At 58.3% G+C, this 395378-nt stretch carries 398 protein-coding genes and 1 pseudogene (1 of these 399 only partly in view); 177 read left to right on the forward strand and 222 right to left on the reverse strand.

Annotation, left to right across the window (positions count from 1 at the left end; genetic code table 11):
• From GOW40_RS06480 to GOW40_RS06505, 6 genes are all read right to left on the reverse strand, one after another.
• A protein-coding gene (locus GOW40_RS06480) for a GntR family transcriptional regulator (protein ID WP_171136667.1) crosses the window boundary here: on the reverse strand, window positions 1–279 show its beginning. 405 nt of this gene lie to the left of the window's left edge; 279 of the gene's 684 nt are visible here — the first part of the coding sequence; the start codon lies at window positions 277–279; its stop codon lies off the left edge, out of view.
• 60 nt (window positions 280–339) lie between these two features.
• Window positions 340–1575: an FAD-dependent oxidoreductase gene (locus tag GOW40_RS06485; protein WP_171132827.1), complete on the reverse strand. Its 1236-nt coding sequence runs from the start codon at window positions 1573–1575 to the stop codon at window positions 340–342.
• Window positions 1572–2501 (reverse strand): proline racemase family protein, encoded by a 930-nt coding sequence (locus GOW40_RS06490; RefSeq protein WP_171132828.1) that lies wholly within the window; start codon window positions 2499–2501, stop codon window positions 1572–1574. The genes GOW40_RS06485 and GOW40_RS06490 overlap by 4 nt, the downstream gene beginning before the upstream one ends.
• A complete protein-coding gene (locus GOW40_RS06495) occupies window positions 2492–3451 on the reverse strand; it encodes a dihydrodipicolinate synthase family protein (protein ID WP_171103013.1) in 960 nt (319 codons plus the stop codon). The genes GOW40_RS06490 and GOW40_RS06495 overlap by 10 nt, the downstream gene beginning before the upstream one ends.
• A 177-nt stretch (window positions 3452–3628) precedes the next feature.
• A complete protein-coding gene (locus GOW40_RS06500) occupies window positions 3629–4687 on the reverse strand; it encodes an ABC transporter ATP-binding protein (RefSeq protein ID WP_171132829.1) in 1059 nt (352 codons plus the stop codon).
• Window positions 4684–5478 (reverse strand): IclR family transcriptional regulator, encoded by a 795-nt coding sequence (locus GOW40_RS06505; protein ID WP_171103009.1) that lies wholly within the window; start codon window positions 5476–5478, stop codon window positions 4684–4686. Before GOW40_RS06505 ends, GOW40_RS06500 begins: the two co-directional genes overlap by 4 nt.
• A 142-nt stretch (window positions 5479–5620) precedes the next feature.
• Between GOW40_RS06505 and GOW40_RS06510 the strand changes: the two genes are divergently transcribed.
• The 13 genes from GOW40_RS06510 (at window position 5621) to GOW40_RS06570 (ending at window position 22328) form a co-directional block, all read left to right on the forward strand.
• On the forward strand, window positions 5621–6880 hold the full coding sequence (locus GOW40_RS06510) for an ABC transporter substrate-binding protein (protein ID WP_171103007.1): 1260 nt from the start codon (window positions 5621–5623) through the stop codon (window positions 6878–6880).
• A 96-nt stretch (window positions 6881–6976) separates the two neighbouring features.
• A complete protein-coding gene (locus GOW40_RS06515; protein WP_171103005.1) occupies window positions 6977–7903 on the forward strand; it encodes a carbohydrate ABC transporter permease in 927 nt (308 codons plus the stop codon).
• 1 nt (window position 7904) lies between these two features.
• Window positions 7905–8753 carry a carbohydrate ABC transporter permease gene (locus GOW40_RS06520; RefSeq protein WP_171132830.1) on the forward strand — a complete coding sequence of 283 codons (849 nt, stop codon included), beginning with the start codon at window positions 7905–7907 and terminating at the stop codon, window positions 8751–8753.
• Window positions 8753–10840, forward strand: a complete 2088-nt coding sequence (locus GOW40_RS06525) for an alpha-galactosidase (RefSeq protein WP_171132831.1) — start codon at window positions 8753–8755, stop codon at window positions 10838–10840. Before GOW40_RS06520 ends, GOW40_RS06525 begins: the two co-directional genes overlap by 1 nt.
• Complete coding sequence (locus GOW40_RS06530) at window positions 10837–12546, forward strand: IlvD/Edd family dehydratase (protein ID WP_171132832.1); 1710 nt, start codon at window positions 10837–10839, stop codon at window positions 12544–12546. The genes GOW40_RS06525 and GOW40_RS06530 overlap by 4 nt, the downstream gene beginning before the upstream one ends.
• Window positions 12546–13313: an SDR family NAD(P)-dependent oxidoreductase gene (locus GOW40_RS06535; protein ID WP_171132833.1), complete on the forward strand. Its 768-nt coding sequence runs from the start codon at window positions 12546–12548 to the stop codon at window positions 13311–13313. Before GOW40_RS06530 ends, GOW40_RS06535 begins: the two co-directional genes overlap by 1 nt.
• 4 nt (window positions 13314–13317) lie before the next feature.
• Entirely contained in the window at window positions 13318–14211 is an 894-nt protein-coding gene (locus GOW40_RS06540; protein ID WP_171132834.1) for a 2-dehydro-3-deoxygalactonokinase, read from the forward strand.
• Window positions 14208–14813, forward strand: coding sequence for a 2-dehydro-3-deoxy-6-phosphogalactonate aldolase (locus GOW40_RS06545; protein ID WP_171132835.1), 606 nt, complete (start codon window positions 14208–14210; stop codon window positions 14811–14813). Before GOW40_RS06540 ends, GOW40_RS06545 begins: the two co-directional genes overlap by 4 nt.
• Window positions 14810–15670: an SMP-30/gluconolactonase/LRE family protein gene (locus GOW40_RS06550; RefSeq protein WP_171132836.1), complete on the forward strand. Its 861-nt coding sequence runs from the start codon at window positions 14810–14812 to the stop codon at window positions 15668–15670. The genes GOW40_RS06545 and GOW40_RS06550 overlap by 4 nt, the downstream gene beginning before the upstream one ends.
• Entirely contained in the window at window positions 15667–17568 is a 1902-nt protein-coding gene (locus tag GOW40_RS06555) for a beta-galactosidase (protein WP_171136670.1), read from the forward strand. The genes GOW40_RS06550 and GOW40_RS06555 overlap by 4 nt, the downstream gene beginning before the upstream one ends.
• Before the next feature lie 137 nt (window positions 17569–17705).
• Window positions 17706–18719, forward strand: a complete 1014-nt coding sequence (locus GOW40_RS06560) for an ROK family protein (RefSeq protein ID WP_254444346.1) — start codon at window positions 17706–17708, stop codon at window positions 18717–18719.
• A 27-nt stretch (window positions 18720–18746) separates the two neighbouring features.
• A complete protein-coding gene (locus tag GOW40_RS06565; RefSeq protein ID WP_171132838.1) occupies window positions 18747–19679 on the forward strand; it encodes a carbohydrate kinase in 933 nt (310 codons plus the stop codon).
• A gap of 228 nt (window positions 19680–19907) precedes the next feature.
• Window positions 19908–22328 carry an FAD-dependent oxidoreductase gene (locus GOW40_RS06570; protein WP_171132839.1) on the forward strand — a complete coding sequence of 807 codons (2421 nt, stop codon included), beginning with the start codon at window positions 19908–19910 and terminating at the stop codon, window positions 22326–22328.
• A gap of 181 nt (window positions 22329–22509) precedes the next feature.
• Here GOW40_RS06570 and GOW40_RS06575 read toward each other — a convergent pair whose 3' ends face one another.
• Window positions 22510–23574, reverse strand: a complete 1065-nt coding sequence (locus GOW40_RS06575) for a ParB N-terminal domain-containing protein (protein WP_171132840.1) — start codon at window positions 23572–23574, stop codon at window positions 22510–22512.
• The gene (locus GOW40_RS06580) at window positions 23567–24952 is read right to left on the reverse strand and encodes an AAA family ATPase (RefSeq protein ID WP_171132841.1); all 1386 of its coding nucleotides are present in this window, start codon (window positions 24950–24952) and stop codon (window positions 23567–23569) included. Before GOW40_RS06580 ends, GOW40_RS06575 begins: the two co-directional genes overlap by 8 nt.
• Window positions 24953–25523: 571 nt before the next feature.
• Here GOW40_RS06580 and GOW40_RS06585 point away from each other — a divergent pair.
• The 6 genes from GOW40_RS06585 to GOW40_RS06610 all read left to right on the forward strand — a co-directional run bounded on the left by GOW40_RS06585 (window position 25524) and on the right by GOW40_RS06610 (window position 30794).
• Window positions 25524–26813, forward strand: coding sequence for a replication initiation protein (locus GOW40_RS06585; RefSeq protein ID WP_171132842.1), 1290 nt, complete (start codon window positions 25524–25526; stop codon window positions 26811–26813).
• Window positions 26814–26988: 175 nt separating this feature from the next.
• Window positions 26989–27318, forward strand: coding sequence for a cyclic nucleotide-binding domain-containing protein (locus GOW40_RS06590; protein WP_371731827.1), 330 nt, complete (start codon window positions 26989–26991; stop codon window positions 27316–27318).
• Window positions 27319–27627: 309 nt separating this feature from the next.
• The gene (locus GOW40_RS06595; protein WP_171136671.1) at window positions 27628–28623 is read left to right on the forward strand and encodes a nitronate monooxygenase family protein; all 996 of its coding nucleotides are present in this window, start codon (window positions 27628–27630) and stop codon (window positions 28621–28623) included.
• A 16-nt stretch (window positions 28624–28639) separates the two neighbouring features.
• A complete protein-coding gene (locus GOW40_RS06600) occupies window positions 28640–29422 on the forward strand; it encodes an enoyl-CoA hydratase/isomerase family protein (RefSeq protein ID WP_171132844.1) in 783 nt (260 codons plus the stop codon).
• Complete coding sequence (locus tag GOW40_RS06605; RefSeq protein ID WP_171132845.1) at window positions 29419–29919, forward strand: helix-turn-helix domain-containing protein; 501 nt, start codon at window positions 29419–29421, stop codon at window positions 29917–29919. Before GOW40_RS06600 ends, GOW40_RS06605 begins: the two co-directional genes overlap by 4 nt.
• Window positions 29916–30794 carry a haloalkane dehalogenase gene (locus tag GOW40_RS06610; protein ID WP_171132846.1) on the forward strand — a complete coding sequence of 293 codons (879 nt, stop codon included), beginning with the start codon at window positions 29916–29918 and terminating at the stop codon, window positions 30792–30794. The genes GOW40_RS06605 and GOW40_RS06610 overlap by 4 nt, the downstream gene beginning before the upstream one ends.
• Window positions 30795–31244: 450 nt before the next feature.
• Here GOW40_RS06610 and GOW40_RS06615 read toward each other — a convergent pair whose 3' ends face one another.
• Window positions 31245–31976 (reverse strand): aldo/keto reductase, encoded by a 732-nt coding sequence (locus tag GOW40_RS06615; protein WP_254444348.1) that lies wholly within the window; start codon window positions 31974–31976, stop codon window positions 31245–31247.
• Here GOW40_RS06615 and GOW40_RS06620 point away from each other — a divergent pair.
• Genes GOW40_RS06620 through GOW40_RS06635 form a run of 4 tightly spaced genes read left to right on the forward strand, consistent with a single transcriptional unit; the run spans window position 31914 to window position 35390 of the window.
• Window positions 31914–32645: a carbohydrate ABC transporter permease gene (locus tag GOW40_RS06620; protein ID WP_254444350.1), complete on the forward strand. Its 732-nt coding sequence runs from the start codon at window positions 31914–31916 to the stop codon at window positions 32643–32645. The genes GOW40_RS06615 and GOW40_RS06620 overlap by 63 nt on opposite strands.
• Window positions 32645–33127 carry a sulfatase-like hydrolase/transferase gene (locus GOW40_RS06625; RefSeq protein ID WP_171132849.1) on the forward strand — a complete coding sequence of 161 codons (483 nt, stop codon included), beginning with the start codon at window positions 32645–32647 and terminating at the stop codon, window positions 33125–33127. Before GOW40_RS06620 ends, GOW40_RS06625 begins: the two co-directional genes overlap by 1 nt.
• Window positions 33128–33136: 9 nt before the next feature.
• Window positions 33137–34279, forward strand: coding sequence for a sulfatase-like hydrolase/transferase (locus GOW40_RS06630; protein ID WP_171132850.1), 1143 nt, complete (start codon window positions 33137–33139; stop codon window positions 34277–34279).
• A 19-nt stretch (window positions 34280–34298) separates the two neighbouring features.
• Window positions 34299–35390 carry an ABC transporter ATP-binding protein gene (locus GOW40_RS06635; RefSeq protein ID WP_171132851.1) on the forward strand — a complete coding sequence of 364 codons (1092 nt, stop codon included), beginning with the start codon at window positions 34299–34301 and terminating at the stop codon, window positions 35388–35390.
• Window positions 35391–35640: 250 nt separating this feature from the next.
• Here the strand turns inward: GOW40_RS06635 and GOW40_RS06640 are convergent, their stop codons facing one another.
• Entirely contained in the window at window positions 35641–36603 is a 963-nt protein-coding gene (locus GOW40_RS06640) for a LysR family transcriptional regulator (RefSeq protein ID WP_171102962.1), read from the reverse strand.
• 130 nt (window positions 36604–36733) lie between these two features.
• Here GOW40_RS06640 and GOW40_RS06645 point away from each other — a divergent pair, with 130 nt between their 5' ends.
• From GOW40_RS06645 to GOW40_RS06665, 5 genes are all read left to right on the forward strand, one after another.
• Window positions 36734–37741: a TAXI family TRAP transporter solute-binding subunit gene (locus GOW40_RS06645; protein WP_171102960.1), complete on the forward strand. Its 1008-nt coding sequence runs from the start codon at window positions 36734–36736 to the stop codon at window positions 37739–37741.
• Between the two features lie 82 nt (window positions 37742–37823).
• Window positions 37824–40037: a TRAP transporter fused permease subunit gene (locus GOW40_RS06650; RefSeq protein WP_171132852.1), complete on the forward strand. Its 2214-nt coding sequence runs from the start codon at window positions 37824–37826 to the stop codon at window positions 40035–40037.
• Between the two features lie 4 nt (window positions 40038–40041).
• Window positions 40042–41280 carry an FAD-binding oxidoreductase gene (locus GOW40_RS06655; protein WP_171132853.1) on the forward strand — a complete coding sequence of 413 codons (1239 nt, stop codon included), beginning with the start codon at window positions 40042–40044 and terminating at the stop codon, window positions 41278–41280.
• A 108-nt stretch (window positions 41281–41388) separates the two neighbouring features.
• Window positions 41389–42108, forward strand: coding sequence for a hypothetical protein (locus tag GOW40_RS06660; protein WP_171132854.1), 720 nt, complete (start codon window positions 41389–41391; stop codon window positions 42106–42108).
• A 15-nt stretch (window positions 42109–42123) separates the two neighbouring features.
• A complete protein-coding gene (locus GOW40_RS06665) occupies window positions 42124–43134 on the forward strand; it encodes a D-cysteine desulfhydrase family protein (protein ID WP_254444352.1) in 1011 nt (336 codons plus the stop codon).
• A gap of 74 nt (window positions 43135–43208) precedes the next feature.
• Here the strand turns inward: GOW40_RS06665 and GOW40_RS06670 are convergent, their stop codons facing one another.
• The 4 genes from GOW40_RS06670 to GOW40_RS06685 all read right to left on the reverse strand — a co-directional run bounded on the left by GOW40_RS06670 (window position 43209) and on the right by GOW40_RS06685 (window position 47873).
• Window positions 43209–43568, reverse strand: coding sequence for a RidA family protein (locus tag GOW40_RS06670; protein WP_171132856.1), 360 nt, complete (start codon window positions 43566–43568; stop codon window positions 43209–43211).
• Window positions 43569–43666: 98 nt separating this feature from the next.
• Window positions 43667–45145, reverse strand: a complete 1479-nt coding sequence (locus GOW40_RS06675) for a hypothetical protein (protein WP_171230908.1) — start codon at window positions 45143–45145, stop codon at window positions 43667–43669.
• A gap of 4 nt (window positions 45146–45149) precedes the next feature.
• Window positions 45150–46463 (reverse strand): amino acid permease, encoded by a 1314-nt coding sequence (locus tag GOW40_RS06680; RefSeq protein ID WP_217352260.1) that lies wholly within the window; start codon window positions 46461–46463, stop codon window positions 45150–45152.
• A 399-nt stretch (window positions 46464–46862) separates the two neighbouring features.
• Window positions 46863–47873, reverse strand: a complete 1011-nt coding sequence (locus GOW40_RS06685; protein ID WP_171132858.1) for a carbon-nitrogen hydrolase family protein — start codon at window positions 47871–47873, stop codon at window positions 46863–46865.
• A gap of 126 nt (window positions 47874–47999) precedes the next feature.
• Here GOW40_RS06685 and GOW40_RS06690 point away from each other — a divergent pair, with 126 nt between their 5' ends.
• Window positions 48000–48965, forward strand: coding sequence for a helix-turn-helix domain-containing protein (locus GOW40_RS06690; protein WP_171132859.1), 966 nt, complete (start codon window positions 48000–48002; stop codon window positions 48963–48965).
• Between the two features lie 12 nt (window positions 48966–48977).
• Here GOW40_RS06690 and GOW40_RS06695 read toward each other — a convergent pair whose 3' ends face one another.
• From GOW40_RS06695 to GOW40_RS06730, 8 genes are all read right to left on the reverse strand, one after another.
• Window positions 48978–50732: a phospholipase D-like domain-containing protein gene (locus tag GOW40_RS06695; protein ID WP_171132860.1), complete on the reverse strand. Its 1755-nt coding sequence runs from the start codon at window positions 50730–50732 to the stop codon at window positions 48978–48980.
• A gap of 103 nt (window positions 50733–50835) precedes the next feature.
• A complete protein-coding gene (gene otnC, locus GOW40_RS06700) occupies window positions 50836–51480 on the reverse strand; it encodes a 3-oxo-tetronate 4-phosphate decarboxylase (protein WP_171132861.1) in 645 nt (214 codons plus the stop codon).
• Window positions 51477–52706 (reverse strand): 3-oxo-tetronate kinase, encoded by a 1230-nt coding sequence (otnK, locus tag GOW40_RS06705; protein ID WP_171136674.1) that lies wholly within the window; start codon window positions 52704–52706, stop codon window positions 51477–51479. The genes otnC and otnK overlap by 4 nt, the downstream gene beginning before the upstream one ends.
• Entirely contained in the window at window positions 52703–53500 is a 798-nt protein-coding gene (locus GOW40_RS06710; RefSeq protein ID WP_171132863.1) for an MBL fold metallo-hydrolase, read from the reverse strand. Before GOW40_RS06710 ends, otnK begins: the two co-directional genes overlap by 4 nt.
• A complete protein-coding gene (locus GOW40_RS06715; protein ID WP_171132864.1) occupies window positions 53497–53784 on the reverse strand; it encodes a putative quinol monooxygenase in 288 nt (95 codons plus the stop codon). The genes GOW40_RS06710 and GOW40_RS06715 overlap by 4 nt, the downstream gene beginning before the upstream one ends.
• Entirely contained in the window at window positions 53784–55295 is a 1512-nt protein-coding gene (locus GOW40_RS06720; RefSeq protein ID WP_171132865.1) for a tripartite tricarboxylate transporter permease, read from the reverse strand. The genes GOW40_RS06715 and GOW40_RS06720 overlap by 1 nt, the downstream gene beginning before the upstream one ends.
• A 2-nt stretch (window positions 55296–55297) precedes the next feature.
• The gene (locus GOW40_RS06725; RefSeq protein ID WP_217352262.1) at window positions 55298–56113 is read right to left on the reverse strand and encodes a hypothetical protein; all 816 of its coding nucleotides are present in this window, start codon (window positions 56111–56113) and stop codon (window positions 55298–55300) included.
• On the reverse strand, window positions 56110–57117 hold the full coding sequence (locus GOW40_RS06730; protein WP_171132866.1) for a tripartite tricarboxylate transporter substrate binding protein: 1008 nt from the start codon (window positions 57115–57117) through the stop codon (window positions 56110–56112). The genes GOW40_RS06725 and GOW40_RS06730 overlap by 4 nt, the downstream gene beginning before the upstream one ends.
• 133 nt (window positions 57118–57250) lie before the next feature.
• Between GOW40_RS06730 and GOW40_RS06735 the strand changes: the two genes are divergently transcribed.
• The 3 genes from GOW40_RS06735 to GOW40_RS06745 are packed head-to-tail and all read left to right on the forward strand — an operon-like array spanning window position 57251 to window position 60044.
• Complete coding sequence (locus GOW40_RS06735) at window positions 57251–58342, forward strand: isocitrate/isopropylmalate dehydrogenase family protein (RefSeq protein ID WP_171132867.1); 1092 nt, start codon at window positions 57251–57253, stop codon at window positions 58340–58342.
• Window positions 58339–59370, forward strand: a complete 1032-nt coding sequence (locus tag GOW40_RS06740) for a Gfo/Idh/MocA family protein (RefSeq protein ID WP_171132868.1) — start codon at window positions 58339–58341, stop codon at window positions 59368–59370. Before GOW40_RS06735 ends, GOW40_RS06740 begins: the two co-directional genes overlap by 4 nt.
• A complete protein-coding gene (locus GOW40_RS06745; RefSeq protein ID WP_254444354.1) occupies window positions 59367–60044 on the forward strand; it encodes a GntR family transcriptional regulator in 678 nt (225 codons plus the stop codon). The genes GOW40_RS06740 and GOW40_RS06745 overlap by 4 nt, the downstream gene beginning before the upstream one ends.
• A 41-nt stretch (window positions 60045–60085) precedes the next feature.
• Here GOW40_RS06745 and GOW40_RS06750 read toward each other — a convergent pair whose 3' ends face one another.
• Both GOW40_RS06750 and GOW40_RS06755 read right to left on the reverse strand, forming a co-directional pair.
• On the reverse strand, window positions 60086–60991 hold the full coding sequence (locus GOW40_RS06750) for an ADP-ribosylglycohydrolase family protein (RefSeq protein WP_171132870.1): 906 nt from the start codon (window positions 60989–60991) through the stop codon (window positions 60086–60088).
• Between the two features lie 101 nt (window positions 60992–61092).
• Window positions 61093–61800: a GntR family transcriptional regulator gene (locus tag GOW40_RS06755; protein WP_171230909.1), complete on the reverse strand. Its 708-nt coding sequence runs from the start codon at window positions 61798–61800 to the stop codon at window positions 61093–61095.
• 127 nt (window positions 61801–61927) lie between these two features.
• Between GOW40_RS06755 and GOW40_RS06760 the strand changes: the two genes are divergently transcribed.
• The 8 genes from GOW40_RS06760 (at window position 61928) to GOW40_RS06795 (ending at window position 68636) form a co-directional block, all read left to right on the forward strand.
• Window positions 61928–62215, forward strand: a complete 288-nt coding sequence (locus GOW40_RS06760) for a UxaA family hydrolase (protein WP_171103771.1) — start codon at window positions 61928–61930, stop codon at window positions 62213–62215.
• Window positions 62178–63401 (forward strand): UxaA family hydrolase, encoded by a 1224-nt coding sequence (locus GOW40_RS06765; protein WP_305848782.1) that lies wholly within the window; start codon window positions 62178–62180, stop codon window positions 63399–63401. The genes GOW40_RS06760 and GOW40_RS06765 overlap by 38 nt, the downstream gene beginning before the upstream one ends.
• Before the next feature lie 113 nt (window positions 63402–63514).
• Window positions 63515–64504: an Ldh family oxidoreductase gene (locus GOW40_RS06770; protein ID WP_254444355.1), complete on the forward strand. Its 990-nt coding sequence runs from the start codon at window positions 63515–63517 to the stop codon at window positions 64502–64504.
• Window positions 64505–64669: 165 nt separating this feature from the next.
• The gene (gene pcaC / locus GOW40_RS06775) at window positions 64670–65050 is read left to right on the forward strand and encodes a 4-carboxymuconolactone decarboxylase (RefSeq protein WP_171103775.1); all 381 of its coding nucleotides are present in this window, start codon (window positions 64670–64672) and stop codon (window positions 65048–65050) included.
• Window positions 65047–65775, forward strand: a complete 729-nt coding sequence (gene pcaH / locus GOW40_RS06780) for a protocatechuate 3,4-dioxygenase subunit beta (protein ID WP_171132871.1) — start codon at window positions 65047–65049, stop codon at window positions 65773–65775. Before pcaC ends, pcaH begins: the two co-directional genes overlap by 4 nt.
• Window position 65776: 1 nt before the next feature.
• Window positions 65777–66397: a protocatechuate 3,4-dioxygenase subunit alpha gene (gene pcaG, locus GOW40_RS06785; protein WP_171132872.1), complete on the forward strand. Its 621-nt coding sequence runs from the start codon at window positions 65777–65779 to the stop codon at window positions 66395–66397.
• 72 nt (window positions 66398–66469) lie between these two features.
• A complete protein-coding gene (locus GOW40_RS06790; RefSeq protein ID WP_171132873.1) occupies window positions 66470–67321 on the forward strand; it encodes a 3-keto-5-aminohexanoate cleavage protein in 852 nt (283 codons plus the stop codon).
• A gap of 4 nt (window positions 67322–67325) precedes the next feature.
• Complete coding sequence (locus GOW40_RS06795) at window positions 67326–68636, forward strand: lyase family protein (RefSeq protein ID WP_171136675.1); 1311 nt, start codon at window positions 67326–67328, stop codon at window positions 68634–68636.
• A gap of 51 nt (window positions 68637–68687) precedes the next feature.
• On the opposite strand, the gene GOW40_RS06800 is transcribed toward GOW40_RS06795, so the two are convergent.
• Entirely contained in the window at window positions 68688–69857 is a 1170-nt protein-coding gene (locus tag GOW40_RS06800; protein WP_171132875.1) for a zinc ABC transporter substrate-binding protein, read from the reverse strand.
• A gap of 56 nt (window positions 69858–69913) precedes the next feature.
• Here GOW40_RS06800 and GOW40_RS06805 point away from each other — a divergent pair, with 56 nt between their 5' ends.
• The 5 genes from GOW40_RS06805 (at window position 69914) to GOW40_RS06825 (ending at window position 73995) form a co-directional block, all read left to right on the forward strand.
• A complete protein-coding gene (locus GOW40_RS06805; RefSeq protein ID WP_171103789.1) occupies window positions 69914–70426 on the forward strand; it encodes a transcriptional repressor in 513 nt (170 codons plus the stop codon).
• Window positions 70427–70428: 2 nt separating this feature from the next.
• A complete protein-coding gene (locus GOW40_RS06810) occupies window positions 70429–71160 on the forward strand; it encodes a metal ABC transporter ATP-binding protein (protein WP_171230910.1) in 732 nt (243 codons plus the stop codon).
• A complete protein-coding gene (locus tag GOW40_RS06815) occupies window positions 71160–71957 on the forward strand; it encodes an iron chelate uptake ABC transporter family permease subunit (RefSeq protein ID WP_171103793.1) in 798 nt (265 codons plus the stop codon). Before GOW40_RS06810 ends, GOW40_RS06815 begins: the two co-directional genes overlap by 1 nt.
• Before the next feature lie 188 nt (window positions 71958–72145).
• Window positions 72146–73360: a GTP-binding protein gene (locus GOW40_RS06820; protein ID WP_171230911.1), complete on the forward strand. Its 1215-nt coding sequence runs from the start codon at window positions 72146–72148 to the stop codon at window positions 73358–73360.
• On the forward strand, window positions 73357–73995 hold the full coding sequence (locus GOW40_RS06825; RefSeq protein WP_171132878.1) for a DUF1826 domain-containing protein: 639 nt from the start codon (window positions 73357–73359) through the stop codon (window positions 73993–73995). The genes GOW40_RS06820 and GOW40_RS06825 overlap by 4 nt, the downstream gene beginning before the upstream one ends.
• 9 nt (window positions 73996–74004) lie before the next feature.
• Here GOW40_RS06825 and GOW40_RS06830 read toward each other — a convergent pair whose 3' ends face one another.
• The 15 genes from GOW40_RS06830 to GOW40_RS06900 form a co-directional block, all read right to left on the reverse strand.
• Window positions 74005–74913: a carbon-nitrogen hydrolase family protein gene (locus GOW40_RS06830; RefSeq protein ID WP_171136677.1), complete on the reverse strand. Its 909-nt coding sequence runs from the start codon at window positions 74911–74913 to the stop codon at window positions 74005–74007.
• A gap of 43 nt (window positions 74914–74956) precedes the next feature.
• Window positions 74957–75370, reverse strand: a complete 414-nt coding sequence (locus tag GOW40_RS06835; protein WP_171103801.1) for a GFA family protein — start codon at window positions 75368–75370, stop codon at window positions 74957–74959.
• Between the two features lie 34 nt (window positions 75371–75404).
• Window positions 75405–76115, reverse strand: coding sequence for a glutathione S-transferase family protein (locus GOW40_RS06840; RefSeq protein ID WP_171132880.1), 711 nt, complete (start codon window positions 76113–76115; stop codon window positions 75405–75407).
• On the reverse strand, window positions 76112–77290 hold the full coding sequence (locus GOW40_RS06845) for a CaiB/BaiF CoA-transferase family protein (protein WP_171132881.1): 1179 nt from the start codon (window positions 77288–77290) through the stop codon (window positions 76112–76114). Before GOW40_RS06845 ends, GOW40_RS06840 begins: the two co-directional genes overlap by 4 nt.
• Before the next feature lie 91 nt (window positions 77291–77381).
• Entirely contained in the window at window positions 77382–78287 is a 906-nt protein-coding gene (locus GOW40_RS06850; protein WP_171103807.1) for a LysR substrate-binding domain-containing protein, read from the reverse strand.
• A gap of 86 nt (window positions 78288–78373) precedes the next feature.
• The gene (locus GOW40_RS06855) at window positions 78374–79357 is read right to left on the reverse strand and encodes an ABC transporter ATP-binding protein (RefSeq protein WP_171136678.1); all 984 of its coding nucleotides are present in this window, start codon (window positions 79355–79357) and stop codon (window positions 78374–78376) included.
• Entirely contained in the window at window positions 79354–80307 is a 954-nt protein-coding gene (locus tag GOW40_RS06860) for an ABC transporter ATP-binding protein (protein ID WP_171132883.1), read from the reverse strand. The genes GOW40_RS06855 and GOW40_RS06860 overlap by 4 nt, the downstream gene beginning before the upstream one ends.
• Window positions 80304–81881 (reverse strand): gamma-glutamyltransferase, encoded by a 1578-nt coding sequence (locus GOW40_RS06865; protein ID WP_171230912.1) that lies wholly within the window; start codon window positions 81879–81881, stop codon window positions 80304–80306. The genes GOW40_RS06860 and GOW40_RS06865 overlap by 4 nt, the downstream gene beginning before the upstream one ends.
• On the reverse strand, window positions 81874–82740 hold the full coding sequence (locus tag GOW40_RS06870) for a polysaccharide deacetylase family protein (RefSeq protein ID WP_171132885.1): 867 nt from the start codon (window positions 82738–82740) through the stop codon (window positions 81874–81876). Before GOW40_RS06870 ends, GOW40_RS06865 begins: the two co-directional genes overlap by 8 nt.
• Entirely contained in the window at window positions 82737–83495 is a 759-nt protein-coding gene (locus GOW40_RS06875) for an SDR family NAD(P)-dependent oxidoreductase (RefSeq protein ID WP_171132886.1), read from the reverse strand. The genes GOW40_RS06870 and GOW40_RS06875 overlap by 4 nt, the downstream gene beginning before the upstream one ends.
• Before the next feature lie 2 nt (window positions 83496–83497).
• Window positions 83498–84322 (reverse strand): ABC transporter permease, encoded by an 825-nt coding sequence (locus GOW40_RS06880; RefSeq protein WP_171132887.1) that lies wholly within the window; start codon window positions 84320–84322, stop codon window positions 83498–83500.
• Window positions 84319–85242: an ABC transporter permease gene (locus GOW40_RS06885; RefSeq protein ID WP_217352264.1), complete on the reverse strand. Its 924-nt coding sequence runs from the start codon at window positions 85240–85242 to the stop codon at window positions 84319–84321. The genes GOW40_RS06880 and GOW40_RS06885 overlap by 4 nt, the downstream gene beginning before the upstream one ends.
• Window positions 85243–85258: 16 nt before the next feature.
• Entirely contained in the window at window positions 85259–86734 is a 1476-nt protein-coding gene (locus GOW40_RS06890; RefSeq protein WP_171230914.1) for an ABC transporter substrate-binding protein, read from the reverse strand.
• Window positions 86731–87501, reverse strand: a complete 771-nt coding sequence (locus GOW40_RS06895; RefSeq protein ID WP_171136680.1) for a GntR family transcriptional regulator — start codon at window positions 87499–87501, stop codon at window positions 86731–86733. The genes GOW40_RS06890 and GOW40_RS06895 overlap by 4 nt, the downstream gene beginning before the upstream one ends.
• Before the next feature lie 302 nt (window positions 87502–87803).
• The gene (locus GOW40_RS06900; protein ID WP_171132891.1) at window positions 87804–88250 is read right to left on the reverse strand and encodes an Lrp/AsnC family transcriptional regulator; all 447 of its coding nucleotides are present in this window, start codon (window positions 88248–88250) and stop codon (window positions 87804–87806) included.
• Window positions 88251–88378: 128 nt separating this feature from the next.
• Between GOW40_RS06900 and GOW40_RS06905 the strand changes: the two genes are divergently transcribed.
• Together GOW40_RS06905 and ctlX are read left to right on the forward strand one after the other, a co-directional pair.
• Window positions 88379–89428: an ornithine cyclodeaminase gene (locus GOW40_RS06905; protein ID WP_171132892.1), complete on the forward strand. Its 1050-nt coding sequence runs from the start codon at window positions 88379–88381 to the stop codon at window positions 89426–89428.
• Between the two features lie 19 nt (window positions 89429–89447).
• Window positions 89448–90365 (forward strand): citrulline utilization hydrolase CtlX, encoded by a 918-nt coding sequence (gene ctlX, locus GOW40_RS06910; RefSeq protein ID WP_171132893.1) that lies wholly within the window; start codon window positions 89448–89450, stop codon window positions 90363–90365.
• 45 nt (window positions 90366–90410) lie between these two features.
• On the opposite strand, the gene GOW40_RS06915 is transcribed toward ctlX, so the two are convergent.
• On the reverse strand, window positions 90411–90836 hold the full coding sequence (locus GOW40_RS06915; protein WP_171132894.1) for an AMP-binding protein: 426 nt from the start codon (window positions 90834–90836) through the stop codon (window positions 90411–90413).
• Here GOW40_RS06915 and GOW40_RS06920 point away from each other — a divergent pair.
• Window positions 90826–91032, forward strand: coding sequence for a hypothetical protein (locus GOW40_RS06920; RefSeq protein ID WP_171132895.1), 207 nt, complete (start codon window positions 90826–90828; stop codon window positions 91030–91032). The two genes, GOW40_RS06915 and GOW40_RS06920, sit on opposite strands and share 11 nt — an antisense overlap.
• A gap of 34 nt (window positions 91033–91066) precedes the next feature.
• On the opposite strand, the gene GOW40_RS06925 is transcribed toward GOW40_RS06920, so the two are convergent.
• The 4 genes from GOW40_RS06925 to GOW40_RS06940 form a co-directional block, all read right to left on the reverse strand.
• Window positions 91067–91621 carry an invasion associated locus B family protein gene (locus GOW40_RS06925; protein ID WP_171132896.1) on the reverse strand — a complete coding sequence of 185 codons (555 nt, stop codon included), beginning with the start codon at window positions 91619–91621 and terminating at the stop codon, window positions 91067–91069.
• Between the two features lie 11 nt (window positions 91622–91632).
• Window positions 91633–93267, reverse strand: coding sequence for a pyridoxamine 5'-phosphate oxidase family protein (locus GOW40_RS06930; RefSeq protein WP_171132897.1), 1635 nt, complete (start codon window positions 93265–93267; stop codon window positions 91633–91635).
• A 67-nt stretch (window positions 93268–93334) separates the two neighbouring features.
• Window positions 93335–93961, reverse strand: coding sequence for a glutathione S-transferase family protein (locus tag GOW40_RS06935; RefSeq protein WP_171132898.1), 627 nt, complete (start codon window positions 93959–93961; stop codon window positions 93335–93337).
• 37 nt (window positions 93962–93998) lie between these two features.
• Window positions 93999–94475, reverse strand: coding sequence for a nuclear transport factor 2 family protein (locus GOW40_RS06940; protein WP_171132899.1), 477 nt, complete (start codon window positions 94473–94475; stop codon window positions 93999–94001).
• A gap of 138 nt (window positions 94476–94613) precedes the next feature.
• On the opposite strand from GOW40_RS06940, the gene GOW40_RS06945 reads away from it, so the two are divergent.
• Window positions 94614–95519 (forward strand): LysR family transcriptional regulator, encoded by a 906-nt coding sequence (locus tag GOW40_RS06945; RefSeq protein ID WP_171132900.1) that lies wholly within the window; start codon window positions 94614–94616, stop codon window positions 95517–95519.
• Window positions 95520–95607: 88 nt separating this feature from the next.
• Here GOW40_RS06945 and GOW40_RS06950 read toward each other — a convergent pair whose 3' ends face one another.
• From GOW40_RS06950 to GOW40_RS06970, 5 genes are all read right to left on the reverse strand, one after another.
• On the reverse strand, window positions 95608–96387 hold the full coding sequence (locus GOW40_RS06950) for an MOSC domain-containing protein (RefSeq protein ID WP_171132901.1): 780 nt from the start codon (window positions 96385–96387) through the stop codon (window positions 95608–95610).
• A 195-nt stretch (window positions 96388–96582) separates the two neighbouring features.
• Window positions 96583–97356, reverse strand: coding sequence for an IclR family transcriptional regulator (locus GOW40_RS06955; RefSeq protein WP_171103856.1), 774 nt, complete (start codon window positions 97354–97356; stop codon window positions 96583–96585).
• A 147-nt stretch (window positions 97357–97503) separates the two neighbouring features.
• Window positions 97504–98862 (reverse strand): TRAP transporter large permease, encoded by a 1359-nt coding sequence (locus tag GOW40_RS06960; protein ID WP_171132902.1) that lies wholly within the window; start codon window positions 98860–98862, stop codon window positions 97504–97506.
• Window positions 98862–99527 (reverse strand): TRAP transporter small permease, encoded by a 666-nt coding sequence (locus tag GOW40_RS06965; RefSeq protein WP_171103860.1) that lies wholly within the window; start codon window positions 99525–99527, stop codon window positions 98862–98864. Before GOW40_RS06965 ends, GOW40_RS06960 begins: the two co-directional genes overlap by 1 nt.
• Window positions 99528–99595: 68 nt before the next feature.
• Window positions 99596–100834 (reverse strand): TRAP transporter substrate-binding protein, encoded by a 1239-nt coding sequence (locus tag GOW40_RS06970; protein WP_171132903.1) that lies wholly within the window; start codon window positions 100832–100834, stop codon window positions 99596–99598.
• Between the two features lie 126 nt (window positions 100835–100960).
• Here GOW40_RS06970 and GOW40_RS06975 point away from each other — a divergent pair, with 126 nt between their 5' ends.
• The 6 genes from GOW40_RS06975 to GOW40_RS07000 all read left to right on the forward strand — a co-directional run bounded on the left by GOW40_RS06975 (window position 100961) and on the right by GOW40_RS07000 (window position 110105).
• Window positions 100961–102577 (forward strand): GMC family oxidoreductase, encoded by a 1617-nt coding sequence (locus GOW40_RS06975; protein ID WP_171132904.1) that lies wholly within the window; start codon window positions 100961–100963, stop codon window positions 102575–102577.
• Window positions 102578–102675: 98 nt separating this feature from the next.
• Window positions 102676–104454, forward strand: a complete 1779-nt coding sequence (xsc, locus tag GOW40_RS06980) for a sulfoacetaldehyde acetyltransferase (protein WP_171230915.1) — start codon at window positions 102676–102678, stop codon at window positions 104452–104454.
• A gap of 4 nt (window positions 104455–104458) precedes the next feature.
• Window positions 104459–105472 (forward strand): phosphate acetyltransferase, encoded by a 1014-nt coding sequence (pta, locus tag GOW40_RS06985; protein WP_171132297.1) that lies wholly within the window; start codon window positions 104459–104461, stop codon window positions 105470–105472.
• Window positions 105473–105558: 86 nt separating this feature from the next.
• The gene (locus tag GOW40_RS06990; RefSeq protein ID WP_171132295.1) at window positions 105559–108372 is read left to right on the forward strand and encodes a molybdopterin oxidoreductase family protein; all 2814 of its coding nucleotides are present in this window, start codon (window positions 105559–105561) and stop codon (window positions 108370–108372) included.
• Between the two features lie 96 nt (window positions 108373–108468).
• Window positions 108469–109218 carry a 4Fe-4S dicluster domain-containing protein gene (locus tag GOW40_RS06995; RefSeq protein ID WP_171101267.1) on the forward strand — a complete coding sequence of 250 codons (750 nt, stop codon included), beginning with the start codon at window positions 108469–108471 and terminating at the stop codon, window positions 109216–109218.
• Window positions 109218–110105 carry a DmsC/YnfH family molybdoenzyme membrane anchor subunit gene (locus tag GOW40_RS07000; protein WP_171132292.1) on the forward strand — a complete coding sequence of 296 codons (888 nt, stop codon included), beginning with the start codon at window positions 109218–109220 and terminating at the stop codon, window positions 110103–110105. The genes GOW40_RS06995 and GOW40_RS07000 overlap by 1 nt, the downstream gene beginning before the upstream one ends.
• Window positions 110106–110248: 143 nt before the next feature.
• Here the strand turns inward: GOW40_RS07000 and dapA are convergent, their stop codons facing one another.
• On the reverse strand, window positions 110249–111121 hold the full coding sequence (dapA, locus tag GOW40_RS07005; RefSeq protein WP_171132290.1) for a 4-hydroxy-tetrahydrodipicolinate synthase: 873 nt from the start codon (window positions 111119–111121) through the stop codon (window positions 110249–110251).
• Between the two features lie 134 nt (window positions 111122–111255).
• Between dapA and GOW40_RS07010 the strand changes: the two genes are divergently transcribed.
• A complete protein-coding gene (locus GOW40_RS07010) occupies window positions 111256–113229 on the forward strand; it encodes a lytic transglycosylase domain-containing protein (RefSeq protein WP_171132288.1) in 1974 nt (657 codons plus the stop codon).
• Here the strand turns inward: GOW40_RS07010 and GOW40_RS07015 are convergent.
• The gene (locus GOW40_RS07015) at window positions 113203–114072 is read right to left on the reverse strand and encodes a DMT family transporter (protein ID WP_171132286.1); all 870 of its coding nucleotides are present in this window, start codon (window positions 114070–114072) and stop codon (window positions 113203–113205) included. The genes GOW40_RS07010 and GOW40_RS07015 overlap by 27 nt on opposite strands.
• On the reverse strand, window positions 114069–114734 hold the full coding sequence (mnmD, locus tag GOW40_RS07020) for a tRNA (5-methylaminomethyl-2-thiouridine)(34)-methyltransferase MnmD (RefSeq protein WP_171132284.1): 666 nt from the start codon (window positions 114732–114734) through the stop codon (window positions 114069–114071). Before mnmD ends, GOW40_RS07015 begins: the two co-directional genes overlap by 4 nt.
• 55 nt (window positions 114735–114789) lie before the next feature.
• Between mnmD and GOW40_RS07025 the strand changes: the two genes are divergently transcribed.
• Window positions 114790–115824 (forward strand): FAD-binding oxidoreductase, encoded by a 1035-nt coding sequence (locus GOW40_RS07025; protein ID WP_171132282.1) that lies wholly within the window; start codon window positions 114790–114792, stop codon window positions 115822–115824.
• On the opposite strand, the gene GOW40_RS07030 is transcribed toward GOW40_RS07025, so the two are convergent.
• The 4 genes from GOW40_RS07030 to GOW40_RS07045 all read right to left on the reverse strand — a co-directional run bounded on the left by GOW40_RS07030 (window position 115816) and on the right by GOW40_RS07045 (window position 118815).
• The gene (locus GOW40_RS07030) at window positions 115816–116616 is read right to left on the reverse strand and encodes an acyl dehydratase (protein WP_171132280.1); all 801 of its coding nucleotides are present in this window, start codon (window positions 116614–116616) and stop codon (window positions 115816–115818) included. The two genes, GOW40_RS07025 and GOW40_RS07030, sit on opposite strands and share 9 nt — an antisense overlap.
• Before the next feature lie 42 nt (window positions 116617–116658).
• Window positions 116659–117201 carry an NADPH-dependent FMN reductase gene (locus tag GOW40_RS07035; protein ID WP_171132278.1) on the reverse strand — a complete coding sequence of 181 codons (543 nt, stop codon included), beginning with the start codon at window positions 117199–117201 and terminating at the stop codon, window positions 116659–116661.
• A 137-nt stretch (window positions 117202–117338) separates the two neighbouring features.
• The gene (locus tag GOW40_RS07040; protein WP_171132276.1) at window positions 117339–118004 is read right to left on the reverse strand and encodes an OmpA family protein; all 666 of its coding nucleotides are present in this window, start codon (window positions 118002–118004) and stop codon (window positions 117339–117341) included.
• A 118-nt stretch (window positions 118005–118122) separates the two neighbouring features.
• On the reverse strand, window positions 118123–118815 hold the full coding sequence (locus GOW40_RS07045) for a YafY family protein (protein WP_171101286.1): 693 nt from the start codon (window positions 118813–118815) through the stop codon (window positions 118123–118125).
• Between the two features lie 104 nt (window positions 118816–118919).
• On the opposite strand from GOW40_RS07045, the gene GOW40_RS07050 reads away from it, so the two are divergent.
• Window positions 118920–119105 carry a hypothetical protein gene (locus tag GOW40_RS07050; RefSeq protein ID WP_171132274.1) on the forward strand — a complete coding sequence of 62 codons (186 nt, stop codon included), beginning with the start codon at window positions 118920–118922 and terminating at the stop codon, window positions 119103–119105.
• A 2-nt stretch (window positions 119106–119107) separates the two neighbouring features.
• Here GOW40_RS07050 and GOW40_RS07055 read toward each other — a convergent pair whose 3' ends face one another.
• Window positions 119108–119755, reverse strand: coding sequence for an RluA family pseudouridine synthase (locus tag GOW40_RS07055; RefSeq protein ID WP_171132272.1), 648 nt, complete (start codon window positions 119753–119755; stop codon window positions 119108–119110).
• 97 nt (window positions 119756–119852) lie between these two features.
• Here GOW40_RS07055 and GOW40_RS07060 point away from each other — a divergent pair, with 97 nt between their 5' ends.
• A complete protein-coding gene (locus tag GOW40_RS07060; RefSeq protein ID WP_171101292.1) occupies window positions 119853–120263 on the forward strand; it encodes a nuclear transport factor 2 family protein in 411 nt (136 codons plus the stop codon).
• A gap of 2 nt (window positions 120264–120265) precedes the next feature.
• Window positions 120266–120973 carry an SGNH/GDSL hydrolase family protein gene (locus GOW40_RS07065; RefSeq protein ID WP_171132270.1) on the forward strand — a complete coding sequence of 236 codons (708 nt, stop codon included), beginning with the start codon at window positions 120266–120268 and terminating at the stop codon, window positions 120971–120973.
• Here the strand turns inward: GOW40_RS07065 and rarD are convergent.
• The 8 genes from rarD to GOW40_RS07105 form a co-directional block, all read right to left on the reverse strand.
• Window positions 120964–121869, reverse strand: coding sequence for an EamA family transporter RarD (gene rarD, locus GOW40_RS07070; RefSeq protein ID WP_171132268.1), 906 nt, complete (start codon window positions 121867–121869; stop codon window positions 120964–120966). The two genes, GOW40_RS07065 and rarD, sit on opposite strands and share 10 nt — an antisense overlap.
• A 259-nt stretch (window positions 121870–122128) precedes the next feature.
• Window positions 122129–124582, reverse strand: coding sequence for an FAD-dependent oxidoreductase (locus GOW40_RS07075; RefSeq protein ID WP_171132266.1), 2454 nt, complete (start codon window positions 124580–124582; stop codon window positions 122129–122131).
• 89 nt (window positions 124583–124671) lie between these two features.
• On the reverse strand, window positions 124672–125634 hold the full coding sequence (locus GOW40_RS07080; protein ID WP_371731822.1) for a GlxA family transcriptional regulator: 963 nt from the start codon (window positions 125632–125634) through the stop codon (window positions 124672–124674).
• 15 nt (window positions 125635–125649) lie between these two features.
• Window positions 125650–126543, reverse strand: coding sequence for a homocysteine S-methyltransferase family protein (locus GOW40_RS07085; protein ID WP_171132264.1), 894 nt, complete (start codon window positions 126541–126543; stop codon window positions 125650–125652).
• Window positions 126544–126555: 12 nt separating this feature from the next.
• Window positions 126556–127602 carry a zinc-binding dehydrogenase gene (locus GOW40_RS07090; protein WP_171132320.1) on the reverse strand — a complete coding sequence of 349 codons (1047 nt, stop codon included), beginning with the start codon at window positions 127600–127602 and terminating at the stop codon, window positions 126556–126558.
• Between the two features lie 8 nt (window positions 127603–127610).
• Window positions 127611–130058, reverse strand: coding sequence for an FAD-dependent oxidoreductase (locus tag GOW40_RS07095; protein ID WP_171132262.1), 2448 nt, complete (start codon window positions 130056–130058; stop codon window positions 127611–127613).
• A gap of 15 nt (window positions 130059–130073) precedes the next feature.
• Window positions 130074–130454, reverse strand: coding sequence for a GFA family protein (locus tag GOW40_RS07100; RefSeq protein WP_171132260.1), 381 nt, complete (start codon window positions 130452–130454; stop codon window positions 130074–130076).
• A gap of 141 nt (window positions 130455–130595) precedes the next feature.
• The gene (locus GOW40_RS07105; protein ID WP_171132258.1) at window positions 130596–131165 is read right to left on the reverse strand and encodes a helix-turn-helix domain-containing protein; all 570 of its coding nucleotides are present in this window, start codon (window positions 131163–131165) and stop codon (window positions 130596–130598) included.
• A gap of 116 nt (window positions 131166–131281) precedes the next feature.
• Here GOW40_RS07105 and GOW40_RS07110 point away from each other — a divergent pair, with 116 nt between their 5' ends.
• Window positions 131282–131566, forward strand: coding sequence for a DUF1294 domain-containing protein (locus GOW40_RS07110; protein ID WP_171132256.1), 285 nt, complete (start codon window positions 131282–131284; stop codon window positions 131564–131566).
• Between the two features lies 1 nt (window position 131567).
• Here GOW40_RS07110 and GOW40_RS07115 read toward each other — a convergent pair whose 3' ends face one another.
• A complete protein-coding gene (locus GOW40_RS07115) occupies window positions 131568–132020 on the reverse strand; it encodes a GAF domain-containing protein (protein ID WP_171132254.1) in 453 nt (150 codons plus the stop codon).
• Between the two features lie 71 nt (window positions 132021–132091).
• Complete coding sequence (locus GOW40_RS07120; RefSeq protein ID WP_171132253.1) at window positions 132092–133264, reverse strand: acetyl-CoA C-acyltransferase; 1173 nt, start codon at window positions 133262–133264, stop codon at window positions 132092–132094.
• Window positions 133265–133365: 101 nt separating this feature from the next.
• On the opposite strand from GOW40_RS07120, the gene GOW40_RS07125 reads away from it, so the two are divergent.
• The 3 genes from GOW40_RS07125 to ggt all read left to right on the forward strand — a co-directional run bounded on the left by GOW40_RS07125 (window position 133366) and on the right by ggt (window position 135960).
• Entirely contained in the window at window positions 133366–133698 is a 333-nt protein-coding gene (locus tag GOW40_RS07125) for an STAS domain-containing protein (protein WP_171230916.1), read from the forward strand.
• Between the two features lie 50 nt (window positions 133699–133748).
• Window positions 133749–134171 (forward strand): ATP-binding protein, encoded by a 423-nt coding sequence (locus GOW40_RS07130; protein ID WP_171132251.1) that lies wholly within the window; start codon window positions 133749–133751, stop codon window positions 134169–134171.
• A gap of 211 nt (window positions 134172–134382) precedes the next feature.
• Entirely contained in the window at window positions 134383–135960 is a 1578-nt protein-coding gene (ggt, locus tag GOW40_RS07135; RefSeq protein ID WP_171132249.1) for a gamma-glutamyltransferase, read from the forward strand.
• A 35-nt stretch (window positions 135961–135995) separates the two neighbouring features.
• Here ggt and hspQ read toward each other — a convergent pair whose 3' ends face one another.
• Window positions 135996–136322, reverse strand: a complete 327-nt coding sequence (gene hspQ / locus GOW40_RS07140; protein WP_171101696.1) for a heat shock protein HspQ — start codon at window positions 136320–136322, stop codon at window positions 135996–135998.
• 80 nt (window positions 136323–136402) lie between these two features.
• Here hspQ and GOW40_RS07145 point away from each other — a divergent pair, with 80 nt between their 5' ends.
• Window positions 136403–137284, forward strand: a complete 882-nt coding sequence (locus tag GOW40_RS07145) for an AEC family transporter (protein ID WP_171132246.1) — start codon at window positions 136403–136405, stop codon at window positions 137282–137284.
• Window positions 137285–137344: 60 nt separating this feature from the next.
• Window positions 137345–137926 (forward strand): lytic transglycosylase, encoded by a 582-nt coding sequence (locus GOW40_RS07150; protein ID WP_171101319.1) that lies wholly within the window; start codon window positions 137345–137347, stop codon window positions 137924–137926.
• A 10-nt stretch (window positions 137927–137936) separates the two neighbouring features.
• Here the strand turns inward: GOW40_RS07150 and GOW40_RS07155 are convergent, their stop codons facing one another.
• From GOW40_RS07155 to GOW40_RS07170, 4 genes are all read right to left on the reverse strand, one after another.
• Complete coding sequence (locus tag GOW40_RS07155; protein WP_171132244.1) at window positions 137937–138533, reverse strand: outer-membrane lipoprotein carrier protein LolA; 597 nt, start codon at window positions 138531–138533, stop codon at window positions 137937–137939.
• A gap of 39 nt (window positions 138534–138572) precedes the next feature.
• The gene (locus tag GOW40_RS07160; RefSeq protein ID WP_171132242.1) at window positions 138573–141467 is read right to left on the reverse strand and encodes a DNA translocase FtsK; all 2895 of its coding nucleotides are present in this window, start codon (window positions 141465–141467) and stop codon (window positions 138573–138575) included.
• 15 nt (window positions 141468–141482) lie between these two features.
• Entirely contained in the window at window positions 141483–142664 is a 1182-nt protein-coding gene (locus GOW40_RS07165; protein ID WP_171132240.1) for an aminotransferase class I/II-fold pyridoxal phosphate-dependent enzyme, read from the reverse strand.
• A gap of 108 nt (window positions 142665–142772) precedes the next feature.
• Window positions 142773–144101, reverse strand: coding sequence for an amidase (locus GOW40_RS07170; protein ID WP_171136599.1), 1329 nt, complete (start codon window positions 144099–144101; stop codon window positions 142773–142775).
• Between the two features lie 52 nt (window positions 144102–144153).
• On the opposite strand from GOW40_RS07170, the gene GOW40_RS07175 reads away from it, so the two are divergent.
• Entirely contained in the window at window positions 144154–145416 is a 1263-nt protein-coding gene (locus tag GOW40_RS07175) for an FAD-dependent monooxygenase (RefSeq protein ID WP_254444358.1), read from the forward strand.
• Here the strand turns inward: GOW40_RS07175 and GOW40_RS07180 are convergent.
• The 4 genes from GOW40_RS07180 to GOW40_RS07195 form a co-directional block, all read right to left on the reverse strand.
• Window positions 145413–145598: a Trm112 family protein gene (locus GOW40_RS07180; protein WP_171101333.1), complete on the reverse strand. Its 186-nt coding sequence runs from the start codon at window positions 145596–145598 to the stop codon at window positions 145413–145415. The two genes, GOW40_RS07175 and GOW40_RS07180, sit on opposite strands and share 4 nt — an antisense overlap.
• A complete protein-coding gene (locus GOW40_RS07185) occupies window positions 145595–146236 on the reverse strand; it encodes an LON peptidase substrate-binding domain-containing protein (protein ID WP_171132235.1) in 642 nt (213 codons plus the stop codon). Before GOW40_RS07185 ends, GOW40_RS07180 begins: the two co-directional genes overlap by 4 nt.
• 27 nt (window positions 146237–146263) lie before the next feature.
• Entirely contained in the window at window positions 146264–147181 is a 918-nt protein-coding gene (gene trxA, locus GOW40_RS07190) for a thioredoxin (RefSeq protein WP_171132233.1), read from the reverse strand.
• 86 nt (window positions 147182–147267) lie between these two features.
• Window positions 147268–148056, reverse strand: coding sequence for an exodeoxyribonuclease III (locus tag GOW40_RS07195; RefSeq protein WP_171132231.1), 789 nt, complete (start codon window positions 148054–148056; stop codon window positions 147268–147270).
• A 213-nt stretch (window positions 148057–148269) separates the two neighbouring features.
• Here GOW40_RS07195 and GOW40_RS07200 point away from each other — a divergent pair, with 213 nt between their 5' ends.
• Complete coding sequence (locus GOW40_RS07200; protein WP_171132229.1) at window positions 148270–149082, forward strand: DUF2189 domain-containing protein; 813 nt, start codon at window positions 148270–148272, stop codon at window positions 149080–149082.
• Window positions 149083–149131: 49 nt separating this feature from the next.
• Here GOW40_RS07200 and GOW40_RS07205 read toward each other — a convergent pair whose 3' ends face one another.
• Complete coding sequence (locus tag GOW40_RS07205; protein ID WP_171132227.1) at window positions 149132–149443, reverse strand: hypothetical protein; 312 nt, start codon at window positions 149441–149443, stop codon at window positions 149132–149134.
• Between the two features lie 251 nt (window positions 149444–149694).
• Window positions 149695–150381 carry a response regulator transcription factor gene (locus GOW40_RS07210; RefSeq protein ID WP_171101346.1) on the reverse strand — a complete coding sequence of 229 codons (687 nt, stop codon included), beginning with the start codon at window positions 150379–150381 and terminating at the stop codon, window positions 149695–149697.
• A gap of 161 nt (window positions 150382–150542) precedes the next feature.
• On the opposite strand from GOW40_RS07210, the gene ribA reads away from it, so the two are divergent.
• The gene (gene ribA / locus GOW40_RS07215) at window positions 150543–151637 is read left to right on the forward strand and encodes a GTP cyclohydrolase II (protein ID WP_171132225.1); all 1095 of its coding nucleotides are present in this window, start codon (window positions 150543–150545) and stop codon (window positions 151635–151637) included.
• Window positions 151634–152134 (forward strand): L,D-transpeptidase family protein, encoded by a 501-nt coding sequence (locus tag GOW40_RS07220; protein ID WP_171132223.1) that lies wholly within the window; start codon window positions 151634–151636, stop codon window positions 152132–152134. Before ribA ends, GOW40_RS07220 begins: the two co-directional genes overlap by 4 nt.
• Here GOW40_RS07220 and GOW40_RS07225 read toward each other — a convergent pair.
• Window positions 152115–152777, reverse strand: coding sequence for a YggS family pyridoxal phosphate-dependent enzyme (locus GOW40_RS07225; RefSeq protein ID WP_171132221.1), 663 nt, complete (start codon window positions 152775–152777; stop codon window positions 152115–152117). The genes GOW40_RS07220 and GOW40_RS07225 overlap by 20 nt on opposite strands.
• A gap of 101 nt (window positions 152778–152878) precedes the next feature.
• Window positions 152879–153994, reverse strand: a complete 1116-nt coding sequence (locus GOW40_RS07230; RefSeq protein ID WP_371731823.1) for a porin — start codon at window positions 153992–153994, stop codon at window positions 152879–152881.
• Between the two features lie 172 nt (window positions 153995–154166).
• Here GOW40_RS07230 and GOW40_RS07235 point away from each other — a divergent pair, with 172 nt between their 5' ends.
• The 5 genes from GOW40_RS07235 to GOW40_RS07255 all read left to right on the forward strand — a co-directional run bounded on the left by GOW40_RS07235 (window position 154167) and on the right by GOW40_RS07255 (window position 159443).
• Window positions 154167–154649: a DUF3576 domain-containing protein gene (locus tag GOW40_RS07235; RefSeq protein ID WP_171132315.1), complete on the forward strand. Its 483-nt coding sequence runs from the start codon at window positions 154167–154169 to the stop codon at window positions 154647–154649.
• Between the two features lie 72 nt (window positions 154650–154721).
• Entirely contained in the window at window positions 154722–157274 is a 2553-nt protein-coding gene (leuS, locus tag GOW40_RS07240) for a leucine--tRNA ligase (RefSeq protein WP_171132217.1), read from the forward strand.
• Window positions 157261–157752, forward strand: coding sequence for an LPS assembly lipoprotein LptE (gene lptE / locus GOW40_RS07245; protein WP_171132215.1), 492 nt, complete (start codon window positions 157261–157263; stop codon window positions 157750–157752). Before leuS ends, lptE begins: the two co-directional genes overlap by 14 nt.
• Window positions 157749–158777 carry a DNA polymerase III subunit delta gene (gene holA / locus GOW40_RS07250; RefSeq protein WP_171132213.1) on the forward strand — a complete coding sequence of 343 codons (1029 nt, stop codon included), beginning with the start codon at window positions 157749–157751 and terminating at the stop codon, window positions 158775–158777. Before lptE ends, holA begins: the two co-directional genes overlap by 4 nt.
• A gap of 69 nt (window positions 158778–158846) precedes the next feature.
• Window positions 158847–159443 (forward strand): glutathione S-transferase family protein, encoded by a 597-nt coding sequence (locus GOW40_RS07255; RefSeq protein WP_171132211.1) that lies wholly within the window; start codon window positions 158847–158849, stop codon window positions 159441–159443.
• Here GOW40_RS07255 and GOW40_RS07260 read toward each other — a convergent pair.
• On the reverse strand, window positions 159440–160627 hold the full coding sequence (locus GOW40_RS07260; RefSeq protein ID WP_171132208.1) for a TIGR03862 family flavoprotein: 1188 nt from the start codon (window positions 160625–160627) through the stop codon (window positions 159440–159442). The genes GOW40_RS07255 and GOW40_RS07260 overlap by 4 nt on opposite strands.
• Before the next feature lie 45 nt (window positions 160628–160672).
• Between GOW40_RS07260 and GOW40_RS07265 the strand changes: the two genes are divergently transcribed.
• Entirely contained in the window at window positions 160673–160969 is a 297-nt protein-coding gene (locus GOW40_RS07265; protein ID WP_171132206.1) for an HNH endonuclease, read from the forward strand.
• Here GOW40_RS07265 and GOW40_RS07270 read toward each other — a convergent pair whose 3' ends face one another.
• The 3 genes from GOW40_RS07270 to GOW40_RS07280 are packed head-to-tail and all read right to left on the reverse strand — an operon-like array spanning window position 160970 to window position 163034.
• The gene (locus GOW40_RS07270) at window positions 160970–161677 is read right to left on the reverse strand and encodes a VOC family protein (protein ID WP_371731824.1); all 708 of its coding nucleotides are present in this window, start codon (window positions 161675–161677) and stop codon (window positions 160970–160972) included.
• A gap of 2 nt (window positions 161678–161679) precedes the next feature.
• Window positions 161680–162288, reverse strand: coding sequence for an enoyl-CoA hydratase/isomerase family protein (locus tag GOW40_RS07275; RefSeq protein WP_171136600.1), 609 nt, complete (start codon window positions 162286–162288; stop codon window positions 161680–161682).
• A complete protein-coding gene (locus tag GOW40_RS07280; RefSeq protein WP_171132200.1) occupies window positions 162285–163034 on the reverse strand; it encodes an SDR family oxidoreductase in 750 nt (249 codons plus the stop codon). Before GOW40_RS07280 ends, GOW40_RS07275 begins: the two co-directional genes overlap by 4 nt.
• A gap of 134 nt (window positions 163035–163168) precedes the next feature.
• On the opposite strand from GOW40_RS07280, the gene GOW40_RS07285 reads away from it, so the two are divergent.
• On the forward strand, window positions 163169–164692 hold the full coding sequence (locus GOW40_RS07285; protein ID WP_171230918.1) for a DUF2125 domain-containing protein: 1524 nt from the start codon (window positions 163169–163171) through the stop codon (window positions 164690–164692).
• 42 nt (window positions 164693–164734) lie between these two features.
• On the opposite strand, the gene GOW40_RS07290 is transcribed toward GOW40_RS07285, so the two are convergent.
• A complete protein-coding gene (locus tag GOW40_RS07290) occupies window positions 164735–165415 on the reverse strand; it encodes an FkbM family methyltransferase (RefSeq protein WP_171132196.1) in 681 nt (226 codons plus the stop codon).
• Between the two features lie 173 nt (window positions 165416–165588).
• Here GOW40_RS07290 and GOW40_RS07295 point away from each other — a divergent pair, with 173 nt between their 5' ends.
• From GOW40_RS07295 to lpxK, 4 genes are read left to right on the forward strand one after another with little or no spacing between them, the layout of a single operon-like run.
• Complete coding sequence (locus tag GOW40_RS07295; RefSeq protein WP_171132194.1) at window positions 165589–166935, forward strand: TldD/PmbA family protein; 1347 nt, start codon at window positions 165589–165591, stop codon at window positions 166933–166935.
• Complete coding sequence (locus tag GOW40_RS07300; protein WP_171132192.1) at window positions 166922–167722, forward strand: 3'(2'),5'-bisphosphate nucleotidase CysQ; 801 nt, start codon at window positions 166922–166924, stop codon at window positions 167720–167722. The genes GOW40_RS07295 and GOW40_RS07300 overlap by 14 nt, the downstream gene beginning before the upstream one ends.
• Window positions 167719–168954 (forward strand): 3-deoxy-D-manno-octulosonic acid transferase, encoded by a 1236-nt coding sequence (locus GOW40_RS07305; protein ID WP_171136602.1) that lies wholly within the window; start codon window positions 167719–167721, stop codon window positions 168952–168954. The genes GOW40_RS07300 and GOW40_RS07305 overlap by 4 nt, the downstream gene beginning before the upstream one ends.
• Window positions 168941–169942: a tetraacyldisaccharide 4'-kinase gene (gene lpxK / locus GOW40_RS07310; protein ID WP_171132188.1), complete on the forward strand. Its 1002-nt coding sequence runs from the start codon at window positions 168941–168943 to the stop codon at window positions 169940–169942. The genes GOW40_RS07305 and lpxK overlap by 14 nt, the downstream gene beginning before the upstream one ends.
• Before the next feature lie 38 nt (window positions 169943–169980).
• Here lpxK and GOW40_RS07315 read toward each other — a convergent pair whose 3' ends face one another.
• The gene (locus GOW40_RS07315) at window positions 169981–170646 is read right to left on the reverse strand and encodes a DsbA family protein (RefSeq protein WP_171132186.1); all 666 of its coding nucleotides are present in this window, start codon (window positions 170644–170646) and stop codon (window positions 169981–169983) included.
• Window positions 170647–170659: 13 nt separating this feature from the next.
• Window positions 170660–171166: a DUF721 domain-containing protein gene (locus GOW40_RS07320; protein ID WP_171101386.1), complete on the reverse strand. Its 507-nt coding sequence runs from the start codon at window positions 171164–171166 to the stop codon at window positions 170660–170662.
• A gap of 81 nt (window positions 171167–171247) precedes the next feature.
• Here GOW40_RS07320 and mutY point away from each other — a divergent pair, with 81 nt between their 5' ends.
• Window positions 171248–172303 (forward strand): A/G-specific adenine glycosylase, encoded by a 1056-nt coding sequence (mutY, locus tag GOW40_RS07325; RefSeq protein WP_171132184.1) that lies wholly within the window; start codon window positions 171248–171250, stop codon window positions 172301–172303.
• Window positions 172304–172374: 71 nt separating this feature from the next.
• Window positions 172375–173508, forward strand: a complete 1134-nt coding sequence (locus GOW40_RS07330) for an alkane 1-monooxygenase (RefSeq protein WP_171132182.1) — start codon at window positions 172375–172377, stop codon at window positions 173506–173508.
• 48 nt (window positions 173509–173556) lie between these two features.
• On the opposite strand, the gene GOW40_RS07335 is transcribed toward GOW40_RS07330, so the two are convergent.
• The 4 genes from GOW40_RS07335 to GOW40_RS07350 all read right to left on the reverse strand — a co-directional run bounded on the left by GOW40_RS07335 (window position 173557) and on the right by GOW40_RS07350 (window position 177559).
• Window positions 173557–174975, reverse strand: coding sequence for an adenylate/guanylate cyclase domain-containing protein (locus GOW40_RS07335; protein ID WP_171132180.1), 1419 nt, complete (start codon window positions 174973–174975; stop codon window positions 173557–173559).
• Between the two features lie 140 nt (window positions 174976–175115).
• Window positions 175116–176219 (reverse strand): site-specific DNA-methyltransferase, encoded by a 1104-nt coding sequence (locus GOW40_RS07340; RefSeq protein ID WP_171136603.1) that lies wholly within the window; start codon window positions 176217–176219, stop codon window positions 175116–175118.
• 90 nt (window positions 176220–176309) lie between these two features.
• Window positions 176310–176942 (reverse strand): ribonuclease HII, encoded by a 633-nt coding sequence (locus GOW40_RS07345; RefSeq protein WP_171132175.1) that lies wholly within the window; start codon window positions 176940–176942, stop codon window positions 176310–176312.
• 119 nt (window positions 176943–177061) lie between these two features.
• The gene (locus tag GOW40_RS07350) at window positions 177062–177559 is read right to left on the reverse strand and encodes a hypothetical protein (protein WP_171101398.1); all 498 of its coding nucleotides are present in this window, start codon (window positions 177557–177559) and stop codon (window positions 177062–177064) included.
• Between the two features lie 177 nt (window positions 177560–177736).
• On the opposite strand from GOW40_RS07350, the gene GOW40_RS07355 reads away from it, so the two are divergent.
• The 3 genes from GOW40_RS07355 to GOW40_RS07365 all read left to right on the forward strand — a co-directional run bounded on the left by GOW40_RS07355 (window position 177737) and on the right by GOW40_RS07365 (window position 180359).
• Window positions 177737–178024 carry a hypothetical protein gene (locus GOW40_RS07355; protein ID WP_171101400.1) on the forward strand — a complete coding sequence of 96 codons (288 nt, stop codon included), beginning with the start codon at window positions 177737–177739 and terminating at the stop codon, window positions 178022–178024.
• Window positions 177996–178697 (forward strand): helix-turn-helix domain-containing protein, encoded by a 702-nt coding sequence (locus tag GOW40_RS07360; protein WP_171132173.1) that lies wholly within the window; start codon window positions 177996–177998, stop codon window positions 178695–178697. The genes GOW40_RS07355 and GOW40_RS07360 overlap by 29 nt, the downstream gene beginning before the upstream one ends.
• 93 nt (window positions 178698–178790) lie before the next feature.
• Entirely contained in the window at window positions 178791–180359 is a 1569-nt protein-coding gene (locus GOW40_RS07365) for a DUF427 domain-containing protein (protein WP_171132171.1), read from the forward strand.
• A gap of 83 nt (window positions 180360–180442) precedes the next feature.
• On the opposite strand, the gene GOW40_RS07370 is transcribed toward GOW40_RS07365, so the two are convergent.
• The 6 genes from GOW40_RS07370 to GOW40_RS07395 form a co-directional block, all read right to left on the reverse strand.
• The gene (locus tag GOW40_RS07370; RefSeq protein WP_171132169.1) at window positions 180443–181237 is read right to left on the reverse strand and encodes a DUF1217 domain-containing protein; all 795 of its coding nucleotides are present in this window, start codon (window positions 181235–181237) and stop codon (window positions 180443–180445) included.
• The gene (gene flbT / locus GOW40_RS07375; RefSeq protein WP_171132167.1) at window positions 181234–181635 is read right to left on the reverse strand and encodes a flagellar biosynthesis repressor FlbT; all 402 of its coding nucleotides are present in this window, start codon (window positions 181633–181635) and stop codon (window positions 181234–181236) included. The genes GOW40_RS07370 and flbT overlap by 4 nt, the downstream gene beginning before the upstream one ends.
• Window positions 181632–182024, reverse strand: a complete 393-nt coding sequence (gene flaF / locus GOW40_RS07380) for a flagellar biosynthesis regulator FlaF (RefSeq protein ID WP_254444359.1) — start codon at window positions 182022–182024, stop codon at window positions 181632–181634. Before flaF ends, flbT begins: the two co-directional genes overlap by 4 nt.
• Window positions 182025–182086: 62 nt before the next feature.
• Window positions 182087–183337, reverse strand: a complete 1251-nt coding sequence (locus tag GOW40_RS07385) for a flagellin (RefSeq protein WP_171132165.1) — start codon at window positions 183335–183337, stop codon at window positions 182087–182089.
• Window positions 183338–183546: 209 nt separating this feature from the next.
• The gene (locus tag GOW40_RS07390; protein WP_171132163.1) at window positions 183547–183894 is read right to left on the reverse strand and encodes a flagellar biosynthesis protein FlgN; all 348 of its coding nucleotides are present in this window, start codon (window positions 183892–183894) and stop codon (window positions 183547–183549) included.
• Window positions 183884–184159, reverse strand: a complete 276-nt coding sequence (locus tag GOW40_RS07395; protein ID WP_171132161.1) for a rod-binding protein — start codon at window positions 184157–184159, stop codon at window positions 183884–183886. The genes GOW40_RS07390 and GOW40_RS07395 overlap by 11 nt, the downstream gene beginning before the upstream one ends.
• A gap of 111 nt (window positions 184160–184270) precedes the next feature.
• Between GOW40_RS07395 and GOW40_RS07400 the strand changes: the two genes are divergently transcribed.
• From GOW40_RS07400 to GOW40_RS07410, 3 genes are read left to right on the forward strand one after another with little or no spacing between them, the layout of a single operon-like run.
• Window positions 184271–185476 (forward strand): flagellar hook-length control protein FliK, encoded by a 1206-nt coding sequence (locus GOW40_RS07400; RefSeq protein WP_171132159.1) that lies wholly within the window; start codon window positions 184271–184273, stop codon window positions 185474–185476.
• 3 nt (window positions 185477–185479) lie between these two features.
• Window positions 185480–186145, forward strand: a complete 666-nt coding sequence (locus GOW40_RS07405; protein ID WP_171132156.1) for a flagellar hook capping FlgD N-terminal domain-containing protein — start codon at window positions 185480–185482, stop codon at window positions 186143–186145.
• Between the two features lie 56 nt (window positions 186146–186201).
• Complete coding sequence (locus GOW40_RS07410; RefSeq protein WP_371731825.1) at window positions 186202–187086, forward strand: phosphotransferase; 885 nt, start codon at window positions 186202–186204, stop codon at window positions 187084–187086.
• On the opposite strand, the gene GOW40_RS07415 is transcribed toward GOW40_RS07410, so the two are convergent.
• The 5 genes from GOW40_RS07415 to GOW40_RS07435 all read right to left on the reverse strand — a co-directional run bounded on the left by GOW40_RS07415 (window position 187072) and on the right by GOW40_RS07435 (window position 192360).
• The gene (locus GOW40_RS07415; protein WP_171132154.1) at window positions 187072–188373 is read right to left on the reverse strand and encodes an FAD-binding oxidoreductase; all 1302 of its coding nucleotides are present in this window, start codon (window positions 188371–188373) and stop codon (window positions 187072–187074) included. The genes GOW40_RS07410 and GOW40_RS07415 overlap by 15 nt on opposite strands.
• The gene (locus GOW40_RS07420; RefSeq protein ID WP_171132152.1) at window positions 188370–189188 is read right to left on the reverse strand and encodes an ABC transporter permease; all 819 of its coding nucleotides are present in this window, start codon (window positions 189186–189188) and stop codon (window positions 188370–188372) included. The genes GOW40_RS07415 and GOW40_RS07420 overlap by 4 nt, the downstream gene beginning before the upstream one ends.
• Complete coding sequence (locus tag GOW40_RS07425; protein ID WP_171132150.1) at window positions 189185–190075, reverse strand: ABC transporter permease subunit; 891 nt, start codon at window positions 190073–190075, stop codon at window positions 189185–189187. Before GOW40_RS07425 ends, GOW40_RS07420 begins: the two co-directional genes overlap by 4 nt.
• The gene (locus GOW40_RS07430) at window positions 190075–191202 is read right to left on the reverse strand and encodes an ABC transporter ATP-binding protein (RefSeq protein ID WP_171101426.1); all 1128 of its coding nucleotides are present in this window, start codon (window positions 191200–191202) and stop codon (window positions 190075–190077) included. Before GOW40_RS07430 ends, GOW40_RS07425 begins: the two co-directional genes overlap by 1 nt.
• Before the next feature lie 72 nt (window positions 191203–191274).
• Window positions 191275–192360 carry a polyamine ABC transporter substrate-binding protein gene (locus tag GOW40_RS07435; protein WP_171132148.1) on the reverse strand — a complete coding sequence of 362 codons (1086 nt, stop codon included), beginning with the start codon at window positions 192358–192360 and terminating at the stop codon, window positions 191275–191277.
• Between the two features lie 142 nt (window positions 192361–192502).
• Here GOW40_RS07435 and GOW40_RS07440 point away from each other — a divergent pair, with 142 nt between their 5' ends.
• On the forward strand, window positions 192503–193186 hold the full coding sequence (locus tag GOW40_RS07440) for a GntR family transcriptional regulator (protein ID WP_171132146.1): 684 nt from the start codon (window positions 192503–192505) through the stop codon (window positions 193184–193186).
• Window positions 193187–193262: 76 nt separating this feature from the next.
• A complete protein-coding gene (locus GOW40_RS07445; RefSeq protein ID WP_171132144.1) occupies window positions 193263–194660 on the forward strand; it encodes an aspartate aminotransferase family protein in 1398 nt (465 codons plus the stop codon).
• An 81-nt stretch (window positions 194661–194741) separates the two neighbouring features.
• Here GOW40_RS07445 and GOW40_RS07450 read toward each other — a convergent pair whose 3' ends face one another.
• Both GOW40_RS07450 and GOW40_RS07455 read right to left on the reverse strand, forming a co-directional pair.
• Window positions 194742–196034: a lytic murein transglycosylase gene (locus GOW40_RS07450; protein WP_254444361.1), complete on the reverse strand. Its 1293-nt coding sequence runs from the start codon at window positions 196032–196034 to the stop codon at window positions 194742–194744.
• Window positions 196035–196120: 86 nt separating this feature from the next.
• The gene (locus GOW40_RS07455) at window positions 196121–196834 is read right to left on the reverse strand and encodes a YafY family protein (RefSeq protein WP_171132140.1); all 714 of its coding nucleotides are present in this window, start codon (window positions 196832–196834) and stop codon (window positions 196121–196123) included.
• A gap of 84 nt (window positions 196835–196918) precedes the next feature.
• On the opposite strand from GOW40_RS07455, the gene GOW40_RS07460 reads away from it, so the two are divergent.
• Entirely contained in the window at window positions 196919–197611 is a 693-nt protein-coding gene (locus GOW40_RS07460; protein WP_254444363.1) for a glutathione S-transferase family protein, read from the forward strand.
• Entirely contained in the window at window positions 197608–197994 is a 387-nt protein-coding gene (locus GOW40_RS07465; protein WP_171132136.1) for a DUF1801 domain-containing protein, read from the forward strand. Before GOW40_RS07460 ends, GOW40_RS07465 begins: the two co-directional genes overlap by 4 nt.
• On the opposite strand, the gene rnr is transcribed toward GOW40_RS07465, so the two are convergent.
• The 3 genes from rnr to dapE are packed head-to-tail and all read right to left on the reverse strand — an operon-like array spanning window position 197985 to window position 201997.
• Entirely contained in the window at window positions 197985–200231 is a 2247-nt protein-coding gene (gene rnr / locus GOW40_RS07470) for a ribonuclease R (RefSeq protein WP_171132134.1), read from the reverse strand. The two genes, GOW40_RS07465 and rnr, sit on opposite strands and share 10 nt — an antisense overlap.
• A gap of 47 nt (window positions 200232–200278) precedes the next feature.
• A complete protein-coding gene (locus tag GOW40_RS07475; protein ID WP_171132132.1) occupies window positions 200279–200854 on the reverse strand; it encodes a TIGR04282 family arsenosugar biosynthesis glycosyltransferase in 576 nt (191 codons plus the stop codon).
• Between the two features lie 3 nt (window positions 200855–200857).
• Window positions 200858–201997, reverse strand: coding sequence for a succinyl-diaminopimelate desuccinylase (gene dapE, locus GOW40_RS07480; protein ID WP_171132130.1), 1140 nt, complete (start codon window positions 201995–201997; stop codon window positions 200858–200860).
• 208 nt (window positions 201998–202205) lie between these two features.
• Here dapE and GOW40_RS07485 point away from each other — a divergent pair, with 208 nt between their 5' ends.
• Window positions 202206–203264, forward strand: coding sequence for a transporter substrate-binding domain-containing protein (locus tag GOW40_RS07485; protein ID WP_171132128.1), 1059 nt, complete (start codon window positions 202206–202208; stop codon window positions 203262–203264).
• On the opposite strand, the gene GOW40_RS07490 is transcribed toward GOW40_RS07485, so the two are convergent.
• Window positions 203261–203605, reverse strand: a complete 345-nt coding sequence (locus tag GOW40_RS07490; RefSeq protein ID WP_171132126.1) for a hypothetical protein — start codon at window positions 203603–203605, stop codon at window positions 203261–203263. The two genes, GOW40_RS07485 and GOW40_RS07490, sit on opposite strands and share 4 nt — an antisense overlap.
• Before the next feature lie 347 nt (window positions 203606–203952).
• On the opposite strand from GOW40_RS07490, the gene GOW40_RS07495 reads away from it, so the two are divergent.
• Window positions 203953–204480, forward strand: a complete 528-nt coding sequence (locus GOW40_RS07495; RefSeq protein WP_171132124.1) for a hypothetical protein — start codon at window positions 203953–203955, stop codon at window positions 204478–204480.
• 107 nt (window positions 204481–204587) lie between these two features.
• On the opposite strand, the gene dapD is transcribed toward GOW40_RS07495, so the two are convergent.
• Window positions 204588–205415 carry a 2,3,4,5-tetrahydropyridine-2,6-dicarboxylate N-succinyltransferase gene (gene dapD, locus GOW40_RS07500; RefSeq protein WP_171132122.1) on the reverse strand — a complete coding sequence of 276 codons (828 nt, stop codon included), beginning with the start codon at window positions 205413–205415 and terminating at the stop codon, window positions 204588–204590.
• A gap of 97 nt (window positions 205416–205512) precedes the next feature.
• Complete coding sequence (locus tag GOW40_RS07505) at window positions 205513–206424, reverse strand: threonine/serine dehydratase (RefSeq protein WP_171132120.1); 912 nt, start codon at window positions 206422–206424, stop codon at window positions 205513–205515.
• 79 nt (window positions 206425–206503) lie between these two features.
• Between GOW40_RS07505 and GOW40_RS07510 the strand changes: the two genes are divergently transcribed.
• Both GOW40_RS07510 and GOW40_RS07515 read left to right on the forward strand, forming a co-directional pair.
• Window positions 206504–207346, forward strand: a complete 843-nt coding sequence (locus GOW40_RS07510) for a TIGR00730 family Rossman fold protein (protein WP_171101455.1) — start codon at window positions 206504–206506, stop codon at window positions 207344–207346.
• 3 nt (window positions 207347–207349) lie between these two features.
• Window positions 207350–208447 (forward strand): cystathionine gamma-lyase, encoded by a 1098-nt coding sequence (locus tag GOW40_RS07515; protein ID WP_171132118.1) that lies wholly within the window; start codon window positions 207350–207352, stop codon window positions 208445–208447.
• On the opposite strand, the gene GOW40_RS07520 is transcribed toward GOW40_RS07515, so the two are convergent.
• Complete coding sequence (locus GOW40_RS07520) at window positions 208442–208831, reverse strand: hypothetical protein (protein ID WP_171101459.1); 390 nt, start codon at window positions 208829–208831, stop codon at window positions 208442–208444. The two genes, GOW40_RS07515 and GOW40_RS07520, sit on opposite strands and share 6 nt — an antisense overlap.
• Before the next feature lie 160 nt (window positions 208832–208991).
• On the opposite strand from GOW40_RS07520, the gene GOW40_RS07525 reads away from it, so the two are divergent.
• Window positions 208992–209912 (forward strand): DnaJ C-terminal domain-containing protein, encoded by a 921-nt coding sequence (locus GOW40_RS07525; RefSeq protein ID WP_171132116.1) that lies wholly within the window; start codon window positions 208992–208994, stop codon window positions 209910–209912.
• On the forward strand, window positions 209909–210247 hold the full coding sequence (locus tag GOW40_RS07530; protein ID WP_171136606.1) for a hypothetical protein: 339 nt from the start codon (window positions 209909–209911) through the stop codon (window positions 210245–210247). The genes GOW40_RS07525 and GOW40_RS07530 overlap by 4 nt, the downstream gene beginning before the upstream one ends.
• A gap of 32 nt (window positions 210248–210279) precedes the next feature.
• Here the strand turns inward: GOW40_RS07530 and GOW40_RS07535 are convergent, their stop codons facing one another.
• The 5 genes from GOW40_RS07535 to GOW40_RS07555 form a co-directional block, all read right to left on the reverse strand.
• Complete coding sequence (locus GOW40_RS07535; RefSeq protein WP_171132112.1) at window positions 210280–210903, reverse strand: cytochrome P460 family protein; 624 nt, start codon at window positions 210901–210903, stop codon at window positions 210280–210282.
• Window positions 210904–211125: 222 nt separating this feature from the next.
• Window positions 211126–212310 carry a 23S rRNA (adenine(2503)-C(2))-methyltransferase RlmN gene (rlmN, locus tag GOW40_RS07540; protein WP_171132110.1) on the reverse strand — a complete coding sequence of 395 codons (1185 nt, stop codon included), beginning with the start codon at window positions 212308–212310 and terminating at the stop codon, window positions 211126–211128.
• A 79-nt stretch (window positions 212311–212389) separates the two neighbouring features.
• Entirely contained in the window at window positions 212390–212767 is a 378-nt protein-coding gene (locus GOW40_RS07545; protein WP_171132108.1) for a lysozyme inhibitor LprI family protein, read from the reverse strand.
• Between the two features lie 109 nt (window positions 212768–212876).
• Window positions 212877–213044, reverse strand: coding sequence for a hypothetical protein (locus GOW40_RS07550; protein WP_171132106.1), 168 nt, complete (start codon window positions 213042–213044; stop codon window positions 212877–212879).
• Between the two features lie 141 nt (window positions 213045–213185).
• Window positions 213186–213719, reverse strand: coding sequence for an invasion associated locus B family protein (locus GOW40_RS07555; protein WP_171101471.1), 534 nt, complete (start codon window positions 213717–213719; stop codon window positions 213186–213188).
• A 178-nt stretch (window positions 213720–213897) separates the two neighbouring features.
• Here GOW40_RS07555 and GOW40_RS07560 point away from each other — a divergent pair, with 178 nt between their 5' ends.
• Entirely contained in the window at window positions 213898–214902 is a 1005-nt protein-coding gene (locus tag GOW40_RS07560; RefSeq protein ID WP_171132104.1) for an asparaginase, read from the forward strand.
• Here GOW40_RS07560 and GOW40_RS07565 read toward each other — a convergent pair.
• The 3 genes from GOW40_RS07565 to GOW40_RS07575 are packed head-to-tail and all read right to left on the reverse strand — an operon-like array spanning window position 214899 to window position 215980.
• Window positions 214899–215213, reverse strand: coding sequence for a YciI family protein (locus GOW40_RS07565; RefSeq protein ID WP_171101474.1), 315 nt, complete (start codon window positions 215211–215213; stop codon window positions 214899–214901). The two genes, GOW40_RS07560 and GOW40_RS07565, sit on opposite strands and share 4 nt — an antisense overlap.
• Before the next feature lie 21 nt (window positions 215214–215234).
• Window positions 215235–215663, reverse strand: a complete 429-nt coding sequence (locus GOW40_RS07570; RefSeq protein WP_171132101.1) for an SRPBCC domain-containing protein — start codon at window positions 215661–215663, stop codon at window positions 215235–215237.
• Window positions 215651–215980 carry a helix-turn-helix transcriptional regulator gene (locus GOW40_RS07575; RefSeq protein ID WP_171101479.1) on the reverse strand — a complete coding sequence of 110 codons (330 nt, stop codon included), beginning with the start codon at window positions 215978–215980 and terminating at the stop codon, window positions 215651–215653. The genes GOW40_RS07570 and GOW40_RS07575 overlap by 13 nt, the downstream gene beginning before the upstream one ends.
• Window positions 215981–216399: 419 nt before the next feature.
• Here GOW40_RS07575 and GOW40_RS07580 point away from each other — a divergent pair, with 419 nt between their 5' ends.
• Both GOW40_RS07580 and GOW40_RS07585 read left to right on the forward strand, forming a co-directional pair.
• Window positions 216400–216651 (forward strand): hypothetical protein, encoded by a 252-nt coding sequence (locus tag GOW40_RS07580; RefSeq protein ID WP_171230920.1) that lies wholly within the window; start codon window positions 216400–216402, stop codon window positions 216649–216651.
• Window positions 216609–218933, forward strand: a complete 2325-nt coding sequence (locus tag GOW40_RS07585; RefSeq protein ID WP_171132097.1) for a caspase family protein — start codon at window positions 216609–216611, stop codon at window positions 218931–218933. The genes GOW40_RS07580 and GOW40_RS07585 overlap by 43 nt, the downstream gene beginning before the upstream one ends.
• Window positions 218934–218937: 4 nt before the next feature.
• Here the strand turns inward: GOW40_RS07585 and serB are convergent, their stop codons facing one another.
• The 5 genes from serB to hutI all read right to left on the reverse strand — a co-directional run bounded on the left by serB (window position 218938) and on the right by hutI (window position 225094).
• On the reverse strand, window positions 218938–219813 hold the full coding sequence (gene serB / locus GOW40_RS07590; RefSeq protein WP_171132095.1) for a phosphoserine phosphatase SerB: 876 nt from the start codon (window positions 219811–219813) through the stop codon (window positions 218938–218940).
• Window positions 219814–219880: 67 nt separating this feature from the next.
• The gene (gene hutU, locus GOW40_RS07595) at window positions 219881–221563 is read right to left on the reverse strand and encodes a urocanate hydratase (RefSeq protein ID WP_171136607.1); all 1683 of its coding nucleotides are present in this window, start codon (window positions 221561–221563) and stop codon (window positions 219881–219883) included.
• Entirely contained in the window at window positions 221560–222357 is a 798-nt protein-coding gene (hutG, locus tag GOW40_RS07600; RefSeq protein WP_171132091.1) for an N-formylglutamate deformylase, read from the reverse strand. Before hutG ends, hutU begins: the two co-directional genes overlap by 4 nt.
• Entirely contained in the window at window positions 222357–223892 is a 1536-nt protein-coding gene (hutH, locus tag GOW40_RS07605) for a histidine ammonia-lyase (protein ID WP_171132089.1), read from the reverse strand. Before hutH ends, hutG begins: the two co-directional genes overlap by 1 nt.
• Window positions 223889–225094, reverse strand: a complete 1206-nt coding sequence (gene hutI, locus GOW40_RS07610; protein WP_171132087.1) for an imidazolonepropionase — start codon at window positions 225092–225094, stop codon at window positions 223889–223891. The genes hutH and hutI overlap by 4 nt, the downstream gene beginning before the upstream one ends.
• Window positions 225095–225173: 79 nt before the next feature.
• On the opposite strand from hutI, the gene GOW40_RS07615 reads away from it, so the two are divergent.
• Window positions 225174–226529 carry a formimidoylglutamate deiminase gene (locus GOW40_RS07615; RefSeq protein WP_171132085.1) on the forward strand — a complete coding sequence of 452 codons (1356 nt, stop codon included), beginning with the start codon at window positions 225174–225176 and terminating at the stop codon, window positions 226527–226529.
• Between the two features lie 22 nt (window positions 226530–226551).
• Window positions 226552–227256 (forward strand): GntR family transcriptional regulator, encoded by a 705-nt coding sequence (locus GOW40_RS07620; protein ID WP_171132083.1) that lies wholly within the window; start codon window positions 226552–226554, stop codon window positions 227254–227256.
• 4 nt (window positions 227257–227260) lie between these two features.
• On the opposite strand, the gene GOW40_RS07625 is transcribed toward GOW40_RS07620, so the two are convergent.
• The 5 genes from GOW40_RS07625 to GOW40_RS07645 form a co-directional block, all read right to left on the reverse strand.
• Complete coding sequence (locus GOW40_RS07625) at window positions 227261–227989, reverse strand: metallophosphoesterase family protein (protein WP_171132081.1); 729 nt, start codon at window positions 227987–227989, stop codon at window positions 227261–227263.
• Between the two features lie 120 nt (window positions 227990–228109).
• Window positions 228110–229705: a phosphoglycerate dehydrogenase gene (gene serA, locus GOW40_RS07630; RefSeq protein ID WP_171132079.1), complete on the reverse strand. Its 1596-nt coding sequence runs from the start codon at window positions 229703–229705 to the stop codon at window positions 228110–228112.
• 58 nt (window positions 229706–229763) lie between these two features.
• Complete coding sequence (locus tag GOW40_RS07635) at window positions 229764–230945, reverse strand: phosphoserine transaminase (RefSeq protein WP_171132077.1); 1182 nt, start codon at window positions 230943–230945, stop codon at window positions 229764–229766.
• A gap of 195 nt (window positions 230946–231140) precedes the next feature.
• On the reverse strand, window positions 231141–232235 hold the full coding sequence (locus GOW40_RS07640) for a Gfo/Idh/MocA family protein (protein WP_171132076.1): 1095 nt from the start codon (window positions 232233–232235) through the stop codon (window positions 231141–231143).
• Between the two features lie 12 nt (window positions 232236–232247).
• Complete coding sequence (locus GOW40_RS07645) at window positions 232248–232958, reverse strand: GntR family transcriptional regulator (protein ID WP_171132074.1); 711 nt, start codon at window positions 232956–232958, stop codon at window positions 232248–232250.
• Between the two features lie 106 nt (window positions 232959–233064).
• Between GOW40_RS07645 and GOW40_RS07650 the strand changes: the two genes are divergently transcribed.
• From GOW40_RS07650 to dctP, 6 genes are read left to right on the forward strand one after another with little or no spacing between them, the layout of a single operon-like run.
• The gene (locus tag GOW40_RS07650; protein ID WP_171101506.1) at window positions 233065–234219 is read left to right on the forward strand and encodes an LLM class flavin-dependent oxidoreductase; all 1155 of its coding nucleotides are present in this window, start codon (window positions 233065–233067) and stop codon (window positions 234217–234219) included.
• Entirely contained in the window at window positions 234219–235109 is an 891-nt protein-coding gene (locus tag GOW40_RS07655; protein ID WP_171101508.1) for an aldo/keto reductase family oxidoreductase, read from the forward strand. Before GOW40_RS07650 ends, GOW40_RS07655 begins: the two co-directional genes overlap by 1 nt.
• Entirely contained in the window at window positions 235109–235624 is a 516-nt protein-coding gene (locus GOW40_RS07660; RefSeq protein ID WP_171132072.1) for a flavin reductase family protein, read from the forward strand. The genes GOW40_RS07655 and GOW40_RS07660 overlap by 1 nt, the downstream gene beginning before the upstream one ends.
• A 53-nt stretch (window positions 235625–235677) precedes the next feature.
• The gene (locus tag GOW40_RS07665) at window positions 235678–236265 is read left to right on the forward strand and encodes a TRAP transporter small permease (RefSeq protein ID WP_171132070.1); all 588 of its coding nucleotides are present in this window, start codon (window positions 235678–235680) and stop codon (window positions 236263–236265) included.
• Window positions 236266–237555: a TRAP transporter large permease gene (locus tag GOW40_RS07670; RefSeq protein ID WP_171132068.1), complete on the forward strand. Its 1290-nt coding sequence runs from the start codon at window positions 236266–236268 to the stop codon at window positions 237553–237555.
• 24 nt (window positions 237556–237579) lie between these two features.
• Window positions 237580–238641: a TRAP transporter substrate-binding protein DctP gene (gene dctP, locus GOW40_RS07675; protein ID WP_171132066.1), complete on the forward strand. Its 1062-nt coding sequence runs from the start codon at window positions 237580–237582 to the stop codon at window positions 238639–238641.
• A gap of 30 nt (window positions 238642–238671) precedes the next feature.
• Here the strand turns inward: dctP and GOW40_RS07680 are convergent, their stop codons facing one another.
• The gene (locus GOW40_RS07680) at window positions 238672–239142 is read right to left on the reverse strand and encodes a tetratricopeptide repeat protein (protein WP_171132064.1); all 471 of its coding nucleotides are present in this window, start codon (window positions 239140–239142) and stop codon (window positions 238672–238674) included.
• A 3-nt stretch (window positions 239143–239145) separates the two neighbouring features.
• On the opposite strand from GOW40_RS07680, the gene GOW40_RS07685 reads away from it, so the two are divergent.
• Entirely contained in the window at window positions 239146–240429 is a 1284-nt protein-coding gene (locus GOW40_RS07685; protein ID WP_254444365.1) for a cytochrome-c peroxidase, read from the forward strand.
• 269 nt (window positions 240430–240698) lie between these two features.
• Here the strand turns inward: GOW40_RS07685 and GOW40_RS07690 are convergent, their stop codons facing one another.
• The 4 genes from GOW40_RS07690 to GOW40_RS07705 form a co-directional block, all read right to left on the reverse strand.
• A complete protein-coding gene (locus GOW40_RS07690) occupies window positions 240699–241586 on the reverse strand; it encodes a sulfotransferase domain-containing protein (protein ID WP_171132062.1) in 888 nt (295 codons plus the stop codon).
• 125 nt (window positions 241587–241711) lie between these two features.
• Complete coding sequence (locus GOW40_RS07695) at window positions 241712–243325, reverse strand: mechanosensitive ion channel family protein (protein ID WP_254444367.1); 1614 nt, start codon at window positions 243323–243325, stop codon at window positions 241712–241714.
• Window positions 243322–244644, reverse strand: coding sequence for a mechanosensitive ion channel family protein (locus GOW40_RS07700; protein ID WP_171103141.1), 1323 nt, complete (start codon window positions 244642–244644; stop codon window positions 243322–243324). The genes GOW40_RS07695 and GOW40_RS07700 overlap by 4 nt, the downstream gene beginning before the upstream one ends.
• A gap of 717 nt (window positions 244645–245361) precedes the next feature.
• Window positions 245362–245589, reverse strand: a complete 228-nt coding sequence (locus GOW40_RS07705) for a hypothetical protein (protein WP_171103143.1) — start codon at window positions 245587–245589, stop codon at window positions 245362–245364.
• Window positions 245590–245738: 149 nt separating this feature from the next.
• Here GOW40_RS07705 and GOW40_RS07710 point away from each other — a divergent pair, with 149 nt between their 5' ends.
• Entirely contained in the window at window positions 245739–247331 is a 1593-nt protein-coding gene (locus GOW40_RS07710) for a GMC family oxidoreductase (RefSeq protein ID WP_217352266.1), read from the forward strand.
• A 208-nt stretch (window positions 247332–247539) separates the two neighbouring features.
• Here GOW40_RS07710 and GOW40_RS07715 read toward each other — a convergent pair whose 3' ends face one another.
• Window positions 247540–248298: a sulfite exporter TauE/SafE family protein gene (locus GOW40_RS07715; protein ID WP_171132058.1), complete on the reverse strand. Its 759-nt coding sequence runs from the start codon at window positions 248296–248298 to the stop codon at window positions 247540–247542.
• Window positions 248299–248384: 86 nt separating this feature from the next.
• Here GOW40_RS07715 and GOW40_RS07720 point away from each other — a divergent pair, with 86 nt between their 5' ends.
• Both GOW40_RS07720 and GOW40_RS07725 read left to right on the forward strand, forming a co-directional pair.
• On the forward strand, window positions 248385–249248 hold the full coding sequence (locus GOW40_RS07720; protein ID WP_171132056.1) for a LysR family transcriptional regulator: 864 nt from the start codon (window positions 248385–248387) through the stop codon (window positions 249246–249248).
• Between the two features lie 197 nt (window positions 249249–249445).
• Window positions 249446–250549, forward strand: coding sequence for a GFA family protein (locus GOW40_RS07725; protein WP_171132054.1), 1104 nt, complete (start codon window positions 249446–249448; stop codon window positions 250547–250549).
• A gap of 145 nt (window positions 250550–250694) precedes the next feature.
• Here GOW40_RS07725 and gcvP read toward each other — a convergent pair whose 3' ends face one another.
• From gcvP to GOW40_RS07745, 4 genes are all read right to left on the reverse strand, one after another.
• Window positions 250695–253550, reverse strand: a complete 2856-nt coding sequence (gene gcvP / locus GOW40_RS07730) for an aminomethyl-transferring glycine dehydrogenase (RefSeq protein WP_171132052.1) — start codon at window positions 253548–253550, stop codon at window positions 250695–250697.
• A gap of 112 nt (window positions 253551–253662) precedes the next feature.
• Entirely contained in the window at window positions 253663–254028 is a 366-nt protein-coding gene (gcvH, locus tag GOW40_RS07735; protein WP_171132050.1) for a glycine cleavage system protein GcvH, read from the reverse strand.
• Between the two features lie 18 nt (window positions 254029–254046).
• Complete coding sequence (gene gcvT, locus GOW40_RS07740; RefSeq protein WP_171132048.1) at window positions 254047–255141, reverse strand: glycine cleavage system aminomethyltransferase GcvT; 1095 nt, start codon at window positions 255139–255141, stop codon at window positions 254047–254049.
• A 298-nt stretch (window positions 255142–255439) separates the two neighbouring features.
• Window positions 255440–256627 (reverse strand): Zn-dependent hydrolase, encoded by a 1188-nt coding sequence (locus tag GOW40_RS07745; protein ID WP_171132046.1) that lies wholly within the window; start codon window positions 256625–256627, stop codon window positions 255440–255442.
• A 139-nt stretch (window positions 256628–256766) separates the two neighbouring features.
• Between GOW40_RS07745 and GOW40_RS07750 the strand changes: the two genes are divergently transcribed.
• Genes GOW40_RS07750 through GOW40_RS07765 form a run of 4 tightly spaced genes read left to right on the forward strand, consistent with a single transcriptional unit; the run spans window position 256767 to window position 260260 of the window.
• Complete coding sequence (locus GOW40_RS07750) at window positions 256767–257417, forward strand: histidine phosphatase family protein (protein ID WP_171132044.1); 651 nt, start codon at window positions 256767–256769, stop codon at window positions 257415–257417.
• Between the two features lie 11 nt (window positions 257418–257428).
• Window positions 257429–258043, forward strand: a complete 615-nt coding sequence (locus GOW40_RS07755; protein WP_171132042.1) for a glutathione S-transferase family protein — start codon at window positions 257429–257431, stop codon at window positions 258041–258043.
• Between the two features lie 15 nt (window positions 258044–258058).
• Window positions 258059–259114 (forward strand): saccharopine dehydrogenase, encoded by a 1056-nt coding sequence (locus tag GOW40_RS07760; RefSeq protein ID WP_171132040.1) that lies wholly within the window; start codon window positions 258059–258061, stop codon window positions 259112–259114.
• 3 nt (window positions 259115–259117) lie between these two features.
• Window positions 259118–260260, forward strand: coding sequence for a saccharopine dehydrogenase family protein (locus GOW40_RS07765; protein WP_171132038.1), 1143 nt, complete (start codon window positions 259118–259120; stop codon window positions 260258–260260).
• A gap of 20 nt (window positions 260261–260280) precedes the next feature.
• Here GOW40_RS07765 and GOW40_RS07770 read toward each other — a convergent pair whose 3' ends face one another.
• The 5 genes from GOW40_RS07770 to GOW40_RS07790 form a co-directional block, all read right to left on the reverse strand.
• Window positions 260281–261393: a tetratricopeptide repeat protein gene (locus GOW40_RS07770; RefSeq protein ID WP_171132036.1), complete on the reverse strand. Its 1113-nt coding sequence runs from the start codon at window positions 261391–261393 to the stop codon at window positions 260281–260283.
• Window positions 261394–261582: 189 nt separating this feature from the next.
• Complete coding sequence (locus GOW40_RS07775) at window positions 261583–261783, reverse strand: DUF1127 domain-containing protein (protein ID WP_171101539.1); 201 nt, start codon at window positions 261781–261783, stop codon at window positions 261583–261585.
• Between the two features lie 49 nt (window positions 261784–261832).
• Window positions 261833–262060, reverse strand: coding sequence for a DUF1127 domain-containing protein (locus GOW40_RS07780; protein ID WP_171132035.1), 228 nt, complete (start codon window positions 262058–262060; stop codon window positions 261833–261835).
• Between the two features lie 131 nt (window positions 262061–262191).
• A complete protein-coding gene (locus GOW40_RS07785; protein WP_171101542.1) occupies window positions 262192–262509 on the reverse strand; it encodes a DUF3775 domain-containing protein in 318 nt (105 codons plus the stop codon).
• 47 nt (window positions 262510–262556) lie between these two features.
• On the reverse strand, window positions 262557–263357 hold the full coding sequence (locus GOW40_RS07790) for a DUF1365 domain-containing protein (protein ID WP_171132033.1): 801 nt from the start codon (window positions 263355–263357) through the stop codon (window positions 262557–262559).
• Window positions 263358–263506: 149 nt separating this feature from the next.
• Between GOW40_RS07790 and GOW40_RS07795 the strand changes: the two genes are divergently transcribed.
• From GOW40_RS07795 to GOW40_RS07805, 3 genes are read left to right on the forward strand one after another with little or no spacing between them, the layout of a single operon-like run.
• Complete coding sequence (locus tag GOW40_RS07795) at window positions 263507–264160, forward strand: sigma-70 family RNA polymerase sigma factor (protein ID WP_171132305.1); 654 nt, start codon at window positions 263507–263509, stop codon at window positions 264158–264160.
• A gap of 10 nt (window positions 264161–264170) precedes the next feature.
• Complete coding sequence (locus tag GOW40_RS07800) at window positions 264171–264821, forward strand: ChrR family anti-sigma-E factor (protein WP_171132031.1); 651 nt, start codon at window positions 264171–264173, stop codon at window positions 264819–264821.
• A gap of 48 nt (window positions 264822–264869) precedes the next feature.
• A complete protein-coding gene (locus GOW40_RS07805; RefSeq protein WP_171132029.1) occupies window positions 264870–265274 on the forward strand; it encodes a hypothetical protein in 405 nt (134 codons plus the stop codon).
• A gap of 3 nt (window positions 265275–265277) precedes the next feature.
• Here GOW40_RS07805 and GOW40_RS07810 read toward each other — a convergent pair whose 3' ends face one another.
• The 6 genes from GOW40_RS07810 to GOW40_RS07835 form a co-directional block, all read right to left on the reverse strand.
• Complete coding sequence (locus GOW40_RS07810; RefSeq protein ID WP_171132027.1) at window positions 265278–266507, reverse strand: DNA recombination protein RmuC; 1230 nt, start codon at window positions 266505–266507, stop codon at window positions 265278–265280.
• Window positions 266508–266559: 52 nt separating this feature from the next.
• Window positions 266560–268410 carry a DNA mismatch repair endonuclease MutL gene (gene mutL, locus GOW40_RS07815; RefSeq protein ID WP_171132025.1) on the reverse strand — a complete coding sequence of 617 codons (1851 nt, stop codon included), beginning with the start codon at window positions 268408–268410 and terminating at the stop codon, window positions 266560–266562.
• Window positions 268411–268693: 283 nt separating this feature from the next.
• A complete protein-coding gene (locus tag GOW40_RS07820; RefSeq protein WP_171132023.1) occupies window positions 268694–269623 on the reverse strand; it encodes a metal ABC transporter permease in 930 nt (309 codons plus the stop codon).
• A complete protein-coding gene (locus tag GOW40_RS07825; RefSeq protein WP_171132021.1) occupies window positions 269620–270825 on the reverse strand; it encodes a metal ABC transporter permease in 1206 nt (401 codons plus the stop codon). Before GOW40_RS07825 ends, GOW40_RS07820 begins: the two co-directional genes overlap by 4 nt.
• A gap of 3 nt (window positions 270826–270828) precedes the next feature.
• Window positions 270829–271635 carry a metal ABC transporter ATP-binding protein gene (locus GOW40_RS07830; protein ID WP_371731826.1) on the reverse strand — a complete coding sequence of 269 codons (807 nt, stop codon included), beginning with the start codon at window positions 271633–271635 and terminating at the stop codon, window positions 270829–270831.
• On the reverse strand, window positions 271636–272589 hold the full coding sequence (locus GOW40_RS07835) for a metal ABC transporter solute-binding protein, Zn/Mn family (protein ID WP_171132017.1): 954 nt from the start codon (window positions 272587–272589) through the stop codon (window positions 271636–271638).
• A 203-nt stretch (window positions 272590–272792) separates the two neighbouring features.
• Between GOW40_RS07835 and deoC the strand changes: the two genes are divergently transcribed.
• The 4 genes from deoC (at window position 272793) to GOW40_RS07855 (ending at window position 277797) form a co-directional block, all read left to right on the forward strand.
• Entirely contained in the window at window positions 272793–273791 is a 999-nt protein-coding gene (gene deoC, locus GOW40_RS07840; RefSeq protein WP_171101565.1) for a deoxyribose-phosphate aldolase, read from the forward strand.
• 10 nt (window positions 273792–273801) lie between these two features.
• Window positions 273802–276135, forward strand: a complete 2334-nt coding sequence (locus tag GOW40_RS07845; protein WP_171230921.1) for an aldehyde dehydrogenase family protein — start codon at window positions 273802–273804, stop codon at window positions 276133–276135.
• A gap of 24 nt (window positions 276136–276159) precedes the next feature.
• Window positions 276160–276975 carry an SDR family oxidoreductase gene (locus GOW40_RS07850; RefSeq protein ID WP_171132011.1) on the forward strand — a complete coding sequence of 272 codons (816 nt, stop codon included), beginning with the start codon at window positions 276160–276162 and terminating at the stop codon, window positions 276973–276975.
• An 84-nt stretch (window positions 276976–277059) separates the two neighbouring features.
• Window positions 277060–277797: a cyclic nucleotide-binding domain-containing protein gene (locus GOW40_RS07855; RefSeq protein ID WP_171132009.1), complete on the forward strand. Its 738-nt coding sequence runs from the start codon at window positions 277060–277062 to the stop codon at window positions 277795–277797.
• Window positions 277798–277803: 6 nt separating this feature from the next.
• On the opposite strand, the gene GOW40_RS07860 is transcribed toward GOW40_RS07855, so the two are convergent.
• The 7 genes from GOW40_RS07860 to GOW40_RS07890 all read right to left on the reverse strand — a co-directional run bounded on the left by GOW40_RS07860 (window position 277804) and on the right by GOW40_RS07890 (window position 286270).
• Complete coding sequence (locus tag GOW40_RS07860; protein WP_171132007.1) at window positions 277804–279108, reverse strand: pitrilysin family protein; 1305 nt, start codon at window positions 279106–279108, stop codon at window positions 277804–277806.
• A complete protein-coding gene (locus GOW40_RS07865) occupies window positions 279105–280445 on the reverse strand; it encodes a pitrilysin family protein (protein WP_171230922.1) in 1341 nt (446 codons plus the stop codon). Before GOW40_RS07865 ends, GOW40_RS07860 begins: the two co-directional genes overlap by 4 nt.
• A gap of 86 nt (window positions 280446–280531) precedes the next feature.
• Window positions 280532–281044 (reverse strand): DUF3035 domain-containing protein, encoded by a 513-nt coding sequence (locus tag GOW40_RS07870; RefSeq protein WP_171101579.1) that lies wholly within the window; start codon window positions 281042–281044, stop codon window positions 280532–280534.
• A gap of 50 nt (window positions 281045–281094) precedes the next feature.
• Window positions 281095–281571 (reverse strand): signal peptidase II, encoded by a 477-nt coding sequence (lspA, locus tag GOW40_RS07875; protein ID WP_171132003.1) that lies wholly within the window; start codon window positions 281569–281571, stop codon window positions 281095–281097.
• Entirely contained in the window at window positions 281571–283160 is a 1590-nt protein-coding gene (gene purH / locus GOW40_RS07880) for a bifunctional phosphoribosylaminoimidazolecarboxamide formyltransferase/IMP cyclohydrolase (RefSeq protein WP_171132001.1), read from the reverse strand. The genes lspA and purH overlap by 1 nt, the downstream gene beginning before the upstream one ends.
• Window positions 283161–283182: 22 nt before the next feature.
• Window positions 283183–284922, reverse strand: coding sequence for a heparinase II/III family protein (locus tag GOW40_RS07885; RefSeq protein ID WP_171131999.1), 1740 nt, complete (start codon window positions 284920–284922; stop codon window positions 283183–283185).
• A gap of 88 nt (window positions 284923–285010) precedes the next feature.
• Window positions 285011–286270 carry an RsmB/NOP family class I SAM-dependent RNA methyltransferase gene (locus GOW40_RS07890; RefSeq protein WP_171131997.1) on the reverse strand — a complete coding sequence of 420 codons (1260 nt, stop codon included), beginning with the start codon at window positions 286268–286270 and terminating at the stop codon, window positions 285011–285013.
• Window positions 286271–286359: 89 nt separating this feature from the next.
• Between GOW40_RS07890 and GOW40_RS07895 the strand changes: the two genes are divergently transcribed.
• Genes GOW40_RS07895 through GOW40_RS07905 form a run of 3 tightly spaced genes read left to right on the forward strand, consistent with a single transcriptional unit; the run spans window position 286360 to window position 288325 of the window.
• Window positions 286360–286542, forward strand: a complete 183-nt coding sequence (locus GOW40_RS07895; protein WP_171101706.1) for a DUF1674 domain-containing protein — start codon at window positions 286360–286362, stop codon at window positions 286540–286542.
• Window positions 286543–286598: 56 nt separating this feature from the next.
• Entirely contained in the window at window positions 286599–287735 is a 1137-nt protein-coding gene (locus tag GOW40_RS07900) for a gamma-butyrobetaine dioxygenase (RefSeq protein ID WP_171131995.1), read from the forward strand.
• Entirely contained in the window at window positions 287732–288325 is a 594-nt protein-coding gene (locus GOW40_RS07905) for an HD domain-containing protein (protein ID WP_171230923.1), read from the forward strand. Before GOW40_RS07900 ends, GOW40_RS07905 begins: the two co-directional genes overlap by 4 nt.
• Here GOW40_RS07905 and GOW40_RS07910 read toward each other — a convergent pair.
• Complete coding sequence (locus GOW40_RS07910; protein WP_171131991.1) at window positions 288322–288990, reverse strand: DUF2306 domain-containing protein; 669 nt, start codon at window positions 288988–288990, stop codon at window positions 288322–288324. The two genes, GOW40_RS07905 and GOW40_RS07910, sit on opposite strands and share 4 nt — an antisense overlap.
• Before the next feature lie 39 nt (window positions 288991–289029).
• A complete protein-coding gene (dapB, locus tag GOW40_RS07915) occupies window positions 289030–289839 on the reverse strand; it encodes a 4-hydroxy-tetrahydrodipicolinate reductase (RefSeq protein WP_171131989.1) in 810 nt (269 codons plus the stop codon).
• Window positions 289840–289929: 90 nt separating this feature from the next.
• On the opposite strand from dapB, the gene rbfA reads away from it, so the two are divergent.
• The 3 genes from rbfA to truB are packed head-to-tail and all read left to right on the forward strand — an operon-like array spanning window position 289930 to window position 292025.
• Window positions 289930–290325, forward strand: a complete 396-nt coding sequence (gene rbfA / locus GOW40_RS07920; protein ID WP_171101588.1) for a 30S ribosome-binding factor RbfA — start codon at window positions 289930–289932, stop codon at window positions 290323–290325.
• Window positions 290322–291062: a phosphodiester glycosidase family protein gene (locus tag GOW40_RS07925; protein ID WP_171131987.1), complete on the forward strand. Its 741-nt coding sequence runs from the start codon at window positions 290322–290324 to the stop codon at window positions 291060–291062. Before rbfA ends, GOW40_RS07925 begins: the two co-directional genes overlap by 4 nt.
• Window positions 291063–291116: 54 nt before the next feature.
• The gene (gene truB, locus GOW40_RS07930) at window positions 291117–292025 is read left to right on the forward strand and encodes a tRNA pseudouridine(55) synthase TruB (protein ID WP_171131985.1); all 909 of its coding nucleotides are present in this window, start codon (window positions 291117–291119) and stop codon (window positions 292023–292025) included.
• A gap of 6 nt (window positions 292026–292031) precedes the next feature.
• Here truB and GOW40_RS07935 read toward each other — a convergent pair whose 3' ends face one another.
• The gene (locus tag GOW40_RS07935) at window positions 292032–293480 is read right to left on the reverse strand and encodes a pyridoxal-dependent decarboxylase (RefSeq protein WP_171131983.1); all 1449 of its coding nucleotides are present in this window, start codon (window positions 293478–293480) and stop codon (window positions 292032–292034) included.
• 107 nt (window positions 293481–293587) lie between these two features.
• Between GOW40_RS07935 and GOW40_RS07940 the strand changes: the two genes are divergently transcribed.
• The 3 genes from GOW40_RS07940 (at window position 293588) to rpsO (ending at window position 295587) form a co-directional block, all read left to right on the forward strand.
• A complete protein-coding gene (locus GOW40_RS07940) occupies window positions 293588–294091 on the forward strand; it encodes a DUF1643 domain-containing protein (protein WP_171101592.1) in 504 nt (167 codons plus the stop codon).
• Between the two features lie 95 nt (window positions 294092–294186).
• Window positions 294187–295182: a calcium-binding protein gene (locus tag GOW40_RS07945; protein ID WP_171131981.1), complete on the forward strand. Its 996-nt coding sequence runs from the start codon at window positions 294187–294189 to the stop codon at window positions 295180–295182.
• A gap of 135 nt (window positions 295183–295317) precedes the next feature.
• Window positions 295318–295587 carry a 30S ribosomal protein S15 gene (gene rpsO, locus GOW40_RS07950; RefSeq protein ID WP_068336567.1) on the forward strand — a complete coding sequence of 90 codons (270 nt, stop codon included), beginning with the start codon at window positions 295318–295320 and terminating at the stop codon, window positions 295585–295587.
• An 89-nt stretch (window positions 295588–295676) separates the two neighbouring features.
• Here the strand turns inward: rpsO and GOW40_RS07955 are convergent, their stop codons facing one another.
• The gene (locus GOW40_RS07955; RefSeq protein WP_171131979.1) at window positions 295677–296093 is read right to left on the reverse strand and encodes a hypothetical protein; all 417 of its coding nucleotides are present in this window, start codon (window positions 296091–296093) and stop codon (window positions 295677–295679) included.
• A 165-nt stretch (window positions 296094–296258) separates the two neighbouring features.
• Here GOW40_RS07955 and GOW40_RS07960 point away from each other — a divergent pair, with 165 nt between their 5' ends.
• Window positions 296259–297896 (forward strand): winged helix-turn-helix domain-containing tetratricopeptide repeat protein, encoded by a 1638-nt coding sequence (locus GOW40_RS07960; RefSeq protein WP_171131977.1) that lies wholly within the window; start codon window positions 296259–296261, stop codon window positions 297894–297896.
• A 265-nt stretch (window positions 297897–298161) separates the two neighbouring features.
• Window positions 298162–300309: a polyribonucleotide nucleotidyltransferase gene (gene pnp, locus GOW40_RS07965; RefSeq protein ID WP_171131975.1), complete on the forward strand. Its 2148-nt coding sequence runs from the start codon at window positions 298162–298164 to the stop codon at window positions 300307–300309.
• A gap of 97 nt (window positions 300310–300406) precedes the next feature.
• Here the strand turns inward: pnp and GOW40_RS07970 are convergent, their stop codons facing one another.
• Complete coding sequence (locus GOW40_RS07970) at window positions 300407–300799, reverse strand: MerR family transcriptional regulator (protein ID WP_171230924.1); 393 nt, start codon at window positions 300797–300799, stop codon at window positions 300407–300409.
• A 417-nt stretch (window positions 300800–301216) separates the two neighbouring features.
• Between GOW40_RS07970 and GOW40_RS22170 the strand changes: the two genes are divergently transcribed.
• A complete protein-coding gene (locus tag GOW40_RS22170) occupies window positions 301217–301435 on the forward strand; it encodes a GDCCVxC domain-containing (seleno)protein (RefSeq protein WP_254444368.1) in 219 nt (72 codons plus the stop codon).
• Window positions 301436–301537: 102 nt separating this feature from the next.
• Here GOW40_RS22170 and GOW40_RS07975 read toward each other — a convergent pair whose 3' ends face one another.
• The 3 genes from GOW40_RS07975 to GOW40_RS07985 all read right to left on the reverse strand — a co-directional run bounded on the left by GOW40_RS07975 (window position 301538) and on the right by GOW40_RS07985 (window position 303944).
• Entirely contained in the window at window positions 301538–301972 is a 435-nt protein-coding gene (locus tag GOW40_RS07975) for a glyoxalase superfamily protein (protein WP_171101599.1), read from the reverse strand.
• A 177-nt stretch (window positions 301973–302149) separates the two neighbouring features.
• A complete protein-coding gene (locus GOW40_RS07980) occupies window positions 302150–303019 on the reverse strand; it encodes a cation diffusion facilitator family transporter (RefSeq protein WP_171131971.1) in 870 nt (289 codons plus the stop codon).
• Between the two features lie 73 nt (window positions 303020–303092).
• Window positions 303093–303944, reverse strand: coding sequence for a bifunctional helix-turn-helix domain-containing protein/methylated-DNA--[protein]-cysteine S-methyltransferase (locus GOW40_RS07985; RefSeq protein WP_171131969.1), 852 nt, complete (start codon window positions 303942–303944; stop codon window positions 303093–303095).
• 116 nt (window positions 303945–304060) lie between these two features.
• Between GOW40_RS07985 and nth the strand changes: the two genes are divergently transcribed.
• Together nth and GOW40_RS07995 are read left to right on the forward strand one after the other, a co-directional pair.
• Window positions 304061–304705 (forward strand): endonuclease III, encoded by a 645-nt coding sequence (gene nth / locus GOW40_RS07990; RefSeq protein ID WP_171101602.1) that lies wholly within the window; start codon window positions 304061–304063, stop codon window positions 304703–304705.
• On the forward strand, window positions 304702–305691 hold the full coding sequence (locus tag GOW40_RS07995) for an adenosine kinase (protein ID WP_171131967.1): 990 nt from the start codon (window positions 304702–304704) through the stop codon (window positions 305689–305691). Before nth ends, GOW40_RS07995 begins: the two co-directional genes overlap by 4 nt.
• Window positions 305692–305698: 7 nt before the next feature.
• Here the strand turns inward: GOW40_RS07995 and GOW40_RS08000 are convergent, their stop codons facing one another.
• The 3 genes from GOW40_RS08000 to GOW40_RS08010 all read right to left on the reverse strand — a co-directional run bounded on the left by GOW40_RS08000 (window position 305699) and on the right by GOW40_RS08010 (window position 308537).
• On the reverse strand, window positions 305699–306538 hold the full coding sequence (locus GOW40_RS08000) for a DUF547 domain-containing protein (protein ID WP_171131965.1): 840 nt from the start codon (window positions 306536–306538) through the stop codon (window positions 305699–305701).
• The gene (locus GOW40_RS08005; RefSeq protein WP_171230925.1) at window positions 306535–307908 is read right to left on the reverse strand and encodes a radical SAM protein; all 1374 of its coding nucleotides are present in this window, start codon (window positions 307906–307908) and stop codon (window positions 306535–306537) included. The genes GOW40_RS08000 and GOW40_RS08005 overlap by 4 nt, the downstream gene beginning before the upstream one ends.
• Window positions 307909–308051: 143 nt before the next feature.
• Window positions 308052–308537, reverse strand: a complete 486-nt coding sequence (locus GOW40_RS08010; RefSeq protein WP_171131961.1) for an RNA pyrophosphohydrolase — start codon at window positions 308535–308537, stop codon at window positions 308052–308054.
• A 133-nt stretch (window positions 308538–308670) separates the two neighbouring features.
• On the opposite strand from GOW40_RS08010, the gene GOW40_RS08015 reads away from it, so the two are divergent.
• The gene (locus GOW40_RS08015; protein WP_171136611.1) at window positions 308671–310698 is read left to right on the forward strand and encodes an NADPH-dependent 2,4-dienoyl-CoA reductase; all 2028 of its coding nucleotides are present in this window, start codon (window positions 308671–308673) and stop codon (window positions 310696–310698) included.
• Window positions 310699–310724: 26 nt separating this feature from the next.
• Here the strand turns inward: GOW40_RS08015 and GOW40_RS08020 are convergent, their stop codons facing one another.
• Complete coding sequence (locus GOW40_RS08020; RefSeq protein WP_171101608.1) at window positions 310725–311165, reverse strand: DUF4399 domain-containing protein; 441 nt, start codon at window positions 311163–311165, stop codon at window positions 310725–310727.
• A 229-nt stretch (window positions 311166–311394) separates the two neighbouring features.
• Here GOW40_RS08020 and GOW40_RS08025 point away from each other — a divergent pair, with 229 nt between their 5' ends.
• Window positions 311395–312300 (forward strand): LysR family transcriptional regulator, encoded by a 906-nt coding sequence (locus tag GOW40_RS08025; RefSeq protein WP_171101609.1) that lies wholly within the window; start codon window positions 311395–311397, stop codon window positions 312298–312300.
• Window positions 312301–312368: 68 nt separating this feature from the next.
• On the opposite strand, the gene GOW40_RS08030 is transcribed toward GOW40_RS08025, so the two are convergent.
• From GOW40_RS08030 to GOW40_RS08045, 4 genes are read right to left on the reverse strand one after another with little or no spacing between them, the layout of a single operon-like run.
• Window positions 312369–313271 carry an OmpA family protein gene (locus GOW40_RS08030; RefSeq protein ID WP_171131957.1) on the reverse strand — a complete coding sequence of 301 codons (903 nt, stop codon included), beginning with the start codon at window positions 313269–313271 and terminating at the stop codon, window positions 312369–312371.
• A complete protein-coding gene (locus GOW40_RS08035; RefSeq protein ID WP_171131955.1) occupies window positions 313268–313840 on the reverse strand; it encodes a peroxidase-related enzyme in 573 nt (190 codons plus the stop codon). Before GOW40_RS08035 ends, GOW40_RS08030 begins: the two co-directional genes overlap by 4 nt.
• 9 nt (window positions 313841–313849) lie before the next feature.
• On the reverse strand, window positions 313850–314560 hold the full coding sequence (locus GOW40_RS08040; protein ID WP_171131953.1) for a GNAT family N-acetyltransferase: 711 nt from the start codon (window positions 314558–314560) through the stop codon (window positions 313850–313852).
• Window positions 314557–315279, reverse strand: a complete 723-nt coding sequence (locus GOW40_RS08045; RefSeq protein ID WP_171131951.1) for a molybdopterin-binding protein — start codon at window positions 315277–315279, stop codon at window positions 314557–314559. Before GOW40_RS08045 ends, GOW40_RS08040 begins: the two co-directional genes overlap by 4 nt.
• A gap of 50 nt (window positions 315280–315329) precedes the next feature.
• Here GOW40_RS08045 and sfsA point away from each other — a divergent pair, with 50 nt between their 5' ends.
• The 3 genes from sfsA (at window position 315330) to map (ending at window position 317430) form a co-directional block, all read left to right on the forward strand.
• Window positions 315330–316025: a DNA/RNA nuclease SfsA gene (sfsA, locus tag GOW40_RS08050; protein ID WP_171131949.1), complete on the forward strand. Its 696-nt coding sequence runs from the start codon at window positions 315330–315332 to the stop codon at window positions 316023–316025.
• A 66-nt stretch (window positions 316026–316091) separates the two neighbouring features.
• A complete protein-coding gene (locus GOW40_RS08055) occupies window positions 316092–316442 on the forward strand; it encodes a hypothetical protein (RefSeq protein ID WP_171131947.1) in 351 nt (116 codons plus the stop codon).
• A gap of 172 nt (window positions 316443–316614) precedes the next feature.
• Complete coding sequence (gene map, locus GOW40_RS08060) at window positions 316615–317430, forward strand: type I methionyl aminopeptidase (protein WP_171131945.1); 816 nt, start codon at window positions 316615–316617, stop codon at window positions 317428–317430.
• Here the strand turns inward: map and GOW40_RS08065 are convergent.
• The 4 genes from GOW40_RS08065 to GOW40_RS08080 form a co-directional block, all read right to left on the reverse strand.
• Window positions 317415–317597: a hypothetical protein gene (locus GOW40_RS08065; protein ID WP_171101617.1), complete on the reverse strand. Its 183-nt coding sequence runs from the start codon at window positions 317595–317597 to the stop codon at window positions 317415–317417. The two genes, map and GOW40_RS08065, sit on opposite strands and share 16 nt — an antisense overlap.
• Window positions 317598–317620: 23 nt before the next feature.
• On the reverse strand, window positions 317621–318256 hold the full coding sequence (locus GOW40_RS08070) for an HAD family phosphatase (RefSeq protein ID WP_171131943.1): 636 nt from the start codon (window positions 318254–318256) through the stop codon (window positions 317621–317623).
• An 89-nt stretch (window positions 318257–318345) separates the two neighbouring features.
• Window positions 318346–318906, reverse strand: coding sequence for a 16S rRNA (guanine(966)-N(2))-methyltransferase RsmD (gene rsmD, locus GOW40_RS08075; RefSeq protein ID WP_171131941.1), 561 nt, complete (start codon window positions 318904–318906; stop codon window positions 318346–318348).
• Window positions 318903–320114, reverse strand: coding sequence for an NAD(P)/FAD-dependent oxidoreductase (locus GOW40_RS08080; RefSeq protein WP_171131939.1), 1212 nt, complete (start codon window positions 320112–320114; stop codon window positions 318903–318905). The genes rsmD and GOW40_RS08080 overlap by 4 nt, the downstream gene beginning before the upstream one ends.
• Before the next feature lie 99 nt (window positions 320115–320213).
• Between GOW40_RS08080 and GOW40_RS08085 the strand changes: the two genes are divergently transcribed.
• The 4 genes from GOW40_RS08085 to GOW40_RS08100 all read left to right on the forward strand — a co-directional run bounded on the left by GOW40_RS08085 (window position 320214) and on the right by GOW40_RS08100 (window position 321724).
• Entirely contained in the window at window positions 320214–320699 is a 486-nt protein-coding gene (locus tag GOW40_RS08085) for a peroxiredoxin (protein ID WP_171101621.1), read from the forward strand.
• A gap of 81 nt (window positions 320700–320780) precedes the next feature.
• Window positions 320781–321026 carry a glycine zipper 2TM domain-containing protein gene (locus GOW40_RS22375; protein ID WP_171101622.1) on the forward strand — a complete coding sequence of 82 codons (246 nt, stop codon included), beginning with the start codon at window positions 320781–320783 and terminating at the stop codon, window positions 321024–321026.
• An 11-nt stretch (window positions 321027–321037) separates the two neighbouring features.
• Window positions 321038–321385, forward strand: a complete 348-nt coding sequence (locus tag GOW40_RS08095) for an EF-hand domain-containing protein (RefSeq protein ID WP_171131937.1) — start codon at window positions 321038–321040, stop codon at window positions 321383–321385.
• Window positions 321386–321412: 27 nt separating this feature from the next.
• Entirely contained in the window at window positions 321413–321724 is a 312-nt protein-coding gene (locus GOW40_RS08100) for a hypothetical protein (protein ID WP_171131935.1), read from the forward strand.
• Here the strand turns inward: GOW40_RS08100 and GOW40_RS08105 are convergent.
• The 4 genes from GOW40_RS08105 to GOW40_RS08120 are packed head-to-tail and all read right to left on the reverse strand — an operon-like array spanning window position 321721 to window position 324467.
• A complete protein-coding gene (locus GOW40_RS08105; RefSeq protein ID WP_171101625.1) occupies window positions 321721–322014 on the reverse strand; it encodes a 4a-hydroxytetrahydrobiopterin dehydratase in 294 nt (97 codons plus the stop codon). The two genes, GOW40_RS08100 and GOW40_RS08105, sit on opposite strands and share 4 nt — an antisense overlap.
• Window positions 322011–323198, reverse strand: coding sequence for a GNAT family N-acetyltransferase (locus GOW40_RS08110; RefSeq protein WP_171230926.1), 1188 nt, complete (start codon window positions 323196–323198; stop codon window positions 322011–322013). Before GOW40_RS08110 ends, GOW40_RS08105 begins: the two co-directional genes overlap by 4 nt.
• A 46-nt stretch (window positions 323199–323244) precedes the next feature.
• Window positions 323245–324015 carry a glycerophosphodiester phosphodiesterase family protein gene (locus GOW40_RS08115; protein ID WP_171131932.1) on the reverse strand — a complete coding sequence of 257 codons (771 nt, stop codon included), beginning with the start codon at window positions 324013–324015 and terminating at the stop codon, window positions 323245–323247.
• Entirely contained in the window at window positions 324012–324467 is a 456-nt protein-coding gene (locus GOW40_RS08120; RefSeq protein WP_171131930.1) for a RidA family protein, read from the reverse strand. Before GOW40_RS08120 ends, GOW40_RS08115 begins: the two co-directional genes overlap by 4 nt.
• Before the next feature lie 330 nt (window positions 324468–324797).
• Between GOW40_RS08120 and GOW40_RS08125 the strand changes: the two genes are divergently transcribed.
• Window positions 324798–325583, forward strand: coding sequence for a VacJ family lipoprotein (locus GOW40_RS08125; protein ID WP_171101707.1), 786 nt, complete (start codon window positions 324798–324800; stop codon window positions 325581–325583).
• On the forward strand, window positions 325573–326181 hold the full coding sequence (locus GOW40_RS08130) for a phospholipid-binding protein MlaC (protein ID WP_171131928.1): 609 nt from the start codon (window positions 325573–325575) through the stop codon (window positions 326179–326181). The genes GOW40_RS08125 and GOW40_RS08130 overlap by 11 nt, the downstream gene beginning before the upstream one ends.
• Window positions 326182–326231: 50 nt before the next feature.
• Here GOW40_RS08130 and fliP read toward each other — a convergent pair whose 3' ends face one another.
• From fliP to fliF, 4 genes and pseudogenes are all read right to left on the reverse strand, one after another.
• Window positions 326232–326963, reverse strand: coding sequence for a flagellar type III secretion system pore protein FliP (fliP, locus tag GOW40_RS08135; RefSeq protein ID WP_171131926.1), 732 nt, complete (start codon window positions 326961–326963; stop codon window positions 326232–326234).
• A pseudogene (locus tag GOW40_RS08140) lies at window positions 326963–327249 on the reverse strand (FliM/FliN family flagellar motor switch protein). Before GOW40_RS08140 ends, fliP begins: the two are co-directional and overlap by 1 nt.
• On the reverse strand, window positions 327242–327838 hold the full coding sequence (locus GOW40_RS08145; RefSeq protein ID WP_171230927.1) for an ABC transporter ATP-binding protein: 597 nt from the start codon (window positions 327836–327838) through the stop codon (window positions 327242–327244). The pseudogene GOW40_RS08140 and the gene GOW40_RS08145 overlap by 8 nt, the downstream one beginning before the upstream one ends.
• On the reverse strand, window positions 327838–329406 hold the full coding sequence (gene fliF / locus GOW40_RS08150; RefSeq protein ID WP_171131922.1) for a flagellar basal-body MS-ring/collar protein FliF: 1569 nt from the start codon (window positions 329404–329406) through the stop codon (window positions 327838–327840). Before fliF ends, GOW40_RS08145 begins: the two co-directional genes overlap by 1 nt.
• Before the next feature lie 119 nt (window positions 329407–329525).
• Between fliF and fliL the strand changes: the two genes are divergently transcribed.
• From fliL to GOW40_RS08175, 5 genes are read left to right on the forward strand one after another with little or no spacing between them, the layout of a single operon-like run.
• Window positions 329526–330023, forward strand: coding sequence for a flagellar basal body-associated protein FliL (gene fliL, locus GOW40_RS08155; protein WP_171131920.1), 498 nt, complete (start codon window positions 329526–329528; stop codon window positions 330021–330023).
• A 9-nt stretch (window positions 330024–330032) separates the two neighbouring features.
• Window positions 330033–330518, forward strand: a complete 486-nt coding sequence (locus GOW40_RS08160) for a hypothetical protein (protein WP_171131918.1) — start codon at window positions 330033–330035, stop codon at window positions 330516–330518.
• Window positions 330515–331102, forward strand: a complete 588-nt coding sequence (locus GOW40_RS08165) for a MotE family protein (RefSeq protein ID WP_171131916.1) — start codon at window positions 330515–330517, stop codon at window positions 331100–331102. The genes GOW40_RS08160 and GOW40_RS08165 overlap by 4 nt, the downstream gene beginning before the upstream one ends.
• A gap of 46 nt (window positions 331103–331148) precedes the next feature.
• Window positions 331149–332018, forward strand: coding sequence for a flagellar motor stator protein MotA (motA, locus tag GOW40_RS08170; protein WP_171136613.1), 870 nt, complete (start codon window positions 331149–331151; stop codon window positions 332016–332018).
• Window positions 332015–334174, forward strand: coding sequence for a hypothetical protein (locus GOW40_RS08175; protein ID WP_171230928.1), 2160 nt, complete (start codon window positions 332015–332017; stop codon window positions 334172–334174). Before motA ends, GOW40_RS08175 begins: the two co-directional genes overlap by 4 nt.
• A gap of 56 nt (window positions 334175–334230) precedes the next feature.
• On the opposite strand, the gene GOW40_RS08180 is transcribed toward GOW40_RS08175, so the two are convergent.
• Window positions 334231–335583, reverse strand: coding sequence for an MmgE/PrpD family protein (locus GOW40_RS08180; protein ID WP_171131910.1), 1353 nt, complete (start codon window positions 335581–335583; stop codon window positions 334231–334233).
• 383 nt (window positions 335584–335966) lie between these two features.
• On the opposite strand from GOW40_RS08180, the gene GOW40_RS08185 reads away from it, so the two are divergent.
• Entirely contained in the window at window positions 335967–336296 is a 330-nt protein-coding gene (locus tag GOW40_RS08185) for a hypothetical protein (protein ID WP_171131908.1), read from the forward strand.
• A 16-nt stretch (window positions 336297–336312) separates the two neighbouring features.
• Here the strand turns inward: GOW40_RS08185 and GOW40_RS08190 are convergent, their stop codons facing one another.
• On the reverse strand, window positions 336313–336813 hold the full coding sequence (locus GOW40_RS08190) for a potassium channel family protein (protein WP_171101641.1): 501 nt from the start codon (window positions 336811–336813) through the stop codon (window positions 336313–336315).
• Between the two features lie 65 nt (window positions 336814–336878).
• A complete protein-coding gene (locus GOW40_RS08195; protein ID WP_171131906.1) occupies window positions 336879–337784 on the reverse strand; it encodes a rhodanese-related sulfurtransferase in 906 nt (301 codons plus the stop codon).
• Window positions 337785–337881: 97 nt separating this feature from the next.
• Between GOW40_RS08195 and pncA the strand changes: the two genes are divergently transcribed.
• A complete protein-coding gene (pncA, locus tag GOW40_RS08200) occupies window positions 337882–338475 on the forward strand; it encodes a bifunctional nicotinamidase/pyrazinamidase (RefSeq protein ID WP_171131904.1) in 594 nt (197 codons plus the stop codon).
• Between the two features lie 2 nt (window positions 338476–338477).
• Here the strand turns inward: pncA and GOW40_RS08205 are convergent, their stop codons facing one another.
• Window positions 338478–339002, reverse strand: a complete 525-nt coding sequence (locus tag GOW40_RS08205; RefSeq protein ID WP_171131902.1) for a hypothetical protein — start codon at window positions 339000–339002, stop codon at window positions 338478–338480.
• A gap of 161 nt (window positions 339003–339163) precedes the next feature.
• Between GOW40_RS08205 and pncB the strand changes: the two genes are divergently transcribed.
• Window positions 339164–340456: a nicotinate phosphoribosyltransferase gene (gene pncB / locus GOW40_RS08210; protein ID WP_171131899.1), complete on the forward strand. Its 1293-nt coding sequence runs from the start codon at window positions 339164–339166 to the stop codon at window positions 340454–340456.
• On the opposite strand, the gene GOW40_RS08215 is transcribed toward pncB, so the two are convergent.
• From GOW40_RS08215 to GOW40_RS08235, 5 genes are read right to left on the reverse strand one after another with little or no spacing between them, the layout of a single operon-like run.
• Window positions 340453–341904, reverse strand: coding sequence for an aldehyde dehydrogenase family protein (locus GOW40_RS08215; protein ID WP_171131897.1), 1452 nt, complete (start codon window positions 341902–341904; stop codon window positions 340453–340455). The two genes, pncB and GOW40_RS08215, sit on opposite strands and share 4 nt — an antisense overlap.
• A 32-nt stretch (window positions 341905–341936) precedes the next feature.
• Window positions 341937–343535, reverse strand: coding sequence for a dipeptide ABC transporter ATP-binding protein (locus tag GOW40_RS08220; RefSeq protein ID WP_171131895.1), 1599 nt, complete (start codon window positions 343533–343535; stop codon window positions 341937–341939).
• Entirely contained in the window at window positions 343532–344347 is an 816-nt protein-coding gene (locus tag GOW40_RS08225) for an ABC transporter permease (protein ID WP_171131893.1), read from the reverse strand. The genes GOW40_RS08220 and GOW40_RS08225 overlap by 4 nt, the downstream gene beginning before the upstream one ends.
• Window positions 344344–345291 carry an ABC transporter permease gene (locus GOW40_RS08230; protein ID WP_171131892.1) on the reverse strand — a complete coding sequence of 316 codons (948 nt, stop codon included), beginning with the start codon at window positions 345289–345291 and terminating at the stop codon, window positions 344344–344346. The genes GOW40_RS08225 and GOW40_RS08230 overlap by 4 nt, the downstream gene beginning before the upstream one ends.
• A 59-nt stretch (window positions 345292–345350) precedes the next feature.
• Window positions 345351–346838: an ABC transporter substrate-binding protein gene (locus GOW40_RS08235; protein WP_171131889.1), complete on the reverse strand. Its 1488-nt coding sequence runs from the start codon at window positions 346836–346838 to the stop codon at window positions 345351–345353.
• 168 nt (window positions 346839–347006) lie between these two features.
• Between GOW40_RS08235 and panB the strand changes: the two genes are divergently transcribed.
• The 3 genes from panB to glpK all read left to right on the forward strand — a co-directional run bounded on the left by panB (window position 347007) and on the right by glpK (window position 350245).
• Complete coding sequence (gene panB / locus GOW40_RS08240; RefSeq protein ID WP_171132303.1) at window positions 347007–347846, forward strand: 3-methyl-2-oxobutanoate hydroxymethyltransferase; 840 nt, start codon at window positions 347007–347009, stop codon at window positions 347844–347846.
• Window positions 347843–348694: a pantoate--beta-alanine ligase gene (panC, locus tag GOW40_RS08245; RefSeq protein WP_171136617.1), complete on the forward strand. Its 852-nt coding sequence runs from the start codon at window positions 347843–347845 to the stop codon at window positions 348692–348694. Before panB ends, panC begins: the two co-directional genes overlap by 4 nt.
• Before the next feature lie 72 nt (window positions 348695–348766).
• Window positions 348767–350245, forward strand: coding sequence for a glycerol kinase GlpK (glpK, locus tag GOW40_RS08250; protein ID WP_171131885.1), 1479 nt, complete (start codon window positions 348767–348769; stop codon window positions 350243–350245).
• A 6-nt stretch (window positions 350246–350251) separates the two neighbouring features.
• Here the strand turns inward: glpK and smpB are convergent, their stop codons facing one another.
• The 10 genes from smpB to GOW40_RS08300 form a co-directional block, all read right to left on the reverse strand.
• A complete protein-coding gene (smpB, locus tag GOW40_RS08255) occupies window positions 350252–350728 on the reverse strand; it encodes an SsrA-binding protein SmpB (RefSeq protein WP_171101653.1) in 477 nt (158 codons plus the stop codon).
• Window positions 350729–350786: 58 nt separating this feature from the next.
• Complete coding sequence (gene idi / locus GOW40_RS08260; RefSeq protein WP_171101654.1) at window positions 350787–351329, reverse strand: isopentenyl-diphosphate Delta-isomerase; 543 nt, start codon at window positions 351327–351329, stop codon at window positions 350787–350789.
• A 162-nt stretch (window positions 351330–351491) separates the two neighbouring features.
• Window positions 351492–351905, reverse strand: a complete 414-nt coding sequence (locus GOW40_RS08265; RefSeq protein WP_171131883.1) for a cytochrome c family protein — start codon at window positions 351903–351905, stop codon at window positions 351492–351494.
• A 56-nt stretch (window positions 351906–351961) separates the two neighbouring features.
• Window positions 351962–352993 (reverse strand): P1 family peptidase, encoded by a 1032-nt coding sequence (locus GOW40_RS08270; RefSeq protein ID WP_171131881.1) that lies wholly within the window; start codon window positions 352991–352993, stop codon window positions 351962–351964.
• A gap of 82 nt (window positions 352994–353075) precedes the next feature.
• The gene (locus tag GOW40_RS08275) at window positions 353076–353810 is read right to left on the reverse strand and encodes an SDR family oxidoreductase (RefSeq protein ID WP_171131879.1); all 735 of its coding nucleotides are present in this window, start codon (window positions 353808–353810) and stop codon (window positions 353076–353078) included.
• A gap of 56 nt (window positions 353811–353866) precedes the next feature.
• Window positions 353867–354286: an alternative ribosome rescue aminoacyl-tRNA hydrolase ArfB gene (gene arfB, locus GOW40_RS08280; RefSeq protein ID WP_171131877.1), complete on the reverse strand. Its 420-nt coding sequence runs from the start codon at window positions 354284–354286 to the stop codon at window positions 353867–353869.
• 263 nt (window positions 354287–354549) lie between these two features.
• Window positions 354550–355194 (reverse strand): queuosine precursor transporter, encoded by a 645-nt coding sequence (locus tag GOW40_RS08285; protein ID WP_171131875.1) that lies wholly within the window; start codon window positions 355192–355194, stop codon window positions 354550–354552.
• Between the two features lie 91 nt (window positions 355195–355285).
• Entirely contained in the window at window positions 355286–356170 is an 885-nt protein-coding gene (locus GOW40_RS08290) for an esterase-like activity of phytase family protein (protein ID WP_171131873.1), read from the reverse strand.
• Complete coding sequence (gene mepA, locus GOW40_RS08295; RefSeq protein WP_171131871.1) at window positions 356143–357006, reverse strand: penicillin-insensitive murein endopeptidase; 864 nt, start codon at window positions 357004–357006, stop codon at window positions 356143–356145. The genes GOW40_RS08290 and mepA overlap by 28 nt, the downstream gene beginning before the upstream one ends.
• Entirely contained in the window at window positions 357003–358370 is a 1368-nt protein-coding gene (locus GOW40_RS08300; protein ID WP_171101662.1) for an MFS transporter, read from the reverse strand. The genes mepA and GOW40_RS08300 overlap by 4 nt, the downstream gene beginning before the upstream one ends.
• Before the next feature lie 129 nt (window positions 358371–358499).
• Between GOW40_RS08300 and GOW40_RS08305 the strand changes: the two genes are divergently transcribed.
• From GOW40_RS08305 to yaaA, 3 genes are all read left to right on the forward strand, one after another.
• Window positions 358500–358787 (forward strand): YggT family protein, encoded by a 288-nt coding sequence (locus GOW40_RS08305; protein WP_171101663.1) that lies wholly within the window; start codon window positions 358500–358502, stop codon window positions 358785–358787.
• 78 nt (window positions 358788–358865) lie between these two features.
• Complete coding sequence (gene recQ, locus GOW40_RS08310) at window positions 358866–360905, forward strand: DNA helicase RecQ (RefSeq protein ID WP_171230929.1); 2040 nt, start codon at window positions 358866–358868, stop codon at window positions 360903–360905.
• Between the two features lie 33 nt (window positions 360906–360938).
• Entirely contained in the window at window positions 360939–361715 is a 777-nt protein-coding gene (gene yaaA / locus GOW40_RS08315; RefSeq protein WP_171131867.1) for a peroxide stress protein YaaA, read from the forward strand.
• Here the strand turns inward: yaaA and GOW40_RS08320 are convergent.
• From GOW40_RS08320 to GOW40_RS08340, 5 genes are all read right to left on the reverse strand, one after another.
• Window positions 361712–363922 (reverse strand): response regulator, encoded by a 2211-nt coding sequence (locus GOW40_RS08320; protein WP_171230930.1) that lies wholly within the window; start codon window positions 363920–363922, stop codon window positions 361712–361714. The genes yaaA and GOW40_RS08320 overlap by 4 nt on opposite strands.
• 66 nt (window positions 363923–363988) lie before the next feature.
• Entirely contained in the window at window positions 363989–366031 is a 2043-nt protein-coding gene (locus GOW40_RS08325) for a hypothetical protein (RefSeq protein WP_171131863.1), read from the reverse strand.
• Window positions 366028–368790, reverse strand: coding sequence for a DUF4159 domain-containing protein (locus GOW40_RS08330; protein ID WP_171131861.1), 2763 nt, complete (start codon window positions 368788–368790; stop codon window positions 366028–366030). Before GOW40_RS08330 ends, GOW40_RS08325 begins: the two co-directional genes overlap by 4 nt.
• Complete coding sequence (locus GOW40_RS08335) at window positions 368787–369662, reverse strand: DUF58 domain-containing protein (RefSeq protein ID WP_171230931.1); 876 nt, start codon at window positions 369660–369662, stop codon at window positions 368787–368789. The genes GOW40_RS08330 and GOW40_RS08335 overlap by 4 nt, the downstream gene beginning before the upstream one ends.
• A complete protein-coding gene (locus tag GOW40_RS08340) occupies window positions 369659–370666 on the reverse strand; it encodes a MoxR family ATPase (protein WP_171131857.1) in 1008 nt (335 codons plus the stop codon). Before GOW40_RS08340 ends, GOW40_RS08335 begins: the two co-directional genes overlap by 4 nt.
• 64 nt (window positions 370667–370730) lie before the next feature.
• On the opposite strand from GOW40_RS08340, the gene GOW40_RS08345 reads away from it, so the two are divergent.
• Entirely contained in the window at window positions 370731–371306 is a 576-nt protein-coding gene (locus tag GOW40_RS08345; RefSeq protein WP_171131855.1) for a DUF1285 domain-containing protein, read from the forward strand.
• Here GOW40_RS08345 and GOW40_RS08350 read toward each other — a convergent pair.
• Window positions 371289–372239, reverse strand: coding sequence for a DMT family transporter (locus GOW40_RS08350; protein WP_171131853.1), 951 nt, complete (start codon window positions 372237–372239; stop codon window positions 371289–371291). The two genes, GOW40_RS08345 and GOW40_RS08350, sit on opposite strands and share 18 nt — an antisense overlap.
• 174 nt (window positions 372240–372413) lie before the next feature.
• Between GOW40_RS08350 and GOW40_RS08355 the strand changes: the two genes are divergently transcribed.
• On the forward strand, window positions 372414–373172 hold the full coding sequence (locus GOW40_RS08355; RefSeq protein WP_171131851.1) for a hydroxypyruvate isomerase family protein: 759 nt from the start codon (window positions 372414–372416) through the stop codon (window positions 373170–373172).
• A 65-nt stretch (window positions 373173–373237) separates the two neighbouring features.
• A complete protein-coding gene (locus tag GOW40_RS08360; protein WP_171131849.1) occupies window positions 373238–373468 on the forward strand; it encodes a DUF2798 domain-containing protein in 231 nt (76 codons plus the stop codon).
• A gap of 50 nt (window positions 373469–373518) precedes the next feature.
• Here the strand turns inward: GOW40_RS08360 and polA are convergent, their stop codons facing one another.
• The 3 genes from polA to GOW40_RS08375 all read right to left on the reverse strand — a co-directional run bounded on the left by polA (window position 373519) and on the right by GOW40_RS08375 (window position 377044).
• Window positions 373519–376317, reverse strand: a complete 2799-nt coding sequence (gene polA / locus GOW40_RS08365) for a DNA polymerase I (protein WP_171131847.1) — start codon at window positions 376315–376317, stop codon at window positions 373519–373521.
• Window positions 376318–376428: 111 nt separating this feature from the next.
• Window positions 376429–376776 carry a hypothetical protein gene (locus GOW40_RS08370; protein WP_171230932.1) on the reverse strand — a complete coding sequence of 116 codons (348 nt, stop codon included), beginning with the start codon at window positions 376774–376776 and terminating at the stop codon, window positions 376429–376431.
• Between the two features lie 91 nt (window positions 376777–376867).
• Window positions 376868–377044, reverse strand: coding sequence for a zinc-finger domain-containing protein (locus GOW40_RS08375; RefSeq protein ID WP_171101710.1), 177 nt, complete (start codon window positions 377042–377044; stop codon window positions 376868–376870).
• Window positions 377045–377131: 87 nt separating this feature from the next.
• Between GOW40_RS08375 and GOW40_RS08380 the strand changes: the two genes are divergently transcribed.
• Complete coding sequence (locus tag GOW40_RS08380) at window positions 377132–378124, forward strand: ABC transporter ATP-binding protein (RefSeq protein ID WP_171132301.1); 993 nt, start codon at window positions 377132–377134, stop codon at window positions 378122–378124.
• Here GOW40_RS08380 and GOW40_RS08385 read toward each other — a convergent pair.
• The gene (locus GOW40_RS08385; RefSeq protein WP_171131843.1) at window positions 378121–378585 is read right to left on the reverse strand and encodes a DUF1203 domain-containing protein; all 465 of its coding nucleotides are present in this window, start codon (window positions 378583–378585) and stop codon (window positions 378121–378123) included. The genes GOW40_RS08380 and GOW40_RS08385 overlap by 4 nt on opposite strands.
• 246 nt (window positions 378586–378831) lie before the next feature.
• Between GOW40_RS08385 and GOW40_RS08390 the strand changes: the two genes are divergently transcribed.
• A complete protein-coding gene (locus GOW40_RS08390) occupies window positions 378832–379770 on the forward strand; it encodes a DMT family transporter (protein ID WP_171101678.1) in 939 nt (312 codons plus the stop codon).
• Window positions 379771–379797: 27 nt separating this feature from the next.
• Here the strand turns inward: GOW40_RS08390 and GOW40_RS08395 are convergent, their stop codons facing one another.
• The gene (locus GOW40_RS08395) at window positions 379798–380910 is read right to left on the reverse strand and encodes an S-(hydroxymethyl)glutathione dehydrogenase/class III alcohol dehydrogenase (protein ID WP_171131841.1); all 1113 of its coding nucleotides are present in this window, start codon (window positions 380908–380910) and stop codon (window positions 379798–379800) included.
• Window positions 380911–381040: 130 nt separating this feature from the next.
• Between GOW40_RS08395 and GOW40_RS08400 the strand changes: the two genes are divergently transcribed.
• Window positions 381041–381331, forward strand: a complete 291-nt coding sequence (locus GOW40_RS08400) for an I78 family peptidase inhibitor (RefSeq protein WP_171131839.1) — start codon at window positions 381041–381043, stop codon at window positions 381329–381331.
• Between the two features lie 34 nt (window positions 381332–381365).
• On the opposite strand, the gene GOW40_RS08405 is transcribed toward GOW40_RS08400, so the two are convergent.
• Window positions 381366–382091: an SDR family oxidoreductase gene (locus GOW40_RS08405; RefSeq protein ID WP_171131837.1), complete on the reverse strand. Its 726-nt coding sequence runs from the start codon at window positions 382089–382091 to the stop codon at window positions 381366–381368.
• 179 nt (window positions 382092–382270) lie between these two features.
• On the opposite strand from GOW40_RS08405, the gene GOW40_RS08410 reads away from it, so the two are divergent.
• From GOW40_RS08410 to GOW40_RS08430, 5 genes are read left to right on the forward strand one after another with little or no spacing between them, the layout of a single operon-like run.
• A complete protein-coding gene (locus tag GOW40_RS08410) occupies window positions 382271–383593 on the forward strand; it encodes an NAD(P)/FAD-dependent oxidoreductase (protein WP_171131835.1) in 1323 nt (440 codons plus the stop codon).
• Window positions 383556–384101 (forward strand): hypothetical protein, encoded by a 546-nt coding sequence (locus tag GOW40_RS08415; RefSeq protein ID WP_254444370.1) that lies wholly within the window; start codon window positions 383556–383558, stop codon window positions 384099–384101. The genes GOW40_RS08410 and GOW40_RS08415 overlap by 38 nt, the downstream gene beginning before the upstream one ends.
• Window positions 384101–385324: an MFS transporter gene (locus tag GOW40_RS08420; protein ID WP_171131833.1), complete on the forward strand. Its 1224-nt coding sequence runs from the start codon at window positions 384101–384103 to the stop codon at window positions 385322–385324. Before GOW40_RS08415 ends, GOW40_RS08420 begins: the two co-directional genes overlap by 1 nt.
• A complete protein-coding gene (locus tag GOW40_RS08425; protein WP_171131831.1) occupies window positions 385321–385938 on the forward strand; it encodes a DUF3833 domain-containing protein in 618 nt (205 codons plus the stop codon). Before GOW40_RS08420 ends, GOW40_RS08425 begins: the two co-directional genes overlap by 4 nt.
• Complete coding sequence (locus GOW40_RS08430; protein WP_171131829.1) at window positions 385935–386477, forward strand: DUF3833 domain-containing protein; 543 nt, start codon at window positions 385935–385937, stop codon at window positions 386475–386477. Before GOW40_RS08425 ends, GOW40_RS08430 begins: the two co-directional genes overlap by 4 nt.
• Window positions 386478–386489: 12 nt before the next feature.
• On the opposite strand, the gene GOW40_RS08435 is transcribed toward GOW40_RS08430, so the two are convergent.
• Genes GOW40_RS08435 through GOW40_RS08455 form a run of 5 tightly spaced genes read right to left on the reverse strand, consistent with a single transcriptional unit; the run spans window position 386490 to window position 392716 of the window.
• Complete coding sequence (locus GOW40_RS08435) at window positions 386490–387572, reverse strand: ABC transporter ATP-binding protein (protein ID WP_171131827.1); 1083 nt, start codon at window positions 387570–387572, stop codon at window positions 386490–386492.
• Window positions 387573–387575: 3 nt separating this feature from the next.
• The gene (locus tag GOW40_RS08440) at window positions 387576–389222 is read right to left on the reverse strand and encodes an alpha-glucosidase (RefSeq protein ID WP_171230933.1); all 1647 of its coding nucleotides are present in this window, start codon (window positions 389220–389222) and stop codon (window positions 387576–387578) included.
• Window positions 389223–389231: 9 nt separating this feature from the next.
• Window positions 389232–390380, reverse strand: a complete 1149-nt coding sequence (locus tag GOW40_RS08445) for a carbohydrate ABC transporter permease (protein ID WP_171131823.1) — start codon at window positions 390378–390380, stop codon at window positions 389232–389234.
• 3 nt (window positions 390381–390383) lie between these two features.
• Window positions 390384–391391: a carbohydrate ABC transporter permease gene (locus tag GOW40_RS08450; protein ID WP_171101689.1), complete on the reverse strand. Its 1008-nt coding sequence runs from the start codon at window positions 391389–391391 to the stop codon at window positions 390384–390386.
• A 56-nt stretch (window positions 391392–391447) separates the two neighbouring features.
• Entirely contained in the window at window positions 391448–392716 is a 1269-nt protein-coding gene (locus GOW40_RS08455) for an ABC transporter substrate-binding protein (RefSeq protein WP_171131819.1), read from the reverse strand.
• 214 nt (window positions 392717–392930) lie between these two features.
• Between GOW40_RS08455 and GOW40_RS08460 the strand changes: the two genes are divergently transcribed.
• Window positions 392931–393956, forward strand: a complete 1026-nt coding sequence (locus GOW40_RS08460; RefSeq protein WP_171131817.1) for a LacI family DNA-binding transcriptional regulator — start codon at window positions 392931–392933, stop codon at window positions 393954–393956.
• A 10-nt stretch (window positions 393957–393966) separates the two neighbouring features.
• Window positions 393967–395277, forward strand: a complete 1311-nt coding sequence (locus GOW40_RS08465) for a GH1 family beta-glucosidase (RefSeq protein ID WP_171131815.1) — start codon at window positions 393967–393969, stop codon at window positions 395275–395277.
• Window positions 395278–395378 lie beyond the last annotated feature (101 nt).

The raw sequence follows: 395378 nt of genomic DNA on the forward strand, positions 1-395378 counted from the left end.
TTCAAGCAAGGCGCGCAGGTCGAAGATTTCGGCAATCTCGGCCAGTGAATGCTCTGTCACCGTGGCGCCGCGATTGTTGGTCAGTTGCACCAGCCCCTCGGCATCCAGCTGTTTCAGCGCCTCTCGCACTGGCATGCGCGAGACATCGTACTCATCGGCCAGCGCTTCTTGCCGGATGGTTTCGCCTTCGGCCAAATCGCCGCTGAGGATGCGCTCCCGCAGATCGCTGGCAATAACATCAGGCAGGCTTTGGCGCTGGATCGCACGTTTCGCTGTCATGTCTGGCGTCCTGTGTTCAGAGTGTTGTCTGGGTCGTGACGGTTTCGCATAAGAACTCTTTCAAAATCGCGTCGGCGCGAATGGGGCAAGCGATATGGGCGGTGGTTGGCGATCAATCAGCGCTGCAACCAGTTCAGCCGTGCCTGCTGATTGCGTCAGACCCAGATGACCATGGCCAAACGCATATATCACCCGATCGCTGCGTGACGCCGCCCCGATCACCGGCAGGCTATCGGGCAATGAGGGGCGAAACCCCATCCATTGCTGGCCACCTTCGGCCTTCAGCCCCGGCAGGAAATCGCGGGCCTTGGTCAGCATCACATCTGCCCGCTTGAAATTGGCAGGCATGTCGAGCCCGCCCAGTTCAACCGCACCGCCGATACGCACACCGCCGTTGATCCGGCTGGCCACAAACCCGTGGTCCGAGAAGGTCAAATGCGTGCGCAGGTCGAACGCGCCTGCAGGCAGGGTCGTATTGTATCCACGCTCGGTCTCCAGCGGGATATGATCACCCATGCCCCGCGCCAGATAATGCGACCAGGCACCAGCAGCCAGCACAACGCTGTCGGCTGCAATCGTGCCATCAGTCGTGTGCACCTGCGCCGCCTGATCAGACACAGACAGGGCGCACACCTCGCGCCGGTCGATCTGTCCGCCCTTGTCTTGAAACACCTTCGCCAGCGTTTCGACCCAGGCCTTTGGATCTGCGGTATTGATCCAATCCGGCGTGAACCCGGCATGGGTAAAGCGAGGGCTTAGCCCCGGCTGAATTTCGGCAATCGCCTCGGGATGTTCCAGCAATGTGAACGCAATACCATGACGGCGACGCTGTTCCCAGCCGGGCAGGCTGGCGCGAAATGCGGCCTCACTTTCATACAGCTGCAATTGACCGTCGTTCTGCACCATGTCCTGCACCCCGGCAAAGGGGATCAACCGGTCCAAAGCGACCGAGGACAGCTGCATCAAACCAGCTTGCGCCGCCAATGCGTGCTGATAGTTCTGCGCGCGGCTGGCCCGCCAGAACCGCCAGAGCCAAGGCGCGATTTTCAGCGCATAGGCAGGCGGTACCGACAACGGGCCCAGTGGATCCAGCAGCCAACGCGGCGCTTTGCGCAGGATCCCCGGTGTCGCCAAAGGCTCGATCTCGGCAAAGGCAAAGGCCCCCGCATTGCCAGCAGAAGCACCCGCCGCAACTCCGTCCCGGTCCAGCACCTGAACCGCGCGCCCCCGGCGTTGCAACTCGAGCGCCGTGGTGATCCCGATAACACCGGCACCAACAATGACAACGCGCTTCACAGCTCGATGCCCGACCGGAACGGATCTTTCGCGTCAAAGATCATCGTACTGTCCGAGGTCACAAAGGCCTGGCCAGTAATGCGCGGGATCACCCCACCGCGGGACCCGGGTTGATAGGACAAGCGATAGGTGCTGCCGATGACACTGGCCTGAACGATCTCTTCGCCCGGGCGCAACACCCCGCGCGCCGCCAGACAGGCCAAACGGGCAGAACTGCCGGTTCCACAAGGGGAACGATCATAATTGTCATCCGGGCAGAGCACAAAATTTCGGCTGTGTACCGCGCCTTCAGGCGGGCTTTGCAGGATCACATGATCTATCGGTTCGCCCGCCTCTCCACCAATGCCTTGCGCGATGGATGCTTGTCGGATCGCGGTGGTGAAGGAAGTCAGCTGTGGAATATTGGCCGGATCGATGGGGATCGGGCTGGGGTCGACGATGAAAAACCAATTGCCGCCATAGGCCACATCTCCGGTCACCGGGCCATAGCCCGGCACGTCCAGCACGACATCCGCCGCCACGCGGCGGCTTTCGATATTGGTGACGGTGACCGTGTTTGCATCCTCCAACTCAACCGTGACCACACCCGCCGGGGTTTCGATCCGGTGGCAGCCCAGATCGATCCGCCCTCGATGCGCAAGGGTAACGGCCAAGCCAATGGTGCCATGGCCACACATCCCCAACACCGCATCCAGATCGAAATAGATCGCACCGACAACACAGCTTGGATCCTGCGGTTCCACCAAAAGCGCGGCCACCATGGCTGGCTGCCCGCGCGGCTCCAACAGGACCGAGCGGTAAAAGGCACGGTGATCCTGCGCCAGACGCTGCGCCCGCTCGGCCACGGACCCCTGGCCCAGATCAGGCCCACCGTTCAAGATCACGCGTGTCGGCTCACCCCCGGTATGGCTGTCGATCACATGCATTCGGCAATCACCCCGCCCTCCCGCGACCAATCGGCAAACCAAGTTTGAAACAGGCGGTATTGCTGTTCGCAATAATTTCGCTGCGCATCCGACAACATGTCGGTTTCATTGATATGCAGCCGATATTCTTCCTCGCCGTTCAGAACCAGAAGATGTTTGTAATACAGTACCAGATCGGTGCCTTCATCAAAGCTGGCCAGAACGCCGAACGCTTCTTCCAGCTCTCGCGCGCGCAGCCGCGCCTCGGCATGACCCTGCGCGGCCTTTTCACACAAGGCTGCCAGCAGCAGAGCCTCTTTCGGCAGCGCGGTGCCAATCCCCGTGATTGCACCTGTCGCACCACAATTGACAAAGCCATGATACACCTCGGTATCCACTCCGACCATCAACGTGACCTTATCATCGCGCGAGGTGATATGCTCCGCCGCATAGCGCAGGTCATCCTTGCCGCCGAACTCTTTGAACCCCACCAGGTTGGGATGTTCATCCCGTAGCGCAAAGAACAGATCAGCCCGGGTCGCAAACCCGTAAACCGGGCTGTTGTAAATAATGGCCGGCACGTCCGGCGCGGCTTGCAGAATGGCTTTGAAATGGTTGCGTTGCGCGGTCACGGATGACCCCCGCGACAGCACGCGCGGGATCACCATCAACCCCGCCGCCCCCACCTGCTGCGCATGCGCGGCCAAGGCGGTGGCGGATTTCGAGTTGATCGCTCCCGTGCCCACCACCACTGGCAACCCAGCCGCAACCAGCCGTTCGACACCTTCCATCCGCTCAGCATCGGTCAGCAGCGGCCAATCCCCCATCGACCCGCAATAGACAACTGCCGACATCCCCGCCGCGATCATCTGCTGCCCCTTGCGCACCAGAGCATCAAAGTCTGGCGTCCGGTCAGGTTTGCACGGGGTCATCAGGGCAGGCATCATGCCGGTAAAGACGGTCGGCTGCATGGTTGGGCTCCTTCTTGCAAATCTGCGACTCGGTTGGTTGGTCAGCTGTGTCAATCGGTAATGGATTTTGGATACAAAATCCAAAACAAAAAACCCCCACTAACAAAACCGACGCGCCCAAAAAGGTCAGGGGCGCTCAACGGCGCCCCTGAGACTTACAAGAACTGTCGGACCAGCTTAGCGCAGGCGCAGACCGGTTTCGGGATCAAACATCATCGCCCGGTCAGTACGGACCGAGATTCCGATCTTCTCACCCATTGTGCTGCGGTGATCGTCGCGTTCTTCGACGATCAGCTTGTCGCCATTGGCGGCCAGCAGATAGGCGTAAGACACGCCGCCAAGCGCTTCGGTCAGATCCACGGTGCAGGCGTCGGAGTTCCGATCAACCTCGATATGTTCGGGCCGAATACCCAGCGTAACCTTCTTGGCATCGGCTGGTACGCTGTTGGTCAGCGGGATCGGTGCGCTGAGCGCCGAATGATGCGCCGCGCCATCTGCGACCTCACAATCGAGGAAGTTCATCGCAGGCGAGCCAATAAAGCCCGCCACAAATTTGTTGTCCGGATCGCGGTACAGATCCATCGGCGCACCAACCTGTTCGATCCGGCCATCACGCAGCACAACGATCTTGTCGGCCATGGTCATCGCTTCGACTTGGTCATGCGTCACGTAAATCATCGTCGCGCCGATTTCATTGTGCAGACGGGCAATCTCGACCCGCATCTCGACGCGCAATTCGGCGTCCAGGTTGGACAGTGGTTCGTCGAACAGGAACACTTCGGGGCCGCGCACGATGGCACGACCGATGGCCACCCGCTGCCGCTGACCACCAGACAGAGCTTTTGGTTTGCGCTTGAGATATTGATCCAGCTTCAGGATATTTGAGGCTTCCTGAACCTTCTTTTCGATCTCTGCCTTGGGCACGCCGTTCATGCGCAGGCCAAAGCCCATGTTTTCAGCCACGGTCATGTGTGGATAAAGCGCATAGGTCTGGAACACCATGGCCACGCCGCGCTTGGCCGGGTCCAGATGGGTCACGTCCCGCGTACCGATATGAATCTGCCCTTCCGAGGTCTCTTCAAGCCCGGCAATCATCCGCAGCAAAGTGGATTTGCCGCACCCCGACGGGCCGACAAAAACGCAGAATTCGCCATCCTTGATTTCAAGATCGATCCCGTGGATCACCTGCGTTTGACCATAGCGCTTGATTGCACCGTTCAGAGTCACACCCGTCATGTTACTTGCATCCTATTCTGCTGATTCTCTGGAAAGCGCCATGCTTGCGCCTCGGTTCCGATCTGTTCGGCGACACGACGCACGCGGGGAACCCATGTCTCCAATTGTTCAAATTTCATCCGCTCGGTCGACCCGGTTACGGACACGGCACCCAGCAATCTGCCCCCATCCGTGAGGATGGGACAGGCGACACATATGATGCCGGGCTCGTGTTCTTCGTTATCCACCGCATAGCCACGCTTGCGAATGGCTGCGAGATCTCGGCGCAGCGCCTGTTCCGACGTCAACGTCTTTGGCGTGAACCGATGAAAGCTTTGCTGAGAGATCGTCTTTTGCAGCTGCGCCTCGTCCAGATAGGCCATCATCGCCTTGCCAACACCGGTACAATAGGCGGGGCCCACCTTGCCGGCGTCCGAAAACATCTCGATCGGGCGGTGCGCGTTGCGCTTATCGACATAGATAACTTGACCCGAGTCCAACTGCGCCAGATGAACGGTCTCACCCGTGTCCTGGCTGAGCGCATCCAGGGCCGGGCGCGCAATCGGTGCCAAAGAGCTTTGCATCCAGGCCGCATGGGCCAGACGCACCAACCGGATGCCCGGCGAATAGGTCTGCCGATCCGGCTCATAGCTGAGCATACCTTGATTGCTGAGCGATTGCAGAAACCGATAAAGGGTCGCCTTGGGGAAGCTGCTGTGTTCAAGCAATTCCCCAAATCGCACAGGTCGGCCAAAGGCGGCCACCTGATCCAGCACGTCACATGCCTTGCCTATCGTTCCATCACCTGACACGGGTGTCAGTCTCCTCCGTTTGACCATCGCTCTCCCGACGAGGGTCTTGACAAGACTAGCCGATTCGATGTGTAGTTTTCAACATATAAAACTTGGTTTCAATATTTGGAACTGAATATATGGAAGCTTAAGGGAGGACACCATGCATTCCATGTTCAAGCGCACCGCGGCCGCGCTGGCCGCCAGCGTTGCACTTGCAGCACCCGTTGCTGCCGAGCTCACAGGTGAGCTGCGGATTTTCCTGGACACATCAAACCCTGCGCCACGCGCGACGATGGAAGCGATGATCGACCGTTTCGCAGCCCAGCACCCGGGCCTGGAAATCGAGACAACCGTGATCGACCGCGAAGCGTATAAAACCCAGATCCGCAACTTCCTGACGGCGGACACGCCTGACGTTGCAACCTGGTACGCCGCGAACCGCATGAAGCCATATGTCGAGGCGGGTTTGTTCGAAGACGTGTCCGATCTGTGGGCCGAGCCCGAGATCGCCGAGAACCTGGCATCCACCAAAGGTGCGATGACCATCGACGGCAAACAGTGGGGCGTGCCCTATACCTACTATCAGTGGGGCGTCTATTATCGCAAAGACATCTTTGACGAGCTGGGCCTGTCCGAGCCGACCACATGGGAAGAAGAAAAGGCCAACTGCGAAAAGATCGTAGCATCGGGCCGTGCCTGCTATACCATCGGCACCAAGTTCCTGTGGACCGCCGGCGGCTGGTTCGACTATCTGAACATGCGCACCAACGGGTATGAGTTCCACAACCAGCTGGCCAACGGTGAAATCAGCTGGGAAGATGACCGCGTCAAGCAGACTTTCGCGAACTGGAAAGAGCTGATCGACATGGGTGCCTTCATCGACAACCACCAGACCTACAGCTGGCAGGAAGCTCTGCCCTTCATGGTCAACGGTGAAGCCGCGGCCTATCTGATGGGGAACTTTGCTGTTGCGCCGCTGCGCGAAGCAGGCCTGACCGATGATCAACTGGACTTCTACCAGTTCGTATCGATCAATCCTGATGTCGAACTGGCCGAAGACGCGCCAACCGACACGTTCCACATCCCGGCCAATGCATCGAACAAAGAAGCCGCGCGCGAGTTCCTGCGCTTTGTGGTTTCTCCGGACGAGCAGACCGAGATCAACAACGGCGCGAACCTGGGTCAGCTGCCCGTGAACGCGAAATCCTCGGTGGATAACGACAAATTCCTGCTGCAAGGCTTTGAGATGCTGTCGTCCAACAGCCCGGGCGGTGTTGCACAGTTCTGGGACCGTGACGCACCAGCGGAAATGGCGAAAGTGTCGATGGAAGGCTTCCAGGAATTCATGGTCAAGCCCGACGATGCTGACAAGGTTCTGGCCAAGCTGGAACGCGCACGTCAGCGCATCTACGACAACTGATAGGGGTGACGGCCGGGCTATGTCCCGGCCATTGCCAAAGCTCAGCACAGGGCGGGCCATGATCCCGCCCTGTCTCACCCTAGCCAGAGTATTTCCATGACCGTAGCCGTCGACGTCCCTGAACAGGAAAGCTGGTTCCACAAAAACCAGCAACGCCTCGCCCCATGGCTGTTTCTAGCCCCCGGCCTGCTGTTTTTCCTGGTTTACGTAATCATCCCCGTTTTCCAATCCTTCAACCTCTCCCTGTACGAATGGGATGGTCTGGGGGCCGCTGAATATGTGGGGTTTCGCAACTATGAAGACCTCTATTGGGAATGGGTTGACCGCGACGCATTCTATGTCTCGCTCAAGAACAACCTGATCTGGCTGGTCCTGTATCTTCTGGCGATCCCCGCCGGTCTGTTCATCGCGCTGTTTCTGAACCAGACGGTCTGGGGCATCCGGCTCTACAAATCGCTCTTCTTCTTCCCCTTTGTGATCTCGCAGGTTGTGGTTGGCCTGGTTTTCACTTGGTTTTATGATCCGACCTTCGGCCTTCTGAACGAATTTCTCGGCCTATTCGGAATGGGTCCGCTGAACGTACTGGGGGATGAACGGTTCGTAACCTACGGAATCATCTTTGCCGGTCTCTGGCCGCAAACGGCCTATTGCATGATCCTGTATCTCACCGGTCTGAACGCGGTGGATCCCGAACAGATCGAGGCTGCGCGTCTTGACGGTGCCAAGGGTGGACGGATGCTGTGGCATGTGATCCTGCCGCAATTGCGCCCGGCCACCTTCATTGCATTCGTCGTGACCATCATCGGCGCTCTGCGCTCATTCGACCTGATCTCGATCATGACACAGGGTGGCCCGTTCGGTTCATCCCGCGTGCTGGCCTATTACATGTTCGAAGTCGCCCTGTCCGAATACGGGTTCCGCATGGGATATGGTGCTGCCATCGCCGTGGTCCTGTTCCTGATCATGCTCTGCTTCATCGCCTACTTCCTGTGGTCGATGTATCGCGAAGAAAAGGGGCACTAAGATGTTTCCGACACCTATCGAAAAACAATCCCGCCCCGCGCAGATCACCTATCAGGCCCTGTTGCCCGTCGCCCTGCTGTTGTGGCTGGGCCCGCTTCTGGCGGTGGCACTGTTCTCGGTCAAACCGGCGGCGGATTTCACCAACGCCAACTATTGGGGGCTGCCGTCCAGCTTTGAAGGCGCCTTCAACTATGGGCAGGTCTTCTTCAACTCGGACATGCCCCGGTATCTGCTGAACTCGTTCATGATCACCATTCCAACGGTGATCGGAGCGGTGGCGCTTAGCACCATGACCGGCTTTGCCTTGGGGATCTACAAGTTCAAGTCGAACATCTGGATCTTCTTCATGTTCGTTGCGGGCAACTTCGTCCCGTTCCAGATCCTGATGGTTCCGGTTCGGGACCTGACGTTGGAGCTGGGCCTCTACAACACCAAGACCGGGCTGGTTCTGTTCCACATCGCGTTCCAGACCGGCTTTTGCACCCTCTTCATGCGCAACTTCATCCGCGCCCTGCCCTTCGAGCTGATCGAGGCCGCACGGGTTGAAGGCATCAGTGAATGGCGCATCTTCTGGTATGTTGTCCTGCCGCTGATGAAACCGGCGATTGCCGCGCTCAGCGTCTTGATCTTCACCTTCATCTGGAATGACTTCTTCTGGGCCGTCGTGCTGACACAAGGTCCTGAAAGCCAACCTGTTACAGCCGGTATTACCAGCTTTAACGCGCAGTACCGTGCCGCATATCAATTGATGAGTGCGGGCTCTATCGTCGCGGCCCTGCCACCGGTGGCAATGTTCTTCCTAATGCAGAAACACTTCATCGCAGGTCTTACCCTCGGAGCTGTAAAGTAATGATAAGAACATGGTCGCTTCATGATGAGCGACAATCTCTGGTGCTCGCGGCCCATCGCGAGCACCTTCCTGAAGTTGTGTATTTTGGCCCTCGATTGCCGGATGACGAAAACCTAGACACATTATTTGACGCCTACGGGCTGGACGTGACCGGGGGCATGTTGGATGCCAACCCGGAATTGTCCATCTGTCCTGAAGCCACGCGCAGTTTCCCGGGCCAGCCAGGCCTGATCATGCGGGATGGGGATGGCACGCCGATCCTTCCGAAATTCTGTTTTGAAAGCGAAGAGGTTTCGGAAAACCACCTTACTCTGACCTTTCGGGATGATGATCATCGGCTGACCTATCAGGCGATCTTTTCGATCGACCCGAAAACCCACATCATCGAGGCCCGCGCAGCGGTCGAGGCGGATCGCCCGGTGCTATTGCATTGGCTGTCGGCCCCGGTCTTTCCAGCGCCGCAACTTTCGGATGAGCTGATCGATTTCGCCGGTCGCTGGTGTGGTGAGTTTCAGATGAACACCACGCCGTGGTCGCCCGGTATCCGCTATCGCGAGAACCGTACCGGGCGCACGGGGCACGAGCATTTCCCCGGCCTGATCGTCCCTGTCCGGGGTGCGACGAATGCACAGGGTCAGGCTTACGGGTTCCACTATGGCTGGTCCGGCGGGCACCGTATGGTGGCCGAAGAGCTGCCCGACGGGCGCCGCCAGATCCAGTTTGGACAGGCAGCCCGGATGGAGCGTGAGGCCTCGACCCGGTTCGAAACCGCCCCGCTTTATGCGGTGTTCTCGGCCGATGGCATCAACGGATGCGCAGTTGCGTTCCAACGGCATCTGCGCGATCGCATCGTCGCGTTCCCCAAGCCCGACCGTGCACGGCCGGTGCATTACAACTGTTGGGAAGCGGTCTATTTCAATCACAACCTGCCCGAGCTCAAGGACATTGCCGACCGCGCAGCCGCGCTTGGCGCGGAACGCTTCGTGCTGGATGACGGCTGGTTCGGCCAGCGTGACGATGACACATCCTCTCTGAGTGACTGGGAAGTGGATACGCGGAAATACCCCGATGGTCTCGACCCGCTGATCAAGCATGTGCATTCGCTGGGCATGACCTTCGGCATCTGGTTCGAGCCCGAGATGATCAACCCCGACAGCAGCATCCACAGGGCCCATCCCGAATGGGCGCTGGGGGGTGAAGATCAGATCCTGGGCCGCCAGCAAAAAGCACTGAACATGGCGCTGCCGGAGGTGCGCGAGTTCCTCTATGAACGCATGTCGACGATCCTTGCGGGCCACGACATCGACTATATTAAATGGGACCACAACCGCGTGCTGCCGATGCCCGATGCGGCGCAGACCCGTGGGTCATATGCGCTGATCGACCGGCTGCGGCAGGACTTCCCGCATGTGGAAATCGAAAGCTGCGCCAGCGGCGGCGGGCGTATTGATTTCGGCATTCTCAAACGTACTCAGAGGGTCTGGCTGAGCGACAGCAACGACGCTCTGGAACGGCTGCGCATTCAGCACAACGCCGCGATCTTCCTGCCCATGGCTGTAACCGGCAGCCATGTGGGGCCCCGCGTGTGCCATACCTCGGGCCGCGTGCTGGACATCCAGTTCCGCGCATGGGTTGCGGCCCAACGCCATATGGGGTTCGAGATGGACCCCCGCGAATTGACCCCCGAAGAAGAGACGGTTCTGCGCGAGGTCACCCAATGGTGGAAGGACAACCGCGACTGGCTGTACTATGCCGACATCCTGCGACTGGACAGCCCAGACCCGTCGGTCATTGCCGAACAGCAGCAAACCAGTGATGGCTCGCGCTTTGTGGTCTTTGCCGGCAAAACCGACACGTCCTCGCAAATCGCGCCGCGCCCGTTGCGCCTGACCCGGCTTGAGGCGGATGCCCAATACCGCGTCGAGCTGCGGGATACAGCCACCGCACCGGCCACGCTGTCGCGCGGCAACCCGGCCCTGAAACAGGGGCCGATCACCGTCAGTGGACAATATCTGATGAGCCAGGGCCTGTCGCTGCCCTGGAGCTTCCCACAATCCATGTGGGTCATCGAAGGCCACAAGCTATGACCCGAAAACGCAGGTCTCAGCACTGGTACGGGAAACTCGACAAGGACGGGTTTATTCATCGGTCCTGGATGAAGAACCAGGGCTTTCCCGATCACGCCTTTGACGGGCGGCCCATTATTGGCATCTGCAACACCTGGTCGGAACTGACGCCCTGCAACTCGGGCCTGCGCGATCTGGCCGAGGGTGTGAAACGCGGCGTTTGGGAGGCTGGAGGCTTTCCGGTGGAATTCCCGGTCATGTCACTGGGCGAGACCCAGATGAAGCCTACCGCCATGCTATTCCGCAACCTGCTGGCCATGGATGTCGAGGAATCGATCCGCGCCTATGGCATTGACGGCGTGGTTCTGCTGGGTGGCTGCGACAAGACCACACCGGGCCAGTTGATGGGCGCGGCCTCGGTCGATCTGCCCTCGATTGTGGTCAGCTCGGGCCCGATGCTGAACGGCAAGTTCAAAGGCAAGGATATCGGGTCCGGCACCGATGTGTGGAAATTCTCGGAAGAGGTTCGCGCGGGCGAAATGACCCTGCAGGACTTCATGAACGCCGAATCCGGCATGTCGCGCAGCGCCGGGGTCTGCATGACCATGGGCACCGCCAGCACAATGGCGTCTCTGGTCGAGGCGATGGGCATGTCCCTGCCCACCAACGCCGCCCTGCCCGCTGTCGATGCCCGTCGCATGGCGCTGGCGCATCTGACCGGCAAGCGAATTGTCGAGATGGTGGATGAAGACCTGAAACCCTCGGACATCCTGACCAAGGAAGCCTTCGAAAACGCCATTCTGGCCAATGCGGCCGTGGGCGGATCAACCAACGCCGTGGTGCATCTGCTGGCCCTGGCGGGCCGTGTGGGTGTTGACCTGACATTGAAGGATTTCGAGATCGGCTCGCAAATCCCGCTGCTGGTCAACTGCATGCCCTCGGGCAAATACCTGATGGAGGATTTCTGTTACGCCGGTGGCGTGCCCGTCGTTCTGAATGAACTCAAATCCTTCCTGCGTCCGGCCAAGACGGTGCTGAACAAGGATATCTCGGCGCATTATGAGGGGGCCGAATGCTATAACAGCGATGTCATCCGACCCTTCGATGATCCGGTGAAACCCGCTGCCGGTCTGCGCGTTCTGCGCGGCAATCTGGCCCCGAACGGCGCGATTGTGAAACCGTCGGCCGCGACCGATACGCTGCTGGAAACCGAGGCCGAGGCTTTTGTGTTTGAAAGCATCGAAGACCTGAAGGCCAATATCGACCGCGACGATCTGCCGGTGACCGCCGACACCATTCTGGTGCTCAAGGGCTGCGGACCAAAAGGCTATCCGGGGATGCCTGAGGTGGGCAATATGCCGATCCCCGGCAAGCTGGTAAAACAGGGTGTCCGCGATATGATCCGCGTGTCGGATGCACGCATGTCGGGCACCGCCTTTGGCACTGTGATCCTGCATGTCAGCCCCGAAGCACAGGCTGGTGGCACCCTGGCCTTGGTGAAAACCGGAGATCGCATCCGCGTTTCAGCCAGCAAGGGTGAGCTTGAGTTGCTGGTGGATCAAAACGAACTGGACGCCCGGCGCGCCGCGTGGCAACCGGACGATCCGCACTATACCCGCGGATATGCGCGGCTGTATATCGACCACGTGCTGCAAGCCGATCGGGGTGCCGACCTTGATTTTCTTGTCGGCAAAGATACACGCCTAGTCACACGAGAGAGTCACTGATGGACCAAACCGCCACTTTCCACGATCTGAACGGCGCCTCTGTCTACATCACCGGTGGAGGCTCGGGCGTTGGCGCGGCCTTGACCGATGGGTTCCTGGCACAAGGCGCAAATGTCGCCTTTATCGGGCGCTCGGACGCTTCGGCCTTTGTCGACGAAATGCACCAGAAACACGGGCGCGCGCCGCTGTTCATGCAGGGCGACATGACCGACACCGAACTGCTGCATGCCACGATGCAAAAGGCCGCCGAAGCGCATGGCCCGCTGAATGTGCTGATCAACAACGCGGCCAATGACAAACGGCATTCGCTTGAAGAAACCACGCCCGAGTTCTGGGACTGGATGATCGAGGTGAACCTCAAGGCTTATTACTTTGCCTGTCAGGAGGCCGCGCGCCAGATGCAGGGCAAGGGCGGCGCGATCGTCAATTTCAGCTCGATCAGCTATATGATGGGCAATGCGGGATACCCGATTTATACCACGTCGAATGCGGGTATCACAGGCATGACCCGGTCGCTTGCACGCGAGCTGGGGCCGCAGAAAATCCGTGTCAACGCGCTGGCACCGGGCTGGGTGCTGACGCAGAAACAACTGGATATGTGGGCCACGCCCGAAGATCTGGCCGCCCATCTGGACCGTCAATGTCTGAAAGAACATCTGTCGCCCGAAGACATGATTGCGCCTACGCTTTTCTTGGCCTCCGAGGCCAGCCGGGCCATGACCGGGCAGTGCATGGCGGTCGACGGCGGCGTCGTGGTGTCGGGGTGATGCGATGAACGCTGAATGGATCGCGGTGGATTGGGGCACGTCGCAACTGCGCGTTTGGGCAATGCGCGGCGACATCGTGCAAGACCAAAAGCAATCCGCCAAAGGCATGGGGCGCTTGGACAAGAGCGGGTTTCAACCCGCCCTGTTGGAGCTTGTCGACTGCTGGCTCGGTCTTGACCCTGTTGATGTCATCGCATGCGGTATGGTTGGCGCCCGTCAGGGCTGGGTCGAGGCACCCTATGCGGCTGTACCCTCTGCACCTGTGCCCGACATTCCGATCCGTGTGCCCGATACCGATCCGCGCATCCGCGCCTTTGTTGTGCCCGGTCTGAAACAGGACAGCCCGCCAGACGTGATGCGCGGCGAGGAAACCCAGATCGCGGGTTTTCTGGCCACCCATCCCAACTGGGACGGAATTATCTGCCTGCCGGGCACCCACACCAAATGGGCCCAGATCAGCGCTGGCGAGGTGGTGAGCTTCCGCACTTTCATGACCGGCGAGATGTTTGAATTGCTGCGCAAGCAATCGGTTCTGAAACACTCGATCGGAGATGGCTGGGATGACGACGCCTTTGCCGAGGCCGTCTCAGATGCGCTGTCGAAACCCGAACAGCTGGCCGCACGTCTGTTTGGCCTGCGCGCTGCGGATCTGTTGCACGCGCAAGATGCTTCTGTCGCACGCGCCCGTCTGTCGGGCCTGTTGATCGGGGCCGAGCTGGCCGCCTCGCGTGCCTATTGGCTGGGTCAACAGATCGCGATCATCGGCTCTAAAACCCTGTCCGCTGCCTATGCCACAGCGCTCGGTGCCCAAGGGGCCAGCGTTGAGACCGCAGACGCCACAACAACCACTCTGGCCGGGCTTGCCATGGCCCGCAACCGAACGAGGCAAACAGCATGAGCCGTTCTCTTATCGCCATCCTGCGCGGATTGACTCCCGCCGAAGCCGTGGACGTTGGTCAGGCGCTGATCGACGCAGGCATCGACAAGATCGAGGTGCCGATGAACTCGCCCGATCCGCTGGACTCTATCGGCGCGCTGGCCCAGACCTTTGGGGATCGTGCCCTGATCGGCGCAGGCACCGTGCTGAGCGTAGAGCAGGTCGACGGTGTCGCCTCGGTCGGTGGCAAGCTGATCGTGTCGCCCAATTGCGATACCGAGGTGATCGCGCATACCGCCAAGCTGGGCCTTGAAAGCTGGCCGGGCATCTTTACCCCCACCGAAGCTTTTGCGGCGCTCAAGGCCGGTGCAACCGGGTTGAAACTGTTTCCGGGCGTAATGGCTGGCACAACCGGGCTGGCCGCGCTGCGCGCCGTGCTGCCCGAGGGCACGCAGGTCTATGCCGTAGGCGGCGCGGGCCCTGAAAACTTTGGCGATTGGTTCAAGGCCAGCGCCGACGGGTTTGGCATCGGCTCGGCGCTCTACAAGCCCGGCATGTCGGTGGATGACATCGCCACACGCGCAGCCCAGATCGTTTCCGCCTATGACGCGGCCCTAGCATGAGCCAGGTTTTCGACAACCGCCCCTGCGCCTTGGGGGAAGGACCACTCTGGCACCCCGAACGACAGCAACTGTTCTGGTTCGACATCATCGGCAAACAGCTGATGACGCGCGAAAACGGCGAGGCGAAAAGCTGGAGCTTTGACGAGCATGTCTCGGCTGCAGGGTGGATCGACACCACCACTCTGCTGATCGCCTCGGAAACCGGGCTGTGGACGTACAACCTGGACACCGGTGCGAAAGAGCTTGTGGTGCCGCTTGAGGCCGACAATCCGGTCACCCGCTCCAATGACGGGCGTGCAGACCCCTGGGGCGGGTTCTGGATCGGGACGATGGGGAAATCTGGCGAAACCGGTGCCGGTTCGATTTACCGGTTGTTCCAAGGCGAACTTCGCAAGCTGGTGAGGGATGTCACCATCACCAATGCGATCTGCTTCGCCCCTGACAAAAGCTGCGCCTATTACAGCGATACAGCCTCCGGGCAGGTCATGCGTCAGGCACTTGACCCAGAAACCGGCTGGCCCGCTGGCACGGCCGAGCTTTATCTTGATCTGCGGGATGAAGGCCTGAACCCCGATGGGGCCGTTGTGGACGCAATGGGCAACATCTGGATCGCCCAATGGGGCGCATCGCGCGTAGCGGCCTATGACCCTGCAGGGCGTTTTCTTCAGGCCGTCAGTTTCGAGGCGCAGCATACCTCCTGCCCTGCCTTTGGCGGCGCGGATCTGACCACCCTTTATTGCACTACCGCCAGCGTTGACGTCGATGCGGACACTATGGCGCGTCAACCCAGCAACGGCATGACCTTTGCAGCCGCCAATGCGGGCAAGGGCCAAGCAGAACCACGAGTCCTTCTATGAAACCCGAACTGGGTGTTTGTTACTACCCCGAGCACTGGCCCGAAGACAGCTGGGCCGATGATGCCAAACGTATGGTTGAAACCGGCCTGACATGGGTGCGGACCGGCGAATTTGCCTGGAGCCGGATGGAGCCATCACCGGGCGATCTGCAATTTGACTGGCTGGACCGCGCAGTTGAAACACTGGGCGCGGCGGGCCTCAAGGTGGTGATGGGTACACCCACGGCAACGCCACCGCGCTGGATGCTGGACCGGCACCCCGACATGCTGGCGGTGGATGCTCAGGGAAACCCCCGTAAATTCGGGTCGCGACGGCACTACTGTTTCAGCCATCAAGGCTATATCGATGAATGCCGGCGCATCACCCGGATCATGGGTGAACGCTATGGCCGCAATCCGCATGTGGCCGCCTGGCAGACCGACAATGAATATGGTTGTCACGACACCACGCTCAGCTATTCCCAACCTGCCCTAGCCGCGTTCCGCCTTTGGCTGGCGGAACGTTATGGCACGGTCGCGGCGCTGAACGAAGCCTGGGGCAATGTGTTCTGGTCGATGGACTATGACAGTTTTGATCAGATCGAGCTGCCAAACCTGACCGTGACCGAACCGAACCCGGCGCATGTTCTGGCCTTCCGGCGCTTCAGCTCGGATCAGGTGGTGGCTTTCAACAAGGCGCAGGTCGATGTACTGCGCGAGTTAGCCGACGCGCCGCTGCTGCACAATTACATGGGCCGCGTGCTGGAGTTTGATCACTTCGCAGTGGGTGCCGATCTGGATATCGCCACATGGGACAGCTATCCCATCGGCTTTCTGTCCGACCGGCTTGAGGCTGACGAGGCGCACAAAGCGGCCTATCTTCAGCAGGGTGATCCCGATATGCAGGGCTTTCACCACGACCTCTATCGCGCTGTCGGGCGTGAACGCTGGTGGGTGATGGAACAACAGCCCGGCCCGGTGAACTGGGCGCCGTTCAACCCGGCCCCCCTGCCCGGCATGGTCCGCCTGTGGTCGCTTGAGGCCGTGGCGCATGGGGCCGAGGTGGTCAGCTATTTCCGCTGGCGACAGGCGCCGTTTGCGCAAGAGCAAATGCATGCGGGGCTGCTGACACCGCATGACACCGAGGCCCCCGGCATGGGCGAGGCGCGCCAAACTGCCGAAGATCTTGCACGTTTGGGGGACACATCGGTGCGCCCGGCACAAGTGGCCATCGTGTTTGACTATGCATCAGACTGGGCCTGGGCGACGCAACCGCAAGGGGCGGGGTTTGACTATTTCCGTTTGGTCTTTTCGACCTATCGCGCCCTGCGGCGGGCCGGTTTGTCGGTAGACTTTGTATCGACCGAGAACATCCCGCAAAAAGCTTACAAACTGATCCTGGCCCCGGGGTTGGCCTCGGTGGATGACGCTCTGGCGGCGCGCATCGCGAACGGTTGTGATCTGGCCCTCTTTGGTCCGCGCAGCGGTGCGATCACGCCCGATTTCCAGATTCCGGAGGGCGGGCGCCCCGGCCTTTCCGCTTTGGACTGCCAGGTCGAGCTGGTCGAAAGCCTGCCCCCCACTGTCGAACGTCCGGTCACCGGTGGCGGTGCGGCGCAGCATTGGGTGGAACGCTTGTCCGGCACAGCGCCCAAACTGTTGGAGTTCGAAGACGGCACCCCGGCACTGATGGGCAATGATGACATATGGTACTTGGGCTGTTTCCCGGATGAGCCGCTATGGGATCGGGTCATCGCTCTGGCGGCACAAGCCACGGGCTTAGAGATCTTTTCGATGCCCCCTGGCCTGCGGCGACGCGAAACGGCGCGGCATGAGGTCCTGATCAACTATAACGCCAAGGCGGTCGAGTGGAACGGCGCGCAGGTACCGGGCTGCGGTGTGGTCTTCAACGAACTGTAAGTCGAATAGACGGATGATCATAAGAATTGATACCGCTAACATAAGTTGCTAGAGGCTGTGCAACCCCTGATCGGGTGTTGCGCCGTAATACCGAAGCACGTATCGAACTTGAAAGCAGCTTTTTGGGAACCAGTCTCTTGTCCACCGCACGTTTCCCTACTCCAACGCTGGCCAAGCCCAGCTGGACATTGGTCGCCGATATCGGCGGAACCAATATGCGATTGGGTGTGGTCATCGACGGAGAATTGACGGAGCTGCACAAATTCCCGACCGGTACGAATAGCGACCTGCTGGATGCGTTTCACGCAACCCGCGATGTGGTGGGCAGCAACCCGCTGGCCGTCGTGGCCGCAGGCGCGGGGCCGGTCCGTGACGGCACAATTCATCTGACCAATGCGCAAGTCACCCTGTCCGAGACCGATATCGCGAAGGCCACCGGAGCCGAAAAAACCTTTGTTATCAACGACTTCACCGCCGCCGCCTGGTCGGTGGCCGAGATTGGCAAGGATGACGTACAAGTGCTGCAAGGCGACCCGACCCCACCGACGGGTACCCGGCTTGTGGTTGGTCCGGGAACCGGTCTTGGGGTTGGTGCTTTGCTATGGTCACAGGGCCGCTATCATACGGCATCGGGCGAAGGCGGTCATGTGGGTCTGGCCCCGCGCTATCGCGAAGAAGTGGCGGTGTTCGAGGCTGCCCGAACTCTGGTACCGGAATGCTTCTTCGGCGACAGCCTGGCGGTTGAGGCCGAAATGTTCCTCAGCGGAACCGGCTTGCCGGTTCTCTATCAAGCCATTGGTCTGGCCGAAGGGCTGACGGATGTGGCCGCCCGCCCGGCCAAAGACATCCTGCAAGATGCCCAAACCGCTACAGACCCTGTTGCCGTCCGCTGTGCCGAGATGTTTACCACCCATCTGGCTGCGGTGATCGGCGATATCTCGGTCACCTTGATGCCCTTTGGCGGGATCTTCCTGCTGGGCGGTGTGGCCGACAAGAACCGTTGGCTGTTCGGAGAAGCCTTCCGGTCGGCCTTTAACGCTGGAGGACGGTTCGATTCCGTGCGGCAAGGGCTGAACCTTTACATTTCGAACCACGCCGAATTCGGTGTGATCGGTGCAAACAACTTCTGCAAATCTGCCCTGTCCGATTGACAGAGCACGCACCTGGGAGGGGACCTTATGATCCTGTGCTGCGGTGAAGCCTTGATCGACATGATCGCAGAACCCACGGCCTCGGGCGCGGACGGGTTTGTGCCCCATTCCGGCGGTGCGGTGTTCAACACGGCGATTGCATTAGGCCGTTTGGACGCACCCGTTGGGCTGCTGACCGGGCTCTCGACGGATATGTTCGGCCAGCAACTGGCCGCAGCCCTGCAGGCCAGCCACGTTGAAACAAGCCATGTGATCCAGTCGGACCGCCCCACAACCCTGGCGTTCGTGCAGCTGAAGGACGGGCACGCCAGCTATAACTTTGTCGACGAAAACACCGCTGGCCGGATGTTGCGGCCCGAAGATATGCCACGCCAACTGCCCGGTGCCATTAGCGCACTGTATTTCGGGGGCATAAGCCTGGCCTGTGAACCTTGCGCGGATGCCTATGCTGCCCTGTTGGAGCAACATGGGGCAGATCGCGCGGTGATGCTGGACCCCAATATCCGGCCCGGTTTCATCAAGGATCAAACCCGCTATCGCACCCGTCTGAACCGGATGATCGCGCAAGCCGATATCGTCAAGGTTTCGGATGAGGATCTGGATTGGATCATCCCCGGCCCAGAAACCCTGGATGAGAAAGTACCTTTGCTGCTGCAAGCCGGTCCTGCCGTGGTGATCGTCACGCGCGGCGCCGAAGGTGCGACGGGTTATCTGGCGGATAGCCGCCAAACCTCGGTCCCGGTCGAGCCGGTAAAGGTGGTCGATACCGTGGGCGCCGGCGACACGTTTAACGCAGGTGTGTTGGCCGCGTTAGAAGAGGCAGGTCATCTGTCGAAACCCGGCCTCCGTGCGCTACCGCCCGCCACCTTGCGCGCAGCGCTGGCGCTGGGGGCCAAGGTCGCTGCAGTGACCGTATCGCGCGCAGGCGCAAACCCGCCCTGGTCGCACGAGATCGCGTAACCAATCCCTGCGGCAGATACGTTGATTCTGGCGCTGTGCACCCGCACAGGCCGACAAAAGGGCGCGCGCGCAGACGCATGTGCCAATCCCGTCATATGCCCCCCTGATCCCGTCGCTTTTGTGGTCTGAGATGAGGCTGCCTCACGCGACAATGAATTTTGTCTGGATTGTCGGCTAGGCGGCAATCGTAGATCATCCATCAGACAGAAAAGCGCGCGAGATTTTAACATGCGGACAGAAGCACAGGCAGTTGTAATTGGCGGAGGCGTGATCGGGTGTTCGATCCTTTATCACCTGGCCAAGCTGGGATGGACCGATGTGGTTCTGCTGGAACGCGACGAGCTGACCTCGGGTTCGACCTGGCACGCGGCGGCAAATATCCACGGGCTGCATGACAGCACCAATATCAGCCGCATCCAGCATTATACGATGAACCTGTATAAATCGCTGGAAGAAGAAACCGGCCAAAGCTGCGGCGTGTTTCAGCCCGGCTCGCTCTATCTGGCGCAGACCGAACAGCGCGAGCATCAGCTGAAATTGCAGGCCGCCAAGGCCAAGCTTTATGGCATGAATTTCTATGAGATCAGCATTGAAGAGGCGCAGAAGCTGCACCCGCTGGTCAATTTCGACGGTATCCGCTGTGTGATGTATGAACCTGATGGTGGCAATGTTGACCCTTCGGGCGTGACCAATGCCTATGCGGTGGGTGCGCGTCAACGCGGCGCCGAGATCCATCGTTTCACCCCCGTCACCGCGACCGATCAGCAGGCGGACGGGACGTGGATCGTCAAAACGCCCAAGGGCGACATCCGCACACCCTGGGTGGTGAATGCTGCAGGCCTTTGGGGCCGCGAGGTGGCCGCACTGGCGGGGATCGAATTGCCCTTGCAACCGACCGAGCACCAGTATTTCGTCACCGAAACCATGTCGGATGTTGAAGGGCACGGTACCCGTCTGCCCTCGGTCGCCGATCGGGATGGTGAATATTACCTGCGGCAGGAAGGTCAGGGCCTGCTGGTCGGGGCCTATGAAAAAGACATGCGGTTCTGGGCTGAAGACGGCACGCCGCTGGACTTTGCCCATGACCTGTTCCCCGACGATCTGGACCGGATCGAAGAAAACATGATGAACGCCATCGAACGGCTGCCCGCTGTGGGTGAGGCCGGGATCAAACGGGTGATCAACGGCCCGATGATCTGGTCTCCGGATTCAAACGTTCTGATGGGCCCGGTGCCGGAAGTCGATGGCTATTTCTGTTGCAACGGCATCATCCCCGGCTTTTCCCAATCCGGCGGCATGGGCCTGATGGCGGCGCAATGGATCATTGAAGGTGAGACCGAATATGACATGTTCGCCTGGGATCTGGCCCGCTTTGACAGCTGGGCCACCAAGGACTTCACCAAGGCGCGAGTGCAGGATCAATACGCCCATCGCTTCGCCATCCATTTCCCGAACGAGGAACGCAGCGCGGGCCGCCCTGCGCGCACCCGCCCGGTCTATGAGACGCAAAAGGCCATGGGCGCCGTCTTTGGCCTGAACGCAGGCTGGGAGCATCCGCTGTGGTTCGCCGACACACCTGGTGCGGTCGAGACCAACGGCTTTACCCGGCAGAACTGGTGGGGGCCAGTGGGCGAAGAATGCAAGATGCTGCGGGATCGGGCGGGGATCATCGATATTTCGAACTTTGCCAAATACGTCTGCAAAGGCCCCGGTGCCTCGGATTGGTTGAACGCGGTCTTTGCCAATACCATGCCCAAAACGGTGGGTCGATCATGCCTGACCCCGCTGATTTCCAAACGCGGTGGCATCGCGGGCGATTTCACCGTGACGCGGGTGGCTGAGGATGAGTTCTGGATCATCGGTTCGGGCATGGCCGAACGCTATCACAAACGGTTCTTCAAACAGGTCCCCCTGCCCGAAGGCACCACGTTCACATCCATGACCGACGCGATATGTGGCTTCAACATCGCCGGCCCGAAATCCCGCGAAATCTTGCAGCGGCTGACAAACACCTCTCTGGCCACCGAAGATTTCCCCTTTATGCGGTCAGCCCGGACCGAACTGGCCGGGATCGAAGTGCTGGCCCTGCGCGTCTCATTCACGGGCGATCTGGGGTGGGAGGTCCACTGCCCCACAGAACACCAATCGCGACTCTACACGGCGCTTCTGGAGGCCGGAGCGGCGTTTGACGCGGGACCCGTAGGCAGCCGTGCTTTGATGTCGCTTCGCGTCGAAAAGGGCTACGGCTCCTGGAGCCGTGAATACAGCCCCGAATACTGGCCCCATGAGGTCGGTCTGGACCGGCTATGCAAGTTCGAAAAAGAGTTCCTGAACAAAGACGCCGCGCAGAAGGTGTTGCAGAACCCCGCGCGCGAGCAGCTGGTGATGCTGCATCTGGACGCAGAGGATGTCGCAACGTCGAATGCAGACGCAACCGGAGGTGAGCCGATTTTCAAGGATGGCCAGGGTATCGGACGTGTCACATCCGGTGCTTACGGCTATTCCGTCGGCATGTCGCTGGCGCTGGGATATGTCAAAAACGCCCAACCCGGAGACGCGGTTGAAGTGATGGTTTTGGGCCGTCCGCACAAGGCGGTTATCCTGCATGAACCGCCTTTTGACCCTTTGGGTCAGGTGTTGCGGGGTTGAACGAGGGTTTGGCGGCTTTTTAAGGTTGTGCGTTCAATTACCTGCACAAGGCATTGTTTTGAAATGATTTTCATTGGCCCTCAAAAGCTCTAAGCCTTAAACGCCAAGACAAACCAAAACGAAGAGCCCATGGAAGAAATTGGGGGACAATCAGCCCCCCTACCCCGCTTGTCTGCATGCCTCAGCCCAGAAGTTTTTCGATCTGCGCAATCAAAGACTGAGCGTCATCGGCCGACAAGGTGCGTCCTTTGATCCGGATCCGCAGCTCGTCACTCGACAGCTCTGCCAGTATCGCTCCGCCCCCGGCCAGATCCGTCGCGGGCAGTCGCGAAATTTGCTGAGGACGGCCACCGCGCGGCTTTGAGGTACCCGTTTGCGGGACGGCTTTCAGCGCATTTTCAAGTGCCATCCACTCGGCCTTGGCGTCAACAGCATCGGCGCTTGCCAGAGCATCGCGTAGCTTGGCTTGCGCACCCTCCCTCAGAGCGGCGGCCAGTTTAAGCCCGGCTTTCTCGGACAGCGCGACCGGAAAGCGCAGCAGATCCCCAAGCGCCTCATGCACCATCGCGAAACCACGCACCTTTGACCGCTTGGCCTTGGACGCCGCGCCAAACAAAACATCAACCGCTGCCTCGGTGCTGGGAAAGATCCCCTGCCCCGCCGCCAAAACAGCGATACGACCCCGCTCATAGGGGCTGAGATTGGACCGCAGCTCATTCTCTTCGACCATAGAGACATACGCGCCCTGCCCCGTCCCGGCATCGCGTACGAATGCTGGAATTGCGGCAAAGGCAGGATCGGTCTCGGCCAGCCTGCGGAACGCGTTCAGGCGCCGGAAGCCCGAAATCAATCCATACCCGTCCTCGGTCCGCGTTACCTCAATCGGGGTGCGCAATCCGTGTACACGCAGCGATTCAAGCAGTTCCGCCATCGCCTCTTCGTCTTCGACCATACGGTCACGACGGATGAAATCCGCGTCGATCTGATCCAACGCCAGCTTTTCGGCGACCAACCCTGCCGTCTGCGCTTCCCGCCACAGCTCGGCATCGGTGTGATCCTTGGCCATGGCAACCCGATCCGTTACAGCAGCCATCCCGCCCAAGGCAGCCGCCTCTCCGGCGACCTGCGCGATCGGTGGCGTTGACTTGGTATCAAACGGGCTGATCGAGGGTTTCGTCGCGAAACCTGCCTCCATTTGCTCCAGTTCAGCCGTGTCCGGGGCGATAAGTCTTCTGCGTTTAGCCATTTGCCTCTCCTCCCATCTGAGCATCACGCCACCAACATCCGATCAGAACCTCTTTGAACTCGGCATAGGTTCTGTCGAAAGTTTCCCGCCCCCGTACATAGGTGTCGCGGTTGAAATCGCGGTAGTCGGCTTCGTAGATGCCATTGACCTGTTCCCCGGCCTGACCAACCAGAGCGGTAAAGTCCTGCCGGTAGGCATTCATGAAATCGCCGAAATAGGCTTGGATGACATTGGCCATATCCGTTTGCTGACTGGCATCGAACCGCGTGATGATAGCGCGTACTACATCCCATTCGAACTTAAGTTCTGGTAAACCCGCCGCCCTGTGGGCTGCATTTTCCCCGTCTTCGATACTGGCGAAGGTGGTGTAGAGCATATCAAAGAACCGACCGGTGGAGTCGAATTCCAGGAAACTCGCACCGAGAGGAACCAATAATATATCCGCCGCAGCCAAGGCGTTGATCGTTAGGTACCCAAGAGCAGGAGGCGTATCGAGGAAGACAATGTCGTAGTCATCCAATACACCCTCATCTTGAAGGAAGTTGGTCAACCCGTCCCACAAGGGCCAACTGCGCAGACCCATCCGCCATACCGGGATCTGGAATTCTGCCCAATAGAGGTTCAACTGCGCCCCGATCAAATCGATATTCGGCCAATGGGTTTTCTGAATCACATCCCGCGGCGAGGTGGACAAAGCCTCTTGCAAGGTCTCATCCAGAGGAATTTCGGCCTGACCCGCAGCCGCGCGAACGCGGTTCTCCGACTGCACTGCGCGCGCATAGTCTTTTGCAATCAGAGGAAACACCGTTTGCCACTCATCGGCCACGCGCCCTCCGAGGATCGAGGTCATCGAACCCTGACTGTCCAGGTCAATCACCAAAACCTTATAGCCATCCAGCGCCGCTGACATGGCCAGATGCGCGGCGGTCGACGTCTTGCCGACACCACCTTTGAAGTTCGCCACGGCCACAACCTTGGCCGGTAGACCTTCGGGCCGATAGGGCAGATACTCTTTGGTGCTGACGCCTTCTGCCGCAAAATGCTGTCGCAGAACCAACACCTCATCGAGTGTAAACCACTTTGATCCTCCTTCGCCTTCGCCCTGTGGCAGGTCCGGGTTGGCCTTGAGTACGCGGCGAAGATGGGCAGGTGCGATGGGGATCAGGTACTTCGTGATTTCCCAGGTCGAGAACCGCCGAAGCCGCTTTTCGCCATCGGGTGCATAGCCGCGCCGCGCCAGATCCTCGCGTCCCTTGGCACAGAAAGTGGCGGCTTTTGCGAATCGTGATGTCCCGATAGGATCAGGTAATTTCGACGCCGCTGTATCCGGGTCCAAATTGAAATAAGGCGGGAGCGGAGGTTGGTTGGATTTGTTCACTGTCGTTGCCTCGAAAAATGTTCGCCTTTGCGGCGTATATTCACCAAGTTAGCGAACCTTTTCCTGAGTGGCTATCCCAGAAATTCGAGTTTTCCACAGAACAGGGCTATGAGAGGGGTGTTTCGTCACGAAACTCCTGAATCAATTATTTGAGGACCACACAAATCGTTTCTTTTATTTAGTTATTTTATATATTTTGCGATAATATAATCATTCTTAAACATATACTTAGCCAGGTTAGGGTAACCAAAAACAGGTTCAAAGGTAACCGGATACGGGATCAAAGGAACCAATATACAGGATGTCGGGTCGCTGCTTTCGGTTTAACGGGCACTGATTCTCGGGAAATGGCTGAACTGGGTCTAATTGGGAATTTAGAGCCTGCTTCTTCGGGCCATGATCGGATTGACGAGAGGCCAAATGAGTGGCTTTCTGTGGATAACTCTGAATTCGACGCTTAGGGTACCTGTTTGCGGGATCAGTCCAATCCCGTATTTGGGCACCCAAATATAATTGCAACCTGGGTACCTTTTGTGCAACAAATTCAAAAAACGAGCAGCCAGGCAGAATCATGCCGGATACACAATTGGACATGGATCACCTTTCGGGCGCACTGCGTCGAGAGACGGTGAAGAAGAACGTTGCCGCGATACATATCAGCGGTAAGCTTTCGCTGTTGCAGCGCAAGCTTTCGAATGTGTTGCTTCTCAATGCCTATGATGCGCTGACCTCGGCGACCACCCATACCATTGATGCGCGCACATTGGCGATGATGGTTGGCTATAACTCGAACGATTTTGACACTTTGCGGGCAAGCCTGCGAGCATTGGCAGAGACGGTTGCCGAATGGGATATGCTGGACGAGCAGGGGCGGCAGGAATGGGGCGTGTCCTCGTTGTTGAGTTTCGCCAAACTAAAGGCAGGCGTGTGTGAATATGCCTATTCACCCGCGCTGGCGCAGAAGCTCTACGATCCAAAGATCTATGCTCTGATCAATGTACATATTCAGCGCAATTTCAGCTCTGGCCATGGGTTGGCGTTATACGAAAATTGCTATCGATTTGTCCGAACAGGCTCGACAGGATGGTGGGCTTTGGATGTATTTCGCAAACTGATGGGTGTGGATGGCAGCGACTATTATGCAAGTTTCAAACACCTGAATGCCAAGATTATCAAACCCGCTGTGTCGGAAGTGAACCGAAGCTCGGACATTTTCATCGAACCGGAGTTTCAGAAAAAAGGCCGGAGCGTGACGGACATACGGTTTCGGATCAAAGGCAATCCTCAAAAAGCCATGTTCGAGATTGACGACAATGATGGTGTTCGAAACCTGGAAGTCTATAAAACGCTTCGGGCGCAAGGTGTATCGGACCGATTGGCGCGGCAATGGATTGCGGAACATGGTGAAGACTATGTGCGCGAGAAACTGGATTACGTGAAAGGGCAGGGGGGTGTGAAATCGACAGTTGGTTATCTGTCGGCCGCCCTGCGCGATGACTTTCGTCGGCCCGAATCTGTAAAGCCTGCTGAACCGAACCCTGATGCTATTGCTGCCGCACAACAACGGTCTGAGGAAAAACAGCGAGAGGATCTGGCCTATGCGTCTCGCGCAGCGGAACGCTCGGAGCGTGCGCGCAAGCTGTCGGTAGTCCAAGATCTGGTTTCGCGACGAAACCCGACCCAGAGAGACGCTGATAAGCGGCTCTTTATGGCTGGGCTGAAAGATGATCTGGACCGCGAACATTTTCGGGCACATGGTTGGCGGTCAGGTCTGAACGCCGCGGCGATCATAAACTTCTGGGCGGAGCTCGAGCCCGAGGCTTTTGAGGATCACTATCCCGAAGAGCCGCCGCCCCAGTGATGTGCAAAATAGCGCTATAATGAGCATTGCAAGTATGGCGTGATAATAGTGTAGGGAGGTTCGGTTTTGTCCTCGGCCATATGCGCGACAGATCTCTTTCAATTCGTCTGGCCGAACGCGCGCTATTGGATATCGATCGGCTTATTGAATCGACACGTTTGCAAGGGCGTACGGGATACTTGCGTGCGGCGAGGCAGGTGAGGTTGTTATCCAAAAGAACGCACCAGCGCGAGGCGTTTATTTCATTGCTTCAGGCGCCGTTGAATTGGAGATGGGTGGCCAGAGCTGGAGGCTAGGGCGTGGTGATATCTTCGGGCAGGCCGAGTTATTGCTTCGGCAAAAACGCCGCGCCTCCGTCCGAGCGATTGTGCCCACAACACTATTCGTGCTGGACGAGGAACGATTCCGTAGGCTTGTTGAGCGCAGTAGGGCGTTGCGGGAAGGTGTCATAACGAGCGCTGCAAACCAAGGTGTTGAGATAGAACAGCTTCTTGAACCGAAGTAGCGCGCGGAATCCCAAATCGCACGACGACCAGACCTATGGCTGCTGGGTCACCGGTGACGGAACAGAGTGTTTATTGGCGCGTGAACTGCCAAGATTTGCTGCGGACGCCAGTGATCCGACGACATTTGCTTTTGGGGATCGCGCAGGTGCATTGACCGACAACTCACAATCCTAACTCCGTCACGACGTTACGGCATTCTCCCGAACCCGGCTGGAATCAGCTTGCGTGGTCCATTAGGGAAATATAACTTCGATAAAGAAAGCTATTTTTTGGACCTCAGGTTCAGCCCGAAAAACGAAGGACAATCCATGAAAACCCGTATCACCGAAATGTTCGGTATCGAGCACCCAATCCTGCAGGGCGGCATGCACTATGTCGGGTTTGCCGAACTGGCCGCCGCCGTGTCAAACGCAGGCGGATTGGGTACGATCACCGCGCTGACACAGAAATCTCCTGCCGACCTTGCCAATGAGATCGCGAAATGCCGCGACATGACCGACAAGCCTTTCGCGGTCAACCTGACATTCCTGCCCACTGTCAATGCCCCCGATTATCCGGGCTATGTCAAAGCCATCATCGACGGAGGGGTGAAAGTCGTGGAAACTGCAGGTCGCAACCCATCCGAGGTTTTGCCATATCTCAAGGATGCAGATATCAAGGTGATCCACAAATGCACCTCGGTACGTCACTCGTTGAAAGCGCAAGAGATTGGCTGTGACGCAGTGTCGGTGGACGGGTTCGAATGCGGCGGCCACCCCGGCGAAGATGACATTCCCAACATGATCCTATTGCCCCGCGCTGCGGACGAGTTAGAGATTCCCTTTGTTTCGTCGGGTGGCATGGCCGATGGGCGCAGCCTGGTTGCCTCATTGTCGATGGGTGCCGAAGGTATGAACATGGGCACACGTTTCATTGCCACGCAGGAAGCGCCGGTACACCAGAGGGTCAAGGATGCCATCGTCGCGGCGAGCGAATTGGACACACGTCTTGTCATGCGCCCGCTGCGCAACACCGAACGGGTGCTGAGCAATGCGGCGGTCGAACGCCTTTTGGAAAAGGAAAAGAATCTGGGCGACAAGATCCGGTTCGAGGACATCATCGAAGAGGTCGCGGGCGTCTATCCGAAGGTCATGCTCGATGGTGATATGGACGCCGGCGCCTGGTCCTGCGGCATGGTCGCTGGATTGATTGACGACATCCCCACCTGCAAAGAGTTGATTGACCGGATCATGGATGAAGCCGATGCGATCATTGTCAAACGGCTGGCCACCATGTCAGGCGGTGTTCGCGTTGCCGCAGAATGATCAAAGGGACGGCTACATGAGATATGAAACACTGGGCTGGGCCTTTGAAAACGGCGTCGTCGAGATCACGATGAACCGCCCTGACAACGCCAACGCCTTGAATGCACGGATGGCCGATGAACTGTTCGATGTCGCCTGCCGATGCGAGGCGGAAGGCGCGCACGCCGTGATCGTCACAGGCGCGGGCAAGATGTTCAATGGTGGTGGCGATCTCGCCGAGTTCGAGGCCGCCGCGAACAAGTCGGACCACGTGACCCGAATGGCGACGATCCTGCACGCCGCGCTGGCACGATTGACCCATTTGGACGCGCCCGTCATTACCGCCGTAAACGGTTCCGCTGGCGGCGGTGGTTTTTCCATCGCCATCTCGGGCGATATCGTTCTGGCTTCGGACAGGGTCAAGTTCGTCTCGGCCTATACCGCCTCGGGGCTGACCCCGGACGGGTCATCGACCTATTACATTGCCAAGCATGTGGGGCTTCTGCGCGCCAAAGAGCTTGTACTGACCAATCGTGTTCTCAGTGCTGATGAGGCCTGTGAATGGGGCCTCGTCACCCGCGTGGTCGCGGCTGAAGACCTGATGAGAGAGGCGCGCAAACTCGCCAACCGGTTCGCCAAGGGTCCAACCAAAGCTTATGGCGGGGCCAAGCGCCTTCTCGAAACGGCATTCTCCGAAAGCTTCGAAGCGCAGCTTGACAAGGAAACCCGTTCCATCACCGCCATGATGCGCACCCACGACGGCCCGCACGGGATCGCCGCGTTCCTGGCCAAGCAAAAGCCGGAGTTCAAAGGCGAATGACCCGCACACCGATCACCGACGATTGTGGTGTGGCCCAGGCGCTCAACGTGGTGGGCGAATGGCGCACCCTTCTTGTGTTACGCAATCTTTTCAACGGGATGCACACCTTCGATGCGCTTCAGGATCACCTGGGCATTTCCACCAGCGTTCTGGCGGCACGACTGAAAACGCTGACTGAGCAAGGTGTGATCGAAAAGCTGCCCAACCCCGAGGATGGGCGCTCGCATGAATACCGACTAACCGAGAAAGGGCTCGATCTCTACCCGGTGCTGGTTGCGCTTCTGCACTGGGGAGAGAAATGGGCCCCAAACGGGCGTGGACCACGCCTCACGCTGGTGGAACGGGAAACAGGGCGGCCGGTGCAAGAGATAGCCGTGACGGCGCAAGACGGACGGATACTTGGCCCACGCGATGTAACCCCGGTTCTGGGCCCCGGCGGCAGTGACCACATGCGCGCGATGATTGCGCGCTGGACGAAAAAGGAGAAACGGCAATGAGTTCCGACTGGGCGGCGCAAAAGCGCAAAGTAGCAGTGGATGGTCATGACATGGCCTATGTTGAACGCGGCGAAGGACGGCCAATCGTGTTCCTCCACGGCAATCCCACCTCGTCCTTCCTATGGCGCGACGTCATGCCCGAATGCGAGGGGCTGGGTCGCCTCATTGCGCCCGATCTGATCGGCATGGGCGATTCCGAAAAACTGCCCGATCCCGGCCCAAATACCTACACGTTTGAAACCCATCGCCGCTTTGTCGAGGGCTTCCTTACCGCCGTGGGCGTGACGCGCGATGCGGTTCTGGTCATCCACGACTGGGGCTCGGCACTGGGCTTCGACTGGGCCAACCGTCACCGCGATGCCGTTTCCGGCATTGCCTACATGGAAGGGATCGTGAAACCACTGGCCGACTGGTCCGAGTTCAACCCCCAGGCTGCGCCGCTCTTCCAGGGCTTCCGCTCGGAAAAGGGCGAAGAACTGGTGCTCGACCGCAATCTTTTTGTCGAAAAGGTTCTGCCTGGCTCTGTCCTCCGCGACCTGACCGAAGCAGAGCAGAATGAATACCGCCGCCCCTTCCGAAACCGGGAAGACCGTTGGCCGACGCTGACCTGGCCGCGCCAGATTCCAGTTGGTGGCGACCCGGCAGACGTAACCACGATTGCCGCGCAGTACGCGGATTGGATGGCGGAAAACGACCTGCCAAAACTCTTCGTAAATGCCGACCCCGGCGCAATCCTCGTCGGCGCAGCGCGTGACTTCTGCCGCAGTTGGAAAAACCAGCAGGAGATAACCGTCAAAGGCAGTCACTTCATCCAGGAAGACAGCGGGCAACAGATCGGCCAAGCCTTAGCTGCATGGTTGCGAGCTTTGGCTTGAGCCCCTGCCGCAAGAGCCACCAACACAAAAGGTATACATGCAGGCACTTACAATTAGGTCCGAGAATTGGACCCAAGCTGTGGTCGTTCAAGGTTTCCTGTGTCGCCCATCAACAAGTTCTTGGGCGGTGAATTGATCTTCCGCGATCCCGAACCAAGGGTCATCGGCGTTTTCTTTCCGACAAAACCGGATCATGTGAAGCCTGCTGGCTTTGTCATGGGCGGACTAACATCTGCTTTTCTTGACCATATCCCGGGTCCGCTTGCCGTTACCGCTTTGACGAAATCATGCCCAAATAACCTGTTCGAAAACTATTCGACCAGCACAAACTTCAGATGATGCATTCTCGTCAATCCAGGCTCAAAGTTTGTGACACATCCCTGAGGGGTTTCACCATTCTCGCAAATCTTGGTATGCCTCGTAAGCGCGAGCCAGGCGGTCGCGACGCAATCACCCTTCGAGATTGAGCCAAGCCACTTCCTCGGCAGTCAGATCAAGACCAGGGCCAGGAAGTGTCGACGCGATCTCACCCGGGCTTCGTGGACCGATCAAAGCAAGCGATGGGAATGACTGCGCGAGAACCCAGGCTGTCGCGATGTTGTGGGCCGAGACGCCATATTTCGTAGCAAGTTCTTCGGCGCGTGCGCGGCGAATTTCATTATCCGACCCGCCAAAGCAGACGTCAGGTCGCGTAGCTTCGGGCAACCGGTTGCGCAGCTCTTCTGGGAGGAAGAAGCCGCGTGCCTGGCTGGACCAGCTTACATGCACCACGTTGTTCTTGCGCAGATGCGCAAGCGTTTCAGGGTTGTTTGAAGTAACGCATCCTGGCCAGACAGGTTTGATCATCTGGGCCAATGACAGATTGTTGTTCAAGACCGTTGGCGCGGTCAGGCAATTTTCTTTTGCATAGGTGCAAGCCTCGTCAAATCGTTCGATGCTCCAGTTCGAACCGCCCCAGATTCCGATACGACCAGCGGCAATCTCTTTGGCAATCGCATCCACAAATTCGCCGACCGGGATGTCAGGATTGTCGCGATGCATGACATAAATCGGGGCAAATGAAAGCTGCAGCCGTTCAAGCGATATTGATAGCTGCGCACCGATTGCATCTGGCAGATCATGACCTCTTTCAAATCGCCTACCGAGGCGATTGAGGTTCCGGCGCGCTTGTTTCCGCGTCAATTCGACTTTGAAGCTTATTATCGCGTTTTCGAGCGTATTCCCTTTTGGGATATGTTCTATACATCGATCTGGTCCGTCCTGGCGCGTACCATAGCGCAGGTGGTGTTCTGTTCTATGGCGGGATACGCGTTTGCGCGCCTGAATTTTCCGTTCCGCAATACGCTTTTCATCATGTTGCTGGAGATCATGATGGTCCCGCGCGAAATCTACTTGTTGCCTCAAACCGAAATCATGAAATCTCTGGGACTGATCGACACAGTTGCTGCACTAGCGGCCCCCGGGTTGTTCAGTGCGTTTGGGACCTTTTTGATGCGGCAGTTCTTCCTGACGCTTCCGCCTTCGTTGGAGGAAGTTGCGCGTATTGATGGTGCAAGCAGAATTCGGATATTTTTTGAAATCATGCTGCCCTTGGCCAAACTGGGTCTTATTGCGCTCGCAATATTTACGGCGCTCTGGTCATGGAACGAGTTGCTATGGCCGTTGGTTGTGAATTCGGACCCGTCAAAACTCAACCTCGCAGCGGGGATTTCAACGCTCAACGGCGAATACACGATCGACTACCCGATGCTTATGGCCGGGTCTTTGATGGCTCAATTGCCCATGATCGTTCTCTTTTTCCTTCTGCAAAAGAAATTTGTTGAAGGCATCGCAACATCTGGATTGAAGTAATGCGGAACGCAGCCATAAAAAAACAGCCGAATGTTCTGATCTTCATGACAGATCAGCAGAGCAGCTATACGCTTTGCGATGGGCACTATGCCCGTGCAAAAAACCCCCATCTGGACCGCTTTCGCAAACGTGCAGTGACATTCACCAATGCCTATACGCCTTCGCCGCATTGCTGCCCATCGCGCGCAAGTTTTTTCACATCAAAATACCCATCCGAACATGGTGTCTGGAACAATGTGAACGTTACCAACGCCCTCTCGCGCGGCCCGAGAGAGGCCACACCTTTTTGGTCTCGCGACCTTAAGCAAGCCGGATATGATCTTGCGTTCAGTGGCAAGTGGCACGTCAGCAACTCCGAGCAACCTGCCGATTTTGGTTGGATGGAGTTAAAAGTGACCGCCCAGGGGTCTGGGGTCAGCCTCAGTGCGGATGAACAAAGATCGCGTGCGAGGACCAAAGAAATAAAATTGCTTGAAAGCTAAAACCCTGCTTTGACAGAAACAAATCGTCAACCAGGGCAGATCATTCGTCCCGGCTGGCCAAACTATACGCATTTTGGCACAGCCGAAAATCCGTTCGACGATCTGCTGGTGGTCGATACAGCGATCAAGCAGGTGAAATCCTACGCCGATACTTCAGACGAAGCGTTGCCTTGGTGCATGTATGTTGGAACTTTAGGGCCGCATGATCCATATACGCCACCGTCTAAATACCTTGATTGGTATGACCTGTCAGATATTGAGCTGCCCCAAAGCTTCGACGATACAATGGATGACAAACCGGGCTTGTATCGGCGTACACGAGACCGCTTTGATCAGCTGACAGCCGAGGAGCATCGCGATGCCATAAGGCACTATCTTGCCTTTTGCAGCTACGAGGATGCGCTTTTTGGAAAGCTTGTCTCCGCGCTAGAGGAGACGGATCAATTGGACAACACGGTCGTTGTATTTCTCTCGGACCATGGCGACTATCTGGGCGAACATGGCCTCTGGGGAAAGGGATTACCCGCGTTTCAATCCGCCTATCGCATTCCCTTGGTCATCGGCGGGCCAGGAATCTCTCCCGATCTTCAAGGCGCCCAATTGGATCACCCGACATCAATCGTAGATGTCGGCCCGACCATCGTAGAATTGTGCGATGTGGAACCAAGTTATCAGGTATCGGGCACTTCCCTAGTCCTGCTTTTGACAAATTCGTCGCAAGAAACACCAAAGCCAGATGTTTTTTTCCAATCCAACGGAAACGAGGCCTTCGGCATTCAACGCGCGGTTATCAGCGATGGTTGGAAGCTGGTCTATAACATGTTTGATCAAGACGAGTTGTACGATCTTGGAAAAGATCCGGAAGAAATAACGAATCTTCTGGCCGATCCGGTCGGTCAAAGAAAGGTTGGCCGCGGGCCGTTGGATTCGATTCCGTCCAATCTTCGCGCGAAGGTCGAGGAGCTTTATCGCAAGCTTTGGAAGTTTGGCATCGCGCATGACGATGAGAATATCAACGGATATGTTCTTACAGCACTTGCCCCATTTGGGCCCGGCATCGTCGCCGACCCGAGCAGCTCAAAAAACTATTTGGGTAACGACGAAGCGAACTCCTTGAACACCCAACAACTTTCTGGCTCCACGCCTGTCTGACAACCTGTGAGCATCTACAATGTCTAATATCGAGATCAAGTCTGTCGTAAAAAGATACGGCGGCATGGACGTCATTCATGGGATTGATATCAAAGTCGACGAAGGCGAATTCGCCGTATTGGTCGGTCCTTCTGGCTGTGGCAAATCCACTTTGTTGCGAATGGTTGCTGGCCTGACTGAAATTTCAGAGGGAGAAATCGCAATTGGTGGTCGCGTGGTGAACGACCTGCCCCCTGGTGAGCGGGATATCGCGATGGTTTTCCAGAACTACGCTCTGTATCCTCATATGACCGTCGCACAAAATATGGCTTATCCACTGCGTGTAAAGCGAGCTGGCAAGGAAGAGATCAAAAGGGCCGTGAACGAAGCGGCAGAGGTGCTGGGGCTTCAGGCGCTTCTTGATCGCAAGCCTGGGCAGCTGTCAGGCGGGCAAAGGCAACGGGTCGCGATGGGTCGGGCCATTGTGCGCGATCCGGCTGTTTTCCTTTTTGACGAACCGTTGTCGAACCTTGACGCGAAGCTCAGGGTCAAGATGCGCGCAGAGATCAAGGCGCTACACCAGAAGCTGAAAACGACAATTGTCTATGTGACCCATGATCAAATTGAAGCCATGACAATGGCTGACAAGATTATTGTTCTGGACGGTGGGAATGTCTCACAAATCGGTACGCCGCTTGAACTGTATACTGCTCCAGCTAACAAATTTGTGGCGACGTTCATCGGCTCACCCGCGATGAATATTCTACCAGCGCAAATTCGGGCCGATGGCCGACCTGCAATTTCCGATGGCCAGACGATTGACCTGGACACGAGTTTGCCAGCCGGCGCAGAAATCGAACTCGGAGTTCGGCCCGAGCATATTGGTCTTGCACCCGTCGGTGAAGGCTTGAAGGCGACGGTGAAGCTTGTTGAACCAATGGGCGCGGAAACGCTTCTTTACTGCGATGTCGCCGGTTACGAAGTTCTCGCAAGTGTCAAGGAGTACCCGGATGTCACCCAAGGTGGAACAATCCATCTAGCAGCCGAGCCCGGCAAATTTCATGCCTTTGACACCAACACTGAGAACGCGATTTCTTTTCTGTCTGACACCTCATCCACCGGGCTGATCTAGGCTCTGGACCAATTGATTTATATTAGGCGGTGTGGTTCGCGGGGGTGTGGCGCAAACTATTGTCCGATCAAAGTCAGCGTTATGCTAGATGCTACTATCGTGCGAACTCAGGAAACACCCGAAAGCCAGATGTCGTGGTGCTGGGGAAAGGCCATCCACCCGCTAAACACTAGCGCATCAACAGCCAAATCTTTGCATCAGAGCCGTAATCACTACCCAAACAAGTAAGCCGTTCGGATCGTTGGCGATGTCAGTTACTGTCGTTTGCACCAATCTTTTTGACGCTTGGTTCCGCATCCAATTCCGTCAGCTTGTTCAGAACTTCAGCCATCCATCCGGCTTTGATCTTCAAAGCCAGCTGTGATGGGGGGCGGTGGTTTGGTTCCAGGATCGCGTACTCATACTGCAGCGGGCTTTTCAGCGGAACAAACACCACTTTGCCTTTGGATGCATTCAACTCGCGCTCTGTCGCGACGGTTAGGGGGTCGACGATAGAACAGCATTGGCCCGAGCTGACAAAGGGGATCAGCGGTAGAAAATACTGGCAGTTCACAGTCAGATTGTAATCGACGCCGCTTTCTTGAAAAGCGTTTTGGATTCTGGTTTGGAACGGGTGTGTCGCGTGCAGTCCGCCAATAGGTACGCCATCAAGATCTGAGATTGCGACACTGCTGCGCGTCGCTAGCGGGTGATCACGGTCGACCGCGCAAAAGCAGTTTGCGCGGATCAGTTCGGCGGAGTACTGCGGCTCTTTTCCCGACGAATGTTCGAAATCGGCAAAGCCGAAATCGATATTCTGGGTGCCGGCCAATTCCATGATCTGCAGAGAACTGCGCGTCGACAGCGTGATTCGGATGTCGGGGTTCTCTCCCAGCGACTTGCTGATGAAATGAGGGAAGAGAAAGGTCGAAGGGCCGGGCATGGTGGCGATGTTGAGACTGCCGGAATGGCCCTTGATCAAACCTTCCATCGTGTTCGAAATGACCGAAAGGCGATCCAGAATGCCGGTGGTTTCTGCCAGCAGGTAATGCGCCTCAGGCACCGGGACCAATCTGCGTCCTTTGCGTTCGAACAAAGTAAGGCCCAGGTTTTTCTCGAGTGTTTTCAGGGCCAAACTGATGGCGGGTTGGGTGCGGTTCAATTTCTTCGCGGTTTGCGAAATGGAGCCGGTTTCCATCACTTCGCGAAACACGGTGAGCTGCGTCAGGTTCATGTGGAAATTTATAAGCCAAACTTTAGTTTTATGAAATATAACAAATTTGTATTTATGCGAATTCTCTTTAGGCTCATCAAAATCGAAGTTCGGGCAAACCGAATCCGACGAACCAACACTGGAGAACAAGATGAGTTTTATGAAAAGCTTGACCGGCCTGGCCCTGGCGGCAGCCTTTGCTGCACCGGCTTTGGCGCAGGACCCGACCTTTTTCCGTATCGGCACCGGCGGTGCTGGCGGAACCTACTTCCCCATCGGTGGCACCATCGCAAACGGCATCTCGGCCCCTCCGGGCTCGCGCCCCTGTGAAGAAGGTGGCCAATGTGGTGTTCCGGGCCTGATCGCGATTGCGCAATCGACCACCGCGTCGGTCTTTAACAATGCTGCTGTTCAAAACGGTGAGCTTGAGGCCGGTCTGGCGGCTGCTGACGTGACCCGCTCGATGTATCTGGGTGAGGGTAAGTTCGAAGGCAAGCCGCATCCCAACCTGCGGATCGTCGCCAACCTGTTCCCCGAAGATCTGCACCTGGTACTGCCTGCGGGCGAAACCATCGGTGATCTGAGCGATCTGGAAGGCAAGCGCGTCGGTATCGCGCAGGCCGGATCGGGCACGCAGGTTGCCGTTCTGCAAATGCTGGAAGCCTGGGGTGTGACCCGCGACAACATGGATGAGGCCGAATTGAACAACAGCCAGAGCGCCGAGCGTTTGGCCGATGGTCAGCTGGACGCCTATTTCTATGCGGCGGGCTGGCCGGTTGCCGCGATGGTGCAGCTGTCCTCGACCAAAGGTATGAACCTGCATTCGTTCAGCGACGAAGATCTGGCCAAGATCAACGAGATCATCCCGGCCTATATCCCGTCGGCCATTCCTGGTGGTGTCTATGAAGGTATCGATACGGAAACCAAAACCCCTGCGGTCAGCGCGATGCTGGTTGTCTCGTCAGAGCTGTCGGACGATCTGGTCTATCAACTGACCAAGGCATTGTGGAACGACAACACACGCAAGCTGCTGGACAACGGCCACGCCAAAGGCAAGCAGATCACGCCTGATACGGCGCTGGACGGTGTTGCCGCGCTGGGTGTTCCGCTGCATCCGGGTGCCGAGAAGTTCTATAAAGAAGCCGGGCTTCTTCAGTAACCACATCACATCGCAATGAAATCGCCGGTGCCCCATCCTCGGGGCACCGTACAGCCGATCTATGCGAAGGCAGGGGGCCGCAATGACCGACAATCAGCAGCTTGATGACCACGAATTGACCGCCGAAGAGCTTGCGGCCATCGAAGAACAGTTCGACGAAGGCGCAGCGGTTCGTCAGGTGAGCCCAACCACCGGAATGGTGTTGCGCGTTGTTGCCCTGATTTTCGCAGCTTACGAATTCTTTACCGCCGGGTTTGGCCTTCCAGCCGATCACTGGCATATGGGCATCTATCTGGCCCTGCTGTTCATCCTGGTCTATGCGACGATCCCGATAATCGGGTCAAAAAACCTCTATGCTCTCAAGGTCAGCCGGTTCCGGATCGGCAATATTCCTCTTTATGATCTTGTCTTCATGGGGCTTGGCATCATCGCCGCTCTGTATGTGGGTGTTGCCTGGCGCGGCATTCCGTTCCTCGGGATCGAGGAACAGACCTTCCGCATGGGTAATCCGAACACCTATGACGTGATCCTTGGCGTCATCATCATCTTGCTGGTGCTGGACATTGCGCGCCGCACGCTGGGATGGGTGCTGCCGCTGATCATCTGTGTCTTTATTTCATACGCCTTGCTGGGGCCGTATTTCCCCGGATTGCTGCAGCATCCTGGCGTGAACTTCAAAACCTTCGTGTCGTCGATGTATTTCCCGCAAGAGGGGATCTATGGCGTCACGCTTTGGGTGGTTTCGACCATCGTGTTCCACTTTGTCCTGTTTGGCGTGATCGCACAGCGCACCGGTTTGGGGCAATTGTTCATCGACAACGCCACGATTTTGGCGGGTCGCTATACCGGCGGTCCGGCAAAAGTGTCGGTGGTATCCTCGGCCTTCTTCGGCACGATCTCTGGTTCTTCGGTGGCGAACACCGTTTCGACCGGTGCGTTGACGATCCCCAACATGAAGCGCCTTGGATACCCCGGCCATTTTGCAGGCGGGGTTGAAGCCGCGTCATCGGCAGGGGGGCAGATCACGCCGCCCATCATGGGGGCTGCGGCCTTTATCATGGCCGAGTTCCTTGAGGTCCCTTACACGACAATCGTGATCGCCGCGATTTTCCCTGCGATCCTGCACTATGTCGGCGTCTTTGCCGTTGTGCACCTGATGGCGCGCAAGCTGAACCTGCAAGGTCTGGCCAAGGAACAACTGCCGCAGCTCAAGGCCGTTTGGGCCGAAGGTTGGGCCAATATCGTGCCGCTGATCGGGCTTCTTGTGGTGCTGTTTACGGGATATACGCCGTTCATGTCGGCCTTTTGCGGCATTTCGCTGGCTGTCATCGCGGGCATGTCGCGGGTCAAGCAACCGCCGACACTGATCTATGCTGTTGCGTTCCTGGCCTTTGTGCTGTGGAAGTTTTCCGATGGCGGGTTTGATCTGACCATGACGGCCATACTGTGTGGCTTGTCGGTGATCGCCACTTTTAACCCACAGAAACGCATCGAAGTGCCTGAGATGCTACAGGCGGTCGAACTGGGTGTGAAATATTCGCTGGCTGTGGGTGCTGCTGCCGCTGCGGTCGGCATCGTGGTGGGTGTGATCAACACAACCGGTATCGGTTTCCGCATCGGGTTCATGGTGACCCAAGGGGCAGGCAATCTGGCGGCAGATGTCTACAACATGATCTCGTTTGGCAGTTTCCAGCTGTTTGCGTTGGAAGACTTGCAGCTGTTCATCTCGCTGGTCTTCATTGCCATCGTCTGCATTCTGATGGGGGCGGGCATTCCGACTACGGCGCTTTACATCATGCTGGTCTCGGTCGCGCAGCCTGCGCTGGCGCAGCTGGGTGTACCGCCCATCGCCTCCCACCTGTTCGTGCTCTATTACGGCGTGGTGTCCGAGATTACGCCACCGGTTTGTACTTCGGCCTATGCGGCGGCGGCCATCGCAAACTCGAACCCGTTCCGAACTGGCTTGTCGGCCTTCACTCTGGGCTTGGGCAAGGTGATTGCACCAATGGCCTTTGTCTATGCGCCGGTGCTGCTGTTTGTGTCGTCGACAGGCTTTGATCTGTGGGAGTTCACCTATACCGCCACCAGCTGTATCGCAGGCGTCATCGCCCTTTCGGCGGCGGTTGTGGGCTATTGGTTGAAACCACTGAACCTGGCGTCACGGATCCTGATGGCCATCGCCGGTGTGATCTTTGTGGCACCCAGCCTGACGGCTGATCTGGTTGCTCTGGCTGTGGCCTCACCCGTGATCATCACCCAGTTGATTGGCCGCAGCCGCAGTCAGTCACCGGCCTGAAAGGATGGCTGAACAGGTCACAATTATCGGCGCAGGGATCGTCGGCATTTGTTGCGCATTGTCCCTGCAAGACCGCGGAATTCCTGTCCGGCTTGTCGATCGGGGTGAGCCCGGACAGGAGACCTCTTTTGGCAACGCCGGTGTGGTATCGCCCTGGTCGATCATCCCGCAGGCAGTTCCAGGGATCTGGAAGCAACTTCCGCAACTTTTGCTGAATCCCAAAAGCGCGCTTTCGGTAAGGGCCGGGTTTTGGCCCAGAATGATCCCCTGGGGGCTGCGCTTTCTCAGCATCTCGGGCGAACAAAGCGTGCGAAAGATTTCGGACGGTATGGAGGTTTTGTGCCGCCCGTCGATTGACCTGTATCGGCGTCACTTACAGGGGACGGGGCATGAGGGGCTGATCGCAGACAGCTATTACCTGCATGCGTTCCGGCGTGCGGATCAGGCCAGTCTGGATGATTTCGGCTATCGCGTACGTCGCGAAAAAGGTGGCGATCTGGAACGGATCGAAGGGGCCGAGCTGCGCCGGATGGAACCGGCTCTGTCCGATGATTTCAAGGCGGCGATCGTGATCAAAGGCCAGGCTCGGGCCCTTTCACCCGGTCGTTTGGGGGCGGTTTTGGCCGACAAAGCCCGCGCGCAAGGGGCCGAGTTCCTGCGTGCCGAGGTCACCAAACTCGCACGATTAGAGCAGGGTGGTTGGCAGGTTGTCACCAAGGACAAGACGTTGAAGTCCCAGCAGGTGATATTGGCAGCGGGCGTTTGGTCGGCCGATCTTTTGAAACCTTTGGGCTTTTCCGTGCCGCTGGTGGCCGAACGTGGCTATCACGTCGAGTTTTCGAACCCCGAGGCCACCTTGAACAATTCGATCATGGATGTGGACGCAAAAGTGGTGGCCAGTTCCATGGAAGGTGGGTTGCGTGTGGCTGGGACAGCCGAATTTGGCAGCATCGATGCGCCACCCGATCCCAAAAAGCAGAAGATGCTGATCGATCAGGCGAAATCCATGGTGCCTGATCTAGATACCAGTCAGGTGCGGTTCTGGATGGGGCGTCGCCCGTCCTTTCCCGACAGTTTGCCTGCGATCGGTCCGATTGAAGGGATCAAAGGGCTGTTCACCGCCTTTGGGCATTCTCATTATGGGCTGATGATGGCGCCCAAAACAGCTGAGCTTGTGGCAGACCTTATGTCAGATCGTCACCCCAACACCGACATGGCGGCGTTCTCACCGATGCGGTTCTAGCTATCTTTGGGCCTGTGCCGCGGCGGGTGAGAAAGGGCATGGACCTGAGGTCAAGACTGCGTCTAGGGTCTGCTGCGCGATCCGCAGAGAAAACCGCAAGAGAGTAATGTGCCCGTCGATCTTACCCTTCTGATCCTTGCCATCTGTCTGGGCGCCGTGGTGCAGGTGGGAATAGGTATCGGGTTCAGCATCGTGGCCGGGCCGCCGATGATGATCCTGCTGGGCACATCGACCGCGGTGCCCGTTCTGCTGCTGCTCAACACCATAGTGTCGGCGGTGGCCACTGACCCACGCGTGGTGAAGGCCGAACGGCGCAGCATTCTGATCGCCATTCTGGGCTGTCTGATTGGGGTGGGGATCGGGTTGATGCTCTACCCGCTGCTGAGCGAGCCTTTTGTTCTGGCCCTCACGGGATGTTTGTTGTTGATCGGGCTGGCGACATCTTTGGTGCCCCTGCGCCGCGCGACCGGGCCTGTGGGGTTCATGGCGATGTCGGGCCTATCCGGGCTGGCCACGGTGTGGGCCGCGATGCCGGGGCCACTTATGGTGCTTGGGTTGATGGCAAAGGGCCGTGCGGGGCGCGCGGTTGCGCGCCTGGTGCAACCCATTGCGCTGGTTGCCTACGGGGTGGCGTTCTTGCTGCACGGGACGTCAACACTGCCTTTGGGTCCGCAGCTTTGGGCCTTTGTTGCCGCCACGGTGTTCGGCAGCTTGATGGGTCGCGTGGTGGGCCCTTATCTGCCGCAGCGCCTGGTGAGTGTGACCATACGGATCATTTCCGTGCTGGCCTGCGCTCTGCTCTTTCAACGCGCCTATGTGATGGCCTAATTTGGGGAAATGACGATGACAGAGACAGACCTTCTTGCGCAATTCCCAAGGGCGCGGCTGATGTCGGGGGTCACGCCGCTGGAGCGGCTGGACAGGCTATCGGCTGAGCTGGGGATTAATCTGTGGCTGAAACGCGACGATCTGAACGGGCTTGGTTTTGGCGGCAACAAAACCCGGCAACTGGAATTCTATTTTGGCGATGCGCAACAGAAAGGCGCGGATACCATCCTGATCACCGGCGCGGTGCAGTCGAACTATGTTCGTTCGGCTGCTGCTGCCGCCGCCCGTCTGGGTATGCAATCGGTGCTGCAGCTGGAAGAGCGGGTGCCGGATATGGGTGCGGAGTATTACAGTTCGGGCAACGTGTTGCTGGCCAAGCTCTTGGGCGCTGAACACATGAGTTATCCTGAAGGCGAAGATGAGGCGGGGGCTGATGCGGCCCTGCACGCGCGCGCGGATGCGCTGCGGGCCGAGGGGCGTACCCCTTACGTCATCCATCTGGGGCTGCACCACCCACCGCTGGGGGCCCTGGGATATGTGGTGGCCGGGCAAGAGATCTGCGCCCAGATGCCGGATTTTGATGTGGCTGTTGTGGCCTCGGGCAGCGGGGCCACCCATGGGGGTCTTTTGACTGGGATTGCGGTCTCGGGCGTCCCAGCCAAGGTGTTTGGCGTTTGTGTGCGTCGTGATGCGGAACAACAGGCCGCGCGGATGCGCACCGTGCTGGAAAAGCTGGCGGATCTGCTTGGGATTGATCCCGAACCGTTGCAAGCGCGGATCGAGATCTGGGATCGCGCGCTCGCGCCGGGTTATGGCAAGCTGAGCGACAAGACACAGGCGGCACTTGAACGCATGGCGCGGACCGAAGGGATATTCCTCGACCCGGTCTATACAGCCAAGACCTTTGCCGGGCTGCTGGATCTGGTGGAAACCGGGCAGATCCGTCCGGGGCAAAAAGTGGTGATGGTGCATACGGGCGGGTTGCCGGCCCTGTTCGGCTATCAAAGCGAGATGGCAGGTCTGTAGACCCTAAACCGCTGGCAAGTGCCCGGAGCCGCGCGGGATCCGGGCCCTGGTCGGGCACCTTAATGCCGCCCTTGTCAGTCGCAGGCGGCGGTAACGATCATCTCAACCTTCAGCACATCGCGTGCAAGTTTGGCTTCGCCACAGGCGCGGGCCGGGGCGTGGCCTTGCGGCACCCATTCATCCCAAACCTGGTTCATCTCGGCGAAATCGGCCATATCCGACAGCCAGATCACGCATTGCAGGATCCGCGTCTTGTCGCTGCCCGCCTGAGCCAGAAGATCCTCGACCTTGGCCAGAATATCACGGGTCTGATCCGCTGCGGTCTCGGCATCCGAGACCTGACCACACAGGTAGGCAACACCATTGTGTTTTACGATCTTGCTCATGCGCTGGCCGGTTTCAATACGGGTGATGGTCACGTTGGAAATCTCCATGAAAATTAGTCCCGATCACAAGGATCTCTGGCTTTGGCGATAGTGGGTATTGGGCCGGATCGCCAGCCCCCAAACGGATCAAGCCGACGAAAATTCTTCTAGGTGTTCAAGCTGGCTTGGGTCAGGATCAGACGGTCCCGACCCGTTGGGGTGACCACCGGCGAGAGGGTGCGAAGGTCAATGGTTTGACCCTGAAAAGTGCAGTAGGTCGCGTGATCTGTAATCCTAAGCTGTGCGGATGCTTTTTCCGTTTCATCAAGGGCCGCGCTGGCCAAGAGCAATGAGAACAGCAACAGCCCCTTGTCCACATCGTCGCCGGTCTGAAACAGCAATACCTCATCGGGCAGCGCAAGCCTGTCGCGGGCGCCCAGCACTGGCTCGCTACCCGCAATGGTATCAACCACTGCGCAGGCATCCGCCCAAGACGCGACCCGTGCCGCAGCGCCCCGAAGTTTGGTCCCGTGCAAAGCCGCGGCCAGATAGGCTCCGGGGTAGGGGACATCCAGATCGCGGATACAGTACAAGGCCTGATCGAATACCGACATCGGTTGAGCCTTGGCAAGATCGGAAATCACCTGACGCGCGTGATCGGCCCCCGATAATCGGTCCAGAGCCCGCAGGTCTGATGCATCGATGCTTGGCGTCTGAAATGTGATGCCTGAATCTACGGCCTGCTTAAGCAGGTCTAGGGTACAGCCAAAAAAGGCACGGCTTTCGTCCAGAAACCTATCAAGCGCGGGTTTGGGAATTGAGCTTTCACCGGTCGAGATCCGCAACGTGCCCAGCGGCGAGATAAGCCGATCCAGAAACGGAAGCCGTGCGGCAAAGGCAGCTTGCGGCCCCGTAGACCCAGGCGCGGCGCAGGTCTTGTCCCATGTGTGCTTGTCAAAAAATTCGGGCTTGCCATTGCACCAGAACCTTTCACCGTCCTTGCGCAGGAAGGTCGTGTAATGGGCGGGCGTGGCGAGCAAAAAGATGTCTGCGAAAGATATACCGTGCAGGATATTGGCCAATGTCGCTGTCAGTGTCGCCTCATCCGCGCAGATGGTCACACCCATGGGCTTGTGTTTCTTATGCCCCAAAAGACGGCGCATGGCACGCAGGCCGTCGATGGTCGAATAGTTGAAGATCGGGAAGTTTCCCTGCTCCAGCACCGGAAAGATATCCAGTGCAGGCGTCAGCAGCCCTTGTTCATCGCGGTGATGGAAATGCTGCCGGATCAAATCCAGCGCGTCGTCCACACCTGCGGCCCCCAGACGTTGGCGAATGTCGGATAATTCGGCCACGCCAACCTTTTGTGCGGTGTTCATGGGATAGTTATGGGTGAAATGCTGGTTCACATAGGCCAGCATCTCAAGCGTGATATGGGCTTGCCTCAGATGGTCTTCGTTGGGGTATTTTGCGTGGGCCCGGGCAAGCACTTTGTCCCTAAGCTGCCAGAGCGTCGGGCTCATAAGATTGGCCAGCATCAGAACCGTCAAAAGCTGTGGATCTATCGCAGCTTCGAACAGGGCGGGGTTGGCAGCACGGGACAGCGTTTCGATGCGCTCAGAGGACGTTCTGGCATTCACATTCATCCGCTTAGTCCTGCCGAGCCGCTTGACGGATCCGATTCAGCACAAAGATCGGAATTCCAGCAAGAAGCAGCAAAAAGCTCCACATCGCGGCTTCGGCCCCCGCGCCATAGATGGTCAGCAGCGAAAACACAAAGGCGATGCCAGCGACGGGCAGATAGGTCCACGGGTTGAGGAAACCGATACGGCGGCCCAGCGAGATCAGGATCAGGCCCTCGACGCAGCAGCAGAACAAATAGCTCACCATGTCTGTCACAATCGACAGGTCGATCAGATATTCATACAGCCCCAGCAAAGAGCTGGACGCAAAGGATTTGAACAGCAGGATCGCAACGGAAAGCGCCATTGAAATCACGATCCCCTTTGCCGGGACACCGTTCTTGTTCAGCTTAGAAAACCATGCGGGGAATAACCCGTGGCGCGCAGCCGCAAGCGGCACCTGCGCCATAAGCAATGTCCAGCCATTGAGCGCCGCCACGGATGACAACACGGCGGCGACGGCGATGACATATCCCGCCCAATCACCCCAAATCAGGCTGGCGGCATCCGAGAAAGGAGCCGTAGACTGCGCAAGCGCGTCCGCATCCATGACGCCCATCACCGTGAGCGTGCCGAACGTATAGACCAGTGCGGCCAAAAGCGTTCCAACGACGGTGGCAAAGGCGATTGTGCGGTTGGGGTCTTTGACATCGCCCGCGGGTACGGTGGCGGATTCCACACCGGTGAAAGCAAACATGATGAACGGCGCAGTGCCTGCAAGGGCCAATAGAAAGGAATGCGGCGTCGGGTTGATCGGAGTAAAATGCCCCCAGTCCACCCAGAACAGCCCCACAAATGAGACAGCCAGAAACGGGATCATCTTGATGCAGACGATGACAAGCTGGAACACTCCGACGGTTTCAGCGCCTCTGAGATTCAAAAGTCCAACCCCGATCATCATTGCCAAAGCTACGGTGGTGCCGCCACCCGGCAGATCGCTCAGGCCCGGCACGAAATACAGCAGATAATCCGTGGCTCCCAAGGCAATCGCCGGAAGCGCCACCCAAACCGCGATCCAATATCCCCAGGCAACAAGAAACCCGGCAAAATCCCCAAACCCCAGGCGGGTATAGGCATAGGGGCCACCGGTTTCCGGCGCGACCCGACTGAGGCGAGCAAACACCAGGCCCAGACACAAGGCGCCGATGGACATCACGATCCAGCCGATGATCGCGACCGCTCCAAACGGGGCCAGGGCGGCGGGTGCCAGGAAAAAGCCCGAACCGATGATATTGCCGACCACAAGTGCGGTGCAGGTCCAGGGCCCAAGCGTTCGGGTCACTTTCGGGGAAGATTGCGCGGGCTGTTCTTCAGTAGATTTTTCCAAGCCTTGAGACACGTAAACCTCTGATCAAACCATCCAGTCGCAATGGCGGTATGACATAGGCTCGTAACGTTGGATGCAAGGCCCGATTTGGTCAGCGCCCCGTCATTCGCCTCAATCCCTTCAAATGTTGCGTTTGGGGGGGTTAAACGACAAGCACATTCCGTTCAGGGCCAGTCCTTCCTCCGAGGGTCCGTCCATAATCTTTCCCATGCAACCTTCTTCGGTGCTCATACCGCCGCCGGTCGTCAATGTGTTAGTCTTTATGCGTTGGAATTGCGGGTGTTGGGTCTGTCATTTCGGATCCCCTTTTGATGCTTTGGGATGGCCCCGCCCCGGGGACCATCGCCGAGACGTCTATTCCGCGGCTTCGGGTTGGGTGTCGATCAGGTCGACCTCTTCCCAGCCGGGCGCATCGTCGAAGTGCAGGACGGCGCGCTGTTTCTTGCGGTTGATCAGCAGCCGCGTGCTGTCGCGTTTCGCATAGTGACCCGCAGGATCGGCCGCCGCCTTGGCATAGCCGATCATGTGCAGATCGATATCGGCATACATGATGCCCTCCTGGTCATGCGGGATCCGTTCGGCCAGCTCCGACCCGTCCGGGCCAAAGATCGCGGTATAGCCACCGCCCACCGGGAACAGCGCCTCTTTCTCGGGATTGCCCTCGCACAGCAGGTCCTGCATCTCTTTGGTTACCAGCGAACAGGGGGCCAGAACGAAACAGCCACCTTCGACCGCATAGATCATGGACGCCGCGTTGTTCACCTGATGCCCCAGCGCATAGGCCGTGCCCTCATACAGCGCCAGGTTCGGCCAGGCGGCCACATGGATCTGTTCGTTTTGGGCATACATGGCATATTTGCTCAGCGGTTGCAGGTGCTCCCAGCAGGCCAGCTGCCCGACGCGCCCGATCGAGGTGTCGACCACGCTCAGGTCCGAGCCGTCGCCTTCGCCATAGACCGTGCGTTCGACATGGGTGGGTTTCAGCTTGCGACGGCGGTTGATCACCTCACCGGTTTCGTCGAAATGCCATTGCGCGATATAGAGCGAGCCGCCATCACGTTCAGAGCAACCCATCGACAGCTGGATGTTGTTGTCGCGGCAGGCTTTGGACAGGCGCTTTTCCTGATCGCTGCCGGCAACAATCGAATTGTCAAAGTAACGGCCCACGAACTGCATCTGCCAGGCAACAGGGCCCAGCCAGATGTGATTGGGATAGCCCGGCAACCAGGTTTCGCTGAATGCAATCAGCTTGGCGCCGTTCTTCGCGGCCTCTTCGATCAGACCGATGGCTTTGTCGATGCCTGCGTCCAGATCAAGAAAGCAGGGGGCCGCCTGAACCGCAGCGACTTTGAATTGAGTAGACATGGTGCACCTCCGTTGGATGAACAAAGGCTGTCGGATCACGGGCGGTCGTGCTTTTGCGTCTGGGCGGAAAAACTTGCTTTTTCGGGCAAGATCGACATGCTTTGTCGATCCATTCAAGGGGACCACATGGATATTCAGACGCGTTACGACACAAACAACGTGCCGCTAAACCAGCGCCTCGCATACTGGCAAGACTCCGTTTGCAACAGCTATGTGCAGCTCGGGTGTGAGATCGAAAATCGTCACAACTTCCGAGGCTTGATCGAAGTTGCTCGGCACTCGGTTCTGTCGATTTCACGTGTGACGGGGTTGGCGCATCGGGTCGAACGCCGCAAACGCGATATCCGGTCTGCGACGGATGCCTATTTTCTTTTGAGCCTGCAAACAGCCGAATCGTCGACCGTGACGCAATTTGGAAAAACCGCACTTTTGCGCACCGGTGATATGGCGCTCTACAGCAGTACCGATCCATATTCGCTGCGCTTGACTGACGATTTCAGTCAGACGGTTGTCCAGCTTCCCAGCGCGAAACTGATCGAGCGCTTGCCCAATGCCGAACTGCTGACCGCGCGCCGGATCGACGGGCAAAGCGGTATTGGCAAGCTGGTGCGCGAGAATATTCTGGCTTTTTCTGAACATGTGAATACGCCCAACCCAACCGTGCAGGCGCTGTTGCAAGACACGCTGATTGATCTGATCGCGACGGGTCTGGCGGCTGAGGGGGCGGATCGGTTGGAACTGTCCTCGCCAGAACAGCATGTACTGTTGCGCGCCAAATCCTTTGTGCGCGCAAATCTGCATGACCCCAAGCTTGACCGCCACCGCGTTGCGGCCGAGATCGGTATGTCGGTGCGGCGCCTGAACGAGATCTTCTCGAAACATGATGAATCGATCAGCGCTTTCATCCGTCGGATGCGTCTTGAGGCCGTGGCTGCCGATTTCAAAGACCCGCGATTTGCGCAGCAATCGATCAGTGAGATCGCTTTCCGCCAGGGCTTTTCGAACATGCAGAACTTTTCGACAACGTTCCGCACTCATTTCGGCGCGAGCCCCCGAGACTATCGGAAAATGTCGAGCCAGCCCACGACTTGAAAAGTTGCTGACCTAAGGCGCAACCCCAAAAAGTTCGCGCCGTTTCGAGCGATAGAAATCTGACTGGAAATGACCGCGCACCCAATCACCTGTTTCGTCAAGAAACCGGATCCTGGGATCACTATGGCCATCTCGCGCTTTGCGGTTGGCAACCTGCCGGAAATAAAAATGGTTCAGCAGCCGGAAAAACTCGGTCAGGTATACATCTGAGACACGGGTATTGCCCCGTATCAAAAGCATGTTCTCATCATTCGACGACAAGGATCCGGGTGAGAAATTGGCCGATCCGGTAAAGACCATGGGTTCATCGGTCAGAACGTCGATACCCATGTATTTGGTATGCACAAAGAACACATGGCCCGAGCTGCGGAAATGATGCTCGCGCCACATCCATTGTTCCAGTTTGAAGCCGGGAACCTTGCGCCAGTGCCCAAGACTGCCGGTAAACCCAAGCCCCTGGCCAAAGACGATGCGCGTGTCGCGGTCGCGTTCGATCATCTCTTGCGCGCCCGCACCCCGGCTGCGCTGTTCCATCAGGATATACCGCAGATAGTCGCGGTCATTGTCGAAATATTTCGCCAGCCGCGTGGTGACGCCAAAGGCCGACGTCAGAATGACGGTCTGGCGGGCCTGTTCGATCTTGCGGCCATACCAATCCAGCTCGCTTGAGCCTTTGCGCGGCGAAAAAAGCGGGGTGATTGAATTTTCGGGCAACTCTTCTTGCGGCGGCGGTGTGCGGGCCTCGGTGAAGGCACGCATTTCTTCGCGCTGTGCATCACGCGCGAGCAGGTCAAAATAGTCCGAATAGGCTTGGGCCACGCCTTCATCGCGCACGACATGGCCGGTGTTGCTTTGCCCGCAAAAGCCGGATGCTGTGATATTGGTCGAGCCGGTCCAGACCTGCACCGGGTGGCCGTTTTCTTTCAACACCATGAATTTGTTATGGGTGATCGCAACAAAGTGGATGCGTTCCTTGAAATGCAGGTTCGCCTGCCCGGCAAAAGGTGCGATCGCTGCCCGGTTCATGACGCCGTATTTGGTTTCGGTCCGCCTGTTCTCGCTGCGTTTGAAGAAATCGGCCTCGAAAGTTACCTCGACCCGCGCCCCTCTTGCGGCCGCATCGGCAAGCGCTTGCAGGATCGGCGGATAGGTCAGTTCATAAAACCCGCAATGCAGGCTGAACCGGCTGTCTCGGGCCTGAGCGATGAAATTCAGCGCCCCTTCCAGCAGCCCGCGCGACAGCCATTGGGTGCGCTCGGAGTGCGGATCGTCCAGTTCGGCCTTCAGCGCGTCTTGGTCCAGCGTTTCGTCATTGGCAAACCTTTCGGCATAGGCCTGGCTGACAATTGCGCCGCGATTGAAAAAGATCGAATGTTCACCGATTTCCTCGGACTCGGTGCGCACGGTGATTTCAAGATCGGTTCCGCGCCGCAGCGTTGACAGATCACCGTTTACAGGCCGGAACAGGGGCCGGATCACGTAAGAGTAGGCGCGGTCGGGTTCGGCCCAATAGTGGCCCCAGCGAAAGTCCTGAACCGGGTGATCAGCCGTGTCAAACCGTTCTGCGCGGGCCGGATCGGGCACAACGGATTCGAAACATTTGAACCCTTTCAACCAGCGGATCCCGCCGGTTTCGGTGCGCAGGCCCACGCCAAACCCCAAGAAGCCGTCCAACACGTCTTCCTTTGCGTTCATATGCAGCATCACAACCCGTGTGCCGCTGATCGCATGAACTGAAAAGCCATCAGCCTTTGTGGAAACGCGCATAATGCCCTCCAACAGAATTTAGTTATCAAAATGGGCCGCAGCTGCGACCAGCTTTAGAATAGTAAAGGTCTTTGAACATTTTCTGACGCGCAGCCTAGCACGATCACTTGGGTGCGCCAAACCGGGTAATTAGCGCTGAAATTTGCGTCTTGGTCAGGTGTTTGGGCGACATCGCCTGTGTCAGAACTGCCAATTTCGCGGTCTCTTCCAGCTCTTCCATCGCGTTGGTGGCGGCCCAGAGGTCGGGGCCTGCGACAACCGGGCCGTGATTGGCCAGCAGGACAGCGGTATATTTGCCCTTTAGCGCGCGCACGGCTTCACCCATTTCGGGATCACCAGGCAGGAAGAAGGGTAAGAGCTTTACCTTGCCCAACCGCATGATCGCATAAGGGGTGAGCGGCGGCAGCGCATCATCGGGATCGACCTGAGGCAGCATAGACAGCGCCACCGAATAGGTGGAATGCAGATGCACCACGGCCCCGGTACCCACCCGCGTCTCATAAAAGGCCGTGTGCAGGGGGATTTCCTTGGTGGGCGCGTCGCCCGAGATCAGCTTCAGATCCTGGCTCAGATGGCTGATACGGGCGGGGTCAAGAAAGCCCAGAGAACTACCCGTGGGCGTCATCACTATCGTCCCGTCCGAAGCGCGGGCCGAGATATTACCGGATGCCCCTCCGGTCAGCCCGCGATCATAAAGCGATTTTGAGATCACGCAGATCTCTTCCCTCAGTTTGGCGATCTCGCTCATATCTGGCCTTCCAGAATGTCCAGAGCGTCTTTGAAAAACGTGGGCCCGCCGAAATTGCCGGATTTCAGTGCCAAAGCGATGGGATCTGACCCTTCGACACGCAAGGCCGGGACGCCCGCTGCAAGACGAGGCCCGATGGTAAAGGCGGAAACGCCCAGCCCCTGAACCACCGCGCCCGAGGTTTCTCCGCCAGCGACCAAGAAACGCCTGACGCCGCGACGGGCCAGTTCGGCTGCCAGTTCGGCAAAAAGCGTTTCCAGCGCATGGGCCGCTCGGTCCTGACCAAATCGTGCTTGGGCGTCCTTTACGATCTGCGGGTCGGCTGAGGAATAGACCAGGGGCGGGGTCGTTTGGGCGCAGACCCAATCGGCAATGGCATGGACGTTGGCCGTGCCGGAAATTGCGTCTTCGGCAGAGATTTCCATCGCTTCGGCGTGCGCCTGATAAAGCTTCACCTGTTCCCGGGTCGCCCGGCTGCATGAGCCGGACAGAACAACACCCGGGCCGGTGATCGGCACCCATTCTGCCGTTTTCGGCTGCGCGCCGAAATTGGCGGGCAAACCAAGCGCGATGCCCGACCCACCGCAAACCAACGGCGCGCCTTTGGCTGCGGCTCCGATCTGCACAAGGTCCGCATCGCGGATGGCGTCGACGATCACGTGTCCGTTGCCGGGCAGGGCGGCGCGGATCGCATCGGCGCCTGCCATGACGGTGGCTGCGGGCACATGTCCGATGGGGCGCGTGGATTGAGCCGCCAAAACCCGACGCAGGTCCGGGTCGGTCATCGGGGTCAGGGGATGATCCTCCATCCCGCATTCGTTCAGCAGCACATCCTGCACAAACAGATGCCCCTGATAGACCGAGCGGCCATTTTCCGGGAAGGCCGGGCAAACGATGGTGGCTTGGGCCTGGAGCCCGTCGGCCAAGGCATCCAGAACCGGGCCGATATTGCCCTTTGGCGTGCTGTCGAAAGTCGAGCAAACCTTGAAGACAATCTGCCGGGCCCCCTGTTGCAACAACCAGTCGCAGGCCGCAAGCGAGGCGCGCACGGCCTCGTCCACCGGTGCGGTGCGGGATTTCAGAGAGATCACCCCCGCCTCAAGCGCAGGATCAGCCGGGTCGCGGGGGGTGTCGATAAATTGCGCCACGCGCATCCCGGCCTCGGACAGCGTCAGGGCGATGTCGGACGCGCCGGTAAAGTCGTCGGCGATGACCCCGATTTTCATAGAATGATCTCTTTCTGAGGGCCGACATCCAACCGGTAGATATGGGGCGCGATATCCTGCGCAAAGAATTTGCGCACAAGGGGGTCATGCCCGGGGATGATCAACTCGCGGCGTGAGGCGAGGCGTTCAAGCGTGTCAAACCCGTCCAGCATGTCTTGCAGATCGACAACGATGGGAAAGGGCTGCTTGCGCCAGGCGTTTTCATAGAAATGCGCCGCGTCCGAGGCCAGCACCATCCACCCCGACTGCGTGCGTACCCGCACACATTGCAGGCCGCGACTGTGCCCTCCGATCTTGTGCAGGGTCACGCCATCCGCCACTTCGGCGTCGCCATCGTGAAAGATGACCTGCCCGGAATAAAGCCTTTGGATCACTTCACAGACATGATGGGCCGAAAACGGGTGACGCAGCGCCTCGTGACACATGCAGGGGCCAGTTGCGAAGGCCATCTCGGCCGTTTGCAGGTGCAGCTTGGCATTGGGAAAAAGGTGCAGCCCGCCCGCGTGGTCGTAATGCAGATGGGTGACAATGACCTGATCCACCGCCTCGGCCTGAATGCCAAGTGGGGCCAGAGCAGCTCTCGGATCCATCGCGATAGGGCGCGCGCGGGCCGAGGCCTCGTTTGAATCATAGCCGGTGTCGACCAGAATGACCTGATCGCCATTTTGAATAACCCACATGAAGTAATCCATCGCATGAGGGGCGTCGTGGTTGTCATCAAAGATAAAACTGTCGCCGCGCACGCGCGCGTTGCGGTCGGCATATTTCACCGCATGTATCTGCCAGTTCCTCACCGGATCACCTCATCAAACAGGGCCACTGTCTTCTCTTCAATCATATCGGCGACCTTGCTGTCGAAACTTTTGAAATGCACCGATGCAAGATGGGCATCAAAGGCGGCCCGGTCATCGTAGATTTCATACAGAAACACCTGATTTGGATCGTCGCCGCGACAGATGTCAAACTGGTGGCATCCCGGTTCCTGCTGTAGCGAAGTTTGGGCGTTTTCGACCATCAAGGGCAAAAACGTCTCAAGGTGATCTGGGGCCACGCGGAATGTGACGGTGACGGCATACATCAGGCGGGGGTCCTTTTCATACGTGCCAAAAGGCGTTTTCCAAGCGGCAACTGGCTGAGCACCAGCGCTAAGTTCAGCATCAGCAAAATGGCGGCGCCGGGGCGCGAGACAAAGACAGACAGATCTCCGTCCGACAGCAACAGCGACCGGCGCAGGGTTTCATCAAAAAGCCCACCCAGGATAACGCCAATGACCAGCGGTGCGATGGGATATTTCATCAGGTTCATGAAATAGGCCACAAATCCAACCGCCAGCATCAGGTAAAGGTCGTTGATCCCACCGCCGACCGAGAAGGATCCGATGGTGGTCAGCACCATCACAACCGGCAGGAACACGGTTTGCGGGATGCGTAGAATGCGGATGAAGATCTTTGCGGTAAAGAGCCCCATGATGAACATCGTAAAACTGGCCAGAACCATGATGGCGACCACCCGCAGGATGATCTCGGGGTCGATGGTGGGGCCGGGGATCACGTTGTTGATCTTGAACGCGCCCATTAAGGCCGCCGCAGGGGGTGATCCGGGGATGCCAAGCACCAACAGCGGGATCAGCGCGCCACCGATGCAGGCATTGTTGGCAGTCTCAGATGACAGCAACCCCTCCATGCTGCCCTTGCCGAACGTGTCGCCTTCTTTCGAGACGGTCTTGCCGACGCCGTAAGAGACCCAACCCGCCACGTCCTCGCCCACGCCGGGAAGGGCGCCGACGCCGGTTCCGATCACGCCCGAGCGGCCAATGGTCGGCAGGTATTTCCGCACCACGCCCAGTTTCGGCACCACCCGCCCCTTGAGCGCGACCATGGTGCCGGTGGCCGTGTGGCGCAGGCCCTCGATGATTTGCGGCACCGCAAAGGCACCCATCAGCACCGGCACCACCTGAAATCCGCTCAGCATATAGGACCAGCCGAAGGTATAGCGTGGCTCGGATAGGATCGGATCGAGTCCAACCATGGCCATGGCCAATCCGATCAGACCGGCGATCCAGCCTTTGATCACCAGATCCTCGCTCATCAATGTGCCGGACAGAAGGATGCCGAACAGCGCCAGCAGGGCCTTTTCAGGCGAGGCAATGTTTTTCGAGATCAGCAGCAGCACCCACACGAAGATAAGCAGGGCAAGCGTGCCGATAACCGTGCCAATGAAGCTAGCGGTTGTGGTCAGGCCAAGCGCCTCACCCCCGCGCCCGGCCTTGGCCAGCGGATAGCCATCCATCGCGGTGGCCGCGCTGGCCGCAGTGCCGGGAATATTGAGAAGGATTGAGGGGTAAGAGCCCCCATAAATCGCGCCGACATAAGCGCCCAAAAGTGCGATGAGGGAGTAATCCAGCGGGATCTTGTTGCCGAAGAAGCCCGTCAGGATGGTCACGGCCAGAGTGGCTGTCAGACCGGGCAGGGCGCCAAAGGCAATGCCAAGAAACACCGATGTAATCAGATAGGCATAGGTCAACGGGTCGACGACAAGCGCAACAAAAGCGCCGCCAAAGCCCGAAAGTTGGTTCAGGATGAACTCCATAGTCAAGTTCTCCAAAGCGGACGGAGAGTCACGTAGTAATGGTATTCGATCTGTTTGAAGATCAGCCCGCCGCGCGCAGGCACGTTCTGACGAAAGCCAAAGGCCATGGCGCAGACAAGGATGAAGGGGGCAAGAACAGCGATCAAAGGCACGACGCGCAACACAGGTGTTTGCTTGGCTTGCGACAGAACGATCAGTGTCAGCAGGGCCCAAAGCGCCAGCGTGACCCAATCATCGACATGGCTGTTCCATTCGGCTTGCGGGCCATAAGCCAAAAGCGCGAACGCACCCGCTGCGGTCACGAAAACGGTCGACAGGATCATGCGTTGCGGATGCCCGCCCTGATAGCCAAAGATCAGCGCCGTAATCAAAAGACCCGAACACAGGATGAAATCCACGCGCGGCACCAGCCCTGCGATATAGGCCAGCAGCATGAGGGCGATTGTGCCAAAGCGCAGGGCCTCGGACGGGTTCCAGCCAATACCGGCCCGCGTCAGCGCATGTGCAGCGCCGCCGCTGCGGATCGAGATGGCAAGCAAAACAAAAGACAGCACCAAAAGTCCGCTGAAAATGCCCAGCGGTACGATGGCCGCTGAATTATACCAATCCGCCCCGCTGACCCCTGCGCGGTTCGATCCGAACAAAGGTATGTCAGAGGTTTTCCACAGGAAGAACAGCGAAACCGCAATCAGCACGAGTGCAGTCCAGAAATCCCGCGCGCGCAGGATCAGAGTGTCTTCGGCGGCCATGACCTCGGCATGGTCAGAAGGGGCGCTTGCACGCCCCCTCTGATCCTTCGGTTCAACAGAACGCGTCACGGTTTGTTGATGCCCAACGAGGCCGGATCAACCGTGGCGGCACCCAGATCCTGCAATGTATAGGCAAAGGTGCTTTCCAGCTTGGAAAACAGCTCTTGTGCCTCGGGGCCAGACTGCCCGCCCACATCGTAGTTGTTGGCTGCCGCCCATTCTGCAACTGTGTCCGAAGCAATGGCCTGCTCGAACGCAGAACCAAGGGCAGCTTTTACGCTGTCATCGGCAGAGCTATGAACCGCAAAGCCAATCGCCTGTTTCAGCGGCAGGTATTTATCGAGCCCGTCATACATGTCAAAGGCTGACGGGATGGTCTGACCCGCGAAGTCCACGCTTTCCGGTGTCAGCATCGCCAGCGGCTTCAACTGACCGCCTTCGATCAGGGGTGCCTGTTCTGCCAGCGAAGTCACGACCAGGGCAACTTCACCTGCTATTGCCGCTTCCTGTCCGGGGGCGGATCCTTTGTAGGGAATGAACTTGAACTCGGCCCCTGATCCGTTCTGGATCGCCAGCAGGTTCAGATGGTGGATTGACCCGGCCCCGGATGCGGCTGCGGGGATGCTGCCCGGATCGGCTTTGGCCGCGTCGACCAATTCCTGCAGCGAGTTATAGGGGCTGTTGGCCGGGACCGAGATCAAGTCAGGCGAGCCGCCAACGATGAACGGATACCAGAAATCGAACTTCTGATCCCAGCCGCCTTGCACAGCAGCGGTTACGTTCGATTCGGACAAGCCCACCAGTGTATAGCCGTCATCGGGTTGGTTCTGCACATAGACCATGCCGTTGGATCCGGCGACGCCGCCTGTCTGGTTGATCACGTTGATCGACACGGGCAGGTGTTTCTCCATCTCGGCCATGATCATGCGGTTAATCGTGTCGGTACCACCCCCGGCACCCCAAACAACGGCGGTTGTGATATCGCGATACGGATAGTCCTGTGCCGAAACAGCCGTGCCAACCCCCACGGCCAGAGCGGCAGCGACCGCCAGTTTACCAAGTCTCGTTTTCATTTTGCTGTTCCTCCCAGCTGATGTGCTCTCGTTATTGCATTTATTTGCGTATGCATTAAAAGATGCGTTGTCAACTTTCGGATTAAAACTTCCGAGGGTATAAGCGGAGCTGACACAGAAAAGGCAGGCGGAAATGATTCAGACATTCGAGATCGCGGTTTTTGAAGGAGACGGGATTGGCCCTGAAATTACAGAGCCCTGCGTCGATATCCTTCGGCGTATGGCCGACGCATCGCCCGACTATGAGTTAAGCTTCACCGAGGCTGCCGCAGGGGCTGCGCATTACGCCAAGACCGGCGAATCCTTCCCCGAATCATCCATGGCGACCGCGCGCCGGGCAGATGCGATTTTGCTGTCGGCGATGGGATTGCCGGACGTTCGCTATCCGGACGGGACCGAAATTTCGCCCCAAATCGACCTGCGCAAAGCCTTGAACCTGTTTGCGGGCGTGCGCCCGGTCACGGTGAAAGCAGGACAGAAAACGCCGTTGAACCTGCCTGCCGGAACCGAGATTGATTTTGTCCTGATCCGCGAAAGCACCGAGGGGCTGTTCTTTACTCAGGGTTCGGGAGAGGTCAGTCAGGACGAGGCCCGCGAAACCCTGCGCATCACACGCGAAGTGTCCGAGAACCTGTTCCGCTTTGCCTTTGATCTTGCCAAGACCCGCAAAACCGCTGGCCGGGGTCCGGGTCGTGTGACCTGCGTTGACAAAGCCAACGTATTCCGTGCTTTTGCGTTCTTTCGTGAACTCTTTGACGCCGAGGCGAAAAACCACCCTGACCTGATCGCCGATCACGCCTATGTGGACGCGACCGCACTCTGGATGGTGCAAAAGCCGTGGAGCTTTGATGTGATGGTCACTGAAAACATGTTTGGTGACATCCTGTCGGATCTGGGTGCGGGCCTGATGGGGGGGCTTGGTCTGGCTCCTTCGGCGGATATCGGGCTGGAACACGCGGTGTTTCAACCCTGCCACGGATCGGCCCCTGATATAGCAGGGCAGGGCGTTGCAAACCCGTTTGCGATGATCCTGTCTGCGGCCATGATGCTGGAGTGGCTGGGACATAAACACGACAACAGTGCAATGGTAAAAGATGGCACCCGGCTGCGCGATGCGGTCGAGGATGTAGTGGCGCGTGGCGAAACCCTGACAGCGGATCTTGGCGGTGAGGCCGGCACGGATCAGGCTGCTGCTGCGGTGCTCGACGCGCTCTTTGTCACATGAGCCCGAGCGCTCGGCTGCGCGTGGCCGGTGTGGGGGCGGGCTATTTCAGTCAGTTCCACTATGGCAGTTGGCGCCGCATCCCCGAGGTCGAGCTTGTGGCCTGCTGCGACCAGGATCTGAGCAAGGCGCAGGCATGGGGCGTGCCCGCGTTTGACAGATTGCCCGACATGCTGGCTACCGTGCAGCCCGATCTGCTGGACATCATTTTGCCGCCCGAAGGTCATCGCGTGGCGCTGGCTCAGGCTCTTGAGGCCGGGGTGCGCGCAATCATCTGCCAAAAGCCCTTTGGCGTTAATCTGGATGAGGCCCGCGCGATGGCGCAGGACGCCGCCGAGGCCGGGGCGACTCTGGTCATTCATGAAAATTTTCGCTTCCAACCCTGGTATCGTGCGATCAAGGCGGCGCTGGATGCCGGGCGGGTCGGCACGTTGCAACAGGCTACGTTTCGGATGCGTCCAGGCGACGGGCAGGGGCCCAATGCCTATCTGGACCGTCAGCCCTATTTCCAGCAGATGGAGCGGTTTCTGGTGCATGAAACCGCTGTGCATTGGGTCGACACCTTCCGTTTTCTGATGGGCGACCCGACTGCGGTTTATGCCGACCTGCAGCGCCTGAACCCGGTGATCGCAGGTGAAGACGCAGCTGTGATCCTGTTCGATCATCCCCGGCAGGTGCGCGCGCTGTTTGACGGTAACCGTCATCTCGACCACGCCTCGGACAACCTACGGCGCACGATGGGCGAGGCCCTGTTCGAAGGCACCGAAGGGTCGATTTCGCTGCGCGGTGACGGGACGGTCTGGCTGCGTGCGTTTGGATCTTTGGATGCCGTGGAAATTCTGGGATCAAATTCCTGGGAGGGATTTGGCGGGGATTGTGTCCATGCCTTGCAAAACCACGTTGTTTCTGGACTATTGCACCAGACACCAATTGAAAACCAAGCGCTGGATTATTTGACCGTGATCGCGATTGAACAGGCGATTTACACGTCGGCGGCAACTGGTCGAAAATGCAAAGTGGAGACACCTTGAAGGCCACTCAGAATTCTTCCCCGTCCAATGCGCAGCGCGCCGTGCATGCTTTGCGAAACATGATCTTTTCAGGCGAGCTTTCGGCAGGGTCGGATCATCTGGAAAGCGAATTGGCGGAACGGTTGGGCATGTCGCGCACACCTATACGCGAAGCGGCATTGACGCTGGAAAGTCAGGGCCTGTTGGAATTGCGACCGCGCAAGGGCGTGCGCATTCTGCCCGTCTCGGCCGACGACATGCGCGAGATTTACGATGTTCTGACCGAGCTTGAAAGCCTGGCGGCCGAACGCGCGGCGCAGATGGGATATGGTCAGAAAGACCTGCGCGATCTGGGTCAGGCCATCGTCGATATGGACGAGGCCATCGCCAAACAAGACCTTGAAGCCTGGGCCGCTGCAGATGAACGGTTTCACCGTGAGCTGGTGCGGCTGGGGGGCAACAGCCGGGTCAAAGCCATTGTCGCGATGATGAGCGATCAGGTGCGCCGGGCCAGAACCACCACCTTGTTCATCCGGCCTCTGCCGACGAAATCGAACGAGGATCACCGGGCGGTGTTTCAGGCCATTCGCGACGGAGATGCCGATCTGGCGCGGCAGCGCCACCACAAACACCGCCAGCAAGCGCGCGATATCCTTGTGGGCTTGCTGGAAAAGCACAAGCTTTCGGGTCTTTGACCCTACCAACCGGCGCTGTCGGGTTTTTTGTGTTCCGCGCCTCAAAGCGCCAGCTGGTCCATCAGATCCGTCACGTCTGACAAACTGTTCAACCGCGCCTCCCAATCCTGTGGCACGCCATAGACGGCACCCGCCACGGCCCCAAGCAGCATGGCGCGGCCACAGCTATCGCCTCCGGCCAGAATGTTGGCACGGATGGCGTCCTGGTAAGAGTTTGTTGTCGACAGGTTATGCAAGATACTCGGCAACCCGTTTTCCAGATCACAGGCCATGCCGAATTCTGCCGTCACATCCTGCGTGCTACGATCTGTGGCCGCGCAGGCCAGTTCCAGTCGCGGCAGGATCGCCGGGTCGGCAGCGGAAAGGCCTGCGGCTACCACCTCGTTGATGGAATGCCCCTCACGCGCCGAGACCAGCATTGCCGTGGCAACCGCGCCATACGCCTCCGCAAGATCAGAGCGGTTGGTGGTGCGGATGGCCTGACGCGCGTGATCTTCTAACCCAGCCGCCACCAGAGCTGGCAGTTTGGCGATGGCCGGCATTTGCACATCCTCGGCCCCTTTGGGCGTATCAGCCTCACCGGCGGCAAGGGCGTTCAGGGTTTCGCGCGTTGCGTGGTCGATATAGCCGCTATAGGTTCCGCCATAGCCGAAATGGGCCCGAAACTCGGCATTATACGCCGCCTGGTCATAGCGGCCGCCCGAAGCCGCCAAAGCGCGCAACAGGACCATCGTTTGTTCCCCATATTGCGTCAGGTCGCCCGGCTGTTTCAGCGGATGGGCGAAATACGACGGGACTCCTTCGAAGTCCTTTGCATTGGTCGCACGGAATTCGGGTTCACCCAGCGCCAATTGCGCGATCCGTGGCTGATCGTAAAGCCAATGCAACCCCAATGAGGCCGCGTCGGCGACCAGCGCTCCGACAACAAGATCGCGTTTTGTGTTCATGACCCTCGCCTTTGTCCTTGCACCCGGTGACACCCCTATGCTGCCAGTGTGCCGTCACGCGAGACGGCAAGTAAAGCCACCATTTGTGTCCGCCGTTGGGCTCAAAGGGAATCCAGGCTGACGGAATAAGTCACGTCGTCGGTGACAAACCGACTGGTGCGCAATTCGACAACACGGCCCAGCAAATCCTTGCCTTCGCGCTTGCCGATCAGAACTGGGGTGCCGGTGCGCAGACCCAAAGCTTTGGCGGTTGCCTTGTCTGCAAGGCCTGCGCTCAGATCGTCTTTGGCCGAGATGACAATGCAGGAATAGGCCTGTTGAAACAGCACATAGAGCGTGTTGGGCAGGGGGGCGCGTTCCAAAAGTCCCGGGAAAAGATCGGTGGATACGACACAGGTTTCCAGACACAGCGGCTTGTCGTTGAAATTCCGCACCCGGTCGATCTGAAACACCTCTTGCGGGGCGCCAAACAGGCTGTAGCGCTCGGCCGGGGTGGCGGCGCGGCGCGATACAGTTTCAGACCCCAGTGTCGGAGCGACCTGATTGCCTGCAGCATCACGCATGCGAAAAAAGTGAAACAGCGAGTTTTCAGGCGTGCGCAACGCCACGAACGTGCCACGCCCCTGACGGCGCTTGACGATTCCTTTTGCTTCCAGCTCGCTCAGCGCTTTTCTTGCGGTGCCCTGGCTGACTCCCAGCTCGGCCGCGATATCAAACTCGCTTGGCAGCATCGTGCCCGGCGGGTACCGGCCATCAGCGACCCGCGCGATTATCTCATTGTAAACAGACTGATAGAGCGGTGTCGTCATCGGGTTTCCTCGGTCTGCCTTGCTATCAGATATGCGCGCGTATGTTCAATGATCTATATTGACTCTTATATAAGAGTAAACATATAAGTAAGACCGGATTTGGAATTTTGCAAAAGGAAAAAAGGACATGGCGATACCGCAATTGCTGGTCCATGATCACGAGGACAATGTCGGCGTGGTTGTGGTGGAAGGCTTGACCGCCGGAACGGAAATGCTCTGCGTGGTGACGCATGACAATTCCGATTTCAAACTGACCGCCAACAGCGACATCCCCATCGGCCACAAGGTTGCGCTGAAGCCGCTGAGCGAAGGCGATACCGTGATCAAATACGGTGAAGATATCGGGCGTATGGTCGGATCTGCTGGTGTGGGCGATCATGTACACACCCACAATTGCAAAACGAAACGGTGGTAAGATCATGGCTTTGGATTTCTCGAACGTAACAGTGAACGCATGGCGCCGCGAAAACGGGCGCGTTGGTGTTCGCAACCATGTGCTGATCCTGCCGGTTGACGATATTTCCAACGCGGCTTGCGAAGCGGTGGCCAATAACGTCAAGGGCACATTGGCGATCCCGCATGCCTATGGCCGTTTGCAATTTGGCGAAGACCTGGACCTGCATTTCCGTACGATCATCGGCACCGGGGCCAACCCCAATGTGGCTGCCGTGGTGGTCATCGGGATCGAGCCGGAATGGACCAAGGTGATCGTCGACGGCATCGCCAAGACCGGCAAACCGGTCGAAGGTTTCTCGATCGAGCAAAAGGGCGACTTTGAGACCATTCGCCAGGCCAGCTGGAAGGCCAAGGAATATGTCCATTGGGCAACCGAGCTGCAAAAAGAACCCTGCCCGATCAACGAGCTGTGGGTTTCAACCAAATGCGGTGAAAGCGACACAACGACCGGCCTGTCATCCTGCCCGACCGTAGGCAACGTGTATGACAAGCTGCTGCCCCATGGCCTGACCGGGTTCTTTGGTGAAACATCCGAGATCACCGGGGCCGAGCATATCTGCGAGAAACGCGCCGCCACTCCCGAAGCGGCAGCCAAGTTCAAGCAGATCTGGCAGGCCTATACTGACGACGTCATTTTTGCGCACCAAACTGACGATCTGTCAGACAGCCAGCCCACCAAAGGCAACATTTTGGGCGGGTTGACGACCATCGAAGAAAAAGCCCTGGGCAATTTGGAAAAGATCGGGCGGACTTCGACCTATATCGACGCTATTGGTCCCGCAGAAGCACCTGAAAAAGGGCCGGGTCTGTACTTCATGGACAGTTCATCAGCAGCGGCAGAATGTGTGACTCTGATGGCTGCTGGCGGTGCGGTGATCCACACCTTCCCGACGGGGCAGGGCAATGTTGTCGGCAACCCAATCGTTCCGGTGATCAAGATCTCGGGCAACCCGCGTACCCTGCGCACCATGGGCGAACATATCGATCTGGATGTGACCGGTATTCTGACCCGTGAAATGACCATTGAAGAGGCCGGCGACGCGCTGATTGAGATGATCCGCCGCACCGCCAATGGCCGCCACACCGCTGCCGAAGCGTTGGGGCATCGCGAGTTTTCCATGACCAAGCTCTATCGCTCGGCATAGGATCGGTTGCACCGCACAGGACAGGCCCAGCCCGGTGGACAATCGGGCTGGGATTTTTCACGTTTGGGGCGGGGCAGGCGCGCAAGGACAGGAGATTTGTTCTGGAACACAGATTGAAGATCGAAGAGGCCGAGGATCTGGTAACCAAGGCGCTGGTCGCCAATTTCGTGTCCGAGCGAAACGCGCGCTCGGTCGCCAAAGCACTGGTCGCAGCAGAGGTTGACGGCCAGGCCGGGCACGGATTCTCGCGCGTTGCCTCCTATGCAGCACAGGCGAGGTCGGGCAAGGTTGCAGGTGCGGTCTGTCCAACGGTTTCGGCCGCGGGCCCTGCTGTCTTGCGGGTGGATGCCGGGTTTGGCTTTGCCTATCCCGCCATCGATCTGGCCGTCGACGAGTTGACCAAGCTAAGCAAGACCACCGGCATTGCGGCTGCGGCGATTACCCGTTCGCATCATTGCGGCCAATTGGGCGCGCATGTGGAACGGCTTGCTGAGAACGGGCTGGTTGCGCTGATGGTGGCGAATACACCCAAGGCCATGGCGCCCTGGGGTGGCAACGCGGCCTTGTTTGGAACAAATCCCATAGCCTTTGCCGCCCCGCAAGGTGAGGGCGCGCCACTGGTCATTGATCTGTCACTGTCAAAGATCGCGCGCGGCAAGGTGATGGCGGCCAAGAAAAAGGGCGAGCCGATCCCCGAAGGCTGGGCGCTGGATGCTGACGGCAACCCCACAACCGACCCGGATGCCGCACTTTCGGGCATGATGCTGCCCATGGGTGATGCAAAGGGATCGGCCCTGGCGCTGATCGTCGAAATACTCGCCGCGACCCTGACAGGAGCGAATACCAGCGCGCAGGCCAGTTCGTTTTTCGAGGCTGAGGGCGCGCCTCCGGGCGTGGGTCAGTTCATCATCGCGATTGACCCAGGGTGCGTCAGCGGCGCGCCTTTCGCAGCACAGCTTGCGGCTCTGGCCGGTCAGATCGAAGCACAGGACGGTGCAAGACTGCCGGGCACACGCCGCGTGCAGGCACGTCGCGAGGCTCGTGATCGGGGGGTTGTGGTGCCTGACCACCTTTGGGGTGAGTTAAGCCAAACAGACAGCTGAAATCCTTTCTGCCGTGATCTCTCAAAATGGGCAGCGGTGGTCGAACAAGCTGGTGTGGCCCGATATTCTGTCTTTTAAGCGCGTTGGAAAACTGTTTTTGTGTGAGTGGCCAGACACCTGACACCTCTGCTGTCTTGAGGCAGGGCTCATAAAAGGAGCACATCAATGGCAGATCGTTACCAGCTAGGAATGCGAACGCGAAGATCTGTTTTGGGCAAAGCACATGTTGAGCGTGCCGAAATGGAGAAAACCGAATTCGACGCGCCGTTCCAGAGCTTGATCACCGAAGGTGCTTGGGGGACCGTCTGGTCTGATACCACGATCAGCCAACGCGACCGCTCGATGCTGACACTCGCCCTGTTGGCAGCGATGGGGAATTTCGAGGAAATTCCCATGCATATCCGCGCCACTGCCAACACCGGGGCGTCCAAAGACGACGTTATGCAGGCTTTCTTGCATGTCGCGATCTATGCGGGCGTACCCAAAGCCAATCATGCCATCAAAATCGCCAAACAAACCTATGCCGAGATGGAGGAGCCATCATGACGAAGCCAGGCGAGTTCTATCCGCGAAACCGAGATATTCATCCTGTGTCGCTGTCGCCCGGGTACAAGTCTTCGGTGACGCGCAGCCCGCGTTTGGCACTGGTGTCTCTGCAGAGCACGATATCAGAACAGACCGGGCCGGTATTTGGCGCCGATGATATTGACGCTGGCGATAACGATCTTCTGACCAACTATGCCGCGCCGGGCCAAAGCCCTATTGGTGAACGTATTATTCTTCACGGTCACGTATTGGACGAAAACGTGCGGCCTGTTCCGAACACGCTGGTCGAGATTTGGCAAGCAAATGCGGGCGGGCGCTATAGGCACAAGAAAGACACTTACCTTGCGCCCATTGACCCCAACTTCGGCGGTTGTGGACGGACATTGACCGATGAAAACGGGTATTTCTTTTTCCGCACTGTAATGCCGGGCGCTTATCCGTGGCGCAATCATGCAAACAACTGGCGGCCCGCGCATATACATGTCTCGATCTTTGGATCGGGTTTTGCACAGCGGCTGATTACGCAATGCTATTTCGAAGGCGATCCTTTGATACCGCTCTGCCCCATCGTGCAGACGATCCCGGATCAAAACGCGATTGAGCAGCTTGTGGCCAGGCTGGACCTGAACGCCACAATTCCGCTGGATAGCGTTGCTTATAAGTTCGACATTATTCTGCGCGGTCGCCGTTCGACTTTGTTCGAAAACCGTCCCGAGGGGAACTGACATGGTACAGGCGCTTAAGTATCTCAGCGAAACCGCATCGCAGACGGCGGGTCCCTATGTCCATATCGGCCTTTCGCCCGGCGCGGCGGGGTTTGATATTTACCGGCAAGAACTGGGTCATGACATCTGTGGACCGAATGCCAAAGGCGAGCGTATTCGGGTCACCGGCGTTATCATCGACGGGACGGGGGCACCCATCAAGGATGCGATGCTTGAGGTCTGGCAGGCCAATGCCGACGGGGTCTATGCGCATCCCGGTGGTGGAGGACCGGTTGAGGACGGGTTTCGCGGCTGGGGTCGCGTCATTACCGATTTCGAAACCGGTGAATGGACCTTCGAGTCCGTGAAGCCAGGTAATACCGCTGGCAGCGCTGGCACTCCGCAGGCGCCCCATCTCAACCTTTGGATTGTCGCGCGGGGTATCAATGTCGGCCTGAACACAAGAATGTATTTTGCTGACGAGGCCGAAGCAAATACCATCGACCCCGTGCTCAATCTGATTGAGTGGGAGAGCCGCCGCGCCACTCTTATCGCTGATCGGGATGTACTTGGGGATTTACCAACCTATCGTTTCGATATTCGACTTCAGGGCGACAATGAGACGGTCTTTTTTGATGTTTAGAAAAAACCGGCTACGTTTGGTTTCCGTTCGAACCCGATGCGATACGGTTCGGCACAAACAGGAAACGACATGATGACCGCAAGTCAGCCAAAACCTTGTATCATTTGTGTTGCCATCACCGGTTCGGTGCCGCGCAAGTCCGACAACCCCGCTGTTCCCATTTCGGTCTTGGAGCAGATCGAAAGTACTCAGGAGGCGTTTGAAGCGGGGGCCTCGATCGCACATCTCCATGTTCGCAATGACGATGAGACCCCCACATCAGACCCGGACAAGTTTGCAGCGTTACAAGATGGTCTGAAGAAACACTGCCCCGGCATGATCGTTCAAATGTCGACGGGCGGCAGGTCCGGTGCCGGGCAGGCACGCGGTGGGATGTTGCCATTACGGCCAGACATGGCATCGCTCACGGTTGGGTCGAACAACTTTCCGACCCGCGTTTACGAGAACCCGCCTGATCTGGTTGCATGGCTCGCCTCAGAGATGCGGACCTATGAGGTCAAGCCCGAGATTGAAGCCTTTGACCTGAGCCATATCTTCAGAGCCAAGGAAATGGCTGACGCCCAAGAGCTGCTTGGCACCCCGTATGTACAATTTGTTATGGGGGTAAAGAACGCAATGCCAGTCGACCGCCTTGTCTTCGATTTCTATGTGCAAACAGTGCACCGATTGTTCGGCTCGGACGCACCGTGGTGTGCGGCAGGAATCGGGCGTCATCAAATCACGCTGAACGAATGGGCAATCTCGGCAGGGGGGCATGCGAGGACCGGGCTGGAGGACAACGTTCGGCTTGATCGGGAGACATTGGCTCCGTCAAATGCCGCTTTGGTAGAGCGCACAATCGAGATTTGCGAGAAACACGAGCGTCCTGTGGCAACTTGGCGCCAGGCCCGAGACATTCTGGGCCTTCGGCCCGTAGCGGCCTGATCCGATGACAGGTGCTCTGAATGCTTTGACTGCCCCGATTTTTGGGCACGGGCCGACACGTGCGCATTTCGGCGATGGTGCTATTGCCGAAGCGATGCTGCGAGTCGAGGTGGCTTTGGCACAGGCACAGGCCTCGCTTGGGTTTGTTCCGAACGCTGCAGCTGCCGAAATATCTGCGTTGAAACTGCCGGGTTCCGTGACCGAGGATCTGACGATTGGGGTCGCGCAAGCAGGGGTTCCGGTTCCGGCACTTCTGTCTGCGTTGCGCAACCAGCTTTCTGACGAGGCGGCCGACTTTTTGCACTTTGGGGCCACAAGTCAGGATATAGTTGATACAGCCTTCTGTCTTTGTGCACAGGCAGCGTTGGATGATCTGGCCGATTTGCTGACCGATTTGGTCGACTTGCTGCACGATCTCTCTCAGACTCACGACAAGACCCTTATGTTGGCGCGGACACGCGGGCAACTGGCGACACCAATCACCTTCGGCCTACGCGCCGCGCAATGGGCGCAGCCTTTGGTCAGCGCCGAGGCGGATCTGAGCGAGCTCAGAGCCGGGGCGCTGCGCATACAGCTGGGCGGCGCTTCTGGCAGTCGATCAGCGTTTAGGGGTTCGGAAGACGATGTGGCCCGTGCGATGGCCGCACAATTGAACTTGAGCGATGGTCCGCCATGGCACACCGATCGAAGCGGTGTTCAGAAACTGTCGGCCTGGTTGATGCAGGTTGTGAGCGCCATTGGAAAGATCGGGCGCGATGTCAGCATTGCCACGCGTGGTGAGATTTCCGAGTTGCGGCTTGCGCAAGGGGGGGCGTCTTCGACCATGCCGCACAAGTCCAATCCGGTGCTTGCTGAGATGCTTCAATCACTTGTGCCGGTTGCAACGGGATATCAGGCCGGTTTGGCTGCCAGCACCGTTCATTTGGAAGAGCGCGATGGTGCGAATTGGCCCGTCGAATGGTTGCTCATGCCACTTTTGTTTGAAACCGCCGGAGCAGCGTTGGACCATGGCATCGCGCTGCTGCAGGGGCTTGAGGTCGACGCGACGTCGATGCGTGACAGGGTGGGTTCTGAGCCTGCTGTTCATGCCGAGGCCGCAGTATTTGCATTGGCGGAAACGATGGGCCGGGGGAAGGCGTCGCGCATTGTCAAAGACGCTCTGGCGTCCGGCCAACCCTTGCGACAAGCCCTTGCTGTTCACGGCGCAGTCGACTGGGACAGGGTTTTGTCAGATGCCCCCTATATCACCGCTGCTTCAAAAGTTGCGGATGAAATATTTGCCAAGAGACAAGTACTCCGCCGAGAAACGCGCTGACTTGTAGAGGGTGTGGGTGAGACATCCGGTTTTGCTGTCTCACCCGACGCATTATTGTGGCAGACACTCTGAAAGCGACGCGGCCATGGCCCTGATCAGCTGCGGGTAAAGGTCTGGTCCCGGTGTAAGAGCTGCGCCCTGCGGGTCGATTACACTTGTGCGAGCTTCGGTTCCGTCGAGGACCGTTGATACGATACCGGTGTTGAATTGGGGTTCGGCCAATACGCAATCCACACCTTCATCCCGGATGCGCGCCTGAATCTCGGCAATGCGGGCAGGGCTGGGGTCAGAGGCGTCGCCGATCGAAATGGCACCAGCGGCGGGAAAATCGAACGCGTCCTCAAAATACTGATAGGCGTCGTGGAACACGATAAAGCTACCACCGCGTACCGGGTCCAATGTCTGCGCGACCTCGGCAGACAGCGCAGCCATTTCTTCGCGCGCCGCGGCCGCATTGGCAAAATAGGTTCCGGCGTTATCCGGATCGGCCGCCGACAGCTGTGCCGCGATCACGTTCAGCCATGTTTCGGCATTCGCCGGAGACAGCCAGGCATGTGGATCATGTTCGCCGTGGTCGTGATGATCATGTTCAGCATGATCGTCATGCCCATCGTGATCGTCATGCCCATCGTGATGGTCATGCTCAGCGTGTTCCTCATGATCATGGTCGTGATGCTCGTCGCCATGCGCCGCTTCATCTTCATGATCATGGTGGTCATGGTCTTTGTCTTCTGCGTGTTCTTCGTGATCGTGATCATCATGCGCGTGCTCATCACCGTGATCGCTATGGTCGTCGTGGTCGTCGTGGTCGTCATGACCATGATCGTCGTGATCCTCATGGTCTCCGTGGTCATGGGCCTCGAACAGAGCATTTTCGCGGAACTCCAGCAAAACCGTACCATCCGCATCGAGAAGGCTTGTCACGCTGGCACCTTCTGCGAGCGTCTCGATTGCATCCTCAAGCCAAGGTGTCAGATCGTCACCCATCCAGAAGACCAGGTCGGCCTGTTGCAGAGCTGCGGCCTCGGACGGGCGCAGGTTGTATGCATGCGGCGATGCCCCGGGGGGGATGACCAGATCCGGGGTGCCGACTCCATCCATGACACGCGCCACCAGCGAATGCACAGGGGCGATGTCGACCGCAACGTTCGGGACCTCGGCGAGGGCCGTTCCACCCATGAGTGCTGCGGTAATCGATAGTGGAAGAAGCTTTCTGGACATCGGATCCTCTGTGTGATTTTATAACATTATGAGCGACATACATGATATGAAATAACATGACAAGTGACTCCCCCCCTGTTCCAGCCGAAGACACCGCGCCGGTGGGTTTTCAGGCGCATGATCATAAGGCCTGTGTCGCGACCGCGCTGGCGTCGGCAGAAGCACGATGCAAGCAAGATGGGCTGCGCCTGACCGATGTGCGGCGCAAGGTGCTTGAGATGTTGCTGCAAGAGCATCGCGCCCTTGGGGCCTATGCGATTCTTGACCGGCTGCGCGAAGAAGGCTTCGGCTCGCAACCGCCGGTGGCCTATCGCGCGCTCGACTTTCTGGTGCAGAACGGATTTGTCCACAAGATCGAACGTCTGAATGCCTTTGTGGCCTGTTCCCATCCCGGGGCCACGCATTCGCCAGCGTTCATGATTTGTCGAAAATGCGATGCGGTGGCCGAGGCACAGTCAGCCCCGGCCAAAGGCGCATTGGGTGCCGCCGCGCGCGCCGCCGGGTTCGAGATCGAACGCACGGTTGTCGAGGCCGAAGGCCTGTGCCCCGACTGCACTGAAAAGGCTTAAGAATGAGCCTGATCAAGGTCGAAAACCTCAGCGTCCGATATGGCGCCAATACGGTTCTGAGTCATGTCGAGATGACCATCGAACCGGGTGAGATCGTCACGATCGTAGGCCCGAACGGGTCGGGCAAGACAAGCTTGTTGCGTGCGATAATCGGGGCGACCAAACCTTCTGCGGGGCAGGTGGCGCTGAAGCCTGGATTGAAGATCGGCTATGTGCCGCAGAAACTGCATATTGATCCCACGCTGCCCATCTCGGTCGAGCGGTTCATGCGTCTGACCGACCGGGTGTCGCGGAACGACTGTGCTGCGGCGCTTGAGGCCGCAGGCGTGCCTGACTTGCTGCTGCGGCAGATGTCACAATTGTCGGGCGGGCAGTTCCAGCGCGTGATGCTGGCCCGGGCGCTGATCAACCAGCCCGAGGTTTTGTTGTTGGACGAGGCCACGCAAGGACTGGATCAACCCGGATCTGCCGCGTTTTATCGCCAGATCGAAGAGGTGCGTCGCGAAACCGGCTGTGCCATTCTGATGATCAGCCACGAATTGCACGTGGTCATGAGCGCGTCAGATCGCGTGATCTGCCTCAATGGCCATGTCTGCTGTCAGGGCTCGCCGGCCGTGGTGGCCTCGGCACCGGAATACCGCGCGCTATTCGGAACGGGTACGGGTGGCGCGCTGGCGCTCTATCGGCACGACCATGACCATGATCACGACCACCACCATGAAGCGGCTGAATGATGCTTGATGATTTCATGACACGGGCCACCCTTGCAGGGGTTGGCGTTGCCTTTGCCGCAGCTCCGCTGGGCTGTTTCGTCGTGTGGCGCCGCATGGCCTATTTCGGAGACGCTACGGCGCATGCAGCCATTCTGGGCGTGGCGCTGTCTCTGACCTTTCAAATGTCGATCTTTGCAGGCGCTTTGGCGGTTGCGCTGATCATGGCTTTGACGGTGACGCTGTTGTCGGGGCGGGGCTATGCGATGGATACCTTGCTGGGGGTTCTCGCGCATTCCGCACTTGCCTTTGGGTTGGTTGCGGTGTCGTTCCTGTCGGGCGTACGCATTGATCTGATGGCCTATCTTTTTGGCGATATCCTTGCGGTTTCGCGGTCTGATCTTGTGGTGATCTGGGGCGGGGCCGCGCTTGTCATGGCGCTGCTGGCCTGGCGGTGGTCGCACCTGTTGACGGCCACCCTGAACGAGGAACTGGCCTATGCCAGTGGTTTTAACCCCAAGCGAGAGCAATTGATCCTGACCCTGTCTCTGGCCGTGACGGTTGCCGTGGCGATCAAGGTCGTGGGCGTGTTGCTGATTGCGGCCCTTCTGATCATCCCCGCCGCTGCCGCGCGCAGCCTGGCGCGTTCACCGGAATCGATGGCTCTGATTGCCGCGGCCATCGGGGCGTTCTCTGCGGTTGCGGGCCTCCGGGCCGCTTATGTGTTCGACACGCCAGCGGGGCCCTCGATCGTGTGCGTTGCAGCGGTGATCTTCGCCTGTTTCAGCCTGCTGGGTCTGAACCTGCGGCGCGGGGCTTAACAGGCGGCACCATTGGATTAGAGCGCTGAGGGACTGGACAGTTTCACTTCGCCGCTCTAGAAGTGTTATGTTATCACATAAAATGTAGAGCCAGACATTCCACGCATCCCGGCCAAACCTTCGATCCTGCCTCTGTCCACGCTGGCCCCCATCGTCCCTCACTCAAATTCTAACGGAGTTACCTATCAATGACTGATACCAGACTGCCCGTCACTGTCCTGTCCGGTTTCCTTGGTGCGGGGAAGACCACATTGCTGAACCGCGTTCTCAACAACCGCGAAGGACGTCGGGTGGCGGTGATCGTCAACGATATGTCCGAGGTCAACATCGATGCCGATCTGGTGCGCGCGGATACCGAGCTGAGCCGCACCGATGAGACGCTGGTCGAGATGTCGAATGGCTGTATCTGCTGCACCCTGCGCGACGATCTGCTGCAAGAGGTGCGGCGGCTGGCCGATGAGGGGCGGTTTGACTACCTGCTGATTGAATCCACCGGGATATCGGAACCCTTGCCCGTGGCTGCAACCTTCGATTTTCGCGATGAGCTTGGCGAAAGCCTCTCGGATGTGTCGCGGCTGGATACGATGGTGACGGTGGTCGATGCGGTGAACCTTTTGCAGGACTATTCAAGCCACGATTTCCTGAAGGATCGCGGCGAGACGATGGGCGACGAGGACAATCGCACTCTGGTCGATTTGTTGGTGGAACAGATCGAATTTGCCGATGTGGTGATCCTGAACAAGGTCGCGGATGCCGGGCCCGAGCGCACCGATGCAGCGCGCAAGATCATCCGCAGCCTGAACGCGGATGCCCGGATCATCGAGACCAACCACTCGGATGTGGCCGCCGAGGCGATCCTGGACACAGGCATGTTCGACTTTGAAAAGGCGCATGAGCACCCGATGTGGGCGAAAGAGCTTTATGGGTTTGCCGATCACGTGCCCGAAACAGAAGAATACGGTGTGACAAGCTTTGTCTACCGCGCACGTCAGCCCTTTGAGCCGGAAAAGATCCTTGATGTGCTGAACGGAGACCTGCCGGGTGTGATCCGGGCCAAGGGGCATTTCTGGTTGGCAACGCGCCCCAATTGGGTGGCTGAGTTTTCAATGGCCGGGGCGCTGTCCTCGGTCAAACCTTTGGGCACCTGGTGGGCGTCGGTCCCGAAAGAGCGCTGGCCTGACCACGACAGCGCACGGGCCTATATGCAGGCACATTGGGCCGAGCCCTGGGGCGACCGGCGGCAAGAGATCGTGTTCATCGGTTCGGGCATCGACTGGCCCGTGCTGAAGGCGCGGTTGGATGACTGTCTGGTGCCCGCAGATGTGGCGGCCAACCCAGACGCGCTGCCTTTGGATCTGCCTGATCCGTTTCCCGGCTGGCGCCGCGAAGGGGAAGCAGCATGAGCGTTGCATATGCCGAGATCAAGAACCATTCAGAAGCCGTGCATTTTGCCAAGGCGGCTGACGGCTTGTCCGCCCTTCACGACCCGCAATGCGCGGCAGCGATTTGGAATCGCCCGTTGCCGCAAGGTTTTCAGAACTGGATCGACGGGCTCGACCCGGATCAGTTGCCCGCCACCCGCACCGTGCTGCGCCCCGACGTGATCCGGCAGGCGGTGTCGTATCTTTGCGATGGTGCCGCGATGGAACTCTGTGCTGAGCGCGATTGGTTGATCAGCGACATTGCGGATCTGTCGCAACGCTTTGCCACCATCATGGGTGCGCCTTATCTGCGGCTGCGTTTGGGGGTGATCACCACCAACGCCTGTTGCAAGTTCCATATTGATGCGATCAAGGCGCGGCTGATCTGCACCTATCGCGGCACAGCTACGCAGTATGGGTTCGCGCAAGACGGAGTGGACCCGCGCGATGTTGCCACCGTGCCCACCGGATCCCCGATGGTCATGCGCGGCACGCTTTGGCCTGAAAACCCGGTCTCGAATTTGAAACACCGTTCGCCCCCTATCGCCGGAACCGGCGAAACCCGACTGGTGCTGGTGCTGGATCTGATCTTTGATCTGGAAGAAGACCTCGGTTAGGGACTGATCCTAATCCAGCCTCTGACGGTTATGCGACAGGCTTAGAATATCCCGGCGGCTGTAATGGCCTGCCGGGTCCAGCTTGAGCCGCGCCGAGGTCACCGCATCCAGATCTATCTCGGCGAAAAGGGTGACCTCTTCTCCGACCGCTGGCCCGGCCAGCAGCGCCCCGCCCGGAGCGGCGATCATGCTGCCGCCATCGTTGATCAGGTCGCGCCCTTCGGTAACATATTTCCGCAACGGGAAGCTTTCGGGGATATCAGCGCTGCGCAGCAAGCCCGAGACCGAGACGACATAGACCCGGCCCTCCATCGCGATGAACTGGGTGATATGATCGGTGACGTCCAGATCACCGGGCCAGGTGGCGATATGCAGCTGTTCGCCCTGCTGATAAAGCGCCTGACGGGCCAGGGGCTGCCAGTTCTCATAACAGTTCAGACCGCCGATCCTGACCCCTTTCCATTCCTGCACCGCCAGCCCGTGGCCATCGCCATCGGCCCAGAGCAGCCGCTCATGGAAGGTAGGTTTCAGCTTGCGATGGGCGTTCACCACACCCTTGTCGGGCAGAATGGTGACCAGCGTGGCATAGACCGACCCACCCGAGCCCGCGCGTTCGACAATCCCGGTCATAACAGCTACGCCCAAGGCCGTTGCCTCGGCGCAAATGGCTGCAATTTCGGGCCCGTCGGTGGTGATTGCCGATTTAAGATAGGCCAGATGGCCGATCCGCAACAGCTCATCATTGTGGGCCACTTCGGGCGCGCGCAGCCAGACGGGGTAACCCGACAGGAACACTTCGGGAAACACTACCAGTTCGGCCCCCTGCGTCGCAGCCGCACGCAACAAACTGATCAGCTTGTCGGTGCTGGCTTGCGGATCAAGGAAAACCGGGGCGGCCTGTACCGCGGCTATTTTCATTGCGTTTGCTCCTTGGCACAGGGGCCGCTTGGTCAGGCAAAACTCAGCCCGGGTTTGCGGGCGCCTTTGCCATGTCGTCTGTCAGCTTACTCCAGGGTTGCGATGAATCGCACCAGATTTCGGTGGTTGGTTTCACCCAGCTGCTGTCCGTCAACGTCCCAGCTTTGACGGCGGCCAGATGATCAAAGGCTGGCATCTCCGTGGTCAGGGGCGAGCCGCAATTGCTGCAGAAGTTCCGTGTCACAGGCAGGCCCGATGCGCCATTGACCACATATTGTCTGCGGCTATCACCCGAGAATGAGATTGAGGCGGTAGGAACCAGCACATTGGTGGAATAGCCACATCCGCTTTGCTTTTGGCAATCCGGGCAGTGGCAGACGACCATCATCGCCGGTTCTTCGGCGCTTGAGCTATAGGTGACCTGGCCGCACAGGCAGCTTCCTTCGATCTTGGGCATTGTTCTCTCCGTGTTGGTGGTGGTTTTTCTTCTTTCAGTTGGTCTTTTCTTGGCCTTGCATCAGATGCGCGGCGGATTGGTTGAACAGGGTGGCGTTCTGTTCGGCAGTGGCTTTGCCGGAAAACTGGGCGTCCTTGTGCAGGTTGATGGCGTCGATCACTGCCGGGCGCGTCTTGATCCGTTGGCGCCAGGCGGCGACATTCGGGAAATTGTCCAGCGACACGCCCAAGGGCTTGGCTATAAACGCCCAGGGAAAACACATCATGTCGACAATCGAATAGCGCCCCAGCATATAGTCTTGCCCGTCCAGCCAGGTTTCCATCACAGCTAGCGCGCGCTCAAACTCGCCCTTGTACCGATTGTGGGAATAGGTTTCGCCCTTCGGGCTGTAATTGACAAAATGGCTGAGCTGCCCACCCATCGGGCCCTGATTGGCGGCCTGCCAGAACAGCCATTCGTTGAAAGCGATACGCTCGGTCGGGGTCTGGGGGCCGAATTGGCCGGTGCGCTCGGCCAGATACAGCAGGATTGCGCCGCTTTCGAACACGGTTTGCGGGCCATCCGGGGCGTCATGATCCACGATGGCGGGCATCTTGGCGTTGGGGCTGATAGCGCGGAAGGCGGGGGTCAGCTGGTCGCCTGCGCGCAGGTTCATCAGAACGGTCCGATGCTCCAGCCCCGTTTCGGCCAGCATGATCGCAACCTTCCAGCCATTCGGCGTTGGGGAATAGTAGAAATCGATCATGAAGCATCCGCCAGATCAGAGCGGCCAGCCATGGCGCGGATTTCGTCGGAATGTTCACCCAGTTCTGGCGCAGGGCGCAGATCGATTGCCGGGGTGCCGTGGAACATAGCCGCCGGGCGGGTCTGGCGCAGGCGGCCCGCTGAGGGGTGGTCATATTCGACGATGGTGCCATTGGCCTGCAGTTGCGGGTGCTGCCGCATCTCGCGGCGGGTCAAAACCGGGGCACAGGGCACGCCCGCCTGTTCCAGCGCAGCCAGCAGCGTGTCACGATCCACCTCGCGCACGATGGTTTGGGTCAGATCCAGACGCGCGTCGCGGTTGATGTCGCGCAGCTCGGTGGTCTTGAACCGCTCATCCTCAAGGATGTCGGGCCGACCGGTCGCATGGGCCAGAGCCTCCCAATGCTTGTTCTGCATGATCGAGATGCTGAGATAGCCGCCTTTCACCTCATAGATCAGATCGTGGAAAGACTGGCTCTCTTCTTTCTCCATCTCGTCACCGACAAAAGTATGCCCGTTCATATCCGAGGCCCAGAGGAAGGCCGCAACCGTGTCCAGCATCGACAGAGTGACCTTTTGGCCCTTGCCGGTGCGTTCGCGCGCGAACAGGGCGGCGGTGACGGCCTGGCTGGCCTGCACGGCGGTCAGCTTGTCGGGCAGAATGGTGCGCACCAGGCGTGGGCGTTCTTCATCGCTGCCCGCCTGCACGGTGGTCAGCGCCGAAAGCGCCTGGATCAGCGGGTCATAAACAGGTTTGCCCGACAGCGGCCCATCAAATCCAAAGCCCGAAATCGACATGTAGACCAGGCGCGGGTTGATCGCGCTCAGCACCTCATAGCTCAGGCCCAGCCGGTCCATCACACCGGGGCGGAAGTTCTGGATGAACACATCCGCATCCTTGACCAGCTGCTTGATCATCGCGATATCGTCGGGGTTCTTCAAATCCGCAACGACCGAGCGTTTGTTGCGGTTGTTGTTGAGGTATGAGGCCGAATGCCCGCCGCGCCGGGTGGCGACATGGCGGGTGAAATCGCCATCGGCGCGCTCGATCTTGATCACATCAGCGCCCTGGTCGGCCAGGATCATGGTGCACATCGGGCCCGAAACCACGGCTGTCAGATCCACAACCCGAACACCCGTCAGCGGGCCATGTCTTGGAAGATCGTCGCTTTGCATTGTCACTTGCTCCTGTGATCCTTACCCAGAACGTAACCGTGTCGGGCCACCAAATCGAAGTGCAAAAATCTCAGCAGGAGTTGAAAAAAATTCAACTGCTCTGTTTCATCAGCCAGTCGTGAAACCGTTTTAGATCAGATCGCATCGGCGTGTTGGGGCGCACAATGAAATAGGCCATATTGTCGGCGTCAGCGACATCGAATGGGGCAACCAGACCACCCATATCCAGCAGCGGATCCACCAAAGGGCGTCGCCCCAGCGCGATCCCCAGCCCATCTTGCGCACCTTGGATTGTCAGCTCGTATGTCTCAAGCCCATAGCGTTGATTGGCGGTGGGCAGATCCAGCCCACGGGCGGCGCACCACCGATCCCACTCACCATCGACGGTTGTGTTGACCAGAATGCGCTGCGTTTTCAGCACCTCGTGCAAGGGCGCGCCGTTCAGCTGGTTTGCCAGTGCGCGGGACATGACGGGTATGATCGTCTCGCCCAACAAAGGCTGCGCGATGGTGTCGGGCCAGTCCCCGGTGCCCCGGCGAATGGCCAGATCGACATTCTCGCGCTCCAGATCGACCACCCGGGTCGTGGTGACCAGATTGACCTCAAGATCGGGGTGTTTGCGCTCCAGGTCGGCCAAACGCGGCAGCAACCATCCGGCCGCAAAGGACGGGGTCAGCGTCAACGAGATGCGTTTGCGTCCGGGCATCGACCGGATTGCCTCGGTCGCGCGCAGGATCTCGGACATCGGGCCTTTGATCCGGTCAAAGAACTGGCTGCCATCCGGTGTTAGAAACAGCCGCCCGCGCCGGTTTTCAATCAGACGCACGCCAAGCTCGGCCTCAAGCGATTTGAGTTGATGGCTGATGGACGAAGGCGACACGTTCAGCCGCGCAGCAGCGGCCACCGCGCTGCCGGTCAGGGCAACCTCGTAGAAAGATTTCAGCCCCCCAAAGGGTGGGAAATAGTCTTGCGGATGTGGCGGCTTGGCATTGGGCATTGTGTCAGCTTAGCGCAGGAACGCAACGATTGGCATCACCAAGGGCGACATTTGTGCCCAACTGCCGCGCGCAGCTGTCGACCTGATCAGGGCTGATCCGCGGCGCGCAGCCGAACGGGGCATCGGACTTTGTGGCCGGGCGCCGCCAGGTCCAGCCCCGGACGCGCCGCAGAACAGGCCGCTTCGGCCAGCGGGCAACGCGTCACGAACGGGCATCCCGCTGGCGGATCCAGAGGCGAGGGGAGATCGCCTTCCAGAACGATGCGCTTTTTGCGGTCACGCAACGTGGGATCCGGCAGCGGGATGGCGGACAAAAGGGCTTGGGTATAGGGGTGGACCGGGTTTGCAAAAACCGCGCTGGCAGGGCCTTCCTCGACCACCACACCCAGATACATCACGGCCACCCGATCGGCGATGTGGCGCACCACGCTCAGGTCATGGGCGATAAACAGATAGCTAAGTCCCAATTCCCGCTGCAATCGCATCAACAGGTTCAGGATCTGGCTCTGGATTGAGACGTCCAGCGCGCTGACCGGCTCGTCGCAGATGACCAGCTTGGGGTTCAGCGCCAGTGCCCGTGCGATTACGACGCGTTGCCGCTGCCCGCCCGACAAAGCGCCCGGACGCCGGTCGCGTTGATCCGGGTTCAGACCGACCAGCGCCATAAGTTCGTCAACGCGCGCCGCGATGTCGGGCTTGGCCCAGCCATGGATGACCAGAGGTTCGGCAATGGACTGTGCAATCGTGCGTCGCGGGTTCAGGGCGCTGACCGGGTCCTGAAACACCACCTGCATCTCACGCCAGACATTCTGGCGCGCGGCGGCATCCAGACTGGCAAGATCCTGTCCTTCGAACAGGATGCGCCCTTCCGTCACCGGGGCAAGCCCCAGAACCGCGTTGCCGGTGGTGGACTTGCCGCATCCCGACTCGCCCACAACAGCCAGCGTTTCATTGGCTTCGATGGTCAGTGAGACCCCGTCGACCGCGCGCACTGTACCGCGACCGCCACCGAACCGACCGGTGCGGACAGGGAAATGGACCCGAAGATCTTCGATCTGCAACAGGCTCATGCGGGGACCTCGGCCGGGTGGAAACAGGCGACGCGGCGGGTGGTGTCGTCAAGTTCGGGACGTGTGCGGCAGGCATCGGACGCGCGATCACACCGGTTGCGAAAACGGCAGCCTTCGGGCCAGTCGCGCGGGCTGGGCACATTGCCGCGAATGGCAAAGAGCTCGCGTTTGGGTGGATCATCCAGACGCGGGATCGTCTGCAACAGCATACGCGTATAGGGGTGTAGCGGGGTTGCAAACAATTGCGTGACCGGGCCCTGTTCGACAACCCGTCCACCATACATGACGCAGACGCGATCCGCCAGTTCGGCCACCACCCCCATATCATGGGTGATCAGAAGGATGGCGGTTCCGGCCTCGGCGGCCAGCTTCCCCATCAGTGCAAGAATCTGAGCCTGAATGGTGACGTCCAATGCCGTTGTCGGCTCATCCGCGATCAGCAGGCGCGGCTGCGAGATCAGAGCAGCGGCGATCATGACGCGCTGGCACATGCCACCGGACAATTCGGTCGGCAGTTGCTGTGCGCGGCGGGCGGGATCCGGGATGCCGACCCGCGCCAGCATGTCGATTGCACTTTGTCGCGCGGTGTCGGGGTTGGCCCGGCCATGCACGATCAGGCTTTCGGCGACCTGTTCACCAACACTCAGCAACGGGTTGAGCGATGAGACAGGTTCCTGAAAGATCATCGCCAGATCGGCGCCACGCAGGTCTTGCAACTTAGCGTCGGGCATCGCCGCAAGGTCTTTGCCGTCAAAGACAATCTGGCCCTCTTGGCGTTCCAACCCCTCGGCCAGCAGCCCCATGATCGACAGCGCGGTCAGGGATTTGCCAGATCCGCTTTCGCCAACCAGCGCCACAACCTCACCCGGATTGACGTCCAGCGTGACGCCATCAACCAGTGAAAGATCGCCCGCAGTGATGGCCAGATCCTGAATGCGCAGCAAGCTCATGTCGCGGCCACCGCTGCGGTCCAGGGAGAGGTCGGATGAACCGCGCCCGCATTGGCCGCACCACCCGCGCCTCGCTGCACCAGCGAGGGGATGGCGAATTGCACGGGATAGAGCGAGTCTTCGGTAATCTGCACCGGATGCCGCGCCGAAATGGCCGAGGCGGTATCGGCCGCGGCGCGACGGTTGACCAGAATGGTGGGCGTGCTGGCATCAATCCGGGGATGATGCAGCGCGGCTTGGGCGGTTAGCCCGCGGTCAATCATCTGCGACAGGATCTGAAGCACTGCGGGAAAGATTTGCCGCCCTCCAGCAGCCCCGATGGCGATGTCGGGGATCCCGTCGCGGGTGGTGATCACCGGTGTCATATTGGCCAAAGGCCGTGCCCCCGACGCGATAGAGTTGGGCTGACCGGGGCGTGGATCAAACCACATCATGCCGTTATTCATCAGCAATTCCAGCCCAGGGGCCACTACTTTGGATCCGAACCGAGACAGCAGCGTATTGGTCAGCGACACCATATTGCCGGCCGCATCCACTACTGAGACATGGCTGGTACAATCCCCACCCGCCGCCGCATGGCCCATTTGTGTCAATCGGTCTTCATAGGCCGACCGGATGGCATCAGCATAGGCCACCGCCAAATCAACATCGCCGAACGTGGATAGGGGCTGTGGTTCAAGCTTGGAAAGCGCGGACAGAAGTGAGGCCCCACCGGACAGGCCCGGCATCGTGTGCACCACCCGGTCGCGATAGGCCAGTGTTGCGGGCGCAGACCATTGCGGCGCATAGCTGCTCAGATCCTCTGCCGTAAGTTTAGCGCCTATGTCGGAAAGGTCCGCCAGCAGCTGGGCTGCCACCGCGCCTTCATAGAAGTCCCGCGCACCGTGTTTGGCCAAAGCGCGCAGCATCGCGGCCTTCTTGGGCAGGGGCAGCACTTGCCCGGTGGGATCATCTGCATCATGTTTCAGTCGGGCAGGATCCAGAAAAACCGCAGCCGCCGCCGCGTTGCTGGACAGGCCGGGTGTGTCGATGGCAAAGGCCAGCTTTGCAAACCAGTCCACCCGCATTCCACGTTCGGCGACGGCAATTGCCGGGGCCAGCGCCTCGGCCCAGCTGAGGCTGCCATGGCGCGACAGAGCTTCGGCCAGCCCGGCAACCGCGCCGGGCACGCAGATGGAATGGGGCCCGATCAGATTGCGATCACCTTCGACCGAGGGCCAGTTGAACCAGTCGCCCCCTTCTCCACCGGTCAGCGGATAGTCGGATACCGAAATGCCGCGCGGCGCGCGCAGGTTGAAATCCAGCGCTTCGATCTGACCCGCGGCGCTGGCGTGCAGCAGGAACCCGCCACCGCCCAGCCCGGAAAGCCAGGGTTCGACCACCGACAATACGCAGGCCGCGACCACGGCAGCATCCATCGCGTTGCCTCCGGCAGCCAGTACATCGGCCCCGACCTGCGCGGCCTCGAAATGCTGCGCGGCCACGATGCCGCTCGCGCTTTGCACGGCCGGTTTGCTGACATCCCAGAGCGGGCCGGTTTCGTGACCTGCCGCTTGGGTCCGGGCGTCACTCATGGCCTGTCCTTTCATTGATCGGTGTCACCGTTTGCGAGGTAACCTCCAGCCCGCCCACCGTTTGGTGATGTCGGGCGATCTCGCCACATGTGGTGACCCAGACGGTTTCATCCGCGCACAAAGGCTCGAACAGATCCGACAGCAGTTCGACCCGCGCCGCGCGGCCCGAGATCCAGTCATGAACGGTCAGCATGAACAGCCCACCGTCGCGGATCTGGGCCCGGGCCTCATTGGTCCAGCGGGCACAGATCTCGGCTTCCGAGCGTGGCGGGCGGTCACCTGCGCCCAGGAACTTGAAAAAGATCGCGTCATCATTGTCCCAACGCACCGGCAGTTCGGTGACCCCGTCAATCTGGTAGGGCAGATCATGACCCATCAGGCTGGAATCCCACAATCCGTGTCGCCGCAATTCCGACAGCATATGGGGTGTCATTTCCCACGCAGGTGAGCGAAACCCGGCAGGGCGCGTGCCCGTCTGCGCGACAAACAGCTCGATCGAGGCCTCAAGCGCGTCGGTAAACTGCGCGTCCGAAGTCTCGGATACGATCTCGTGATAAAACCCGTGCAGCCCGATTTCATGACCGCGTTCGATCAGGCTGGGCAGCAGGTCGGGGTTGTCCTTGGCGACGATGCCGGGCACGAAAAAGCTGCCGGGGATGTTCAGACGGTCCAGCATGGCGACCATGCGCGCCAGCCCTTGCCGCATGCCGTATTGCCGGTGCTCAAGCGCCGCGATGCCGCTGGGGATCTTATCGCGATGCTGCCACAGCCAGGGTGATGTGGCGTCGACATCCACCGTGAAACATGCGGCGGCGCGATAGCAATCGGGCCAGGGATATGGGGTTGGGTTCCAGTTCACAGCGCGCTCTTTTTGGCTTGGTAAACATCCATGGTTCCGGCGGAATTGCCGCCATCAACGGCCAGCGAGGTGCCGGTGATATTCTTGGCCGCCGATGAGGCCAGGTAGAGCGCAGCCTGCCCGATATCTTCGCTCTGCGTCTCTGCCCCCAGCGGGATCGCGGCCATGACGCGGTCGATATGTTCCTGGCTCAGCTCGGACACTGCCGAGCCCGCGGCAAAGCTCGGTTCCAGACAGTTCACGCGGATCCCGTATTCGGCCAGCTCAAGCGCAAAGCCCTTGGTCATCCGGTCCAGCGCGGTTTTCGACATGCAATAGGTCACCGCCGTGCGCCGCATTTTGCGTGCCGCACCAGATGAGATATTGATGAAAGAACCGCCTTTGCCCTGCTGGATCATTTGCAGCGCAAAGCCGCGCATCAGCACAAAAGGCGCGCGCAGGTTCAACGCCATGATCTGATCCCAGTCGGAAACCTGCATGTCCAGCAGGAAGGACGAGGGATAGATGGCGGCATTGTTGATCACCACATCCGGCGCCCCCCAGCGCGCGGCCACCGCGTCCAACAGCGTTTCGGTGCCAGCATCGGTGGTCAGGTCAGCGGCGACGGTAAAACCGCTCAAACCTTCGGTGCTTAGGTCAGCCGAACAGACCTCGGCCCCGGCATCGGCAAAGCTTTGCGCCAAAGCACAGCCCATGATCCCTGCGGCCCCGGTGACCACAACTTTCTGGCCGTGAAACTCGGCTCCGAAATTCATTTCTAACGTCCTTTTCCAATTTGGTCGCTGACCCGGTCGCCGATCAGATTGGCGCTGAGCACCAGCAAAAACAGGGCCAGCCCGGGGAAGGTTGCGATCCACCAGGCGGTTGCCACATAGTTGCGCCCGGTTGACAGCATCGCGCCCCAGCTTGCGGTGGGCGGTTGCACGCCCAGGCCCAGAAAGGACAGCCCGGCTTCAAACAGGACCATCAGTCCAAATTCAAGCGTCGCGACCACCAGAAGCGGGCCGATGATGTTGGGCAGGATGTGCAGCGCCAGAACGCGCGGCGTTGTGGCGCCCATCGCGCGGGCCAAACGAACATAGGGGCGCTCGGCAATGGCCAGGGTCTGACCATAGGCCACCCGCGCATAACGCGGCCAGCGGGTGAGGGCGAGCACCAGGATCACGTTGAAAAATCCCGGACCCAGAACCGCGACCATGATGATGGCGAGCAAGATGGCCGGGATCGACAGGAAGATGTCGACGAGGCGCATCAACATCGCTTCGACCCAGCCGCGCAGATAGCCTGCGGTCATGCCTACAGCCACACCGACAACGCCCGACAGCAGCACTGACAGCACCGCCACCGCGATGGAAACCCGCGCGCCATGGATGACACGGCTCAGGATATCGCGGCCAAGCTCATCCGTGCCCAGCCAGAAGGTTGCGGCATTACGGCCTTCGTGTCCGGGTGGTTTCAGCCGCCCCAGAAGGTCCTGCCGGTCCGGGTCAAGGGGTGCGAGCGCGGGCGCAAACAAGGCGCACAGCACAAGCGCAGCCAAAAGCCAGGCAGGCCACCAGGTCAGATAGGGTCGTGCGTTCATGTGGTGCCGCTCAGTTTTACCCGGGGATCAACCACGGAATAGAGTATATCTGCCGCAAGATTGGCCCCGATGGTGACAAAGGCGCCCAACAGAACAACCGCTTGCACGACAACGAAATCGCGGGCGGCGATGGATTGGACGGTCAATTGCCCAAGCCCGGGCCAGGCAAAGACCGTCTCCACGATGACTGCACCCGCCAGCAGTTGTGACACTTCCAGCGCGGTGATCGAGATGACCGGGATCATCGCATTGCGCAGCAGGTGTCGCCGGACCAGCCGTCCGGTGCCGACACCGCGCGCGCGGGCCGAGCGCACATAGTCCTTGCCCAATTCATCAACGACCGAGGCGCGGGCAATCCGGGCAAAGGTCGCCAGCGACAGCAGGCCCAGGGCAATTGACGGCATGATCAGATGCGCCAATGTGCCGGTGCCCGAGGACGGCAACCAGCGCAACTGCACGCCGAACACCAGGATCAGCATGATGCCAGACCAGAATGTCGGCAGCGATTGGCAGGCCAGAACAAGCCCCATGCTGTAACGCGACACGCGGCTGCCCCGCTTCAGCGCCATCAGCAGCCCCAGCGGCAAGCCGATGACCAGAGCGCCGAACAAAGCCCCTCCGGCCAGTTGCAGCGTCTGCGGAATGCGGCTGGCGAGGATGTCCCAGACCGGCGCGTTCTGAACGAACGAGCGGCCCAGATCCAGCCGCACCATGTCACCCAGAAAGGTGAAGTACTGAACCCAGATCGGGCGGTCGAGGCCAAGCGCGCTGCGCATGGCCTCGATATCTGCCTGCGTCGCGGTTTCGGGCAGCAGCAAGGTCACGGGGTCTCCGGTGAGACGCTGGATAAAGAACACCAGCGTCACCACACCAAAGGCCGCGATCAAAGCCTGCCCGCTGCGATGCAAAGCAAAGCGCATCATTATTCAGCGATGCTCATGCGGTTGAGGAACATGCTTTCGTTGGCCGTTGGCTCGAATTCCAGATCGGCGGTTCACCATAAAGCACGGCAGCCTGATACATTGGCAGCAGGTAATAGTTGTCGCGCACTATCTGGGACACTTTGTTATAGGCATCCTGACGCACGGCCGGGTCCAACGATACGCGGGCCTTTTCCAGCAATTCATCCAGTTCGGGCACGTTTACCCGGCTCCAGGCGCTGTCGGAATGCAGGGTCGGATAGGCGATGCCATCCGCGTCCTGACACGCACAGGACCAACGCCCGAAGCTAAGCTCACTGTTCTCTGCCGGCTCGGACCGCACGATGCCCAGATAGGTCGGCATATCGGTCATCGAGATCGACACGTTGAACCCCACATCGTTCAGCATCTGCTGAACCGCCTGCACGATGCGCTGATCAAAGACAGGCGCTGTTGCAAGCGTGGCAGGTGTCTGGGCCAGATCGGCATTGGCCGCAACGATCTCGCGCGCCATGTCGGGATCGTATTCGAACAGCGGAAGATCAGGGTTATAGCCGAAATGCGCCGGGCTTGCCATTTGCGCCATCGGCACCTCACCGGCTTGCAGCAACCCTTCGGTGATGCCCAGACGGTCAATAGCAAGGCTGGCCGCTTTGCGCATCTCAAGATTGTTGAACGGTGGTTTGTCGAGGTTCAGACCGACATAGCCCACACGCTCGGTCGGGGCGGACAGAACCTTGACATTGGGGTTCGAGGCCAGCTGCGCGCCCGCATCGGCATCGATGCTGACAACAAGATCAGCGGTACCGGCCTGAAGGTCAGCCACCCGTGTGGCTGCATCGGGAACCGCTCGGAAGATGGCCTTGTCAAAGGGTCCGGCCTCGCCCCAATAGGCATCATTACGCGCCAGTGTGACCGACACGCCGCGATCCCACTCTTCGAACGTGTAAGGGCCCGAGCCCAGCGGGGTCGCGTTGAACGCCTCATTGCCCACCGCTTCGACAACATGCTCGGGTACAACCGACAGTTTGACAAGCTGCGCCATCAGGGCCGGATAGGGGCCATCGGTGGTCAGCTTGACCTTGTTGCCATCAACGACTGCGGCCCCGATGATCTGGTTGAATTGCCCCAGCTGTGGCGAGGCGAAATCGGGGTTGGTGATCCGAAGAACCGAATAGACCACGTCGGACGGCTCCAACGGCTCACCATCGTGAAAGGTGACATCGTCGCGAATGGTCAAAACCAGCTCGGTATCGCTGACCTGTTCCCATTCGGTGGCGAGTTGGGGGACAATTTCACCTGCGTTGTTGCGGGTGACCACATTGTCGAACACATTGCGATAGACGTAATAGCTGTCGGGGTTCCACTGCAGATGGGGATCCAGCGACGACGGCTCGCCCGCCAGATCGATAGTAATGTCGCGCGCAAAGGCTGGCAGGGCAAAAAAAGCCAGTGCCACACCGGTTATTAGTCCTTTGAAGGTTGAAGTCATGAGGGTCTCCTGTTGGGGGCAGCTGTTTGTTTGCTGCGCGCAATGACCCCGCTGCCGGGGGTGAGAGGAGCCTCGCTTTTCAGGAGTTGGCGAAGGAAGAAGGCCTCTTGCGCGTCAATAAGGGAAAGCCGGGCCGCAGCCACGGCTTCGGCGTCTTCGGAAAGGACCGCTTTGACCAAGGCATTGATGTCATCGCGGCGAAAAATTGTGCTGTCGGCTTCATCTTCGAGAAACCGGGTGATGCGTGCGGTATGATGCCAGAGCTTTCGAAGATGCCGGGCGGTAAATGGATTGATGGCGCCCAGCAACAACCCATCGATCCGGTCGACATAGTGCCGGAACGAAGCGATGGCAGCGGCTTCATTCCGAGGGTGAAGCGCTTCGATCACATCGGCGATATTCTTCAACTCGGCACGCGCCTGCACATCCAGACGCGCGGTCGAGAGCATAGGTTCAGCGATCCGGCGCGCTTCAAGAACCTGACCGATCAGCGCGCCGGTGACCGGCAGGATCAGCCAGCCGGTGCGGGGTTGTGGCAAAGCCCAATTGTCATATCCCAGACGCGTCAGCCCGGCCCGTGCCGCCGCTCGGGTCAGCCCGAACCGCTCCATCGCATCCGCTTCGGTCAGAATTTCGCCTGGCCGGATTTCACACCAGATCACCGCATCCAAAAGCCGGTCTTCAGCGAACCGCGCCTTGGCCTCGGGTGCCGGGGGCGCCCCGTCTTCCGAGCCGGAACGCAAAAGAGGTGAGCTGGGATCATACATGAAAATTTCATCCTTTTCGAACTGACATGTTGAAAAGACCTAATTGACATTTCAAGAAAAAATACACGGGCCGACACTACAGAAACTAGCGCCAAACTTCCGGGTCTTTCACCGCGGTTCGGCATTAAGTCTTTGATTTAATGATGTTTAGTGGTCGTGTTTCAGCCGGATCACCGCCCCAAAGTCAGTGCGGCTTGTGCGTAAAGAATAGGCAACTCGACCGGTCGGGCGTAGGTCAACAGCACCGTGCGGCTGCAAAAGCGATTCGGATTCGGGAAAAACAGCAGCAATAGCCAGCTGCGTCACACGCTGGACAGAAGGAGGCTTGTTTCGCTGTTTGAAACGCCGTCGATCATCCTGACCTCGCGCAGCACGCGGTCGAAATCGTGCAGCTTGGCCACGCGCACCTCGGCCACAAGATCCCAGTTGCCATTAGTCGTATGCAGTGCAAACAGCTCGGGCATCCCGCGCAACGCGCGAATGACCTGGCTGGTGGATTTCCCAACAACCTCGATCATCATGATCGCACGGATATAGTCCTCTTCGTAGTCCTCGCGCACGCGCGCGGTAAAGCCCAGCAGCGCACCGGTGTCCAACAGCTTGTCCATCCGGCTTTGCACCGTGGCGCGGGTCACGCCAAGCAGATCAGCCAGTTTTGACACTGGCGCGCGGCCATCGCGCCGCAGCAACGCAATCAGCCGTCGGTCAAGATCGTCATAGATATGTTTGCTTTGACCAGGTCGTGTCATTCTTGGCTTTCTGTCAAATTGGGGTGCGCATTATGTATATCGGCTGATCCCATCATCTAACAATTAGCTCATTTATCCTGAAATTCTAACAGGCGATACTGTCAAAAACGAAGAATCGAAGGTGCCTCATGACAAAGCCATCCCCCTCTGAACTTGCATTTGTTCCCTTTGTCAGCGTCGAAAACATGATGCGGCTTGTGCATAGCGTCGGCATCGAGGCGATGCTGGAAGGGCTTGCCGCCTATATCGAAGACGATTTCCGCCGGTGGGAAAAGTTCGACAAGACCCCCCGCGTCGCCAGCCATTCGGATGTCGGCGTGATCGAGCTGATGCCGACCTCGGATGGTGAGGCCTATGGGTTCAAATATGTCAACGGGCATCCCAAGAACACCAAGGAAGGGCTGCAAACGGTCACGGCGTTTGGCCTGTTGGCGGATGTCTATACTGGCTACCCGGTCCTGCTGACCGAGATGACCATCCTGACCGCGCTGCGCACTGCCGCGACCTCGGCGATGGTGGCCAAGCATTTGGCACCCAAAGGTGCGACTTGCATGGCAATGATCGGCAATGGGGCCCAGTCCGAGTTTCAGGCCACGGCGATGAAAGTGCTTTGCGGTATCGACACCTTGCGTCTTTATGATGTGGATCCGAAAGCCACTGAAAAACTGGTGCGCAATCTGACCGGGCGCGGGTTCAACATCATCGCGTGCAACACGCCCGAAGAGGCCATTGAGGGTGCTCAGATCATCACGACCTGCACCGCTGATAAGCAGAATGCGACCATCCTGACGGATAACATGGTTGGCGCGGGCGTGCATATCAATGCAATCGGAGGCGACTGCCCGGGCAAGACCGAGTTGCACAAAGACATCCTTGAACGCTCGGACGTCTTTGTCGAATACCCGCCGCAGACACGGGTTGAGGGCGAGATTCAGCAAATGCCCGAAAGCTTTGCAGTGACCGAAATGTGGGAAGTTATCACCGGCGCCAAGCCCGGCAGGACCGGTGATCGTCAGATCACCCTGTTTGATGGCGTGGGCTTTGCGATCGAAGATTTCTCGGCCCTGCGCTTCATTCGTGATCGCATCAAAGGCACGGATTACTTCCAGGATCTGGATATGCTGGCCGACCCCGACGATCCTCGCGATCTGTTCGGTATGCTGTTGCGTTCGGCGTGATCAGGCGAGAGGCTATTCAATGGAAAAACCCAGCATTCAGGCACCGTCTTCGGTGATCATGATCCGTCCGCACCATTTCTCGGTGAATACGCAGACGGGTGACAACGTGTTTCAGGCCAACCCGCCAGCCGATGGGGATATCGCGCAGCAAGCCTATGATGAGGCGACGCGCTCGGCCGAAATCTTGCGTCAGCATGGTGTGCTTGTGCATGTGTTCGAAGGCGAAGACCCTCGCACGCCGGATTGCGTGTTCCCGAACAATTGGTTTTCGACCCATGCGGGTGGTCACGTGGCTGTTTATCCGATGAAAGCGCCAAACCGGCGGTTGGAGCGGCGCACGGATGTGATCGAGTTGCTCAAACAGGAATACCGTGTTCAGGACATCATCGACTATTCAGGGCTGGAGCAGGACAACCTGTTCCTCGAAGGCACTGGCGCGATGGTGATCGACCACGCAGATCGCGTGGCCTATGCGGTGGAATCCGACCGGACCAGCCCGATCTTGCTGGAACGGTTTTGCACCCATTTCAACTATGAACCCATGGCCTTTGCCGCGACCGACCGGCGGGGCGTGCCGGTGTATCATTCCAATGTGCTGATGTGCATCGGAACCGACTATGCCTTGATCGGGGCCGAGATGATCTCTGATGAAAAGCGCCGCCAGGAAGTTGTTGATCGTCTTGCCCAGCCCGGTCGCGAGGTGATTGATCTGAGCCACGATCAGATCGAGGCCTTTGCAGGGAACGCGATTGAACTTCAGGGGAAAAACGGTCGCATCCTGGCCCTGTCGCAAACGGCGTTTGATGCGTTGTCCGACGGGCAAAAGACAATTATCGAAAAAAGCGCCGGGCTTGTTCCGCTGCCGATCCCGACCATTGAAATGGCGGGCGGCTCGGTCCGCTGTACGATAGCGGGGGTCCATCTGGCGCGCCGCTAGAGAATGTGAGAGGGCGGGTTCTTACCCGCCCTTTGTCAATTTGCATTAGGCCAATGTGACGTCTTTTGCGTAAGTCTCGCGAAGCTTGGTCTTGACGATCTTGCCGGTTGCGTTGCGCGGGATTTCGTCGACAAAGATTGCACGATCCGGGATTTGCCATTTCGCGATCTTGTGCCCATACATTTCCAGAACCGCAGCCTCGCTGAGCTCGGCCCCATCCACCAATTTGACCAGAATGACCGGTCGTTCATCCCATTTGGGGTGCGGCACCGCGATGGCGGCGGCATCGGCGATTTTCGGATGCGCCATTGCGATGTTTTCCAATTCGACCGATGAGATCCATTCGCCACCCGATTTGATCAGGTCCTTGGACCTATCCAGAATGGTGACAAACCCATCCGCGTCGATACTTGCGATATCTCCGGTATCGAACCATCCGTCCTGCGTGAACGAGGCGTTGTTGCAGTACATCCAGGAGGATCTGGCTTTTGGCGGGGTCGGGGCCAGTGGGATGGGTGCGTATCACGGCAAGGAAGGGTTTGATACGTTCAGCCATTCAAAATCGGTGTTTGAGCAAAGGGGGATCGGGCATCTGACCGGCACCAAGCTGCTTTATCCGCCGTATGGTCCGGTTGCCAAACTGGTGCTGCGGGTGATGGGGGCCTGATTTTTCGAGCCCAAATTTCCAGCGATTTGGTTAGTCAGTCGATCAATCCACGAGCGCGCGCTTGGGTTTGGAAATCAGCCCAGGCGTCTGGGAACCCCTGAAGCGGCCAGTTCAAAGACCGTGACACGCCCTGCCGGTCGCGAAAGTCAAAGAGGAACGCGCCGCCCTGTTGCATCTGTGCGATGATCGTATCCGCTCTGCGCCCATCGAACCGGCATCCCAGACCTGTCAAACAACCCGGCCAGAGGGTGCGCCAAACGACCGTTTCGTCTCGTTCGATCCTGAACCCGTTGGGGGCAAAGAGCGTGCCGGGTTCGATCCCGAACTCGACCTCGTAACCCTGTTCCTGCGGTGTGATGAAGACAAATTGACCGCCAAAACGCGGACGCTCTGAAAAAACGTCGACCCAACGGATATAGCAGCGCTGATTTAATTGGCCGTCTTCGGGTCTTTCGTCACAGATCGACTTCCAGATACCAAACGCGCTGTAATGGGTATTCACCCAATTGCTGGCGGAATCATTTCCTTGCAAATCCTGCGCCGTGGCAGGAGCGGCCAGAAGTGTCAGGAGCAACAACAGGGTTCGCATGACTGAGATCATCAACTGCCGGGGCCAAATGTTTCGAAATGAATATGCTCGGGCGCGACCCCCAACGCTTCAAGCCCGTTGCGGATATCCGCCAGAAACGCCGCAGGACCGCAGAGCATGTAGTGGGCATCAGGCCCCGCGTTCAAACCGATCAAGCCTTCGGCTGTAACCCGCCCCTCGACATCGTAGTCAGAGCCCAGAACATCATCCGGGCCCGGGCGGCTATAATGAACCTGGCGCAGCACATTGTCATGTTGGGCTTCAAGCGCGTCCACCTCATCGCGCAGCGCATGGCTTTGTTTGTTGCGGGTGCCGTGGACATACCAGACCGGGCGCGTATCGCCTGCGGACGCATAGAGCATGGACAGCATCGGTGTCAGGCCGACCCCGGCGCTGACCAAGACCAGCGGGCAATTGCTGCAAGGGATAACAAAGTCGCCCGAGGGTTTATGCGCCTCAAGATAGGCGCCCTCGGCGGTGGCGTCATGCAGAAAGCGTGACACCAGCCCCATCTCTTCTCGCTTGATGCTCAGCCGATAGAAATCGCGCACGGTCGACGGACCGGACAGTGAGTAGTTTCGCGTTGACGTGCCTTTTTGGCCGGGGATCTGCACTTCGATGGGCAGATTCTGGCCCGCCTCAAAGCTGTCCAGGGGGCGGCCATCAACCGGAGCCAGATAGAATGATGTAATCTGATCTGTTTCCTTCACCCGCTTGACCAGTTTCAACCGCCGCGACAGATGGTCTTGCTTGCCCCAGCGGAGGGACAATGCCGCAGGGCGGTCGAGCACAGCGTCGATTTCAACATCAATGGTCCGGAGCGCATCCGGGTCATGGGCGTTGCGCCCGTCCCAACCAATCGTCGCGCGGCCCGAGATATGCAGCAGGCCGCCGGTATCGAAATCGACAAAGACCAATCCGATATGCGGGTCATTTGTCAGATTGCCGATGGTGTTGAAAAAGTTGTTGCCGGGATAGTCGGGGATCTGCAGATGCGTGCCGTCGATCACATGCACAAAACCGGCGATACCGCCGCGATGTGAGGCGTCATAGCCGCGCGAAGGCGCATCCTCGCCCGCCATATAGCCTGACCCGATGAACATCGTATCCGACCGACCGATCAGATTGACCTGCGCGTCGCTCAGCGCGGTGGAATGCGCCGCAACAGGTGGGGTGGTTTTTTCGACCCGTTCCCAGACGCGTTCGTGGATGTATTGCGGGCAATTGCCGAACGACTGATGGATGTCGATCGTATAGCCCTCCTTGGACCGCTGAACATATCCGCTGAACCGGTTGCGGCGGCGGGTCGCAAGCTCGATCCCGACCACGCCGATATTGGTCCCTTGCGCAAAGCTGGACGCGAGGGGGTCTGTTTCGTCCAACTCGGTTGCAAGGGTAATTCGGTGCGGATCAGGGGATCGGATGAAGTTTTCGGGACCGTCGATCAGGGTGACCCAGGTCCGCCCGTTTTGGTCGCCACCAGCGATGACGAAAAAGGGCAGTTGCTCAAAAAAATCCCGATGTTGTTGAGGCATATAGTCCCGAATGAAACCCGCGGCCCATTTGGCAACATCACCGACACCGGCCCGTTTTTGGGCCTTTAATTCGCCGGTATGAAAGGGGTTGGTGTCGGAGGATTTCAACATGACGGACCTTTCAGGGTTAAGAGGGTGTTGGGCGTCGGGTGGAGAGATTGGCCGACGCCCATCGTGCTTAGGCCAGTTCCGGGATCGGTGACGCAGCCATCGGGACGAATTTGTCTTGGCTTTCCACCCGGTTCAGCCAGGCGCGAATATTTGGGTAGGGAGCCAAATCGACACCGCCCTCTGGTGCATGGGCGATATAGCTATAGGCTGCCACATCCGCGATTGTGATTGTGTCAGTTGCCAACCAGTCGCGGCCGTCCAGATGCGCGTCCATGATCTTGAACAGGTCGTGCGATTTGGCGACCGAGGCATCATGATCAAGCGGTACGCCAAAGACCTTGACCAGTCGGGCAGCGCAAGGGCCTGAATAGATGTTGTCCGCCGCGATGGTCAGCCAGCGTTGAACCTCGGCTGCTTCTTTTGCGTCTGTGGGCATCCAGTCAGACCCAGCGGCATAGGTTTGCACCAGGTAGACAAGGATCGCGTTGCTATCGGCTATGGTGTGGCCGTTGTCATCAATCGCGGGCACCAATCCAAACGGGCTGATTCTCAGATAGTCCGGCGCTTTGTGGGCTCCGTTGGCCATGTCGAGATCGATTGTCTCATAGGAAAGTCCCAGCAGGGCCAGCATAAGTTCCACACGGTGGCAGTGGCCAGATTTTGGGTTGCGGTAAAGTTTGATGGGAGAAGTCATTTCACTTCCTTTTCAGTTTATTGCCGTTTGCCGGCGACTAAAGTCCGAGATCGCTCAGGCCCGGGTGGTCGTCAGGGCGGCGGCCCAGCGGCCAAAAGAACTTTCTCTCTTGCTCTTTGATCGGCAGTTCGTTGATGGAAGCGTGGCGGTGGGCCATATATCCGTCTTTGTCGAACTCCCAGTTTTCATTACCGTAGGCACGGAACCAGTTGCCGCTGTCGTCGTGGTATTCGTAGGCATATCTGACAGCGATCCGGTTGTCGGAATGTGCCCAAAGCTCTTTGATCAGGCGATAGTCCAGTTCCTTGTTCCACTTTCGTGTCAGGAAGGCCTCGACCTCTTCGCGGCCCTGAGGAAACTCCGCCCGGTTGCGCCATTTGGTATCCGGCGTATAGGCGAGCGCGACCTTTGCGGGATCGCGGCCGTTCCAGCCGTCTTCAGCCAGTCTTACTTTCTCGCGCGCGGTTTCGGCGGTGAAAGGAGGTAATGGGTGACGAGGGGGTTCACGGGTCATTTCAAGTCCTTCGAAAAGTGCTGTTTCGGCTTTCATCATCTGCCCAGAGAAATAGTTAAAACTATGAAACGACGTAATAGCCTTCCAAGGAAATATATTATTTTGTAAAACGATAATAATAAGAGGGTTTAGTGGATTATGGATCGAATACGGTCTCTTGAGGTTTTTGTAGCTGTTGCCGAAGCAGAAAGCTTTGCGGGTGGTGCGCGTGTCGTAGGCCTAAGCGCACCATCGACGACCCGTGGTGTAAACGCTTTGGAAGAACGTTTGGGTGTGCGCCTGTTCACGCGCACGACACGTCGGGTGCGATTGACGGATATTGGCAAGGCCTACTTGGAAGACGCTCGACATGTTTTGGCCCAGTTGCAAGCAGCGGATGATGCGGCGTCGGGTGCGGCCTCAAATCCTTTGGGCCTTTTGCGCATTACTTGTTCAAACGAGTTTGGACGGATCTATGTCACACCTATTCTGACCGATTTTCTAGATACTTACCCTGATGTTTCGGTCGAAGTTCTGATGGTAGATCGCATCGTCAACATGGTCGAAGAAGGGTTCGACATCGCTGTTCGGCTTGGGCAATTGCCATCGTCTGGTTTGTCGGCTGTTCGTGTCGGGCAAGTCAGGCGCGTTGTCTGCGGTGCTCCGTCGTATTTCGACAGATGTGGCGTGCCGCAAACGCCCGAAGACCTACGTGAGCATCAGGTTGTGTCAGCTTCTCCGGTGAGCCCTGTAACTGATTGGCGCTTTGGGACAGAAATGCAGCACTCCGTGCGCTTGCATCCAAGACTGGTCGTAAGCAGTGTCGCTGGCAGTATCTCGGTCATTAAGCGCGGTTGGGGGCTCAGCCGCCTTTTGTCCTACCAAGTCGGTCCCGAACTTGAGTGCGGGCAGCTAAAGACGGTGCTCGAAGATTTCGAGCCCGATCCTCTTCCGATACATCTTGTTCATATCGAAGGACGCCGCGCTGCTGCGAAAGTCCGAACCTTTATTGATTTTGCAAAAGAACGGCTCAGGTCCGAGGCTGCCCTGAACCGTAACCTATAGAGCGTCATCATCGAAACATATCGGCCGTTCGCTGCTTTGTGGGCAGTTGAATGCAACGATCAAGCGGAACACTGATGTTGTCGCGCTTTCAGCGCACCAACTGCCCCGTGTCACCCTGATGGATGGTTCCGCCCGAAACCACTTCGACGTAAACACCCATGTCCATATGCCCAAGTTCTTTGCGCAAAAGATATGGAAGTTTAAGATCACGCTCTGCGGTTTCGGGGTTCACTTCGGTTGCAGCGCATCGTTTTGTGCGCGAAATCAGTCGCAAGGTCGCGTCGCCGAATTTGAAGGACGCACCGACTGCTTCTAGTTCTTCAAACGGGTCCAGGCCGTCGATTTCGATATTCGCGCGAAAACGGGCTGGGTTCAGCTCTGTTCCCAGGCGTTTGCCCAGTTCTTTGACCGATGCGATGTTAACGACTGAAATTGCGTTCATCATCACAGGCGATACAACCGAAACGTCGGTAAAGCGATGAGGGGCAGAGGACACGAAAACAGGCGGCTCGGGGTCGCTGAGTTGCAGTTCGTCAAAAAGAAACGTCGCCGCCGCGATGCGACCGTCCTGAGTCTGCATATCGAAAGACGAAATTTTCTGACCAGAATTGATTTCCAACTGCTGAGTGTTCGAGTTGAACTGCGTATCAAGACCGGCCAATGCGGCTTCCTTCAGCAGGACAACGAAACGATCTTTTGGCAACGGCTTGGGGTTTTGTGGGTCAAAACCCGAGTTATGGCGTGCAAACCCATACAGACGGTCACCGGGAATGCCGTCTCCTGCGGTAAGTTGAACAGACTCAAGCCGTTCTGCGCTGAGCCCTTTGATCGGGAAGCGGTTAATGCGTGTGATGGTGATATCGGTCATCTGTTGTCCTACCTTGCGTGCGGTTCGGGAACCGGCAGACACTGAGGCCTGCGCAATCTTGTGGATTTGAATGAGGGCTTCGTACACTCATTTCGTTGCAAATGAAACGAATACTTGGCGATTGTAACGGCTTGGTTACCTGGTCTGTGCTGCTTTGTTTTGGAAAAAAACGTTTTCGGATCGCAATCTGTGCCTTCAAACCGTCAGCAGAGCAGAGAGCTGTTTGGCAGCAGACATGAGTTTTTCGACATGTGTGACAGCTTCTTTCATCGACAATCTTTGTTCGGGGGCATGAAAGGAAAGTGTGGAAACCAAGCGCCCATGGTGATCCAAGATAGGCACAGCAACCGCGATCATGTCTTCCATGAACTCACCGTTGTCGGTTGCGTAACCGTTTTTCCGGATACGTTCGATATCTTCCAGCAACGCTTGTGAATCCGAAAATGTGGCTTGCGTGCGCGGCTCAAGTGGGGTGGTTGCGACATAGCTGCGCAGATGGCGCTGATCGAGCGTGCTGAGATACATCTTGCCTGAAGCGGTACAATAAAAGGGTACGCGTGTTCCGACAGGCAGCTGAATGCGCAGCGGCCATTTGGTTTCGATCCGGTCAAGATAGATCATCTCGTCCCGGTCAGGGATGGCGATGTTGCAGGTCTCGCCAATTTCTTCGGCCAACATTGTCAGCACAGCGACACGGGCGGTTCGAATGCGCAGCGACGATAAGATACCCGTCGACATCCTGCGCAAGCGTTGACCGGGCGAGTAGGCTCGACCGTCGATCTCACGTTGGATGAAACCTTCGCTTTCCAGCGTATGAAACAAACGGTGAATTGTTGGTTTGGGTAGGCCGATGTCTTGGTTGACTTCCGTCGGAGTTAGCGGAACCCCGGCCTTTGCCATGGCCTCAAGAACAAGCAGAAGACGCAAGTTTGTTGGAATGCCTTCCTTCTTCTCTTCGTCTTTTGCCATAGTCCTTGTCTGCCTCCGGTTCGGTTCCGGGTCGATCTATCCAGACCGAGCCAGAGTTGTCGAGGGGCTTTAACTTACCTTGACCAATTCCTTTACGTGTAAGGGGGCGGATTGTGTTTGCTTACACACAATCCGCCCACCTGCGGTTTAGTTGCCGGGCAGCAGCGCTAAGGCTAGCTGCGGGACCAGCGAGATCAGGATCCACACCGACAGCAGTGCTGCCAGATAGGGAACCGTATAGCGCAGCAATCGGAAGTAGGGCACGCCCGTCACACCCGATGCCACATAGAGGTTGAGCCCGTATGGCGGTGTGATGAACCCGATTGAAGCGCCCACCAGGAAGATCACCGAGAAGTGGATCGGATCAATGCCAACCGACGCCGCAATGGGTGCCAGGATCGGTGCCAGGATGATCGTGACCGGCAAGCTTTCCAGAACCATGCCCGAGAAGAAGACGATGACCATCGAGGTGAACAGTACCGCGTGATAGCCACCCATCGAGGTCACAAAGTTCCCGATGGTTTCCTGCGCGCCCAGAAGCGACAGGATTTGCTGCATCACCACCGAAATCGCGATCAACGGGGCCAGAATGCCGGTGATCTGAGCGGAGCGGATCACGACCGAGGGGATCTCGGGGATGGTGAAGCCTTCGACAACCAGCATCTCGGCAAAGCTCTTTTCGGTTGGTGGGATATCGTCGCGCGCACCCATGATTTTGTTGATCGGATAGCTGACGAGCCCAGCGATGACACAGAAGCCAACGGTTACACCCGCAGCCTCGGTCGGCGAAAACTTACCGGTATAGATGCCCCAAAGCACAAGACCGATCGCGAAAAAGCCCAGCCATGCGCCAAAAGCGGTCTTGAGTACCCGATTCAGCTGCAGCGGGATCAGATAGCCCCATCCGTTCATGCGGCAGATGATCCAGCAGGCAAATTGCATACCAAAAACCATCAACGCACCAGGGATGATCCCTGCAACGAACAGCTCAGAGATCGGCAGGTTCATCAAAAAGCCGTAGACGATGAAGATGATCGACGGAGGAATGATGATCCCGACCGTACCACCCGCAGCAGCGGTTGCGGCACTGAAACGCTCATCATAGCCGCCCTTGACCATTTCGGGGTGCAGCATCGAGCCGATTGTGGCTGTGGTGGCCGAGTTGGAGCCCGAGATCGCGGCAAACAGACCACAGGCGCCTAGCGACGCCATGGCAAGCCCGCCGCGTATCCAGCCCAGACAGGCATAGGCAAAGTCACTGAGCCTGCGCGCGATGCCCGATTTGTTGATCAGGTCACCGGTCAGGATGAAGAGCGGCATCGCCAGAAGGGCAAAACCCTTGTTGAAGACGTTCAGCAGCTCGGCGCCCATATTATCCAGGGTCAGACCCAGAACAAAGGAACAGCCGATAACCCAATAACCGATAACCAGCAAAACGGGGACGCCCAGCATAAACAGGAACGTAACGCCCAGCGAAATTAGTGTAACCCAGGTTCCGTCAGCCATTAGTCTGCCCCAATCATTGCTTGTTTGATCAATGGCTCACCGGTTTTCCAGTTTCTCAGGTCGTCGGCGAGGTTTTGGAACACGCGTCCAACCATTAGGAAAAACGACAACGGCGCGGCCAGCAGGAACCACCATTGCATGATGTTGTCCGTTCCAAGAACGATCTGAAAGTTCGACGCGGACAAGGCAACCAGACGGATGGTTGTTACGATCACGATGACCGCAAAAACATACCAAAGAACAGCGTCCAGTATCAGGCAGGCCAACTGACCTGCGCGCGGCATGGCGCTGCGAAATTCGCTAAAGCTCAGATGGGTGCGCAGCCGGACATTATAGGATGCGCCAAACCAGGCCATAACCATGAAGAGCAGAGGAGGAATGGTCGTTGACCATGGCTCTTGATCATTGAACACAAAACGATCGATCACACCCCAAAAGATGATCAGGGCGATGGCGAGATACGAATAAACCATAACCGAACGCTCGAAGTGGCGTTCTACAAAAGGAACTTTGCGGTAGATCAGCATGATGAGGTACCCACCTATTGCCGATACCACTGCACCAACGACCCATGTCGCGTTGGATTCCAGTGCGGATTGAATTTCGAATGAATCGAAGGTGAGTAGCGCGCTGAAGATAGCGCCGACGTCTGCCCAAAAAGACATGAACCCCGTCCTCCCAGTCGGTGTTTAATGGAACCGGCCCGTTTGGGCCGGTTCGTATTGAGTTTAGATTAGGCTTCGCCTTTCCACCAGCGGCGGGGTTCGACGTTTTCTGGCAGCATGTCTGCCGGGATCTCACGCGCGATGTCGTAGATCTCTTGATAGGTGTCGATGCCACCGGCCCAGTTGTTCAGCCGCTCGCGCCACTGCGCCCAAGGCTCTGGGTTGTAGTTGGGGGCACACATTTCTTCAGCCAGCTTGATCTGGTCATCCGGCAGGAAGGCCGGGCGTACGCCGTTTTCGGCGAAGATCGTGTTGGGCAGTTGCGGATCCGAGAACCCAACGGTGTTCAGAAGCGCCGCTTCGTTTGCACCTTGGATCAGGGCCTGCGTGAAGTACGAGGACTCCATGACGGCGTCTTGAAGTTCACCGCCCAGGCTGTCGAAGACTTCTGCCGACATCGATGTATGCTCGGTGCCGCAGAAGAACTTGAGGTCCACAGACTGCGAGACCACAGGCGCCATGTTGGCATAGGCCACCGCAGATGCCCATGTTTCCGCACCGTCGATCAAGCCGGTTTTCAGAGCGTCCAGGGTTTCTTCCCAGGCCACCGGAACCGGGTTCAGGTTGAGCAGCTGCATCGCGATCCGGCCCAGCTGAGTTCCTGTGACGCGGTTCTTGGTGCCGAACAGATCTTCCAGCTTGGTCACGGTGGGCTTGTCCGCAAAGTTCGAGCCCATCTGCAGGCCGCGCAGTTCACAATGTGTGAACAGAAACTTCAGTCCGTGACGCTTTTCAAGCGGCTCACGCAGGATGCGCTGGCTCGCCGGGTGATAGAAGAAGTAATACTGCGCCGCGCGGCTCGGGAACATATAGGCATAGTCCAGAACGTTCAGATAAGGCGCGCCACCGGCCGAGTTTTGGGTCGAGGCAGCATAGATATCGACAATCCCCTGCTGAGTCTTTTCGACGCAGCTCAACTGACCGCAGATCTGGTTGTCACCGATGAACTCGATCCGAATCTCACCGTCGGTGCGTTCTTCCAAGTCACGGGCAAATTCGATCGCGCCCGCGCGTTCGATCAACAGGTTGCGCGTGTTGAAACCCGAGGCACCGAACTTCAGTGTGAACTTCGGCTCTTTCGAAAAGCGTTTTTCGTAAGTTGATTCAGCTGCTTGCGCCAGATTTGCCAGGCTCATCGCGCCGCCAAATCCACCCGCAGCCAGCAGCGTCGAGCTCATTCCATATCGACCTGCAACCCTAAAAAAGTCGCGACGCGATATCCCTTTTAGGTTCTCCGAAACTTTCATGTGCACCTCCTCCTGCGCAGAAAATGAAATTTATGAGACTTGCAGTATCATTTTTAGTCAGTTATTCCCAATGAGGCAAGCGAAAGTTGTTCTGGATCAAGTCAAAATCCAAGGGAGGAACAAAAGATGCAGTCAAATCAAGCTGATTACATTGTCGTCGGTGGGGGCTCGGCTGGCTGTGTTTTGGCGAATCGCCTCAGCAAAGACCCGGCGAACAAGGTTGTCTTGATCGAGGCCGGTCCGCGTGACTGGAACCCCTGGATCCACGTCCCAGTGGGCTATTTCAAAACCATGCACAATCCGACCGTGGATTGGTGCTATCGCACGGAACCCGATCCGGGATTGAATGGCCGGTCCATCGATTGGCCGCGCGGCAAGGTGCTTGGTGGCTCGTCTTCGCTAAACGGTCTTCTCTATGTGCGCGGACAGGCCGAGGACTATGACCGCTGGCGTCAGATGGGCAATGAAGGCTGGGGCTGGGATGACGTTCTGCCCCTGTTCAAGCGTTCGGAACAGCAGGAGCGTGGCGCGGACGAGTTCCACGGCACCGAGGGTGAGTTGTCGGTATCGAACATGCGCCTGCAACGCCCGATCTGTGACGCCTGGGTCGCCGCCGCGCAGACGGCAGGCTATCCGTTCAACCCCGACTATAATGGCAAGGCGCAGGAAGGTGTGGGCTATTTCCAGCTGACCACGCGCAATGGCCGCCGGTGCAGCTCTGCCGTGGCTTTCCTGAACCCGGCACGCAAGCGTCCGAACCTCAACATCATCACCAATGCGCAGGTCAAACGCGTGAACGTGGCCGACGGACGCGCGACCGGTGTGACCTATCTGGATAAGGCAGGGCACGAGCATACAGTGACCAGCAATCGCGAGGTCATCTTGTCTTCGGGCGCACTTGGATCGCCGCATATCCTGATGCTGTCGGGTATTGGCGAAGCCGAGCACCTCAAGGAAAACGGCATTGACGTAGTGGCCGACATGCCCGCGGTCGGAAAGAATATGCAGGATCACCTGCAGGCCCGTCTTGTATTCAAATGTAACGAACCCACGCTGAACGACGAAGTACGCAGCCTGTTCAATCAGGCCAAGATCGCCGCGAAATACGCCATGTTCCGTGCGGGCCCGATGACCATGGCCGCCAGCCTTGCGGTGGGTTTCATGAAGACCGGCCCGCATGTGGATACGCCCGATATTCAGTTCCACGTTCAACCCTGGTCGGCCGACAGCCCGGGCGAAGGGGTTCACCCGTTCTCGGCCTTTACCATGTCGGTCTGCCAGCTGCGCCCCGAAAGCCGTGGCGAATTGCGACTGGATGGAAGCGACCCGCGCAAACATGTGAAAATCCACCCCAACTACCTGTCGACAGAGCTGGATTGCCGCACTGTGGTCGAAGGGGTGAAGATCGCGCGTAAGATCGCCCGCTGCGATCCGTTGGCCTCGAAGATCTCGGAAGAATTCCGTCCAACCAAAGATCTGGATATGGACGATTACGAGGGCACACTGGATTGGGCGCGGAACTATTCCTCATCGATCTATCACCCGACCGGAACCTGCAAGATGGGTGAGGGTGAGAACACGGTGGTCGACAGCCGTCTGCGTGTGCATGGCATTCGCGGCCTGCGCGTGGCCGATTGCTCGATCATGCCCGAGATTGTCAGCGGCAATACCAACGCCCCCGCCATCATGATTGGCGAAAAGGCCAGCGATATGATCCTGGAAGACCGCGCGCGGGCTTCCTGAACCCTTTAGATTACCCAACGACCTCAGGGGCAGTAAGGCCCCGCGAACTCCCTCCGAGCGTTATGCGACCGCTCTTGGATATTGAAAGGACAGTAGCCATGAAGATGACCACAGAAGAAGCGTTTGTGAAGGTTTTGCAGATGCACGGGATTGACAATGCCTTCGGGATTATTGGTTCCGCGATGATGCCGATCTCGGATTTGTTTCCTGCGGCTGGGATCAAGTTTTTTGACTGTGCGCATGAATGTAATGCGGGGATGATGGCGGATGGGTTTACCCGCGCATCGGGTCGGATGTCGATGATGGTGGCGCAGAACGGCCCCGGCATCACCTCGCTGGTCACCCCGATCAAGACCGCCTATTGGAACCACACGCCTTTGTTGATCGTCACCCCGCAGGCGGCCAACAAGACCATGGGTCAGGGCGGTTTCCAGGAGGTCGAGCAGATGGCTCTGCTGGAAGACATGGTCGCCTATCAGGAAGAGGTCCGCGATCCCTCGCGCATGGCCGAAGTTCTGAACCGGGTGATCCTGCAGGCCAAACGCGCCAGCGCGCCGGCCCAGATCAACATCCCGCGCGACTACTGGACCCAGGTGATCGATATCGAGCTGCCCGCGGTTGTCGAGTTTGAACGCCCCTCGGGCGGTGAACAGGCTGTGGCCGAGGCGGCCAAGCTGCTGTCCGAGGCGAAATTCCCCGTCATCCTGAACGGCGCGGGCGTGGTTCTGGGCGATGCGATTGGCGACTCGATGGCGCTGGCCGAACGTCTGGATGCCCCGGTCTGCGTGGGCTATCAGCACAATGACGCCTTCCCCGGCTCGCACCCTCTGTTTGCCGGTCCGCTGGGTTATAACGGCTCGAAAGCGGGGATGGAGCTGATCTCGAAAGCCGATGTCGTTCTGGCGCTTGGCACCCGTCTGAACCCGTTCTCGACCCTGCCGGGTTACGGGATCGATTACTGGCCCAAGGATGCCAAGATCATCCAGGTGGACATCAACCCCGACCGCATCGGCCTGACCAAGCCGGTCAGCGTGGGCATCGTGGGCGACGCCAAGAAAGTGGCGCAGGGCATCCTGGCACAGCTGGCTGACGGTGCTGGCGACGCGGGCCGGACCGAGCGCAAGGACACCATCGCCAAGACCAAATCGGCCTGGGCGCAGGAACTGACCTCGATGGATCACGAGGATGACGATCCGGGCACCACCTGGAACGAGCGTGCCCGGGGCCGCGAGCCGGAAAAGATGTCTCCGCGCATGGCGTGGCGGGCGATTCAGGCGGCGCTGCCGAAAGAGGCGATCATCTCGTCCGATATCGGCAACAACTGCGCCATCGGTAACGCCTATCCTTCTTTCGAAGAAGGCCGCAAATACCTGGCGCCGGGCCTGTTTGGCCCCTGTGGCTATGGCTTCCCGGCGATCTGCGGGGCGAAAGTGGCCTGCCCGGACACGCCGGTTGTGGGATTTGCCGGTGACGGCGCCTTTGGCATCTCGATGAACGAGATGGTCTCGGTCAACCGCGACGACTGGCCCGCGATCACCATGGTGATCTTCCGCAACTATCAGTGGGGCGCGGAAAAGCGCAACACGACGCTGTGGTTTGACGACAACTTCGTGGGCACCGAACTGTCGACCGAGGTCAGCTATGCCGGCATCGCCCGCGCCTGCGGCGTCGAAGGCATCGCGGTGTCGTCGATGGCGGAACTGACCGACGAGCTGAACAAGGCGGTCAAGCGCCAGATGGAAGAGGGCAAAACCACCTTCATCGAAGTGCTGCTGAACCAGGAACTGGGCGAACCCTTCCGCCGCGACGCCATGAAAAAACCCGTCGCCGTCGCAGGCATCAGCAAAGACGACATGCGCACACAGGTCGGGGCATAGCCCCGTGGAAGCTCTGCGCGCCATTCTGGGGTCGGCTGCGACTTCTGACAAGATCATCGCTCTTTCCGAGGGCGATGATCCACGCGTTGTCAAAGGTGCCGTTCTTGCCGCCAAAGAAGGGCTGGGCAAAACCATTCTGGTGGGCGATCAGGCCAAGGTTAAGGCCCTGCTGGATACCCATGAAGGATATGATTCAGACCGGATCACCATCCACGACCCAGTTACATCGCCGCTGCGGTCCGAGCTTGCAGAGCTTCTGGTTGAGCTGCGCAAACACAAGGGCATGACCCTTGAGGTGGCGCAGGAGCAAGTCACCAACCGATTGGTCTATGCCGCGCTTCTGGTGCGGCATGGAGTTGCGGATGGCACCGTTGGTGGTGCGGTGGAAACCACATCTGACACAGTGCGCACGGCGTTGCAGATCATCGGCACCGCGCCGGGTGCAAAAATGGTGTCGTCATTCTTTCTGATGCTGTTCTGCCAGGATCATCACCCGGTCAAAGGCGCTTATATCTTTGCTGATTGTGGCCTGGTCGTGGATCCCAGCGCAAATGAAATGGCCGAAATCGCGCGCGCCTCGGCCCATTCCTACACGGCCTTGACCGGCGATACCGCCCGGGTTGCGATGCTGTCTTTCTCGACCATGGGCAGCGCGAAACATCCCGAGGTGGAAAAGGTCGTCGAAGCGACAAAAATCGCCCGCGCGGCGGACCCATCGCTGCTGATTGACGGTGAAATGCAGTTCGACGCGGCCTTTGTACCCGAAGTTGCCGCGAAAAAGGCACCGGATTCGCCGGTCAGCGGCCAGGCGAATGTGTTCGTCTTCCCAAATCTGAATGCCGGTAACCTCGGCTACAAGATCGCGCAACGGATCGGTGGGGCCGAGGCCATTGGGCCCGTCCTGCAAGGGCTTGCCAAGCCTGCAAACGATCTGTCGCGAGGCTGCTCTGCCGAGGATGTCCTGCACATGATTGCGGTGACCATCGTTCAGGCGCAGCAATTGAATTCAGGAAATTAGCCTAGAGCCTTAGAATAACAGACAACAAGCATTCCGGTTTTCCGCAATTTATGGGAATAATTGGGTCACAAGCGACAGGGGCACATATGAACCAGCCAGTAATTGACACCTCTCCCAAAGTTTCCGACGAGGTTCGCAAGACGACCTGCTACATGTGCGCATGCCGCTGTGGCATCAACGTCCACATGAAAGACGGAAAGGTTGCCTATATCGAAGGCAACCGGGACCATCCGGTCAACAAAGGTGTGCTGTGCGCCAAAGGCAGCGCCGGGATCATGCAGGTCAACGCCCCGTCCCGCCTGCGTAAACCGCTGCGCCGGGTCGGCCCTCGCGGATCGGGCGAGTTCCGCGAGATCGAGTGGGACGAAGCCATCAGCACCGCTGTTGGCTGGATGCATGAACTGCACGAAACCGCACCGCAAAAGCTGGCCTTTTTCACCGGTCGTGACCAAAGCCAAAGCTTCACCAGCTTCTGGGCGCAAAATTTCGGCACCCCGAACTATGCGGCCCATGGTGGCTTCTGCTCGGTCAACATGGCCGCGGGTGGCATCTATACGATGGGCGGCGCGTTTTGGGAGTTTGGTCAGCCTGATTGGGACCACACCAAACTGTTCATGCTGTTCGGCGTGGCCGAAGACCACGACAGCAACCCGATCAAGATGGGCATCGGCAAAATCAAGGCGCGTGGTGCGCGGGTGATCGGGGTGAACCCTATCCGCTCGGGCTATAACGCTGTGGCTGATGACTGGGTCGGTATCACGCCCGGCACGGACGGGTTGTTCATCCTGTCTCTGATCCATGTGCTGATGAAGGCGGGCAAGATCGAACTCGACTATCTCAGCCGCTACACCAACGCTCCGGTTCTGGTGAATGCCGCAGAAGGGCCGGAAAAGGGTCTGTTCCTGCGCGATGCAGACGGCAAACCGCTGGTGATCGACCGCGCCACCGGCGAACCGACCGCGTTCGACAAACCCGGTGTGCGCCCCGACCTGTCGGCAACCTACGACAAAGACGGTGTCACCCACCGCCCAGTTTTCCATCTGATGGCCGAGAAATACCTCAGCGACGAGCACGCACCCGAAGCTGTGGCCGAGCGCTGTGGCATCCCTGCCGAGCGCATCCGCGCCATCGCTGCCGAAATCGCTCGCGTCGCCTTTGACGAAGCCATCGAACTGGACCATGAATGGACAGATTTCCGCGGTGAAAAACACAGCAAGATGATCGGGCGTCCTGTCAGCTTCCACTCGATGCGCGGCGTGTCGGCCCATGCCAACGGATTCCAGACCTGCCGCGCTCTGCATGTGTTGCAAATCCTGTTGGGCTCGGTCGAAGTGCCCGGCGGCTTCCGCTTCAAACCGCCCTATCCCAAACCGGTCGAAGCGCACCCCACCCCGCATGGAGACCGCCGTCCCGGCCGCCCGCTGAACGGGCCGCATCTGGGCTTCCCACGCGGTCCCGATGATCTGTTGCTGGACGACGACAACAACCCAATTCGCATCGACAAGGCCTTCACCTGGGAAAACCCGATGTCTGCCCACGGGCTGATGCATATGGTGATCTCGAATGCGGCGGCTGGTGATCCCTACAAGATCGACACGCTGTTCATGTATATGGCGAACATGTCGTGGAACTCGTCCATGAATACCAAGGGCGTGATGGAGATGCTGACCGCCAAGGATGATGACGGTAATTATATAATCCCGAACATCATCTACTCGGATGCGTATTCGTCGGAAATGGTCGCCTATGCCGACCTGATCCTGCCTGACACCACCTATCTCGAACGGCATGACTGCATCTCGCTGCTCGATCGTCCGATCTGCGAAGCCGACGCGGCTGCTGACGCCATCCGTTGGCCGGTGATCGAACCCGACCGCGACGTGCGCGGGTTCCAATCGGTGCTGATCGAACTGGCCAACCGGATGAGCCTGCCCGGCTTTGTCGACGAAGACGGCAACCCGAAATGGAAAGATTACGCCGACTATATCGTCAACCATGAACGCCGCGCGGGCATCGGCCCGCTGGCAGGGTTCCGGGGTGAAAACGGCGACAAGGAAGGCCGGGGCGAGGTCAATCCCGACCAACTCGACCGCTATATCGAAAATGGCGGCTTCTACGTGGCCCATATCCCTGAAGGTGCGGATTACTACAAACCCTGGAACACAGCCTATCAGGATTGGGCTGTGGGTATGGGCATCTATGACAGCCCGCAGCCCTATCTGTTCCAGCTTTACTCTGAGCCGATGCGCAAATTCCAGCTGGCCGCCGAGGGTCATGGCGACCGCCAGCCCCCCGAACATCTGCGCCAGCGGATCAAAGACAAGATGGACCCGCTGCCGATCTGGTATGAAACCGACCAGCAGGGCAACGAAGGCTTCACGGTCAACGCGCTGACCCAACGCCCGATGGCGATGTATCACAGCTGGGGCACCCAGAACGCCTGGCTGCGGCAACTGCACGGACGCAACCCGCTTTATGTGCCGACCAAACTGATGCGCGAACACGGGTTGAAAGATGGCGACTGGGCCAAAGTGACCTCACCGCATGGTGAAATCACTGTCCCGGTCATGGAGATGGCGGCGCTGAACGACAACACAGTCTGGACCTGGAACGCCATCGGCAAGCGCAAAGGCGCCTGGGCTCTGCAAGAAGACGCGCCCGAGGCCACCAAGGGCTTCCTGCTGAACCATCTGATCCACGAGCTTCTGCCGTCCAAGGGCGATGGCATGCGCTGGGCCAATTCCGACCCGATCACCGGCCAGGCCGCCTGGTTCGACCTCAAGGTCAAAATCGAAAAGGCTGCTGCTCCGGCGGATGTGGAAAGCCAACCCGAATTTGGCCCGATCAAGTCCCCGGTCGGTACTGGGCCCAAGGATCTGGCTTGGAAGGTGGGCAAATGACCCTGATCTGCCTTTCTCCTGTTCAAAAAACCTCGGGGAGCGCGAGGGCCTGGCCCCTCGCTCCGGCCCCGCTCACCATAGCGGAGACTTCCTGACATGACCCAACTTCCCCAATCTACCGAACGCAAGATGGGTCTGGTCATCGACCTGGACACCTGCGTCGGCTGCCATGCTTGCGTGATTTCCTGCAAAGGCTGGAACACTGAAAACTACGGCGCGCCTCTGTCGGATCAGGATGCCTATGGCGGGAACCCGTCAGGCACCTTCCTCAACCGTGTGCATTCCTACGAGGTGCAGCCCGCCGACGGTCATGCCCAACTGATCCACTTCCCCAAATCCTGCCTGCATTGCGAGGACGCGCCCTGCGTCACCGTCTGCCCCACCGGGGCCAGTTACAAGCGGGTCGAGGACGGGATCGTTCTGGTCAATGAAAGCGACTGCATCGGCTGTGGCCTCTGCGCTTGGTCCTGCCCGTATGGTGCACGCGAACTGGACATGGCCGAAGGGGTGATGAAGAAATGCACCCTCTGTGTCGACCGAATCTACAACGAAAACCTGCCCGAGGTCGACCGAGTGCCGTCTTGCGTGCGCACCTGCCCCGCGGGCGCGCGCCACTTTGGTGATCTGGGCGATCCCGACAGCGATGTCAGCAAGCTGGTGGCTGAACGGGACGGTATGGACCTGATGCCCGAGATGGGCACCAAACCGGTCAACAAATACCTGCCGCCACGCCCCAAGGACACGGTTGAAGACCAGATCGACATCCTGGCCCCGCTTCTTGCGCCCGTCGCGGAAGAACCCAAAGGCTTCCTGGGCTGGCTCGACAAGACGCTGGAGAAAATCTGATGCATCCCGCACCTTCCGTTATCATCTTCACCACCCTGTCTGGTCTGGGCTTTGGTCTGCTGTTCTTTCTGGGCCTTGGACAGCCCGCAGTGACCGGCTTTGTCGCTTTTGTCTTCTATGCCATCGCCTATGCGCTGGCGGTGGGTGGCCTTTTGGCCTCGACCTTCCACCTTGGGCATCCGGAGCGCGCGTGGAAAGCGTTCACCCAATGGAAATCCAGCTGGCTCAGCCGCGAAGGGGTGTGCGCCGTGGTCGCTTTGCTGGTTATGGGGCTCTATGCTTTGGGCGCAGTCTTTATGGGCAGCCACTGGTCGCTGCTGGGCTGGATCGGTGCGCTTTTTAGCCTGGCCACCGTCTTTACCACATCGATGATCTATACCCAGCTCAAGACCATCCCACGCTGGAACATGGAGCTGACGCCCGCGATGTTCCTTTCTTTCAGCCTTGCAGGTGGCGCGCTGCTGTCAGGCGCCGAGGCCTTGGCGCCTTGGCTGCTCGCCATTGCCGGCGCCATTCAACTGGCCTATTGGGCAAAGGGTGACGGCGCTTTTGCACGGTCCGGCACCACTCTGGGCACGGCCACCGGCTTGGGCGTACGCGGCGATGTGCGCGCGTTCGAACCGCCGCATACCGGTACCAACTATCTGCTGCGCGAATTTGTGCATGTGGTCGGACGCAAGCACGCCCAGAAGTTGCGCATGATCGCTTTTGCGCTGGCTTTTGTCCTGCCCCTGCTGCTGATCCTGATCCCCGCTTCGGGGGTTGTGATCAAACATTTCCTTGTGCTGCTTGCGGTGGCATCACATCTGGCCGGGGCCATGGTCTCGCGATGGCTGTTCTTCGCGCAGGCCGAGCATGTTGTTGGCCTCTACTACGGGAAACGCTGAAGGGGGCAAGGGGGCTCTGCCCCCGCCGCGGCAAGCCGCGCCTCCCCCCGGGATATTTTGGGCCAGATGAGGTTTGGATCCTGCCAATGAAAAAGGGCGGCGCTCGGGATCGAGGCCGCCCTAACCTGTTGGATCAGATGGATTCAGATCAACCCTGCATGCGACATCGCGGCATCAATAGCCGCTTTGGTGCTGTCTTCCAGCTCGGTCAGAGGGGAACGGACTTCGGTACTGCACAGACCCAGTTTGCTGAGCGCGTATTTGGCGCCGACCAAGCCGGGTTCGATAAAGATCGCTTCGTGCAGAGGCATCAGTTTGTCCTGATAGGCCAGCGCTTTGGCATAATCGCCATCGAGCGTGGCCTGCTGGAATTCGGCGCAGAGTTTCGGGGCCACGTTGGCCGTGACCGAGATACAGCCGACGCCGCCATGGGCGTTGAAGCCCAACGCCGTGGCGTCTTCACCTGACAACTGGCAGAAATCAGGACCACACGTGGCGCGCTGCTGGCTGACGCGGGCCAGATCGCCAGTGGCATCCTTGACGCCGACGATGCGCGGCAGCTTTGCCAATTCACCCATCGTCGCCGGCGTCATGTCGATAACCGAGCGTCCGGGGATGTTGTAAATGATGATCGGAATATCCGCGCAGTCATGCAGCGCCTGAAAATGCGCGATCAGGCCTTTCTGCGTCGGCTTATTGTAATAGGGCGTCACGACGAGGGCCGCAGCAGCACCCGCCTTTTGCGCGAACTGAACGAATCGTATCGCTTCAACAGTGTTGTTCGACCCTGCCCCGGCGATCACCGGAACCCGGCCTGCTGCGGCCTTCACGACCTCGGCGATCACGGTCTCATGCTCATCATGGCTGAGCGTTGGGCTCTCTCCGGTGGTGCCAACAGGAACCAGCCCGGTCGAGCCTTCTTGAATCTGCCATTCCACCAAGTGTTTGAGCGTGTCCAGGTCCAACTCGCCGTTGCTGAACGGGGTGACGAGGGCTGGCATCGAGCCTTTGAACATGGGTCGCGCTCCTTGAGGTGCGGGTTGCAAAATTACGTCTATGCCGCCGCTGGTCTTGCCATTGTGAGTTGATCCCGGCGGCGCAAGGTCTATCCTGAATGGCTCTATCCTTGGTTGGTTAGGAAATGCAAGGGATGACACGCTTTCTGGCCGTTTTGACGGCAGTGATTATGTTGGCAACCACGCTGTCCCAGCCCGCGCGCGCGGATGCGGTGGGGGATTTGCGGGCCGGGCTGTCCGAGATGCGCAAGGGGGACTGGAACGCCGCCCTGCGCGTTTCAGGCAAACGCGGATCGGTTTCGCGTGACATTATTGTCTGGCATTGGCTGCGCGAAGGGTTTGGCAGCTCGGGCGATGTGTTGGTCTTTCTGGAGCGCCGCCCGGATTGGCCCGGGCTGGCCTGGCTGCGCCGGAAAAGCGAACCGGCCTTTACCAATGGCGATCCTGACCGCGTAATCGCATTCTATGCAGACACCCCACCACAAACGGCGGAAGGCGCGCTGAACTATGCGGTGGCGTTGCTGGCCAAGGGCCGACGCGGCGATGCCGAAGCCGATATCGTTACCGCGTGGCGGACCATGCCCATGGGGGCCGGTTTGCAAAAGAACTATATCGAGAATTTCAGCACGCTCTTGAAACCGCATCACGAGGCGCGCCTGGACCGGATGTTGTGGGATAACCACTTGGTCAGCGCGGGGCAGATGTTGCCCTTGGTCAGTTCCGATCAGCGCAAACTGGCCGAGGCCCGGATTGCCTTGCAGAAACGGCAGCCCGGTGTTGATGGCAAGGTCGCGGCGGTTCCGAAAGCTCTGAAATCCGCTCCGGGCCTGGCGTTTGACCGTTTTGTCTGGCGCGATCGGAAAGAGCTGGATGACAGCGCCATTGATCTGATGCTGGCGCGCTCCACAGGGCCGCAAGCACTGGGCGAGCCGGACAAATGGGCCGAGGGTCGGCGTCGTTTGGCCCGCCTGGAGATGCGGAGTGGCAAGTACAGTCGTGCCTATAAGGTCGCCGCCAATCACCACATGACCCCGGAAATGGGTTATGCCTATGCGGATCTGGAATGGCTGGCCGGGTTCCTGGCACTACGGCGGTTGAATGACCCGGCGACAGCAGTGCGACATTTCCAGAATTTTTCGGATGCGGTAGCTTCACCGATCTCGAAAGGTCGGGGTGGGTATTGGCTGGGCCGTGCCTATGCCGCACAGGGCGATGCGGAAAAGGCCTATGACGCCTATGCGATGGGAGCGGACTATCAGACGTCGTTTTACGGCCTTCTGGCGGCCGAGGAGATCGGACGCCCCTTTGATCCGGCACTGGCCAACCCACGCCGTGCACCGCACTGGAAACAGGCCAAGTTCGCCGATTCCAGCGTGTTGGAGGCCGGTCTGCTGCTGCAACGGGCCGGAGAGGACAATCTGGCAGAGCGGTTTCTGACCCATCTGGTTGAAGAGCTTGACCAGATCTCAGCCGAGCAGCTTGGCGACGTGGCGTTGGAACTCAAAGAACCACATTTGGCGGTGATGATTGCCAAGCGCGCGGCACGGACGGGCATTGTTCTGCCCGCAGCCTATTATCCTGTTCACCCTGTGGCCGATCTGGGCCTGCCGATGGCCGAGGAAATGACGCTGGCCATTGCGCGACGCGAAAGCGAGTTTGATCCTGTTGTGATCAGCGGTGCGGGCGCGCGGGGGTTGATGCAAGTCATGCCAGCCACAGCCAAGCTGGTCGCGGGTGAGTTGGGCATCCTCAGCCGTCACAAAACCGGGCGATTGACCTCGGATTGGGAATACAATGCCAAGCTCGGGGCGAATTATCTGGCCAGCCTTGCTGCAGATTTCAACGGGAACGTTGTCATGATGGCCGCCGGTTACAACGCCGGCCCGCGACGTCCGATCTCGTGGATGCAGCGCTTTGGTGACCCGCGTGCGGGTGCGGTGGATATCGTCGACTGGATCGAGTTCATTCCGTTCTCGGAAACCCGAAACTATGTCATGCGAGTGGCCGAAAGCCTGCCGGTCTATCGCGCGCGTCTGGGTAAACCTGCCTTGCCCGTTCCCTTTTCGCAGGAACTGACCGGCTCAACCTTGGCGGCGTTCGCGCCATAGGGTGAAAAGACCAGCGGCGATGACCAAAGCTGCGCCTGCGATCACTGCCGGGCGCAGCACTTCGTGGAAGATGGTGATCCCCAGAATTGCGCTCCAGAGCAGGTGAAAGTAGGCAAAAGGTTGAACAGCGCTGGCTTCGGCCATGTCATAGCATTTGATCAGCAGCCAATGCCCCAGAACGCCCAACACGCTTAACAGCCCCATCCACAGCCAATCTGCGGGGACCATCGGCTCCCAAAACCATAGGCCTATCGCGGTCATGGCGATGGCTCCGGCGATGCCGGTCCAGAACAGGCTGGTGGCGGTGCTGTCCCGGCGCGCTGCATAGCGGGTCAGAAGGCCATAGACGGCAAACATCAAGGCCGAGATCAGGGGGATCACCGCCCAGGGGTTAAAGACACCCATGCCGGGTTGAAGGATGATCAGAACGCCAACGCAACCGACACCAATCGCGGCCCACCGCCGCCAGCCGACTTTTTCACCCAATATGGGCCCGCTCAGCGCGGCGACCAAAAGCGGATAGCAGATGAACACCGCCTGGCTTTCGATCAGCCCCAATATGGTAAAGGCATAGACCGCCACACAGACCTCACCCGCCAGCAACACACCCCGCGTGATTTGCAAACCCAGCTGTCTGGTGCTGGCGGTGGCACGCAGCCCGCCCTGGCGGCGCATGGCCAATGCAATGACAAAAGCCGCAAAGAACCAATAGCGGATCATCACCACCATGTAGGTGTTATACGCCCCGGCCAGGTGGCGCGAGATACCGTCTTGCAGAGCAAAAACAATGGTTGCCCCGATCATAAGGGCGATACCGGCGCTGACGTTATTTTGCTGCGTCATGGCTTGACCGCCCGGGTCATGTGCCGTTTGCGCCCATAACCCGGGCTGCGCGTAACGGCAAAGCCTGCATCCTGTAATCCCCGGCGCACAAACCCCGCTGCTGTATAGGTGGCCGCCGTCCCTTTGGCCCGCGTGTGATCATAGACCTGCTGCATAAGGTCTTCGCCCCAAAGCTCGGGGTTCTTGGCTGGGGAAAATCCATCCAGAAACCATGCATCGGCCTGACCGGACCAGCTTGGCAATTGCTGCCGTGCGTCGCCGTCGATGACCCTGAGCCTGAGCGTTCCCAGATCGCAGGACCCGCCCTGCCATGCGTCCAGAAACCTTGCGCTCCAGCGCTGCAATTCGGGAAAGGACTGTAATGCGCGGGCCATGTCGACCGGGGCCATCGGGAAGGCCTCGAAACTGGTGAAGTGCAAGGCACCGGTCTGGCCCGAGCTCTCCCACGCCGACCAGGCGGTCAGCATGTTCAATCCGGTGCCAAAGCCCAGTTCGGCAATATGGAAACCGGGTTCAAAACGCGCTGGCAGATCATTGCCCGCCAGAAAGACGTGCCGCGTTTCCTCTAACCCGTTCTGCAACGAGAAATAGGGGTCGTCGAACCGATCCGATACGGGGATCCGATCCTCTTTCCACGACAATTCGGCATGCTGGTCTGCCATCGGGTAATCCTGTAGCTAAGCGGCGCGACACTGAACAAGGAAAAGGGGTTTGGCAATGGTCGATGTGACGGTGCGGGGCGCGGGTATCTTTGGCCTGTCCATCGCCTGGACCTGTGCCCGGGGCGGGGCCCGGGTTCGAGTGGTCGACCCCTTTGGCCCGGGCGCGGGCTCCAGTGGCGGTCTAGTCGGCGCTTTGGCCCCGCATGTGCCCGAGAACTGGAACGCCAAGAAAGCCTTTCAGTTCGAAAGCCTGATCATGGCCGAATCCTTCTGGCAGCAGGTCGAAGAGACAGGCGGTGTCTCGGCCGGCTACGGGCGTCTTGGGCGGCTTCAACCGATTGCGGATGCGCGCGCGCTTGGGCGGGCGCGGGCACGAGCCGAAACCGCCGCAACCCTGTGGCAGGGCAAGGCCGATTGGCGCGTGGTTGCGGCAGAGGATTTGGGCGCGTGGTCGCCACCCAGCCCGACGGGATATATAATTCTCGATACGTTGTCGGCCCGCATGCACCCGCGCCGTGCCTGCGCTGCGCTGGTTGCGGCGTTGACCGTGATGGGGGTTGAGGTGGTGGCCGAGGCCCCTGATGCCGGGCACATCATCCACGCCACTGGCCTTGCCGGGTTGCAAGAGCTGAGCCAGCATTTTGGCAAGACGGTCGGCAACGGGGTCAAAGGTCAGGCGGCGCTTTTGCGCTTTGACGCCGGGTGCGTGCCGCAGATCTTTGCCGACGCGATCCATTTTGTGCCTCATGCGGACGGCAGTTTGGCCATCGGATCAACCTCAGAGCGTGACTATGACGACCCGCAAAGCACCGATGACGCGCTGGACACGGTCATCGAACGCGCCACGCAGGCGGTTCCGCTGCTGCACGGGGCCGAGGTCATCGAGCGTTGGGCGGGAGTACGCCCGCGCAGCAAAAGCCGCGCCCCGATGCTGGGTGCACACCCTTTGTATCCCGGTCAGTTCATCGCAAATGGCGGTTTCAAGATCGGGTTTGGCATGGCCCCCAAGGTGGCCGAGGTGATGGCGCATCTGGTTCTGGACGGCAAAGATGTGATCCCCGAGGATTTCCGACCCGAAGCCTCACTCTGATTGCGCGATGGCCAACATGCACTGCCGCCCATCCGGGCCACGCACCCAGAACTCATCCCCGTTTCGACACAAGGTCGCGGACTGAAAATGCATAAGCGGTGACGAGGCGCGAAACAGAAACTGCGTCAGCGGCCCCATCAACTCGGTCGCAAACAGCATCAGATGCTGCGCCAATAGCGGGCCATGCACGACCAGACCCCCATAGCCTTCAACATCCTTTGCATAATCGGCGTCATAGTGAATGCGGTGACCGTTGAATGTCAGCGCCGAATAGCGAAAGAGCAGCGTTGTACTGAACTCGACCTGCCGACTGTCTGTCTCGTCCGTTCGCGCAACAGGCGGTTCGGGCGCGGTACCCAAGGCATCTTCGCGGTAGACCAGATCCTGCCATTCGGTGACACGTACCGCGCCCGCCTGCCAGATGGCATGGCGCAGGATCACGAACCCCAGGCGGCCCGAGCGACCCATCTTGGTTTCGGTGCTGTCGACGAACGAACGCCGCTCGGCCGGAACGCCCGCCAAAAGGGGGGCGTGAAACTGCAATCGACCGCCCGCCCACATCCGCCGTGGTAAGCCCATGTCGGGGATCATCCCCTCGCCCACGCGGGGATGCCCATCCCGACCCAGCCGATGCGGTGGCTGTGGAGACCAGAAATACAGCTGGTGGAAAAAGGGCGGCAACGGCGTGCCCTCGGCAACCGTAACCTCCAGCCCAAGCGCGGCCTGCAATGCAGCGGCGCGGGCCGGGTCCATCACGTCATGCTGAATTTCACTGTGTTCAGACTGCGTCATGACCGCAGCCTAGGCCCCATGAGGCGACGCGGCAAGCGTGGATCAGAAACCAGCCTCGGTGCGCAGTTTTTGCATCAATGTCTGCAACGCGTTTTCATATCGCTCGCTGGACAAACGCCCCTGGTCATCAAATTCGTTGGAACTGTCGGCCAGATGAATCTCGGGGCCCTGAAGGATACGGGGCTGGAACGGTACCATATAGGACCGCAGAACCATTTGCGCCCGTTCCCCTCCGGCGCGCCCAGCCGCAGCGGACATGACCGCAACCGGCTTGTCTGCCCAGGGCCGCCCTTTGGTGCGGCTGACCCAATCCAACGCATTCTTCAGCACACCTGACGGGCCCTTGTTGTATTCCGGGGTCGAGATAATCACCGCATCCGCCTGCGCAATCTGGTCTGCAAGCACTTGAACCTTCTCGGGTACACCCTCGCCTTCTTCGAGGTCACCATCATAGAGCGGCAAATTCAGATCAGCCTCGATATAGGTGCCCGGATTGAACAGCCGCGCCGCCTCGCGCAGCAGTTTGCGATTTGTGGCGTTCTGGCGCAGCGAGCCCGACAGGGACAGCAAGGTCGGTTCAGACATTCAGAAAATCTCCATCCTTTGGGTCAGACCCAATTTATCCGTCTTGGCACAGAACCATAGTGCTGCCAGCGCGCAGTCAATGTGCAAAAGCAAAGGGCCGCAGATTGCGGCCCCGGAAACGCGTTTTCGGCTGCTGTTTAGGCGTTCGGCACGACCACAATTTCGACGCGACGGTTCTGCGCCTTGCCTTCCGGGGTCAGGTTGGACGCAATCGGGTTGTTTTCACCCTGACCCACGGTGGTTATCCGCGAAAAGCTGACGCCATTGGCCTGCAAAATATCAGCCACGGCGTTGGCACGGCGCTCGGACAGAACAAAGTTGTAAGACGCGTCGCCGTCACTGTCGGTATGGCCGATGATCTGAACGTTCGAGTTGGGATAGTTGACCAGATTCTGCCCCACCTTCACCAGATCCGCGCGCAAAGCCGGGCGTACCGTGGCACTGTCAGTATCAAAGGTGATGTCATTGGGCACGGTCACGATCAGCCGGTCGCCAGCATTGACGATGGTGATCCCGTCATTGGCCAGCTGCTGACGCAGCTCAGCTGCCTGTCGGTCCAGTTGGTTGCCGATCAGACCACCGCCCGCAGCGCCTATGGCCCCACCGGCCAAAGCGCCCAACAGCGGATCAGAGTCATTGGCGATTGCACCAACCCCCGCCCCGATCAAGCCGCCCAAAACTGCCCCTTGCTTGGCGTTCTGGTTCGGATCACCCGGGGCCGTCAACGTGCCCGGGTCGGTACAGGCTGCCAGAAAAAGGGTCGAACACAGACCTGCTGTCAAAATACTCTTGGAAATCGCCATGGTGCACCTTCTGCTCCTGAACCCGTTTTTTCGGGTTTGCTTCGTTGCAGAACGTATAACACGCCTGATGTAACACGGCTCAAGCAACAATTGCTTGAGATCGGCGAAACATTGCCCGTCAGGCCGCACCAGTGATCTGATCCTCCCGATCCTGTTCCTGCCAGATATTGCGCAAAGCCTGGCCCTGACCACAGAAATACGCGTCGATCAGTGTACAGCCCCAAACCCGATCCGTCCGAAAATGCCGAAATCCATTGCGCAATTCGCACCATCCCGCCAGCAAGGTGCATTCAATGTGATAGATCAGTGCCACCGGGCGCACGACCCGCTGCGTGCGTTCACCTTCTGCGTTGACATAGGTCAGCTGCAACTTTTGCTCAGCGCGGATAGCCTCACGATAGGTCGCAATCGTCACGCATCCCTTTGCCGGATCATCCAGCGGAGCGCCCCAGGTCGCAACCTGAAGCCAGTCCGCAGGGTCCCGTAAAGCCTCGATCTTGCGGCAAACGCGATCGGCGGCCTGTTGGAGCGTGCTGTCACCGGTGCGCGCCAGCATCGACAGACCGACCCACAGCGCCTCAACCTCTTCAGCATCAAAATTCAGCGGCGGCAGATCGTATCCCCGCCGCATCAGATATCCCACACCGGCCTCGCCTTCGATTGGCGTCCGCTGCGCCTGAAGCGCTGCGATGTCACGATAGACAGTCCGCACTGACACTTCGAGCTTTTCTGCCAATGCCTCGGCGGTAACAGGCCGGTCTGCGGCGCGCAAAATCTGAATGATTTCAAATAGTCGGGTCGAACGGCGCATATCGATCTCCTTACAGACTGCTGACAGTCTAGCACACCCCCATGACAGGGGGGTGTCAGCAGTGATGCGGCAATCTTTGTTCAAATACAAAGAGGAGACCGCTTATGCCGAGCCGCGACAATCATGTGATGATGACATTGAAACTGGACCGCTGGGCGCAGGATCACGCCCTGCGCGCATACGAGGTAGAGCGGGAATTGGTCGCCGCCCGCCAACGCCTTTCGCACCGACCGCAACAGCGCCGATGGCGCCTGTCGCTGGGGAACCTCAAGATGCTATGGGGTCACTAAAATCAGAACGGCGCAGAAGCGCGGAATTTCATCGCAATCCCGCCTTCCGGGTTCTTCAGACGCAGTTCCTCGGAATGCAGCATCAAGCGTGGGAACGCTCTGGCGGGGCCTTCCGCATAGAACGGATCGCCCAAAATGGGATGCCCGAGCGCCAGCATATGGACGCGCAGCTGATGCGACCGCCCGGTCTTGGGAAACAAGCGCACGCGCGTTGACTCAGGCTCATATTTCGCCACACGCCAATCGGTCACAGCTGTTTTGCCTCTCTCTTGGCACACCATCTGGCGTGGCCGGTTTGGCCAGTCCACGATCAACGGCAGATCAACCGTGCCTGCCTTTGGTTCTAAACGCCCCCAGACCCGTGCCACATAGGTCTTGCGGGTCTGCCGGTTCTCAAACTGCAGTCCCAGATGCCGCTGCGCATGCGGGGTCTGAGCAAAGACCATCACGCCCGACGTGTCGCGATCCAGACGATGTACCAACAAGGACTGCGGAAATGCCGCTTGCACACGCGTCAGCAAACAATCCGCCAGATGTGCGCCACGCCCCGGCACCGACAGCAAGCCAGAGGGCTTGTTGATAACGATCAGCTGGGCATCTTCATGCAACACGTCCAGAGGTGTCTGAGGAGGATCATAGGGCTCGTTCATGCGCGCCTGCCTAACCCAGGCAGCTTCCTCCCGCAACGTCGTCCTTGTCTGCAGGCGCGGGTTCAGCAACTCTGTCACCAACCAAAGGGAGAGACACATGCACCCGACCATCGTCCGTATGCAAGAGGTCGTCGCCAAGGGGGACGAAGCCCTGATCCATGCTCTTTTGGCCGAGGATGTCAGGTTTTCACCGCCCACCTATTACAGCACATGGACGGGCCGCGCACCGGTGGCCGCCGTCTTGGGCCATGTGGGTCAGGTGTTTTCCGACTTCCGCTATCGCCGGATCATGGGGGACGGCCTGGATTGGGCGCTGGAATTTCAGTGCAAGGTCGGTGCATTGGATGCCGTTGGTGTCGACCTGATCACACTGAACGACGACGGTTTGATCCAAGAGTTTGAAGTGGTCATGCGTCCCTACAAAACGATTGGCGCCCTGCGCGAGGCGATGATGGCGCGGGTCATGAAAGACGCGCGCTTTCTCAAGTTCAAGGACGCTCTAAGCTGATCATGCCGGGCCCAATTGCCGCCGATCAGATCTTGCGCCTTCCGCTGCTACCCGTTCTGCTGGCTCAGGCTCTCTATGTGCGCCGGAATGCCTCCTTACTGCCCGAACCTACTGGAATGCGATCTGGCCGCGCGGGCCGCGGTCCACGTTTGCGCCTACTTGTCGCAGGGGACAGTTCCGCTGCAGGCGTCGGAGCCGGTACTCAGGCGCAGGCACTCTCTGGGCAGTTGGTTGCGGCGCTTGCGCCCCGCTATACGGTTGAATGGAGGGTCGAGGCGACCACGGGCCACACAACCCAGGACACGCTGGCGCGGTTACAAGCCCTTGATCACGCGTTCGACGTGGCCGTTACGGCCCTGGGTGTGAACGATGTGACCCGTGCTGTCTCACACCGAGAATTCGAGCGCAATCAGACGCGGCTGCTGGCGCATTTGACCCAGACGATGACCGTACGACGCGTTATTGTCACCGGCGTCCCACAGATGCAGCGCTTTCCCGCCCTGCCGCAGCCTTTGGCTTGGGTGCTGGGAAAACAGGCTGCGCGGCTGGATCGCGGCTTGAAAACTGCCATCGCCAAGTTTCCCCAAGCCTGCCACCTGCAGCTGGATCTACCCGAGGATCCATCACTCGCAGCACCTGATGGTTACCACCCTAGCCCCAGAGCCTACCACTTGTGGGCACAACAGGTCGCGCATCTCATTCAGGTTTGAGCCCGCATTTGCCGGATCATCGGGATGGAATAGACCAGCAAGCCCGCCCAGATCAGCGGAAAGGCAATCATCCGTCCCAGATCGATCTTCTCGCCAAACAGGGTAATCGCAGTAATGAAAATCATCGTCGGCGCGATGTACTGAAGAATACCAATGGTGGACAACCGCACCAGCTTGGCTCCGTTTGCGTAAACAAGCAAAGGCACTGCCGTCACGATACCGGCCGCGGCCAGCAACAGCGTGTCATTTGCACTTGCCCCGAAATGACTCTCGCCTTGCAGGGTCAACCAACTCACATAGGCCAATGCCGGGATCAGAAGGATCAGAACCTCCAGCAAAAAGCCCTGATTTGGGCCGATCGGCAAGGAACGTTTGAAAAAAGCATAAAAACCCCAGCTCAACATCATTCCCAAGGCGGCCCAGGGCAGCGTTCCGGCCTCGACGATCAGAACCAGAACACCCAGCGCCGCAAGGCCCACTGCAATCACCTGCGTCCGGTTCAGAGTTTCTCCCAAAAGCACCGCGCCAAGTGCGATACTGAACAAGGGGTTGATGTAATATCCAAGCGCTGCGTCCAATGCATGCCCGCTGGTGACAGCCCAGACATAGATTGCCCAGTTCACCGAGATGAGCGCCGCCGTAAGGCACGCCATCGCCAACATCCTCGGATTAACCAGCGCCGCTTTCAGATCTTTGGTGCGTCCCAAAAGGATAAGCAACATACCTGCCACCGGCACCGACCAGATGATCCGATGCGCCACAACCTCGTAGGGCCCGACATGAGACAGTGCTTTCATATACAGAGGTAAAAAGCCCCAAAGCACATACGCTGTCACCGCAAGAGCCAAGCCTTTTGGTGTATCGGCGTTTTGTGGCTGCGTCGCAGCGTCGACCATTGCAGATCTCCGATTGATATAACCTGTCTTTAGGCAATCGACGCCTGTTTGAAAACTGCGGAAACCGTGAAGACACGCTTCACAAATCCTGATCAATTCCAGGAAGGGCAGGACAGAAGCTCGATCTTTTGCGAGGCTCTGCCTCGCGCTCCGAGGTATTTGGAAACAAAAGAAATATGGATCCCCTGCTTCTTCTGTTTATAAATACCTCGGGGGAGTCGCGGACTACCGCGACGGGGGCAGAGCCCCCGCCACCGGGTCAAAGTTTCACACGTTCTGATTTTGGGTCGTACATCGGCCGCAATGACGCTTCGGCCTGCACCTTCACACCACAAACATCGATCTCATAACCTGAGGCAAGGACATCCGCCGCTGACTCTCCTTCGCAAGGGACATAGCCCAGCCCCACAGCAGCGCCCAGTGTGTGACCGTAATTTCCCGAACTCAGGTAGCCGACATACTCCCCGTCGCGCAGAATCGGTTCGTTGTGGAACAAGAGTGGTTCTGCATCGGTCAGTTTGAACTGAACAAGACGGCTCTTGGGCCCGCGTTCCTTGCGTGCAATCACCGCGTCCCGACCAATAAAATCACAACCTTTATCCACCTTGACCGCAAAGCCCAGCCCGGCATCCACAACGTGATCTTCACATGTGATGTCATGGCCAAAATGGCGAAAGCCTTTCTCGATCCGGCAGCTGTCCATCATGTGCATCCCGCACAGCTTCAGCCCCATGTCCTGCCCTGCCTCATGCAAGGTTTCAAAGACATGTCCCGCCATATCGGATGAGACATAGATTTCCCAGCCAAGTTCGCCCACATAGGTCACGCGATGGGCGCGGGCCAGACCCAGGCCAATCTCTATTTCCTGCGCGGTGCCAAACGGGTTGGATGCGTTCGTGAAATCGTTGGGCGACACTTTCTCAAGCAGCGCCCGGGCGTTTGGCCCCATGACCGCCAGTACACCTTCACCCGCCGTGACATCCGTGATGACAACGTTGAAGCCATCGGAATGGCGCCGCATCCAGATTTGATCCGCCAGCCGGGTCGCTGCGGGGGTGACCACCAGATAAGCGATCTCGGACAAGCGCGTGACCGTGACATCCGCCTCAACCCCGCCGGTGCGATTGAGGAACTGGGTGTAGACGATCTTGCCGATGGGCACCGAGTAGTCACCACCGCCGATATAGTTCATGAACTTTTCAGCGTCCGGTCCTTCGACACGGATTTTACCAAAGGACGACATGTCGTACATGCCCACATTCTCGCGCACGGCCCTGTGCTCGGCTGCCGAGTTCTCAAACCAGTTCTGGCGTTTCCAGCTGTAGCTATAGGCGCGCTCCTGCCCCTCATCGGCAAACCAGTTGGCCCGTTCCCAACCCGCCAGCTCACCCATGACCGCGCCATGGTCCAGCAAATGTTGATGGAAGGGTGTGCGCCGCACACCCCGCGCCGTTGCTTTCTGGCGATAGGGGAAGTGATCGGCGTAGAGCAGGCCCAGCGTCTCTTTGGACCGCTCGTACAGATACTTTTTGTTGCCCTGAAACGGTTGCATCCGGCTGATATCAACATCGCCCAGATCAAACGGCTTTTCGCCCGTGTCCATCCATTCCGCCAGCGCCATACCGGCGCCGCCTGCGGATTGGATTCCGATCGAGTTGAACCCGGCGGCAACCCAGACATTGTCCATCTCGGGCGCCAGACCCAGATGATACGCATCATCGGGGGTAAAGCTTTCGGGGCCGTTGAAGAAGGTGTGGATCCCAGCTTCGGCCAATATCGGCATCCGTTCGCAGGCCGCTTCCAGGATCGGTTCGAAATGGTCGAAATCTTCGGGCAGTTGGTCGAACTCGAAACTGTCCGGGATCCCGTTTGCAGCCCAGGGTTTGGCATCGGGCTCAAATGCGCCCAGCAGGATTTTACCGGCATCTTCTTTGTAATATGCGCATTCATCCGGCACGCGCAGGACCGGCAATTGGGTCAGGCCATCGATATTTTCAGTGACGATGTAGAAATGCTCACAGGCGTGAAGCGGCACGTTGACACCCGCCATGCGGCCAACTTCATGCCCCCACATGCCCGCGCAGTTGACCACCATATCGCATTCGATATGGCCCGAGGCGCTGCCGTCATCGGCAACCCAATCCACCCCGGTCACCCTGCGCGCTTGTTTGACGACCTCTGCGACCTTGACGCGTTCCTTCACCACCGCGCCCCGCTGCCGTGCACCTTTGGCCAGCGCCAGGGCGATATTTGCCGGATCCCCCTGCCCGTCCAGTGGCAGATAAACCGCGCCCTTGACCCCATCGAGATTGAGGTGCGGATAAAGCTCTTGCACGCGTTCGTTCGATATCTCCTCGACCTCGACACCAAAGGCGCGGGCCATGGCGGCCTGACGATAAATCTCTTCCTTGCGCTCTTCGGTCAGGGCCACGGTGATCGAACCCACACGTTTGAAACCCGTCGCAACACCGGTTTCTTCCTCGAGCGAGCCGTAAAGTTCCTGGCTGTATTTCGCCAGTTTGGTCATGTTCGCCGTCGCGCGCAGTTGCGCTATCAGCCCTGCTGCATGCCAGGTTGTCCCGCTGGTCAGTTGCTTACGCTCGAGAAGAACGACGTCTGTCCAGCCCTTCTTAGTCAGGTGATAGGCGACCGAACATCCGATGACGCCACCACCGATGATGACCACGCGGGCCTTAGCGGGAAGATCGACCATCCTGAACACTCCACATCAATTGGTTTTTGCCAATCTGCCACGGATAGGCGTCATAAAATCCATCAAAAACGTCAGGGCGTCCGCAAAAATCACCGATCTGCGGCGCTGCGACGTGTGCGTCGGTGCGCGAAAGGCGTTGTACCGTAAACAGCTTTGTAGACGCTTGAAAACCCGTTGGGAAAGCCGCAGGCCATACCGATCTCGCGCACGCTGAGTGTTGTGTTTACCAACAGGTTATTGGCCTGCGCCAACCGCATTTCGCGGTAAAACCCATTGGGTGTGGTGCCAAGATAGGATTTAAACTTGCGTTCCAAGGACCGGTTGGAGAGGCCAAGGGCCGAGACAATCTCGTTTATCGGGATCGGATCTTCAATATTGGCCTGCATGATCCGAATGCATTGATCCAGCGCCGCATCCCCCGTCGCGGTGGATTTCACACCGGAAAATGGCTGCATCGACCCGAAATCCCGGATGTTTTCGTGCAGCATGATATCCGCAACGGTCAGTTTGGACGCGCCTGAGATGTGCCAGCCAATAACCTCAAGTGCAACGTCAACGGTGGCCCCCATTCCCGCGCAGGTCACCACCGGGCCATGCTGTGTGGCGATGGTGAAATTGGCGTCAAACCCGGCATTCCGCTCGCGCAGAAACGACGCATTTTCCCAATGGGTTGCGTGGTTTTCAGCGCCTTTTTCCTTGATATACCGGCTGGCCGCTTCAGCCAGCAGGAAGACCCGCGCATTGCGATGGGTATATTCCGAAATCACTCGGTTCAGCGACAGGCCCGGATGGTCGGGGTTCGTGTTGCCGATGACAAACAGATAATCGGCCTTGGGCAATGGGCCAACAGAATCCGTTTCAACCCAAGCCCCGGCGCTGCTGGCAACAGGGCCGCCTTTGGCCGAGATATAGCGGTAGGAAAACGGCGGTTGCGCGCAGACCCGATTGGCGATGCGCAGAACATCGACAATCCCGGCCAATTCACTCAGAACAAAGCCCGAGGTGACAAGAATGTCGAAATGTGCCTGCCTATCGTCTTGGGATTGCGTCACACCACGCCTTTCCAGTCAGACAATACGATGGCCAGCCGCGCGAAGACGCTTGGCCAGTGTTTCGATGTGATCGGGACCAACTTCGCAGCATCCGCCCACAATCGTCGCCCCTTGCGCAACCCAGGCCATTGCGTGATCGGCATAAGCCTCGGGGCCAAGATCGTGACGCTGCTCTAACGCGTCAACCGTTGGCGCGTCTTCCAGAAAGCCTTGTGAGATTTCCGTAAAGCCATTGGCGTAGGCGCCAAAAGGGCGACCCAAACCTGAAAGGATATCCAGCGCCACAGGAATCGCTTCGGGCCGGGAACAGTTGATCAACACCACCTCGGGCGCATAGCGGTCCAATACCGGTGCGATCTGAACCAGGGGCTCGCCGGAACGCAGGCGGGTGCCGTCATAATCCTGAACCGACAGGGCCAGCCAAACGGGTTTGCCGTGGTTGGTCGTGCCGCGCAGGGCTCCTTCGGCCTCTTGCACGGATGACACGGTTTCAATCAGGAACAGGTCCACCCGGTCGGCCATCAGCGCCGCCAGTTCAGCAAACTTAGTTGCTGCATCGTCCGGGTCGGGGTTGAGGTCGGGCCGGTAGGTCGCCAGAAGTGGCCCCAACGATCCGGCGATACGACCACCCGTTCGACCCCGCGCCTGTTCCGCCTGCAACAGAGCGGCGTTGATCAGATCTGGCAATTTGTCTTCCAGCCCGACCCGCTCTAGGCGCGATCTGTGAACGGCATAAGTGTTTGTGGTCGCGACAGTGGCCCCACGCTTGAAGTATTCGGCATGTACGTCGCCCACCAGATGGGGCATTTCCATCATCACTTGGGTCGACCAAAGCGGCGTAGGCGTCTTGCCGCTGCGTTTGACCAGCTCCTGTCCGATTGAGCCATCCAAGAGAGTGATATCTGCCATTTTCCACGTTCCTTAGGGGATCAATACCAGTTTTCCCGGCATCGCCTTGGATTGGAAGTCTTCCTGCGCGCGGGCAATCTGTTTCAAGTCATAGGTTTTCGAGATCAAGGGCCTGATCTGCCCGGCAATCATCATCTCGACCAGTCGGCCAAAGACGTCAAACGCCTGATGTGTGCAGCCGTGAATGGTGATGTCACGCAGGTATATGTCGCGCAGATCGGCTTGCACTATCGGTCCTGCGATTGCGCCCGACACCGCATAGTGACCGCCGGGCTTCAATGCCAGGATCAAGCCGGGCCATGCCGTACCACCGACAACGTCGATCACGACGTCAAACATATCCGCTGGTAACGCGGCGTCGCGCCCAAAGGTTTCAACCGCGCCTTGGCTTTGTACCACTTCAGCTTTGGATGCGCTTGTTACGCCCCAGACCGACGCCCCCCGAAGCGTTGCCAATTGCACCGCCGCCAGGCCAACGCCACCCGACGCGCCGGTGACCAAGACTTTTTGGCCCGCGGTTACACCGGCCCGGGTCAGCAGATTCTCGGCAGTGCCAAACGCGCACGGAATGGCGGCGATTTCCACGTCCGAGAGGGGAGAGGCCGAAACATCATAGAGATCCGAGGCCTCGACCAGACAATACTGGGCAAAGGCGCCGTCGATCTCAGACCCAAGCGCAATAAACCCCGTCGGGTTGCCGGGACGCGGGCGCGGCAGGTTGATTGGGCAGGTCACGCGCTGGCCGGGTTGAAACCCGGTCTCGGGCCCCGCAACCTCGACGATGCCACACAGATCCCCACCCTGAATGCGCGGAAACTGCAAGGCACCGCCCCAGCCGCCGGCCTCGACTTCCTGATCCACCGCATCGGTCGCGCCAGTCACATCGGACGAATACCAACCGACCCGCGTGTTGATATCCGTGTTGTTCACCCCCGCAGCCGCAACCCGGACCAGCACCTGACCATGCCCCGGTTCTGGCACTGGAATATCCTCGCGCCATTCCAAGGCTTCTGGCCCGCCGTGGCGGGTCAGATAGACACCCTGCATGGTGCTTGGCACAGGCATGGTCAGGCCCGCAGACGTTCGTTTGCAGGATCCCACAGCGGTTCGTCCTTCTGGACCACGGCGGGATATTTCTGGCCGTAGATCTCGACTTCCAACGCGGTTCCAGGATTGGCAAGCTCGGCCTTGATCATGCCCAGCGCAATAGACTTGCCGACGCGATATCCCCACGCGCCCGAGGTCGTCTCACCCACGATCTGATCACCTTGCCAGATGCAGGACATATAAGGCGCGTCGCAATCGCCAGCCTCGACGGTCAGAGTGACAAAGGCTTTCTTCACACCCTGCTGTTTTTCGTTCAGGATCGCGGCCTTGCCCGGGAAATTCTGCGGCTTGTCCAGTTTGACGAACCGTTCCAAACCACCTTCCAACAGCGAATAGTCGGTCGATAGATCACCCTTCCACGCGCGGTAGCCCTTTTCGATGCGCAAAGAGTTCAGCGCGTACATGCCGAAAGGCGTGGCCCCAGCATTGAGGATCGCATCATAGATCGCAGGCATATCGGCGTTCAGCGCGTGCACTTCCCATCCCAGCTCTCCGGCAAAGGAAACGCGGATCAGATAGGCGGGCTGCCCCGCCACCGTCGCGGCCCGATGGGTCAGCCAGCCCAAGGATAGGTCGGCATCGGTCAGCCCCGACAGGATGTCGCGCGATTTCGGGCCGGTCACGATCAGCGTATCGCGGGTCGTGGTGACATCCTCAACGCTGACGCCTGCGGGCATGGCGGCAACAAGGATATCCCGGTCGTGCCATTGCGCGGTGGCGGCGGTGATCATCACAAACTCATCCTCGCCCAAACGCAGGCAGGACATCTCGGTCAGGATGCGGCCACGGTCGTCCGCGATATAGACGAGGTTAATCCGACCCACCTTGGGCAGACCGCCCGTGACCAGACCCCGCAGCGCCTCAGCTGCGCCGTCGCCCTTGACCATGAAGCGCGAGAAACCCGGCAAGTCTAACACGCCGCAGTGATCGCGCACGGCCTCGCATTCTTCTTTGATCCGCTGCTCCCACGGGCCCGTGCGGCCCCAGGTGTGGGTTGCCTCCAGCGAGGTATCGTCGCCCGGTTTGGCGAACCAATTGGCGCGTTCCCACCCGTTATAGACGCCCATCACACCGCCCAGTTCCTTGACCTTGTCATGCACCGGCGACAATTTCTTGTCCCGCGCAGCGGGCCATTCGTGATGGGGGAAATGCATGGCATATTCGTTGCCATAGACCTCCATACCCTTTTGGTTGCAATAGTCCTGATCGGTGTAATCGGTATAACGGCGCGGATCGACGGCCCACATATCCCATTCGGTTGCGCCGTCGACGATCCATTCGGCCAGTACCTTGCCTGCGCCACCACCCTGCGCGATGCCAAAGGTGAAGCTATGCGCCTCGAACGCATTCTGGACGCCCGGCATTGGCCCGATCAAAGGCAACCCGTCCGGCGCATACGGAATCGGCCCATTGATCACGCGACCCACGCCCGAGGTCGCCATCAGCGGCACCCGCTCCATCGCGTCGGTGACTATTTCCTCGATCCGGTCCAGATCGTCATTCCACAGCTGGAACGAGAAATCCTCGGGCATCGGATCGTCTTCGGTCATCCAGTGGCCCTTGCAGTCGGGCTCATAGGGGCCGAGGTTGAAGCCGTTCTTTTCCTGCCGCAGGTAATACGAGACATCGACATCGCGCAGCAGCGGCAGCTTGCCACCATGATCCTTGGACCAGGCTTCGACTTCGGGGATTTCGTCGGTCAGCAGATACTGATGGCTCATGACCATCGCTGGCACTGTGCGTCCGCCGAAGGGTTTGAACCATTCGCCGACACGCTGCGCATAGTAACCGGCGGCGTTCACAACATAGTCACAAGCGATATCGCCCTTGTCGGTGTGCACGGTCCAGGTGCCATCTTCATGCTGAGTCACCCCAGTGGCCGGGCAGAAACGGATGATCTTTTGCCCCATATCGCGCGCGCCCTTGGCCAGCGCCTGTGTCAGCTGTGCCGGGTCGATATCGCCATCGGTCGGGTCATAGAGCACGCCTTCAAGGTCATGGATCTCGAGGAACGGATAGCGTTCCTTGGCCTCTTCCGGGGTCCACATCTCCATCGGGATACCCTGATAACGGCCCATGGACATGGCGCGCTCGAACTCTTGCATGCGTTCCTTGCTATGCGCCAAGCGGATCGAGCCCGAGACATGGTAGTTCATCGGATAATCAACCTCATCCGCCAGCCGCGAATAAAGCTCGGTCGAATAGCGCTGCATGTTCATGATCGCCCAAGAGGTCGAAAAGGTCGGCACATTGCCTGCTGCGTGCCAGGTCGAACCTGCCGTCAGCTCGTTCTTTTCCAGCAGCACGCAGTCGGTCCAGCCCTTCTTGGCCAGATGATACAGGGACGAGGTCCCCACCACGCCGCCGCCGATGATCACCACGCGGGCTTTTGTCGGAAAGTCACTCATGTTTCATGATCCCTATTACTGTGCCTCTTGGGGCAAGTCGTCTTTGATGTCGTAGTAATCGCCTTTGTCAGCGACAAAGATGTGCCGGGCGAGTTTCAGGCCGGTCGGCTCGTCCAGCGATCCCATTGAGACGGCAATCGTGTCCTCGTCATTATGCTGCCAGAACAGGAACGAGCCACAGGCGCTGCAGAACCCGCGCCGCGCAATGTCCGAAGCGCGATACCAGGCAAGCGTGTCGCTGGCGGTACAACTGAGCGCGTCCTGATCGGCCACGGCCGAGGCCCAGAGATGGCCCGATTGTTTGCGGCATTGCCCGCAATGGCAGGCCGAAGGGCGTTGAAGCGCGCCGTCGATGGTAAAGGCCACCGCACCGCAAAGGCAGGAACCGGTATACATATCGTTACCCCCGTGCTGTGGGCGTGGAGCTGATCCCCAGCAACACGCCATGGATGAAGAAACAGGTCGCCATAAAACGGGGGGCCCAGATGTCGGACTTCAGCCCAGAACGGGCAAATATGGCACAGGCTTCAAAGCTCATTAATACACCGGTGGGGCAATGACCCAGATCGCCACGGCGGGCGCGTTGTAGGGGTTTGCCCAGTGATAGGGTTCATGTTTGATCCGAAAACTGTCGCCTGGTCCGACCGTGAATTGCCGCGAACCGATGGTCAGATCCAGCTGGCCCGAGATCATATAGCCCACCTCTTGAGTTGGCCTGTTGGCGGGTGTCTGCATCTTGGAGTGGGGCTCGAAAGTTGAATGCACCATCTCGAAATCGTCGGTCAGATCGGGCGAAAGCAATTCCTCGATCAACCCTTCCTCACCCGACCCCATCGGCCGCCGTGACCCGGCGCGCACGACATAGCCCTGCTCTTCGACCGGAACAGCGGAATGGGCAAACAGCATCGACATCGGCACGCCCAGACATTCAGCAATCTGGCGCAGGTCCGAGATCGATGGCTCGGACATGTCCCGTTCAACCTGGCTGAGCCACCCGACCGAGCGGTCCAGACGCACGGCGATTTCAGTCAGTGTCAGCCCACGCGCTTTGCGTAGGGCGCGGATATCCGCTCCGAGCGTGGCGCCATGGGGGGCTTGAGCGTTCAAAGCTGGCTCCGGCTTTCGTGAAATTTTACCGTTGTTTTTCACGATGACCCGAATCAATGAAATTTCCAAGCGTTTTTTCACTTGGGTGTTTGGGTGACCTTGGATAATCAGTCACCATGTGGATCGTCGTGTTGTATCTGTGGGCAGTTAACGCCTTGGCTTTGCTGGCCTTTGGCTGGGACAAGCTGCGCGCGGGTCGCCGGAAACGTCGGATCCCCGAGCGTCGGCTTTTGTGGCTTGCAGCGCTTGGTGGCAGCCCCGGTGCGGTTCTGGGTCGCTGGATTTTCAAGCACAAAACCCGCAAATCCCGTTTTGGCTTTGGGCTCTACGCGATTCTATGCGTGCAGGCGGGTTTGGTCTATTTCGTCTTGTCCGGCGACGTCGCGCGCGTGTTTTCTTAGCTCAGCGCGCAAACACGCTGTCCAAAATAGCCAGCAACGCGGTTGCATCGGATTGACGGAAAGCATCCGGCTGATCGCTGTCGATGTCAAAGACCGCAATGACCTCGCCCTTGGCATCTCGCACCGGCAGAACCAGTTCCGACCGCGTGGAGGAAGCGCAGGCGATATGGCCGGGAAAGGCCTCGACATCGGGGACCAGCTGGGTTTCACCGGTGCGCGCGGCGGCGCCACAAACACCCCGATGAAACGGGATGACCAGGCACCCATGGCCACCCTGATAGGGGCCGATTTTCAGCAGCTCAGGTTCGGTCACGCGATAGAACCCGGTCCAGTCGAACCGATCATCAGCGTGATGCACCTCGCATGCGATCGTGGCCATCAGCGCGATCTGATCGGTTTCGCCTTCGGTCAGGGCAGCGATGGTTTTGGACAGCGTTGCGTAGTCGACAGTCATGGTATGGCTTTTTGACGTTTCCGGGGCGCGCGCGGCCCCAACACCTGCCGTATTTGAAACAACAGGAAGGGTCAAACGCGTTCTATTGCAATGGCTGTGCCTTCTCCGCCTCCGATGCAGATTGCAGCGATGCCGCGTTTGAGGTCGCGCTTTTCAAGTGCGTTGAGAAGCGTGACCATGATGCGCGCGCCCGAGGCTCCGATCGGGTGGCCCAAGGCACAGGCGCCGCCATTGACGTTCACGATTTCACGCGGCAGGCCCATTTCATGCATGAACGCCATGGGGACAACGGCAAAGGCTTCGTTGACCTCCCACAGGTCCACATCGTTTTTGCTCCAACCCAAACGCTCAAGCAGTTTTTGCGCCGCTGGAACCGGGGCAGTTGTGAAAAGGCCGGGGGCTTGTGCATGGCTCGCGTGGCCCAGAATGCGGGCCCGGACTGTCAGGCCCTGCGCCTCGGCCGCTTGGGTTGACGCCAGAACGAGCGCTGCTGCACCGTCGGAAATTGACGAGGAATTGGCCGCTGTTACGGTTCCGTCCTTGCGGAACGCCGGTTTCAGGGTAGGGATTTTCTCGGGCCGAGCGGATTTTGGTTGTTCGTCAGCCTCAAGGACCACGGCACCCTTGCGGGTCTCAATCGTGACGGGGGTGATCTCATGGCTGAACGCGTCGCTGTCTTGTGCCTTCAGCGCGTTCGACAAGGACTGTAGCGCATATTCATCCTGCGCTTCGCGGGTGAATTGGAACGCTTCGGCGCAATCTTCAGCAAATGTGCCCATCAGACGACCCTTGTCGTAGGCATCTTCCAGCCCGTCAAGGAACATGTGGTCGACCACCTGACCATGACCAATCCGCGCCCCACCGCGCATTTTCGGCAGCAGATATGGGGCGTTAGTCATGCTTTCCATGCCACCGGCCACCATGGTTTCGGCATGGCCCAGCGCGATCTGATCAAAGGCCATCATGGCTGCCTTCATGCCCGAGCCGCACATCTTGTTGAGCGTGGTTGCAGGCACCTCTTCGCCCAGACCCGCAGCAAACCCGGCCTGACGCGCTGGGGCCTGGCCTTGACCTGCGGGCAGGACGCAGCCCATCAAAACCTCATCTACCGTAGCAGCCCCTGCACCATCCAGCGCGGCCCGAATGGCTGTGCCACCAAGCTGGGCTGCGGGCACCCCTTCGAACACGCCTTGAAAGCCACCCATCGGTGTGCGTGCCGCACCTGCGATCACAACGTCTTTCATCAGAAGCCTCCCATGCCTTTCCGAACTCTGGATACCGAATGGTAAGAATTCCCGTCTAGCGTATTTCTACGATAGATTTCAAAATCCAAGGGGTCGCGGGCATGGGACTCAGCAGTACGACAACAGGTGACACGCAGGTTATCGCCGTCAATTGTGACCGGATTGACGCGGCTATGGCAATTCAATTCAAGGAAGACATGCGCCGTGTCACCGAAGCCAAGGCAAAACGCGTGATTCTGGATCTGTCCGTCTTCGAATTCATCGACTCCAGCGGGCTGGGTGCCATCGTTGCGTCAATGAAACAGCTGGACGACGGTTGCCGGCTAGATCTGGCCGGGCTTCATCCGGTGGTCGAAAAGGTGTTTCGGCTGACCCGGATGGATACGGTGTTCAAGCTTTTTGCTTCTCTTGAGGATGCGGTCGCGGCTGACTGACACACGGGCCGGAGTGAAACATAGTGACGCCAACCCAGAAAGCAGATTGCATGGACCTGACGTTTTCGGCAACTGAGGTTCAGGCCAGTTCGGGAATCGCATATCTGAGTGCATGTCTTGCAGAACAAGGTTTGCAGGCGGATCGCGTCGGTGATGTCAGAATCGCGTTGGCCGAAGCCGTCAACAATATTGTCGAACATGCATATTCCGGCGTTGATGCTGCTGACATTCAGGTCAATTGTCGCCTGCGCAAAAATACGCTGGACATCGAAATCATTGATACCGGCCAACCGATGCCCGGCACAAAGATCCCAGAGGCCAAAGCAGCCTCGGTCGAAACCGCGCGGCAGGATCTGCCCGAAGGGGGATTCGGGTGGTTCCTGATCCGACAATTGACCAGCGACGTCGTGTATGAGCGCGAGGCGGGTGTGAATCGGCTGGTTCTGAGCTTTGATTTCGCGGAAATGTCATGACATACGTGAAATGGCCACAATAACGCCCAGATCGGACCATTGAGGCGCCGCAAATGCTAATCATACAGAGAGGGTAGCTCAGATAGCTTCCCTCGGCGCCGGACGTCACAGCCCCCACCCAGTGACCGGCGTCGAGGACTTCCCCCCCAAATCTGTTGGACATTCTCGATCAGCATCTTAGGTTCGCCCTGATCAATGCAAAGGGATCCTGATGCGCGATTTACATATGCCGGGCCGGTCCGAGGTTCTGGCGACCGAAGGAATGTGCGCCACGTCGCATCCGTTGGCGGCAAAGGCGGCTCTCGACATACTTGAACAAGGCGGCAACGCGATGGACGCGGCCATTGCCGGAGCGGTTTTGCTCGGCATATGCGAACCTCAGATGACCGGGATCGGGGGTGACTGTTTCGTTCTTTTCAACCGGCCCGGGGAGAACACGATTCGTGCGCTCAATGGCTCGGGCCGCGCTCCGCAGGCGGCGAACGCCGCTCTGTTGCGAGACAAGGGCCTGACGGCCATGCCGTTAAATACCCCGGATGCTGTCACCGTTCCCGGTGCGATTGATGCGTTCTGCCATTTGTCCGAAACCGAAGGAAAGCTGGGGTTAGAGGCCATTCTAAACCCCGCGATACATTATGCCGAGACCGGAGTTCCTGTGGCTCAGCGGGTGGCGTTTGATTGGATAAATGGCGCGAAAACGTTGCAAAGCGCAGCGCGGGATCACTATCTGCACCAAGGCAAGACCCTGAAAACCGGAGACATCTTTCGCAGCCCCGGACAGGCAGAGGTGTTGCGTCGCATCGCGCGCGACGGGCGCGACGCGTTCTACACTGGTGAGGTTGCCGAAGACATGCTGGCGGCCTTGTCTGAGTTTGGCGGCCTGCATACCGAGCAGGATTTCGCAATCACGCAGTGTACCAAGACCGAACCCGTCTCGGGCGACTATGCTGGTCTCGAGTTGTTGGAGCATCCGCCTAACGGGCAAGGGGCCACTGCGATCTTGCTGCTGAACATTTTGAAGCATTTCGACCTGGCCGGAATGGACCCTTGGGGCGCAGAGCGTGTTCATATTGAAGCTGAGGCAACGAAACTGGCCTATGATGCCCGCAACCGCTTCATAGCGGATCCGGATTACAGCAGTCGGATGGAGCACTTTCTTGCACCCGAGACGGCAGCAAAGCTTGCGGTGCTGATTGATCCCAAACGTGCGATGCCAGCGGCGGCTGAGCTGACCGAGGCCGTACATAAAGACACGATTTATATCACTGTGGTGGATCGTGACCGAATGGCGGTGTCGTTGATCTATTCTATCTATCACGGGTTTGGGTCGGGCATCGCCTCGCCCAAGTTTGGAATTCTTCTGCAAAATCGCGGAGCGGGCTTTACCCTTGAAGCCGGGCACCCAAACGAATTGGGCGGTGGCAAACGACCTATGCACACGATTATTCCGGGTCTGTTGCGCGAAAACGGACGCGTCCTGATGCCGTTTGGCGTGATGGGCGGGGCCTATCAACCGACGGGCCATGCACGGTTTCTGTCGAACATGGTGGATTTCAACATGGGTTTGCAGGACAACCTGACGGGTCCGAGGGCGTTTGCGACTGACGGAGTGTTGAAAATGGAACGCGGCTATTCGGACAGTGTTCGCGAACAATTGTCAGGAATGGGCCACATTATCGAGACTCCGGAAACACCACTAGGCGGTGCCCAAGCCATCCGTATCCACGAAAGCGGTGTATTGGAAGGGGCAAGTGACCCGAGAAAAGATGGTTGCGCCTTGGGCTACTAGCGTTGCGGGTCGGGCAAAAGACCTGACCCGCAAATTCAGTTCAACTGAAAGTGCAAAGGATAGGACCCATCCTGGAATGGCCCGAACATGTTTGGAATATCAGGATGTTCAACCGGCTCGCCTGATTGGTCTTCGATCAAGTTTTGTTCTGAAACATAAGCAACATAGAAGGATTGATCGTTTTCGGCCAGCAAGTGATAGAAGGGCTGATCCTTGATAGGGCGGCTGTCTTCGGGAATGGCTTCATACCATTCTTCCGAGTTCGCAAACTCTGGATCAACATCAAAAATCACCCCTCGGAAGGGATGTTTTTTGTGACGGACCACCTGTCCCAGGCGATATTTGGCATGTGTCTTTAGCATTGCTTCAGCCCCCGAAGGCTTTACTACATCTTTCCGGGTCGAAAAGCCAATCATTCGTCGAAAATCAAAGGAAACAGTCTGTGAACCTAATTCTGACAGTGTTCGAAATTGTGGCACCTGTTTTTTTGCTGTCAGCGATTGGGTTTATCTGGGTCAAGCTGGGTTTTGAGTATCGTTTGCAATTTGTGACCCGGCTTGGGGTGACGTTGGCCGTTCCCAGTCTGATCTTTGTCGCGTTGATGCAAACCGATATTCCCGCAGGGCAATTGACGCTTTTTACACTGGCAGCCATTGCAGGCCATGTGGCGCTGGCGTTGGCATTTGGGGTGTTTGTCCGGATAACCGGGTTGGATCAACGCAGTTATCTGGCACCGCTGATCTTTGGCAATACGGGCAATCTTGGGCTGCCCTTGTGTATCTTTGCATTTGGTCAAGCGGGGCTTGGCTATGCGGTTATCTTTCTTGCGGTAACGGCTTTGTTCTCGTTTACCTACGGAATCTATTTGGTGGCGGGGCGCGGCGCGTTTGGGAAAGCTTTGCAAGAACCCATGGTCTGGGCCACGCTTTTGGGTGCGCTGTTTCTGTGGCAAGGTTGGGAAACGCCGGTCTTCCTGACCAACACGCTGGATCTGTTAGGCCAGATGGCGGTGCCCCTGATGCTGATTACAGTCGGTGTGGCGATCGCCCGCCTGACAACACAAAAGCTGCGGCAGGCTGTTTGGTTGTCGCTATTAAAACTCCTGGTTTGCTTTGTTCTGGGCTGGGTATTGGCCGAAGCATTCCAACTGGACCGCATCGCCTTTGGCGTGATGGTGTTGCAGATGTGTACACCCGTTGCGGTGACGTCTTACCTGCTGGCCGAGCGGTTCAACGCCGATTCCGACGCCGTTGCGGGCATGGTCATGGTGTCGACGCTGCTATCAGTAGCGGCATTGCCGATAATTCTAGCAATTATTCTGTAGCGATTGTGATTTCCTAAAGGCTCAATCTGCGCTAGAATAAAGAAAAAAGGCACGAGGCACATGAGCAGAATTCTTTTCGTACTCTTCGGGGTGCTGCTTTTGGCATCCTGTGGTGGTGGCTCTAAGCAACCACCAAGCAGATTGAATGACGCGTGCAGTATTGCGCGCGAAAAGCCTGAATATATCAAGGCCTTCAAAAACACCGAGCGGAAATGGGGTGTCCCTGTTCACGTTCAGATGGCCACGATCTATCAGGAAAGCCGGTATCGCCATGACGCGCGCACGCCGCACCAATATGTTCTGGGCGTGATCCCCATGGGACGTCAAAGCAGCGCCTATGGCTATGGTCAGGCGCTGGATGGAACGTGGGAGCAATATCAGCGCGAAACCGGCAAGCGGCGCGCCAAGCGGGATCGTATCCGCGACGCATCCGACTTTATCGGCTGGTATATGAATAAAAGCTTTGAGAAAAACGGCATTCATCCCAGCGACACGCGCAACCAGTATCTGGCCTATCACGAAGGTCATGCTGGCTTTGCCCGGGGCAGCTATAACCGGAAGTCATGGCTTCTGAATGTGGCTGATGATGTGGATGCCCGCGCGCAACTGTATCAAGCCCAGCTTGCAAGTTGCCGGATCTGATCGGCTTGGGTCAGCGATTGGTTGACCCGACCCTTTTACCGCTGGAAAACAGGCTGGAATCAAAGCTTTCGCCTTCGGTCAGCGCCCCAAGCAGTACCGTGGTCTGGGTACCTGCGCTGTCATAGATCACCCATTTGCGCAGTTCGACCGGATCGCTGGTAAACATCAGTTCAATCCGCCCGTTTTCCGGATTCTTTGGGTCCTGCGCGGTGACGATCGTCGCCGTGCCGTCAAAGTCATGACCAACCACCATATTGGCCTGCCCCAAATTCACGTTGCGGGCCAGCACCAATGACAGGGGCGTGCGGCGCAGCGGATATTGCTCGGGCGGCTGATTGGATTTGGGATCAAAAATCTGAACCGTACCGGCACGCGCCAGCACAACGGCGCTGTTGGGCGGATCATATTCGAACCGCATCTTGCCGGGCCGGTCCAGCCAGAGCTGCCCAGTGCTGAGTGACCCATCATCGTTTACTTGCGTAAACGTGGTCTGAACCGTCGTCAGGTCGTTGAGGTAGTTCGATATCTGTGACAGTTGCAGCTTCTCAGCCGCCCAAGAGGCAGGGGCGATCAGCGCAACGGCAAGGGCAAAAGCGATCTGTTTCATAAAACCCAGATAAGCGTTTTGCCCTTGTTATTAAATATCCTACTGCTCGGGCACCAGGATTTCGCGTTTGCCCACGTGATTTGCCCCTGAAACAACACCTTCGTCTTCCATTTGCTCAACCAGCCGTGCGGCTTTGTTGTACCCAATGGCAAGTTTCCGCTGAATATATGAGGTCGAGCATTTGCGATCCTTGATCACAATCGCCACCGCCTGATCATAAAGCGCGTCTTCTCCGTTGGTATTGCCACCGGTGTTCAAGCCCAGAACCGCGTCGATATTATCGGCCTTTTCTTCAGCCGGGCCATCCACCACGCCGCTCATGTAATCCGGCGGGCCGAACTGTTTCAGGTGGTTGACGATCTCTTCAACCTCTTCATCCGACACGAACGGCCCGTGACAACGGGTGATCTTGGCCCCACCCGCCATATAAAGCATGTCGCCCTGCCCCAGCAATTGTTCGGCACCCATCTCTCCCAGAATGGTCCGGCTGTCGACTTTCGAGGTCACCTGGAACGAAATCCGGGTGGGGAAGTTGGCCTTAATTGTCCCGGTGATCACATCCACCGAAGGACGCTGGGTGGCCATGATCAGGTGAATACCCGAGGCCCGCGCCATCTGGGCCAGACGCTGAATGCAGGCTTCGATCTCTTTGCCCGCGACCATCATCAGATCGGCCATCTCGTCCACGATGACCACGATATAAGGCATCGACTCGGGCGCGAATTCTTCCGTCTCGAACACGGGTTCGCCGGTTTCATCATCAAATCCGGTCTGCACCGTGCGGCTGAACATTTCGCCTTTGGACAGCGCGTCTTTGACCCGTCCGTTATAGCCCGCGATGTTTCGGACGCCCATTTTGGACATCTTGCGATAGCGATCCTCCATCTCGCCCACGACCCATTTCAGAGCGACCACCGCCTTTTTCGGGTCGGTAACAACCGGTGAGAGCAGATGGGGGATACCGTCATAGACAGACAGTTCCAGCATCTTGGGGTCGATCATGATCAAGCGGCATTCATCCGGTGTCAGCTTGTACAGCAGCGACAGGATCATCGTGTTGATCGCCACCGATTTACCTGACCCAGTGGTACCCGCGATCAGCAGGTGAGGCATCTTGGCCAGGTTCGCCACAACGGATTCACCGCCGATATCCTTACCCAAGGCCAAAGGCAGCGCCTGGTTGCCATCGCCGAAATCACGGCTGGCAAGGATTTCGCGCAGTACCACCATTTCGCGGTTCTCATTGGGCAGTTCGATACCGATCACCGAACGGCCTGGCAGGGTCGAGACCCGCGCCGACAGGGCCGACATCGAACGCGCGATATCGTCGGCCAATCCGATCACACGGCTGGCTTTCAGGCCCGGCGCCGGTTCCAGCTCATACATGGTCACAACGGGGCCGGGGCGGACGCTGACGATCTCGCCTTTGACGCCGTAGTCATCCAGCACGTTTTCCAGCATCCGCGCGTTTTCTTCCAACGCTTCGTCGCTCAGATGGTGGCGTTGGATATTGGCCGGGTTTGACAACAGACCCAAAGGCGGCAGCTCGAAATCGGAATGCCGTTCTTCGAAAGACAGCGTTGGTTGCGCTTCGGCCTGTGCCCGTCGCGAGGGCGGGGGCGTACGGCGCACCGGTTGCGCCACAACCGGTTTGCGCGGCTCTGCTGCCGGGATCTTCATCGCCGGGCGCTGTTGCAACGCGGGTTCGATATCGTCCTCAAAGACCGGATCATCATCCAGATCGGCTGTGTAGGCGTCCAAGTCGGGTTCGGGTGCAAAGCTTGACGGGTCCTGCCACTGCGTTTCGGCCGAAGTAACCGGTGGTTCGGGCGGCAATCCGGCAGCTGTAATCGGCGGTTCAGGCGGCAATTCATCACCTTGGCCCGCGTTCAGGATCAAAGGATCGGGGCGACGACCGCGCCCTTTGGTCAGCGGCAGGTTCGGATCCGGCTCGGGCGTCATCTCACCCGTAGCCACTTTGCGATTGCGTACGGCGGCCGAGATTTTCGAACGAATGCGATCTTCGCCGGGCATGTCGTCGAAATCAGCGATAGGTTCGGGATCGATCAGTTCAGGCTCGGGCATCGGATCGGGGCGGCGGATCAGGCCAGGCATCCGGGCCAACAGCCCCTGTTTGGGCGCGTCAGTCAGGTCCGGTTCATCAAAGATCGGATCGGCATACGCGAACTCATCGTCAAACTCTGCGGCTTCGGCCTGCAACGCCTTGCGCTCGTCCCATTTGGCACGGCGATCACGCGCCGCCTGCGCGGTGGCCGCAGCCCCACGACCCAACAGGTTCATCAGGATGTCATAGGACATGACAAGCCCCAAAAGGAACGCCCGGGACCCCCGGCGAACGTCATCCTTTGAAAAGCCCAGTACAAAGGCACCCATCGCCAACATGCCCAGCGCCATCGCCAGCGACATCAGTTTGACCAGGAAGTGCGAAGAAATCGGCAGCAATGTCAGCAAGGCACCCATGACCGTGTCACCAAACAAACCTCCCAGCCCGTAGCTGTGAGTGGCGCGCCATTCCGCACCAGGAACAAGCGTGGCGGCATAGACCGAGGCTACGGCGATCCAGATCGGTGCAAAGATCAGGCGGGCGACGGCGCGGTCTTCGTTGAAATGCCCGGCAAAGCGCACGCCCCATGCGATCAGGACCAAAGCGATCCCCCAACTGCCCCAGCCCACAATCATGAACAAGGGGGCTGCAATCGACGCTCCGATCCGGCCCATCCAATTCTGAACTGGTGCGTCCGTCGAGACCATCCAATTGGGATCTTCGGGAGAATAGGACCAGATCATTGCAGCTGCGGCCAGACCAAGCAAAATCAATGCAATACCAACCAGCTCCTTGCTGCGCCGTTCCAGCGCGGCCTGAGTGGTGCTGTCCAGCAATGGATCGCGATTACGCGCGTTATAAGATGCCATGTTCGCCCTCGTACCTCACGAATAGATGCAGTCGCGCAGCGTAATCAGCCCGCGCTGCAACTCTGTTTTTGGGGCCACCAAAGCAGCCCGGATAAAGCCTTCGCCCGGGTTTTGCCCCGGATCCCCTTGAGACAGATATGCGCCTGGCAGAACCCGAACTCCGGTTTCTTTCCAGACTTTCAATGCGGTCTCCTCGCCGTTTTCGACCGGTAGCCACAGAAAAAAGCCAGCCTGCGGGGACATATATCCCTGCACGCCACCAAAGACTTCATCGGCGATGGCGTATTTCTCTTGATAGAGCGCGCGGTTTTCCCGCACGTGCACCTCATCCGCCCACACCTTGGCCGCAGCGGCCTGCAGTGGCAGCGGCAGGGGTGAACCCGCATAGGTGCGCAGGGTTTTGACGTGGTCAATTGTCTTTGGCCCACCTGCAATCAAACCTGACCGCAAACCGGCCAGGTTCGACCGTTTTGACAGCGAGTTGAACAGGGTAATGCGTTCAGGATCAGCCCCCAATTCTTGCGCCACAGTCAGTATGCCAACTGGTGCCTCATCCCGGTAGATCTCGGAGTAGCACTCATCTGCGAAGATCCGGAAATCATAGGTCTCGGCCAAGCGGATCAGCTCGGCCCAATAATCGCGCGACGCCACTGCGCCCTGCGGATTAGCCGGTGAACAGATATAGGCAATCGCCGTGCGGTTCAGAATGTCTTCGGGCAGGCCCGCGTAGTCCGGCAAATGCCCTGTCGCAGCGGTGGCGGGCACAAAATAGGGCTGCGCTGCAACCGAAAGCGAGGCGACCATATAGACCTGATAAAATGGATTCGGACACAGAATTACGGGTTGCTGACCATTCTTCTGTTCGGGACAAAGTGCCATCGCGGCGTTATAGAGCCCCTCGCGCGTACCGTTCAGCGCCATCACATTGGCATCGGGGTCCATCTCGACACCATAGCGGCGCTGGATCCAGTCGGTGATTGCCTCTCGCAGCTCAGCCGAGCCTTCATTCGGAGGATATCCCTGAAACCCGGCCGCGTTTTCAATGATGACATCTGTCACCCAAGCCGGGAAATCATGCGTCGGCGCGCCGATTGTCATGTGCACTACTTCGCCGCCGGGCTGATGGTGATCCAACAGGGCGCGCAGGCGCGGAAATGCATATGCCGGAAGGTTCGAAAACCGCTCGGGGAAATTCATATTACTGCCTCAATATCGGGATCATTTACGCCCCGTTTGAAAGGCAGGTTACAGCCCACGCGCCCTCTCGTCCAGACAAAGAGGTTCCGAATCAGGGGATTGTGGCATTCAGGCCAAAGCCGATTCCATGGCTGCGCCAATGCGCAAAAGCGCCTCTTCCGAGTTGGGATAGCTGAGAACCATAAGCCCGCAACTTGGTGTTCCGGTTGGCAAAGTCAGGGACGTCAACCCCATCAGGTTCCCGATCCGAGTATTGCGCAGAGCCAAGAGGTTTTCGGTAACGTAATAGTCGTGATCATTCATCAACCGCTCCAGATTGGGCGGCAGAATTGGGGCCGTAGGCGCGAGGACCGCGTCAAACCCCGCGGTGGCAGCGTCCCAGGCGTTGCGGCACGCCTTCAGCTTGGCCCAGGCCGCCACATAGTCGGGGCCGGAATAGCCCAACCCGATGCGGAACCGTTCCAGAATTTCGGGATACATCGCCTCAGGGTTGGCTTCGATCACATCACGCCACAGCCCATAGGCTTCGGCGGTATAGATCACGCTGGTCAGACCCATGGCGTCGTTCAGCTCGGGCACTTCCAGTGGTACGATCTCGGCACCCGCTTCGGACAGTTTCGCCAGTGCGTTTTCATAAGCTTGACCCGGTGCGGTGCGCAGGTCGTCCTTGGCGACGTTTTGCAGATCGGCAAAGCGGCGGCCTTTCAGCGTGGCGCTACGCAAGTCCGCTGGTGTTCCGCCTTCCAATGCGGCCAGCATATGGGCGGCGTCCTCGACTGAACGCGCCAACGGGCCAACGGTGTCAAAGCGCAGGCACAAGGGCACAATGCCCTCAAGGCTCAACCGCCCTGCGGTGGTCTTCAGCCCCACCAGATCGTTCCACGCTGACGGGATCCGAACCGACCCGCCCGTGTCCGAACCGATGCCACAGGCCGCCAACCCCCAAGCTACCGAGGCCCCGGCCCCCGATGAGGATCCGCCCGGAACAGCCGCCTCGTCATTCACGCAGGGAGGTGTTTCCGTGATCGGGTTAAGGCCAAGGCCAGAAAAGGCCAGCTCGCTCATATGGGTTTTGCCCAGACAGACCGTGCCCATCTGCGTCGCGTTGCGCAAAACCAAAGCGTCGGCATCCGGAATACGACCTTTGAGCAAGGCCGAGCCCGCTTCGGTTCCGATGCCTGCGGTGTCGAACAGGTCTTTCCAGCTGATCGGCACGCCGTCCAGCAATGACCGGCGCAACCCTGTCTTGGCGCGTTCCGCGGCGGCTGCGGCCTCGGCCCGGGCACGGTCGTGGGTCACGCGGGCATAGATGCGGTCGCGATGCGGATGGTCATCAATGGCCGACAGGTAGGTTTCGGTCAGCTCGACCGGATCAATCTGACCCATGCCAATCCCACGACCCAAATCACACGCTGTCATGGTCAACCAGTCCTGCATCCCAACGCCTCCTGCTTTTTGACTTTTCGCGACGGTAGCGACAGGACTGCACATGGACAATCCCGAAAGGGCGCGCATATTGCAGGGCATGACATTTGGTTCTGATATTCTGATCGTAGGCGGTGGGTTGAATGGGCCTGCTCTGGCCCTGGCTTTGGCGCAAACCGGGCATTCGGTCACGGTGATCGACGCTTTGACGGAAAAGGTGCGCAAGAACGCGGCCTTCGACGGGCGCGCATATGCCTTGGCGCTCGCCTCTCAGCGTTTGCTAGACGCAATCGGCATCTGGGAGCGTGTCGAGGATCATGCGCAGCCCATGCTTGAGATCAAGGTCACCGATGGTCATGCAGGCGCGGGCCCTTCGCCCTTTTTCATGCATTTCGACCATGCCGAGATCGAAGAGGGCCCGATGGGCTATATGGTCGAAGACCGTCACCTGCGCCGCGCCTTTCTAGACGCGATGGCAGTCGAGCCGCGGATTACTCTGGTGAACGGCACATCTGTAACCGCACAGCAGATCGACACCAGTGGCGCAAGTGTGACGCTGGAGGATGGGCAGACCCTAACAGGCCGTGTGCTGGTGGGATGCGATGGGCGCAATAGCGGGACGGCTGTGCGGGCGGGGATCAAACGGACAGGCTGGGATTATGGCCAGACCGCGCTGGTCTGCGCTATCGAGCACGATTTGCCGCATCACGGCATTGCGCATCAGTTCTTTATGCCCCCGGGGCCGCTGGCCATTCTGCCCCTGACGGGCAACCGCAGCTCGATTGTCTGGAGCGAAACCCGAGAAGCCGCGCAACAGATCAACGCGCTGTCTGATGACGCATATCTTGAAGTTCTGCGCCCGCGTTTCGGGGATTTCCTGGGCGATATCCGGCTGGCAGGCGACCGCTTTACCTATCCGCTGAACCTGACCATTGCCAATGCGTTCATTGCCGGCCGGCTGGCCCTGGTTGGGGATGCAGCCCATGGGATGCACCCGATTGCGGGCCAGGGCCTGAACGCTGGCTTGCGTGACGTGGGCGCTTTGGCCGAGGTTCTGACCCTCGCCGGGCGACGCGGAGAAGATATCGGATCGGTGTTGGTGCTGGAACGCTATCAAGAATGGCGACGGTTTGACACGGCGTCACTGGCAATGGCGACGGATGTGTTCAACAAGCTGTTTTCCAACGACAACCCTTTACTGCGCCTTGGGCGCGACATCGGCATGGGGATCGTCGGATCCCTGCCGGGCCTGCGCCGGGGGTTTGTGCGCGAGGCCGCAGGTTTGACCGGCGACCTGCCCAAGTTGCTGCAAGGGCGTGCGATTTAGTCCAGCGTGCGCGCCTCATCCACAAGCATCACCGGGATGCCATTGCGGATCGGAAAGGCCAGCCCGGCGGCTTTTGACACCAGCTCTTGTTTTTCAGCATCGTAATGCAAGGTCGTATGGGTCTGCGGGCAGATCAGCGCCTCAAGCATGTGGCGGTCAAAAGCGTGTTCGGCGTCGGTCATTGCAATTTTTCCTCGTTGGTGCCGCCCCGCATGGCAAATTCGATCAAGGTGACAAGCGTTTCGCGACGCGTCCGCAAACAAGGCGCTTCCAACAGAGCCTGCTTGTCTTCGGGGGCGAAATCCAGAAGCATTGACAACGAGTTGACCAGCAGCTCGTCATCCGCGTGTTTCATGGTTTCCCAGTCGGTGGACAGCTGGCGAGACGTAAAAAACCGCTCGAGCAAACTCATGAAAGAAACGCGGTCAAATCCGGTGTCAGATTCGGGTTTGCCCAAATCCCGATCGAACCCCTCCCAGGTCACGGCGCAGCGCCGATAGGGGGTAAATGTGTCCAACTCGGATTGAATGCGAAACCGCGAAATCCCGGTGAGCGTAATCAGATACCGCCCATCTTCAGTTTCGGAAAACTGCGTGACCCGCCCGGCACATCCGATTTTGTGCAATCGCTTTTCATCGCTTGCACTTGGGCTTGGCTGCACCATCGCGATCATGCGCTCCGGCGTCTTCAATGCGTCATCGAACATTTGCAGGTAGCGCGGTTCAAACAGGTTCAGCGGCAGGCGCGCGCGGGGCAAGAGTACGGCCCCGGGCAGCGGAAATACGGAAACTGTGTCCGGCAGATCGGCGGGATGCATCATAGCATCGAACTTAGCCCTGATCACGATTTAGGCAAATATCATCGAGCTGAGTTTTCGACGCCCGTTCAGCACCACCGGATCATTGGGCTTGAGCGCATCAAAGATCGTGAACAGCTGCGCCTTGGCCGCACCATCGTTCCATTCGCGGTCACGCCGGAACAGTTCAAGCAATTGCGCAACCGCCTCTTCTACATCGCCATTGGCGTGTAGCGCCTGCGCCAGATCAAACCGCGCTTGATGATTGTCCGGCTCGGCCTCGACCGCTGCAGTCAGCTCGCCCACAGGGCCCGCGTCCGCAGCCTGTTTGGCAAGCTCCAGTTGCGCATGGGCGGCTTCGATTTCGGGGGCTGCCGAGATCTCTGCGGGTGCTCCGTTCAGGATGGCCTCGGCCTGTTCCAGATCGCCCAAGGCGATATGCGAGCGGACCAGGCCGCCATAAGCACCTGCATGGTTGGGATCTTCACCCAAAATGGCCGCAAATGTCTGCGCAGCATCCACCGCAGCGCCTTCGGCCAGCATTTCCTCGGCAGCTTGCACCGCATCCTCAAGCTGACCGCCTGGGCTCTCACCACCGGCGGCTTCGATCACACGATCAACAAACGCCTTGATCTCGGACCCCGGTACGGCACCCTGAAAACCATCCACCGGCTGACCTTTGGAGAACGCATAAACGGTCGGGATCGACTGGATGCGCATTTGCGAGGCGATCATCTGCGCCTCGTCCACGTTGATCTTGACCATCTTCACCGCGCCTTTGGCTGCCGTGACAGCCTCTTCCAGCATGGGGCCCAACGTTTTGCAGGGGCCGCACCACGGCGCCCAGAAGTCCACGATCACCGGCACCTCTTGCGAGGCTTCGACCACGTCGGCCATGAAAGTGGCTTCGGTTCCGTCCTTGATCAAATCACTGGCTGGGGTGCTGTCTGCGCCGTTCAGAAGGTCCATGGCTTTCACTTTCAGGTTCGTCTTTGCGCCTTATATGCAACCGCCTGTCGCGGAAACCAAGGCGCAAATAGGTGTTTTTCTAGATCTCAGACGTCGAATGTCGCGAAAACAGGTGCATGATCGCTGGGTTTTTCCCATCCGCGTGCGTCCCGCAGGATGCGGCTGGAATGGCCTGCGTTCGAAATATCGGGCGTGGCCCAGACGTGATCCAAGCGGCGCCCCTTATCTGCCGCATCCCAATCGCGCGCGCGGTACGACCACCAGCTAAAAAGCTGACCTTCGGGGATGTCCTGCCGCGTTATGTCGACCCAACCGCCAGCATCCTGCGTCTCGGCCAGATGCTCGACCTCAATCGGCGTGTGCGAGACGACTTTCAGCAATTGTTTATGCGACCATACATCATCTTCGCGCGGGGCGATGTTCAGATCGCCCACAAGAATGGATTTTGTAGGCTTCTCGCTGTGGAACCAGTCGCGCATATCTGTGAGGTAGTCGAGTTTCTGACCAAACTTCTCATTCACCTCACGATCCGGCACATCGCCCCCTGCCGGAACATAGAAATTGTGAATGGTTACGCCATTTTCCAACCGTCCGGCAATATGACGCGCATGGCCAAGGCCGGCGAAATCCTTGTCGCCGACTTCCTCAATCGGCAGGCGCGACAGGATGGCGACACCGTTATAGCCCTTCTGTCCGCGCGCAACCATGTGCGTATAGCCCAGCGCGGCAAATCCTTCGGTTGGTATCTTTTCGACCGGCGACTTGCACTCTTGCAGGCACAGAATATCCGGGGCCTCTTCTTTCAGCAATTTCAGCACGATAGGCTCTCGCAAGCGGACCGAGTTGATGTTCCAAGTGGCAAGGGTAAAGGGCATAGCGGAGGATTCCTTTGTCGCAATTGGCCGGAGGTTAACGCGGTGTAGCAGAGGTTGCCATGAGAAAAGACCGTCGGTGACACTGCACGCGGCAGGTCTGCGCAAAGCCGCTTCACTTGCTCAAAATGAACCCCTAAGGCAGACTACGGGACAGGTCGGTCTTTCCGCCGGGCCAACAGACACATCGTTCAGCGCCATATGGAGGAACGTGTCATGACATCGAAGACAGCAAGCCCACCCGAGGAGACGGGTGCACCGCGACCGGGTGAATACAAGGTCAATACGTTGACCGCCGCTGATATCACCGCCTCGCTCAAGGCTGGGTTTGCCGACTTTCTGGCGCGCCCTTTTATGAGCGGCTTTTTCGGCCTGTTCTATGCGGTTTTCGGGATTCTGTTTGTGTGGTGCCTGGTCTGGCTTGGCAAGATCTGGATGATCATTCCCGCTGCTGTCGGTTTTCCACTGGTCGCACCCTTCGCGGCTGCCGGGCTTTATGAAATGTCACGACGATTGCAGACCGGAGAGCCGTTTGGCTGGGCAGAGATCCTGACCGTGATGGCCAAGCAGCGCAAGCGAGAGATGGGCTGGATGGCCTTTGTTACCCTGTTCATCTTCTGGGTGTGGACCTACCAGATCCGGCTATGGCTGGCGATCATTCTGCAGGATGCGTCCTTTTCGGACTTTGGCGGGTTTTTGAACACTGTATTCCTTACACCGCAAGGCTGGACCTTCCTTGCCATAGGAACCTGCGTCGGCGCGGCTTTGTCTGCGGTACTGTTCTCGGTCACCGTAGTTGCCATGCCCATGTTGCTGGACCGAGATACCAATTTCGTGTCCGCCATGCTGACCTCGGTCCGTGTGGTCACCGAAAATCCGGTGGTGATGCTCAGCTGGGCTGCGATCATCTCGGTCACTGTGCTGCTCTCACTGGTACCGGCCTTTCTGGGCCTGATCTTCACCCTTCCGATCTTGGGTCACACCACATGGCACCTGTATCAACGCGCCATTCCAGCTGATGACGGTTAGACTGCCTGTGATACCTGCATGGATAAAAACTGTATCTACAGCGATGAATTCAAACAACTTTCTCGTGTTTTCGAATTGATGCTGCACAGACGATAGACAGCCAAATCAATAATACAAACGCGACAAGGCCAAATGCAGCTGCATACATTCCTCTGAGTACTAAAATGATCAGAGGCGCGAAAAAGAAGAAAGGCGCTAAACCTGTGTACATTCCGAGAATGAAATCCGCCCAAATCGGAATTTCAACGCTTTGATCACAACGATTGCATTGTTTGTCACCGCCATCTGCAATTTGAATTTTTTCTCGTAGTGAAAATGTTCCGCCGCAGTGAAACGGGCAACTTTTTCTCATGAAAATCATATAGATATCCGCGCAATAGGCGATCTTCTCAAAATCTTTGAGTCAGGCCAAAACTTGAGTATTCGCCTATTGTTTATACCCGTACTTAGCGCCAATACACGATGCTACGAAGCCGTTTGCGCAAAAAAAGCCGGGCCATCAGGCCCGGCAGTCCAACAGGGAGGTACATGTCATAACCCGGACATGCGCGGGATGGGGTATGTTATCTCACCTATACGGTATCACTTTGATCCACATCATTCTAGCTTGGATCAAGACACCAGACGATATCCGCCGGATTCTGTGACCAAAAGGCGCGCATTCGACGGATCAGGCTCGATTTTCTGCCGCAAGCGATAGATATGTGTCTCTAATGTGTGGGTTGTAACCCCCGCATTATAGCCCCAGACCTCGTGCAGCAGCACATCGCGGGCCACCACGCCATCGGTCGAGCGATAGAGGAATTTCAGAATGTTCGTCTCTTTCTCGGTCAGACGAATCTTGCGGTCATCTTCGGTGATCAGCATTTTCATGGCTGGCTTGAACGTATAGGGGCCCAGAACAAAGACGGCGTCTTCGGATTGCTCATGCTGGCGCAGTTGCGCGCGAATGCGGGCCAAAAGAACCGGGAATTTGAACGGTTTGGTGACATAGTCATTGGCGCCCGCATCCAGACCCAAGATCGTATCCGCATCGCTGTCATGACCTGTCAGCATGAGGACCGGGCTTTTGACCCCTTGCTTGCGCATCAGGCGGCACAGCTCACGTCCGTCTGTGTCGGGAAGACCAACATCAAGGATGACCAGGTCATAGATCGCTTCGCGTGCGCGTTCCATTGCGGATGCTCCGTCCGACGCTTCGAAAACGTCGAAATCTTCGGTCATCACAAGTTGCTCGCTAAGCGCCTCGCGCAGATCTTCATCGTCATCCACCAGCAGGATTTTCTTGAGCTGAGCCATGTCCGGTCCTCCTTCGTCCTGTCAATCAATTGCGCGCGCTCGCGTCAATCAACAAGGTTTACTGCAACGGTCTCACGCCCTCGTGTCTGATGTATAGGAAATGTTTCACATTTCTGATCAATCCCGCTAGGAAATGAGCGAAACGTTACAGGGTAACAGGCATGAGTCTTATTCCGGACATCACCGAATTGCTGGCGCGAGCGCGGGCTGATCTGCGTATGGGCGTTCCAGTCGTGCTGGCGGATGATACTGGAAACAGCGTTCTGGCCGTGGCGTGCGAGACACTCAGCCCGCAGCGTCTTGCAGACCTGCGCGCCCTCGGGGATAGCCAGGTGGTGGCGATCACAGGAAGGCGGGCCGAAACCCTCAAAGCACGCGCGTATGATGGCGATCTGGCGCGCGTCATGATTCCGGCTGATGCTGATCATGCATGGGTTCAAGCCGTGGCTGATCCGTCTGATGACCTGAACACCCCGATGAAGGGTCCGTTGATGACCGAGCGGCTAGGCAATGCCAATCTGCACCGCATAGCAATTGCTTTGACCAAATCAGCGCGAATCCTGCCGGCGGCGGTCATCGCACCCATCGAGGATGGCCGCAGTTTTGCAGCCGCCCACGGCCTGACTTGCATTGATCATACGCGCGCGGCCCCGCATCTGGCAGATCGCAGCCCCCTTCGCGAAGTGGTCGCCGCGCGGCTGCCGATGGAGGTGTCCGAGGCCGGACGATTGCATGTTTATCGTCCAGAAGACGGTGGTGAGGAACATTACGCCATTGAAATAGGCCGCCCCGACCGCAGCAAACCGGTTTTGGCCCGATTGCACTCAGCTTGTTTTACAGGTGACCTGATGGGCAGCCTGAAATGCGATTGCGGCCCGCAACTGCGCGGCGCGCTGGCTCAGATGGGGTCCGAGGGCGAAGGGGTTCTGCTCTATCTGAACCAGGAAGGGCGTGGCATCGGGCTTGCAAACAAGATGCGGGCCTATTTTCTGCAGGATCAGGGCTTCGACACGGTTGAGGCCAACCATCGACTTGGGTTTGAGGATGATGAGCGCGATTTTCGCCTGGGTTCGGATATTCTGAAGTCGCTGGGCTTTGGGGCCGTACGGTTGCTGACCAACAACCCGGCGAAGATTGCGATGATGGAACGCACAGGGATTGCTGTAACCGAACGCGTCCCGCTGAAAGTTGGCGAAACAGCGCATAATCGTGCGTATCTGGCGACCAAAGCAGCGAAATCCGGGCATCTGTTGTGAGTCCTGCGGATCTGGTTCTGACGCCGAAAGGCGTGCGTTTTCTTGGACGGATGTTCCCCTGCTCGATCGGCAAAGGTGGTCTAAGCAACGAAAAGCGTGAAGGTGACGGGGCAACGCCTATTGGCGTATTGCACATCGTCGGAATGCTCTATCGTCCCGACCGGTTGGCGCAGCCAACATCTTGGGCCAAACCGATTGGCCCCGGTGACTTTTGGTCGGATGATTCTAGGGATGTGGCCTATAACCATTGGGTCCGGGCACCCTATCCGCACAGCCATGAGAAACTGCGCCGTGCGGACCCTCTATATGATCTGGTGTTGCTGACGGATTGGAACTGGCCCAATGCGGTTCCAGGGTGCGGATCAGCGATTTTTCTGCATCAATGGCGGCGGCGCGGTTATCCGACCGAAGGGTGCCTGGCCTTTCGTCGTAACCATTTGCGTTGGATCGCGCGACATGTGTCACCCGGCACGCGGGTTATTGTGCCTCGGGCCTGACCCGCGCACCAAAAATGGCCGAGCCGATGCGCACATGGGTCGCGCCAAGCGCAATAGCCGATTCAAAATCGCTGCTCATGCCCATCGAAAGTCCGGTCAAACCGTTGCGCTCTGCTATTTTGGCCAGCAAGGCAAAATGCAGCGCAGGTTCTTCATCGACTGGCGGAATGCACATCAAACCTCGGATCGGCAGGTCCAGGCTTTGGCATTCGGTGATGAAAGCGTCGGCCTCTGCAGGCAGTATTCCCGCCTTCTGCTCTTCCTCGCCCGTGTTTACCTGAATAAAAAGGTCAGGGCAGGCCCCGATCTCTTGCGCCAAGCGCGCCAGAGTTTTGGCCAATTTTGGCCTGTCGACCGAATGGATGGCGTTGCAAAGCTGCATTGCTTGGCGCGCTTTGTTTGTCTGCAAAGGGCCAATCAAGTGTAGATCGATACCGTCAAAGCGCTCTTTGAAATCGGGCCACTTAGTCGCGGCTTCCTGAACTCGGTTTTCACCAAAACACCGGTGGCCTTGTTGCAACACGGCTTCGACACGCTCAATTGGCTGCACCTTGGACACTGCGATCAGATCAACAGAGCCCGATGGGCGCCCGGCGGCAGCTTCGGCATTCGAGATTCGTTTGGTGATTTCCTGCAGCGACATTTGCCCCTCGTCCTCTGTTTGCTGCAGAGAAACACGATGCTGCGGCAAAAGAAAAGGGCAGGTCCGAAGACCTGCCCCAGAACTCTGTGTTTTAGATCAACTTAGAAGTTGAACTGAACACCGAAGTCCGCACGTGTCGAAGAGTCCGCGCAGATGTCGCAATCGCTTACACCTACACCACCGCGCAGCGATACACCGCCGCCCAGGTCGTAGATGGCGCCGATGCCGTACTGCTGGGTATCTGCGTCTGCGTTACCGTCGCCGTAAGCAGCGGTCAGGGTCAGAGCCGAACCAACGTTGAAGGCTGCCGACACACCCCATGCAGTGCCATCTGTGGCAGCAATTTGAGTTTGGTCGTCAGCTACGAACACTGTACCCGAGAAATCGCCGAATTCGGCACCCAGGGTCAGAACCAGCAAGCTCGGGTTGGAGCCGCCGAAACCGGCATCAGTTTCACCATAAGCCAGAGCGGCAGTGACGTTGCTGAAGGTGTAGGTCGCGCTCACGTCCCAACGGTCTGCGTCCTGAGGAACACCACCAACGGCAAATGTTGCCTGGTCGTAAGAAGCACCGAATGCAAAGTCACCAACTGCGTACTGGAAGAACACGGCGTTTGAACCGGCGCCAGTCGACGAGAAGGCCAGGAAGCTGTAGTTAACACCCGAATACTGACCGATGAAGCTTTCCAGACCAGGCTCGTTACCGTAGTAGTTTGCCAAGTTGTCGAAGGCACCCGATACGTTGCCAGCGTCAACACGCAAACCGCCGTAGATGACCGAGAAGCGCGCGCCGCTCAGGCTAGCGGCGTTGGCTTCACCGTTGCCGGCGTTTTCGTCAGCTTGCAGACGAACACGAGCCGAGAATTCAACGCCGCCATCAGTTTCAGCATTCCCGTCGATGTTCAGACGGAAGCGCGAGATCAGGATTGTGTTGTCGGTGTCAACAACAGCTGTTGTACCTTGACCGGTGGTTGTCGGAATGTTCGGAACCGAACCAATGCGGTCTTCTTGGTAGCCAATACCAAAACGGCCCAGGCCGCTGAAGTTGATTTCGGCGGATGCAACGCCGGCGGTGGCAATCAGCGCAGTCGTTGCGAAGAGAACTTTTTTCATCTTGTTTCCCTCGGTTAAAAGTTTTTCTACTCGACGAGCGCACAGCACACGTCTCAGCACGGGAACCGTTTCGCTCTTTTTCCCCCCTTTACGCAAGCTTGGCATATTAGGACTGCCGTCTTTCGGCCTAAATTGGTGCAAGGATGTCACAGTCGGTTTTGACCGCATTCACGCCTTCGGGCGCGCAAGCATCTAAAGAATACACTTGTTGCAGGTCGGGTCCTTCTCTAGGAGTATGGCGAACAAGTTAAAACAAGCGATACAGGACTTTCTGACGATGCGCCTGATGACGATTATGGGTTTGGTGATTGCAAGCGTCACGGTCTCAGCCTGCGGAGCCCCGCCCCCCGGGGATGCCAGTGTTTTAACGGTCGACGGCAGTTCTACCGAAGAGCGTGAGCTGAATGATCCGAATCGTACGTCGATATGGGATGTCTTTGGACCGAACAATAATGAGCAGATCACCAACGTGAACCGGTATCTATGGACGGCATCGTTGGATATTCTCAACTTCCTGCCGATTCAAGAGGTTGATCCGTTCACCGGCGTGATTGTTACCGGCTACGGCACACCGCCCGGTGGCGGGCGCTCATATCGGGCCACGGTACATATCAGCGATCCTGCGCTTGCGGCGCGCTCGCTTTCGGTTGCATTGCAAACCAGCGGTGGCGCACCTGTGAGTGCTGCAACCACGCGTGCGGTTGAAGACGCGATTCTGTCACGTGCCCGCCAGCTACGCATCGCAGACAGTAAGTTCTAGCAACCCGCCGAAAATCACACTATTACCACGCCGGGTTCTCACCCGGCGTTTTCATTCACCAAGGACCGCACAATGTCGCGCTATTCGGCCAACGAAATCGAAGCAAAATGGCAAGAGGCCTGGGACAAGGCCGGAATCTTTGTCGCCAATCACAAGGCGGACAAGCCGAAATATTATGTGCTTGAGATGTTCCCCTACCCGTCCGGCCGAATCCATATGGGGCATGTGCGCAACTATACGATGGGCGACGTCATCGCCCGCCACAAGCTGGCAACCGGCCACAACGTGCTGCACCCAATGGGATGGGACGCGTTTGGCATGCCTGCCGAAAACGCGGCAATGGCCAGCGGCGGCCACCCGAAGGACTGGACCTACAGCAACATCGCCGACATGCGCGGTCAGATGAAGCCGCTGGGTCTGTCGATCGATTGGTCGCGCGAATTTGCCACATGCGACCCGGAATATTACGGCCAGCAGCAGGCGTTGTTTCTGGACATGCTCGAGGCCGGGTTGGTCTATCGCAAGAACGCGGTGGTAAACTGGGACCCGGTCGATATGACCGTTCTGGCCAATGAGCAGGTGGAAAACGGCCGTGGCTGGCGCTCGGGCGCTTTGGTGGAGCGTCGCGAGCTGACACAATGGTTCTTCAAGATCTCGGATTACTCCGAGGAATTGCTGAGCGCACTCGACACGCTGGACAACTGGCCTGCCAAGGTGCGGCTGATGCAGGAGAACTGGATCGGCAAGTCGCGTGGTCTGCAATTTGGGTTCGAACGCACCGATGGCGAGGAACCGATCACCGTCTACACCACCCGGCCCGACACTCTGATGGGCGCATCTTTCGTCGGGATTTCACCGGATCACCCGATTGCCAAGCAGCTTGAGGCCGAAAGCCCCGAAGTCGCTGAATTTGTTGCGGAATGCCGCAAAGGCGGAACGACAGAAGAGGCAATTGAGACGGCCGAGAAGCTGGGCTATGACACCGGCATAAAGGTCAAGCACCCGCTGGATCCGAATTGGGAGCTGCCGGTCTGGATCGCCAATTTCATCCTGATGGACTATGGCACTGGCGCGATCTTTGCCTGCCCGGCCCACGATCAGCGCGACCTGGATTTCTGCCGGAAATACGACCTGCCGGTGATCGATACTTTCTTTGCGCTCGAGGATGACACACCCGTCGACAAAATCGCTTTTGTTCCACCCAAGACCGAAAAGGTCCGCTGGGTGAACCATTTCGCTGGTTTGACCGAAGCCACCGGAGATGAAGCGATCAACGCAACAGTGGATTTCGCCGAGAAGGCCGGTTGGGGCGAAGGTGTAACCAAATACCGCCTGCGCGATTGGGGCCTCAGCCGTCAGCGTTACTGGGGCTGCCCGATTCCCGTGGTTCATTGCGATACGTGCGGCACGGTGCCCGAGAAGAAAGAAAACCTGCCGATCCAGCTGCCCTACGACAATGGCGATGGCAATCCGATCGACTTTTCGATCCCAGGCAACCCGTTGGACCGCCACCCGAACTGGCGCGATTGTGCCTGCCCGGCCTGCGGTGCGCCTGCCAAGCGCGAAACCGACACGATGGACACGTTTGTCGATTCGTCCTGGTATTTCGCCCGTTTCACCGCGCCCCGCGCCGAAACCCCGACCGATCTGGCCGAGGCCGAATACTGGATGAATGTCGATCAGTATATTGGTGGCATTGAGCACGCGATTTTGCACCTGCTCTATTCACGGTTCTTTGCGCGGGCGATGAATGTCACCGGAAACTTGCCGAAGAAAGCCATCGAGCCCTTTGATGCCCTGTTTACGCAGGGAATGGTGACGCATGAGATCTACCAGACTAGGGACAAAAACGACCGCCCCGTCTATCACCTGCCCGAAGAGGTAACGGATGGTAAGCTGGCAGATGGCACCGAGGTCGAGATCATCCCTTCGGCCAAAATGTCGAAATCCAAAAAGAATGTGGTCGACCCCGTCAGCATCATCTCCGCCTTTGGTGCCGACACAGCGCGCTGGTTCGTGCTGTCCGATTCGCCACCCGAGCGCGACGTGGAATGGACCGCCTCGGGCGCTGAAGCCGCTTTCAAGCACCTCAGCCGTGTGCACCGCATAGCCTCCGAGATCGTCGACTCAGACATTCCCGCCAATGCAGAGGACAAAATCCTGCTGCGCGAGATGCACAAGGCCATCCACGACGTGTCGGGCGGCGTCGAATCCTTTGGCTTCAATGCCTCGATCGCCAAGCTCTATGCCTTCACCAACACATTGGCGAAGTCCAAGGCCGGGACCGATGCGAAACGCCAGGCCGCCAAAACCCTGGCGCAACTGATGTCGCCGATGACACCTCACCTGTCCGAAGAGCTTTGGCAGATGCTGGGCGGCGAAGGGCTCGTTGCCACGGCCCCCTGGCCTGTCGCAGATGAGGCGATGCTGGTCGATGACACGGTGACCTTGCCAATTCAGGTCAACGGCAAGCGCCGCGCGGAAATCAGCGTGGCCAAGGATTTGCCCAAGGACGAGGTTGAAAAACTGGCGCTCAGCACCGAAGCTGTGCAAAGGGCGCTGGACGGCGCCACACCCAAGAAAGTGATCGTTGTTCCGGGCCGGATCGTGAATGTCGTCGTTTAATCGCAGATCCCTGTTGCTTATGCCGCTGGCGCTAGCCGCCTGCGGGTTCGAGCCGGTTTATGCGCCGGGCGGCGCGGGTGATACGCTGAACGGACGGGTGAAAGTATCTGCGCCAAACTCTGTCGAAAGCTTCTTGCTGGTGCAGAGTCTTGAGCGTCGTTTAGGTCGCAGCGCGACATCGACCAGTGACTTTGCCCTTGCAGTGAACGTCACGACCAACACGCGGGCAGCTTCGATCACAACATCGAACGAGACAGATCGGCTCAATATCGATGGCCGTGCCAATTTCACCCTGACCTCATCCGATACCGGTCAGGTTCTGGCATCGGGCCAAGTGTCGGATTTTGTGTCTTATTCAGCAGCGGGTTCGACCGTATCTGCACTGGCCGATGAACGGGCGGCGCGGGAGCGGTTGATGGTGATTCTGTCAGATCAAATCGTGAATCGCCTCTATGCCGCGCCCGGTCTTGCCTCATGAAGCTGAGCCCGCGTGAGGCCGAAGGGTATTTCGCCAAGCCGGACGCAGGCAAAACAGGTCTGCTGATCTACGGCGCAGATGGCATGCGCGTGGCGCTGAAGCGTCAACAAGTGCTGGCGGCATTGCTCGGCCCCGGAGCTGAGGAAGAGATGCGTCTGACACGGATGCCCGGATCAGATCTGCGCGGCGACCCAACTTTGGTGCTTGATGCGATCAAAGCGGTGGGGTTCTTTCCTGGCCCGCGTGCGGTCTTTGTCGAAGACACGACCGACGCAGCAGCCCCGGCACTGATATCCGCGCTGGAGGATTGGGCCCCCGGCGACGCGCAGATCATCGTGACAGCTGGTCAACTCAAACCCAGCTCGAAGATTCGCAAGGCATTCGAGAGCCACGCGAACGCCTATGCCGTTGGTATCTATGATGATCCCCCGTCGCGCGCCGAAGTTGAGCGTATTGTCAGCACCGCCGGGTTGCAAAATGTACCGCGCGACATGATGGCAGCCCTGAGTGAGCTGGCCGTGAGCCTCAGCCCCGGTGATTTTGCGCAGACTGTCGAAAAGCTTTCGCTTTACAAGCGTGATGACCCAAGTGAGTTGAGCATTGATGACATCGAAGCCTGCGCGCCGCAATCCAACGAGGCAGCCCTGGACGATGTTCTGAACGTGGTGGCCGAAGGGCAACCCGGTCAGATCGGGCCGCTGATCCGCCGGTTGCAGGCGCAAGGGACCAATGGGGTCACGTTGTGTATCGGGGCGACCCGGCATTTTCGCACGCTTTACGCTTGTGCATCGGACCCGGGCGGTGCGGCCCAGGGAATCGGCAAACTGCGCCCGCCGGTTTATGGCAAGCGGCGGGACCGGATCTTGCGACAGGCGCAGGGGTGGGGGGCACCAAAACTGCAGACCGCGCTTAGCGTTCTGACAGATACCGACCTGGCGCTGCGCTCGGCCGGGCAAACCGCTCCGGCCATGGCCTTGGTCGAGCGTGCCATGATCCGCCTGGCGATGCTTGCGCGGTCACGCTGAGAAAGGGTTTCGCTTGACCCGGCCCCTAGCGTCAGCACACTGCGCAAAGGCAATCAGCAGGATAAACGCATGTACAAGCTTTACGGCCCCGTCATGACCCGCACATCGCGGGTGATCTGGATGTTGGAAGAGATCGGCGCGCCATATGAGTTAGAGCCCGCTGCGCCTCGGACACCCGAAATCTGGGCCCTGAACCCCTCGGGAAAGGTTCCGGTACTGATCGACGGTGACCGCGCCATTTCCGACAGTTCAGCCATTACGACGTATCTGGCGGACAAACATGGGGCCTTGACCTATCCGGCTGGCACTCTTGAGCGGGCCGAGCAAGATGCGCTGTTCCACACCATTCTGGATGAGATCGACGCCGTTTTGTGGGTGGCTGCGCGCCACAGTTTCATACTGCCGGAAGACAAGCGGGTTCCGGCCATTCGCGCGTCAGTCGAATGGGAGTTTGATCGTAATTTCCAACGGCTGGAAAAGCGCTTTAAAGGTCCGTTCCTGATGGGCGACAAGATGACCATCGCCGATATCTTGCTGATCCACTGCATGAGCTGGGCCCGAAACTCTGGCTTCCCCCTGAACTCGGATGTTCTGAGCGCCTATGGCAAAGAAATGCGCGCGCGACCGGCCCATATGAGAATGGCCGAGATGGCGGCAAAAGCCTAACCCAGCAAGCGCTGATCAAGCCAATCTGCGGCGGCGCGCCCCGCCCAACGCCCGGTGGCCAAACAGGCCGTCAGCAGATAGCCCCCTGTGGGCGCTTCCCAGTCCAGCATCTCCCCGGCGCAGAACACGCCCGGCAAAGCTTTCAGCATCAAAGTGTCGTCCACCGCGTCGCGCGTCACCCCCCCAGCGGTCGAGATCGCCTCATCCATTGGGCGCAGACCGGCGTGGTGGATTGGCAGGTGTTTCAGAAGCTCGGGCACGTCCTGTGCCGTTCCTTGGGTTTTGGACATCTCGTGAAACAAAGCGATTTTCTGAGGTGTCAGCCGCAGCGTGTTCTTAAACCAATGGGTCAGCGTCGCCTTGGGTTTCTTTGCCCGCCAACGATCACGCAGGACGTCCAGCGTGACGTCGGGAAGAAGTTCGGCGACTAAGGGCGCACCACTGCGTAACTCTGGCGTCAGCGGGTAGAGCCCCCCACCCTCCAGCCCCTTGGCGGAAATCGTGGCCTCTCCGCGACTGGTTTGATCCCCCGCGCTCCAGCGCACTGATTTCAGCGCAGACCCAAAATGGGGGTGCATATGGGGGCTCCAATCCATCGACAGGGCCGCATTTGCTGGGGCGAACGGCTGCAAGGAAACCCCGCGCTGCGCCAAAAGCTCGGCCCAAGCACCGTCCGAACCCAACCGCGCCCAGCTGGCCCCGCCCATCGCAAGAACAGTGGCATTCGGCTGAATGTGCTGCACGCCCTCAGGTGTTTCAAACAGAAGGTCTTTGCCGTCCCATCCAGCCCAGCGCCAACGCGTTTGGATCTGCACGCCTGCGTTGGTCAATTCAGCCAGCCACGCTCGCAAAAGCGGCGAGGCTTTCATCACCGTCGGAAACACCCGGCCTGTTGATCCGCTGAACAGCTCTTGCCCCAAATCACGGGCCCAATCTTGAACGCCTTTGGCATCCATTTCGCCTATAATCGGTCGCAGCCATTCCGCGGCTGGCCCGTAGGCGTTGATCAGTTTGTCAAAGGGCTCGTCTTTGGTCAGGTTCAGGCCCGATTTTCCCGCCATCAGGAATTTGCGTGCAACCGAAGGCTTGGCTTCGGCCACCAAAACGCTGTGCCCGGCAGCGGCCAGCTGCGTGGCGGCCATCAACCCGGCGGGTCCTGCCCCGATCACTACTGCCTGCGCCATTGCTGCCCTCTTGCCTTCGCCCTGTTTCCACGCGAGTTTCTTGCGATGACCGATGGTACACCGACCTGCCCGCTTTGCGACCGCCCGATCCCCGAGGGCGGTGGCAGCCTGCACCATCTGATCCCAAAACTCAAAGGAGGCAAGGGCGGGCCAACGGTTCTGCTGCACAAGATTTGCCACAAGGAAGTGCACGCAACCCTGACTGAGGCCGAGCTGGCCCGCAGCTACTACACGGTTGAAAGCCTGCGCAGCCACCCCCGGCTTGAGAAATTTCTGACCTGGGTTCGAAAACGCCCGCCCGGGTTTCAATCGAAAGTGCCGGGCAAGCGGCGGGGGCGGTGATTAGTTCCGAAAGATCGGTGTGTCGCGGCCCTCGATTTCAATGCCTTGATAGTCAGGCACCGGCGCAAATTGCGCATCGGTAATATGCTGAAATTCCAAGTTTGTATAAGGGCGCTTCCACAACCATTCGCGGTTCTCCACGGCCCACAGATCGGCATCGGGTGGAGTTTCGTCGGTGAAGGCATAGAAATGCAGATCAAAGCCATAATCCGCCACATCCTGCACTGACAGCAGGCGCATTCCCAAACGACGGCATATCGCGTCCTCTGCCGCAATATCACCGGTGCGCAGGGTGATCTGGCCAATCGTGGCCTCTGCGAATGGGGCATCAGGATCGCCGGCACCTTCAGGCCGATTGCCTTCGAAATCCTGTTGCAAAAGTTCGATCTCGAACCCTGCGGGGTCACTCAGGTGGCACATATAACCAATGTCCTGAAACTGGCGTGGGGTGCTGACCGGAACGCCTAAGTCGTTCAAGTGCCGGGCCGCCAGATCGACATTCGGCAAGGTAATTCCGATCTTCCAATACCGTTGACCCCGATCCGCCGTGAAGCCTCCACCACCCGGTAGCAGCAGCAGATCAGCGCCCACACCGGCATAGCCGACGCGCCGGGCCTCACCATCGGCTTGGATCCGCATGCCCAGCAGATCGCGGTAGAACCTGGCCAATCCTTCCGGATCGGCCACGCGCAGCTTTAGGGCCGACATCCTCATCGGCACTGCTCGGCGATCCCTGCCGCGATCTCAGGTTTGGCCGCCAGACTGTCGGCCACTAGAGCGCGCGCCGTCGGCATCAAAGCGTCAGGCTCGACGACGCGATCAATCAAGCCAAACTCGTAAGCCTCGGCTGCAGTGATCTTTTGTCCGGCCATCAGGATCAGCTTAGTCCGCGCCGGGCCAATCAAGGCGGACATACGCTTTGGATCCGAGGGCTGAGGCAAAAAGCCCAGCTTCATCACCGGGTAGAACACTTTGGCCTCGGGTACAGCGATGCGCAGATCGCAGGCCAAGACCATGCCGTTTGCACCTCCGGCCAGCGTGCCGTTCAGGGCGGCGACCGTCAGGCAAGGCAATGCGGCAATCGCACCCGACAGCTTTTCCCACAGGTCTGATGTGGCAAGCCCTGCGCGTGCCTCATCCAGATCAGCCCCGGCGCTGAATACCCTGCCTTTGCCTGTCAGGATCAAGGCCCGCGCCTCTGTCGCATCTTGGGCAATTTGCAATAGATCGGACAGCATCGCGCCGGTCAGCGCATTGGCCTTATCGGGGTTGTTCAGCGTGACAATCCAAAGCCCGTCTTCCTTGGTCAGGTCGATCACGCAAGACCGACCCGCGCCCGAATGTCTTCGTTGCGCAATGAAATCTCGGTGCCCAGAAACTCATCCGCGTCGCCTGAGCACATCCAAAGCAGCGCGTGGGCGGGCCAGTCAGCCGGGATATGGTCATCCCAATCCAACTGGCTTACGGGATTGATACCGCTGGCCTTGATCACCCGCTGCATATCGGTCGCGACCGTACCAGGGGAAAGACCCATCGCGCGGATACCATGATGCGCCGCTTCCAGATGCAGGCACTCGGTCAGCATCTTGGCCCCGGCTTTGGACGCGCAATAATGGCTCCAGGCCTCAACAGGGTTCGAGGCCGCACCCGAGGACACGGTCAGCACCGTCCCACCCCCAGCCGCGCGCATGACGGGCAATGCCGCGCGCATTCCGTAGAAGACGCCTTTCAGGTTGATGTCAATCGCCGCGCTCCAAGCCGCCACATCAGCATTGGACAAATGAAAAATCGGATCAATGACCCCGGCATTGCCGACCAGAACATCCAGCCCGCCAAACCGGTCAACGCAATCAGCGACCGCCTGTTCGACCTGCGCAAAATCGCTCACGTCGCAGCTGAGCGCCATTGCATTCTCGCCCAGCGCTGCCGCCAAGGCGTTAATTTGATCGCCGCTGCGCGCAACCAGAACCACATTGGCCCCTGCTGCGGCAAATACGCGCCCTGCTTCAGCTCCGATACCGCGGCTGGCGCCCGTAATCAGTACAGTTTTTCCCTGCATCGACATATGCTAATCCCTTGGATCCAAATTCTTCGCCAAGTCGTAACGTGCAAAAGGGGAATAGGTCCACCCCTTGCCCCTTGACGGCGCTAACGGCAGGCACGACGATGCCGTCAAATTTGATTGAGAAGGGTTCTCCTATGTCTGTTTTCCTCCACCGCAGTTGCGGCGCGGTACTGGCCTATGCTGTGGTTGCACAAGGCGCATTTGCTGACGTCACCGCCAAGGATGTTTGGGCCGATTGGCAATCATACATGGCCAGCGTCGGGTATACTGTCACCGGCGACGAGGCCACGTCGGGCAATGTCACGACAATTTCGAACATGGTCATGGCCTTGGATTTGCCAGACACCGATGGGCAGATCGAAATCACCATGCCCGAAATGACAATGACGGAAAACGGCGACGGTACAGTCAGCCTGAACTTCCCCGAAAGCTTTCCGATCGTTCTGAGCGGCGCCGGAGAAGGTGAAGAGTTTTCTGCTGAAATTCAGTATACCAATTCCGGTTTGTCGATGGACGTTTCCGGAACACCCGAAGATATCGTCTATGATTATGTCGCGGATAACCTGACCCTGGATTTGACTTCAATCACGGTTGGCGACGAAACCATCCCGCAAGACGCTATGGGCGCGAATATTTCTATCAATAACGTGACGGGCAAGACCCGCATGCTGGTTGGCGAAAAACGCGATGTTGATCAAAGTTTCACCGCAAGTGACGCCACCTACGCATTTGTGTTCGACGATCCTGAAAGCGATGACGCCGGACAGATCCGCGGCCAAATGGGACAATTGGTGATGGAAGGTAAATCGACCATTCCAACCAATGTGGACACGACCGATGTTCAGGCCTTCTATGACGCTGGTTTCTCGGGCGAAGGCTCTTTCACCTATGGGTCAGGCAGTGCGGAAGTCCAAGGCACTGCCGAAGGCGAAAGCTTTTCTCTGAGCAGTAGTTCCGAGGGTGGTCGCCTTGCCGGCAGCATCGACGCGGGACATCTTGCCTACGATGTTGAACAGAACAGCGCCAAAGTCGCAGTGACCACAGCTGATCTGCCATTCCCGATTGAAGTTGCGATGGAAAAGGCGGGATTCAAATTCGACTTCCCGCTTATGGCCTCGGACGAAATTCAATCGTTCAGCTTCGGCATGAACCTCACCGATTTCACCATGTCGGATGTCCTGTGGAGCCTGTTTGACCCGGCAGGATCCTTGCCACGCGATCCGGCGACCATTGTCGTTGACACAAGCGGAACCGGGAAGGTTCTGGTTGATTTCATGGACGAGGAAGCGGTCGAAACCTTCGCAACCGGCGACGTAACGCCAGGTGAACTGCATTCGCTGAAAATAAACGAACTGCTTGTGTCACTGGTCGGCGCCAAACTGACCGGCGATGGCGATTTCACCTTTGACAACACCAACACCCAGGCCTTTGGCGGGATGCCGACGCCTGCGGGTGTCGCCAATTTGCAATTGGTGGGCGCCAACGCACTGATCGACAAGTTGATCGGTATGGGATTGATCACCGAGAATGACGCGCTTGGGGCGCGTATGATGATGGGTCTGATGGCCGTACCGGGCGAAGAGCCTGACACGTTGAATTCAAAGATCGAATTCACAGAGGATGGCCAGATCCTCGCGAATGGCCAGCGTCTGAAGTAATTTCTCGGGGAAGGCGGAGTGCCTGCCTTCCCCAATCATTTTCTAACGTCGTCCAATACGACGAAATAAGACAGATCCACCACGACTGACCCGCTGGTCATAAACAAAACCCAAGTCGGACAGGCAGTCGAAACACGCCTTTATTCCTCGCAGCCCGATCTTGCGGGTATGCACTTCCAGATAGACTTTCTGGACATTTGCCAGATCCAGACCGTCAAACAGAGCTTTCTCACCGCCCTCGATATCGACTATCAGAACATTTGCGTCGGTGTCGCGTAGAACTCGTGTTAGTGGCAGCTGCGAAACCTGCGCTTGTGAAACGAAGTCGGGCTTGGCGTCCAGAGATGACGACCAAAAGGGATCGCGTATGTAGAATGTAGCGGTGCCGTCGATCTGAGGGTCTGCGCTGGCAACGGCATTCATAACCTCGCCCCCCGCAAGATCATTGGCCCCATGCACCCGTTTTATGAAGGCACATAGGGTGGGGTTTGCCTCGATACAGGTGACCTGCTGCACGCCAAGCTTTTTCATCAGAAAGGACGAGATAAAACCAATGCCCGCACCCAGTTCAACCACCCGATCAGCGGGATCGATGAACTTGGGCAGGCCGTTCATCTCATCCTTTTCATAGCGCCCGGCAACGATTGAGCGTTTCACCTGCGGGGCGATGATTGCGGGATCGTCTGGGATTAATACCCCGTGCAAGTCAAGATGGTCCGACATTGAAATCCTCTGCTCGTTTTCATCCTAAATAACGGCAAAGCGCCAGCGCGGCTATATCTCAACTGTTTGTCAAACCCTGTGGATAGCCCGGCAAAACGCCCGGTAAATTGGCTTCGACCCTTGCGGGCTTGCCCGCGCAAGGCTAGGTCCAATTGAATCAGACCGGAGGCCGCATGACCCGAACACCCGAAGACATCAGCCATCAGTTGTTGGACGCCGCGCGCAAGGCCGGGGCCGAGGCGGCAGACGCCATCGTGATCGACGGCACCTCGGTTTCCGTCGAAGTGCGCGAAGGGGCTTTGGAGCACGCCGAACGGGCCGAGGGCACGGATCTGGGTCTGCGGGTGTTTCTGGGCAAACAGCAGGCGATCGTGTCCAGTTCGGACAGCCGCCCAGAAACTCTGGCCGCAATGGCCGAGCGGGCCGTGGCCATGGCCAAAGAAGCGCCGGAGGATCCGTTTACTGGGCTGGCGGCTGCAGACCAGCTGATTCAAGATTGGGATCTGAACGCGCTAGAGCTTTGTGATCCTTCACCGGAGCCCACAGCCGAAGTGCTGATGCAGGATGCGCTACAAGCCGAGGCTGCGGCCATGGCAGTGGAAGGTGTCAGTCAGGTCTCGGATTCGGCGGCAGGGTACGGCATGCACCGGGTTCACCTGTCTGCGACCAATGGCTTCTCGGGCGGTTATGCGCGGACCAGCAGGTCCACATCCTGCGTTGCCATTTCTGGTGAAGGCACCGGGATGGAACGCGACTATGACGGAGACAGCCGCAGTTTTCAGGCCGATTTGCGTGATCCGTCCGAAATCGGGCGGTCTGCTGGGGAACGCGCCGTTTCGCTGGTGGGCGCACGTCAGCCCGAGACCGGGAGCTTTCCTGTCTTGTTTGACGAACGCATTTCCTCATCGCTGATCGGCCACTTGCTGGGGGCCAGCAATGGTGCCGCAATTGCGCGAGGCGCGTCTTGGCTGAAGGACAGTCTGGGCGAACAGGTGCTGCCTGAAACCCTGTCGCTGATCGAAGACCCCCATCGCCCGCGTATTTCGGGTTCGCGGCCCTTTGATGCCGAGGGTCTGCCGACCCGTCGCCGCGCCATTGTGGAAAACGGTGTGCTGACCGGGTGGACGCTCGACCTGTCGAGCGCCCGAAAGCTCGAAATGACCTCAACCGGGAATGCAGCAAGGGGTGTTTCTGGCCCACCGTCACCCAGCAATTGGAACCTCGCCCTCACACAAGGCGAAAAAAGCCGCGCAGACCTGATCCGCGACATGGGTACGGGGCTTTTGGTGACGTCGATGATCGGTTCGACGATCAACCCCAATACCGGAGATTACTCGCGCGGGGCATCTGGGTTCTGGGTTGAAAACGGTGAGATCACCTATCCCGTCAACGAATGTACAATTGCGGGCAACCTGCGCGATATGCTGATGCGCATCATCCCGGCCAATGACGCGCGGACCTATCTGTCGCGGGTGGTTCCATCGATCCTGATCGAAGGGATGACACTTGCCGGCAACTGACCTGTCACTGCTGATCGACGCCGCACTGGAAGCGGGGCAAATCGCGACGCGGTATTCGGGCCCACAAGCGCAGCGCTGGGACAAGCCCGACGGTGCAGGGCCAGTGACCGAGGCGGATCTGGCGGTCAACGAAATGCTGGAGCGCAAGCTGCAATCCGCGCGACCCGGCTATGGCTGGCTTAGCGAAGAGACCGAAGACACGGACGACCGACTGGGCAAAGACGCGGTTTTTATCATCGATCCGATTGACGGCACCCGCAGCTTTGCCGAGGGGTCGAAAACCTGGGCCCATTCGCTTGCCATTGCCGAAAATGGCATTGTGACCGCTGCTGTGATTTATCTGCCGATGCGTGATCTTCTTTACGCCGCCGCCGCTGGGCAGGGCGCCACGCTGAACGGAACTCCGATACAAGTTTCGGAGCCTGAGGGTTTGACCGAAGCGGAGGTGCTTGCAGCCAAGCCAAACCTTGCGCCACACCACTGGCAAGCCGGGAATGTACCGGAATTCAAGCGAGTCTATCGCCCTTCACTGGCATATCGGATGGCGCTTGTTGCGCAGGGCCGGTTTGACGGCATGCTGACATTGCGCCCCAGCTGGGAATGGGACATCGCCGCGGGGGATCTGATCCTGCGTGAGGCGGGTGGCTATTGCACTGACCGTAAAGGCACTGCGCTGCGGTTCAACAATGCACATCCGCGCCTGAACGGCGTATTGGCCGCCGGCGCGCATCTGCATGAAGTGTTGCTTGGGCAACTCGATCAAACCAGCGCCGGGTTGCCTGAATGAGCAAACCCCGCTCTCTCAGCCTTGCGGCGTACCGGATTCTGTCCTGGGGAGTGCCGCAGACAATGGGTCGCGACCTGCCACCGCGACCTGAGGGTGAGCTGCTTTGGCTGCATCTGAACAGCCCCGAGAAATTGCCGGTGATCGAAGACTTCGCCAGCAGGCTTCTGGCTGCGCGACCGGATGTTTCGCTTTTACTGACCGCCCCGTATGACGCAAACATTTCGGATTGGTCCAACAGCCTGTGGCCAGTTGTACCGCTACCGCCTGATCAACCAAGACCGGCGCGCGCTTTTCTGGACCATTGGCAGCCAGATCTTTGCATCTGGATCGGCGGTGGCTTGATGCCAAATCTGATCAACCGCGCGGAAGAAAAAGCCATTCCGATGATCTTGCTCGAAGGCGTCGTCGATCTTGTCATGTCGCGCTCGGGGCGCTGGCTGCCGGATATCACGCGCTTCACGCTGGATTGCTTTGACAGGATTGAGACTTGCAGCGAAAACACGGCCCGCCAAATTCGAAGGTATGGGATTGCTTCGTCGAAGGTTTCTGTATCCTCACCGCTGCGCATTAGCCCTGATCCCCAACCTTGGCCAGAAGATGAGTTGATCGAAACCAACCATGCTTTGGGCGGTCGCCCCGTCTGGCTGGCTGCTTGGGTTCAGGACACCGAGTTCATTTCCGTGCTAAGCGCGCATCGGCAGGCCATGCGGCTGTTGCCAAGGCTTGCCCTGGTTTTGCATGTTGCCGACACTGCAGAAGCCGACCCTTTGAACCGGCGGCTTGAGGCTATGGATTTGCGCTGTTCCAACTGGGACGAAGGACAACAAATTGAAGACAATACGCAAGTCATTCTGACGGCATCGGACGAGGATCTGGGCCTGTGGCACCGGGTGGCCCCCGTGACTTTTATGGGAACATCTCTGGAGCGCGGCGCGACCGGGCAGAACCCTTTGCTGTCGACAGCATTGGGGTCCTCGGTGATCCATGGTCCTTATGTCATCCACCACAGCGACAGCTATCACCGGCTGGATTCGGCGGGTGCGGCGGTGACGGTGCGTACAGCAACAGAGCTGGGCGACGCGGTTGTTGACCTTCTGGCGCCGGATCGCACGGCAGATATGGCACTGGCGGGGTGGGAATTGGTGACCGAAGGTGCGCCGCAGACAGATGATCTGATAGAGTTGGTCCAGCACTATCTGGACAAGGGAAGAGCCAACCGTGCGCGCACCTGATTTTTGGAACATGCCGGCTGACAATCCCGGACTGCGCGCGCGGCTGTTGTCGCCATTGGGCAGCCTTTATGCCGCCGCCACAGCGCGCCGGGTCGCGTCTCGACAGGCCTATAGGCCCGCTATTCCCGTGATATGTGTCGGCAACCTGAACGCGGGCGGAACCGGAAAAACCCCAACCGTGATCTGGCTGTTGGAGGTGTTGCGCGACAGTTGGCACCACCCCCATGTGGTCACGCGCGGGCATGGTGGAGCATTGGACGGGCCTGTGAAGGTCGATCCCAACCAACACAGCGCGGCTGAGGTCGGAGACGAACCTCTGTTGCTGGCCGCCTTCGCCGAAGTCTGGGTCGCCAAGGATCGCGCAGCGGGCGCCAAAGCCGCCGTTGAGGCGGGCGCGACGGTCATCGTGTTGGATGACGGGTTTCAGAACCCAACGGTCGCCAAGGATTTTTCGATCATCGTCGTCGATGCGGCCAATGGCTTCGGGAACGGGCGATGCATCCCCGCAGGCCCTTTGCGAGAGCCGGTAAGCGTCGGTCTGAAACGCGCCGACTTGGTGCTGTCTTTGGGCGCGTCCGACGCACAAGACCAGTTTACACAAAGCTGGGGGAGCGCGATCACCATCCCCAAGGCCAAAGGCGAGGTCACCGCTCTGCAAACCGGGATGGATTGGTCCACAACGCAGGTTTTGGCCTTTGCCGGAATCGGCCACCCGGAAAAGTTCTTTCGCACATTGCGGCAACAAGGGGCCGAGCTGCTGCGCGCCGAAGCCCTGGAAGACCACCAGCCTCTGACACCTGCGCTAATGACACGGCTGGAAAATGAAGCCCGCTTGCTGGGGGCACAAATGGTGACAACGGAAAAGGATGCGGTGCGCCTACCCCGGGCCTTTCGGGCCAAGGTCATCACCTTGCCCGTGCGATTGCAAGTGGCAGAGCACGATCGGGTGAAAGAGATGGTCTTGAACGTCGCCCCTTCGCCCAAGTGACGCCCGGGCCGACCTGAACGGTCACCCGGGCGTATCGTTTAGCTGCCCAGTTCGGCTTCGATCAGCGCTTTGAATTCGTCATAAGACTGGTTGCTGACCTTCTGGCCGTTCACAACAAAGGACGGCGTGGCGCGTACATCATCGCGTTCGGCGTTTTCCTGATACCAAGCCACCAGAGTCTGTGCCTGGGTGCCGTCCTGGAGGCACGCCTCAAGCTGATCGCTGTCGATGCCAGCCAAACGACCGATCTTGCGCAGCTCGTCCACAACCTCGGTCGGCCCCCCTGCGCTGGTCCATTCTGCTTGCCCTTCATAGATCAGGTCGGTGATGCCAAAGAACTTTTCGGGCCCGCCGCAGCGCGCCACCATCGATGCCCACAGGCCATAGCGGTCGAAATACACCTCGCGATAGATGAACTTGACCTTGCCGGTGTCGATGAAATCTTCCTTCAGCTGCTTATACGCACCTTTGTGGAAATTGGCGCAGTGCGGGCAGGTATAGGATGCGTATTCGATGATCTCGACTGGCGCATCCTCGGCACCTTGTACCATTTCGACAATAGTCGATGTATCCAGTTCGGTTTCCTGTGCCTGAGCGCTGCTGATCAGCGGATAGGCAGTTGGCGACGAGCTTGACGACGACAGCAAATAGCCACCCGCGGCCACGGCAGCAGCCGCACAAATTCCCAATGCAATACGGCTCATTCTCAGCCCTTTCTCAGCGTTTTTGTTTGGATAAAACGTTGCGACCCAATCGTTCAAGGGCCGCACGCAGATCGCCATCGTGAATATCGCGTGACACTTTGTCCGCCTCGGCGGCGATCTCGGGGGATAGTTTGGGTTTCGCCGGTTTCGGCTTGTGATCGAAACTGGCCTGCCCCTCGGCAAATCCGGTCGGAGCGGTCTGGGTGATGCGCACCCGGCTGATGGCGTTGAACCCGTAAACAGCGTTGACCTTGTCGCGCAATTGCTCGCGCTGCATATCCAGCATTGCGGCTTGTGGTCCGGTGGTCAGCACCGTCAGCGTAGCGCCAAAACCGCCTTTGCCATAACCCACTTTCACGGGTTGCGCGACGGCGGCGATATCCTGGCCCACGATCTCGGCCCAATGGGTCAACAGGCGCGACACGGCGAAGCCCCGGCTTTCACCGGCCCGCCTAATCTGGTCGTTCAGCAAAGTCGCGGTGCGTTTGAACCCGCGGGTCGAAGAACGTCTGCGCTGCATCTGGTTTCAATCTCCTGCACACCTATTGTAATGGGCAAAGACCCGGGTGCCAGCAAAACCCGACAGGGAGATGGATAAATCTTGCGTGACAGCACTGAATTTGACGTGAGCAACGCTCTGTTGCTGTGGTACGACCGCCACGCGCGCGAGATGCCCTGGCGCATTGGGCCTGCTGAGCGCGCCGCAGGTGTGCAGCCCGACCCTTACCGCGTCTGGCTGTCCGAGGTCATGCTGCAACAAACCACCGTGGCCGCAGTGCGGGACTATTTCCAACGGTTTACCCAACGCTGGCCGGACGTCACCGCTTTGGCCGCAGCCCCCGATGATCAGGTGATGGCCGAATGGGCCGGGCTGGGATATTACGCGCGAGCGCGGAACCTGCTGAAATGCGCGCGCGTGGTTGCCGATGAACGCGGGGGGCAATTCCCCGACACATATGAAGAACTGCTGAAATTGCCCGGTGTCGGCCCCTATACCGCTGCGGCGATTGCAGCGATTGCCTTTGACCACCCCGAGACGGTTCTGGACGGCAATGTCGAACGCGTAATGGCGCGGCTATACGATATCCACGACCCTCTGCCGGGCTCAAAACCGATCCTCAAAGCTAAAGCCGAGGCCCTGACGCCCAACGCGCGACCCGGGGATTACGCGCAAGCTGTGATGGATATGGGGGCCACGATTTGCACCCCCAAATCCCCGGCCTGCGGGATCTGCGTTCTGCGTGAACCCTGCCGGGCGCGCATCGCCGGTACACAATCGGAACTGCCGAAAAAGACCCCGAAACAGCCCAAACCCACACGGTATGGCCATATCTATATCGCGCGCCGCGCGGACGGTGCTTTGCTTATGGAACGCCGCCCTGACAAGGGGCTTTTGGGCGGGATGCTGGGCTGGCCGGGTTCTGACTGGTCAGAAGCCCCTGCCGAAGCCCCGCCTTTCACCGCCAACTGGCAGCGTTTGTCAGGTGAGGTTCGACACACCTTCACCCATTTCCACCTGATCCTGCAGGTTTGGAGCGCGGATCTTCCGCACAGTTTTCAAAGCGACGCGTTGCTGGTGATCGAAAAGCATGCCTTCCGTCCGAGCGACCTGCCGACAGTCATGCGCAAGGCCCATGCCCTGTGGCGCGACCGCTGACCCCCATAATTAACCCGTTGTGCCCGGGCGAAAGAGATGGCTAGCTGGGATAACTTGATCCGAGTACGCCGATGACAACAACCAGCACCCTCTCCCAATGGAAATCTGCCCTGCCCTTCTGGGTCTCTTACCTGCTGATCCCCCTGATCTGGGCAACGGCCTTGGCTGGCGGATGGTGGGTCGCGCTGGTGCCTCTGTCCACATGGTGGGCCTTTGCGGTGCTCGACCGCTTGACCGGCCTCAATCTTGAAAACGCAGACCCCGAAACGCCCGATAGTGTGCTGCCGCGATATATCTTGCTGACCAAGCTCTGGGTGCCAGTACAGTTTCTCACCCTCTACGGGCTGATCTGGTATGCCACCCGCTCGGATCTGTCGGTTCTTGAAAAGATCGGGCTGTTCTTTGGCATGGGCGTCATCTCGGGTACGATTGGTATCAACTACAGCCACGAACTGATGCATCAGAGAAACCGGGTTGAGCGTTGGTTGGGGGATATCCTGCTTGCTATGGTGCTCTATTCTCATTTCCGGTCCGAGCATCTGCTGGTCCATCACCGCTATGTCGGCACGCCACGCGATCCGGTAACCGCCCGATATAACGAAGGGTTTCACCGGTTTTACCCCAGGGTTCTGAAACAAAGCCTGCTGTCCGCGTTTCAGGCCGAGCGCAACAAGCTTGGGCGCAACGACCGGCCCTGGACTGACCCCGCAAACCCTTTCTGGCGCTATTGGGCCCTGCAAGCGGGAATGCTGCTCTTGGCCCTGCTGATCGGAGGTTGGAGTGGCCTCGCCTTGTTCCTCATCCAGGCCGGAACCGCGATCTGGCAGCTTGAGCTGGTGAACTATGTCGAACATTACGGCCTGACTCGCAAATATTTGGGCGAGGGGAAATACGAACATGTTCATCCGCGCCACTCGTGGAATGCTTCACAGAAGGCGTCCAATTGGTTGCTGATCAACCTGCAACGCCATTCGGATCACCACTACAAGCCCAACCGTCGTTTTCCCCTGTTGCAACACCATTCACAGGACGCTGCACCACAATTGCCCCATGGCTATCCGGTCATGACCATTGCCGCGATGATACCACCGCTCTGGCGTCGGATCATGAACCCAAGGGTTCGGGCTTGGCGCAAGCAGTATTATCCCGAAATCACCGATTGGCAGCCCTACAACAAAAGCGAAAACCCGCAGCCCCACGCCTGACCGCAGCGTGCGCAAGCGCGCTGCCCGGCCCAACGGTCGGGCCTGCATCTATGATGCTGGCGCGCCCGGCGGGAGCCCCTCTGCCCCAGCCACCCAGACATCCATCGGTGTGGCAATCCCACGAACAGCCTGCGCTTTGAGCGGCGCAAATCCCGCCATCAAGGGCTCGGCCGTGGGATCTTCCTGCATAACCTGCAGACGTACCGCGTCGCTGATGACGATACGAGCATGTACCTCTCGGGTCAGGGCCTCGAGCTTTGCCGCCACATTGACCGCATCACCAATCACGGCGAATTCCAATCGGTTTGCGCCGATGTCACCCAGAACGACCGCGCCGTAATGCACTCCGATGCCGATGTGAATCTCGGGCTCTCCGGCCCGGCGCCGATCCAGGTTCCATTGATCGACAACATCCGCCATCGCGCGGGCGCAGGACAATGCATTCCGCGCGTCCAAAGGCGTTGTCACGGGGGTGCCAAAGGTCGCCATCAGCCCGTCACCCAGGTATTTGTCCAGCGTCCCATGGTGCCGAAAGACTTCGCGTTCCATACGGGCATGAAACCCGCGCAAAACCTCGATCACGTCATACGGATCACGCCCCGCCGCGTATTTGGTAAACCCGACGATATCGATGAACAACACCGCCACATTCTCTTTGCGGACCTGTTTCAACGGATCGTCATTCTGGCTCAGTTCCTCCACGACGTTCGGCGAAAAATATCGTGAAAGGTTGGCTCGTTCCCGTTCCAACCCGGCATTGCTCAGCAAGAGCCGATTCAGACGGCGCATCGACAAGCCCAGCGTCACGGCCACCATGACGAATACAATGACCTGTTGAACCCGCTGCGGCACCATAAAGCTGTTGGGGTCTAACATGACCTGCAGATCGGGATATCCCTCAAGCGCCGCGTGAACACGGGCGCCCAGTTCCGGGAAAGGGGTCGACACCCACCAGGCGATGACCCACCCAACGGTCCACATCATGGCCGTCCACGAACCGATGGCCACAACCGTGCGCCAGGAATAGGCCAGAGTTCCGGCCGCCAGGATGATGAAGAAATACTGAAAATTGTCGAACCTGTATTGCGTGGCCAAGGGCCGCACATCATCGCTGAATGGGTTTGGTACGATCATACCCAGCGTCATGATCAGCAGATCGACAAAGATCAGCAAAAGCTCGATCCGAGATTGCCCCACACGCCCGGCCCGTTGGATCAGCCAGCCATTGGCGCAGATCAGCAAAAGGATAAAGTGATACCAAAGAACCTCCCATTGGGGGTTCAGAAAGATCAGCAGTATCCCTGTTAACCCCATGGCGACCCACCGCGCCCGCACGGCAAGTTCCAGCCCTTCGCGCTTGTGGCGCTCTAACGCGGCCTCGGTGTATTTGTTGTCCAGGTCATATTCGTCCGGTTGCGAAACAAAGAACCTTCTGGCCCGGCTTGGGCTGGCGGCTGAATCGGTCACGACTCGGATCTCCTTTCGAGGAGCTTTGCACTTGCCCTATGCAATCACCGTTGGGGGGAAAACAAAAGACCCCGCCGAAATCGGCGGGGCAGTTGGTCGTGCCTTGTGTCAGGCCACAGGCACGGGCGGTATCGTTGAACTCAGTTGTGCATCTCGGCTCGGATCTGCTGGCGCAGCACATCGATGGGCACAGTTTTGCCGTCGCGTTTGAAGCACCAATAGGTCCAGCCGTTGCAAGACGGCGCATTCTCCAGATGCGCGCCGACCTGGTGGATCGAGCCTTTGACATTGTCACCCACCAGCGTGCCATCGGCGCGAACCTTGGCCTTGTGGCGCTGGTTCATGGAATACAGTTCTTCGCCCGGTCGCAACATGCCGCGTTCGACCAGTTGGCCGAAGGGCACGCGCGGTTCGGCCCGTTTGCTGGCGCTGACCTCCAGTGCCTCGCGGTCGAACTTGCGGACCTTGGCGATGCGCTTTTCGGCCACTTTGCGATAGCTTTCCTCGCGTTCGATCCCGATAAACTCGCGCCCCAGCATCTTGGCCACGGCCCCGGTTGTTCCAGTGCCAAAGAACGGATCCAGCACCACGTCCCCCGGATTGGTCGAGCCGATCAGCACCCGGTGCAGTAGTGATTCCGGCTTCTGCGTCGGATGCGCCTTGTCACCGTTTTCATCCTTGAGCCGCTCGTGCCCGGTGCAAATCGGCAGCACCCAGTCGCTGCGCATTTGAACACCCTCATTCAACGCTTTCAGCGCCTCATAGTTGAAGGTGTATTTCGCGCCTTCGCGTTTGCTGGCCCAGATCATCGTTTCATGCGCGTTGGTAAACCGCTTGCCACGAAAATTCGGCATCGGGTTCGACTTGCGCCATACGACATCGTTCAGGATCCAATAGCCTGCGTCTTGCAGGGCGGAGCCCACGCGGAAAATGTTGTGATAGGACCCAATCACCCAGATGGCGCCATTCGGCTTGAGCAGACGATGCGCCGCCTTAAGCCAGGCGCGGGTGAACTGATCATAGGCGCCAAAGCTGCTGAATTGATCCCAGTGATCATCCACCGCATCCACCTGAGAATTGTCGGGGCGGTGTAGCTGGCCTTTCAGCTGCAAATTATAGGGCGGATCTGCAAAAATCAGGTCAACCGACGCCTCGGGCAGACTGTTCATCGCCTCGATGCAGTCGCCGGAAAGGATCGTGTTTAAAGGGAGCGCAGCTGCGCCCTTTGTCTTGATTTTGGTCATATCACTGCCTCGGTTCCACGGCGCTTTTGCGCTCATTTGGTTGAGACAAGGATGATTCAAAGATGATTCGCCGTCAAATTCTTTTTTGAATCAGTGACTTACGATTTGCTCTTGATACAAGATATTGTGCACTGGCTTGAACGAACGTCTATGATGTGGGGTCACACCAAGATTTTGCAGCGCTTCGCGGTGCTGTTTTGTCGGATATCCCGCGTTGGCATCCCAGCCATAGCCGGGATGCTGTTGCGCTAAATCCACCATCACCTGATCGCGCCAGTTCTTGGCAATTATGGATGCCGCCGCAATTGAAAGTGACTGCGCATCGCCTTTCACCACCGCTCGCGACGGGATTTTCAAACCGCGTGGGATCATGTTGCCGTCGATCAGCAAATAATCCGGGGCCGGGTTCAGCGCTTCGACGGCGCGGATCATCGCGATATGAGACGCGCGCAGGATGTTGTGTTCATCAATCTCGGCAACCGAAGCTTCGCCTATGGCAATTTCCGCCCAATCGCGCAGCGCCTTGTCCAAAGCCTGTCGACGCTTGGCTGTCAGCTTTTTGGAATCGTTGAGCCCCTCAGGAATGTCATCAGGGTTCAGGATCACCGCCGCCGCAACCACTGGCCCGGCCAAAGGCCCGCGCCCGACCTCATCCACACCGGCAATTCTCAGGTGCCCGCGATCACGCAGGGCGGTCTCAAGATCAAAACTCGGCAACGTCATACCTTTGGCAAACCGCGTTTCGGCCTATGAAGCAACCCAAAAAAGAAGAGGGCCCCCAGGGGATGCCCTCTTCCAATGCGGCGCGTTCTGTGGCGCTGCGCCTGCTCGAAGGTCGAAAATCAGTACACCACACGATACCCGTATTGGCGCAGGCAAGCGGGTTCATAGCCGCGATTGACGCGCTTGCCATTCCAAAACCCGACCTTGCACTGGTAGGGCAGGCTACTTGCGTGTTTGTAGTGTTTTCCCAGGCAGCGCTCGCCCAACAAGGGGCGGTGATGACCGGCGCCCTTGAAGGTTCGCAAGCAACGCTGCGGCAGGTTGTACTTTGCAACGGATTTGGGCAGCGGGCGCACGTGATGCGGTTTCGCATGAGGCTTGTGGCCATGCGGTTTATGAACCTTGGGCTTGTAAACCGGTGCGGGCTGGCGCGTCACGTTATAGCTCGGTCGGGATGGTTCCTGTTTCGAGAAATGGTTGATCGCCACACCCAGCAGCGCAATCGCGGCCAATCCACCCAGGATATCCTTGCCGTCGGCAGCCTGGGCCTGCGACGCGGAAATGCCGGTTATGGTCATAGCCGAGGCAACAACAAAGGCGATGAATTTGCGATGCATGATCCTTGTCCTTTCGGGTCGTTTGAAGCGGTCAGGGAGCAGACCGCAAATCTGATGCCCCAACCCTGCGACCGCCCCTGTCAGACAGGCAATAACGCGGTGTTGTTATCCGATATCAGCGCCCCGAATCCCGTTATGATATTGAATATCTGCCAAGCCGTGCGCAGGATGCAGCCCATGAAACAGATCCTCTCTTCTCTCGCTGTCCTGGCCCTGATATCGATTGGCTCCGCTGCCTCGGCAGCCGATTGCTATGCTGATTACAAAGCCAAAAAGGATAATCCTCTAAAGCTGCACTATGGCGTCATGCAGGTCTCGGCCTGCAAAAAAGGTCAGGCCAAATCCGAAGTTGCCAAGCGGCTGAAATCGAATGGTTGGACTTTGCTGAATGTCATGTCCGTTTTCGGGCCCGAAGGGTTGGATCAAAGGAAGGCCAATGCCGGATCATTCTATCTCCGTTTCTGACGCGCGGCGGTCTGGCACGCGCTTGGTTGGCTTTGGTATCGCCGCGATTGTCGCTATTCTTGCAACTGCAGCGGTTTTTCTGTTTCTGACCTTGCCCGACGCCAATGCCTTTAACGCCAAGGTCGAACGGCTGTTTGTCGAAACCGATCTGACCTCACAATCCGAAATTCGCCTGCTTGAGATTCTGGCGCAATCAGGCACCGCCTTTGCCGATACACTGACCAGCTATCGGATGGTGATCTTTGTTCTCTTGGTCTTTGCAACAGCCATGCTGGTTGCGGCCCTGGTTTTTCTCGTCATGCTCGTCTTGCTGAATCGCCGAATGGTCCAGATCGAGCGGACGGGGATTCAGGTGACATCCTTGTTGATCAGTCGTGAGGAAAACACCGTTTACCTCAACAACATGGATTTCAAACTCACACCTGCCGCCATGGAAACCCTGTCGGTTTTGGCCGAGTCGCGACTGGATGACGAAGTGCTTTCGGGTGTTCAAATCGAAGCGGTGATTTCCGGCAAGGACGCTGCCGATTGCGATGAGGCCGCCGGGGCCACTCGGATCAAACGGTTGCGTGATGCGTTAGGCAACCAGATGGTCAGCGAGTTGCTGGTCAAGAATATCGCGAAAAAGGGCTATATGCTTTCGATCGAAAAAGACGTCATCCAGATGGTTTGATCTGGCAGACGCTGTGAGTTTCGGCAAATCTCCCTCTTGGAAAAGCAGTTCGAAGGCCCCATTCTTATACCGCTCGGGCACGGGAGGTCAGCTATGAACGTCCACGCCACACCAAAGACCAGCGGATATGGCATCTCGATCGAACCCCTGAAGGGACGCGTCGCGGTTTACCGTGGTCAGATTTTGTTGGCCGAAAGCCATAATGCGAAGGTGATGTATGAAACGCGGCTACCGCCCGCGATTTACATCCCACGCGAAGACCTGTGCATCGAACTCGGCCCCGAGACCGATTTGCAAACATTTTGCCCGTTCAAGGGGACGGCAAAATATCACGACATCAGCGTGTCCAATGAACATCTTACCAATTCGATTTGGGTCTATGATGATGCTTTGCCGGAAAGCAAAGACATTCAGGGCCACGTGGGATTTATGCCAGATGCGGTCACCCGGATCGATCTTGGCGAAAACACGCTGCGCGACCCAGATGACAGCAATATCAGCGGTCCGCTGATCGACTGGCTGATGCGTGGCGCATCCGAATTCAAAACACCCGAGACATTTACAAAGGCACTGGCTGAAAAGATGTCGGAACACGGCATCGCTATCCAGCGGCTCAGTATTCTGGCCTGGTCGCTCCATCCCTTGATTGCTGGCAAACACTATATCTGGGAAAAGAGCACGGGCGAGATTTCGACAAACGTACCGACCTATGAAATCTATGATCACCCGGCCTTTATCAACAGCCCTCTGCGCCATGTCTCAGAAGGGTTGGGGGGCATTCGTCAACGGATCAGTGACAGCCCTGACAACAGCTTCCCGATTGTCGAGGATCTGCGCGCCAAAGGCGCGACAGATTACGTTGCGATGCCGCTGCCGTTTTCGGATGGTCGTATCAATGTCCTAACGCTGACCAGTGATCATCCTGACGGATTTACAACCGCCAATCTTGGCCTTGTATTTGAATGTTCCACCGTGATCGCGCGATACTATGAGGTTTTCATGCAGCGCGAAAACGCACAGGTCCTGTTGGAAACCTATGTCGGCAAACGCACCGGAGCGCGGGTGATGGGTGGAGAGATTCGTCGCGGGGATGGCGACGATATTGATGCCGCGATCATGTTTTGCGACCTGCGCAACTCGACCAGCCTGGAAGAGTCGCTGGGCCGCGATGTCTATATCAACCTGCTGAATACGTTCTTCGAAACCGTTTCGGATATTATTGACGAAAACGATGGCGAGGTTCTGAAGTTCATCGGCGATGCTGTTCTGGCAGTGTTCCCTGCTGGCGACAATCCGGAGGCAGCGCGCGGTAACGCTCAGCGCTCGGCCCGTGAAATCGTGGAACGTTTGGCAGAGCTGCGCCAGACCGCGCCGGGCCAACCACTGGACTGTTCGATCGGGATCGCCTTCGGTCGGGTCACTTTTGGCAATATTGGTTCGCGAGAGCGGTTGGATTTCACCGTGATCGGCCACGCAGCCAATGTCGCGGCACGACTTGGTGAATACAGCAAATCGGTCGGGCACTCGATTGTCGTGTCTGGAGATATCGCTCCGGCGTGTCAGGATGCCATACCGCTTGGTGATGTCACTCTGCACAATGTGTCCCAGCCGATCGCCTCGTTCGCCTTGCGCACGGCTGTTGAAGAACAGTTAGGGCATTGACCTTGTCCACTTTTGCGCCGCGCACACCTATTGCTATACCTCGTTCGGCTTCTCAAGCGGCCCGAGGCCATAATGCCCTTTGCTCAGCCAGCGCCCAACAGGATCAGCGCAGTTTGCGCCGGTGAAATGCTGGCCTGTACCTCTGCAATTTGGGCGCGCGCAAGATAGGTATCCGTCAAGTCAGAAATAGCTTCAGGGTCGGTGAACTGAGATATCTCGCTGGACCCGGTTGTGTGAGACAAGCGGTCGCGGAACACCTCAAGCTGTTTATCCAAGTCCAGCTGAGCAAATGAGGATGGCAGCCCCAGCGCGGTTTCCATCATCGATCTGATAGCTGGCAAGCCCATGACTGAAAACCATTTCTGGTCGTCGCTGCCGGGCTCTGAAGCGAGGTCGGCCAAAGTGTGCTGCGCATATAGCGCAACCCGCATTGTGTCATTCGATTGCCCGACGGCAACTTCAAAGCGCGTGGTTAGATTGTCTTGTGCAATCTTTTCCATATTGGTGATCAGCCCGGTCTTGGGAATGTCACCAGGCCCAAAGCCAAACGCATCGGCAAAATCGCGATAACGGCTATCGGCCAGCCGATTGGCAAGCGTATCATCTGCGCTGGTGCCATCAGAAAGAATCTTTTGGATGAAAAACCGGTTGTTGAGATCGTCTTGCAGACCAAAAGCGCCCAGAGCGACCTGCAACAGCCGTCGATCTGACACCAGATCTTCTGCCGATTGAACCTTGCTAATATTCTCCAGAAAATACTTCGTATCCCGCTGGTTCACCGCAGATGCCGAAAAGCTATCGTACTGCGCATCATAGGTCCGTTGCAGAAAGCGCCAACCGACAATCCCGCCCGTGGGTATGACCGGTTGAAAGGTCATTGGTGATAGGCCATCAAACGCTCTTCTCGCGGCAAGAGTGACCGCAAAGACTTGAGGCATTTATAGTAGTGCTCGGCCACCAGTGCCTCGGTCGCTTTGCCAAGGACACGACGACTGTCGGCATCCGTGAACACCTGGCTCAGCTCCTCAACCCTGCGCAACAGCTGCTGGCGCGCATCTTTGGGATCTGTGTCGCCCGACAGAACCAGCTGAGCCGCATAGCAGACACGGCGCACAGGGGTGTTGACTTCTTCGGGATGGATGGCATCCCTGAGACGCAGCACATTGGCCTGCGGCGTCATAATTGAAAACCGGCTGCGACGATCGCCATTTTCGATGACGATCCCGTTGATCAAAACCCGTTCTTTCGGGGCCAATTTCAAAACCAGTCCACTCATCCCGTTGCTCCTCTTTGACGCAAGCCACGCAGAACCGCCATGTTGATCTCGAGCAGTGGCTCGACCGAGGCCGCGTTCCTCAGGATTTGACTGCTGTGCTGCTCGGTGAATTCGGCCAGAAAAAAAATGCGTGCCCGAAGATCGTTTGGCAGCGCATTGCCCGTGTCCATGACCCCGCTTGCCAGTACAGTCCAAAGCCGTCTGTTTTCATGCACAGCCTGAACAAAGGCAGCATAGTTCTTTTGTCTGAGCGCGGTCGCAGCCTTCAACCGATGCGTAATTTTCGAAATCGCCTCGTATTCCGTATCACGAGGGGTGCGGGTCGGAGCCGCAGCTTGCGCATAGGCTGTCTGAGCATAGGCGTGCAGAGTCACTTGAAATCCTTCCAATCGTCCATCTGGGGGTGTTCAAATCCGGGGCGCGACGGGCGCGCCCCGGTTCAGTTCCAAACTTAGCGGAACAGTGACAGGATGGACTGTGGCGCCTGGTTGGCAATCGACAGCGACTGAGTCGCCAACTGCTGCTGAACCTGCAGGGCCTGCAGACGAGCAGAGGTCTCTTCCATGTCGGCATCAACCAGCGACCCGATACCCGATTTGAACGAGTCGGTCAGTTTGGACACGAATTCCTGCTGCGTCTCAATCCGACCCTGCACCGAACCAAAGGCCGCTGCTGCGTCAATCGAGGCGTCGATCAGTGATTCGATTGTACCCAAAGCAGCCGTTGCGCCCGTACCAGTTGACACGTCGATCGAGCTGAGCGCACCGAGGCCACCAGAGCCCGCATTGGTGAACTGCGCTGAGATCGAAATATCCTGATCTGCGTCAGCGCCAGCAGCCGCAGTACCGGTCGCGAACGCAATGGTATTGGGTGCACCAGACGAGTCGTAGTCAGCCGCCAGACCGGTGATGCCCAGGGCATCAATCTGGTTTTTCAGCCCCACAGCAACCAAAGCATCGGTGTAGTTTTCATCATAAGTACCCGACGGATCCAGATCGCTTGCCTGGATTGTATAGGACACCTCCTGATCACCCACCCGGATCGAAACGCTGTCACCGACCTCGAAATTGTCGGTCGAGCTGTCGATAACAATGTCACCGGTGCCTGTAGCGCGGTTCAATGTGAACCCGGCAACATCGTTGTCGGTTGTCGCGTTGTCGGACCCCGCAAGAACACCCTTAGCGGTGTAGCCACCGATGGACAGATCCTGGCTGGCAACCGAGATCGACGACGCATTCACGCCACCGGCCGCGTCACGATCGAGCGAAGACAGAACCGAAACAGTGCCGGCGCTGCCATCAACCAGGTTAAGGCCGTTGAATTGCGCCGCACCGACAACCGATGCAATCTGATCGCGCAACGCGGTCACGTCGGCATTGATCTTGCTGCGATCAACGTTGTCTTCCTGCGCCGCTACGATCTTTTCCTTCATCTGGGTCAGCAGGTCGGTCACGGTTTCGGATGCGTTTCGTGCAACCGCAACGGTCGATTCACCCAGTGCCAGGCTGTCTTTGATGGCGCTGAAGCCTTTGACATCCGATTCCATAACCTTGGAAATCGCCCAGACGGCTGAATTGTCCTTGGCTGTGGCAACTTCTTTACCGGTCGAGATAGCGCTTTGGGTATCAGCCAAGTTCTTATTGACCGATTTCAGCGTTTGCAGCGCAACCATTGCGCCGTTATTCGTCAGAATGCTGGACATATTTGTCATCCTTTTTAAGTTCAGGCGCGTTTCGCGCCGATGCTAACCCCACCTCAGCGGCAGGCATTCTGTCGTTCTGACCTCTGCGTCGAGCCGATTGGCATGCGCGCCACCTTGTCTTCAGGTGCAGCGACACCATTGCCCTTGATCCCCTAACGGAGTGCTAAGATGCACCCGCCTCAAATCTCGGATTTTATTCAACTCAGTCACTAAGCGCGCTTTTCCAGCTTTGCCTTCTGGCGCAGCGCAAAATCGCTGCGCTGGCCGGTGGCATCATAGGTGCTGAATTCCTGACGCACGCGGCGCAATTCGGACATTCGGTTTGCCACTGCGCGAATCCCGTCTGCTGCACTGTTCAACAGAGCCTGATTGCGCGCCACTTTCTTTTGCACCCGGATCAACTCGTCACTATCGAGCACTTGCAACTCATTAATAGCCCCGATCAGTTTCTCTTTTTCAGGCACCATATTCCCCAGGCGGTCCAGGTCACCCTGAACAAGAGCCGAGCGTTCAAGGTCCAACACCTCCTCCAAGGCTTTGATCAGATCATTCGACATCGTGTTTCTCTTTCATTGCTTCAAACAGAACCTCCGACAGACCAATGCCACCAGATTGCGCAAGCTGCCGCGCCTGATGCTGGACCAAAAGCGAGGCAAACTGGTCCTCGCCCGCGCCACCACCAAAGCTTTCAGGGGTTGTTCCAAGCCCTGCGGATTTCAGCATTTCGGCCAGGAACGTGGCCTCAAGCTCGACCGCGGCCTGCTGAAGAGGGGACTGCGTTGCGGAATGCTGGTGAGCCTGAATGGTCATCGGAATTTTCATCGGGTTCTCCGAAAATTGCTTCGAACTTTCTTGATCAAAGAGGAAAGCGGTTAAAATAAACGTAACTTCCCGCGGTCATCTTCCCCGTCAGACCAACGGAGCCGGAGCAAAATGCCCAACCCTCTGACAGCCATGCTGACTACGCTTTCCGCAGCCTCCAATTCTGGGGGCCCTAAGCATCAGACTGACGATGCGCCTACGCATCTGGCCTTTTCGGATGTGTTGGAAAAAGTCGGTTTGATCGAAGAACGGGATGTCGCGCAAACGATCACGCCAATTTCGCCCGAAACAGAAGAGGAACCATCCGACGATCTTGCGGCTCTCGAACCTGCTGCAACAGATACCGATGAACCGCAGATCCAGATTGCAGCCATCGCAACCGGGCCAACAGAACCTTTTGGTGAGCCACATGAACATAATGATCTGACGGGACTGGAAACAGAAAGTTCAGACAAGGCTGCGGTCGCTCAAACCGCCATTGCTTTACGGTCAGAAAACGCAGCAACACCCGCTGATTCACCCCAAACTCGACCAGTCGATCGATCCGAATTCGAAACGACCCCCAACAAACCGCAAAACCCGCAGATCTTCGAATTTGCGTTCGGGCTGAGCAACGCTCAGACTGCGTTGGCCAATAACCACATGGCAAGACCAACCGCGAAGACAACCAAGCCGGTTGAGGCCCCACCCGTCGAGCTTATCCGAAGAATTTCGCAACCGATTGAGCCGATCAAGCCTGAAATGCCGCAAGTTCAAAAACCTGTGGCGCCCACTATGGCGCGATCAGTCGAGATGTTTGAACTCCGCGCGGACCCGATGCAAAGTTCTGAGGGAGAATGGGCCGCCTCGGCCAAAGAGACCTTGAACACCCAAGTTGCGCGCGATCTCTCTGCGTCTCAGATGATGAACACGGCCCGCGCTGATACCGCGCGGGCTATCGCAGGGCAAATGGCTGCGGCGATTTCGGCCAAGCCTGGCTCCGGGGCGATCGAGATTGCGCTCAACCCCGAAGAACTGGGCCGCGTCTCGATCATACTGAACGGGCGCGAGGACGGGTTTCAACTGACAATCGCAGCCGAAAGACCCGAAACACTGGACCTGATGCGCCGACATTTGGCTGTCCTGTCCTCGGAATTTCAAAAGCTGGGCTACAGCGATCTGAGTTTTGATCTTGGCATGTCGAATAACACCGGAAAGGGCGGTGACAGCACTGCTCAGGACGCCGCAACCAGCGAGGCTCTTCAACTTGACGAGGCCGAAACGACTGCGCCTCCCCCTAAAACCGGCCCCGATCGGGGCCTTGATATGAGGCTTTGACCGATGATCTCTGAGACAAGCGCGACGACGCAATCCAACACCGGGCAGTCGCCGGCCAACAATGCGCACAGCTCGGCGCTGACCTCGGATTTCGAAACCTTCCTGCTTATGCTAACCACACAAGCCCGAAATCAGGACCCGCTTGAACCGTTGGATTCGTCGGAATACGCTTCGCAATTGGCGCAGTTCTCGATGGTTGAACAGCAGGTGCAGACCAATGATCTTCTGTCAGAACTGGCCTTGGCTTTGGGCAGCATCAATCTGGAAGAGCTTGGGAACTGGGTCGGAGTAGATGTCCGCTCGACAGCTGCGTTCCAGTTCACCGATGAACCCATCACCCTGACCGCAGCCGCCGATGCAAGTGCAGATCAGGTCAAACTGGTAATCCGCGACGCATCTGGCGAAGTGGTCGACACGGCGGCCATTGCGCCAGACCAAAACGAATTCCAATGGGCCGGAGTTGATTCCAGCAGCGCGCCCTTTTCGGCGGGGTCCTACTCCGCAACGCTGGAAAGCTATGAGAACGGTGAGATCATCTCAACCAGCCCGGTGGCCTCATATAGCCGCGTAGTCGAGGCGCAGGTCGAGGGTGGGTCGGTCGTGCTTACCTTGGACAGCGGCGCAACGATTGCGGCCGATTCAATCTCGGGCGTGCGCGCAAGCGCTTGATCTAAAGCGAATGGCAGGTCAGAACGTGGCAAAACAAAAGTCGACCCTAGCTGTTGGTGGCCGCCCTGACCGACCCTCTTGCTCCGCCCCCGGGCCTCGTACCCCAACTGCGTGCGCGTGGATTGGTTGACGAGGGCGTCCGCTTTGAAATGTTCTATGGCGGGCGCACCAATCAGGTTTGGAAGGTCCTGGGCAAAGGGTCAGACACCGTTTTGAAACTTTACAAAACGGATTTCCAGAACCCGATGTTTCGCAATGATGCGCAGCTTGAAGCAGCCTGCCTTCAGGCTTTGAGCACTTCGGGTTTCGTGCCCGAGTTGCGCGCCACAGGGCGGTTCGAAAATGACAATTGGGTCTACTATGATCACGCCGCAGGCACACCATGGGAGCAAGATCCGGAACCTGTAGCCGAGCTTCTGCAAAAGCTGCATAACTTGTCACCAAAGGTCGCCGCCCCCAAGGGCCGCAATGGCAGCGCAGCGCTGGCAGCTCAAACGCGCGCGATCCTTCGTTTGTGTCGCTCTGAGCAGTCCACACACATTGCGCGACAAGAACCAAAAGGCGAAATCGCCCCGACGCCCCTCCCTGTGCTTATCCACGGAGATCCGGTTCCGGGCAACATCCTCGTCGCCCCAGCCGGATTGACACTGATCGACTGGCAATGCCCCAGCCTCGGGGACCCGTCCGAAGATTTGGCTCTGTTTCTGTCCCCGGCGATGCAGCATCTTTATCGTGGCGCAGCTTTGACGCAAGTCGAGGTGGCGCGGTTCCTTACGGCCTATGCCGACCCGCACATCGTTGCTCGCTATAAAGCCCTAAAGCCGTGGTATGCGTGGCGTATGACCGCCTATTGTCTGTGGCGGGTTGAGACCGGGGCACCGGACTACCAACAAGGGTTTGAGCTGGAACTCGAGGCACTGCGCAACTCAGAGGTCGGCTAAGGTAAGCGCCGCATAGGCGATTGGCATCACCGCCCGTCGCCACCGGCCAAGCGGAAACCGTTTTGGCACTTGAGCCAACGGCGCAGGCAGGTCCGTCGGTTGCCCCAAGGCCAGCCGCGCCAGAGCGCGCCCGCAATAGGTCCCCATCGCCACGCCATTTCCGTGATAGGCAAAGCCTGCGAACATCCCGGATTGGCCGGGCACGGGCCCAACATAAGGGACCAGATCGCGCGACATACAAACAAAGCCTGACCAGCTATGGGTCGCGTCAACCTGAGCCCATTTGGGGAACATGGTTGCGAAGTCTGATCGCAGTTTGCGCATCGTTCCTGCTTCGGCCCTCGGAGACGCCCGAAGACCTCCGCGCATACCAAACAGAAATCGACGATCTGGCATCAAACGAAAATAGTGCAACAGATGCCGCGTGTCGTAGCACATCTGATCACTTGTCCACCCCTGATCCTGCAACTCTTGATCGGTCAAAGGGCGGGTGACCATGATCGACGATTGCACCGGCATATAACGCCCAGCCATCCATGATGGGATATCCTCGCTGGAATACCCATTGGTGCAGATCAACACCTGCCCAGCGCGCAATTTGCCTTGCGGCGTCGTCAGGTCAAAGCCGCCTCGCTGCTTTCGAATGTCGAGTACTGCGCTGTTATGGTAAAAAGCAGCGCCTTGTACTTGTGCCGCCTTTGCCAAACCAAACAGATATTTTCGGGGGTTCAGGCCAAAGCCAGTCTGAAGCGTATATCCGCCAAAGAACCTGCCCCCGAGACCCAGGTGAGGTAAATCCTTGGGTTCGTGCAAAACACCCCCGTCCGCTGCCGAGCGCCGCAATCGCTCCATCGCGCGGGGTGTGTGGGCCAGCTGAGTTTCTCCCTTGGAATGCGTGTCGGCTTCGATTTGGTGTTTCGCCAAAAAATCCGCGACCAGATTGACGGCCTGAGCTTCGGCTTCTGCGTAGGCATCCGCCGCCGAAGACCCATAGCGACGTGCCATCGATGCGTGGCCAAGTTTGGACCCACCCAAACAACAAAACCCACCATTGCGTCCCGACGCCCCCCATCCCGGGCTTCCGGCCTCGAGCACCACGACGCGGGCCCCAGCCTGTGCCAAGAGCAACGCAGCCGATACTCCGGTAAACCCGGCCCCGACAATCGCAACATCGGTGTTCAAATCGCCCTCAAGGCACGGCCAGTCCGGGGCAGCGATGGTTTCATCCCACCAACACCCGGCACGTGGTTTCGGGCCATAGGCAAAAGGTGGAAATATCCGTTTCATTCGGTGCGCGCGGCGGCCAATTCATCCTGTTTTTGCCGCATCATGGCGCGTTTGGTGACCAATGAAGCTGTGATCACTCCGATCGTCACTGCTGCGATCATCAAGGTCGACAGCGCATTGATCTCGGGGCTGACCCCAAGGCGCACAGCCGAGAATATCTTGATCGGCAAGGTTGTTGCTGACGGCCCCGAAGTGAAAGACGCTATCACCAGATCGTCCAGCGACAGGGTGAAGGCCAACAACCAGCCCGAAATCACCGCAGGTGCAATGATCGGCAAGGTCACCAACCGGAATGCCTGTGCCGGCGAACACCCCAAATCCAGCGCGGCCTCTTCCAGTGACCGGTCAAACGTGACCAAACGGGATGAGACCACAACCGAGACAAAGCACATCGAAAAGGTCGTATGGGCCAGAACAATGGTCAGGATGCCGCGATCCAGCCCGATGCCGATGAACAGCAACAGCAGCGACAGGCCAGTGATTACTTCAGGCATCACCAGTGGCGCATAGATCATTCCGGAAAACAGTATTCGACCGAAGAATCGCCCACCGCGCACCAGAACATAGGCCGCTGCCGTGCCCAGAATGGTGGCCAGGGTCGAAGAAAAGACCGCCACCCGGATCGTGACCCAGGCCGCATCCAGAAACGCCTCGTTCTGGACCAGTTCACCGTACCATTTGGTCGAGAACCCGGCCCAGACTGTAACCAGTTTGCTTTCGTTGAAGCTGAAGATGATCAGGATGATCATCGGGATATAGAGGAAGGCAAACCCCAACGTCAGAGAGACAGCGTTGAACCAGCTGAGCCTGTTCATTGATCGGCCTCCGTCTGTTTTTGCTGGTTGCGCTGGAACAGAACGATTGGGATGATCAGGATCAGCAGAAGCACCACTGCCACGGCGCTGGCCACGGGCCAGTCTCGGTTCGAGAAGAACTCCTCCCACAGAACCTTGCCGATCATCAACGTGCCTGAACCACCCAGCAGCGAGGGGATCACGAACTCACCAATCACCGGGATCATCACCAGGAAGCAGCCTGCGATGATTCCCGGGCGCGACAAGGGCACCGTCACCAGCCAAAAGGCTTGCGCACGCGAACAGCCCAGATCTTCGGCGGCTTCGATCAGCGATCCGTCCATGCGTTCCAACGCAGAATAGATCGGCAGGATCATGAACGGCAGATAGGTGTAAACGATGCCGATATAGACCGCCGTTTGCGTGTTCAGAATGGTCAATGGGTTCGAAATAATGCCCGTCCAGAGCAGAAGCTGGTTCAGATAACCTTCATTCGACAGGATGCCCATCCACGCATAGACGCGGATCAGGAACGAGGTCCAGAAAGGCAGGATCACCAGCATCATCAGGGTCGGGCGCCATTCCTCGGGTGCGCGCGCCATACCATAGGCAATGGGATAACCCACCAGCAGCGTAAAGAAGGTCGAGATCACGGCGATCTTGACGCTGGAGAGATACGCTTTCCAATAGAGGTCGTCCTCGGTTAACCAGACGAAATTTTCAAAATCCAGCTGGCTGAAGAAATCCTTTATCCCGGCCCATCCCTGGGTCAGATCCAGGGTCGGCGTATAGGGCGGAATGGCCAGTTCAGTGTCTGACAGCGAGATCTTCAGGACGATGAGGAACGGCACCAGAAACAGCACCAGCAACCAGACATAGGGCAGCGCGATCAGCAGGGCCCGGCGCATCAGTTGGCCAATAAGACCGCTGCCGTCGCTGTCCAGGACAGCCAGACCGGGTCTTCCCAGGTAAAGGACCGGCGCGAGATGCGGCGGGTGTTAGCCGTCTGCGCCTTGATGATCGTGCCGTCGGCCAGTTGCACATGATAGGTCGACAGATTGCCCAGATACGCGATGTCATGGACCTTACCCTGCACAGCGTTGACGGCATCCGTTGGACGGTCGGCCGAGATCGCAACCTTTTCCGGGCGGATGGCCAAATGACAGGTCTGACCCGTGTCAAACGCGGTCGCCGACTTGGCCAGCAAGGCCGGCTGGCCCTCGGCCCAGTCCACCTGATAGCTTTCGTCGCCCTGAGCCGTCGCGCGGCCCTGAATGATGTTCACGTCCCCAATAAAATCAGCCACATAAACCGAAGCCGGGGTTTCATAAATCCGGTCCGGTGTCGCCACCTGCATCAATTGGCCCTGATCCATAACGGCGACGCGGCTGGCAACGGTCATGGCCTCTTCCTGATCGTGGGTCACGATCACAAAAGTGGTACCGGTCTTTTCCTGAATATCCATCAATTCAAACTGCGTATCCTGTCGCAGTTTCTTGTCCAGCGCCCCAAGGGGTTCGTCCAACAAAAGCAGCTTGGGCGCCTTTGCCAATGAGCGTGCCAAAGCAACCCTCTGCCGTTGACCGCCTGAGATTTGATGCGGTTTGCGGCGGGCAAATTTCTCGAGCCGGGTCAGACGCAGCATCTCTTCGACGCGCTCTTCCAGATCGTGCTTGGGCATGTTGTCCCGGCGCAGACCAAAGGCAATGTTTTCCCAAATGCTGAGATGCGGGAACAGCGCATACGACTGGAACATCATGTTCACAGCGCGTTTGTTCGGTGGCACCGGGTCGATATCGCGTCCGCCCAGCAGAATGTGGCCATCAGTCGGCTTTTCGAACCCGGCCAGCATCCGCATCATGGTGGTCTTGCCGCAGCCTGATGGGCCAAGCAGGGCAAAGAACTCTCGTTCGAAAATGTCCAGCGACAGGTTGTCGATTGCCGTGAAATCGCCAAAACGCTTGGATACGTTCTGAAACTGGATCAACGGTTCAGCTTGCGGGTCATCCCACGGTGCAAAGACAGTTGCGCTCAAATCAGCCCCCGTTTGTCGATCAGAACGAAAAACGCGCAAGGCGAGCGGATCGCCTTGCGCAGAGAAACCGGATCAGGTGCCCGATTTGATCTTGGTCCACAGACGGGTCACCACACGCTGAGTCTTCTGCGGATAGGGCGTGGTGATATAGAGGTTCTGCATCGTCGCATCATCCGGGTAGATCGCCGGATCACCGATCACGTCTTCTTCCAGAAACTCTTGCGAGGCCTTGTTGCCGTTGGCGTAGTACACATAGTTCGACGCCGCCGCCATATTGTTGGCATCCAGAATGAAGTTCAGGAACTTATGCGCCCCTTCCGGGTTCGGAGCATCCACCGGAATGGCCATCTGGTCGAACCACATCAACGAGCCTTCGGCGAAGGGATGGTATTCGATCTCGACACCATTCTCAGCCTCAGCCGCGCGGTCGCGTGCTTGCAGGATATCCCCCGACCAGCCAACAGCCACACAGATGTCACCATTTGCCAGCGCGTTGATGTACTCAGAACTATGGAATTTCTGAATATGCGGGCGAACCGCAGTCAGTACCTCTTCGGTCTTGCCGATCACGTCTGTATCGTGGCTGTCGGGGTCTTCACCCAGATATTGCAGGACCATAGGAATGATCTCGGACGGAGCATCCAGGAAATGCACCCCGCAAGAGGCCAGCTTTTCCATATTCTCAGGATTCAGCACCAGCTCCATGCTGTTCAGCGGGGCATCGGCTCCCAAAACCTCTTGAACCTTGCCAACGTTCACACCGATTCCGGTGGTGCCCCACATATAGTTGATCGAATAAGCGTTGTCCGGGTCATAGCCTGCCGTACGGTCTTGGATCACATCCCAAAGGTTGCCTGCGTTCGACAGTTGTGCGTTGTCGAGTGGTTGGAACGCACCGGCCGAGATTTGACGCTGCAAGAATGTGCCCGAGGGAACCACAACATCATAACCGGATCCACCGGCCAGCATTTTGGTTTCCAATACTTCGTTGCTGTCGAACACATCATAGATCAGGGTCAGGCCCGTCTCTTCTTCGAACTTGGTCAGCAGATCTTCGTCGATATAGTCCGACCAATTGTAAACGCGCACCTCTTCGGCGAAAGCCGCCGAAGTCCCCAATGCAGCGATCGCTGTCAACATCAGCGTAGTCTTCTTCATCTTCTTCTCCCCATTAATTTTGCGGAAACTTGTCACAGTTTGTATGATTTGATCAAGTTTTGCTTTTACCGCCCACGGAAGCTATGCTTTCACGAGGCCGAATTCCTGGCAAGACAGGACAACATGAATTGGGACACACCCGTTGAATTTGATCAAAAAAAAGGCAGGCGAGGGCACAACGCGTGACGAAAACCTGCCCGCGCACACAATTGTATATGAAGAACTGAAATCGCAGATTCTGTTCGGTGACATCGTGCCCGGTCAGGCCATTACCATTCAAGGTCTGACCGAATCACTTGGCGCCGGGATGACCCCTGTGCGCGAGGCCATTCGCCGCTTGATCTCGGACGGGGCGCTGATCTTCAAGGGAAACCGAAGGGTCAGCGTTCCCGAACTGGACGATTCTGCAGTCGAACAGATCATATTTGCAAGAATATCAATAGAATCAGAGATTTCCCGCCGCGCCGCCGTGCAAATCCCAAAGGCCGAGATTGACCGGCTGGAGGAAATCGACCAACAGCTTGATGCCGCGATCACTGCGGGAGATGTCAGCAGCTACTTGCGCCTGAACCACGCGTTCCACGAGTCTTTGTACGCCGCTGCGGAAGCGCCGATTCTTGCGGACCTGGCGGGTCGGCTCTGGTTGCGATTTGGCCCGTCCATGCGCGTTGTTTGTGGCCGTTTTGGCACGCAAAGCCTGCCGGACCGGCACAAGGAAATCCTGACGGCCCTGCGCGCCCGAGATGTCGAAGCCGCAGCCAAGGCCACGGCTGATGATATACGGCAGGGAATGGAATTGATGGTCGGCACCCTCAGCGGATCGTGACTAAAGCACGATTTGTTTGACACTCAAAAATTTGATCATATTCTTGCGGCAAACCTCTTTCGCGGGAACCAAACCAATGACACCCATCACCAACCACATGCCCACCGCCGAACTGCAGGCCTTGGACGCGGCCCATCACATGCACCCGTTTTCGGCCAATGGCGCGCTGGGGCAAGAAGGCGCCCGCGTCATCACACGGGCCAAAGGTGTCTATCTGACGGACAGCGAAGGCGAAGAGATTCTGGACGCGATGGCAGGTCTGTGGTGCGTCAATATCGGATATGGTCGGGATGAGCTGGCCGACGTTGCCGCGCGCCAGATGCGCGAGCTGCCGTATTACAACACGTTTTTCAAAACGACTCATGTGCCCGCCATCGCTTTGGCCGCAAAAATCGCCGAGCTGGCTCCGGGTGATTTGAACCACGTGTTCTTCGCGGCGGGCGGGTCCGAGGCAAATGACACCAACATCCGTCTGGTTCGCACCTATTGGGCCGAAAAGGGCCAGCCCGACAAGAATATCATCATCAGCCGCAAGAACGCCTATCACGGCTCGTCCGTGGGCTCTGCCTCACTGGGCGGCATGGTTGGTATGCATGCCCAGGGCGGCATCCCGATCCCGAACATCCATCACATCAATCAGCCCAACTGGTGGGCCGAAGGTGGCGACATGTCACCCGAAGACTTCGGCCTGGCCCGCGCGCGCGAGTTGGAAGAGGCGATTTTGGAGCTGGGCGAAGACCGCGTTGCGGCCTTCATCGCCGAGCCTGTGCAGGGTGCAGGCGGTGTAATCGTCGCCCCCGACACCTATTGGCCGGAAATCCAACGCATCTGCGACAAGTATGACATCCTGCTGATCGCGGATGAGGTGATCTGCGGATTTGGTCGCACCGGCAATTGGTTCGGGTCACAAACCGTCGGCATCAAGCCCCATATCATGACCATCGCCAAGGGCCTCAGCTCGGGCTATGCGCCTATCGGTGGCTCGATCGTCAATGACGAGATCGCTGAGGTAATCGGCGGCACCGAGTTCAATCACGGCTATACGTATTCCGGTCACCCGGTCGCTGCAGCCGTTGCGTTGGAGAACCTGCGTATCCTCGAAGAGGAAAAGATCGTCGAGCATGTTCGCGACGTGGCCGCGCCCTATTTGAAAGAGAAATGGGAGGCGCTGGCTGACCACCCGCTGGTGGGTGAAGCCAAGATCGTCGGCATGATGGCGTCAATCGCGCTGACACCGGACAAGGCCAGCCGCGCCAAATTCGCATCCGCACCGGGGACTATCGGGTACATCTGCCGCGACCGCTGCTTTGCCAACAACCTGATCATGCGCCATGTGGGCGACCGTATGATCATCTCACCGCCGCTGATCCTGACACCTGCCGATATCGACGAAATGTTCGTCCGCATCCACAAATCGCTGGACGAAGCACAGGCCGAGATCATCGCACAAGGTTTGATGCAGGCGGCGTCTTAATCCGCACAGCTTCATCTGGCAAAAAATACCCCCCCCCGGGGGGGGGGGCGCTGAGGCGACGGGGGCAGTGCCCCCTTCCCCTTATCGCAACCGCTCCAACAGGGTGAACGATGCGTAACCGTCGGGTAATAGGCCTTGCGCGAGTTGATATGCCCGTACGGCATCGATGGTGTTCGGACCGGTTCGCCCGTCGACGCCTTTGGTGTCGAAACCAGCTTCCGTCAAGCGCTGCTGCAGTTCTTTGCGCTCCGAGAAGCTCAGGATCCGATCCCCTTTTGGCCAATCGCCCTGAAACGGGGGCGCTCCGCGTAGACGGTCGGATAGATGGCCGATCCCGATCACATAGGCGTCTGCGCCATTGTACCGCTCAATGACCCCGAAATTGTCAAAGATCATCAGCGCGACCCCGCGTCCACCCGCAGGCAACAAAATCGCGGCCTCGCCGTGATCCGGCACCGGTTGGCCGGTTTTGGCAAGCACTCCCCGCGCGGCCCAATCGGACGGTAACAAGGTGAAATCCCGCCGCGCCGTGGCATAGTCGAACCCCTGTGGCAGGCGCACTTCAACGGCCCAGGGCTGGCCCTTGGTCCAACCATGCCGGGCCAGGTATGACGCAGCCGAGGCCAGCGCATCTGTGGGATCATCCGACCATATGTCGCGCCGCCCGTCGCGATCAAAGTCAACCGCGTGCTCAAGATATGAGGTCGGCATGAACTGCGTATGCCCCATCGCACCGGCCCAACTGCCGCGCATGTTGGCCGGTGTTGTGTCCCCGGACTGCAAGATCTGAAGGGCAGCCACCAACTGCGTTTCAAAGAAAGACGCCCGCCGGGCTTCGAAAGCCAGCGTTGCCAGGGACTGGATCGTTTGGTTGTTGCCACGGAAACTGCCGAACGACGTCTCAAGGCCCCAGATCGCCGTCACAACCTCTTTCTCAACGCCATATCGGCGTTCAATCTGGTTCAGAACGCGTCGGTGCTGCTCCAACGCCGCGCGGCCATTTGCGATCCGTTGGTCTGACACCGCCGAGCCCAGATAGTCCCAGATCGGCTTCGAGAATTCGGCCTGATTGCGGTCGCGGTCTATGACGTCTTTGTCATAGGTGATACCCGCCAGTGCTGCATCCAGAGTGGCCTGTGATATCCCCTGCGCGCTTGCGCGACCGTGAAAGGCGCTGACCCAGGCCTGAAACCTGGCATTGCTTTCAACTGACACCTGCCGAACCTCAGCCGAAGGCCGCAATACGGGCCGGATCGACGCGGTCAGATCGGCCGAGGCCAATCGGGCGGTCTCGTCGGTGATCCGCACCTGAGGCCGAAGGGATGAATTGGGAAGATCCGCCTGCACTATGGATGCCCATAATGCAGCAGTCATAACGCCGCTTATGCATTTTCGCATTCCGATTTTCCTGATTACTGCTCATCTCAAAGATAGCGCAAAAGCTGAATCGGACAAAGTGTTCAGACATCCGCCTCGCAGGATCTTGCTTCGCGCTCGGCCCGCAAGCGCGCCAGAGCCTCGCGCAGCAGCGGTATCCGGTTGGGCCGAAAGCTTTCATCCAGAACGGACATTGCCTGCATCCGGTCCAAGCGGAAGACACGAAAATCCTGCCGCAGGTGACACCAGGATAACAACACGCTGGCGCGATCCATGTATACGATACTCAGAGGATTGACCTTGCGTTCTGTCTCGTCGCCTTTGGCGTCAGCATATGAAAATGCTATGACTCGCTCATCCCAGGTGGCTTGACGTAAGGCGCTGACATCAACTGTCGGTTTCGCGGGGCGGGAAAATCGCGTCGCCGCCAGCACTGCATGGCTTAAGCGGTGCGACTGTCTTGGTGGCAATCGCCCCTGCAACTTGCGCAAAGCGGCACCAGCTGCGTCGGCCAGGCCCGGATCGCCAATCGCCTGAACTTCACGCAAACCCAGCACCAACGCTTCAAGCTCATCATCTGTGAACCCCAAAGGCGGCAAGGTCGCGTCTTCGATAAGGGTGAAACCAAATCCGGCTTCTCCATCGATCACCGCACCCAGCCCGCGCAGCGCGTCGATATCTCGGTGGATGGTCCGGGCCGAGACCCCCAGATCCTGCGAGAGTTGAACCGAAGTTTTCGGCGAGGGCCCAGATCGAAGGGCTTGCATCAATTGGAAGAGACGGGCGGTACGGGACATATCAGAGCGTAACTTAGCCTTAATGACACTTTCTGTCATCAGGCAAACATATTCATATCCCACCTCAAGATGGAGCTGACGATCTTGACCCTACTTACTTTCCCGTCCGCCTTTGGCCAGTACAGTGCCAGCCCGTTCTGCGTAAAGACCGCGCTTATGCTGCAGTTTGCAGGCCAGCATTGGCGACGCTTTGACATGCTGGATCCCCGCCAGATGCCGCATCAGAAACTCCCGGTGCTGCGCACGCCCGAACGACTGGTGCCCGACAGCGACTCGATCCGCGACTGGCTTGAGGCGCAAGGTGTGGATTTCGATGCGGGGCTCACCGACGTGCAGAAAGCCCAATCACGCGGGTTGATTCGGCTTGCAGAAGAGCATTTGTATTTCCACATCGTTCTGGATCGCTGGGGCAATGATGAGGTGTGGCCGATCCTGCGTGAGACCTTTTTCACCGAAATCCCCGCTTTGATCCGCAAGCCCGTTTCGAATGCGATCCGCAGATCGGTTCTGAAAGGCACACGGGCGCAAGGGATCGGGCGGTTTTCCCAGGCCGAAAGGCAAGACCGCTTGGAACATGATCTCGAGGCGATTTCTGCCTATCTGTGGCAATCGCCTTACCTGATGGGCGCCACACCGACCGCCGCCGACATGAGCGTTGGCCCAATGCTGGCTGCAATGCGCGCCACACCCGCAGACACGCCGCTGACGCGACGGATCAAACAGGATAACCTGTTGAACAGTTATGTGGACCTGATGGAGCAGGCGATACCGCTATGACGCCCTTTGACGACCCCAAAGTGGCAAATGCCTTTGAAGCGCTGCGCGAAGACACGCGCGCGGGTGCCATGGCCCTGCGCGCGCTTGTTTTCGAGACAGCCGCGTCCCTACCCACTGCGCAACCCCTGCAAGAGGCTCTGCGTTGGGGTCAGCCCGCCTATCTTGCGCCCAAAGGATCTACGATCCGGCTGGGCAGCCACAAATCCGCATCATTCGCCCTGTTCGTGCATTGCCAGAGCCGGTTGATGGGGGATTTCACCACAGCCTTTCCCGGCGATGACCGGATCGATGGCAGTCGCGCTGTGTTGTTCGACGATCCCGCACAGATCGACCCGACCCGTCACGGCTGGTTGATTGCACGTGCGCTCACCTATCATCTCTGACGGCGTTTGCGTTTGATCTTGTCTTTCTTGCGCTTGGTGCTGGCCACCTTGCGACGCGTAGACCGCCCGGCAGGGCCGCGACCGCGTGGCAGGGCCTTGTCATCGATGGACAACAGCTCCAGTTCCAGCCCGCCGGTCACGGGTGTGGCTTCGGTCAGGCGCACGGTCACACGCTGACCAATGGCGATGATCAGCCCGGTATCAGCACCCATCAAGGAGCCTGCCTCTCGGTCGAAATGAAAGAATTCCCGCCCCAGCGAGCGCACAGGTACCAGCCCGTCCGCGCCGGTTTCGTCCATCTTCACAAAGGCCCCGAACCGGGCAATACCACTGATCCGGCCTGAAAATTCATTGCCCACCCGTTCGCTGAGATAGGCCGCCAGATAGCGATCCGTCGTATCACGCTCGGCCATCATCGAGCGGCGTTCCGTGTCCGAGATATGGGTTGCCGTTTCGTCCAGCCGTGTGATTTCATCCTCGGTCAGCCCATCCTTGCCCCAGCCATGGGCCGAGATCAGCGAGCGGTGCACGATCAGGTCAGCATACCGTCGGATCGGCGAGGTAAAATGCGCATAGTTGCGCAGCGCCAAGCCGAAATGGCCGAAATTCTCGGGGTTGTAATAGGCCTGCGCCATGGACCGCAGCGTGGTCAGGTTGATCAGCTCGGCATCTTCGGTTCCGGCTGCGGCGTTCAGCAGCGCGTTCAGGTGGCGGGTTTGCAGCACCTGCCCTTTGGCCAGATTCAAGCCTGCCGCTTGCGCCGTTTCCCGTAAACTTTCCAGCTTTTCAGGCGCGGGTTCTTCATGCACGCGGAACAGCAATGGGCGGCGCTTGGCGATCAGAGTCTCGGCTGCGGCGACATTGGCGAGGATCATGAACTCTTCGATCAGCTTATGCGCATCCAGCCGGTCGCGGAATGCCACGCTGGTCACTTCGCCCGTTTCGCTCAACACGATCTTGCGTTCCGGCAGGTCCAGTTCCAAGGGCTGCCGCTCTGCCCGCGCCTTTTTCAACGCCGCATAAGCGGCATAAAGCGGCTTCAACACCGTTTCCAGCAACGGCCCGGTGCGGTCATTGGGGGAGCCGTCGATTGCCTCTTGCACCTCGGCATAATGCAACGACGCAACCGAGCGCATCAGACCGCGCACGAACCGGTGACCGATCTTGTTGCCATCCGCGTCGATCTGCATCCGCACCGCGATACAGGCGCGCGGGACACCTTCGTGCAGGGAACACAGATCGCCAGACAGCCGGTCCGGCAGCATCGGCACTACCCGGTCGGGGAAATAGCTGGAATTGCCACGCTTGCGCGCCTCACGATCCAGCGCGGTGCCTGGGGTGACATAGGCGGCAACGTCAGCAATAGCGACCCAGATCACATGCCCGCCGGGGTTGTTCGGGTCGTCATCGGCATGAGCATAACAAGCGTCATCGTGATCGCGCGCATCTGACGGGTCGATGGTCAGCAGTGGCATATCGCGCAGATCTTCCCGGCCCTTCAGCCCAGCAGGCTTGGCGGCGTCTGCCTCGGCAATCACCTTGTCGGGGAAATCATCGGGGATACCGTGCTGATGGATCGCAATAAGCGACACAGCCTTGGGGGCTGCCGGATCTCCTAACCGTTCGACAATGCGGGCGCGTGGCAGGCCCATACGGTTTTTGGGCCCGGCCTGTTCAACCTCGACCAATTCGCCGTCCTTCGCACCCAGCACAGCGCCCTCAGGCACCAGCCACTCGGTCGATCCGGCCTTGTCGATGGGTACAATCCGCCCGCCCTCGGCCCCTTTGCGAAAGATGCCGACGATCTTGCGCGGGTTGGTTCCGATACGGCGGATCAGGCGCGCCTCATAGTTGTGGTCTTCCTCATGCACCACGGTCAGCCGCGCCAGAATCCGGTCGCCTTCGCCCAGCGCAGGATCACTGGCGCGTGCAATGATCAGAACAACAGGCTCAACCCCTTCGCCATGCCATTCCAGCGGGCGTGCAAACAGGTCACCATCCGCGTTCGGAGCCTTGACCTGCAACACGCTGACCGGTGGCAGGCGATCGGGGTCGCGATAGCTGCGTTTGCGCTTTTCCAGATGGCCTTCGGCCTCCAGCTCTTTCAGGATACGCTTAAGATCAATCCGATCCGCGCCCTTGATGCCAAAGGCCTTGGCGATATCGCGTTTCGAGGTCTGGGTAGGGTTCGCCGAGATCCAGTCGAGGACCTCCTGCTTCGTGGGAATACGACTCATGTCTCCGGCGTATCATGCGTTTGCGACCGCGTCATGACCAAAAACTGTCAGGCTTTCAGATCAGCCACTGTGTCGACATCCCGCAAGTGATCCAGCAAGGCCACACGGCAGCCGGGGACCGAGGCCAATGTGTCTGCCAGAGCATATTCGGTTGACCACCGGACATTATCAAACAAACCGCGCGGCAAAGCGGCATAGCGTTGCGCGCCGACCAACCAATAGCCGCCGTCCGGGGCTGGGCCAAACACCATCAGGGCCTGCCCCAATGCCTTGAACGCCCGCGCAATATGGCTTGGGGTAATGCCCGGAATATCCGCACCAATCAGGCAAACCGGCCCTTTTGGCATCGTACGCAACATACGCCCCATCCTCTGACCCAGATCGCCCGGCCCTTGCGCGGCGCGCGGCAAATCAGCGGGCCAGACGCGACTGATCAACCCCTCTCGATCCGGGGACACGGCCAAGACGATCTGCCAACGAGGGTCACGCAACCGGCGGATCAGCGTCCGTGTCTGGTGCCGAAACCACCACGACGCCCCAACCATGCCGATATCGCGCCCCAACCGCGTTTTAACCCGCCCCGGGCGCGGTTCCTTGACCATGATGACAAGAGTGCGCTGCATGGATTAGGCGAAATAATCCGCCAGAATACGCATGTAGATCGCTTTGAGTTGTTCGATCTGAGCAACCTCAACGCATTCATCCACTTGGTGCATGGTGCGCCCGACCAGGCCGAACTCGACCACAGGACAGTGCGACTTGATGAACCGCGCGTCCGAGGTGCCACCGGTGGTCGAAAGCTCGGGCGACACACCGGTTTCGGCCTCGACCGCTTTTGCCACCAAATCCGACAGCGCACCGGGCGGGGTCAAGAAGCTCTCACCCGAGATTTTGATCCTGACATCCGCCTCAACGTCGAACTCTTCTGCCACCCGCGCGGCCTCGGACCGCAACCACTCGCTGAGGCTGGCACCGGTATGAGTGTCGTTGAACCGAATATTGACCGTCGCGCTGCACTGCGCCGGGATCACATTGGTCGCCGGATTGCCTGCGTCGATAGTAACAACCGCAAGGGTCGAAGCATCAAAATGATCGGTGCCCTGATCCAACTCGTGACTGGCCAGCCGATCCATCAGACGCGCCATTGCGGGCAGGGGGTTCTTAGCGCGATGCGGATAGGCCGAATGCCCCTGCAAACCCGTGATCGTGAACCAGGCGGTCATCGATCCCCGGCGACCGATCTTGATCATCTCACCCATATGGTTGGGGCAGGTCGGCTCGCCCACCAAACAAACACTCATGCGTTCGTTGGCTTGGTCCATATAATCAAGCAGTGCGGTGGTGCCATCCAGCGCGTCAGCCTCTTCATCGCCAGTTATGGCCAGAATGACAGCCCCGTCTGGCGGCGTATCCCGCACAAAATCTATCGCCGCCGCAGCAAAGGCAGCCACACCGGATTTCATGTCGGTCGCACCGCGGCCATAGAGAATACCATCATGTATCTCGGCCCCAAACGGAGGCTTTGTCCACGCGGCCGCGTCTCCCACGGGCACCACATCCGTGTGACCGTTAAAGCCGAAGGTCTGCCCATGACCCTGTTCACCCCAGCGCGCAAACAGGTTTGCGATGCCGCCTCGATCGACGCGGGTGCATTCAAAACCCGCATCCGTCAGTTGCTCTTCCAGCAGGACCAGCGCACCGCCTTCCTCAGGTGTGACGGAAGGGCAACGGACCAGCTCTGCGGTCAACCGGACGGGATCAGTCATCAAACGCCTCGTATTCGTGAATCAGCTTCGAGTTCACGCACAGATTCAATGAATTGTACGGAATGCCAAGCCCAACAGGGGAATTTACGTGTAAGACGCATATTCGCGCATTAGTGGATACATTAGAAAACGCATTAACTTACGCGGCGATGTCCTTGCCGTACCCCGCCAAATTGCGCTACAGCGCCGCCAAACAGATAAGCCTACGATGAAACGACTCTTTTTCGCTTTGGTCAGCCTGACGTTCATGCTTCTCGCCGAGCAAAGCCAGGCCCAGACTCTTACGGTCACCACAGTGACCCGACCTCCGTTTTCCTATGTGGAAGACGGGGCCCAAGTTGGTTTTTCGATGGACCTGCTGGCTGCTTTGGCCGAGTCGTTAAGCTGGGACTACGAGATCAACCGAGTCGAAGGGTTCGGTGATATGTTGGAAACCGTTCAGAACGGAACTGCCGATCTGGCGATTGCAAATATTTCGATTACAGCCACGCGCGAAACACAGATGGATTTCAGCCAGCCGATCTTTGAATCCGGGCTGCAAATCATGATCCCGTCCGAAGCCGCTCGCAGCCCGTCACTGCTGCAGGCTTTGTTATCGGTCGAACTCTTTATCGCGATTGGCTTGGCCTTTGCCATTCTGTTGGGTGGCGGGATGCTCATGTGGGGCTTTGAACGGCGTGCTCAGCCCTATTTTGATCGCAAGCTGAACGAAGCCTGGTTTCCTTCGTTCTGGTGGGCGCTCAACCTGGTTGTAAATGGCGGATTTGAAGAGCGCATGCCGCGCACGGCGTTTGGGCGGATGCTGGGTGTCGTGCTTGTGGTATCGTCCTTGTTCATCGTGTCCGTGTTTACCGCGCGCATCACCTCGGTCATGACGGTCGAGGCTATCAGCGGAAGTGTGAACTCGGTCAACGACCTCTATGGCAAGCAAGTAGGTACCATCAATGGGTCGACCGCCGCGAGCTTTCTGAACCGCCGCGAGATCGAGTTCACCGGTTACGAAGGTTTGACCGAACTGATCGCAGCTTTCGAGGCCAAGGACCTGGATGCGGTGATTTTTGATGCGCCAATCCTGTCCTATTATGCCACCCATGAAGGTCGACGCATTGCCACCACCACAGGCGGCGTGTTCCTGCGCGAAAACTATGGGATCGCCTTCCCAACCGGCTCGCCCTTGGTCGAAGAGGTCAACCAGGCACTATTGGCCCTGCGAGAAGACGGCACCTACGACGACATCTATAGAAAATGGTTCGGTAGCCGGAACTAGGCTTGCGGCTGGTCGTCGAAGAACGGTGTCATCTGCGCGACAATAACGGCATTCTCGTCCAGCGCGCGCTGCATCAAAGCGCGCTCATCAGGTTCGATATCGTGCCCCTGAGCTTCACGTTCTGCCAAAGTGCCATAGCCCGTGACGTCCAGTGGCGCTGTATCGGCTTGCTTTAGGATCGCCACGGTTTCACGTACCGCTTCGGCCTCGTCCACACCGCTGGCGTAACAGATCAACGCGGCACCCGTCGCGTGATCGGGCAAACCGTCACCGTCCTTGCGACCGATCTGAACCAACAAAGTGTACACCTGCTGGCGCGAAGGCTTCTTTTTCTTTTCCATATCGCTTGCCTTACGTTCGCTGATCTGGGCGGTCAACTTTTCTTTGGGTGTCAGGATCTTTGCGCGTTCCCAAATTGTATATTGTCGGAGTGGTTAAGAGAGATCAGCCACCTCTTAGAATCGACTCGACTCGGGAAACAATTTGGCTCTCTCCAAGAAATTGTCTATTTTGAGGCAGAGAATCCGCGGGGTTGAAAACGGCGGTTTTTCGCCGATCAGGCCAACCTTGTTGTGCAACAAATAGCTCATATCACAGCGAATGCGCGGTGCAGTTACTTCATCTGACCGACTGAAAATTACGCTCAATCTTACTATTAAATAAAACTTTTTTCTGAAGGGACCTTAAGATGACTACTCTCTCTAAATTGCTGACAACCACCGCAAGCCTGATCGCTCTTTCATTGACGCCAGCCGTTGGTGCTTTGTCACTTTTCTCGGCAACAGCTGCCTATGCTGAAGGTGACAGCGAAGAGCGTGAGCAGAGCGAGCGCAGGGAAGAAGCACGCGAAGAAGCTCGGGAAGAAGAGCGTGAGGAAGAGCGCGAAGAAGAGGTAGAAAAAGAGTACGCAGAAGAGCGTGAAGAAGAACGCGAAGAAGAAGTCGAAAAAGAATACGAAGAAGAACGCGAAGAAGCTCCGAAAGAAGAGCGTGAAGAAGCTCCGAAGGAAGAACGTGAGGAAGCTCCAAAGGAAGAGCGTGAGGAAGAACGCTCAGAAGAGCGTGAAGAGGAACGCGCAGAAGAGGTAAGAGAAGAAGCGCCTGAGTCTGAGGAAGAGTCAGAAAGCGAAGAAGAAGAAAGCGAAGAGTCCGAGGAAGAAAAAGAAGAATACGAGGAAGAAAAAGAAGAAGTAGAACGCCCGGGCGAGGACCGCTAATTCAAACGCTTTTCTGAGAAAACAGTGAGGTACTTACTGTTTTTGTAAATGCAAGAAAGAAAGGCCGGTGCAAGAACGCACCGGCCTTTCTGAGTCAGATAGCTGGCTCAATCGCGCAGCAGTTCGTTGATCCCGGTTTTTGAACGCGTCTGCTCATCCACACGCTTCACGATCACCGCGCAGTACAGGTTGACGTTGTTCTTGGAAGGCATCGAGCCCGCAACCACAACCGAATAGGGCGGCACCTCGCCATACATGACTTCGCCAGTTTCGCGATCCACGATCTTTGTGGATTTGCCGATGAACACGCCCATGCCCAGAACCGAGCCTTCGCGGACGATGCAGCCCTCGACCACCTCGGAACGAGCGCCGATAAAGCAGTTGTCTTCAATGATGGTAGGCCCAGCTTGCATCGGCTCCAGCACACCGCCGATACCAACGCCGCCTGACAGGTGCACGTTTTTGCCGATCTGCGCGCAGGAGCCAACGGTGGCCCAGGTATCGACCATTGTACCTTCATCCACATAGGCGCCCAGATTGACGAAGGATGGCATCAGCACGACGCCCGGCGCGATATAGGCCGACTTGCGCACAACGCAGTTCGGCACGGCGCGGAACCCGGCAGCGCGCCACTGGTCTTCACCCCAACCAGCGAACTTGCTGTCGACCTTGTCCCACCAGCCGCTGTCCTGTGGACCACCCGTCTGAATTTCCATATCCTTAATGCGAAAGCCCAGCAGTACCGCCTTCTTGGCCCATTGGTTTACGTGCCAATCACCGCTGTCCAGCTTTTCAGCCACCCGCAGCGAGCCGCTGTCCAGCGCATTCAGCGTATCTTCGATGGCTTCGCGCTGCTCGCCCGTGGTTGCGGGCGTGATGGTGTCGCGCGCCTCCCAGGCGGCTTCGATGGCGGCTTCCAGTTGCGCATTCGACATATGCGGGCTCCTTGCAGAATCTGTTCACGTTGGGTGTGCGTATAAGCATGCGGCGAAGCGGCTGCAATGCGACGCAGAGTTCGGCTGATGGCGCGGCTCACGCAGCCAACGGATCCGGTGAGATGTTGCCACCGCAGACCAACACGGCCACACGCTCGCCCGGTTGTGGCTGATACGCACCTGACAAAAGGGCTGCCAAAGCGGCGGCCCCCGCTGGCTCCACCAGAATGCGATGTGCCTGCCATAGCAGCTTTTGCGCCTCGGCAATCGCATCATCTGACACCAAAACAGAGGTCATGCCTTGCGCCAGCTCAAAACAGATCGACCCGATCCGCCTTGCACCCAGCGCATTGGCCGCGATGCCCGAGACCGAGACATCCACCGGCGCACCCGACTGCAAGGCCGTACGCAGCGCGCAGGATGTTTCCGGCTCGACAGCGACAACCTTGCGCGCACCTTGCCACCAGGCCAAAGCCCCAGCGATCAGCCCACCGCCCCCCACAGCGATCAGAACCGTGTCAGCTTGCAGATCCTGCGCGTCCCATTCGGCAAAACAGGTGCCCTGCCCGGCCACGGTTGCCGGTGCATCATAGGCGTGGATCTGCATGGCCCCCGTTTCGGCCTCATGAGCCTGAGCCGCTGTCAGCGCGTTGGCGTATTCCCCGGGCACAACGCTAAGATCGGCACCGGTTTGCTTGATCAGCGCGATCTTGGATGGGCCTGCAAGTTCCGGGACAAAGATCTTGGCCGGATAGCCAAGCGTTTTCGCGGCATAGGCCGCCGCAGCCCCATGGTTTCCACCTGACGCAGCCACAACGCCCGCCTGCGGCACATCCGAACTGAGCAAGGTGTTGAAAGCGCCCCGCGCCTTGAAGCTGCCTGTATGCTGCATTTGCTCCAACTTAAGCGCTATGGGATAACCCAACAGGTGGCTCTCCATCACTGGCGTGACCTGCGCATAGCCCGCAATTCGTTCACGCGCCTTCAATATTTCGGTTTTCCAATCCATTCTAGTTTTTCCGTGACTGGCACTCTGCCCGCGAACCCTATAGCTGTTTTGTGAACACGCAAGCAGGGATCGACTACCTATGAAAGAAGACCGTCACAGCCCGTTCCGCGACGCGCAAACCGACCGTTCGACCGCGAGCGAGGTTCCGGACACGCCGCAGACGCGCTCACCCGCCTATCGCCTTGCCTTTGCTGATGATGAGTTCCTGTGCCGCGACGAGCTGCGTCCGGTGCGCCTGCAACTGGAACTGCTCAAGCCCGAAATGATCATGACCGAGCGTGAAATCAGCTCGACCATCGTGATGTTTGGCGGGGCGCGCATTCCCGAACCGTCGCAAAAGCACACGGCGCGGACAGAAACGTTGGCGGCTCTGTCTGAGTATTACGACGAGGCGCGCGAGTTCGCCCGTTTGATGACAGAGAAATCGAATGAAACCGGCGGACGCGAAAACGTCATCGTCACCGGGGGTGGCCCCGGTGTGATGGAGGCCGGAAACCGCGGCGCGCTGGATGCAGGCGGCTCTTCTATCGGGTTGAATATCGTGCTGCCGCATGAACAGGCGCCAAACCTTTATGTGACGCCCGAGCTAAGCTTCAACTTCCATTATTTCGCCATTCGCAAGATGCATTTTCTGATGCGCGCCCGTGCCATCACCATCTTCCCAGGCGGGTTTGGTACGCTGGATGAGCTTTTTGAATCCCTGACCCTGATCCAGACCGGCCGGATGGAGCGCGTGCCCTTTCTGCTGTTTGGCCGCGCGTTCTGGGAGAAGGTGATCAACTGGGCCGCGCTGGCAGATGCCGGCACAATCTCGGACGAGGATCTGGACCTGTTCCGCTTTGTCGACACCGCGCAACAAGCGGTCGACATCATCGAGAATTGGGAGCCCGCCCCGCCCCGCGACGCAATACCGGGACGTTAAGCCATGGCCCCCAAGACCGGAGAGATGCTGCACCTGCGCGGCAATGCGCTGAACAAGGGCGAGCCCGTCGCGCTGCCTCTGACCCAAAGCAGCATGTATCACCTACCCGGGTTACCCGAAGGGCAGGCCAGTTATGGCCGGGTCGATAACCCGACCTGGGAGCATCTGGAACATGTCCTATCGCATCTCGAGGATGCACCGTGCCTGACATTCCCCTCTGGTATGGGCGCCATTTCGGCCGCACTGTTTGCCACCGTTCGGGCCGGGTCACGCTTGCTGATCCCGTCCGACGGGTACTATGTCACCCGCCTGCTGGCGGATCGGTTCCTCTCGGGCCTGGGGGTTGTGGTCGAAACCCGCCCGACCACCGCTTTTGCAAATGGTGGATTTGACCAGTTCGACGTGGTCTTTGTCGAAAGTCCGTCGAATCCCGGATTGGACATGATCGATCTGCGTGCTGTTGCCGAACAGGTCCGTGCCGCAGGCGGTGTGACCATCGCAGACAACACCACGCTGACCCCGCTGGGCCAGCGCCCTCTGGATCTGGGGATCGACATCGTCGTGTCGTCAGACACCAAGGCGATGGGTGGGCATTCCGACCTGTTGATGGGGCACGTCGCCAGCCGCAATGACCAGATCATGGAGCGGGTCGAGGAATGGCGGCGCGTCTCGGGTGCGATCCCCGGCCCGCATGAGGCATGGCTGCTGCATCGCGGACTGGAAACGCTGGATGTTCGCTTCGACCGTATGTGCAGCTCGGCCCAGGTTCTGGCGGAACGGCTGGCCGCGCATCCGGCGGTCAAGCAGCTCCGCTATCCCGGCCTGCCGGATGATCCGTCCTTTGCGCTGGCACAACGACAAACACAACGGTTCGGGTTTCTTCTGTCACTGACGCTGAACAGCGAGGACCAGGCCGAGAGGTTCATCAACGCCTGCCCCCTGCTTCGCCCGGCCACATCCTTCGGAGGCGTCCACAGTTCCGCCGAACGCCGCGCGCGCTGGGGCGACGATGTGGATCCAGCCTTCATTCGTCTTTCGGTTGGGTGTGAGCCCGTCGAAGAACTGTGGCAAGCGATCGAAGCCAGCCTGAACGCTTTATGACTTTTTCTTAGCTTCGCGCAGTTCTGGGAACAGATAGATCGGCAGCACGATGCTGGCGATCAGCGCCCCCAGCCAGACCAGCAGGGTCGCGGCCAACAGGTTGGAAACGCCACCAACAGTCAGCCCCGCCGTAATCAGATCGGTCACCAACAGCCCGACAAAGGTCACGATCAAAGCGATCCCGCCTTTCAGCGCGGGCGCTTTCTTTTCACCCAGCTTCAGGATCAACGGCTCGGCCACGACCTGAACCACGGTGAAGACAAGCACCACAACGATGAAAGATATCGGCTTGATCGCAAAGCCTGCCAGCAGCAGCGAAGCGAGCAACAACCCGATGGCGTTCCCGACCAAAAGGGCCAATGCGGATTTTATTCTGCGCGACATGGGGCGATCTCCGTCAGTAGACAATTCGAAATATGCAGATATTAGCAGGGCAATTCCATTTTGCGAGGCAATTCGGTGTCTCTGCCATTTTGACCTGTTGAAATCACATGATAAAACACCTTCATCAAGATCAGCCCCACCCACATAGACGAGAGGTGAGATGAGCGACGATCCCTATTCCGTTCTCGGCGTTGCAAAAGACGCAAGCGCTGCCGAGATCAAGAAAGCCTATCGGCGTATCGCCAAAGACTGTCATCCAGACCTCAAACCCGGCGATGCCGAAGCCGAGGCAAAGTTCAAGGCCGCTGCCGCTGCCTATGACCTGTTGAAGGACCCTGAAACCCGCGCACGGTATGACAACGGCGAGATTGACGCCTCTGGACAGGAACGGGCTCAGCAACAGTATTACCGCGACTATGCCGAAGCCGCCGGAAATCCCTATCGCGGGCGTCAGGCCGACCCAGACGATATGTCCGACATCTTCGCCGAGTTCATGCGCGGGCGCGGCGGGTTTGGTGGCCAGGGCCACCAAGAGTTCCATGCGCCCGGGCACAACCTGAACTATTCGCTGCAGATCAGTTTTCTGGACGCTGTGTTTGGTGCCAGCCAAAAGCTGACCTTGCCAGATGGCGACCGGATCGAAGTGAAAATCCCCGCCGGGATCACCGACGGGCAGACCATCCGCCTGCGCGGCAAGGGCGCTCCGGGTTATGGCAACGGCCCTGCGGGGGATGCTCTGGTCACTGTGTCGGTCGCAAAACACGCTGTGTTTGATCGACAAGGGGACGACATCCACATCACATTGCCGATCACCATTGATGAAGCGATTCTTGGCGGTAAGGTCCAGGCCCCAACTATTGACGGCGGCGTGAATGTCAGCATCCCGGCGGGCACCAGCAGCGGCAAAACCCTGCGGTTGCGCGGCAAAGGGGTCAAGAAACGCGGCACGTCTGATCGCGGAGATCAGTTGATTGAACTGACCGTCGCCATGCCCGAAAAGATCGATGACGAGTTGAAGCAGTTCATGGAGAACTGGCGCGAGATGCATCGCTATGATCCACGGAAAGGAATGCCCTCATGACCCTGACCGAGAAGGAACTGATCGAAACCGTCACCCGTCTGACCTCTGACCGTCTCAGCGAATATCTGGCCGCCGAGATTGTGATCCCCGCGCAATCTGATCAAGGGTTGGTCTATCAACGCATCGATGTTGCCCGGCTGGAACTGGCCTGCGAATTGCATGAGCAATATGACATGGAGGCCGATGCCCTATCGATGATGATGTCCCTGATCGATCAAATGCATGGATTGCGCGCCGAGCTGCGCGAGGTATTGAACGCGGTCGAGGCGCAACCGGATCCGGTGCGCAAACAATTGGTTGAAGTTATCGAAACGGCGCGCTTTCGGCGCGGGTGACCACGCTGACGGCAACGGATCCTCCCTAGAGGTCAGTTTCCAACCTGGTACTCTTCGGGCACGTAAAAGGTATAGTCCCGTTCGGCGACCGCTTCGTGGCAATCATGGCAATAGGCCACCGCAGATGCCCGATTGCCCATCGTATCCCCAAAGAGCGACCCATCGGGCATTACCATGATATAGCGCCAGTCCGCCGTATCCGGGTTTGTGCCTGCGGGCAGTTTCTCCATCACAAAAAGCGCGCCGGGGTGAACATTGCCTTCATCCGTCACTGTCAGGCTGTCCTTGGCCAGGACCGACCCGACCGGCAAAACGTCGCCATCGTGCATCGTGCCATAGTTCTCGGCGACACGGTTGGCATAGCTGTTCACATAGCGCTGACCATGGGTGGCCGAAATATAGGGTGCGTCATTGAACAGCGGCCAGCTTTGGTAATTACGGATCAGATCCATCTGCGAGGCTGCATAACCCCGGGACAATCTGCGCGACATCGACCGGTAATGCGCGTTCGCCTCGTCCTTGGTCAAATCTGCCGGATTCTCAAGTGTCAAATGCGCGTCTTGTTCAGACGTCTGCGCATCGGCAATGGAAATTCCAATGACCAGCGCGCCAAGCACACCAGCGACGGTCAAGGGTTTTGAATAATCTGCAATCATGTCTGGGCCCATCCGAACAATCGGTTCGCCTGTTTTCTGATCTGCTCTAATCAAGGTTAGGTATGGAATGAGATCTTTCCATGACCTCGTCCATGTGCCTCACCGGGTTGTGCAAATTGGTGAACACCCTGTTTCTTGACTGTAAGAAAGTTAACAAAACAGACCGCGCGACAAAACCCGATTCACATTAAAACAATCGAATTCGATGTTCGGGCCGCTGAGTCAGCCCAATCCCGCCTCGGATTCGATCTGCTTGCGCGACTTGCGGGCGCGTTCGGTGGCCGATTTCAACTGACCGCAGGCCGCCATGATATCCTCGCCCCGCGTCTTGCGGATGGGTGAGGCGTATCCCGCCTGGTAGATGATATTGGCGAAAGCGCGGATACGGTTGTTCGAGCTGCGCTTGTACGGCGCACCTGGCCATTCGTTGAAGGGGATCAGGTTGATCTTGGCCGGGATCTTGTGGCGCTTGATATGATCGATCAGGCGGTGCGCATCTTCGTCGCTGTCATTCACCCCGTCCAGCATCACATATTCAAAGGTGATGCGCTCGGAATTGGAGGCTTTGGGATAGCTGGCCAGTGCTTGCAACAGCCCTTCAATATTCCAGCGCTTGTTGATCGGCACCAACACATCCCGGGTTTCATCCGTGGTGGCGTGAAACGAGATCGCAAGCAGGCAGCCGATTTCTTCAGCCGTGCGCGCAATCTCGGGCACCACGCCCGAGGTCGACAGGGTGATCCGACGGCGCGACAGGGAAATCCCCTCGGGGTCCATCGCGATTTTCATCGCGTCGCGGACGTTTTCGAAGTTGTAAAGCGGCTCGCCCATGCCCATCAGCACAATGTTGGACAGCAGGCGCGTTTCGTCTTTGGGCGCGCCAGGGGTTGGCCATTCGTCCAGATCGTCGCGGGCCATCATCACCTGACCCACGATCTCGGCTGCGGTCAGGTTGCGCACCAGTTTCTGCGTGCCCGTGTGGCAGAAGGAACAGGTCAGCGTGCAACCCACCTGAGACGAGATGCACAGCGTTCCGCGATCTTCTTCGGGGATATAGACCACCTCGACCTCATGCCCGCCCGCAATGCGGCAGAGGTATTTGCGGGTGCCATCCTCAGACACCTGACGCGTGACCACTTCGGGGATTTCGATCACAAAGCTTTCGGCCAATTGCGCGCGGTAGGCTTTCGCCAGATTGGTCATCTCAGCAAAATCGCGCACGCCCCATTGGTAAATCCACTGCCAAATCTGGCCTGTGCGCATCTTGGCCTGCCTTTCGGGCGTGCCATGTTCGATCAGCGCCCTTCGCAGTTGATCGCGGGTCAAGCCAACAAGGTTGATCTTCCCCTCAGGCAGTTTGCGGGGGATGGTCATGACATCTTGAGTGATCGGCGCTTTGGGCGACATTGGCGTATCTCGGTGGATTCTGGCTTGGGATGCGCCTCTATATAGGACCGCGCCGAAAGATCAAAAGGAATCGTGCGGCTCAGTTCGCAAACTGCAGCAATTCGTCCACACGGGTGCGGCCAAGTTCTACCCGGCACGCAGTGATCCCGATTCCGGTGCCAGACCCACCTCCGAACGACGCACCAACCGCTTCGCATTGGGCGTCACGATAGGCGTTCCAGGCGGCCTGCGACGCCACCAATGCAGCCAATGCAACCTCTCGCCCGGTAACCTCGTCCAATTCCTGAGCCGAAGATTGCGCAATCCCAAGGGCGGCCTCAACCGCGTCGTTCACAGCAAGCTCCATATCACGGACGCAAGCGCCTATTTCGACCTGAGAGCTTGCATCTGAGCATTCAAGCGTTGGATCAGCCGATGCCGCGAACGGAACCAATAAAGCGGCCAGAAAAAAGCGCATGTTTAAACCTCCGACTCCCAAAGCCAGGCGCTCTGAGGCGCCTGACTTTGGAACTCTAACGCGGAATCTGATCTCGAACCACTGCGACTGGGTTGCCCGACGGGTGTCGTTAGATCCCAGCTGGCGGGATAAAGCAGTCATCCGCATCCAGCTGTTTCACCGGATCTTCCGGGCCGCATTGCTCACCAGACACCGGATAGGTGTCCGCTTCTTTTTCACATGCGGTCAGAACGAAGGCAGACGCAAACATCAAAGCGATCAGGGTTTTATCAATCATCAGCACAGCTCCTATTCTTTTCTGAACTACTAAGTTCAGAAATTCGACTAGGTCGCCTTGATACGGATCAAGTTTCCTGAATATCTGGAAACTAAGTACGAAATTAGGACCGCAACCGTTTGCGGCCCTGGCTATGCTCGATCAGTTGGCACAGCGCTTTTCGGCATCTTCCAAAGCAGCCGTGAACCCCAGCAGGGAAAACGTGTCTTTGGTCTGTGTGCCGCGCTCGGACCGGGCAGTCAGGACAGCTTCGGTACCGCGTTTCATCGCCGCGATCACATTGGGTTCCTGCCCTTCAGTTGCCGGCCAGGCCCATTCGCCTTCAGTGATGAACTCAAACTGCTCACCGTCAATGCTGACATTGACTGTCGAGCCCGAGGCAAAAGGGTAACCGCCGGTAAATGACACCTGCCCATTCACATTTTCGCTGGGGCGGAAAACGACAAACAACAGAATATCGCTGCGACGAACCGAAACGACGCGACCACCGCGTGTGTTTACGGTTTCGTCGGGGGTCGCCACGCTCCAGCATTCGGTCGGGTCATCTTCGACAAAAACGCTCCAATCCGTGTTTACCGCAACGCGGTTGGTGCTGTCTGTCTGCTGTGCATTGGCCGTTGTCGCCAAGCCTGCCATCAACAAGCCTGCAATGACGCGGGCGCGTTTCAATCCCATGTGTCCAGCCTCCTAGCTCGACCTATACCTCAATCCCATCGTGAACGGCTGCGAACCCTGCCGGTTCGTCTATGATCATTGCGCATTCCGATGATTGCCGACATACACACACTAACGCAGGTTTCGCCACAGGCGAAAGGGCGGTTGGCAGATTTTTGCGCAAATAATGAGAGGCCAGATGACGCAGCCAGTACCCATGACCGAGCTTTGGCGCGGACCATTGCTTGAAAGCTATCATCTCGGCCACGCCGTGATCTGCGATGACACCGGACAGATCGTACAAAGCTGGGGCGATCCAAATGCGGTGATCTTTCCCCGGTCATCGGCAAAGATGATCCAGGCACTTCCGCTGATCACCTCTGGGGCGGCGTCGAAATATGGATTGAATTCGGAACACCTGGCTTTGGCCTGTGCGTCGCATAACGGCGCGGCGATACACACCGACCGTGTGACATCATGGCTCGACCATTTGGGGCTGGGCGAGACGGATTTGCGCTGCGGTCCGCAAGAGCCTGCCGACAAGGTCGCCCGTGACCGGCTGATCCTGGCGGATGACACACCTTGTCAGATCCACAACAATTGCTCGGGCAAACACTGCGGGTTTCTGACGCTCGCTCAGCATATGGGGGCCGGGCCAGAATACCTTGAGATCGACCACCCGGTTCAACAGGCCTGCCTGTCCGCGGTCGAAGAGACCACAGGCGAAACAAGCCCAGGCTACGGGATTGACGGCTGTTCGGCCCCCAATTTCGCCACCTCGGTTCTGGGACTGGCACGGTCGATGGCCTGGTTTGCATCGGCCGCTGATCGCTCGGACCGGGCAAGCGATGCGGCACAGCAATTGACCGCGGCCATGGTGAAACACCCTGAACTTGTCGCCGGTGAGACCCGAGCCTGCACCGAGTTGATGCGCGCCATGGACGGGCGTGCCGCTATCAAGACCGGGGCAGAGGCTGTGTTTGTCGCCATTATCCCGGAAAAGCGGATGGGCGTGGCGCTGAAGATCACCGATGGCACCACCCGCGCCAGCGAATGTGCCATTGCCGCAATATTGGTGAGCCTTGGTGTGCTCGAGGCCGATCACCCGGCCACGAGAAAATTCATGAATGCCACTCAATTCAGCCGCCGTGGCCTGGAAAGCGGGATCATCCGGCCCGCGCCGGACTTTCCCAATCCGGCCTAGAACTCGTGGATCTCGGCCACCTCAACCGAGCCTGATCCATTCACAACCATGGGGCAGCCTTTCGCCATGTCATTGGCGTCGTCGATCGAGTTGGCCATGACCACGCTGAAACCGGATGCCGGGTTAGCCCCGCCATTGTCTTCGACGCCGTTCGAACTGACAGTATAGGACTGCCCGACCGGGTTACCCGGGATTTTGACCGCGTCGCCCATGCCCTGGAACCAAGCGCCCCATGCGGCCATGGTGGCATCGATCTCGGCTTGGCTCTGTGGCGCCGCACCTCCGTGGTAGACAAATAAATATTGGGGCATATCGCTCCTCCCTGATGAAATCTATTGGCACTGCGCTTCGAGCTTGCGCAGCGAAGACGTCCAGCCTTTGGTGTGATTGGCCGCAGCTTCTGCATCGGCCAGTTCGCGGTGATCCAGAACCAGCCGCGCACCCTCATTGGTGGCTTGGACCGAGAAGGTCACATGGCTTTCCGGACCTCGTTGATCCTGATCGTCGTGCCAAGCCCAAGTGAACCCGACAGAGTTGGGCGGGTCTATATGAGTCACTTGGCCCGAAACCTTGTATCTCTGGCCTTCGCTGTTTTGCATGACAGAATACCACGGCCCCAACCGTGAGAAATCCAGATCATGTTCGGGCACATGCATTCCTTCGGGACCCCACCACCGCAGCAGTTTGGCCCCATCCGTCACCCAGGCAAAAAGGGTTTCGGGGCTGACCGGGAAATCCCGTTCCAGTTTTAAATCGGCCATGATGTCTCCTGCTCCAAAAGATCGCCCAAACGATCCAGGCTTGTTTCCCAGAATTGCCGTTTCGAAATGGTCCAGTCTGCAATGGCGCGCAGCCCTTCAGGTTGGATCGAATAGATGCGCCGCGTTCCTTGCACCCGTTGCTGCACCAAGCCCGCCTGTCGCAGCACCTTTAGATGTCGTGAGATGGCGGCCCCCGACATCCCTTTGCCTCTGACAAGATCACCGGCAGGCAGTTCGCCATGGTCCATAAGCTGTTCAACAATCGACAAACGGGTTTCGTCGGCCAAGGCGGCAAAGGAGGGTACAAGACTGGTCATGATCATTATTTAACACATTTGTTAAATTAACGAAAGCTGAAAGAAAGCTGGGTGCGCGAGTCACAATCACAGGCCAAATGTGAGAAAAGTCACATACACACGGCCATTTCACGCTAAAGTCGACGCATTCAAGGTACAAAGGTCAAACTGAACAGACATAATACGCTGGTTGTTTGACGCATTAACGAGGAGACTTAAGTTGCGGATTACATCTACTTCCTTAATCGTTCTCAGCGCTGTTGCGCTTGCGGGCTGTGCTTCTCCCTGGTCGCAGACCGAAGTCGTCAATCCAACAACATCAACTGTCCAACCTGCAAGTGCGGTTGCGACACCGCAAGCATCGACAGCATCAACCGGAAGCACCGCTGCTTCGTCTCAGCCCAGCATTGGCGGCGAAGACCGCGAAGGCGGAGACTCGGGTGGCAGTTCTGGTGGCGACAGCGGTGGATCTTCCGGTGGCAGCAGCGGTGGTGGATCAGGCGGTGGCGGTGCCGGTGGTAGCAGCGGCGGCGGATCAGGTGGCGGCGGTGCCGGTGGTGGATCCGGTGGTGGTAGTGGATCCGGCGGTGGCAGTGGTACCGGCGGTGGCGGTGGCGATAGCTGGGGTTGATCTGAAAAGGGGCGCGACATGTCACGGCACAGCCTTGCGCGCAAAACAGCGCGCGCTCTGACCCCGGCTCTGGTTGCACTCGTCCTAACGGGTGCTTCTCACGCCCAATCGGTGGGCGATGCGTTGGGGCAATCGGTCGGCAGCAATCGCATTGCGATTGTCATCGGCAATCAGGACTATGACGTTGTTGGTGATCTCAGCAATGCGCGCAAGGACGCCCAAGACATCGCAGACATGCTGCGCAGCTTCGATTTCAGGGTCTATGACGGATATGACCTCAGCAAACGCGAGTTTGAAGAGCTTATTCGCACGGCCGTTTTGAATATCCCCGATGCTGCGGATGTGCTTTTCTACTATGCGGGCCACGGTATTCAGATCGGGCGGCGGAACTACTTGCTGCCCGTTGATGCCCAGTTCGAGAGCATTTACGATGTTCCCCTGGCAACCATGACACTGGACCGCATAATCGACACCTTGTCCGCGCGCAGTGCTGCGCATGTTGCCATTCTGGATTCCTGCCGGGACAATCCCTTTCAGGATCTTCGTCTGGCGGCTGATCTGGACGCCAACCTGTTTGAAACCCGCTCGGGCTTTGACGTGTTCAGCACACCGCTGAATTCTCTGGTCGCGTATTCCACGTCGCCGGGAGCAGTGGCCAGTGACGGCGACTTGGGTCAAAACAGCCCCTATACAGCGGCAGTTCTGGAGACAGTGAAATCATCGCCCTTCCACAACATCCAGCAGTTGTTCCCCGTCATCCGTGAACGGGTCCACTCGAAAACGTCAGGCAAGCAGATCCCCTGGGAAAGCTCGACTTTGGTGCGCCCGTTCTATCTGGCCCAACAGCAGGCCGAGACTCCGGAAATTCAGGTGGAAAACACTGGCTCACAATCGCTGGACCTGAGTCTTCAGTTCGACAAGACCATTCCACTGACGCAACGCATTGAGCAGGCTTTGGGTGACGACATCGTCTCGGTACGTCTTGTTGATTCACCTGATCGCGGCAGCCTGAATACAGGCAGCCGATCGCAATCAAATGACGTGATCTATACGCCCGAAATCTCGGACACCCGCGCGTTAGAGATTGTAGACAGTTTCTCTGACACGTTCACGGTTGAGGTCGTTACAGATGATCGAACCGCCCAGAATGTTGATGTCTCGCTGGAACTGGGTCTGAATGCGTGCGACCTTGAGGCTGGCGATGCTCTGGACCTGAACGGGGTCGGCGTATTCCGGCTGCCCAACGAGCTGAACATCACCAATGCGCTTGCGGCTTGTACCGCAGCTGTGGACGAACATCCCGAAATTGCCCGGTTTCAGTATCAGCTGGGTCGCGCACAACAGGCGGCTGGCAATGTTGCGGACGCCTATGAAAGCTTTTCCGCCGCAGCCGATGCCGGACATATCCGGGCCAAATATGCGCTGGCCATTCTGCTGGACACCGACCGCATAGACCGCGCCGTAACGCGCATCCCCTATGAACCGGACAAGGCGCGCGCGCTGTTGGAAGAAGGCACCGCCCAGCAAGACCCCTATGCTATGCACCGTTTGGGCAAGGACCTGTTACGCCAAGGCGAAACCGCCGATGAGAAAAAGCGCGGCTTTGAGCTGCTCGAACGCTCGGTCGAACTGGGTCATACCTTCTCGATGAACGAGTTGGGGCTCTATTTCCTGCGCGAGAACTCGGATCACTATATCCCCGAACGCGGAATGCGGTATCTGCGTGCGTCCGAGCTGCGCAAGGATATCTATGGCTATGACAATCTTGCCTATGTTGCGCTGAACGGGCTGGGTGGCAATCCAGTCGATCTAAACAAGGCTGAAGGATACTTTCTGGCCGCCGCCGAGGGGGGTCACCCCACCGCCCCGGCCAGCATCGCTCGCATGATCCTGCGCGACCAACTTCCGGGCAGGACACGCGCCGAGGCACTCGACTGGTACGACACCTCTTTGTCCAGAGGAGACGCCTGGGGCGGAGCAAATGGTGCATATATCATTCTCGATGGTCAGGTCTCGGGGCTTGGCCCGGCGGATGCGGCCTTGCGGGCCGCCAAGGCCGCGCTTTTGCCCAATGAAGAGGCCGCAAGCCAGGCACGATCACAGCTCGACAACATCTCGCGGACGGATCTGGATCGAGCCCTGCAAATGGCGTTGAACGAGTTGGGTGGCAGTATCGCCGTAGACGGTCAGGTCGGGCCTGCGACAGAGGCCGCATTGGAAAACATTAGCGCGGAATACGGCGTGCCGGTGCCCTTTGCAGCGTCGAATGACCCGAAAGAGCGGCTATTGCTGGCCGCGCGCGTGTACTGGGCGCAAAACCCGGTGCGGTTCGATCTGTTCTGATACCTCAGGTCACGAAATCGCTGCGTGCATAGCCTTGCAGATACAGCAGGGCCGTCAGATCCCCGTGATTGACACGCACGTCGCATTCGGCTGCAACCGAGGGCTTCGCGTGCAGGGCCACACCGGTCCCGGCCCGCCCCAACATGCCCAAATCATTTGCGCCATCTCCCACCGCGATGACGTCGCTCTCGGCCAGCCCCAAACGGGTTGAAATCTGCTCCAGCGCCTCGATCTTGGCCTGCCGTCCCAGAATGGGCCGCTGCACATCACCGGTCAGCTTGCCCCCTTCGGCCAGCAGCGTATTGGCGCGGTTCTCGTCAAATCCCAACTCGGCAGCAACCTGTGACGTAAAGGCCGTGAACCCGCCAGACACCAGCGCTGCATAAGCACCGTTTGCCCGCATCGTCGCCAACAGCGCTTTGCCGCCCGGCATTAAAGTGATCCGCTCGTTCAGAACCTTGTCGATCACGCTTTCATCGAGGCCTTTCAACAGCCCAACCCGCTCGGTCAGCGCGCCTTCGAAATCCAACTCGCCATTCATGGTGCGCGCCGTGATGTCCTTGACCCGCGCGCCTACACCGGCCTCATCGGCCAATTCGTCGATGCATTCCTGCTGAATCATGGTGCTGTCCATATCCGCCAACAGCATCTTTTTGCGCCGACCCTCGGCCGGTTGCACGATCAGGTCCACACCCGAGCCTTGTAGGTCTTGCCAGACGTCCCACAGGTTCTCTGGCACTGTTGGAAGGGCGAACTCGGCCGCCTCGTCAGGGCTCAGCCAGATCCCGTCGCCGCCACCCCAGGCATTGCGCAGTGACTCGACCAAGGCCTGTTCCAGCGTGGGCGCATTGGGATTGGTCAACAGGGTGGCAATGTACATCTTGGGTCTCCGGTTCGTTCCCCTGCGCATAACGCAGGGGTCCGCGTTTCACCAGAGACAGATTGACCTAACCCAGAATACCCGGCAGACGCAGGCCATGCGCCCGAGCACAGTCCTTAGCACTCTGGTAGCCGGCATCCGCATGGCGCCAGACGCCCGAGGCCGGATCGTTCCACAGCACACGCTCCAATCGCCGGGCCGCGTCCTCGGTACCATCGGCACAGATCACCACACCCGCATGCTGGCTGAACCCCATGCCAACGCCCCCGCCGTGATGCAGCGACACCCAGGTCGCGCCGCTGGCCGTATTGATCAGCGCGTTCAACAACGGCCAGTCAGAGACAGCGTCTGATCCGTCCAGCATTGCTTCGGTCTCGCGATTAGGGCTGGCGACCGAGCCCGAATCCAAGTGGTCACGACCGATGACAACTGGTGCCTTCAGCTCGCCGCTTGCAACCATCTCGTTGAACGCCAAACCAGCGCGGTGACGGTCGCCCAACCCGATCCAGCAGATGCGCGCCGGAAGCCCCTGAAACGCGATACGGTCCGAGGCCATGTCGAGCCACCGGTGCAAATGCGTGTTCTCGGGGAACAGCTCTTTCATCTTGGCGTCGGTCTTGTGGATGTCTTCGGGATCACCTGACAAGGCACACCACCGGAACGGCCCGATCCCCTTGCAGAATAGCGGGCGGATATAGGCTGGTACGAATCCGGGAAAGGCAAAGGCGTTTTCAAGCCCTTCATCCTGCGCCACCTGACGAATGTTGTTGCCGTAATCCAGCGTGGGCACGCCTGCATTCCAGAAATCCACCATCGCGGCCACATGCTGCTTCATTGAAGCGCGAGCTGCCCTTTCCACTGCTTTAGGATCTGTTTCTCGCTTTTCTCGCCATTCGGCCATCGACCAGCCCAAAGGCAGATAGCCGTTGATCGGGTCATGCGCGCTGGTCTGGTCGGTGACGATATCGGGGCGCATGCCACCTGCGGTCATGCGACGATAGATCTCGGGGAAGATCTCGGCCGCATTGCCCAACAGACCGACAGACTTTGCCTCCCCCGCTTTGGTCCAGCGGTCGATCATCGCCAATGCGTCGTCCAGTGTATCGGCTTTTTCGTCCAGATATTTGGTGCGCAGGCGAAACTCGATGCTGTCAGGGTTGCACTCCACCGCCAAACAACAAGCACCCGCAAAGACAGCGGCCAAGGGCTGCGCACCGCCCATACCGCCCAAACCACCGGTCAAGATCCACTTGCCGGTCAGATCACCGCCATAGTGCTGGCGTCCAGCCTCAGCAAAGGTCTCATAAGTCCCCTGCACGATGCCTTGCGTGCCGATATAGATCCACGACCCAGCCGTCATCTGGCCATACATCATCAGGCCCTTTTTATCGAGTTCGTTAAAGTGATCCCAAGTCGCCCAATGAGGTACGAGGTTTGAATTGGCGATCAAAACGCGAGGGGCATCGGTGTGGGTGCGGATGATCGCGACCGGTTTACCGGATTGGACAATCAACGTCTCATCCACCTCCAGATCCTTCAAACCGGCAACAATAGTGTCGAAATCCTTCCAAGTCCGCGCCGCGCGTCCGATGCCGCCATAGACCACCAGCTCATGCGGGTTTTCAGCCACGTCCGGGTGCAGATTGTTCATCAACATCCGCAACGGTGCCTCGGTCAGCCAGCTTTTGGCGTTCAACTCGGGGCCGGTCGGGGGGAAGATATCGCGCGTGTTTTTGCGGGGATCGGTCATGGGGCAAGCTCCAAAGCAGTGTCTTGGATGGTGGTCAGAATATCGTGCAACCACGGGCGCAGGCGATTGGCCTTGCCAGAGTCGAAAGCCCAGGGTTCGGTTTCGGCGGTCAGATAGGTCGATTGCGCCAGTTCCATCTGGATGGCGTGAATCCCAGCTTCCGGTTGGCCATAGTGACGGGTCGACCAGCCCCCACGAAAACGGCCGTTCAGGACCGTGTCAAAGGGTGAGGATGCTGCAAGTTCATTCGTAACAAACTCTATCTTCGGCGCGCAGGTCACACCGTTGTCGGTTCCGATATTGAGGTCCGGCAAGGTACCTTTGAACAAGAACGGAATGCGGCTGCGGATCGAATGACAATCGAACAAGACCGCAACACCATGGCGGGTTTTTACTCTGCGCAATTCCTCAGCCAGCGCCGCGTGATACGGCGCATGATAGGCGTGCCGCCGCGCTTCGATCTCATCAACTGACGGCTCTTGTCCGGATTGCCAGATTGGCTGGCCGTCGAAATCCGTCACGGGCACCAGAGTGGTTGTGTTTTGCCCTGGGTAGAGTGATACGCCGTTTGGGTCCCGGTTTGCGTCGATCACATAACGGTGCACATTGGATTGTACGACGGTTGCATCGGCTAGAAGCCCTTCATAGAGCCTGTTTATGTGCCAATCTGTGTCTTTCAGCGACCGCCCGTTTGCGTTCAGACGGGCGGCAAAGTCATCGGGAACATAGGTCCCGCCATGCGGTTGTCCCAACACGATTGGGCTTTGGCCCCGTGTGACAGTCACCACCTGCATCATGACAGCTCCGGCATCGAGCTTTCAACTGCGTGTAAAATGTCGCCGCTTTCGACCAATGCGCGGGCCTTTTCCAGCTCGGGTGCGAGATAGCGGTCGTCGGTCAGCGACGGGATCTCGACGCGCAGTCGGTCGATGGCCCGTTGCAGCGGCGCGCTTGTGGTCAAGGGCGCGCGGAATTCGATACCTTGCGCCGCGCAAAGCAGTTCGATCCCCAGAATATAGTTCAGGTTTCCGACCATCCGCTTCAACCGCCGTGCCCCATGCGCAGCCATCGAGACGTGGTCTTCCTGATTGGCCGAGGTTGGGGTGCTGTCGGTGACGCAAGGGTTGGCCAGATGCTTGTTCTCGCTCATCAGCGCTGCGGTCGTAACCTCGGCGATCATCAGCCCCGAATTCAGCCCTGGCTCCGGTGTCAGAAATGGCGGCAGATCAAAGCTGAGCGCCGGGTCGACCATCAGGGCAATGCGGCGCTGCGCGATGGCACCAATCTCGGATATCGCCAAGGCAATCATATCTGCGGCAAACCCCACTGGTTCCGCGTGGAAGTTACCACCAGACACGATGGCCTCAGGCGCGCTGAGTACCAGAGGATTATCTGTTGCGGCATTCGCCTCGGTCACCAGCGTTGTTGCCGCCTGACGCATCACATCCAGCGCCGCGCCGGTGACTTGCGGCTGACAGCGGATGCAATATGGGTCCTGGACGCGCGTATCCCCGTCCCTGTGGCTTTCACGGATCTCCGACCCTGCCAGAACCTCCCGCATCGCCGCTGCTGCATCAATCTGCCCCCGATGCCCGCGCAGCGCATGGATTTCGGGCTGCAAAGGCGCAGTCGAACCCATGATCGCGTCGGTTGACATGGCAGAAACGACCAACGCATTTTGAGCAGCGCGCCAGGCCTGGAACAAACCGCCAAGCGCATATGCGGTTGAAAACTGGGTGCCGTTGATGAAGGCCAATCCTTCTTTTGGCCCCAGAGAAACAGGCTCTAAACCTGCGTTTGTCAATGCATCCGCGCCGGGCAGAACAGCACCGTTTACCTCGGCCTCTCCCTCTCCGATGATCACGGCGGTCATATGGGCCAAGGGCGCCAGATCGCCCGAGGCGCCCACGGACCCTTGCGCTGGGATCACCGGCGTCACACCACGCGCCAGCATCTGTTGCAACAGATCGATCAATTCCCAACGCACCCCGGATGCGCCACGGCCAAAGGACAACAGCTTGAGCGACATCATCAGCCGCACCAAGCGGCGCGGGACCGCCGCGCCAACGCCGCAACAATGGCTTAGGATCAGATTTCGCTGCAGGGTCGAGGTGTCCTCGGGCGCGATTTTGTGGCTGGCCAGTTTTCCAAACCCGGTATTCACACCGTAAACGGCTTGCGCTCCAGCGGCGGCCTCGGCAATGCGCTGTGCTGCGTTGTCCACTGCGGGCTTGCAGGCCGGGTCTAGACCAATGGGTGTTTCGTTCCAATAGATCTGCGCAAGCTGTTCCAGCGACACAGAGCCGGAGGTCAGGGTCAGTTCCGTCATGTCCGCCCTCCCACCAACCGCGCGTGAAGCGGGTTGAATCCGATGCGATAGGCAAGCTCGGCCGGGTGTGTGACATCCCAGACGGCCAGATCCGCCCGCAATCCCGGCACTATGAGGCCTGTGTCATCCAAACCCAGCGCACGGGCTGCGTTTTTGGTGACGCCGGCCAGCGCTTCTTCGGGTGTCAGTCGGAACAAGGTGCAACCCATATTCATGGTCAGCAACAAAGACGCTAGCGGAGACGAGCCAGGGTTGCAGTCCGTCGCCAACGCCATGGGGACGTTGTGGCGGCGTAGATCCTGAACCGGCGGCACCTGCGTTTCGCGCAATGTATAGAACGCACCGGGCAGAAGGACTGCAACCGTTCGGGCATCACCCATCGCGGCCACGCCATCCTCGTCCAAGTATTCAATATGATCTGCGGACAACGCTCCGTAAGATGCTGCGAGCTTGGCACCTCCGAGGTTCGACAGCTGTTCAGCGTGCAGCTTCACCGGCAGGCCTAGCGCTTTCGCGGCATCAAACACGCGCGCGATCTGATTGGCGTCAAAAGCGATGCCTTCGCAGAACCCGTCAACTGCGTCCAACAGCCCTTCGGCATGTGCCGCGCGCAGCGTCGGAATACAGACCTCATCGATATAGGCATCTGAGCGATCCGCGTATTCCGGGGGAACGGCATGGGCCCCGAGGAAGCTTGTTTTGACCCTAATATTGCGGCTTTCGGGGATCTGTCGTGCCACCCGCAGCATTCGCAACTCTGTCTCACGGTCCAGACCATAGCCGGATTTCACCTCGATGCAGCTGACCCCCTCGGCAATCAGAGCGTCAATGCGGGTCAACGCATCGCGCAGCAAGGCTTGTTCACTGGCGGCCCGGGTTGCGTTCACCGTGGACAGGATTCCGCCTCCGGCACGGGCGATCTCCTCGTAAGTTGCCCCGTTTAACCGCATCTCGAATTCAACCGCGCGATTGCCGCCAAACACCACATGAGTATGCGCATCAATCAACGCAGGCGTCATGAGGCGATCACCGTCATCAACACGTGGCCACTGACTGTATGCTGCGGGCAGCTCCGCCTGCACGCCCACCCAAGCGATCCGTCCGGTTTCGATGGCAACTGCGCCGTTATCGATCATGCCATAGGCCCGTGGGCCGTCCATCGTGGCCAAAGACCGGCAGAAAATCACAGATTTTTCCGTCATCGCGATTCTTTTGGACTCCCTTCGTGTAAAATTTTTGTATACGTATAATAATTATATTACTACACAAAATGAGAACGCCGTGACGATCTTTGCCGAATCCGCTTTGTTAGGCTCTGAGTGGGTCAGAAATATCCGTGTGATCGTCGAAGATGGGCGGATCGCGCAGGTAGAACAGAGTGCACAACCCAAGGATCATGACATCCAGGTCAGTGTATTGCTTCCCGCGCTTGCGAACCTTCACAGCCACGCTTTTCAGCGCGCCATGGCCGGGATGACCGAAACCCGCGTTGAAGGGCGAGAGAGCTTTTGGACATGGCGCGACTTGATGTATCGGTTTCTGGATCGTTTGACGCCTGATCACATTCAGTCCATCGCCGCACTGGCCTTTCTTGAGATGCAAGAGGCCGGGTTCGCTTCGGTCGGAGAGTTCCACTATGTCCATCATCAGCCCGGCGGTCAGCGGTATGACAGCGAAAGCGAGCTTAGCCAGCGCATCTTTGCTGCCGCTGAACAGACCGGCATCGGGCTGACGCATTTGCCGGTGCTGTATACCTATGGCGGTGTCGAACAGCAGCCGCTTGAGGGTGGGCAGTTGCGGTTTGGATATCGCGTGGATGAATATCTCAACTTGCTAGAGGCCTGCCGCGACCGCTTACCCCTGCCCGACAGCGCAATTGGCATTGCGCCACATTCGTTGCGGGCGACCTCGGCGCATGATCTGCGCGAGGTGTTGGATCACACCACGGACGGCCCGGTTCATATTCACATCGCCGAACAGGTCAAAGAAGTTCAGGATGTAAAAAACACCCTCGGCGCACGACCAGTGGAGTGGCTGTTGAACAATGCCGATATAAACGACCGCTGGTGCCTGATCCACGCAACCCATATGACCGATGCGGAAACGATCGCAATGGCCCGATCCGGTGCGGTGGCTGGCCTCTGCCCGATCACCGAGGCCAATCTGGGCGACGGTATCTTCAACGGGGCCACCTATCTGCGTGCGAAAGGGGCATTTGGCGTCGGCTCAGACTCCAACATACGGATATCGGCCCCGGAAGAGCTGCGCATGTTGGAGTATTCCCAACGCCTGCGGGATAAGGCGCGGGCAGTTCTAGTGCCCGCGGCTGGATCGGTTGGCCAGACACTGTATTGCGGCGCGGCGCTCGGCGGGGCACAGGCGCTCGCCCGGAAGGCGGGTCAGATCGCTCCGGGATATCTGGCGGATCTTGTCGCCATCGACCGCACCCACCCGACCCTGTGCGCGCTGAAGGATGATCAAGTGCTGGATGGTGTGTGTTTCGCCGCGCCTGACGGGTTGGTCACCGATCTGTGGTCCGCCGGGCGGCACATGGTTCGGGGCGGACGGCATATCGAGCGTGACACCATCCTTGCCACCTACCGCGCCGCGATGCGCGATCTCTTGCAAAATGTCTGAAACCCCAAGTATCAGAGCCTGAATGACCCAATCCAACGACATAACCGGTTACAAAGACATCAAGCATACCGTGCTTGAGCGTATCCGCTCGGGCGAATGGCAACCCGACACATTGCTGCCCAACGAAGAAGAGCTGGCGAACAGCTTTTCCTGCACCCGCACAACGGTAAACCGCGCGTTGAGAGAACTGGCCGAAGAAGGGTATCTGGAGCGACGACGCAAGGCCGGAACCCGCGTGTTGCGCGCGCCGCAGAGGCAGGCCAAATTCACTATTCCGCTCGTGCGCGATGAAGTCACTGCGGCTGGTGACGTCTATCGCTATGCCCATGTCTCAACCGAAATTCTCGACGCACCGGAATGGCTATGCGCGCGTCTGGCTCTGCGCAAAGGTCAACAGGTTGCCCATGTGCGCTGCATGCACTTTTCCGGGAACACCCCGTTCCAATTCGAAGACCGCTGGATCAATGCCGCAAGCGTGCCGCAGGTTTTGGCAGCCGATTTCGCCGAATTAGGCCCGAATGAGTGGTTGGTTCAGACCGTGCCTTTCACCAATGTCGAGCTGTCCTTTCTGGCCAGCCGCGCCGATGAAGCGGTTGCCGGATTTCTTGACCTTCCCAAAGATGAGCCGGTTTTCACCGCCGAGCGGATCACCTGGCTGCAGGGGGCACCAGTGACTTTCGCAAAGCTCTATTTCGGCGCAGGGTATCGGATGACCACTCAAATCTAAGGACTTAGGCCCGCAGAGGAACACGGCCATGATCCGTCAAAAGCCAGCAGTCTTTTCCTTCGAAGACTGCGACGGAAACAGGATGGCCATAGCCAGCACCTGTATCCAGATTGACCCGGTTGCCATAATGCGTAGCTGCATCAACAGGAGTGTGACCGTGTACTATCAACTTAGGATGCGCTCCGATAAAATTGTGGAACTCCTGCCGAATCCAAACCAGATCGTTTGCATTTTGCGCATTCAAAGCGACGCCTGGTCGAATTCCCGCATGTACAAAAGCGAGGTCTGGCGTTTGATGCATCAGCACCAGATCCCGCAGGAATGCCTCGTGTGAGTACGGAACGGCAGCTTTCGCCTTGGCGTGCAAATCCTCAAGCCGGATCTGCCCCTCGAACTCAACACCATAGCTCTTGAGAGTCTCGATCCCGCCCAAGCGGTCATGCAGCCAATGGTAGCCGACCAACAGATGCGGATCATGACGTGGGATATCCTCCATGAACCAGGCGAACATCCTGTCATGATTGCCGAGAAGTGTGATCCAGTTGCGCCCGGCATCCTTGCCACAGATCAGACGGTCGATTACACCAAGACTGTCCGGTCCCCGGTCAACGTAGTCACCCAGAAAAACAACCCGTGCGTCCGGCCCGCCGTCTTCCGAGATCAGCGACATCGCACGATCAAACTCGGCCGTTTGCCCATGCAGGTCACCAACTGCGTAGATCGGGTTTGTCATGGGGCATCCTCAACGGTTTGAATGTTTGCTTTCTGACGCAAATCCCATTGAGAAAAAAGACAATGCCCGCTCTGGGTTTAGAGCGGGCATGAAACTGTCTCAGAAACTCAACAGCTTGGGTCAGGCCACATCGAACTGCAGCGGTTTGATCTGTGTGAACAGCCCTGTCTCAGCCAGTTTGGCGCGTGCCTCAGCAGGGACAGGCTCGTCCACATAGAGCAACGCAATCGCTTCCCCGCCTGCCGCGGCGCGGCCCAGTGTAAAGTTAGCGATGTTCACGCCGTGCTCGCCCATCGTCTGCCCCAGCGCACCGATAATACCCGGTACGTCTTCGTTGGTGGTATAAAGCATATGAGCGCCGACCTCGGCATCGATGTTGATACCTTTGATCTGGATAAAGCGCGGTTTTCCGTCGCTGAACACGGTGCCGCCAATCGAACGCTCGCGCTTTTCGGTCACGACGGTCACCTTGATATAGCCCTCGAACGCACCGGATTTGTCCTGGTTGGTGGTCGAGATCTGAATACCGCGTTCTTTGGCAACAACAGGGGCCGAGACCATGTTTACCTCGGGGTTGAACTTTTTCATGATACCCGCCACGACCGAACAGTTCAGCGCGGCCAGGTTCATCTCGGCAGCGACCCCGTCATAGAGGATGTTGATCGCTTTGATCGGCTCATCCGTCATCTGACCGATGAAGCTGCCCAAATGACCGGCCAGCTTGATCCATGGGCCCATGACTTTGGCTTCTTCCGCCGTCACGCTGGGCATGTTCAGCGCGTTTTCCACCGCGCCGGTCAGCAGATAGTTCGAGATCTGCTCGGCCACTTGCAGCGCCACGTTTTCCTGTGCCTCGGTTGTCGCCGCACCAAGGTGCGGTGTGCAGACCACGTTGGGCAGGTTGAACAGGGCGTTTTCCTTGGCCGGTTCTTCGCTGAACACGTCAAAGGCCGCACCGGCGACATGGCCCGATTGCAGCGCTTCGGCCAGAGCCTCTTCGTCCACCAGACCACCCCGGGCACAGTTGACGATACGCACGCCTTTCTTGGTCTTGGCCAGGTTTTCGCGGCTGAGGATATTCCGGGTCTGATCGGTCAGCGGAACGTGCAGAGTGATGAAATCGGCGCGGGCCAGCAGCTCATCCAGTTCCACCTTTTCCACACCCATCTTGGCGGCTTTCTCTTCGCCCAGATAGGGGTCATAGGCCACAACCTTCATCTTCAGGCCCAGCGCACGTTCACAGACGATACCACCGATATTGCCCGCGCCGATGACGCCGAGGGTCTTGTTGGTTAACTCGATCCCCATGAACTTGGACTTTTCCCACTTGCCCGCATGGGTCGAGGTTGAGGCTTCGGGGATTTGCCGCGCAACCGCGAACATCATCGCAATCGCGTGTTCAGCCGTGGTGATCATGTTGCCGAACGGCGTGTTCATCACGATCACACCCTTTTTCGACGCCGCTTCCTTGTCGATATTGTCAGTGCCAATCCCGGCGCGACCGATGACTTTCAGCTTGTCGGCCTTTTCCAGAATGGTCGGTGTGACCTTGGTGGCCGACCGGATGGCGAGACCGTCATACTGACCAATCACCTCGGCCAGTTTGTCTTTGTCCTTACCCAGATCGGGCATGAAATCCACGTCGATGCCGCGATCCCGAAAGATCTGCACGGCGGTTTCGCTGAGCTTGTCAGATACGAGTACTTTGGGGGCCATAATCTCTGGTCCTTGAATTGTATGGAAAGTCCGGGCCAGACGCGGCCCGGAAAAAAGGTCAGGCGGCTTCGCTTTGCGCTGCGATCTCAGCCTCAAACGCCCAGGCCAGCCATGGCAACATCGCCTCGATATCCGAGGTCTCAACCGTGCCGCCGCACCAGATGCGCAGGCCCGCGGGCGCGTCACGATAGGCGCCGATGTCCAGCGCGATGTTCTCGGCCTCCAGCCGTTTGGCCACGGCCTTGGCAAAGCTTGCGCCATCTTGGATGCGCGGGTCGGTGAATTTGAGGCACACAGAAGTTTTGGATTGCGTCGCTGCGTCTTCGGCCAGGTTGGCGATCCAGTCGTTCTGGTCACAGAACGCATGTACCGCACCGGCATTGGCGTCGGCCCGAGCGATCAGGCCTTGCAGCCCACCGACCGAGCGCGCCCAGTCTAGCGCGAACAGATAATCTTCGACCGCAAGCATCGACGGTGTGTTGATCGTTGCACCTGTAAAGATGCCTTCGATCAACTTACCACCTTTGGTCAGGCGGAAGATCTTGGGCAAGGGCCAAGCGGGGGTGTAGCTTTCCAACCGCTCAACAGCGCGGGGGCTCAGGACGATCATGCCATGTGCGGCCTCGCCACCCAGCACTTTTTGCCAGCTGAACGTGGTCACATCCAGTTTGTCCCAGGGCAGGTCCATCGCAAATGCGGCGCTTGTGGCGTCGCAAATGGTCAGCCCGGCGCGGTCATCCGCGATCCAGTCGCCATTCGGCACCCGAACGCCCGAGGTGGTGCCGTTCCAGGTAAACACAACGTCATTGGCGAAATCGACCGAGGCCAGATCGACGATCTGCCCATAATCAGCGGTTTTGATCTCGGCGTCGATCTTCAGTTGTTTGACCACATCGGTCACCCAACCCGCGCCAAAGCTTTCCCAGGCCAGCATCTCGACCTTGCGTTCGCCCAACAGCGACCACATCGCCATCTCGACCGCACCGGTGTCCGAGGCGGGAACAATGCCAATCTTGTAGTCCGCCGGAATGCCCAGCACCTCACGCGTGCCTTCGATGGCGGCTTTCAGCTTGTCCTTGCCGACAGCAGCACGGTGCGAGCGGCCCAGCGCAGCATCGGCCAGTTTGCTGAGTTCAAATGTAGGGGGTTTGGCGCAGGGGCCCGAGGAAAAACGCGGATTCGCCGGCCGCATATCAGGTTTGCGAGCGGCGTCGCGCGACGCCGGTTGTTCGATAGTCATCTGTATTACCCTTCCAGATACACGCCCCTCGTTGGGGAGGGGTGTCCCACGGGCAGAGCTATGCTGCGCGCGCAGCGTCAGCAAGCAGAAAAGACGGTTCATTCGCCGAAAACGACACGGCTCGTGACAAAAATCGCGAACTGAAGTTTCCGATAGGCGCAAATCTCTGCCGGACATGCGCCTTATCTGAAAGGTTTACGTAAGGCGCACCGCCTCGCCCGTGCTCAGCGACTGTTGCGCGGCAAGACCCATCCGAACGGCCCAGATGCCGTCCTGCAATGTCACGTCCGGGCGTGCGCGTTGACCGCGCAGCAGTTCCAGAAACCCCTGATGCTGATAGAAGGTCGATCCGTTGTGATCCCCAGCCGCCAGCAAAGTGGGATCAACCTGAATGTCTTTTGACACCGGCCCTTTGGGCGCTCGCGGACTGACGATGAGCTGCGGAACAGGCGGTTCGCCCAGATCTTCGGGCCAGAACCGGCCCGGACCCGGCACCAATGCCTCGATCTTGGCCTGCGCGCCCACAGCTGAAATTTCTTCCTGATAGCGCGCACCCTCGGCGAACATGCACAGCTCCAGCATGGCCCGCGTTCCGTTCGCGAAATCGACCATCACATAGCCATGGTCCAGAATGTCGGGCACTTCGCCATCATAGCTTTCATCCAGATGGTTAACGGCCTGTCCGCCACTGGCCGTGACCCGCACCGGATCAGACTGAAGGATCAACCGCATCAGGTCGAAGAAATGGCAGCATTTCTCGACAAAGGTTCCGCCGGTGTTGCGGTTGAACCGGTTCCAGTTCCCAACCTTCTCGAGAAACGGAAAGCGGTGTTCGCGGATCGACAGCATTTTGACACCACCCGTGACGTCCGCTTGATCAATGAGCGCCGCAATGGGCGGCATATAGCGATACTCCATCGCCACCCAGATCGGATGGGGATAATCCCGAGCCAGTGCCTCAAGCCGCGTTAAATCCTGCGGATCGGTGAACAGGGGTTTTTCCACCAGCAACGGCAACGGGCGCGTCGCAGCAATGTCGCAGATCTGATCCACATGCAGGTGATTTGGGCTGACGATGACAACACAATCCAGATCTTCGACCGCAAGCAGATCTTGCACCGACCCAACAAGTGCCGCGTCCGGGGCGATGGCCTGCGCGGTTTGGGCCATTTCGGCATCCGGCTCATATATCGCCGAGACGCGCGTGCCCTCAAGCAAGGCGATGTTGTGAAGGTGCTCTTGCCCCATCATGCCGCATCCGATCAGCCCATAGTGGATGGTCCGGGTCATGGGTGTTTCCTTTTACTTCAAACGTTGGACATAGGTGGCCCGATCAGGATCGAACCATGTTTTTGAAAACTCGACGGGCTCTGCCGTTTCCGACCAGCTGAACCGCTCGATATACCCTGCGATCTGCCCGGCGGGTTTGGTGAAGCCGTCAGGCGTCCAGTCGGGCAGCGCTTGGATCGAAACCCGGTCCTCGGCGCGCGTGATCCAAAAGCCCAACTGGTGCTGGTAATAGCGATAAAGCGAGTCCGACAGCAGGCTCTGGTCGATCAGGCCAACTGATTCGTCCAGCCAGATTTCTTCGACCGCTATAATTGTGTCATTCAGGTAGCGCATTCGGCGTACGCGAGAGCCGCGCTGCGACGTCCCGAATTGCGGCAGGTCCGCAGGCTTCTCCAGATGATCGACCGACAGAACATCCGCGCGCGGCAGGCCACCGCCTTCGGGTAGTTCCAGACGGAACATGGCATAGACACTGTTTTGTGTTCCGGTGTCACGAACATAATTGCCCGAGCCCTGAATACGCTCCAACATGCCTTTTTTCGCAAGCTCGGCGAGCGATTTTCGCAACGTCCCGACTGAGACCTGAAGCTCTGCCGCCATGTCGCGTTCTGGGGGCAAACGCTCACCGTCAATCAAGCGACCAGCGGCGATGTCGCGGATCAGCAATTCCGCGATCTGCACATAGATCGGCAGTGCGTTTGGGTTTCGGCTGTTGGGGGACACGTGCGGGCGCTTCACTCTGTCGCGGAAAAAATTGATACACTATTGATCTACATCAATGTGATTGCTACGCAAGAGAAAAAGCAAAACCGCACGGAGCCAAGTTTAGATGACCATCGTCCCCATTACATCACCCGATCTGGACGCGGCCGAGGTTTCCTGGTTTTCCGCGTTGTGTTCGGACGATTATCAGTTTCTGGGCGTGCCCGATGGGGATCTGCGGTCCAGCTGGGACCATTGTTCCAGCATCGTGAAAGAGGCCGAAGCACAAGGCTTTCGCAACATCTTGTGCCCGTCTTCCTATCAAGTTGGGCAAGACACGCTGAGCTTTGTCGCCGGATGCGCGCCGATTACGGAAAAGATCAACCTGCTGGCCGCTGTACGCTGCGGCGAGATGCAGCCCATCATGCTGGCTCGCACCATCGCGACGCTGGATCACATGCTCAAGGGTCGGCTGACCGTCAATATTATCTCATCCGACTTCCCCGGCGAAAAAGCTGACAGCGCCTTCCGGTATCAGCGCTCGCGCGAAGTGGTCGAGATTTTGAAACAGGCCTGGACGCAGGATGAGATCAATCATGCAGGTGAGGTCTATAGTTTCTCGGGCCTGACCACAGACCCGGCCCGACCTTACCAGACAGGCGGCCCGCTGCTGTATTTCGGGGGCTATTCCCCGTCCGCGCTGGATCTGTGCGGCGAGCATTGCGATGTCTATCTGATGTGGCCCGAAACCAAGGATCAGTTGGCAGAACGGATGAAGGCCGTTCATGCGGTGGCCGAGAACTACGACCGCACGTTGGACTATGGGCTGCGCGTGCATATGATCGTGCGCGACACCGAGGCCGAGGCGCAGGAATACGCGGATTACATCGTGTCCAAGCTGGATGACGAATATGGCCGCGCGATCCGCGAACGGGCGCTGGATTCCACATCTCTGGGTGTGGCGCATCAGGCCAAGAACCGCGATTTGGCGGATGAATATGGCTATGTCGAGCCAGGGCTTTGGACTGGTGTCGGACGGGCACGGTCCGGCTGTGGGGCGGCGTTGGTTGGGTCAACCGATCAGGTCATGACCAAGATCGAAGAGTATCAAAAGATGGGCATCCGCGCCTTTATCTTCTCGGGCTATCCGCACCTTGACGAAGCCAAACACTTTGGTGCGCGCGTACTGCCTAATCTGAAAACCTGCTCGCTGCCTGTAGAATACGGTCGCGTGCCTGAAACGACCCCGGCGACACCGCTGGGCAACGGAGTCCGTCGCTGATGCAACGTGTGAAACTATCCGACACGCTGGAAATGAGCCGCCTTGTGTATGGCATGTGGCGGCTGGGCGACGATACCGATACGTCGGCAAGTCATGTCGAGGCCAAGATCCAAGCCTGTCTGGATCAGGGCATCACCACTTTCGATCAGGCCGATATCTATGGTGGCTATGCCGCCGAGGCCGTTTTGGGCGCGGCCCTGCGCGCCAATCCGGCCTTGCGGCAACGGATGGAGATCGTCACCAAATGCGACATCGTCGCGCCGATGGGTCGTTATGCACACGCCAAGGTCAAATATTATGACACCTCGCGCGCCCACATCCTGCAATCCGTCGACACATCGCTGTCGGAAATGGCCACCGATCATATCGATCTGCTGCTGATCCACCGGCCTGACCCGTTGATGGATCATCATGAAACCGGTGCGGCTCTTGATGAGGTTGTGGCCAGCGGCAAGGTCGGCGCCGTTGGCGTGTCGAACTTCCGTCCGTGGGACTGGTCGCTGCTGCAATCGGCGATGAAAACGCAACTTGTGACCAACCAGATCGAAATCTCGCTGGGTGAGATCAGCCCGTTCACCAACGGAGATCTGGCTTTCCATCAACAACACGGCCATCCGATCATGGCCTGGTCGCCCTTGGGCGGTGGCCTTTTGATGGCCGGAAACCCGCCCGTCGGTATTGTCGCAGACGAAATCGCTGCCGAGTTCGGTGTAGACCGCGCCGCCGTTGCCGTGGCCTTCCTGCTGGCTCATCCTGCAAATATTCTGCCGGTTCTGGGTACAAACAACCTAGACCGGATCAAGCGCGCCACTGACGCGCTCAAAGTCAAACTGGATCGGGAAAGCTGGTACCGCCTTTATGAGGCGGCGCTTGGGCATGAGGTACCGTGATGAACGCAATCTCGAAAGACATGAACCATACTTTTGTGCCACATAAGGATGACACACGCACGTTGCGCGACGCGTTTGGGCGCTTTGCCACCGGTGTGACCATTGTGACCTGTGACAGTGATGATGGCCCGATCTGCATCACGGCCAACAGCTTTTCGTCTCTGTCCCTGGACCCGCCGCTGATCATGTGGGCGGGCGACCGGAACTCGCGCCGGTTCCCCTATTTCCACAAAGCGCGCCATTTCACCGTTCACGTGCTATCGTCGGAACAGGCCGAGCTGTGCTTTGGCTGCTCGAAGAACGCTCACGCTCTGCGCGACATCCAGCATGAGCGGTGTGCGAACGGAACACCGCTGCTGCCAGATTGTCTGGCGCGGTTCGAATGCGAACAACACGCCTATCACGATGCGGGGGATCATGTGATCGTGGTGGGCAAAGTCCTGAAGGCCAGCATGAGCGATGGAGACGCGCTGACCTTCTATGCCGGGAAACTCGGCCAATTCGCGCAGCACTAAGCGCGATCTGACGGTTGCGGGTGATACCCGCAGCCAAAAAAGGGAGGATCCGCATGGGCGGACTGGCATCGGTGCTTGCGCCGATTGCATTCGTGAACGAAACCGTGCTGCGTTTTGGCCGCGCGGTTGGCGTTGTTGCGATTGCACTCATGGTCATCGCAATCCTGATTCAGGTGTTCTTTCGATACGTGTTAGGCAACGCCTTGCCCTGGCCGGACGAGGCGGCGCGGTTCTGTATGTTGTGGATGACCGGCCTCATGGCCCCCACTGCGTTCCGGCGCGGCGGCTTTGTGGCCATCGACATGTTGCCCCTGATGCTTCCGCGCGTATTGGGCCAGCTTTTGATGCTGTGCCTGCTGCTCGTTTCGCTTTTGGTCCTACTGGTGGCCGTCAATATCGGCTGGTCCGAGGTCACAGGCTTTGGAGGCAAGTTCGCCACCGCAGCGCTCTATCTGCCGACATCACTGGGCTTTGACGAATGGTATCGCATCCCGCGCAGCTGGATGATGGCCTCATTGCTTGTGGGCATCGTCCTGCTGGTTGCCGTGAATATCGAGTTGATCCTGCGCGCGATCGTGACGCTTATGGGGGGCAAGGACCTGCTGCCCGAAATTGCAGATGCGCCGGTGGGGGCTGAATAGATGCTGATCTGGTTCCTACCCACCTTCCTTGTCTTTCTGATGATCGGCCTGCCGGTCTTTTTCGCGCTTCTGGCCGCGCCCGGTATCCTACTGTGGCTGAACGGGCAGACAAACGACATCACGCTGCTCTATCGCAATGTCTATAACGGCATGGACAGCTTTCCGCTGATGGCGATCCCGTTCTTCATGCTGGCCGGAGAGCTGATGAATCGTGGCGGCATTACCATTCGACTGGTCGAATTCAGCCAAGCCCTGATGGGCCACCTGCGCGGCGGGCTGGCGCATGTGAATGTGCTCAGCTCGATCCTCTTTGCCGGTCTGTCTGGCTCGGCGGTGGCCGATACCTCGGCCCTTGGGTCGATGCTGATTCCGGCGATGGAGAAACAGGGCTATACCCGTAAATTCGCCGCCGCCATCACCGCCGCAAGTTCGGTGATCGGACCGATCATTCCACCTTCGGGGATCATGATCATCTATGCCTATGTGATGGGCGAAAGCGTCGCCGCGCTTTTCCTGGCGGGCATCGTGCCCGGTGTCATGGTTGGCGTTGGCCTGATGCTGATGATCAAATTTATGGCCGACAAATACGACTTTCCTGTCGCCAGCCGCAAATACTCCTGGCCCGAGCGCGGGCAGGCCAGTCTGAAAGCCTTCTTCCCGCTGTTGACCCCGGTGATCATCCTGGGCGGCATTCTGGGTGGGGTATTCACCCCGACCGAAGCTGCCGCTGTTGCCGTGGGATATGCCTTTATTATCGGTTTCTTTGTGTTGCGTACGCTCACCTTAAAAGAGGTGCCAGAAATTCTCAGCAATGCCGGTCTGACCTCGGCTGTTGTACTGCTGCTGGTTGGGGCCGCGATGGCCTTCAAAACGGTGGTCAGCCTCAGCCACGCGCCCGAGCAATTGGCTTCGCTGATCCTGAGCCTGTCGGAAAACCCGCTGATCCTGCTGTTCCTGATCAACCTGCTGCTGTTCATCGTCGGCATGTTCCTGGATGCAGGCCCCGCGATCATCATTCTGGGTCCGATCCTTGGCCCCATTTTCACCAGCCTCGGCGTCGATCCGATCCATTTCGCCATCATCATGAGCGTCAACCTGACTGTGGGTCTGGCCACGCCACCCATGGGGCTTGTGCTGTTTGTGGCCGCTGCGGTGTCACGCGAAAAGGTCGAAACCATCGCCAAGGCGATCCTGCCATTTCTGGCTGTCGAAATTATCGTGATCTTCCTGATCACATATATCCCCGCAATATCCATGACGATCCCGAGGATAACGGGATTTGCCAACTAACTGAGTTTCACAGGGAGGAAACGCATGCTCAGAAACTTCATCAAATCCGCAGCGGTGGCGACATCGCTGGTCGCCGCTTCAGCGGTGGCCGCAACAGCAGCCGACTATACGCTGCGCGCCACGGCCAACTCGAATGAAAACGACGAAGACTATGACGGTCTGATTGTTTTCAAAAACTATGTCGAAGCGGCCTCGAACGGCGCGATTGAGGTCGAGCTGTTCATCGGCACCCAGCTGTGTTCAAACGGTGCGGAATGTCTGCAAGGTGTCGCGGACGGCACCATCGACATCTATATTTCCACCTCGGGCGGTGCCTCGGGGATCTTTCCTTACGTGCAGGTTCTGGACCTTCCCTATCTGATGGCGGATGACCGCATTGCCGAGCATGTACTGTCGGGTGATTTCACCCGGACCATGCGCGATATGGCGCTTGAGGATTCCGGCGGCGCGATCCGTCTGATGACTATCGGCAACACCGGTGGCTGGCGCAACTTTGCCAACACACAGCGCCGTATCGCCGAGCCTGCGGACATGGAGGGGCTGAAGATCCGCACTGTGGTGGCCGATCTTCCGCAGGAACTGGTCAAAGCTCTGGGCGCGTCGCCCACCCCGATCCCATGGCCGGAACTGTTCACCAGCTTCCAGACCGGTGTGGTCGAAGGTTCCAAGAACGGGATCACCGACATCATGGGCATGAAATTCCCTGATGCGGGCCTGCAATATGTGACGCTGGACGGCCACGCCTATATGGGCGCGCTGTGGTGGATGAACAACGCCAAGTTCCAGGAGATGCCGGAAGACATGCGCCGCGTGGTGGTTGACGGCTTCTATGCGCTGCAGCAGGCCACCTTTGCCTCACCCAAGCGCAAATCGATCCAGGCCTATGAAGACTTTGTTGCTGGCGGAGGCGACCTCTATGTTCCCACGCCCGAGCAGAAGGCTGCGTTCAAAGAGGCGGCAACACCAGTTTATGATTGGTTCCAGTCCAACGTAACCCGCGGGGATGAGATCTTTGTGGCTCTGACCGAAGCGGTCGCGGCAGCCGAGGCTGACGTCAACGCGTCACGCGATGCGGATCTGAACTAAGCTTATGGGTCGGGCCTTCGGGCCCGGCCTTTACCGAAACGGGTACATCCACCCTTTATAGTCCTTCACCAGCACATGCGCCCTTTCGATCTGCTCCGGCGACATTTTCTTGACCACTTCTTCCAGGCTGATCGCCGCATCGGGATCACCACCAATCGCGCTGAGCGTGTACCACATATAGGCGCGCACCAGATCGGGCGCAGGCATGCCCAAGCCCACCTCGTAGTACCATCCGACACCCGATTGCGCCCCCGGATGCCCTTTCATCGAGGCGCGCAGATACCATTCAAAGGCCCTCTCGTAATCCTGTTCGACCCCAAGGCCCAAGCCGTACATCACACCGATCAGCTCTTCAGCCTCGGCATTGCCCGAGCGCGCGGCGGGCAGCAATTCCTCGCGCGCGGCTTCAAATTTCCCCTCTTCCATCAAATCGCGCGCCTGTTCCAGTTCGGCCAGTGCGGGCGTCGTGAAAAGGCAAAGGGCAAATACAAGCTGGCGCATGGATTGGGTGCTTTCCTGATTGCCGGGACTGCCGCAGCCCAAGACCTGCCGCGCCCGCTGAGTGATGATGATTTCCTGTCCTTTGATATGGAACAGGCCGCGATTGGTCATCAACTGTTTTACGACCCGATCCTGTCGGGCAATCAGAACATATCCTGCGCCCATTGCCACCATCCTGATTTCGGCACCTCTGATGGCCTGTCGCTGGGCATTGGCGAGGGTGGGCAGGGTCTGGGCCCGGATCGCACGCCCGGCACCGGGGTGGACAAGATCCGCAAACGCATCCCGCGCAACTCGCCCGGCTTGTGGAACCTTGGCGCCAAAGACCTTCACACCGTGTTTCATGACGGGCGGCTCAGCCTGTCTGATGTCTATGGCAACGGCTTCAACTCTCCGGCGCAGGAATGGCTGCCCGATGGGCTGAATTCGCTGCTGGCGGCGCAGGCGCTGTTCCCGCTCACCGCACAATTCGAGATGGCCGGGAATGTGGGTGAGAACCAGGTGACCGGCGCGGTTGCGGACCGGATTGATCTGGGTTGGCCGATCCTGGCCAAGCGAGTGCGCACGGATCCCAGCTACGGTCCGGCCATGGTCGCGGCGTTTGATGAGATCGACGCGACCGAAGACATCACCATCACCCAGATTGCCAACGCGCTGGCTGCGTTCATGGCCATCGAATGGCGCAGCACCGACAGCCCGTTTGATCGCTTTCTCGCGGGGGACGAGACGGCGTTATCCGCATCTCAAGAAGACGGGATGCGGCTCTTTTACGGCAAGGCGCAATGTGCCAACTGCCATTCCGGCCCGCTGATGACGGATCAAGCGTTTCACGCACTCGCCCTGCCGCCTTTCGGCCCCGGACGGACCCGCCAATGGGATCCATATGCTCGCGATGTCGGGCGGATGGGCGAAAGCAACCGTCTTGAGGACGCCTATCGGTTCCGCACCCCGATGCTGCGCAACGTGGCGCTGACGGCGCCCTATGGCCATAACGGCGCGTTCCCCGATCTGGAAAGCATGATCCGCCACCATCTGGACCCGCAATCAAGCTTTGCAGAATGGACACCCCAGATGGCCGACCTGCCAGACGTGCCTTGGCTGCAAACCGCAGATTTCGTGGTGTGGCAGGATCAGCTTGAACTGCAACGGGTGCAGAGCAAAGTCGACATAGAGCCAGTGCAGCTGACAGATCAGGAAATCGACGCTCTGGTCGCCTTCCTGAACGCGCTGACAGGAACCAGCACCGACACCCCGCCCTTTGGCGTTCCCGAGGGGTTTGAGCCCTAAGAAGACAAAATCCCGCCTTCGAGCACCAAGCCTTTGCAGCAAATGGTGCAATTAACGATTGTCGAACTCGAAGCTTAATGTCCGTTGCGAGCCCAATCCGGAAGTACTTCGGTGCTAATGCTCGCAAGTGCAGCAACGCGAAGGCCAAAAGTCTTAGCCGCTCCGCTGCGAGAAAAGCGGCCGTTCATGCAGAGCGCAGCGTGGTTTGCAACATCTACTTCCGCTCAGCGGACAAAGCGTAGCTACCTTGAGAAGGCCGACAACGATGTCTAGGTATCGACTTTTCCCCGAGAGCCATACTCCAACCACGCTCGATCTTTGGGATCTAGGTATGCATTCATTATGCTGTCGTAGTTTGCCAGTTCGTCCACCGTAAGTTTTCCGAGCCATTTGCCACTCGTACCGCTGTGGAAAAACTCAGCATCCGACCTGAAGAACCCTTTACCACCTGATGGAGCATAGCGCTCTGCCTTGTCCTTCATATTGTCGAAGGTCGCAGCCTGAACAAGTTGTTCCATGACTGCTTCGGAGTAGGTCATGTCCAAGATGTCAGCCAGTCTGGAGAACGTGCCTTTCAAATCCCGTGTCATATCCGCATAGTGGAAAAGCGATACGTTCGGACGGTCGGAAACTGCCGCAGCAGCTTTGTAATGCTGGAGAATATGTGCGAGCGGCATTGCATCTCCATCGAATCCCTCCGCTCCACCGTCCAGAAAGCGGCGGAACGTGATGCCCTCTTCATCGTTCTCGGGAAACCATGAGTCAAACCAGGTCATTGGGATGTTTTTCACGTGTTTGCGAAAGGAGAAATGCGCATCCAGTGGATGACGAAAAACACAGATGTACTGCGCTTGATCATCTAGAGGTAGCCCATCCATTGGCGTGTGGCTTTTCATGCTGCGCCGATGCTTCATAGCTTCGAGCCGTTCAGCGACTTCAGGCATCTCTCGGATTCGGATGTCCACCCAAGGCATTTTTAGGGACAACTCCGTTTCAACTTCGGGATCACCAGAAAACAAAAGAGATACGATCGTTTGCATCCAGGTGGTTCCGCATTTCGGAGGTGTCACTACGAAAACATCGTCTGGGCGGATGCGAACCATATCCCAGCGTCTATTGTCAGTAAGGGGACCAAGGTAGAGCTTTCGGTTCTTCATGTCTGAAATCTCCTGCGTGCAGACTGTGTCTGCAAGGCTGAAAAAGCAGACAAGCGTTCTCAATCACCGTTTTCTACAACACGAAACTCAAATACGAACACTGAAAGCCAATTTCTGAGTGCGGTTTATTCAACATGATGAGCAAGCCTACCGTCCCACTCTTCTGTTGGAACTTTTGGTTTAGGCGGATCTGCTATGTATGACGGTGTCATAATCTGTGTTCCGTTCTCATTGAACACATCGACAATGTTTTCACGCAAATCGGACAAAATCTTGGGCAGGCTCGATCCGCGCGAAGTGTATGCGTTGATCTCATAATTGATTGCGTAGTCAGCCAGTTGCGTCCAAAGCACAAAAGGTTCAGGGTTCTTTCTTAACCCTTGAGTTCGGTGAGCTGCCTCTATCAGCATCGCTTTGATCTTCTTTGGTGGCTCCTCGTATCCGATCCCTACTGTCGTGTGAACCAACAGCCCTCGGCCATCCACTTTACGCGAGTAGTTTACGACCTCGGAATTGAGCAGCTGTGCATTTGGAATGCTGATCATCTCGTTCTTGATCGATTTGATGAGTGTTTCCATCAGTTTAATCTCAGTGACGTCGCCAATCTTGTCGCCAACCTGAATGCGATCACCGACGTTGGTACTGCGTCTGTAGATGACAAACAGACCGGCCATCATATTTGACACAACCGTGTTCGAACCGAGCGAAACCATGATACCCGCCAGAATTGTCAAACCCTGAAAAGCCCGGGAGTCGGAGCCGGGAATATAGGGATAAGCGAACACCAGTGCGATCACGATGATCAATGCCCTGACCAACATTTTTGTGGGTGCAATCCAATGCTCTTCAAAGTCTTTGAGTTCAAAAGCGCCGTTTTCAAGATTCTCAAAAAACAGATCGATGCCACGAATGGCCAACCGTGTCACAGCTGCGATGATACCGAGCATGATAAGGTTGGGTATGTATCCAACAATGGCGAGAACAACGGTGACGAGCGGTTCGCTCACGTACTTCAAAAGTATTTGGGCAATAGCCTGCGTCTCAGCAAAGGAGAGCAGCACCAATGATAGGTAGTAGTAAAAGAAGAATAAAAACATGACCCACATCAATATGTGGATTAAATAGACGATAATCGAGGCAATTGCCCTACTTCTCAAGATCGACTTCGTGGCTTCCTCAACGCTTTCAGCTCTCTTTTCTAGGTTATTTTTGATATAGCCCAATAGCTTTCGCCGCTGCGCAAAAAACGTATACGAAGCGAGTGCAAAGACTGCCGTCCAAGCAAATGCAGCCATCGCACTATCTACTCTGCCCTCATTAGACCGGGCATCTCGGTATTGAAGGATTGCTGTCTCAATCGCTTCAGCCTGAAGCCCAGCCAGGACATCAATGGCCATTTGTTCGTGCTCAGCATCAGCTTGGGTGGTTATCGTAACCATTTGCCCGTCAACGCGTATCATTTTCCCAAATTCAGCGTCCGAAACTTGAATTTGAACCGAAGCTCTCGTCGAAGCATCGGCGACCTGAGCGATCCGCTCCTCGATCTTTCTCGCTCGTTCGGTCGCGGGCAGCGCACTTGATCCGCGAACCAAGAACAACTCTTCACCATCCACAATGACCGGTGCAATGAATTCGGGATCATCTCCATCTTCAGCCGGTGCGAGAATTTCTTCCGACTGAGCAAACGCGACACCGCAGACGAATAGAAGTGTCAGCAACCAAAGTGTAAGAGCCCTCATGATTTTGCTCCTTCTGCGGGAATAATGTGCACATCGCGTTGCGGGAACGGTATAGATATTCCTTCTTTGTCAAACCGCTCTTTTGCTTGGCCGGTCAGGTCCCAAAAAACGGTCCAATAGTCATCTGACTTGGACCAAGGGCGACAGAAGATGTTGACGGAGTTGTCTCCCAACTCACCCACGAAGATCTCTGGTTCTGGCGTTTTTAGGCAAAGCTGGTGTCGCGCAACCAAGTCTTTGAGCACTTCAATTGCTTGGGCAGCGTTGTCCGAATAGGCGATTCCAAAGACCAGATCGACGCGACGTTCTTCGGATGCGCTTACATTGGTTATCACGTCCCCCCAAATCTTGCTGTTCGGGACTATGATAATCTGATTGTCGAATGTTCTGATCTTGGTTGAAACCACCGACATCTCATCAACAAATCCCGAAGAGCCACCAACCTGAATATAGTCGCCAGTGTCGAATGGCTTGAGAACCATGATCATCAAACCGCTTGCGAGGTTTCCTAGCGTTTCCTGCAATGCGAAACCTAGGATGAACGACAAACCGCCAAGTACGGCAAAAAGCGGTGTAACGTTAACTCCGAACAAAGCTAAAACGACGAGTATGCCAAGGACGAAGACGGCCCAGTACACGGTGGTGGCAATGAAGCGTTTCAGCATTCTGGAGATAGTCGGTATTTTGTTCAGACCCTGTTCAGTGACACGGCGCACTATTCGAGCAACGAACATCATGGCCCAGACTGCCAACAAAACACCCAGACCGGCCATCAGCAGACCGACGCCCCCTTCCCACGAGAACAACCACGCCCAAGCGTTCTGAAAAAGTGTTTGAAGATCGGTCGTTTTTAGGGCTCCCGTTTTCAACGCGAGAATATAGTCAGTATGCGGCTCCAGATCTTCCGCCTTTGCGCCTTTCAGGGTCCATGCTTCGAGCACCAGGTGATACTTGTTGAGAATGTCTGATCCAGCGTCGTTCAAGGAGGACAACTGAGACCGCAAGTTGTCTTCCCGAGTTCCGCTCGCCGATCGAAGTTGCAAGTTTACTTGCGCGACTTCTTCGAGCCGAGAACGTACATAACTCTGCCAAGTACCAGCGATCTGGGCAAGCTCTTCCACAGTTAAGGGAACAAGTAGGATCTCGAGATCATCGGCCGCAATCATCTCATCAACGACTGCATTAATAAGATCGTCATTCTCGACCTCTACAGCCTCTTGGTCCTCCTCAGTTTCTTGCGCGCCGGCAGGAAAAGCACTCGAAAATGCCGTGAACCAAACGAATGACCAAATCATTAACGTTCTCAGCGATTGTCTCATCTGTCTGTCCCCTACTGCCTTAACAGTCGAAGAGAGCACACACAGACTTAAAAAATCCAGAATTATCTTGATGTTTGAATGTTTCGCAGTGATCAACAGATACTCTGTTTGGGTCTAACTCTAGATCTGATCACTCACCCAGATCAGCCGGAAATATGTACTCTCCGGAAAACGCTTACGCCAGTTCGAGTAACTGCTACCCACCGCCCTCTTCCATCCCTCTACCGGTCGTGGGCCGTATTAACATCCAGAATGAGTTTCAGAGAAAGTCGGAGCGCAGCACGGAAAACAGAACCACAAAGCTCACTTACTGTTTTCACGAAAGCTTTTTCCATCTTTGTTGTTTTTTATGCGACCGTTTTGGAATAGCTTCAACTGGAACAATCGAAAAAAGCGGCCAAACAGATCTAAGAAAGTACTCAGGAAACTTGCCGCCAAAACGTACCACCTTGAGGAGTTGTCGTATTACGCTCTCCGAAATTGACAGCAATTGGCCCTATCAAATATGCAAATTGGATACATAGAAAAATCAAACATCAATATACCAAGATGTTTCCCGTAGTGAGTGCGGGCATCGTTTTGATTACCTAGCACTTTCCTACAGTCCTGCGTCGATCCCATCCCAGGGCAATCGACGCGGGGCATTTACTAACTTTTGATTTTAAAACAACTATTCTATTACAATGCCGAAGTACCAATGCACCGTGTGTGCTAGCACTAAAAAGTTTCAAAAACGGTAGGTTTAGGGAAACTCCACGTCTTCTTTGAGCTCTCAGCAATCAGCGTATTTTTAAAGCACAGCTGCACGATGGAAATAGCGGCTTTGGGCTCAAAGCGGCCTTGCGGCGCTGCAGCGGTTCGAACTGCAACCCAATCCCGAAAGCAGACATTGCAATGTTCAAGTTGATCTGGCGTTTTCACTGACTTAGCCCAATAAACCGCCATTCAGTTTTCAGAAGCTGACGCTCGAAAAATTCAGGCCGGCTGACGGCTCAGAGCCCAAAGCGGACATACCCAACCTCCGCAAAATGTGTTGCTTGATAAAGGGCAGACTGTCCGCCACTCTTTCCGGATTGGTAGTTTGGGGTTTTGACATGACGGATAGTTATGACGTTATTATCGTTGGCGCCGGAAGCGCAGGATGCGTGCTCGCCGCTCGTTTGACCGAAGATGTAAAGCGTTCCGTTTTGCTATTAGAGGCCGGTGGATCGAACGACGACCCCCGAGTTTCCACACCCGCAAAATTTGGCGCGCTCACTAATACACGCTTCGATTGGGCCTTTCGAACCGCCCCGCAGGGTGAACTTTCAGGGCGCCAGATCGCCTATCCGCGCGGTCGATGTATCGGCGGCACTGGTTCGATCAATTACATGATTTACCTGCGCGGGCATCCGAAAGACTACAACACGTGGTCCCAAATGGGTGCTAAGGGCTGGGGATGGGACGATGTGCTGCCCTATTTCAAGAAGGCTGAGAATTGGGAAGTCGATGGAGATCCTTCGATCCATGGAGACAGTGGTCCGCTAACTGTGACTAAGCCAGGCGAGCGGTCGCCCTTGACCGAGACATTTATCCAAGCCTGCCAGCAGGCCGGGATTCCGTTTAATGGCGATCTGAATGGCACGGAATTGGACGGCTGCGGTTATTTCCCCGCGACTTTGCAGGATAACCGGCGGGGCGGCACCGCGCAGACATACCTCTCCGCAGCGATGGGGCGTCCCAACTTGACCGTTGTGACTGGCGCGACTGTCATGTCGTTGCAACTTGAGGGCAGTTCTGTGACCGGTGTGAATTTTGTCGCCAAGGGCGAACTGAACAATGCAACAGCACAGGAAACCGTCTTGGCGGCGGGGGCCATAGGTTCACCACAGATCCTGCAACTCTCAGGAATTGGCCCAGCAGACCTGTTGAACAATGTCGGCGTCCCGGTGAAGCATGACCTGACCGGTGTGGGCGAAAATCTGCAGGATCATTTTCATTACCGCGCCCGTTGGGAAATCGATCAACCCTTGACCTTCTTTGGCCGAAGCTCTGAGCAAACTGCGGAAGTTGAGCGTCTCTACTCAGAGGAGTCGCGCGGGCCCCTGACAACGAACCACTTTGAGTCTGGTGCATTTCTGAGATCCGGACCTCATGTCGATATTCCCGATATAGAACTGCTTATGATCCCATATTTCATAAGCTTGGGAGCCCCGGAGTATCGCCCACCGGATCGCCACGGTTTCACAATCTCTGGTTTTCCGACCCGTCCTTGGAGCCGAGGGCGTGTGACGATTGCATCAAGCGACCCATTGGATCGGCCCATTATCGATCCTGGATATCTTAGCGATCCGGCGGACGTCGATCTGATGCGCGCGATCATCAAAGAAGCGCGGAAGATTGTGTCACAGGAAGCTTTTGCGAAGCTCGATCCAGTTGAGATATCTCCAGGGGCGGACGCCCAGAGCGACGAAGAACTTCTTGCGGACATCCGCGAGATTTCGTCGACGTCTTTTCATCCCGTTGGCAGTTGCAGGATGGGGCAAAGCGATGATTGCGTCGTTGCTCCCGACTTGAAGGTGCACGGGCTTGAAGGGTTGAGTGTTGCCGATGCGTCTGTGATGCCGCAAATGAACACCGGACATCCCAACGCGCCGGTGATTATGATTGCTGAAAAAGCTGCCGAAATGATCGCCGCGCGGGTCTGAGTGAAAAACTGCTAGGCGTCAGATAAGAGGCATTTTTGCGAAAGATTCACCAGTAGCTTTGTCCCGCTTATGGGGATTTGCAAAGTTTAGTTGGGAGTGTCCGGTTAGGGCTGCGACCCGCCAACCATGCAAACCGCAAAGAACGGCAATATTGAGCCCAATCGACCGATGCTGCAATTCGTACGAACGGCAGCTTTGCAGTTTTATTCTACAAGAGAAAAAATGTCCCGCTGTCATAGAGCAGTTTCACGGCGGTTAGCGCCAGAAAACCATAGACAACTTTCACAAAATCTCTCTGATTTGCAACTGTGTGGAGCCGAAAACCGATAAAGACACCGAACAACAGCATTGGCGATAGCACGGCGCTGATCTGCAAGCTCGTTAATGAAAGAGTTCCGAACGCCCCGTAGGCGATGGTCTTCAGGAAGTTCAATATGAAGAAAAAGACCGTGTTGGTTCCCACAAACCAAGACTTCTCGAGCTGCTGCCGCAGCAAGTAGCCCTTCACCGGCGGACCGCCCGCATGGGCGATGAAGCTGGCGAACCCAGAGAGCGCTCCAAGTGCAATAACGACTGGCCGCGGCGTTTCTTGTTCAGAGAGTTCCACCCGAGTCGAGGCGATGAATTGCATCACGAAGAACGCCGCGAGGAGCCCGACCAGAAACTTCACCGCATTCGCATCCATGTAGTGAAACGACAAGCTTCCTAAACCCAGACCAACAAGGGCTGCTGGCAGCAAACCCAGTATGATCCGACGATCCCAAGTGGCTCGGTAGCGCCAAACAATCAACAGGTCCATTGTTAGCAAGATGGGCATCATGACTGCAGCTGCGAACTGAGGTGTTACAAAAAGCGACATCAAAGGAACCGCCATCACACCCAGACCGCCACCAAAACCGCTTTTAGACACACCCGTCAGCACAATGGCCACGACCGCAATGACATAGAATGCAATTGATTGATCCATCTTGAGAGACCCTCAGCTTTCGGGTCCACGCATATCGAAGTAAATAAAATCTATGAAACGGTTAAAATTCGATTTAAAAATCTGGTATGGAGATTTTACCCGACCTCAAAGAGCTGCGCACCTTCGCCATGTTGGCGGACGAACTCAGTTTCACCCAGGTGGCAGCACGACTAAATACCGTCCAATCCGCAGTCAGTACTCAGATCAACAAGCTCGAATCTAGCCTTGGTCAGCAACTTGTGTCTCGCGGGCGGGGCAGGAAAGTTGCCCTTACACCAGATGGAGAGGTTTTTCTGGTCTACGCCAAACGTATTCTTTCTCTCACCGAAGAAGCGGTAGAGGCGGTACAAACAGTCAATGCTCGTCAGGTCTTGAGGTTGGGAACGACAGTGACACTCGCCATGTCACTTGTGGCAGAGACCTTGACTACTTTCGCCAAATTGCGACCCGACATTCAGATTCAGATCCAATGCGACCGCAGTGATCGATTGCTTCAGCGTCTAGAGGAAGGGGATATCGATGTCGCTTTCATGATGGACCAAGGACGCCATAGCTTACGCGCGTTTGTGCAGTCTGTTGAATTGGCATGGGCTGCGTCGTCCAACTTTGAAATGCCGGTTGAGGGGCCTGTCCCTTTGGCATTTCTGACGGACGGTCGAGACCTCAGACGCTACGCTTTACGCGCCTTGGACGCCGCAGGAATGAAAGGGCGCGTATCGCACCTCAGCCCACATCCGGTGGGGGTCAGAACGCTGGTTCAGGCCGGTCTCGCGCTTTCTGTGATGCCGTCGCACACGATTGTGTCGCCCTTGGTACATGCCAAATCGTCCTTTGGCCTACCACAACTCGCGTCCGTCGCTTTGGCCGCGTACCAAGCACCACATGATCCCAGCGGTTGTCAGGGAATATTGATTGAGCAACTAGCCTTCGCATCGAGCAAGACCCAATAGCGAACGTTCGCACACTCGCAGCGAACGGCGACTTTGTCCGCTACACAGACGCTCGCCTAGATCTGCACAACGACCGCTTCGAATGCACGATGGTCGCAAAGCGCATGTTTGTGTGCTAAGTCTTCACGCAAGATCATAAACACCCCTGATAACAATGCACACTATGCGAGCTCTCTAATCTGACGTAACCTGCCGAGATGCCAAAGCCTAAGATCAGAAAGCTTGCGGCCATCGTTTCGGTCGATGTCGTTGGTTACTCGCGTCTCATGCAAATTGATGAAGAGGGAACCCTAGCACGGCTTGGAGTGTGCTTCGACGGTATCGTTTCGCGCCGGGTCGCAGTACATGACGGGCGTGTTGTTAAAACAATGGGAGACGGCCTGTTGATTGAGTTTCCAACGGCAGTAGATGCGGTTGCCTGCTCGTTGGAAGTCCAAAAAGTCATCGCGGAACGGGAAGCCGACATAGCCGACGACCTGAAAATAACTCTTCGTACCGGCGTAAACATTGGCGACATTGTTGTCATTGGCGATGACATTTTTGGGGACGGCGTAAATCAGGCGTCACGCCTTCAAGAAATTGCCAAACCAGGTGAGCTTTGTATCTCGGGCAGCGTGTTTGATCAGGTCAAAGCCAAAATTGAGCATGCCTTTGTAGATCTCGGTCATCGAAAACTAAAAAACATTGTGCAGCCTGTCCGAGCTTATCGTTCGACTTTGACGGCTGCAGGAGAAGAGACCAAGCCGATTGGCTGGCCGTTCCTCACGGCAGCTAAACGAGAACCAGTCACTGCAGGCGGATGTCTGTGCGGAGCAATTCGCTACCAGGTTTGGTCTCTGCCAGTCGCTGTTGGGTTTTGCCATTGCAGACACTGTCAACTGGCTCTTGGTTCGCCATTGAATGCATGGGCGATTTTCGAGAAGCCAAATGTGACGTTCGAAGGCGAAGAACCGGGCTTGTACGCTTCTTCAAAGCTCTCTGAGCGCGCATTTTGCAGGAATTGCGGGACTAGCATTTATACCGACATCAAAGACATCGGATACTATTCGATCCGTGTGGGGACGCTCGACAATCCAGCTGATTTTCCGCCTGAGCTTCACTATGGCGTCGAAAGTCAAATACCTTGGGTCGACATACATGACGACTTACCCAGAATTAGAACAGAAGAAGATCCGCGGATGTCATCCCGTTGGGTTGCTGTGGGTGAACCAAGCTCCGGACCAACTCCACCTTTTTCAGAGGATCGCGTTGCTAACAGGCTAGAAGGAAAGAAGATTGATCCCGCAAAGGACAGTGAATAACGGCAGGTTTGTCCGCCGACCGGACCTTAACACTCCGCTCCCGGAGATCTCTCCGGAAGCTTTTGATTGACACAAAATACCGGGCCAATGGACTGCGGCCACGCGCAACATTTACTGCAAAGCGCGGGCCGATCCGCGGATTTTGTTATTCCGCTGCCTCTGCATAATCCTCCATCGGTGGGCAGGTGCAAACGAGGTTGCGATCACCATAGGCGTTGTCGACGCGATTGACCGGTGGCCAGTATTTGTCGACCCCCATCGAGCCCGGAGGGAAACACGCCTGTTCGCGCGTGTAAGGCCGATCCCAGTCGCCGACCAGATCGCGTACCGTATGGGGGGCGTTTTTCAGCGGGTTGTTCTCGGCGTCGATCTTGCCGTCAATGATATCCTGCGCCTCGGCCCGGATCGACAGCATGGCGTCGCAGAAGCGGTCCAGCTCGTCCTTGGGCTCGGACTCGGTGGGTTCGACCATCAGGGTGCCAGCCACCGGCCAGCTCATCGTTGGGGCGTGGAATCCTGAATCAACCAGCCGTTTGGCCACGTCATCAACCGAGACATGCGCCTTGGCGTCCAGCGGGCGGGTGTCGAGGATACATTCATGCGCCACACGACCGGTCTCGGACGTATAGAGGATCGGATAAGCATCCTTGAGCCGCGCCGCGATGTAGTTGGCGTTCAGGATCGCCACCTTGGTGGCCTGGGTCAGACCGGCACCGCCCATAAGCAGCACGTAGGCCCAGCTAACCGGCAGGATCGAAGGCGACCCAAACGGGGCGGCCGAGACCGGACCCACGGCGGTGCCGTATTCCGGGTGGCCGGGCAGATGCTCGGTCAGGTGTGCCTTGACGCCGATGGGTCCCATGCCGGGGCCTCCACCGCCATGCGGAATGCAGAAGGTCTTGTGCAGGTTCAGGTGGCTGACATCGCCGCCGATGTCACCGGGCCGCGACAGCCCCACCATGGCGTTCATGTTCGCGCCATCGATATAGACCTGACCGCCGTGATCATGGGTGATCTGGCAGACCTCTTGCACCGTGGTCTCGAAGACGCCGTGGGTCGAGGGGTAGGTGATCATGCAACCCGCAAGATTGTCGCTGTACTTTTCCGCCTTGGCGCGGAAATCGTCCAGATCGATATTGCCGTTTTCGTCAGACTGCACCGGCACCACCTGCCAGCCCACCATTTGGGCCGAGGCCGGGTTGGTCCCATGGGCCGAGGTCGGGATCAGGCAGACATTGCGATGCCCTTCGCCCCGCGCGATGTGATAGTTTCGAATGGTCAGAAGACCCGCATATTCGCCCTGCGCGCCCGAGTTGGGCTGCTGGCTGATCGCGTCATAACCTGTGATCTGGCACAGCTTGTCGTTCAGGTCGTCGATCATCTCACGATAGCCCTGCGCCTGATCTTGCGGCGCAAACGGGTGCAGGTTGCCAAACTCGGGCCAGGTGACCGGGATCATCTCGACCGTGGCGTTCAGCTTCATGGTGCAGGACCCCAGCGGGATCATTGCGCGATCCAACGCCAGATCGCGGTCGGCCAGACGGCGCATATAGCGGGTCATCTCGGCCTCGGCCCGGTTCTTGTGGAAGATCGGGTGCGTCATATAAGGCGTCTCGCGCAGGGCGTAATCAGGCAAGCGATACGCCACGATCGTGCGGTCGACCTTACGGTCAATACCAAAGGCACCCCAGACAGCCTCGATGGTCTCGGAGCGGGCCTGCTCGTCCAGGCTGATGCCAACCTTGGTTTCACCGACTTTACGCAGATTGATGCCGCGCGCGACGGCGGCTTCCATAACCGTTTTTTGCAGGTGGCCAACTTCGACCGTGATCGTGTCGAAGAACACTTCGGGTTCGACCGAGAACCCTGCCTCTTCCAAACCGATGGCCAAACGCGAGGTCTTGCGGTGCACCGATTGGGCAATCGCCTTGATGCCATCAGGGCCATGATAGACCGCATACATCGACGCCATCACTGCCAACAGCGCCTGCGCGGTGCAGACATTCGAGTTGGCTTTTTCACGGCGGATATGCTGTTCGCGGGTTTGCAGCGACAGGCGATAGGCCTTATTCCCCCGGCTGTCGATACTGACCCCGATGATACGGCCCGGCATCGAGCGTTTCAGCTTGTCGGTGGTGGCCATATAGGCGGCGTGCGGGCCACCATAGCCCATGGGTACACCAAAGCGCTGGGTCGAGCCGATGGCGATATCGGCGCCCATCTCACCGGGTGATTTCAGCAGCGCCAGCGACAGGATGTCGGCGGCGACGATGGCAATCGCCTTGTGCTCATGCAGCGCCGCTATCTCAGCGGTGAAATCGCGCACATGACCATGGGTTCCCGGGTACTGGAAGATTGCGCCAAACACCGCACCTGCGTCCAGCGTGTCGGGGTCGGCAACCTGCACGTCGATGCCCAAAGGCTCGGCCCGTGTTTTGATCACCGCGATGGTTTGCGGATGGCAGTTCTTGTCGACAAAAAAGGCCGCGTTGTTGGCTTTGGAGCGGCCGCCACGCTTGGCCATCGCCATCGCCTCGGCGGCGGCAGTGGCCTCGTCGAGCAGCGAGGCATTGGCCACGTCCAACCCGGTCAGGTCGCTGACCATGGTTTGGAAGTTCAGAAGTGCTTCGAGCCTGCCCTGGCTGATTTCTGGCTGATAGGGCGTATAGGCGGTGTACCAGGCTGGGTTTTCCAGGATGTTGCGCAGGATCGGCGCGGGCGTGGTGGTGCCGTAATAGCCCTGCCCGATCAGCGAGGTCAGAACCTTGTTCTTGCTTGCCACCTCTTTCATATGAAACAGCGCGTCGCGTTCTGTCATCGCCGGACCCCAATCCAGCGGCTCTTTTTGACGGATCGCGGGTGGAACGGTGGCGTCGATCAGCTGATCCAGCGTCTTGAAGCCGATAACCTTGAGCATATCGCGCATTTCGGTCGGGCTGGGCCCGATATGGCGGCGGTTGGCGAAGTCATAGGCTTCGTAATCGGTCAGTTTGAAAGCCATGTGGTGCGCTCCTCACGGATAGGTCAGGCCCGGCGGAGAGTGCGGGAGCTTCCGGCGGGAGTATTTGAAAAAAGATGAAGAGGCGGTCTCGCGAAAGAACCGCCACCGGGTTCTAGCCGATGAATGCCTTGTAGCCAGCCTCATCCATCAGATCTTCGAGCTGCGAGGCGTCCGTGATCTTGATTTTGTAGATCCAGGCTTCGCCTTCTGGGTCGTCATTCAGAGCGCCGGGATTGTCTGCCAGGGCTTCATTCACTTCGGTGATCTCGCCATCCACCGGGGCATAGAGCTCGGACGCAGCTTTGACGGATTCAATCACGCCGATCTCATCATCTTTTTCGAACTCGTCGCCAACCTCTTGCTGTTCCACAAAGACCACGTCGCCCAACTGTTCGGCAGCATGTTTGGTGATGCCCAGCGTCGCGGTATCGCCGTCGACATCGATCCATTCATGCTCTTCGGAGTAATAGGTTGCCATCTTGTCTCTCTCCTGACTTCAACGCTTGTAATTCTGTTTGACGAAGGGCAGCGCCACGATCTCGGCTGGTTGCGGTTTGCCCCGGATAATAAGGTTCACCGTCTCGCCGGGTTCCGCATGACCTGCCGACACATAGCCCATTGCAACTGGGCCACCGACTGTTGGGCCAAACCCGCCCGAGGTGATCTGGCCGATGGAGGCGCCATTTGCGCTTTGGATCTCAACACCCTGACGGGCAGGCGCGCGGCCAGCGGGTTTGATCCCCACCAGCTTACGCGCTGGTCCCTCAGCCAGTTCGCGCTGGATCCGCGCGGCACCGGGAAAGCCGCCCTCTTCCTTGCGGCGCTTTTGAATCGCCCAGCCCAGGCTGGCCTCTATGGGCGAAGTTGTCTGGTCGATGTCATTGCCGTATAGGCACAGCCCGGCCTCAAGCCGCAAGCTGTCGCGCGCGCCCAGACCGGCGGGTTCGCAATCTTCGTGGGCAAGAAAGGCACGGGTGATTTCGATGGCCTTGTCTTCGGGGATCGAGATCTCATACCCGTCTTCGCCCGTGTAGCCCAGACGCGAGATGCGGCACTCGACACCGTTGATCTCGGCCACAGTGGTTTCCATAAATTTCAGGTCACGCGCGGCAATGCAGAGCGCGCCCACGACGTTTTCCGCTGCGGGGCCTTGCACCGCAACCAAGGCGCGGTCGAAGATTTCAATGACTTCAACGCCATCGAGATTGTCGCGCATATGCGGGATGTCTTGATGGCGCAGCGCCGCGTTCACCACAACGAAGTATTGATCTCCTGCGTTCGATACGATCAGGTCGTCCATGATCCCGCCATTCACATTGGTGAAAAACCCATAGCGCGCCTTGCCCTCTTTCAGGGTTGCATAGGCTTGCGGACATAGGGTTTCGAGCTTTTCGCCCACGGCATCGCCACGCAGGATCACCTGACCCATATGCGACACGTCAAACAGAGCGGCCTTTTCGCGGCATTGGTTGTGCTCTGCCATGATACCCGCCGGGTATTGGACCGGCATTTCCCAGCCAGCAAAATCGACCATCTTGCCCCCAAGCTCGACATGCAGGTCGTATAGGGGTGTGCGCTTTACATCGGTCATGGCGGATACCTTCTTGCTGTATCTATCGGTCCGAATGCATTTGTGTCAGTCTGCCTCAAGCCGCACAGATTGCAAAGATTCCACTTCGTGTCAGACGAAACAGCCTTTGGTGAACAGAGCGGTATGCGGGCGTATGCATCGCTGATGTTCCTATAGGAAACTTTTTTCCGTTAGGCAACACGCCTTGTGCTGGCTTCTCAAACCCAGAGTAAATCTCTTGTGACCGCGGAATGCCATTAAACGCGATTTTCGCGACCACCCCACTGATTGGTATGGGTTTTTGGGAGCCAAACGATTCTCAGGTGCCGAGCGACCGAACCGCATGATCCAATACGTTGAGGCCCGCTATCAGGTCCGCCTCATCCGTGTCTTCTGCGAAATCATGGCTGATTCCATTGATCGAGGGGACAAAGAGCATCGCAACCGGCATCAGCCGGGACACGTTGGTGGCGTCATGCAAAGCGCCTGACGGCATCCTGCGCCATTTCCCCGGAGCCACCTGCTCTGCGCCCGTTTCCAATGCCGTCCGTAGGGTCAAATCCATGGCCACAGGCTCCAACCCGAGAAGCGTGCCATAATCGAGGGTCATACCGAGGTCGTCCGCCACCTCTTGCGCTGTGACGCGAATGATCTCTTCCATCCGGGCCAGGCGATCGGCATCACCATCGCGCCACTGCTTCGAAAACCGCACGCGCCCGGGCACAATGGACGAGGCATTGGGGTGCAGGTCGACGCGCCCAATGGTCCAGACGGTTTGCGGAGTGACCACGTTGCGGAACCGGTCGTTCAGTTGTGTGTTGAACAACGACAGCGCCTGGAACGCGTCGCGCCGCAGGTGCATGGGCGTGGTTCCGGCGTGGTTCTGCTGACCCTCGAAACTGATTGTCATGTCACGAATGCCGACGATGTCGGTGACCACACCAATTGTCTCACCCGAGGCGTCCAGTGTGGGGCCCTGTTCGATATGCATCTCGATGAAACCCGAGAACCGGTCGGGATCAACGAAATCTTGCGACAGATCAGCCATGGCGCCGCGCGCTGCGTCAAAGCGGATCCCCGTTCCGTCGGTCAGCGCGTCGGCCTTGTCCAATGGCAATCCACCCGACCAGACGGCCGAGCCGGTGGTCACGCCAAACCGTCCTTCTTCGTCCTGAAAGCTGACAACAGAAATAGGCCGGTCGCTGGATCGCGCGATTTCCAAGGCCGCGATCACGCCCAGCGCGCCGTCCAGCCAGCCGCCTTCGGGCTGGCTGTCGGAATGGGATCCCATCAGCAGCGAAGGTCCATCAGCCAAGCCAAACAGGTTGCCGACAGGGTCAAAATGGGGGGTCAGGCCCGCCTCGGTCATGCGCCCGGCCAGCCACTTGCGCGCCGCGATATCGGCCTCGGAATAGGCGGGGCGGATAACGCCTTTGCCAACGCCCGAGGCGCCAAATGCGCGCAAGCTGTGCAGGTCGTCGATGAAACGCTGATGATCGATGGCCATAAGCCCCCCTGTCGATCTGATTGTCGGGCCAAACATAATCGTAAACCGCCCCGGCGCGAGGATTTTTTGGTCCAGCGTTCAAACCCCTCTGGTCCCGGGTGGAAAGCTGCCCTAAGACTTGGCGCCAAGAGGGACCGACATGTCACATATTACTTTGGTGCGTCACGGGCAGGCGAACACGGCGGCCCGCGACGAGGTCAGCTATGACAAGCTCAGCGATTTGGGGCACCAGCAGGCGCGCTGGCTGGGCGCGCATCTGCGCGACACCAACATCTACTATCCGCGTGTCTATTGCGGAACTCTGACCCGCCATGCCGAAACCGCCGCCAGCATGGGATTGTCTGAGCCGGTTCGGGATGCGCGATTGAATGAGATCGAGTATTTCACTCTCGCGCAGTTGTTCGAACAACAACACGGCGTGGCGATCCCCACGGACCGCGAAGGATTTGTCGAGCATCTGCCCAAAACCTTTGCCGCGTGGGCTGGAGGAGAGATCACGGATGCGCCCGAAACGTTTGAAGAGTTCGAAACCCGTGTGAGCGATGCGCTGCGCGAGATTGGCACCGAAGGGGGGCCAGCAATCATCGTGACCTCGGGCGGGTTGATCTCGATGGTGGTGCGGCAGGCGATGGGGTTGGATATACCGTCTATGGCGCGGGTGGCTCTTGCCATCATGAACACCTCAATGCATCGTCTGCATCCGATCGGGGCGCAGCTGAGCCCGGTTCTGTTCAACGCCGTTCCCCATCTGGAAGCGCCCGACCGGCAATACGCCCAGACCCATCTTTAAGGAGACCTCTGATGCAGCTTTATTACGCCCCGCGCACGATCTCGGTTGCCGTTGCGATTGCCCTAGAAGAGGCCGGGCTGGACTATGAAGCGGTCAAGCTGGATTTTGCCGGTGGCGAGCAGATGAAGCCCGCCTATTTGCAGATCAATCCCAAGGGCCGCGTGCCTGCCCTGGCGGTTGATGGTGGCATCCTGACCGAGACCGGCGCGTTGCTGGAATATGTCGCGGCCAAAGCACCGCAAGCCGGTCTGGTACCAACAGACCCTGTGTTGGCTGGCCGTATGCGTGAGGTGATGTTCTATCTGGCGTCGACCATGCATGTGAACCATGCGCATAAGATGCGTGGGCATCGCTGGGCGGATAAAGAGACAAGCTGGGAAGACATGGCTGCAAAAGTGGCCGAAACGATGACAGCGTCCTGCGACTATGTCTGCGCAAACGGTCTGCGCGGGCCGTTTGTTTTGGGTGAGGCGTTCTCATTGGCCGACGCTTACCTCTATGTGGTGTGCAGCTGGCTGGAAGGCGACGGGGTCGATGTCTCGGCCTTTCCCAAAATCGTCGCGTTCCGCGAGGCGATGGAGGCGCGCCCGTCTGTTCAAGCCGTGCGCGCGGCTGGAATGCTCTGAACAAAAGGAAACGCGATGACACATCTCTGGGTCCGGGCAGAACAGCGCCCGAACGAGGAACGGGTCGGGCTGACCCCTGACGGGGCCGCAGCGCTGATCGCAGCGGGTATTCGCGTGACCGTCGAAGAAAGCCATGTCCGCGCCATTCCCATCGAAGGTTATAAACAGGCGGGTTGTGACATCGCGCCGGAAAATACCTGGCCGCAAGCGCCAACCGACGCGATCATTTCTGGCCTGAAGGAACTGCCCGAGGACGGCTCTCCCCTACCCCACCGCCATATCATGTTCGGCCATGCCTATAAGGGCCAGCATTCCGGCCGCGCCTTGCTGCAACGGTTCAAGGCCGGGGGAGGTACGCTTTATGACCTTGAATATCTGGTGGACGAGGATGGACGGCGTGTTGCGGCCTTTGGGTACTGGGCTGGCTATGCCGGGGCCGCCGTAACTTTGAAAACATGGGCTGCGCAGCAACGCGGGCAGGAATGCCCGCCCGTGGGCGTCTATGCAGACAAAGACAGGTTGAACGCCGAGCTTCTGGCCGAGCTGGACGCAACGGGTGCGGCCCGACCCAGCGCCATTGTCATCGGTGCCTTGGGGCGCGTCGGAACCGGGGCCTCTGACCTGTGCGAAGCCATGGGTGTCACCGTCACCAAATGGGATATGGCCGAAACCGCCAGTGGCGGACCGTTCCCCGAAATCCTGCACCACGATCTGTTCCTGAATTGCATCTTTGCGCGCCCCGGCACACCGGTCTTTGTCCCACGTGATGCTTTGACAGCCGAGCGCAAACTGACTGCGATCGGTGATGTCGCCTGTGACCCGGACAGTGACTATAACCCGGTGCCGGTCTATGACCGGGCTACGACTTGGGACGCACCGGCGTTGCGTGTGGCCACAAACCCTGTGATGGACGTCATGGCGATCGACAACCTTCCGTCGATGCTGCCGGTTGAAAGTTCACAAGACTACGCGGCGCAACTGCTGCCCTCGCTGCTGACTCTGGCCGATCTGGACAAGGGCGTCTGGGGCCGGGCAGAAGCAACCTACAAAACGCATATGAGAGGGATCTGAGCAATGACGATTCACTGGTGTGGCACCGGCCTGTCGGCCATCCCCGGCTTGCGCCGCCTGATCGAAGGTGGGCACAAAGTCACCGTCTGGAACCGGACCATCAAAAAGGCCAAGGCCGAGATCGGCGATCTGACGGACGATATCCACGCCTTTGACATCGAGGCTTTGGGCAACGTGCTGGAGCCCGGCGATGTGATTGTGTCCATGCTGCCCGGTGACTGGCATGTACCACTGGCCGAGCTGGCGATCTCGAAACAGGCCAATTTTGTCTCGTCGTCTTACATCGCACCCGAAATGCGCGCGTTGGACGACAAGGCGCGCGAAGCCGGAGTGGCGCTGGTCAACGAGGTAGGTCTGGACCCGGGCATCGATCACCTCATGGCCCATGCGCTGGTTTCCGACTATCGCGCCTCGGACGCGTTTGATGCGCAAAACCACCTGAGCTTCATTTCCTATTGCGGCGGTGTTCCCAAGATCCCCAATCCGTTTCGGTACAAATTCAGCTGGTCGCCGCTTGGGGTGCTCAAGGCCCTGCGGTCTCCGTCGAAATCCATCCGCGATTACGCGCCGCTGGAGGTTGCCCGTCCCTGGGACGCGATCACCAGCTATATCGCGCCGCTGCCCACACCTGAAAGCTTTGAGGTCTATCCAAACCGGGACTCGATCCCGTTCATGGCCGAATACCAGTTTGAAGACCATTGGCCGGTCAAGGAATTCGTGCGCGGCACGTTGCGCCTGAACGGATGGGCGGATGCCTGGTCGGATGTGTTTGCCGAGATCGAAACCCTTTCGGGGCCCGAAGGCGATGCACGTTTGAAAGAGATGTCCGATCAGTTCTGGGCCGAAAACGCCTATGACGAGGGTGAACCCGACCGCGTGGTTCTGTGTGTGGGCCTGAAGGCCGAAAAAGACGGTGTGCCGGTCTGGCACAAAACCTATGTCATGGATGCATGGGGCGACGCACGCGGCACGGCCATGGCGCGTCTTGTGTCGGTTCCTGTGTCATTGGCGGTCGAGGCCGTACAGAACCGCGCCATTCCCGCCGGTGTTCACGCAGCCCCCAGCGATCCGAAACTGGTGCAGGACTGGATGGCCCAAATCGACATTCTGGCGCAGCATTTGCAGGTGGTGGATCACGCGAAATAACTTGCGATCATTGCCGTGAATTATTTCTGAAGCCCTACGGAACGCGCCAGTCTTGCCTGAGCAATATCAATCAGGTTTTGGCGTACAATAGAGCCGAACAGAACTGTGTTAGCATGCTCTCGTTCAGCTTCGTCTATAATACCCAACGGGAAAACAAACTGACCATCGTTAACACAGTCAAACATCTTGCTATGTACAATATGCTTTTCAGCGACTTCGGTCGAGACAGCCTGTTGCATCATGGAGGTGGCAGAGCCCAAATACACGACCTGCATAATAGACTGAAAAGACCGCTTTTCAGGGTCTGAAAAACCGTGAAGCGGCTTGGCGCCCGAAATGTAATCTATGACAACGGGATTTTCAGAAAGTTTGGGATATAGTTTCAACCATTGTGCCCCTGCAACCTTACAGCTAAGCGTCTCATAACCCGCACGATCCTCGGGAAACAATGCTGGGCAATCAGAGCCTGCAAGAATGCATGCCTCAAAGAGTTTGCGTCGTGCGTAGGAACTGTCAAGTTCAGTTCTTATAGCCTCAGCAAATGCCAGCGCAGCACGATGATGATCTTTTTGATATAAATGAATGCGACCTATCCTGTTCCAGGCCCAGACACCTGCGTCGCGGTGTTCGATGGCGTCTTCTAGGAACGGTAAGATCTCATCATGACGGTTTATTCTGCTCAGCAGTTTGACCTTCGTCTGCAAACTCCAGGCGTCATTTGGCTGTAACTCTAGCGCGCGATCAACAGCCACCATTGCTTCAGCGTAGTCTTCTGTTTTTACAAGGACAAATGCCTTCCACCCCCAAGGTATATAGCTGTTCGGAGTTTCTCGGATCGCAAGCTCAGCTTCGGCACGCGCGGAGTCCCAGTCTTTCAACTGCATGAAAGCCCGCAATTTGTGACGATGAATCAATGACCGTGTTGTCGGGAAAACCGCGCTCCATTTCAATAAAGTGTCACACGCAGCAACAGCATCCTGCGGGTGGCTGTCGATTAAATTGCATGTCCTGACAATCTCGCGGTGTTTATCACCAAATTGCAAAACCGCGCCTGACGCAGCGATCAGAATGGACGCAATGATGAGCGTGAACGACGACACCCGAAATTTACCAAGCAAGCTTTTTATCTGCATTCAAACAGCTATGAATTGAGTTCTTCGCCATCAACTCGGGGCGATACAATGCACATATTTGAACTTCGCAAGGTGTCGAAATTAAGACCTAGGATCTGACGCGGATCGATTTTTGAAGAAAAAAGGCCAGCTCCGAGGGTCAGAGTGGCCTTTTGGTTAATCGATCTGTCACTTTGGTGTTCCTTGCCGTCAGATGTAGCGGTTGATCGTTTCCTCTACATCGCTTCGATTGATCCCCAACTCAGCCAGTTGGTGGTCCGTTAATCCGTTCAACTGTTGTGCGGCGACGACGATGTCAGCTCGGACGGCTTGAATGCGCATCGCGCGGTCGAACAAGAGCAACGTACTTGCAGGCGGGTAGGATTGGGTATTGGGGTCTAGGTCGAACATATCTGTTCCTTTTTGACTCGTTACATCTGAAACTTTGGCGAAGTTGGCTTCACCGTTTGAGCGATGCTGGGTCGTAAACGGAGTCGTAGGCCCGTTGCGCAATCTGATCCCGAGGGACACCGATATCGTTCAACTGCTGATCCGAGAGGTTGCTCAGCTCTCTCTCAGTCTTGGCGACCAATCGACGGCGATACTGCGCAACCTTTGCTTCAGCGTAGTCCGAGAACAGCCCGTCGAAAATCCCGCGCTGCGGGGTGAGTATTCCTGCATTTTGCATAATGCCTTCCTCCTGGTTTGAACTGTGTTTCCGTCACACTTCAAATAAAGGAGGCGGTTCTGAAGATCGCCAAAGCAGCGCATTAAGCTGCGTTAATGTTGATTGGTAGAGTTGGCCTTCGGCGAAACACACTACATCAGATCGTTTTCCACGTCTTCAGCGGAAATGCCCAGCGCATCCAGCCCGTTTTCAAGGTGATCCGACATATGAGGTGTGCCGATCAGGTAGTCCGCGCAGGGGGTCGAGGCCTCGGACCTGGCGGTTGCGATGGCTTCGGCCAGATCATCAGTGTCAAAGCTTTCGCGCCCGATCCACATGATCGCCACCAACTCGGCTTGTTCGTCCTCACCCATCCGGTCAATAAAGGCACGCAACTCACCTTCGGCACGATCCAACTCGCGCCCCATCATCGCAACTTGCGCCACTTTCCGTGCCGAGATTTCCAGCATCTGTCCAAACTCCTTGCGTTCGCGGTTCGGTCAGAACCCAATCATCATCAGGCTGCCCCGTCTTTGATCTTGCGCAATTCGGTGCCGTGACCTGAAACGGGGTGATCAGGAACCGGCGCGCTGCGGAACGGACGGAACCGGGCCTTTTTGACCCACAGTTTGATCGCCTGCCACAGGATCAGCATAAACGTCCGCCGCGCACCAAAAGGGCGACGCAGGAAAGACCAAAGGATCACACGGTTGGTCAACGGAGCGCGTTGCCCGGTCAATGTGGCTATCAGACCTCCGTTCTCGCGCCCATAGTCGATCCACACTCCGACCCGCTGATCACTGTAGTCAAAGCGAAAGGTGTATTGCCCCTCGATTTCTTGAAACGGTGAGACATGCATCCGCTTGGTCGCAACAATTCGATCAGAAGGAGTGATCGGCGACAGGTCAGGCTTGATGCAGAGATAGCTGTGGCGGGTGCCGTAGGTATTTGTCACTTCGGCAACGACAGCAAACATGTGGTCATCGGCGTCGAAACAGAACCAGAAGCTTACCGGGTTGAACACATGGCCCAGCACACGCGGTTGGGTCAAAAGCGTCAGTCTGTGGGGCTGAGCTAAGCCGTGCGCGTCAAAGCACTCGCGCACCCAAACCGCGCCCCGTCCCTTATGCGGCTCGCCACCATGATCGCGATTGCGCCAATTGGTGACGTTGGCGCGGTTGATGGAAAACAAAGCGGGCGTGTCATTCTGCGCCTCGGGGTCGAACAGGATGTAGTCGATGGAATAGCGAAACGCGTTGTCGATCGCACCCTTGCGGCCGTGATAGGTATGGCCGGCGATATGATCGATCTGCGTCATTCCTGTTCTTATCCCATTCGGCCTGTAAAGCGCTCAAAAGCCTTATATTTCTTCGATCAAGGATGCTCTGCATTACGCAGTCTAAACAAAATTGGATCATTTTCGACGGTGAAAGTGATCCGGCTTGGGTCAGACAACGTAATGTGGTTATGTTTACCGAGATCGACACCGTGACCTTGGACGATCCTGCGCCGCCCGTCGGCGTTTCGAAAACTGTGGTCACAAAACGCATCAAGGGCAAACAGGTGAACCGAACGGCTGACAGTTGCAACCCAGAACCAGAGTGGGTGGGCCATGTCAGGCGCATTCGGGACGGGCAGGATCAGGCGGCTTTTGCCGAGTTGTTCCAGCACTTCGCGCCGCGCATCAAGGCGTTCCTGATGAAATCAGGATCGGATGCCGCGCTGGCCGAGGAATGTGCGCAAGAGGTCATGGCGACCCTTTGGCACAAGGCGCACCTGTTTGATCCGTCTCGGGCAACCGTGGCCACTTGGGTGTTCACCATTGCCCGGAACAAGCGCATCGACGTCTTGCGCAAGCAACGCCGCCCCGAGCCCGAAGATCTGGGATGGGGGCCCGAGGCCGAGCCGGACCAGGACGATGTTATTGCGCTGCAACAGGAAACCGCGCAGCTGCGTGACGCGTTGACCGCGTTGCCTGAGGCGCAGAGACAACTGATCGAGAAAGCCTATTTTGGCGATCTGAGTCACCGCGAGATTGCCTCGCAAACCGGATTGCCGCTGGGCACGATCAAATCAAGGATACGGCTGGCACTGGATCGCCTGCGCCACGCAATGAACTGAGATGACGATGATGACGAAGGACATAAAACATCACCTGACAGATGACCTGCTGATGGCCTATGCCGCAGGCTCGCTGCCCGAGGCGTTCGACCTGATGGTCGCCACGCATATCTCATTGTGTGACCATTGCCGCGCCCGCGCGGAAAGCTTTGACGCGGTGGGCGGCTCGGTGCTGGAAGATCAGGCAGCTGATGTCACAATGGGTCAAGAGTCGCTGGCAGCGACCATGGCCATGATTGCGCAGGGTCAGCCGACCGCTAAGCCAAAGCGCTCTGATTGTTCCGTCTTACCGACACCGCTTCAGGATTATGTAGGCGGCGACGTGAATGCAATCCGGTGGAGACCGATTGGCATGGGTGTCAAACAAGCGATCCTGCCGACGACGCGGGATGCAACAGCGCGCCTGTTGTTTATCCCTGCGGGCACTGCGGTGCCGGACCACAGTCACAATGGCATCGAACTGACGATGGTGCTGCAAGGGGCCTTCTCGGACCAAGTCGACCACTTTGGCCGTGGCGATGTCGAGATTGCAGATGAACATCTGGAGCACACACCAGTCGCAGACATTTCAGAAGATTGCATCTGCCTGGCGGTCACCGACGCGCCACTGAAGTTCAGCAAGCTGATGCCACGTCTGTTCCAACCGTTCCTGCGGATCTGAGTCTGATCTATCTTCCGCAAGGCAAGGAACCCTAAAAGGAGTGTGCGCATGTTCGGAAGATTTGTTTTGGCGTCAGCCTTGATCACCTCTGCTTCCATCGCGACGGCCCAAATGAAAGCCGACGTCAAATTCGCACCCGGCAATTTCGGTACCATGGTCAGCGGCACAATCACCGGGGACGAGTATTTCGACTATCGCCTGGGCGCATCAGCCGGTCAGGAGATGTTTGCTGAGCTTCAGGTCAGTGATACCAATGGCAACGGGGTGATCTATTTCAACATCCTGCCCCCCGGCAGCGATGGAGAAGCGATCTATATCGGCTCGATCAACGGCAACACCGCCCGGGTCGATCTGCCCGAAAGTGGTGACTATACGATCCGAGTCTATCTGATGGGCAATGATCGGGACACAGGCAAAACGGTCGGCTACAACCTCGACCTGTCGATCCAGTAAGGCCTAACCTTCGGATTTGCCAAGCGGTACCACATTCGTGTGGTCGTCGGGCGCCAATTCCTCGAAATCGAAATTGTCCAGACGCTGCGCACGGCGCCCGGCCTTTTCGGCACTGATCTTTATGTCCGAGATATCCTTGGCCGCCTGACCGAAATGGCGGTCGAGGTTGGACACGCGCTCACCCAGACGTTCCACATCCTTGTGCAGCATCCCAAGTTCCTTGCGGATCGCCCCCGCCTGTTCACGCATCCGCGCGTCTTTCAGGATTGCGCGCATCGTGTTCAGGGTGGCCATGCATGTGGTGGGCGAAACGATCCAGACGCGTTTTGAAAAGCTCTCCTGCACCAGTTCGGGGAACTTTGCGTGTAGCTCGGCATAGACCGCCTCGGACGGCAAAAACATCAACGCGCCATCTGCGGTTTCGCCATCCAGAATGTATTTCTCGGCAATATCGTTGATGTGTTTGCGCACGGTCGAGCGGAACATCTGCACCGCTGCTTTCAGCTCCGCATCATTGGTGGATCCGATCAGGGCCTCATAGGCCTCCAGCGGGAATTTGCTGTCGATCACAATCGGCCCCGGAGGGTTTGGCAGGTTGATCAGACAATCCGCCCGTCGCCCATTCGACAATGTGGCCTGAAGCTGAAAACTGTCCGAGGGCAGTGCTTTGGAGACGATGTCGTTCAGCTGAATCTCTCCAAACGCGCCGCGCGTCTGTTTGTTCGACAGGATGTCTTGCAATGACAACACATCGCCCGACAGTTTGGTGATATTGTCTTGCGCCTTGTCGATCGCGGCCAAACGTTCTTGCAATTGCGTCAGCGAGGTCGCGGTTTGTTTCGACGAGCCATGCAGCGATTCCTTCATCCGTTCCTGCATTTCGGCCAGCGCGCGGGCGGATTTCATCGCATTGTCGGCCAACCGGTCATTCATCTGCTGCTGCACCGAAGACAGGCGGGATTCGACCGTCTGGATCACCTGCACCTGAGCATTGGCCTGTGTGTCCGAGACATGCTGGAGCCCACCGCGTAACTGCTCTTGCCCCTGCCCCAACTGCTGCACATGCTGACCCAAATGCACCATCTGCCGGGCCAAGGGTTCGGCCATCCGGGCCGAGCGGTTCGAGGCGCGCAGCGACAGGAACAGCAGCAGCAGGATCAGCGCGACCACCCCGCCAACGATCAGCACAGCAGGGTCGTTCAAAGCCATTTGAGTTCCAGCAATCTCGATCATGTCGCCTCGGATGTTCTTGTTTTATTCTTCATAACCCGGCACGACTGCCGGATCAACTGCGCCCGAACAGGCGTTCGATATCGGCCAGCTTCAACTCTACGTATGTCGGCCGCCCGTGGTTGCATTGGCCGGAATGGGGCGTCGCCTCCATTTCGCGCAGCAAGGCGTTCATCTCTTCTGCGCGCATCCGGCGACCTGAACGGATCGAGCCGTGACAGGCAACCCGGCTCAGGATCGCCTCGATCCTGGCTTGGACCATCTGGCTTTCACCCTGATCAGCCAGCTCATCCAGGATATCCAGGATCATCGCGCGGGCATCAACCTCACCCAGAATGGCCGGGGTTTCGCGCACGGCAATGGCACCGCCGCCAAAGGGCTCCAGTGTCAGGCCCAGCCGCGACAGATCCTCGGCCACAGCCATAAGACGGGCACAATCCCCCTCGGACAGTTCCACAATCTCGGGGATCAGCAGCGCCTGCGCGGCGACGCCGTTTTCACCCATCTGGGTTTTGAGCTTTTCATAAACCAGCCGCTCATGCGCGGCGTGTTGGTCGACGATCACCATCCCGTCAGCGGTCTGGGCGATGATGTAATTCTCATGCACCTGCCCGCGCGCGGCACCCAAGGGAAGATCCTCGGGAGACGCTTCGGACTCAGGTTCGGGCGCAGGCTCGACGACATGGCCGCTATAGTCGCGCGACATCTCTGCAAAACCGGGCGCCTGTGCCTGGTAAGCTGCTTGGCGCGCCGCAGGCGAGGGCCTGTCCATCTGATAGACACGTGCCGGAGAGGGCTGCGCCGTTTCAGGTCGCATCGCACCCAAAGTCGCATGCGCCACAGTCGAAGATGCCCGGTGCCCGGCCTCGGCCAATGCGTGGCGCAGGCTCGAAACGATCAACCCGCGCGCGACGCCGGGATCGCGGAACCGCACTTCGGATTTCGCGGGATGCACGTTCACATCCACCAGAGTCGGGTCGCAGTCGATGAACAGCGCCGCCGCCGGATGGCGGTCGCGGCTGAGGAAGTCGAAATATGCCGCGCGCAGCGCGCCCGTCAGCATCTTGTCGCGGACCGGACGGCCATTGACGAACAGGTACTGCGCCACCGCAGCGCCTCGGGAATAGGTCGGCAACGCCGCATAGCCATAGAGCCTGATCCCGTCTCGTGTCGCATCAATCCGCAGCGCGTTTTCCGCAAATTCGCGCCCGATCACCCGCGCCAGACGGGCGTGCAGGGCGTCAAACAGATCGCCGTTTTCCCGGTCGGCCCGAAAACTCACACGGCCTTCACCTCCACCCGAAACATCGCGCAGGGTAAAAGTGACCGCCGGTTCGGCCATCGCCAGGCGCTTGACCGTGTCAAAGATCGCCTGCGCCTCGGCCCGGTCGGTACGCATGAATTTCAGACGCGCGGGTGTGGCAAAGAACAGATCACGCAGTTCAACCACGGTACCAGCGCGCAAGGCGGCAGGTCTCACCGCGTCCACCTTGCCGCCCGACACCTGGATCTGGGCCGCATCCGCGCCGGGAACGCGGCTGATGATGGTCAGCCGACCCACAGCCCCCAGTGAGGGCAGAGCTTCACCCCGAAAACCGAAAGTGTGAATGTTGAGCAGATCTGAGCCGTCGATCTTGGACGTTGCATGGCGGGACAGTGCCAGCGGCAAATCTTCCGCAGCAATACCGCACCCGTCATCCGTCACGCGAATCAGGGTTTTGCCCCCATCGGCGATATCAATTGCGATCCGGCTTGCCCCAGCATCAATGGCATTTTCCACCAGTTCCTTCACCGCCGAGGCCGGTCTTTCCACCACCTCGCCCGCCGCAATCCGGTTGATCGCAGCATCATCCAGTTGCCGGATAACGGGTCGAGCATCGCTGATATTGGGGTTCGTCTGAGCCATACCCCAAAACCTAGCACAGCGCTGTGCGATTCTGCCAGCGACATGGATCGAGGTTTGAGTAAAAGAATTGAACCTCGCCCGACCTGTTGCGCCATACCGCAGGGCGGTTAGGGGTCGAGGCGCGAAAGGTCGGACGAGGTCAGGTGAGTGGTGGCTATGTTGTTAACACTTTAATTGCATTAGCATATCTTGAAACACAAATCTGTTCACAGACCTAAATCGTTTCAGAACGAGCAAAGATCAGCCTATCGCAAGCAAACGCAGGTGGCAGCAAGCTGCCAATTCAAGCGCTAGTTTGCGCCCCAACCCGGTGGCGACAAGGGCCCAAGACAGCGCAGACGGCCAGAGTCACACCCGATACGGTCGCGATCATACCCGCAGCGCTGACCGCGTCCGCGGCACCAAGCCACAGCGGGCCATAGCCTGCCAGAACATAACCCAAGATGGCCGAGAGCGTCGCAAACAAAACGCTCCACCCGATTTGAACTTCGAGGCGGTTTGTCATCATTCGGGCCGCTGCAGGTGGGCAGATGAACATGGCAATCACGATGATCGAGCCAACAGCATCGAACGCGGCCACTGCGGCAACGGCGGCTGTGATCACCAGCGCCAAGCTCAGCGCACCCGTACGGATGCCCATGGTCCGCGCAAAGCCTTCGTCGAAGGTCGATATCTTGAGCGGCCTCCAAAGCACCCAGATGAACAGGCAAACCGCAATCAGCGTCACGGCAATACGCGGCAGCTCGGGCGGCAACCCGGCAAGCGCGACAGGATCCAGCAGCGAGGCCCAGCCGCTCGCGTCCAGCCAGATCAGGCTTTCAAGATTGCCGTAAAGCGCATGTTCAACATCCAGATGCACCGTGGATGTGTCGGTTTGCTCTAGCAGCAGCACACCCCCCGCGAACATGGTGGTAAACACCACGCCCATGGCAGCGCCTGCCTCGATCTGGCCCAACCGGCGGACAGCTTCGATCATCACGACTGCCAAAATAGCGGCGCCTGCGGCCCCCAGCATCATCGGCCAGGTCGAGATCGTTCCGGTCAGCAGGAAAGCCACGACAATGCCCGGCAGGACCACATGGCTGATCGCGTCTCCGATCAGGGCTTGCTTGCGCAGAACAAGAAAGTTGCCCGGCAAGGCGCAGGCAATCGCAGCAAAGGTGCCGATCAGCATGGGCGTCAAGGAGAGGGGAACAAACTCTGCGCCGCTCATGCCGGAACCTCTTTCGGTGCTCCGATACGGCGGTCAATTTCAGCAATCTGGTCCGGGGTCAGGACGGTTTCGATATCTCGCAACCCGTTGTAGAGCGCCGCCACGGCCTCATGCGCCTGATCAGCGCGGACAATTTCCCAACGTTTTTCGTCGCGCAGGGCTTTGGCCGCCCGCGCTTTGCCAGCCTCGGTGGCCACCCCGTCAGCACGGATCAATCCAGCGCGCTGCAACAAGCGACGGGTCAGCGGCTCATAGATTTTTTGCCCCTGTGCCATGGCCAACAAACCCTGACGAATGTGAACGCGGCGTTGAAACCGGAAATGGCGCAATAGGGCGGCAAGCACGCCACGTACCGGTGCAAACAGGATCGACAGCAGGAACAGCCCGAACGCCAGCAGAACGATGATCGGGCCCGTTGGCAGGTTCGGGGCCATTGCGGACAGGGCCGCGCCGACATAGCCAGACATCCCTCCGGCGAGCCCTGACAAAAGCACCACATGCTCGGCTCGTTCCGACCAGAACCGCGCGGTAACAGGCGGGATGATCAGCATGGCAACAATCAGGATCAGCCCCACGATCTTGAGGCCCACAACGGTCACCGCCATCACCAGCCCCATCATCGCCAGATCAATGCGATGAACCGCCATACCTTGCGCGGCGGCATAGTCCGGGTCGAATGCGACTATTGTCATGGGGCGTCGGATCAACATTACAAGCGCCAAGGTCGCTGCTCCGCCCAACGCGATGATGACCGCATCGGCCCAAAGCATTCCGGCGGTCGAGCCCAGCAAGAACCCCTCTAATCCGGCCTGACGGCCCATACCCATGGTTTGGATAATTGTCAGCAGCACAATGCCAAAGCCAAAGAACACCGAAAGTACCGCGCCAATCGCTGCGTCTTCGGCAAGCCGGGTGTGACGCGTCAGCCAGTTCAGGCACAGCAATCCAACCCAGGCCGATAAGGCAGAACCAGCCAGCAAAGCCAAAAGGTTGCGGCCGTCGCCACCCAATAAAACCATAACCATAAAGGCAAGGCAGACACCGGGCAGGGTTGCGTGGCTGATCGCATCGCTCACCAGCGCTCGTTTACGCAGAAACAGAAACGTGCCGGTCACCCCGGCGGACACGCCCAGCAAGCTTGCACCGATTGCGACCAGCGTGGCGTTATAGCCAAGCTGAAGGGTCAGGGCGTCCCAAAGCATGCGCTATCCCGACACGTGCGAAATCTGGTCGATCTGAGCCGTGGCCAAGCGCCCGCCATAGGCGTTTTGCAAGTTTTCTGCCGTGAAGGCCTCGGCCACCGGTCCTTCTGCCACCTTATGCGTGTTGATCAGGAACACATGGTCGAAATAGTCGGTGACCGTCGCAAGATCATGATGCACGACCACAACGGTTTTGTGAGACTGTTTCAGAGATTTCAGAACCGAAATGATCGCCTTCTCTGTCGCCGCATCCACCCCGGCAAAGGGCTCGTCCAGCAGATACAGATCGGCATCCTGCGCCAGCGCACGCGCCAGAAAGACCCGCTGTTGCTGGCCCCCCGACAGTTGGCCGATCTGGCGATCCGCGAAATCGCGCATCCCAACACGGTGTAGGCAGTCCATCGCACGTGCCTTGTGACGCGCACGCACACGACCCAGCAGGCCCAACTGTCGCGACAGACCCATCAGGACAACGTCGATCACCCGGGTCGGGAAATCCCAGTCAACACTGGCGCGTTGCGGGACGTAAGCAATGCGCGCGCGTTGATCTTCCAATGGATAGCCAAAGACACTGACCTGCCCTGACAAAGGTTTCACGATGCCCAAAGCCGCCTTTAACAGGGTCGATTTTCCGGCCCCGTTCGGCCCTATTATGGCGGTCATGGCGTCAGGCTGCACCGTCATGTCCACCGAGAACACGGCGGGTTTCTGGCCATAAGACACGGTCAAACCACGCACGGCCAACGGGCTGGTATTCAGATCCCGTTCTTCAAGTGTTGCACCTTGATCTGAGGCCAACTCCAGCATCATTCAAAACCCGGCCGTCAGATTGCCGTTCAGCCCACGTTCGGGCACATCGGCACCCAAAGCGCCCGCAATCACGGTGATGTTGTGATCCAGCATCCCGACATAAGTGCCCTCATAGGTGCCGGGCTCGCCCATGGCATCAGAATAGAGCTCGCCACCGATTGTCACCTCATGACCCTTGGCTGCCGCGCCTTCGATCAGCGCCCGCATGGACCGGTCCGAGACCGAGCTTTCCACGAATACCGCGGTCAGTTGGCGATCAACCAAGGTGTCGACCAACTCGCCAATGCGATTCAGCCCGGCTTCGGACTGGGTTGAGATCCCCTGAACGCCCATCACCTCATAGCCGTAGGCCGCACCGAAATAGCCGAATGCGTCATGGGCTGTCAGCAGCACGCGGCTTTGATCGGGCACTGCGGTCAGGGCTTGTTCAGCATAGGCGGTCAGCGCTTCCAACTCGGCCAGATGGGCCTTGGCATTTGCTGCAAAAAGGTCAGCCGCTTCGGGCCGCGCTTCGGTCAGGGCGGCCTGCACCGTTGTCACAACCTCGGCCCACAAGGTCGGGCTCATCCAGACATGCGGGTCGTATTTATCGGCATAATCGTCATGGGCGCGCAGTTTGGCCGGGTCGATGCTTTCTGCCACAGCAATCACGGTCTGTTTCCGGGACAGGTCGTGAAAAAACTGCTCCATCTGGGCTTCAAGATACAGCCCGTGCCACAGAACAAGATCCGCGCGTGTCATCGCAACGATGTCGCTGCGGGTCTGACGATAGGCATGAGGGTCGACACCGGGGCCCATCAGGCCTTTGACCTCGACCTGATCACCTCCGACCTGACGCACAGCATCTGCGATCATGCCAGTCGTGGCCACAACTTTCAGAGGAGCCTCAGCCCAAGCGGCAAAGGGCACCGACGCGGCAAAAGCCAGCGCAGCAAGAAAACTGCGGCGAATCATAGTCCGACCTCACATTAAAGTTCCTGTCACAGTAGAATATGAGAACGGTTCGCAACTAAGTCAACGCTATTGCGAATTATTCGCAACAAAAGTTGCAGTTATTTTTCCAAATGGTCAAAAATTTGCCCATCCAGTCGCCGAGACGCCTTCCAATTGATCCCATCCCGTGCGAATTTGGCGCAAACACCCCAAAGGATGTGACTATGGAAACGCAGAGCTCAGATAGCCCCGTGCGCACCGCGCATCTGCCGCAAGTGACCGAACCGCGAAATCCCGGCATGGATCTGGATCTGGACTGGGTGCGCGCTGTGCAGGCCAACACCTCGGCCATTGAACGCCGCGCAGCCACCCTACCCGGTCGGCGCTCGGTCAAGAAGGACTTTCAGGCGGCGTGGCTGCTCAAGGCCGTTACGATGATCGACCTGACAACGCTGTCAGGCGACGACACAGTAGGCCGGGTGCGCCGCCTATGCGCCAAGGCGCGCCAGCCGGTTTCGCCGTCTCTGCTGCAAGCCATGGACATGCCGCCGATCACAACCGGCGCTGTCTGTGTGTATCACGATATGATCGAAACGGCTGTTTCCGCGCTGGACGGCACCGGCATTCCCGTGGCCGCCGTGTCCACGGGCTTTCCTGCCGGGCTATCGCCCTTCCACCTGCGCGTGGCCGAGATCGAAGAAAGCGTAAAAGCCGGGGCCGAAGAGATCGACATCGTGATCTCGCGCCGTCATGTGCTGTCGGGCGACTGGCAGGCTTTGTATGATGAGATGAAGGCCTTCCGCGCAGCCTGTGGCGATGCCCATGTAAAGGCCATTCTAGCCACCGGAGAGCTGGGCAGCCTGCGCAACGTCGCCCGCGCCTCGCTGGTTTGCATGATGGCGGGCGCCGATTTCATAAAGACCTCGACCGGCAAGGAAAGCGTCAATGCAACCCTGCCTGTGTCTCTGGTGATGATCCGCGCCATCCGAGACTATTACGACCGCACCGGCTATCGCGTTGGTTACAAACCCGCAGGCGGTATCTCCAAGGCCAAGGACGCGTTGGTCTACCTGTCGCTGATCAAGGATGAGCTGGGCGACCGCTGGCTGGAACCCGACCTGTTCCGCTTTGGCGCCTCATCCCTGCTGGGCGATATCGAGCGGCAGTTGGAACACTACGTGACGGGCGCGTATTCGGCCGGTTACAGGCACTCGATGGGCTGAGGAAAGAACAATGACAGTCAAAGAAATCTTCGAGACCATGGATTACGGCCCTGCCCCCGAAAGCGCAGCTGAGGCGTTGGCGTGGCTTGTCGATCAAGGCGACAAATTCGGGCATTTTATCGATGGTGCCTTTACCAAGCCTGGGAAAGGCTTTGACAGCCGCAACCCGGCGACCGGCGAAGTGTTGGCCAAGCTGACACAGGCAAAACAGGGTGATGTGGATGCCGCCGTGGCCGCCGCGCGCAAGGCGCAGCCCAAGTGGGAGAAGCTGGGCGGCGCGGGCCGCGCGCGGTATCTCTATGCTATCGCGCGGCTGTTGCAGAAACACTCGCGCCTGTTTGCAGTGCTGGAAAGCCTCGACAACGGCAAGCCGATCCGCGAGTCCCGCGATATCGACATCCCTCTGGCGCAGCGGCATTTCTACTACCACGCAGGCATGGCGCAGTTGATGGAAAGCGAGTTGCCCGACGCGCTAGCCCTGGGCGTGTGCGGTCAGATTATCCCGTGGAACTTCCCGCTGCTGATGCTGGCCTGGAAGATCGCACCCGCGCTGGCGATGGGCAACACGGTGGTGCTAAAACCGGCCGAATATACCTCGCTGACTGCGTTGCTGTTTGCTGATATCTGCGCACAAGCCGGGTTGCCAAAAGGTGTGGTCAACATCGTCACTGGCGATGGCGCGGTGGGTGAGATGATCGTGGCCGCAGATTTGGACAAGATCGCCTTTACCGGCTCGACCACCGTGGGGCGGCGCATCCGCGAAGCGACTGCCGGGTCAGGCAAGGAACTGACCTTAGAGCTGGGCGGCAAATCCGCCTATATCGTCTTTGACGACGCCGATATCGATTCAGCCATCGAAGGGCTGGTTGATGCGATCTGGTTTAATCAGGGGCAGGTCTGCTGCGCGGGCTCGCGCCTGCTGGTGCAGGAAGGCATTGCCGACCGGTTCCATACCAAGCTGCGCGCCCGGATGGACGGTTTGCGCATCGGTGATCCGCTGGACAAATGCATCGACGTGGGCGCGGTGGTGGACCCGGTGCAGTTGCAGACCATCAAGCGCATGGTCGACAGCAACACCGCAGGGCATGTTTATCAGGCGGCTTGCGCACTGCCCGAAAACGGGTGCTATTACCCGCCGACGCTGATCTCGGGGCTGGAGACGTCAGACCCTCTGATGCAGGAAGAGATTTTTGGCCCGGTGCTTGTCTCGTCCACCTTCCGCACGCCGACTGAGGCGGTGGAACTGGCCAACAACACCCGCTATGGGCTGGCGGCAACGGTCTGGACCGAGAATGTGAACCTGGCGCTGGATATCGCACCCAAGCTGGTTGCAGGCGTCGTTTGGGTGAACGCCACCAACCTGTTCGACGCGGCCGCAGGCTTTGGTGGCGTGCGCGAAAGCGGCTTTGGCCGGGAAGGCGGTTGGGAAGGTCTGGCGGCCTATACCAAGCCAAAGGGCAAAGCCAAGCCGCTGGCCAAGATCGAGCCGGCCACCGGCGAAGGCACCCCCGTCGATCCGATTGACCGCACCGCCAAGATGTATGTCGGCGGCAAACAGGCGCGGCCCGATAGCGGGTATTCGAAACCGGTGTGGGGGAAATCAGGCCTGCTGGGTCATGTTGGGTTGGCCAACCGCAAGGACGTGCGTAACGCGGTTGAAGCCGCTGACGGTGCGAAGGGCTGGTCCAAGACCACTGGCCATCTGCGCGCGCAGATCCTGTATTACATTGGCGAGAACCTCTCGGCCCGCGCGGGTGAATTCGCCACCCGTATCGACGCGATGACCGGCAAGAAGGACGGTGCGGCAGAGGTTGAGGCGTCAATTCAACGCCTGTTCACCGCGGCCGCCTGGGCCGACAAATATGACGGTCAGGTGCATGGCGTTCCGATCCGTGGCGTGGCGATTGCCATGAAAGAGCCTGTTGGCGTGATCGGCGCGCTCTGCGCGGATGAGGCCCCTTTGCTGGGTCTGGTCTCGGTCATGGCGCCGGCGATTGCGATGGGCAACCGGGTGGTGCTGGCAACGTCCGAACCCTATCCTCTGGCCGCGACGGATTTCTATCAGGTGCTGGAAACCTCGGACGTGCCCGCTGGTGTCGTCAACATCCTTACTGGCAGCCATGCAGAGCTCGCGAAACCTCTGGCCTCGCATTTGAACGTCGACGCGGTTTGGTCATTCTCTTCGACAGATCTGTCGAAAGAGATTGAAGCAGTCTCTGCCGGGAACCTGAAGCGAACCTGGGTCAATAACGCGACGGCATTTGACTGGAGCGTGGACCATTCGCGCCGCTTCCTTCAGGCTGCCACAGAGGTGAAAAACATCTGGGTGCCCTACGGCGAGTAGGGCTCCCTTTTGAGGGGGGCCTATATGGATTTTTCAGGACAGACCGTCATCGTCATCGGCGGCACCAGCGGTATCAATCGGGGGATCGCCGAGGCATTCGCAGCCGCAGGAGCCAAGCTCGCGGTGGCCAGCCGATCTCAGGACAAGGTGGACGATACGGTCGCGGCCCTGAAAGCGGCGGGCGCAGCCGAGGCCATCGGTGCCAGCTTTGATGTCCGCGATGCTCAGGCTGTAGCGGATGGGTTGGAACAGTTCCACGACGCGCTGGGCGACTTCGATGTGCTTGTTTCGGGCGCGGCCGGCAACTTTCCGGCGCTGACGGCTGAGATGTCGGTCAATGCGTTCAAAACGGTCGTGGATATTGATCTGATCGGTACGGTCCATGTGATGAAAGGAGCCTATCCATTTCTCAAACGTCCCGGTGCAAGCATGATCAACATCTCGGCCCCGCAAGCCTACCTGCCCTATGAGGGGCAAGCCCATGTCTGTGCCGCCAAGGCAGGCGTCGATCAGATCACGCGCACATTGTCGATGGAATGGGGGATCGAGGGTATTCGTGTGAACTCGGTCGTCCCGGGCTTTATCGAGGGCACCGAGGGTGCAAAACGCCTGAGCCCGTCGGAAGATGCGCATGAAGAAATTCGCAAAGACATTCCGCTGGGCCGTTGGGGGCAACCGCAGGATGTTGCCAACGCCTGCCTGTTCCTCAGCTCGGATCTCGCCAGCTATATCAGCGGCACTGTTCTGGCAGTGGATGGTGCTTTGTATCAGCGCGGTTCTGGCCGGTTCGGACAAATGATGGGCGAAATGCTGCGTATGAAAGGAAAAGCGCAGTCATAATAACTTGCAGTGTGAACTTGTTCACATACAGCGACATGCGGTTCCCTCAGCTTTTCGCGCATTGATTTGTGTGAGGGGGCTCACATGCTTGGTTTACCAGTTGAATTGAATTGGCTGCTTCAGCTTGCCACAATTATCGGCGTAATCGGGGCCGGTCTTTATATCCTGAACTATTTCATCCTGCAGCTTGGGTTCATTCGTGGGTCGGGTGTGTTTTACCCGACACTGAACATTGCCGCCGCAAGCTGCGTGCTGATCAGCATGTTTGAAAACTTCAATCTGGCTGGAACAATCATTCAACTGGCCTATATCTCGATATCGGTCATGGGGCTGTTGCGCAGCTATATCGCGCGGCATCTGGTGCGCTTTTCGGAAGACGAGAAGCAGTTCATCTTGCATTATCTGGACACGCTAAAACCGCACCAGGCGCGTAAACTGCTTAACACCGCCGAGATCAAAGACTATGCGCCCGGTACGACCCTGATCAGCGAAGGCAACACCAAGGATTTTCTGGGTTTCATCCTCAGCGGTCAGACGACCATCCTCAAGGATGGGCGGGTGATCAACCAATGCGGCCCGGATGAGATATTGGGAGAGCTGACCTTTGGTCTGGGTCAACCCGCCACTGCAAGTGTGCTGGCCACTCACCCAACGCGGTGCCTTGTGTTTGATGGTGAACGCTTATGTCGCCTGCTGCGTCGCAACCGACACATGGATGACGCGCTAAAGGCCGCGCATTTCAAGAACACGCGGCAAAAGCTCCTGAGCAGCAACAATCACACTGTGAGGGCTCAGAAACGCCCTGCCGTTGTGGTGGCGTAGACGGGATCAGCCGTCCAAGCCGACCGGCTTGCCAACGATGGTAAAGTGCAGGCCTTCGGGATCCAAAAGCTCGGACGCGACACGGTTCACATCCTCAAGCGTCACGCCGTTCACCTTGTCATTGCGGGTCGCGATATAGTCAATGGGCAGGTCGTCCATCTGCATCCCCACCATGATCCCGGCAATCTGACCGTTACCATCAAACCGCAGCGGATAAGCACCGGTCAGATAAGTCTTGGCATCATCAAGCTCTTTCTGCGTCACACCCTCAGAGGCCGCGCGCGCCCATTCCTGGCGGATCACTTCGATGGCTTCGGCAATACGGTCATTGGCGGAGGACACAGATCCCAGGTAGACCGAGGCCAGATCTTTGGGCACCAGATAGGTGCCGATCCCATAGGTCAGGCCCCGTTTTTCGCGAACCTCATGCATCAAACGGCTTTCAAAGCCACCGCCACCCAAGATGTGGTTCAGGACAAAGGCCGCAAAGAAATCCGGATCATCCCGGTCAATGCCTTTTTGACCGAACAGGGCAACAGATTGCGGCGTATCGAAATCGACAACACTGATCCCGCCTTCAATGGTGACTTCCGCGCGTTCGGGAAGCGGTTTCCCGGTTTCGGGGAAGTCCGCCAAAAGCGTATCCAGCAAGACACCCAGTTCTTCGGCGGTAATATCGCCCACGGCCCCGACATAAAGCCGATCCTTGGCGAACACGTTCTCATAAGCTTCGACGATATCATCGCGCGTCAGGGCCGACACCGTTTCCAGCGTGCCCTTGCCTTCGGTCCCGTAAGGGTGATCGCCATAGGCCATTTCCGCAAAGCTCTGCCCTGCGATATCATTCGGATCGGTCATATCCGAGCGCAGCCCGGACAGCACCTGCGCCCGCACCCGTTCGATGGCCCCTTGATCAAAGCGTGGCTCGTGCAGTGTCGTGCGTAGCAGATCGACAACCTCATCGCGGTTTTCGGTCAGGAACTGAGCCGAAATGGATAGGCTGTCATCACTGGCGCGATAGCTGAAAGAGGCGGCCAGGAACTCCAGCACGCGCGCATAGCTGCGCGCATCCAAATCGCCCGACCCTTCTTCGATCAGACCGCTCATCAGATTAACGGCACCGCGCTTTTCGGGATCATCCAGCGAGGTACCGCCGCGAAACCGTATCTCAAGCGCGGTGAAGGGGATCGAGTGATCTTCGACCAGCCAAGCGGTGATCCCACCGGGTGATGTCACCTCTTCAATCTCGATATCGGCCCAAGCGGGCAGAGCAACCACAAAGGCGATCAGTGTCGCAACCAAGCGTTTCATTGGGTCACCTCATCGTCTTTCATCAGCCAGCCAGTTACCGAGCTTTCGCGTTGCAACACCTCACGCGCGGCGGCGATGATTTCGTCACCCGTCACCGCTTGCAGGATGTCGGGCCAGGCCTGCACATCTTCGACGGTCAAACCGCTTGTCAAAGCCCGGCCATAACGGTTGCCGATCCCGTCCACATTGTCGCGCGCATAGACCTGCGACGCGCGCAGCTGCATCTTGATCCGGTTCAGATCTTCTTCGTTGACGCCCTCGGCGATGAAATCCGCCACAGCTTGATCCATGGCATCTTCGGCTTCTTGCAGCGAGACACCTTCGGCGGGCACAACCAGCAGATCAAAGGTCGTGTCATCCAGCGACACACCGCGATAAAAAGCCCCGGCATAGACCACGATCTGCTGATCCAACTGCAGCTTTTCGTTCAAGTAGGACGTGGTGCTGCCCCCCAGCAACTCTGCCAGCATGAACAGGGCTGCGGCTTTTTCCTGCTCCCCCGGATCACGCTCGGGCGCCAGATAGCTGCGCTGAACATATGGCTGGGCGACGCGCGGGTCCTTGAAGGTCAGGCGACGTTCAACCGTTTGGGGCGGTTCCTGTGACCGGATGCGTTCCGGCAGGTCCGGATTGGCCGGGATCACGCCATAGTATTTATCGGCCAGTTCGCGCACCTCGTCTGGATCGACATCACCGGTCACAACCAAAATCGCGTTATTGGGCGAGTAGTGGATCTCGTAGAAGGACAGCGCGTCCTCCATATCCAGTGTTTCCATCTCGTGCCGCCAGCCGATGATGGGCACACCATAGCGATGGTTGAGATACTGCGCCGCGTTCATCTGTTCACCAAACAAGGCGCGCGGGTTGTTTTCGGTGCGCTGGTTACGCTCTTCCAGGATGACGTCCCGTTCGGTTCGGATATCTTCTTCGCTCAACCGGATATTGCGCATCCGGTCAGCTTCCATCCGCATCATCAGTTCAAGCCGGTCGGCGGCCACGCGCTGAAAATATGCGGTGTAGTCATACGAGGTAAAAGCGTTGTCATTCCCACCATTGGCCGCAACCGTGGCCGAAAACTCACCCGGAGCCAACGTGTCGGTGCCTTTGAACAGCAGATGTTCCAGGAAATGTGCAACGCCCGAAGACCCAATGGGCTCGTCCGCAGAGCCCGCGCGATACCAGACCATATGCTGCACAACAGGGGCGCGATGATCTTCGACCACCACCACATCCATACCATTGTCCAAGGTGAACGTGGTGACAGCCTCTTGCCCCTCATCGGCCAGAACCGGGGTCGCAGCCAACAAGGCGGCAGACAGTGCCAGAGCCCGAACCATAGGGCATCCTCCGTTTTATTTGCTGGTACTCAAATTACGGTGGAGCCGGGTTTGTTCAAGAGCGATGACGGAAAGTTAAGGAGATTTCATTCCGGCGGAGAAGAGGGTGTCTCGACCCCCTGCGCGCGCAAGGCGCTAGTTTGCGCTTGCGGGTCGATGGCCTGACGGTCATAGATTTCGGCATAGCGATCGACCGGGAACAGGCGCCAGCGTGACCAGAACCCGCGACGTTTCAGGTATTCTGCATCCTCCGCTGCAACCACCTCTCGGGTATTGGCGGGAACGCCATATCGGCTGGAGGCCGTTACAAGCGCCGCATCGGAAGACGGTATAGCAGTGTTCGGGTTAAGCGCATTGGGGTTTCCGCCCAATGCTGCAACGGCCTCGGCTTTGGGGTTGGGATCCGTCAAATTCGTACCGCCCGGTGTCGGGGCAGGAAGAAAGGCGTAATCCTGCGGCTGTGTCAACGGTTGGACGGGGAGCACCGAGAATTCGTCTGGGCCCGGCCCCGGAGGTTGCAAGGCGCGCAGGCTTTGTTCACCGCAACCCGCAACTGCGACGGCAAGTGTCAAAGCAATTATCGCGCGCGGTATCCGCATCGTTGTCTCCAGCCAGTTCCCGGGGTTTCTATCGCATATCCATTCGCGCGTCACGAGGCCTTTTTGCCATCAAACAGCACAAGCCCGATCGCGCCTGCAAATATGAACACATCCGCCAGATTGAAAACATAAGGATTTTCGATCCCACAACAGGACATGTTCAAAAAATCGAGAACATAGCCATAGAGCACCCGGTCCACCACATTTCCCAGCGCGCCTCCGATCAGCAAGCCGCCGCACAGCAACATGAACCTGGTCGGCACCACGCGCATCAACCAGATCAGCACCCCCACGCTGATGGCCAGTGAAACGCCAACCAGAATCCAGCGTGCGGCGTCCGAGTTTCCCTGAAACAGACCAAAGTTGATTCCGCGGTTCTCACCGTATCGGAACACCAGAAAAGGCGGGAAAACATCGATACCACCGGGCTTTTCCGCAACGCGCAGGACGTAGACGACCAGATATTTGCTGATCTGGTCGATCAGAAACGCGACCAGCGCCGCCCAGAGAAGAAGCCCGTGTCGCATCAGTGGCGGAAGTGGCGCATGCCGGTAAAGACCATGGCCAAGCCAGCCTCGTCTGCGGCGGCGATCACCTCGTCGTCACGCATCGAGCCACCGGGCTGGATAACGCAAGTGGCACCGGCCTGGGCGGCCTCGAGCAACCCATCAGGGAAGGGGAAGAACGCGTCCGAGGCAACGGCCGATCCGATGGTCAGCGGCTGCGGCAGGCCCAGCACATCGGCCATGCGCTCGGCCTTTTTGGCAGCAATAAGCGCCGAGTCGACCCGGCTCATCTGACCAGCGCCAACGCCAACCGTTGCTTCGTTCTTCACATAGACAATCGCATTGGATTTCACGTGTTTCGCGACTTTCCAGGCGAACAGAAGATCGCGCATCTGCTCGGGTGTCGGCGCAACCTTGGTCACCACTTTCAAGTCGTCCAGATCGACAAAGCCGTTGTCCTTGTCTTGCACCAGCAAGCCTCCGGCAACCTGACGCACGGTTTTTCCCGCTGCCCGCACATCGGGCAAACCTTCAGTTGTCAGCAAACGCAGGTTTTTTTTGGCGGCAAAGACCGCCTTGGCCTCATCACTTGCACCCGGGGCGATCACCACTTCGGTGAAGATGCCCGTGATCTCTTGCGCCGTTTCAGCGTCCAAGGGCCGGTTCAGAGCGATGATCCCGCCAAAGGCCGAGGTGCGGTCACAGTCGAACGCCGCTTTGTACGCTTCGGTCAGGGTCGCTCCGGTCGCGACACCGCAAGGGTTTGCATGTTTGATGATCGCACAGGCTGCACTGTCACGTGGGTCGAATTCGGCCACCAGCTCGAACGCCGCGTCGGTGTCATTGATGTTGTTGTAACTCAGTTCCTTGCCTTGGTGCTGAACAGCGGTCGCAACACCAGGGCGATTGGTACCATCGGTATAAAACGCCGCCGTTTGATGACTGTTTTCGCCATAGCGCAGGGTCTGTTTCAACTCACCCGCAAAGGCGCGGCGTTTTGGGGCCTCAAGCTGCAGCGCATCTGCCATCCAGTTCGACACGGCACTGTCATAGGCAGCAGTGCGGGCATAGGCCTTTTGGGCCAGCCACTGACGGAATCCATAGGACGTCTTGCCATAGTTTTCTTCAAGCTGATCCAGCAGCGAAGAATAATCTTCGACATCCACAACCACGTTCACAAATGCATGGTTTTTTGAGGCGGCGCGGATCATGGCCGGACCACCGATGTCGATGTTCTCGATGCATTCGTCATATTCCGCACCTTTGGCGACGGTCGCCTCAAATGGATAGAGATTCACCACCAGCAGATCGATTGCACCGATGCCGTGTTCCTCCATCGCGGCGACATGGGTGTCATTGTCGCGCAAAGCCAACAGCCCGCCATGGACCATCGGGTGTAGCGTCTTGACCCGACCATCCATCATTTCGGGGAAACCAGTGATGTCGCTGACATCCTTCACCACAAGACCCGCTTCGCGCAGCGCCTTGGCCGTGCCACCGGTCGACAACAGTTCGACCCCGCGCTCGGCCAGCGCTTTGCCCAGCTCGATCAGCCCGGTCTTGTCGGATACGGAAAGCAACGCGCGGCGCACGGGGTGAAGGTCAGTCATGGGTCCAAAGGTCCTTTTGGCGTCAGTCGAAATCGGGCTCGTCCCGATGCAGGTCACGCACGGCATAAGCTGTGTCTTGGGCCTTACGCAATGTCCATCGGATGCGCGTCGCATACTCCATTGCGCGCGCAGAGAGAACGATCTGTTTTGTCGCGCGGGGCTTTAAGCGGCCTTTTTCCAGGTAAACACTTGGTTCCAAAGATAACTTTCCACCACCATCATGACGGAAAACCCAGATCTCACCGCTTTTGAGCGCCATCGAGACAGCCGCACCACCCAGATCAAGCGCTGCATCCACGTCGGGATGCAGGTGCAGGCGGATGTCAAAGGCCACGCCCTGACGGCCAGAACTGTCCAGCGCCCGCTCGAATTGACGCTTGGCTTTGTCATTGGCTGTCAGCAAAATATCCTCGACCGCCAACTCTCGACCGTCAAAGCGCAGCTCAAAGGTGCGCGCATGGGTCAGGCCAAACACCGCATTGTACCCATCATGCCCGGCTGTCAGCCTTGCGCCTTCGTAAGCTCCCTCAAGCTCGACCGGTACGTTTCGCGGACCATCTACCAACGCTTCATAGTCCGAACCCTTGATGGGGTCGGCAAGCCGCGCGCTGGAATACCCGTCAACGCAAAGCGTCGAATGCGACGGCGTCGCGCGTCCGGCCCGGCGCCATTCCCGTCCAAAGCTTGTGCCTGATCCGCAGTTCACGATTAACGGCCTGCGTCCCGAGGTCAGCTCGAACGCAAGGGTCGATGCGTGGCCGTTATACGACGCCGTACCCGTTGGCGGTGGGCTTGCGTCGATAATAACCGTCGTCCGCGCCGCCGAAAGGCGCGCAAATCCCATCGCAAGGGCATCGGAATGCTTGTGCTTTACCCCGCTTTGCGCCAGCGCCTGATCCAGCCGCCCTTCGACACCGCGCCCACCGCCGTGAAACCGACCCAACGCTCCATCCGCGTGACGCAGGTTGCGCAAAGTTGGCGCGATGCGTCGGATCGCATCGGTCTGGGCTGCCGGTGTGCCGCGTCCGACCTCGCTCAGCGCCGCCGAGGTCCAGGACAGGAGGGTGAATACCTCCAACAGCTCTTCAGGGTTGCGGGTCGGGATCCCGCCCTGCTTGTCGATCTGGCGTCCGCATTCCTTTGCCAAAACCCGCAAGGCCGGGTCTGCAAAAGCCTCGAGTCCCTCAAGCGCCAGCCCGGAATGGACCAAACCGGCCAGGGCCTCGAACCGGGGCAAACCTGGATTGGCGGCCTTCCACCGTTTTGACAGAAACCAGGATTGTTGCGCCAGCGACCGAAAGAACTGTTTGCTTTGCTGCTCATCGGCACCACGCAACAGGAAAATCGCGTGGTTGATCCAGCGGGTCACCCGGCGGCCGGTCAGGTCAGGCGCCCAGCCCGGACCCATGCCCTTGCCATGAGCGTCAATCCAACCCCAGACCCAGCGCTGCGCCTTTTCACGCGCGCGCATGTCGCCAACTGCGGCCAGATCATCCAGCCAGGTAAACCCTTGGCGCTCATCCTCGAACTCGGCATTTGGGGCGGCCACATCCCATAGCCCGGTGTCTTCGGCCTCGACCAGATACCCCGAAAACAGCAGGTTTCCAGCCACCAATTGCCGCCCGCGTGCATAGGACCCAACGGTGCGCGGTTCGGGCTGCACCACAAACCCCGACGCCGGTCTCTGCCGCTGAGCCAGCCGTGCGTAGAGCCGGTTCTGAAACCGTGTCCATCGGTTTGCCAAGGTGTCTGACTGTGACATGTCGATTGTTACTCTGCCCCCGACGCTCTGCTGGCGCGTGACCCAACGATAGACGGGTCAAAAGGTCAAGTCATCGAAAAGCGTGCGTTCACTTCGATTTGTTGAGGCAGGCGATGTAAAACCCGTCCATCCCACCGCGTTCGGGCCAATAATCAGGCCGCAAACGCAGACCGCCCTCATCGGTGATCCAGGCCGGGTCCACCCCTGAAATGTCCAGCGCCTTGCGATCAATCTGCGCGTTGGGAAACTGTTCCAACGCCTCTTCGATCTGCACTTCGCCCTCGTCGGGCAGCAGAGAACAGGTGCAATAGACCAGCCGCCCGCCCGGTTTCAGCAGACCCCATGTATGGCTCAGCATCCGGGCCTGCAAATCAATGAGCCCGCCAAATTCCGAACCGTCCTTGGCGAATGGCAGGTCGGGATGGCGGCGAATGGTGCCAGTGGCGGAACAGGGTGCATCCAAAAGAATCGCATCGTATTCGCCCTGATGATCCAGCGCGTCGCCAGCAACGACCTTGGCCGACAGATGCGTCCGCGCCAGGTTTTCACGCACACGCTCAAGCCGTGCATCCGAGATGTCCAGCGCCGTCACCTCTGCACCGGCTGCTGCGAGTTGCAGGGTTTTGCCACCCGGCGCCGCGCAAAGATCGAGGATCTTCTCGCCGGGCTGCGGCGCAAGGACCTGCACCGGCAAAGCCGCCGCCGCATCCTGCACCCACCACGCCCCGGCCTCATAGCCCGGCAGCGTTGAGACCTGCGGAGCATCGCGCAACCGCAGTGATCCGGTGGGCAGCGCCTCACCATCCGGTGCCTGCCCTCCGGGTTTGCAGGTGATATCCAGCGGTGCCGCGTTGAAATGCGCTTGCTCCATCGCGGCGACGACATCCGCGCCCCAAGCCATCACCAGCGGGTCGCGCAGCCACTCGGGCAATCGCGGAACACGCATTCTGGGCCAGGCCTCGGGACCCTCAGCCGCGACCTTTCGCAGAACCGCGTTGACCAACCCTTTTAGCCGCCCGTGTTTGCGCGAACGGCTGATGATCTCGACCATCGAGTTCACTACGCCATGCGCCGCCGCACCGTGGCACAGCTCGACCGTGCCCAGACGCAGCGCGTTGTGGACGGTCAGCGCCGGGGTGCGCTTCAGGTGATTTTCAAGCAGGCGGTCCGCCCGTTCCAACCCGCGCAGGGTTTCCAGCGTCAGACGCTGCGCACGCGCCCGGTCTTCGGGGTCCAGCCGATCCAGCGCCCCCGCCGCCAGACATTCCGACAGCAACCTGCCTTCGCCCAGAATCTGATCCAGCAAATAGATCGCGCTGCGTCGCGCCGCTGTTGCGCTGTCGGACATGGATTCGCCTTTCATGTGACTTGTGCCCGCATTGCCAAAGGCGGTCGCGGGCGTATATCAAGCCCATGCCCGGAAAGGAACCCAATGTCATGACCAACACGCGCAAAGACCTGCCGCCTGCCGCCCAGCGCGCCTTGGCCGAAGCTGAAGAGCGCCGCCGCAAGGCCGAGGCAGAGGCCAAGGAGCAGCCAAAGGAATTGGGCGGTCGCGACGGACCCGACCCTGCGCGCTATGGCGATTGGGAAAAGAAGGGCATCGCTGTCGACTTTTGATCGGGCAAATCAGGCACGATCTGTTATCGTGAGGTGGCATCGGATTAGAGGTCACCATGCTGCACAGTGCCAGTTTCACCCCGTCTGTCGTCACACTCACATTCGCGGATATGTCCCAATCGCGCTTTCACGCCGTCTGGCTGCGCGACAATGCGCTTGACCCGGACACACGCGCACCGGGTATTGGGCAGCGTCTGATCACGATCGGGGATATACCACCAGATACCCATGTCAGCGCCGCTGAGGTCGTGGATGGGGGCCTGCTTGTGACATTCCAGCCCGAGGGCAAAACGGTCACCTTCCCCGGCCAATGGTTGGCCGATCACAGCTATGACCGGGACACGGCCCTTGAAACCGGGCGCGCCGCCGAAGGTATCACCACATGGGAGCAAGGGCTGACCGCGCCCAGCGCGGATTGGGCTGAAGTACATGCAAACCCAGTGGCCAAGCGCAATTGGCTCGCGGCAGTTGCCGAGTTCGGCTTTGCCAAGCTGACAGGAGGTCCGACCGACCCCGGCGCGCTGCTGAAAGTGGCCGACCTGTTCGGCTATGTGCGCGAGACCAATTATGGCCCGTTCTTTGAGGTTCGGACCGAGGTGAACCCCACCAACCTAGCCTATACCGGTTTGGGACTGCAGGCCCATACCGACAATCCCTACCGCGATCCGGTGCCGACGTTGCAGATCCTCTATTGTCTGGAAAACTCTGCCGAAGGGGGCGATTCAATTGTTGTGGACGGGTTTCGCGCCGCCCAGAGACTGAGGGATCAAAACCCCAATGGCTTTGCCCTGCTGGCCGGATATCCGGCGCGGTTTGAATACAGCGGGTCCGACGGGGTTTGCCTGCGCGCACGACGCCCGATGATCGAGCTTGCACCAGATGGCGAGCTGATCGGCATCCGGTTCAACAACCGCTCCTCGGCCCCTTTTGTGGATGTGCCTTTTGATCAGATGGAGGCGTTCTATACCGCCTACAGGCAATTCGCGGAAATCATCGATGACCCCGCCATGGGCGTGGCGTTCAAACTGGAACCGGGCGAGAGCTTTATTGTCGACAACACCCGCGTGTTGCACGCAAGGCTGGGCTATTCCGGTGCCGGGTCGCGCTGGCTGCAAGGCTGTTACGCCGAAAAGGACGGGCTGCTGTCAACGCTGGCGGCAATGCAGGCCCAACACCCGGAGGCGGCGGAATGAAGCCTGATTTTTCGACCCTGAATAAGGCCAATATCGTGGCATTTCTGGCGGACATCTTTGATCGACGCGGCAGCGAGGAATACCTGGGCGAGCCGGTCACGATGGCACAGCACATGCTGCAAGGCGCGACAATTGCCGAGCAAAACAAAATGCCGGAAGAGATCATCGTGGGTGCGTTGCTGCACGACATAGGCCATTTCACCTCGGAGTTCGGCAGCTATCACCCGGATGACACCGAAGACCGTCACCACGAAGATGCCGGCGCTGCGGTTCTCGAACAGTTCTTTCCTTCGGTCATCACCGATTGCTGCCGTTATCACGTGGCCGCCAAACGGTATCTCTGTGCCACCAAGCCCGCGTATTTTGATCGTTTGTCTGCCGCCTCGGTCCACACTCTGGAATTGCAAGGCGGTCCGATGAGTGCCGAAGAGGTCGCCACGTTTCAGGCCAACCCCAACCTCGAAGCGATTATTCAGGTGCGGTATCTGGACGAAGCAGGCAAGAGCCCCGACATGGACACGCCGGATTTCGCGCATTTTGCCCCAATAGTGCAGCGCATGGTGGATCGGCACATGGTTGAACCGAACTAGGCGACCAAGCGGCCCTGATGTGCCGCACCGCGCCGAGCAATCCAGATCTGAACCGCCAGCAGATACGGGACGAAAAACGCGAAATTCTGCACCAGATCGAAGGGCCCCAGAAAGTCGGGCTGTGAGCCGAGCCCCCCGGTCAACAGATACCACAGCGTATAATGCACCCGGTAAAGCCAGGACCCCAATGCCAACCAGAACAGGTGCAACCCCCAGGCCCAATGACCTGCGCGATCACCGCTCAGCGCCATGCGCGCCACCATCAGGGCGGATGTGAACAGGCAAAGGCCATAGAGAAAAAACGCAACCGACATCACCGGGCCGCCAATCGTTCCACGCAGCGGGATATAGGTCATTCCGGCCAGAGCCGTGACCAGCGCCAAGGCAACGAGGCTTGCTCCTAATGCGCGATGAAACCGCGTAAATCGCAGCCGGATGGGTTTCAGCAGCTGCAATGGCACCAGAGCTACCAGTAACGTCCCCGCAATGATATGTACGATCATGGCCGCGTTGCCGACGCTGGCGTCAGGCACGAACAGATAGCTTTCGCCCTGCGACATACCGGTAAGCACCATGCCAAACCCGTGCAAAACAAGGGGCAGCAAGGTCAGGTAGAAGATGACCAGTAAGGTGCCGGTTATCAGACGTGTTTTCAGGCTCTGCATAAACCAAGCTTAGCGCAGGGGTCTGGCGCGTCCATGGCGTTACAGGCCCAGCACATCCACCATGTCGTATTGACCCGGTGCCTTACCCTGCCCCCACAGCGCCGCCTTTAACGCCCCACGGGCAAAGATGGCGCGGTCGGTGGCCAGATGACGTAGGACGATGCGTTCTCCGGGCGCGGCAAACAGGACATCATGCTCTCCCACGATGTCGCCGCCACGAATGGCGTGAAAGCCGATATCGCCGCGTTTGCGTGCGCCGGTGATGCCGTCGCGGGCACGGTCTGCCACATCCACCAACTTGACACCGCGCCCTTCAGCTGCGGCCTCGCCCAGCATCAAGGCAGTGCCCGAGGGCGCGTCGACCTTGTGGTGATGATGGCCTTCGATCACCTCGATATCGAAATCCTCGTCCAGCGCTGCGGCGACCTTTTTGGTCAGCTGTACCAGCAGGTTGACCCCGAGGCTCATATTGCCCGCCCGCACGATCACCGCATGGCGTGACGCAGGCTCGAGCGCTTCGATCTGCTCCTCGGTCATGCCGGTCGTGCCGATGACATGCACACAGCGAGCCTGTGCGGCCAGGGCGGCAAATTCCAAGGTTGCCTCGGGCGCGGTAAAGTCGATCACCGCCTGCGCCTGTGCAAACGCCTCCAACGGATCATCGGTCACGGTGACACCCAGCGCCGGACCGCCCATGGCGACGCCCACGTCCTGACCGACCCAGTCGTGACCGGCGCGTTCGACCACGCCCACCAGACGCGCCTGATCGCTGTCTGTCACGGTTTTGATCAGCATCTGCCCCATACGGCCCGAAGCCCCTGTGATAACGATCCCCGGTATATGGGTCATGGCGATGTTCCCTTGCTGCAGTTCGCTCAAAGCCTCCTACCCCGTTCGCGCCCGCTTGGCAAAGCCCCGCTTTGCGCTTAGATCGGGGGCATGGCTAAGAACAAATTTCACGATGGCCCCGGCCCGTCCCAACGACAACTGCGTGTCGGCGAACTGATCCGCCGCACCCTGTCCGAGGTTCTGGCACGCGGAGATGTCCATGACCCCGACCTGAACCGCATGTCGATTACCGTGGGCGAGGTACGCACATCGCCCGATCTGAAGATCGCCACCGCCTATGTGCTGCCCTTGGGTGGCAAGGGGCAAGAGGATGTGATCGACCTGCTGGCGCGCAACAAGGGCGAGCTGCGGCGCGCGGTCGGAAAGAAGGTCGGCCTGAAGTTCTCGCCCGATCTGCGGTTCCGGCTGGATGATACGTTCGACCGGATGGACGACACCCGCCGCATGTTCGAACAGGACGCGGTGCGCCGCGATCTGGACGAGTGATCCGCACGTTTGTCATCCTTGGCGCTGTCCTTTGGGCCGCGCAAGCGGGTGCGGTTACCTGCGAAAGACAGACCTATGCGGACAAGCGCTATACCATTTGCGAAGTGGATGGCGCAGCCGATCTGCGTCTGTTTCTGAATGATGAAGACGGTGCGGTTTTGGGTCATTTCTCGTCAGTGAACGAAGTTTTGGCGCCGCAAGGCAAACGGCTGGCCTTTGCGATGAACGCGGGCATGTATCATGATGACCGGTCGCCTGTGGGTCACTATGTCGAAGACGGCCACGAACAGATGCGCGTGATCGCCAATCCCGGCCCCGGTAATTTTGGCTTGCTGCCCAACGGTGTGTTCTGCATCCGCGACGGGCGCGCCGACGTTTTTGAAACGTTGGCGTTCCTTGATCAGGCGCCACAATGCCGGTTTGCCAGCCAATCCGGACCCATGCTGGTGATCGACGGAGAGCTGCATCCAAGGTTTCTGCCCGATTCGACCTCGCGCTTTGTGCGCAATGGTGTCGGCACCAGTGCGGATGGGTCTCGTGTCGTATTCGCTTTGTCCGAAGACGCCGTCACCTTTCACGAGTTCGGTAGCCTGTTTCGCGACGTGATCGGCACCCCGAACGCGTTGTTCTTTGATGGCAATATCTCTCGTATGTATGACCGTGCCAGCAACCGGTCGGATGCCGGGTTTTCGCTGGGCCCGATTGTCGGCGTAGTCGAAGACTCGCCGGGAAATTGACAGCGGAAGAGTGATCCGCTAACCCGCCCGCCTTAGCAAAGATCAAGGTGCAGAATGGGACGCAAGCGCAAGGGCCGCGACATTTCCGGTTGGCTGGTGGTAGACAAGCCCGCGGGCATGACCTCAACCGCCGTGGTCAACAAGGTGCGCTGGGCGATGGACGCGAAAAAGGCGGGCCACGCGGGTACGCTGGATCCCGAAGCAACCGGCGTTCTGGCTGTGGCGCTGGGTGAGGCGACCAAGACCGTTCCCTATATCACCGACGCTTTAAAGGCCTACACCTTCACCGTGCGTTTGGGTCAGGCCACAAACACCGATGATGCCGAAGGCGAAGTGATCGCGCACAGCGATGCGCGCCCGTCGGATGATCAGATCAAACAAGCGCTGGGCCCGTTTCTGGGTGAGATCATGCAGGTCCCGCCCAAATTCTCAGCCGTGAAGATCGACGGGCAACGTGCCTATAAGTTGGCCCGCGAGGGCGAGGATGTGGACGTGGCCGCCCGCCCGCTTTGGGTTGAGGAACTGGTTCTGATCGACCGCCCCGACCCCGACCACGTGGTGCTTGAGATGACCTGTGGCAAAGGCGGTTATGTCCGCTCGATTGCACGGGATCTGGGCGAGGCGTTGGGCTGTCACGGCCACGTCAAGGAACTGCGTCGCATCTGGTCCGGCCCATTCGAGGTACAAGATGGTCTGTCCATCGAACAGATCGACGAAATGGCCAAGACCAAAGCGCTCGACGAGTACCTGCACCCGTTGGAAACCGGTCTGGTAGACCTGCCCGAGCTGAAATGCACGCCCGAAAGCGCCACACGCCTGCGCAACGGCAATCCGGGCATGGTGCTGGCCAGTGACGTGGACTATGGCGACGAAGCCTGGGCCTCGCTGGAGGGCAAGGCGGTGGCGGTCGGCGTCTACAAATCGGGCGAGCTGCACCCAAGCCGCGTCTTTGTCACCAGTTGAGCCGAGTCAGGCCGCCTGACGCAGCTGATGGCCCAACCGCGAAACCTCGGACACCAAAAGCTCCAGATCCTGCGCCTGGGTGCGGTGATTGTTGACCGCCACCCGCAGGCAGTGTTCACCCCGCACGGTTGTGTCTGACAGCACGGCAGTGCCTAGCTCTTGCAGGCATAGCATGATCTCGGTGTTGACCGCGCGTAGCGCCTCGGGGCTGAGCCCGCCGGGATCATAGCGGAAACAGACGATGTTGATGTTGGTGGGGAACATCAGGGCGAGGTCACTTTCAGCCTCGATCAGAGACGTCAGAACCTGTGCCTTTTCGATATCCTGATCGATCAGCCGGCCGAATTTCTGCACCCCGTGCTCGCGCAGCGACATCCAGACCTTGAGCGCGCGAAACCCGCGCGAGGTTTGCAGGCCATAATCATGCAAGAACGCAGCTCCGGCCACCCCCCTTGTCTGCGGTTTGAGGTATTCGGGCGTCAGGGTAAACGAGGCATGGTGCGCATCGTGATCTCGGACCAAGGCGCAGCCGACTTCAAAGGGCGCGTGCAGCCATTTATGCGGGTCCAGCGCCACCGAATCCGCGCGTTCGATGCCTTTGACCCGCCAGCTGTTGTCATGGGCAATCGCGATCAAAGCGCCAATGCACCCGTCCACATGAAACCACAGGCCTTCAGCCTCGCAGAAATCGGCAATCGCGTTCAGGTCATCTATGGCACCGGTGTTCACGGTTCCCGCCGTTGCAATCACACAGGCCGGGGCGAACCCGTCCGCTCGATCCTGCGCCAGCATGCCCGCCAATTCACCAAGATCCATGGTCAGATCATCGCGCGTCGGAACGCGGCGCAGCGCCTTATTGCCAAGGCCAATCGTTTCCAGTGATTTCTGGTGGCAGCTGTGGATCTGGTCTGACCCGTAATAGCGCAGCGGGCGTTCTATCGCGGCGACGCCCTCTTCGCGGATATCGATCCCCGATTTCACGTTTCGCGCCACGGTCAGGCCGATCATGTTCGCGACGCTGCCGCCACTCACCAAGGTACCGCTGGCCCCTTCCGGCAGCCCGATCATCTCGCGCAGCCAATCCACTACCTGCCGGTCGATCAACGCTGCTGCGTGGTTGCCACCCCCCAGGTTCGAGCCCTGAATGGCGGCCAGAAAATCGGCCATCGCGCCGGTGAAATTGCTGGCCCCCATATACCAGCCCCAGAACCGGGGATGGATATTGCCCATCGGGTACTGCATCACCTGCGTTGTCACATCCTCCATCAGGTCGCCCATCGGCATCCCCTGTTGTGGTGCAGGGGTTTCGAACCCTCGGCGGATCTCGGGCGGCATGTCCTGCCAGATCGGGCGGTCCCGCACATCGCGCGTATGGTCCAGCGCCATGTCCAGCATTTCATGCGCCAGTTTGCGGGTCTCTTCCCAATCGGACGGGTCCAGTGTTTCAAATGCCATTGCTTCCCCCCCAGAAAACGCGGATTAAATGTCAGCACGATAGCACAAGCGCGCGTTTGTAACATCTGCCCTTGTCATCACCGACCAAACCGGCGAAACCCATTGCGATGATCACCCGCTCCCACACCAAAGGCGACGCACCTTCGACCGCCGTTTATTCCGATTGCGAGGCCTATCGCTATAGCTTGACCCGCGTTTGGGATCCTGCCGGACGCAGGGCGCTGTTCGTGATGCTGAACCCTTCGACCGCGACCGAGGTGCAAAACGATCCCACGGTCGAGCGGTGCGAGCGGCGTGCCCGCGCGCTGGGGTTCGGCGCGTTTCAGGTGACCAATATCTTTGCCTGGCGCGATACCGACCCACGCAAGATGCGTGCCGCCGTCGATCCAGTGGGGCCCGAAAATGACGTGGCCATTCTGCAAGGTGTCGCCTGGGCCGATCAGGTGATCGCCGCCTGGGGTACCCATGGCGCACATCTGGAGCGTGGACCAGCGGTCGAGGCTTTGTTGCGCGACACCGGCCAGCCTCTGTTCCATTTGGGGCTGACCAAAGAGGGGCACCCCAAGCATCCTCTCTATATCGCCTATACCCAACAGCCAGAGCCTTGGTGACAAACGGTTAACCAAAGCAGTAACTTAGCTTTGACCCGCCAAGCTGACTGATGGGATAGTCCAGGCTCGGAGCAATGTGCTTTCGGAGGGTTCCCATGTTCCTGATTGGCTTGTTTGGATTGGCCGCAATTGGCGGCGCCGCTTATGCCATGGGTGACGTGTTCACCACCCAAGAGGCAGAGGATGACGATCAGATTGACGAAGGCGAAACCGACGCGCTGACGGAAGGTGAGTTTCTGCAGATCGACGACACCGATCTCGAAGACACCGGGCAGGTCCTGTCGGATCATGATGGCCATCTGGTGATCGCCGGGGATGACAGCGATGACGTGATCTCGAGGCAGGACGGCAACGACCAGATCAACGGGTATGAAGGCGACGATCTGCTGAACGGCGGTGCCGGGAATGATGTGATTCACGGTGCAGAAGGCGATGACCTTCTGATTGGGGATCAGGGCAACGACATCCTTCATGGCGAGAATGGCGACGATCATCTGTCTGGATCTGAAGGGGACGACGCCCTTTATGGCCATTTTGGCGATGATGATCTGAACGGCGATACCGGGCAGGATGAGCTGTTTGGCGGACACGGCGGTGACATATTGGACGGTGGTGAAGGGGATGATGCGCTGCAAGGCGGTGGCGGGGATGACCACCTCGCTGGTGGCGCAGGCGAAGACGTTCTGTTTGGCGGCGACGGGGATGACATCCTGTCGGGCACGGATGCGGATCACATCCCCGAAACAGACTTCCTGAACGGTGGCGGAGGCGATGATATATTGCTGGCCGAGAGCGGTGACGTGGTCACCGGCGGTGCAGGCGCAGATGATATCTACGTCGCCACCGAAGCAGACCAAGACAGTGTCATGATCATGGATTTTGAGGTTGGCCAGGACAAACTGCTCATCACATGGGACGCGACCGAAACCCCCGAGGTCACGATCGAACAGGATGAAGAAGACACCAACCTGACCCATGTCGCGGTCGATGGGCAAGACGTGGCACAGCTTTACGGGGCGGAGGGCCTGACCGCTGCGGATATCGAATTCGTGACTGAGGCGCATTTGGATCAGTTCGTGTTCCGACCCTGAACCCATTGCCAATTGCAAAAATAGCGCCTATACGCGCCCATCCGCATTGGAATCGGTGCGGTTTTTCTCCATGGGCCTGTGCTGGACGACATCCCGGCCTGCGCCATCAACTCTAACCTGTCAAAGGAGACCCCGATGTCGATTACTGCCGCTGAAAAAGCACGCGTCATGAAAGAATTCGCAACCAAAGACGGCGACACCGGTTCGCCGGAAGTCCAGGTTGCCATCCTGACCTCGCGCATCAACACCCTGACCGAGCACTTCAAGACCCACAAAAAAGACAACCACGGTCGTCGCGGTCTGCTGAAAATGGTCGCCCAGCGCCGTAAGCTGCTGGACTACCTGAAGGGCAAAGAAGAAGCACGCTATCAGGACCTGATCAAAAAGCTGGGCATCCGCCGCTAAACGCTTTTTGAATACTGATCTGAATCCAGTAGATACTGGTTCGAACGCCCGCCTTTTTGACGGGCGTTTTTCTTTGGGTTACTCACAAGTCACAACCCTGTCGAAGGTTCGAAACCCAGAATATCAAACGTCTTCTTCCCGGCGGTGTTGAATTTTTGGACCCGGTCACCGACGCGAAGTACTGTCAAGCAACGGAAACGTCCCTTGTCGGCGGCCATGGACACGCAGACCTGGTCAGTGTCGGTTATTGCGAAGGCACCCGCGCCTTGCCAACCCCCATTGGTCAATTCACCGCTGACGATGTTATTCGGGTCATAATAGAACCGAAAGGTCTTGTCCCCCGATTTGGCTGTAACTGTGTGACCGATCAAGATCTCCGCAATCTGGTCGGCGTTGAGCCGCTCTCCACCGTCCGCCAAAGCGTTCTCAAGATCTGTCTGAGCAAAAGCTGCGCAGCCGAAAAATGTGATCAATGCTGCTAGAATAGCTGAGTTCCGTCGTGCCATATTCTGTCTCCAATTCAAAAGCTGTAGTGTCGGGCAGGTCACCCGAGCCGAAAGGTAAGCAAAAGCAGGGCGCTAAACTTGATGGCAAGCTGACATTTTCTGACATTCTGATAACAATCGCCAAAGCCCGTTGAGCGGTGGCAACGTCACGGGGTAAGTTATGATATGTACGAGTTTTTGGATTTCAGACTTGAACCGAAGAAGGGGCTCAGCCGTGGGGGAGAGCCGGTTGCCCTTGAGCCCCAGGCCCTTTTGCTGCTGGAATTCCTGATCAGGCACCGGGACAGGATCGTAAGTAAACAAGAGATCATTGATGAAATCTGGAACGGGGCTGCCATCACCGACGCCGCGCTGAATACTCGTATTCGGTCGGTTCGCAAAGCTCTGGGGGATTCAGCAGCCAGTTCTAACTTTATCAAAACTTTCCCCAAACGCGGGTTTCAATTCGTTGCGCCAGTGCAGCCGGTTGAGCCTCCTCCAGGTTTCGCGGAAACGCCCTTTAAACGCAGGGCCCTTTTGGCTGGTCTGATCATGAGCCTTGCACTTGTCGCGTTTGCAATTCTCGGTTTTCGCGATCCGACTACGTTGCCAGAGGGCGAAAAGCCATCGCTAGCCGTCGTCAGATTTGACAATCTTAATGGCGAGAGCGCGGGACAGTACTTTGTCGATGGCCTTACGGACAATCTGATCGCACAGTTGTCGCGCAATCGAGAGCTGTTCGTAGTCTCAAGCGCGACAATGTTTTCCTTTTCTGACGGTCAGTCGACGCCCATCGAAATCGCAAGAGAGCTAGGGGTCAATTACGTTGTCCGAGGCAGTGTCCGACGCGAGGGCGACCTGGTGCGCATCAGCGGAGAACTGATCGACGTCGCGGCGAGCGAGACCATCTGGGCGGAAGCGTTCGAGCGTCAAATGACGGACATCTTCAGCGTTCAGGACGACATCAGCCAAGCCATCGCCGGTCGGTTGCTTCCGGAAATCTATCAGTCAGACGTGGTGCGATCACAGGATAAACCAACTCAAGACATCGGCGCATGGGATTTGTATCTGCGGGGTCGCGCACGACAGGCGGTGTTCTCGAAAGAGGCTCAGGAAGAAGCAGTCCAATTTGCACAAGACGCCATACAAGCCGATCCGAATTTCGCAGCGGCGCACAGCCTGCTGGCACGGGCTCTTGGAACAATCTTCTTTTTTCAGTGGTCCGATGACCCGCAGGATACGTTGGTTTCGGCAACCCAATCCGCAAGACGCGCGATAGAACTGGACGACCAGGACGCGCAGGCTCATGCGGCGCTGGGGTATATCTATCGCTTTACGGGCGAGGTCGATCCGGCCATTGCAAACTTGGAACGCGCTGTTGCGCTGAATCCGAATGACGCGCGTATCCGGCTAGAGCTTGCACATACATTTGACTGGTTTCGGATGCAGGAACGCGCATTGCCCGAGATTGAAATGGCGATCAAACTCAGCCCGCGCGATCCTTTGTTGCAGAACATGCTCTTTTACAAAGGACATATCCTGTTTCACCTTGGGCGCCACAACGAAGCACTGGAGGTTGCGCACCAGTTGGGCGCTGTCGCGACCAGCAATACGTGGCGGCTGTTTCATCATTTGCTGAGCGCCGCGAACCTGAACGAGTTGGGTCGGGGTGAGGACGCGCAGAAGGCTGTCAACGCTGCGTTGGAGATAAACCCCAACCTGTCAATTTCAGCAATGCAACGGCAGTTCGCAGGCTCGAAGAACCATCCAGAAAACCGACGGATATGGTTGTCCAGCCTGAAGCAAGCTGGCGTTCCGGATTGATCGCTGCGCCGGATTTGACGCGCTGATGCAGGAAAACGGCTGAATTAACAGTTAAACTGGCTTGTGCGTGCAACTCTGCGCGTTTTCTTTGGCCGTCGTTCCCACTTCCCTTTATCCCCAAACTCCTGTATGCGCCCAGCATCTGAGACGTTGTGCCCTGACCCCGGCACTCGAATGGAAGATAAAGTGGGGTCGGCGGCAATGGGGCCGCCATGCAAAACCGGAGACCCGCAGGGGCGGGAGTGCTCCGTTCTAGGATACGCATATGTTTGATGTAACGAAGAAATCAATGCAGTGGGGCGAAGAGACGCTTACACTGGAAACCGGCAAGGTTGCCCGTCAGGCGGACGGCACCGTGATTGCCACGCTGGGCGAAACCAGCGTCATGGCCAACGTGACCTTTGCCAAGCAACAAAAGCCTGGTCAGGACTTTTTCCCGCTGACCGTCCATTACCAAGAGAAATACTATGCCGCCGGTAAGGTTCCGGGCGGCTTCTTCAAGCGCGAGGCGCGCCCGACCGAAAAAGAGACGCTGACCGCGCGTTTGATCGACCGTCCGATCCGCCCGCTGTTCGTTGACGGTTTCAAAAACGAAGTTTTGGTGATGTGCACCGTTCTTTCGCACGATCTGGTCAACGACCCCGATATCGTGGCGATGATCGCGGCCTCGGCTGCGCTGACCATTTCCGGCGCGCCGTTCATGGGCCCGATCGCCGGTGCCCGTGTTGGTTTCGTGGATGGTGAATATGTCCTGAACCCAACCGTGGACGACATGCAGGACCTGCGCCTGAACCCTGAACAGCGCCTGGATCTTGTTGTCGCTGGCACCAAAGACGCCGTGATGATGGTAGAATCGGAAGCCTATGAGCTGTCTGAGTCCGAGATGCTGGGCGCCGTGACCTTTGCGCATGAGCAAATCCAGCCAGTTATCGACCTGATCATCGGTCTGGCCGAAGAAGCCGCGAAAGAGCCGTTTGAATTCGCCGCTCCTGATTATTCCGAGCTGTACGCTGCTGTTTCCGCAGCCGGTGAAGAGCAGATGCGCGCCGCCTTTGCGATAACCGACAAGCAAGAGCGCACCGCTGCGGTTGCTGCGGCCCGTGAAGCGATCAAGGAAGCGCTGACCGAGGAACAGCTGGAAGACGCGAACCTCGGCTCAGCGATGAAAAAGCTGGAAGCTGGCATTCTGCGTGGCGACGTCGTCAAAGGCGGCAAGCGGATCGACGGTCGCTCGACCACTGATGTCCGCGCGATTGAGGCTGAAACCTCGCTGCTGCCGCGCACCCATGGTTCCGCCCTGTTCACCCGTGGTGAAACACAGGCGCTGGCCGTGACCACACTGGGCACCGGTGACGACGAACAGTTCATCGACGCGCTGCATGGCAACTTCAAATCGAACTTCCTGCTGCACTATAACTTCCCGCCCTATTCGGTTGGTGAAGTGGGCCGCGTGGGTTCGCCCGGCCGTCGCGAGATCGGCCACGGCAAGCTGGCATGGCGTGCCTTGCAGGCGGTTCTGCCCGCGCCAACTGACTTCCCCTATACGATCCGCATCGTGTCCGAGATCACCGAATCCAACGGTTCCAGCTCGATGGCATCGGTCTGCGGCGGTTCGCTGTCGATGATGGATGCGGGTGTTCCCCTCAAGGCACCGGTTGCCGGTGTTGCGATGGGTCTGATCCTGGAAGATGACGGCGACTATGCGGTTCTGACCGACATTCTGGGTGACGAAGACCACCTGGGCGACATGGACTTCAAAGTGGCAGGTACCGAAAACGGTATCACCTCGCTTCAGATGGACATCAAGGTTGCGGGCATCACGCCCGAGATCATGGAAAAAGCCCTGGCGCAGGCCAAAGACGGCCGGATGCACATCCTGGGTGAGATGGGTAAAGCACTGTCCGAAACCAACGAGTTCTCGGTCCACGCCCCGCGCATCGAGACCATGAACATCCCCACCGACAAGATCCGTGAAGTGATCGGTTCGGGCGGTAAGGTCATCCGCGAGATCGTGGAAACCTCGGGTGCCAAGGTCGACATCAACGATGATGGCGTCATCAAAATCGCCTCGCCCGATGGAGAGTCGATCAAGAAGGCCTATGAGATGATCCACTCGATCGTCGCCGAGCCGGAAGAAGGTCAGATCTATACTGGGAAAGTGGTCAAGATCGTCGATTTCGGCGCTTTCGTGAACTTCTTTGGCAAGCGCGACGGTCTGGTCCATGTCTCGCAGATCGAAAACCGCCGCCTGAACCATCCGTCGGATGTTCTGAAGGAAGGTCAGGAAGTAAAGGTCAAGCTGCTGGGCTTCGACGACCGCGGCAAGGTTCGCTTGTCGATGAAAGTTGTCGATCAGGAGACGGGCGAAGAAGTCGTGCCTGAGAGGAAAGAAAAGAAAGAAGACGCAGAATAGTCAGCTCTTTTTCGAATGATAAAGGCCCCGGTGGAAACGCCGGGGCCTTTTTTGGTTCCCCAAAAGCGCAACGAATGGGAGTTTTGAGCCCAAAGTTTCACTGGTCGGTACGCAGTTTTGAGAGCATGGGGCAAGAGACATTCCCGCTGTCACAGTTGGCTGTGAGTTCGTTCAGCGCCGCTTCCAATCGCTTCAGCTCGTTTATCTTTTCACGCACATTGAAGATATGAAGCTCAGCCAGCTCTTTTACGGATCGGCAATCCTCTTCGTCGCCTTCGGTCAGGCTGAGAAGCGTCTTTGTATCGGCTAGCGGAAAACCCAAATCACGGCATTTTTTCAGGAAACGAAGCCTCCCAACATCGTGCGCGGAGAACATCCGTCGGTTGTTAGTTGCCCGTACTGGTTTGGGCACGATCCCTTCGCGTTCATAGTAGCGTATCGTTTCAATGCCGACACCGCTTTGCCGGGATGCTTCCCCAATCTCAAACATGTTAGTTTTCCCGTCTTGATCCTGTAGCGACTACAGAAGTTATACAAGAGGCTGACATTTCGACAACTCCAGCCAGTCAAGGGAATGAAATGCAGAAGCACCTTAGTGTTAGTTACCTGGGATCACTGTCAGCACTCGGCGTCGCGACTTGCTGTGTATTGCCCATAACAATGATGCTGCTGGGACTAGGAGGCAGTTGGCTAGCCATTTTCGGAAAGATCGCGGCGGCAAGCTACTACGTACTGGCGATTTCGACGGCGCTTGTCGCTATATCGTGGCTTGTGTCTTATCAGCGCGGCTCCTTAGCAAAGTTGAAATGATGGCTTTCGGGGACAACCGCAATCACCGCGTTAGCTTGGGTCGTCGTCTTTAACGAAGCCCGGATCAACGATTACCTGATAATGCAGATGTGAAACAATGACAGAGCAAACTGTAGTGCTTGAAAGCACCCTGACGTGCCCGAAGTGCGGTCACAGCGAAACCGAAATAATGCCGACAGATGCTTGCCAGTGGTTCTATGAATGCAAGTCTTGCGCCGTAGTCTTGAAGCCGTTGGAAGGAGATTGTTGCGTCTACTGCTCCTATGCCACGGTGCCTTGCCCACCGATCCAGAATGACGATAGGTGTTGCGGATAATAAAGTCAGATTTGTCCTTGCTATGGCCACTAAGATCAGCAACACCCACGCAGCAATCTGCGCGGGTGCTTCTCTCAAAGAACCAGAACACCACTTGCCGCATCACTCCGGGCGCACGACAAGCTGCGGTTCGCCGTTTGATGTGTGGCGTGGGGATCGTCCGTCCCAGCCTATGTCGCCAGTGACACGGTGGCGGAAGGATGAGAAACTGTCGAACGTCACCACGTCCACGGGGTCGTCGAATTGCAAGGTCAGGCGACGGTGTTCGCCGTCTCCTAGCATTGTCATCCCGCGGATTTCGGCCGTAAATGCCTGACCCAGATAGTGGCCGGACACGCGGTCTCCAACGCGCAGATGCAGCCGGTTTCCCGCTTGTGCGTGCAAGGTGTTCCAGTCTCGGGCGCCATGTTGATGAGCGATAAGTTCCAGCGCCTTGCTGTGCGTGATGTCTACACCTTCGGCAGACAGGTGTTGGCGCAGCCGTTTGGCCTGCGTTTTTAGGTCTTCGATCGAAGGGATCGGTTTTGACACGGTCATGTTTGCCTCGTTTCCTAAAACGGGCGCGAAGTCAGGACGGTGTTCGCATTGCCATCCGCGCGCCTGGAAAAGGGCAACAGATGTTTGGTCAAGCGGGTTTCACCAAAGCCAAAGGGCCGCGAACGGCAGGAGACCCGAACCTGCCCGCCTTTTGGCATTCGCCGGGCGGCCTGTCAATCAGACCGCGTTGTGCAACTCGCTATCGGGTTCAAGATGGATGACAAAGACCGATCCGGGAAATCTGTCTTTCAGCGCCGCTTCGATCTGATCGCAGATGTCATGGGCCGCGGCCACGGTCATACCGCCTTCGACCACCAGATGAAATTCGACAAAGATCATGTTTGCGGACCTGCGACCGCGCAGATCGTGGTATTCCAACGCGGGCCCCAAATTGGCCTCGATAATGGACCGCACCGCCTTCAGGTCGGGTTCAGATAAGGTGGCGTCCATCAGCCCATCGACCGATTTGCGGATCACTTTCCAGCCTTCCCAAAGGATGTTCAAAGCAACCAGTATGGCAAGGATCGGATCAAGGATCAGCCATCCGGTTGCAAGCGCAAGCAGCAGGCCGAGGATCACCCCCACCGAGGTGATGATGTCGGTAAAGATATGCTTTGCGCTGGCCTCAAGCGCGGGAGACGCTTGCCGCCGTCCGATCTGCAACAGCATGAACGCCCAGGCTGCGTTGATCGCCGTGGCCAAAGTGTTGACCACCAGCCCCAAGGTTGGGGTGTCGTGCAACTGCGGCGACGGCAGAGCCATAATCGCCTCGCGCAGGATCAGCAACGCTGCCAGAACGATCAGTGTGCCTTCGACCACCGCCGAAAGGTATTCGGCCTTTTTATGACCAAACGGGTGTTTCGCGTCAGGCGGCTTGCCCGCGACCCAGACGGCAAAGAACGCAAGCAGCGCTGCCACCACATTGACTACGGATTCCAAGGCATCCGAAAGCAGGGCAACCGATCCTGTCAGGTGCCAGGCCAAAAGCTTCAACGCCAATACCGCGATGGAAATCGGGATCGACCACAGGGCGAATTTCTGGATCATCAAGCCGGTTTCTTGCTGCCTCACCCTTTGTGTAGCATCCAGGCGCCGGTTCCGCCTGCCTTTTTTGCAACGATCAGGCGTCGGCCTGCGCGGCCTCATAGGCCAACATCGCGCGTTTGACCGGCAAGCCCCAGTGATACCCCCCCAAACCGCCCGATTTGCGCAGGGCGCGGTGGCAGGGGATCAACCAGCTGACCGGGTTGCGCCCGACCGCCGTTCCCACCGCCCGCACCGCCTGAGGTGTGCCGACGCGTTGGGCAATCTCGGAATAGGTGGTGACCTGACCCGAAGGAATGTGCATCAGCGCCTCCCACACCTTGATCTGCAAAGGTGATCCGATCAGGTAGAGCGGCGTCGGCTCCAGCCGATCACTGGCCGCGCCAAAGGCGCTGAGCACCCAAGGTCGCAGGCGCATCGGATCTTCGACAAACTGTGCCTTGGGCCAGCGCGAGATCATGTCCTCCATCGCAGCTTCTTCGCCAGTTTCAGCGCCAAAGGCTATGCCGCAGATACCCTTGTCGGTTCCCATGACCAATGCCGGGCCAAAGGGGCATTCGAACCAGCCCCAATAGATCGTCAGCCCGTCACCTTTGCGGGCGTATTCACCGGGGCTCATGGATTCCCACTTCAGGAACAGATCGTGCAACCGGCCGCTGCCGGACAACCCGACGTTATGGGCGGTTTCCAATGTCGTGAACCGCTCGCGCAGCAGCGCCTTGGCGTGGCCCAGCGTCAGATATTGCTGGTACCGTTTCGGCGATACCCCGGTCCAGCGCGAGAACAGACGCTGGAAATGCGCCGGGCTCATATCCATCTGGCGGGCCAGATCTTCGAGGCTGAGGGATTCGCCGCCTTGATCGATCAATTCGATCGCGCGGCGCATGACGTTGTAATGGTATCCGCTTTCGGGGGCCTGGACGTTCATTTCACACCTCATCTGTTGATCCAGACCTTAGCGCGCAGGCCCCGCCCTCGCGACCCGGAACTTGCGCATTGGCTTAGGGCTTGTGTCACAGGGCCATGGGCGGCATTAAGGCTCGGATGGCAAAGCAACTTGATTATCACACGATCCGCGAGATCTTTACACGTTTCCAGCAGGCCGATCCCGAACCCAAGGGCGAGTTGGAGCATGTGAACGTCTATACTCTGGTCGTTGCTGTGGCCCTGTCTGCGCAAGCAACAGATGCGGGCGTCAACAAGGCCACGCGCGAATTGTTCAAGATCGCCGATACGCCGCAAAAGATGCTGGATCTGGGCGAAGAAGGTCTGATCGAGCATATCAAGACCATCGGCCTGTTTCGCCAGAAGGCCAAGAACGTCATCAAGCTCAGCCGCATTCTGGTCGAGGACTATGGCGGTGAGGTTCCCAATTCCCGCGCCGCGTTGCAATCGTTGCCAGGTGTCGGGCGCAAGACGGCCAATGTAGTGCTGAACATGTGGTGGCGCCAACCGGCACAGGCCGTTGACACGCATATCTTTCGCGTCGGTAACCGCACGGGCATCTGCCCCGGCAAGGATGTGGACGCGGTGGAACGCGCCATCGAAGACAATATCCCTGCGGATTTTCAACTCCATGCGCATCACTGGCTGATCCTGCATGGACGCTATCATTGCAAGGCGCGCAAACCGATGTGCGGAACCTGCATCATCCGCGATCTCTGTCAATTTGAGGATAAGAACTTATGAAAACCTATCAGCTCACCGGTATTGGAAATGCCGTTGTGGACGTGATCTCTCAGGCCGATGACAGTTTTCTGGAACTGATGGGCATCGAGAAGGGTATCATGCAACTGATCGAACAAGAGCGCGGTGAAGTGCTCTATGCCTCGATGGAAGGGCGGGTGCAGACGCCGGGCGGGTCGGTGGCCAATACCATCGCGGGTGCCGGTGCGCTGGGGCTGGAGTCGGCCTTTATCGGGCGCGTCCATGACGATGCGCTGGGGCGGTTCTACGCCGATGCGATGAACGAAGACGGTGTTGATTTTGTGAACCCGCCGGTGCCGGGTGGAGAGCTGCCGACCTCGCGCTCGATGATCTTTGTATCCCCGGATGGTGAGCGGTCGATGAACACCTATCTGGGTATTTCGTCCGAGCTGTCCTCTGCAGATGTCTCGGCGGATGTGGCTGGAAACAGCCAGATCATGTTCCTCGAAGGCTATCTGTTCGACAAGGAAAAGGGCAAAGCCGCGTTTCTTGAGGCAGCGCGCGCCTGTCACAAGGGTGGCGGCAAGGCCGGGATCGCCATTTCCGACCCGTTCTGCGTGGAACGGCACCGGGTCGATTTCCTTTTGCTGATCGAAAATGAGCTGGATTTTGTGATCGGCAACGAGGCCGAGATCAAATCGCTGTTCGAAACAGATGACCTTGAAGACGCCTTGGCCAAGACCGCGCAGATCTGCCCTCTGGTCGTCTGCACGCGTTCAGGTGATGGCGTTACAATTTTGAACGGCGAGGCGCGTTTCGATGTGCCCGTCGAAAAGGTTGTGCCCGTGGATGCCACCGGTGCAGGCGATCAGTTCGCGGCGGGCTTTCTGTTCGGCATGGCCACCGGTCGCGATTACGAGACCTGCGCCAAGATCGGCAACGCCTGCGCGCGCGAAGTGATCAGCCATATCGGCCCGCGCCCCAAGGCGAACATGCAGGATCTGCTGCGCGCTGAAGGGTTGCTGTAACCAACCCTCACAGGCCCGGAGCCGCGTCGTTCAGGGCCCAATCATATTCATAGGCATTGACGCGCCTTGCCTGTTGCAGCCGTGCCCGAAGCTCGGGCTCGGCGGCCTTGGAAATGGCTGCGATGACGGCTTGTTCATTCGGCCCAAAATCCTCGCGGAACCAGATATAGATCTTGGACAGGATCAGCCGCCCGCGATCATCAAACCGAACGCCGCGCGGGTCGTTGACATAGGCGCGCTCGGCTGCCGCCAGGTCACGCTCCAACCTGCCCGCCTGCCACGCCCGGTCCATCAGGTTCGGGCACCCCACAGCGGCGCAGTTCAGCGCATAGTGGATGCGTGGTTCCTGAAAGGTCGGGCGGATGATCCGATGTTCGATATCGTTCAGGGTCAGAGTTTGACCTGACACAACGGCAACCGGGCGGTTCCACGGGCCGATTGACAGCGGGCCCTCGCTGATATCGCGAATGGATGCCACCGGGTAGTTTTCAAGCACCAGATCAACGGTGATCGCATTGTAGAGGTTGATCCAATAGGCCAGCTGCTGATCGCGGGTCAGAGTGGCGGGATCAACCGCTTGCAAGGTATTCAGATAGGCCTCAAGGCGCGCGCGGTCAGCGGCAGACACCTGGCCATACGCCACTCGGTTCACACCGCTTGAATCGGTGGACACATAAGTGGAAAGAAACCTATCCCACTCAGAATGACTGACCCTGATACCGGGGGGCGCCGCCAAGCGCGTCAGAGCACTGTTCTCAAGCGGCGTTGGCGCGGGCAGAGCCAAACGCTCGACACTTGCACATGCGGCCAGCAAGGGCAGCAACAGGCATAAGATAAAAGCTCTCATGACGCATCCCTCTGCCGTTCGCGCATCGCGCGCATCTGACCCTTGAGCCGTTTCAGAGGGGCCAGTGACGGGTCATCCAGTTGCGGAAGGTCCGGGCGGCTGGACAAGCCCTTTCGGGTCGGGTTCCACCAGAACGACCCCATTTCGCTGTCCACCTGATCTGCCTCTGCCAGCTGCGCATCGCGCTGAGCGTTATGCGCGCACATCGACATCGGGCCGTTTGCGGTGGCCACCATGAAAACGCAGGAGGCGCAGCGGTCTTCCTCTAACGCGTCCGCGGCCATGAAATTGTGAATGAACACCGCCTGCCGCCGGGCTCGTCCCCGCAGCAAGCCACCACCCAATCGCAGAGCGCATCCCGCCAGGTGCAATCCCGCACGCAGCGCCAAAAGAGGCCTGCGCAAAACAAGGCGCTTTACCGCCTCGGCCGTTTCGATGTGACCCTGATTGGACTCGTCATATTGCTCGAGCGCGTCGATCACCTGATGGACCAAAGGCGCGTTCGACAGCAGTGAGACCGCTCGACCACCGGCCGACACCACGCTGGCATATCGGTTGCACCGGGAATGACCGACGGATGCCGTGTCAAAGTGCAACGGGGTTTCATACCCGTCCTCAATCGCTTTGCTCACAGAGGCCTGCGTGAGGCCCTCGGGCCGAGCGCGCAGAACGCCACGACCGGTATCCGCCTGCATCTGGAACGAGACAAAAGCGATTTCAGGTTGGTCCCGCATGAACCGCGCCAGCGCAGGCAGCTCGGCAAAGTTTCCCGCGAAAACGGTTGTGTTGAACAGAACCCGCAAGCCCAATCCCCGTGTCCGGCGAATATAGGATCGGCGCACCCGGTTCAGTTCGGTCTCGGTTTCAAAGCCCTTGCGCTCTTGCGTCAGATCGACGTGAAAGGCCACGTCATCCAGTCCGGCTGCGGCCAGTCGTGCCAACATGGCCCGGCTGGCGCGAATACCGTTGGTCATCAGGCAGGATCGCATTCCAAGACGGCGGATTTCGCGACATAGCGCTTCCAGGTCCTCGACCTTGCGCAGCGTCGGATCACCGCCGGTCAGTTGCACCGAGGTTCCGGGCCCATAGTGACTGTGGATCGACTCCAGCCGCGCAAAAAGGACAGAGAGAGGCGGGTCATAGGTCAGCTCGGCGCTGTCGGACAGGTAACACAGCGTACAGTCCAGATTGCACCGCTGGGTGACTTCAAGCGCCACGCAGGCGATGGGATAGAACCGGCCCGCGGTCTGGCCCGGCCCGTATTCACCCGAGGACCACAGACCGTCCCGCAAGGGGGCACGCCGGTCCGAGCCGACAAACCGCCGTCCGGCAGGGGCAAATTTAGCGGGGCTGAGAGCAATGTCTTTCATGCCTCAAAGCTAGAGGCCTGTTCCAAACCAGGCTATCCGCCCTCACGCCAAGTTGTCAGCGCATGAGTTTCGGTGAGCCAATCCAGTCGCGCATGAAACATTTGGACTGAATCCGCAGTGGTTTGGACCGTTTTGCTGTCACATCAGGTCAAATACCCGTCAAATGCCGCGATCACCTGAGCGTAAACGTCTCGTTTAAACGGAACGATTTCGTCGACCAATTGGCTCGGGTCTTGCCATTTCCAACGGGTGAATTCCGGATGTTCGGTTTCGATATCGATCTGATCGTCACGCCCGAGGAATTTCAGCAGATACCATTTCTGCTCTTGCCCGCGATATCGGCCTTTCCAGATCTTGGGCACGATATCATGCGGCAGATCATAGGGAAGCCAGCCTTCGGTCTCGGTCACGATCTCAACCAGGTCCGAGGTCACGCCGGTTTCTTCCCAAAGCTCACGCAACGCCGCATCGCGCGGGTCTTCGCCCTTGTCCACCCCGCCCTGCGGCATTTGCCAGGCATCCTTGTGGCGGTCACTGCGTTGACCCACAAAGATCTTGCCATCGGCATTCATCAGCATCAGCCCGACACAGGGGCGATAGGGCAGTTTGGCGATTTCTTCGGGGGACATGCGCGGCCTCTTGATCTGTGCGCCCTCTAGTAACAAGCCCCGGCCTGACCGCAAAGGGGGTGACGTCAGGTTTCGCGTGACAGTCGTGCAGCCTGCGGCGATTGTCTTTGCGAAATTAAGGGAGAGTTTCACGATGACTGCGTACCCGAACATGCTGGCCCCACTGGATCTGGGCTTTACCACGCTGAAAAACCGCGTGTTGATGGGGTCGATGCATACGGGGCTTGAGGAAACCGGCGACTGGAACCGCGTGGCCGAGTTCTATGCCGACCGGGCACGCGGTGGCGTGGCGCTGATGGTCACGGGCGGGATTGGTCCCAATCTGGAAGGCTCTGTGCTGACGGGGGCGGCGATGATGACCTCGGACAAGGACGTCGCGAACCATTCCATCGTGACCGACCGCGTACATCAGGCCGGTGGCAAGATCGCGATGCAAATCCTTCATGCCGGACGTTATGCCTACGGCCCCAAATGCGTGGCCCCCAGCCCGGTGAAATCTCCGATCTCACCTTTTCCACCAAATGAATTAGACGAAGACGGGATCGAAAAGCAGATCAGCGACATCGTGAACGCAGCCCGGCTGGCCCAGAAGGCGGGTTATGACGGGGTCGAGATCATGGGGTCCGAGGGGTATTTTCTGAACCAGTTCCTTGTCACCCATACGAATAAGCGAGAGGATCGCTGGGGCGGATCATACGAAAACCGGATGCGCCTGCCCATCGAGGTTGTGCGCCGCACGCGCGAGGCCGTCGGCACCGATTTCATCATCATTTACCGTCTGTCGATGATCGATTTGGTGCCCAATGGCTCGACCCATGAAGAAGTCGTCGAACTGGCGCAACGGATCGAAGCGGCTGGCGCGACGATCATCAACACCGGCATCGGCTGGCATGAGGCGCGGATCCCCACCATTGCCACCAGCGTCCCGCGCGCGGCTTTTGCATGGGTGACCAAAAAGCTGATGGGCAAGGTTGGGATTCCAGTAATCACCTCAAACCGGATCAACACGCCCGAAGTCGCCGAAGAGGTTCTGTCAACCGGATGCGCCGATATGGTGTCGCTGGCCCGACCAATGCTGGCGGATGCGGACTTTGTGAACAAAGCCATCGCAGGGCAGTCTGCGCAGATTGCGCCTTGCATCGCTTGCAATCAGGCCTGCCTGGATCACACGTTCAGCGGCAAGCTGACCTCTTGCCTGGTCAATCCGCGCGCCTGCCACGAGACGGAGTTGGTCATCGAAAAGGCTGATACCCCCAAAATCGTCGCCATTGTCGGCGCTGGTCCAGCAGGCCTGTCAACAGCAATGACCGCAGCTCAGCGCGGCCACCGCGTTACCTTGTTTGACCGCGCCGCCGAGATCGGTGGTCAGCTGAACATGGCCAAACAGGTGCCCGGCAAGGAAGAGTTCTGGGGTCTGGTCGATTGGTACCGCACTATGATGGAGGATCTCGGCGTTCAGGTGGAACTGAACCGCGAGGTCGCGGCAGATGACCTGACCGGCTTTGACGAGGTGGTGATTGCCACCGGCGTCACCCCCCGCGATCCGGCTATTCCGGGGCAGGACAGTGACAATGTTCTCAGCTATGTCGACGTACTGCGCGGCAAGGCCGAGGTGGGCAAAACCGTCGCTGTAGTTGGCGCAGGGGGAATCGGGTTTGACGTTTCGGAATTCCTGTTGGAAGAAGGCCACAGCGCCACAACCGACCTGCCGCTATGGATGAAGGAATGGGGCGTGACCGATCCAGAACAGCACCGCTCGGGCCTTGCGCCCGAAGGCCCTCAACCCGCCGCCCCGGCGCGTCAGGTCACGCTGTTGCAACGCAAGAAACAGGCGCATGGCAAAGGGCTGGGCAAAACAACCGGCTGGATTCACCGCGCTACCTTGAAGATGAAGAACGTCAATTTCGTTGGCGGTGTGAACTATGAACGCATCGACCAGGACGGCCTGCATGTCAGCTTTGGCGAAGAACGCGCAGACCCGACATTGATCGCAGCTGACACGATCGTGCTCTGCGCCGGTCAGATCTCGGATCGCAGTCTGGCAGATGCACTGATCGAACGCGGCATCACCCCCCATGTGATCGGAGGCGCAGACGTCGCCGCCGAACTGGACGCCAAACGCGCAATCAATCAGGGCACCCGGCTGGCGGCGGGTTTTTGATGGTCTGACCCCAGCAAAGAAGCGCCCTACTCCACCGCGACCGTGATCACCTCGGAGACAATCGGCGGGGAGTGTGGGACGTGGCCCGCGTCGCCCAGCACCAATTGCAATGTGTGCTCACCGGGCGGTAGGTCTAGTGTCACTTCGGTCTGCCCGCCTCCAAAGTGGACGTGATTGTCGTCTGCTGGCAGGCCATAGGCCAGCTCATCTGCACCGTCTTCACCTTGCCCAATCGGGGGGCGGTTGATCAGCAGGTGGTGGTGGCCGGTGTTTTCGACCTCGGTCCCGGCGGGCGCCACACCCATGCCCTTTAGCCCAAAGACCACTGTGACCGGCGATGAAACCGTGTCGCCATCCGCGAGATTGGCGAAATAAACAATAGCGTCCGGGTTCGAAGGCGTTGGTCCGCCCGCCATTGCAAATGTGGCAGACGCGCATAAGGCAACTGCGATTGATCTGAGTGTCATATTTCCCTCCCAAGGCCATAAATTTGCCGTCTGCATCATAACACAAATCGATAAGTACCTTGAAAATAAGGTGATTGGCATCGATCTGGCCTGAGAATTAAGACTGTTTCCTCGTTTCCCAAGCGCAAACGATCAGAATTAAAACCCTTATATTATCCCATGTCTGCCAAGTTCTCGCCCAGATTGTACGCAAATGTGATCATCGAAAAGAAGACCTGGGAATGAGAGTATGGACAGACTGACCGAAATGGAGGCCTTTTCCAACGTGGTGGACCAGGGTGGCTTCACCGACGCGGCGAAAAAGATGGGAATCTCCAAATCGGCCGTGTCGAAGCACGTGTCGAGCCTGGAAGCACGGCTGGGCGCACGCCTGTTAAACCGGACAACACGTCGGGTGTCACCGACGGAGATCGGATTGGCGTATTATGATCGAGCGCGGCGGGTGTTGAACGACGCAGGCGAAGCAGATGCGATGGTGACATCGATGCAATCGGCCCCTTCGGGTCTGTTGCGGATCAGTGTTGCCACGGATTTTGGGGTAAACCACCTGTCACCGGTCTTGTCGGGCTTTTTGTCTGCCTATCCCGACATCACAGTGAACATGGTGCTGAACAACCGTTACGTTGAGCTGATCTCGGAAGGGTTTGACGTGGCGGTGCGCATTGGTGAGTTGGATGACAGCACGCTGCGTGCCCGCAAGCTGACCGAAACGGTCAAACGTATGGTCGCGGCACCCAGCTATATCGAACAGTTTGGTCGCCCGCAAAAGATTGACGAGTTGAACGAGCACAAGCTGCTGCATTATTCCAGCCAGTCTTCTGGCAATGTCTGGAGACTGACAGCTCCGTCGGGTGAAAAGCGCCAAGTGCGCACGGCGGGCTGGCTGAGCGTGAATGATGGCCAATCACTGTTGAACGCAGCAATCTCGGGGCTCGGTATCGCTTATCTGCCCAGCTATCTTTATGCCGATGCATTGAAAGCGGGTGAAGTTGTGGACGCGATGCCGACTTTGCCGGACGAAGTGCAAGGCATCTACGCCGTATACCCGCCCGGCCGCTTTACGCAGCCCAAAGTCCGGGCTTTCATTGATTTTCTTGTCGAGTCCTTCAATGAAAAGGGCCCGATGAACTGGTAGAATTCTCCCTGTGGCACCTCACAACCCGCGCTTACTTGCGCGGGTTTTTTTTGGCCAGCGCAAGTTGGTCAGTTAATCAGCAATACCGCCTCGACACGGCGGTTGGTGTCACGTCCTTCGGGGGTAGCGTTTGATGTGATAGGGGCCAGATAGCCCGCGCCGCGCGCTTCCACCCGGTTTCCGTCAATCCCATAGGTTTCGATCAGCCGCGTCCGCACCGCTTGGGCCCGTTCCGTGCTGACGGTGATATTGGCCTGCAAGTCACCAGTATCATCCGTATGCCCGACCAAAGCCAAACGCACATCGGGATTGTCGGACAGATAGTTCGACAGCAGTTCAAGCGACTTGAATGGGCCCTCACCCAGGGAAAACTCGCCAGTTGGAAAATGCAGATCGGCCAGTATGACGTGACCATCACGGATCAGATCAGCCAACAGACCTTGCGATCCGTCCACGGTTTCTTCAATCACCAGCGCTGGCGTAGACGGAGCATCCACAGGGGTCACCCGGATCATTTGCAAGTACCCGTCAGGCGGGTTGCGACTGACCAAAAGGCTCAGCACATCGTCCCCGAGGGCAGCAGACAGAAAGCGATAATCCTGGATGGCCACATACATATCTGGCGTCGGTACAACCTCGGTAGCAAAGCGAAAATCAAACCCACCGCATTCACGCGCTTCGCATTCGAACAGAATCTCATAGCCTTGCGCGATCAATTGATCCCGCAATGGCGCCAGTAATTGCAGTGTTGTGCTGGCACCCGCCTGCAAGCGCCATGTCAGGCGTTCGACCCGGCCCTCGACCCGGCGCACAGGGATTTGGCCGTCAGAAAAAACACCTGTGGGCAAGTCATAGCTGTCCAACGTGCTGGTGCGATCCGACACTTGGCGAGCGCTGGACGGCAAGGTCAGATCCTGTGCCAGAACCGGTTTCGCCAAAAGCGCAAAACATAAAAGAAGAAAGCGGATCATCTGAATTGTGCGTGATACTCTGGGTTCGGGACCATCGCCGTTGCACTGGCGACACGATTGGTCATGTTAAAAAAGCCCGCCACATTGGCAATATCCCAGATGTCGCGATCGCTGAAACCGGCATCGCGCAGGCTCTGTCGGTCCGACTCTTCAACCGACGCGCTGGATGTGGTCATTTTCGCCGCAAAATCCAGCATCGCGCGGTGACGAGGGTTCAGCGGGGCGATTTTGTAGTTCATCACCAGCATTTCACCCAATTCCGGTTCGCCAGACAGTTGACGGACAGCCGCCCCATGCGCAACCAAACAGTAAAAGCATCTGTTGAGGGACGAGACGACAACCGCAATCATCTCGCGTTCCAGTTTGGACAACCCGCTTTCGGCCAGCATCAAATCGTTATACATCGCCGTAAAAGCATTTAGCTTTTCGATATCAAAGGCATAGGCGCGCAATACGTTCGGCACCATCCCAAGTTTTTCGACACAGATGTCGAAGTATTTTTGTGTTTCCGGAGGCAAAGGATCGACCATCGGCAGGTTCAGCGCCGTCGGCATTGTGTCTTGTTTCATATGCCCTCCTTAGACCTGCAAGCGGTAGTGATAGGTTCCAACCAACTCCATCCCAAGCGAACTGTACAGACCGTTGGCCCCAACATTTTCCTGTGTACAGATCACGCTTAGGGTTTTGGCCCCGTTCTCCAGCGCCCAAAAGGCCGCAGCACGCATGGCCCATTTGCCCAAACCCTGGCGGCGATGGTCAGATAGGATTTCCAGCGCATGTACCATCGCAACCCCATCTTGAGCTGCCACAAAACCGGTTCCAGCGGGTTGATCCTTATGCCGTATCAAAAGACCCGTTTTGGGGCCGGCTGCCCGATCCATCACAGCCAGACGTGCAGGGCCAATCCCGCCCCGCGCCCAGATCTCTCGCATGATCGCCAGAGGCTCCCACAACGTGAAAACGGTAACGCGCGGGATCGGTACATCGGTAAGGTGTTCAACCGGGCATGAATAGATATTCACCGGGTCCAGAACCTCATAGCCGCGAATAGCCAGCTGTTCGTCCAGCGCTTCATCCCCGGGCCAGACACAAAACAAGCGTTTTTGGCCCATGCCCAGCATGGCCTGTTCCGCGGCGTCTATGTCTGCTTCTGAGAACGCACCGATCCGACTGGCCGCCGAAACACGCGACCCACCGCCCTCACCACGGCGCAGTCGGAAGGGGCCGTCTTGGATGAATTCAGCCGCAGGCCAGGTGCCGTCAACGATTTTCGACCAGTCTTTACTCAAAGCTCAAGATCTTTCGCCAGTCGCGTGATTGCAGCGTCGATGCGCGCACCTTCGACACCTCTGACCACAACGTTTGCGCCGAAAACGCCGTTGACCTGAAAGGGGTAACACCCAATCGACAGATCCGGAAAATCGTCGGCAAGGCTGCCCAGCGTCGCGGCGATATCGCCCTCGCCCCGATCCACCCGCAGGGTCTGAGACATAAGCGGGCTGCCACCGGTCAGCTTGGGCAGAACACTGGCAACCATGGCTTGGAACACCGATGGGACTCCGGCCATCACATGGACATTGGCGATGGTAAAGCCCGGCGCGGTCGAGACCGGATTCTCGATCAACTCGGCGCCGTCGGGAATACGCGCCATGCGCAATCTGGCCTCATTCAACTCTGATCCCGACTTTGCATAATGCGCCTCAAGCAGCGCACGCGCATCGGCGCGGACATCAATTGGGGTTTCAAAAGCACGGGCGATGCAATCTGCGGTGATGTCGTCATGGGTGGGCCCGATACCGCCGCTGGTAAAGACGTGATCATACGCTTCTGACAGCGCCCGAACCGCGTTTTCGATTGCGGCTGCGTCGTCCGAGACAATCCGAACCTCTTTCAGATCGATCCCCTGCTTGGTCAGTTCCTGCGCCAGAAAATGCATGTTCGCGTCGCGGGTCCGGCCCGACAGGATTTCGTCACCGATGACCAGCATGGCTGCGGTTGGATTGGCCATGGCGCTGTCTCCTCTTGATCGGCTGTTTGGGCAGGTATAGGCCCTTGGCCATGCGATTTGAAACCCCCCTTGTCCCCGCCCGACTGATCCGCCGCTATAAACGCTTTCTGGCCGATTGCACGTTGGAGGACGGACGCGAGGTGACCGCCCATTGCGCCAATCCCGGCAGCATGATGGGGCTGGCGGAAACGGGGCAGAAGATCTGGCTGGAGCCCAATGATGACCCCAGGAAAAAGCTGAAGTATGGCTGGCGCCTGGTCGATCACGAAAACGGGCATTTCACCGGTGTCGACACCTCAGTGCCAAACCGCGCGCTACGCATCGCGCTTGAGGCAGGGCAGATCCCCGAACTGGCTGCCTATGAAACCGTGCGGGCCGAGGTGAAATACGGCGAAAACAGCCGCGTTGATTTCCTGCTGACCCAACCGGGTCTGCCGGACGCCTATGTCGAGGTCAAAAGCGTCACCCTGTCGCGCCAGCCCGGTTTGGCCGAGTTCCCCGACAGCGTCACCGCCCGCGGCACCAAACATCTGGGTGAACTGGCCAAAATGGCTGCGCAAGGCCACCGCGCGATCATGTTGTATCTTGTGCAGCGCACCGATTGTGACCGCTTCGCGCTGGCCGCAGATATCGACCCGGCCTATGCGGCGGCTTTCGACGCAGCAACCGGGGTCGAGCGGATGGTGTGCGGCACGCGCATTTCACCCGAGGGGGTTTGGGTAGTGTCAGACAGTTTTTCTGAATAGACTTCCAAATGAACAAGAATTGATGTCATGGGCAAATATTTTTGGAAACTGAACTCTTGATATTGCATGAGCAAACCTGTGCGGCACGTTCAAATTAAGTTGTGTGAAAAGGTTGGGGCTAAGCCCTACGCATGTCCACCAGAACTCAAGGTCGGCATCTCGCGATCTGCACTCGATGGTGAACTACCACTTAATGGGTTGCGGCATCTGGATGTAAAAGACACCACGGGATGGTACATTTGGGGAGGAACTGAGCTTTCGCAGGCGGAGAATTTCTTTTTACCGATGCACGTTTCGCATCTGAAAGAGAGATGCGCGTTGGCGCTCAAATTTCTACTGCTACCACCCGGATGGCGATTTTTGACAGACGGTTCATATGAAGACATTTGGTTTGACCCATCGCTACTGGTCGCGTGAACACGTTCAATTCGCCGTAATGTGTTTTGACCGTATCCGGCGAAAACCTTGAACAAATGGTCTCTAACGCCATGTAAACGGTAGAAATACACCGCGACTCTGCGCCCTCTGGAACTTTCTGCGCAAGCAGCGTAAATAGCTCATTGCGCGCAACAATTGGAGCCAAGCGTCGATGAAAGAGCATCGTGGCCGTCTGACGAAGGACGGTATCCGCATCTATGAACAGGGTGACTTTGCCGGGATGCACGCGGCAGGGGCTCTGGCGGCGCGCATTCTGGATGATATTGCCGATTACGTCTTTCCCGGCCAGACCACTGGCGCGATTGACGGGATCATCACTCAGATGGTGGAAGAGGCCGGAGCGACCTCGGCCACGATCGGGTACAAGGGTTATGAACACGCCAGCTGTATCAGCGTGAACCATGTGGTGTGTCACGGCATCCCCGGGGACAAGCGTCTGAAAGATGGCGATATTCTGAATATCGACGTGACCGTAATCGTCGACGGCTGGTTTGGCGACACGTCGCGCATGTATGTGGCTGGCAAGCTGCCACGCAAGGCCGAGCGGTTGATCCAAGTGACCCATGATGCGCTGTTCAAAGGCATCGAGATGGTCAAACCCGGCAATACGTTCGGTGATATCGGCCACGCAATTCAGGCCTATGTCGAGGCCCATCGTATGAGCGTCGTGCGCGATTTCTGCGGCCACGGGCTGGGTCGTGTGTTCCACGCACCGCCCAATGTGCTGCATTACGGTCGCCCGGGCACTGGCGCGGTTCTGGAAGAAGGCATGTTCTTTACCATCGAGCCGATGGTCAATCTGGGCCGCCCGGAAACCAAGACGCTGGCCGATGACTGGACGGCGGTGACCCGGGACAAATCTCTATCGGCACAGTTCGAGCATTCGGTGGGTGTGACAGCGGACGGGGTCGAGATCTTTACCTTGTCACCCGGTGGCAAATACCACCCGACCTATTCTTCGTCCTGATCCAGAGCCTGATCCCGAAGAACCTTCAACAGCATCGTCTCGGCCCCCCATGGCGTGACTGCATCATGGATGAATACCGGCGCGCGCCGGGGTTTGGGCTCGGGGCCTGTGGCGGCCTCGGTCTTTTGTGCTGGCACCCAGAAGGGCGGAGTTAAAGCTCGGTCCATGTGCCCAGCTTAGCATGGGTCGTTCAAATCCCCAAAAGTTCTGGCACCTCGGCCATGTCCCGAAAGACCTCGGCCCCCAGATCCGCCAGTTTCTCGCCTCCACCCTCGGGCGCATAGGCCAAACAGCGCATATTCGCGCGCATCGCGGCAGTCACACCACTGACGCTGTCTTCGATAACGACCGGCGCACTGGCGTCGAAATGACGTGCGGCGGTCAGGAACAGGTCGGGATCGGGTTTTGCAGTCTTCAACACATGCGCCGAGAACATCGCATCTTGGAAACGATGCAGCAGGTCGTTTTGCCCCAGGGTAATACCCATCTTTTCGGGGCTGCCATTTGAGGCAACGCAGAATGGCACCTCTTTTTGGTCCAGCGCGGTCAACAGATCAGGCACACCCGGCATCACCGTCACGCCTTGGCGCAGACGACCATAGATAGCGGCATAGATCTGATCGACCCAATCCTTGGGCAGGTCCGCCCCCATCTGGCGCGCGACCTCTCCTGCACCTCGCATGGTGCCGCCCACAAACAGCTGGTAACTATCGTCGATGGTCAGGTTCAGCCCATAGCTGTTGAGGTTCGCGATCAGCACTTGGTTGGTGATCGGCTCACTGTCCACCAGAACACCGTCGCAATCGAAAATCACCAGATCATGCATGAGGGGTCTCCAACTGTTACCGCTCAGCCCTAACCGAGCTTGGGCGTTGTGGCAATTTGAGAAACAGCGACAAATCGCCAGTGTCCGTTTCAGTCTGAAACATCGCGCCACATCAATGAGATATGGGTATCGCCATATTTGCGAATATCGCGCAGATTAAACCCCGGCGGGGCGGCCATCGGGGCGTTTTCTTCCCATACGATCAGGGCGTCACCTGCGACCCAGCCCCCGGTTAATGCGGCCGCGATCGCTTTCTGCCCCAGCCCCTTGCCATAAGGAGGATCCAGAAAGATCAGATCGTAAGGCGCATCGGGGTTGTCACCAAGTTTCAGCGCAGTGCGGCGCAGTAGATTGGTGCTGTCCGCTGCTTGGGTCAGGTCGATATTCTTACGGATCAGACCCTGCGCCACGCGCCCATCATCCACGAACGTCACATGTTCCGCGCCCCGCGACAAAGCCTCAAGCCCCAGTGCTCCGGTGCCCGCAAACAGGTCTAGCACACGCAGCCCATCAAACTCGATCTGATGCGACAACACATTGAACAGGCTTTCGCGCACCCGGTCGGTGGTGGGGCGCAGATGTGCGCCCGCGTCGCCTTTGCCGACCGAAGCCAAAGCGCGGCCACGGAAGTCTCCGGCGATGATCCTCACGCTTTAAGCAGCGGTTTAAGGTCGGCGTCGGGGTCGGCCACAACCGCCGGATCAGCAGTCTTACTGGCGTCGATCAGGCGTTTGCCAACCATATAGGCCCGAGGGTCGTTCATCGCATCAACGGCAATCAACTGGTCACCCCTATAGTACCAGAACGACACGGTCTGGCCCTCGCCCTGACGTGTGACGACACGATCATAACCTGTGTTCAGCCCGGCGATTTGTAACTTGACGTCATACTGATCCGACCAGAACCAGGGCGTGGCCACATAATCCTTGGCCGCACCCAGCATGTTCTGGGCCACGATTTCAGCCTGATCGATGGCATTGGGCACGCTTTCCAGTCGAATGCGTCCCTCTCTATGCGGAAATGAGGCGCAATCCCCCGCCGCCCAGATCGACGGGTCTGAGGTACGGCCATGGGCATCCGTCTTGATCCCGTTGTCCAATTCCAGCCCGGCCAATTCGGCAAGAGCGGTCGAAGGAACGATGCCGACACCGACAACAACAAGATCAACTTCCAACTCTGTTCCATCGGTAAGAACAGCGCCGGTGACCTTGCCGTCATGGCCAACCAAATGGTCCAAGCCGACCCCCTCACGGATATCAGCACCATATTGCGTATGCAGGGTACGGAAGAAATCGCTGGTTTCCGGGGCCGCGACGCGCTGAAGGATGCGATCTGCCATTTCGACCAACGTCACCCTGACCCCACGCTTGGCGCAGACGGCTGCGGCCTCAAGCCCGATATACCCACCGCCCACGATCAGGGCGCGGGCGCCTTCGGTCACAAAGGGACCCATATCATCAACATGGGCCAGATCGCGCACCACATGCACGCCCTCCAGATCGCCACCGATTGCAGCGGGCAGGCGTCGTGGCTCGGACCCGGTGGTAAGCGCCAGTTCGTCATAGGAAATCACCTCACCCGCGACGGTCACGGTCTTGGCCTGCGGATCAATATCAGTCACGGGCTGACCAAGGCGCAAGGTGATGTTGTTTTCCGCGTAAAAGCTTTCGGGTCGCAGAAACAGACGCTCCAGCTCCATTTCACCAAGCAGATAAGCCTTGGACAAAGGTGGGCGCTGATAGGGCAAATGAGGCTCGGCCCCGATCAGGGTAATTTCGCCATCGAACCCGTCCTTGCGCAATCTGGCAACCAGCGATGCTCCGGCCTGTCCGGCCCCGATCACAACAAAATGGCTCATGTGTCTCTTACCCTGTCAAATTCACGTGGTCTCATTCACAGGAACACCTATATTGCGTCGCAACACAACTCTGCAAATCCAAACAACAGGAGCTGAATAATGATTTCCAGTGGAGACACACTTCCCGATGCCACATTGACCCAATTGGGTGCAGAAGGGCCGGAAGAGGTTCGGATTTCAGACAAGACCAAAGGACGCAAAGTGGTGATCTTTGCTGTTCCGGGCGCGTTCACCCCAACGTGCCACTCGGCCCATGTGCCCAGCTTTATCCGCACGAAGGATCAGTTTGACGCAAAGGGCGTTGATGAAATCATCTGCATCTCGGTCAACGATCCTTTTGTCATGAAAGCCTGGGGCGAAGCGACCGGTGCTGCAGATGCGGGTCTGACTATGCTGGCCGACGCGACGTCTGAATTCACCAAAGCCATTGGTATGGATTTTGACGCACCGCCTGCGGGGTTGATCGCACGCTCCAAGCGCTATGCGATGCTTGTCGAAGACGGCAGGGTAACTGCATTGAACCTGGAAGAAAGCCCGGGCGCATGTGAGATTTCGGCAGGCGAAGGTCTGCTGGCGTCAATCTAAGCCCCGGCGGCGCGGCAAATTTAACTTGCAGCGGTTCTTTGGTATGCAAGTATCAAAGTGATGCAAACCGGAGAACCGCGAATGAAACTCAAGTTTATTGCGTTTGGCCTGGTCAGCGCTGGCACCTTGGCCGCATGCGGGCCCGCCCCGACCCCTCAGCAACAAGCCGCGCGTCAGCACGAGATCGCATGCCTAAGCGGAACGCTTGGCGGCGCTTTGATCGGCGGGGCGATTGGAAATCAGTTCGGCGGTGGATCCGGCAAAGCAATTCTGACTGCCGCAGGCGCTGCTGCCGGTGGGGTCAGCGGTCAACGTTACGCTTGCTGAGGAGAACCCGGATGAAATACGCAACCGCAATTCTGGTGTTTTTGGGTCTTGCAAGCGCTGGCGCAGCCGAGACAACGGCCGAGTTGAACGAAGCCGAATTGAAGGCCATCGACACAAACAATGACGGCTTCCTGTCCAAAGACGAATTCGACGCGTTTTCCGACTATGCGTTTCAGGAAATGGATGACGACAAGAACGGCACGCTGGGTCAGGCCGAAGCGACAAAATTTCTGGACATCAAGCAATTCCAAAAGGTTGACCGAAACAACGACAGCGTTATTTCTCGTGAGGAATACAACAATCAGATGAACGCTGACTTTCAGGCAGCGGATCAAGACGGAAACGGCCGGCTGGATTGAGCCCCGGTATTTTGACGGGAGTGTATTATGAACAAATGGATCGGCCTCGGGGCCGTGTTGTGTTTAGCAGCCTGTGACGTGCCTCAGGCGCCGACTTTTGTCGGTGCCGACGGGCAAACGCGGATCGAGATCAATCCCAGCGGCTTGACCTGTTTTGAAACCCGGTGCCTGGATATTGATCCCCGTGCGCGCAGTGTACGGTCGATCGGAAATCGCACCACGCGCATACCCGGCAACATCGATGTTAGCAGCGGCTCCGTCACACCCGCTGAATTCCGTCAAATGGCACAGGTTGCTCTCTTGGCCGGCGGGCAAGGGTCACAATCGGATCGCGACTAAACCAGCGCGTCCATCTTGCGTGCCAGTTTGGCGTCCAATGATGACAACCCACCCACATCGTGGGTGGACAATGTGACCTCAACCGTCTTGTAGACGTTGAACCATTCGGGATGATGGTTCCACTTCTCGGCCCAGATCGCCACTCGGGTCATCCATCCGAACGCGTCAACGAAATCATCGAACGTAAAGGTCTTGGTCAGGGCATCTCGGTCTTCGACCATCATCCAGCCATTTCTGAATAGCGGGTCCAGCAAAGGGCCACGCGCCTCGGTCGACAAGAGTTCACTCATTGCTGTTCCTCCGGGTTTGCCTTTCTAAACGGGCCGTAATCCGTCAGGATTTCGATCTCTTCCCCCACAGCTTGGGCTTCGGCGTCCAGATATTTTCGGATCGCATCCGCAAATCCCGCGTCACCAACCCAGTGAACGCTATGCGTCAGTGTTGGCAAATAGCCCCGCGCCAGCTTGTGTTCGCCCTGCGCCCCGGCCTCGACCCGTTTCATGCCCTGGGCGATGGCGAAATCGATGGCCCGATAATAGCACAGTTCGAAATGCAGACAGGGATGATGTTCTACGCACCCCCAATAGCGACCGTAGAGGGTTTCTCGCCCGATGAAGTTCAGCGCGCCAGCAACCGGATATCCGTTGCGTTCCGCAATCACCAAAGCCATGTCTTCGGCCATGGTTTCATGGGCGATATCAAAGAATTGCCGCGTCAGATAAGGCGCGCCCCATTTGCGTGCACCGGTATCCTGGTAAAAGCGCCAAAACGCGTCCCAGTGTTCTGGGCGCAGGTCGTCTCCGGTCAGAGTGTGGATCTGGCCGCCAAACGCGGGGGCCTGTTTACGCTCTTTTCGGATGTTCTTCCGCTTGCGCGACGACAGCGCTGCCAAAAAACCATCGAAATCGGCATAGTCTTCGTTCAACCAATGAAACTGTTGCGACTGGCGATGCATCAACCCCATCTGCACGCCCGCAAGCGCTTCGGCCTCGGTGCAAAACGTGGCATGGAGCGACGAAACCTGGTTCTCGGCCGCCAGTTGCACTGCGCCCTGCACAAGCGCTGACATGCCCACCACGTCATAACCCGGTCGCACCAGAAAGCGTCGTCCTGTGGCGGGTGTAAAAGGCACCGCTATTTGCAGCTTGGGATAGTAGCGACCACCCGCGCTTTCATAGGCATGGGCCCAGCTGTGATCGAAGATATACTCACCCTGACTGTGGCTTTTGGCATACATCGGTGCGGCGCCAATCAGCATCCCGTCAAGATAGGCTGTCAGATATTGCGGCTGCCAGCCGGTGCCACGCCCGACCGAGCCGCTTTCTTCCAGCGCCATCAGAAACCGGTGCGTTGTAAACGGATCCAGCGGGCGTCCGCCCTCTGCGGCCTCGGGACAGGCGCAACTGTCCCAGTCCGCCGCCGAAATCTGCGACAGCGAGCTCAGAATCCGAACTTCGACTTGTGATTGATCCATGTGCCCTCAACGCCCTGGCTATTATCTGTGGCCGAGGCAAATCGGTTCAAGCCGAATGTTCGGCCAGATACCCTTCGAATGTCACATTATCGGCAACCAGACGCGCCTGTGCCTCTTCTTCGGGCGAGCGGATCGTCCAACACAGGATCGGAACGCCTCTTGCCTTCAGCTCGGCCACCCGCGGGCGCGAGAGATCTTTGGCCTCGTGGCTGATGAAACTCGCGTGAGCCCGGTCGAAATCCGGGATACCACGCAAGTGGTCACAGACGGCTTCAGGCAACAGCTCGACCTTGGGCTGATAGGAACACGTCACAATACCGCGCGGGATGTCCGGAGCCAGACGGGCCAGTTCGACAACACTGTGCGGGTTGAAGGACATCAGCGCCACAGGCCCCTGATACCCTTGCAGGGCCCGCACCGTCGCGGCCTCGAGCGCGCCGATATTCGGCCCCATCGCACCGTCCTGATCCTTAAGCTCGATCAGCAACGGCACGCGCCCCGCCACAAGAGTCAGCACGTCTTCCAGGCTGGGAATACCCGCGCCGTCCCCTTTCAGCAGGGCCGTTTGTTGCGCCTGCCGTGCCGGGATTTGCTGGATCGGGCCAGGCTGGCCGGTCAATCGCGTCATGTCATAGTCGTGAAAGACCATTGCCTGCGCGTCCGAGGTCAGCTGCAGATCAATCTCAATCCCATATCCGGCCTCAATCGCAGCCTCGATTGCGGTCCGGCTGTTTTCCGGGCGCGCGTTTTCGATATCGTGCAAGGCACGATGCGCAATCGGTACCGAGAGGAAGGCCTCTGGCAGCGCGGGTCTCATTGGACTTCGAAAATGCCTTCGATTTCAACCGCCACACCCAATGGAAGTGCTGCTGCGCTGACAGCGGAACGGGAATGGCGACCGGACTCGCCCAGCGCTTCGACCAGAAAATCCGAGGCTCCGTTGATGACTTGAGGCTGTGCGGTGAAATCCGGGGTCGAGTTCACAAAACCGGTCAGTTTGATCACACGCACCAGCTTGTCGATGTCACCCCCACACGCCGCTTTAACCTGAGCCAACAGGTTGATCGCACAGGTTCTTGCGGCTGAGGCACCGGCCTCGACATCCATCGTGTCGCCCAGCTTGCCTGTGATGAGTTCACCATCCATCGAGATCTGGCCCGAGACATAAACGATGTTCCCAACGCGCACGAAAGGCACATAATTCGCCGCCGGAGCAGGCGCATCTGGCAAGTTGACGCCCAGGCTTTCCAGTTTTGCTGCAATGCTCATGTCTTGTTCCTCTTCCTCGCCAAGTTCGACTCGGGCGGACGCTAACCGGGAAGCGCCTAATCGGAAAGCGGGAAATGCAAATCTGCCGTCAAAGTGACACTCTGAGCATGAGTTCACTCATTCTTGATGCTGCAAGTTGGTCTCACTTTACGACAAACCCTTAAACGCGTTAAACGCAAGGAGTTTCAATTCACACTTGGAACGTTTATGTGACCTCGGATTGCGCCTTTGCGCGGCAAGCCTATTATTGTTTGAATGACCGGCATCGTAAGACCGGGCTTTTTTGGAGTGGCAGGAACAGTGTCTCGTCTCAGTCTTCTGAAAACCCTGATGGTGCTGTCCGTCGCGACCTTTTTGTCTGCCTGTGCCAGCCAACCCGCAGACGAAGCTGCTCGGGGCGAAGTATTTGACCCTTACGAAGGCGCCAACCGCTCGGTTCATAAGTTCAATCTGGGTGTTGACCGGTTTCTGTTCCGCCCGGCGTCAAAGGGCTATGTCAAAATCGTCCCGGATCCGATGGTGACCAGCTTTAGCACCTTCGCGGAAAACATCTCGCTGCCCGGGCAGGCGATTGACTATCTGTTGCAGGGCAACCCCAAACAGATGGGCAACGCGCTTCTGCGCTTTGTGATCAACATGACCGTTGGTGGCCTGGGCTTATCCGCGCCTGCTGACGAATTGAACCTGCCACCTGTGGATACCGATTTCGGAGAAACGCTTCACGTTTGGGGATTTGGGGAAGGCGCGTATGTCGAGCTGCCTTTCTATGGTCCCTCAACCACTCGCGACGCGGTGGGCGTAATCGTCAATTTGTTCTCGAATCCCATCAACTTCACCCCAGTGCGGCCCGCCGACAATTTGGGCGTCTATGCCGAAGTTGTAAGACGCATGGGCGACCGTGGTCGGTTTTCAGATACGGTCGACTCGATTTTGTACGACAGCGCAGACAGCTACGCCCAGGCGCGCCTGATTTATCTACAAAATCGTCGGTTTGAACTGGCGAGAGATGATGAAGACTCCTATTTGGGTCTATATGATGACCCATATGCCGATATTGGCACCGACCCTGTCAGGGACCCTTTCCTAGACCCTTACGAGGACCCCTATGCCGAATAATGTTTTGAACAGACGTCAATTTGTTTCGACCTCATTCGCTGGTCTAGCGGCGACACTGCTGCCCCTTCCCGCCTTTGCTTTGACTGAGGCAGAGGCCACGCAGCTGGTGAATTCAGTGGTCGCCGACATCACCCGCGTTATCGATTCCGGTAAATCCGAAAACGCGATGCTGCGCGATTTCGAACGGATCTTCGTGGAATACGGTGATGTGCCTATCATGGCCCGCTATGCGCTCGGTGTTGAAGCTCGCAGCGCGTCCAATGCTCAGATGCGTCAGTTCACCAAGGCGTTTCAGGGTTACATCTCGCGCAAATACGGTCGTCGTTTCCGCGAGTTCATCGGTGGCGAAGTTACCGTTCTCAATGCACGCAAAATCAAAGCGGGTTACGAGGTTAGAACATCAGTGAAACTGCGCGGCTCGGCACCGTTCGAGGTGACGTTCCTCGTTTCCGATAAATCGGGCCGCGGTAAGTTCTTCAACATGTTCATCGAGGGTGTGAACCTGCTTTTGACCGAAAGAACAGAGATCGGGGCCCTGCTGGATGCACGCAAAGGCAACCTCAATCAGTTGATCAAAGATCTGGATTCAATCGGTTAGGGTTTCCCGCCCTGATGCGCGACCAGAGCCGCGAGGCGAGACTGGACGGGTCAGGGCACATAGCTGCGCACCAACGCGCCTGCGATCAGTGCCCATCCATCGGCAATCACAAAAAACGCCAGTTTGAATGGCAGCGCAACAGTGGCTGGCGGCACCATCATCATGCCCATAGACATGAGCACAGCCGCGACAACCAGATCGATGATCAAAAACGGCAGAAAGACCAGAAACCCGATCTGAAAGGCGCGTGCAATTTCCGAAAGCATGAAAGACGGCATCAAAACCGAAAGCGGGGCGTCCGGGGTCGGCTGCAGGGTGTCGCCGTTTGGACGCAAGGCAGCCATCGCCTGGAATGTATCCGCATCCAGCCGCGCAGCCATGAACTCACGAAACGGCACCATCGCCCGCGTCAACGCGGGCTCTACCTCCAGCGTTTCTTCAATCATTGGCTGGATGCCGGTGACCCAGGCTTCGGTAAATACCGGCTCCATGATGAAATAGGTCAGGAACAGCGCAAGGCTGACAATCAACATGTTCGGCGGTGATTGCTGCAAACCAATCCCTTGCCGTAAGATCGAAAGGACCGTGATCAGAAACGGGAAACAGGTGATCATGATCGCCAAACCCGGCGCCAGGCTGAGCACCGTGATCAGCAGGATCAACTGTATTGATCGGGCCGAGATGGACCCGCCCTCGCCCAGCGACACGGACAGTTCTTGCGCAACCGCATGTGACGGCGTCATCAACAGCGCCAGAACCGGTAGCCAGGCCAGCAAGCGCATTATCCGATCCCGTTTTGAAGATCTGAGATTTCGGTCAAACGTACTGCCAGTTGACCGGCTTGGTCCCCCTCCACTTCTCCAGCAAACCTCTGGCGACGAGTTGATCACCAACATAGAGATCGACAGGATCCTCGATCCGCTTGTCCAGGGTCAGAACCGCGTTCTCACCCATGCTCAACAGATCTCGGATCAAAGGGCGCGCGCGGCCAACGGATACCGTTACCTCAATTGGGATGGCCTCGAACGGGTTGGGTTTGTCCTGGGTTGTGTTTTGCGAGTCAGTCATGGGTCAAAGCCTCTATTACTTCAAACAGATAGGCGTCAAAAGCCGCCGCGATGGTGGACAGCAACGCGATGTGATCAATCTCGCGACGCTCCTGCCCGACCTGTAATGCTGCCTGCCCCGGCATCAGACCGGGGTCTTCGACGACCTGAGCTTTGGAGGGCAGACCTTCTGGCAGCAAGTCATCGATCAGCGCGGCTGTTCCCTGAGGCACGCGCAATTGAATGGGTTGCGCGATTTGGTTGCGCGCCATCTCAACAAGCTGTTCGATCAGTCTGCGCGCAAAACTCTGATCCAGCGCTTCCGGCAAAACCGTCTGGACCAGGCTTTCGAACATCGGTTCAAGCGAAACGGTCATCCGTGTCAGCGCTTCGTGATAGGTGAACGACACATCCGACAAGGCCGCTGACAAATCGCCCGTAAGCTTGTCGCGGCCTGCGTCCTGAGCTTGAGTGGCGTCGTCCCAACCAGCACCATATCCGCGCTCGAATGCGATCAGGCGCTGTTCCTCCAGTGCTTCTTCATCCAGAAGATGCAACGCACTGCCACCAACCTGAGTGGTGAAATCCTCGAGAAGATGCGCAATCGACATCAGGCCGTCTCCTCGCTTTCCTCAAGCCAACTGCACAGTATCTCGACCGTTTCTTCCTGCTTGTCTCCAATCATCGAGCGCAAACGGTCGACGGCATCGTCACTGCGTGCCTCGGACAACGCTGGAACATTCTGAGCCGGCTGTCCTGGCAAAGCCGTGAATTCCTGCCCATCATCTGCCGCTATCTCACCAACCAGCGGCGCATTGCCGGTGTTCGCTGTGGCGGGAGATGGCAAAGCCGGGGCTGCCTGATTGGTCAGGATCGGTCGGATCACGAACAGAGCCAAAACAAGGGAAACAAGCGCCAAAACCGCCATCTGGATCAGGGACATCACGTCCAGGTGGATGTTCTGCCACAGCGAAGAAGCCACCAGGGTTCCAGCCGGTTCGACCACCGGCAGGTCCAGCGATTTGAGGGTGATCACATCGCCCCGCTCGGCGTCGTACCCAACGGCCGAGGCCACCAGTTCTTCCAACGCGTCAAGTTCAACCTGCGGCATCGGCTCGAACCCCGCCTCGGTCTGTATACCATTGACCAGCACCGCAACGGTCAGCCGCTTGATGGCGCCGGGTGCCCGATGAACCTCGAGTTCGGTCTCGGACACCTCATAGTTCACGCGTTCACGGGTTTGGGTCGCCGTCGAGTTGGATTCGTCCCCTCCGGCACCATCACCATCTGGCAGGTTCGACGCGACCGTCACCTCAGACGACTGGTTGCGCGCGCTGTCCGAGCGTTCTTCGACATCGGTGCTGATCGCCACCCGGCTTTGTGGATCAAACCGCCGTTCACGGATCGATTCAGTTTCGGTCACCGTATCGACGCTGACCTCGACCACCGCGTTTCCTGCGCCAACCCGCGCCTCGACCAAACGCAAAACGCGTTCGCGCAACTGGCGCGCCTTTTCATCCGCGCTATCCCCGGCCACTGGATCATCCTGCGCACCGATCACTGCGCCGCTCGAATCGATCACGGCAACGTTTTCGGGGGTCAAGCCGCTGACAGCCGAAGAAACAAGAAATCGGATCGCTTTGGCCTGGTCGCCAGTGATCTGCGCGCCCGACGCCGCCAGATAGACCGAAGCAGTCGGGGTCACACTGCGCTGAAACGGGTTGGCGGTGCCATTGGCGATATGCACCCGCGCCTGACTGACATGAGGGCTTCCGACGATGGTTCTGGCCAGCTCGCCTTCTTTTGCGCGCCAATATGCGGCGTCAAACATCTGCGAGGTGGTGCCAAACCCACTAAGGGAATCAAGCAGCTCGTACCCGCGGCTACCATTTGCGGGCAATCCTTCACTGGCCAATGTCATCCGCAGCTCATCCCGCTGCGTGCTGGGTACGTAGATCGACCCGCCGCGAATCTCGTAGGCGACCCCTCTTTGATCCAGCGAGCGCACGATGTCGCCAGCGGCCCCGCTTTCCAACCCAGCATAAAGCAGGGTCATGGAGGGCGCCGTCACCAGACGCGACATGCCGAGGATTCCCAGAAAAACCAGCACGACAGCACCAGCCACGATTATTTGTTTACGCCTGTCCAAACTTGCCCAGACAGTTCCGATCTGCTGCACGCTCACCTCCGACTCGCCGACATTCTGTGCGGCACGTCCCTTGTTTGAACGATTGCCCTTAACAATCGGTTAGTCCCTGCGGGGTTATGACAAGGGCCAGACGCATGGATGAGGATGTCATGACCGACGCGACCGCAGATGAGGCAGAAGCCCCTAAGAAATCGGGGAAATTGGGAATGATCCTTGGGGTGATTCTGGCTCTTGCCGGTGCGGCTGGCGGATTCTTCGCGACGACCGCAGGTCTGCTGCCTTACGGATCGGAAAAACCCGAAGATATGGCCAAGACCAAGGATGAAAAAAAGGACGTCAAAGCCCTGCCAGATGTTGGTTTCGTCGACCTGCCTCCGGTGATCGTTTCGGTGAACGCTGGCGATTCGCGGCATTTGAAGTTTCACGCTCAGCTTGAGGTGAACGCCGACTACATGGCGGATGTGGAAAAGATGCAGCCGCGAATCATGGACGTTTTGAACAACTACATGCGGGCCGTCGAACTGACTGATCTTGAGGATTCGCTGGCCCTGATGCGCATTCGCGGCCACCTGCTGCGCCGCATCGCCATTGTCGTCGGAGAAGGCCGCGTTCGCGACGTTCTCGTGATGGAATTCGTATTGAATTAGGAGACAAAGTTGGAACTGATTGCGGATATTCTGCTGGTCGCCGGTGCGCTTGGAGCGGGTCTGTACTGCTTTGTTCTGGCGCGCCGTCTGAAACGGTTTACCGATCTCGAACAAGGTGTAGGAGGGGCTGTTTCCGTCCTGTCGGCGCAGGCTGATGAGTTGAAAACCTCATTGGACTCAGCCCGCGCGGCATCAGATCAGTCGGGCGCTGCGCTGCAGGAGTTGACCCAACGTGCCGAGGCTGTTGCTCAGCGGCTCGAACTGATGATGGCGTCGATGCACGATCTGACGCCCGAACACTCTCAAGCTCAGGTGGAACAGACCGAAACGCGAAACCCCAAGGTGTCGCAGACAGTGTCTAATTCGAACGACACAGTCGATCCTGCTGCGCCGGAAAAGCCTGAGAAACCGGTCGGTTCGACAGAAATTGAGAGATCTCCGGGCGGGCTGATGTTCTTTCGCCATGCCAAACCTCAGGCGGGGCCAGCGAAATGATCCCGGTCGCTCCCAACAAACCACGGCCACGCGGTGGCGTTTTGGCAGTCATCGCGCTTTTGATGCTGGGATCAGCCGCCATTCGGGTCGGTCTGGAGGCAGGGCCCGCGCTGGCAAGGGGGGTGGACCCGGATCAGATGGACCCCAAGCCCGAGGCGCCCGCAAGCACCACAGCCGCTGAATTGCAGCTGTTGCTGAGCGAGCTTCAAGCCCGCGAGAAAGACCTCAAACTACGCGAAGAAGAAATCCAGAATACCGAACGGGCGCTTGAGATCGCAAACGACGCAATTGAAACCCGCCTGGTCACGCTTGAACAGGCCGAAGAAGCGCTGCGCGAAACACTTAGTCTGGCCGACAAGGCCGCCGAGAAGGATCTTTCGCGCCTGACAGAGGTTTATCAGAACATGAAGCCCAAAGACGCCGCCGCTTTGTTCGAGACCATGGATCCCGTTTTCGCAGCAGGTTTTTTGGGCCGGATGCCCGCCGATACAGCCGCAGGTGTCATGGCCGGGCTAAGCCCCGAGGCCGCCTATACAATCAGCGTCGTCATGGCTGGCCGTAACGCGCGCGCGCCGCAGGAATAGGCACCATGGTTTCCCCTCACGCACTTCAAAACACCGGAGATTTCTCATGATCGGCATTGTTGGAATCGTCGTTATTTTCGTCATGGTTTTCGGCGGCTATCTGGCTGCGGGTGGCAAGATGACCATCATCATGAAATCACTGCCGTTCGAGATGATGATGATCGGGGGGGCCGCTGTCGGTGCCTTTTTGATCAGCAACGACATGAGCGCCGTCAAACACACCGCAAAGGATATCGGCAAGGTTTTCAAGGGACCGAAATGGAAACCCGATGACTATCGTGACCTTTTGTGCCTGCTGTTTTCGCTGATCCGTATCGCGCGCGCCAACCCGGTGGAGGTCGAACAACATATCGAAGATCCCCAAAGTTCGAGCCTGTTTTCGGCCTATCCCAAAATCCAGGCCGACAAGGAAGCCGTTGATCTAATCTGTGATACCATGCGGTCGGCGTCGATGAACTATGACGATCCCCATCAGGTTGAAGAGGTGCTGGAAAAACGGATGGAGGCCAATTTCCACCACGCACTGCATTCCAGCCACGCCCTGCAAACGATGGCCGATGGCTTGCCTGCCTTGGGAATCGTTGCCGCGGTTCTGGGTGTTATCAAAACAATGGGTTCGATCGATCAACCGCCCGAAGTATTGGGCAAGCTGATCGGCGGGGCGCTGGTTGGCACCTTTTTGGGGGTCTTTCTGGCCTATGGTCTGGTCGGCCCCTTTGCGGGAAAGGTGAAGGCTGTCGTTGAGGAAGACAACCATTTCTATCAGCTCATCAAGGAAGTTCTGGTTGCCAATCTGCACAACCACAACGCCGCTATGTGCATCGAGGTTGGGCGGCAAAATACACCAACTCATAACCGTCCCGGCTTCTCGGAGTTGGAAGAGGCGCTGAAAGAGCTCAAGCAGGCGGCGGCATGATATTCCGGCTGATCGCGATATTTGCTGTCTGTCTTTTTGCCGCTGCCGCGAAAGCTCAGGAAATCCCAGTGCGGTCGGGCGAGCATGAGGGTTACACCCGCCTTGTCCTGCAGGTACCGCAGGGCACGGATTGGCAGCTGTCTCAGCGTCAAGACGGGGCATCAGTATCGGTTGATCTTACGGACGTGACATTTGATACGAGCCCAGTATTTGACCGCCTTTTCCAAAACCGTTTGTCAAAGCTGACCCAACCCAAACCGGGCGGGCCCCTGGAACTGGAATTTGCCTGTGACTGCATCGCTTCGGCGTTCTTGCATCGGCAAACCATGATCGTGATCGACATCGCTCCGGGAGAATTTGTGCCTCCGCCCACAGCGGATATCTTTGATTTCACAGAGAATTCAGTGGTTGAAAAACCGCCTTTTCCAATCTCTGAGGCCCTCGCCCTACCGTTGCGGGACCTGAATGCCCCCAGCTTTGAAGCACAGTTAATGGAACGGGTCCTCCAAGGTGCGGACCGAAGCGTTGTTGATCTGGACATTGCAGGAGTCGGTCGCCGCGATTCAGTAAGCGATTTGTCTCTGCTCTTGCCGAACTCGCTGCCTGAAAACATCCGGCTTTCTTCGGTGCTGGACGATGTTGAAGGGTTGGGAGACCTCCGGCTGGACGCGCTGGATCCGGTTCCGGTTTGCCTGACCGATGCAGATCTGGGTTTTGACGACTGGTCAACCGAACAGCCTTTTGTCGAACAAGTCGCAAATCTGCGTGCCGGCTTGTTTATGGAGTTTGACAAGGTCGATCAGGAGCGGGCGATACAGCTAGCAAAACTTTATGCCTATTTCGGGTTTGGCGCTGAAGCGTTGCATTTGCTCGATCTTACGGGTTCAGACACCTCGGATGGTGAACTAGTGGCTGCCATCGCGCGTATCATGGACGAAGAACCAGCCCGCGCGCCAGGGCCGTTTGACGGGCAGCAAAGATGTGACTCCGACTCTGCGCTGTGGGGCCTGTTGTCCGAAGGCCAGTTGGCCCCCGATGCGAATTTGGATGCGATTGAGCAATCCTACTCAAAGCTGCCACTCCATCTTCGCAAACATCTGGGACCAAGATTGTCTGAGATTTTGGTGGAAGCTGATGAATTGGAGGCCTCGCGCCGTGTGTTGCGCGCCATCGAGCGGGGCGAAGCAAAGCCGGGCCCGGATGTCACGCTTGCCAAGGCGGAAATAGCCCAGGCGGAAGGAGAACAGGAACGCACAGACGCGTTGTTGACAGAAGTTGTCACCACAGCCGAGGCCGGAGAAGATGCACCGCTGGCGCTGGCGCGATTGATCGAAAAACGCTGGTCTGATCGGGGTACGATCGCACCAAAAGAAGTGGAATTGGCCGCTACATATGAGGTTGAACTGCGCCGGTCCAAGATGGGGCCGATGATGGCGCGGGCGCATGTTCTGGCCCTGGCTCTGAGTCAAGATTTCGCCACGGCTCACAAACGTTTAGACGCTGCACCAGATGACAAAGACTGGCAGCGCACACGTCATCAGGTTCTGGATCTTGTGACTGAGCGGGCAGATGATATCACCTTTCTGGGACGTGCGCTGAACATGAGCGCCGCCGCGCATAAGAAATTGCCGCAGAGATCTGCTGCATCCATTTCTGCCCGCCTGGTCGAGCTGGGCTTTCTCAAGCGCGCGGCTGAGATAACTGCGACGATCAATACCACCAATGCCGAAGATGCAAACAGAAGGTTACGCGCGCGTATCTACTTGGATGAGGGATCTCCCAATCAGGCGCTGCTTACGCTTTCGCGCGATGAATCAGACGAAGCGCGGCTATTGCGGGCAGAGGCCATGAATCTGGGCGAGAATTATGAAGGCGCGGCGCAGGTTCTGCAGGACTTGGGTCAAAGCGAGAGCGCTGCGCGCTATCTCTGGCTTTCGGGCGCGGCGGTTGAGGATCTGCCGGAGACCAGCGAGCCATATCGCAATCTATCGCGATTGAGCGCGGCTTTGGCGACACCGATGCGACGCGCGTCGGATACACCGCTCGCCGATTCTGAAGCTTTGTTGAAACAGAGTGACGCGACTCGCAGTCAGATCTCTGAGATGTTCACTCTATTGGACGATTTACACAGGTCAGATGAGGCTGTGTTGGAATAGCGGGGAAAGCTTTTTTGTCTCTAATACGGGAAATAATTCCGTTATTTTCTGATCGGTCATATTCCAGGCGGATCGTAAATAAGATGTGCGAGGTCGGAAAACCGGGTTTGTTTTGAAGGTAGAGACAACACGGTCGCGCAGATCTGAGAGGCTCTGGTCCGGCCTAACACGGGCACGGCAAATTCATTGTATTTGGCGACAATTTCATCCCGGCCAAGCGGCTCTTCTGCTCCGCCACGGGCGTTGATGTCGCCGGACTCATAGACCTGACCGTCATTCGTCTTCAGCTCGACATCGGCCCATCGGCCCAAAGGGAACCGCGCGTTGTGGCGGTCACGTTCAGAAACGGTGATCCGCTGGACAAGCTTTGCCACCGACGGGTCTGCCAGCCCGGCGCCCGAGATATGTTCGACACCAATGCGACCGTGCACAGCGTGGGCGGCCACCGCAAAAGGCAGCGAGTATTGTGCCTGCGATGTTGTCTTTGGCATACCGGGGAACAGGCGGGCGGCCTCATGAAAGCTGAAGACTCTCAGTTCTTTGATCTGCTCATGAGACAGATCATGTTGCTGCATCAACTGGCGTACTCCGTCAATCGCAGCATGGGCCCAGCGGCAGATCGGATAGGGTTTGATATACTGATCGTCGATCAGCCAATCCGAACCCAGATCCGACCAAAACTGTGCGACATCATCGTCTTCAAGCGTGATGGCAGGTGCACCGGTAAACCCACGCTCTGCCAGAACTGATGCAGACAGGCCCACCATTGCACCCCATCCAGATCCGTCATGCAACATTGTTGGGTTTGCGATCTCGCGCATCATTTGACTGCGCGGACCATGATATTCAGCGATCCCCAGAGCATGGCGCAACTGATCTGGGGTCTGCCCGCGCAGCCGCGCAGCCATGGCCGCCACTCCCAGCGCGTTCCAAGCTCCTGATGTGTGATAGTCGCTGACGCTGTGATGCAAAGCCAAACCCGCGCGCCCGGCAATCTCGTAACCTATTGTCATGGCGGCCAAGGCCTCGGGCCCGCTCAATTCTGGTCGCTGCTCAGCCAAAGCGGCCAAAGCTGGCACGATTGCAACACCGATATGACCCTTGGTGGGGTTGTATCCGTCATGAGCGTCGAGGTTGTCAGTCTGCGTCGCTGTCGCGTAGGCCGCCCCCGCCAAACTGACCCGGCGCCCATCGAACAACATGCCTGCTGAAAATGCTGGATCGGAACTGACGTAGAGCAATGCCGCTGTGTCGCGCGCGATCACACCAGCCTCCATCGGGGCCGCACCGATCAGGACACCCAGCGTATCGAGAAAAAGCAAAGCTGCGGTTTCTAGCGTAGACTCCGGTATCGCATTGGTTGGAGTATTCAGCGTCAGCTCGGCGACGCGGCCAAACGTATCGTTCATGATCAAACCCCCAAACAAGTGCATGTACAGGAATTCAGCCACAGGACCGGCCGGGAATATGATCTGATCCCGACGTGAAATGTCGAGAACCGCGCGGATTAGACGAAATAGACCCGAAAGTCTGACAAATTCAGGCTCTGAATCAGCAAATTTGTGCTCAATGACAAAAAACGCGCAAAGACGTGAATCCGTTTGGGTTGAATTGCCAAAATCTCACTCTTCATTGAGGTAAGACACGCAAAAATGCGCGCACGCGAAGTCGAATAACGACGGGACAGGCTGTTTGGGTATCGGCAAATCAAGTGTCGAAACTGACGGTATTCTTGAAAAAGTTCCACAAATGTTCTATATTTGTTCCTGTGTGGAACGGAGGTATTCGAGCGATGACAAATGCTGCCCGTCAAAGCTGGTTCGATGCACCCAGCAACGACTACCACCTGTTACCGGTCACCGACCGGCAAATGCGCTATGCCCGTGCCATTGCAGAAAAATCAGCTCTGGATATCCCGGTTGAGGCGCAACGCGATCGGAAGTCCATGTCTGCCTGGATATCGGCTCATAAACCGGAAGATACGTCACCGTTTGCGAACTACCCAACAGGCAAACAGATTGCTTTTGCGGAACGTATCTCTCGCAGCAAACGGCGACCGATCCCTGCGGAATGCTTCAAAGACAAGCAGCTGATGTCGCGCTGGATCGATCAGAACAAATAGATCTGCTTCGCTTCTTTCAATGATTGTGTTCGCGAGAATAGATAGCAACAGCCGCCGCGACGAACATGCCCAGCAGGATGTAGCCCGTCACCGCTTCGGCCACGGCCAACCCGCGGCACAGACCGGTTGGAGACATGTCGCCATACCCGACTGTGGTGAAAGTAACATAAGAGAAGTACAAAATGTCTGCCGGTCCACCCGCGCCAACGACGCAGTTGTCGTTATAGCCAAACGCGCCATAAACAGCGGCAAACAGGAAGGGGACAACCTGAATAAAGGAAATCCCCATCAGCAATAGCAACCGCCGCGGCGATTTGACCTGAGTAACGTAGAACCAGGATTGCGACGCGATCCAGATCAGCAAACCGACCGACGCAAGGGTACCGATTGTATCGCCTGCGGTGGTCTCATTCAGGCGCGACAGGCCGAACCACGCGATAAAGCTGGCCAGCATCAGGCCAAGCGCTGCGAGTAGCGTGGATTTCCATTCCTCAAGGGTTCTGGGTTCGCGGGACATGAACGCTCCGGCACGGGGTTACAAGCGGGATCATCTGGAATTCAAAACTCGGCTGCAAGCCAAATTCAGTCCGTTCCCAAATGCTCATCCCCGCGTTTGCGGGCCAAGAGAATCTGTTTTTGGCGTTCGCGAAACCGCATCTTGTCCTGTTCCGAGGTCTCATCGACACACTGATGACAGGCAACACCATGTTCGTATTCAGGGCGCTTTACATCTTCGGGCAGGATTGGGCGGCGGCACCCGTGACACAGTTTATGCGGCCCTTCGACCAGACCGTGGCCCACGGAAACGCGGTTGTCGAAGACAAAGCACTCACCTTGCCAAGTACTTTGCTCAGCGGGCATTTCCTCGAGGTAGCGCAAAATCCCACCTTTGAGGTGATAGACATCCTCGACCCCCTGCCCCAACAGATAATTGGTGGACTTTTCGCACCGGATACCACCGGTACAAAACATGGCCACGCGCTTGTTGTGGAACCGGTCTTTGTTGGCCTCCCACCAGGTGGGAAATTCACGGAAACTGGCTGTCTCAGGGTCTATTGCGCCTTCAAATGTCCCAATCGCCACCTCATAGTCGTTGCGCGTGTCGATCACCACCACATCGTCAGAGCGGATAAGATCGTTCCAATCCTCTGGTTCGACGTAATGTCCGACACTGGCCCGTGGATCGACATCGGGTTGCCCCATGGTGACGATCTCTTTCTTCAGCCGCACTTTCATTTTGCCAAAGGGTGGGTGATCCGACGTCGCCTCTTTCCATTCCAGATCTGCGCAACCAGGCAGCGCACGGATATGGGTTAGGACCGCGTCAATGCCAACGCGAGGACCGGCAATTGTCCCGTTGATGCCTTCGCGTGCCAGCAGCAAGGTACCTTTGACCTTCTGGGCGCGGCACAACTCGACCAATGCAGGACGCAAAGCGTCGGGATCATCGAAACGCGTAAAGTGATAGAGAGCAGCGATAGTATACATGCGCGCGATCTACTCCTGACGCGGATCAGACGCAAGAGACCGCATTGACCTAGCCCGTCCGGCCACCTACCGATACATGCAGTAACAGGAGACCGAAATGACCCATGCTCTGATCGTGATCGACGTACAGAATGATTTCTGCCCGGGTGGTGCTTTGGCCGTCGCGGGCGGGGACGAAATCGTTGCGCCGATCAACGCCATGATGGATGATTTTGAGGCCGTGATCCTGACGCAAGACTGGCATCCGGCGGGTCATTCCTCATTCGCCAGTTCGCATCCGGGCAAATCACCTTTTGAAATGACTGAAATGCCATATGGACCGCAAGTGCTTTGGCCCGACCACTGCGTTCAAGGCACCAACGGCGCGGCGTTTCACTCTGGCCTTCGCACAGATGCAGATCTGATTATCCGCAAAGGGTTCCGGCCCGCGATCGACAGCTATTCGGCATTTTTCGAGAATGACCAGTCAACGCCCACGGGGCTGCAAGGCTATCTGAACACACGCGGGATCACCGCGTTGACGATGGTTGGCCTGGCCACGGATTTCTGCGTTCATTTCTCAGCCGTTGATGCCGCAAGGCTTGGCTTTGACGTCACCGTGCGTCTTGATGCATGTCGCGCCATCGATATGGACGGATCTTTGGCCGCTGCCGAACAGGCTGTGCGGGAAGCCGGTGTGAAACTGATCTGAGATCAGGGATTTGCACCTTGTGCAGCCAGCAATTTTAGCAGCGCAAACAGAACCAGGGCGACACCAATCGCAATCCCAATCTTAGCCGCAATCGGGCGGCGTTGTCGCTGCGTTTCTGTTTGATCGGCGACCGGCGCAAATTCCTTACGTCCAGATGCCGGCAGAGGCTGCGCGTTTCGGGTCTGTTCCAGAAAAGACCAAAAGTCGAAATCCCCACAGTATTCGCCCTGAACACCCATGTTGCGAATATTGGTAAACAGCCGCTTTAGCACGCGCTGGCGCGCTTCGGCGTCTTCTGCGCGGTAGAAGCCTCTTCCAACACCGGTCTCACGCGTTTCGAGGCTGAAACCCGACTCCAGGAATATCCTGCGGATCTTGGGAGACGCAGAGCGAAGCGCTTCAGCTGTTTGGAAGTCGCGGAAGACCGCGCGCACGGGGCGCGTTCCTGTCATCGACGCGAAACCATGTTCCGGGTCAACCTCATCAGGCGCAATCGTTACAATATCAAAGTCGTAATTCAGACTCATCCACAACTCTTAACTTTCACCATCCCGCCCATAACCTACTGGGCAAGGAGCACTCGTATTAAGCCCGCAATGTGACTTGTCCTTGGCATTGTTCCCAATTCCGCGACTCTTGCCAATTGCCGTTCAGATTGATCTAACGACAGAAATGGCAGGAGCTCCTCATGGTCGACATAGCGACACGGGTGTACAATCATAAATGGAAAATTGACCCAATTGTACGTTCTTTAATCGACACAGACTTCTACAAACTGCTCATGTGCCAGTCAGTGTTTCGAAATAAGCCCCAAACGGATGTGGTTTTTTCGCTGATTAATCGGTCGAATCACGTTCCGCTCGCCCGATTGATAGACGAAGGTGAGCTGCGCGAGCAACTTGATCACATTCGGTCGCTCAGCCTGAGCCGTGGTGAAAGCACCTGGCTAAGGGGCAATATGTTCTATGGAAAACGGCAGATGTTCCGCTCGGATTTCATGGAATGGTTCGAGAATATGCGCCTGCCCGCCTATCATCTTGAGCGCCGCGGGGATCAGTATGAACTGACATTCGAAGGCAAATGGCACGAGGTCATGCTGTGGGAAATACCGGCCCTGGCCGTGTTGATGGAGCTGCGGTCACGCGCTGTTCTGAATGGCATGCGCCGGTTCGAACTGCAGGTGCTGTATGCCCGCGCGATGACACGCGTGTGGGAAAAAATCGAGAAACTGCGTCAAATCGACGGTCTGGGAATCGCTGATTTCGGCACCCGGAGGCGCCACTCATTCCTGTGGCAGGATTGGTGCGTGCAGGCCATGATCGAAGGGTTGGGATCTGCCTTTTCCGGCACATCCAATTGCCTGATCGCGATGCGGCGCGAGGTTGAGGCCATCGGAACCAACGCGCATGAGTTGCCCATGGTCTATTCCGCGCTGGCCGATACGGATGCGGAACTGGCCCAGGCGCCCTATGACGTTCTAAGTGATTGGCACGATGAGCACGAAGGGAACCTGCGCATCATCCTTCCCGACACCTATGGCACCAAGGGCTTTCTGGATCGCGCGCCAGATTGGCTGGCGGGTTGGACAGGTATTCGCATCGACAGCGGCGATCCGGCCGCCGCAGCCGAAATTGCCATCGACTGGTGGAAGGATCGTGGCGAGGATCCGACGCAAAAGCGTGTCATTTTCTCGGACGGGCTGGATGTGGACAAGATCAATGAACTACACAGACAGTTCTCCGGGCGGGTCAATGTCTCATTTGGATGGGGCACGCTGCTGACCAATGACTTTCGCGGCTTGGTACCCGATGACGCGCTCGCACCGTTTTCACTGGTGTGCAAGGCGGTGTCAGCCAATGGTCGGCCGACGGTGAAACTGTCGGACAACCCGGAAAAGGCCATGGGCCCCAAAGACCAGATCGAGCGCTATAAACGGGTGTTTGGCGTCGGCGCGCAGCAGGCGATCGAGGTCATCGTCTAGCCGTGATAGGCAGCCACCGTTTTCAGTTGCGAAAAGCCATAGAGCGCCTCAAACCCTTTTTCGCGGCCATGCCCGGATTTTCCGACGCCACCGAAAGGAAGCTCAACCCCGCCTCCAGCGCCATAGTTGTTGATAAAGACCTGCCCTGAGTGCAGCGCTTTGGCAAGTCGCATCTGGCGGGCGCCGTCCCGCGTCCAGATGCTGGCGACAAGGCCGTATTCGGTGGAGTTCGCAATATTTAAAGCCTGTTCTTCCGTCTCAAACGGGATCATCACCTGCACGGGGCCAAAGATTTCATCCCGGGCCAGAACGTGATCGGGCGGCACATCGGCAAACAGTGTAGGTTGAATAAAGGCGCCGCCTTCTGGCGCGCCGCCAACAATTTCACCCTGCGCGGCAACCGTCAGATCCGCGCCCTTTTCCAGGAACGCGCTGACAATCTCTTTCTGCCGCTCCGAGATCAATGGCCCAACCCGCAGGTCTTGCATCGCAGGGCCAACAGTCAGCGCCCCATAGGCCTCGGCCATGCGAGTTTTGACCTGCTCATAGACCCCGCGCTGCACCAGAATCCGCGAAGAAGCCGAGCAGGTTTGCCCCGCATTTTGAATACCGGCATTCACCAGAAAGGGCAGCGCCGCATCCAGATCGGCGTCGTCAAACACCAGCTGCGGGGATTTCCCGCCCAACTCCAGGGTCACCGGCACCACGTTTCGCCCAGCGGCTTGCTGGACCAAAGCGCCCGTGGCAACTGATCCGGTGAAAGAGATATGGTTGACGCCCGGATGCCCGGACAAGGCGGCCCCGGCCTCGGCGCCCAATCCGGGCACGACATTCAGCGCTCCGGCGGGCAGCCCGGCCTCGACTGCCAGATGCGCAAAGGCAAGTGCCGTCAAACAGGCCTCTTCCGCCGGTTTCAACACGCAGGCATTGCCCATTGCAAGCGCCGCCCCGACCGAGCGTCCGATGATCTGCATCGGATAGTTCCACGGCACGATATGGCCGGTCACCCCATGCGGTTCGCGCAGGGTGTAAACGGTGTAGCCATCCAGATAGGGGATCGTTTCACCCATCACCTTATCGGCAGCACCGCCGTAGAACTCGCAATACCGCGCCAGCGCGATGGCGTCGGCACGCGCCTGCGTCAGCGGCTTGCCCACATCCAGCGCTTCCAGCGCGGCCAGAGCCTCGACCCGGTCCAGTACCAATTGCCCCAATCGGGTCAGAATGCGACCCCGCTCTAACGCGGTCATGCGCCCCCATTCCCCGTTCATCGTCGATCTCGCCGCCACAACCGCAGCATCGATATCATCAGACGACCCGCGCGCGATTTGGCAGATTTCGCCCCCATCCGAGGGATTGATCAAAGCAAGCAACTGGCCAGAGCGCGCCGGAACCCAATCTCCTCCGATCAGGCACAAGCTAGGGTCAAACCATGGCTGCTGGGTCATTTTGCTCTCCCTTTCGTCTCTAACAAGGTCGTTCAGGCGGTTTCTACGTGGATATCTGGTAGTTTTGGCGCGGCGGCGATCAGCGTTTGGGTGTAAGGATGTTGAGGGTTCGAAAACACCTGTTCCGTTTCGCCCTGTTCGACGATCTTGCCTGATTGCATCACCAAAACCCGGTCAGTGATGGTGCGCACAACGCTCAGATCATGGCTGATGAACAGGTAGGTCAGGTCATAGGCGGCGCAGAGGTCCGCCAGTAAATCCAGGATTTGCGCCCGGACCGAGACATCTAGGGCCGACACCGCCTCGTCAAAGACGATCAGTTCGGGGCGCGTGATCAGTGCGCGCGCAATGGCGATGCGCTGTCTTTGCCCGCCCGAGAATTCATGGATGTACTTCCCCGCATCATCGGGGCGGAGGCCCACGGCGGTCAGCATTTCAGCGATACGCTCTTGTCGTTCTGTCCCAGTCGGCGGTACTTCCAGCAAGTGAAACGGCTCTGTGATCAGCCGGGCAACCCGGTGGCGTGGATTGAAACTGCCATAGGGATCCTGAAACACCACCTGCATTTTGCGACGCACGGCCAAGTTGGGCCGGTGACCAGAAAAGACCGGCTGCCCATCCAACAGGATTTGCCCGGATTGCACCTCTTCTAAACCCAAAATCGCCCGCGTTAGGGTCGATTTTCCACAGCCGGACTCGCCAACCAGGCCCAACCGCTCACCACGGTTCAGGGTAAAGCTGACGCCGTCAACCGCACGGTGAGAACCCGGGGTGTCGAACAGCCCTGTGCGCGGTAGGCGGTATTCCCTGACAACTTGTGTGACCTCCAGCAGCGGTTGCGGGCTTGTCGGATCAGGCAGGTTGACCTGATGATCCGACGCCTCGAACAGCATCCGGGTGTAGGGGTGTTGCATATTTTGCAATAGGTGCTGGGTCGCCCCACGCTCGATCACTTCGCCATGGCGCATGACCGTGATCTGATTGGCCATTTCGGCCACGACGGCCAGATCATGAGTGATCATCAGCAAGCCCATACCATATTCGAGCACGAGGTCTTTCAGCAGATCAAGGATCTGGGCTTGTGTGGTCACGTCCAGCGCGGTTGTCGGCTCATCTGCGATCAGCAGCTTGGGGCGCAGCGCGATGGCCATCGCGATGACCACGCGCTGACGTTGCCCGCCCGACAATTCGTGCGGATAGCGACCAAGGGGAAAGCGGTCTGGCGGTAGGCCAACGCGTTCCAACACCTCTTGGGCGCGCGCACGCGCCCGAGCCGGTGGCATGGCTTTATGGATCAGGATGGTTTCCATCACCTGATCGCCAATGGTTTTCACCGGGTTCAGCGCTGTCATCGGCTCTTGAAACACCATGCCTATCGCGGCACCGCGAAGGGCACACATCTGGGCCTCGGGGCGATCCAAAAGTTCCTGACCGTCCAGTTCGATTGTCCCGGTCGCGTCGGCTCCGTTCGGCAAAAGCTGCATCACAGCAAGCGCAGTCATCGACTTACCAGACCCGCTTTCACCAGTGACCGCCACGATCTGACCCGGATCGATGGAAAGGCTGACATCCTTCAGGATCGGCTGGCCGTGAATCGACAACGAGAGGTTCTGGATCTGAAGCAAACTCACGCCCGTGCCACCCGAATTCTTGGGTCCAGCCAGTCGCGGAGCCCATCGCCCAACAGGTTCAATCCGAGCACAGTGACAATGATCGCCAGACCGGGAATCAGAGCCAAATGTGGGGCAAAACTGACCATTGTCTGCGCATCGGCCAGCATCCGCCCCCAACTGGGCGTGGGCGACTGCGCGCCCAGACCGACATAGGACAGCCCCGCCTCGGCCAGAATACCCAGGCTGAACTGGATGGTGCCCTGAACGATCAGCAGGTTGGCAACATTGGGCAGGATATGTTCGGCCGATATCCGCGCGGCACCTTTGCCTGCCACACGGGCGGCCAGAATGAACTCGCGCTCCCACAAGGACAGGGCCGCGCCTCGGGTGATGCGGGCGAAGACGGGAATGTTGAAGATGCCGATGGCGATGATGGCGTTGATCGCACCCGCGCCAAAGACGGCAGTGATCAGGATCGCAATGACCAGCGAGGGGAAGGCAAAGACCAGATCATTGCCGCGCATGATCACTTCATCCAACCACGACCCTTTGCGCGCTGCAGCGGTCAGGCCCAAGGGTACGCCCAGCGCCATGCCGATGCCGACCGCCACCAAGGCCACGGCAATCGAGGTGCGCGCACCCACCATGATCATCGAGAACATGTCGCGCCCGAAATGGTCGGTGCCGAACCAGTGTTGCGCGTTCGGAGGCTGCAACTTGTCGGGGATATTCAGCGCGGCGTGGTCATAGGGCGTCCAGACGAACGATACCAGCGCGGCAAGCACCACCAGAGACGACAGCGCCGAACCAAGGATCAGGTTGCGGCTCATGTCCTGCTCCTCAGCCTTGGGTCAACGGCGGCGTAAGCGAGGTCGACCAGGAAATTCACCGTGATTACCGCGAAGACCAGCAGCATGACCACGGATTCGACCACGATCAGGTCGCGGGCCGAGATCGCCTGAAACACCAGCCGTCCCAGTCCCGGCAGATAGAACACCTGTTCGATGATGATCGAGCCAGCCAGCAGGAACGAGAATTGCAACCCGATGATGGTCAGCACCGGGATCAGAGCGTTGCGCACGCCGTGCCGCCACAGCGCTTGGCGACGCGTGAGACCCTTGGCGCGAGCGGTGCGCATGAAATCTTCAGCCAGTATGTCCAGCAGCGACGACCGCATGACGCGCGCAAGGATCGCCGCCTGCGGCAAGGCAAGCGCAATCGCGGGCAGGGTCAGTGAATGCAGGCCGGTCCAGAACCCATTGTCCCAACCCGCGAAGCCTCCGGCATTGAACCAGCGCAGGTTGATGGCAAAAATCAGCACCAGCATCATAGCAAACCAGAAATTTGGAACGGCGATGCCCAGCTGCGTTGCGCCCATCACTGTCAGATCACCCGGTTTGCCCCGACGTGCAGCGGCGTAGATCCCCGCTGGAAAAGCAATGAGGGTCGACAGTGTCAGCGCATAAAGCGCCAGCGGCAGCGACACCCATAACCTGTCAGCAATCATCTGCGAAACCGGCGTGCGATAGGTGTAAGAGGTGCCGAAATCTCCGACCAACATCCCGCTGATCCAGTTGAAATACCGCTGGGTTTTTGACACGTCCAACCCCAGCTCGGCCCGCAGTGCCGCGAGTGTGTCCTCTTGCGCATTAACCCCCAGCATGAACGAGGCCGGATCACCCGGTGCAACCTCGATCACAGCGAAAATGACAACCGAGGCAACGGCCAGGCTGACAAGCAAGGATAGCAATCGTTTGAGAGTGTAGCGCAGCATTACTGCCACGTTAGGGGCGCGGGTCGGGCGGGTCCAGCATTATGACCCGCCCGATTTGGTTATTCGCTCCAGCTGATGGCGCTCAGGTCGATGGCCGCTGTGGGAGCGTTCTCCCACAGGCCCTGAACGCCTGCTTTGGCCACCCCAAGCTTGGCCAGCTGGAACAGGTAACCGTTGACATAGTCATCCGCGATCAGACGCTGCGCCTCACCCATCAGCCGGGTACGTTCATCCGGATCCGTCGTCGAGTTCAGCGTATCCATCAGCGCCTGAAAATCCGTGCTATCGTACTGAAAATAGTATTCAGGCCGCGCATAGATGCCGATATCCATCGGTTCGGTATGGCTGACGATCGTCAGGCCAAATTCTTTGCCTTTGAACACTGATTCCAGCCATTGGGCCCATTCCACATTGATGATCTCGGCCTTGATCCCGACCTCGGCCAGCTGAGCCGCGATGATCTCACCACCCCGGCGCGCATAGGATGGTGGCGGCAGGTGCAATGTGGTTTCAAACCCATCGGCAAAACCTGCCTCGGCCAACATCGCTTTGGCTTTTTCGGGGTCATAAGCCGAATTTTCTGTCAGATCGACATAAGCCGGGTTGTGCGGTGCAAAATGGGTGCCGATCGGCGTGCCATATCCAAACATTGCCCCGTCAATGATGGCTTGCCGGTCAATCGCGTGGGCAAGTGCTTGGCGCACACGAATGTCGTCAAACGGTGCTTGTTTGTTGTTTGTGGACAGGATCGTTTCGCCTTCTGTCGATCCGACCAACACCTGAAAGCGTGGATCTGCTTCGAACTGCGGAAGATTTTCAGGTGCCGGGAAATTGTCGAACACGTCCACATCTTCGGCCATCATGGCCGAGAACGCCGCAGTTGGGTCCGAGATGAACTTGAACGTTGCAGTCTCTAATGCGGGCTGTTCACCCCAGTAATTTGGGTTGCGGTTCAGCGTGATGCTGTCGCCTTGCACCCAGTCGCCAAAGGTATAGGCACCGGTGCCCACTGGGTTGGTCTTGATGTCATCAATGCTTTCGGGTGCGACGATGACCGCATCGCCCCAGGCCAAGTTGAACAGGAAATTGCCGTTCGGCTCGGACAGGGTGATCTTGACCGTTAAGGGATCAACAACCTCGACGCTTTCGATCCCGGCAAACAGCGCCTTTTGCGCGTTGGCACTGTCTTCTGCTGTCGCGCGGTCCAGACTGAACTTGACGTCTTCGGCATCCATCGTCGATCCGTCATGAAACGTCACCCCGTCGCGCAGCGTAAAGGTGTAAACGGTGCCGTCATCCGAAATCTCCCATCCTTCAGCCAGGCCCGGAACCACGGATCCGTCGCCCATAAATCGAGTGAGGCCTTCGAAGATGTTGGTGTAAACGACCGAATCAATGGCCTGCGCCGCGGCGCTGGTCGGGTCCAGATGCGGTGGCTCAAGCTGCATCGCGATGGTGATGTCCGATTTCGCCAGCGCCTGTGACGCAAGCAATGTAGCGCCCAGCGCAAGGGCTGATGCGCAGGTGCGAACCGAGTACAGTGTCATGGCAATTACTCCCCATTGGAACAGGTTGGGCCGCTGGTTACGGCTCTTTCTGAGACCAATGTTCCTTTAAACCTTGGGTCAATCAAGAAAATGTTCGCGCAACCGGGCTTTCGCTGCACCTGCGGCATCTGCTATGCCGCGCCGCAGTATAACCCCGGAGGAGCGATCATGAGCGCCACGGCCCGCAAAAAAGCCCCCAACGCCGAAGACATTCGCGCCCGCAAAGGTGGCCTGCCTCTGGTCAGTCTGACAGCTTATACGACGCCAATGGCACGGCTGATGGATGACCATTGTGACTTTGTGCTTGTGGGCGATAGCGTTGGCATGGTGCTGCATGGGCTCGACTCCACCCTTGGCGTAACCATGGAGATGATGATCTTGCACGGTCAGGCGGTTGCCCGGGGTTTGGACAAGGCGATGATGGTCATCGACATGCCATTCGCCACTTATGAGCATGACCCTGCCGAGGCGTTTCGCAATGCCGCCCGTCTGATGGCCGAAACCAGGGCCGGGGCGGTTAAACTGGAGGGCGGCGTCGAAATGGCCGAAACCATCCGTTTTCTGGTTCAACGCGGCATTCCGGTAATGGCCCACATCGGGCTGACGCCACAGTCGATCAACACTTTGGGCGGATACAAAGTTCAGGGGCGCGATGATCAAGCAGACGCAGTCTTGGCCGATGCCCGTGCAGTAGCGGAAGCAGGCGCGTTTTCCGTTGTGTTAGAGAAGATTCCGCAGGGATTGGCCGACAAAATCACAGCCGAAATTCCAATCCCCACGATTGGCATCGGCGCGTCTGCCGGGTGTGACGGGCAAATCCTGGTGGTCGACGATATGGTTGGCTTTTTCACCGCGTTTAAGCCGAAATTCGTCAAACGCTATGCCGAGCTTGGGCCTCTGGCCGAGGCTGCCATCGCAGAATACGCAGCCGAAGTGCGTGACCGCAGCTTTCCTGCGGCGGAACATGTCTTCGCGGATCAGGCCCCTGCCAAAGGTATCAAGTCATGACGGCGCCCATTCTAAGCAAGCTTTCGGAACTACGCACCCTGACCCGCGACTGGCAACGCAAAGAAGAAGTGATTGGGGTTGTTCCGACAATGGGCGCCTTGCACCAGGGTCACCTGTCGCTGGTCGAGGCCGCCAAGTCCGGGTGTGACCGGGTGATCGTGACGATCTTTGTGAACCCCAAACAGTTCAACAACCCCGAGGATCTGGCGAACTATCCGCGGACCGAGCTTGAAGATGCACAAAAGCTGCTGCCCTATAAGGTCGATGCGATCTATGTACCCGACCCGGATGAGATCTATCCCCAAGGGTTTTCGACCACAGTGACCGTGGGCGGATTGACTGATGTAATGGAAGGTCCGTTTCGACCGAGACATTTTGAAGGGGTGGCCACAGTCGTGGCGAAACTCTTCCTGCAAACTCAGGCGGATCGAGCCTATTTCGGGGAAAAAGACTATCAGCAGCTGCTGGTTGTGCGCCGTATGGCACGGGATCTGGACATCCCGATTGAGGTTATCGGATGCCCAACTGTGCGCGAACCTTCCGGTCTTGCGATGTCGTCGCGCAATCTGCGTTTGTCTCAAGAGGGGCTGGCGATAGCAGCGCACAAACATGCGATCATGAAAAGAACCGCTGCAAAGCTGTCTGCTGGTCACGATTTTGCAGAACTGGCAGAGCAGGCCAAGATCGACTTGATCCGGGCCGGATTCACCGAGATCGAGTATTTCGACCTGCGCTGCGCCGAAACGCTTGAGGCTTTGACCAAAGCCAGCAGGCCCGCGCGTCTGTTTGTGACGGCCTGGGCAGATGGCGTCCGACTGATCGACAATATCGCTGTTGACCCCGCCTGATTTCTGCTCTGGCCCCTGCGGCAGTGTTTGCGCTAAAGTCCGGCGGAACGAGACTTCAGGGGGAGAGCAGCCATGACCTATATTCTGGCAATCGATCAGGGCACCACATCATCACGGGCCATTCTGTTTGACGCCAAGATGCAGCGTGTGGGCACTGCGCAGCAAGAATTTCCTCAGCATTTCCCGCAGGAAGGCTGGGTCGAACATGACCCCGAAGATATCTGGAACAGTGTTGTGGCCGTCTGCCGCGAGGTGATGCAGACCGTCGGAATTTCCGCCGACCAGATAGCCGGGATCGGCATCACCAATCAGCGCGAAACCACGGTGATCTGGGATCGCCACACAGGTCAGGCCATTCACAACGCCATTGTCTGGCAAGACCGCCGCACATCCGAGATTTGCGCCACCCTGCGTGAGGCCGGATCGGAAGAAGACGTCACCGCCCGCACCGGACTGCTGCTGGACCCGTATTTCTCGGGCACCAAAGTCAAATGGCTGCTGGACACTGTACCCGGCGCGCGCGACCGCGCCGCCGCCGGAGATCTGCTCTTCGGAACAATTGATACCTTCCTGATTTGGCGACTGACCGAAGGTCGATCGCATGTCACGGATGCCAGCAACGCGGCCCGTACCTTGCTGTTTGACATCCATCAGGGCGAATGGAGCGCTGAGATTTGTGATTTGCTGGATGTGCCGCGCGACATGTTGCCTGCGGTACAGGACTGCGCCTCGGACTTCGGGGAGACAACGCTGTTTGGCGGCACGATTCCGATCCTAGGCGTGGCCGGTGACCAACAAGCTGCAACAATCGGGCAGGCGTGTTTCGAGCCGGGAATGCTCAAATCGACCTATGGTACAGGCTGTTTCGCGCTGCTGAACACGGGCGATGCGCCGGTGATGTCGAAAAACCGTCTACTGACAACCATCGCCTACCAGCTGGACGGAAAACGCACCTATGCGCTGGAAGGATCAATCTTCATCGCCGGTGCCGCTGTGCAATGGCTGCGCGACGCCTTGCAGATCATCGACAACGCGGCCGAAAGCAGTGAGCTGGCGGCGCGTGCGGATACCACTCAGAATGTCGTTCTGGTTCCTGCCTTTACCGGTCTGGGCGCGCCCTATTGGCAGCCGGATTGTCGCGGGGCGATGTTTGGCCTCACCCGTAACTCGGGCCGGGCCGAGATTGCGCGCGCCACGTTGGAGAGCATCGCTTTCCAGACCCGAGACTTGTGGCACGCAATGCAAAGCGACTGGGGCGCGGATACGGATGTAACCTTGCGGGTCGATGGTGGCATGAGCGCGTCGGATTGGACCATGCAAGGCCTGTCGGACATTCTGGGCGCCCCGGTGGATCGTCCGGTCATGCAGGAAACAACGGCCCTGGGTGCCGCCTGGCTGGCCGGGATGCGCGCGGGAATTTACCCGCAACAGGATGAGTTTGCGGCAACATGGGCTCTGGACCGGCAATTCCAGCCCGCAATGGCGGCTGACAAACGTGATGCGGCCTATGCGCGCTGGCAACGCGCAGTTGCGGCGGCAATGGCGTTCTGAACAGGCTTAGCTATGGTCTTTCATCAGGCGCTGCTTTTGGCGTGACCAATCGCGCTTGGCCTGCGTCTCGCGCTTGTCATGGGTCTTTTTACCCTTGGCGATGCCGATTTTGATTTTGGCCCGGCCCTTGTGGTTGAAGTACAAAACCAGGGGCACAAGGGTCATGCCCTTGCGTTGCGTGGCGTTCCACAGATCCGACATCTGCTTGCGCGAGACCAGCAGCTTGCGGCGGCGGCGTTCTTCGTGCTTGAAGGTTTTCGCCTGCTCATAGGGCGCGATATAGCTGTTGACCAGCCACAGCTCTCCGTCATCGACCGAGGCATAGCTGTCGGCGATATTCGACCCGCCTGCGCGCAGGGATTTGACCTCGGACCCTTCCAGCACGATCCCGCATTCAAGATCGTCCTCGATTGCGTAATCGAAACGGGCCCGCCGGTTCTCGGCGATCACTTTGTAATTCGGGTCTGTCTTCTGCTTGGCCATGACGCGTTGATGTAGGCGGCTTGGCCCGTCCATGCAAGACAGGCTGATGCGTCAATGGTCAGGAATTGGCGGAAATAATCAGGTCTGGCCCGAAAATCGTATCCGCATGATTGTGAAGATAGATCTTCAACCACGGGGTAAACCTGTCGGGGTGGCGTTTCACCTCGGCCAGAAGGTCATGGTAGTCGACCCAACGGATATCCATCACTTCGTCAGGGTTAGGCTCGATTTTCAGCGGCCCACGCACATGGGCCAGAAAGACATCGACCACCTCATTCTCGATCAGGCCATTGCCCACATCCGCATGATATTCCAGGCGGTGACGGTATTCGGGGTAAAGGCCAGTGATCCCCAGCTCTTCGCGCATCCGCCGCACGGCGCAGGCTGATGGCACCTCGTCCCAATCGGGATGGGTGCAGCAAGTATTCGCCCACAAACCGGGCGTGTGGTACTTGCCCATGGCGCGGCGCTGCAGAAGGATCTGGGTTCCACGCACGACAAACACGGAAACGGCCTTGTGCCGCAGACCCTTTTTATGGGCTTCCAGTTTTTCAACAGGGGTCAGAACGCCATCGACCCAGGCCGGGATCATGATACCCATCTGTTGTTCTCTCTTGTTACTGGTTCAAGTTTTGAAGTGCATAGACCTGATCAATTACTGATGCTTCCAAACTGGTGGTGATCTGCCCAGCAATCAACAGCACGAAAGGCCGCAGGGGGGTGCGGCCTTTCAGAAAAATCAGAACTGGATCAAATGTCCGAGTTATTCGCCCGAAACGCTGACGATATAGGCATAGACATCCTCGGCCCCTGATTTCAGGCGGAACGTCATTTTCGACTTGGCTGATGTTTCCCCCAGATAGTCTTTCAAAAAGGCTTTCGGGTCTTTGGTATATTCCACAAAGCTTGCTTCGTCCCAAACCAGCCCGTTTTCACCAGCGGCCACGATGCTGTCGCCGTATTTGAAGCCCTCGACCGTTCCCGCAGTCCGACCCGCAATGCCGTAAAGGTTCGGGCCCGTCTTACCGCCTTTGACGATAACCTCTCCGGCGGGATCAGCGATCAGGTGGCAGGATTTGCATTTGTTGAAAGCCTTCTTACCGGCTTCTGCGTCCCCTTCGGCAAAGGCGGGCATGGCCAGCAGACCCATCAGTGCAGTGGCGAGAATGCGATTCATGTGAAAACTCCACGTTCTTTCAGCTTATGCAATAGGTGCTGTGCGCAGACGAAGAGTCAACGCGCGGATTGCCGCGCGTCAGGGTCGTTCAGCTGCGTCCAGCACGGCAATAAGTCCCCGGGTGCGGGAGTCGCAAGGTAAACCGCCCGCGCAATCGCGCGCGCTAGACACAGCGACCCGACATGGCCCAGCATCGCCATGACGGACGGATCAACCTTCTGCGCCCGGGTGCTGACGCCGAAAACAAGATCTCCGTCACCCGGTGTATGGGCCGGAAGCACAGCGCGCGCGATCCCGTCATGGGCCGCTGTTGCAAGCCTTTGGCATTGCGCTTTGGTCAGGGCAGCATCGGTTGCGACAATCGCAATTGTGGTGTTCGCTTGATCGGGTTTCGCGGGATGCATAGCCTGCGCCTTGCGGCTGGCGGGGAATTCGCCAAGCCCGGATGCGGGATCTGGCCCAAGCCCGCCAAACTCGGCCCCAATCTCGAACGGTGCGGCCCAGAAATGGCGATCTTTAGGCGTGGTCACGCTGCCCATAGGATTGGCAGCAACCAAAGCCCCGACAGTAATACCGTTTTCCAACCTGCAAGAGGCCGAACCGAGCCCCCCCTTGTGCATCGCCGCAAGCGCTCCTGTTCCCGCTCCGACCGAGCCCAACGAAAACTGATCCGAGGCCGATCGATAGGCCGCAGCCCCTAGCGCGCGATAAGGGTTATCATCCCAATCCTTGTCGCCGCCGTTCAGAAGATCAAACAGGATTGCTCCTGGAACGATGGGCACGATGGCCTGACCCACCTGAAACCCGCGCCCATGCGCGCGCAACATATCCAAGACGCCAGAGCAGGCATCCAACCCAAAGGCAGAGCCGCCGGAAAGGGCGATGGCATCCACATGTTCAACCGATTTGTCCGAGGCCAGCAAATCAGTCTCACGCGTTCCGGGTGCGCCACCCATGACATGCACCGAGGCCACTAATGGCGCATCGGCCGTTAGCACCGTTGTACCCGATTTCAGGGCATCGTCCTCCGCATTGCCGACGAGTATACCGGGGACATCGGTGATCAGGTTTCGGGGTCCGGGTGTCATGTTTGTCTTTTTTGTTAGATCAGAAGCGCGCTATCGCGCGCTGCCTCCGGCGGAGGTATTTTGGAACAGAAGAAGCGGTGAATCAGATACATCGGCCACCATCGACTTCGAGCGCTGTGCCTGTGATCATGCTGGCCTCGTCCGAGCAGAGAAAACAGGCCGCATTGGCCATGTCTTCTGGGGTTGAGAAGCGGCCCAACGGGATGGTCGAGAGGAACTTGGCGCGGATCTCGGGCGTGTCTTCACCCATAAAGGATTTCAGCAGCGGGGTTTCCCCTGCCACCGGGCAGATCGCATTTACGCGGACACCTGTGGGGGCGAGTTCAACGGCCATGGTTTTGGTGGCCGTGATCATCCAGCCTTTGGAGGCATTGTACCAGTTGAGATTGGGGCGCGGCGACAGGCCTGCGGTGGAGGCGACGTTGAGGATTGCACCGGAGCCGCGCGCCTTCATCGCCGGAACAAAGGCGCGGGCGGTCAGGTAGACGGATTTCATGTTGACGGTGAAGACCCGGTCGAAATCGTCTTCGGTGACGTCTTCCAGCGGGGTGGGCAGATGGGTGACGCCAGCATTGTTGACCAGAATGTCAATCGGACCGGATGCATCCGCCATGGCCTGAACCGATGCGGCATCGCCGACATCGACTTGTTGAGCGGTCGCCTGAGGGCCGAGTTGATCAGCCAGGTCAGCGGCTGCCGCGCCATTGATGTCCGCTATTACAACACGCGCGCCTTCGGCCAGGAATTTCTGCACAATCCCGGCACCAAAGCCGGATGCGCCGCCTGTGACGATAGCGTTTTTTCCTTCTAACCTCATGCGTTTGGTCCCCCTTTTACCGGGTCAGATTAGCGCCGCGCTTGAAAGATGCCAGATCAATCTTCTGACACTTTGCCCCGCAGCGCTTTGACATCGCCGCGGGCCTTCTTTGCCGCAAGCCTGCGTTTGACCGACCCATAGGTGGGTTTGGTGGCGATCCTGCGTTTGGGCTTGACCAATGCTCGGGTGATCAGCTCTGCTAGCCGCGCGCGGGCGATTTCTCGGTTGCGGGCCTGACTGCGGGTCTCTTCGCATTGGATGATGATCGCACCGTCTTTGGTCCAGCGCCGCCCGGCCAGTCGCTTCAGCCGGGCCTTAACAGGGTCGGGCAACGTGGGCGAGCGCGCGGCTTCGAACCGCAATTCGACAGCGGTCGAGACCTTGTTGACGTTTTGCCCACCGGGACCGGACGAGCGGACAAAGCTCTCGGTCATTTCCCAGTCTTGAATGGCGATATCGTCGGTTATGCGCAACATGGGCGCGACCTTAACCGGCGCGTGCGAAAACAGAAAGGGCCGCCCCGGCGGGACGGCCCTTCGAAAGTTCAGGAGGTCGGGTCGGTTAGATCAATCGACCAGCCGGAGCAAACGCTCCACCAAGGGCTGCCCTAGCAGGCGGTCCCCCCGGTTGTTCCGACACCTCTCTCCAATCTCTTTCTTGACACTGGATCACCTCCTTTTCTATCTGTTGCGGTTATTTCTGAGCGTGGCACAAGTTGTGCCAATCTCAAAGCACTTTTTTACGCAGGCTGTGCTGTCAGCCGACCAACGATCACTTTGAACGGAATCAAGGCAATCAGTGCCAGTGACAGCTTCACCAGCCAATCAGCGAATGCCAAGGTCACCCAAAGCGGCGCCATCGGACCGGTCAGCATGAAGGGCACAGGCTCCCACGCCCAGTTGATCGCAGCGTCGGCATTGGCCCCGAAGAAGGTAACCGAGGCCGAGAAAGCCAGTGTGAAGAAAATCGCGGTATCCAGGGCCGATCCCACAAGGGTCGAGACCAGCGGTGCGCGCCACCATTGGCCGCCGCGCATGGCGTTGAACACCGTCACATCGGTCAGTTGCGCGATCAGGAAGGCCGTACCAGAAGCCACGGCAATGCGCAGCGGCACGGCGGCATAGGTAAAGCCATCACCTTGCAGAATGATCTGGCTGCCGATCAATGAGCAGATGATACCGGTGATGAACCCGGCAAAGACAACCTTGCGGGCCGGACCCACGCCATAGACGCGGTTCATGATGTCAGTGACCAGAAAGGCCAGCGGATAGGTGAAAGCACCCCAGGTCAACAGCCCGTCAAGGATCAGGAACTGGACCAGGATATTGGACGCCACAACAATGGTGGCCATGGCAATGATGCCGGGAATAAAGCTGCGTTGCATGTTTTGATGCCCGTTTTGACAAGGTAGCGGCGACTTGGCCAAGGGACCGTCCCAAGGCAAGCCGTGCGTTTAGACCTTTGCCAAACGCCTGTCAATCGGGCAGCAGATATTCCACCAGCTCGGTGCGTTGCAGGGCCAGGAAGTTGTCATCCGAGATCATGGTGGCGCGCAACCGGTCTTGCCCGTCGCGCCATACCGACAGCCCTTCGAGGTTGTCATGGGTACCGGTGCCGGTTTCAAACAGGATTTCCTCGGACCTGGGGCTGTCGTCAACAATGTCCCACCGGCGCAAGCGCGAGCGAAAGCCCAAAACCGAAACAGCCCGCTCGAGCACGTAAAGCCTCCCTTCCGGGCCGAAATCAGCCGAAACAGGCTGAAATTTGCCCCGTGCAGGCAGGCCAAACGGGCTGGACCAAGCCTGACCATCCCAGCGATAGACCAGTATTTCGCCATTTGCAGCCCGGCTTTTCTCGGTCAGGGCTAGCAGACGGCCTTGGGCATCTATCGCCAGACTTTCGAACGACCCGTTCCGGGACAAAGCGTCGAACACCTTTGGGCGGGGCAGAACTTTTGATCGAGCGTCGGGCGCTTTGAAATGGACCACCCGGTGGACGCCTTCAAACGAGATGAAAAAGCTGCCATCGCCTGCCAGCGCAAGCCCCTCGGAATCGCCTGCCGCCCCTTTCATGATCTGGCCTGTGCTGGACAGCACGGGCCATTGATCCTGCACGTCAATCGCCGAGATCTGATCACCCTCGCGCTTGATCCGGGCGGTCAGCATCAGGGCGCGATCGCTGAGCGCCAGCATCTGGTGGCCATTGTCCGAGATGTGCAGCGCTGAAAACCCTCCGAACCAATCCGCCGGGTGGCGCCAGGCATAGCTTTGCAGATGGGTGGCGGTCTTGACCTCCACCGCCCACGCGGTTCCCACCCACAGAAAAACTGCGATCAGTTGGACTGTAAGACGGCGGCGCATTGTTGGGGCAGATCCGCCAGAACATATTCACGTCGTTTCTTGGGGGCCGGAGCGTTCGGGTCCGGCGGCGGTGGGTTCAGGATGTTCTGCACCCACTGCTGCGCTTCGGCACACCCATCGCCCTTTGGTGGCGGATCCTGATTGACGCAGCCTTTGGACCCTCTGGGACAGTTCAATCGCACATGGAAGTGATAGTGATGCCCCCACCAGGGGCGGATCTTGCGCAGATAGGCTTTGTTGCCTTTTTCGTCATTGCACATCTGCACCTTGGCACCCGGAAAGACAAAAATCCGCGCCACGCGCTTGTCTTTGGCGGCCGCACGCAGCACTGCGTGATGCTGTTTGGTCCAATTTCCGTTTACATAGGCCCCGTTGGCGCGGCGCAGGGAAATGGATGAGATGTTCTCGCGCGCACTGCGGCTCAAGCGCATATTGTCGCCGGGCAGCATCCAGATATCGATATCCAGCCCCAGCTGATGACTGCGGTGACCGGATGTCATCGGCCCGCCCCGCGGCTGGCTGATATCCCCGATATAGAGCCCATTCCAGCCCGGTTGTTTGGCCGCAAAACGGCTGAGGTCCTGCACATAGTCGATGGCCTCGGGATGCCCCCAATTGCGGTTGCGCGACAGGCGCATGGCCTGCCAGGTCGGTCCCGTCTCGGGCAGTTGCACTGACCCCGCCGCGCATCCGCGCGAATAACTGCCAAAAGCGGCTGCTTTCTGGGTAGAACCCGCCTTTTGAGCCCCGAACAATTGTTTAGCCAAAGGCTCGGCCCCGGCGGTCTGTGCAAAGAAAAGCGCCGCTATGAGTATGAAAAAACGTCGTAAAATCATCTGCTCTGATCTCCTTCCGCCTTTACCCAGCGCATTAGGATCAACCCCAGGATAAACAACAAAATGATCGGTGACACCCCCAGACGTGCACTGCCGGTGACCGTTGTTGCAATCCCGATCAGCAAGGGCGCCGCAAAGGCCGTTGCGCGCCCTGATAGACCATAAAGCCCAAAGCTTTCGACCGGAGCGTCCGGATCTGTGTGACGCACCATCATGGACCTGCTGGCAGATTGCAGAACACCACCCATGCCGCCGATCAGGATACCGCATCCGAAAAAGACCATATCCGGCAGGCCCGATCCTTCTGGCAAAGAGATTCCGTAGATCTGAGTTCGGTCCATCGACACGACGGTCAGACAAACAAAGATCAGCACCCAGATCGCAACAAGAATGACGGGTTTAGGGCCGTACTTCTTGTCGAGCTTGCCACCAATCCAGGAAAAGATGGCCGAAGCCAGAACGCTTACGATTCCAAAGACCCCGATCTTGATCAGATCCCATTCCAGCACAAGGCGCGCATAGACGCCACCAAAGCTGTAAAGCCCATTCAACGCATCGCGATAGAACATGGACGAGCCCAGATAGGTTGCCAGGCTGACCCGGTGGCGCAGGTCCGAGATGGATTTCCCCAGCAACCGCAACGCCTCGCCCAGACTGCCATGTTTGCCGCTGTCGGGATCATCGCGAACCCACAGGAAATAGGGCACCATAAACAGGATGAACCATGCAGCCGTAAAGGGCCCGACAAACCGGGTGCCTTCCTGCGCGGCTGCATTCAGGCCCAGAGCAGGCTCTAACCCGATCAAAGTCTTGCCATTGGGTTGTTCGACAAACAACAGCAGCATGATCGCCAGTGAGATCAGACCGCCGAAATACCCAAAGGCAAAGCCTGACCCCGAGATCTCGCCGACTTCGTTGTCATCCCCCAGATCAGGCAACTGAGAGTTGATGAAGACCAGTGCATATTCCGCACCCACAAAGCCCAGACCAAAGGCGGACAGCATCAGCCACATGTTCGAGCCATCCGGCATCGTGTACCACAGCGCCGCCGAGCCCACGACATACATCACCGAAAACCCGAAAATCCACGGGATGCGCCGTCCGGTCACATCGGCCATGGCGCCCAGCAGAGGCGCACCAAATGCGATGACAAGGCCGGTGATCGTCAAGCAATTTGCCCATACGGTCTGCGCCCGCGCCGCTGCGGCCTGCGCATCGAGCCCGGTGCCCGAGAAATACCCCGCCGCGACGCCCGCAAAGTAAGGACCAAAGACAAAGGTGACCAAAAGCGAATGGTAAGGCTGACTGGCCCAGTCAAAGAACCACCAGCCCCAGATGCGCTTGCGCTTGGAAATTACCGCCATGCCTGTCCCTGCTTATCGTTGACTTCATAAGACGAGGCTTTGGACCGTTTCGCAAGCGTTCTGTTGGCGCAGACTTGCTCTTTGCCGCGCGGCGGCTTAGGTCTCAGGTCATACGAAAACGGAGTTTCTATGCTGTCGCTGATCCAAATCCTGCTTCTGATCCTGGACATTGTCTGGTTCATAATCCTCGTCCATGTGATCATGAGCTGGCTGATCAACTTCCAGGTGCTGAACCTTCATCAACAACTGGTGGCACAGATCTGGTATGGGCTGAACCGCTTGCTGGAGCCGATATACGGACCAATCCGACGCATTCTGCCGAATATGGGCGGATTGGATCTTACACCGTTGGTTGTTTTGATCATCGTCTATGCGCTTCGGATTATTCTGGTCAACAACGCGGTCTATTTCGTCTGACCACTTGTTCACTGAATCTTAGTATGTGATTGTCCTGTCTTAAGAGCAGTTAAACGATAAGACAGGGCACCCAAGCAGATGCTAGACGCCGCACCCTTGTTGCGAGATGTCTTTGGATTCGACTCCTTCCGCCCCGGGCAGGAAGAGATTGTCGAGGCCGTGACCGCCGGTGAAAACGTGCTGGCTATCATGCCAACTGGTGGCGGTAAATCCCTGTGTTTTCAACTGCCTGCCCTTCAGCGCGACGGGGTGACTGTGGTCATCTCGCCCTTGATTGCCCTGATGCGCGACCAGGTGCGCGGCTTGCAGGAATCCGGCGTTGCAGCGGGTGCTCTGACCTCGGGCAATACCCCCGAAGAAACCGACGCCGTGTGGGAGGCGCTGGAAGAGGGTCGACTGAAACTCCTGTACATGGCGCCCGAGCGGTTGGCGGCAGGGTCAGCACTTGGGATGCTACGGCGGATCAATGTCAGCCTGATCGCGGTGGATGAGGCTCATTGCGTCAGCCAGTGGGGCCACGACTTCCGCCCCGACTATCTGCGGATCGGGGAACTGCGGCGCGCGTTGGATGTGCCGCTGGCGGCATTCACCGCCACAGCCGATGCGGAAACACAGGATGAGATCGTCCAGAAGCTGTTTGACGGTGCAGCCCCGCGCAAGTTTCTGCGTGGCTTTGACCGGCCCAACATTCATCTGGCCTTTGCTGCCAAGGACGGGCCGCGCAAACAGATCCTGGATTTTGCCGCTGCGCGAAAGGGTCAATCCGGCATCGTCTATTGCGGCACCCGTAACAAGACCGAAGTGTTGGCGCAGTCCCTGCGCGCTGAAGGGCATGTGTCCTGCCATTATCACGGCGGGATGGAGGCGGAAGACCGCCGCATCGTGGAAACCCGGTTTGCCCGCGAAGACGGTCTGATTGTCGTGGCGACGGTGGCCTTTGGCATGGGGATCGACAAACCCGATATTCGCTGGGTGGCCCATGCGGACCTGCCCAAATCTATCGAGGCCTATTATCAGGAAATCGGCCGCGCTGGCCGTGACGGGGCACCTGCTGAAACGCTGACCTTGTTTGGCCCGGATGACATTCGCCTGCGCCGGTCTCAGATCGATGAAGGCCTGGCCCCGCCCGAACGCCGGATGGCCGATCATGCGCGATTGAATTCCTTGCTGGGGTTGGCCGAAGCTTTGCAGTGCCGTCGTCAGACCTTGTTGGGATATTTCGGGGAAAACACCGAACCCTGCGGGAACTGCGATCTGTGCAACAGCCCAGCCGAGGTGTTCGACGGCACCACGCCCGTTCGAATGGCCTTGTCTGCCATTCTGCGCACCGAGGAATGGTTTGGCGCAGGTCATCTGATCGACATCCTGCTGGCCAATGAGACTGACAAGATCCGCGCCCGCCGCCATGATGCGCTCTCGACCTGGGGGATCGGCAAAGACTGGTCGCGCCCGCAATGGCAGGCGATTTTCAGGCAGATGATGGGGCATGATCTGGTGCGCCCCGACCCCGACCGCCACGGCGCGCTGCGCATGACCGAAGCCGCGAAACCCATTCTGAAAGGCGAGGCGCAGATCAACTTGCGCAAGGATACGATCCGCAAGGCCACGCGCCGCCCTGCGGTCAAGGCCATGGTGGCCGAGGAAGACGCGCCGCTGTTGTCAGCGCTCAAGGCCAAGCGCCGCGCCCTGGCCGAGGCCGCGCGGGTTCCAGCTTATGTGATTTTCCCCGATCGCACCCTGATCGAGATGGCCGAGAAGCGCCCGATGACATTGGACGAAATGGCGCGTATCGGCGGCGTTGGCGCCAAAAAGCTGGAACGCTATGGCGATACGTTCCTTGAGGTGGTCTCGGGTGAGGCCAAAGCACTGCATCCTGCGCGCCGCAAGCTGGCGGGTCGTGAGCAGGGCGAGATTTATGACCGCCTGCTTGAAGTACAGTCGCAATTGTCGCGCGGCCCCGAGGGGATCGACAAACCGCTGACTTGTTCAGCCGCGCAATTGGCCAAGGTGGCGCAGATGCGCCCGGACGACCCGCGCGGGTTGGAACAGCTGTTGGGCGATCGCCGTCACGAAAGGTTTGGTGCCGCGTTTCTGGACGTGCTGCAACAGGCGAGCTAGATACGGCGGGTCAGGCAAGAAAAGAGGGCGGACATGCTGGTTGTTATCTCGCCGGCCAAGCGGCTGGATTGGGCAGAACGGAACGTGGATGTCACGCAACCCGATTTTCAGGATGACGCCATTCGGCTATCGAAAACCGCGCGAAATCTGACCCTGGGGGATCTGAAAAAGCTGATGGATCTCAGCGATGATCTGGCCCGCCTGAACCGCGATCGATATCGGGCTTTTTCCGACGCACCTGATGCAACGACGACCCGTCCTGCGGCGCTGGCGTTTGCCGGGGACACCTATCAGGGGCTTGAGGCCGCGTCGTTGGACGCCGATGAAATGGCCTGGGCACAGGATCATCTGAGGATTCTATCCGGCCTTTACGGGGTGTTGCGCCCGCTGGATGCCATTCAACCCTATCGGCTTGAGATGGGCAGCAAGCTGAAAACGCGGCGCGGCAAGAACCTGTATGAGTATTGGCGCGATCAACTTAGCAAGGCTTTGAACGCGCAAGCCGCCGAGGTGGGCAGTGATGTTCTGGTCAATTGTGCCAGTCAGGAATATTTCGGCGCGGTCGATCTGAAAGCGCTGAAGCTGCGTGTGATCACTCCGGTCTTTATGGAGGACAAGGGGGGCACGCCCAAGATCGTGAGCTTTTTTGCCAAAAAGGCGCGCGGCGCGATGGCGCGCTACGTCGTGCAGCATCGGTTGACCGATCCCAATGCCCTGGTCGAGTTTGACACCGGCGGATACGCCTATCGCCCTGATCTGTCCGAGGCGGGCAAGCCGGTTTTTGTGCGCCCCTATCAGGCCCAAGGCTAGCTTTCAGCGCCTTCGGGTTGGGCCACCGGGCGGGCGTCTTCCGGACAATGGGTCTTGATCATTTCGTGGATCAGCGCCTTGTGCAGCGGCTTGGTCAGGTAATGATCGAGCCCCGCGGCGAGAATACCCTGATCATCGCCTGCCATGGCATGCGCAGTCAAAGCAACGATCGGAACCCTGCGCCCCGTTCCAACCTCGCGTCGCCGGATTTCACCAGTGGCCTCTTTCCCGTCCATCTTCGGCATCGAGATATCCATAAAAATCAGATCGGGATCGAACGCGGCATAGGCCTCGATCGCCTCAAGCCCGTTGCTGACAAATCTAAGCTCAATGTCCAGATCCTTGGTCATTTTCTTCAGGATCAGTTGATTGGTTTTGTTGTCTTCCGCCGCCAGCACCTTCATGCGCCGATGGCCATCAGTGTCTAGGCCGCTTGATAGCGCGGCAGGTTCACCCGCCCGTTTCTGAGGCTCGAACACAGGTGCACCAAGTGCCATCAAACGTGAAAAGAGTTCGGCCCTTGGGATCGGTTTCTGCAAAATACCTTCGATCAGCCGGTTCGCCGGGTCTGCATGGATGACGCCCGGGTTGGCCGACATCACGACAATCGGCAGATCCGACCAATTCCGTTCGCGCAACATGGTCGCAAGCTCCAGCCCCTCCATATCGGGCAGGTCCTGATCGCAGAGCACCAGGTCGATTGTATCATCTACCGCTCGCAGCGCCTCTTCTCCGCTGGTGCATACCGTCACGCGGGACCCCAAACGGCTGAGTTGCTTGGTGAGAATGGCGCGGTTCACCGCAAGATTTTCGACCACCAGAACATGTTTCAAGCGCCCGGCCAGATCAGGCGGCGCTGGTTGCGGGCCTTCGGCCGTGGGCAGAGATACCCGAAAGCCGAAACAGGAACCCGCGCCCTGTTCACTCTCTACCCAGACCTTTCCACCCATCATCTTGATCAGCCGTTCAGTGATCGCCAGACCCAGTCCTGTGCCTTCAAACTGACGGTTGCGCTCATCCTCGACCTGATTGAACTCACCAAAGATATGATCGATCTTGTCCGCCGCGATCCCAACACCGGTGTCTTCGATAGCCACATGAATATCGCAGCTTTGCTGGTCAGAATTTGGCACTCCGGTCACCCGGATCAGCACGTGGCCGTCCGAGGTGAACTTGACCGCATTGCCAACCAGATTGGTCATGATCTGCCGCAGACGTCCCGGGTCGCCGACGAACAGCGTGGGCAGGAACAGGTCATAATCGACCAGCAGGGTCAGCCCCTTGTCGCGCACGCTGGGTTGCAGCAACATCGCGACTTCAAGAATGCACCGCTCCAGATCAAACTGCTCGGGGTGCAGGGTCAGTTTGTCAGCTTCGATCTTGGAATAGTCCAACACGTCATTGATGATAACCAGCAGCGCCTCCCCCGAGTTGCGGATCGTATTGACGTAAAGCCGCTGTTCCTCGGCCAAAGGCGTTTCTGTCAGCAGTTCGGTCATACCGACGATCCCGTTCATCGGAGTTCGAATTTCGTGGCTCATATTGGCCAGAAACGCCGATTTCGCGCGGTTCGCGGCCTCGGCCCGTTCGCGTGCGGCGTTCAGTTCGGCCTCATGCCGGACCGAAGAGGTGATGTTCAGCGCCAGGCTGACCACATCGCCACCACTGCCACGCTGGTCGATCAGGCGAATATATTCTCCGTTCCACAGCTGAATGACCACCGGTTCGGGGTTGAGACTGGCCCACCGGCTTAACATCCGCGCTCGCCACTCAGCCACAGGTTCGTCGCCGATATCGACAATGCCTTCATCCGTCAAAAGCTGAAGAATGCGGCGATATTCGATGCCGGGCGAAACTTCGTCCAAACCTTCGAACACGCTCAGGTAAGCGGTATTGGCGCTGATCAACTGGCTGTTCTCGTCGAAAAAGGCAAAGCCATCCTGAATGGTCTGAATGGAATGCCACAACCGGCGTTCGGCCACTTCGATCTTGGCATTGGCGACGGTCAGATCGGATTTGACCTTTTCATTCTCGCCCCGCACCGTTTCCACTTCGGCCTGGGTCTCACCGATCTGGCGGGTCAGGGCCAGCGCATGACGACCCAACTTGCAGTTGGCAGCGGAAAGCTCGGCCTGTTTGAGGTGCAACAATCTTTCGGCTGCAAGCCGCGCGCGCCGTTCTTGGGCCAGTTTTTCTGCAAGGCTCATATCATGCTCTTCCCGGGTTAGCTGCGTGCAGCATCCCGGGAAGCGGTGAAAAAGTGCTTAAAGCTGTTACGAACGCCCTTCGCGCAGCCATCCCGCCAATAAGAACCCACCAGCCAGCAGCAGCGCCAACCAGGGTGGGAACAGGCCCGCTTGGGTGACATCTCGGGTTTCATAGGCGTCGCGCGGGGTCAGACCAATCCAGCCGCGCCCTGCCGCCGGACGCCCGTCGCGGACATTGCGAATGGCAGGCAAGCCGTCCTCAACCTGAATCACACCACCCCGCAAGCTGGCCAGATGCGGTTCCATGATCTCGGACGTTGCGATGGTGCGTTCGAACTCTTTGGGCGCTGCGGGGCCAAGACCAATCACAGCAAAATGCTCACCCTCTTCCAGGCGATAAAGGCCAATTTCAGGGCCGAAATACTGAACCTCGAAGCGACCGGGCGAGACTTCGTTCAAGTTGATCTGCAGGCTCTCACCATTGGGCCGTGTGATCGTGACCGGGCCAATCTCTTCGTTCAGGGTCTGGCGAATGATGCGCATGGTTTGGCCGTTGGCTTCGGCCCAGAGCGCTTCTTCTTCAAGCTCGGGCTCTTTCATCAGCCAATGTGCAAGACGGCGCAGAAGTTCCAACTGCGGACCGCCGCCGTCAAATCCGCGACTCCACAGCCAGGCATGATCCGACGCCAGCAAGGCGACGCGGCCTTCGCCTGCGCGGTCCAGAACCAACAGCGGGCGTTCATCCACTCCAGTCATCAGCACTTCGCCCGTCCGGGGCCGCACATCAATCTGACGCAGCCATGCGCCCCAGCCATCCGATGCGCCCAAATCGGTGGTGACCGGGTGGCGTTCGCCAAGCTCGGACACCATCGGGACAAAGCGTTCCTCGATCACCCGCGCGGTAGGCTGGGCAGGCAGAACCGGCCCAAGCGGTGATCGAAAGATGCTGTCGGCGGTGGCGAAATCAGGACCGGCGGCCACCAGCACGGCCCCGCCGTCGTTGATATAGTTGTTGACGTTATCCAGATAGATCGCGGGCAGGATGCCCCGGCGTTTGTAGCGGTCGAAGATGATCAGATCAAAATCGTTGATCTTTTCCAAAAACAGCTCTCGGGTCGGGAAGGCAATCAAAGACAGCTCATCCACAGGCACGCCATCCTGTTTTTCGGGTGGACGGAGAATGGTGAAATGCACCAGATCGACCGAGCTGTCGGATTTCAGAAGGTTGCGCCAGGTGCGCCCGCCCGGATGCGGCTCGCCCGAGACCAGCAGCACCCGCAACCGGTCGCGCACGCCGTTCATCTGGATCAAGGCGGTGTTGTTGCGGTCGGTCAACTCACCTTCGGCCTGCGGCACGCTGAACTGGATCACATTGCGCCCGCCATGGGGCAGCGCAACAGGCACTTCGATGTCGCTGCCGATGGGCATGGTGAAAGTCTGCGGCGCGCCGCCATCAATCGAGATCTCAAGCGGCGCTGTCGTAGCGCCCGGGGGCACCGCGCCGCTGTCTTCGATCCGGAGCGTCAGGGTCACGGGCTCACCGATGATGGCAAAGGCCGGGGCGTTGCGCACGATCAGCCTGCGGTCCCAATCCTCGGCCCGTCCGGTTTGCAGCAGATGCATCGGGGCGGGCAAATCCGGGGCCTGATCCACATCATGCACGATCCCGTCCGAGACGACGACGATCCCCGCGATTCGCGCACGGGGTTCTTCGGCCAGGGCGGCGTTCAAAGCCGCCATCACCTGTGTTCCCTCATCCCCGTCACTGTCGCCAACGGGGATACGGCGCAATTCGGTGTTTGCGCGGCTTTCGATCTCTTCGGCCAGCGCGTCTGCGGTTTGCACCGTCTGCTCGGCGCGGTCTGACAAGGTCTGGCTGGCGCTTTGATCTTCGATCATCAGCACGATGTCGGTCAAAGGCGCGCGGTCTTCTATCTGATAGACCGGCCCGCTGAGCGCGATCAGCACCACAATCGCTGCCAGCCCGCGCAACGCCCAACCGGACAATCCACGCCAGAGTGCGACAGCAATCCCGCCCAGCGCCACAGCGCCCACGATGGCCAGAACCGGCCAGGGAATCAGCGGATCAAAAAGAAGCGTTCCGTTCATTGTCCCAACCTGTCCAATAGCGCAGGCACGTGGACCTGATCGGATTTGTAATTCCCGGTCAGCACGTGCATCACCAGATTGACGCCAAAGCGATTGGCCAGCTCGCGCTGCCGTTCACCGGCATAGCCACGGCCCACCGGCAACAAGGCCTGACCGTTGCGATCCACCGCCCAGGCGCTGGCCCAGTCATTGCCGCCGATGACCACAGGCGTCACGTTATCATTCAGATTGCGGAAGGGCATTCCTTCGATCTGCTCGGCATCGGGCGGCGCGGCCTCGACCCAGACCTCGGTGCCCATGTGCCGGCCCGGAAAATCCTGGAGCAGGTAGAAGGCCCGGGTCAGCACGTGATCCTTCGGAACAGGCTCTAGCGCGGGGATATTCAGCGGACCTGCCAGCTGTTGTAGCTTCCGGCCATTGGGGCTGGAGGCCCCGAAACTGGCGACATTGGCATCGCGCGTGTCAAACAGGATCATCCCGCCCGACCGCAGATAGGTGTTGAGCTTGGCGTAAGCCTCAGCTGACGGTTGCGGTTGATCGGGGGTGATGGGCCAATAGAGCAACGGGAAGAACGCCAGTTCATCCCGTTCAAGATCAACCCCAATCGGCTCGGCAGGTTCGACCGAGGTACGGAAATACAAGGTCTGGGCCAAACCGCGCATCCCGGCCTCAGCAACCTCGTCCACCTGCGCATTGCCGGTCAGGACATGGGCCAGAACAAGCTCATGCGCCGCTTGCAGGGCAAATTCGGTATCCTCGGGGGTTTGCGCTTGAACCTCTGGCACCAGCAGCAAGCCACCGGCCAAAACGGCTGCGGCGCGCGCCAGCCCCAAACGCCCTGACAAAGCCAGCGAGGCGACGATGTCGACGGTCAGCAACAGAAGCGCGAGGCTCAAGAGCAGCCCGCCAATTGGCGTCTCGGTGCTGATCTCTTGTCCGCGGATCGGGATATCTGCAGGCCAAACCACCGGGCTCAGCAGCGCGTCCTCGGGCAGAACGTTCAATGCGAGCTTTTGCTTGCCGCTTTCATAAAGCCCGGGGCGCAGTTCGGGCCCGATTGGATCCGAGATCAGGCTGACACCATCCACACCGGGTAAGTTACCCGCATCCGACAGGGTGCCGAAACCGTCGAGAACCTGAATAGGCTCCCATGTTGTGCCCTGCAACTGCGCCTCTTGCCGCGACTTGGCGGCAGAGGCGACAGCCAGACGGTCCAGCATTTCGACAAACAGGCCCGACAAAGGCAGGCTGGACCATTCGGCGTCTGCGGTGACGTGAAACAGCACAACTTGCCCCAGACCCAGCGCCTTGCGGGTCACCAGCGGCGTGCCGTCCGACAGCGAAGCAATCACCCGATCCGCCAGATTAGGGTCTGGTTGCGCCATGACTTGCGTGGTGACAGACACGTCCGCAGGAATGTTCAGACCGAAAAAGGGCGAATCTTCGGGGAACGGGGCCAGGCCTTTGGCTTCCCCCCAGCTCATCGCACCCCCGACGGAGCGGCCCCCGCTGCGCAGACGCACCGGCAGCAAGGTATCCTCGGCGGCGCGGCCCAGATCACTGGCGGCCATGCGCGGGCCTGCAAAGCGCAGCAGCAAGCCGCCCTGTTCCACCCATTCGGTCAGCGCAACCTCTTCGGCGGCGGCCAGAGTGGCGACATCTGCCAGCACAATCACATCCGGGTTGGCGCGCAGAACATCCAGCAGACCGCCATCGACAAAATCAGCGGTGGGGATCAGAACCTGTGTCAGGTAGTGCAACGGCGACAACAGCTCGAGCCCTTCGCGGTCAAGCGTTCCTGCGATCAAAGCCACTTCGCGGCGGCGCAGGCTGTCATCGGTGAGCGTGACAGCCCCTGCGGCGCGTTGGCCCTGGATCTCAAACCGCGTGATCCGGGCGCGCAGCTCGGACGGCAGGACAATCTGCGTTTGCGCCCGGGTGGCGTCGCTTTCAAACTCCAGATCGACCGAATGCAGCACGCGCATGGTGCCCGCCGGATCGCGACCTTGCGCCAACACGGTGACGGTATCGGCCGGGCCGGGTTCCGCACGCAGCACAGTCAGCACGATCGCACCGTCCTGATATGTTGCGGGCGCAATGGCCATGACCGGGGACGGAGATTGAAAGACTGTCACATCACCCCGCGCCTGCAATGCGTCGACCATCTGATCTTGACTGTCATAGTTCAGGCGGTCGCTGAACCAATGCGTGTCAAACCCACCATCAACATCATTCAACGACTGGATCGCCGCATCTAATTGCTGAGGTGTGGGCTGCCACGGCATCGGCACAAGCCCGGGCAGTCGTCCACGCCATGCCTCAGCCGCCTGGAAAACCGGCGCTTCCGGCTCGGTCAGGCGCAGGATCGAAACCGGGCGCCCAGCCCGGCCCGCCTCGGTCAGCTGCGCGTCAATCTGGTCCAGCGTGGCCGACCAGCGGGTGGCCCCCGCCCAGCTGCCATCCAGCACCAGCAACAGGGGTCCCGAGCCGGTCTCATCCCGTGACGGGTTCAGAACCGGACCTGCCAGACCGATGATGATCGCCGCTGCCGCCAGCATCCGCAGCAGCAAAAGCCACCATGGTGTGCGGTCCGAGACGCTTTCTTCGTCCTTCAGCCCCAAAAGCAGTGTTACCGCCGGGAACAATCGACGGATCGGTGCAGGCGGTACGGCGCGCAGGATCAGCCACAGGATCGGCAGGGTCAGCAGACCAAGCAAAATCCACGGCGCAGTGAAACCGATACCTGCGAGAACCGTCATTGCACACCCCCATCCAGCGCGCGATAGAGCCACAATAGCGCCGATTGCGCACTGTCTTTGGAGTGGTGCAGACCCAATTGCCAACCGGTGGCGCGGCATAGTCGGGCCAGGTCATCCTTGCGTCGGGCCAGCCGCTCGAGATAACGGTCGCGCAGGTCGCCAGCCTTCAAGGTCTCGTGCTGGGCGGTGCCGCCAACGCTTTCAAAGATCGTCCGCCCGCGAAACGGGAACGCTTCTTCTGACGGGTCGAGAATTTGCAGCAAAACACCCCGTACCCCGCGATCAGCGGCCTTGGTCAGGGCAAGCTCGACTTCGCCGAGCGGGCCCAGAAAATCAGACAGGAACACAGCGCGGGCATGAGGGATCATGGCTTTGTGTTCTGGCGGTGCGTAATCCGCCTCGGCATCCTCAGACCAGGCTTGCGCCAGGCGAACGATCTGCGCGTTACCGCGTCGGGGCGGCAGGCTTGTACCAGTCAGCCCTACACGCTCACCGCCGCGCACCAGCAGGATGGCCGTTGCCAGACCCAGCAAACGCGCGCGATCGGCCTTGGTCGGTAGCCCTTTATCCGACGCAAAACGCATCGAAGCCCCCTGATCGACCCAAAGCATAATGGATTGCGCAATCTGCCATTCGCGCTCGCGGACAAATTGCTGATCCCCGCGGGCCGAACGCCGATGGTCGATCATCCGGCGGCTGTCGCCCAGTTGTGCCGGGCGATATTGCCAAAAGTCATCACCCATACCCGACCGACGCCGCCCGTGATCGCCCAGCAGCACCGTTCCGGCCAAATGCTCGGCGCGCGCCAAAAGCGGCGGCAGCCGGGACGCCTCGGCCTCGGATCTTTCGCGAAGAGTCAGCGCCGCATTCACGCTGCGGCCTCGGCCCGGATCAGACCACGAGCCGTTGTCTCAATCAGATCAGCCAGACTGTCACCCCGCGCACGGGCAGCGAAGTTGAGCGCCATGCGGTGGCTCAGCACCGGGCGCGCCATGTCCAGAACATCATCTGCATTGGGGGCCAGCCGTCCTTGCAACAGCGCCCGGGCGCGCACGGTCATCATCAGAGCCTGCGCCGCACGCGGCCCCGGACCCCAGGCCACCGTCTCGGCCACACGCTCGGAAACACCGGACTCTTCCGGGCGGAAGGCACGGACCAGATCGAGGATCAGTTCAACCACCGATTCTCCCACGGGCATCCGGCGCAACAGAACCTGCGCGGCCAGCAACTCTTCCTTGCTGAAGATCTGATGCGCCCCGTCTTCTTCAACGCCGGTGGTCGCGAGCAAGATATCGCGTTCGGTCTGGCGGTCGGGATATTCCACATCAATTTGCACCAGAAACCGGTCAAGCTGCGCTTCGGGCAGCGGATAGGTCCCTTCCTGTTCAATCGGGTTTTGGGTGGCCAACACGTGGAATGGCGTGCCCAGACTGCGATCTTCGCCAGCGACGGTTACAGTCCGTTCCTGCATGGCCTGCAGAAGCGCCGATTGGGTACGCGGGCTGGCGCGGTTGATCTCATCGGCCATCAACAGCTCGCAGAAGATCGGGCCGGGGATGAAACGGAAGCGGCGTGTACCGTCTTCGGCGGTATCCAGAACCTCGGACCCAAGGATATCTGCCGGCATCAGGTCGGGAGTGAACTGGATCCGGTTGCCATGCAAACCCATCACGGTCGACAGAGTTTCAACCAGCCGTGTCTTTCCCAACCCGGGCAAGCCGATCAACAAAGCGTGACCGCCACACAACAAAGCGGTCAGGGTCAGGTCAACGACCCGCTCTTGCCCGATAAAGCGACGGGTGATCGAGGATTTCGCCTCTTGCAGCTTGTTTTCCAGCGCTTCGATCTCGACGACGAGGTCGGCAGGTTCGGACATGAGGTTCCCTTCCGTGAACTGATATGGTTGAAGTGTATCGCGCTGAGAGGAAATGGCAAAAGCAATGAGCGGACAAAAACCCGTGACCCCTTCGCCAGACGGTCTGGCGGCTTCGGTCAAAGCGGCCAAAACTCGTGGTTTACCGCCCGTTCATCTGTGGAATCCCCCGTTTTGCGGCGATTTGGACATACGCGTCGCCAAAGATGGCACTTGGTCTTATTTAGGGTCACCGATCCGGCGGTTCGAGCTTGTGAAGCTTTTTTCGTCAATTCTTAAGAAAGAATACGGCAAATACTATCTGGTCACCCCGGTTGAGAAGGTGGGAATCACCGTTGAGGATGCGCCTTTCATCGCCGAAGACTTTGACCAGATCGGTTCGGGCGACGGCCAGGTCCTGCGGTTTACCACTTCTGTCGGTGATCAGGCCGAGGCCGGCGCAGACCACCCGATCCGCATTGAGATTGACCCGGATACAGCAGAGCCTTCGCCCTATATCCTGATCCGCAGCAACCTTGAGGCGCGTATCGACCGCAAGAGCTTTTACCGGATGGTGGATATCGCCACCCATCATGAGGGCTGGTTTGGCGTCTGGTCCGGCGGCCAGTTCTTTGGCCTGATCCCGTCAGACGACCTTGGCTGAGCGAGGAGCGCGGTCCTGCGCGATGAACACCGCCATGGCAACAATTGCAGCGCCCAGCGCGCGGGTCCAATTCCAGTCTTCTCCCAGCGCCAGCATGATGACCATGACATAGAACGGCGCCACATTGATGTGAAACGAGCTGAGCGCGACGCCGATTCTGCCAACAGACGAAATGAACAAGACCTGGCTTAGGCCCATGGCGAGTAGCGCATAGATGGCCAGCATACTCGCCTGATGCAAATCCACAGGAGAGGTCGGCAGAACGTTAATACCAAGCCCTGCCATCAGCGAAACCATTACCACCGCTGCCAAAAGCCCGCCCGTGAAGGTGATCGTTGTCCGGCCAGTAAAGCTGAGGTCTGGAAAGTCGCGGACGGTCATCATACTGGCCCAGCAAAACCCTGCTGTTGACAGCACGGCGCAGGCTGCACCCAGCCCCAATTGGGCGGGCGCCAGCGCACTGGTGGCAATCAAGCCGCCCACAACCGACACCACGACACCCAGAGCGAAGTTCCACCTTAATCGCCGCGTCCCCGATGCAAGCTCCAACAGCGTTGCCATCAAAGGTGCGCACGAGGCAATAATCGCGACGGTCACGGGATCCGTGAGTTTCTGCGCCAGGATCATCAGGAACATACTTGCACCAAACCCAAAACTGCCAACGATCATGGCCCGCCCCCAGCGCGCGGATGCCACGCGGCGCGGGCCGTCGATGATCAGCCAGATCGGCAACATAATCGCAACGGCCAAAGCCAAGCGCCCAATCAAAAGCGCCACAGGTGGCCATGTCTGCAGCAGAATTTCGGCCGCAGGAAACCCCGCGGCCCATGTCACCATCGACGCCACGGCCAACCCGTTGCCGGACAAGGCCGCATTGCGACCGCTGGGTACCCCGAAGGACGACCCGCGTGCAGGATCAGGGCTTATCGCCATGGGTTTCGCTCTTTTTGCAGGCGGGACAACGATGAATTGATTCGCCTCGTTGGTCCGATTGTCAGGAAGATGCGCCTGTATTTCTGGTCGATTTTCGACAATCTGTCGTTTTCCATCTCTTTCCCTGTGACCTATCCCCGGATAGAGTTTTTCGACCACCACCCGAGACCGCTCATGCCAAAATTTGCCGCCAATCTTTCGCTGCTCTTTGCCGAGCTGCCCTATCTCGAACGGTTCAACGCAGCCGCGCAGGCCGGGTTTGACGCGGTCGAGATTCTGTTTCCCTATGATCTGGCGGCCAAGGAAACCCGACGCGCCCTTTTGGCCAATGGGCTTGACCTGATCCTGATCAACGCACCCCCGCCCAACTATACGGGCGGAGAACCCGGCTACGCTGCAATCCCCGGCGGTGAGGCGCGGTTTCAGTCCGACATCAAACGGGTGCTGCGCTATGCTCAGATCCTGCGCCCCCGGATGATCCACATCATGTCCGGTGCGGCCTCAGGGTCCGAGGCCGAGGCGAGTTTCGTCCGAAACCTGCAATGGGCCGCAGATTTCGCCCCGGATCAAAGATTTACGATCGAGCCGCTGAACCCTGTTTCACAGCCTGGGTATTTCCTGAACAGTTTTGATCTGGCGGCCGAAATTCTGGATCGAGTAGATCGGTCCAATATCGGTCTGCAATATGACAGTTTTCACGCCCACATGATCCACGGTGACGCGCTAGAAATTTGGCACCGTTACCACGACCGCTTCATCCATGCGCAGATCGGTGCGGCTCCGGACCGCTCAGAACCCGGGCGCGGTCCCACGGATTTCGCGTCGCTGTTCGAGGCGATGGATCACAGCGGCTATACCGGCCATGTCAGCGCCGAATACACCCCGTCAAAACCGCTGACCACGCAGACTTTGGGCTGGATGCGGGCGTCCTGAGATCGCCACTGGCGTTTTTTTCGAAAATATCGCAGATCAATGGGGCCTGAACTCAAGGACCGCCCATGATCGCTGCACGTTATGCCCGCGCACTGTTCAGCCTGATCATGTCAGGTCTGATGTCCTGCATCGTCACCGGCATCGCAACAGTTAAAGCAAATGGGTTCGGGCCCAGCACCTTTGGCGATTGGATGGCGGCCTGGGCCTTCTGCTGGCCCATCGCCTTCACCGTTATCCTATTGCTGGGGCCCACCGTGCAACGGTTCGTCAATGGGCTGGTCAAACCGCAGGATTGACCCGCTGCAAAGAGGGCCCGCCGGGCCTGACGAGCAGCGCTCCCGGACCGCTAATGCGCCTCGGCCCAATTGGCGCCCTGGCCTGCATCTACTTCCAGCTTCACGTCCAGTTTCACCGCCGGATCCGATGCGCCTTCCATGATTTCCTTGGCCACCGAGACCAGCTGATCCACCGCGTCTTCGGCCACTTCAAACAGCAATTCGTCGTGGACTTGCAATAGCATATTCGCGGGCAGCCCGTTGATAGCATCGGGCATCCGCACCATCGCGCGTCGAATTACATCCGCCGCCGTCCCCTGAATAGGCGCGTTAATGGCCGCCCGGCGCGAGAACCCGGCATGTGGGCCTTTGGCGTTGATCTCGGGCGTATGGATTTTCCGCCCAAATAGGGTCTGCACATAGCCATGCTCTTTGGCAAAGGCGATGGTGTCATCCATATAGGCTCTAATGCCCGGAAAACGTTCGAAGTACCGGTCGATGAACCCCTGCGCCTCAGCCCGCGGGATGCGCAGGTTGCGCGCCAGGCCAAAGCCGGAAATGCCATAGATCACCCCGAAATTGATCGCCTTGGCCTGACGTCGAATATCCGGCGTCATCTCGTCCAACGGCACGTCGAACATCTCGGACGCGGTCATTGCGTGAATGTCCAGCCCATCCGAAAACGCCTGTTTCAACGCCGGGATATCAGCGATATGCGCCAGGATCCGCAGCTCGATCTGACTATAATCCAGGCTGACCAGCACATTGCCCGGCTCGGCGATAAACGCCTCACGGATGCGCCGCCCTTCCTCGGTGCGCACCGGAATGTTCTGCAAGTTCGGATCAGTCGAGGCCAGACGACCGGTATTGGCCCCGGTGATCGAATAAGAGGTATGCACCCGCCCCGTATCGGGGTTGATATGGGTCTGCAAGGCGTCCGTATAGGTCGATTTCAGCTTGGACAGCTGCCGCCAGTCCAGCACCCGGCGGGGCAGTTCATGCTCGGTCGCCAGATCCTCAAGAATATCCGCACCGGTCGAGTATTTCCCGGTCTTGCCCTTCTTGCCACCTTCCAGCCCCATCTTGTCAAACAGGATCTCACCCAGCTGCGCGGGTGAGCCGACATTGAAAGTCTCACCGGCCAATTCGTGAATTTCAGCCTCTAATCCAGCCATTTTTTGCGCAAAAGCGTTGGACATGCGGCTCAGCACATCGCGGTCGACCTTGATACCATGCATCTCCATTTCTTTGAGAACCGGCACCAGAGGACGCTCCAGCGTCTCGTAAACGGTGGTCACCTGCACTTGATGCAGTTGCGGCTTGAACAGCTGCCACAGGCGAAGGGTGATATCCGCATCTTCGGCGGCATAGGCCGTGGCCTCGTCAATCGGAACTTTGTCAAATGTAATGGCTGATTTGCCCGAGCCCAGCAGTGGTTTGATCGGGATCGGTGTGTGGCTCAGGTACCGTTCCGACAGTGTATCCATTCCATGCCCATGCTCACCCCCATGCATGGCGTAGGACATCAGCATCGTATCGTCGATCGGCGCAACCTCGATGCCGTAGCGCGCAAAAATCTTGGCGTCGTATTTCATATTCTGCCCGATCTTCAGGATCGACGGATCCTCAAACATCGGTTTCAACAGAGTCAGAGCCTGATCCAGGGGCATTTGCCCTTCGGCCAATGCGTCCGAACCGAACAGATCATCCGCAGCCCCGTCCCTGTGGGTCAGCGGGACATAGCAGGCCGCACCGGGCTCGACACACAGCGAAATGCCCACAAGATCAGCGATCATCTCGTTCAAACCCGTGGTCTCGGTATCCACCGCAACCCAACCGCGCTCATAGACCGTATCAATCCACGTCTGCAAAGCGTCCGCATCGCGCACGCATTCATACTTTGACGCATCGAAGGCCAGGGACTCTTCTTCTTCGACCTGAGCCGCTGGTGCAGGAATGTCAGCGATCACGGGGGCCTCGGCACCCAGCTTATCCGCAATCCGCTTGGTGAGGGTGCGGAACTCCATCTCGGCCAGAAAACCCAACAAGGTTTCTGCGTCCGGGTCTTTCACCTCGAGATCATCCAGAGTGAAATCCAGCGGCGTGTTCTCATCCAGTTGCACCAGTTTCTTCGACAGCTCGATCTGGTCCCGCTTTTCGATCAGCGTTTGCCGGCGTTTGGGTTGCTTGATCTCGTCGGCCCTGTCCAGCAACGTTTCCAGATCACCATATTCGTTGATCAACAAAGCGGCGGTTTTCACACCAATGCCCGGAGCTCCCGGCACGTTATCGACCGAGTCCCCGGCCAGCGCCTGAACATCCACCACCCGTTCGGGGCCCACGCCGAATTTCTCAAACACCCCATCCCGGTCGATGCGCTTGTTTTTCATCACGTCCAGCATCTCGACGCCATCGCCGACCAGTTGCATCAGATCCTTATCGGAACTCACGATGGTCACGCGACCACCTGCTTCGCGGGCCTGAACTGCAAGCGTTGCGATGATGTCATCGGCCTCAAAGCCTTCAAGCTCTTTACAGGCGATGTTGAAGGCTCGGGTGGCTTCGCGGGTCAGGGGCATCTGCGGGCGCAGATCCTCGGGCATGGCCTCACGGTTGGCTTTGTAGAGATCATAGAGATCGTTTCGGAACGTGTGCGAGCCTTTGTCGAAGATTACTGCGACGTGGGTCGGCGCATCCGGCCCGGCGTTCCCTTCGACATATTTCTGGAGCATATTGCAGAACCCCGAAACAGCGCCAATCGGCAAACCATCGGATTTCCGCGTCAGTGGCGGCAACGCGTGATATGCCCGGAAAATAAAGGCCGATCCGTCGATCAGATGCAGGTGACACCCTTTTCCGAAATTGCTCATGCGCGCGCTCCCTGATTGTCAGGGACGGTTCTGCCACAGGCCTGCGCGGGTGGCCAGTCAAGAACGCAGGTCAGCCACCAAAGAGGCCGCTGAACACGTCCGAGAAACTGTTCAAAAGCGCCATGACAAGCAAGACGCCCAAGAAAGCGAAAACCGCAAAAGCAAAAAACTGGAATAGGATCGCACCGATGCCAATTGCCACGCCAGCAAGGGCGGGTCGCCTTCTTTCATGGCGCAGGAAACCCATCGCAGACAACACGATGGCTGATCCAGACCAGCGGCTGCGCGCAATGTGGATTTCCCGATTTCGGCGGCCAGTTCGCCCAGCGTCACACCCGCTGAATGCTGAGGTGCAAAAGGCCCGGCCCAAAACACAAACAGCGCGGCAAACAAGGCCAGAGCACCCACACAAAACCCGATCCATCCAAATACCGGATTGGCCGTATCATCAGCGGTCATCTTTATCCTTGCCTCTATGCGGACGTGTTCCAACACAGTGCTTGCTGGACGATCACGGCAAGAATTTGACGCTTAGCGCCAGAATTGATGGTTAGATTTGCTCTGTGCCCTTCAGAACATACTTGCAATCGCAATAGGGGCATTCGACCCAGCCGGTATCTTCCGGGATTTGCAGCCAGACGCGCGGATGACCCAATGCGCCTTCACCGCCGTCGCAGGCAACGCGAGAGGTTTCCACAATCTTGGTTTCCGGCGCTTCGATGGTCACGGCTGGCGATCCTTCTTCGGTTGTTGGCCTCGCGGGCATGTACTAGGTGCGTTTATGAGCGATGAGCAAACCGGGGGCAAGAGCCACATGAGCGATGCGGCAATCACAATCGAGGGGCTGCGCAAAACCTATCGGGGTGGCAAGGGCCAGCCGGAAAAACAGGCGCTTAAAGGCATCGATTTGACCATCCCGCGCGGCTCGGTCTTTGGGTTGCTGGGGCCAAACGGGGCTGGAAAGTCGACGATGATCAACATTCTGGCCGGGCTTGTGGTCAAATCCGCCGGTCATGTGTCGATCTGGGGCTTTGATCAGGACAAGCACCCGCGCCAGTCCCGCGCCGCCATCGGTGTCATGCCGCAAGAGCTGAACCTGGATCCATTCTTTACCCCGCGCGGAGCGCTGGAGGTTCAGGCAGGGCTTTACGGGGTACCCAAAGCCCAGCGCCGCAGCGATGAGATTTTAGAGCTGGTGGGCCTGAGCGACAAAGCCGAGGCCTATGCCCGCACATTGTCGGGCGGGATGCGGCGTCGGTTGCTGCTGGCCAAGGCACTGGTGCATCACCCCAAAATCCTGGTCCTGGATGAACCCACGGCGGGGGTGGATATCGAACTGCGTCAAATGCTGTGGACCAATGTGCACAAGCTGAACGATCAGGGTATGACCATCATTCTGACGACGCATTACCTGGAAGAGGCGCAGGAAATGTGTGACGAGATCGCTATCATCAACCATGGCCAGAAGATCGCACAGGACAGCACGGCCAACCTTCTGTCGCGCATGGACAGCCGCACGATGGTGATCGTTCCCGACAGTCCGATTGTTGATCTTCCGACAACCGATGGGGTCGAAGCCGCGCTTCGCGATGATGGCAGCCTTGAGCTCAACTATCGCAGCGCCCAAACCACCGCCGAGCAGGTTCTGGAGGCAGTTCGCGCCGCAAATATCCGCATTCGTGACGTGCGCACCGAAGAAGCCGATCTTGAGGATGTGTTCCTTGCGCTGACCGCAGCCCGCGCCGATGATCCCCCGGCAGATGATCACGATCAACCGCGCCGGGGCATGCACCGCGTCAAACTTTAGACTCGATCGACACGCGCCTGATAGCAATTGTTGCGCGCGGACCGGATGTGGATATAGGCCACGTCAGGGCGCGCAAAGATTTCGTCGATCTTGGCGCTGATCTGATCCGTCGGCGTGACCGCTCCGGTTCCATAGATGATACGGTCATTGGTGCCATATCCCTTGATCAGATAGTCTGGGGAAGAGGTCAGTATTTCGGGCATGTCATCGTCTCTAAACTGATCGCAAGGATCCGCACACAGGAATATCGGGCCGGTTTCTGCATAAGGATGTGTCTCTAAAAAGGGACGATGTGCCAGTATCAGCATGTCCCGGCCTTCTGGGATTTGGCGCAGGCAATGACGACACGGGTTACCAGCACCATCGGAAATGGCACGCTCGGGCACCGCGCCATAGGCGTCAGGTCCTCCGGCCTGAAGGCGACGTACATCTTGAGTGGGCAAGGCAGTGATCTTGAACATGTCTGGTCTCCGGTTTTTGGCAGACTGCCTGAATCCAACACCTGCAGGCGACCCGCATCTTGCGCATTTCAAGCATCCGTCAGCCATGTCGTGTTGATCCCTGAGCATATCAGCCTTGCAGTGTTAGCGGTAAAATAAGGGCTATGCGGATGGGTCAAATGTGTTTACTCAAAAAGGCGATGCAGCCCGGTTTTCAACGCTGCGGCGAATAGCAACCACACCGACACTCTGCCCGAGGCCATGTTCATGAGCACTCAAAACACCACCCTTAAGGGACTTGGTTTCGCGTTTCTGGGATTCGCGGTTTTCGCCAGTCATGACGCACTGATCAAAGTGCTGGGCGGAACCTATTCGGTGATGCAGATCATCTTTTTTGCGACCCTCTTTTCCTTTGTCCCGATGGCGGTAACCATCCTGACTGATCGAGCCACCGGAAACTTCCGCCCTCATCATCCCTGGCTGGTTCTGCTGCGATCCGGCCTGATGGTCATGGGCATGTCCTGTGCGTTCTACGCCTTCTCGGTTCTTCCGCTGGCCGAGGTTTATTCGCTGCTGTTTTCCTTTCCTCTGATCGTCACCGTTTTGTCGATCCCGATTCTGGGAGAGGTCGTGCGCATACAACGCTGGGCCGCCGTTGGTGTTGGCCTGATCGGTGTTCTGATCGTTTTGCGCCCGGGTGCAACAGATATCACTCTGGGCCACATTGCTGCACTGACGGCAGCGTTTTGCAGTGCCTTCTCTTCGGTGTTGGTGCGCAAGATTGGAAATGAAGAGCGTTCGGCCGTTCTGATCCTTTATCCGATGCTGCTGGCCATCGTGGTAATGAGCCTGCTGCAACCGGCTGTATATCAACCACCATCACTGCTGCATCTGGCAATGATGGCTCTGGTTGGTCTGTTCTCGGTTATTGCGCAGCACCTGATTATCCTGGCCTATCGCGCGGCCCCTGCTGGCGTCGTGGCCCCCAGTCAATACAGCCAGATCATCTGGGCCACATTGTTCGGAATGCTGTTTTTCGAAGAACAGCCCGACGCTTGGGTGGCTGTTGGCGCATCAATCATCATCGCGTCGGGTATTTTTGTGGTCTGGCGGGAAAGCCGGTCGAACACAACCTCGGTCAATACCCCGGTCCTCCGGGTGCGCTCACCGCGGGCGGATACTGGTGCGTCGCGGCCGGGGAAATAGTTCCCCCGGCCTGCTTTGCCTCAAACTCTAGTACACCACCACGGAACGGATGCTTTCCCCTTTGTGCATCAGGTCAAAGCCGTGGTTGATGTCGCTAAGCCCCATCGTGTGAGTGATCATCGGGTCGATCTCGATCTTACCGTCCATGTACCAATCGACGATCTTGGGCACATCAGTCCGGCCCCGCGCGCCACCAAATGCTGTTCCGCGCCATGATCGGCCGGTGACCAGCTGGAACGGTCGGGTCGAGATTTCGGCCCCCGCAGGTGCCACACCAATGATGATGGATTCGCCCCATCCCTTATGGGCCGATTCCAGCGCATCGCGCATCACACCCACATTGCCCGTCGCGTCAAACGTGTAGTCGGCGCCGCCCTTGGTCAGATTGACAAGATAAGGCACCAGATCTCCTTCGACCTCGGTCGGGTTCACGAAATCGGTCATGCCGAATTTAGTGGCCATCTCGACCTTGGCAGGGTTCAGATCGACACCCACGATCTGATCCGCACCCGCCAGACGCAGGCCCTGGATCACATTCAGACCGATGCCGCCCAGGCCGAACACAATGGCGCGGCTGCCAATCTCGACCTTGGCGGTGTTGATCACCGCGCCGATGCCTGTAGTCACACCGCAGCCGATATAGCAGATCTTGTCGAACGGCGCGTCCTCGCGCACCTTGGCCAAGGCAATCTCGGGCAGGACAGTATGGTTCGAGAAGGTCGAGCAGCCCATGTAATGCAGGATCGGATCACCATCCAGAGTCGAAAACCGTGAGGTACCATCCGGCATAAGACCCTTGCCCTGCGTCTCTCGGATCGCTTGGCACAAGTTGGTTTTGGGATGCAGACAATATTCGCATTCGCGACATTCGGGTGTGTAAAGCGGGATCACGTGATCACCCGGTTTCAGGCTGGTCACACCTGCGCCCACCTCAAGAACGACGCCTGCGCCTTCATGACCCAGAATGGCAGGAAACAGACCTTCGGGATCAGCACCCGACAACGTGAACTCATCAGTGTGGCAAATCCCGGTGGCCTTGATCTCGACCAACACCTCGCCCGCCTTGGGGCCTTCGAGGTTTACATCCATCACTTCCAAAGGTTTACCCGCCTGAACGGCGACGGCTGCACGCGTGCGCATTGTGCTTGTCTCCCTGTCTTCTTTGTTTCGACCCTGCGTCAATTGAAGGGTATTTTCAACTGCGCTTTGATGGCTGGTGGACTAAACCTTTGATATTCAAGAAACGACATAGCCAGAATAAGGAGCGCCAATGTATAGATTTTTTCCCATTCTGATCTTGCTGTCCGCCTGTTCCGAAACACCGTCAGAACAGCAATCGCCGCGCCTGCCGTCCCGCGCCCCCTCGATCGATCTGGCGTTTTGTCTGGGGGATCCTTTTGCGGGTTCGATCGGCCAACCGGTCCAGACCATCCAAGCCGCGCTTCCGGAACGGTCGCGTGTGTTGGGGCCCAACGATCTGATGGCACAGGATTACCGTATTGATAGGTTGAATGTTTTTGTCGATGACGACGGGATCATCGAAAATATCACCTGCGGGTAAGCTGACACGAAGGTGTTTTGAGCTGTGATAGAGCCTATTTCCCGCGATAAACCAGCCAGTCTGGCAGATAGTCGATCACGCGGATTACCCAGGAAAACGGAGCTGGAAAATCGGTGCGGAACCGTCTGCGCGCCATGGCTTTGATCACGCGTGAGGCCGCGTCTTCGGGCGTCATCAGCATTGGCATTTTGAATTCGTTCTTGTCGGTCAATCGGGTCTTGATGAACCCGGGGTTGACGATACGCACAGTGACGCCACTGCCCGCAAGATCATGCCGCATGGTTTCGGCCAGCGAAATGAGTGCGGCCTTGCTGGCCCCATAGCCGATTGCGGCAGGAAGCCCGTGATACCCTGCAAGCGACCCGATCAAAGTGATCTCTCCTCGGCCTGCCGCTACAAATCCGGGTACTGTTTCTCCAAGAACGCGTACTGCGCCCATATAGTTCACATCGCTAATCCTGAGCGCGGTTTCCGTGTCCCACTCAGGGCTACGCATCGGGTCATAGGCTCCGGCGTTATACACAAGGCCATCGATTGCCCCTGCCTGGGCAACCGCGCTGCGTACAGCGTTCAAATCAGTCACATCCATGGGGATAAAGCGCGCATTGGGCAGGTTCTCGCAGATTTCAGCCAAGCGCTCGGCGTTGCGCGCGGACAGGATCAGATGCGCACCTTTATCGCTCAGCTCTTTGGCCAAAGCGCGACCCAAACCCTCGCTTGCGCCGATGATCCAATAGGTTTTGCCCTTAAAGCTGCTCATGCGTGAACCGTTCCAGTTGATACGTTAGGTTTTACGGCCATGCGGCAGCTTTGGATCAGCCCTGTATTCGCTGACCCGAAGTCTTAACATAGTGCATTTGTTAAAAACATCTAACCTGATTGATCCATACCCGTTTACGATGCGTATCTTATTGTAAAACGTCAGTTAACGAGGCTGGAATGTTCGACGAAACCCGGGGTGCCCGGAAAAAGATTGCAATTGTTGGAGCAGGCATTTCGGGGCTTTCCGCTGCGTACTATCTGTCAGAAAACAACGACGTAACACTGTATGAGGCCGAGCCCCGGCTGGGCGGACATGCCCGAACGGTACTGGCGGGCAAGAACGGCGATCAGCCGGTGGATACCGGATTTATCGTGTTCAACTATGTGACCTACCCGTATCTGACCAAGCTCTTTGACGAGCTGAACGTGCCCGTCACCAAAAGCGAAATGAGCTTTGGCGCCACGATCGACAATGGCCGCATCGAATACGGGTTGAACAACCTGCGCACGCTGACCGCGCAAAAGCGCAACCTTGCGCGGCCCGCCTATTACAAGATGATCGCCGATATCCTGCGCTTCGGCAAAGAGGCGCCCGAGGCCGCCCAAGATGACGACACCACAATCGGAGAACTGGTAGACCAGTTGCGGCTGGGCCATTGGTTCCGCCACAACTATCTGATGCCGATGTGTGGCGCGATCTGGTCGACACCAGTGGAGTTCGTGGATCAATTCCCCGCCCGCTCGCTGGTGCAGTTCTTCCGCAACCATGCATTGCTGGCCAGTGGACGCGCCAATCAACACCAGTGGTACACGGTCAAAGGCGGCAGCGTTGAATATGTGCGCCGGATCGAAGCCGCATTGCGCACGCGCGGTGCCGATATCCGTCTTGGCGCACCAGTGCAGGCCGTTGAACGGCACGATCTGGGCGTCACCGTGCGCAGTCAGGGGCAGGCCGATCTGTTTGACGAGATCATTCTGGCCACCCATTCAGATCAGTCTCTGGCCATTCTGGGCGAAAACGCCACGCGGGCCGAGGCCGCGGCGCTGGGCGCGATCCGCTATCAGCCCAATATCGCCATTCTACATTGCGACCCCGGGCAAATGCCGCGCCGGCGCGCGTGCTGGTCCAGTTGGACCTATCGCTCGCAAAAGGGCAATGTTGGGGTCACATATTGGATGAACCGGCTTCAGAATATCCCCGACAGCGATCCGCTTTTTGTGACGCTGAATGCCGGGTCAGAAATTCCCGCGGACAAAATCTATGACCAGGTCGAATTTGCGCATCCGGTGTTCGACAAGGCCGCGCTGAAAGCCCAAGGTCAAATTCGCGAGATGCAGGGACAGAACCGAACATGGTTTGCCGGTGCGTACAACCGGCATGGTTTTCACGAAGACGGGATTGCCAGCGCGATGCATGTCGTCGACCAGTTGAATGGCACCCCGCAACCCATCGGAGCTGACAATGGCATTCTCAAAGAAGATCCAGCCATTCCTGCATAGCAATAGAACCGCTTGGCTGGGTGTATTTACTCTAACGATCCTGCTGCTGGCACCAATAGGTCTGGCAGCATCACCGATTCCGGGTGACCTCAAGGACCCCAAGCAATTGGGAAGCGCGACGTTTCGCTTTCTGGGGCTGCCTCTCTATGACGCCAAACTGTATACACCCGCAGGCGCCGCGTTCAGTTGGGACGAGGATTTCGGGCTTCAACTGACCTACCGCAAGAACCTGAAGCAAAAGGCGTTGGTTGAATCGACGCTGGAAGAAATCACTCGCCAGGGCAATTCAGCGCCGACGCAAGCGCAATTGGAGGCGTGCTTTCAAGCGGTCAGCAAGGGCGACAGCTATTTGGCAGTCTCCAAAGGCCCGAACGAGGTTGATTTCTGGCGCAATGGAAGCAAGACCTGCTCACTGACCTATCCCGGGGCGAAACGGTCATTCATGTCGATCTTTCTCGGCGACAATTCGCGATCGGCAAGTTTTACCCAGCAGTTGAAGGGCCAGTGATGCTGTATCCGCGTGTCAGCCTGTATGCGCTTATGCTGGCTGCGGCGGGCATACCGCTTTACATCCACCTGCCGCGATTTGCGTCAGTCAATCTGGGATTGGGTCTGGCGGTGATCGGAACAGTCTTGCTGGCCATCAGGTTGGTGGATCTGGTGCAAGATCCCTTGATCGGCTGGGCGATTGATCATTGGCCCAACGCTCAGATGGTGTTCGCAGCAACAGCGGCACTGGGGTTGGCCATTGGCTTTCCACTGCTGTTCAGCCTTCCGGAGGGTACAAGCGTGATGGCTCTGGTGGCTGTGCTGATCCTCTTATTCTCGGCCTACAGCCTCGGAACCATCCTGCTATACGGCCGCAGTGCAACTCTGGCGAAAAAGGCCACAGCACATGAGCTGATGCGGCTGGCCGCATTCCGCGAAGGGGGTCAATTGACTGGCGTGATCCTGGCCGCCAGCGCACCAGCTGTGTTCGTGGCGCTTGGAGCGGCTTCACAAGGCTATCCGGCCTTTGGCCTTTTCTTGGGAGCGCTGGCTTTGGTTACGCTGGCTATAACGCTGCCGATCTGGCGGCGTACTCCGGTAACGGGGGATGGCCTGTCTTTTGCCGGTCTCGGACAGGCCGGAGCGTTGCGATTGCTGTTGCTCGCCCTGGTCAACAGCCTGCCGGTCGCCATCACCTCGACCCTGTTTCTGTTCTTTGTCGAAGATCGCCTGCAACTGCCCGGGCAAGCAGGCCCCCTGCTGATCCTGTTCTTCCTCAGCGCTGGCGTCAGTGTTCCGCTTTGGGCACGGCTAAGCAACAGGATCGGGCCGAAACAGACTCTGATCATTGCCATGCCGCTGTCTATCGCGGGCTTTATCGGCGCAACCATGCTGTCGACCGGAAATCTGGGCGGGTTTGCCCTGATCTGCATCGCATCTGGGGCCGCGCTTGGGGCCGATATGGTGGTTCTGCCCGCCATGTTCTCGGTCGTTCTGACCCGCGCCGGGCTGAACGCGTCAGCCGCCTTTGGCATCTGGTCTTTTGCGGGCAAACTGGGTCTGGCCCTGGCTGCTTTTTTCACTCTGCCGCTGCTGGAACGCAGCGGATTTGTCCCCGGACAAAGCAATTCGGCTGAGGCGCTTGAGGTTCTCACCCTCGCCTATGCCGTTCTTCCCTGCATCCTGAAACTCGGAGCGTTTGGACTGGTTCTGACGCTGCCGACGGAGGTCACAGTCAAATGAAACTCCTTACTATCCTTCTCTTCGCAATACTTGCCGTGATCATTGGCAAAGCCCGCTTCCTCAGCTTCCGGTCGCAGGAACCATCAGATTATGCCAGCACCGGGCCCGAGTTCTCGCTCAAGGAAAACCTGAATGGCGAGATATTGTCAGAAGGCCTGATCTATGGCCCCAACGGCAAGATGTCGAACAGCTTTGTTGCACGTATGGTCGGCGAGTGGGACGGAAACGCGGGCACTCTGACCGAGTATTTCACCTATTCCAACGGCAAGCAGATGACCCGCAAATGGTATCTGACCCTGGGCACCGGCAATACATTCATCGCCACCGCTGACGATATTGTTGGCGAAGGGCGTGGCGTGATCTCGGGCGCGACCGTCAAGCTCAGCTATCGGATCATCCTGCCCGAAGACGCCGGAGGGCATACTTTGGACGTGACTGATTGGATGTATCTGACCGAAAACGGCACGATCATGAACCGGTCCGAGATGCGCAAGTTCGGGTTGAAAGTTGCCGAGTTGGTGGCAACCATGCGCCCGGCACCCGAGATCAAGCAAGCCCATCTGAATGGCGCCAACGGGTACGACTCCACAACTGAAACGAGGCCGCTGCAATGATCTCACGTCGCGTTCTGATCGCTGTGGCTGCCCTTGTCGGGCTGGCCGTTCTCTCGGCCTGTGCCGCAAAACCCCGTGTGCCCAAAACGTTCTTGTCCGACCGCAAGCTGAACCTTGAGGAATTCTTCGAGGGCGAAACCGTAGCTTATGGGCAGTTTCAGGACATTCTGGGCAACGTTCCTCGGCGGTTCACAGTCGAGATCGACGGTACTTGGGACGGAGAGACACTGACCCTGGTTGAAGATTTCGTCTATGACGACGGTGCGACCGAACAGCGGATCTGGACCCTGACCAAAACCGGCGACGACACCTGGACGGGCACAGCGCCGGGCGTTCTGGGTGAGGCGACCGGCGTTGAACGGGGCGATACGTTCAATTGGAAATACAAGATCGACCTGCCGGTCAAAGACGGTACGATGCGCGTGAATTTTGATGACTGGATGTGGTTGCTGAGCGATGATCGCCTACTGAATCGAGCCTATGTCTCACGCTTCGGGGTCCGGCTGGGCGAAGTGGTATTGTTCTTCGAAAAGAAGTGATGACCGCGCCCTTTAGCTCCGCAGCGACAACCCGTCGTGGAACAGATGGACCTTCGCTGGATCAACGGTCAGTTTGACCGACTTGCCACGCAGATCTGTTGCGATCCCCGGCAGTTTGGCCACCAGACCTTCGGCCCCCGGCTGGTCCGTGAAGTAAAGCAGCGTAACCTCACCCAAGGCTTCGACGAAATCCACCTCACCCTCAAAGAACGCGGGTCCATCGCCGGGGGTCATGTCTTCGGGCCGGGCACCCACATTGACCTTCAGGCCCTTTTTGTCGTCGGTTGTCGGGATCGAGGACACCGCAACTCCGCCTGAGTCCAGCGCAACTGTCGTGGTCTCACCCGTTTCGGTGATCACGCCGGGCAGCAGGTTCATGGATGGAGACCCGATGAACTGAGCCACAAACTCATTGTCTGGCGTCTCATAAAGCTCCAGCGGCGTACCGACTTGCGCGATGCCCTTATTCGCCAGCACCACAATGCGGCTGGCCAGGGTCATGGCCTCGACCTGGTCATGGGTGACATAGATCATCGTGCTATCCGGCATCGCCTCTTTCAGGCGCGCAATCTCGATCCGTGTCGCGACGCGCAGCGCAGCATCCAGGTTCGAGAGCGGTTCATCAAACAGGTAAACCTTCGGGTCGCGCACAATGGCCCGCCCGATGGCGACACGCTGACGCTGCCCGCCGGACAGTGCTTTGGGAAGGCGGTCCAGATAGGGTTCCAATTGCAGGATCGAGGCGGCGCGTTCGACAGCCGTGTCAATCTCGGCACTGGGCATCTTGGCGATCTTCAATGCAAAGGCCATGTTCTCGCGCACCGTCATATGCGGGTAAAGCGCGTAGGACTGGAACACCATCGCAATGCCGCGTTGCGCAGGCGGCACCTCGTTCATCACCTGTCCTTCGATCTCAAGCGTGCCGCCCGAGATCTTTTCAAGCCCCGCAATCATTCGCAATAGGGTCGATTTTCCGCAGCCAGAGGGGCCGACGAATACGATCAATTCGCCTTGTTCGATATCAAGATTGATATGTTTCAAGACATCTACTGCGCCATAGGTCTTGGCGACATCTGTGAGTTTAAGTTCCGACATGACCTACCTCTTGCTTTGAACCATGAGGCAGAATTGCCCCGCCTCTAGCGTCAGGGTGTCAGACCCACCCAGATCCTGCCCGATGACATGCCACGTGCCGGCAGGCTGCGCGGCCTCACCCGTTGCGTCGCCGAGGTTGAAGGCGCAGAACACCCGTTCTGACCCATTTTCGCGGACAAAGCTCAGAACAGGACCGTTCTGCGTCATGTCCACTTGATCCCCAGTCGCCAAAGCAGGATGCGCATGGCGCAAGGCAATCGCGCGACGATAGTGATGCAACATCGAGGAGGGATCGGCTTCGAGCCGATCAACCGCTCGCGTTGCCTGATCCGAACTGACCGGAAGCCAGGGCTCACCCGTACTGAACCCGGATTGTTCGTCCTGCGCGGTCCAGACCATGGGGGTCCGGCAGCCGTCGCGCCCCTTGAACTCGGGCCAGAACTCGATGCCATAAGGATCCTGAAGCCGTTCGAACGGCACATCTGCTTCGGGCAGACCCAGCTCTTCACCTTGATACAGGCAAGCCGAGCCGCGCAGGCACATCATCAACACCGCATGTTGGCGGATGGCTGCGTCGTCCAGCCCCCAGCGCGAAGCGTGGCGTGGCACGTCGTGGTTTGAGAACGCCCAGCAGGGCCATGCATCGCCAGCCTTTTGCGCCAGCTGATCGAATACCTGTTGGGTATAGGCCGCCGTCAATGCGCGTTTCTCAAGGAACTCAAAGGCATAGCACATGTGCATCCGCTTATCGCCGGTGGTGTATTCACCCATGATCTCAAGGCCACGTTGCGCGTCGCCGATCTCACCCAGACAGGCGCGGCCTTCGTATTCGTCGGTCAGTGCCCGCAGCCGTTCCAGGAAGGCAACGTTTTCAGGCTGGCTTTTGGAATAGAGGTGATCCTGATGGTTATACGGGTTGACCTGCGGCGCAATCGTGGCGTTGCGCTGATCCATCGGCAAGGGCGGATTATCCCGCAGCTCTTTGTCGTGGAAATAGAAGTTGATCGTATCCAGACGGAAGCCATCAACGCCCAGATCCAGCCAGAACCGCGCCACGTCCAAAAGCGCATCCTGCACCTCACGGCAGTGGAAGTTCAGATCCGGTTGCGACGACAGGAAGTTGTGAAGGTAATATTGCTGACGTCGCGTATCCCATTGCCAGCCGGACCCACCAAAGATCGACAGCCAATTGTTGGGCGGCGTCCCGTCGGGTTTGGGATCGGCCCAGACATACCAATTGGATTTGGGATTCTCACGGCTGGCGCGGCTTTCCACGAACCATGGGTGCTGATCCGAGGTGTGCGACATCACCAGATCAATCATCACTTTCAGGTTCAGGGCATGGGCCTGATCCAGAAGCGCCTGAAAATCCTCCATCGTTCCGAACATCGGATCAACGTCGCGATAGTCGCTGACGTCATAACCAAAATCCTTCATCGGCGACTTGAAGAAAGGCGAGATCCAGATCGCATCAACACCCAGGGACGCGATATACTCCAAACGGCTGGTGATGCCTTTCAGATCGCCCACCCCGTCGCCGGTGCTGTCCTGAAAGCTGCGCGGATAGATCTGATAGATCACGCCACCACGCCACCAATCGGCTGCGGCTTTGGTTGATTTTGCGGGATCAACGGAGTTTTGCACGTTCATAACACGCCTCTATTTAACGGAACCGGCCAACAGACCGCGAACCAGATATTTCTGCATTGCAAAGAAGACCAAAAGCGGCACCGCAATCGAAACGAAAGCCGCCGTGGCAAGGATTTCCCAGTTTCCGCCGCGCGTGCCCAACAGCTCGACAATGCGGTTGGTCATCACGGTGGTCTGCCCTGTTGCATCAATCAGGAACACTTTGGCCACCAGCAGATCGTTCCATGTCCACAGGAACTGAAAGATCGCAAACGAGGCCAATGCCGGAAAGCTGAGCGGCAGGATCAGTTTGGTGAAGATCTGGAATTCAGTAGCACCATCGACCCGGGCGTTTTCGATCAGATCACGGGGCAGACCGGCCATATAGTTGCGCAACAGATAGATCGCCAATGGCATCCCAAAGCCGGTATGGGCCATCCAGACCCCAAGATAGCCTTTGCCGATCCCGATATTGAGGTGGAATTTCAGCAAAGGTATCAGCGCCAGCTGCAATGGCACCACCAAGAGCCCGACAACTGCCGCGATCAACAGGGCCCGGCCCGGAAACTCCATCCAAGCCAGCGCGTAGGCCGCAAAAGCTGCGACCAGAATGGGTATGATCGTAGCCGGGATCGTCACGGTCAGGGTGTTAAAGAACGCCTTGGCCATACTGTCAGTGCTGCTCTCGTCCAGCAGGACTTTTTGATAGTTATCCGTGGTGAATTCGGGTGGCAGCTCGGCTGTCACGAAGATACGCGCACCGCGATTGCCGGTGAATTCTTCCGTATTCTCCATCCGGTAGTTGCCCTGCGCGTCCACGGTGACGGTGCCACCGCGCCGCATCTCGGCCACATCACCCGGCACAAAGGCATCCACATCGCGTGAGCTGACACCCCAGCGTGAGATGGTGGCCTGGTCTTCTGTGCCAAACAGTTGGCCTTCGATGACATAGACACCGTTTTCCAAAACCTGTGTTTCTGGCGCGGCACTGCGCAGTGTCAGGTTCTGTTCCGATGGAAACAGCGATCGCCACCAACCACTGGTCACGATCTGATCCGCCGTCCGAAAGGACGACACCAGCAGACCCAGTGTGGGAAGCACCCAAAGGGCCACAAGAGCGACAACGGACAGGTGCACAACCCATCTGAGCGCCGGTTTGGTTCCTGCAATATCGCTCATGGGTTACTCCATTTCCTTGCGCGCATTGCGCACGTTCCAGATCAGGATCGGGGTGACCAGCAGCATGATGACCATGGCCGAGGCCGACCCCACACCCCAATCATTGGCGCGGAACAATTTGTCATACATGTAATTGGCCAGAACCTGCGTCTCCCACTGCCCGTTGGTCATGGCAAAGACGATGTCAAAGACCTTGAGCACGGTGATGGTGATCGTCGTCCAAACCACAAGGATGGTGGTTTTGATCTGAGGCACCTTGATCTTGAAGAAGATCTGGAACGGGTTGGCCCCATCCAGAATTGCGGCCTCGACCGTTTCTTCCGGAATACCGCGCAAAGCGGCAGACAGGATGACCATGGCGAAGCCGGTCTGGATCCAGACCAGAACGATCATCAGAAAGAAACTATTCCAAAACGGAATGGTCAGCCAAGTCTGCGGTTCGGTCCCGCCAAAAAAGATATAAAGCGCGTTCAGGATACCGATCTGATCCTGTTCAGCCGGGCGTGCGTCGTAGACCAGTTTCCAGATGACCGAGGCGCCTACAAATGAGATCGCCATGGGCATAAAGATCAATGACTTGGCCAGATTTCCCCAGCGAATCCGATCCGTCAGCTGAGCCACCAGCAAACCAAAGGCAGTCGACATGGCGGGCACAACGATCAGCCAGAACATGTTGTTGCGCATGGCTTCCCAGAACTTCGGCTCGGCCGCCATCTGGGTATAGTTGTCCAGACCAACCCATCTGTACCCGCCACCGGGCACACGTTCCGTGAGCGACAAGCGCAAGGTTTCAACCACCGGGTAGGCCAGATACAGTCCCAGCGCAGCCATGGCCGGGAACAGAAACAGCCATGGCCGGATCATGTTCGCGCGGTTGATGTTGCGGCCCGCATTCGGGCCCCGCGGCGGGAACAGGATTTTGTCCAGAAACTGATTTGATAGGTAGAAATAGCCAACACAACCCGTCACGCCGATGGCGATGGTCAGCAGGCCTTGGAGTGCCGGTGTCATGATGCCCTCATTCGCATGGCATCCGGGGCGGCCTGGTGACCGCCCCAGTGCTTAGGTTACTTCGCGGCGTCCCATGAGGACTGGATTTCATCCGCGACGTCTTGCGCAGATGCGCCGCCGGCATAATCAACCATACCGGTCCAGAAGGTTCCGGCACCAACGCCACCTGGCATCAGGTCAGATCCGTCAAAACGGAAGGTCGTTGCGCCCAGAAGAATGTCATTCATCTTCTTCAGAGTCGGATCAGAAAAGACCGAGGTATCGACACCTTTGTGCGGGGTCAAAAAGCCGGTCAGAGCCATCCAGGTTTCGTGCGCTTCCGGCGTCTTCAGATACTCGATCAACGCATGCGCACCGGGGCTGTCATTGGTGATCGCCCAAAGGGTACCGGCACCTAGCACGGGGCTGCCCAGATCCTTGCTTTCATAGGCCGGGAAGTAGAAGAAATCGGCATCTTCACCCACAACCGTTCCTTCCGGGAAGAAGGCGGGGATAAACGAAGCCTGACGGTGCATGTAGCATTGCGGCGGTGAGCTGAACAGGCCTTTGGGGCTGTCGCGGAAATCTGTTGTTGCAACAGCTCCGGCACCACCTGCGACGTAATCATCGTTTCGTGCAAAAGCACCAAATTCCTCGATCGCGGCCACAACCTTAGGATCGTTGAACTTCAGTTCGTTCGAAACCCACGCATCATAGTCTTCCGGAGCCAGGGTGCGCAGCATCATGTCTTCGACCCAGTCCGTTGCCGGCCAACCGGTCGCGCCGCCGGACCCCAGCCCGATACACCAGGGCGTTTCGCCATCGGCCACGATCTGATCCGTAAGCGCCTTAAGCTCTTCCATGGTGGTCGGCACTTCATATCCGGCGTCTTCGAAATTCTCAGGTACAAACCAGACCAGCGACTTTACATCGACCTTGTAGAAGAAACCATAAAGGTCCTCTACCCCGTCCAGGCCCGCATATGTCCCCAGATCAACCCAGGACTGACCGGCCGCATAGTTGTCGCGGATCCAATCGTCGGTGCCTTCGCTCAAAGGTGTCAGAAAACCCGATTTCGCCATGTCAGCCGCCAGGCCCGGTTGCGGGAAGACCGCGATGTTGGGGGCTGACCCAGCTTCGGCGTCGATACGAATCTGCTGCTCGAAACTGTCCGATCCGACATAGGAATATTCATGCCCGGTGGCCGCGGCGAATCCATCCAGGACCTTTTCAACGTTTTCCTGATCCGGCCCCAGCCAAGGCCCAAAAACCGTAACTTGTTCGGCTTGCGCGGCGCCCGCCATCAGGGCGAGCGTTGCCGCACCTGCGTAAAGCGAGTGTTTCATAGATTGTCCTCCCAACTTTTTCTATCGCGCCCAATGTTTTCAAAGCGCTTTGGATACTCGACGTTATCCGCTAACATTCTGTCTCTGTCAACATTCTGTTTGCAGAGGCCTGTAAACTTAATATTTCGCTGTATTTCCCCAAAACAGGTTGACGGAGCGCACATTTGCCAACAAAACAGGAACGATCACATGTTTGAAGGCGCTTTGAAAGTCGATGAACCTAAAGCAACTGTCGGAAACTCTTGGCCTCTCGCAGACGACGGTCAGCCGTGCGCTGAACGGGTATCCCGAGGTGAAAGAGGAAACGCGCGAAAGGGTTCAGGCAGCGGCGGCCAAACATGGCTATCGGCCCAACAGCTGGGCCAAAGGTCTGGCGACCGGTCGATCCATGGTGATCGGACATGTGATTCCCAGTTCATCCCAGCATGAGATGGTGAACCCCATTTTCGGAGATTTTGTCGCCGGAGCGGCCAAGACATATGCCGATCATGGCTATGATATGATGTTTTCGAACGCCGAAGACACATCTATCGAAAAAGCCTATCGCAACCTGTTTCAACGTGGCGCGGTTGATGGCGTTGTTCTGCAAGGCCCCAAGGTCAACGAACCCCGGATCGAGGTTCTGACTCGTATGGGCGTGCCGTTCATCGTGCATGGGCGCTCAACCGGGGTAACGTCGCCCTATGACTGGATCGACGTGAACAACAAACGGTCCTTTCAACGTGCGACACAGTTTTTGATCGATTTGGGCCATCGGCGGATCGCGTTGATCAACGGTCTTGAGGATATGGATTTCGCTAAACGGCGCCGAGACGGGTATCTTGCGGCGCTGAATGAGGCAGGGTTAGAGCCGATTCCGAGCCTCATGCGCAGCGCCGAAATGACCGAAGTCTACGGCCACCACGAAACCCGTGGAATGCTGCAATTGGATCATCCGCCAACCGCGATCCTGTGTTCATCCATGATTTCGGCGGTCGGAGTGCGCCGCGCACTGGATGAGGCGGGTTTGCGCATGGGGCAAGATGTTTCAGTGATCGCCCATGACGATGACCTGTCTTATCTGAAAAACGGTCAGGATGTTCCCATCTTCACCGCCACACGGTCCTCGGTCCGAATGGCCGGTGAATTGGCCGCAGAAATGCTGATCAACCGAATCCAGGCACCATCCGAACCGGTAATGACGCAATTACTCGAGGCTGAGCTGGTCGTAGGACGCTCGACCGGGCCCGCTCCAAACTAGGTTTACTAAAATGAAGAACACACGTGCGGATTTCCCCAAGGATTTCCTGTTCGGGGTCGCGACCTCGGCCTATCAGATCGAAGGGCATAAGTTCGGTGGGGCTGGCCAAACACACTGGGACAGTTTCGCCGCGACACCAGGCAATGTGGTGCGTTGCGAAAACGGTGATCGAGCCTGTGAACACTATCATCGATACGAACAGGATTTTGACCTGATCCGCGATGCAGGTTTTGACTGCTATCGGTTTTCCACCAGTTGGGCGCGTGTCCTGCCAGAAGGGCGCGGGCACGTGAACCAAGATGGCCTGGACTTCTATGATCGGCTGACGGACGCGTTGTTGGAACGCGATATCAAGCCCTGCGCTACGCTTTACCATTGGGAGCTTCCATCGGCGCTGGCCGATCTTGGCGGTTGGCGGAACCGCGACATCGCAAGTTGGTTTGCCGACTTCACCGAGATCATCATGTCTCGCATCGGCGACCGTATGTATAGCGTTGCAACGATAAATGAGCCGTGGTGCGTCAGCTGGCTCAGCCATTTTGAAGGGCACCATGCGCCCGGAATGCGAGACATCCGCGCAGCTGCACGCGCGATGCACCATGTTCTTCTGGCGCATGGCTGCGCGATCGAGGTGATGCGCGGCCTCGGCGTCGGGAACCTGGGCGCGGTGTTCAATCTGGAGTGGTCTGAGCCGGCAGATCAAAGCGATCAGGCGCGTTACGCGGCCGGAATCTATGACGGGATCTACAATCGGTTTTTTCTAGGGGGCGTTTTCAGAAAGGCATACCCCCAGGTGGTTTTAGACGGATTAGAGCCACATTTGCCCTCCGGTTGGCACGATGATTTCGACACAATCGGTCAGCTGGTGGATTGGGCTGGTGTCAATTACTACACACGAAAGCTGATCGCCTCCGCCCCTGGACCGTGGCCAGGCTATTCAGAGGTTGAGGGGCCATTGCCGAAAACTCAGATGGGTTGGGAAATCGAGCCTTCCGCTTTGACCCGGTTTCTTCTCCGCACCGCACGAGAATACACCGGGGATCTTCCGCTCTTCGTCACCGAAAACGGTATGGCCAGTGCGGAACGCCACAACGACGCGGCGCGCATAGACTATATCGATCAACACCTAACGGCTGTTCGCGATGCGCAGAACCAAGGCGCACCCGTTAAAGGCTATTTCCTTTGGTCCTTGCTAGACAATTACGAGTGGGCCCTTGGGTATGAGAAACGGTTTGGATTGGTCGATGTCGACTTTGAAACCATGGAACGTACACCCAAAGCGTCTTTCAATGCACTGAAACAGTCATTGAGACAGAGGTAACGCGAGAAATTCGCACGGGTCGGGAATTTAGGCTTTGGGAGTTTCGTCGTATTAGAGAGGTTTGGGCTTTTACTAGGTTTGGCGGTGACCTACTCTCCCGG

This window comes from Ruegeria sp. HKCCA6707 (genome assembly GCF_013033515.1).
In the GTDB taxonomy this organism is placed as follows: Bacteria; Pseudomonadota; Alphaproteobacteria; order Rhodobacterales; family Rhodobacteraceae; genus Ruegeria.

Excerpts from the sequence above, each read along its gene's own strand:
- GOW40_RS07175 (WP_254444358.1), top strand. The coding sequence starts at position 144,154 with ATGGACAATCCCGAAAGGGCGCGCATATTGCAGGGCATGACATTTGGT.
- GOW40_RS06950 (WP_171132901.1), bottom strand. The coding sequence starts at position 96,387 with ATGACCGATATCACCATCACACGCATTAACCGCTTCCCGATCAAAGGG.
- GOW40_RS06830 (WP_171136677.1), bottom strand. The coding sequence starts at position 74,913 with ATGAAAATAGCCGCGGTACAGGCCGCCCCGGTTTTCCTTGATCCGCAA.
- otnK (WP_171136674.1), bottom strand. The coding sequence starts at position 52,706 with ATGAAAATCGGGGTCATCGCCGACGACTTTACCGGCGCGTCCGACATC.
- GOW40_RS06825 (WP_171132878.1), top strand. The coding sequence starts at position 73,357 with ATGAGCGTTGCATATGCCGAGATCAAGAACCATTCAGAAGCCGTGCAT.
- GOW40_RS07845 (WP_171230921.1), top strand. The coding sequence starts at position 273,802 with ATGACAGTCAAAGAAATCTTCGAGACCATGGATTACGGCCCTGCCCCC.
- GOW40_RS07560 (WP_171132104.1), top strand. The coding sequence starts at position 213,898 with ATGACGCAGCCAGTACCCATGACCGAGCTTTGGCGCGGACCATTGCTT.
- GOW40_RS08065 (WP_171101617.1), bottom strand. The coding sequence starts at position 317,597 with ATGGACCGAGCTTTAACTCCGCCCTTCTGGGTGCCAGCACAAAAGACC.
- GOW40_RS08340 (WP_171131857.1), bottom strand. The coding sequence starts at position 370,666 with ATGTCCGAACCTGCCGACCTCGTCGTCGAGATCGAAGCGCTGGAAAAC.
- GOW40_RS06620 (WP_254444350.1), top strand. The coding sequence starts at position 31,914 with ATGACCTCTTTCAAATCGCCTACCGAGGCGATTGAGGTTCCGGCGCGC.
- truB (WP_171131985.1), top strand. The coding sequence starts at position 291,117 with ATGGGACGCAAGCGCAAGGGCCGCGACATTTCCGGTTGGCTGGTGGTA.
- dapE (WP_171132130.1), bottom strand. The coding sequence starts at position 201,997 with ATGACTGATCCCGTCCGGTTGACCGCAGAGCTGGTCCGTTGCCCTTCC.
- GOW40_RS07970 (WP_171230924.1), bottom strand. The coding sequence starts at position 300,799 with ATGTTTGAGATTGGGGAAGCATCCCGGCAAAGCGGTGTCGGCATTGAA.
- GOW40_RS07385 (WP_171132165.1), bottom strand. The coding sequence starts at position 183,337 with ATGTCCAGCATTCTGACGAATAACGGCGCAATGGTTGCGCTGCAAACG.
- GOW40_RS08175 (WP_171230928.1), top strand. The coding sequence starts at position 332,015 with ATGATATTCCGGCTGATCGCGATATTTGCTGTCTGTCTTTTTGCCGCT.
- GOW40_RS07905 (WP_171230923.1), top strand. The coding sequence starts at position 287,732 with ATGAAGCCTGATTTTTCGACCCTGAATAAGGCCAATATCGTGGCATTT.
- GOW40_RS07670 (WP_171132068.1), top strand. The coding sequence starts at position 236,266 with ATGCTGATCTGGTTCCTACCCACCTTCCTTGTCTTTCTGATGATCGGC.
- GOW40_RS08460 (WP_171131817.1), top strand. The coding sequence starts at position 392,931 with ATGAACCTAAAGCAACTGTCGGAAACTCTTGGCCTCTCGCAGACGACG.
- GOW40_RS07490 (WP_171132126.1), bottom strand. The coding sequence starts at position 203,605 with ATGGAAAAGAAAAAGAAGCCTTCGCGCCAGCAGGTGTACACTTTGTTG.
- GOW40_RS06820 (WP_171230911.1), top strand. The coding sequence starts at position 72,146 with ATGACTGATACCAGACTGCCCGTCACTGTCCTGTCCGGTTTCCTTGGT.
- GOW40_RS07510 (WP_171101455.1), top strand. The coding sequence starts at position 206,504 with ATGAAAGAAGACCGTCACAGCCCGTTCCGCGACGCGCAAACCGACCGT.
- GOW40_RS06535 (WP_171132833.1), top strand. The coding sequence starts at position 12,546 with ATGGACCAAACCGCCACTTTCCACGATCTGAACGGCGCCTCTGTCTAC.
- mepA (WP_171131871.1), bottom strand. The coding sequence starts at position 357,006 with ATGATTTTACGACGTTTTTTCATACTCATAGCGGCGCTTTTCTTTGCA.
- GOW40_RS06640 (WP_171102962.1), bottom strand. The coding sequence starts at position 36,603 with ATGAACCTGACGCAGCTCACCGTGTTTCGCGAAGTGATGGAAACCGGC.
- GOW40_RS07060 (WP_171101292.1), top strand. The coding sequence starts at position 119,853 with ATGCACCCGACCATCGTCCGTATGCAAGAGGTCGTCGCCAAGGGGGAC.
- fliP (WP_171131926.1), bottom strand. The coding sequence starts at position 326,963 with ATGCGCTTGCTGGCCTGGCTACCGGTTCTGGCGCTGTTGATGACGCCG.
- GOW40_RS06645 (WP_171102960.1), top strand. The coding sequence starts at position 36,734 with ATGAGTTTTATGAAAAGCTTGACCGGCCTGGCCCTGGCGGCAGCCTTT.
- GOW40_RS07945 (WP_171131981.1), top strand. The coding sequence starts at position 294,187 with ATGTTCCTGATTGGCTTGTTTGGATTGGCCGCAATTGGCGGCGCCGCT.
- GOW40_RS08445 (WP_171131823.1), bottom strand. The coding sequence starts at position 390,380 with ATGAGCGATATTGCAGGAACCAAACCGGCGCTCAGATGGGTTGTGCAC.
- GOW40_RS08430 (WP_171131829.1), top strand. The coding sequence starts at position 385,935 with ATGATCTCACGTCGCGTTCTGATCGCTGTGGCTGCCCTTGTCGGGCTG.
- GOW40_RS07085 (WP_171132264.1), bottom strand. The coding sequence starts at position 126,543 with ATGGCAGATATCACTCTCTTGGATGGCTCAATCGGACAGGAGCTGGTC.
- fliL (WP_171131920.1), top strand. The coding sequence starts at position 329,526 with ATGACCGACGCGACCGCAGATGAGGCAGAAGCCCCTAAGAAATCGGGG.
- GOW40_RS07790 (WP_171132033.1), bottom strand. The coding sequence starts at position 263,357 with ATGACGCAGATCGATCATATCGCCGGCCATACCTATCACGGCCGCAAG.
- GOW40_RS07350 (WP_171101398.1), bottom strand. The coding sequence starts at position 177,559 with ATGCATCGCAAATTCATCGCCTTTGTTGTTGCCTCGGCTATGACCATA.
- GOW40_RS08450 (WP_171101689.1), bottom strand. The coding sequence starts at position 391,391 with ATGACACCGGCACTCCAAGGCCTGCTGACCATCGCCATCGGCGTGACG.
- GOW40_RS07495 (WP_171132124.1), top strand. The coding sequence starts at position 203,953 with ATGACTACTCTCTCTAAATTGCTGACAACCACCGCAAGCCTGATCGCT.
- GOW40_RS07130 (WP_171132251.1), top strand. The coding sequence starts at position 133,749 with ATGGACCTGACGTTTTCGGCAACTGAGGTTCAGGCCAGTTCGGGAATC.
- GOW40_RS07180 (WP_171101333.1), bottom strand. The coding sequence starts at position 145,598 with ATGACCGACGCCGAACACGCTTTTGACCGCCACATGCTTGAGGCGCTG.
- GOW40_RS07755 (WP_171132042.1), top strand. The coding sequence starts at position 257,429 with ATGCAGCTTTATTACGCCCCGCGCACGATCTCGGTTGCCGTTGCGATT.
- GOW40_RS08390 (WP_171101678.1), top strand. The coding sequence starts at position 378,832 with ATGAGCACTCAAAACACCACCCTTAAGGGACTTGGTTTCGCGTTTCTG.
- GOW40_RS08000 (WP_171131965.1), bottom strand. The coding sequence starts at position 306,538 with ATGAGAGCTTTTATCTTATGCCTGTTGCTGCCCTTGCTGGCCGCATGT.
- GOW40_RS06965 (WP_171103860.1), bottom strand. The coding sequence starts at position 99,527 with ATGTCTTTTTGGGCAGACGTCGGCGCTATCTTCAGCGCGCTACTCACC.
- GOW40_RS06970 (WP_171132903.1), bottom strand. The coding sequence starts at position 100,834 with ATGAAAGTTTCGGAGAACCTAAAAGGGATATCGCGTCGCGACTTTTTT.
- GOW40_RS07865 (WP_171230922.1), bottom strand. The coding sequence starts at position 280,445 with ATGGTTCGGGCTCTGGCACTGTCTGCCGCCTTGTTGGCTGCGACCCCG.
- GOW40_RS08035 (WP_171131955.1), bottom strand. The coding sequence starts at position 313,840 with ATGAAACAAGACACAATGCCGACGGCGCTGAACCTGCCGATGGTCGAT.
- GOW40_RS07520 (WP_171101459.1), bottom strand. The coding sequence starts at position 208,831 with ATGTCGCGCAGAATAAAATCCGCATTGGCCCTTTTGGTCGGGAACGCC.
- GOW40_RS08440 (WP_171230933.1), bottom strand. The coding sequence starts at position 389,222 with ATGAACGTGCAAAACTCCGTTGATCCCGCAAAATCAACCAAAGCCGCA.
- GOW40_RS07570 (WP_171132101.1), bottom strand. The coding sequence starts at position 215,663 with ATGGCCGATTTAAAACTGGAACGGGATTTCCCGGTCAGCCCCGAAACC.
- GOW40_RS08045 (WP_171131951.1), bottom strand. The coding sequence starts at position 315,279 with ATGGCCAATCCAACCGCAGCCATGCTGGTCATCGGTGACGAAATCCTG.
- GOW40_RS07565 (WP_171101474.1), bottom strand. The coding sequence starts at position 215,213 with ATGCCCCAATATTTATTTGTCTACCACGGAGGTGCGGCGCCACAGAGC.
- deoC (WP_171101565.1), top strand. The coding sequence starts at position 272,793 with ATGGAAACGCAGAGCTCAGATAGCCCCGTGCGCACCGCGCATCTGCCG.
- GOW40_RS08185 (WP_171131908.1), top strand. The coding sequence starts at position 335,967 with ATGACAAATGCTGCCCGTCAAAGCTGGTTCGATGCACCCAGCAACGAC.
- GOW40_RS07855 (WP_171132009.1), top strand. The coding sequence starts at position 277,060 with ATGCTTGGTTTACCAGTTGAATTGAATTGGCTGCTTCAGCTTGCCACA.
- GOW40_RS08070 (WP_171131943.1), bottom strand. The coding sequence starts at position 318,256 with ATGCATGATCTGGTGATTTTCGATTGCGACGGTGTTCTGGTGGACAGT.
- GOW40_RS07625 (WP_171132081.1), bottom strand. The coding sequence starts at position 227,989 with ATGACAAACCCGATCTACGCAGTTGGTGACCTGCATGGGCAAACGGCC.
- serA (WP_171132079.1), bottom strand. The coding sequence starts at position 229,705 with ATGGCCCCCAAAGTACTCGTATCTGACAAGCTCAGCGAAACCGCCGTG.
- GOW40_RS07805 (WP_171132029.1), top strand. The coding sequence starts at position 264,870 with ATGTTCGGAAGATTTGTTTTGGCGTCAGCCTTGATCACCTCTGCTTCC.
- GOW40_RS07230 (WP_371731823.1), bottom strand. The coding sequence starts at position 153,994 with ATGCCAAGCTTGCGTAAAGGGGGGAAAAAGAGCGAAACGGTTCCCGTG.
- GOW40_RS08095 (WP_171131937.1), top strand. The coding sequence starts at position 321,038 with ATGAAATACGCAACCGCAATTCTGGTGTTTTTGGGTCTTGCAAGCGCT.
- GOW40_RS07435 (WP_171132148.1), bottom strand. The coding sequence starts at position 192,360 with ATGAAGAAGACTACGCTGATGTTGACAGCGATCGCTGCATTGGGGACT.
- GOW40_RS07690 (WP_171132062.1), bottom strand. The coding sequence starts at position 241,586 with ATGAAGAACCGAAAGCTCTACCTTGGTCCCCTTACTGACAATAGACGC.
- pcaC (WP_171103775.1), top strand. The coding sequence starts at position 64,670 with ATGGCAGATCGTTACCAGCTAGGAATGCGAACGCGAAGATCTGTTTTG.
- GOW40_RS07315 (WP_171132186.1), bottom strand. The coding sequence starts at position 170,646 with ATGAGCCGTATTGCATTGGGAATTTGTGCGGCTGCTGCCGTGGCCGCG.
- GOW40_RS08215 (WP_171131897.1), bottom strand. The coding sequence starts at position 341,904 with ATGACCCAGCAGCCATGGTTTGACCCTAGCTTGTGCCTGATCGGAGGA.
- idi (WP_171101654.1), bottom strand. The coding sequence starts at position 351,329 with ATGGGTATCATGATCCCGGCCTGGGTCGATGGCGTTCTGACCCCTGTT.
- GOW40_RS06860 (WP_171132883.1), bottom strand. The coding sequence starts at position 80,307 with ATGAGCTTGCTGCGCATTCAGGATCTGGCCATCACTGCGGGCGATCTT.
- hutG (WP_171132091.1), bottom strand. The coding sequence starts at position 222,357 with ATGCAGGTGGTGACTGTCACACGGGGCCAAAGCCCAATCGTGTTGGGA.
- pnp (WP_171131975.1), top strand. The coding sequence starts at position 298,162 with ATGTTTGATGTAACGAAGAAATCAATGCAGTGGGGCGAAGAGACGCTT.
- GOW40_RS07370 (WP_171132169.1), bottom strand. The coding sequence starts at position 181,237 with ATGACCTTTCAACCGGTCATACCCACGGGCGGGATTGTCGGTTGGCGC.
- hutH (WP_171132089.1), bottom strand. The coding sequence starts at position 223,892 with ATGACGGAACTGACCCTGACCTCCGGCTCTGTGTCGCTGGAACAGCTT.
- rlmN (WP_171132110.1), bottom strand. The coding sequence starts at position 212,310 with ATGTCGCCCAAAGCGCCGATCACTCAAGATGTCATGACCATCCCCCGC.
- GOW40_RS08145 (WP_171230927.1), bottom strand. The coding sequence starts at position 327,838 with ATGTCGATTGCGCATCTTCTCGAGGATTTCACCACTCAGGTTGGTGGC.
- GOW40_RS06800 (WP_171132875.1), bottom strand. The coding sequence starts at position 69,857 with ATGTCCAGAAAGCTTCTTCCACTATCGATTACCGCAGCACTCATGGGT.
- GOW40_RS06595 (WP_171136671.1), top strand. The coding sequence starts at position 27,628 with ATGAAAACCCGTATCACCGAAATGTTCGGTATCGAGCACCCAATCCTG.
- GOW40_RS07120 (WP_171132253.1), bottom strand. The coding sequence starts at position 133,264 with ATGAAAGACGTTGTGATCGCAGGTGCGGCACGCACACCGATGGGTGGC.
- dapB (WP_171131989.1), bottom strand. The coding sequence starts at position 289,839 with ATGACCCATATACCGGGGATCGTTATCACAGGGGCTTCGGGCCGTATG.
- GOW40_RS07535 (WP_171132112.1), bottom strand. The coding sequence starts at position 210,903 with ATGATTGCAGATTATTCAAAACCCTTGACCGTCGCTGGTGTGCTTGGC.
- GOW40_RS07505 (WP_171132120.1), bottom strand. The coding sequence starts at position 206,424 with ATGGATTGGAAAACCGAAATATTGAAGGCGCGTGAACGAATTGCGGGC.
- GOW40_RS07810 (WP_171132027.1), bottom strand. The coding sequence starts at position 266,507 with ATGATCGAGATTGCTGGAACTCAAATGGCTTTGAACGACCCTGCTGTG.
- rnr (WP_171132134.1), bottom strand. The coding sequence starts at position 200,231 with ATGAGTCGTATTCCCACGAAGCAGGAGGTCCTCGACTGGATCTCGGCG.
- GOW40_RS07360 (WP_171132173.1), top strand. The coding sequence starts at position 177,996 with ATGCCGGATCATTCTATCTCCGTTTCTGACGCGCGGCGGTCTGGCACG.
- GOW40_RS07575 (WP_171101479.1), bottom strand. The coding sequence starts at position 215,980 with ATGACCAGTCTTGTACCCTCCTTTGCCGCCTTGGCCGACGAAACCCGT.
- GOW40_RS06715 (WP_171132864.1), bottom strand. The coding sequence starts at position 53,784 with ATGTATGCCGTCACCGTCACATTCCGCGTGGCCCCAGATCACCTTGAG.
- GOW40_RS07700 (WP_171103141.1), bottom strand. The coding sequence starts at position 244,644 with ATGAGACAATCGCTGAGAACGTTAATGATTTGGTCATTCGTTTGGTTC.
- GOW40_RS07235 (WP_171132315.1), top strand. The coding sequence starts at position 154,167 with ATGCGCCTGATGACGATTATGGGTTTGGTGATTGCAAGCGTCACGGTC.
- pncB (WP_171131899.1), top strand. The coding sequence starts at position 339,164 with ATGGTCGACATAGCGACACGGGTGTACAATCATAAATGGAAAATTGAC.
- GOW40_RS07650 (WP_171101506.1), top strand. The coding sequence starts at position 233,065 with ATGACCATCGTCCCCATTACATCACCCGATCTGGACGCGGCCGAGGTT.
- GOW40_RS06750 (WP_171132870.1), bottom strand. The coding sequence starts at position 60,991 with ATGAACACAAAACGCGATCTTGTTGTCGGAGCGCTGGTCGCCGACGCG.
- GOW40_RS08180 (WP_171131910.1), bottom strand. The coding sequence starts at position 335,583 with ATGAACGATACGTTTGGCCGCGTCGCCGAGCTGACGCTGAATACTCCA.
- GOW40_RS08025 (WP_171101609.1), top strand. The coding sequence starts at position 311,395 with ATGGACAGACTGACCGAAATGGAGGCCTTTTCCAACGTGGTGGACCAG.
- GOW40_RS07725 (WP_171132054.1), top strand. The coding sequence starts at position 249,446 with ATGCCAAAGCCTAAGATCAGAAAGCTTGCGGCCATCGTTTCGGTCGAT.
- GOW40_RS07715 (WP_171132058.1), bottom strand. The coding sequence starts at position 248,298 with ATGGATCAATCAATTGCATTCTATGTCATTGCGGTCGTGGCCATTGTG.
- GOW40_RS07205 (WP_171132227.1), bottom strand. The coding sequence starts at position 149,443 with ATGATTTTCATGAGAAAAAGTTGCCCGTTTCACTGCGGCGGAACATTT.
- GOW40_RS07465 (WP_171132136.1), top strand. The coding sequence starts at position 197,608 with ATGACGCCCTTTGACGACCCCAAAGTGGCAAATGCCTTTGAAGCGCTG.
- GOW40_RS07900 (WP_171131995.1), top strand. The coding sequence starts at position 286,599 with ATGCTGCACAGTGCCAGTTTCACCCCGTCTGTCGTCACACTCACATTC.
- GOW40_RS08415 (WP_254444370.1), top strand. The coding sequence starts at position 383,556 with ATGGCATTCTCAAAGAAGATCCAGCCATTCCTGCATAGCAATAGAACC.
- GOW40_RS07770 (WP_171132036.1), bottom strand. The coding sequence starts at position 261,393 with ATGCAGATAAAAAGCTTGCTTGGTAAATTTCGGGTGTCGTCGTTCACG.
- GOW40_RS08290 (WP_171131873.1), bottom strand. The coding sequence starts at position 356,170 with ATGCGCCGCCGTCTTACAGTCCAACTGATCGCAGTTTTTCTGTGGGTG.
- sfsA (WP_171131949.1), top strand. The coding sequence starts at position 315,330 with ATGCGATTTGAAACCCCCCTTGTCCCCGCCCGACTGATCCGCCGCTAT.
- GOW40_RS07210 (WP_171101346.1), bottom strand. The coding sequence starts at position 150,381 with ATGGCTCAGCTCAAGAAAATCCTGCTGGTGGATGACGATGAAGATCTG.
- GOW40_RS07100 (WP_171132260.1), bottom strand. The coding sequence starts at position 130,454 with ATGTATACCGGTTCCTGCCTTTGCGGTGCGGTGGCCTTTACCATCGAC.
- GOW40_RS06755 (WP_171230909.1), bottom strand. The coding sequence starts at position 61,800 with ATGACGACACCGCTCTATCAGTCTGTTTACAATGAGATAATCGCGCGG.
- GOW40_RS07980 (WP_171131971.1), bottom strand. The coding sequence starts at position 303,019 with ATGATCCAGAAATTCGCCCTGTGGTCGATCCCGATTTCCATCGCGGTA.
- GOW40_RS07365 (WP_171132171.1), top strand. The coding sequence starts at position 178,791 with ATGAACGTCCACGCCACACCAAAGACCAGCGGATATGGCATCTCGATC.
- GOW40_RS08330 (WP_171131861.1), bottom strand. The coding sequence starts at position 368,790 with ATGACGGTTCTCGCAGGTATCGGTTTCACTGCGCCGTGGATTTTGCTT.
- GOW40_RS07895 (WP_171101706.1), top strand. The coding sequence starts at position 286,360 with ATGACCAACACGCGCAAAGACCTGCCGCCTGCCGCCCAGCGCGCCTTG.
- GOW40_RS06685 (WP_171132858.1), bottom strand. The coding sequence starts at position 47,873 with ATGTCTACTCAATTCAAAGTCGCTGCGGTTCAGGCGGCCCCCTGCTTT.
- GOW40_RS07290 (WP_171132196.1), bottom strand. The coding sequence starts at position 165,415 with ATGTCGGACCATCTTGACTTGCACGGGGTATTAATCCCAGACGATCCC.
- GOW40_RS07425 (WP_171132150.1), bottom strand. The coding sequence starts at position 190,075 with ATGCGCCGGGCCCTGCTGATCGCGCTGCCCTATGTCTGGTTGCTGGTG.
- GOW40_RS08385 (WP_171131843.1), bottom strand. The coding sequence starts at position 378,585 with ATGTTCAAGATCACTGCCTTGCCCACTCAAGATGTACGTCGCCTTCAG.
- GOW40_RS06890 (WP_171230914.1), bottom strand. The coding sequence starts at position 86,734 with ATGACTTCAACCTTCAAAGGACTAATAACCGGTGTGGCACTGGCTTTT.
- GOW40_RS06995 (WP_171101267.1), top strand. The coding sequence starts at position 108,469 with ATGACCCAACTTCCCCAATCTACCGAACGCAAGATGGGTCTGGTCATC.
- GOW40_RS06790 (WP_171132873.1), top strand. The coding sequence starts at position 66,470 with ATGACCGCAAGTCAGCCAAAACCTTGTATCATTTGTGTTGCCATCACC.
- GOW40_RS07660 (WP_171132072.1), top strand. The coding sequence starts at position 235,109 with ATGAACGCAATCTCGAAAGACATGAACCATACTTTTGTGCCACATAAG.
- GOW40_RS07525 (WP_171132116.1), top strand. The coding sequence starts at position 208,992 with ATGAGCGACGATCCCTATTCCGTTCTCGGCGTTGCAAAAGACGCAAGC.
- GOW40_RS06575 (WP_171132840.1), bottom strand. The coding sequence starts at position 23,574 with ATGGCTAAACGCAGAAGACTTATCGCCCCGGACACGGCTGAACTGGAG.
- GOW40_RS06835 (WP_171103801.1), bottom strand. The coding sequence starts at position 75,370 with ATGCCCAAGATCGAAGGAAGCTGCCTGTGCGGCCAGGTCACCTATAGC.
- GOW40_RS07555 (WP_171101471.1), bottom strand. The coding sequence starts at position 213,719 with ATGGGATTGAAACGCGCCCGCGTCATTGCAGGCTTGTTGATGGCAGGC.
- xsc (WP_171230915.1), top strand. The coding sequence starts at position 102,676 with ATGAAGATGACCACAGAAGAAGCGTTTGTGAAGGTTTTGCAGATGCAC.
- GOW40_RS07040 (WP_171132276.1), bottom strand. The coding sequence starts at position 118,004 with ATGGCGATTTCCAAGAGTATTTTGACAGCAGGTCTGTGTTCGACCCTT.
- GOW40_RS08325 (WP_171131863.1), bottom strand. The coding sequence starts at position 366,031 with ATGAACGGAACGCTTCTTTTTGATCCGCTGATTCCCTGGCCGGTTCTG.
- gcvH (WP_171132050.1), bottom strand. The coding sequence starts at position 254,028 with ATGGCAACCTATTACTCCGAAGAGCATGAATGGATCGATGTCGACGGC.
- GOW40_RS06610 (WP_171132846.1), top strand. The coding sequence starts at position 29,916 with ATGAGTTCCGACTGGGCGGCGCAAAAGCGCAAAGTAGCAGTGGATGGT.
- GOW40_RS07635 (WP_171132077.1), bottom strand. The coding sequence starts at position 230,945 with ATGACTATCGAACAACCGGCGTCGCGCGACGCCGCTCGCAAACCTGAT.
- GOW40_RS07015 (WP_171132286.1), bottom strand. The coding sequence starts at position 114,072 with ATGACGCAGCAAAATAACGTCAGCGCCGGTATCGCCCTTATGATCGGG.
- GOW40_RS06955 (WP_171103856.1), bottom strand. The coding sequence starts at position 97,356 with ATGGCAAAAGACGAAGAGAAGAAGGAAGGCATTCCAACAAACTTGCGT.
- GOW40_RS08465 (WP_171131815.1), top strand. The coding sequence starts at position 393,967 with ATGAAGAACACACGTGCGGATTTCCCCAAGGATTTCCTGTTCGGGGTC.
- GOW40_RS06625 (WP_171132849.1), top strand. The coding sequence starts at position 32,645 with ATGCGGAACGCAGCCATAAAAAAACAGCCGAATGTTCTGATCTTCATG.
- GOW40_RS08370 (WP_171230932.1), bottom strand. The coding sequence starts at position 376,776 with ATGACCGCTGATGATACGGCCAATCCGGTATTTGGATGGATCGGGTTT.
- GOW40_RS06600 (WP_171132844.1), top strand. The coding sequence starts at position 28,640 with ATGAGATATGAAACACTGGGCTGGGCCTTTGAAAACGGCGTCGTCGAG.
- GOW40_RS08195 (WP_171131906.1), bottom strand. The coding sequence starts at position 337,784 with ATGTATACTATCGCTGCTCTCTATCACTTTACGCGTTTCGATGATCCC.
- GOW40_RS06915 (WP_171132894.1), bottom strand. The coding sequence starts at position 90,836 with ATGTACTGCAACAACGCCTCGTTCACGCAGGACGGATGGTTCGATACC.
- GOW40_RS07870 (WP_171101579.1), bottom strand. The coding sequence starts at position 281,044 with ATGCGGATACCGCGCGCGATAATTGCTTTGACACTTGCCGTCGCAGTT.
- GOW40_RS06495 (WP_171103013.1), bottom strand. The coding sequence starts at position 3,451 with ATGCAGCCGACCGTCTTTACCGGCATGATGCCTGCCCTGATGACCCCG.
- GOW40_RS07695 (WP_254444367.1), bottom strand. The coding sequence starts at position 243,325 with ATGAGGGCTCTTACACTTTGGTTGCTGACACTTCTATTCGTCTGCGGT.
- GOW40_RS08265 (WP_171131883.1), bottom strand. The coding sequence starts at position 351,905 with ATGAATCGCATTCTCGCCACTGCACTGATGGGTCTGCTGGCCATGCCC.
- GOW40_RS08405 (WP_171131837.1), bottom strand. The coding sequence starts at position 382,091 with ATGAGCAGCTTTAAGGGCAAAACCTATTGGATCATCGGCGCAAGCGAG.
- serB (WP_171132095.1), bottom strand. The coding sequence starts at position 219,813 with ATGTACATTGCCACCCTGTTGACCAATCCCAATGCGCCCACGCTGGAA.
- GOW40_RS07680 (WP_171132064.1), bottom strand. The coding sequence starts at position 239,142 with ATGCGCCAGCTTGTATTTGCCCTTTGCCTTTTCACGACGCCCGCACTG.
- GOW40_RS08400 (WP_171131839.1), top strand. The coding sequence starts at position 381,041 with ATGTATAGATTTTTTCCCATTCTGATCTTGCTGTCCGCCTGTTCCGAA.
- GOW40_RS08205 (WP_171131902.1), bottom strand. The coding sequence starts at position 339,002 with ATGAGTCTGAATTACGACTTTGATATTGTAACGATTGCGCCTGATGAG.
- GOW40_RS08230 (WP_171131892.1), bottom strand. The coding sequence starts at position 345,291 with ATGCTGCGCTACACTCTCAAACGATTGCTATCCTTGCTTGTCAGCCTG.
- GOW40_RS07025 (WP_171132282.1), top strand. The coding sequence starts at position 114,790 with ATGGTCGATGTGACGGTGCGGGGCGCGGGTATCTTTGGCCTGTCCATC.
- GOW40_RS08235 (WP_171131889.1), bottom strand. The coding sequence starts at position 346,838 with ATGACACTGTACTCGGTTCGCACCTGCGCATCAGCCCTTGCGCTGGGC.
- GOW40_RS06845 (WP_171132881.1), bottom strand. The coding sequence starts at position 77,290 with ATGCAAAGCGACGATCTTCCAAGACATGGCCCGCTGACGGGTGTTCGG.
- GOW40_RS08190 (WP_171101641.1), bottom strand. The coding sequence starts at position 336,813 with ATGTCCCGCGAACCCAGAACCCTTGAGGAATGGAAATCCACGCTACTC.
- GOW40_RS06945 (WP_171132900.1), top strand. The coding sequence starts at position 94,614 with ATGGATCGAATACGGTCTCTTGAGGTTTTTGTAGCTGTTGCCGAAGCA.
- GOW40_RS07415 (WP_171132154.1), bottom strand. The coding sequence starts at position 188,373 with ATGAAACGGATATTTCCACCTTTTGCCTATGGCCCGAAACCACGTGCC.
- mnmD (WP_171132284.1), bottom strand. The coding sequence starts at position 114,734 with ATGGCAGACCAGCATGCCGAATTGTCGTGGAAAGAGGATCGGATCCCC.
- GOW40_RS07820 (WP_171132023.1), bottom strand. The coding sequence starts at position 269,623 with ATGAGCGGCGCAGAGTTTGTTCCCCTCTCCTTGACGCCCATGCTGATC.
- GOW40_RS07750 (WP_171132044.1), top strand. The coding sequence starts at position 256,767 with ATGTCACATATTACTTTGGTGCGTCACGGGCAGGCGAACACGGCGGCC.
- GOW40_RS06500 (WP_171132829.1), bottom strand. The coding sequence starts at position 4,687 with ATGACGGGTGTGACTCTGAACGGTGCAATCAAGCGCTATGGTCAAACG.
- GOW40_RS07515 (WP_171132118.1), top strand. The coding sequence starts at position 207,350 with ATGGCCCCCAAGACCGGAGAGATGCTGCACCTGCGCGGCAATGCGCTG.
- GOW40_RS06935 (WP_171132898.1), bottom strand. The coding sequence starts at position 93,961 with ATGACTTCTCCCATCAAACTTTACCGCAACCCAAAATCTGGCCACTGC.
- GOW40_RS07260 (WP_171132208.1), bottom strand. The coding sequence starts at position 160,627 with ATGGCGCAGGCAGTAGTGATCGGGGCAGGACCCGCCGGGTTGATGGCC.
- GOW40_RS06960 (WP_171132902.1), bottom strand. The coding sequence starts at position 98,862 with ATGGCTGACGGAACCTGGGTTACACTAATTTCGCTGGGCGTTACGTTC.
- GOW40_RS07340 (WP_171136603.1), bottom strand. The coding sequence starts at position 176,219 with ATGACCAAAATCAAGACAAAGGGCGCAGCTGCGCTCCCTTTAAACACG.
- GOW40_RS06540 (WP_171132834.1), top strand. The coding sequence starts at position 13,318 with ATGAACGCTGAATGGATCGCGGTGGATTGGGGCACGTCGCAACTGCGC.
- GOW40_RS06925 (WP_171132896.1), bottom strand. The coding sequence starts at position 91,621 with ATGCGAACCCTGTTGTTGCTCCTGACACTTCTGGCCGCTCCTGCCACG.
- GOW40_RS07795 (WP_171132305.1), top strand. The coding sequence starts at position 263,507 with ATGTTTACCGAGATCGACACCGTGACCTTGGACGATCCTGCGCCGCCC.
- GOW40_RS06670 (WP_171132856.1), bottom strand. The coding sequence starts at position 43,568 with ATGGAGATTTCCAACGTGACCATCACCCGTATTGAAACCGGCCAGCGC.
- GOW40_RS07270 (WP_371731824.1), bottom strand. The coding sequence starts at position 161,677 with ATGTCGGCCCTAAAGCTGCGCGTGGCCGATCCGGAAGGATTGGCCAGG.
- GOW40_RS07055 (WP_171132272.1), bottom strand. The coding sequence starts at position 119,755 with ATGAACGAGCCCTATGATCCTCCTCAGACACCTCTGGACGTGTTGCAT.
- GOW40_RS06875 (WP_171132886.1), bottom strand. The coding sequence starts at position 83,495 with ATGAATTTCGGAGCCGAGTTTCACGGCCAGAAAGTTGTGGTCACCGGG.
- GOW40_RS08125 (WP_171101707.1), top strand. The coding sequence starts at position 324,798 with ATGGTGCTGTCCGTCGCGACCTTTTTGTCTGCCTGTGCCAGCCAACCC.
- GOW40_RS08275 (WP_171131879.1), bottom strand. The coding sequence starts at position 353,810 with ATGAGGTTAGAAGGAAAAAACGCTATCGTCACAGGCGGCGCATCCGGC.
- flbT (WP_171132167.1), bottom strand. The coding sequence starts at position 181,635 with ATGAGTGGACTGGTTTTGAAATTGGCCCCGAAAGAACGGGTTTTGATC.
- dctP (WP_171132066.1), top strand. The coding sequence starts at position 237,580 with ATGCTCAGAAACTTCATCAAATCCGCAGCGGTGGCGACATCGCTGGTC.
- nth (WP_171101602.1), top strand. The coding sequence starts at position 304,061 with ATGGCAAAGCAACTTGATTATCACACGATCCGCGAGATCTTTACACGT.
- GOW40_RS06895 (WP_171136680.1), bottom strand. The coding sequence starts at position 87,501 with ATGTATGATCCCAGCTCACCTCTTTTGCGTTCCGGCTCGGAAGACGGG.
- GOW40_RS06930 (WP_171132897.1), bottom strand. The coding sequence starts at position 93,267 with ATGTTGAAATCCTCCGACACCAACCCCTTTCATACCGGCGAATTAAAG.
- GOW40_RS07010 (WP_171132288.1), top strand. The coding sequence starts at position 111,256 with ATGACACGCTTTCTGGCCGTTTTGACGGCAGTGATTATGTTGGCAACC.
- GOW40_RS08345 (WP_171131855.1), top strand. The coding sequence starts at position 370,731 with ATGAGCGGACAAAAACCCGTGACCCCTTCGCCAGACGGTCTGGCGGCT.
- GOW40_RS07530 (WP_171136606.1), top strand. The coding sequence starts at position 209,909 with ATGACCCTGACCGAGAAGGAACTGATCGAAACCGTCACCCGTCTGACC.
- GOW40_RS06510 (WP_171103007.1), top strand. The coding sequence starts at position 5,621 with ATGCATTCCATGTTCAAGCGCACCGCGGCCGCGCTGGCCGCCAGCGTT.
- GOW40_RS07825 (WP_171132021.1), bottom strand. The coding sequence starts at position 270,825 with ATGCTTTGGGACGCCCTGACCCTTCAGCTTGGCTATAACGCCACGCTG.
- GOW40_RS07475 (WP_171132132.1), bottom strand. The coding sequence starts at position 200,854 with ATGCAGCGCACTCTTGTCATCATGGTCAAGGAACCGCGCCCGGGGCGG.
- GOW40_RS08455 (WP_171131819.1), bottom strand. The coding sequence starts at position 392,716 with ATGAAACACTCGCTTTACGCAGGTGCGGCAACGCTCGCCCTGATGGCG.
- yaaA (WP_171131867.1), top strand. The coding sequence starts at position 360,939 with ATGCTGGTTGTTATCTCGCCGGCCAAGCGGCTGGATTGGGCAGAACGG.
- GOW40_RS07395 (WP_171132161.1), bottom strand. The coding sequence starts at position 184,159 with ATGAAAATTCCGATGACCATTCAGGCTCACCAGCATTCCGCAACGCAG.
- mutL (WP_171132025.1), bottom strand. The coding sequence starts at position 268,410 with ATGGCTCAGACGAACCCCAATATCAGCGATGCTCGACCCGTTATCCGG.
- pncA (WP_171131904.1), top strand. The coding sequence starts at position 337,882 with ATGACCCATGCTCTGATCGTGATCGACGTACAGAATGATTTCTGCCCG.
- GOW40_RS06550 (WP_171132836.1), top strand. The coding sequence starts at position 14,810 with ATGAGCCAGGTTTTCGACAACCGCCCCTGCGCCTTGGGGGAAGGACCA.
- GOW40_RS07710 (WP_217352266.1), top strand. The coding sequence starts at position 245,739 with ATGACGGATAGTTATGACGTTATTATCGTTGGCGCCGGAAGCGCAGGA.
- GOW40_RS07160 (WP_171132242.1), bottom strand. The coding sequence starts at position 141,467 with ATGGCATCTTATAACGCGCGTAATCGCGATCCATTGCTGGACAGCACC.
- GOW40_RS07775 (WP_171101539.1), bottom strand. The coding sequence starts at position 261,783 with ATGTTCGACCTAGACCCCAATACCCAATCCTACCCGCCTGCAAGTACG.
- GOW40_RS07960 (WP_171131977.1), top strand. The coding sequence starts at position 296,259 with ATGTACGAGTTTTTGGATTTCAGACTTGAACCGAAGAAGGGGCTCAGC.
- GOW40_RS07265 (WP_171132206.1), top strand. The coding sequence starts at position 160,673 with ATGACCGATGGTACACCGACCTGCCCGCTTTGCGACCGCCCGATCCCC.
- polA (WP_171131847.1), bottom strand. The coding sequence starts at position 376,317 with ATGAGCAATTTCGGAAAAGGGTGTCACCTGCATCTGATCGACGGATCG.
- GOW40_RS07955 (WP_171131979.1), bottom strand. The coding sequence starts at position 296,093 with ATGGCACGACGGAACTCAGCTATTCTAGCAGCATTGATCACATTTTTC.
- GOW40_RS07390 (WP_171132163.1), bottom strand. The coding sequence starts at position 183,894 with ATGTCGAATGATCTGATCAAAGCCTTGGAGGAGGTGTTGGACCTTGAA.
- GOW40_RS08305 (WP_171101663.1), top strand. The coding sequence starts at position 358,500 with ATGCTGTCGCTGATCCAAATCCTGCTTCTGATCCTGGACATTGTCTGG.
- GOW40_RS07285 (WP_171230918.1), top strand. The coding sequence starts at position 163,169 with ATGTCTGTTTTCCTCCACCGCAGTTGCGGCGCGGTACTGGCCTATGCT.
- GOW40_RS06530 (WP_171132832.1), top strand. The coding sequence starts at position 10,837 with ATGACCCGAAAACGCAGGTCTCAGCACTGGTACGGGAAACTCGACAAG.
- rbfA (WP_171101588.1), top strand. The coding sequence starts at position 289,930 with ATGGCTAAGAACAAATTTCACGATGGCCCCGGCCCGTCCCAACGACAA.
- GOW40_RS07030 (WP_171132280.1), bottom strand. The coding sequence starts at position 116,616 with ATGACGCAGTCTGAACACAGTGAAATTCAGCATGACGTGATGGACCCG.
- GOW40_RS08410 (WP_171131835.1), top strand. The coding sequence starts at position 382,271 with ATGTTCGACGAAACCCGGGGTGCCCGGAAAAAGATTGCAATTGTTGGA.
- GOW40_RS07150 (WP_171101319.1), top strand. The coding sequence starts at position 137,345 with ATGAGCAGAATTCTTTTCGTACTCTTCGGGGTGCTGCTTTTGGCATCC.
- dapA (WP_171132290.1), bottom strand. The coding sequence starts at position 111,121 with ATGTTCAAAGGCTCGATGCCAGCCCTCGTCACCCCGTTCAGCAACGGC.
- GOW40_RS06650 (WP_171132852.1), top strand. The coding sequence starts at position 37,824 with ATGACCGACAATCAGCAGCTTGATGACCACGAATTGACCGCCGAAGAG.
- GOW40_RS07405 (WP_171132156.1), top strand. The coding sequence starts at position 185,480 with ATGATCTCTGAGACAAGCGCGACGACGCAATCCAACACCGGGCAGTCG.
- GOW40_RS07860 (WP_171132007.1), bottom strand. The coding sequence starts at position 279,108 with ATGAAACGCTTGGTTGCGACACTGATCGCCTTTGTGGTTGCTCTGCCC.
- GOW40_RS07305 (WP_171136602.1), top strand. The coding sequence starts at position 167,719 with ATGAGCAAACCCCGCTCTCTCAGCCTTGCGGCGTACCGGATTCTGTCC.
- GOW40_RS08395 (WP_171131841.1), bottom strand. The coding sequence starts at position 380,910 with ATGCGCACGCGTGCAGCCGTCGCCGTTCAGGCGGGTAAACCTTTGGAA.
- GOW40_RS06905 (WP_171132892.1), top strand. The coding sequence starts at position 88,379 with ATGACAAAGCCATCCCCCTCTGAACTTGCATTTGTTCCCTTTGTCAGC.
- GOW40_RS07165 (WP_171132240.1), bottom strand. The coding sequence starts at position 142,664 with ATGAATTTCCCCGAGCGGTTTTCGAACCTTCCGGCATATGCATTTCCG.
- GOW40_RS07655 (WP_171101508.1), top strand. The coding sequence starts at position 234,219 with ATGCAACGTGTGAAACTATCCGACACGCTGGAAATGAGCCGCCTTGTG.
- purH (WP_171132001.1), bottom strand. The coding sequence starts at position 283,160 with ATGACTGACCTTCACCCCGTGCGCCGCGCGTTGCTTTCCGTATCCGAC.
- panC (WP_171136617.1), top strand. The coding sequence starts at position 347,843 with ATGACGGCGCCCATTCTAAGCAAGCTTTCGGAACTACGCACCCTGACC.
- GOW40_RS07320 (WP_171101386.1), bottom strand. The coding sequence starts at position 171,166 with ATGCAGCGCAGACGTTCTTCGACCCGCGGGTTCAAACGCACCGCGACT.
- GOW40_RS06795 (WP_171136675.1), top strand. The coding sequence starts at position 67,326 with ATGACAGGTGCTCTGAATGCTTTGACTGCCCCGATTTTTGGGCACGGG.
- GOW40_RS08380 (WP_171132301.1), top strand. The coding sequence starts at position 377,132 with ATGAGCGATGCGGCAATCACAATCGAGGGGCTGCGCAAAACCTATCGG.
- GOW40_RS08300 (WP_171101662.1), bottom strand. The coding sequence starts at position 358,370 with ATGGCGGTAATTTCCAAGCGCAAGCGCATCTGGGGCTGGTGGTTCTTT.
- GOW40_RS07705 (WP_171103143.1), bottom strand. The coding sequence starts at position 245,589 with ATGGCGGTTTATTGGGCTAAGTCAGTGAAAACGCCAGATCAACTTGAA.
- arfB (WP_171131877.1), bottom strand. The coding sequence starts at position 354,286 with ATGTTGCGCATAACCGACGATATCGCCATTCAAGACTGGGAAATGACC.
- GOW40_RS08100 (WP_171131935.1), top strand. The coding sequence starts at position 321,413 with ATGAACAAATGGATCGGCCTCGGGGCCGTGTTGTGTTTAGCAGCCTGT.
- GOW40_RS07225 (WP_171132221.1), bottom strand. The coding sequence starts at position 152,777 with ATGTCGCTGCAGGAAATCACCAAACGAATCTCGAATGCCGAAGCTGCC.
- GOW40_RS08030 (WP_171131957.1), bottom strand. The coding sequence starts at position 313,271 with ATGATCCGCTTTCTTCTTTTATGTTTTGCGCTTTTGGCGAAACCGGTT.
- GOW40_RS06520 (WP_171132830.1), top strand. The coding sequence starts at position 7,905 with ATGTTTCCGACACCTATCGAAAAACAATCCCGCCCCGCGCAGATCACC.
- GOW40_RS07420 (WP_171132152.1), bottom strand. The coding sequence starts at position 189,188 with ATGAACAGGCTCAGCTGGTTCAACGCTGTCTCTCTGACGTTGGGGTTT.
- GOW40_RS08015 (WP_171136611.1), top strand. The coding sequence starts at position 308,671 with ATGACTGCGTACCCGAACATGCTGGCCCCACTGGATCTGGGCTTTACC.
- GOW40_RS06850 (WP_171103807.1), bottom strand. The coding sequence starts at position 78,287 with ATGCCCAATGCCAAGCCGCCACATCCGCAAGACTATTTCCCACCCTTT.
- GOW40_RS07050 (WP_171132274.1), top strand. The coding sequence starts at position 118,920 with ATGCCGAGCCGCGACAATCATGTGATGATGACATTGAAACTGGACCGC.
- GOW40_RS06545 (WP_171132835.1), top strand. The coding sequence starts at position 14,208 with ATGAGCCGTTCTCTTATCGCCATCCTGCGCGGATTGACTCCCGCCGAA.
- motA (WP_171136613.1), top strand. The coding sequence starts at position 331,149 with ATGATCGGCATTGTTGGAATCGTCGTTATTTTCGTCATGGTTTTCGGC.
- GOW40_RS08355 (WP_171131851.1), top strand. The coding sequence starts at position 372,414 with ATGCCAAAATTTGCCGCCAATCTTTCGCTGCTCTTTGCCGAGCTGCCC.
- GOW40_RS06555 (WP_171136670.1), top strand. The coding sequence starts at position 15,667 with ATGAAACCCGAACTGGGTGTTTGTTACTACCCCGAGCACTGGCCCGAA.
- GOW40_RS06760 (WP_171103771.1), top strand. The coding sequence starts at position 61,928 with ATGGCGATACCGCAATTGCTGGTCCATGATCACGAGGACAATGTCGGC.
- GOW40_RS06975 (WP_171132904.1), top strand. The coding sequence starts at position 100,961 with ATGCAGTCAAATCAAGCTGATTACATTGTCGTCGGTGGGGGCTCGGCT.
- gcvP (WP_171132052.1), bottom strand. The coding sequence starts at position 253,550 with ATGGCTTTCAAACTGACCGATTACGAAGCCTATGACTTCGCCAACCGC.
- panB (WP_171132303.1), top strand. The coding sequence starts at position 347,007 with ATGAGCGCCACGGCCCGCAAAAAAGCCCCCAACGCCGAAGACATTCGC.
- otnC (WP_171132861.1), bottom strand. The coding sequence starts at position 51,480 with ATGAGCGAGATCGCCAAACTGAGGGAAGAGATCTGCGTGATCTCAAAA.
- GOW40_RS06675 (WP_171230908.1), bottom strand. The coding sequence starts at position 45,145 with ATGAATGTGAATGCCAGAACGTCCTCTGAGCGCATCGAAACGCTGTCC.
- GOW40_RS22375 (WP_171101622.1), top strand. The coding sequence starts at position 320,781 with ATGAAACTCAAGTTTATTGCGTTTGGCCTGGTCAGCGCTGGCACCTTG.
- GOW40_RS08285 (WP_171131875.1), bottom strand. The coding sequence starts at position 355,194 with ATGCAACGCAGCTTTATTCCCGGCATCATTGCCATGGCCACCATTGTT.
- smpB (WP_171101653.1), bottom strand. The coding sequence starts at position 350,728 with ATGGCCAAGCAGAAGACAGACCCGAATTACAAAGTGATCGCCGAGAAC.
- GOW40_RS06695 (WP_171132860.1), bottom strand. The coding sequence starts at position 50,732 with ATGCGCGTTTCCACAAAGGCTGATGGCTTTTCAGTTCATGCGATCAGC.
- GOW40_RS07355 (WP_171101400.1), top strand. The coding sequence starts at position 177,737 with ATGAAACAGATCCTCTCTTCTCTCGCTGTCCTGGCCCTGATATCGATT.
- GOW40_RS07850 (WP_171132011.1), top strand. The coding sequence starts at position 276,160 with ATGGATTTTTCAGGACAGACCGTCATCGTCATCGGCGGCACCAGCGGT.
- GOW40_RS06735 (WP_171132867.1), top strand. The coding sequence starts at position 57,251 with ATGATTCAGACATTCGAGATCGCGGTTTTTGAAGGAGACGGGATTGGC.
- lptE (WP_171132215.1), top strand. The coding sequence starts at position 157,261 with ATGTCGTCGTTTAATCGCAGATCCCTGTTGCTTATGCCGCTGGCGCTA.
- GOW40_RS07550 (WP_171132106.1), bottom strand. The coding sequence starts at position 213,044 with ATGATTGATAAAACCCTGATCGCTTTGATGTTTGCGTCTGCCTTCGTT.
- GOW40_RS07975 (WP_171101599.1), bottom strand. The coding sequence starts at position 301,972 with ATGACCGTGTCAAAACCGATCCCTTCGATCGAAGACCTAAAAACGCAG.
- GOW40_RS06525 (WP_171132831.1), top strand. The coding sequence starts at position 8,753 with ATGATAAGAACATGGTCGCTTCATGATGAGCGACAATCTCTGGTGCTC.
- GOW40_RS07940 (WP_171101592.1), top strand. The coding sequence starts at position 293,588 with ATGATCACCCGCTCCCACACCAAAGGCGACGCACCTTCGACCGCCGTT.
- dapD (WP_171132122.1), bottom strand. The coding sequence starts at position 205,415 with ATGTCGAATGCGCAACTGGAAGCCGCCATCGAAGCCGCCTGGGAGGCG.
- glpK (WP_171131885.1), top strand. The coding sequence starts at position 348,767 with ATGACCTATATTCTGGCAATCGATCAGGGCACCACATCATCACGGGCC.
- GOW40_RS07000 (WP_171132292.1), top strand. The coding sequence starts at position 109,218 with ATGCATCCCGCACCTTCCGTTATCATCTTCACCACCCTGTCTGGTCTG.
- holA (WP_171132213.1), top strand. The coding sequence starts at position 157,749 with ATGAAGCTGAGCCCGCGTGAGGCCGAAGGGTATTTCGCCAAGCCGGAC.
- GOW40_RS06810 (WP_171230910.1), top strand. The coding sequence starts at position 70,429 with ATGAGCCTGATCAAGGTCGAAAACCTCAGCGTCCGATATGGCGCCAAT.
- GOW40_RS06570 (WP_171132839.1), top strand. The coding sequence starts at position 19,908 with ATGCGGACAGAAGCACAGGCAGTTGTAATTGGCGGAGGCGTGATCGGG.
- GOW40_RS06855 (WP_171136678.1), bottom strand. The coding sequence starts at position 79,357 with ATGAGCCTGTTGCAGATCGAAGATCTTCGGGTCCATTTCCCTGTCCGC.
- GOW40_RS07295 (WP_171132194.1), top strand. The coding sequence starts at position 165,589 with ATGACCCGAACACCCGAAGACATCAGCCATCAGTTGTTGGACGCCGCG.
- GOW40_RS06940 (WP_171132899.1), bottom strand. The coding sequence starts at position 94,475 with ATGACCCGTGAACCCCCTCGTCACCCATTACCTCCTTTCACCGCCGAA.
- ggt (WP_171132249.1), top strand. The coding sequence starts at position 134,383 with ATGCGCGATTTACATATGCCGGGCCGGTCCGAGGTTCTGGCGACCGAA.
- GOW40_RS08270 (WP_171131881.1), bottom strand. The coding sequence starts at position 352,993 with ATGACACCCGGACCCCGAAACCTGATCACCGATGTCCCCGGTATACTC.
- GOW40_RS08320 (WP_171230930.1), bottom strand. The coding sequence starts at position 363,922 with ATGAGCCTTGCAGAAAAACTGGCCCAAGAACGGCGCGCGCGGCTTGCA.
- GOW40_RS06990 (WP_171132295.1), top strand. The coding sequence starts at position 105,559 with ATGAACCAGCCAGTAATTGACACCTCTCCCAAAGTTTCCGACGAGGTT.
- ribA (WP_171132225.1), top strand. The coding sequence starts at position 150,543 with ATGAGTCTTATTCCGGACATCACCGAATTGCTGGCGCGAGCGCGGGCT.
- GOW40_RS07255 (WP_171132211.1), top strand. The coding sequence starts at position 158,847 with ATGTACAAGCTTTACGGCCCCGTCATGACCCGCACATCGCGGGTGATC.
- GOW40_RS06720 (WP_171132865.1), bottom strand. The coding sequence starts at position 55,295 with ATGGAGTTCATCCTGAACCAACTTTCGGGCTTTGGCGGCGCTTTTGTT.
- GOW40_RS07545 (WP_171132108.1), bottom strand. The coding sequence starts at position 212,767 with ATGCGCTTTTTTCTGGCCGCTTTATTGGTTCCGTTCGCGGCATCGGCT.
- GOW40_RS07835 (WP_171132017.1), bottom strand. The coding sequence starts at position 272,589 with ATGATTCGCCGCAGTTTTCTTGCTGCGCTGGCTTTTGCCGCGTCGGTG.
- GOW40_RS06815 (WP_171103793.1), top strand. The coding sequence starts at position 71,160 with ATGCTTGATGATTTCATGACACGGGCCACCCTTGCAGGGGTTGGCGTT.
- hspQ (WP_171101696.1), bottom strand. The coding sequence starts at position 136,322 with ATGCTAAAGACACATGCCAAATATCGCCTGGGACAGGTGGTCCGTCAC.
- GOW40_RS07935 (WP_171131983.1), bottom strand. The coding sequence starts at position 293,480 with ATGGCATTTGAAACACTGGACCCGTCCGATTGGGAAGAGACCCGCAAA.
- GOW40_RS08420 (WP_171131833.1), top strand. The coding sequence starts at position 384,101 with ATGCTGTATCCGCGTGTCAGCCTGTATGCGCTTATGCTGGCTGCGGCG.
- GOW40_RS07125 (WP_171230916.1), top strand. The coding sequence starts at position 133,366 with ATGGGACTCAGCAGTACGACAACAGGTGACACGCAGGTTATCGCCGTC.
- GOW40_RS07745 (WP_171132046.1), bottom strand. The coding sequence starts at position 256,627 with ATGGCCATCGATCATCAGCGTTTCATCGACGACCTGCACAGCTTGCGC.
- GOW40_RS07780 (WP_171132035.1), bottom strand. The coding sequence starts at position 262,060 with ATGCAAAATGCAGGAATACTCACCCCGCAGCGCGGGATTTTCGACGGG.
- GOW40_RS06865 (WP_171230912.1), bottom strand. The coding sequence starts at position 81,881 with ATGAGTGACGCCCGGACCCAAGCGGCAGGTCACGAAACCGGCCCGCTC.
- GOW40_RS07110 (WP_171132256.1), top strand. The coding sequence starts at position 131,282 with ATGTGGATCGTCGTGTTGTATCTGTGGGCAGTTAACGCCTTGGCTTTG.
- GOW40_RS06665 (WP_254444352.1), top strand. The coding sequence starts at position 42,124 with ATGACAGAGACAGACCTTCTTGCGCAATTCCCAAGGGCGCGGCTGATG.
- lspA (WP_171132003.1), bottom strand. The coding sequence starts at position 281,571 with ATGCGACACGGGCTTCTTCTCTGGGCGGCGCTGGTCGCGTTTCTGATC.
- GOW40_RS08435 (WP_171131827.1), bottom strand. The coding sequence starts at position 387,572 with ATGTCGGAACTTAAACTCACAGATGTCGCCAAGACCTATGGCGCAGTA.
- GOW40_RS07585 (WP_171132097.1), top strand. The coding sequence starts at position 216,609 with ATGTCACGGCACAGCCTTGCGCGCAAAACAGCGCGCGCTCTGACCCCG.
- GOW40_RS07095 (WP_171132262.1), bottom strand. The coding sequence starts at position 130,058 with ATGAGTGACTTTCCGACAAAAGCCCGCGTGGTGATCATCGGCGGCGGC.
- GOW40_RS06880 (WP_171132887.1), bottom strand. The coding sequence starts at position 84,322 with ATGAACGCACGACCCTATCTGACCTGGTGGCCTGCCTGGCTTTTGGCT.
- GOW40_RS07200 (WP_171132229.1), top strand. The coding sequence starts at position 148,270 with ATGACATCGAAGACAGCAAGCCCACCCGAGGAGACGGGTGCACCGCGA.
- GOW40_RS08360 (WP_171131849.1), top strand. The coding sequence starts at position 373,238 with ATGATCGCTGCACGTTATGCCCGCGCACTGTTCAGCCTGATCATGTCA.
- GOW40_RS06655 (WP_171132853.1), top strand. The coding sequence starts at position 40,042 with ATGGCTGAACAGGTCACAATTATCGGCGCAGGGATCGTCGGCATTTGT.
- leuS (WP_171132217.1), top strand. The coding sequence starts at position 154,722 with ATGTCGCGCTATTCGGCCAACGAAATCGAAGCAAAATGGCAAGAGGCC.
- trxA (WP_171132233.1), bottom strand. The coding sequence starts at position 147,181 with ATGGACCTTCTGAACGGCGCAGACAGCACCCCAGCCAGTGATTTGATC.
- hutU (WP_171136607.1), bottom strand. The coding sequence starts at position 221,563 with ATGACCGATCCCCGCAAAAACACGCGCGATATCTTCCCCCCGACCGGC.
- GOW40_RS06635 (WP_171132851.1), top strand. The coding sequence starts at position 34,299 with ATGTCTAATATCGAGATCAAGTCTGTCGTAAAAAGATACGGCGGCATG.
- GOW40_RS08085 (WP_171101621.1), top strand. The coding sequence starts at position 320,214 with ATGATTTCCAGTGGAGACACACTTCCCGATGCCACATTGACCCAATTG.
- GOW40_RS06730 (WP_171132866.1), bottom strand. The coding sequence starts at position 57,117 with ATGAAAACGAGACTTGGTAAACTGGCGGTCGCTGCCGCTCTGGCCGTG.
- hutI (WP_171132087.1), bottom strand. The coding sequence starts at position 225,094 with ATGACGGAAAAATCTGTGATTTTCTGCCGGTCTTTGGCCACGATGGAC.
- GOW40_RS06805 (WP_171103789.1), top strand. The coding sequence starts at position 69,914 with ATGACAAGTGACTCCCCCCCTGTTCCAGCCGAAGACACCGCGCCGGTG.
- GOW40_RS07170 (WP_171136599.1), bottom strand. The coding sequence starts at position 144,101 with ATGCAGGACTGGTTGACCATGACAGCGTGTGATTTGGGTCGTGGGATT.
- GOW40_RS08225 (WP_171131893.1), bottom strand. The coding sequence starts at position 344,347 with ATGAGCCGCAACCTGATCCTTGGTTCGGCGCTGTCGTCTCTGGTGGTG.
- GOW40_RS06885 (WP_217352264.1), bottom strand. The coding sequence starts at position 85,242 with ATGCGCTTTGCTTTGCATCGCAGCGGGCAGGCTTTGATCGCGGCCTTT.
- recQ (WP_171230929.1), top strand. The coding sequence starts at position 358,866 with ATGCTAGACGCCGCACCCTTGTTGCGAGATGTCTTTGGATTCGACTCC.
- GOW40_RS06515 (WP_171103005.1), top strand. The coding sequence starts at position 6,977 with ATGACCGTAGCCGTCGACGTCCCTGAACAGGAAAGCTGGTTCCACAAA.
- GOW40_RS07995 (WP_171131967.1), top strand. The coding sequence starts at position 304,702 with ATGAAAACCTATCAGCTCACCGGTATTGGAAATGCCGTTGTGGACGTG.
- GOW40_RS08350 (WP_171131853.1), bottom strand. The coding sequence starts at position 372,239 with ATGGCGATAAGCCCTGATCCTGCACGCGGGTCGTCCTTCGGGGTACCC.
- GOW40_RS07485 (WP_171132128.1), top strand. The coding sequence starts at position 202,206 with ATGAAACGACTCTTTTTCGCTTTGGTCAGCCTGACGTTCATGCTTCTC.
- GOW40_RS07885 (WP_171131999.1), bottom strand. The coding sequence starts at position 284,922 with ATGTCACAGTCAGACACCTTGGCAAACCGATGGACACGGTTTCAGAAC.
- GOW40_RS07075 (WP_171132266.1), bottom strand. The coding sequence starts at position 124,582 with ATGGTCGATCTTCCCGCTAAGGCCCGCGTGGTCATCATCGGTGGTGGC.
- GOW40_RS07760 (WP_171132040.1), top strand. The coding sequence starts at position 258,059 with ATGACACATCTCTGGGTCCGGGCAGAACAGCGCCCGAACGAGGAACGG.
- GOW40_RS07345 (WP_171132175.1), bottom strand. The coding sequence starts at position 176,942 with ATGACGTTGCCGAGTTTTGATCTTGAGACCGCCCTGCGTGATCGCGGG.
- GOW40_RS07830 (WP_371731826.1), bottom strand. The coding sequence starts at position 271,635 with ATGATGCTGGAGTTGGCCTCAGATCAAGGTGCAACACTTGAAGAACGG.
- GOW40_RS07800 (WP_171132031.1), top strand. The coding sequence starts at position 264,171 with ATGACGAAGGACATAAAACATCACCTGACAGATGACCTGCTGATGGCC.
- ctlX (WP_171132893.1), top strand. The coding sequence starts at position 89,448 with ATGGAAAAACCCAGCATTCAGGCACCGTCTTCGGTGATCATGATCCGT.
- GOW40_RS06740 (WP_171132868.1), top strand. The coding sequence starts at position 58,339 with ATGAGCCCGAGCGCTCGGCTGCGCGTGGCCGGTGTGGGGGCGGGCTAT.
- GOW40_RS07985 (WP_171131969.1), bottom strand. The coding sequence starts at position 303,944 with ATGAACGTCCAGGCCCCCGAAAGCGGATACCATTACAACGTCATGCGC.
- GOW40_RS07400 (WP_171132159.1), top strand. The coding sequence starts at position 184,271 with ATGCCCAACCCTCTGACAGCCATGCTGACTACGCTTTCCGCAGCCTCC.
- GOW40_RS06765 (WP_305848782.1), top strand. The coding sequence starts at position 62,178 with ATGTACACACCCACAATTGCAAAACGAAACGGTGGTAAGATCATGGCT.
- GOW40_RS08120 (WP_171131930.1), bottom strand. The coding sequence starts at position 324,467 with ATGAGCATTGCAGCAAAACTGGAAAGCCTGGGCGTCAACTTGCCAGAT.
- GOW40_RS22170 (WP_254444368.1), top strand. The coding sequence starts at position 301,217 with ATGACAGAGCAAACTGTAGTGCTTGAAAGCACCCTGACGTGCCCGAAG.
- GOW40_RS07115 (WP_171132254.1), bottom strand. The coding sequence starts at position 132,020 with ATGACTGTCGACTACGCAACGCTGTCCAAAACCATCGCTGCCCTGACC.
- GOW40_RS08425 (WP_171131831.1), top strand. The coding sequence starts at position 385,321 with ATGAAACTCCTTACTATCCTTCTCTTCGCAATACTTGCCGTGATCATT.
- GOW40_RS08020 (WP_171101608.1), bottom strand. The coding sequence starts at position 311,165 with ATGACACTCAGATCAATCGCAGTTGCCTTATGCGCGTCTGCCACATTT.
- GOW40_RS07910 (WP_171131991.1), bottom strand. The coding sequence starts at position 288,990 with ATGCAGAGCCTGAAAACACGTCTGATAACCGGCACCTTACTGGTCATC.
- pcaH (WP_171132871.1), top strand. The coding sequence starts at position 65,047 with ATGACGAAGCCAGGCGAGTTCTATCCGCGAAACCGAGATATTCATCCT.
- GOW40_RS06605 (WP_171132845.1), top strand. The coding sequence starts at position 29,419 with ATGACCCGCACACCGATCACCGACGATTGTGGTGTGGCCCAGGCGCTC.
- GOW40_RS08005 (WP_171230925.1), bottom strand. The coding sequence starts at position 307,908 with ATGAAAGACATTGCTCTCAGCCCCGCTAAATTTGCCCCTGCCGGACGG.
- map (WP_171131945.1), top strand. The coding sequence starts at position 316,615 with ATGAAAGAGCATCGTGGCCGTCTGACGAAGGACGGTATCCGCATCTAT.
- GOW40_RS06585 (WP_171132842.1), top strand. The coding sequence starts at position 25,524 with ATGCCGGATACACAATTGGACATGGATCACCTTTCGGGCGCACTGCGT.
- GOW40_RS07280 (WP_171132200.1), bottom strand. The coding sequence starts at position 163,034 with ATGTCGATGCAGGGAAAAACTGTACTGATTACGGGCGCCAGCCGCGGT.
- GOW40_RS07765 (WP_171132038.1), top strand. The coding sequence starts at position 259,118 with ATGACGATTCACTGGTGTGGCACCGGCCTGTCGGCCATCCCCGGCTTG.
- GOW40_RS07185 (WP_171132235.1), bottom strand. The coding sequence starts at position 146,236 with ATGATGCATCCCGCCGATCTGCCGGACACAGTTTCCGTATTTCCGCTG.
- pcaG (WP_171132872.1), top strand. The coding sequence starts at position 65,777 with ATGGTACAGGCGCTTAAGTATCTCAGCGAAACCGCATCGCAGACGGCG.
- GOW40_RS07640 (WP_171132076.1), bottom strand. The coding sequence starts at position 232,235 with ATGACCCGGACCATCCACTATGGGCTGATCGGATGCGGCATGATGGGG.
- GOW40_RS07035 (WP_171132278.1), bottom strand. The coding sequence starts at position 117,201 with ATGTCTGAACCGACCTTGCTGTCCCTGTCGGGCTCGCTGCGCCAGAAC.
- GOW40_RS07785 (WP_171101542.1), bottom strand. The coding sequence starts at position 262,509 with ATGCTGGAAATCTCGGCACGGAAAGTGGCGCAAGTTGCGATGATGGGG.
- GOW40_RS08105 (WP_171101625.1), bottom strand. The coding sequence starts at position 322,014 with ATGAGTGAACTCTTGTCGACCGAGGCGCGTGGCCCTTTGCTGGACCCG.
- GOW40_RS07450 (WP_254444361.1), bottom strand. The coding sequence starts at position 196,034 with ATGACTGCTGCATTATGGGCATCCATAGTGCAGGCGGATCTTCCCAAT.
- GOW40_RS06690 (WP_171132859.1), top strand. The coding sequence starts at position 48,000 with ATGGATATTCAGACGCGTTACGACACAAACAACGTGCCGCTAAACCAG.
- GOW40_RS07155 (WP_171132244.1), bottom strand. The coding sequence starts at position 138,533 with ATGAAACAGATCGCTTTTGCCCTTGCCGTTGCGCTGATCGCCCCTGCC.
- GOW40_RS07620 (WP_171132083.1), top strand. The coding sequence starts at position 226,552 with ATGACCCAATCCAACGACATAACCGGTTACAAAGACATCAAGCATACC.
- rarD (WP_171132268.1), bottom strand. The coding sequence starts at position 121,869 with ATGGTCGACGCTGCGACGCAGCCACAAAACGCCGATACACCAAAAGGC.
- GOW40_RS08055 (WP_171131947.1), top strand. The coding sequence starts at position 316,092 with ATGAGCAAACCTGTGCGGCACGTTCAAATTAAGTTGTGTGAAAAGGTT.
- GOW40_RS07330 (WP_171132182.1), top strand. The coding sequence starts at position 172,375 with ATGACAACAACCAGCACCCTCTCCCAATGGAAATCTGCCCTGCCCTTC.
- GOW40_RS07665 (WP_171132070.1), top strand. The coding sequence starts at position 235,678 with ATGGGCGGACTGGCATCGGTGCTTGCGCCGATTGCATTCGTGAACGAA.
- GOW40_RS06490 (WP_171132828.1), bottom strand. The coding sequence starts at position 2,501 with ATGCATGTGATCGACAGCCATACCGGGGGTGAGCCGACACGCGTGATC.
- rpsO (WP_068336567.1), top strand. The coding sequence starts at position 295,318 with ATGTCGATTACTGCCGCTGAAAAAGCACGCGTCATGAAAGAATTCGCA.
- GOW40_RS06840 (WP_171132880.1), bottom strand. The coding sequence starts at position 76,115 with ATGATCGATTTCTACTATTCCCCAACGCCGAATGGCTGGAAGGTTGCG.
- gcvT (WP_171132048.1), bottom strand. The coding sequence starts at position 255,141 with ATGACCGATGTAAAGCGCACACCCCTATACGACCTGCATGTCGAGCTT.
- GOW40_RS07720 (WP_171132056.1), top strand. The coding sequence starts at position 248,385 with ATGGAGATTTTACCCGACCTCAAAGAGCTGCGCACCTTCGCCATGTTG.
- GOW40_RS06900 (WP_171132891.1), bottom strand. The coding sequence starts at position 88,250 with ATGACACGACCTGGTCAAAGCAAACATATCTATGACGATCTTGACCGA.
- GOW40_RS06565 (WP_171132838.1), top strand. The coding sequence starts at position 18,747 with ATGATCCTGTGCTGCGGTGAAGCCTTGATCGACATGATCGCAGAACCC.
- GOW40_RS07195 (WP_171132231.1), bottom strand. The coding sequence starts at position 148,056 with ATGCCCTTTACCCTTGCCACTTGGAACATCAACTCGGTCCGCTTGCGA.
- GOW40_RS08010 (WP_171131961.1), bottom strand. The coding sequence starts at position 308,537 with ATGTCCCCCGAAGAAATCGCCAAACTGCCCTATCGCCCCTGTGTCGGG.
- GOW40_RS07065 (WP_171132270.1), top strand. The coding sequence starts at position 120,266 with ATGCCGGGCCCAATTGCCGCCGATCAGATCTTGCGCCTTCCGCTGCTA.
- GOW40_RS07045 (WP_171101286.1), bottom strand. The coding sequence starts at position 118,815 with ATGCGCCGTTCGACCCGACTATTTGAAATCATTCAGATTTTGCGCGCC.
- GOW40_RS08165 (WP_171131916.1), top strand. The coding sequence starts at position 330,515 with ATGATCCCGGTCGCTCCCAACAAACCACGGCCACGCGGTGGCGTTTTG.
- GOW40_RS08110 (WP_171230926.1), bottom strand. The coding sequence starts at position 323,198 with ATGGATCAATCACAAGTCGAAGTTCGGATTCTGAGCTCGCTGTCGCAG.
- GOW40_RS07445 (WP_171132144.1), top strand. The coding sequence starts at position 193,263 with ATGACACCCATCACCAACCACATGCCCACCGCCGAACTGCAGGCCTTG.
- GOW40_RS07455 (WP_171132140.1), bottom strand. The coding sequence starts at position 196,834 with ATGTCCCGTACCGCCCGTCTCTTCCAATTGATGCAAGCCCTTCGATCT.
- GOW40_RS08130 (WP_171131928.1), top strand. The coding sequence starts at position 325,573 with ATGCCGAATAATGTTTTGAACAGACGTCAATTTGTTTCGACCTCATTC.
- GOW40_RS08115 (WP_171131932.1), bottom strand. The coding sequence starts at position 324,015 with ATGAGACCCGCGCTGCCAGAGGCCTTCCTCTCGGTACCGATTGCGCAT.
- GOW40_RS07890 (WP_171131997.1), bottom strand. The coding sequence starts at position 286,270 with ATGTCCGACAGCGCAACAGCGGCGCGACGCAGCGCGATCTATTTGCTG.
- GOW40_RS08080 (WP_171131939.1), bottom strand. The coding sequence starts at position 320,114 with ATGAGCCATTTTGTTGTGATCGGGGCCGGACAGGCCGGAGCATCGCTG.